This is a genomic window from Kribbella sp. NPDC023855 (assembly GCF_040639475.1).
Taxonomy (GTDB): Bacteria; Actinomycetota; Actinomycetes; order Propionibacteriales; family Kribbellaceae; genus Kribbella.
In genome coordinates, this window is sequence record NZ_JBFAAA010000001.1 from 1 (window position 1) to 458255 (window position 458255).

The 458255-nt window shown below is 68.5% G+C and carries 407 protein-coding genes, 1 tRNA gene, 3 pseudogenes and 3 riboswitches (1 of these 414 running past the window's edge); of the genes and pseudogenes, 264 read left to right on the forward strand and 147 right to left on the reverse strand.

The window, feature by feature from the left end; translation table 11 throughout:
- Positions 1 to 240: 240 nt before the first annotated feature.
- Together AB0F51_RS00005 and AB0F51_RS00010 are read right to left on the reverse strand one after the other, a co-directional pair.
- Positions 241 to 1968, reverse strand: coding sequence for a right-handed parallel beta-helix repeat-containing protein (locus AB0F51_RS00005; protein WP_360271556.1), 1728 nt, complete (start codon positions 1966 to 1968; stop codon positions 241 to 243).
- 234 nt (positions 1969 to 2202) lie between these two features.
- Positions 2203 to 3882 (reverse strand): right-handed parallel beta-helix repeat-containing protein, encoded by a 1680-nt coding sequence (locus AB0F51_RS00010; RefSeq protein WP_360271559.1) that lies wholly within the window; start codon positions 3880 to 3882, stop codon positions 2203 to 2205.
- Positions 3883 to 4042: 160 nt separating this feature from the next.
- Between AB0F51_RS00010 and AB0F51_RS00015 the strand changes: the two genes are divergently transcribed.
- From AB0F51_RS00015 to AB0F51_RS00035, 5 genes are all read left to right on the forward strand, one after another.
- Positions 4043 to 5266, forward strand: a complete 1224-nt coding sequence (locus AB0F51_RS00015; protein WP_360274520.1) for a glycosyltransferase — start codon at positions 4043 to 4045, stop codon at positions 5264 to 5266.
- Positions 5267 to 5426: 160 nt separating this feature from the next.
- Positions 5427 to 5855, forward strand: coding sequence for an adenylyltransferase/cytidyltransferase family protein (locus tag AB0F51_RS00020; protein WP_360271562.1), 429 nt, complete (start codon positions 5427 to 5429; stop codon positions 5853 to 5855).
- Positions 5852 to 6601, forward strand: coding sequence for a CDP-alcohol phosphatidyltransferase family protein (locus AB0F51_RS00025; protein WP_360271565.1), 750 nt, complete (start codon positions 5852 to 5854; stop codon positions 6599 to 6601). Before AB0F51_RS00020 ends, AB0F51_RS00025 begins: the two co-directional genes overlap by 4 nt.
- Positions 6601 to 7017, forward strand: a complete 417-nt coding sequence (locus AB0F51_RS00030; RefSeq protein WP_360271568.1) for an adenylyltransferase/cytidyltransferase family protein — start codon at positions 6601 to 6603, stop codon at positions 7015 to 7017. The genes AB0F51_RS00025 and AB0F51_RS00030 overlap by 1 nt, the downstream gene beginning before the upstream one ends.
- Positions 7017 to 8207: a glycosyltransferase family 4 protein gene (locus AB0F51_RS00035; protein ID WP_360271571.1), complete on the forward strand. Its 1191-nt coding sequence runs from the start codon at positions 7017 to 7019 to the stop codon at positions 8205 to 8207. Before AB0F51_RS00030 ends, AB0F51_RS00035 begins: the two co-directional genes overlap by 1 nt.
- A gap of 97 nt (positions 8208 to 8304) precedes the next feature.
- Here AB0F51_RS00035 and nadA read toward each other — a convergent pair whose 3' ends face one another.
- The 3 genes from nadA to nfi are packed head-to-tail and all read right to left on the reverse strand — an operon-like array spanning position 8305 to position 10946.
- Complete coding sequence (gene nadA / locus AB0F51_RS00040; RefSeq protein WP_360271574.1) at positions 8305 to 9486, reverse strand: quinolinate synthase NadA; 1182 nt, start codon at positions 9484 to 9486, stop codon at positions 8305 to 8307.
- A 46-nt stretch (positions 9487 to 9532) separates the two neighbouring features.
- The gene (locus tag AB0F51_RS00045) at positions 9533 to 10234 is read right to left on the reverse strand and encodes an MBL fold metallo-hydrolase (RefSeq protein WP_360271577.1); all 702 of its coding nucleotides are present in this window, start codon (positions 10232 to 10234) and stop codon (positions 9533 to 9535) included.
- A gap of 58 nt (positions 10235 to 10292) precedes the next feature.
- Positions 10293 to 10946: a deoxyribonuclease V gene (nfi, locus tag AB0F51_RS00050; RefSeq protein ID WP_360271580.1), complete on the reverse strand. Its 654-nt coding sequence runs from the start codon at positions 10944 to 10946 to the stop codon at positions 10293 to 10295.
- Positions 10947 to 11032: 86 nt separating this feature from the next.
- On the opposite strand from nfi, the gene AB0F51_RS00055 reads away from it, so the two are divergent.
- The gene (locus AB0F51_RS00055; RefSeq protein ID WP_360271583.1) at positions 11033 to 12127 is read left to right on the forward strand and encodes a glycerate kinase; all 1095 of its coding nucleotides are present in this window, start codon (positions 11033 to 11035) and stop codon (positions 12125 to 12127) included.
- 206 nt (positions 12128 to 12333) lie between these two features.
- Positions 12334 to 12711: an iron-sulfur cluster insertion protein ErpA gene (erpA, locus tag AB0F51_RS00060; protein WP_360271585.1), complete on the forward strand. Its 378-nt coding sequence runs from the start codon at positions 12334 to 12336 to the stop codon at positions 12709 to 12711.
- Positions 12712 to 12774: 63 nt separating this feature from the next.
- Here erpA and AB0F51_RS00065 read toward each other — a convergent pair whose 3' ends face one another.
- On the reverse strand, positions 12775 to 14232 hold the full coding sequence (locus tag AB0F51_RS00065; RefSeq protein WP_360271588.1) for an MFS transporter: 1458 nt from the start codon (positions 14230 to 14232) through the stop codon (positions 12775 to 12777).
- A 101-nt stretch (positions 14233 to 14333) separates the two neighbouring features.
- Here AB0F51_RS00065 and AB0F51_RS00070 point away from each other — a divergent pair, with 101 nt between their 5' ends.
- The 6 genes from AB0F51_RS00070 (at position 14334) to AB0F51_RS00095 (ending at position 21833) form a co-directional block, all read left to right on the forward strand.
- On the forward strand, positions 14334 to 15038 hold the full coding sequence (locus AB0F51_RS00070) for a TetR/AcrR family transcriptional regulator (RefSeq protein WP_360271590.1): 705 nt from the start codon (positions 14334 to 14336) through the stop codon (positions 15036 to 15038).
- An 829-nt stretch (positions 15039 to 15867) separates the two neighbouring features.
- The gene (locus AB0F51_RS00075) at positions 15868 to 16392 is read left to right on the forward strand and encodes a TetR/AcrR family transcriptional regulator (RefSeq protein WP_360271593.1); all 525 of its coding nucleotides are present in this window, start codon (positions 15868 to 15870) and stop codon (positions 16390 to 16392) included.
- A gap of 23 nt (positions 16393 to 16415) precedes the next feature.
- Positions 16416 to 16865 (forward strand): VOC family protein, encoded by a 450-nt coding sequence (locus AB0F51_RS00080; RefSeq protein ID WP_360271596.1) that lies wholly within the window; start codon positions 16416 to 16418, stop codon positions 16863 to 16865.
- Positions 16866 to 17043: 178 nt separating this feature from the next.
- The gene (locus AB0F51_RS00085; protein WP_360271599.1) at positions 17044 to 18174 is read left to right on the forward strand and encodes a hypothetical protein; all 1131 of its coding nucleotides are present in this window, start codon (positions 17044 to 17046) and stop codon (positions 18172 to 18174) included.
- A 133-nt stretch (positions 18175 to 18307) separates the two neighbouring features.
- Positions 18308 to 21280, forward strand: a complete 2973-nt coding sequence (locus AB0F51_RS00090) for an FAD-binding and (Fe-S)-binding domain-containing protein (RefSeq protein WP_360271601.1) — start codon at positions 18308 to 18310, stop codon at positions 21278 to 21280.
- A gap of 67 nt (positions 21281 to 21347) precedes the next feature.
- Complete coding sequence (locus AB0F51_RS00095) at positions 21348 to 21833, forward strand: VOC family protein (RefSeq protein WP_360271604.1); 486 nt, start codon at positions 21348 to 21350, stop codon at positions 21831 to 21833.
- A 7-nt stretch (positions 21834 to 21840) separates the two neighbouring features.
- On the opposite strand, the gene AB0F51_RS00100 is transcribed toward AB0F51_RS00095, so the two are convergent.
- From AB0F51_RS00100 to AB0F51_RS00110, 3 genes are all read right to left on the reverse strand, one after another.
- A complete protein-coding gene (locus tag AB0F51_RS00100; RefSeq protein ID WP_360271607.1) occupies positions 21841 to 23022 on the reverse strand; it encodes a M20 family metallopeptidase in 1182 nt (393 codons plus the stop codon).
- 136 nt (positions 23023 to 23158) lie between these two features.
- Positions 23159 to 24097, reverse strand: a complete 939-nt coding sequence (locus AB0F51_RS00105) for an NAD(P)-dependent oxidoreductase (protein WP_360271610.1) — start codon at positions 24095 to 24097, stop codon at positions 23159 to 23161.
- 80 nt (positions 24098 to 24177) lie between these two features.
- Positions 24178 to 25569, reverse strand: coding sequence for a serine hydrolase (locus AB0F51_RS00110; RefSeq protein ID WP_360271613.1), 1392 nt, complete (start codon positions 25567 to 25569; stop codon positions 24178 to 24180).
- Positions 25570 to 25606: 37 nt separating this feature from the next.
- Between AB0F51_RS00110 and AB0F51_RS00115 the strand changes: the two genes are divergently transcribed.
- Complete coding sequence (locus AB0F51_RS00115; RefSeq protein WP_360271616.1) at positions 25607 to 26503, forward strand: diacylglycerol kinase family protein; 897 nt, start codon at positions 25607 to 25609, stop codon at positions 26501 to 26503.
- Between the two features lie 39 nt (positions 26504 to 26542).
- Here the strand turns inward: AB0F51_RS00115 and pulA are convergent, their stop codons facing one another.
- The 5 genes from pulA to AB0F51_RS00140 form a co-directional block, all read right to left on the reverse strand.
- Entirely contained in the window at positions 26543 to 32239 is a 5697-nt protein-coding gene (gene pulA, locus AB0F51_RS00120; RefSeq protein ID WP_360271619.1) for a pullulanase-type alpha-1,6-glucosidase, read from the reverse strand.
- A gap of 82 nt (positions 32240 to 32321) precedes the next feature.
- Entirely contained in the window at positions 32322 to 33050 is a 729-nt protein-coding gene (locus AB0F51_RS00125) for a Sir2 family NAD-dependent protein deacetylase (RefSeq protein ID WP_360271622.1), read from the reverse strand.
- A complete protein-coding gene (locus AB0F51_RS00130; RefSeq protein WP_360271625.1) occupies positions 33047 to 33613 on the reverse strand; it encodes a GNAT family protein in 567 nt (188 codons plus the stop codon). The genes AB0F51_RS00125 and AB0F51_RS00130 overlap by 4 nt, the downstream gene beginning before the upstream one ends.
- A 41-nt stretch (positions 33614 to 33654) precedes the next feature.
- Positions 33655 to 33864: a sulfurtransferase TusA family protein gene (locus AB0F51_RS00135; RefSeq protein WP_360271628.1), complete on the reverse strand. Its 210-nt coding sequence runs from the start codon at positions 33862 to 33864 to the stop codon at positions 33655 to 33657.
- Positions 33861 to 34988 (reverse strand): aminotransferase class V-fold PLP-dependent enzyme, encoded by a 1128-nt coding sequence (locus tag AB0F51_RS00140; RefSeq protein ID WP_360271631.1) that lies wholly within the window; start codon positions 34986 to 34988, stop codon positions 33861 to 33863. Before AB0F51_RS00140 ends, AB0F51_RS00135 begins: the two co-directional genes overlap by 4 nt.
- A 94-nt stretch (positions 34989 to 35082) precedes the next feature.
- Between AB0F51_RS00140 and coxB the strand changes: the two genes are divergently transcribed.
- The 4 genes from coxB to AB0F51_RS00160 all read left to right on the forward strand — a co-directional run bounded on the left by coxB (position 35083) and on the right by AB0F51_RS00160 (position 39551).
- Positions 35083 to 35982, forward strand: a complete 900-nt coding sequence (gene coxB / locus AB0F51_RS00145; protein ID WP_360271634.1) for a cytochrome c oxidase subunit II — start codon at positions 35083 to 35085, stop codon at positions 35980 to 35982.
- Between the two features lie 86 nt (positions 35983 to 36068).
- Entirely contained in the window at positions 36069 to 37757 is a 1689-nt protein-coding gene (gene ctaD / locus AB0F51_RS00150; protein ID WP_360274523.1) for a cytochrome c oxidase subunit I, read from the forward strand.
- Entirely contained in the window at positions 37754 to 38149 is a 396-nt protein-coding gene (locus tag AB0F51_RS00155; protein WP_360271636.1) for a cytochrome c oxidase subunit 4, read from the forward strand. Before ctaD ends, AB0F51_RS00155 begins: the two co-directional genes overlap by 4 nt.
- Positions 38150 to 38294: 145 nt before the next feature.
- A complete protein-coding gene (locus tag AB0F51_RS00160) occupies positions 38295 to 39551 on the forward strand; it encodes an Ig-like domain-containing protein (RefSeq protein ID WP_360271639.1) in 1257 nt (418 codons plus the stop codon).
- Positions 39552 to 40512: 961 nt separating this feature from the next.
- On the opposite strand, the gene AB0F51_RS00165 is transcribed toward AB0F51_RS00160, so the two are convergent.
- The 5 genes from AB0F51_RS00165 to AB0F51_RS00185 all read right to left on the reverse strand — a co-directional run bounded on the left by AB0F51_RS00165 (position 40513) and on the right by AB0F51_RS00185 (position 46140).
- On the reverse strand, positions 40513 to 41760 hold the full coding sequence (locus AB0F51_RS00165; RefSeq protein ID WP_360271642.1) for a serine hydrolase domain-containing protein: 1248 nt from the start codon (positions 41758 to 41760) through the stop codon (positions 40513 to 40515).
- A gap of 111 nt (positions 41761 to 41871) precedes the next feature.
- On the reverse strand, positions 41872 to 43563 hold the full coding sequence (locus tag AB0F51_RS00170; RefSeq protein WP_360271645.1) for a ubiquinol-cytochrome c reductase cytochrome b subunit: 1692 nt from the start codon (positions 43561 to 43563) through the stop codon (positions 41872 to 41874).
- Entirely contained in the window at positions 43560 to 44558 is a 999-nt protein-coding gene (locus tag AB0F51_RS00175) for a Rieske 2Fe-2S domain-containing protein (protein WP_360274526.1), read from the reverse strand. The genes AB0F51_RS00170 and AB0F51_RS00175 overlap by 4 nt, the downstream gene beginning before the upstream one ends.
- Positions 44559 to 44614: 56 nt before the next feature.
- Positions 44615 to 45481, reverse strand: coding sequence for a c-type cytochrome (locus AB0F51_RS00180; RefSeq protein ID WP_360271647.1), 867 nt, complete (start codon positions 45479 to 45481; stop codon positions 44615 to 44617).
- Positions 45478 to 46140: a heme-copper oxidase subunit III gene (locus AB0F51_RS00185; protein WP_360271650.1), complete on the reverse strand. Its 663-nt coding sequence runs from the start codon at positions 46138 to 46140 to the stop codon at positions 45478 to 45480. The genes AB0F51_RS00180 and AB0F51_RS00185 overlap by 4 nt, the downstream gene beginning before the upstream one ends.
- Before the next feature lie 82 nt (positions 46141 to 46222).
- Between AB0F51_RS00185 and AB0F51_RS00190 the strand changes: the two genes are divergently transcribed.
- Genes AB0F51_RS00190 through trpD form a run of 3 tightly spaced genes read left to right on the forward strand, consistent with a single transcriptional unit; the run spans position 46223 to position 48709 of the window.
- Positions 46223 to 47140 carry a cytochrome c oxidase assembly protein gene (locus AB0F51_RS00190; RefSeq protein ID WP_360271652.1) on the forward strand — a complete coding sequence of 306 codons (918 nt, stop codon included), beginning with the start codon at positions 46223 to 46225 and terminating at the stop codon, positions 47138 to 47140.
- Positions 47141 to 47196: 56 nt separating this feature from the next.
- Positions 47197 to 47613 carry a hypothetical protein gene (locus tag AB0F51_RS00195; RefSeq protein WP_360271654.1) on the forward strand — a complete coding sequence of 139 codons (417 nt, stop codon included), beginning with the start codon at positions 47197 to 47199 and terminating at the stop codon, positions 47611 to 47613.
- 10 nt (positions 47614 to 47623) lie between these two features.
- Complete coding sequence (gene trpD / locus AB0F51_RS00200; protein WP_360271656.1) at positions 47624 to 48709, forward strand: anthranilate phosphoribosyltransferase; 1086 nt, start codon at positions 47624 to 47626, stop codon at positions 48707 to 48709.
- Between the two features lie 67 nt (positions 48710 to 48776).
- Here the strand turns inward: trpD and AB0F51_RS00205 are convergent, their stop codons facing one another.
- Positions 48777 to 49952 (reverse strand): hypothetical protein, encoded by a 1176-nt coding sequence (locus AB0F51_RS00205; protein WP_360271659.1) that lies wholly within the window; start codon positions 49950 to 49952, stop codon positions 48777 to 48779.
- A gap of 540 nt (positions 49953 to 50492) precedes the next feature.
- On the opposite strand from AB0F51_RS00205, the gene AB0F51_RS00210 reads away from it, so the two are divergent.
- Positions 50493 to 50702, forward strand: a complete 210-nt coding sequence (locus tag AB0F51_RS00210; protein ID WP_360271661.1) for a hypothetical protein — start codon at positions 50493 to 50495, stop codon at positions 50700 to 50702.
- Between the two features lie 422 nt (positions 50703 to 51124).
- Complete coding sequence (locus tag AB0F51_RS00215) at positions 51125 to 51526, forward strand: hypothetical protein (protein ID WP_360271664.1); 402 nt, start codon at positions 51125 to 51127, stop codon at positions 51524 to 51526.
- Between the two features lie 161 nt (positions 51527 to 51687).
- On the opposite strand, the gene AB0F51_RS00220 is transcribed toward AB0F51_RS00215, so the two are convergent.
- The 4 genes and pseudogenes from AB0F51_RS00220 to AB0F51_RS00235 form a co-directional block, all read right to left on the reverse strand.
- On the reverse strand, positions 51688 to 53814 hold the full coding sequence (locus tag AB0F51_RS00220; protein ID WP_360274599.1) for a hypothetical protein: 2127 nt from the start codon (positions 53812 to 53814) through the stop codon (positions 51688 to 51690).
- Between the two features lie 564 nt (positions 53815 to 54378).
- Positions 54379 to 54480: pseudogene (locus tag AB0F51_RS00225) on the reverse strand (DUF2510 domain-containing protein); the annotation flags it as partial.
- Positions 54481 to 54530: 50 nt separating this feature from the next.
- Positions 54531 to 54818 carry an Lrp/AsnC ligand binding domain-containing protein gene (locus AB0F51_RS00230; protein ID WP_270131066.1) on the reverse strand — a complete coding sequence of 96 codons (288 nt, stop codon included), beginning with the start codon at positions 54816 to 54818 and terminating at the stop codon, positions 54531 to 54533.
- 290 nt (positions 54819 to 55108) lie between these two features.
- A complete protein-coding gene (locus AB0F51_RS00235; protein WP_360271668.1) occupies positions 55109 to 56911 on the reverse strand; it encodes a DEDD exonuclease domain-containing protein in 1803 nt (600 codons plus the stop codon).
- A gap of 283 nt (positions 56912 to 57194) precedes the next feature.
- On the opposite strand from AB0F51_RS00235, the gene AB0F51_RS00240 reads away from it, so the two are divergent.
- The 8 genes and pseudogenes from AB0F51_RS00240 to AB0F51_RS00275 all read left to right on the forward strand — a co-directional run bounded on the left by AB0F51_RS00240 (position 57195) and on the right by AB0F51_RS00275 (position 66810).
- Positions 57195 to 58502, forward strand: a complete 1308-nt coding sequence (locus AB0F51_RS00240) for an NYN domain-containing protein (protein WP_360271671.1) — start codon at positions 57195 to 57197, stop codon at positions 58500 to 58502.
- Positions 58503 to 58608: 106 nt separating this feature from the next.
- Positions 58609 to 58815: pseudogene (locus AB0F51_RS00245) on the forward strand (GNAT family N-acetyltransferase); the annotation flags it as partial.
- Positions 58816 to 59401: 586 nt separating this feature from the next.
- Positions 59402 to 59620 (forward strand): hypothetical protein, encoded by a 219-nt coding sequence (locus AB0F51_RS00250; RefSeq protein WP_360271674.1) that lies wholly within the window; start codon positions 59402 to 59404, stop codon positions 59618 to 59620.
- A 658-nt stretch (positions 59621 to 60278) separates the two neighbouring features.
- Positions 60279 to 61349: an NlpC/P60 family protein gene (locus AB0F51_RS00255; RefSeq protein ID WP_360271676.1), complete on the forward strand. Its 1071-nt coding sequence runs from the start codon at positions 60279 to 60281 to the stop codon at positions 61347 to 61349.
- 153 nt (positions 61350 to 61502) lie between these two features.
- Positions 61503 to 63041 carry a hypothetical protein gene (locus AB0F51_RS00260; RefSeq protein ID WP_360271679.1) on the forward strand — a complete coding sequence of 513 codons (1539 nt, stop codon included), beginning with the start codon at positions 61503 to 61505 and terminating at the stop codon, positions 63039 to 63041.
- Positions 63034 to 64302, forward strand: a complete 1269-nt coding sequence (locus AB0F51_RS00265; RefSeq protein ID WP_360271681.1) for a M48 family metallopeptidase — start codon at positions 63034 to 63036, stop codon at positions 64300 to 64302. Before AB0F51_RS00260 ends, AB0F51_RS00265 begins: the two co-directional genes overlap by 8 nt.
- The gene (locus AB0F51_RS00270; protein ID WP_360271684.1) at positions 64299 to 65420 is read left to right on the forward strand and encodes a glycosyltransferase family 4 protein; all 1122 of its coding nucleotides are present in this window, start codon (positions 64299 to 64301) and stop codon (positions 65418 to 65420) included. The genes AB0F51_RS00265 and AB0F51_RS00270 overlap by 4 nt, the downstream gene beginning before the upstream one ends.
- A 235-nt stretch (positions 65421 to 65655) precedes the next feature.
- The gene (locus AB0F51_RS00275; RefSeq protein ID WP_360271687.1) at positions 65656 to 66810 is read left to right on the forward strand and encodes an alanine--tRNA ligase-related protein; all 1155 of its coding nucleotides are present in this window, start codon (positions 65656 to 65658) and stop codon (positions 66808 to 66810) included.
- A 38-nt stretch (positions 66811 to 66848) separates the two neighbouring features.
- Here AB0F51_RS00275 and AB0F51_RS00280 read toward each other — a convergent pair whose 3' ends face one another.
- The 3 genes from AB0F51_RS00280 to AB0F51_RS00290 all read right to left on the reverse strand — a co-directional run bounded on the left by AB0F51_RS00280 (position 66849) and on the right by AB0F51_RS00290 (position 69645).
- A complete protein-coding gene (locus tag AB0F51_RS00280; protein WP_360271690.1) occupies positions 66849 to 67853 on the reverse strand; it encodes an EamA family transporter in 1005 nt (334 codons plus the stop codon).
- 123 nt (positions 67854 to 67976) lie between these two features.
- Positions 67977 to 68642 (reverse strand): hypothetical protein, encoded by a 666-nt coding sequence (locus tag AB0F51_RS00285; protein WP_360271693.1) that lies wholly within the window; start codon positions 68640 to 68642, stop codon positions 67977 to 67979.
- Positions 68643 to 68667: 25 nt separating this feature from the next.
- Positions 68668 to 69645, reverse strand: coding sequence for a DUF5937 family protein (locus AB0F51_RS00290; RefSeq protein ID WP_360271694.1), 978 nt, complete (start codon positions 69643 to 69645; stop codon positions 68668 to 68670).
- 71 nt (positions 69646 to 69716) lie between these two features.
- On the opposite strand from AB0F51_RS00290, the gene AB0F51_RS00295 reads away from it, so the two are divergent.
- On the forward strand, positions 69717 to 70904 hold the full coding sequence (locus tag AB0F51_RS00295; RefSeq protein WP_360271697.1) for an MFS transporter: 1188 nt from the start codon (positions 69717 to 69719) through the stop codon (positions 70902 to 70904).
- Between the two features lie 4 nt (positions 70905 to 70908).
- On the opposite strand, the gene AB0F51_RS00300 is transcribed toward AB0F51_RS00295, so the two are convergent.
- The 3 genes from AB0F51_RS00300 to AB0F51_RS00310 form a co-directional block, all read right to left on the reverse strand.
- Positions 70909 to 72048: a hypothetical protein gene (locus AB0F51_RS00300; RefSeq protein WP_360271700.1), complete on the reverse strand. Its 1140-nt coding sequence runs from the start codon at positions 72046 to 72048 to the stop codon at positions 70909 to 70911.
- Positions 72049 to 72102: 54 nt separating this feature from the next.
- A complete protein-coding gene (locus AB0F51_RS00305; RefSeq protein ID WP_360271702.1) occupies positions 72103 to 72522 on the reverse strand; it encodes a VOC family protein in 420 nt (139 codons plus the stop codon).
- Between the two features lie 113 nt (positions 72523 to 72635).
- A complete protein-coding gene (locus AB0F51_RS00310; protein WP_360271705.1) occupies positions 72636 to 73007 on the reverse strand; it encodes a nuclear transport factor 2 family protein in 372 nt (123 codons plus the stop codon).
- Between the two features lie 82 nt (positions 73008 to 73089).
- On the opposite strand from AB0F51_RS00310, the gene AB0F51_RS00315 reads away from it, so the two are divergent.
- Together AB0F51_RS00315 and AB0F51_RS00320 are read left to right on the forward strand one after the other, a co-directional pair.
- The gene (locus tag AB0F51_RS00315) at positions 73090 to 73977 is read left to right on the forward strand and encodes an RNA polymerase subunit sigma-70 (protein WP_360271707.1); all 888 of its coding nucleotides are present in this window, start codon (positions 73090 to 73092) and stop codon (positions 73975 to 73977) included.
- A gap of 44 nt (positions 73978 to 74021) precedes the next feature.
- Positions 74022 to 74567 carry an isochorismatase family protein gene (locus tag AB0F51_RS00320; protein ID WP_360271710.1) on the forward strand — a complete coding sequence of 182 codons (546 nt, stop codon included), beginning with the start codon at positions 74022 to 74024 and terminating at the stop codon, positions 74565 to 74567.
- An 8-nt stretch (positions 74568 to 74575) separates the two neighbouring features.
- On the opposite strand, the gene AB0F51_RS00325 is transcribed toward AB0F51_RS00320, so the two are convergent.
- Positions 74576 to 76366, reverse strand: coding sequence for an AMP-dependent synthetase/ligase (locus AB0F51_RS00325; RefSeq protein WP_360271713.1), 1791 nt, complete (start codon positions 76364 to 76366; stop codon positions 74576 to 74578).
- Positions 76367 to 76495: 129 nt separating this feature from the next.
- Between AB0F51_RS00325 and AB0F51_RS00330 the strand changes: the two genes are divergently transcribed.
- The 6 genes from AB0F51_RS00330 to AB0F51_RS00355 are packed head-to-tail and all read left to right on the forward strand — an operon-like array spanning position 76496 to position 81979.
- Complete coding sequence (locus tag AB0F51_RS00330) at positions 76496 to 77362, forward strand: SRPBCC family protein (RefSeq protein ID WP_360271715.1); 867 nt, start codon at positions 76496 to 76498, stop codon at positions 77360 to 77362.
- 5 nt (positions 77363 to 77367) lie between these two features.
- Positions 77368 to 78684, forward strand: a complete 1317-nt coding sequence (locus AB0F51_RS00335; protein ID WP_360271717.1) for an ArsA family ATPase — start codon at positions 77368 to 77370, stop codon at positions 78682 to 78684.
- Positions 78681 to 79109 carry a hypothetical protein gene (locus AB0F51_RS00340; RefSeq protein ID WP_360271720.1) on the forward strand — a complete coding sequence of 143 codons (429 nt, stop codon included), beginning with the start codon at positions 78681 to 78683 and terminating at the stop codon, positions 79107 to 79109. Before AB0F51_RS00335 ends, AB0F51_RS00340 begins: the two co-directional genes overlap by 4 nt.
- Entirely contained in the window at positions 79100 to 80071 is a 972-nt protein-coding gene (locus AB0F51_RS00345) for an ROK family glucokinase (protein ID WP_360271723.1), read from the forward strand. The genes AB0F51_RS00340 and AB0F51_RS00345 overlap by 10 nt, the downstream gene beginning before the upstream one ends.
- Before the next feature lie 58 nt (positions 80072 to 80129).
- A complete protein-coding gene (locus tag AB0F51_RS00350) occupies positions 80130 to 81269 on the forward strand; it encodes an ROK family glucokinase (protein ID WP_360271726.1) in 1140 nt (379 codons plus the stop codon).
- Positions 81266 to 81979: an endonuclease/exonuclease/phosphatase family protein gene (locus AB0F51_RS00355; protein ID WP_360271728.1), complete on the forward strand. Its 714-nt coding sequence runs from the start codon at positions 81266 to 81268 to the stop codon at positions 81977 to 81979. Before AB0F51_RS00350 ends, AB0F51_RS00355 begins: the two co-directional genes overlap by 4 nt.
- Here the strand turns inward: AB0F51_RS00355 and AB0F51_RS00360 are convergent.
- Positions 81966 to 82709 (reverse strand): phytanoyl-CoA dioxygenase family protein, encoded by a 744-nt coding sequence (locus tag AB0F51_RS00360; RefSeq protein WP_360271730.1) that lies wholly within the window; start codon positions 82707 to 82709, stop codon positions 81966 to 81968. The genes AB0F51_RS00355 and AB0F51_RS00360 overlap by 14 nt on opposite strands.
- A gap of 86 nt (positions 82710 to 82795) precedes the next feature.
- Between AB0F51_RS00360 and AB0F51_RS00365 the strand changes: the two genes are divergently transcribed.
- Positions 82796 to 83545 (forward strand): SDR family oxidoreductase, encoded by a 750-nt coding sequence (locus AB0F51_RS00365; protein WP_360271733.1) that lies wholly within the window; start codon positions 82796 to 82798, stop codon positions 83543 to 83545.
- Here AB0F51_RS00365 and AB0F51_RS00370 read toward each other — a convergent pair.
- The 5 genes from AB0F51_RS00370 to AB0F51_RS00390 all read right to left on the reverse strand — a co-directional run bounded on the left by AB0F51_RS00370 (position 83542) and on the right by AB0F51_RS00390 (position 87505).
- Positions 83542 to 84294, reverse strand: coding sequence for an enoyl-CoA hydratase-related protein (locus tag AB0F51_RS00370; protein WP_360271735.1), 753 nt, complete (start codon positions 84292 to 84294; stop codon positions 83542 to 83544). The two genes, AB0F51_RS00365 and AB0F51_RS00370, sit on opposite strands and share 4 nt — an antisense overlap.
- A gap of 18 nt (positions 84295 to 84312) precedes the next feature.
- Positions 84313 to 84693, reverse strand: a complete 381-nt coding sequence (locus tag AB0F51_RS00375) for a VOC family protein (protein ID WP_360271738.1) — start codon at positions 84691 to 84693, stop codon at positions 84313 to 84315.
- 37 nt (positions 84694 to 84730) lie between these two features.
- Entirely contained in the window at positions 84731 to 85960 is a 1230-nt protein-coding gene (locus AB0F51_RS00380) for a TIGR00300 family protein (RefSeq protein WP_360271741.1), read from the reverse strand.
- 68 nt (positions 85961 to 86028) lie between these two features.
- Positions 86029 to 86751, reverse strand: coding sequence for a hypothetical protein (locus tag AB0F51_RS00385; RefSeq protein ID WP_360271743.1), 723 nt, complete (start codon positions 86749 to 86751; stop codon positions 86029 to 86031).
- Positions 86744 to 87505 carry an alpha/beta fold hydrolase gene (locus tag AB0F51_RS00390; protein WP_360271746.1) on the reverse strand — a complete coding sequence of 254 codons (762 nt, stop codon included), beginning with the start codon at positions 87503 to 87505 and terminating at the stop codon, positions 86744 to 86746. Before AB0F51_RS00390 ends, AB0F51_RS00385 begins: the two co-directional genes overlap by 8 nt.
- Positions 87506 to 87711: 206 nt before the next feature.
- Here AB0F51_RS00390 and AB0F51_RS00395 point away from each other — a divergent pair, with 206 nt between their 5' ends.
- The 5 genes from AB0F51_RS00395 (at position 87712) to AB0F51_RS00415 (ending at position 92429) form a co-directional block, all read left to right on the forward strand.
- Entirely contained in the window at positions 87712 to 88500 is a 789-nt protein-coding gene (locus AB0F51_RS00395) for a lysophospholipid acyltransferase family protein (protein WP_360271748.1), read from the forward strand.
- A 9-nt stretch (positions 88501 to 88509) separates the two neighbouring features.
- Positions 88510 to 88902, forward strand: a complete 393-nt coding sequence (locus tag AB0F51_RS00400; protein ID WP_360271751.1) for a DUF2237 domain-containing protein — start codon at positions 88510 to 88512, stop codon at positions 88900 to 88902.
- A gap of 57 nt (positions 88903 to 88959) precedes the next feature.
- Entirely contained in the window at positions 88960 to 90333 is a 1374-nt protein-coding gene (locus tag AB0F51_RS00405; protein ID WP_360271754.1) for a class II 3-deoxy-7-phosphoheptulonate synthase, read from the forward strand.
- The gene (locus tag AB0F51_RS00410; protein ID WP_360271756.1) at positions 90330 to 91352 is read left to right on the forward strand and encodes a GntG family PLP-dependent aldolase; all 1023 of its coding nucleotides are present in this window, start codon (positions 90330 to 90332) and stop codon (positions 91350 to 91352) included. The genes AB0F51_RS00405 and AB0F51_RS00410 overlap by 4 nt, the downstream gene beginning before the upstream one ends.
- Before the next feature lie 99 nt (positions 91353 to 91451).
- Positions 91452 to 92429, forward strand: a complete 978-nt coding sequence (locus AB0F51_RS00415) for a ribose-phosphate pyrophosphokinase (protein ID WP_360271759.1) — start codon at positions 91452 to 91454, stop codon at positions 92427 to 92429.
- On the opposite strand, the gene AB0F51_RS00420 is transcribed toward AB0F51_RS00415, so the two are convergent.
- Positions 92426 to 92974 carry a DinB family protein gene (locus AB0F51_RS00420; RefSeq protein WP_360271762.1) on the reverse strand — a complete coding sequence of 183 codons (549 nt, stop codon included), beginning with the start codon at positions 92972 to 92974 and terminating at the stop codon, positions 92426 to 92428. The genes AB0F51_RS00415 and AB0F51_RS00420 overlap by 4 nt on opposite strands.
- A 62-nt stretch (positions 92975 to 93036) precedes the next feature.
- On the opposite strand from AB0F51_RS00420, the gene AB0F51_RS00425 reads away from it, so the two are divergent.
- Positions 93037 to 94062 (forward strand): YafY family protein, encoded by a 1026-nt coding sequence (locus tag AB0F51_RS00425; protein WP_360271765.1) that lies wholly within the window; start codon positions 93037 to 93039, stop codon positions 94060 to 94062.
- On the opposite strand, the gene AB0F51_RS00430 is transcribed toward AB0F51_RS00425, so the two are convergent.
- The 3 genes from AB0F51_RS00430 to AB0F51_RS00440 all read right to left on the reverse strand — a co-directional run bounded on the left by AB0F51_RS00430 (position 93977) and on the right by AB0F51_RS00440 (position 99801).
- Complete coding sequence (locus AB0F51_RS00430; RefSeq protein ID WP_360271768.1) at positions 93977 to 97093, reverse strand: DPP IV N-terminal domain-containing protein; 3117 nt, start codon at positions 97091 to 97093, stop codon at positions 93977 to 93979. The two genes, AB0F51_RS00425 and AB0F51_RS00430, sit on opposite strands and share 86 nt — an antisense overlap.
- A gap of 108 nt (positions 97094 to 97201) precedes the next feature.
- Positions 97202 to 99151, reverse strand: a complete 1950-nt coding sequence (locus tag AB0F51_RS00435; RefSeq protein ID WP_360271771.1) for an NAD(P)/FAD-dependent oxidoreductase — start codon at positions 99149 to 99151, stop codon at positions 97202 to 97204.
- 2 nt (positions 99152 to 99153) lie between these two features.
- On the reverse strand, positions 99154 to 99801 hold the full coding sequence (locus AB0F51_RS00440) for a polyprenyl synthetase family protein (protein WP_360271774.1): 648 nt from the start codon (positions 99799 to 99801) through the stop codon (positions 99154 to 99156).
- A 192-nt stretch (positions 99802 to 99993) separates the two neighbouring features.
- Between AB0F51_RS00440 and AB0F51_RS00445 the strand changes: the two genes are divergently transcribed.
- Positions 99994 to 100521 carry a hypothetical protein gene (locus AB0F51_RS00445; protein WP_360271776.1) on the forward strand — a complete coding sequence of 176 codons (528 nt, stop codon included), beginning with the start codon at positions 99994 to 99996 and terminating at the stop codon, positions 100519 to 100521.
- A gap of 65 nt (positions 100522 to 100586) precedes the next feature.
- Positions 100587 to 101660 (forward strand): glycoside hydrolase family 172 protein, encoded by a 1074-nt coding sequence (locus tag AB0F51_RS00450; protein ID WP_360271779.1) that lies wholly within the window; start codon positions 100587 to 100589, stop codon positions 101658 to 101660.
- A gap of 37 nt (positions 101661 to 101697) precedes the next feature.
- Here the strand turns inward: AB0F51_RS00450 and AB0F51_RS00455 are convergent, their stop codons facing one another.
- On the reverse strand, positions 101698 to 102954 hold the full coding sequence (locus AB0F51_RS00455) for a glucoamylase (protein ID WP_360271781.1): 1257 nt from the start codon (positions 102952 to 102954) through the stop codon (positions 101698 to 101700).
- Positions 102955 to 102967: 13 nt separating this feature from the next.
- On the reverse strand, positions 102968 to 103849 hold the full coding sequence (locus AB0F51_RS00460) for a DMT family transporter (RefSeq protein ID WP_360271784.1): 882 nt from the start codon (positions 103847 to 103849) through the stop codon (positions 102968 to 102970).
- 133 nt (positions 103850 to 103982) lie between these two features.
- On the opposite strand from AB0F51_RS00460, the gene AB0F51_RS00465 reads away from it, so the two are divergent.
- A complete protein-coding gene (locus tag AB0F51_RS00465; protein WP_360271786.1) occupies positions 103983 to 105578 on the forward strand; it encodes a tannase/feruloyl esterase family alpha/beta hydrolase in 1596 nt (531 codons plus the stop codon).
- 53 nt (positions 105579 to 105631) lie between these two features.
- Here the strand turns inward: AB0F51_RS00465 and AB0F51_RS00470 are convergent, their stop codons facing one another.
- From AB0F51_RS00470 to AB0F51_RS00480, 3 genes are all read right to left on the reverse strand, one after another.
- Positions 105632 to 108346, reverse strand: a complete 2715-nt coding sequence (locus AB0F51_RS00470; RefSeq protein WP_360271789.1) for an AAA family ATPase — start codon at positions 108344 to 108346, stop codon at positions 105632 to 105634.
- A 96-nt stretch (positions 108347 to 108442) separates the two neighbouring features.
- Positions 108443 to 111229 (reverse strand): BREX system ATP-binding domain-containing protein, encoded by a 2787-nt coding sequence (locus AB0F51_RS00475; RefSeq protein ID WP_360271792.1) that lies wholly within the window; start codon positions 111227 to 111229, stop codon positions 108443 to 108445.
- A gap of 9 nt (positions 111230 to 111238) precedes the next feature.
- The gene (locus AB0F51_RS00480; RefSeq protein ID WP_360271795.1) at positions 111239 to 111889 is read right to left on the reverse strand and encodes a VOC family protein; all 651 of its coding nucleotides are present in this window, start codon (positions 111887 to 111889) and stop codon (positions 111239 to 111241) included.
- 186 nt (positions 111890 to 112075) lie between these two features.
- Between AB0F51_RS00480 and AB0F51_RS00485 the strand changes: the two genes are divergently transcribed.
- Both AB0F51_RS00485 and AB0F51_RS00490 read left to right on the forward strand, forming a co-directional pair.
- A complete protein-coding gene (locus AB0F51_RS00485; RefSeq protein WP_360271797.1) occupies positions 112076 to 112531 on the forward strand; it encodes a hypothetical protein in 456 nt (151 codons plus the stop codon).
- Between the two features lie 54 nt (positions 112532 to 112585).
- A complete protein-coding gene (locus AB0F51_RS00490) occupies positions 112586 to 113623 on the forward strand; it encodes an alpha/beta hydrolase (protein ID WP_360271799.1) in 1038 nt (345 codons plus the stop codon).
- A gap of 509 nt (positions 113624 to 114132) precedes the next feature.
- On the opposite strand, the gene pknB is transcribed toward AB0F51_RS00490, so the two are convergent.
- From pknB to thiO, 5 genes are all read right to left on the reverse strand, one after another.
- Positions 114133 to 116124, reverse strand: a complete 1992-nt coding sequence (gene pknB / locus AB0F51_RS00495) for a Stk1 family PASTA domain-containing Ser/Thr kinase (protein ID WP_360271802.1) — start codon at positions 116122 to 116124, stop codon at positions 114133 to 114135.
- Between the two features lie 98 nt (positions 116125 to 116222).
- Positions 116223 to 117212 carry a LysM peptidoglycan-binding domain-containing protein gene (locus tag AB0F51_RS00500; protein WP_360271805.1) on the reverse strand — a complete coding sequence of 330 codons (990 nt, stop codon included), beginning with the start codon at positions 117210 to 117212 and terminating at the stop codon, positions 116223 to 116225.
- Between the two features lie 230 nt (positions 117213 to 117442).
- On the reverse strand, positions 117443 to 118219 hold the full coding sequence (locus AB0F51_RS00505; protein ID WP_360271807.1) for a thiazole synthase: 777 nt from the start codon (positions 118217 to 118219) through the stop codon (positions 117443 to 117445).
- A gap of 9 nt (positions 118220 to 118228) precedes the next feature.
- On the reverse strand, positions 118229 to 118429 hold the full coding sequence (gene thiS, locus AB0F51_RS00510; RefSeq protein ID WP_360271810.1) for a sulfur carrier protein ThiS: 201 nt from the start codon (positions 118427 to 118429) through the stop codon (positions 118229 to 118231).
- Positions 118426 to 119580: a glycine oxidase ThiO gene (gene thiO / locus AB0F51_RS00515; RefSeq protein WP_360271812.1), complete on the reverse strand. Its 1155-nt coding sequence runs from the start codon at positions 119578 to 119580 to the stop codon at positions 118426 to 118428. The genes thiS and thiO overlap by 4 nt, the downstream gene beginning before the upstream one ends.
- Before the next feature lie 59 nt (positions 119581 to 119639).
- On the opposite strand from thiO, the gene thiE reads away from it, so the two are divergent.
- Genes thiE through AB0F51_RS00530 form a run of 3 tightly spaced genes read left to right on the forward strand, consistent with a single transcriptional unit; the run spans position 119640 to position 121164 of the window.
- Complete coding sequence (gene thiE, locus AB0F51_RS00520) at positions 119640 to 120305, forward strand: thiamine phosphate synthase (protein ID WP_360271814.1); 666 nt, start codon at positions 119640 to 119642, stop codon at positions 120303 to 120305.
- Positions 120302 to 120739 (forward strand): ribonuclease domain-containing protein, encoded by a 438-nt coding sequence (locus AB0F51_RS00525; RefSeq protein WP_360271817.1) that lies wholly within the window; start codon positions 120302 to 120304, stop codon positions 120737 to 120739. The genes thiE and AB0F51_RS00525 overlap by 4 nt, the downstream gene beginning before the upstream one ends.
- A complete protein-coding gene (locus AB0F51_RS00530; RefSeq protein WP_360271820.1) occupies positions 120736 to 121164 on the forward strand; it encodes a barstar family protein in 429 nt (142 codons plus the stop codon). The genes AB0F51_RS00525 and AB0F51_RS00530 overlap by 4 nt, the downstream gene beginning before the upstream one ends.
- Here AB0F51_RS00530 and AB0F51_RS00535 read toward each other — a convergent pair.
- The gene (locus tag AB0F51_RS00535) at positions 121142 to 121804 is read right to left on the reverse strand and encodes a DUF2071 domain-containing protein (protein WP_360271822.1); all 663 of its coding nucleotides are present in this window, start codon (positions 121802 to 121804) and stop codon (positions 121142 to 121144) included. The two genes, AB0F51_RS00530 and AB0F51_RS00535, sit on opposite strands and share 23 nt — an antisense overlap.
- 65 nt (positions 121805 to 121869) lie before the next feature.
- Between AB0F51_RS00535 and AB0F51_RS00540 the strand changes: the two genes are divergently transcribed.
- Complete coding sequence (locus AB0F51_RS00540) at positions 121870 to 122265, forward strand: helix-turn-helix domain-containing protein (protein WP_360271825.1); 396 nt, start codon at positions 121870 to 121872, stop codon at positions 122263 to 122265.
- A 3-nt stretch (positions 122266 to 122268) separates the two neighbouring features.
- Here AB0F51_RS00540 and AB0F51_RS00545 read toward each other — a convergent pair whose 3' ends face one another.
- On the reverse strand, positions 122269 to 123342 hold the full coding sequence (locus AB0F51_RS00545) for a polyprenyl synthetase family protein (RefSeq protein WP_360271828.1): 1074 nt from the start codon (positions 123340 to 123342) through the stop codon (positions 122269 to 122271).
- A gap of 57 nt (positions 123343 to 123399) precedes the next feature.
- On the opposite strand from AB0F51_RS00545, the gene metF reads away from it, so the two are divergent.
- Positions 123400 to 124314 carry a methylenetetrahydrofolate reductase [NAD(P)H] gene (metF, locus tag AB0F51_RS00550; protein WP_360271831.1) on the forward strand — a complete coding sequence of 305 codons (915 nt, stop codon included), beginning with the start codon at positions 123400 to 123402 and terminating at the stop codon, positions 124312 to 124314.
- Positions 124315 to 124393: 79 nt separating this feature from the next.
- The gene (locus AB0F51_RS00555) at positions 124394 to 124924 is read left to right on the forward strand and encodes a histidine phosphatase family protein (protein ID WP_360271834.1); all 531 of its coding nucleotides are present in this window, start codon (positions 124394 to 124396) and stop codon (positions 124922 to 124924) included.
- Here AB0F51_RS00555 and AB0F51_RS00560 read toward each other — a convergent pair.
- The 3 genes from AB0F51_RS00560 to AB0F51_RS00570 form a co-directional block, all read right to left on the reverse strand.
- A complete protein-coding gene (locus AB0F51_RS00560) occupies positions 124921 to 127131 on the reverse strand; it encodes a UvrD-helicase domain-containing protein (protein ID WP_360271837.1) in 2211 nt (736 codons plus the stop codon). The two genes, AB0F51_RS00555 and AB0F51_RS00560, sit on opposite strands and share 4 nt — an antisense overlap.
- Before the next feature lie 86 nt (positions 127132 to 127217).
- On the reverse strand, positions 127218 to 128525 hold the full coding sequence (locus tag AB0F51_RS00565) for an NAD(P)/FAD-dependent oxidoreductase (RefSeq protein WP_360271840.1): 1308 nt from the start codon (positions 128523 to 128525) through the stop codon (positions 127218 to 127220).
- A complete protein-coding gene (locus AB0F51_RS00570) occupies positions 128525 to 129136 on the reverse strand; it encodes a DUF4126 domain-containing protein (RefSeq protein ID WP_360271843.1) in 612 nt (203 codons plus the stop codon). The genes AB0F51_RS00565 and AB0F51_RS00570 overlap by 1 nt, the downstream gene beginning before the upstream one ends.
- A 138-nt stretch (positions 129137 to 129274) precedes the next feature.
- On the opposite strand from AB0F51_RS00570, the gene AB0F51_RS00575 reads away from it, so the two are divergent.
- Both AB0F51_RS00575 and AB0F51_RS00580 read left to right on the forward strand, forming a co-directional pair.
- A complete protein-coding gene (locus AB0F51_RS00575; protein WP_360271846.1) occupies positions 129275 to 131206 on the forward strand; it encodes an N-acetylmuramoyl-L-alanine amidase in 1932 nt (643 codons plus the stop codon).
- Between the two features lie 6 nt (positions 131207 to 131212).
- Positions 131213 to 132010 (forward strand): hypothetical protein, encoded by a 798-nt coding sequence (locus AB0F51_RS00580; RefSeq protein ID WP_360271849.1) that lies wholly within the window; start codon positions 131213 to 131215, stop codon positions 132008 to 132010.
- Positions 132011 to 132016: 6 nt separating this feature from the next.
- On the opposite strand, the gene AB0F51_RS00585 is transcribed toward AB0F51_RS00580, so the two are convergent.
- From AB0F51_RS00585 to AB0F51_RS00600, 4 genes are all read right to left on the reverse strand, one after another.
- The gene (locus AB0F51_RS00585) at positions 132017 to 132301 is read right to left on the reverse strand and encodes a DUF1905 domain-containing protein (protein WP_360271851.1); all 285 of its coding nucleotides are present in this window, start codon (positions 132299 to 132301) and stop codon (positions 132017 to 132019) included.
- A 102-nt stretch (positions 132302 to 132403) separates the two neighbouring features.
- On the reverse strand, positions 132404 to 132874 hold the full coding sequence (locus AB0F51_RS00590) for a YbaK/EbsC family protein (RefSeq protein WP_360271854.1): 471 nt from the start codon (positions 132872 to 132874) through the stop codon (positions 132404 to 132406).
- A 10-nt stretch (positions 132875 to 132884) separates the two neighbouring features.
- Positions 132885 to 133736 (reverse strand): DUF4037 domain-containing protein, encoded by an 852-nt coding sequence (locus AB0F51_RS00595; protein ID WP_360271857.1) that lies wholly within the window; start codon positions 133734 to 133736, stop codon positions 132885 to 132887.
- Positions 133737 to 134008: 272 nt separating this feature from the next.
- A complete protein-coding gene (locus AB0F51_RS00600; RefSeq protein ID WP_360271860.1) occupies positions 134009 to 134626 on the reverse strand; it encodes a DM13 domain-containing protein in 618 nt (205 codons plus the stop codon).
- A 268-nt stretch (positions 134627 to 134894) separates the two neighbouring features.
- Here AB0F51_RS00600 and AB0F51_RS00605 point away from each other — a divergent pair, with 268 nt between their 5' ends.
- The 5 genes from AB0F51_RS00605 to AB0F51_RS00625 all read left to right on the forward strand — a co-directional run bounded on the left by AB0F51_RS00605 (position 134895) and on the right by AB0F51_RS00625 (position 139754).
- Positions 134895 to 135335, forward strand: coding sequence for a DUF6504 family protein (locus tag AB0F51_RS00605; protein WP_360271863.1), 441 nt, complete (start codon positions 134895 to 134897; stop codon positions 135333 to 135335).
- Complete coding sequence (locus tag AB0F51_RS00610) at positions 135332 to 135805, forward strand: SAV_6107 family HEPN domain-containing protein (protein ID WP_360271866.1); 474 nt, start codon at positions 135332 to 135334, stop codon at positions 135803 to 135805. The genes AB0F51_RS00605 and AB0F51_RS00610 overlap by 4 nt, the downstream gene beginning before the upstream one ends.
- 784 nt (positions 135806 to 136589) lie before the next feature.
- Positions 136590 to 137411: an aminoglycoside phosphotransferase family protein gene (locus tag AB0F51_RS00615; protein ID WP_360271869.1), complete on the forward strand. Its 822-nt coding sequence runs from the start codon at positions 136590 to 136592 to the stop codon at positions 137409 to 137411.
- Between the two features lie 81 nt (positions 137412 to 137492).
- Positions 137493 to 138239 carry a methyltransferase domain-containing protein gene (locus AB0F51_RS00620; RefSeq protein ID WP_360271871.1) on the forward strand — a complete coding sequence of 249 codons (747 nt, stop codon included), beginning with the start codon at positions 137493 to 137495 and terminating at the stop codon, positions 138237 to 138239.
- Positions 138240 to 139286: 1047 nt separating this feature from the next.
- Complete coding sequence (locus tag AB0F51_RS00625) at positions 139287 to 139754, forward strand: DUF3040 domain-containing protein (RefSeq protein WP_360274529.1); 468 nt, start codon at positions 139287 to 139289, stop codon at positions 139752 to 139754.
- A gap of 316 nt (positions 139755 to 140070) precedes the next feature.
- Here the strand turns inward: AB0F51_RS00625 and AB0F51_RS00630 are convergent, their stop codons facing one another.
- The 3 genes from AB0F51_RS00630 to AB0F51_RS00640 form a co-directional block, all read right to left on the reverse strand.
- Entirely contained in the window at positions 140071 to 142437 is a 2367-nt protein-coding gene (locus AB0F51_RS00630; RefSeq protein WP_360271874.1) for a DUF3488 and transglutaminase-like domain-containing protein, read from the reverse strand.
- 115 nt (positions 142438 to 142552) lie between these two features.
- Positions 142553 to 143839, reverse strand: a complete 1287-nt coding sequence (locus AB0F51_RS00635) for a DUF58 domain-containing protein (RefSeq protein ID WP_360271877.1) — start codon at positions 143837 to 143839, stop codon at positions 142553 to 142555.
- A gap of 3 nt (positions 143840 to 143842) precedes the next feature.
- The gene (locus tag AB0F51_RS00640) at positions 143843 to 144796 is read right to left on the reverse strand and encodes a MoxR family ATPase (RefSeq protein ID WP_360274531.1); all 954 of its coding nucleotides are present in this window, start codon (positions 144794 to 144796) and stop codon (positions 143843 to 143845) included.
- 305 nt (positions 144797 to 145101) lie between these two features.
- On the opposite strand from AB0F51_RS00640, the gene mraZ reads away from it, so the two are divergent.
- The 13 genes and pseudogenes from mraZ to ftsZ form a co-directional block, all read left to right on the forward strand.
- Complete coding sequence (gene mraZ, locus AB0F51_RS00645) at positions 145102 to 145533, forward strand: division/cell wall cluster transcriptional repressor MraZ (RefSeq protein ID WP_360271880.1); 432 nt, start codon at positions 145102 to 145104, stop codon at positions 145531 to 145533.
- Between the two features lie 277 nt (positions 145534 to 145810).
- Positions 145811 to 146791 (forward strand): 16S rRNA (cytosine(1402)-N(4))-methyltransferase RsmH, encoded by a 981-nt coding sequence (gene rsmH / locus AB0F51_RS00650; protein WP_360271882.1) that lies wholly within the window; start codon positions 145811 to 145813, stop codon positions 146789 to 146791.
- Positions 146791 to 147393, forward strand: coding sequence for a hypothetical protein (locus tag AB0F51_RS00655; RefSeq protein ID WP_360271885.1), 603 nt, complete (start codon positions 146791 to 146793; stop codon positions 147391 to 147393). The genes rsmH and AB0F51_RS00655 overlap by 1 nt, the downstream gene beginning before the upstream one ends.
- 439 nt (positions 147394 to 147832) lie before the next feature.
- Positions 147833 to 149758: a penicillin-binding protein 2 gene (locus AB0F51_RS00660; protein ID WP_360271888.1), complete on the forward strand. Its 1926-nt coding sequence runs from the start codon at positions 147833 to 147835 to the stop codon at positions 149756 to 149758.
- A 50-nt stretch (positions 149759 to 149808) separates the two neighbouring features.
- The gene (locus AB0F51_RS00665) at positions 149809 to 151365 is read left to right on the forward strand and encodes a UDP-N-acetylmuramoyl-L-alanyl-D-glutamate--2,6-diaminopimelate ligase (RefSeq protein ID WP_360271891.1); all 1557 of its coding nucleotides are present in this window, start codon (positions 149809 to 149811) and stop codon (positions 151363 to 151365) included.
- Positions 151362 to 152756, forward strand: a complete 1395-nt coding sequence (murF, locus tag AB0F51_RS00670; protein ID WP_360271894.1) for a UDP-N-acetylmuramoyl-tripeptide--D-alanyl-D-alanine ligase — start codon at positions 151362 to 151364, stop codon at positions 152754 to 152756. The genes AB0F51_RS00665 and murF overlap by 4 nt, the downstream gene beginning before the upstream one ends.
- A complete protein-coding gene (gene mraY / locus AB0F51_RS00675; RefSeq protein ID WP_360271896.1) occupies positions 152753 to 153814 on the forward strand; it encodes a phospho-N-acetylmuramoyl-pentapeptide-transferase in 1062 nt (353 codons plus the stop codon). Before murF ends, mraY begins: the two co-directional genes overlap by 4 nt.
- A complete protein-coding gene (gene murD, locus AB0F51_RS00680; protein WP_360271899.1) occupies positions 153811 to 155250 on the forward strand; it encodes a UDP-N-acetylmuramoyl-L-alanine--D-glutamate ligase in 1440 nt (479 codons plus the stop codon). The genes mraY and murD overlap by 4 nt, the downstream gene beginning before the upstream one ends.
- A gap of 15 nt (positions 155251 to 155265) precedes the next feature.
- On the forward strand, positions 155266 to 156543 hold the full coding sequence (gene ftsW / locus AB0F51_RS00685) for a putative lipid II flippase FtsW (protein WP_360271902.1): 1278 nt from the start codon (positions 155266 to 155268) through the stop codon (positions 156541 to 156543).
- 5 nt (positions 156544 to 156548) lie between these two features.
- The gene (gene murG, locus AB0F51_RS00690) at positions 156549 to 157637 is read left to right on the forward strand and encodes an undecaprenyldiphospho-muramoylpentapeptide beta-N-acetylglucosaminyltransferase (protein ID WP_360271905.1); all 1089 of its coding nucleotides are present in this window, start codon (positions 156549 to 156551) and stop codon (positions 157635 to 157637) included.
- The gene (gene murC, locus AB0F51_RS00695) at positions 157634 to 159073 is read left to right on the forward strand and encodes a UDP-N-acetylmuramate--L-alanine ligase (RefSeq protein ID WP_360271907.1); all 1440 of its coding nucleotides are present in this window, start codon (positions 157634 to 157636) and stop codon (positions 159071 to 159073) included. The genes murG and murC overlap by 4 nt, the downstream gene beginning before the upstream one ends.
- Positions 159074 to 159091: 18 nt before the next feature.
- Positions 159092 to 159832: an FtsQ-type POTRA domain-containing protein gene (locus AB0F51_RS00700; RefSeq protein ID WP_360271909.1), complete on the forward strand. Its 741-nt coding sequence runs from the start codon at positions 159092 to 159094 to the stop codon at positions 159830 to 159832.
- Positions 159833 to 159988: 156 nt separating this feature from the next.
- Positions 159989 to 161038: pseudogene (gene ftsZ / locus AB0F51_RS00705) on the forward strand (cell division protein FtsZ); the annotation flags it as partial.
- Positions 161039 to 161696: 658 nt separating this feature from the next.
- Here ftsZ and AB0F51_RS00710 read toward each other — a convergent pair.
- Entirely contained in the window at positions 161697 to 162215 is a 519-nt protein-coding gene (locus tag AB0F51_RS00710) for a winged helix-turn-helix domain-containing protein (protein ID WP_360271912.1), read from the reverse strand.
- A 58-nt stretch (positions 162216 to 162273) separates the two neighbouring features.
- Between AB0F51_RS00710 and AB0F51_RS00715 the strand changes: the two genes are divergently transcribed.
- The 6 genes from AB0F51_RS00715 (at position 162274) to AB0F51_RS00740 (ending at position 166615) form a co-directional block, all read left to right on the forward strand.
- Positions 162274 to 163257 (forward strand): S41 family peptidase, encoded by a 984-nt coding sequence (locus AB0F51_RS00715; protein ID WP_360271915.1) that lies wholly within the window; start codon positions 162274 to 162276, stop codon positions 163255 to 163257.
- A gap of 9 nt (positions 163258 to 163266) precedes the next feature.
- On the forward strand, positions 163267 to 163998 hold the full coding sequence (gene pgeF, locus AB0F51_RS00720; RefSeq protein ID WP_360271917.1) for a peptidoglycan editing factor PgeF: 732 nt from the start codon (positions 163267 to 163269) through the stop codon (positions 163996 to 163998).
- Positions 163995 to 164723: a YggS family pyridoxal phosphate-dependent enzyme gene (locus tag AB0F51_RS00725; RefSeq protein WP_360271920.1), complete on the forward strand. Its 729-nt coding sequence runs from the start codon at positions 163995 to 163997 to the stop codon at positions 164721 to 164723. Before pgeF ends, AB0F51_RS00725 begins: the two co-directional genes overlap by 4 nt.
- A gap of 38 nt (positions 164724 to 164761) precedes the next feature.
- Positions 164762 to 165280, forward strand: a complete 519-nt coding sequence (sepF, locus tag AB0F51_RS00730; protein ID WP_360271922.1) for a cell division protein SepF — start codon at positions 164762 to 164764, stop codon at positions 165278 to 165280.
- A 38-nt stretch (positions 165281 to 165318) separates the two neighbouring features.
- Positions 165319 to 165624, forward strand: a complete 306-nt coding sequence (locus tag AB0F51_RS00735) for a YggT family protein (RefSeq protein WP_360271925.1) — start codon at positions 165319 to 165321, stop codon at positions 165622 to 165624.
- A 220-nt stretch (positions 165625 to 165844) separates the two neighbouring features.
- On the forward strand, positions 165845 to 166615 hold the full coding sequence (locus tag AB0F51_RS00740; protein WP_270130925.1) for a DivIVA domain-containing protein: 771 nt from the start codon (positions 165845 to 165847) through the stop codon (positions 166613 to 166615).
- 146 nt (positions 166616 to 166761) lie between these two features.
- Here the strand turns inward: AB0F51_RS00740 and AB0F51_RS00745 are convergent, their stop codons facing one another.
- On the reverse strand, positions 166762 to 167220 hold the full coding sequence (locus AB0F51_RS00745) for a pyridoxamine 5'-phosphate oxidase family protein (RefSeq protein WP_360271928.1): 459 nt from the start codon (positions 167218 to 167220) through the stop codon (positions 166762 to 166764).
- A gap of 46 nt (positions 167221 to 167266) precedes the next feature.
- Between AB0F51_RS00745 and AB0F51_RS00750 the strand changes: the two genes are divergently transcribed.
- On the forward strand, positions 167267 to 167746 hold the full coding sequence (locus tag AB0F51_RS00750) for a MarR family transcriptional regulator (RefSeq protein WP_360271931.1): 480 nt from the start codon (positions 167267 to 167269) through the stop codon (positions 167744 to 167746).
- Positions 167747 to 167762: 16 nt separating this feature from the next.
- Here the strand turns inward: AB0F51_RS00750 and ileS are convergent, their stop codons facing one another.
- Entirely contained in the window at positions 167763 to 170915 is a 3153-nt protein-coding gene (ileS, locus tag AB0F51_RS00755; protein WP_360271933.1) for an isoleucine--tRNA ligase, read from the reverse strand.
- A 495-nt stretch (positions 170916 to 171410) separates the two neighbouring features.
- Here ileS and AB0F51_RS00760 point away from each other — a divergent pair, with 495 nt between their 5' ends.
- The 4 genes from AB0F51_RS00760 (at position 171411) to AB0F51_RS00775 (ending at position 174293) form a co-directional block, all read left to right on the forward strand.
- Complete coding sequence (locus AB0F51_RS00760; RefSeq protein ID WP_360271936.1) at positions 171411 to 172037, forward strand: TraR/DksA family transcriptional regulator; 627 nt, start codon at positions 171411 to 171413, stop codon at positions 172035 to 172037.
- Between the two features lie 224 nt (positions 172038 to 172261).
- On the forward strand, positions 172262 to 172726 hold the full coding sequence (lspA, locus tag AB0F51_RS00765; protein ID WP_360271939.1) for a signal peptidase II: 465 nt from the start codon (positions 172262 to 172264) through the stop codon (positions 172724 to 172726).
- Entirely contained in the window at positions 172723 to 173655 is a 933-nt protein-coding gene (locus tag AB0F51_RS00770) for an RluA family pseudouridine synthase (protein WP_360271942.1), read from the forward strand. Before lspA ends, AB0F51_RS00770 begins: the two co-directional genes overlap by 4 nt.
- The gene (locus AB0F51_RS00775; protein WP_360271945.1) at positions 173652 to 174293 is read left to right on the forward strand and encodes a Type 1 glutamine amidotransferase-like domain-containing protein; all 642 of its coding nucleotides are present in this window, start codon (positions 173652 to 173654) and stop codon (positions 174291 to 174293) included. Before AB0F51_RS00770 ends, AB0F51_RS00775 begins: the two co-directional genes overlap by 4 nt.
- On the opposite strand, the gene AB0F51_RS00780 is transcribed toward AB0F51_RS00775, so the two are convergent.
- A complete protein-coding gene (locus AB0F51_RS00780) occupies positions 174290 to 174892 on the reverse strand; it encodes a TetR/AcrR family transcriptional regulator (RefSeq protein ID WP_360271948.1) in 603 nt (200 codons plus the stop codon). The two genes, AB0F51_RS00775 and AB0F51_RS00780, sit on opposite strands and share 4 nt — an antisense overlap.
- 58 nt (positions 174893 to 174950) lie before the next feature.
- Between AB0F51_RS00780 and AB0F51_RS00785 the strand changes: the two genes are divergently transcribed.
- Positions 174951 to 175358: a RidA family protein gene (locus AB0F51_RS00785; protein ID WP_360271951.1), complete on the forward strand. Its 408-nt coding sequence runs from the start codon at positions 174951 to 174953 to the stop codon at positions 175356 to 175358.
- On the opposite strand, the gene AB0F51_RS00790 is transcribed toward AB0F51_RS00785, so the two are convergent.
- Positions 175355 to 176173, reverse strand: coding sequence for an alpha/beta hydrolase (locus AB0F51_RS00790; protein WP_360271953.1), 819 nt, complete (start codon positions 176171 to 176173; stop codon positions 175355 to 175357). The genes AB0F51_RS00785 and AB0F51_RS00790 overlap by 4 nt on opposite strands.
- Before the next feature lie 124 nt (positions 176174 to 176297).
- Here AB0F51_RS00790 and AB0F51_RS00795 point away from each other — a divergent pair, with 124 nt between their 5' ends.
- The 8 genes from AB0F51_RS00795 (at position 176298) to AB0F51_RS00830 (ending at position 188988) form a co-directional block, all read left to right on the forward strand.
- Complete coding sequence (locus AB0F51_RS00795) at positions 176298 to 178619, forward strand: LuxR C-terminal-related transcriptional regulator (protein WP_360271955.1); 2322 nt, start codon at positions 176298 to 176300, stop codon at positions 178617 to 178619.
- Between the two features lie 128 nt (positions 178620 to 178747).
- Entirely contained in the window at positions 178748 to 180385 is a 1638-nt protein-coding gene (locus AB0F51_RS00800; RefSeq protein WP_360271957.1) for an alpha-amylase family glycosyl hydrolase, read from the forward strand.
- A gap of 260 nt (positions 180386 to 180645) precedes the next feature.
- Positions 180646 to 184191 (forward strand): DNA polymerase III subunit alpha, encoded by a 3546-nt coding sequence (dnaE, locus tag AB0F51_RS00805; protein WP_360271960.1) that lies wholly within the window; start codon positions 180646 to 180648, stop codon positions 184189 to 184191.
- 22 nt (positions 184192 to 184213) lie between these two features.
- Complete coding sequence (locus tag AB0F51_RS00810; protein ID WP_360271962.1) at positions 184214 to 184870, forward strand: hypothetical protein; 657 nt, start codon at positions 184214 to 184216, stop codon at positions 184868 to 184870.
- 46 nt (positions 184871 to 184916) lie between these two features.
- The gene (locus tag AB0F51_RS00815) at positions 184917 to 186815 is read left to right on the forward strand and encodes a DUF3352 domain-containing protein (protein WP_360271965.1); all 1899 of its coding nucleotides are present in this window, start codon (positions 184917 to 184919) and stop codon (positions 186813 to 186815) included.
- Between the two features lie 102 nt (positions 186816 to 186917).
- Positions 186918 to 187355: a hypothetical protein gene (locus tag AB0F51_RS00820; RefSeq protein ID WP_360271967.1), complete on the forward strand. Its 438-nt coding sequence runs from the start codon at positions 186918 to 186920 to the stop codon at positions 187353 to 187355.
- A gap of 65 nt (positions 187356 to 187420) precedes the next feature.
- Entirely contained in the window at positions 187421 to 187792 is a 372-nt protein-coding gene (locus AB0F51_RS00825) for a VOC family protein (RefSeq protein WP_360271970.1), read from the forward strand.
- Between the two features lie 26 nt (positions 187793 to 187818).
- The gene (locus AB0F51_RS00830) at positions 187819 to 188988 is read left to right on the forward strand and encodes a serine hydrolase domain-containing protein (protein WP_360271972.1); all 1170 of its coding nucleotides are present in this window, start codon (positions 187819 to 187821) and stop codon (positions 188986 to 188988) included.
- Here AB0F51_RS00830 and AB0F51_RS00835 read toward each other — a convergent pair.
- The 5 genes from AB0F51_RS00835 to AB0F51_RS00855 are packed head-to-tail and all read right to left on the reverse strand — an operon-like array spanning position 188974 to position 193527.
- On the reverse strand, positions 188974 to 189684 hold the full coding sequence (locus AB0F51_RS00835) for a class I SAM-dependent methyltransferase (RefSeq protein ID WP_360271974.1): 711 nt from the start codon (positions 189682 to 189684) through the stop codon (positions 188974 to 188976). The two genes, AB0F51_RS00830 and AB0F51_RS00835, sit on opposite strands and share 15 nt — an antisense overlap.
- Positions 189685 to 189739: 55 nt before the next feature.
- Positions 189740 to 190327 (reverse strand): TIGR03086 family metal-binding protein, encoded by a 588-nt coding sequence (locus tag AB0F51_RS00840; protein ID WP_360271976.1) that lies wholly within the window; start codon positions 190325 to 190327, stop codon positions 189740 to 189742.
- A 40-nt stretch (positions 190328 to 190367) separates the two neighbouring features.
- Positions 190368 to 192215 carry a DNA helicase RecQ gene (gene recQ / locus AB0F51_RS00845; RefSeq protein WP_360271979.1) on the reverse strand — a complete coding sequence of 616 codons (1848 nt, stop codon included), beginning with the start codon at positions 192213 to 192215 and terminating at the stop codon, positions 190368 to 190370.
- Positions 192216 to 192241: 26 nt separating this feature from the next.
- Positions 192242 to 192688 carry a VOC family protein gene (locus AB0F51_RS00850; protein ID WP_360271981.1) on the reverse strand — a complete coding sequence of 149 codons (447 nt, stop codon included), beginning with the start codon at positions 192686 to 192688 and terminating at the stop codon, positions 192242 to 192244.
- On the reverse strand, positions 192685 to 193527 hold the full coding sequence (locus tag AB0F51_RS00855) for a helix-turn-helix domain-containing protein (protein WP_360271984.1): 843 nt from the start codon (positions 193525 to 193527) through the stop codon (positions 192685 to 192687). The genes AB0F51_RS00850 and AB0F51_RS00855 overlap by 4 nt, the downstream gene beginning before the upstream one ends.
- A 144-nt stretch (positions 193528 to 193671) precedes the next feature.
- On the opposite strand from AB0F51_RS00855, the gene ilvD reads away from it, so the two are divergent.
- Positions 193672 to 195522, forward strand: coding sequence for a dihydroxy-acid dehydratase (gene ilvD, locus AB0F51_RS00860; protein WP_360271987.1), 1851 nt, complete (start codon positions 193672 to 193674; stop codon positions 195520 to 195522).
- Between the two features lie 17 nt (positions 195523 to 195539).
- Here the strand turns inward: ilvD and AB0F51_RS00865 are convergent, their stop codons facing one another.
- The 6 genes from AB0F51_RS00865 to AB0F51_RS00890 form a co-directional block, all read right to left on the reverse strand.
- On the reverse strand, positions 195540 to 195842 hold the full coding sequence (locus tag AB0F51_RS00865; RefSeq protein WP_360271990.1) for a type II toxin-antitoxin system PemK/MazF family toxin: 303 nt from the start codon (positions 195840 to 195842) through the stop codon (positions 195540 to 195542).
- A complete protein-coding gene (locus tag AB0F51_RS00870) occupies positions 195842 to 196078 on the reverse strand; it encodes a ribbon-helix-helix domain-containing protein (RefSeq protein ID WP_360271993.1) in 237 nt (78 codons plus the stop codon). The genes AB0F51_RS00865 and AB0F51_RS00870 overlap by 1 nt, the downstream gene beginning before the upstream one ends.
- A 43-nt stretch (positions 196079 to 196121) precedes the next feature.
- Positions 196122 to 196712, reverse strand: coding sequence for a dihydrofolate reductase family protein (locus tag AB0F51_RS00875; protein WP_360271996.1), 591 nt, complete (start codon positions 196710 to 196712; stop codon positions 196122 to 196124).
- Positions 196709 to 197545, reverse strand: coding sequence for a metalloregulator ArsR/SmtB family transcription factor (locus AB0F51_RS00880; RefSeq protein ID WP_360271998.1), 837 nt, complete (start codon positions 197543 to 197545; stop codon positions 196709 to 196711). The genes AB0F51_RS00875 and AB0F51_RS00880 overlap by 4 nt, the downstream gene beginning before the upstream one ends.
- Positions 197546 to 197656: 111 nt before the next feature.
- Positions 197657 to 198040: a hypothetical protein gene (locus AB0F51_RS00885; protein ID WP_360272001.1), complete on the reverse strand. Its 384-nt coding sequence runs from the start codon at positions 198038 to 198040 to the stop codon at positions 197657 to 197659.
- A 1-nt stretch (position 198041) separates the two neighbouring features.
- Complete coding sequence (locus AB0F51_RS00890; RefSeq protein ID WP_360272003.1) at positions 198042 to 198710, reverse strand: LON peptidase substrate-binding domain-containing protein; 669 nt, start codon at positions 198708 to 198710, stop codon at positions 198042 to 198044.
- Between the two features lie 106 nt (positions 198711 to 198816).
- On the opposite strand from AB0F51_RS00890, the gene hisD reads away from it, so the two are divergent.
- From hisD to AB0F51_RS00950, 12 genes are all read left to right on the forward strand, one after another.
- On the forward strand, positions 198817 to 200145 hold the full coding sequence (gene hisD, locus AB0F51_RS00895; protein ID WP_360272005.1) for a histidinol dehydrogenase: 1329 nt from the start codon (positions 198817 to 198819) through the stop codon (positions 200143 to 200145).
- Positions 200145 to 201263, forward strand: a complete 1119-nt coding sequence (locus AB0F51_RS00900) for a histidinol-phosphate transaminase (RefSeq protein WP_360272008.1) — start codon at positions 200145 to 200147, stop codon at positions 201261 to 201263. Before hisD ends, AB0F51_RS00900 begins: the two co-directional genes overlap by 1 nt.
- Positions 201260 to 201859, forward strand: a complete 600-nt coding sequence (gene hisB, locus AB0F51_RS00905) for an imidazoleglycerol-phosphate dehydratase HisB (RefSeq protein WP_360272011.1) — start codon at positions 201260 to 201262, stop codon at positions 201857 to 201859. The genes AB0F51_RS00900 and hisB overlap by 4 nt, the downstream gene beginning before the upstream one ends.
- The gene (gene hisH / locus AB0F51_RS00910) at positions 201856 to 202497 is read left to right on the forward strand and encodes an imidazole glycerol phosphate synthase subunit HisH (protein ID WP_360272014.1); all 642 of its coding nucleotides are present in this window, start codon (positions 201856 to 201858) and stop codon (positions 202495 to 202497) included. The genes hisB and hisH overlap by 4 nt, the downstream gene beginning before the upstream one ends.
- Positions 202497 to 203036, forward strand: coding sequence for a YciI family protein (locus AB0F51_RS00915; protein WP_360272017.1), 540 nt, complete (start codon positions 202497 to 202499; stop codon positions 203034 to 203036). Before hisH ends, AB0F51_RS00915 begins: the two co-directional genes overlap by 1 nt.
- A gap of 166 nt (positions 203037 to 203202) precedes the next feature.
- Positions 203203 to 203988, forward strand: a complete 786-nt coding sequence (locus tag AB0F51_RS00920) for an ABC transporter ATP-binding protein (protein WP_360272020.1) — start codon at positions 203203 to 203205, stop codon at positions 203986 to 203988.
- Positions 203985 to 204767 carry an ABC transporter ATP-binding protein gene (locus AB0F51_RS00925; RefSeq protein ID WP_360272022.1) on the forward strand — a complete coding sequence of 261 codons (783 nt, stop codon included), beginning with the start codon at positions 203985 to 203987 and terminating at the stop codon, positions 204765 to 204767. Before AB0F51_RS00920 ends, AB0F51_RS00925 begins: the two co-directional genes overlap by 4 nt.
- Positions 204764 to 206602, forward strand: a complete 1839-nt coding sequence (locus tag AB0F51_RS00930; RefSeq protein WP_360272024.1) for an AMP-binding protein — start codon at positions 204764 to 204766, stop codon at positions 206600 to 206602. Before AB0F51_RS00925 ends, AB0F51_RS00930 begins: the two co-directional genes overlap by 4 nt.
- Entirely contained in the window at positions 206599 to 207486 is an 888-nt protein-coding gene (locus AB0F51_RS00935) for a branched-chain amino acid ABC transporter permease (RefSeq protein ID WP_360272026.1), read from the forward strand. The genes AB0F51_RS00930 and AB0F51_RS00935 overlap by 4 nt, the downstream gene beginning before the upstream one ends.
- Positions 207483 to 208589, forward strand: a complete 1107-nt coding sequence (locus AB0F51_RS00940; RefSeq protein WP_360272028.1) for a branched-chain amino acid ABC transporter permease — start codon at positions 207483 to 207485, stop codon at positions 208587 to 208589. Before AB0F51_RS00935 ends, AB0F51_RS00940 begins: the two co-directional genes overlap by 4 nt.
- Positions 208590 to 208627: 38 nt before the next feature.
- Positions 208628 to 209932 (forward strand): ABC transporter substrate-binding protein, encoded by a 1305-nt coding sequence (locus AB0F51_RS00945; RefSeq protein WP_360272031.1) that lies wholly within the window; start codon positions 208628 to 208630, stop codon positions 209930 to 209932.
- 100 nt (positions 209933 to 210032) lie between these two features.
- Positions 210033 to 211439 carry an alkaline phosphatase PhoX gene (locus tag AB0F51_RS00950; RefSeq protein WP_360272033.1) on the forward strand — a complete coding sequence of 469 codons (1407 nt, stop codon included), beginning with the start codon at positions 210033 to 210035 and terminating at the stop codon, positions 211437 to 211439.
- Between the two features lie 39 nt (positions 211440 to 211478).
- Here AB0F51_RS00950 and AB0F51_RS00955 read toward each other — a convergent pair whose 3' ends face one another.
- On the reverse strand, positions 211479 to 211865 hold the full coding sequence (locus AB0F51_RS00955) for a YchJ family metal-binding protein (protein ID WP_360272036.1): 387 nt from the start codon (positions 211863 to 211865) through the stop codon (positions 211479 to 211481).
- 12 nt (positions 211866 to 211877) lie between these two features.
- Positions 211878 to 212624 carry an SDR family oxidoreductase gene (locus AB0F51_RS00960; RefSeq protein ID WP_360272039.1) on the reverse strand — a complete coding sequence of 249 codons (747 nt, stop codon included), beginning with the start codon at positions 212622 to 212624 and terminating at the stop codon, positions 211878 to 211880.
- 62 nt (positions 212625 to 212686) lie between these two features.
- On the opposite strand from AB0F51_RS00960, the gene AB0F51_RS00965 reads away from it, so the two are divergent.
- Positions 212687 to 213658: a sigma-70 family RNA polymerase sigma factor gene (locus AB0F51_RS00965; protein WP_360272042.1), complete on the forward strand. Its 972-nt coding sequence runs from the start codon at positions 212687 to 212689 to the stop codon at positions 213656 to 213658.
- On the opposite strand, the gene AB0F51_RS00970 is transcribed toward AB0F51_RS00965, so the two are convergent.
- A complete protein-coding gene (locus AB0F51_RS00970; protein WP_360272045.1) occupies positions 213578 to 214237 on the reverse strand; it encodes a lysoplasmalogenase in 660 nt (219 codons plus the stop codon). The genes AB0F51_RS00965 and AB0F51_RS00970 overlap by 81 nt on opposite strands.
- Before the next feature lie 108 nt (positions 214238 to 214345).
- Between AB0F51_RS00970 and AB0F51_RS00975 the strand changes: the two genes are divergently transcribed.
- Entirely contained in the window at positions 214346 to 215113 is a 768-nt protein-coding gene (locus AB0F51_RS00975) for a nucleotidyltransferase domain-containing protein (protein ID WP_360272047.1), read from the forward strand.
- A 9-nt stretch (positions 215114 to 215122) separates the two neighbouring features.
- On the opposite strand, the gene AB0F51_RS00980 is transcribed toward AB0F51_RS00975, so the two are convergent.
- Together AB0F51_RS00980 and AB0F51_RS00985 are read right to left on the reverse strand one after the other, a co-directional pair.
- Positions 215123 to 215533 (reverse strand): ferritin-like domain-containing protein, encoded by a 411-nt coding sequence (locus tag AB0F51_RS00980; RefSeq protein WP_360272050.1) that lies wholly within the window; start codon positions 215531 to 215533, stop codon positions 215123 to 215125.
- Positions 215530 to 216117, reverse strand: coding sequence for a cell division protein FtsK (locus AB0F51_RS00985; RefSeq protein WP_360272053.1), 588 nt, complete (start codon positions 216115 to 216117; stop codon positions 215530 to 215532). The genes AB0F51_RS00980 and AB0F51_RS00985 overlap by 4 nt, the downstream gene beginning before the upstream one ends.
- A gap of 133 nt (positions 216118 to 216250) precedes the next feature.
- Between AB0F51_RS00985 and rimP the strand changes: the two genes are divergently transcribed.
- From rimP to truB, 6 genes are all read left to right on the forward strand, one after another.
- Entirely contained in the window at positions 216251 to 216790 is a 540-nt protein-coding gene (rimP, locus tag AB0F51_RS00990) for a ribosome maturation factor RimP (RefSeq protein WP_360272056.1), read from the forward strand.
- Positions 216790 to 217782, forward strand: coding sequence for a transcription termination factor NusA (gene nusA / locus AB0F51_RS00995; RefSeq protein ID WP_360272059.1), 993 nt, complete (start codon positions 216790 to 216792; stop codon positions 217780 to 217782). The genes rimP and nusA overlap by 1 nt, the downstream gene beginning before the upstream one ends.
- A gap of 44 nt (positions 217783 to 217826) precedes the next feature.
- Positions 217827 to 218102, forward strand: coding sequence for a YlxR family protein (locus AB0F51_RS01000; RefSeq protein WP_360272062.1), 276 nt, complete (start codon positions 217827 to 217829; stop codon positions 218100 to 218102).
- 172 nt (positions 218103 to 218274) lie between these two features.
- On the forward strand, positions 218275 to 221496 hold the full coding sequence (gene infB, locus AB0F51_RS01005; protein ID WP_360272065.1) for a translation initiation factor IF-2: 3222 nt from the start codon (positions 218275 to 218277) through the stop codon (positions 221494 to 221496).
- A 109-nt stretch (positions 221497 to 221605) separates the two neighbouring features.
- A complete protein-coding gene (gene rbfA, locus AB0F51_RS01010; protein WP_360272068.1) occupies positions 221606 to 222043 on the forward strand; it encodes a 30S ribosome-binding factor RbfA in 438 nt (145 codons plus the stop codon).
- Positions 222024 to 223064, forward strand: coding sequence for a tRNA pseudouridine(55) synthase TruB (gene truB / locus AB0F51_RS01015; RefSeq protein ID WP_360272070.1), 1041 nt, complete (start codon positions 222024 to 222026; stop codon positions 223062 to 223064). The genes rbfA and truB overlap by 20 nt, the downstream gene beginning before the upstream one ends.
- 601 nt (positions 223065 to 223665) lie before the next feature.
- On the opposite strand, the gene AB0F51_RS01020 is transcribed toward truB, so the two are convergent.
- Positions 223666 to 224883, reverse strand: a complete 1218-nt coding sequence (locus tag AB0F51_RS01020; protein ID WP_360272073.1) for an MFS transporter — start codon at positions 224881 to 224883, stop codon at positions 223666 to 223668.
- 109 nt (positions 224884 to 224992) lie between these two features.
- Positions 224993 to 225811: a hypothetical protein gene (locus tag AB0F51_RS01025; protein ID WP_360272075.1), complete on the reverse strand. Its 819-nt coding sequence runs from the start codon at positions 225809 to 225811 to the stop codon at positions 224993 to 224995.
- A 203-nt stretch (positions 225812 to 226014) separates the two neighbouring features.
- Between AB0F51_RS01025 and AB0F51_RS01030 the strand changes: the two genes are divergently transcribed.
- Positions 226015 to 226899 (forward strand): NAD-dependent protein deacetylase, encoded by an 885-nt coding sequence (locus tag AB0F51_RS01030; RefSeq protein ID WP_360272078.1) that lies wholly within the window; start codon positions 226015 to 226017, stop codon positions 226897 to 226899.
- 343 nt (positions 226900 to 227242) lie between these two features.
- Here the strand turns inward: AB0F51_RS01030 and AB0F51_RS01035 are convergent, their stop codons facing one another.
- Positions 227243 to 228295: an SGNH/GDSL hydrolase family protein gene (locus AB0F51_RS01035; protein WP_360272081.1), complete on the reverse strand. Its 1053-nt coding sequence runs from the start codon at positions 228293 to 228295 to the stop codon at positions 227243 to 227245.
- Positions 228296 to 228415: 120 nt separating this feature from the next.
- On the opposite strand from AB0F51_RS01035, the gene AB0F51_RS01040 reads away from it, so the two are divergent.
- From AB0F51_RS01040 to AB0F51_RS01055, 4 genes are all read left to right on the forward strand, one after another.
- Positions 228416 to 229381: a bifunctional riboflavin kinase/FAD synthetase gene (locus tag AB0F51_RS01040; RefSeq protein ID WP_360272084.1), complete on the forward strand. Its 966-nt coding sequence runs from the start codon at positions 228416 to 228418 to the stop codon at positions 229379 to 229381.
- Between the two features lie 112 nt (positions 229382 to 229493).
- On the forward strand, positions 229494 to 229766 hold the full coding sequence (gene rpsO / locus AB0F51_RS01045) for a 30S ribosomal protein S15 (protein WP_012920573.1): 273 nt from the start codon (positions 229494 to 229496) through the stop codon (positions 229764 to 229766).
- Between the two features lie 291 nt (positions 229767 to 230057).
- Positions 230058 to 232298, forward strand: a complete 2241-nt coding sequence (locus AB0F51_RS01050) for a polyribonucleotide nucleotidyltransferase (protein ID WP_360272088.1) — start codon at positions 230058 to 230060, stop codon at positions 232296 to 232298.
- Positions 232295 to 233605: a pitrilysin family protein gene (locus AB0F51_RS01055; protein WP_360272091.1), complete on the forward strand. Its 1311-nt coding sequence runs from the start codon at positions 232295 to 232297 to the stop codon at positions 233603 to 233605. Before AB0F51_RS01050 ends, AB0F51_RS01055 begins: the two co-directional genes overlap by 4 nt.
- A 980-nt stretch (positions 233606 to 234585) precedes the next feature.
- Here AB0F51_RS01055 and AB0F51_RS01060 read toward each other — a convergent pair.
- Positions 234586 to 235326 carry a DinB family protein gene (locus AB0F51_RS01060; RefSeq protein WP_360272093.1) on the reverse strand — a complete coding sequence of 247 codons (741 nt, stop codon included), beginning with the start codon at positions 235324 to 235326 and terminating at the stop codon, positions 234586 to 234588.
- Positions 235327 to 235433: 107 nt separating this feature from the next.
- Between AB0F51_RS01060 and AB0F51_RS01065 the strand changes: the two genes are divergently transcribed.
- The 4 genes from AB0F51_RS01065 to AB0F51_RS01080 all read left to right on the forward strand — a co-directional run bounded on the left by AB0F51_RS01065 (position 235434) and on the right by AB0F51_RS01080 (position 241141).
- Positions 235434 to 237263: a hypothetical protein gene (locus tag AB0F51_RS01065; RefSeq protein WP_360272096.1), complete on the forward strand. Its 1830-nt coding sequence runs from the start codon at positions 235434 to 235436 to the stop codon at positions 237261 to 237263.
- Between the two features lie 65 nt (positions 237264 to 237328).
- The gene (dapB, locus tag AB0F51_RS01070; RefSeq protein WP_360272098.1) at positions 237329 to 238075 is read left to right on the forward strand and encodes a 4-hydroxy-tetrahydrodipicolinate reductase; all 747 of its coding nucleotides are present in this window, start codon (positions 237329 to 237331) and stop codon (positions 238073 to 238075) included.
- Position 238076: 1 nt separating this feature from the next.
- Entirely contained in the window at positions 238077 to 238517 is a 441-nt protein-coding gene (locus AB0F51_RS01075; protein ID WP_360272101.1) for a hypothetical protein, read from the forward strand.
- Positions 238518 to 238600: 83 nt separating this feature from the next.
- Positions 238601 to 241141 carry a tetratricopeptide repeat protein gene (locus tag AB0F51_RS01080; RefSeq protein WP_360272104.1) on the forward strand — a complete coding sequence of 847 codons (2541 nt, stop codon included), beginning with the start codon at positions 238601 to 238603 and terminating at the stop codon, positions 241139 to 241141.
- Between the two features lie 397 nt (positions 241142 to 241538).
- Here the strand turns inward: AB0F51_RS01080 and AB0F51_RS01085 are convergent, their stop codons facing one another.
- Entirely contained in the window at positions 241539 to 243254 is a 1716-nt protein-coding gene (locus AB0F51_RS01085) for an alpha/beta hydrolase (RefSeq protein ID WP_360272106.1), read from the reverse strand.
- A 105-nt stretch (positions 243255 to 243359) separates the two neighbouring features.
- Entirely contained in the window at positions 243360 to 244016 is a 657-nt protein-coding gene (locus AB0F51_RS01090; RefSeq protein ID WP_360272109.1) for a TetR/AcrR family transcriptional regulator, read from the reverse strand.
- Positions 244017 to 244071: 55 nt separating this feature from the next.
- Between AB0F51_RS01090 and AB0F51_RS01095 the strand changes: the two genes are divergently transcribed.
- Positions 244072 to 244365 (forward strand): hypothetical protein, encoded by a 294-nt coding sequence (locus tag AB0F51_RS01095; RefSeq protein WP_360272111.1) that lies wholly within the window; start codon positions 244072 to 244074, stop codon positions 244363 to 244365.
- A gap of 56 nt (positions 244366 to 244421) precedes the next feature.
- Here AB0F51_RS01095 and AB0F51_RS01100 read toward each other — a convergent pair whose 3' ends face one another.
- On the reverse strand, positions 244422 to 245507 hold the full coding sequence (locus tag AB0F51_RS01100; RefSeq protein ID WP_360272114.1) for a class I SAM-dependent methyltransferase: 1086 nt from the start codon (positions 245505 to 245507) through the stop codon (positions 244422 to 244424).
- 35 nt (positions 245508 to 245542) lie between these two features.
- The gene (locus AB0F51_RS01105) at positions 245543 to 248593 is read right to left on the reverse strand and encodes an AAA family ATPase (RefSeq protein ID WP_360272117.1); all 3051 of its coding nucleotides are present in this window, start codon (positions 248591 to 248593) and stop codon (positions 245543 to 245545) included.
- 96 nt (positions 248594 to 248689) lie between these two features.
- Between AB0F51_RS01105 and AB0F51_RS01110 the strand changes: the two genes are divergently transcribed.
- The 3 genes from AB0F51_RS01110 to AB0F51_RS01120 all read left to right on the forward strand — a co-directional run bounded on the left by AB0F51_RS01110 (position 248690) and on the right by AB0F51_RS01120 (position 250462).
- On the forward strand, positions 248690 to 249271 hold the full coding sequence (locus tag AB0F51_RS01110; RefSeq protein ID WP_360272119.1) for a DinB family protein: 582 nt from the start codon (positions 248690 to 248692) through the stop codon (positions 249269 to 249271).
- Positions 249268 to 249705, forward strand: coding sequence for a VOC family protein (locus AB0F51_RS01115; RefSeq protein ID WP_360272122.1), 438 nt, complete (start codon positions 249268 to 249270; stop codon positions 249703 to 249705). The genes AB0F51_RS01110 and AB0F51_RS01115 overlap by 4 nt, the downstream gene beginning before the upstream one ends.
- 61 nt (positions 249706 to 249766) lie before the next feature.
- Positions 249767 to 250462: a DsbA family protein gene (locus AB0F51_RS01120; protein ID WP_360272125.1), complete on the forward strand. Its 696-nt coding sequence runs from the start codon at positions 249767 to 249769 to the stop codon at positions 250460 to 250462.
- Here the strand turns inward: AB0F51_RS01120 and AB0F51_RS01125 are convergent.
- A complete protein-coding gene (locus tag AB0F51_RS01125) occupies positions 250459 to 250845 on the reverse strand; it encodes a cupin domain-containing protein (RefSeq protein ID WP_360272128.1) in 387 nt (128 codons plus the stop codon). The two genes, AB0F51_RS01120 and AB0F51_RS01125, sit on opposite strands and share 4 nt — an antisense overlap.
- Before the next feature lie 52 nt (positions 250846 to 250897).
- Here AB0F51_RS01125 and AB0F51_RS01130 point away from each other — a divergent pair, with 52 nt between their 5' ends.
- The gene (locus AB0F51_RS01130) at positions 250898 to 251866 is read left to right on the forward strand and encodes a helix-turn-helix domain-containing protein (RefSeq protein ID WP_360272131.1); all 969 of its coding nucleotides are present in this window, start codon (positions 250898 to 250900) and stop codon (positions 251864 to 251866) included.
- Here AB0F51_RS01130 and AB0F51_RS01135 read toward each other — a convergent pair.
- Positions 251853 to 252467 carry a GNAT family N-acetyltransferase gene (locus tag AB0F51_RS01135; RefSeq protein ID WP_360272133.1) on the reverse strand — a complete coding sequence of 205 codons (615 nt, stop codon included), beginning with the start codon at positions 252465 to 252467 and terminating at the stop codon, positions 251853 to 251855. The genes AB0F51_RS01130 and AB0F51_RS01135 overlap by 14 nt on opposite strands.
- A gap of 87 nt (positions 252468 to 252554) precedes the next feature.
- On the reverse strand, positions 252555 to 253772 hold the full coding sequence (locus AB0F51_RS01140; RefSeq protein WP_360272135.1) for a DUF418 domain-containing protein: 1218 nt from the start codon (positions 253770 to 253772) through the stop codon (positions 252555 to 252557).
- Between the two features lie 177 nt (positions 253773 to 253949).
- Between AB0F51_RS01140 and paaA the strand changes: the two genes are divergently transcribed.
- The 7 genes from paaA to AB0F51_RS01175 all read left to right on the forward strand — a co-directional run bounded on the left by paaA (position 253950) and on the right by AB0F51_RS01175 (position 259531).
- Positions 253950 to 254879, forward strand: coding sequence for a 1,2-phenylacetyl-CoA epoxidase subunit PaaA (gene paaA, locus AB0F51_RS01145; RefSeq protein ID WP_360272138.1), 930 nt, complete (start codon positions 253950 to 253952; stop codon positions 254877 to 254879).
- Positions 254876 to 255187 carry a 1,2-phenylacetyl-CoA epoxidase subunit PaaB gene (paaB, locus tag AB0F51_RS01150; RefSeq protein ID WP_360272141.1) on the forward strand — a complete coding sequence of 104 codons (312 nt, stop codon included), beginning with the start codon at positions 254876 to 254878 and terminating at the stop codon, positions 255185 to 255187. The genes paaA and paaB overlap by 4 nt, the downstream gene beginning before the upstream one ends.
- Complete coding sequence (gene paaC, locus AB0F51_RS01155; RefSeq protein ID WP_360272144.1) at positions 255184 to 255924, forward strand: 1,2-phenylacetyl-CoA epoxidase subunit PaaC; 741 nt, start codon at positions 255184 to 255186, stop codon at positions 255922 to 255924. Before paaB ends, paaC begins: the two co-directional genes overlap by 4 nt.
- Positions 255921 to 256397 (forward strand): 1,2-phenylacetyl-CoA epoxidase subunit PaaD, encoded by a 477-nt coding sequence (gene paaD / locus AB0F51_RS01160; RefSeq protein ID WP_360272147.1) that lies wholly within the window; start codon positions 255921 to 255923, stop codon positions 256395 to 256397. The genes paaC and paaD overlap by 4 nt, the downstream gene beginning before the upstream one ends.
- 1 nt (position 256398) lies before the next feature.
- On the forward strand, positions 256399 to 257484 hold the full coding sequence (gene paaE / locus AB0F51_RS01165; RefSeq protein ID WP_360272150.1) for a 1,2-phenylacetyl-CoA epoxidase subunit PaaE: 1086 nt from the start codon (positions 256399 to 256401) through the stop codon (positions 257482 to 257484).
- A 101-nt stretch (positions 257485 to 257585) separates the two neighbouring features.
- A complete protein-coding gene (locus AB0F51_RS01170) occupies positions 257586 to 258392 on the forward strand; it encodes a metal-dependent hydrolase (RefSeq protein ID WP_360272152.1) in 807 nt (268 codons plus the stop codon).
- 29 nt (positions 258393 to 258421) lie between these two features.
- Positions 258422 to 259531, forward strand: a complete 1110-nt coding sequence (locus AB0F51_RS01175) for a serine hydrolase domain-containing protein (protein ID WP_360272154.1) — start codon at positions 258422 to 258424, stop codon at positions 259529 to 259531.
- On the opposite strand, the gene AB0F51_RS01180 is transcribed toward AB0F51_RS01175, so the two are convergent.
- Positions 259528 to 260043 (reverse strand): hypothetical protein, encoded by a 516-nt coding sequence (locus AB0F51_RS01180; RefSeq protein WP_360272157.1) that lies wholly within the window; start codon positions 260041 to 260043, stop codon positions 259528 to 259530. The two genes, AB0F51_RS01175 and AB0F51_RS01180, sit on opposite strands and share 4 nt — an antisense overlap.
- Positions 260044 to 260270: 227 nt before the next feature.
- Between AB0F51_RS01180 and dapA the strand changes: the two genes are divergently transcribed.
- Genes dapA through AB0F51_RS01195 form a run of 3 tightly spaced genes read left to right on the forward strand, consistent with a single transcriptional unit; the run spans position 260271 to position 263928 of the window.
- A complete protein-coding gene (gene dapA / locus AB0F51_RS01185; protein ID WP_360272159.1) occupies positions 260271 to 261185 on the forward strand; it encodes a 4-hydroxy-tetrahydrodipicolinate synthase in 915 nt (304 codons plus the stop codon).
- On the forward strand, positions 261182 to 262876 hold the full coding sequence (locus AB0F51_RS01190; protein ID WP_360272162.1) for a ribonuclease J: 1695 nt from the start codon (positions 261182 to 261184) through the stop codon (positions 262874 to 262876). The genes dapA and AB0F51_RS01190 overlap by 4 nt, the downstream gene beginning before the upstream one ends.
- 20 nt (positions 262877 to 262896) lie before the next feature.
- On the forward strand, positions 262897 to 263928 hold the full coding sequence (locus AB0F51_RS01195; RefSeq protein WP_360272165.1) for a LacI family DNA-binding transcriptional regulator: 1032 nt from the start codon (positions 262897 to 262899) through the stop codon (positions 263926 to 263928).
- Here the strand turns inward: AB0F51_RS01195 and AB0F51_RS01200 are convergent.
- Positions 263870 to 265015, reverse strand: coding sequence for a YbfB/YjiJ family MFS transporter (locus tag AB0F51_RS01200; protein ID WP_360272168.1), 1146 nt, complete (start codon positions 265013 to 265015; stop codon positions 263870 to 263872). The two genes, AB0F51_RS01195 and AB0F51_RS01200, sit on opposite strands and share 59 nt — an antisense overlap.
- The gene (locus tag AB0F51_RS01205; RefSeq protein WP_360272171.1) at positions 265012 to 265770 is read right to left on the reverse strand and encodes an alpha/beta fold hydrolase; all 759 of its coding nucleotides are present in this window, start codon (positions 265768 to 265770) and stop codon (positions 265012 to 265014) included. Before AB0F51_RS01205 ends, AB0F51_RS01200 begins: the two co-directional genes overlap by 4 nt.
- A gap of 79 nt (positions 265771 to 265849) precedes the next feature.
- Here AB0F51_RS01205 and AB0F51_RS01210 point away from each other — a divergent pair, with 79 nt between their 5' ends.
- The gene (locus tag AB0F51_RS01210) at positions 265850 to 266428 is read left to right on the forward strand and encodes a TetR/AcrR family transcriptional regulator (RefSeq protein WP_360272174.1); all 579 of its coding nucleotides are present in this window, start codon (positions 265850 to 265852) and stop codon (positions 266426 to 266428) included.
- Here AB0F51_RS01210 and AB0F51_RS01215 read toward each other — a convergent pair.
- Together AB0F51_RS01215 and AB0F51_RS01220 are read right to left on the reverse strand one after the other, a co-directional pair.
- Positions 266425 to 267519 (reverse strand): acyl-CoA desaturase, encoded by a 1095-nt coding sequence (locus AB0F51_RS01215; RefSeq protein WP_360272177.1) that lies wholly within the window; start codon positions 267517 to 267519, stop codon positions 266425 to 266427. The genes AB0F51_RS01210 and AB0F51_RS01215 overlap by 4 nt on opposite strands.
- A 132-nt stretch (positions 267520 to 267651) precedes the next feature.
- The gene (locus tag AB0F51_RS01220; RefSeq protein WP_360272180.1) at positions 267652 to 268362 is read right to left on the reverse strand and encodes a GAF and ANTAR domain-containing protein; all 711 of its coding nucleotides are present in this window, start codon (positions 268360 to 268362) and stop codon (positions 267652 to 267654) included.
- Positions 268363 to 268497: 135 nt separating this feature from the next.
- Here AB0F51_RS01220 and AB0F51_RS01225 point away from each other — a divergent pair, with 135 nt between their 5' ends.
- Positions 268498 to 270027, forward strand: coding sequence for an alkaline phosphatase D family protein (locus AB0F51_RS01225; RefSeq protein WP_360272182.1), 1530 nt, complete (start codon positions 268498 to 268500; stop codon positions 270025 to 270027).
- Positions 270028 to 270054: 27 nt separating this feature from the next.
- Complete coding sequence (locus AB0F51_RS01230; RefSeq protein ID WP_360272185.1) at positions 270055 to 272142, forward strand: prolyl oligopeptidase family serine peptidase; 2088 nt, start codon at positions 270055 to 270057, stop codon at positions 272140 to 272142.
- 54 nt (positions 272143 to 272196) lie between these two features.
- On the opposite strand, the gene AB0F51_RS01235 is transcribed toward AB0F51_RS01230, so the two are convergent.
- The gene (locus AB0F51_RS01235; RefSeq protein ID WP_360272187.1) at positions 272197 to 273564 is read right to left on the reverse strand and encodes an aminotransferase class V-fold PLP-dependent enzyme; all 1368 of its coding nucleotides are present in this window, start codon (positions 273562 to 273564) and stop codon (positions 272197 to 272199) included.
- A gap of 16 nt (positions 273565 to 273580) precedes the next feature.
- A riboswitch (SAM riboswitch) is annotated at positions 273581 to 273694 on the reverse strand.
- Positions 273695 to 273858: 164 nt separating this feature from the next.
- Here AB0F51_RS01235 and AB0F51_RS01240 point away from each other — a divergent pair.
- From AB0F51_RS01240 to AB0F51_RS01275, 8 genes are all read left to right on the forward strand, one after another.
- Positions 273859 to 274386 carry a DinB family protein gene (locus tag AB0F51_RS01240; RefSeq protein ID WP_360272190.1) on the forward strand — a complete coding sequence of 176 codons (528 nt, stop codon included), beginning with the start codon at positions 273859 to 273861 and terminating at the stop codon, positions 274384 to 274386.
- 405 nt (positions 274387 to 274791) lie between these two features.
- Positions 274792 to 277440 carry a DNA translocase FtsK 4TM domain-containing protein gene (locus AB0F51_RS01245; RefSeq protein ID WP_360272192.1) on the forward strand — a complete coding sequence of 883 codons (2649 nt, stop codon included), beginning with the start codon at positions 274792 to 274794 and terminating at the stop codon, positions 277438 to 277440.
- Between the two features lie 3 nt (positions 277441 to 277443).
- On the forward strand, positions 277444 to 278016 hold the full coding sequence (locus AB0F51_RS01250) for a hypothetical protein (protein ID WP_360272195.1): 573 nt from the start codon (positions 277444 to 277446) through the stop codon (positions 278014 to 278016).
- A gap of 94 nt (positions 278017 to 278110) precedes the next feature.
- The gene (locus AB0F51_RS01255; RefSeq protein WP_360272197.1) at positions 278111 to 278869 is read left to right on the forward strand and encodes a RodZ domain-containing protein; all 759 of its coding nucleotides are present in this window, start codon (positions 278111 to 278113) and stop codon (positions 278867 to 278869) included.
- Positions 278870 to 279328: 459 nt separating this feature from the next.
- Positions 279329 to 280912, forward strand: a complete 1584-nt coding sequence (gene rimO, locus AB0F51_RS01260; protein ID WP_360272200.1) for a 30S ribosomal protein S12 methylthiotransferase RimO — start codon at positions 279329 to 279331, stop codon at positions 280910 to 280912.
- Positions 280909 to 281532, forward strand: a complete 624-nt coding sequence (gene pgsA, locus AB0F51_RS01265; protein ID WP_360272202.1) for a CDP-diacylglycerol--glycerol-3-phosphate 3-phosphatidyltransferase — start codon at positions 280909 to 280911, stop codon at positions 281530 to 281532. The genes rimO and pgsA overlap by 4 nt, the downstream gene beginning before the upstream one ends.
- The gene (locus AB0F51_RS01270) at positions 281529 to 282263 is read left to right on the forward strand and encodes a nicotinamide-nucleotide amidohydrolase family protein (protein ID WP_360272204.1); all 735 of its coding nucleotides are present in this window, start codon (positions 281529 to 281531) and stop codon (positions 282261 to 282263) included. Before pgsA ends, AB0F51_RS01270 begins: the two co-directional genes overlap by 4 nt.
- Positions 282264 to 282426: 163 nt before the next feature.
- A complete protein-coding gene (locus AB0F51_RS01275; protein ID WP_360272207.1) occupies positions 282427 to 282714 on the forward strand; it encodes a helix-turn-helix transcriptional regulator in 288 nt (95 codons plus the stop codon).
- 20 nt (positions 282715 to 282734) lie between these two features.
- Here the strand turns inward: AB0F51_RS01275 and AB0F51_RS01280 are convergent, their stop codons facing one another.
- The 3 genes from AB0F51_RS01280 to AB0F51_RS01290 all read right to left on the reverse strand — a co-directional run bounded on the left by AB0F51_RS01280 (position 282735) and on the right by AB0F51_RS01290 (position 288625).
- Positions 282735 to 283157, reverse strand: coding sequence for a DUF4262 domain-containing protein (locus AB0F51_RS01280; RefSeq protein WP_360272209.1), 423 nt, complete (start codon positions 283155 to 283157; stop codon positions 282735 to 282737).
- A 92-nt stretch (positions 283158 to 283249) separates the two neighbouring features.
- On the reverse strand, positions 283250 to 284035 hold the full coding sequence (locus AB0F51_RS01285) for a DNA-formamidopyrimidine glycosylase family protein (protein WP_360272212.1): 786 nt from the start codon (positions 284033 to 284035) through the stop codon (positions 283250 to 283252).
- Between the two features lie 3 nt (positions 284036 to 284038).
- Positions 284039 to 288625 carry an ATP-dependent helicase gene (locus tag AB0F51_RS01290; protein ID WP_360274534.1) on the reverse strand — a complete coding sequence of 1529 codons (4587 nt, stop codon included), beginning with the start codon at positions 288623 to 288625 and terminating at the stop codon, positions 284039 to 284041.
- Between the two features lie 82 nt (positions 288626 to 288707).
- Here AB0F51_RS01290 and AB0F51_RS01295 point away from each other — a divergent pair, with 82 nt between their 5' ends.
- Positions 288708 to 289796 carry a hypothetical protein gene (locus AB0F51_RS01295; protein WP_360272215.1) on the forward strand — a complete coding sequence of 363 codons (1089 nt, stop codon included), beginning with the start codon at positions 288708 to 288710 and terminating at the stop codon, positions 289794 to 289796.
- Complete coding sequence (locus tag AB0F51_RS01300) at positions 289796 to 289990, forward strand: DUF3046 domain-containing protein (RefSeq protein ID WP_360272218.1); 195 nt, start codon at positions 289796 to 289798, stop codon at positions 289988 to 289990. Before AB0F51_RS01295 ends, AB0F51_RS01300 begins: the two co-directional genes overlap by 1 nt.
- A gap of 34 nt (positions 289991 to 290024) precedes the next feature.
- On the opposite strand, the gene AB0F51_RS01305 is transcribed toward AB0F51_RS01300, so the two are convergent.
- Positions 290025 to 290588, reverse strand: coding sequence for a GrpB family protein (locus tag AB0F51_RS01305; protein WP_360272220.1), 564 nt, complete (start codon positions 290586 to 290588; stop codon positions 290025 to 290027).
- A 7-nt stretch (positions 290589 to 290595) separates the two neighbouring features.
- The gene (locus AB0F51_RS01310) at positions 290596 to 291414 is read right to left on the reverse strand and encodes a hypothetical protein (RefSeq protein WP_360272223.1); all 819 of its coding nucleotides are present in this window, start codon (positions 291412 to 291414) and stop codon (positions 290596 to 290598) included.
- 247 nt (positions 291415 to 291661) lie between these two features.
- On the opposite strand from AB0F51_RS01310, the gene recA reads away from it, so the two are divergent.
- The 7 genes from recA (at position 291662) to AB0F51_RS01345 (ending at position 299396) form a co-directional block, all read left to right on the forward strand.
- On the forward strand, positions 291662 to 292732 hold the full coding sequence (gene recA, locus AB0F51_RS01315; RefSeq protein WP_360272226.1) for a recombinase RecA: 1071 nt from the start codon (positions 291662 to 291664) through the stop codon (positions 292730 to 292732).
- 523 nt (positions 292733 to 293255) lie between these two features.
- Complete coding sequence (locus tag AB0F51_RS01320; protein ID WP_360272228.1) at positions 293256 to 293765, forward strand: regulatory protein RecX; 510 nt, start codon at positions 293256 to 293258, stop codon at positions 293763 to 293765.
- A gap of 373 nt (positions 293766 to 294138) precedes the next feature.
- Complete coding sequence (locus AB0F51_RS01325) at positions 294139 to 294609, forward strand: NUDIX domain-containing protein (RefSeq protein ID WP_360272231.1); 471 nt, start codon at positions 294139 to 294141, stop codon at positions 294607 to 294609.
- 227 nt (positions 294610 to 294836) lie between these two features.
- Complete coding sequence (locus tag AB0F51_RS01330) at positions 294837 to 295124, forward strand: hypothetical protein (protein WP_360272233.1); 288 nt, start codon at positions 294837 to 294839, stop codon at positions 295122 to 295124.
- Positions 295125 to 295534: 410 nt separating this feature from the next.
- Positions 295535 to 296191, forward strand: coding sequence for an Rv0909 family putative TA system antitoxin (locus AB0F51_RS01335; protein WP_360272236.1), 657 nt, complete (start codon positions 295535 to 295537; stop codon positions 296189 to 296191).
- A 1020-nt stretch (positions 296192 to 297211) separates the two neighbouring features.
- Positions 297212 to 298915 carry a ribonuclease Y gene (rny, locus tag AB0F51_RS01340; RefSeq protein ID WP_360272239.1) on the forward strand — a complete coding sequence of 568 codons (1704 nt, stop codon included), beginning with the start codon at positions 297212 to 297214 and terminating at the stop codon, positions 298913 to 298915.
- 37 nt (positions 298916 to 298952) lie between these two features.
- Complete coding sequence (locus AB0F51_RS01345) at positions 298953 to 299396, forward strand: GNAT family N-acetyltransferase (protein WP_360272241.1); 444 nt, start codon at positions 298953 to 298955, stop codon at positions 299394 to 299396.
- A 33-nt stretch (positions 299397 to 299429) separates the two neighbouring features.
- Here the strand turns inward: AB0F51_RS01345 and AB0F51_RS01350 are convergent, their stop codons facing one another.
- Positions 299430 to 299804 carry a nuclear transport factor 2 family protein gene (locus AB0F51_RS01350; RefSeq protein WP_360272243.1) on the reverse strand — a complete coding sequence of 125 codons (375 nt, stop codon included), beginning with the start codon at positions 299802 to 299804 and terminating at the stop codon, positions 299430 to 299432.
- Positions 299805 to 299855: 51 nt separating this feature from the next.
- Positions 299856 to 300767 (reverse strand): LysR family transcriptional regulator, encoded by a 912-nt coding sequence (locus tag AB0F51_RS01355; protein ID WP_360272246.1) that lies wholly within the window; start codon positions 300765 to 300767, stop codon positions 299856 to 299858.
- A 71-nt stretch (positions 300768 to 300838) separates the two neighbouring features.
- Here AB0F51_RS01355 and AB0F51_RS01360 point away from each other — a divergent pair, with 71 nt between their 5' ends.
- On the forward strand, positions 300839 to 301570 hold the full coding sequence (locus AB0F51_RS01360; protein ID WP_360272248.1) for an SDR family oxidoreductase: 732 nt from the start codon (positions 300839 to 300841) through the stop codon (positions 301568 to 301570).
- Between the two features lie 24 nt (positions 301571 to 301594).
- Here the strand turns inward: AB0F51_RS01360 and AB0F51_RS01365 are convergent, their stop codons facing one another.
- The 3 genes from AB0F51_RS01365 to AB0F51_RS01375 all read right to left on the reverse strand — a co-directional run bounded on the left by AB0F51_RS01365 (position 301595) and on the right by AB0F51_RS01375 (position 303843).
- Positions 301595 to 301885: a hypothetical protein gene (locus AB0F51_RS01365; RefSeq protein ID WP_360272251.1), complete on the reverse strand. Its 291-nt coding sequence runs from the start codon at positions 301883 to 301885 to the stop codon at positions 301595 to 301597.
- Positions 301886 to 301965: 80 nt separating this feature from the next.
- Positions 301966 to 303129, reverse strand: coding sequence for an acyl-CoA dehydrogenase family protein (locus tag AB0F51_RS01370; protein ID WP_360272254.1), 1164 nt, complete (start codon positions 303127 to 303129; stop codon positions 301966 to 301968).
- A 138-nt stretch (positions 303130 to 303267) separates the two neighbouring features.
- Positions 303268 to 303843 (reverse strand): DUF1707 domain-containing protein, encoded by a 576-nt coding sequence (locus tag AB0F51_RS01375; RefSeq protein ID WP_360272257.1) that lies wholly within the window; start codon positions 303841 to 303843, stop codon positions 303268 to 303270.
- Between the two features lie 61 nt (positions 303844 to 303904).
- Between AB0F51_RS01375 and dxr the strand changes: the two genes are divergently transcribed.
- Genes dxr through AB0F51_RS01395 form a run of 4 tightly spaced genes read left to right on the forward strand, consistent with a single transcriptional unit; the run spans position 303905 to position 308199 of the window.
- Positions 303905 to 305143 carry a 1-deoxy-D-xylulose-5-phosphate reductoisomerase gene (gene dxr, locus AB0F51_RS01380; protein ID WP_360272260.1) on the forward strand — a complete coding sequence of 413 codons (1239 nt, stop codon included), beginning with the start codon at positions 303905 to 303907 and terminating at the stop codon, positions 305141 to 305143.
- Positions 305140 to 306450 carry a site-2 protease family protein gene (locus tag AB0F51_RS01385; protein WP_360272263.1) on the forward strand — a complete coding sequence of 437 codons (1311 nt, stop codon included), beginning with the start codon at positions 305140 to 305142 and terminating at the stop codon, positions 306448 to 306450. Before dxr ends, AB0F51_RS01385 begins: the two co-directional genes overlap by 4 nt.
- A gap of 24 nt (positions 306451 to 306474) precedes the next feature.
- The gene (gene ispG / locus AB0F51_RS01390; protein ID WP_360272266.1) at positions 306475 to 307626 is read left to right on the forward strand and encodes a flavodoxin-dependent (E)-4-hydroxy-3-methylbut-2-enyl-diphosphate synthase; all 1152 of its coding nucleotides are present in this window, start codon (positions 306475 to 306477) and stop codon (positions 307624 to 307626) included.
- A gap of 24 nt (positions 307627 to 307650) precedes the next feature.
- Positions 307651 to 308199, forward strand: coding sequence for a nucleosidase (locus AB0F51_RS01395; protein WP_360272269.1), 549 nt, complete (start codon positions 307651 to 307653; stop codon positions 308197 to 308199).
- Here AB0F51_RS01395 and AB0F51_RS01400 read toward each other — a convergent pair.
- A complete protein-coding gene (locus AB0F51_RS01400) occupies positions 308192 to 308695 on the reverse strand; it encodes an NUDIX domain-containing protein (protein ID WP_360272272.1) in 504 nt (167 codons plus the stop codon). The genes AB0F51_RS01395 and AB0F51_RS01400 overlap by 8 nt on opposite strands.
- 64 nt (positions 308696 to 308759) lie before the next feature.
- On the opposite strand from AB0F51_RS01400, the gene AB0F51_RS01405 reads away from it, so the two are divergent.
- From AB0F51_RS01405 to AB0F51_RS01445, 9 genes are all read left to right on the forward strand, one after another.
- The gene (locus tag AB0F51_RS01405; protein ID WP_360272275.1) at positions 308760 to 309125 is read left to right on the forward strand and encodes a MerR family transcriptional regulator; all 366 of its coding nucleotides are present in this window, start codon (positions 308760 to 308762) and stop codon (positions 309123 to 309125) included.
- A complete protein-coding gene (trxA, locus tag AB0F51_RS01410) occupies positions 309122 to 309457 on the forward strand; it encodes a thioredoxin (RefSeq protein WP_360272278.1) in 336 nt (111 codons plus the stop codon). Before AB0F51_RS01405 ends, trxA begins: the two co-directional genes overlap by 4 nt.
- 74 nt (positions 309458 to 309531) lie before the next feature.
- Complete coding sequence (locus tag AB0F51_RS01415) at positions 309532 to 309696, forward strand: CopG family transcriptional regulator (protein WP_360272281.1); 165 nt, start codon at positions 309532 to 309534, stop codon at positions 309694 to 309696.
- Complete coding sequence (locus AB0F51_RS01420) at positions 309693 to 310340, forward strand: VOC family protein (protein ID WP_360272283.1); 648 nt, start codon at positions 309693 to 309695, stop codon at positions 310338 to 310340. The genes AB0F51_RS01415 and AB0F51_RS01420 overlap by 4 nt, the downstream gene beginning before the upstream one ends.
- Positions 310341 to 310344: 4 nt before the next feature.
- Positions 310345 to 311589, forward strand: a complete 1245-nt coding sequence (locus AB0F51_RS01425) for an MFS transporter (RefSeq protein ID WP_360272286.1) — start codon at positions 310345 to 310347, stop codon at positions 311587 to 311589.
- 28 nt (positions 311590 to 311617) lie between these two features.
- Entirely contained in the window at positions 311618 to 312442 is an 825-nt protein-coding gene (locus tag AB0F51_RS01430; protein ID WP_360272288.1) for a GNAT family N-acetyltransferase, read from the forward strand.
- Between the two features lie 87 nt (positions 312443 to 312529).
- A complete protein-coding gene (locus AB0F51_RS01435; protein ID WP_360272290.1) occupies positions 312530 to 313864 on the forward strand; it encodes a M14 family zinc carboxypeptidase in 1335 nt (444 codons plus the stop codon).
- A 42-nt stretch (positions 313865 to 313906) separates the two neighbouring features.
- A complete protein-coding gene (locus AB0F51_RS01440) occupies positions 313907 to 314278 on the forward strand; it encodes a DoxX family protein (protein ID WP_360272292.1) in 372 nt (123 codons plus the stop codon).
- Between the two features lie 122 nt (positions 314279 to 314400).
- Positions 314401 to 316164 (forward strand): proline--tRNA ligase, encoded by a 1764-nt coding sequence (locus AB0F51_RS01445; protein ID WP_360272295.1) that lies wholly within the window; start codon positions 314401 to 314403, stop codon positions 316162 to 316164.
- Positions 316165 to 316604: 440 nt separating this feature from the next.
- Here the strand turns inward: AB0F51_RS01445 and AB0F51_RS01450 are convergent, their stop codons facing one another.
- Complete coding sequence (locus AB0F51_RS01450) at positions 316605 to 317426, reverse strand: MerR family transcriptional regulator (protein WP_360272298.1); 822 nt, start codon at positions 317424 to 317426, stop codon at positions 316605 to 316607.
- Positions 317427 to 317473: 47 nt separating this feature from the next.
- Positions 317474 to 317914, reverse strand: coding sequence for a PaaI family thioesterase (locus AB0F51_RS01455; RefSeq protein ID WP_360272301.1), 441 nt, complete (start codon positions 317912 to 317914; stop codon positions 317474 to 317476).
- A 120-nt stretch (positions 317915 to 318034) separates the two neighbouring features.
- Between AB0F51_RS01455 and AB0F51_RS01460 the strand changes: the two genes are divergently transcribed.
- The 5 genes from AB0F51_RS01460 (at position 318035) to AB0F51_RS01480 (ending at position 326940) form a co-directional block, all read left to right on the forward strand.
- Positions 318035 to 318811, forward strand: a complete 777-nt coding sequence (locus AB0F51_RS01460) for a TSUP family transporter (protein ID WP_360272304.1) — start codon at positions 318035 to 318037, stop codon at positions 318809 to 318811.
- A gap of 108 nt (positions 318812 to 318919) precedes the next feature.
- Positions 318920 to 319756, forward strand: coding sequence for an SAM-dependent methyltransferase (locus AB0F51_RS01465; protein ID WP_360272308.1), 837 nt, complete (start codon positions 318920 to 318922; stop codon positions 319754 to 319756).
- A gap of 289 nt (positions 319757 to 320045) precedes the next feature.
- Positions 320046 to 323111 carry a BTAD domain-containing putative transcriptional regulator gene (locus AB0F51_RS01470; protein WP_360272311.1) on the forward strand — a complete coding sequence of 1022 codons (3066 nt, stop codon included), beginning with the start codon at positions 320046 to 320048 and terminating at the stop codon, positions 323109 to 323111.
- Positions 323108 to 326185, forward strand: a complete 3078-nt coding sequence (locus tag AB0F51_RS01475) for a BTAD domain-containing putative transcriptional regulator (protein WP_360272314.1) — start codon at positions 323108 to 323110, stop codon at positions 326183 to 326185. The genes AB0F51_RS01470 and AB0F51_RS01475 overlap by 4 nt, the downstream gene beginning before the upstream one ends.
- Positions 326185 to 326940, forward strand: a complete 756-nt coding sequence (locus AB0F51_RS01480; protein WP_360272317.1) for a class I SAM-dependent methyltransferase — start codon at positions 326185 to 326187, stop codon at positions 326938 to 326940. Before AB0F51_RS01475 ends, AB0F51_RS01480 begins: the two co-directional genes overlap by 1 nt.
- On the opposite strand, the gene AB0F51_RS01485 is transcribed toward AB0F51_RS01480, so the two are convergent.
- Positions 326921 to 328045, reverse strand: coding sequence for a cytochrome P450 (locus AB0F51_RS01485; protein WP_360272319.1), 1125 nt, complete (start codon positions 328043 to 328045; stop codon positions 326921 to 326923). The genes AB0F51_RS01480 and AB0F51_RS01485 overlap by 20 nt on opposite strands.
- A 137-nt stretch (positions 328046 to 328182) precedes the next feature.
- Here AB0F51_RS01485 and priA point away from each other — a divergent pair, with 137 nt between their 5' ends.
- The 5 genes from priA to AB0F51_RS01510 are packed head-to-tail and all read left to right on the forward strand — an operon-like array spanning position 328183 to position 334959.
- Positions 328183 to 328920 carry a bifunctional 1-(5-phosphoribosyl)-5-((5-phosphoribosylamino)methylideneamino)imidazole-4-carboxamide isomerase/phosphoribosylanthranilate isomerase PriA gene (gene priA / locus AB0F51_RS01490; protein WP_360272322.1) on the forward strand — a complete coding sequence of 246 codons (738 nt, stop codon included), beginning with the start codon at positions 328183 to 328185 and terminating at the stop codon, positions 328918 to 328920.
- On the forward strand, positions 328917 to 331214 hold the full coding sequence (locus tag AB0F51_RS01495) for an HAD-IB family hydrolase (RefSeq protein WP_360272324.1): 2298 nt from the start codon (positions 328917 to 328919) through the stop codon (positions 331212 to 331214). The genes priA and AB0F51_RS01495 overlap by 4 nt, the downstream gene beginning before the upstream one ends.
- Entirely contained in the window at positions 331211 to 332407 is a 1197-nt protein-coding gene (locus tag AB0F51_RS01500) for a zinc-binding dehydrogenase (RefSeq protein ID WP_360272327.1), read from the forward strand. Before AB0F51_RS01495 ends, AB0F51_RS01500 begins: the two co-directional genes overlap by 4 nt.
- Positions 332408 to 332446: 39 nt before the next feature.
- Positions 332447 to 334027, forward strand: a complete 1581-nt coding sequence (locus tag AB0F51_RS01505) for a lactate racemase domain-containing protein (RefSeq protein WP_360272329.1) — start codon at positions 332447 to 332449, stop codon at positions 334025 to 334027.
- Entirely contained in the window at positions 334027 to 334959 is a 933-nt protein-coding gene (locus AB0F51_RS01510; RefSeq protein ID WP_360272332.1) for a lysophospholipid acyltransferase family protein, read from the forward strand. The genes AB0F51_RS01505 and AB0F51_RS01510 overlap by 1 nt, the downstream gene beginning before the upstream one ends.
- A gap of 40 nt (positions 334960 to 334999) precedes the next feature.
- Here AB0F51_RS01510 and AB0F51_RS01515 read toward each other — a convergent pair whose 3' ends face one another.
- Positions 335000 to 335632 (reverse strand): hypothetical protein, encoded by a 633-nt coding sequence (locus AB0F51_RS01515; protein WP_360272334.1) that lies wholly within the window; start codon positions 335630 to 335632, stop codon positions 335000 to 335002.
- Positions 335633 to 335689: 57 nt separating this feature from the next.
- On the opposite strand from AB0F51_RS01515, the gene hisF reads away from it, so the two are divergent.
- From hisF to AB0F51_RS01535, 4 genes are all read left to right on the forward strand, one after another.
- Entirely contained in the window at positions 335690 to 336451 is a 762-nt protein-coding gene (gene hisF / locus AB0F51_RS01520) for an imidazole glycerol phosphate synthase subunit HisF (RefSeq protein WP_360272337.1), read from the forward strand.
- Positions 336452 to 336456: 5 nt separating this feature from the next.
- Positions 336457 to 336915 (forward strand): MarR family winged helix-turn-helix transcriptional regulator, encoded by a 459-nt coding sequence (locus AB0F51_RS01525; RefSeq protein ID WP_360274537.1) that lies wholly within the window; start codon positions 336457 to 336459, stop codon positions 336913 to 336915.
- A gap of 78 nt (positions 336916 to 336993) precedes the next feature.
- Positions 336994 to 337473, forward strand: coding sequence for a MarR family transcriptional regulator (locus tag AB0F51_RS01530; protein WP_360272340.1), 480 nt, complete (start codon positions 336994 to 336996; stop codon positions 337471 to 337473).
- Positions 337474 to 337497: 24 nt separating this feature from the next.
- Entirely contained in the window at positions 337498 to 339093 is a 1596-nt protein-coding gene (locus AB0F51_RS01535) for an MDR family MFS transporter (RefSeq protein ID WP_360272343.1), read from the forward strand.
- 6 nt (positions 339094 to 339099) lie between these two features.
- Here the strand turns inward: AB0F51_RS01535 and AB0F51_RS01540 are convergent, their stop codons facing one another.
- The 7 genes from AB0F51_RS01540 to AB0F51_RS01570 all read right to left on the reverse strand — a co-directional run bounded on the left by AB0F51_RS01540 (position 339100) and on the right by AB0F51_RS01570 (position 347048).
- The gene (locus AB0F51_RS01540) at positions 339100 to 340368 is read right to left on the reverse strand and encodes an MFS transporter (protein WP_360272345.1); all 1269 of its coding nucleotides are present in this window, start codon (positions 340366 to 340368) and stop codon (positions 339100 to 339102) included.
- A gap of 17 nt (positions 340369 to 340385) precedes the next feature.
- Positions 340386 to 340973: an ArsR family transcriptional regulator gene (locus tag AB0F51_RS01545; RefSeq protein WP_360272348.1), complete on the reverse strand. Its 588-nt coding sequence runs from the start codon at positions 340971 to 340973 to the stop codon at positions 340386 to 340388.
- Positions 340974 to 341038: 65 nt separating this feature from the next.
- Complete coding sequence (locus tag AB0F51_RS01550; RefSeq protein WP_360272351.1) at positions 341039 to 341944, reverse strand: GNAT family N-acetyltransferase; 906 nt, start codon at positions 341942 to 341944, stop codon at positions 341039 to 341041.
- 113 nt (positions 341945 to 342057) lie between these two features.
- A complete protein-coding gene (locus AB0F51_RS01555) occupies positions 342058 to 343011 on the reverse strand; it encodes a GNAT family N-acetyltransferase (RefSeq protein ID WP_360272354.1) in 954 nt (317 codons plus the stop codon).
- Between the two features lie 79 nt (positions 343012 to 343090).
- A complete protein-coding gene (gene dacB / locus AB0F51_RS01560; RefSeq protein ID WP_360272357.1) occupies positions 343091 to 344677 on the reverse strand; it encodes a D-alanyl-D-alanine carboxypeptidase/D-alanyl-D-alanine-endopeptidase in 1587 nt (528 codons plus the stop codon).
- A 101-nt stretch (positions 344678 to 344778) separates the two neighbouring features.
- Entirely contained in the window at positions 344779 to 346155 is a 1377-nt protein-coding gene (locus tag AB0F51_RS01565; protein WP_360272359.1) for a hypothetical protein, read from the reverse strand.
- A gap of 8 nt (positions 346156 to 346163) precedes the next feature.
- Positions 346164 to 347048, reverse strand: a complete 885-nt coding sequence (locus tag AB0F51_RS01570) for a MurR/RpiR family transcriptional regulator (protein ID WP_360272362.1) — start codon at positions 347046 to 347048, stop codon at positions 346164 to 346166.
- A gap of 125 nt (positions 347049 to 347173) precedes the next feature.
- Here AB0F51_RS01570 and AB0F51_RS01575 point away from each other — a divergent pair, with 125 nt between their 5' ends.
- The 4 genes from AB0F51_RS01575 (at position 347174) to AB0F51_RS01590 (ending at position 352220) form a co-directional block, all read left to right on the forward strand.
- Positions 347174 to 348484: a family 43 glycosylhydrolase gene (locus AB0F51_RS01575; protein ID WP_360272365.1), complete on the forward strand. Its 1311-nt coding sequence runs from the start codon at positions 347174 to 347176 to the stop codon at positions 348482 to 348484.
- A gap of 108 nt (positions 348485 to 348592) precedes the next feature.
- Complete coding sequence (locus tag AB0F51_RS01580; RefSeq protein ID WP_360272368.1) at positions 348593 to 350797, forward strand: alkaline phosphatase family protein; 2205 nt, start codon at positions 348593 to 348595, stop codon at positions 350795 to 350797.
- A 2-nt stretch (positions 350798 to 350799) separates the two neighbouring features.
- Positions 350800 to 351567: an MBL fold metallo-hydrolase gene (locus tag AB0F51_RS01585; protein WP_360272371.1), complete on the forward strand. Its 768-nt coding sequence runs from the start codon at positions 350800 to 350802 to the stop codon at positions 351565 to 351567.
- Positions 351564 to 352220 (forward strand): VTT domain-containing protein, encoded by a 657-nt coding sequence (locus AB0F51_RS01590; protein ID WP_360272374.1) that lies wholly within the window; start codon positions 351564 to 351566, stop codon positions 352218 to 352220. Before AB0F51_RS01585 ends, AB0F51_RS01590 begins: the two co-directional genes overlap by 4 nt.
- Here AB0F51_RS01590 and AB0F51_RS01595 read toward each other — a convergent pair.
- Positions 352200 to 352841: a TIGR03085 family metal-binding protein gene (locus AB0F51_RS01595; RefSeq protein ID WP_360272377.1), complete on the reverse strand. Its 642-nt coding sequence runs from the start codon at positions 352839 to 352841 to the stop codon at positions 352200 to 352202. The two genes, AB0F51_RS01590 and AB0F51_RS01595, sit on opposite strands and share 21 nt — an antisense overlap.
- 99 nt (positions 352842 to 352940) lie before the next feature.
- Between AB0F51_RS01595 and AB0F51_RS01600 the strand changes: the two genes are divergently transcribed.
- Together AB0F51_RS01600 and AB0F51_RS01605 are read left to right on the forward strand one after the other, a co-directional pair.
- The gene (locus AB0F51_RS01600; RefSeq protein WP_360272380.1) at positions 352941 to 354794 is read left to right on the forward strand and encodes an ABC transporter ATP-binding protein; all 1854 of its coding nucleotides are present in this window, start codon (positions 352941 to 352943) and stop codon (positions 354792 to 354794) included.
- Complete coding sequence (locus tag AB0F51_RS01605; protein ID WP_360272383.1) at positions 354791 to 356587, forward strand: ABC transporter ATP-binding protein; 1797 nt, start codon at positions 354791 to 354793, stop codon at positions 356585 to 356587. The genes AB0F51_RS01600 and AB0F51_RS01605 overlap by 4 nt, the downstream gene beginning before the upstream one ends.
- A gap of 116 nt (positions 356588 to 356703) precedes the next feature.
- On the opposite strand, the gene AB0F51_RS01610 is transcribed toward AB0F51_RS01605, so the two are convergent.
- Positions 356704 to 357024 carry a Fe-S cluster assembly protein HesB gene (locus AB0F51_RS01610; RefSeq protein ID WP_360272386.1) on the reverse strand — a complete coding sequence of 107 codons (321 nt, stop codon included), beginning with the start codon at positions 357022 to 357024 and terminating at the stop codon, positions 356704 to 356706.
- Positions 357025 to 357142: 118 nt separating this feature from the next.
- On the opposite strand from AB0F51_RS01610, the gene AB0F51_RS01615 reads away from it, so the two are divergent.
- Positions 357143 to 358009, forward strand: a complete 867-nt coding sequence (locus AB0F51_RS01615) for a GNAT family N-acetyltransferase (protein WP_360272389.1) — start codon at positions 357143 to 357145, stop codon at positions 358007 to 358009.
- On the opposite strand, the gene AB0F51_RS01620 is transcribed toward AB0F51_RS01615, so the two are convergent.
- Positions 358006 to 359118 (reverse strand): dipeptidase, encoded by a 1113-nt coding sequence (locus AB0F51_RS01620; RefSeq protein ID WP_360272392.1) that lies wholly within the window; start codon positions 359116 to 359118, stop codon positions 358006 to 358008. The two genes, AB0F51_RS01615 and AB0F51_RS01620, sit on opposite strands and share 4 nt — an antisense overlap.
- A 111-nt stretch (positions 359119 to 359229) precedes the next feature.
- Between AB0F51_RS01620 and hisI the strand changes: the two genes are divergently transcribed.
- From hisI to AB0F51_RS01685, 13 genes are all read left to right on the forward strand, one after another.
- Complete coding sequence (hisI, locus tag AB0F51_RS01625) at positions 359230 to 359559, forward strand: phosphoribosyl-AMP cyclohydrolase (RefSeq protein ID WP_360272394.1); 330 nt, start codon at positions 359230 to 359232, stop codon at positions 359557 to 359559.
- On the forward strand, positions 359556 to 361046 hold the full coding sequence (locus AB0F51_RS01630) for an anthranilate synthase component I (RefSeq protein WP_360272397.1): 1491 nt from the start codon (positions 359556 to 359558) through the stop codon (positions 361044 to 361046). The genes hisI and AB0F51_RS01630 overlap by 4 nt, the downstream gene beginning before the upstream one ends.
- Entirely contained in the window at positions 361046 to 361576 is a 531-nt protein-coding gene (locus tag AB0F51_RS01635; RefSeq protein WP_360272400.1) for a Trp biosynthesis-associated membrane protein, read from the forward strand. Before AB0F51_RS01630 ends, AB0F51_RS01635 begins: the two co-directional genes overlap by 1 nt.
- 55 nt (positions 361577 to 361631) lie before the next feature.
- Positions 361632 to 361892, forward strand: coding sequence for an HGxxPAAW family protein (locus AB0F51_RS01640; protein WP_360272403.1), 261 nt, complete (start codon positions 361632 to 361634; stop codon positions 361890 to 361892).
- Between the two features lie 15 nt (positions 361893 to 361907).
- Entirely contained in the window at positions 361908 to 362714 is an 807-nt protein-coding gene (gene trpC / locus AB0F51_RS01645) for an indole-3-glycerol phosphate synthase TrpC (RefSeq protein ID WP_360272406.1), read from the forward strand.
- Positions 362715 to 362764: 50 nt separating this feature from the next.
- Entirely contained in the window at positions 362765 to 363973 is a 1209-nt protein-coding gene (gene trpB / locus AB0F51_RS01650; RefSeq protein WP_360272409.1) for a tryptophan synthase subunit beta, read from the forward strand.
- Positions 363970 to 364794 (forward strand): tryptophan synthase subunit alpha, encoded by an 825-nt coding sequence (trpA, locus tag AB0F51_RS01655; RefSeq protein ID WP_360272412.1) that lies wholly within the window; start codon positions 363970 to 363972, stop codon positions 364792 to 364794. The genes trpB and trpA overlap by 4 nt, the downstream gene beginning before the upstream one ends.
- A 7-nt stretch (positions 364795 to 364801) precedes the next feature.
- Complete coding sequence (locus AB0F51_RS01660; RefSeq protein ID WP_360272415.1) at positions 364802 to 365464, forward strand: SCO family protein; 663 nt, start codon at positions 364802 to 364804, stop codon at positions 365462 to 365464.
- Positions 365461 to 365940 (forward strand): MauE/DoxX family redox-associated membrane protein, encoded by a 480-nt coding sequence (locus AB0F51_RS01665; RefSeq protein ID WP_360272418.1) that lies wholly within the window; start codon positions 365461 to 365463, stop codon positions 365938 to 365940. The genes AB0F51_RS01660 and AB0F51_RS01665 overlap by 4 nt, the downstream gene beginning before the upstream one ends.
- A complete protein-coding gene (locus tag AB0F51_RS01670; RefSeq protein WP_360272421.1) occupies positions 365937 to 366641 on the forward strand; it encodes a thioredoxin domain-containing protein in 705 nt (234 codons plus the stop codon). Before AB0F51_RS01665 ends, AB0F51_RS01670 begins: the two co-directional genes overlap by 4 nt.
- Before the next feature lie 72 nt (positions 366642 to 366713).
- Positions 366714 to 367937: a prolipoprotein diacylglyceryl transferase gene (gene lgt / locus AB0F51_RS01675; RefSeq protein ID WP_360272424.1), complete on the forward strand. Its 1224-nt coding sequence runs from the start codon at positions 366714 to 366716 to the stop codon at positions 367935 to 367937.
- Positions 367938 to 368013: 76 nt separating this feature from the next.
- Positions 368014 to 368655 (forward strand): VIT1/CCC1 transporter family protein, encoded by a 642-nt coding sequence (locus AB0F51_RS01680; protein ID WP_360272427.1) that lies wholly within the window; start codon positions 368014 to 368016, stop codon positions 368653 to 368655.
- A gap of 10 nt (positions 368656 to 368665) precedes the next feature.
- A complete protein-coding gene (locus AB0F51_RS01685) occupies positions 368666 to 369478 on the forward strand; it encodes a hypothetical protein (protein WP_360272430.1) in 813 nt (270 codons plus the stop codon).
- Here AB0F51_RS01685 and AB0F51_RS01690 read toward each other — a convergent pair.
- Positions 369442 to 370299 (reverse strand): phosphotransferase, encoded by an 858-nt coding sequence (locus AB0F51_RS01690; protein WP_360272433.1) that lies wholly within the window; start codon positions 370297 to 370299, stop codon positions 369442 to 369444. The two genes, AB0F51_RS01685 and AB0F51_RS01690, sit on opposite strands and share 37 nt — an antisense overlap.
- A 240-nt stretch (positions 370300 to 370539) precedes the next feature.
- On the opposite strand from AB0F51_RS01690, the gene gltB reads away from it, so the two are divergent.
- The 4 genes from gltB to pyk all read left to right on the forward strand — a co-directional run bounded on the left by gltB (position 370540) and on the right by pyk (position 379724).
- On the forward strand, positions 370540 to 375063 hold the full coding sequence (gene gltB, locus AB0F51_RS01695; protein ID WP_360272436.1) for a glutamate synthase large subunit: 4524 nt from the start codon (positions 370540 to 370542) through the stop codon (positions 375061 to 375063).
- Positions 375063 to 376529: a glutamate synthase subunit beta gene (locus tag AB0F51_RS01700; RefSeq protein ID WP_360272439.1), complete on the forward strand. Its 1467-nt coding sequence runs from the start codon at positions 375063 to 375065 to the stop codon at positions 376527 to 376529. Before gltB ends, AB0F51_RS01700 begins: the two co-directional genes overlap by 1 nt.
- A 105-nt stretch (positions 376530 to 376634) precedes the next feature.
- Positions 376635 to 378185 (forward strand): metallophosphoesterase family protein, encoded by a 1551-nt coding sequence (locus AB0F51_RS01705; RefSeq protein WP_360272442.1) that lies wholly within the window; start codon positions 376635 to 376637, stop codon positions 378183 to 378185.
- Between the two features lie 96 nt (positions 378186 to 378281).
- Positions 378282 to 379724, forward strand: a complete 1443-nt coding sequence (pyk, locus tag AB0F51_RS01710) for a pyruvate kinase (RefSeq protein ID WP_360272445.1) — start codon at positions 378282 to 378284, stop codon at positions 379722 to 379724.
- A 79-nt stretch (positions 379725 to 379803) separates the two neighbouring features.
- On the opposite strand, the gene AB0F51_RS01715 is transcribed toward pyk, so the two are convergent.
- Positions 379804 to 380469: a transcriptional regulator gene (locus AB0F51_RS01715; RefSeq protein WP_360272447.1), complete on the reverse strand. Its 666-nt coding sequence runs from the start codon at positions 380467 to 380469 to the stop codon at positions 379804 to 379806.
- 162 nt (positions 380470 to 380631) lie between these two features.
- Positions 380632 to 380707, reverse strand: a tRNA-Leu gene (locus AB0F51_RS01720).
- A gap of 234 nt (positions 380708 to 380941) precedes the next feature.
- Between AB0F51_RS01720 and AB0F51_RS01725 the strand changes: the two genes are divergently transcribed.
- From AB0F51_RS01725 to AB0F51_RS01750, 6 genes are all read left to right on the forward strand, one after another.
- Positions 380942 to 381532, forward strand: coding sequence for a response regulator (locus AB0F51_RS01725; protein WP_360272450.1), 591 nt, complete (start codon positions 380942 to 380944; stop codon positions 381530 to 381532).
- A gap of 191 nt (positions 381533 to 381723) precedes the next feature.
- The gene (locus AB0F51_RS01730) at positions 381724 to 382959 is read left to right on the forward strand and encodes a branched-chain amino acid ABC transporter substrate-binding protein (RefSeq protein ID WP_360272453.1); all 1236 of its coding nucleotides are present in this window, start codon (positions 381724 to 381726) and stop codon (positions 382957 to 382959) included.
- A gap of 86 nt (positions 382960 to 383045) precedes the next feature.
- Entirely contained in the window at positions 383046 to 383987 is a 942-nt protein-coding gene (locus AB0F51_RS01735) for a branched-chain amino acid ABC transporter permease (protein WP_360272456.1), read from the forward strand.
- Positions 383984 to 385678, forward strand: coding sequence for a branched-chain amino acid ABC transporter permease (locus AB0F51_RS01740; RefSeq protein ID WP_360272458.1), 1695 nt, complete (start codon positions 383984 to 383986; stop codon positions 385676 to 385678). The genes AB0F51_RS01735 and AB0F51_RS01740 overlap by 4 nt, the downstream gene beginning before the upstream one ends.
- Entirely contained in the window at positions 385675 to 386553 is an 879-nt protein-coding gene (locus AB0F51_RS01745; protein ID WP_360272461.1) for an ABC transporter ATP-binding protein, read from the forward strand. The genes AB0F51_RS01740 and AB0F51_RS01745 overlap by 4 nt, the downstream gene beginning before the upstream one ends.
- Entirely contained in the window at positions 386550 to 387266 is a 717-nt protein-coding gene (locus AB0F51_RS01750) for an ABC transporter ATP-binding protein (protein ID WP_360272464.1), read from the forward strand. The genes AB0F51_RS01745 and AB0F51_RS01750 overlap by 4 nt, the downstream gene beginning before the upstream one ends.
- 74 nt (positions 387267 to 387340) lie before the next feature.
- On the opposite strand, the gene AB0F51_RS01755 is transcribed toward AB0F51_RS01750, so the two are convergent.
- A complete protein-coding gene (locus tag AB0F51_RS01755; RefSeq protein ID WP_360272467.1) occupies positions 387341 to 388081 on the reverse strand; it encodes a DUF554 domain-containing protein in 741 nt (246 codons plus the stop codon).
- 128 nt (positions 388082 to 388209) lie between these two features.
- Between AB0F51_RS01755 and AB0F51_RS01760 the strand changes: the two genes are divergently transcribed.
- The gene (locus AB0F51_RS01760) at positions 388210 to 388857 is read left to right on the forward strand and encodes a GNAT family N-acetyltransferase (RefSeq protein WP_360272469.1); all 648 of its coding nucleotides are present in this window, start codon (positions 388210 to 388212) and stop codon (positions 388855 to 388857) included.
- On the opposite strand, the gene AB0F51_RS01765 is transcribed toward AB0F51_RS01760, so the two are convergent.
- On the reverse strand, positions 388820 to 389248 hold the full coding sequence (locus tag AB0F51_RS01765; protein WP_360272471.1) for a hotdog fold thioesterase: 429 nt from the start codon (positions 389246 to 389248) through the stop codon (positions 388820 to 388822). The genes AB0F51_RS01760 and AB0F51_RS01765 overlap by 38 nt on opposite strands.
- A 97-nt stretch (positions 389249 to 389345) precedes the next feature.
- Between AB0F51_RS01765 and polA the strand changes: the two genes are divergently transcribed.
- Positions 389346 to 392057: a DNA polymerase I gene (gene polA / locus AB0F51_RS01770; protein ID WP_360274540.1), complete on the forward strand. Its 2712-nt coding sequence runs from the start codon at positions 389346 to 389348 to the stop codon at positions 392055 to 392057.
- Positions 392058 to 392145: 88 nt separating this feature from the next.
- Here polA and AB0F51_RS01775 read toward each other — a convergent pair whose 3' ends face one another.
- Entirely contained in the window at positions 392146 to 392619 is a 474-nt protein-coding gene (locus AB0F51_RS01775; protein ID WP_360272474.1) for an NUDIX domain-containing protein, read from the reverse strand.
- Between the two features lie 225 nt (positions 392620 to 392844).
- On the opposite strand from AB0F51_RS01775, the gene AB0F51_RS01780 reads away from it, so the two are divergent.
- The 3 genes from AB0F51_RS01780 to AB0F51_RS01790 all read left to right on the forward strand — a co-directional run bounded on the left by AB0F51_RS01780 (position 392845) and on the right by AB0F51_RS01790 (position 396513).
- On the forward strand, positions 392845 to 394605 hold the full coding sequence (locus tag AB0F51_RS01780) for an extracellular solute-binding protein (protein WP_360272476.1): 1761 nt from the start codon (positions 392845 to 392847) through the stop codon (positions 394603 to 394605).
- A 5-nt stretch (positions 394606 to 394610) separates the two neighbouring features.
- A complete protein-coding gene (locus AB0F51_RS01785) occupies positions 394611 to 395534 on the forward strand; it encodes a carbohydrate ABC transporter permease (RefSeq protein WP_360272479.1) in 924 nt (307 codons plus the stop codon).
- Between the two features lie 88 nt (positions 395535 to 395622).
- Positions 395623 to 396513: an ABC transporter permease subunit gene (locus AB0F51_RS01790; protein ID WP_360272482.1), complete on the forward strand. Its 891-nt coding sequence runs from the start codon at positions 395623 to 395625 to the stop codon at positions 396511 to 396513.
- Positions 396514 to 396519: 6 nt separating this feature from the next.
- On the opposite strand, the gene AB0F51_RS01795 is transcribed toward AB0F51_RS01790, so the two are convergent.
- The gene (locus AB0F51_RS01795) at positions 396520 to 397785 is read right to left on the reverse strand and encodes a polysaccharide biosynthesis protein (RefSeq protein WP_360272485.1); all 1266 of its coding nucleotides are present in this window, start codon (positions 397783 to 397785) and stop codon (positions 396520 to 396522) included.
- 86 nt (positions 397786 to 397871) lie between these two features.
- On the opposite strand from AB0F51_RS01795, the gene AB0F51_RS01800 reads away from it, so the two are divergent.
- Complete coding sequence (locus tag AB0F51_RS01800) at positions 397872 to 399605, forward strand: hypothetical protein (RefSeq protein ID WP_360272488.1); 1734 nt, start codon at positions 397872 to 397874, stop codon at positions 399603 to 399605.
- A 58-nt stretch (positions 399606 to 399663) separates the two neighbouring features.
- On the forward strand, positions 399664 to 399831 hold the full coding sequence (locus AB0F51_RS01805) for a DUF2613 family protein (RefSeq protein WP_360272490.1): 168 nt from the start codon (positions 399664 to 399666) through the stop codon (positions 399829 to 399831).
- A gap of 53 nt (positions 399832 to 399884) precedes the next feature.
- Here the strand turns inward: AB0F51_RS01805 and AB0F51_RS01810 are convergent, their stop codons facing one another.
- Entirely contained in the window at positions 399885 to 401018 is a 1134-nt protein-coding gene (locus AB0F51_RS01810; RefSeq protein WP_360272493.1) for a glycosyltransferase family 4 protein, read from the reverse strand.
- 127 nt (positions 401019 to 401145) lie between these two features.
- Between AB0F51_RS01810 and AB0F51_RS01815 the strand changes: the two genes are divergently transcribed.
- Positions 401146 to 401904: a class I SAM-dependent methyltransferase gene (locus AB0F51_RS01815; RefSeq protein ID WP_360272496.1), complete on the forward strand. Its 759-nt coding sequence runs from the start codon at positions 401146 to 401148 to the stop codon at positions 401902 to 401904.
- Positions 401905 to 401930: 26 nt separating this feature from the next.
- Positions 401931 to 406013 carry an alpha-(1->3)-arabinofuranosyltransferase gene (locus tag AB0F51_RS01820; RefSeq protein ID WP_360272499.1) on the forward strand — a complete coding sequence of 1361 codons (4083 nt, stop codon included), beginning with the start codon at positions 401931 to 401933 and terminating at the stop codon, positions 406011 to 406013.
- Here the strand turns inward: AB0F51_RS01820 and AB0F51_RS01825 are convergent.
- Together AB0F51_RS01825 and AB0F51_RS01830 are read right to left on the reverse strand one after the other, a co-directional pair.
- The gene (locus AB0F51_RS01825) at positions 405902 to 407125 is read right to left on the reverse strand and encodes an acyltransferase (RefSeq protein WP_360272501.1); all 1224 of its coding nucleotides are present in this window, start codon (positions 407123 to 407125) and stop codon (positions 405902 to 405904) included. The genes AB0F51_RS01820 and AB0F51_RS01825 overlap by 112 nt on opposite strands.
- Positions 407122 to 408921 carry a hypothetical protein gene (locus AB0F51_RS01830; RefSeq protein WP_360272504.1) on the reverse strand — a complete coding sequence of 600 codons (1800 nt, stop codon included), beginning with the start codon at positions 408919 to 408921 and terminating at the stop codon, positions 407122 to 407124. The genes AB0F51_RS01825 and AB0F51_RS01830 overlap by 4 nt, the downstream gene beginning before the upstream one ends.
- 111 nt (positions 408922 to 409032) lie before the next feature.
- Here AB0F51_RS01830 and AB0F51_RS01835 point away from each other — a divergent pair, with 111 nt between their 5' ends.
- Positions 409033 to 410127, forward strand: coding sequence for a DUF3068 domain-containing protein (locus tag AB0F51_RS01835; protein WP_360272506.1), 1095 nt, complete (start codon positions 409033 to 409035; stop codon positions 410125 to 410127).
- Here the strand turns inward: AB0F51_RS01835 and AB0F51_RS01840 are convergent.
- From AB0F51_RS01840 to AB0F51_RS01850, 3 genes are read right to left on the reverse strand one after another with little or no spacing between them, the layout of a single operon-like run.
- Entirely contained in the window at positions 410124 to 410915 is a 792-nt protein-coding gene (locus AB0F51_RS01840; protein ID WP_360272509.1) for a class I SAM-dependent methyltransferase, read from the reverse strand. The two genes, AB0F51_RS01835 and AB0F51_RS01840, sit on opposite strands and share 4 nt — an antisense overlap.
- 38 nt (positions 410916 to 410953) lie before the next feature.
- A complete protein-coding gene (locus AB0F51_RS01845; protein WP_360272511.1) occupies positions 410954 to 411502 on the reverse strand; it encodes an SRPBCC domain-containing protein in 549 nt (182 codons plus the stop codon).
- Positions 411499 to 412065, reverse strand: a complete 567-nt coding sequence (locus tag AB0F51_RS01850; protein WP_360272514.1) for a TetR/AcrR family transcriptional regulator — start codon at positions 412063 to 412065, stop codon at positions 411499 to 411501. The genes AB0F51_RS01845 and AB0F51_RS01850 overlap by 4 nt, the downstream gene beginning before the upstream one ends.
- Before the next feature lie 140 nt (positions 412066 to 412205).
- Between AB0F51_RS01850 and AB0F51_RS01855 the strand changes: the two genes are divergently transcribed.
- The 12 genes from AB0F51_RS01855 to AB0F51_RS01910 all read left to right on the forward strand — a co-directional run bounded on the left by AB0F51_RS01855 (position 412206) and on the right by AB0F51_RS01910 (position 425546).
- Positions 412206 to 413114, forward strand: a complete 909-nt coding sequence (locus AB0F51_RS01855) for an SGNH/GDSL hydrolase family protein (protein WP_360272517.1) — start codon at positions 412206 to 412208, stop codon at positions 413112 to 413114.
- Positions 413115 to 413151: 37 nt separating this feature from the next.
- A complete protein-coding gene (locus AB0F51_RS01860) occupies positions 413152 to 414057 on the forward strand; it encodes a phosphotransferase (protein ID WP_360272520.1) in 906 nt (301 codons plus the stop codon).
- A gap of 260 nt (positions 414058 to 414317) precedes the next feature.
- Positions 414318 to 415796: a 30S ribosomal protein S1 gene (rpsA, locus tag AB0F51_RS01865; RefSeq protein ID WP_360272523.1), complete on the forward strand. Its 1479-nt coding sequence runs from the start codon at positions 414318 to 414320 to the stop codon at positions 415794 to 415796.
- Between the two features lie 173 nt (positions 415797 to 415969).
- A complete protein-coding gene (locus AB0F51_RS01870; RefSeq protein ID WP_360272526.1) occupies positions 415970 to 416299 on the forward strand; it encodes a DUF6355 family natural product biosynthesis protein in 330 nt (109 codons plus the stop codon).
- Positions 416300 to 416407: 108 nt separating this feature from the next.
- A complete protein-coding gene (gene coaE, locus AB0F51_RS01875; protein WP_360272529.1) occupies positions 416408 to 417001 on the forward strand; it encodes a dephospho-CoA kinase in 594 nt (197 codons plus the stop codon).
- A gap of 176 nt (positions 417002 to 417177) precedes the next feature.
- Complete coding sequence (locus AB0F51_RS01880; RefSeq protein ID WP_360272532.1) at positions 417178 to 418389, forward strand: PrsW family glutamic-type intramembrane protease; 1212 nt, start codon at positions 417178 to 417180, stop codon at positions 418387 to 418389.
- On the forward strand, positions 418386 to 419504 hold the full coding sequence (locus AB0F51_RS01885; protein ID WP_360272536.1) for a PT domain-containing protein: 1119 nt from the start codon (positions 418386 to 418388) through the stop codon (positions 419502 to 419504). Before AB0F51_RS01880 ends, AB0F51_RS01885 begins: the two co-directional genes overlap by 4 nt.
- Positions 419501 to 420538 (forward strand): hypothetical protein, encoded by a 1038-nt coding sequence (locus tag AB0F51_RS01890; RefSeq protein ID WP_360272539.1) that lies wholly within the window; start codon positions 419501 to 419503, stop codon positions 420536 to 420538. The genes AB0F51_RS01885 and AB0F51_RS01890 overlap by 4 nt, the downstream gene beginning before the upstream one ends.
- 49 nt (positions 420539 to 420587) lie before the next feature.
- Positions 420588 to 421352: a hypothetical protein gene (locus AB0F51_RS01895; protein ID WP_360272542.1), complete on the forward strand. Its 765-nt coding sequence runs from the start codon at positions 420588 to 420590 to the stop codon at positions 421350 to 421352.
- A 66-nt stretch (positions 421353 to 421418) separates the two neighbouring features.
- Positions 421419 to 423524, forward strand: coding sequence for an excinuclease ABC subunit UvrB (gene uvrB / locus AB0F51_RS01900; RefSeq protein ID WP_360272545.1), 2106 nt, complete (start codon positions 421419 to 421421; stop codon positions 423522 to 423524).
- A gap of 1022 nt (positions 423525 to 424546) precedes the next feature.
- A complete protein-coding gene (locus tag AB0F51_RS01905; RefSeq protein WP_360272548.1) occupies positions 424547 to 424753 on the forward strand; it encodes a hypothetical protein in 207 nt (68 codons plus the stop codon).
- Between the two features lie 397 nt (positions 424754 to 425150).
- Complete coding sequence (locus tag AB0F51_RS01910; RefSeq protein WP_360272551.1) at positions 425151 to 425546, forward strand: SRPBCC family protein; 396 nt, start codon at positions 425151 to 425153, stop codon at positions 425544 to 425546.
- Between the two features lie 12 nt (positions 425547 to 425558).
- On the opposite strand, the gene AB0F51_RS01915 is transcribed toward AB0F51_RS01910, so the two are convergent.
- Complete coding sequence (locus AB0F51_RS01915) at positions 425559 to 426494, reverse strand: nitrilase-related carbon-nitrogen hydrolase (protein WP_360272554.1); 936 nt, start codon at positions 426492 to 426494, stop codon at positions 425559 to 425561.
- Positions 426495 to 426756: 262 nt separating this feature from the next.
- Between AB0F51_RS01915 and AB0F51_RS01920 the strand changes: the two genes are divergently transcribed.
- Both AB0F51_RS01920 and AB0F51_RS01925 read left to right on the forward strand, forming a co-directional pair.
- Positions 426757 to 427116, forward strand: coding sequence for an MmcQ/YjbR family DNA-binding protein (locus AB0F51_RS01920; protein ID WP_360272558.1), 360 nt, complete (start codon positions 426757 to 426759; stop codon positions 427114 to 427116).
- 262 nt (positions 427117 to 427378) lie between these two features.
- On the forward strand, positions 427379 to 428500 hold the full coding sequence (locus tag AB0F51_RS01925) for a TerC family protein (protein ID WP_360272561.1): 1122 nt from the start codon (positions 427379 to 427381) through the stop codon (positions 428498 to 428500).
- Positions 428501 to 428584: 84 nt separating this feature from the next.
- On the opposite strand, the gene AB0F51_RS01930 is transcribed toward AB0F51_RS01925, so the two are convergent.
- The 3 genes from AB0F51_RS01930 to AB0F51_RS01940 are packed head-to-tail and all read right to left on the reverse strand — an operon-like array spanning position 428585 to position 431324.
- Entirely contained in the window at positions 428585 to 429451 is an 867-nt protein-coding gene (locus tag AB0F51_RS01930) for an NlpC/P60 family protein (RefSeq protein WP_360272564.1), read from the reverse strand.
- A complete protein-coding gene (locus AB0F51_RS01935; RefSeq protein ID WP_360272567.1) occupies positions 429448 to 430515 on the reverse strand; it encodes a dipeptide epimerase in 1068 nt (355 codons plus the stop codon). Before AB0F51_RS01935 ends, AB0F51_RS01930 begins: the two co-directional genes overlap by 4 nt.
- Positions 430512 to 431324 (reverse strand): serine hydrolase, encoded by an 813-nt coding sequence (locus AB0F51_RS01940; RefSeq protein ID WP_360272570.1) that lies wholly within the window; start codon positions 431322 to 431324, stop codon positions 430512 to 430514. Before AB0F51_RS01940 ends, AB0F51_RS01935 begins: the two co-directional genes overlap by 4 nt.
- Positions 431325 to 431386: 62 nt before the next feature.
- Between AB0F51_RS01940 and AB0F51_RS01945 the strand changes: the two genes are divergently transcribed.
- The 3 genes from AB0F51_RS01945 to AB0F51_RS01955 are packed head-to-tail and all read left to right on the forward strand — an operon-like array spanning position 431387 to position 433978.
- The gene (locus tag AB0F51_RS01945; protein ID WP_360272573.1) at positions 431387 to 432337 is read left to right on the forward strand and encodes a cobalamin biosynthesis protein; all 951 of its coding nucleotides are present in this window, start codon (positions 431387 to 431389) and stop codon (positions 432335 to 432337) included.
- 13 nt (positions 432338 to 432350) lie between these two features.
- Positions 432351 to 433031: a phosphoglycerate mutase family protein gene (locus AB0F51_RS01950; protein WP_360272575.1), complete on the forward strand. Its 681-nt coding sequence runs from the start codon at positions 432351 to 432353 to the stop codon at positions 433029 to 433031.
- Positions 433022 to 433978, forward strand: a complete 957-nt coding sequence (locus AB0F51_RS01955) for a DUF3500 domain-containing protein (RefSeq protein ID WP_360272578.1) — start codon at positions 433022 to 433024, stop codon at positions 433976 to 433978. The genes AB0F51_RS01950 and AB0F51_RS01955 overlap by 10 nt, the downstream gene beginning before the upstream one ends.
- 255 nt (positions 433979 to 434233) lie before the next feature.
- On the opposite strand, the gene AB0F51_RS01960 is transcribed toward AB0F51_RS01955, so the two are convergent.
- Positions 434234 to 434977, reverse strand: coding sequence for a class I SAM-dependent methyltransferase (locus AB0F51_RS01960; RefSeq protein WP_360272581.1), 744 nt, complete (start codon positions 434975 to 434977; stop codon positions 434234 to 434236).
- A gap of 128 nt (positions 434978 to 435105) precedes the next feature.
- On the opposite strand from AB0F51_RS01960, the gene AB0F51_RS01965 reads away from it, so the two are divergent.
- The 6 genes from AB0F51_RS01965 (at position 435106) to cobN (ending at position 443989) form a co-directional block, all read left to right on the forward strand.
- A complete protein-coding gene (locus AB0F51_RS01965; protein WP_360272584.1) occupies positions 435106 to 435726 on the forward strand; it encodes a dihydrofolate reductase family protein in 621 nt (206 codons plus the stop codon).
- A 99-nt stretch (positions 435727 to 435825) separates the two neighbouring features.
- On the forward strand, positions 435826 to 437220 hold the full coding sequence (locus tag AB0F51_RS01970; RefSeq protein WP_360272586.1) for an ArsB/NhaD family transporter: 1395 nt from the start codon (positions 435826 to 435828) through the stop codon (positions 437218 to 437220).
- Between the two features lie 68 nt (positions 437221 to 437288).
- Complete coding sequence (locus AB0F51_RS01975; protein WP_360272589.1) at positions 437289 to 437621, forward strand: metalloregulator ArsR/SmtB family transcription factor; 333 nt, start codon at positions 437289 to 437291, stop codon at positions 437619 to 437621.
- Positions 437618 to 438427 (forward strand): VOC family protein, encoded by an 810-nt coding sequence (locus AB0F51_RS01980; RefSeq protein WP_360272591.1) that lies wholly within the window; start codon positions 437618 to 437620, stop codon positions 438425 to 438427. The genes AB0F51_RS01975 and AB0F51_RS01980 overlap by 4 nt, the downstream gene beginning before the upstream one ends.
- 61 nt (positions 438428 to 438488) lie before the next feature.
- Positions 438489 to 439457 (forward strand): EcsC family protein, encoded by a 969-nt coding sequence (locus AB0F51_RS01985; RefSeq protein ID WP_360272594.1) that lies wholly within the window; start codon positions 438489 to 438491, stop codon positions 439455 to 439457.
- A 649-nt stretch (positions 439458 to 440106) separates the two neighbouring features.
- Positions 440107 to 440234, forward strand: a riboswitch (cobalamin riboswitch).
- Positions 440235 to 440269: 35 nt separating this feature from the next.
- The gene (cobN, locus tag AB0F51_RS01990) at positions 440270 to 443989 is read left to right on the forward strand and encodes a cobaltochelatase subunit CobN (RefSeq protein ID WP_360272597.1); all 3720 of its coding nucleotides are present in this window, start codon (positions 440270 to 440272) and stop codon (positions 443987 to 443989) included.
- 55 nt (positions 443990 to 444044) lie between these two features.
- Here cobN and AB0F51_RS01995 read toward each other — a convergent pair whose 3' ends face one another.
- Positions 444045 to 445226: a hypothetical protein gene (locus AB0F51_RS01995; RefSeq protein ID WP_360272600.1), complete on the reverse strand. Its 1182-nt coding sequence runs from the start codon at positions 445224 to 445226 to the stop codon at positions 444045 to 444047.
- Between the two features lie 468 nt (positions 445227 to 445694).
- Here AB0F51_RS01995 and surE point away from each other — a divergent pair, with 468 nt between their 5' ends.
- Complete coding sequence (gene surE, locus AB0F51_RS02000; protein WP_360272603.1) at positions 445695 to 446450, forward strand: 5'/3'-nucleotidase SurE; 756 nt, start codon at positions 445695 to 445697, stop codon at positions 446448 to 446450.
- 570 nt (positions 446451 to 447020) lie between these two features.
- Positions 447021 to 447164: riboswitch (cobalamin riboswitch) on the forward strand.
- On the opposite strand, the gene AB0F51_RS02005 is transcribed toward surE, so the two are convergent.
- Entirely contained in the window at positions 447120 to 447395 is a 276-nt protein-coding gene (locus AB0F51_RS02005; RefSeq protein WP_360272605.1) for a hypothetical protein, read from the reverse strand. (Overlaps the previous riboswitch by 45 nt.)
- A 172-nt stretch (positions 447396 to 447567) precedes the next feature.
- Between AB0F51_RS02005 and AB0F51_RS02010 the strand changes: the two genes are divergently transcribed.
- The 8 genes from AB0F51_RS02010 to AB0F51_RS02045 all read left to right on the forward strand — a co-directional run bounded on the left by AB0F51_RS02010 (position 447568) and on the right by AB0F51_RS02045 (position 457008).
- Positions 447568 to 449649: a magnesium chelatase subunit D family protein gene (locus tag AB0F51_RS02010; RefSeq protein WP_360272608.1), complete on the forward strand. Its 2082-nt coding sequence runs from the start codon at positions 447568 to 447570 to the stop codon at positions 449647 to 449649.
- Positions 449649 to 450263, forward strand: coding sequence for a cob(I)yrinic acid a,c-diamide adenosyltransferase (cobO, locus tag AB0F51_RS02015; protein ID WP_360272610.1), 615 nt, complete (start codon positions 449649 to 449651; stop codon positions 450261 to 450263). Before AB0F51_RS02010 ends, cobO begins: the two co-directional genes overlap by 1 nt.
- Positions 450264 to 450267: 4 nt before the next feature.
- Complete coding sequence (locus AB0F51_RS02020) at positions 450268 to 451620, forward strand: cobyrinate a,c-diamide synthase (RefSeq protein ID WP_360272612.1); 1353 nt, start codon at positions 450268 to 450270, stop codon at positions 451618 to 451620.
- Positions 451617 to 453038, forward strand: a complete 1422-nt coding sequence (gene bluB, locus AB0F51_RS02025; protein WP_360272614.1) for a 5,6-dimethylbenzimidazole synthase — start codon at positions 451617 to 451619, stop codon at positions 453036 to 453038. Before AB0F51_RS02020 ends, bluB begins: the two co-directional genes overlap by 4 nt.
- Positions 453035 to 453649 (forward strand): hypothetical protein, encoded by a 615-nt coding sequence (locus AB0F51_RS02030; protein WP_360272617.1) that lies wholly within the window; start codon positions 453035 to 453037, stop codon positions 453647 to 453649. The genes bluB and AB0F51_RS02030 overlap by 4 nt, the downstream gene beginning before the upstream one ends.
- A gap of 134 nt (positions 453650 to 453783) precedes the next feature.
- The gene (locus tag AB0F51_RS02035) at positions 453784 to 454893 is read left to right on the forward strand and encodes a hypothetical protein (RefSeq protein ID WP_360272619.1); all 1110 of its coding nucleotides are present in this window, start codon (positions 453784 to 453786) and stop codon (positions 454891 to 454893) included.
- Between the two features lie 371 nt (positions 454894 to 455264).
- Complete coding sequence (locus AB0F51_RS02040) at positions 455265 to 456137, forward strand: ABC transporter ATP-binding protein (RefSeq protein ID WP_360272621.1); 873 nt, start codon at positions 455265 to 455267, stop codon at positions 456135 to 456137.
- Complete coding sequence (locus AB0F51_RS02045) at positions 456124 to 457008, forward strand: ABC transporter permease (RefSeq protein WP_360272624.1); 885 nt, start codon at positions 456124 to 456126, stop codon at positions 457006 to 457008. Before AB0F51_RS02040 ends, AB0F51_RS02045 begins: the two co-directional genes overlap by 14 nt.
- 36 nt (positions 457009 to 457044) lie before the next feature.
- Here AB0F51_RS02045 and AB0F51_RS02050 read toward each other — a convergent pair whose 3' ends face one another.
- Positions 457045 to 457776 (reverse strand): alpha/beta hydrolase, encoded by a 732-nt coding sequence (locus AB0F51_RS02050; protein ID WP_360272626.1) that lies wholly within the window; start codon positions 457774 to 457776, stop codon positions 457045 to 457047.
- A gap of 45 nt (positions 457777 to 457821) precedes the next feature.
- On the opposite strand from AB0F51_RS02050, the gene AB0F51_RS02055 reads away from it, so the two are divergent.
- Positions 457822 to 458255 carry the 5' portion of a putative RNA methyltransferase gene (locus AB0F51_RS02055; RefSeq protein WP_360272629.1) on the forward strand. The gene runs 460 nt beyond the window's last position, so the window shows 434 of its 894 coding nt (coding positions 1-434); it begins with the start codon at positions 457822 to 457824; its stop codon lies off the right edge, out of view.

Consider the following 458255-nt stretch of genomic DNA (forward strand, 5'->3'; position numbering starts at 1 on the left):
CTGGCCGGCCCAGGCGACCCTGGCCTCGCCGCGCAGGTCGTTGAAGATTCCGCGGTCGGCGTTGGCAGAGGCGGCCGTCGCGAGATGCTGCTCGCGGCGGCCGCCCGCTGGGGGCGACGTGGTGGGAGGTGGACAGCCGCTGCCTCACGGGCCGGCCCAGCCGCTGGACAGCCGTTGCCCCGCGGGCTGTCCCAGCCGCTGGATAGCCGCTGGGGCAGCCCCGTGGTCTGTCGTCCGTGGTTAGCCGGTGGTGAATTGGCTGCCGGTGTCGAGGCCGGCGGCTTGCCATTCGGTGGCGCTGAACCATTGGCCGAACTTCTGGAAGCGGTCCGCGCTCAGGCTGTCGAGCACGTAGCTGTTGTCCTTCAGTACGACCTCGCCGGACGGGATCGCCGCGCCGGAGTTCTGCACCATGCCGGTCGACGTCGTGCCGCCGCGCATCGTCACCTTGTTGCCGGTGACGATCACGTCGCGCAGTACGTTCAGGCCCCACGGTCCGTTGCCGCGGGTGCGGGACTGGATCGAGATGCCGTTCACGTTGCCGGACAGCACGTTGTTGCGGACCGTCACGTTGGTCGAGGTGTTCACGTTGATCCCGCCGCCGTCCCACAACGACCGGCCCGACCCGCGACCGGTTCCCAGCCCGTTGCCGGTGATCACGTTGTCCTCGATCACACCGTTGCGGCCGATCTCGTAGCGGATGCCGTCGGCGGCGTTGTCGATGATCTGGTTGTCCCGGAACACCCGGCCGTCGTCGTACGCGTCGCTCCAGAGCCCGACGCCGCGGTTCTCCTTGATCAGGTTGCTCGCGACCGTGCCGTTGGTGGACCAGGTGGTCTTGATCCCGCCGGACTCCCAGTCGGCGATCCAGAAGCCGTCGGTGTTGTTGTTGCTCACCTGGTTGCCGAGGATCTTGCCGTTGGTGGTGCTGTACTGGCCGACGCCGAGCTGCCCGTTGTGCTGGATCAGGTTCTTGTCCAGCGTCGCGCCGTCGGCGTTGACCAGCATCGCGCCGACCGCGTGGTTCCAGCGGATGTCGTTGGCGAACACCCGCCAGCCGCTGCCGAGCACCACCGCACCGGCCTGGGGCGCGCTCGCGAAGTGTTCGACCGTCAGCCCATGCACCGCGACGTTGGTGCCGCCGGGCTCGATGGCGGTCTTCGTCTTGGACATCTCCACCGACCTGCCCTGCGGGTTGTCGCCCAAGTAGATCGCGTTGCCGGTGTAGTCGGCGTAGAAGGTGCCAGGAGCAACCTTGTCGCGGGTCTTCACCCGCTGCAGGTGCTTGCCGTTCAGGAAGACCTGCTCGCGCAGGTAGCAGATGTTGGCGACGTTGTCCTCACACTGCCCGGTCATCCCGTACGCCGGTGGCAGCGCGCCGCGGGTGACCCAGTCGCCGTTGTCCGCGGTCCAGCTGGTCAGCGGAACCGAGCCGGTCAGTACTGCGCCCTCGTCGCTACCCAGGGTCGTGTTCGCCTTCGGGCGCAACGGGCGGTCGATCCGGTGCAGGCCGGCCGCGAAGCAGAACGTCGTACCGGTCGCGGCTTTGTCGATCACGTCGGCCGCGTTCTGGTCGGTGGTGATCGTGGTGCCGTTGCAGGCCGGTGCCAGCGTAGGGCCGGCCGGGAAGCTGCCCGGGGGCAGCGGGGGCGGCGTCGGCTTCGGGGAGACCGTCGGGGTGGGCGTCGGGGTGGGTGTGAAAGTGGGCGTCGGCGTGACGGTCGGCTTCGGGGAAACAGTCGGCGTGGGCGTGGGTGTAGGCAAGGGCGTGCTGGGCACGCTGACCGTCGGGGTGGTCGGGGCGGGGGTGGGGCGCGGCCGGGGCTTGCGCGGGTGCTCACCCGGCAGGATGCCGCTCTTGCCCTCACCGAAGGCCGAGGCGCTGTTGCTGCGCGTCCCGGCCACGATCCCCGTCACGGCGACCGCACCGGCTGCCGCGACGCAGATGATGGTCACTGATCTTTTCACTGACGACCCTCCGGGGGTAGGGACTTCATTTCTGCACCCCCCTGGTGCGGCCTTCTCCAGAAGACTACTACGTCAAGTAGTCGTGACAATACGCAAAGTCGTTGCGTCGGCCAACAATTCTTCCGGGTCGGTTGCCCCAGGCATGTTTGTTGTTGCTGGGTGCATCAATTGCGCTCTGTCATCGAGGTTGCGCTGCGTGATGCAAGGCCTGGGGCATCGGGCCGGCGCCAGGACTCAGCTGGTGAGGAAACTTCCGGTGGTGTCGAGACCGGCGCTGCGCCAGCCGACGGCGTTCAGCTTGGTGCCGAACTTCGCGAACCGCTGGGCGGCCAGCTTGTCCAGCAGGTAGCGGTTGCCGCTGAAGGTCAGCTGGCCCGCCGGGACCTCGGCGCCGGAGTTCTGCACCATGCCGGTCGACTGGGTGCCGCCGGTCATGCCGATCGTGTTGCCGGTGACGTGCACGTTGCGGAGCAGGTAGCGGCCCCACGGCCCGTCGCCCCGGGTGCGGGACTGGATCGAGATGCCGTTGACGTTGCCGGACACGGTGTTGTTCCGGATCGTCACGTTCGTCGAGGTGTTGACGTTGATACCGCCGCCGTCCCACAGCGAGGTGCCGGAGCCGCGGCCGGTACCGAAGCCGTTGCCGGTGATCGTGTTGTTCTCGATCACTCCGTTGCGGCTGATCTCGAACCGGATCCCGTCGGCGGCGTTGCCGGTGATCTTGTTGGAGCTGATCACCCGGCCGTCGTCGGCGACGTCCGCCCACAGCCCGACGCCCTTGTTGGCGCGGATCAGGTTGCCGCTGACGGTGCCCGACGAGCGGGTCGACTTCATCCCGCCCGACTCCCAGTCGGCGATCCAGAAGCCGTCGGTGTTGTTGGACGTGATCACGTTGCGGGTGACGTTCGCCTTGAGCGAGTTGTACTGCCCGAGGCCGAGCTGGCCGTTGTGGTGCACCAGGTTGCGGTCGATCCGGGCGTTGTTCGCCTTCACCAGCATCAGGCCGACCGACTTGTTCCAGCGCACCTCGTTGGCCTTGACGGTCCAGCCGGGGCCGGAGACCAGCGCGCCGGCCTGGGCCGGGCTGGCGAAGTGCTCGATGGTCAGGCCGCGAACGGTGACGCCGGGCTGGTTGGACTCGATCGCCGTCGCGGTCTTCGCCATCTCGACCGCGTGCCCAGCCGGGTTGCTGCCCAGGTAGATCGCGTTGGCCGCATAGTCGGCGTAGAACGTGCCGGCCTTGACCGCGGCGGCCGAGGCGACCCGGGTCAGGTGGGTGCCGTCGAGGTAGACCTGCTCACGCAGATGGCAGATGTTCGCCTTGTTGTCCTCGCACTGCCCGCTCTTCCCGTACGCCGCCGGCAACGCGCCGCGGCTGACCCAGAGTGCGCCCGACTTGGCCCAGCTGGTGAGCGGCACCGAACCGGTCAGGACCGCGCGAGCCGAGCTGGCGATCGTCATGTTCGCCTTCGGCCGGATGGTCTGACTGATCCGGTGCAAACCGGCGGCGAAGCAGAGGGTTGAACCGACGGGCTGGGAGTTGACCACAGCCTGGGCGTTCTGGCCCGGCTTGATCACCACACCGCTACAAGAGCCGGCGACCGCGGGTCCTGCTGCGGTTTCGTCGATAGACGGCTCCGGCTTGGTCGGCGGGGTGGTGGCGGTCGGCTCCGTCGTCGTGGGAGCGCTGGTGGGCTTGCTGCTCGGCGTCTTCGACGGTGCAACGGTCGGGGGCTTGCTCGAGACGGTGCCAGGAACCTTGGTCGGCTTGGCGGTCGTCTTCGCGGTCGGGTGTTTCGAGGGGAGGACCGCGGGACCGGACGGACCGTTCTGAGCGGTGTCGCGTGACTTCTCGGCGGATGCCGCGTTCTTTTGATGAGAGATGACGGGGTAAGTGACTGTAACGACAGCCACCACGGTGGCGATAAGGGCTGCGAACAACACCCTTCTCGAACCAATCCTGCTCAAAGCACCCTCCGGGTGTCTCGGCGCGCGGTCATTCATCCCCAGGTGCGGCCAGTCATGTACCAGGTGTCACCACCGCGAGACTTAAGGTGGTGTCATGCGGGTCGCCATGTTGCACAACCGTTATCGTTCGGGTCAACCCAGTGGCGAAAACACTGTCGTCGATCAAACGGCTGAACTTTTGCGTAGCTCAGGACATGTCGTCGACTTGTACGCACAGCACAGCGACGACATTGCGCAGATGAGCCGAAAGCGTCGCGCACTGTTACCGTTCCGCTCCATCTGGTCATTTTCCGATGAACGCGATTTAACATTCCGATTGCAGTCGGCGCGTCCGGACATCGTGCACGTGCACAACACATTCCCGCTTTTCAGCCCGTCGGTACTCCGGGCCGCCGCGCGCCAGGACCTGCCGGTCGTGGCCACTCTCCACAACTTCCGGCTGATGTGCGCCAACGGAGTGCTGCAGCGCGACGGCGGGCCGTGCGAGTCCTGCGTCGGGCGGATTCCGTGGCGCGGCGCCGTCCACGGCTGCTATCGCGACTCCAAGGTGCAGAGCCTCCCCCTGGTCGCCGGCATCACCGTGCACACCACACTCCACACCTGGCAGCGCTACGTCACCACACTGATCGCGCCGTCGGAGTTCGTCCGCTCCCGGTACGTCGCCGCTGGGTTCGACGCCGACCAGATCGTCGTGAAGCCACATGCTGTCGCCCACTCGGGCGCAGTACGGGAAGGGGCGGGGGAGGCTGTTGTCTTTCTCGGGCGCTTGACCGAGGAAAAGGGCTTCGCTGATCTGCTCGAAGCCTGGGATGCGTCGCTGGGGCAGCTCGTCGTGGTCGGGGACGGGCCGTTGCGTGCCGAGGCGGACGAGCGAGCCCGGCGAGACCCTTCAGTCACGGTGCTCGGTGGGTTGCCGTGGGCCGAGTGCATGGAGGTACTGCAGTCCGCCCGCGCCGTCGTCGTACCGGCGCGGTCTTATGAGACTTTCGGGCTCGTGGTGATCGAGGCGTTCGCGCACGGAGTACCGGTCGTCGCGTCCAGGATCGGAGCGCTGGCGGAGCTGGTCGACGACGGGGAAACGGGCGCATTGGTCGCTCCGGGCGACACCGAGACGCTCCGAAAGGCCCTGGGGTTGCTAACTGAGCGTGGAACTTCGGTAACCTTCGGCCAACGAGCACGTCAGGTGTATCTCGACCGCTTCACTCCGGAGCGCGACCTGGCGGCCACGGAGAGGATCTACGCCGATGCGATCGCCCGGCACGCGGCCGACCCAAGGACAGGCCCGCGGACCGGTCGGCGCAGCCAGGCACGCGGTGCGCCGAGTAGCTAGGGCACGACCCGTCTCCCGGTGTAAGGTCAGCGCAGACGTGGGGGGTCACGTCGGTCGCTGGTGGGGTCCGGTTGTCGGGATGTTCGCCAGAAGTTCGTTGTTCAACTCGCCCGGGGGGCGACGGGGCAGAGCCCGGGAGGGCTTAGTGGGGGAGCACAGGATGCCGCAACGCATCGGCTATCTGACCGGGGTATTCGATCTGTTCCACGTCGGTCATCTCGACGTACTGGAACGAGCCAGACAACAGTGCGACCGGCTGGTCGTCGGCGTGCTGACCGACGACTGGGCCGTTGATGCCTGGGGTGCCCGGCCGTTCGTGCCGGTCATCGAGCGTGCGCAGATCCTCGAGCAGCTGCGCTGCGTCGACGAGGTCGTCGTGGTCGACGGGGTTGAGACGGAGTTGCTGACCGGTCAGCTGGGGGTCGCCACCGTCTTCGCAGCCGACGGGACCGACGGCGTACTGGGTCCTGACGAGCTCGACGAGGTGCCCGCCGGGCTGGTCAGCGTGCTGGCGTCCGGCCGCGGTTCCCGCAGCCAGATCCTGCGCGCCGCGATCGACCAGCGGCAGTCACGCAGTTCGGTCGCATGAGCGGGCGCTCCATCGGCGACGTGGTCGCGGAGCTGTCACGCGCGCAGAAGCCGTCCGCCGGCACACCGGCGTACTCACGGTTCATCAATCGCCGGATCGGCCGTTACCTGGCCGCCGGTGCGTTCCTGGCCGGCCGTACGCCGAACCAGGTCAGCCTGACCAGCGGATTCTGTTCGCTGGTCGGCATCGTTCTGATAGCGACCGTCGAGCCGAGCCTGCCGCTCGCGCTGGCGGTCACCGCGTTGCTGGTGCTCGGTTACGCCTTCGACTCCGCGGACGGGCAGCTGGCCCGGTTGCGCGGCGGCGGCTCGCCTCTGGGTGAGTGGCTCGACCACATGATCGACTGCGTCAAGATCGCCTTGCTGCACAGCGCCGTTCTGATCTCGCTCTACCGCTTCGATGCCTTCAGCAACGAACTGGTCCTGCTCGTCCCGCTGGCCTACCTGTGCGTGTCGGCGGTGATGTTCTTCGGGCTGATCCTGATCGACCAGCTCCGCCGCCGGCACGGCGCCAGCACGGCCAACGTGCGCGGCGACTCGGTGCTGAAGTCGTTGCTGATAGCACCGACCGACTACGGCGTACTGTGTCTGGTCTTCCTGACCTTCGGCTGGCCGACCCTCTTCACTGCCCTGTACGGCGTACTGCTGGCGGCGAACCTGCTCTTCCTGCTGCTCGCGATCGCCAAGTGGTACAGGGAAATGGCCGCGTTGCAGCCGGCTCCGCGGCGTACCGAGGTGAACGGCTGATGGGCGTGGTCGGCTACGCCCCGGGCGTGTACGACATGTTCCACATCGGTCACCTGAACATCCTGCGCCGGGCCAGCGAGCACTGCGACTACCTGATCGCAGGAGTGGTCGAGGACGACGTGGTGACCAGGATCAAAGGCCGGCCGCCGGTGGTTCCGCACGACGAGCGGATGGAGGTCGTCCGGGCGATCGGCCTGGTCGACGAGGTGGTCAGCGACTGGTCCAGCGACAAGTTCGAGATGTGGAAGCAGTTGCGCTACGACGTGCTCTTCAAGGGTGACGACTGGAAGGGCACCGAGAAGGGGACCCGATTGGAGAAGCTGCTCGGTGAGGTCGGTGCCAGCGTGCACTACTTCCCCTACACGGCCTCCACCTCGAGCACGGATCTACGGAGGCTCCTGGAGGGGACGCTGTGATGTCGACCCGGCCGAAGGTCCTGCTGAGCGCTTATGCGTGCCGGCCGAAGGGTGGTTCCGAACCAGGTGCCGGCTGGGCCTGGGCGAAGGCGGCGGCCCGCGATCATGACGTCTGGCTGATCACTCGCGGCAAGTTCGCGCACGAGATCACCGAGGAGTTGGCCGCGCGGCCGATCCCGTCGCTGACCGTCGTACCGCTGGAGCTGCCGAAGTGGCTGCTCAAGCTTCGCCGCCGGCACGCTGACGTGTACTGGTACTACCCGCTCTGGCAGAGGCTCGCCGGGCGGACGGCTCGCCGGTTGCATGCCGAGCATTCCTTCGACGTCATCCACCACCTGACCTTCGCGACCGACTGGATGCCGGCCGGCGTGGTTCAGGAGTCGACGGCGAAGGTGATCTGGGGGCCGGTCGGCGGTTCGACGACGGTGCCGCTGTCGATGGCGCACTGGCTCGGCTCGAAGGGCCTGCTGAACGAACTGGTACGCCGGGGTTACACCGGGCTGCTGCGCCGAGTGGTCGGCCGGAAGCTTGCCCAGAGCGCCGATCTGGTCGTTGCCCAGAACAAGGATGTGGCCGAGTACTTCGGCCGGTACGCGCGCGAGGTGACCGTCCAGCCGAACGTCGCGATCAGCCAGTTCGCGGCGGCCAGTGGTCCACGCGAGCCTTATGGTGCCCCGGGCATCAAAACCGCGCTCTTCGTCGGCCGGCTGATCCCGTGGAAAGGGTTGCTGATGGCAATCAGTGCCCTGGCTCGTCCGGAAGCCGCCGGCTGGGAGCTCCGCGTGATCGGCGACGGCCCGGACTGGCGTCGCGCCGAGCGGCTCGCGGAAGAGCTCGGCGTACGGGACCGGGTGGAGTTCGTAGGGCAGTTGCCGCGCGAGGACGTGCTCGCCGCTTTGCTCCGCGCTGACGCCCTGCTGGCACCCGCGATGCGCGAGGCAGCCGGCTGGGCGGTGGCTGAGGCACTGGCCAGCGGTTGCCCGGTGGTTTGCGTCGACCGGGCGGGCCCTTCGGTCATCGTCGCGCCGGAGGACGGCGCCGTCGTACCGTGGCGGGGCGACGTCGTCGGCGAGCTGGCCAAGGGCCTCGCATCCCTCACCGGCCGGATCGAACCAGTCAACCGCTGGGCCCCCGACCGAATCCCCGACATCCTCGCCACCTGGTACAACACAACCCGCGTACCGCACTGACAGCATTCAGTACTCCGCCGTCCCGAGCACCGGCCGATTCGGTGTCGGTGAGACTCGTCCCGGTGTCGAGCAGGTGGTAGGCCGAGTTGCTCAGTGGTTAGTCCTTGGCGGTTTTGCCGGGGAGGGCGAGCATGCGGTCTAGGGCGATCTTGGCGTACTTCTCGGTGTCGGCGTCGACCTTGATCGGGTTGACGACGTGGCCGGCGACGAGGTTCTCCAGCGCCCAGACGAAGTGAGGCAGGTCGATGCGGTTCATCGTGGCGCAGTAGCAGACCGTCTTGTCGAGGAAGACGATGTTCTTGTCGGTGTGCTGCTTGGCCAGCCGCTGGACCAGGTTGAGCTCGGTGCCGACGGCCCACGACGTACCGGGCTCGGCCTTCGCGATGGTCTCGATGATGTACTCCGTCGAGCCGACCAGGTCCGCCTTCAGGACGACCTCGTGCTGGCACTCGGGGTGCACGATGACGTTGACGCCCGGGACGCGGCTGCGCACGTCGTCGACCGAGGCGGCGGTGAAGCGGCCGTGCACCGAGCAGTGCCCGCGCCACAGGATCATCTTGGCCTTGGCAAGCTGCTCCTTGGTGAGCCCGCCGCCCGGCTTGTGCGGGTCGTAGACGACGCACTCGTCGAGGCTGATGCCCATCTTCAGCACGGCGGTGTTGCGACCGAGGTGCTGGTCGGGCAGGAAGAGCACCTTCTCGCCCTGCTGGAAGGCCCAGTCGAGCGCGACGTCGGCGTTGCTCGACGTACAGACTGCGCCGCCGTTGCGGCCGCAGAACGCCTTGATGTCGGCGCTCGAGTTCATGTAGGTGACCGGCACGGTGACGTCCGCGACACCCGCGTCGGCGAGCGCGTCCCAGGCCGCCTCGACCTGCTGGATGCGGGCCATGTCGGCCATCGAGCAGCCTGCCGCGAGGTCGGGCAGGATCACCGTCTGGTTCTCGTTGGTCAGGATGTCCGCGGACTCGGCCATGAAGTGCACACCGCAGAAGACGATGTACGGCGCGTCCGGCCGGGCCGCGGCGTCGCGGGCGAGTTTAAACGAGTCACCCGTGACATCGGCGAACTGGATCACCTCGTCGCGCTGGTAGTGGTGGCCGAGGACGAACACCTGGTCGCCCAGCGCGGCCTTCGCCTTCAGTGCCCGCTCGACGAGATGCGGGTCGGAGGCCGGCGGCAGCGCGCCGGGACACTCCACTCCGCGCTCCGAGTGCGGGTCGGTGTCGCGGCCCAGGAACAGCAGGGGAAGAGACTTCGAGCCCTCAGCGATGGTGGTCACGTCAGCCATCGTGCCACGCCGGGCCTCTTCCCCCGCATGTCGCACGTCACTGCTCAGAATGCGAAATTGCCGCCAGTTCCCGGAGTCGCGCGGTGCCGCCGGAGCGGACTGGCTCCCCGTGACCGAAGCACAGCAGCTCTGTGTCGAGGCCGGCCAGCCGGCTGAGCGAGTGCATCGCCGCGGTCCGGTCCTGGTTGAAGACGCCGAGGATGACGTTGCCCTGGTACTCGGCCACCGCGTCGCCGGTGAAGAGCACGCCGTGCTGCGGAAGGTGTACAGCGATGCTGCCCTCGGTGTGCCCCGGGATGGAGATGACCTGCGCACCGCCGCCGAAGTCGAGGACGTCGCCGTCGGCCAGCTCGGTGTCCACCGCGATCGGGGGCGCGGCGAGATGCCCGTCCACTTCCGCGAACAGGGGCCGCTCCCAATCGAGCAGCACGGGCGGCGGGATCGGCGCCACGCCTTCGACCAGCGGAACGTCGTACCGGTGGACGAGCAGCGGTGCATCACTCCACTGCCTGATCTCGGCGGCGGATCCCGCGTGGTCGCCGTGCGCGTGGGTGAGCACGATCCGGCGCAGCTCGGCGGGATCGCGGCCGAGGTCCTTGATCGCCAGCCGGATCGCCTCGCCCATCCCGATCGGTCCCGTGTCGATGAGGCTGAGGCTGTCCTCGTCCTGCCAGAGGTACGCCTGGCCGACGTCGAAACGGAGGAGATGCAGCTCAGGCGTGAGTTGTTCGATCTGCATAGCGCGAGGCTAGGTCGGGGTGCGCCACCAGCGAAGGAGATCTGCGGACAGCAGACAGTCAGGACAGCGCCTGGCGGCAGGCGTGGTCGGCGGCGCGGGTGGTTTCGGGCAGGCGGTACTGCGGGGTGAGGTGGAGCGCGTGGGCGACAGCGTTGGGCAGGCTGACCCGGTGGCCGACTGACACGAAGACGGGGTTCACCTTGGTTTGAGTCCGGAGGACCTGGCCCACGACCTCGTCGTCCAGAACCAAGTCGGAGGAGTCGCCGCGCTGAGGGCCGGGCTCGGCGTACGTGCCGACGAAGGCGGTCTTGGCGACGCCGATCGTCGGCAAGCCGGTCAGTACGCCGAGGTGGCAGGCAAGGCCGAAGCGTCGCGGGTGGGCCAGGCCTTGGCCGTCGCAGACGAGCAAGTCGGGGGTGACTGTCAGCTTGTCCAGGGCATCCAGGAGGGCGGGGATCTCGCGGAAGGCGAAGAGGCCCGGGACATAGGGAAAGGCCGTGCGGCCGAGCACGATCGCCCGGTCAACCTCGGTCAACGAGTGGCCGTCGAGGACGACGATCGCGGCGGCCAGGGCGTCACCGTCGTACGCGACATCGAGGCCGGCGACGTACTGCGTGTCAGCCGGCGACGGCCCAGGTCCGGTCGTGTCGACGCGACCTCGGAGCTGCTCCTGTACTGCGATCGCTTCGGTTGCTGTCGTCGGCCAGTGCACGCCGCGGACGCTACCGCGCCGGCCTGGTTGTCCGGGGGATGGCCCGCAGGCGGCAGCGCGGGTCGGGGGTAGGAGAGGATGTGCGCATGCGCGTGCTGATTGCTCCGGACAAGTTCGCTGGGACGTTGACCGCCGTCGAGGCCGCGGCCGCGATCGAGGAAGGCTGGCGGCGACGGGACCCGCAGGCCGAAGTACTGATCGCGCCGATGGCTGATGGCGGGCCCGGCTTCATCGACGTGCTGTCGACGGTCGTGGATGGGCGGCTGCTCTCGGTGGTCGTGCGTGGGCCGCTCGGTGCGGAGGTCCCGGCGACCGTGCTGGTGGGCGGCGAGACGGCGTACATCGAGACTGCGCAGGCGTGTGGTCTGCATCTCGTCGAGAAGGCCGATCGGCGGCCGGAAGACGCTTCGACGTACGGCGTGGGTCAGTTGATCGCCGCGGCCGTGGACGCCGGTGCGAAGCGGATCATCCTCGGCCTTGGTGGCTCGGGCACGAATGACGCCGGTGCTGGACTGCTCGCGGCGCTGGGTGCCACGGCGGTCGGCCGCAGCCTCGAGGCCGGGGCCAAGGGGCTCGCCGAGCTGACCGAGGTGGACCTGGAGCCGGCGCGGACGCGGCTGGCCGGGGTCGAGTTCGTGGCGGCGAGTGACGTGGAGAACCCGATGCTCGGGCTGCGGGGCGCGACGAACATCTTCGGGACTCAAAAGGGCATCACGGACGACCGGAAGCCTGCGGTCGACGGTTATCTGACCAGGTTCGCGGAGCTGGCTGGACGCAAGACGGCTGACCAGAAGGGCGCGGGCGCCGCGGGCGGGCTCGGGTATGCCTTGCTGCTGCTCGGCGCCGAGCGGGTCTCGGGGATCGATCTGGTCGCGACGCTGACCGGGCTCGAGGTGAAGGCCGGGCAGGTCGACCTGGTGCTGACGGGGGAGGGGGCGTTCGACTTCCAGTCCCGTGACGGCAAGGTCATCTCCGGGGTGGCGAAGGTCGCGAACGACGCGATGCGGCCGTGTGTGGTGCTGGCCGGGAAGGTCCAGATCGGAGCTCGGGAGATGCGCACGATGGGCGTCGAGTCGGCGTACTCGCTGGTCGACGCGGTCGGCGAGGAGCGCGCCTTTGCCGACCCGCACGGCTCGCTGGCCACCGTCGCCGAGCGCGTCGCCAAGACCTGGGCCCGCTGAGACGCTCGCCACCTTGACCCGCTCGGGGCGGCGGGTACGGCGTACCGGCTGTTCCAGCGGGTGGCGCGAAGTTGATCCCTGAAAATGGTGTGCGACCATGGGAATGGTTCGGGACCGGCTGATGTTGCCCCGAATGACAGCGGACTTTCCGCGCGTGGCCGCCTGCCCAGAGCGGCCGGGCGCATATGAGATGACTGGAGTCAGGAATGACTGAAGCGCAGACCGAGGCAGTGCAGACTGCGGAGGGCACCACCACGGCCAGCGGCATCCAGCTGACCGACGGCGCCGCCGCCAAGGTGAAGGCGCTGCTGGAGCAGGAAGGCCGCGATGACCTCGCCCTGCGGGTCGCCGTGCAGCCGGGCGGCTGCTCGGGCCTGCGGTACCAGCTGTTCTTCGACGAGCGTCAGCTCGACGGCGACGTGGTGACCGACTTCGGTGGCGTCAGCGTGGTCACGGACCGGATGAGCTCCCCGTACCTCAAGGGCGCCTCGATCGACTTCGTGGACACGATCGAGAAGCAGGGCTTCACGATCGACAACCCGAACGCCACCGGCTCCTGCGCCTGCGGCGACTCGTTCAACTAAGCACCACACCGAAGCCCCGCTCACCCTCGGGTGAGCGGGGCTTCGGCATGCCTTGGGGCCGGGCTAGTGCGCTGACGTCTCCTCGCGGGCTCGCTGGGGGAGGGCGAAGGTGACCAGGAGGCTGACGACGAAGAGGGCGACGGCGACCAGGGTGGCCGACTTGGTGGCGCCGAGGAACTGGTGGGCCGGGAGCAGCTGGAAGAAGATCGTGCCGATCACGGCCACGCCGATCGCGCCGCCGAACTGCTGCATCGCGGTCAGTACGCCGGACGCCGAGCCCGCCGCCTGGTCGTCGATCGAGGCCAGGATGATGTCGAACAGCGGAGCGAACACCATGCCTGCGCCGATCCCGGTGGCCAGCGTGGCCGGTACGAGGTTCCAGACCGTTGTCGCGTCACCGTAGGTGTGCAGAGTGAACCAGACCCCGACCATCGCCAGCGTCATCACCACGATTCCCAGCTGCAGCGCCTTGCGTCCCCAGCGGGGCGCCAGCAGCCCGCCGGACAGCGGTGCGCCGATCGCGATCCCGAGCGAGAACGGCACCATGGCGAGGCCGGCCTTCAGCGGGCTGTAGTGCAGTCCGAGCTGGGTGAAGAGGTTGAACACCAGGGTGAAGCCGGACATCGCCAGGAAGAACGTGGTGATCACGCCGAGTCCCGCGACGTACCCGCGGCTGCGGAACAGCGACGGGTCGATGACCGGATTGCCGGACCTGCGCTCGCGCCAGCCGAACAGAGCGAACACGGCCACGGACGAGACCAACATCACGATCGACCAGGCCGGCCAACCGAGCTCGCGACCTTGCACCAGCGGGTAGATCAGCAGCCCGGAGGCCAGGCTGACCAGGATCACGCCGGGGAGGTCGAGCCGGGATGCACCCGCAGTCTTCACCTCGGGCATGTAGCGCAGGGCGCCGAACAGGGCCAGGACGCCAATCGGGACGTTGATGAAGAAGATCATCCGCCAGCCGGTACCGAACCAGTCCACGTCGATCAGCACCCCCGCGATGATCGGGCCGGCCACGGCGGACAAGCCCATCACCGGACCGAACAGGCTGAAGGCCTTGCCGATCTCCTGCGGTGGGAAGACCGCCTTCAGGATCGCGAAGCCCTGCGGGATCATCACCGCTCCCAGCAGACCTTGCGCGATCCGGCTGCCGATCAGCATCTCCGGTGAGGTGGCCAGTCCGCAGATGGCTGAGGCAAGGGTGAAGCCGACGGCGCCGATGATAAACAGCCGACGGCGCCCGACCAGGTCGCCGAGACGGCCGAAGGAGATCAGGCCGATCGCGAACGCGAGGGTGTAGCCGGCCAGCATCCACTGCATGGCGGCCTCCGACCCGCCCAGCTCGGCGCGGATGGAGGGCGCCGCGATGTTCACGATCGTCGCGTCGACCAGGTCCATGATCTCGGCGACCAGCACGGTCCCGAGCACGATCCAGCGCCACTTGTACGCCGGTGTGCCGCCCTCAGGTGGTGCGGTGCCGGTCCCGGGCGGGCTGACGGTGGTTGAGGAGCTCATCGATGGCGCCCCTTTCTGATTTCGAACGGTGTTCGTTGACGAACACTGTTCTACACACGAACACTGTTCCCGTCAAGTACGCCGTTCGCTAGAGTGACCGCATGAACCAATCGCCGTGGCAGCCGATCAGCCCCGAGAAGCCGGCCCGCCGGGTCCGTGAGCCGCTGACCCGGGAGCGGATCGTCGACGCCGCGATGGAGGTGCTGCTCGAGCAGGGGTACGAGGCCGTGTCGATGCGCAAGGTCGCCCAGATGCTCAACACCGGACCGGCTTCGCTCTACGCGCATGTCGCCAACAAGAGGGAGCTCGACCAGTTGCTGGTCGACCGGGCGGCCGAGGGAATCGAGATCCAGGAGGCCGACCCGGAGCGTTGGCAGGAGCAGTTGAAGGCCGCGATGCGGTCGATGGTCACGGTGATGCGGGCCTATCCAGGGGTGGCCCGGGCCGCGATCGGTCAGGTGCCGCTCGGGGAACGCGCGCTGCGGAGTACGGAGAGCATGCTCGCGATCCTCAAGGCCGGCGGATTGCCGGATCAGGCCGCCGCGTGGGCAGTCGACATGATCGGGCTCTTCGTGACCGCGACGGCGTTCGAGGAGAGCGTCCAGGGGGCGTCCGGGTGGACCGAGAAGGATGTGACCCGATTCGTCAGCGAGCTGCGGCAGTTCTTCGAGGGCCTGCCGCCGGACAAGTTCCCGGTCACGGTCGCCCTGGCCGGCGCCCTCACCACCGGCGCGCTCGGGGATGAGCGGTTCGAATTCGGCATGCAGGTAATCGTCGCCGGCCTGGCAACACTGGCCGAAAACTGACTTACCGGCGGAGCTGGTCGCCTCAAGCTGTACGGGCTGATGTATTGCACCCACCCGTGCTCGTGTTCCGGGCTGGCGCGTTGTGCCCGCCCGGACCTGTGGGGTGCTGGTCGCCCGGGTAGCTGACTCGGGTCGCGTGGGGTGGTTGGTGTCTTGCACCCACCCGTGCTCGTGTTCCGGGCTGGCGCGTCGTGCCCGCCCGGACCTCTGGGGTGCGGGTCGCCTGGGTAGCTGACTCGGGTCGGTGGGGTGGTCGGTGTGTGGCACCCACCCGTGCTCGTGTTCCGGGCTGGCGCGTTGTGCCCACCCGAACCTCTGGGGTGCTGGTCGCCCGGGTAGCTGACTCGGGTCGCGTGGGGTCGTCGGTGTGTTGCGCCCGCCCAGTTGTGCTCGCGTCGCGGGCTGGCGTGTGGGCCCGCCCGACCTGTGGGTGGTGGATGCGCATGGGTGAGGCTCGTGTTGCGAGGTCTTCCGCAGCGGGTTGAGTCCCGACGGACAGGATGTAGTGCCGTTTTGCTCGCTCACCAGAGCGCCGCTGAGCGTGGCGCTGCGCGGCGGGTGGGACTACGTCCTGTCGATCGGGACACTCATCCCGCAGCGAGGGCTTGACCGGTTCGTCGGAACGGATCGAGCAATACGGCTGTGCCGGTGGGCGCTCAGTGCTCGGAGGGTGGGGTGGGCACGATGCGCCGGCCCCGCGATGTGAGTGCGGGTGGGGAGATGTGCCTGTTGACAAAATTTATACGGCGTGCAAATAATGCTGACTGTGTTAAAGAAAGAAAGTGGGGGGTGGCGGGAGGCTCGGCGGGAGAGTGCTCGGGCTTCTGTGTTGGCGGCTGCGTGGGAGTTGGTTCGGGAGGACGGGCTGGCGGCGTTGTCGTTGCGGGAGTTGGCTCGGCGGGCCGGGATCACGACGCCGACCGTCTACGCGTACTTCGAGTCGAAGAATGCGATCTTCGACGCCATGTTCGCTGAGGCCGCGCGGGCCTTTGTCGAGGTGAAGGCCGCCCTACCGGTCACGGATGATCCGGCGCGGGATCTGTTGGCCGACGCTGAGGCCTTTGTGCGGTTCTGTGTTGAGGATGTACCGCGGTACCAGTTGCTGTTCCAGCGTTCCGTGCCCGGGTTCACGCCGTCGCCGGAGTCCTATGAGCTTGCCGTGAGCGCCCTGGCGAACACCCGCGAGCTCCTCGCACGCAACGGCGTGCACGATCCGAAGTACCTCGACATCTGGACCGCCATCACGACCGGTCTGGTCGATCAGCAGGTCTCCAACGAGCCTGGTGGCGACCGGTGGACCCGGCTCGTCGAGGACGTGACGCAGATGTTCCTTGCTCGCTACGCGAAGGCGTGAGCAAGTACCTGAAGGGGGCAATCATGTCCACAGTCACCCAGCCCACGCTCCACCATCTGGCCCTCACCGTGACCGATCTGGAGGCCAGCGTCTCCTGGTACGGCGAGGTCTTCGACGTTCACCCGGTCATGGACATCCCGCATCGCGGCGGCGTCGGGCGGATCCTGGCCGACGCGGACCACCGGTTGATGATCGCGCTGCACCGGCACGAGGCCAACGACGGCCGGCTCAGCGCCGAGACGACGACCGGACTCGACCACGCCGGCTTCACGGTCGGCACCCGCGCCGATCTCGAGCAGTGGCAGGACCACCTCGAGGCACACGGCGTGGTGCGCGCGGACACGGCCGACAAGCCGCTGACCCAGTCACCCATCGCCGACGAGCCCTATGCGTCGGTGCTCGTCTTCCGCGACCAGGACAACATCCAACTCGAGCTCTTCGCCCCGAACACTGTCCCGACCGACAGGACATAGTGCCGATTTCCAGACCCTCCGAGCCTCCGCTGAGCGTAAGCAAGCCGAGCAGACCCGACTATGTCCTGTCGCTCGGCGCACTCACCGCCTTGCTGCCCGTCTAACCCAAGGTCGGCCCGTCCGGGGGATACCGTTCGGGAAGATTCCCACGGTGCCCTGCAAGGAGGTTCACGGTCGCATGCCGCACATGCCGTCTTCGTCGCAGAGTTTCCGCGTCACGGTCCCGACCAGGGTCGCTGCGGAGGAGCTGGCCGGAGCACTGGCCTTCCGTGGGCACCGGCTCGTGGCCATCAGGGAGGTGGACCATTTCAGCAAAGATCCGTCGAGTGTTTGGTACGGCAAGCCATCTCTGCGCCCCGACGAGCAAGGGCAATGGGACGTCTTCTCCGTCGCGACAGGTCCCGTGCCCGACGCGGACGAGGATTGGTGGCGCGCTCAGGAGGACCAGGCTGTGCGGCGACTCGCGGAGCGACTACATGGCCGTACGGCGAGCAGCGGAGGCGGCGCCACCGACCTCCTGCTGCGGTCTTTCACGCGCGAAGGGCTCGAGCACGACCTGGATGAGACGACCGCGCACGAGCGACGCTTGGCTGCCCTTCAAGCCAGTCCGGGCCGGACAGGAGCGCAGGAGGAACGGTCCGTCGACGAGACGCTCCCGGACGGTCCCGGCGATGCCGTCGCAGTGAGCGGGATCGAAAGCGTGGACTGGGGCGAACTGACACATGCCTACGGTCCCGCATCAGACGTTCCGGAACTGATCCGAGGACTGGCCGCCAATGGCGACAACTGGGATGAACTGCACACTGAGTTCATCGGCGCGGTGCTCCATCAGGGCAGTACCTACAGTTCCTCGGCGCCGGCCTTGCAACTCTTGGCTCAGCTGGCTATGGCCCCGCAGCTCGCCCCCAAGCGGCGACTGAGCCTTCTGTACACCCTGTTCCTCGCCGGTTGTGAGGCGGCGAAGGCCGAGGCCTACGGGTACCGGCCGGACGCCCACCACGCCGAGGTGCGAGCCACGGTAGGGAGCGCGGCAGAAGGCCTCGTGCGACTATGGCCGTCAGTTTCGCAAGCTGAGCAGCGCATGTTGTTGCTTCTTGCGGCACTGTCTGACCACTCGGTTCCAGACCATCACCTGAGCGACCCAGCCAGCCGACTGGCCGCGGCGATGATTCGCGACGAGCGCGAGGCCGAGGCAGCACTCAACGACTTGGCCAGCCGCAACGACGACCTCATCGAGCTCGCCGAGAGTCACGCCCCGACGCGTTCTCGACTGACAGCCGCCTTGGAAACACTGCTCTGGGAGCCGTGAGCCACGCTGCTCGGTCGACTCCTAGGCCGGCGGTTCGATGCAGTTCGTCACTTGCCTGCTCCGATGCGAAAAGTGTTCCGTGACCATCGATCCTCCTGGCTCAATCTCAGCCGGGATGGGTAGATTGGCGACGATGTCGAACTCGGGTTGGAGCGGCGAGCGGCAGGTCCAGTACGACGTGGCGCGGCTGGCGGCGGAGTTGCGGGCGCAGGTGCGCGGCACGGTCGGTGCCGACGCGCGGAGCCGGGCGCTCTATGCGGCGGACGGGTCGAACTACCGGGCGGTGCCGGAGCTCGTGGTGGTGCCCGCGGACCAGGCGGATCTGGCCGCTGCGGTCGCGTTGACGGCGGCGGCTGGTGCGCCGGTCACTTTGCGCGGCGGCGGGACGTCGATGGCGGGCAATGCGATCGGCGGGGTCGTCATCGACGCCTCCCGGCACGTCAACAAGATCGTCGAGGTCGACCCAGCAGCCCGTACTGCGGTCGTCGAGCCCGGCGTCGTCCTGACGGACTTGTTGGCCGCGGCGAGACCTCACGGACTCACCTTCGGCGCCGACCCGTCGTCAGGCAGCCGGGCGACTCTCGGCGGGATGATCGCCAACAACGCGTGCGGCGCCCATTCAGTTGCCTGGGGCACCACAGCCGACAACGTGCTAGCGCTTGAGGTCATGCTTACCGACGGCACCCGACTGAAGGTAGACGCGCCCGCCGCTGGCACGGCGGCGGACGCGGTGGGGACGGCCAGCGCAGTGCGAGGCAGGGATGCGGACACTGCCGTGCTTGCGGCTGCCGCCGTGAGGCGGGAGTACTACGCGGGGCGGCCGGGGCGGGAGGGGGAGTTGCATCGGGGGTTGCAAGGGTTTGTTGACCGGAATCAATTGGTGATCGAGCGTCGGTTCGGGTTGTTCGGGCGGCAGATTTCGGGGTACGGGTTGCAGTGGTTGTTGCCTGCGAACGGGTACAACGTGGCGGGGTTGTTGTGTGGGAGTGAAGGCGGGTTCGCGGCGACTCTGCAGGCGACCGTCCGGCTCACTCAGTTGCCTCAGGCAAAAGTTTTGTGCGTGCTCGGGTTTGCCGATTCGGTGACGTCGGCGGATTGCGTGCCGGTGGTGCTGCGGCACGGGCCGTTGACGATGGAGTCGATCAACCACGATCTCGTCGAGCGGCTGCCCACCGAGGTGCGGAATGCGGCTGTTCACGCGGGCCTGCCAGCGGGGCGGGCGTGGTTGCTCGTGGAAATGGGCGGAAGCAATCAACAGGATGCCGCCAAAGCTGCGGAACAGATGCTGGAAGAACTCCTGGACTCCGGTTCGCCGGCGACCGCAACACTGGTCACCGATCCCAAGGCGCAGGCGGTCCTCTGGCGCTGTCGCACGGACGCCGCCGGGTTGGCGACCCGTCGGGCCGACGGGGCTGAAGCGTGGGGTGGTTGGGAGGACGCCGCCGTACCGCCCGAGCGACTGGGCGCCTACCTCCGCGGCCTCGACGAGCTCCTCGCAAGGCACGGCCTGTCCGGTGCGTCGTACGGGCACTTCGGCGAGGGTTGCATGCACATGCGGATCGACTTCGACCTGCTCAGCCAGCGCGGCCTCACGACGTACCGCGAGTTCGTCGAGCAGGCCACCGATCTGGTCGTGGAGCTCGGCGGATCGGTCTCGGGTGAGCATGGCGACGGGCGTGCGCGCTCCGAGCTGCTGACTCGCATGTACGGCGCCGATGGCGTGCGCCTGTTCGGTGAGGTGAAGAACCTCTGGGACCCGACGCGGGTGATGAACCCCGGCATGATCGTCGACCCGCCTCCGCTCGACGAGCAGATCAGGCACAGCGGGCCGGCCAAAGACCGCAAGCTCCTCACTGTGTTTGCCTATGGCAACGATGAGCACAGTTTCGCCCAGGCGCAACGGCGTTGTGTCGGGATCGGCAAGTGCCGGCAGAGTTCCGGTGGCGTGATGTGCCCGAGCTATCAGGTGACCAAGGAGGAGCTCCACTCGACCAGGGGCCGCGCGCATCTGCTCTGGGAGATGCTCGAGGGTGATCTGGTCACCGACGGCTGGCGGTCGACCGAAGTACGGGACGCGCTCGATCTGTGTCTGTCGTGCAAGGGCTGTCTGTCGGACTGCCCGGTGAACGTCGACATGGCGACGTACAAGGCCGAGTTCACCCATCACCACTACGCGCGGCGTCCGTGGGCGAGGCCGTTGTCGCACTGGTCCATGGGCTGGCTCCCGCTGTGGTCGCGGCTGGCGGCCCGGGCTCCCAAGCTCGTCAATGCCTTCGCCAATCGCAAGCTGGTGAAGCGTCTCGGCGGAATCGCCCAGCAACGGGAGATCCCGCGGTTGGCCGACCAGAGCTTCGAGGCATGGTTCAACGGCAGAGCTACCAAAGAAGGAGCCCGAGGCAAGGTCTTGTTGTGGCCGGACACCCTGACGAACTTCCTCGTCCCGGAGATCGGCAAGGCCGCCGTCGAGGTGCTGGAGGCGGCCGGTTTCGAGGTCGTCCTGCCGGACAAGCCCGTGTGCTGCGGCCTCACCTGGATCTCGACCGGTCAGCTCGGCGTCGCCAAACGCGTTCTGGAGCGTTCCCTCGCCGCACTCGCCCCCACGCTTGCTGCCGGTACGCCGATCGTCGGGCTCGAGCCGAGTTGCACTGCAGCCCTGCGTCAGGACGCGCCGGACCTGCTGCCGGACAACCCCTTCGCCATGGCGGCGGCAGCCTCGACGTACACGCTGGCCGAATTTCTCGTCAACGCAGGCTGGGAGCCGCCGCAAGTCGGGGGAGAGGCGCTGGTCCAGCCGCATTGTCACCAGCGCGCCGTGCTCGGCTTCGACGCGGACAAGGCGCTGATGGCGGCAGCCGGTATCGAGGCCCTCGTGCCCGACGCGGGCTGCTGCGGCCTGGCCGGCAACTTCGGTTTCGAGCCTGACCACTACGACGTCTCCAAGGCTGTCGGGGAACGCGTTCTGCTTCCCGCGGTCCGCGAGACCGACCCGCGGACCGCGATCCTCGCCGACGGCTTCAGTTGCCGAACCCAGATCTCGCACGGCACCGAACGCCACCCCCTGCACCTGGCCCAACTCCTGGCGGCCGCCCTCCACGAAGAAAAGTAGAGGACAAGATCTGTCCGCTACTCGTCGTAGCGTCTGAGTCACCAGCTCACGACGCAGAAGGAACGACATGACCGTCAAGGCGATCCCCGAGGGCTACACGACGATCACGCCCTGGATCATCTCGAAGGACACGAACGCGCTGATGGACTACCTGACTCGCGCGTTCGGAGCCGAGGAGCTCTTCCGGGTCGCCGATGAGGACGGTGTCATCGGTCACGCCGAGATGCAGCTCGGCGACGCGAAGGTGATGATGTTCGACGCCCGGCCGGACTGGCCGCCGACGCCGGCCTACCTGCGCCTGTACGTCGAGGACGCGCGCGCCGTCCACCGGCAAGCCGTCGAGGCGGGCGGTACGTCGGTCACCGAGGTGACCCACCTGGCCTTCGGTGACCTGATCGGCCGGGTCCGCGACCCGTTCGGCAACCTCTTCTGGATCATGACCCGGATCGAGGACGTCACCGAGGAACAACTGGCCGAGCGCTACGCCGACCCGGAGTTCACCAAGGCCATGGAGTACGTGCAGGATTCGGAGTTCTTCCCGCCGCAGCAGTGACCCGGCGTCAGGGCCGACCGAGCAGGCGCAACGCCGTCAGCGCGTAAGCCTTCGCCGCGATCACCAGCTCATCGACGCCGACCGACTCGTCGGCGCGGTGGGCCTGATCGGTCACCGATCCAGGACCGAGCACCACCACCGGTACGCCGAGATCGCGCGCGATGAAGCCGCCATCGCAAGCCGCCGTCCAACCGCCCAGCGGCAGCGCCGGCCCTCCGGCGTCGGCCAGTGAAGCGTCGGTCACCCTCACCAGATCCGCATCGGCGTCGGTCAGGAACGCAGGCATCTCCATCGGCATCTCGAGCTCGACCGAGAGACCACGATCTTCCAGCCTGAGCGCCGCAACCCGCGCCCGCAGATCGTCGAGAACGCCGGCAGGGGACTCACCCGGAAGCAGCCGGCGGTCGGCGACCAGCGTGCACTCGGCCGGCACGATCGAACCGCCTGTACCGCCTTGGATCTGCCCGACACTCCATGTCGCCGCACCCAGCAGCGGATGCGGCCGAGTCGCCAGGTCGGCGTGCAGACGCTCGATCTCTGCAACGACGGCAGCCGCGCCGTAGATCGCGTTGGCGCCGTCGGCCGGGTTGCCCGCGTGGCAAGCCTTCCCGTGCACCGAGACCTTGAGATAGGAGTCTCCTCGGGCGCCGATGATGGTCTGCAAGTCCGTCGGCTCGGCGGTGATGCAGCCGAGCCAGGACCGGCCCGCAGCCTCGACGTACGAGCGGATGCCCTTGCCGGTCTCCTCTTCGTCCATCAGGGCGGCCAGCTCGACGGGGCCGCTCAGCCCCGTACCGCGCAACGCCGCGAGCGCGACGAGGGCGGCCGCGAGGCCGCCCTTCATGTCGGATGCGCCACGTCCGTAGATGCGCCCATCGGCCAACTCTCCACCGAAGGGATCCTTCGACCACCCGTCACCGACCGGTACGACGTCGGTGTGGCCGAGCAGGAGCAGCCCCGGACCGTTGCCACCGGCAAGAGTGATGCTGACGTTGTCCCGTCCGGGTTCGATGCGCGAAGCAACAACATCCAGCTCAAGCGACGTCGCAGCAGCAGTCAGCACCGCTACAGTCGCCGCCTCCTCACCTGGCGGATTCTGCCCGGTTGCCTGCAGCAACCGTTGGGTGAGCAGAACCAGAAGCTCCTCGTCGATGCGATCTAGAACAGCCTGCTCAACGGAAGTGATCACGAGCCCACCAGCTCACCCTCACACCGCAGCCGGGCGATGCCCTCGTGAACAAGAGCCGGTTCCGAGGTCTGCGGTAGCGGTGAGCTGGTCATGGGTCCAGTGTGCTGTCGATCGCGATGGCTGACAATCCGACGGACTACAGGCCGTGGCGGAAGCCCTGGCGCCAGCTGGCGTAGCGGGGTTGCCAGCTGAAGGTGTCCTTGGCCAGGGAGTTGTCGGCGCCGCGGATCTTGGTGAAGAAGTCGACCCCCACCTGGCCGATGGCCAGTTTCGCCAGCCAGGCCGGGATCTTGCGCGGCGCCTTCGCGCCCAGGATGCGGGCCAGCTCGGGCACCCAGACCGCCGCGGCCGCCGGGTCGTCGTCGGCGATCTGGTAGATGCCGGGAGCGCCGGTCGTGACCGCGCGCACGGTCGCGTCGGCCGCGTCGTCGTAGTGGATGAACGACCAGATGCCGGACCCGTCGCCGACCAGCGGCAGCTTGCCCTTCTGGATCAGCTCGATGGTCTCGCCGCCCTTGCCGATGGTTCCGCCCGGGCCGTAGAAGCTCGCGTACCGCAGTACGACGCCTTCGATCTCCTTGTCGCCGGTGACCGTGGCCTCCAAGCGGCGCAGGGCGTCCATCGACTGCCGGGTGCCGGGGGCCGGGTTCGGGTCGAGCGGGTCGGCCTCGGTCTTGGTCGTCGAGCCACCGCGCTGCAGGTTCCAGCCGGCGTAGCTCGCGACGACGATCCGGCGGACGCCGGCCGCGTGCGAGGCGGCCAGCAGGTTGTCGGTGCCCTCGGTGCGCAGCCGGTTGGTCAGCGCGAAACTCTGGTCGAACTTCTTGAAGTTGATGCCGCCCTTCAGCGCGGTCATCTGGTGGATGACCACCTCGGGACGCGCGGACACCACCGCGGCCTTCACCGCGGCGGCGTCCAGCCCGTCCGCGATCACCACGCCGGCACCCTGTGCCCTGAGACCGGCCGCGCCGGACTCGGAACGGATCATCCCGGTCACCTCGTGCCCGGCCGCGATCAGCTTGGGGACCAGCGAACGGCCGAGCCCACCGGTTGCTCCTGCCACCAAGACCTTCATGTCATCCTCCGTTGTCCTCGTTGTTTGACCCATGGACACGGGGGACAGGCAGGTTCGTGACTATGACGCGTGTCACATTCTCAGCGTGAGCGCAGCGTGGTCTCCAGCGGGCCGAAGGAGACGTTGAACCTCAGGTCGACCTGGAGAGCGTCTCCGTCGGGACGGCAGCGCAGGGTAACGACGTGCGGCGTCTCCAGGTGGCGCAGGGTGGCGACGAAGGTGTCGCCGTCGGCGTACGCGCTGGTCACCACGCGCTGCGCCGGATCGCGCAGCTCGTCGACGGACTCGCGCCAGTCGCCAGGTGCGAAGACGAGCTCCTGCGTGGTGCCGTCGGGAGCCTCCGCGTACTCCGTCAGGGGCCCGGCCTCGAGCGTGACGGTGCCCGTGCCATCGGGGTCCAGCCGGATGGACTTGATCCCCGTGGCGCTCGGTTCGAACTCGTACGTCCGCCCGTCGCCGCTGAAGGCGGGCCCGGTCGGCGGCAGCAGCTCCAGCTTCGGCGGGCGCGGAGTACCGTCGCCTGATTCGCCTTGCAGGGCAGGCAGCAGGTGTGTCCAGACGATGTCCATGACGGCTTGCATGTCCGGCGAAGCGCTCGTGATGACGAGAGTGGCGTCGTGGTCGGGGAAGACCAGGCAGAACTGCCCGAAGGCGCCGTCGCCTCGGTACGCGTTGTGCCGCGCGCGCCAGAACTGGAAGCCGTAGCCCTGTTTCCAGTCCGGGTTGGTCTCGGTGTCGTTCGGGACCTGCTTCTTCGTCGCCTCGTCGATCCAGGCGGCCGGTACAAGCTGCTTGCCATCCCACTCACCGCGCTGCAGCAGGAACTGGCTGAACTTTGCCAGCGACTCGGTGTTGAGGCTCAGCCCCCAGCCGCCGAAGCTGATGCCTTCCTGCGACTGCTCCCAGATCGCCTCGTGGGCGCCGAGCGGCCCGAACAGCCGCGGTCGTAGGTAGTCGAGCAGCGTCCGGCCGGTGATCCTCTGCAGGATCGCCGACAGCATGAACGTCGCGCCGGAGTTGTACACGAAGACGGTCCCCGGCTCGTGCTCCACCTCGAGGCTGAGGAAGCCGCGGACCGCCCGGCCACCGAGTCTGACGACGGTGTCCTCCGCGTGCCCGGTTGTCATCGTGAGCAGGTGCCGGACCGCCATCGCGGCCAGGTTGTCGCTGACCTTGTCCGGCAGGTCCTCCTCGCCGAAGAACGAGACGACCTTGTCATCGAGAGACAGCCTGCCTTCGCCGATGAGCAGACCGATCCCCATCGAGGTGAAGCTCTTCGACACCGAGAACAGCAGGTGCCGGTCCTGGAGCCGGTACGGCGACCACTCCTCGGCCAGCACCACGTGACCGTGCCGCTGCAGCATCACCGTGTGAATCTCTTGCTCGGACGCGTCGAGGGCGGCGACGAAGGCGTCCAGCGCGTCGGTGGATAGGCCTTGCTGTTCTGGGGTACTCCTTGGGAGGCTGCTCACCCTGAGCAAACTATCCCCTGGAACGGACAAGAAACACGTGATCTCACGCGCCGCCGTGATCCTGAACCCGATCAAGGTTCCCGATCCCGACGAGTTTCGCAGCAAGGTGGTCTCGGCCCTCACCGAGCGCGGCTTCGAGGAGCCGCTCTGGCTGGAGACGACCGTGGACGACGCCGGCTCGGCGATGGCCAAGCGGGCGATCGACGAGACCGTCGACCTGGTCGTGGTGGCCGGCGGTGACGGGACCGTGCGGGTCGTCTGCGCCGAGCTGGCCCGCAGCGGCATCCCGGTCGCGGTCCTCCCGGCCGGCACCGGCAACCTGCTGGCCCGCAACCTCGGCATCTCGCTCGATCTGGACCAGGCGCTGACCGAGTTGCTGGACGGTGGCGAGCAGCGGATCGACAGCGTTCAGATCGAGGGTGACCAGCTCGAGACCGACCGGTTCGTGGTGATGGCCGGCCTCGGGCTCGACGCCGCGATCATCGCCGACGCCCGCGACGGGCTGAAGAAGCAGATCGGCTGGGCGGCGTACGTGGTCTCGACCTTGAAGAACCTGAACCACCCGTTCGTCCGCGTCGAGATCACCGTCGACGACCGGCCACCGGTACGCCGCCGCGCGCGCACCGTCGTGATCGGCAACGTCGGCACCTTGCAGGCGAACATCCCGCTGCTCCCCGACGCCCGCCCCGACGACGGCCGGATCGACGCGGTCGTGCTGGCACCGCGCCGGCTCGCGCACTGGCCCCGGCTCGCCCTGAGCCTGCTGATCAAGTCGATGCAGGAAGGCCGGCACATCGAACGCTTCAGCGGCGAGACGATCCAGGTCCGCGCGGCCACGACCGTCCGCCGCCAGCTGGACGGCGACGAGATCACCGACGGCCATGCCCTGACCGCCTCGGTAGACCCCGGAGCGCTCCTGGTCCGGGTGCCCTGACGGCGAGCCGCCCGCAACCTGCACGAGCGGCTCGCCGGGTCAGTGCTGAACCAGTACTGCGACTGTGCGCGCCGGCACCGTGACCGTCCCGGTGCCCGCCGTCCAAGTGGTCTGTTTGACGACTGGGTCGGACCCTGCAGCCTGGATTGGGGAGAGGGCCAGGTTGGCACCCGACAGGCCGGGCACCTGCTGGGTGACGGCTGATCCGGTGCTGTTGAAGACGACGACAACGCCCTTCAGCGCGGGATCGACGTCCGGGCCGACGGTGTCGTCGATCCGCAGTACGACGACGCCTGGCTTGGCTGCTGCGGTGCCGCTGAGCGGGTAGGACAGCTTCTGGTTGATCAGGTCCGCCGAGCCCAGCCGGAAGAGCGGAGTGGAGAACCGGAGCTTGAGCAGATCGGTGGCCGCTGCGCTCGCGGTCGCCACATCGGCTGCCGACGGCTTGAGCGCCGGGTTGGCCAGCAGCGGCTTCATGAACGGCCACTTGGCCTCGTTGTCGGTCTTGGGTGGCAGGCCGTGGCCGAAGCCGTTGTCGGCGCCCGTCCAGTCGAGCGTGTTGAACCAGTCGCCCGAGTCGTAGGAGTTGCGATCCAGCGACTTGCTGCGCAGCAGGTCCGACCCCGCGTGCCAGAACGCCGGCGTCTGCGCCAGTGCGGTCGTCGTCAACGACAACGTGTTCATCCGGACCCGGTCGGCCATCGGCAGCGTCGCGGGCAGCTTGTAGGTGAGCGAGTCCCACAGGGTTTCGTTGTCGTGGGCATCGACGTAGCTGACCACCTCGACCGGCTGATCGGCGTACCCGGCCGGTGAACCGTTGTAGTCCACCCCATCACCCCGTACGACGGCGCCGCCGTCCGCGGAGCGGAAGGTGAACGACCGGAGGTTGCCCGCCAGCCCGAGCTGGACCAGGTCGGTGTCGTGGCCGAGGCGCTTGGCCTGGTCGGCCGGCGAACCGTTGACCGGGGCACCGTTCGGGTCACTCGCGGCACCGGAGCCGAAGCCCTGCTTGCGCGGGTCGTCGTCGAAGGGCCCGCCACCACGGACCGCGTCGCGCATCCGGTCGGAGAAGGTGCCGATGCCGGTGCCACCGAGGTTGCCCTGGGTGGCCTGGACGAAGAGGGCGTTGTTGGCGACCTCGCCGAAGTTCCAGCCTTCGCCGTACACGTAGACGCTCTTGCCGTCGACGCCGTCCTTGACGAGGGTCAGCTTGTCGAGCGCCGCCCGCACCTTGAGCATGTTCGCCTTGCTGTGGTGGCCCATGAGGTCGAAGCGGAAGCCGTCGACGTGGTAGTTGCGGGCCCACGAGACAGTGCTGTCGACCATGATCTTCTCGGCCATCGCGTGCTCGGTGGCGATGTTGCTGCAACAGGTCGAGGTCTCGACTCCACCGGTCTTGTTCAGCCGCTGGTAGTAGCCGGGCACGATCTTGTCGAGCACCGAGGTCGGCGCCTGACCAGCGGCCGGCGTGTGGTTGTAGACCTGGTCGAGAACGACGCGCAGCCCGGATTTGTGCAGCCCGCCGACCATCGTGCGGAACTCGGCGACCCGGGCCAGGCCGTCCTTCGCCGTCGCGTACGAGCCTTCGGGCGCGAGCCAGTGGTACGGGTCGTAACCCCAGTTGAAACCGTCCTTGGCAGCCACGGCGGAAACGCAAGCCTGCTGCTGCTCCGAGTCCGGCGGGAAGGACTTGAGATCACACGCCGGCTGCTGCTGACCCGTCTCCGGGATCGACGCAATGTCGAACGTCGGCAGCAGATGCACTGTGTTCAGGCCCGCCTGCGCCAACTTCCGCAGATGCTTCGTACCGTTGCCTTCGTCCGCGAAAGCCAGGTAGCTCCCGCGATGACCGGCCGGGACCGTCGAGTCGTTGATCGAGAAGTCCCGCACATGCAGCTCGTAGATCGTCGAGTCGACCGCACGGGCGAGCTTCGGCGACGGGCTGGCGGACCAGAGCGCAGGCTTACCGGCTGGGGAGTCGAGATTCACCGCCACCGAGTACGCCGAATCGGTGCTGAGGGCAAGCGAGTACGGATCGGTGACGACGTTGGTCTCGACCTTGCCGGTGCTCGGCGCGAACACCTTCACCTCGAACCGGTAGAGCGCGTTCTCCCAGCTTCGCCGGCCGTCCGCCGACCACGACCCGTCCGCGTTGCGCTGCATCGCGACCCGCTGCGAGCCGATCAGCAGCGTCACGTTCTGCGCGGTCGGCGCCCACACCGTGAACCGGGGAGTCCCGGCGCGCCACGTCACGCCGTACGAACGTGCGGTCGCGGCACCGGCGTACAGGTCGTCCAGTACGCCGGGAATCTGCACACCCGTTGCGTCGAGCAACCGCCCCGCATCGTCGTACTGCGCAAGCCCGAGCTGCCCGGTCAGGATCTTTCGGGCATCACCATGATCCAGTCTCAGCGCAACGTAACCGGCCAGCGCTGGGAACTTGGCGAGCACAGCCGGGGGAATGCCGGCAGGGTCGACGCGCAGCCCGGCCGAGCTGCCTCCGATGTCATCGGCATCGATCGCGAGCGATCCGGTCGGCGACCAGTGCAGTCGCCAGCGAGAGCGCTCAGGGTGCGCGACCGCCGGTACTGCGAGCAGATCCTCGCCGAGCCAGTACGCCTTGGCCTGCTTGAGATCCGGCTGGGCACCGGGCTTGGAGGTCGTCACGGTGAGGGTGTGGGTCGCGAGGACGTACGAGAACGTGACGACGAGCCCGTCACCCGGAACGGTGATCGGCACGTTGTTCGCCGGGTAGCTCTCGTCCCAGGACAGGTTGTGCGCGACCTTCGCCTCATAGCTCCCCGCTCCCAGCTCGGTGGTCGACCAGGTGTAGGTCCCGTCGCCGTTCTCGTCGGTCAGCCACGGCCGCATGCAGGACGGATCCCAGTCTCCCGGACAGCCCAACTCGGACTGGAACGACCCGGGCACCGTGATGATCGGTCCCTCCGCGGTGGAGGTGACGAAGTGCCGGCCGTGCTCGTAGTAGAAGCTGACCGGGCCCGCGGGTGCGGTGTAGGAGATGTTGGTGCCGTTCTGCGCACCGCCGGCGCCGTAGTTCACGTCCCAGTTCTTGTTGAGCGCTGCCTTGTAGGCGTGCTCACCGGCCGGGATCGTGTACGTGCCCTTCCACACCTTGTCCTTCGGGTCCAGCGCCAGCTGCGCCTGGTCGCAATCCGGTGACCAGTCCGCCGGACAGCCCATCTCGCTGTTGTGGTCGCCCGGCACCGACACGTTCGCCGGCTGTACGACCGGGCCGGTTGGACCGCCTCCGCCGCCACCAGGCGCCGGGGCGTCCCCAACGATCCCGTACGAGCCCGACACCGAGTAGTTGCCCGACGCATCCTTCAGCACCGAGCGGTACTCGAGCAGCGTGCCCTTCGGCAACTTGCTGACGTCCTGGAACACCCGGTACGGCGCGTTGTCGTCGGACCCGAGCCGCTGCCAACTCGTAGTACCGACTGGGCGGTAGCCGAAGGTGACGGTGACTGGGGTGTTCTCCGGGACCGCTGCGGCGATCTCGGCGCGGCCGCCGACGGTTGCGCCCGGCTCCGGCGAGCTCATGTAGACCGGGGGAGCGCTGCGGCGGCTCGGCAGCTGGCTGATCGCCTTGTAGACCGAGACGGACAGCGGTGCCGCAGTCACGGCCACACGGCCTTCACGGTCGGCCTTCAGCAGACCACTGCCACCGTAGATCGGCTTGAACAGGCCGTACTTCATGTAGGTCGGAATAGTGGCCGACTTGGCGGTCGTCGCGTTGTTGGCGACCACCAGGTACTCCGTGTTGTCCTTCCCATACCGGCTGAAAGCGTAGAGCCCGCCGGTGTTGGAGGAATACCGGTGCACCTGGGTGCCGTCGGCAAGCGTCGGGTACTGCGCCCGGAGCTTCTGCAGCGCGGCAATGTGCTGGTACATCGGCGCGTTGACGTCGAAGCGGTCCTTGCTGCCGATGGTCGTCGTACCGGTGCCGTCGACAACCTCGTCGTCGGTGTACTCGGCGGTCTTGGTGGCGAACATGTCCTGCCGGGCGTCCTTGTCGCCGCCCGGACCGGTGAAGCCCTGCTCGTCGCCGTAGTAGATCACCGGCTGGCCGCGCGTCAGGAACATCAGCGAGTGGGCCAGCTTGTCCCGGGCGAGCAGTTCGGTGCCGTTGGCGCCGGACTGCTTCAGGAAGGTGCCGACGCGGCCCATGTCGTGGTTGCCGAGGAAGGTCGGCAGTTGGTACGCGTTCGAGTCGGCGTCGGTGTAGTAGTCGTCGTTGGCGTAGAGGTCGCGCAGCTTGGTGCTCGGGTCGCCCTTCGCGAAGGCGACCGCGTTCTGCTGGAACCCGAAGTCGAGGGTCGCCTGCAGCGCGCCGGAGGTGGTGTAGGTGGACATGAACTTCGGGTCGGCGTCGAAGACCTCGCCGAACATGAAGAAGTTCTGCGTCCCCTTCGCCTTGGCGGCCTCGAGGATCTTCGGCGAGAACTTCTGCCAGAACTCCAGGTTGACGTGCTTGACGGTGTCGATCCGGAACCCGTCGATGCCCATCTCGGCCCAGGTCTTGTAGACGTCGATCATCCCGTCGCGGACCTTCGGCTGCTCGGTGAACAGGTCGTCCAGCCCGACGAAGTCGCCGTACTCCGCGGATTCACCGGCGAAGGTCGAGTCACCCCGGTTGTGGTAGAGCGTGGGGTCGTTCAGCCAGGCCGGCTGCTTGACCGTCTCGTCGGCCGGCGTCTTGAAGACCGGCACGTTCGGGAACGAGGTGTTGCGGTCCAGTGGTGGGAAGGTGTCGCCGGCGGCGTACTGCTTGTCGTCGAAGACGTTGCCCTGGGCGTCCTTGTAGGGGCTGGTCGACTTCGGGATGTAGCCGTACTGGCCGGACTGGTAGGCGATCACGTCCGCGGTGTGGTTGGTGATGATGTCGAAGAAGACCTTCATCCCCTTCCCGTGCGCCAGCTTGATCAGCTGCTGCATGTCCGCGTTGGTGCCCAGGTGTGGGTCGATCTGGGTGAAGTCGGTGATCCAGTAGCCGTGGTACCCGGCGCTCACGTTCGCGCCCTCGCCCTGGACCGGGCGGTTCTTGAACGACGGGGTCAGCCAGATGGACGTCGTACCGAGGGACTTGATGTAGTCGAGTTTCTGCATCACGCCGGCCAGGTCGCCACCGTGGTAGAAGCCCTTGTCAGCGGGGTCGAGCCCGGTCGTCAGCCGGTCGCCGGTGAGACCGCCGGCGTCGTTGGCCTTGTTGCCGTTCGCGAACCGGTCGGCCATCAGGAAGTAGAAGCGTTCCTTGGTGAGGTCCTGGCGGAGGCTCGGCGAGGCGAGAGCCCTGTCCGCCGCGGTCACCGCCGGTCCGGCCACGTCGACCGGCTTGACCGAAACCACGTGGGTGGTGTCGTCGTAACTGAACTGGACCTTCGCCGGGCCCTCGAGCCGGAGCGGGATGTTGGCGCCGTTGAGAACGCCCCCGGCCCCGTAGTTCTCGTCCCAGGCGCCGTTCACGGTCACCTTGTACTCGTAACTGCCCGCCGGTACGTCGAACACCTTCGTGTACGGCGCGGCCGTCCCGAGCCTGGTCGCGGGACAGGCCGGATCCCAGTCGCCCGGACACCCCAGCTCGCTCTGCAGCGAACCGGCGACCGTGATCACCCGATCCGCCTGCTGTGCGGCCTGCGCCGCTGTCGTTGTTCCCAACCCCAGCGCGACTACCGCCAGTGCGGTGAAACCCGCCGTCCATCGCCTGAAACCACGCATCAACGTCCCCTCCCACAACACTGCAACCTGCCGGGGACGCTAGCCCGGCCCTCCCACCGACGGAAGGCCTCAAAGGTCGCGGTCAGGTGACGAGACCGGGGAGGCTTTCCTCGATCGGGGTGCTGATGACGGCAGTGGCCTCTTCGTCGTACGGGGTGGGCTCGGCGTTCAGGATGACCAGCGGGACGCCATGCGACAGCGCGAGGTCGCAGAGGCCGGCGGCCGGGTAGACCTGGAGCGAGGTGCCGATCGCCAGGAAGAGGTCGGCCTGGCGGGTGGCCTCGGCCGCGTCGTCGAGGACCTGCTGGTCCAGGGACTGGCCGAACGAAATGGTGGCGGACTTGAGGATGCCGCCACAGATTTCGCAAGCCGGATCAGGGTCGCCCGCCTCGAGTCGAGGCAGGACGTCGGCCATCGGGAGGCGGTGGGCGCAGGTGAGGCAGTCGACGTACCAGACGGTGCCGTGCAGTTCATGGACGAGTGCGGGGGAGGAGCCCGCCTTCTGGTGCAGGCCGTCGACGTTCTGGGTGATCAGCCCGGTCAGGCGGCCCTGGCGTTCGAGGTCGACCAGGGCGCGATGACCGGCGTTGGGCTCGGCGTCCCACGCGGCCGCAGCCCGGCGGAACTTCCAGGCTTCGGCCCGGACCGCCGCCGACGCGACGTACTCGTCGATGTCGAACATCGCCTGCGCCGCCGGGTTCTTCGTCCACAGGCCCTGCGGGCCGCGGAAATCCGGGATCCCGGAGGCGGTGGAGATCCCGGCACCGGTCAGGACGGCGATCCGCTGGGCCTTGGCGACAAGCTCGGTCACGCCTCCGAACGTAGCGCAGCGGCCTTCCACTCCGGGGCGAGCACGGCCATCACGATCTCGTCGTACCGCTCGCCGTCCCACTTCAGCGCCTGCCGCTTGACGCCCTCGACGACGAAGCCGGCCTTCTCGTACGCGCGCTGGGCCCGCGGGTTGAAGGAGTAGACGCCGAGGTCGATGCGGTACAGCCCGAGTTCCTCGATCCCATAGCCGACGATCAACCGGGTGGCCTCGGTACCGAGCCCGCGGCCCCTGCCCTTCGGACCGATGAAGATCCGGAAGTTGCAGCTCTCGTCCTCCGGGCTCCAGTCGTTGAGCACCGCCTCGCCGACCACCTCACCGGAGGTCCGGTCGACGATCACCAGGTCCAGCCGATCGGTCTGCTCACCCCGCGTCCGGTACCACGTGCGCGCCGCCTCTTCGCCAATCTCTCCGCGACTCGCAGTGAGCTTCACCACCTCCGGATCGTCCATCGCCTCCTGCAGAGCGGGATAGTCGTCCTCGGTCACCGGCCGCAGCTCGACCAGCTCACCGGTCAACGTCGGCTTGTACGCAAAGTCGGTCACGCTGTGAAGTCTCGCCGCTGGCAGGTCGGGCGGCCACCGATTTAGCTGAGGCGGCGTACGACGTACTGGTTGTCGTCGGCCGAGACGAGTTCCTGGGCGCGCATGCGGCACCAGGCGGGAATGTCGGTGGCGGCGGCCGGGTCGTCAGCCAGGACGGTGATGGTGTCGCCGATGGCGAGGTCGGGGAACGCCTGCGCGAGTTTGATCACAGGGAGTGGGCAGAGCATGCCGCGGCAGTCGAGTGTCGTCACATGCCCACCTCCGCGCGAATCCGCCGGACGATGCCGGGCAGCACGATGGCGAAGCGGTCGACCTCTTCGTGGGTGCTCGTGCGGCCGAGGGAGATGCGGACGTTGCCGTGAGTGAGTACGCCCATCGCCGCGAGGACGTGCGACGGGCGCAGCGTGCTCGCAGTACAGGCTGAGCCGCTCGACACGGAGAAGCCCTCGGCGTCCAGGGCTGTGACGAGCGCCTCGCCGTCGACGTACAGGCAAGAGAAGGTGAGGACGTGCGGCAGCCGGTCGTCCGGATCGCCGACCACCTCGACGTCGGGGATGTCGGCCGCGACCCGGTGACGCAACTCGTCGATCCACGCCCAGTGCTGCTTGTTGAGCTCGTCAGCCTCAGTGAGGCGAGCCTGTAGAGCAGCCGCGGCGGCCAAGGCGGCGGGGACGTTCGGGTGACCGGGGGAGAGGCCGTCCTCTCGCTCATCCACAGGCCACGCCGGCGCCAACCGGGTCCCCTTCCGTACTGCGACCACCCCGACCCCCGCGGGCCCTCCCCACTTGTGAGCACTCGCGGTCAGCACCGACCAACCAGCCGGTACTACGTCGTGCGCGATGGAGGCGGCCGCATCGACGAGAAGCGGCACCTGGTGGGTTTGGCAGAGCTCGGCAACCTCGGCGATCGGTTGCCGGGTGGCCACCTCGTGATTGGCCGACTGGAGCGCGGCCACGGCTACACCTGGCTGCTCGAGCTGGGCGGCGAAGGCCTCCACGTCGACCCTTCCGAGGGCGTCGACGGCGACTTCGTTCGCAGTACCGGCTGCTGCGGCCGCATGGAGTACTGCGGAGTGCTCGACCGCCGAGTGCACGACCCGGTCGCCCACGCGGCGACGGGCTGCTGTCACAGCGAGTAGTCCGGAGTGGATCGCGGCCGTCCCGGAGGTGGTCAGGAACACCTCGTCAGGCCGTACTCCGATGCTCTCGGCAAGGACCGCTCTGGCGTTGTCGAGCAGCAGCCGGGCGGTCCGGCCCTCGTGGTGCAGCCGGGCCGGATCGGCCCAGCCGGAATCCAGCGCGGACAGCAAGACCTCCCGCGCAGCAGGATGCAGCGGTTCGGCTGTCGCGGCATCGAGGTACGCACGGCTGGTCACACGGGAAACGCTAAGCCCTACCTATGCGCGGAACGTCGGAAGGTGTCCAGTAGTGTTCTGTCGTCAGTCTCACCTGGGAAGGGAAAGGCGCCCCGTGGGTTCGAACGGCACGCCCGGAGTGGTGCGCGCAGCAGGTCTGAAGAGGGCCCGCGCCGCAGTACGTCCGGCGAAGCGACGCCTGCTGGTCGGTGCGGCGGTAGTGGTCGGCACATTGGTGCTGACCGGCTGCTCGTCGGAGACCAACGCGCAGTGGAAACGACTCGGTCTGCCCGAGGGCGCATCAGACCGGACCGAGGCGGTGAGGAGCCTGTGGATCGGCGCCTGGATCGCTGCCTTGATCATCGGTGTGGCGGTCTGGGGCCTGATCCTGTTCGCCTCCGTCCGGTACCGCCGGCGGAGCGAGGACGCGCCGCGGCAGACGCGCTACAACCTGCCGCTCGAGGTCCTCTACACGCTGGCACCCTTCGCGATCATCGGTGTGCTCTTCTTCTACACGGTAGAGAACGGCAACAAGATCACCGCGATGTCGGACAACCCGGCCCACACGATCAACGTGGTCGGCCAGCAGTGGCAGTGGACGTTCAACTACAAGGAGACCGTCGACGGCAAGGAAGGCGTCTGGGAGACCGGCACGCTGGACAAGCCCGCCGAACTGGTGCTGCCGGTGAACGAGTCGGTGCACTTCGAGCTGACCTCGCCGGACGTCATCCACTCCTTCTGGGTGCCCGCGTTCTACTTCAAGCTGGACGTCATCCCGGGCCGGACCAACCGGCTCGAGCTGACCCCGACCAAGACCGGCACCTTCGCGGGTAAGTGCGCGGAGCTGTGCGGTCTCTACCACAGCCGGATGGTGTTCACCGTCAAGGTGGTCACCGCCGACGAGTACCAGGCGCACCTGAGGGAACTGGCCGCCAAGGGCCAGACCGGCGCGGCGACCGGTGGCCAGGACGCGACCACCATTCCCGGCCACGGGAAGCAGGAGGGCGAGAAGTGACCGACTTCGCCGAGCGCACAGGCGCCGTCAGCGCGGCGACCGCGCTGCCCAGGCGGCGCAGCAAGGGCCAGATCGCGGTCAAGTGGATGACCACCACTGACCACAAGCTGATCGGTCACCTCTATCTGATGACCTCGTTCGCGTTCTTCCTGGTCGGTGGCGTGATGGCGCTGCTGATCCGGGCGGAGCTGGCGAAGCCGGGTCTGCAGATCGTGAACGAAGAGGTCTACAACCAGCTCTTCACCATGCACGGCACGATCATGCTGCTGCTGTTCGCGACGCCGCTGTTCGTCGGGTTCGCGAACGTGATCATGCCGGTCCAGATCGGTGCTCCCGATGTGGCCTTCCCGCGACTGAACATGTTCAGCTTCTGGCTGTTCCTCTTCGGCGGTCTGATCACCATCTCCGGCTTCTTCACCCCGGGTGGAGCCGCCGACTTCGGCTGGTTCGCCTACGCACCGCTGTCCAACGCGGTCCGCTCACCGGGTATCGGTGGTGACCTGTGGATCATGGGTCTGTGGATGGCCGGTCTCGGCACGATCCTGGGCGCGGTGAACTTCGTCACCACGATCATCACCATGCGGGCACCCGGTATGACGATGTTCCGGATGCCGATCTTCACCTGGAACATCCTGGTGACGTCGATCCTCGTGCTGATCGCGTTCCCGATCCTGGCCGGCGCGCTGCTGATGCTGGAGGCGGATCGAGCCTTGGGGGCTCACGTCTTCGACGCCGCGAACGGTGGGCCATTGCTGTGGCAGCACCTGTTCTGGTTCTTCGGGCATCCCGAGGTCTACATCATCGCGCTGCCGTTCTTCGGCATCATCACCGAGATCCTGCCGGTCTTCAGCCGCAAGCCGGTGTTCGGCTACATCGGTCTGGTCGGCGCGACGCTGTGGATCGCCGTCCTCTCGGTGGCGGTGTGGGCACACCACATGTTTGTCACCGGCGCGGTGAACCTGCCGTTCTTCTCCTTCATGACCTTCCTGATCGCGGTGCCGACCGGCGTGAAGTTCTTCAACTGGATCGGCACGATGTGGGGCGGGTCGGTGTCCTTCGACACCCCGATGCTCTGGTCGGTCGGCTTCCTGACGACCTTCCTGTTCGGCGGCCTGACCGGCGTCATCCTGGCGTCGCCGGCCCTGGACTACCAGCTGTCCGACTCGTACTTCGTGGTCGCGCACTTCCACTACGTGGTGTTCGGCACGGTGGTGTTCGCGATGTTCGCGGGCTTCTACTTCTGGTGGCCGAAGATGACCGGCCGGATGCTCGACGAGAAGCTCGGCAAGCTGCACTTCTGGCTGCTGTTCATCGGGTTCCACACGACGTTCCTGGTGCAGCACTGGCTGGGTGTCGAGGGCATGCCGCGGCGCTACGCGTCGTACGGGGCCAACGAGGGCTTCACCACGCTGAACGAGGTGTCCAGCGTCGGTGCCTTCGTGCTCGGTCTGTCGATGCTGCCGTTCTTCTACAACGTCTACAAGTCGCGGAAGTCGCCGCTCGTGGGCGTCGACGACCCGTGGGGCTGGGGCCGTTCGCTGGAGTGGGCAACGAGTTCGCCGCCGCCGCGGCACAACTTCGTCAGCCTGCCGCGGATCCGGTCGGAGAGTCCTGCCTTTGATCTGCACCACCCGGAGATCGCCATGTCGGAGTACCCGGACAGCGGCGCACCCCGGGACAACCTGCTGGACGCCGGCGAGGACCAGGGCCGGGTCGAGAATCTCGAGCGCAACCTGGGCGCCGGTACGAGCGTGGACGGAGAGGGTAAGGCATGAAGGCGGAGGCCTGGGTCTTCGGCATCCTGACGCTGTTCGTCCTCATCGTGACACCGATCTACTGGATCATGTCCGAGGACCCGACCGGCACCACCGCGCTGGTGATGACGTTCTTCCTGGCGCTGCTGGTGTCCTTCTACCTGGCCATCACCGGCCGCCGGATGGACGCCCGTCCGGAGGACCGCAAGGAAGCCGAGATCGTCGAAGGAGCCGGTGAGCTGGGCTTCTTCCCGCCGTACTCCTGGTGGCCGCTGTGGTGCGCGCTGACCCTGTCGGTGATCGTGCTCGGACTGGTCTTCGGCTGGTGGCTGTTCATCATCGGTGCCGGCATCGGCATCGTGACACTGAGTGGCTGGGTGTTCGAGTACTACCGCGGTGACCACGCTCACTGAGTCAACTTTTTCGGCTGTCCGAACGTCACCAGTACAGCGGGCCGTTAGTGGTTCCGCCGTACTGGTGACGTTCTCAGTGCGTGGGTATGACCGACGGGCGAGCTAGGCTTTGCGCGGCGGCTGAAAGCAATACAGGGGAGCTCAGGTGTTGAGTAGTACGGTCCGGAAGCACGGCCTTGCCGTGGCGGGGATCTGCGCGATGCTGCTGGTCGGCACCGCCTGCAGCGACACGAAGGCGGCCGATCCAGCACCATCCACCGGCAACTCGCCGAGCGCCACCAACCCAAGCACCCCTGGTTCGTCCAGTACGCCGGACCCCTCCACGACGCCGACCGACGACCCGGCCGCCGCGAACGTCAAGGTCGTCCCGGCCAAGGGCGCCACCTCGGTCCGCCCGGACCAGCCGGTCACCGTCACGAGCGACGGCGGCGAACTGTCCGACGTCACGCTGAAGGACTCCAACGGCGGGACCGTCGACGGAGTTTTCAACGCCGAGAAGTCGCAGTGGACCTCCAAGCCCGAGCTGAAGCCCGGCGCGAAGTACACGCTCACCGCTACGGCGAAGGGGACTGACGGCAACAGCGTCCCGATCAAGTCGGACTTCAGGACGCTGTCCGCGGCCCGCAACCTGAAAGCCTCGGTGGCTCCGCTCAACGGCGAAACCGTCGGTGTCGCGATGCCGATCCAGGTCTTCTGGAACAACCCGGTCAAGGACCGCGCGGCCGTCGAGAAGCGCCTCACCGTAAAGACCTCGGTCCCGGTCGAGGGCAGCTGGCACTGGGTCAGCAGCAAGCAGGTCAACTACCGGCCGAAGACGTACTGGCCCGCCGGAACCAAGGTCTCCGTGCTCATCGACACCCAGGGCGTCAACGCCGGCACCAACATCTGGGGCTCCGCGAGCCGCAAGATCGACTTCGCCATCGGCCGGTCCGTCATCACCAAGATCGATGTCAAGAAGCACACGATGACGGTCGCGATCAATGGGAAGCTGGCGCGGACGATCCCGATCACCGCGGGGAAGAGTGGCTTCACGACCCGGAGTGGCACCAAGGTCATCATGGAGAAGTACCCCGTCAAGCGGATGGACGCCCGGACAGTCGGCATCAAGCCGGGGGATCCGGAGTACTACGACATCCACGACGTGAAGTGGGCGCAGCGGGTGACGAGCTCTGGTGAGTTCATCCACGGGGCTCCGTGGTCGTCGGGCAGCCAGGGCACTGAGAATGTCAGTCACGGGTGCATTGGAATGAGCCTTCCGAATGGGCAGTGGTACTTCTCCCAGACGCTGCGTGGCGACCCGGTCGTAGTCGTTGGCACGGCGCGAACGATGGAGCCCAACAATGGGTGGACCGATTGGAATGAGTCGTGGGCGAAGTACAAGGCGGGCTCGGCCCTCGCCTGAGGTTTGCTTGCCCCACGCCGGCGCCACGCTCGCTCTGCGCCGGCTCCCGCCCGCCCGTGAAGGCGCTCCTGCGTCGCGCGACGGCGAAGGCGTGGGGGTGCGTCTAGCTCGCGGGAGCGGGCCCTGGGGCGGGTCGCCGGGGCGGGCTCCAGTCGCTTACCGGACCCGCTGACGCCAGACCCACGCCCGCGCCGCCCTCGCTCCTGCGTCGCTCACTCTGCGCCGGCTCCCGCCCGCCCGTGAGGCGCTCCTGCGTCGCGCGACTGCGAAGGCGGAGCGGCGCGCCTAGCTCGCGGCAGCCGGCCCTGGGGTGGGTCGCCGAGGCGGGCTCCAGTCGCTTACCGAACCCGCTGACGGCAGACCCAGGCCCGCGTCGCGCGACTGCGAAGGCGTGGGGGAGGCGCCGGGGTCGCCGCGATGGGGGTCCTGTTGGGTGGGCGCGCGGGGCGGGCTCCAGTTGCGTATCGGATCCGCTTGGGTGGGAGAGGCGCTCCTGCGTCGCGCGCTGCAAAGGCGGGGCGGGGCGCGCCTAGCTCGCGGCAGCGGGCCTGGGAGGGTTGCAGGGCGGGGCTCTAGGCGGATATCGGACTCGCTTGGGTGGGGGGAGAGGGGCGGGGCTCGAGGCGCCGTATCGGATCCGCCCAGGTGGGGGAGCAGGGCCGGGCTCCCGTCGCTTGCAGAGCGACTGCGAGGGCGTGGGAGAGGCATCTGGGTTGCGCAGATCGACGTACCTATGACGGTGCCGTGGGGCACGCTGCTGTCGATCGGAGTGATCGGATGACTGGTGTGCCGGCGGACAGGTAGTGCGGCTGATGTACGCCGTCTCGCGTGCAGTCCGCAGGCGTGACCGCACTAGCTTCCAGCAAACACCTCCTGTTCCTCGGCACGCGGTCCGCCTCCGTTGAGGCAGACCGGTGCACGAGCCAGTCGGCCGCGGTCGGCTGGCTCGTGCGGGGTTAGCTCAGGAAGACTGTGTGCACAGGGTCGCGTTCAGGAGCTTGCCCAGTGCTACCGGGAAGTCCTTCAGGAGGTCGATGTCGGCCTCTCCGGTGGTGATGGATGCGGTGAGGGTCTTGCTGCCGTCCGCTGTGCTGTACATCAGCGCGCCGTAGCCCCCAGGCGGGCTGCCGTTGTGCTGGTAGAAGGTGCCGCCACACGCAGGACCCAGGTCCTGGACAAACAACCCAAGGCCGTAGCTCATCTTGCCGTAAGGCTCCCGCATCTCGGCGAGCAGTGACGGCGGTAGGAGCTTGCCGGTCATCAGGGCGGTGATGAAGGTTTGGAGGTCCTGGGTGGTCGAGATCATGTCGCCGGCACCTGCCAGCAGCGAGAGGTTCTGGCGGCTGACGTCGACGACCTTCCATTCGCCGGTGTCCTGGTAGCGGTAGTAGCCGTGGGCGTGCGGCCCCGGGAGTTGGCTTCGGTTGCCTGGTACGGAGGTGCCTGTCAGTCGCAGAGGGCGCAGGATCCGCCGCTGCATCTCCTCGGTGTAGGAGTGGCCGGTGATCTTCTCGATCAGGAGCAGGGCGACGGTGTAGTTGGTGTTGGAGTAGTTCTGATCGGTACCAGGCGCGAACACCAGCGGCTTGGACAGCGCAAACTGCACCAGCTGCTCCGGTCGGTACGAGCGGAAGCGATTCTCCACCCACTCCTTGCCGGCCGAGGGGAGGCCCGGTTCGCTGGTCCCGTTGTAGTGCTCGCCGGTGTAGTTGAACAGTCCGCTCGTGTGCCGCAGCAGCATCCGCACGGTGATCCGGGGGTCGAGCCCGAGCCGCGGCAGGTACCCGGTCACCGGAGCATCAAGCTTGATCCTGCCCTCGGCCACCAGCTGCAGCACCACAGTCGCCGTGAACGTCTTGGTCACGCTCCCGACCCAGGTCCGCCCGTTCGTCGGCGGCTTCGCAGGCGAGCCCAGGCGGCGTACCCCAGCACTACCAACCCACTCGCCGCGCTCATCCTTCAGCCGGAGCTGCACCCCGCCGAATCCAGCGTCCACAAACGCCTGAAGGGCCTCCTGCAGCTCCGGCCGCTCCTGCTCAGCAGAAGCCGCCGGCAGGCCGTTGTGGGCCGCCTGAGCCGAAGGTGCGACTGCCACCCCCGCCGCCAGCGCGACCGTCACCGCCGCAACCCCTACCCGCCGGCGAAGTCCCGGCACTCTCTCAGAGAACATCTTGCGCAGCCCCGAGGCCGCGATCTTCGAAGTGGTCATGACGATCAGCCTGGCGCGGGCCCCTGACGCCGAGCCGCCATCGCGCTGACACGAACCCCGGAAAAGCAGAAGACCCCGGCCGGAGCCGGGGTCTTCTAGGTGTTGCGGAGATCAGTGGTGCTTGGTGGTGCTGACCTCGCGAGCGGTGTCCTCGTCGAGCTCGACGGTGCCGGTGATGCCTTCCACCGCTTCGTGCTCGTCGTGGTGGCCGTGCGCGTGCGCCTCTTCGATCTCTGCCGCCGTCGGTTTCTGCACCGCGTCGGCGAAGTAGAAGCTGGACAGCTTGGCGCGGACCTTGTTCAGCGCCCGCTTCGGAGCCCGTACGCCGTTGTCGTCCGTCTCCGGGCCGATCTCGAGCGGGAGGATCCGGTCCCGGGCGGTGAGCTCGTAGGCCTCGTACTTCGAGATCGGGGTGTGCTTCTCGTAGTACGCGCCCTCGGGGGTCCGGACGATGATGCCGGACTCGAGGCCGTGCAGGAGCCGCTCGTTGTCGGCGCGCTGCAGGGAGATCGCGACCCGCCGGGTGACCCAGAAGGCGAGGATCGGGCCGACGAAGACCGCGATCCGCAGGAACCAGGTCACGTTGTTCAGCGAGACCCCGAAGTGGGTGGCGATCAGGTCGTTACCACCGCCGATCCAGAGCAGGCCGTAGAACGTGATGAACGCGGCGCCGATACCGGTCCGGGTCGGCATGTTGCGCGGCCGGTCCAGCAGGTGGTGTTCGCGCTTGTCGCCGGTGATCCAGCCTTCGATGAACGGATACAGGGCGACCAAGGTGACGAACGCCGGCGGGATGAGCAGCGCCGGTATCAGCAGGTTCCAGCTGAGCGTGACGCCCCAGAAATGACTCTCGAATCCCGGCATCAGGCGCACGGAGCCCTCCAGCCAGCCCATGTACCAGTCGGGCTGGGAGCCTGCGGTCACCTCGGCCGGGTTGTACGGCCCGTACAGCCACACCGGGTTGATCTGCAGCAGCGCGCCCATCAGGGCGGTGATGCCGAAGACGACGAAGAAGAAGCCACCGGCCTTGGCCATGTAGACCGGCATCAGCGGGTAGCCGACGACGTTCTTCTCGGTCCGGCCGGGACCCGGGTACTGCGTGTGCTTGTGGTACACGACCAGGAACAGGTGAGCCGTCACCAGGGCCAGGATCAGACCCGGGATCAGCAGCACGTGCACGGTGAAGAACCGGGACACCATGTCGTCACCCGGGAACTCGCCACCGAAGATGAAGAAGCTCAGGTAGGTGCCGATCACCGGGGAGGCCTGAATCATGCCCTGGGTGATCCGCAGACCGGTACCGGACAGCAGGTCGTCCGGCAGACCGTAGCCGATGAAGCCCTCGATGATGCCGAGGAACAGCATCCCGAAGCCGATCACCCAGTTCAGCTCACGCGGCTTGCGGAACGCGCCGGTGAAGAAGATGCGGAGCAGGTGGACCATCATCGAGGCGACGAACAGCACGGCCGCCCAGTGGTGGATCTGCCGCATCAGCAGACCGCCGCGGATGTCGAACGAGATGTCCAGGGTGGAGGCGTAGGCCTCCGACATGTGCAGACCCTTGAGCAGGCTGTACGAGCCCTGGTACTCGATCTCGGCCATCGACGGCTTGAACCAGAAGGTCAGGAAGACACCGGTCAGCAGCAGGATGATGAAGCTGTAGAGAGCGATCTCACCGAGCATGAAGGACCAGTGGTCCGGGAACACCTTGCGGAGGTTCTTCTTGCCGATCTTCCCGATGCCCAGACGGTCGTCGAGATACTTGACCGGCGGGGGAAAGTCTTTCTCAGCCACGGTTGTCACCCTCGTTCCCAGAAGCTCGGGCCGACCGGCTCGGTGAAGCCGCTCTGCGCGACAAGGTAGCCCTCTGCGTCCACGGCCAATGGTAGCTGAGGCAGCGGACGGGCCGCCGGGCCGAAGACGACCTTGGCGCCGTCGGCCAGGTCGAACGTCGACTGGTGGCACGGGCACAGCACGTGGTGCGTGGTCTGCTCGTACAGCGAGATCGGGCAACCGACGTGGGTGCAGATCTTGGAGTAGCACAGGATGCCGTCGACACCCCAGTTCTCCCGGCCGGCCGGCGTCCGGATCTCGTTCGGGGCGATCCGCACCACGATCACCGCGGCCTTGGCCTTGGCGTTCTGGTACTCGACCGGGCTCTCCTCCTGGATCGGATTCAGGTTCGCCGGGGCCGCGTTGACCAGCTGGCCGACGACCAGGTCGGACGGCTTGATCGGGCGCAGCGTGACGTCGTTGACGACCCGGATGCCCTTGGCCCAGATGGTGTTGTAGAGGCTGCGGCCGGGCAGCGGGCCGAGGTCGCGGAGCAGCACGATGGCCGGCAGGCCGAGCAGGCCCATCGCGCCGATCAGCGAGCGGCGGATCAGCTTGCGGCGGGTGAAGCCGGACTCGGCCACGCCGACCTGGAAGGCGTCGATGATCTCGGTCTTCTGCTGCGGCGTGGAGTGCGCGTCGTGCCGGTCCTCGGCGATCTCGGTGTCGACCATCAGCTTCTTGGCCCACTGGATCGCGCCGGCACCGATCAGGAACAGCGCCAGCCCCAGGCACAGGCCGATCGTCATGTTGTTCGCGTTACCGGTCAGCGGCCCGAACTGGAGGATCGCGTCGCGCGGGATGGCGAAGTACGCGACGCAGGAGCCCAGGGCGAGCAGCCCGGCCAGGCCGAACATCGTCGCGACCTGGCGCTCGACGCGGTCGGCGGCCTTCGGGTCGATGTCGGTGATGCGGAGCTCGTGCGGCTCGATGCCCGGATCCGGGATCGGCTCCGCCAGCACCACCTGGCCGTCGTGACCCTGCTCGGCCTTTACGGCGGGCAGGTTGTCCTTCTCGTCGCTCACTCTGCCTTCACTCCCTTGGCCTTGACGCCCTTGGCGCCGATCCAGACCGCCATGCCGACCAGCAGGCCGATGCCGACGAGCCAGCCCCACAGACCTTCGGAGACCGGGCCGAGCCGGCCGAGGCCGAAGCCGCCCGGGTCCTTCTGCTCCTGCAGCGCGTGCAGGTACGCGATCACGTCACGCTTGTCGTCCGGCTGCAGGACCTGGTCGGAGAAGACCGGCATCTGCTGCGGGCCGGTGAGCATGGCCTCGTAGATGTGCTTGGGATCGACGTTCATCAGCGACGGGGCGTAGCGGCCGTTCGGCAGCGCGCCGCCCTTGCCGGCGAAGTTGTGGCACGCCGTGCAGTTCGTCCGGAACAGCTCGCCACCGCGGGTGACCTGCTCGTCGGTGGCCTTGCTGACGTCGTACGAGTCCTCGGCCGGTACCGCCGGGCCGGGGGCGAGGGAGGCGACGTACGCCGCCAGTGCCTCGATCTCCTCGGGCGTGTACGCGGGGGTCTTGCGCGGGACCTGCGCGTTGGGCTGCATGGCCGGCATCCGGCCGGTCCCGACCTGGAAGTCGACCGCGGCCGCGCCGACGCCGATCAGGGACGGCCCGGCCATCTTGCCTTCGCCGTTGCCAGCACCCTCGGCGTTCAGACCGTGGCAGCTCGCACAGCCGACCGCGAAGAGCTTCTTGCCCTCTTCGATCTGCTGGGACTGGGCCGAGTTGTCCGCCACCGCGTTGTCGGGGGCGAAGGCGGAGTACGCCGTCCCCACCGCCAGGAGGCCGAACAGGAGCACGACGAGGCCGGCTGACCGGTGCCGTCGTCGCGCGGAGAGGAAGCGCGCCGGTGACAAGGAAAGTCTCTTCTCACTCATTTGAGCAGGTAGATGGTCGCGAACAGGGCGATCCAGACCACATCGACGAAGTGCCAGTAGTACGACACAACGATCGCGGAAACGGCCTGTTCGTGGGTGAACTTACGAGCCATGTACGTCCTGGCCAGGACGAACACGAAAGCGATGAGACCGCCGGTCACGTGCAGACCGTGGAACCCGGTGGTCAGGTAGAACACCGACCCGTACGGCGAGGACGCGATCGTCACGCCCTCGTGGATCAGGGTCGCGTACTCCGTCACCTGGCCGGCGATGAAGACCGCGCCCATCAGGTAGGTGAGCACGAACCACTCGCGCATGCCCCAGCCGCGGACGTTCGCGACCGAGCCGGTCCGGCCGACCTTGCCGTGCTCGGCGGCGAACACACCGAGCTGACACGTCACCGAGGACAGCACCAGGATCGTCGTGTTGACCGCCGCGAACGGGATGTTCAGCATCTCGGTGGACGCGTCCCAGAGCGTCTCCACCCCCGGTGCCGCGGCAGCGGTCGTCACCGACCGGATCGTGAAGTACGCCGCGAACAGGGCGGCAAAGAACATCAGTTCGCTCGAGAGCCAGACGATCGTGCCGACACTGACCATGCTGGGACGGTCGTGGTGTCCGTGTTCACGAGACGCTGGGAGCGCGGTTGCAGTGGCCACGGCGTCATTATGTCGGTCCGGGTATCCGACAGCACGCCCACCCCCATGCATGTCGGCGACTTCCTGTTCTTACTGTGGAACAGTGCTTCCCCTCCACGCCGCGCCCGGCGACCAGATCGAGCCGTTCACAGCGGTCAGGCTGCTGACCGCCTGGACGTTCGAGCCGGTGCTACTCGCGGTGATCGTCGTCGTCGGCGGCCTCTACCTGTACGGCGTACACCGGCTCCGCGCGCGGGGGGACAAGTGGTCGCGGGCCCGGACCTTCTCGTTCGTCGGCCTCGGCCTGGGCAGCGCGCTGATCGCCACCCAGTCGGGCATCGGCAGCTACGACACGGTGCTGCTCAGCGTGCACATGGCCCAGCACATGATCCTGTCGATGATGACGCCGCTGGCGATGGCGCTCGGCGCACCGGTCACGCTTGCCCTGCGCACCCTTCCGCAGCGGCCGCGGGGCTGGTTGCTCTCCGTGTTGCACTCCCGCTTCGCCAAGGTGATCTGCTTCCCGATGATCGGCTTCACCCTGTTCGTGCTGAGCCCGTGGGCGCTCTACTTCAGCGGCTGGTACGACGCGACGCTGCGCTCGACGCTGCTCCACGATCTTCTGCACGTGCACTTCATCGCGGTCGGCGCGTTGTTCTTCTGGCCGTTGCTCGGGCTGGATCCGGTGCCCGGCCGGGTGATCTACCCGTTCCGGCTGATCCTCACCTTCCTCACACTGCCGTTCCACGCGTTCCTGGGCATCACGATCATGTCCGCGAACCGGCTGATCGCGGAGGACTGGTACACGGCCTTCGGACGGTCCTGGCCGCCGTCACCGCTGCGTGACCAGTACATCGCCGGCGGTCTGCTCTGGGGCTCCGGCGATGTCATCGGGCTGATCTTCTTCGGGGTGCTGTTCGTCCAGTGGGTCCGGCAGTCGCAGCGCGAGGCCAAGCGTGAGGACCGCCGGCTGGACCGGTTGGAGGAACAGGCGCGCAGAGCCGGACAGCCTCCCCGGTAGCATTCGCGGTGTTGTCCGCATGTCCACTCGTCACAGACACAGCTTGGGATGAATCGATGAGTTCAGAGCGTCCGCTGAAGGTGCTGGTCTACAGCGACGACCGCACCACGCGGGAGTCCGTCCGGCTGGCCCTGGGCAAGCGGCCCGCCGCCGATCTGCCCGAGATCGAGTACTTCGAGTGCGCGACCGAGCCGGCCGTGATCAAACTCATGGACCAGGGCGGGATCGACCTGGCCATCCTCGACGGTGAGGCCGTCCCGGCCGGTGGCCTGGGCATCGCCCGCCAGTTGAAGGACGAGATCTTCCAGTGCCCGCCGATCCTGGTGATCATCGGCCGCCCACAGGACGCATGGCTGGCCACCTGGTCGCGCGCCGAGGCGGCCGTGTCGCACCCGATCGACCCGATCCGGCTGGCCGAGGCAACCGCCGAGCTGCTCCGGCAGCGGGTCGCCAAGCTGCCCGCGACCACCTGATCCCGGCGCCATGGCCGCCCCTCTGGATCCCCCCGCCGGTACTGCGCCTGGCGGGCGTGCGCTGACCTGGCCGCAGGTACTCAACCCGTTGCTGCGGCACGAGGATCTCGACTCGGCCGCGACCGCCTGGGCGATGGAGCAGATCCTGTCCGGCGCCGCGTCGCCCGCGCAGCTCGCGGGCTTCGTGATCGCGCTGCGCTCCAAGGGCGAGACGGTGACCGAGGTCGAGGGCATGGTCGCGACCATGCGCGAGTTCGCCACCCGGATCGACGTACCGGGCCGGACGCTCGACGTCGTCGGTACAGGTGGTGACCAAGCCCACACTGTGAACATTTCCACGATGTCGGCGATCGTCGCGGCCGGCGCCGGGGCGAAGGTGCTCAAGCACGGCAACCGGGCCGCGTCGTCGGCGTGTGGTGCCGCGGATGTCCTGGAGGAGTTGGGTATCCCGCTCGACCTCACCGCGGCGCAGGTGGCGGCCGTGGGGGAGCTGGCCGGGATCACGTTCTGCTTCGCTCCCGCGTTCCACCCGGCGTTGCGGCATGCCGCAGTACCGCGGCGTGAGCTCGGGGTGCCGACCACGTTCAACTTCCTTGGTCCGTTGGCCAATCCCGGCAACCCGTCGGCGCAGGCTGTCGGTGTGGGGGATGGGCGGATTGCTGGGTTGATGGCCGGCGTACTGGCTCGGCGGGGGATCGACGCGCTGGTCTTCCACGGTGACGACGGGCTCGACGAACTGACCACGATGACGACGTCGCAGGTCTGGACGGTCGGGCGTGGGGCGGTCGAGGGACCGGAGACGCTGGATCCGCGAGAGCTGGGCATCGCGCCGGTGCCGGCTGATGCGTTGCGGGGTGCGGACGCGACGTACAACGCGAAGGTCGTTCGCGCGTTGCTGGATGGCGAGTCGGGGCCGGTGCGGGATGTCGTACTGCTGAACGCGGGTGCTGCGCTGGCGGCGCATGAGGGCAGCACTGGGCCGCTGGTGGCGCGGATTCGCGCGGGGATGGATCGGGCGGCTGAGGCGATCGACTCCGGCGAGGCCAAGGGCGTGTTGGACCGATGGATCGCGGCCTGCCTCGAGGTTCGTTCGTAGTACTTCTTTGGTACTTCGGGGAGCCCGCCTCCGGCGAGTGTTTCGCGGGAGGCGGGCTCTTGCCGGGTCAGCTGCCGATCTTGATTTCCTGGACCTTGGACCGCCAGATCTCGATCCACTGCGGCGTACTGCCGGCGATGTCCGCAATCGCCACGTCGGCAGTGCCGTCACCGCGATCGATCACCGCGACCATGACGGTGGAGAAGGTCTCCTGCAACTTGGGCACGCTGACGACGACCTTGATGCTCAGCTCGTGCCCGGCGTGCCCGTCGACGGTGATCGGCGTGTGGGTGGACTTGCCGATGAACTTCACGTTCTCGTCGTACAGCCCGATGATCGCCTTGGTGGCCGCCTGGATGGTGGCTTCCTTCAAGCCGGCCGGGGTGCTCACCACCTTGACCTTCGGGTTGAGCCCGCCGAAGGCGACATAGTTGCCCCACTTCGCCTTCTTGCCGTCGTACTTGTCGTGCACGGTCAACCAGGTCGCCGCGCCACCGTTGAGCCCGACCTGGAACGCGCTGCCGTAGTCCTCCCACTCGGAACTCATCACCGGCATCGTGTCCTTGTTGAAGGCAACGATGTTGGACCCGAGCACCTCACCCCGCGGCGGCGGCGGCGTAGTCGGCCGCGCCGACGGACTCACGGTCGCCAACGGCTCACCTTTAGCCGAAGGCAACGAAACCGGCGTCACCGCATCAGCCTTGTCCCAAATCCAATTCGCACTAAGCCCCGTCACCACCAGCGCCCCGACTACCAGCCCAACAGCCCCCACCAACCGCCCACTACGCCCACCGCCCCGCCCGGACTTAGGCCCATCCACAATCCCGTACGCCTCATCCCCCACAGCCTCCCCACCCCACGAAGCCTCCCCACCCCGCGCCAACTCACCAGCCCGCGCCGCCTCACCAGCCCGCGCCAACTCGCCACCCCGCGGCAACTCGCCACCCCGCACCACCGGCGAACCTTGCCCACCTTCCCCACCCGGGCCCAACGGCGCACCTTGCCCACCCGCGCCATACGCCGGCCACCCGGCCTGCCCACCCGAGCCACCAAACCCCGCCTGCCCCGGCCGCCCACCCGCGCCGTACGGCGCGGGTGCGCCGGACTGCTCCCCGGTCCCGTACCGCGGCATCGGCTGCCCAGGCCGCTCGCCCGACCCTCCGGACACCGGCTGACCGACCTGCCCGCCCGCGCCGTACGGCAGAGCCTGCCCCGCCTGCTCGGCGGAGCCATAACGCGGCATCGACTGCCCCGGCTGGCCACTCGGCCCAGCTGCCGGCCGCCCAGACTGCTCGCCTGACCCTCCGCTCATCTGCTGGTCCGGCTGATTGCCTGGCCCGTAGGGCATCTGACCTTGCGGTCCCCGCTGGCCGGGCTGCCCCTGCGGACGGACTGGCGCGTTTCCACCCGGCTGTCCAGCCCGCGGCTGCGTGCTGCCTGGCCCGGTGACTCCAGCCTGCCCCGCCCACGGCTGCAAACTGCCTGGTCCGTTGGCGGGCTCTCCCGACCACGGCTGCTGTCCGGGCTGCATCGGCTGGTTCGGACGGGAGGGCTGCGACTGCTGGTTTGCTTGCCCGGGCTGCTGGTTCAACTGACCGTAGCCAGGCGCCTGCGCCCCTTGCCCACGCTGAGAAACCTGCGGTCCCGCTGCCTGCTGAGCACTCTGTGGTTCCGCCGCCCGCTGGGGGTTCTCTGGACCACCTGCCTGCTGGGGGTTCTGCGGCCCTGCCGTCTGCTGAGGGCCCTGCGGCCCCGCGCTGTGCTGACCGTGTGCTCCTGCGCCGTGCTGACTCTGCGGCTGCTGGCCCGGCGGCGTCTGGCGGTGCTGCGGGTTCTGCTGTCCCGGCGTGTGCTGTGCCTGCAGGCCGGTGCCGAGCTGTGCGTCCTGCGGGCCGGTGCTGGGCTGCGCATCCTGCGGGCCTGGCTGTGCGCCCTGCGGGCCGCGGCCGGCCTGGCCATGTGCTCCCGGTCCATGCTGACCCTGCGGCACTGACCCGTGCTGGTTTTGCGGTACTGCCCCGTGCTGACCCTGAGGCGCTGACCTGTGCTCGCCCTGCGGCGCTGTCCCGTGCTGGCCCTGCGAGGGCTGGCTCGGTTGGAACCATTGCTGCTGACCGGGTTGTGGCGTTGGTCCTGCGGGACCAGCTTCTGGCGTTCCGCCGCGGTTATCAGCAGGCGGCTGCGGCGTACTGGTGTCTGGTCTGCGTGGTGGCAGGGGTGGCGGGGCCGGGGCTCGTGACTGGCCGAGTAGAGGGTCTGGCGAGTCCGGAGCGGTGCCCGAGGGGGCGCCTGACGGCCGAGCGTCAGCGGGGTCGTCGTCTGGGGTGAAGCTTGGTGGTGGGGGAGGGAACGACGTTGAGGGCACCTGGCCGGCGGCCGGTGGTGCTGCGGAACGCCAGTCCTGCGGCGGGCTCGGTGGCAGCCCCGACGACAGCGGCCCAGCCGACAACGGATCAGCCGACGAAGTGCCGCCTGACAGAGGACCAGGCGACGAAGTGCCGGCTGACAGAGGATCCGTCGACGAACGGCCGCCTGACAGAGGACCAGGCGACGAAGTGCCGGCTGACAGAGGATCCGTCGACGAACGGCCGCCTGACAGAGGACCAGGCGACGAAGGGTCGGCCGACAGAGGATCCGTCGACGACGAACCCTGCGACAGGCGAGCAGCCGAGGAAGGAGCGGTCGACAAAGGATCAGTCGACGACGAGCCGGCTGACAGAGGATCGGTCGGCGATGAGCTCTGCGACAGGGGACCAGCGGGCGAAGGAGTGGTCGATAGAGGATCAGCCGACGACGGGCCCGCAGACAAAGGATTAGTCGGCGATGGGCCGTCCGACAGGGGATCAGCCGACGACGGAGGGGTCGACGAAGGATCGGTTGACGATGGGTCGGTCGGCGAAGGGTTCGTCGGTGGCAAGGTGGGGTTGGGGGGTGGGGCGCTGTGGCGGGCTGGGGGGTGGGGCGGGGGTGTTTCGTTCTCAGCCAACGTTGATTCCCTTGTAGACCTGGGCTTCGGCCGTTTTCAGATCTGGCCGGTTCGTGGGGATGTCACTGATGTAGGCGACCGCGGTGCCGTCGCCGAGGTCGAAGACCGCGACCGTCAGCAGCAGGACCGAGGTGACCTTCGGGGACTTCGCCGTGACGGTTTCCTGGAAGTACCAGCCCGCCTTGTCCGACCGCTTGACCGCGCCGTTGCGCACCGCCTTGTAGGTGACCGGGATGTTGCCGTAGTTCATGTTGTGTACCTGGGTCAGCAGCGCCGTCGCGGTCGCCTTCGGGTCGCCGTTGAACGGCGTCGCAGTACCGAGCCCGCCGACGAACATGTCCGCGTACCAGTCGTTGCTGCCGTCGAAGTCCTTCTGCAGCAGGACGTACTGGCCGCTGGAGTTCAGTAGTTGCGGGATCAGCCGCTTGCGATCGGACCAGCCGCTGGCCTGCCGCGGGAACGAGATCGCGTCCGAGCTGATCCGGTTTCCCTCGTGCAGCTTGGGGTTCTTCGACTGGCCCGGCTTGGTACCGGGCGCGCCCGTCGTCGGTGTCGTCGGCGCACTGCCGGTCGGCTGCGGTGCGGGGGAGGTGCCCGGGTCCGCGGTCTTCTTGTCGCCGCCGTTGACGATGAGGAAGACCGCCACGACGACGAGGATGACGAGTGCGACCGCGCTGCCGATGATCAGCGGTGTCTTGTTCATACCGCCGCCGCTGTCGCTGTCCTTGCTCTTGTCCCTGCCCTTGCGGACACCACCGCCCTGCGGGCCGTTGTCTCCTTGCCACTGGGACGGGTCCGTGTTCTGCCAAGCACCAGCGGTTTGCTGCTGGGTCTGCTGGCCGGTGGAGCCCCACTGAGTACTTGTCTGCTGCCCAGTCGCGCCGGCGGCACCCCACTGCGTGGTCGGCTGCGGCGCCGCATTGCTGCCCCACTGCCCGGCATCAGGAGTCTGTACTACGGAGCCGCCCCACCCGCCGCCACTCGCCTGCGCCGAGCCGGAACTACCCCAACCCCCGGTACCACTCTGCTGCGGACCAGACGCATCCCCGCCACCAGCACCACCTTGCTGAGCAGCAGACGCACCCCACCCATCAGCAGCCGCCTCCTGCTGGGCACCTGCACCCCAGCCACTAGCAGCCGTCTCCTGCGGTGCACCTGCACCCCAGCCACTAGCAGCCGTCTCCTGCGGTGCACCTGCGCCCCAGCCATTAGCAGCCGGTTCCTGCTGTGCGGACGTGCCCCAGCCATCAGCAGCCGTTTCCTGCTGGGCACCGGCACCCCAGCCGTCAGCAGCCGGTTCCTGCTGGGCGGATACGCCCCACCCTGCGGCAGCCGGATCCTGTGTTGCCGGTTGCTGATTCGCGGGCGTGCCCCAGCCATCCGTGCCGGTCTCCTGCCGGGACGTGGCCCAGCCACCCGCGGCCGCAGTGCCCGACGCGCTGGAACCGCCTGCGTTGCCGCTGCCTTGCTGCGTACCAGCGTCGCCCCAGCCATCAGCTGCTGTCTGCTGTGTGCCCCAGCCGCCATTGCTGGCTTCCTGGGCGTTGGTGCCCCAGCCACCGTTGTCGCTCGGCTCGGTGCCGGCGGTGCCGCCCTCGGCGGAGTCGCCTTCCTGCTGATCGCTGGAGCTTTGAGGTGGTAGGACCTCGACAGGCGATCCCCACGGAGCGGAGCTGCTGTCGGACGTCGGTATGTTCTCGGCCGACAGCAACGAGTCGTCAGCCGGACCTGTCGGTGTCGGTCCCCATCCACCCGAAGCAGCCGCTGTGTCGTCGCCGGTCGGTTGCGACCAACGCGTGGTGGGCTGCTGCGTCGCAGCGGTGATCTCCTGGGTGGCGTCCGCGTCAGGTGTCGCGTCTTTCGGGGTCGGCGCCTCGGTGGGTGGTTGCGTCCAGTTGGTGGCAGCCCACGACTTCTCGGGCTCCGGCTTTGGCGTTGGCGTCGTCGCAGTACTGGATGAGTCGTGTGCCAGCGTGAGTTTCCAGCCGGTCTGCTGGGCAGACTGCGCTTGCTGGTTGGCGAGCTCGGCCTGCGCCTGGGTGATGGGCTCGGCGTCCTCTGGTGGCGCCGGACGCTGGGTCCAGTGGCCGGCCGCGGCCGGAACCTCGACAGGTGCCATCCACGTCGACTTCGCCTTCTCCGCAGGACTCAGCCGAGGCCCCGAAGTACCAGCTGTCGTACCCGCGTCAGTCGCTCCATCGGCAGACGCAGCAGGCGCCCCCGCAGAGTCGGAGCCCGAAGCCGCGCCGTCCGACTCAATACCCCAACCAGAACCAGCGGCCGCGCCACCACCTCCGGCAGCCCAACCGCGGCCATCGGCAGACTCAGCCGTCGACGAGCCAGCCTCCGTCGCGGCAGCGGCCCCAGCCGAGGAGCCAGCCCCGGTCCAAGTGCCGGCCCCGATGACCGCGGCCCCGACCGAGGAGCTAGCCCCAGTCGACGAAACACCTCCGGTGGCGGCAGAAGCCCCGGTCGAGGAGCCAGCGCCGGTGGCAGCGGTTCCAGCCGAGGAGCTAGCCCCGGTGACAGCGGTCCCAGCCGAGGAGCTAGCGCCGGTCGAGGAGCCAGCCCCCGTCGTGGCGGCAGTTCCGGTCGACGAGGCAGGCCCGGTGGAGGCAGCAGTTGCGGAGGCTTCGGCGGCTGAGGGGATTGGGTCCGGTTCGGGAGTGTCGGACGGGTCCGGTTCTTTTTCGGTCCGGTTGGTCCACTGCGTCCCGTTCCACCAGCGGATGGTGTTGGGCTGTCCGGTGGGGTCCGGATACCAGCCGGCGGGAGGGTTGCTCATGCGTTCACCGTAACTTCAGCGCGTGTCAGTCAGCCCGTGGATTCCGGTGCTCAGAAGCCTTGTTCCTCACCGAGGCTGAAGGCGGCCTCCAGGTCGTGGGTCGAGTACGCGCGAAAGGCGATGTGCGTCTCGGTGCTCAGTACGCCGGGAACGCGGTTGACGTGGTCGGGGATGACGGAGGCGAGGTCGTCGTGGTGCGCGACCCGGACCATCGCGATCAGGTCGAGCCCGCCGGTCACCGAGTACACCTCGCTGACGCCCTCGATCGCGGCCACCTGCTCGGCGACCTCCGGGATGCGTGCGACGTCGGCCTTGATGAACACGATCGCGGTGACCATGTCGTCCTCTCCTCGAAACCAGCCCCCTACCGCGCTGAAGCATAGTGCCGCCCGCCCCGGCCCCCAGTACGAGCGTCGCCATCCCTCAGGTCTCGAGCCAGCGCCGCGTCCCGAAGGCCAGAGCCCGCCGTTCGGGGTGGTCGGACTTGCAATGGTCAGCGCAGGGTTAAGGGGGATACACAGGGCGATCCTGGGTAGTGGAGCTGGCGCGGAGAGTAACGACGCCAGGGTGCGTCGGTGAGCTGTCTGTACGCCGTGAGGTCGGCGGGCGGTGATGCCCAGCGGGCGGGTTAGCGGGCGGTTATGCCTAGGGGGCGCATTCTGCGGCGGCGTTCGCTGGGGTGGTGGTGTTCTTCGGAGTGGGAGTTGTCGAGACGGGCTACGTGTCGGCCGGCTCCGCTGATTGGGCAGCTCCAGGTGCCGTCCATCTCGACCAGGCGGACGCCGGGGGAGTCGAGCCAGCGCAGTACGAGCTCTATTTCTTCGGGGGAGGCGGACGCCACCGGGCCGATACCGGGCAGAACTGTCTCGGCGGAGGCTCGCAGCATCTCCAGGTATTTGCGGGGATCCGTGCCGCGCGGGCTGATCCCGGCCGCGGCCAGGCGGCCTCGGCGGATGACGTGCAGCTCCCAGCCGCCGTCGTCGGTTCGCTTCGCCGCGCAGATCTCCGCGCAGCCGGTGACCGAGGCCATCCGCTGCATCTTCGCGCTGCCCCGGACGAAGGCGCTCAGCCGGTCGCGCTGCACCGCGGCGTCCTCGAAACGCTCGTCGGCGGACAGCAGGTCGATCCGCCGGTCCAGCGCCGCGATCACCGGCGCCGGATCATGAGTCAGCGCAGCGCGCAGAGCCGCCACGAACGACCCATAGCTCTCCGGCGAGATCCGCCCGTCGCACGGCGCCACGCACCGGCCCATCTCGGCCAGCACACAAGGCGAACCCTGCGGCGCCCGAGACATGCGGTCCGTGCACTGGCGAATCGGGAACGCCTCGTGCAGCGCGGCCATCGCCCGCTCGGCCGTCTTCCGCGAGGTGAAGGGACCGAGGTACCCTGCGTCGTCGTCGCGCACCTGCTTCACCAGCGACAGCCGCGGGAACGGCTCGACCGTCACCTTCAGCCAGTGCTGCCGTTCCGGGAATTTCGAGCGCCGGTTGTACCGCGGTTTGTGCTCGGCGATCAGCCGCAGCTCGCGCACCTCGGCCTCGAGCGCCGTACCGCACTCGATGCCGCGCACCCCGCTGGCGATGCCGATCATCTCGCCGATCCGGGTGCGCTGCTCGGAGGCGGTGAAGTAGGAGCGGACGCGGGTGCGCAGGTCCTTCGACTTGCCGACGTACAGCACCTCGCCGCGATCGTCGGTGAACAAGTAGACACCAGGGGCGTGCGGCAACGACTCGGCCAGGTGCCGCTTGGCCCGCACCTGCGGGGCGACGCGCGACGAGAAGGTCTGCAGATCCTCCAGCGTCTGCACCCCGAGCGACCCGACCCGCTCGAACAGTCCGTGCAGTACGTCGACCGTGGCGCGCGCGTCCGACAGCGCACGGTGGTTGGGCGTGACCGTTGCCCTGAACAACTTCGCCAGCGTGCTCAGCTTGCAGTTCGGCGTCTCGTCCGGGGTCAGCACCCGCCGGGCCAGCGTCGCGGTGTCGACGACGGCGAAGTCCGGCCAGTCGTAGCCGTTCACCTGGGTGTCGTGTTTGAGGAAGCCGATGTCGAAGGGCGCGTTGTGGGCGACCAGCACGCAGCCGCGGGCGAACTCCAGGAAGGCCGGCAGCACCGACTCGATCCGCGGCGACGTCGCGACCATCAGGTCGGTGATCCCGGTCAGTACGGCGATGAACGGCGGGATCGGCTCGGCCGGATTGACCAGCGACTGGAACTCGGCGACCAGCTCGCCACCGCGGACCTTGACCGCGCCGATCTCGGTGATCCCCGATTCGCCCGGCGCCCCGCCGGTCGTCTCCAGGTCGACGACGCAGAACGTGACGTCGCGCAACGGCGTACCGAGGTCGTCGAAACTCGGCTGGACGCCACGGATCGGCGTCACCGGTCCGGAGGCCGGGGCAGCGGCGCGATCCGGCATGGGGCTGCTCATGCCCAAGACGCTAGAAGCCCCCACCGACAATTCCGCTCCGGACACGCGGCCGCCACCAACCCGTCCGGCCGACGGCCGGCTGCCCACCGGCCGGCGACCCGACCGGCGACCAGACCAGCGACCCGACCGGCGACTGGCAATCGACATGGCAGACACGCCGGTACCGACTACGCTCTCTGTATGCGTACACAAGCGATCACCGTGATTCCGGGCCGCGCGCCCGGGCACTGTGGTCCGCATCACTGGCTGTGCCAGGGGGCCGTGCCGACCAGACTGCGGACCGGTGGCTGAGGCAGGCACCGCCGCGAGCTCTGCTGCCACCACCTTGCCCGAACCCGTGCGGCAACGGGTTCTGCAGCTGGCCGCCCAGGCCCTGGGGCAGTTGCCCGCGACCGACATCCCGCCACCGCTGCGGCGGTTCGCCAGTTTCGCTCCCGGCAAGCGCGCGAAGCTGTCCGCCTCCGTGCTCGGTCCGATCCTCGAGACCGACGACCACTTCCGCAAGCTGGTCGCCTTCGAGGTGCGCCAGGAGCACCAGGCACTGGGTGACGCCGTCGCCGACGGGCTCGCAGTACCGGCGGCGGAGCCAGTTGAGGTGGCTGCGCTGGCGTATCTGCTCCGCCCGGACGACTGGGAACAGCGGGTAGCCGAGGCCGCCCAGCTGCCGCCGGAGAAGCCTGCCGTGGACGAGGATGTCGTCAAGCGGCTGCAGGACCAGCTCGACCAGGCGCGTACGGAGACCCGTCAGGTGCGCGAGCGTCTGCGCGAGCAGGTGTCGGAGCTGAAGGCTGAGAACGTCACACTGCGCCGCAAGCTGAACGATGCGCGCCAGCGGATCATCGGTCTGCAGGCGGACCTCGAGCTGCGCACCACCGAGGCAGCGACCGCCGACGAGCGCGTGGACGCGGCCCGGGCCGAGGTCGAGCGCGAACTGCGCAAGCTGCGCGCCCGCATCACCGAACTGGAGGCAGTCGAGCACGCAGCCCGCCGTACTGCGGGGCAGGAACGGGAAATGGCCTCGACCAGAACGCGCCTGCTCCTGGACACCTTGGTCGAAGCAGCGGGAGGACTCCGTCGCGAGCTGGCCCTGCCGCCCGGGGGAGAGCTCCGCCCGGCCGACACCGTCGCCGGTGTGGAGCCATCGAACGCACCAGTCGGCCGTACTGCGCCCGACGACGACCCGGCGCTGTTCGACGAGTTGCTCGCCTTGCCGCAGGTGCATCTGATCATCGACGGCTACAACGTCACAAAGACCGCCTGGCCGAACTCTCCGCTGCACTCCCAGCGTCAGCGCCTCGTCACCGCACTGGGCGCGCTGGTGGCACAGCGGCGGATCGAGGTCACGGTCGTCTTCGACGGCGCCGAGCTGTCCGGGCCGGTCCAGCTGAACCCACCCCGCGGCGTACGGGTCCGGTTCAGCCCGGCCGGTGTGATCGCCGACGAGGTGATCAGGCAACTGGTCCGCGCCGAACCCCCGGGTCGCCCGATCGTCGTCGTCTCCACCGACCGCGAAGTTGCCGAGAGCACCATCACCATGGGCGCCCGCGCCCTGTCCGCCACCACCCTGATCGCCCGCCTCGCCCGCGGCTAGTCTCTGGCATGCAGCTAAGGCCTTTGCGGGAAGACGATCTGCCCGTCGTCGAACGCGTGTCCGAGCGAGTGTTCCTCGAGCCGGGCGAGCCAGGCCGGTCCGCGGCAGGCTTTGGTATCTGGCGACGTACGGCGTCGTCCCGGAAGCCCGCGGGACCGGCACCGGCCGCCGGCTGCTCGATGCAGTACTACGGCACGCCGGCGACCGAGCGGGCATCTTCTCCTCCACCACCCATCCAGGTGCCACCCGGCGCTACCGACTGGCCGGCTTCTCGCTGCTTCCCCAGATGCGCATGGTCGGAACAGTCGACTGATCCACGATCCCCGTGATCAAAGGGCAGACCGAGGGTGATGAGAGCGACTTCGACTGGATGAACGAGCTCGACAGCCGGCTTCGTGGCGCCGGGCACGGGCCGGATCATCCTTATCTGCTGAGCAGTCACCGGCTCGTCGTCGCGCCGCGGCAACGTGGATACGTGTACGTCGATCTGCGCGGCCGGGCGGCTCTGTTGGCTGCCGAAGACCCAAGCACAGCGCAGGAACTGCTCTGGGGGCCCTCGCCTCGTCGTCGGGGGAGACCCTGGTCAACTGCATCACAAGCGCGAACGAGTGGGCGGTAGATGTCGGTCTGGCCGCGCGTCTCGACCTGGCCACCGAGGGCTATCTGGCCCTCCGCGCGATGCCGGCGCCGGCGCCCTATCTACCCGGCGGCCGCTTCCTCTGAGCCCGCTCCAGTACTGCGCTCGGTCGCGCTCCCGTACTGCGGTGTAGCGGGCCGTGACGGGTTGTCGGCGGAAAACTGTCGGTGGGGTTCTCTAGCGTCCTTCTCAGCCGGATGCAAGTCCGGGTGCTTCCCCACTTTTGGAGGACGTTGTGCTGATCGACTGCGACGCATGTGTGATGAAAGGTCCCGGCTGCCGGGACTGCGTGGTCAGCGTGGTGCTCGGCATGCCACCCGAGCAGAGTTCCCTGCGCATCGACGACGACGAGCTCGCTGCTCTCGACGTACTGGCCCAGTCCGGTCTGGTGCCGCCGTTGCGCCTGGTGCACGCGGTCGACGCCGCGGAGCTGGAGCCAACCCACCGGCAGAGACCGGAGCCGTCCGCAGACACCGCCTGACTGCTCGCGAACAGCCGGTCTACCACCGGCTACTACTTCAGCCCTCCTTGGCACCGTCGCGGGTGGCGCCACCCGCGATCGCACCACACTTGTTGCTGCACGCAAACTTCATCCGAACGACCGTGTCGTAGCCACTGCCTTCGACACACTCCAGCAGCACAGCTGACTACTCCAGCAGCACCTGCTGACTAGTTATCCGGCCGCGCCGCTACTGCACCACCGGGTGCTGTCCACCGCCTCTGTGCGCCGGCGTCCGGACAGCGCGCCTTGCCGTCACTCGGCGCGACGTTCACCTGCACCGAATGACCTCGGCCACCTCATGGCAGTGACCGGTGTTCCTCGCCACCAACTCGTATGTCCGATGCCTCAGGATCGCCTCAAACCAGCGCGGCGTCAGGGGTGTCGGGAGCGACGGTGCTGCCGAGGACGGGCGTGGGCTGGGGAAAGGCTTTGCCGACGTTAAGTTTGGATCAAACCAGAGGGGCGAATTGCACCGGTCACGAATCGGTTACTACTGTTACCTCTCGTTGCCTCACAGTGTCGGTCGACCAGACCGCGCGGGCAGCGAAGATCCAGCGCCGAGGGGTGACCGGCCGGTCGAACTGACCAGGCGGGTTGACGGGGACGGCATCGAGCAGAGGAAGGGACCGACCGGGCTGTGTCCATCGGCCGCACGAAGCGCTTCAGGGGCATTGCCCTCGCCGCCATCACCTCCACCGCCGTCGTTGCCGGAGTGATCTTCATCCAGACCGGCGCTGAGGCGGAGCCGAAACCGAATCTGGACCAGGCGAAGGCCCAGGTCGCCGAACTGCAGGAGAAGGCGGCGGCAGCCGGCGAGGCGGCCAACGACCTCCGCGGCCAGATCACCGCCGCGCAGATCCGGGTGAAGGCCCTGCAGGCGGGGATCGCCAAGCAGCAGGCCCAGGTCGACACGGTCAAGCGCCAGATCGGTTCCCTCGCGGTCGCCGGCTACCAGACCTCCGGGATGACGACGACGGCGCAGCTGCTGCTGTCGACGAACCCCGACCAGTTCCTCAGCCAGGCCTCCACCGCGCAGGCGTTCGCCGGCCAGCAGAACTCGGCGCTCCGCCGGTTCCAGGCCGCCCAGGGCAAGCTCACCGACCTGCAGGCCAGCGAGCAGAGTGAGCTGGCCGCGCTGGAGGCCGTGAAGGCCCAGCAGCAGGCGCTGAAGAAGCAGCTCGACGCCAATGTCGCCGCCGCCGAGAAGGTGCTCGACAAGCTGACCGACGCCGAGCGCGCGAAGATCCGGCAGGAGCAGCAGGAAGAGGTCGAGAAGGCCCAGGACGAGCGCAAGCGCGCCAGCCGTAGCAACGACCGGATGGACGAGGAGGAAGACCCCGGTCCGGTGCCGGCCAACGGCCGCGCGGGTGTCGCGGTCCAGGCCGCGATGGCCCAGCTCGGCGACCGGTACGTGTGGGGCGCCGAGGGCCCGAGCACGTTCGACTGCTCCGGCCTGACGAAGTACGCCTGGGGCAAGGCCGGCGTCTCGCTGTCGCACTCGTCGAAGGCGCAGTTCGGCGAGGGCCGCAGGGTCAGCCGTGGTGAGCTTCAGCCCGGCGACCTGGTCTTCTACGGCAGCCCCGTCCACCACGTCGGCATGTACATCGGCAACGGCCGGATGGTGCACGCACCGAACCCGGGCCGTCCGGTCAAGACCGACGACCTCGACTACATGAGCGGCTACACCGGCGCGGTCCGTCCGGGCTGAGCCCACCTCTGCATGATCATCGGCTCCGGGGGAACACACGCCCCCGGAGCCGCATCGTTTGTCCACTCCGCCCACGCCCGTGTTTGACTGTCCCAGGAGGCACCCAGTGCCCTTCGCTGCGGCCGGTCGGACGATCTCCAGCGAAGGACCAGCGTGACCTCTCTGACTGGGGCAGGCGAGCAGCGAGGGGCCGAGGTGGTGGACGAGCACGGCGGCACCACGTCCGCCACGGACGGTGACGAGAGGGTTTCGCCGTCGGAGCAGACCACGATCCAGATCCCGGCGCAGCATGCCGCGGACCACGGTCAGCAGCGTCCGCAGCTGGCGGAGGCGCTCCGGGTCGCCGGCGCCTGGACGTCCTCGCACGGACCGATCGTCCAGAAGGTCGCGATCGGCGTCGCGGTCTGCCTGGTCGGGGTGGCCGGGTTCGCCGGCCTGCGCAAGATCGCCGACGCGCCCGCCGACCCAGGGGCCCAGGGCACCAGTGTCCAGACGCCGGCCGCCGAGAAGTCGACCCCGGACGAGGCGGCCGAGGGTGTACGCCGGGCCGCCGCGGGCCAGGCGGTCCTGCAGAAGATGGCCGACGCGATCGAGGGCGAACGCAAGGCCAGCTTCCTGGCCACCATCGACCCGAAGGCCGGTGAGTTCGACACCCAGGCCCGGACCATCTACAGCAACCTCGGCAAGTTGCCGTTGACCACCTTCCAGTTGCGCTACGTGAGCGACGACCCCGGCGCGCTGACGCCGGACCGGCAGAGCGAGCTCGGCGGGACCGAGTCCTGGCTGGCCCAGGTCGAGGTGTCCTGGCAGCTGACCGGCTTCGACACCAAGCCCGCCCGGGAGACCCTTCCGGTGACGTTCGTCACCCGCGACGGTACGACGTACGCGGCGTCCTTCAGCGACCGGTTCGTGGCCGGTCAGCGGCGGCCTATCTGGGCGCTGGGCGGGATCGAGGTCGCCAAGGGGGAGCGCAGCCTGGTGATCAGCCTCGACTCGCAGGCCGACGCGGACGACTACGCGACCGTGACGGATCGCGCGGTCGAGTCGGTGACCAAGGTCTGGGGCAAGAACTGGAAGCAGAAGGCGGTCGTCTACCTGCCGGCCAAGCAGGCCGAGATGGAGTCGGTGCTCGGCGCCCAGCCCGGGACCTACACCCAGATCGCCGCGGTCACGATGGCCGAGCTGGACACCCCGCAGGTCGGTGCGCCGCTGCGGATCGTCGCCAACCCGAAGCTGTTCGAGGAGCTGGGCAAGCAGGGCCGCCGGATCGTGCTGACCCACGAGACCACCCACGTCGCCTCGGTGGCTACCGCCTCGCCGGTACCGTTGTGGCTGGCCGAGGGTTTCGCCGACTACGTCGCCTTCGACGCCGTGTCCGTGCAGGACGAATCGGCGGCGAAGGAGTTGTTCAAAGCGGTCCGGGCCGGCAAGGTGCCGAAGGCGCTGCCCACCCCGGAAGCGTTCGCCGCCTCGTCGACCGAGCTGCCCCTGGCCTACGAGTCGGGCTGGCTTGCCTGCCGGCTGATCAGCGAGCGGGAAGGGCAGAACAAGTTGGTGAGGTTCTACCGGGCGGTGCACGCGTCGAAGAGCCCGACCGGCCTGGCGGACGCGTTCCGCACCGTGCTCGGCACCACCGAGCAGGAGTTCGTGGCCGACTGGCAGAAGTACCTGAAGAGGCTCGCCGGTGTCTGAGCGAGCCGCCAGGCCGGCTCCGCGGCGAGCCGCCCGGTTGGCTCCGATCGGGGCGGCCTTGGTGCTCGCCGCGGCCCTTGCCGTGGTGATCGTCACGACCACGCCCTGGCACCTGATCGATCTGCCGAAGCCGGACGCGGCCCTCGACTTCACCACCGCCGAGATCGACCGCCAGCAACAGTTCCGGCACGAGTTGTTGCCATGGTCAACGACTTCCTGGGTGCTGTCGCTGCTGGTCCCGCTGATCATCGGCTTCAGCCCGCTCGGCCGTCGCCTGTACGCCGTGACGCGGACCCGCCGCTGGTACCTGGCCGTTCCCTTGGTGGTGCTCGCGGTCGGCCTGCTGACCAGTCTGGTGACCCTGCCCACGGACGTGCTGGCCGAGCGGGTAACCCAGAAGTACGGCCTGTCGACGGAGCCCTGGAGCCTGTGGCTGCGTGACCGGTTGACCAACTGGTTGCTGATGTCACTCGCTTTGGTTGCCCTCAGCCTCGGATTGGTTGCCCTGGCCAAGCGGTGGCGGACCTGGTGGTGGGCACCTGCCGCGATCGGCGCGGCGGTGCTGGTGCTGGGCGTCTCGTTCGCCTACCCGGTGCTGGTCGAGCCACGGTTCAACGAGTTCACCTCGATGCAGGCCGGGCCGCAGCGGAACGAGTTCATGGAACTCGCCCGCCAGGACGGCGTACCGGTGAAGGATGTGCTGGTTGCCGATGCGTCCAAGCGGACGACGACCCTCAACGCCTATGTGTCCGGGTTCGGCTCGACGCGCCGGTTGGTCGTCTACGACACGTTGCTGAAGGACGCGTCGCCTGCGCAGGTCCGGCTGGTCGTCGCGCACGAGCTCGGTCACGCCGCTGAGCGCGACGTCCTGCACGGCACACTGATCGGCGCGATGGGCTCGGCCTTCGCCGTCGTCCTGCTGAGGTTGTTGCTCGGGGCCCGGATGTCCGACCCGCGCAACACCGCACTGCTGCTGGCGCTGATCGTCGCCGCGACGACGCTCGCCTCACCGGTGCAGAATCTGGTCAGCCGAAAGATCGAGGCCCGCGCGGACTACAGCTCGCTGCGGCTGACCGAGGACCCGGCGGACTTCGTCGAGATGCAGCATCAGCTGTCGGTGCGCAACATCTCCGGGCTGGAGCCGAGCCGCTGGCGGTACTGGATGTTCGCCAGCCACCCGACGCCGCCCGAGCGGATCGCGATGGGCCGCGCCTGGGCAGCGGAGCACGGCAAGACAGTCCCGCCGCTGGTCCGGAAGTGACCGTCCTGGTCGTCACCAACGACTTCCCGCCGCGGCAGGGCGGGATCGAGACGTTCGTCCGCTCGTTGTGTGACGAACTGCCCGAGCTGGTGGTGTTCACGTCCCGGATGCCGGGCGCCGCGCAGTACGACGTGTCGCTGCCTTTCCCGGTCGTGCGAGACCGTACGCCGATGCTCCTGCCGACGCCGCGGGTCACGCGGAACGCAGTACGGGTGATGCGTGAGTACGGCGCCGACCGGGTCGTCTTCGGAGCCGCGGCGCCACTCGGCCTGATGGGCGCGACCCTCCGCAAGGAAGGCGCCCGGCGAATCGTGGCGCTCACCCACGGGCACGAGACCTGGTGGGCCAGTACGCCGGGAGCGCGCCAGGCGCTCAGGCGCATCGGTGACGCGGCCGACACCCTGACGTCGGTCTCAGCGTGGTGCGAGGAACAGATCGCGCCGGCGCTGTCGCCCGCGGCAGCCGGCCGGATGCGGCGACTCACACCGGGCGTCGACACGGCGAGATTCTTCCCTGGTTGTGGGGGAGACCAGGTGCGCAAAGACCTCGGGCTGAAGGGCGTGCCTGTCGTTGCGTGCGTGTCCCGGTTGGTGGCGCGCAAAGGGCAGGACACGTTGATCGAGGCGTGGCCGCGCGTGCTGGCCGTAGTGCCGGAGGCTGTCTTGCTAATCGTTGGTGGCGGCCCGGATCGGGATCGGTTGGAGGAATTGGCGCGGCGCAAAGGTGTGGCCCAAGCCGTGCGGTTCACCGGAGCGGTGCCGTGGCAGGACATCCCGCCGTACCTCGATGCTGCCGATGTGTTCGCAATGCCCTGCAGAACAAGGCGTTTCGGGCTCGAGCCGGAGGCGCTGGGCATCGTCACACTGGAGGCCTCCGCGACCGGCAAGCCGGTGATCGTCGGCGACTCCGGGGGAGCGTCCGACACCGTTCGGCACGGCGAAACGGGCTACCTGGTCGACCCGTACAACCCGGTCGCCACGGCGGTTCGCCTGACCGAGTTGCTGACCGATCGGGCCAAAGCACAGGCGATGGGCGCGGCAGGTCGCGAATGGGTCGAGGACGAGTGGACCTGGGCACGGTCGGGCCGACTACTCCGCGAACTGCTGGACCTCCGCTGACGATGCTGCTGGACCGGCGCTGACGATGCTGCTGGACCTGCGAACGCGATCATGTACTCTTGGCGTCATGCATCAGATGTCCCGAATCGCAGCAGCCGTACGAGCTTCACGCTCTCCGGCTGCCGCTGCCTGACATCTGCTTCACTCCAACCGGCGACCGGAAACGGTCCGCCGGTTTTCTGTTGTCCCGGCCCGCGGTCCCTTTCCGGTCACTTCCCAGAAAAGGACCACCGCGATGACCATCGACCAGACCTTCATCGACTTCTTCACCGGCCACGGGCACGTGCCGACCACGGGATCCTCGCTGATTCCGCGACCCGGCGACCCGGTGCTGTTCACCACCTCGGGGATGCATCCGCTCACGCCGTACCTGGAAGGCGATCCGCATCCACTCGGCCGCCGGCTTGTCGGCGTGCAGCGATGTCTGCGCACGACCGACCTGGACGAGGTGGGTGATCCGACCCACCTGACCGTGTTCGAGATGCTCGGCTCCTGGTCGCTCGGCGACTACGGCTCCGAGCAGACCCTGCGCTGGGGGTACGAGTTGCTGACCCAGGGCTTCGGCATCGAGCCCGGGCGGATGTACGTGACCGTGTTCGGCGGTGACGACCAGGTCCCGCTCGACCAGGAGTCGCTGCGCACCTGGCAGGACCTCGGACTGCCGATCGAGTTGACCACCGGCGACAACTGGTGGTCGAACGGTCCGACCGGACCGTGTGGCCCGGACTCGGAGATCTTCGTCTGGACCGGCAACGGTGATCCGGAGGGTACGCCGACCACCGACAAGCGCTGGGTCGAGGTGTGGAACCACGTGATGATGCGCTACCGCCGCCTCGACGACGGCTCGCTGGAACCGCTGCAGCAGCAGAACATCGACACCGGCCTCGGGCTGGAGCGGCTGTCGATGCTGCTGGAGGGCAAGAACTCGGTCTACGAGACCGAGCTGTTCGAGCCCTGGCAGCGGATCGTGCCCGAGCTGTGGAAGCTCGACGAGGAGGACGAGCGGATCGTCATCGACCACCTGCGCTCCAGCATGGTGATCATCGGCGACGGCGTGCACCCTTCGAACACGGGCCGCGGTTACGTGCTGCGCCGGCTGATCCGCCGGGTGCTCACGCTGCTGTGGCGCTCGGACGACACCCGGACACTGTCCGACCTGCCGATGGAGTTGTTCGAGCACACCAGCCGGCACTTCCACCAGGGCGAGGTGCTCAGCCTGGTCCGCCGGATCCTGATCGACGAGGAGATCCGGTTCAGCAACCTGCTCGACCGGGGCCGGCGGATCCTCAGCCACGAACGGTTCCAGAAGCCGCTCGACGACGGCGACTTCGAGTACCTGCACGAGACCCACGGGCTACCGCGCGAGCTGGTCCGGTCGTTGGTGGGGTGACGCCGGCAGAGGGCTCCAGGAAACCGGAGAAGTTCCCGTCAGTTTCCTGGAGCCGCGCCGACGGTGTCGCCGCGATCGAGGCCGGACAGCTCGTCCCGGTCGTCGTCGGGGATGACGGGCGCCACCTTGCCGACCGAGGACTGCGCGACGAACGCGCCCAGCAACACGATCACCCCGCCGATGATCTGGGTGGTCGAGAGTTTCTCGCCGAGCAGTAGCAGGGCGAACAGGCTCGCCGCCACCACTTCGACGTAAGCGACCGCTCCGCCGATGGCCGCCGACAGTCGCTGGACCGCGGCCGCACCGGCGAGGTAGGCAACCACTGTGCTGATCACGATCAGCCAGGTCGCGAAGACCCAGCCGGGCGCGGACCGCTCGCCGATCGCGATGGTGTCGGTCAGCGCGTGCCACGGGATCGACCATGGAGCGGCGATCGCGGTCAGCAGGATCGCACCGACGACACTGCCGGCCGCCGTCATCACCAGCGGATCGGCGACGCCGGTGAGCTTGTCGATCAGGATGAAGTACGTCGCCTGGCAGGCGGCCGCACCCAGACCGGCGAGCAGGCCGATCAGGTCGAGCTGCAGGCCCGACCAGATCTCCACCACGGTGGCCAGGCCGACGAGGGCGATCGCGACGCCGAGCGCGGCGGACTTCGGCACCGAGACCTTGCGGCCGAACTTCAGCCAGCCGACCACGAGCACCGGGCCGGAGAACTCGAGCAGGATCGCGACGCCGACCGGCAACCTGCTGGCGGCGACGAAGAACAGGGTCTGGCAGCCGGCGATCCCGGTCAGGCCGTAGAAGACGAGCTGCGGCCAGGACGCCTTGGCGGAGCGCAGGCCGGCCCGGCCGCGGAAGATCAGGACGAGTGGGACGAGCAGCGCGGCGGCGCCCAGGATCCGGAGCCAGGCGGCCTGCTGGGGAGACATCCCGGCCTCGATCAGCGCCTTGGCGAACGGCCCCGACCCGCCGAAAGTGATCGCTGAGAACACAGCGAACCCCAGCCCGACCGACTTGGTCCGGGCAGCATCGTGCGCCATCCCCATCCCACCTCCCACCTACTCCGCCCCGCCGTGACGGCCGGGGAACCTGTACATGGGCATAACCATGTCACACCCATTACATGGGCGTCGAGGGTGATACCCACCAGCTGGACAGCGCGCTCAGAGCACGTTGACCGCGCGAGCGGCGACCACCGCGATCGTGAGCAGCGAGATGGCGGACTGGATCCCCATCAGCGTCTTGGCCCGCGCGGTGAGCGGCATCGTGTCGGTCGGACTGAACGCGGTGGCGGCCGTGAAGGCGACGAACAGGTAGTCGGTGAAGCCGGGCAGCCAGCGCTCCCAACCGGGCAGATCGACGGTCATCTGGGGAAAGAGCAGGTCAGCCCGCTCCAGTTCGTGCTCGTGCTCGGGCATCCGCGCGAACGGGCCACCACGATCGATTTCCCAGTACCAGAGCGCGAAAGCAACCACGTTGGTCACCCAGATCAGCAACGCGGCCTTCACCAGCACCTTGCCGTCCGCGGGATCGCCCGACGCCAGCAACACGATCAGGCTGGCCAGGTACACGGCATTGACGCCGACCAGAACCGCAAGCAGCGCGACCTCGATCCAGCGCAGCCAGACCTCGTCCCGCCGCAGGTGGAACGGGTTCGTCCACACCAACGGGACCAGCAGCGCGGCTCCGATCGCCGGCATGATCCAGCGGGGAACGTCCATAAGTTGCGGCGGTACGGCGAGTTGCAGCCCGAGCGCGACGACCACCGCCAGCGAGGCAGGCCAACGCCGGGTGTGACGGTTGACGGCCGCCTGCGGGACCTTCTTCATGCCTGGCTCACGGGAGCATTGTCACTCACCCGATGGCCGCGTCGACCACGGCTTGCCCGACCTCGGTCCGCCGATAGTGCACCTGGTGTCCGGTACGCCGCCGAGTCGCCAGCCCGGCGCCGTGCAGCGCGGCCAGATGCTCTGCCACCGTCGCCAAGGCCAGTCCGTACTGCGCCGCCAGCGCGCTCGTCGTCGCGGGTGGATCCAGCGCGACCAGCAGCGTGGCCCGGGTCCGGCCGAGCAACGTCGCCAACGGATCAGGCGGAGCCGGTACGTCGGACCACAGCCTGGCCGCACCACGAGCCGGGTAGACCAGCGTCGGTTGGTAGCTGGGGGCAACGACCAGCACCAGGTACGGCCAGGCGAAGACTCCTGGGACCAGTAGCAGGCCCTGGCCGGTCAGCTCGGCGTCGTCGGCTCGATAGCTCGACGCGATCAGTCGGCCGTCCTGCCAGGTCAGGGTCGGATGCAGATCGTCGAAGAGTTTCGCCAGACCGCCCGAGGTCAGTTGCTCGCCACGATGGGCGATGTCGTCGTCGAGCACCCGGCTGATCATCGGCCAGTCCGGCCTGATCAGGGTTTCCCAAGCGTGCTCGATCTGGTCAGCCATCCGTTCCCGCGTTCCGGCCGGATCCTCGAGCATCCGGTCGATCTCCGGGCCGGCTGGATTGTTCTGCTCGTCCCGGGATCGGATCAGCTCCGCGCGGACCCGGTCCAGCGGCGTACTGCGGACGCGGGCGATCTCGGTCGCGAACTTGGCCCGCGAGGCCCTCGGCGGTGGGGTCAGGAAGTCAGGGGTGAAGCCGGAGCGCGGTTGGACGGCCCGCAGCAGGCTGAGGTCGATCTCGGCCGCGAGCTCCTTCTTGGCGGCGACCCAGGGGGAGTAGAGCGGGCGGCGCTGATGCTGGTTGAGCACCCGGACGGCCGACATCGTCTCCCACAACGGCGACGTACCGAACCGGCAGCGCAGGGTGTCCGCCTGGCTGAACTTCAGCACCGTCATCGCAGGGAGGTTCTTTCGGTCACAACCGAAACGGTACTCCGCCGGGGTGCTCGGGTTCCAGGCTCAGCTGCGTGAGTACAACTTCTCCTGCCATCGGATATCGCGCTGTGCTGCGGGTTCCCGGTCTGCGCAGCGTCTTCGTCGCCCATGCCGTCTCGATGGCGGGCACTGTGGCGGCCCAGGTCGCGCTGTCGATCCTGGTCTTCGAGCGGACCGGATCGCCCCTGCTGTCCGCTCTCGTTCTGGTCTGCTCTTTCCTCCCGTACGCCCTCGGCGGGATCGCGCTTTCGTCCCTCTCCGACCGTTTCCCCGCCCGCCGCGTCCTGGTCTGCTGCGATCTGGTCAGCGCGGTCTGCATCGCCGCCATGCTGATCCCCGGCCTCCCGGTCGGAGCCCTGCTCGGCCTGCTACTTCTCACTGGAATCGTCGCACCGATCTTCGCCGGCGCGCGCGCCGCGAGCCTGGCGCAACTGCTCGACACCGAGCTCTTCCCAATCGGCCGTTCGTTGCTCAGGGCAATCGCTCAGGTGACGGTGCTGGCCGGTTTCGCGCTCGGCGCCGTCGCGGTCGCGGCCATCGGGCCGACCTGGCTGCTCGCCCTCGACGTGGTCACCTTTGTCGCCTCCGCCGCCCTGATCGGCCTCGGTACGCCGTTCACGCCGGCCATCGGCCCGACCGGCAGCACCTGGCAGGATTCCCTGACAGGCTTGAGATATCTGCGCGACAACATCCCGCTGCGCCGACTCATCCTGCTCTCCTGGGTAGTCCCCGCGTTCTCGTCGATGCCCGACGGACTGGCCGTTGCCTACACCGCCCAAACCGGCGCGGCCGCAACTGCCGCAGGCGCCCTCTTCACCGGGTACTCCGTCGGAGGCGTCCTGGGCGAACTCGCCGCGGCCCGGCTCACCCCCGCAACCAGACGCAAACTCGTCATCCCGCTGATCCTGCTCAGCCAGACCCCAGCGATCGCGTTCATCACCGAACCGTCCATCCCGGTCGCTGCAGTCCTGCTCGCGATCGCGGGCAGCGGCTACGCGTTCAACCAGGGCATCGACCCACTCATCCTCAACGCCACCGGACCGGAGTACCGGGGTCGCTTGTTCACCGTGCAAACCAGCGGCCTGATGGCCATCCAGGGCGTCAGCATCGCCTTAGCCGGTGCCATCGGCACCTTCCTCCGCCCCAGCCTCACCATCTGCCTCGCCGGCCTGGCCGGCACAGTCATCACCCTGCTCCTCGCCAGGAAGGCACTGAGGTGATCGGTCAGGAGACGAATTCCCACCAGCGGTTGCGGGTGCGGTTGCGCCTGCGGCGTGACGGCTTGAATTCGCGGTGGTAGCTGCGGTCGTCGAGCCACTCGAGGAAGCGTTCTCCCCGACCGGGGGAGGGGACGGGCGGAACGTCACGGGCGACGAACACGGTGTGATCCGGGAGGGCCAGGTCGGGGTAGGCCTTGCGCAGAGCCTTGTAGGCCAAGGCGATCTGCTGGGAGTGGAAGCGACACAGTCCGCGGCCCCAGTACTCAGGTCGCTGGTTGCGATGGGGGAGGACGCATTGCTCACGCTTGCTCTCGGCCAGCGGGAACTCGGCGTACCGGAGGAACAGGTTGGCCAGCCGGTACGCCGCCGGATCGGACAAGGACCAGATGTCCCAGTCGGGCCCGAACGGTTCGACCAGTTGCTTGATGTCGTCAGGACGGAGCGGACCGTCCTTCAGGTCGCGAAGTTCGTTGCCGAGGTGGTGCAGGCGAGAGAAGGCGACGATCCAGATCGAGCCGGCCCACCAGTTGACCAGGATCAGCAGGACAGCGAGTGCGACCTGGGTCCAGAGGTCGAATCCGTCGGCCCAGCGCAACCGGCCGCTGTCCAGACTCCAAGGGAGCAAGGCGATCAGGAGCAGCAGTGCCGCGCCGTACGCGACCCACGCGGACGGATCGGACCGGCTCATCGGGTGGTAGATGCCGCCGGGCCGTCGTGGGAGCGCCCGGGGGCGGAGCCCGAAGAGGAAAGGGTTGCTGGTGGTCGTGATGTCGCGGAACATCTGACTGGCGTGCTCGCCGGTGGGAAGGTGCGGCAGATAGCCGAAGATGCGTTTCGTCAGGAAGACCGCGTTGAAGACGTGTGCGCCGGTGAGAGCCACGAATGCCGCCCACGCGTACCCGAGTGGTACCTCGACCACACCGATCGAGAGGGTCGAGCCGTCGGCGAGCAATTTGCCGACGATCGTGGCAAGGGTGAGTCCACTGCCGAGCATGAGCAGCCGGGAGCAGACCTGTACGCCGGTGATGATCCGGCGGCTCTCGGCTTCACGATCGACCTGGTTGGTGTACTCGATCCGGTACCGGCGCCAGGCATCCGATGCGTGCTCCGGCAGGCTCGGCTGGTTCGGGGGGCGCTTTGCCATCCACCGATTATCCCGGCGTTCGGGGGCCATTGCTCCGAACGCCGGGTGTTATGGCTACTTGGAACGGGCCGCCTGGACCTCGAGGTAGTGCGGGTTGTGCATGATGCCCAGGATGTTGCCGAACGGGTCGACGACCGCGGCGGTGGTGAAGTCGCTGCCGGCGTGGGACGTGATCGGCGTGTACTCCTTGGCGCCCATCGCGAGCAGCTTGTCGAAGGTGCCCTGCAGGTCGTCGACGTGCCAGTGCATGACCGCGCCGCCGGGGGTGTTGGAGGCGCCGGGCGGCGCGTACTTGCGGTCGATGAAGCCGAGCTCGTCGGCGTCGTCGCCGATCCGGAACTCGATGTACGCCGGCGCGGCGGGGGCCGGCGGGAAACTGAAGTCCTCGTCCTGGCCGAGCAGTTCGGCGTACCAGTCGCGGGCGGCGACGACGTCGTCGGCGTAGAAGCTGATGGTGGCGAATCCTCGGAACATCGGAACTCCCTGAGTTGGTGTCGAGGCGGTCGTTCCACCTCGTTGACTCCATCATCAGCCCCAGAAGTGCTCACCAAGTGAGCACTTTTCTGACGAGTTCCGATGACCTGTTTTCAGCTCTGTTGCGAGGCTGCCTGGGCCGCGCGGGCCTGCTCGAACGGGAGGCGGTCGAAGATGATTCGGAGGGTGGTGATCTTGCCGTCGTGGACGGTGTGGAGTTCCGCGCCGGGGGCGTCGGGGACCGGGTGGGTGCTGGTGCCGTACATCAGCAGCGCGGTCTTGTCGTCGCCGAACGCGGCGTGCAGTTCGGAGGTGCGCAGGATCTGCGAGAACGGTTCCATGAAGGCCCGGAAAGCCTCGGCACCGACGATCGGGCCGGCCGGGGCGTGGCAGGTGATGTCGTCGGCGATGTAGGTCATCGCCAGGTCGAAGTCGTGCGAGGTCCAGGCCTTGTAGTACGCCAGCACGGTGTCGAGCGGAGTCATCGAGGAGTAGTCCTTCCAGAAGTAGGTGATGCCCAGGTAGACACCACCGCGGCCGCGATCGGAACGGTCGGCCTGGCACGATGTGGCGATGGGTGAGCAACAGGCCTTCGACGAGCTGATCGCGCCGTACCGGCGGGAGCTGCACGTGCACTGCTACCGGATGCTCGGTTCGGTCACCGACGCGGACGACGTGATGCAGGAGATCCTGCTCGCCGCCTGGCGCGGCCTGGACTCGTTCGCCGGCCGCTCGTCGTTGCGCACCTGGCTCTACAAGATCGCCACCAACCGCTGCCTGAACGCGATCCGCGACGGCAAACGCCGTCCACCACCCGAACCGCTGCCACCCTTCGAACCGCCGCCGCCGACCAGTCGCAATGAGGTGACCTGGCTCCAGCCGTACCCCGATGCGCTGCTGGACGACCGAGTCGTCAAGCGGGAAACCATCGAGCTCGCCTTCATCACCGCTCTCCAGCGCATGCCACCCCGGCAAGCCGCCGCGCTGATCCTCGTCGACGTCCTCGACTTCTCCACCCCGGAAGCGGCCGACCTCCTCGACACCACCCAGACGGCCGTCAAGGGCGCCCTCCAACGAGCCCGCGCCTCACTCCACAGCCCGCCCCTACCCCGCGACACCGAAACCGAACGCCAGGTCGCCAAGCGCTTCGCCGAAGCCTTCATGGCCGACGACATCGCCACCATCACCAGCCTGCTCACCGACGACGCCTGGCTGACCATGCCACCGGCCCCGCACCAGTACTACGGCCCGCCGGCGATCGCCGCGTTCCTCCAGATCAGTGCCGCCGCCCTCACCAGCTCCGACGTGCTCCTCGAACCCGCAGGCGCCAACCGCCACCCCGCCTTCGCCTGCTACTTCGTCAACTCGTCGGGCCGCGTCTTCACCGGCCACATCGTCCTGACCATCAGCGACGACCGGATCAGCACCATCACCCGCTTCCTCGAATTGAGTTGACCGAGCCGCCCACCGCTCTCGATGATCACGCCATGGTGGAACCCGTGGACGCCCTTTTGATCATCGACATCCAGCAGTGCGGCGTAACCGGCGACACCGCAGTACCGGAGGCGGCGCGTCTCCTCGACCGAGCAGGTCACCTCCTGGACGAGGCGCGAGCAGCCAACGCCCTGATCGTCCACATCCAGAACGACGGCGCCCCAGGCACCCCGGACGCGGCTGAGACCCCAGGCTGGGAGCTTCAGTTCCCCGTCAAGCACAGCGACCGCGAGCTGACCATCCGCAAGCCCCACGACGACTCGTTTGCCGACACCTCGCTCGAGGAACTCCTGACCGCGCACGACGTCAAGTCGCTCGCCCTCTGCGGCCTGATGTCCGAGATGTGCGTCAGTGCAACAGCCCGCACCGCGCTGGCGCGGGACTACCGCGTGGTCCTCCCGCACGACGCCCACACCACCACCGGCATCCCCGCCACGCCGACCACACCCGCCATCGCCCCGGAGACAGTCTCCCGGGTAGCGGAATGGGCCCTAGGCAACGACCTCGAAGTCGTCGAACACGCCTCCGAGGTCGTCTTCAGAACCTGCTGACGGGGGGCCTACTTCGCGTAGAGCGCCTCGACGTCGGACTCGTGCTTCTTCATCACGACGTGCCGGCGGAGCGAGAGCTTAAGGGAGAGTTCGCCGTTCTCCTGGGTCCAGTCGGTCGGCAGGATGGTGAACTTCTTGATGCCCTCGGCCTTGGAGACCGCCGTGTTGGCGTCGTTGATCGCGCTCTGGATCTCGGCCCTCAGGTCCTCGTCGTCCACCAGGACCGACAGCTCGTTCGGCTTGCCGTGCTTCTCGGCCCAGGAGCCGATGGTTTCCTGGTCGATGGTGACCAGGGCCGCGATGTAGGGCTTGCCGTCGCCGACGACCATGCACTGGCTGACCAGCGGATGCTGCCGGATCTGGTCCTCCAGTACTGCGGGCGCCACGTTCTTGCCACCCGCGGTCACCAGGATCTCCTTCTTCCGCCCGGTGATCGTGATGAACCCGTCGGCGTCGAAGTCACCCAGATCGCCGGTGTGGAACCAGCCGTCGGAGTCGATCGTCGCCTTGGTCGCGTCCTCGTTCCGCCAGTAGCCGACCATGACCTGGCCGCCCTTGAAGCAGAGCTCGCCGTCGTCCGCGACGCCCACGGTCACGCCCGGCAGCGGCCGGCCGACCGTGCCGATCCGGATGTCGTCGGGCAGGTTGACGCTCAGCGCGGCGGTGGTCTCGGTCAGCCCGTAGCCTTCCAGCACCGGTACGCCGATACCGCGGTAGAAGTGACCGAGGCGCTCGCCCAGCGGCGCGCCACCCGAGACGGCGTAGTCGACCTCGCCACCCAGTACGGCGCGCAGCTTGGAGTAGACGAGCTTGTCGAACAGCGCGTGCTTCGCCTTCAGCCCGAACCCCGCGCCACCCTTGTAGAGCGCCTGCGAGTAGGCGATCGCCGTCTCGGCGGCCGCGTCGAAGATCTTGCCCTTACCGGCCGAGTGGGCGTTCTGGCTGGCGGAGTTGAACACCTTCTCGAACACCCGCGGCACGCTGAGGATGAAGGTCGGCTTGACCTGGCCCAGGTCCGCGACCAGGTTCTTCACGTCGGAGGAGTGGGCAACCTTCACCCGCATCATCACGCAGCCGACCTGGATGATCCGGGCGAACACGTGCGCCAGCGGCAGGAACAGCAACGTGGTCGCGCCGTCGAGCCGGAACAGGTCGGGCAGCACCTTCACGGCGGGCTCGAGCTCGTGCATGAAGTTGCCGTGGGTGAGTTCGCAACCCTTGGGGCGGCCGGTGGTGCCGGAGGTGTAGATCAGCGTGGCGAGGTCGTGGGGGAGGACCGCCGTACGCCGCTTGTCGAACTCGGCGTCGCTGATCTGCTGGCCGAGCACCGTGAGCTGGTCGACGGCGCCGGCCTCGATCTGCCAGATCTCCTGCAGGGACGGTGCCTCGGCCCGGGCCGCCTCGACGACGGCGCCGTGGGCGGCGTTCTCGACGATCGCCACGACCGCCTCGGAGTCGGTCAGGATCCACTGGATCTGCGAGGTCGACGACGTCTCGTAGATCGGTACGGTGGCCGCGCCGATGCTCCAGATCGCGTAGTCGATCAGCGTCCACTCGTACCGGGTGGCGCTCAGCAGGGCGACCCGCTCGCCGTGCTTGACCCCGGCCGCGATCAGGCCCTTCGCGACGGCGGTCACCTGACGGGCGAACTCGGCCGCGCTCACGTCCAGCCAGCCGCCCTCGACCCGGCGGCTGAACACCGCGGTGTCAGGATGGGAGGACGCGTTCGCCCAGACGGGATCGCTCAGGCTGCCGCTCGTCGGTGGCTCGATCACAGCAGGGGTGGTGTACTCGCGCATCCGCGTCTCCTCGGTCGGTCACGACGATGTCGGTCGGGCAGGGTCGGCTCCGGCGCACGCTACAGTCACCTACCCACAAGTAGCCAGATTTATGTGACCCACGGGACACAGAACACCTAGGACTCAGGCATGCCGGCGCTCGACCTCAGTTGCGACGACTTGGTCGTTGCTGATCCAGCCTACGTCGCCCAGCGGCTCGGCACGGACACCCTCTGGCAGGAGTGGTGGCCGGACCTCGTGCTGATCCCCTCGGAGCGCCGCGGTCTGGAGGGGGTCAGGTGGGCCGTCACCGGCGCGGCGATCGGTACTGCGGAGTGGTGGCTGGAGCAGGTCCGCGACGGGGTCGTCGTGCACTGGTACCTCCGGGTGGACCCCGCCCGGCCGGTCGGCCCACGCCGGTTGCGCCGGCTCCGGGAGCGGTACGTCGCGCAGTACCGGGAGAACCTGTGGCGGCTGAAGGACGAACTCGAGAGTGGCCGCGCCGCGGGCGAGGGCAGGCCGGACTACGAACCCGCGATACCCTCCCATGAGCAGAACCCGTCCCGGCAGCGGAGAGGTGAATCGATGGCAGAGCAGACCACCTCGACCATCGTGGTGAACGCGACCCCGAAGGAGATCATGGCGGTGATCGCGGACTTCGAGGCGTATCCGGAATGGGCCGACTCGATGCGGGAGACCCAGGTGCTGTCCACGGACGAGGCGGGCCGGCCCAAGCAGGTCCGGTTCAAGGTGGATGCCGGGGCGATCTCCGACGAGTACACGCTGGACTACGTCTGGTCCCGCAACGAGGTGCACTGGACGCTCGTGCAGGCCAAGATGGTCAAGGGCATGGACGGCGCCTACGTGCTGCGCGACCTGGGCGACCAGGGCACCGAGGTGACCTACCGGCTGGCGGTCGACGTGGCCATCCCGATGATCGGCATGCTCAAGCGCAAGGCCGAAAAAGTCATCATCGACACCGCCCTCAAGGGCCTCAAAAAGCGCGTCGAGTCCTGATACCAGTGACGCGAGTACTGCTTTACACAGGTAAAGGCGGCGTAGGGAAGACGACCTCGGCCGCCGGTACTGCGACGCTGGCCGCGTTGCGGGGGCTGCGCACGCTGGTGCTGTCCACCGATGCCGCGCACTCGCTGTCGGACGCTTTCGACAGCGAAGTGGGTGCCGAGCCGACCGAGATCGACGACCTGCTGTTCGTCCAGCAGATCGACGCGCAGCGCCGGTTCGAGCGCTCCTGGGGCGACATCCAGGCGTACCTGCGTTCGGTGCTGCAGGTGATCGGTGTGGACCCGATCGAGGCCGAGGAGCTGACCGTGCTGCCGGGCGCCGCGGAGGTGCTCGCGCTGCTCGAGGTGCGCGACCACGTCCGGTCCGGCCGCTGGGACGTGATCGTGGTCGACTGCGCGCCGACCGCCGAGACACTGCGGCTGCTTGCGCTGCCCGAGGCGCTCAGTTGGTACATGGATCGCATCTTCAACGCCGAGCGCAAGGTCGTGCGGACCTTCCGCCCGTTGCTCAGCAAGGCCTCCGGCCTGCCGATGCCCGATGACACCGTCTTCGACGCGTTGCGTCGCCTGCAGGGCGACCTGGCCGACATCCGCGCGCTGCTGACCGGTCCCGACGCGTCCGTGCGACTCGTGCTCACCCCGGAAGCCGTCGTGGTCGCCGAGGCACGCCGCTCGCTGACGACGCTGTCCCTGTACGGCTACCGCGTTGACGGCGTCATCGCCAACCGGGTCTTCCCGGCCGCCGGCGCCGACAACTGGCGGCGGCAGTGGGTCGCGGCTCAGCGCGGGATTCTCGACGATGTTGCCGACTCGTTCCGCCCGCTGCCGATCTGGGAGTCGCCGTACCGCGCCTGCGAGCCGGTCGGTGTCGAGGAGCTGGCCGCGTTCGCGGTGGAGATGTACGGCAAGGACGACCCGTTCGCTCGTGCCACGGACGAGACCTCGTTGTGGGTCGACCGGCACATCGACACCGACGGCCGCACCTACACGCTCACCATGCCGCTGCCGCTCGCCTCGGCGAACGACCTGGAGCTGGCCCGGCACGGTGACGAGCTGATCATCACTGTGGGCTCGTACCGCCGGGTGCTGCCGCTGCCGGCCGCACTCGCGCGTGGGGTAGTTGCGGGCGCCCGGCTGGACGAGGGTCAGCTGCAGGTGCGCTTTGCGCCGCGCGAGCCGCTGCCGCGAGTGGTGGAGACGCCGCCGGCGAGCAGTCCGCTGGACTCGGTCGAGGGGCTGGCGCAGGAGATCCGTGAGCAGATGAGCCAGCAGTTCGACACCGAGCCCACGGCGATCTCGGAGGGCACCAGATGAGCAAGGAGCCCGTCGGTTCGGTCGCCGAGGAGGCGGCCAAGCTGTTCGCCGTACTGCAAAGTGCTGCTCGTCAGGAAGATCAAGCAGACCGAGCAGCGCCGGCAGACGAAGAAACACCGACAGAAGAGCCTGCCCACGAGCACGGTACTGCGCGCAGTGGTGGGCCGGAGTGCCAGTGGTGTCCGGTGTGCCAGTTGATCGCCAAGGTGCGGAACACCAGCCCCGAGACGATCGAGCAACTGTCGACGGCGGCGGCCGGCGTACTGGGATCGGTACGGTCGCTGCTGGAAGCTGCCGCGGAGGCCGCGCGGCAGGCCCGGGAGGACGCAGAGTCGCGGACCGCCAAGGCGCAGGACCCCGAACGGCCTGCCCGGTCCCGCGTGGACCGGATCGACGTGAGTGAGGACCCAGAACCATGGGATTGAGCATCGGCATCGACGTCGGCGGTACCAAGATCGCCGCGGGCGTGGTCGACGACGACGGCACCATCCTCGCGCGCACGCATCGCGACACGCCCGCCGACTCGGTCGACGAGACGGCCAAGGCGATCTGCGCGGCGGCCGCGGAACTGATCGCCGACCACGACGTGCAAGCGGTCGGCATCGGTGCCGCCGGGTTCGTGTCCTCCGACCGGTCGACGGTGCTGTTCGCGCCGAACCTGGCCTGGCGGGACGAGCCGCTGGGCGCCCGGGTGGCCGAAACGCTGAAGGTGCCGGTGGTCGTGGAGAACGACGCCAACGCGGCGGCCTGGGGCGAGTTCGCCTTCGGTGCGGCCAAGGACGTCGAGCACATGGTCTGCGTGACCGTCGGCACCGGGATCGGTGGCGGCGTGGTGATCGACGGGCAGCTGCTGCGCGGCGCTCACGGTGTGGCGGCGGAGCTTGGGCACATGCGAGTCGTGCCGGGCGGTCACCGGTGTGGGTGTGGCGCGCGGGGTTGCTGGGAGCAGTACGCGTCAGGTCGGGCGCTGGTCCGCGAAGGACGCGCGCAGGCGGAGTCCGGCTCGCTGGCCGCCGCGCAGATGCTGAGTGTCTGCGGGATCACCAACCCGGCCGAGCTGACCGGCCCGATGATCACCGAGGCGGCCGCCGCGGGCGATCCGTGCGCGGTCGAGCTGCTCGACGACCTCGGTCGCTGGCTGGGTGAGGGCCTGGCCAGTATCGCCACGTTGTTCGACCCGAGCACGATCGTGATCGGCGGCGGCGTGAGCGCGGCCAAGGAGCTGCTGGTGAAGTCGGCGCAGGTCGCCTTCGAGAAGAACCTGCCCGCCAAGGCGAACCGGCCCCACCCGGCGTTCGGACTGGCCCAGCTCGGCAACGACGCGGGCCTGATCGGCGCCGCCGACGTGGCCCGCCGGCCGGTCCCCACCCTGGAGAGCTCTCGGTGAGCGCAGCTTCCAGTACCGTTTCAGGAGTCTCAGGGGGTACGGCTAGGGAGGTCGTGCGATGGCTCTGACGCAGGCGCTGACGATCGGGATCGACATCGGTGGCACCAAGGTGGCCGCCGGCGTGGTCGACCCGGAGGGCAACATCCTGGACCGGTTGCGCCGCGACACCCCGACCAAGGACCCACGCGAGACCGAGGACGCGATCGCCGAGATCGTGCACGACCTGGAGTCGCGGCACGACGTGATCGCGGTCGGGATCGGCGCGGCCGGCTTCGTCGACGGCACCCGCTCGTCCGTCCTGTTCGCACCCCACCTGGCCTGGCGGCACGAGCCGTTGCGGGACGCCGTCGAGCGTCGTCTCGGGCTGCCGGTGGTCGTCGAGAACGACGCGAACGCGGCCGCCTGGTCGGAGTGGCGTTTCGGTGGCGGTCAGGGCGAGAGCCACCTGGTCTGCGTCACGCTCGGCACCGGGATCGGCGGTGCGATCCTCAACGACGGCGCCTTGCAGCGCGGCAAGTTCGGCATCGCGGGCGAGTTCGGTCACATGCAGGTGGTGCCCGGTGGGCATCGCTGTGAGTGCGGCAACCGGGGCTGCTGGGAGCAGTACGCCTCGGGTAACGCGCTGACCCGCGAGGCTCGTGAGCTGGCGCTGTCCGGTTCGCCGGTCGCGCACAACCTGCTGCGGGCCGCCGCCGGAGATCCGCTCAAGATCAACGGGCCGATGGTCACCGAGCTGGCCAAGGACGGCGATCCGGTGGCGATCGAACTGCTGGAGGATGTCGGCCGCTGGCTCGGGATCGGCCTGGCCAATCTGGCGGCCGCGCTCGACCCCGGGACGTTCGTGATCGGTGGCGGTGTGTCGGATGCGGGGGAGTTGCTGCTCGCTCCGGCCCGCGAGGCGTTCAAGCGAACCTTGACCGGCCGTGGTTTCCGGCCCGAGGCGCGCATCGTTCGCGCAGTACTGGGTCCTGAGGCCGGCATGGTGGGTGCTGCCGACCTCGCGCGGGAAGAGGCGACCTGGTTGCGTCGGGTGCGGGTCAAGACGACTGCGGTGACGGCGAAGACGGCCGCGCGCAGTGGACGGTCGACCCGGCTCGAGCGGGCCACCCGCAAGTCGGTCGGACGGCGTACCGGGATGCGGACGGCGGAGCCCTCGGTGAAGGAAACGGCCGAGCTGAACGGTGACACCGAGGCATGAGCGAAGGCCCGTCGCTGCGGGTGCTGTCGTACAACGTGCACCGCTGGGGCGATGACCGCGAGGCGCTGGCCCGGGTCGTGCGTGCCTGCGCGCCCGACGTCGCGCTGATCCAGGAGGCACCGACCTGGTGGGGCACGCGGCGCAAACGGGAGGCGATGGCGGCGACGTTCGGGCTCCGGTACGTCGCGGCGTCGGCGCGCAACGCGATCTTGATTGCCGACGGCATCGATCTCCAGGATCCCCTGCACTGGCGGGTCTGGCGGCCCTTCGTCCGCCGCCGGCTGCGCTTCATCGCCACCCAACTCCCCGGCGGGTCGGTCGGCGGCCGGACGACGCTCGGTGATCTCGCGGTGGCCTTGGTGGTCTGCCACCTCGGCTTGCACATCCGCGGCCGCCAGCACGAGCTCGAGCAGGTCCTACGCGGCTGCAGATCCTTCAACCTGCCCTACCTACTCGTCGGCGACCTCAACGAGGAACCCGGCGGCCCGGTCTGGGAGCGCCTAGCGGCAGAAGGTTTGACGGACCTAGGCGTCGACGCAGGCCCCACCTTCCATTCCGACAACCCAGTCAAACGCATCGACGGCGCCCACCTCTCACCCGACCTCGCCGGCCGCGTCATCCCCCTGGACTCGATCGAAGGCGTCACCCGAGACGACCTCATCGCAGGCTCCGACCACCTCCCGATGCTGCTGGAGCTCACGCTCCCCTGAACTCGCTGAGCGGATCGGTCACGACCTCACGCCACCGATCGCGGTGCCCGTGGGCCTGCAACCGGTAGTAGATCGTCTCGCGCCGATCCGGCCCGGTGTTGCCACCGATGTTGTGCCCGAGCAGATAGTGCGCGAACAGGACACTCCCAGCGGTGCCGAACGTCTGGATCTGCTCGCCGAGCTCGATCTTCGGGTACGGCGCACCGCTGGTGTCCTCACCCAGTTCCGCCAGCGCATCGGCGCCACGCTCGGCGAGATACTCCCCGAACCGCAGATGCGAGCCCGGCCAGACATGCAGGTTGCCGTGGTACTCCTCCTGCTGGTCGGTCAACCAGACTCCGGCGAGCATCGAGAACGTGTACGGCGTACCGTCCGGCGCCAGCGGGCTCACCCCGTCGACGTGCGGCGAGCCTGGTCGATGTGACCACGGCGGAATCGTGGTCGCGATCTGCGCGAAGTCGGGGTCGTCCACCCCGAGCTCCGGCCGCACCAGTTCGGCCGCCAGCGGCGCGACCGTCACCCGGTAGAAGTCGAGCAGCGGGTGCGAGCCGGCTTCGAATCGCGGCCAGGCGAAATGGAAGCCCACCAGATCCGGCGCCGGTGGCTCCTTCTCCAGCTCTGCCGCGACGAGCTTCCGCCCCGTCGCGAGTTGCTCATCGGTGAGCACATCCGGAACCACCACAAAGCCCTGCTCGCGGAACGTCGTGCGCATGCTCGCGGTCATCGCCATGGATCGCAGTGCACCAGCACCCATCTTCTGGATGCAACTGAATAAAACCCTTTGTGGGTTGAGGAAACGGGCGTCAGGATGGGTTCATGAGACCGGTGGCGTTGGTGACGGGTGTGGGGCGACGGGCCGGGATCGGGGCAGGGCTGGCTGAGCGGCTGGCGGCGACGGGGTGGGATGTCGCGTTCACGTACTTCGGTGGGTACGACGAGCGGATGCCGTGGGGACCGGACACTTCGGCGCGGGACGAGATCACCGAAGTACTGGCCGGGCATGGGGCGCGGGTGTTCTCGGTGGAGGCTGACTTCGAGGATGTCGCCGCGCCGGGTGAGGTGTTCCGGGCCACCGGCGAGGCGCTCGGACCGGTGCAGGCGCTGGTGATGTCGCACTGCGAGTCGGTCGACAGCGGCATCCTCGACACCACCGTCGAGAGCTTCGACCGGCACTTCGCGGTCAACGCGCGGGCGACCTGGCTGCTGATCAAGGCATTCGCGGAGCAGTACGCCGCGCCGTACGGCGACGGCCGGATCGTTGCCCTGACCAGCGATCACACCGCGGGCAACCTCCCGTACGGCGCCAGCAAAGGTGCTCTCGACCGGATCACCCTGGCCGCGGCGCGTGAGCTCAGCGACCTGGGCATCACCGCGAACGTGATCAACCCCGGGCCGATCGACACGGGGTGGATGACACCGGACCTGGTCGCGCAGTTCGCCGCCGAGAACCCGCTGAAGCGCCCCGGGCGACCGGTCGACACCGGGAACCTGGTCGCCTTCCTCTGCTCACCGGAGGGCGGTTGGGTGAACGGCCAACTCCTGCACAGCAACGGCGGATGGCGCTAGCGTTTCTTCTTACGGTTGAGGAAGGCAAGCATCGCTTCCTGGGCCGCGGGGGAGCCGAAGAGCCCGGCCGAGAGTTCGGCCAGCTCGGTGCCTCGGGCATCGATGTCGGCGAGGAGCTCGCGGTTCAGCAGCCTCTTGCTCTCGCGGAGGCCTTGCGGCGCGCCCTTGAGCAGAGACGACAGTACTGCGTCGAGCGCGCTGTCAAGCTCCTCGTCGGGCACTGCCTGCGTCACCAAACCGAGCTTCGCGGCTTCGGCGCCATCGAAGGCGTCACCCGTGAGGAACGTCAGTGAGGCGGCGCGATCCGTCAGCCGCGGGATCACCGTCAGCGAGATGGTCGCGGCGGCCAACCCGAGGCGCACCTCGGTCAGCGCGTACGTCGAACTGTGCCCCGCCACGCTGATGTCGGACGCCGCCACGATCCCGATACCGCCAGCCCGCACCGGCCCGGCGACGCGCGCGACCACCGGCTTGGAGTTCGCCACGATCGCGCGCTGGACGTCGACCATCCGCTGCGCCCCGACGCCCATCCCGACCGTCGTCGCCTCCGACAGGTCGGCGCCCGAGCAGAAGACGTCCAGCGCTGAGCGGATCACGATCACCCGCGCGTCGTCATCCGCGTCGGCCGTCGCCAGGTGAGCCAGCAACTCGCCGGTCAGCTGCTGGGAGAGCGCGTTCTTGTTGTGCGGCGAGTCCAGCGTGATCGTCGCGACCCCGCAGGCCACGTCCAGGTGCACCAGTTCCGTCATGGCGCCCATCTTGCCTGCTCAGTCGAGATAGAGGCAGAACGGATGACCATCTGGGTCGAGCATCACACGAACGTTCTCCTGCGGCTGGTACTCCGCCAGTTCGGCGCCGGCCTCGATCGCGTGCGCAACCGCCTGGTCGAGGTCGTCCACCTCGAGGTCCAGATGCATCTGCATCTGCTGCTTGCCCTTCTCGCCGGGCCAGACCGGGCGCTCGTACTCCTTCTCGAGGTGGAAGCCCAGGTTGTAGCCGGCGTCGTTCGAGGGCGCGACGGTGACCCAGCCCGGTGTGTCGGTGTGCAGTTCCCAGTCGAGCAGGCGCACGTAGAAGCGGCCGAGCGCCTGCGGGTCGGGGGAGTTGAGCGCAACTCCGAACCAGCGAGCTTTTGTTCTCAGTGCCATGGATCCACCATGGCATCGAGCACCGACAGACGCTGAGTTACTTCGTGTCGGCGTACGTCGGGGACAGCTCGCGGGCGAGGTGCTCGATGAACAGGCCGACGTCGGTGACGATGCCGCGGGCCTGGGCCGAGCCCCGGTCGGCGAGCTTGGTGACGGTGGCCGGGTTGATGTCCACGCAGGTGAGCGGTACGGACGCCGGGAGGATGTTGCCGGTAGCAACCGAGTGCAGCATGGTCGCGGCCATCAGGCAGTAGCCGACGCCTTCCAGCTCGGCCCGCATCGCGCGCTGGCCTTCGAGGACGTCGGTGTAGACGTCCGGCAGCGGGCCGTCGTCGCGGACCGAGCCGACCAGCACGAACTTGTTGCCCTTCTTCACCAGCGCGTGCATCACGCCCGAGGTGAGCACACCCGACTCGACGGCCGCGGCGATCGAGCCGGCCTTGCGGATGGTGTTGATCGCGCGGATGTGGTGCTCGTGCCCGTGCTCCACGCCCCGGCCGCGGGCCAGGTCGACGCCGAGCGACGTACCGTACAGCGACGACTCGATGTCGTGGGTAGCGAGCGCGTTGCCGGCGAACATGACATCGACGAAACCCGCCTCGACGATGGCCACCATCGCCGGCGCGGCGCCGGTGTGCACGATGCCCGGGCCGCCGACCCAGAGCACCTTCAGCCCGGCGGCCTTCGCCTCGCGCATGCCGTCCGCGACCTGCTTGACGAGCACCCGCTGCGGCTTCTCGCTGGAGACTTCCGACTCCATGAAGCCGAACGCCCCCTCGTCGTTCGCGACGATCGGCGGCGTGACCTTGACGCCCTGGGCGCTGGTGATGATCCTCATCCCGGCCTTCACCTCGGACATCGGGATGGTCCGGACGTCCGCACCCTCGACCAGCAGGCCGCAGTCCATCTCGGGGTTGCGCACCGAGACCCAGTGGCCGCCCAGCCGGACGCTGGTGGGCAGGTTCGTGGTCGAGTAGAAACCGTCGGGGAAGACGCCGTCCTGGAGCACCTCGGAGATCTCCGGCGTACCGGGGTTGACCAGGTTCGCACCTTTGGTCTGGATCCGCATCAGCAGGCGCTGGAGGGCTTCGTCGTCCTCGGCACCGACCGTCATCCGCACGGTCGACGGGTCGTCCTTGTCGTAGCCGAGGTCGAACTTGTCCAGCGTGTACTCACCGCCGTACCCGCGGATGTCGTCCAGGACCCGGGACAGCAACCCGGAATCCATCAGGTGGCCGGTGATCTCGACCGTCTCGGTGACCTGCACGGGTGCCTCCCTCGCCTCGGTTCGTCGGATTGTCCGACGATCCGCACTCTAGCGTGCTGGGCTGGGCGTCAGACCACGGCGCCGTCGTCGGGGGTGTCCTCGGGCGGAAGCTTGTCGGGCATCCGGAGTACCAGGGTGAGGAAACCGCCGACGAAACCGACGACCGCGATGGTGGTGACCCGGCCGGTGCCGAAGTCGAGCAACGCGGCGGCGATCAGCAGCAGCGGGCCGCCGAACAGCCCGAGCCAGGCGATCCGGCTGATCCAGTCCAGCCGCGGCCCCCGCGGCGGCTCCGGCGGGACGAAGTGGTCATGCGGATCGTCGGTACGCCGAGCCGGCGGCTCCTCAGGCGGATCTTCATCGGTGTCCCCGACGATCAACCCAGCCGGCACGTCGATCAACGGCTCGTAGGAGCCCTCCTCGACATCCTCACTGGCCGGCCACCGCGGCACCGGCGTCGCGTCGTGCCCCTCAGCCGAGGGCGCGTTGAACTGCTCCACCAACGACTTCCACTCAGCATCCTCAGTACTCCGAGCAATAACCCCCCGAGCCCGCTCCACAGCCCCAGCCGCAACAAATATCTCCTCAAACCCCACCGGCACCCCCGCCGCTTCCACCTTCGCGTCGCCTTCGGAGCCGTCCTGCGGGCTGGTCGCCGCCGCCTCAGCCGGAGCGTCGCAGTACGCCGCTATGCCGGCTTCGGCTAGGGCGGTTAGGACGGGGGTGGTGAGGGTGGGGGCTATGCCGCCGAGGGACGTGTAGGTGTCGGCGGTCAGGCCGTTGTCACGCATGGGTGATCCGGTGGATGAAGGCGGCGGTGTCGGTGTAGATGCGGTCGGCGTCGTTGTCCAGAGTGGCCACGTGGTAGCTGTCCTCGAGCAGGGTTTCGGTGACGTCGCGGGATGAGATCGCGGCCAGGATCGCCCGGCCTGAGCTCGGTTCGACGACGTGGTCGACGGTACTTCGGAAGAGCAATACCGGCTGAGTCACCTTCGCCAGGTCGGCCCGGGTCAGCGTCCACAGCTGGGAGAGCGAGCGGAGGGCCTTCAGCGGCAGCCGGTCGTACGCGCCCTCGTCGACACCCGGCTTCTTGATGTCGTTCGAGATCCCCGGGAACGACGGCATCATCCGCTGCAGCACCGGGAGCAACGCGAGTCGCTTGTCGTCGGTGCGCACGGACGGGTTGACGAGGATCACACCGGAGATGTCGGCTCCGTGCTGCTCCGCGAGCCGCAGTACCAGGCAGCCGCCCATCGACAGGCCGCCCACGAACACCCGGTCGTGCTCCTTGCGCAGCCGGGTCAGCTCGTTCTCCAGTACGGCGTACCAGTCCTGCCAGCGAGTCGTGTTCATCTCCTGCCAGCGCGTCCCGTGGCCGGGCAGCCGCGGTACGGAGACCCCGTAGCCCTCGGCCGCCAGATGCTCGCCGAACGGCCGCATCGACTTCGGCGAGCCGGTGAAGCCGTGGCTCAGCAGCACCCCGGTCGCGGCGTTCTCACCGGAACCTGGGCTGCGGAACTCTTCCGCGTGAGCTTGCACTGGCACGGGTACTCCTTGGTGAGTCGCGTAGATCCTGAGACGCCAATGGTCGCAGCCCCGAGGTCACCAGCCCACCCCGTCACGGGTGTCGCTCGATCCCGTGACCGACATCGCACCCAGTCTGCAACCAGGTGCCAACACAGAGTGTTGCCCAGCTATTCCTGGCGGTGACGTTGCTTGAAGAGGAGAGTGGAACGTAGGGTGTCGGCCGAGTGACGGAGGTGAAGGCGTTGCTGTACCTGTTCCTCAGGCGGTTCTTCGTCGGACCGATTGCGAAGCTCCTCTTCCGTCCCAGGGTCGAGGGGCTGGAGAACATTCCCAAGACCGGCCCGGCGCTGCTGGTCAGCAACCACCTGGCGTTCACCGACTCGGTGTTCCTGCCGGTGGCGGTGCCCCGCCAGATCATTTTCCCGGCCAAGTCGGAGTACTTCACCGCGCCCGGGCTGAAGGGCCGCGTGATGGCGACCTTCTTCCGCTCGATCGGCCAGATCCCGATCGACCGCTCCGGTGGGCGCGCCTCGCTGGCCGCGCTGAACACCGGGCTGGAGATCCTCGCCAAGGGTGAGCTGTTCGGGATCTACCCCGAGGGCACCCGCTCACCCGACGGCCGGCTCTACAAGGGCAAGACCGGCGTGGCGCGGATGGCGATCGTGGCCGGGGTCCCGGTCATCCCGGTCGCGATGATCGACACCGAGAAGCTGAACCCGCCCGGCACGGTCTGGCCGAAGTTCCTGATCCGCGAGCCCGGCCGCCGGTTCCCGCGGCTGATCCGCCCGGGCGTGGCGATCGGCGAGCCGATGGACTTCTCCCGGTACGAGGGGATGGAGCGCGACCGTTTCGTCCTGCGCTCGGTCACCGACGAGATCATGTACGCGCTGATGGAGCTGTCCGGCCAGGAGTACGTCGACATGTACGCCGAGAAGGCCAAGGAGCTCATCAAGGCCGGCGAGTCCGTCGACGACCACATCAAGCCCCGCCACGGCGACACCAAGGCCTCCTGATCCGCTGAGATGGAAGGCGACCTGAACGTCCTGGGTGACAGCCTGCAGGAGTGCGGGACCGACCCGGTCACCGGATTCTTCCGCGACGGCTGCTGCAGCACCGGTCCCGAGGACCTCGGCAGCCACACGGTCTGCGCGGTGATGACCACCGAGTTCCTGGCTCACCAGCTCGCGGTCGGCAACGACCTGACCACCCCACGCCCCGAGCTGAACTTCACCGGCTTGCGTCCCGGCGACCGCTGGTGTGTAGTCGCGGCCCGCTGGCTCCAGGCGTACCACGCAGGCGCCGCCGCCCCCGTAGTACTGGCCTCCACCCATGTCCGAGCCCTCGACATCATCCCTCTGAGCGTGCTCCGCGCCCACGCCGTCGACGTCCCCTCGGACCCGAGCTCCCTGGCCTGAGCCGGTCGTGGTGAGACGGGTGGGCAAGGGATGGGACGGCTCGCCTAGGGTTGGGGTATGCAATTTGCGGAGTTGAGTGCTGGGTTGGTGCCGGGGGTTCCTTCGTTGGAGGAGCTGCGCGGGCTCAAGCCGTTGCAGCAGCCGGAGTGGCCGGACCAGGCGGTGTTGGAGCACGTCATCGGGCAGTTGCGGACGTTGCCGCCGCTGGTTTTCGCCGGTGAGTGCGACGATCTGACCACCAAGATCGGTGCCGTCGCACGGGGCGAGGCGTTCCTGCTGCAGGGTGGTGACTGCGCCGAGACCTTCGACGGGGTGACCGCCGAGAACATCCGGGCCAAGCTCCGGGTGCTGCTGCAGATGTCGGTCGTGCTCCAGTACGCCGCGAGCGTCCCGGTCGTGAAGGTCGGCCGGATCGCCGGCCAGTACGCGAAGCCCCGCAGCAGTGGCGAGGAGACCCGCGACGGCGTGACGCTGCCGTCGTACCGGGGTGACGCCGTGAACGGACTGGACTTCACGCCCGAGGCACGGATCCCGGACCCGCAGCGGCTGCGCGGTGTCTACAACGCGGCCGCCGCGACGCTCAACCTGACTCGCGCGTTCACCACCGGTGGGTACGCCGACCTGCACCAGGTGCACGCCTGGAACACCGACTTCGTGAGGTCGTCGCCGGTCGGGCAGCGCTACGAGCAGCTCGCCTCGGAGATCGAGCGCGCGCTCGCCTTCATGCGCGCCTGCGGAGCGGTCCACGACGAGTTCAAGACCGTCGACTTCTACGCCTCGCACGAAGCACTGATCCTGGAGTACGAGCACGCCCTGACCCGGATCGACTCCCGCACCGAGCAGCCGTACGACGTGTCCGGCCACCTGCTCTGGGTGGGGGAGCGGACCCGGCAGCTGGACGGCGCGCACATCGAGTTCCTCTCGGCGCTGAGCAACCCGCTGGGCGTGAAGATCGGCCCGACCACGACCCCGGAGTACATCCGGGCGCTGATCGACAAGCTGAACCCGAAGGGCATCGAGGGCCGGCTGACCTTCATCACCCGGATGGGCGCGGGCAAGATCCGCGACGGGCTGCCGCCGCTGCTGGAGGCGGTCCGTGACCACGGCTCGCCGATCGCGTGGGTGTGCGACCCGATGCACGGCAACACCTACGAGACGCCGAACGGCTACAAGACCCGCAACTTCGACGACGTGATCGACGAGGTGCAGGGCTTCTTCGACGCCCACGAGCAGGTCGGCACCTGGCCCGGTGGCATGCACATCGAGCTCACCGGCGACGACGTCACCGAGTGCCTCGGCGGCGGCGAGGAACTGGTCGCCGAAGACTTGGTCAACCGCTACGAGACCGCCTGCGACCCCCGCCTGAACCGGCACCAGTCCCTGGAACTGTCCTTCCTGGTCGCCGAACGCCTGCGAGGCGCACGAGCGTGATCGACCTTCGGTCCGACACCGTCACGCGGCCTTCCGCCGGGATGCTGGCGGCGATGACCAGTGCGCCCGTCGGCGATGACGTGTACGGCGAGGACCCCACGGTCACGCAACTCGAGGAAACCGTCGCCGGGTTGCTCGGGCACGAGGCCGGGTTGTTCACGGTCAGCGGGTCGCTGGCCAACATCCTCGGCGTCCGGGCGCTCGCCGCTCCCGGCACCGAGGTGCTCTGTGAAGCGAGCGCGCATGTCGCCCGCGCCGAATTGGGCGCGCACGCCGCGATCAGCGGCATCACCACCCGCACCTGGAGCGCGCCCGGCGGCCAGATCGACCTGGACCAGATCCGCGCCCTGATCGCCCCAGACCTCGGCCCGTACTTCGTCCCGACGGCCGCCGTCTCGGTCGAGAACACGCACAACTTCGGCGGCGGCACGATCCAGACCTCGTACGACGCCCTGGCCGACGAACTGGACTCGCTCGGCCTCCCGCTCCACCTCGACGGCGCTCGCCTCTGGAACGCGTCGGTCGCATCCGGCGTACCGATGGTGGCTTACGGCAGCAGGGCGGCGGCCGTGAGTGTCTGCCTGTCGAAGGGCTTGGGCGCACCGATCGGCTCGGTGCTGGTCGGCTCGACCGAGCTGATCAAGGAGGCGCGAGTCTGGCGCAAGCGACTGGGCGCGGGCTGGCGTCAGGCCGGCGTACTGGCTGCTGCCGGTCTGTATGCGATCCGCCACAACGTCGACCGCCTCGCCGAGGACCACGCCCACGCGCGTCAGATCGCCGAGATCCTCGCCGACGCCGCGCCTGGCTCGGTCAAGCCGGACCAGGTCGACACCAACATCGTCATCGCCGACCTTGCCGCGACTGGCAAGACGGTCGCCGAGGTGGTGGCCAAGGCCAAGGCCGAAGGTGTCCTGATCGGCGGAGTGGGCGTCACCCAGCTCCGCCTCGTCACTCATCTGGATGCCTCGGCCACGGACTGCCGCGTGGCGGCCGAAGTGGTCGCCGGCCTTTTGCACTGATAGCTGTTCGCAAGGTCCAGGTGCCACCTGCCCACTGCTGGAACTCGGCGGACGGCAGGTAGGCTCACCGCTGTCGGGACGCAGCATTCGGGGAGAGCCGTGCGAGAGATCGTCGTGTTCAGCGGAAGTGCCCATTCCAGCCTTGCCAAGCAGATCTGTGCCGACCTCGGCGTGGAGCTGTCGCCGGTGGAGATCCACCGGTTCAGCAACGACTGCCTACAGGTCCAGTTGCAGGTGAACTGCCGCCAGCGGGACGTGTACATCGTGCAGCCGCTGGTACCGCCGACCCAGGAGCACCTGATGGAGCTGCTCCTGATGATCGACGCCGCCCGGGGTGCGTCGGCCGCGCAGATCACCGCGGTGATGCCGCACTACGCCTACGCGCGCTCGGACAAGAAGGACGCATCGCGGATCTCGATCGGTGGCCGACTGGTAGCCGACCTGCTGGTCGCGGCCGGTGCCGACCGGGTGCTGACGATGACGCTGCACGCTCCGCAGGTGCACGGATTCTTCTCTGTACCGGTCGACCACCTGACCGCGATCGGCGTCCTGGCCGAGCACTTCCGCGGTACCGATCTGACCAACACCGTCGTGGTCAGCCCGGATCTCGGCAACGCGAAGACCGCGACCCAGTTCGCCCGCCTGCTCGGGTTGCCGGTCGCCGCGGGCAGCAAGCAGCGGCTGTCGGACGACCGGGTGGTGATCGATGCGATCGTCGGCGACGTGGCCGGCAAGAAGGCGATCATCCTGGACGACGAGATCGCGACCGGCGGTTCGATCATCGAGCTCCTCGACCGGCTGAAGGATCTCGGCTGCACGCAGGCCGCGGTGGCGACCACCCACGGCCTGTTCGCCGGCAAGGCGGTCGAGCGGCTGCGCTCGCACCCGTCCATCACCGAGGTGATCAGCACCGATACCGTCCCGCGCCCCGAGGGCTTCCCCGAACTGCAGGTCAGCTCGGTCAGCGGCCTGTTCGCCGAAGCGATCAAACGCATCCACGAAGGCGAATCAGTCAGCAGCCTCTTCGACGGCGTAGACCCCACCCACGCCCCACCCCAACCGAAGCTGCCCTTCTAGGAGCGCGGCGGATCCTCGCCGGTCAACCCGTCCACCGACTCGCGGATCAGATCGGCATGACCAGCATGCCTGGCGTACTCCTCGATCAGATCGATCATGATCCGCCGGAGGCTGGGCGACTCGCCGTTGCCGTTCTTGTACGGCGCCAGCTGGTCCAGCCCGCCTCGGTCCAGTACTGCGGCAACGGCCGTCCGCGAGCGGTCGGTCGCCTCCTGCCAGAGCGCGTACAGCTCCTCCGGTGAGTCCTCGGCCGCCGAGTGCCACTCCCAATCGGGATCGGCGTCCCAGTCGACCGCGTCCCAAGGCGCTCCCAACTCCCGGCCGAGCAGCCTCCGGGTGAAGTACTCGTCCTCGACCAGCGCCAGGTGTTTGACCAGGCCGCCCAGGCTCAGCTTCGACGGCGGATGTGAGGCCTGGAGGCCGACGGAGTCCAGACCGCCGCACTTCCAGGCGAAGATCGCGCGCTGCCGCTCCAGGGAGCCCAGCATGGTCTCGAGCTCGGTGCCGGCGATCGGGGCCTCGTGGGGGAGGTCGTGTTCTGTCATGCTCCAGACGGTAATCTCCATTGCGGACGGTCGACTTCCGGGATGTGGGTTCTACTGTGTTCGTGGACGAAGTGAGCCCGACGGCGAAGGCGCTGCTGGCCTTGGAGTTGATTCAGGACTGTCCGGGCATCAGCGGTGAGCGGCTCGGGGACAGGCTGGGCGTCAGCGACCGGGCCGCCCGGCGGTACGTCGGGATCCTGCGTGAGGCCGGTATCCCGGTCGAGTCCACTCCGGGCCGGTACGGCGGATATCGGCTCGGTCGTGGTTTCCGGCTGCCCCCCTTGATGTTCTCGACCGCCGAGGCGCTCGGGTTGATGATGGCCGCTCTCGAAGGCCATCCCCGCGCCTCCGACCCGACGGACCCGGCCGGCAGCGCGCTCAGCAAGATCATCCGGGTGCTGCCAAAGCCGGTCGCCGAGCCGGCCGAGTCGATCCGTCGCCTGGTCACGCCACGGCAGGCCGCCGAGGGCACCTACCCCGACCCGGAGACGACCGCAGCCCTGGTCCAAGCCTGTACTGCGGGCCGCCGGCTGCGGATCGGCTATCGCAGGGGAGACCGCGACACCATCACCATGGACGTCGACCCGTGGGCCGTCTCGGTGCGCCACGGCCTCTGGTACCTGCTCTGCTGGTCGCACACGAAGGACGCCCAGCGCGTACTACGAGTCGACCGCGTGACCACGACCGAGACGCTGCCCGACACCTTCACCCCGCCGGACAACCTCGATCCGGTCACCGCCATCCAGGACCACTTCGCCCAGGGCTGGAAGTTCCCTGTCGAGGTGGTGATCGACGCACCTGTCGCCGAGGTCGTCCTGGCCCGCAACCTCGGACGGCTCGAGCCGATCGATGAGACGCACACCCGGCTCACCGGCAGTACCGATGAGCCCGAGTGGTACGCCTACCGCCTTGCCTCCCTCGAACAGCCCTTCACCGTCGTGACCCCGCCCGAACTCCGCGAGGCCCTCAACGCCCTGGGCAACCGCCTCCTCGCGGCAGCCGCTACCCCTCGCAGCAAAGCCGGTGCAGCCACTCGGGCTCGTGCCACCAGTACTGCGGGTCGTGGGCGTGCGCCTGCTCCCGGCTGAGCGGCCGCGGCGTGTTGCCTGAGGCAACCAATGCCGGAGCGACCTGCTGCGCGGTGTAGGGCGCGAGCAACGAGTCCACGGTGTGCAGCTTTCCGGCCAGCATCACCTGCTCGACCGCGGCCGCGTGCCGGATGTCCGCCAGCGGATCACCCTTCACGAACGCGAGATCCGCCTGCGCCCCGGCCCGTACGACGCCCAGCTTGTCCTCCAGCGCCAGCCACTTGGCCGGATTGCGGGTAGCGGTCGTCAACGCCTCGTACGGCGTGAAGCCGCCCGCGACCATCGACCGCAGATTCGCATGGAGCGAGATCGCGATGTTGTCCAGCGGCGCATCCGTACCCGCGATCACCAGGCCGCCACCCCGATGGATGCGCAACACCATGTCGACGTTGCCCGCCAGCAAAGCCCGCGTGGTGACACCGGCCGGTCCTGCCGCGGTGTTGACCTCCGCTTGGAGCGCGGCGTACTCCCAGGCCGGGAACAGTGTCGTTGTCCGCCGGTCGGTGAGGAGTGACGGATCGTCGACATGCGCCATCGTCGAGTTGAAGAGCGTGGGCGTGACCGAGAGCCCGGCCTTGGTGAACAGCGTGATCACGTCGGCGTACGCGCGCCCGAGCCGGCTGACCGTGTGCGAGTACCCGAGCCGGTTGGTGGCGCCGGTGTGTTCCATCCCGTCCATGCCGAGGTGCTCGGCCGGGTAGAGGTAGTGCGACGACAGTTGCAGCCCGAGCCGGTGGACCGCCGCGATAGCCCGTCGCTGGTACTCGACCGGCAACCGCACGTACGTCTTCACCAGGTCGTACGCCAGCCCCTCGACCCGGTCCAACTCCAGACCGAGCTGGCGTACCGACAGCGTCGGACGCATGAAGTTGTAGAAGACCCGCGACCCGTCGATCGCCTCACCGGTGGCGAAGTACCGGGGACCGGTCAGTGACCCCTCAGAGAGCGCCTCCCGCGTCTCCTGCATCTGGTAGACGGGATCGCCGGGCGAGCGGGTGGTGGTGATCCCGTAGGACAGCCACAGATAGCCCTGCCGCGCACCCCAGGCCCGGCCGCGAAGATGCCAGTGGTTGTGGGCATCGATCAGCCCAGGCATCACCGTCAGCCCAGTCGCATCGACGTCCGCCTTGCCCTGATGCGGACGAACCGCGGCGATCTTCGACCCGTCCACGACGATGTCGACGTCGCGACGCAACTCCTCGGCCCGCCCGTCCCACAGCGCGCCGGCATGGATCGTGACGCGCTGGTTCACCGTTGCGCGTTGCCAGTGCAGATCGACCTTGACCGTCTGAGGCCGCGAGCCCCGCACGTCGGTACGCCGGACCTGGCCGTTGTGCAGGTAGAGCAGCGTCCGACTGTCCTGCCAGACGGGGGAGTCGGTCACCTCCGACGTGACCGCCCGTGGCTGACCGGTGAAGCGACCCCGGCCATCCACCGGTACGACGTACAGGAGGCTCTCGACGACGAAGGCGAGCCATTTGCCGTCGGGCGAGAAGACCGGGCCGTCGTCGCCTCTGGTGGCCAGGGAGCGGAACGGCATCGGTTCGACGTACTCGAGGGCAGTGGTTGCCACGTCGACGTACAGGAGCTGGCTGGTGCCTTCGCGGAAGCGCTTGGAGAACGGTTTGACCGCGGCGAGCACGATCGTGCGGCCGTCGGCGGACCAACTCACCCGGCCCGGCTGGAACAGCGTCGGGGTGAGTTGGCGGACCTCACCCGAGCCGATGTCGAGCACCCACGCGATGCCGTCCTGGTCCTGGTAGGCGATCTGCCGGCCATCGGGGGAGAACCTTGGCGCAGTCTGTGCCCCGGGCAACGAAGAGAGCTTGCTGTCGGCACCGGTCGCCAGATCGTGCAACCAGAGATCGGCGGTGCCGTCCCGATCGCTTGCATAGAGCAACTTCTTGCCGTCCGGCGAGAAGTCGGGATCCGAGTTGAAGTAGCCGTCGGCAACAATCTTGCGTGGTTGCCCACGGCCACTGGTCGGCGCCAGCCAGAGCGCGTTCAGCGCCCGGAAGGCCAGCCAGCGCCCGTCGGGGGAGACTGCCGGCCCGGCGATCCCCAGCACCGGCCGGCGCCGCGCCGACTCGATGTCCGGCGACTTGGGTCGCGGCCGGCGCGACGTCACCGGGACCACGGCCGTGAACGCGACGGCGGTGTCCGCTCCACCGATCCGCAGCCTTCGGACCAGGCCGTCCGCGGTGTAGAAGATGTCACCGCCACGATCCCAGGACGGCGGTACCGCGAAGACATCCTTGCCGGTCGTCACCGCCTGATCGCCGACGACGAGTTCGCTCACCGGTCCGGTCAGCCGGACGTGCGCAAGCTGACCGCCAGGGGAGTACGCCGGTCCGTAGACGGTGCTCCCGGTCCGAGCAGGCACCGCCGTACGGCGCTGGCCGGTGGTCAGGTCCAGCTGGACGATCGACGTCGCGTCGACCGTGAAGGCGATCTTGCGGCCGTCGGGGGAGTAGACCGGCTCGGCCTCTTCGCTGGTGTCGTCGGTCAGCGCGACGATGGTGCCGTTGCTCAAAGTGAGCCGATGGATCCCGTAGCTGCCGGTGCCACCGCGGTCCGACGAGAAGACGATCGACTTCCCGTCCGGCGACACCGCAGGCTCGCGGTGGTCGAAGCGCCCCGTCGTCAGCTGGCGTAACCCCGAACCGTCGGGCCGGATCGACCAGAGATGGAAGTTGCCGTCCCGATAGGACTGGAAGTAGATGGTCGAACCGTCGGGGGACCAGCGCGGCCGGGTCGCATCCTGCAGGTCGTCGGTCAGCCGCCGCGAACGCCCGCCACCGGCCGGCGTCACCCAGATGGCCGTGACCAGATCGAACGCGAGCCACTGCCCGTCCGGCGACACCGAAACCATGAAGTTGGTGCCTTCGGTCAACACCGCCTGCCCACCCGTACTACGGGCCGCGGCGGCGGCCGGCGTGATCGGAAGGGCACCGACCGCGGCCACGCCTCCGCTCAGCTGCAGAGCCCGGCGACGCGAGACACTCCAAGTACCTGGGTCATCGTTGTTCACACCAGCATCCATTCCTCGGGGCGGTCAAGGACAGGATCGAATCTGCCAGGCCCCACCCGCCGGGACACTCCTCACCGGCGTGTCCGCGCCGCGCTGAGGCCGGCCGGATCAGGGCTCGGCGAGTGCTCGGGCGAAGGCGTTCAGGATCCTGGTGGAGCGGGCCGCGAGACCGGTCACGGTGGTCCGGGACAGTTCGTTCGCCAAGGCCTTCCGGAGTACCGCGTCGGCTTGGCCGGGATCGAAGTCGGTAGCGCCCGGCAGCAAGTCGGGGAGTGACGAGACGCGGCTGCGCAGGAGGTTCTCGTGAGTCGTGTCGAGGCGGGTCGGGCGTGCATGCAGGGCCCGCAGGTCTTCGGCGTACAGGAATGCCTTGCCGCTGTGGTAGCCATGGTCGCGGAGTTGCGTGGACTGGTTCAAGGGGAGACCGGCCAGTTCAGCGCCGGCTCGGCAGGGGAACTCGAAGAGCGCACCGAAGAGCTCGGCCGCCGGCGTACGGAGGAGTCCGTCGGGCTGCAGCCGGCCGGTCCGCAGGGCGGTGAGTTCGCCAACCCAGTCTGCGAAAGCCCGCGACATTGAGGGGTCACCGACGCCGGCGATGAGGTCTGTCGCGACGCTGAGTAGGAAGTCACTGGCCAGGACGGTCGTCGCGCGTGCCCAGTCGATACCGCCTTGCGGGCTGTCCGGCGCCTCGGGCGAGGGCGACCCGACCAAGGCCAGTACGGCGAGCGTCGCGAGCTCGATCCCGGCCGCCACCGGAGCAGCGGCCTCCGGCGGCGGCGATCCGCCCGCGACCACGGCGGCCAGGAAGGGGACGGCAGGGCGGAGCCGATGCGCCAACGGACCTTCGTTGGCGGCCAAGAGCCGGGCGAGGAGCAGCCACTCCGTCTGGACGGCGGCGATCTCGAGTGAGTCGCAGCTGGCGGTGAACGTCTTGACCAGCAGGGAATCCGCCGCGTTCAGGACGATCCCCTGACTGCTTCCGGCGTCCCGCGGTCCCTCGGGCAGGATCATCGCGCGCCGGGCCTTGGTGAAGAACGGGCTGTCGTCGGTCATCGTCGCGGCAATGGTCCGCCAAGCCGCTTGGTGACGACGGACGGAATGCTCCGCCGTTTCGAAGTACCCGAAGAAGGCTCGACTCACCTCCTCCCGGTACTGCGAAGCCGCGGCCGCCGGGTCGTCGAGTGCCTGGGCAATGCAGCTCGCGGCGATCGCACCGCTCTGGACGGCGCGGCCGATTCCCTCTCCGGTGAAGGGATTCGTCAACCCGGCGGCGCCACCCACCAGGATCCGGCCCTGGTCCAGGCAGGCGTCCGGGGTGAAGCCGATATTGGTGAACGTCCCGATGCCCGGGCAAGTGGCCCTGATGCCTGCGAAGTACGGCTCGACGGTGGCCAGCTCGGCCACGGTGTCGGCGAAGAGTTGCTCGCCGGACCTGTCCCGGTTCGAGGTGGTGATGGTCAGGGTGCAGGTGTCGTCAGGTCCTTGGAGCAGCCAGGCGGAGGTCGTCGTACTGCCGGCTGTCGTTGGCGGGGTGGAGAGGTACAACGTTGTTTCAGGGCTGCGTTCAGAACCGTAGACGAGACGTGAATACGTGAAGCCGCTTGCCTGCTGGACCGGGGTCAAGGGTGCAGAGCCGCCCGTCGCGAGAACGACATGAGCGGCCTCCGGCGCGTACGTCGTACCGTCGGACTCCTTGACCACCAGGCGGGATCCAGCGTCCAGCGTCGCCGTGCCGTTGACCACGGTGACGCCGGCATCGGCTGCACCCTGCAGAAGCCGCTCGCGGAAGATCGCCTGATCACACAGGTAGAGCTCGGGGACGGGCACCACCCGCGAATCGCGGCTGCCGAACCTGAGCCGCAACGAGTTCACCGGCCGGGTCGGCAGCTCGACCGACAGCCCGCTGATCGTCGACTCACTGAGCACGACGTCGTACGGCGGTCTGAATCCGGCGGCCGAGTCGACCAGCAGCACCGAAACGCCCATCCCGGCCAGCCGGGTGGCGGTAACGGCTCCTGCGGGTCCGCCACCAATCACCAGCACGTCGGGAGTGGGCACTGTCACTGCAGCTTGACCCATTCCGTCCGGGCGACGACGACGATCCGCTCCCGCGCCTGCTCATCGCTGAGTTCGTCCAGCTGAGCGAGTGCGCGCTGGAAACGCGTGTCGGCCAGCTTGAGTTTCAAGGCATCGTCGAGAAGCTGGACGGCCGCACCCAGCTCCATCCCGAACCGGGCCAGTACCTCGAGGTCCGTCACGCTGCGGCCCGCCACCTGTCCGCCGAGAACGCAGGCCAGCCGAAACAGCGGCCCGGTCTTCTCCCCGCGCGCAAGATCGGCCGCTGTGGCCGCAACGGTCTCATTGACTGTCTGGCCGAGCTCGGCGGCCTCTTTGGCAGCTAGGCCGAAGACGGCCACGCGGGTCAGCAGCTCAACCTCGGTCGTGGCCTCCTGCTGCAGCAAGGACGCCAGGTGGAGCAACTCGACAATCGATGCGGCGCGGACGGCGAAGTGCGTGACGACAGGCGGCAGCGGGGCGCCCGGAGTGTGGCCGGCACAGGCTTCGACGAGCGTACGGCGCAGGCGCTGGCCCGCGGACGGGACGAGCCCTCCGACCACCTGCTGGGAGGGCGAGGGCAGGCCGGCGGACAACTCCAGCATCCGGGCGGAGACCTGGCTGTGAAAGTGCGCGGTTTCTTTGGTCAGCAAGTCAGTGGCCTTCGGTCGGTCGGCCCCACGGTAGCGGAGACCGTTTGCACTCTAGGTGGCCTGGTTTCGGCTGCCCAGACAATTCGAAGATCCTCGAACAGATGGACCGATGGCGCCGGTAGCCGTCCGTAATGCCTCGGATGCGGGGTCCGGGTGCGCTGCTCGCCCTGGCTGACCTCTATCGTCGGCGCCATGAAATCTGTGTCGCCGCCGGTTCGTGCCGTCACTGCCGCTGTGGTCTGTGTGGTGATCGCGCTGGCGGCGGCCCTCGCGGTGGACAGCCGGCTCGACCGGCACTGGGTCCTCCGGGGCATCACGCTGTTCCTGGCCCTGTGCTGCGCAGCCGTGCTGTGGAGCGACGAGCGACGGAAACTGCGAGCGATCGTCGGTCTGGCCGGAGTCCTGATGTTCGGGCTGGTCTTCCCGATCACCTCGACCACCTGGTCGCAGCCACCGGAGATCAAGTTCGCCCTGGCGGTCGCCGACGACGCCAAGGCCGCGGCTGACAAAGAGGTCGCCAGCGCGGTCTCGGTCGCGCAAGTGAAGACCGCCACCGAGGCACGCGGTGGAGCAGTTGGCTCCCTACCCACCGAACGCAACCCCGAGATCCGCGGCGCCGACACCTACCCGCTGATCATCCGCCCCAACAAGACCGAGGGCCGCCCCCGGGCCTGCCTGACCTTCGAACACGGCCTGGACGCCAAGATCCGGCCTTGTTGACCACAGTGTGAGAAATCGATTTCCAGACCTCCTCTGGGGCGGTTCGGGACCCTAGGCTCTGGCTCATGACTCTTCCCAGCCTGTCCGGAATCAGCGCGGTCGTCGACGTCCAGACCCGCTCCATCAGCGCGGAGAACCCGACCGGCGAGCCCGGCCAGGGCGGTCGGCGTACGGAGGGAACGGGGGCGCGGGCCGCCCGCGATCTCGGGGTCGGCTGGAAGGTCTCGCCGTCGATCGAGATCGCCGCGGGGGAGACCGTGACGCTCGCCGACATCGCCGGCCCCGGTTGCATCACCCACATCTGGCTCACCACGCACAGCGACAACTGGCGCAGACTCGTCCTGCGCGGTCACTGGGACGGCGACGAGGCGCCGGCCATCGAGGCGCCGGTGGGGGACTTCTTCTGCTCCGGCTGGGGGCGGTTCGCACAGGTCAACGCGTTGCCGGTCTCGGTCAACCCCAACGGCGGCTTCAACTGCTACTGGGAGATGCCGTTCAACTCGCAGGCTCGGTTGACGCTGGAGAACACGCACGACGAGGCGGTCGTCGTCTACTTCCAGATCGACTACTGGCTGGGTGCGATCGCGGACGGATCGGCGTACCTGCACGCGCAGTGGCGGCGGAGCAATCCGCTGCCATCGAAAACTGTCCACACCCTGCTCGACGGTGTGGAGGGGCCGGGGCACTACGTGGGGACCTATCTGGCCTGGGGTGTGAACAGCAGCGGCTGGTGGGGTGAGGGTGAGGTCAAGTTCTACGTCGATGACGACGACGAGTTCCCGACCATCTGCGGCACGGGGACCGAGGACTACTTCGGTGGCGCCTGGAACTTCGACCTGGGCGAGGACCGCGGCGGCTACACGGAGTTCAGTACGCCGTACCTCGGGCTGCCGCAGGTGATCCGCCCGGACGGGCAGTACCAGAGCCAGCAGCGGTTCGGGATGTACCGGTTCCACCTGCCTGACCCGATCCGCTTCCGCACCAAGCTGCGGGTCGACGTCCAGGCCCTGGGCTGGCGCTCGGGAGGCCGCTACCTGCCGCTGCAGGACGACATCGCCTCGACCGCGTTCTTCTACTCCACTGCAACCAGCACTACGCGGCCGGAGGCCCCGACGCATGACGTGATGGAGATCTGCTAGCGCTGGACGGCAAGGGCGGCGGCCGTGCCGAGCGTGGTCAGGGAATGGGCAGTGGGTGGTCCAGGGCGGAGGCGGTGAGGACCACGAGGGCTGTGGTCCAGGCCAGCGGTGCCTCGCCGGCCGGCTTGACGTCGCGGTTGACCTTCTCCGGCAGCGATCCGGTGGCGGTGCGGTGCGCGTCGAGCCAGGCGAGCAGCTCTTCCGCCGTACTACGGTCGCCCCGCGCGGCGGCGCTGAGCGCGAACAGCGCGGTCTGCGGCGTCCAAGCGACCCCGTCGGTCCGCCATTGCTCGCCGGGCGTCACCCCACCGTTGGGCTGGGTAAGCGCTTTGTGGGTCCGCTCGATCGCCTTGGTGACGACCTCGCGGGCGGGGGCGAACGGCGGTCCCAGGATCGTCACGATCGCGTCCGCGCCACCTTCCAGCCCCACCGGTTCGATGCCTGGCTCAACAAAACTGACCGCCTCCGCCGGCGTCCGCGGGTAGTCGGGCCCGAAGGTCCGATCAGTTGCCTTGGACAACCTGTCGGCTGCCTCCTGCCAGGCGGTGACCTCGGTACTGCGATCCAGCATCTTCGCGATCGCTAGCCCGGACCGTAGACCGGTGATCAACGGTGCGATCGTGCCGAGAGTCACCTCTCGTTCCGGTCGCTCCCAGTAGTCGGGCGAGGCTGCGGGCAGGTCGTCGGCACCCAACTCGGCGACGATCTGGTCACCCGACTCCCGGATCATCGGCCAGAAGTCCGCCAGAGCCCGGCCCACGTCGGCTCCTGCTTTGGCACGGGTTGCAGCGCAGAACCATGTTGCCCAGAGCACCCAGCCCGAGCCGTCGAGTTGGGGTTCGCGGCCGTCTCGGGGCTCGGTGCCCTCCGGAGCGGAGTACCGGGCTCCCCAGCGACCTGACGACGGCCGGATCTTGGCGAGGAATCCGAGCACCTTGTCGGCTTCGGCGTACTGGCCGACCGAGCAACGGGCAGCCGCCACGAACGACGCGTCGCGTGGCCAGACGTACCGCCACGGCCCGTCCCAGCCGGCCAGTGTCGCGCCGTCCGGCAGGGTGAGCGCGTCGAGATCGGCCAGTGCGGCGCGGATCAGCTCCGGCCTGGACAGGTCGGCCGAGTCGATCGGCGTCCCGACCACGACGGGTCCTGATCGCCCTGTGATGCCCTCGGCAACCAGTTGTGGTTGGGGGTTGCGATCGAGATTCACCGCGGTGCCGACGGCCAGGATGGCGAGCAGGAGCGCGATCACGGCGTACGGGAAGTACCGCACCCGCCGCGCGCTGTTGTCCCGCATCCGCCCTTCCCTCCTACTGCCCGAGATGCTGGACCTCGGCCTCGATCTTGCGCCGCGGCGCCAGCTCGACCAGGTACATCGCCGACATCACCAGCGCCCCGCCGAGCAGCATCCGCAGCGTCACGCTGTCCGATCCGAACAGTACGGCGAACGCTGACGCGAACACCGGCTCCATCGTCATCGCGATCGCCGCCCGGGTCGGCGTCAGGTACGCCTGCGACCAGGTCTGCACGATCAGCGCGAACGCCCCCGCGATCAACGCCATGTAGACCACCCGGACCCAGTCTCCCGCACCGCCCGGGAGGGAGAACCCGCCGGGGATGGCTCCGACCGCGCAGACCGCGGTGATCGTCACCATCTGCAGCGCCGACAGGCCGAAGGCGTTCGAGGACGTCGACCACGCGCCGAGCCCGATGATGTGCAACGCGTAGAGCCCGGCCGAGGCGAGCGTCAGCAGCTCGCCCGTCCCCAGGCTGAACCCGCGCAACGAAAGAACCGCGAGACCGATCGTCGCCAGCACCACCGCCACCCACGCCCACCGCCCGATCCGGTGCCGCAGGATCACGGCCGCGAGCAACGGGGTGAACACGACGTACATGCCGGTGACGAACCCGGACACACTGGCCGACGTGTGCCGCAGACCTTCGGTCTGCACCAGCTGCGCGACGCCGTAAACGATGCCGAGGGCCACACCCCGGCCGCGGTCGAGCCGGCTGAGCTTGGCGATGGCCGGCGGATGGATCAGGATCAGCGCCACCGCCGCGATCGCGAACCGCAACGCGAGGTAGTCGGCGACGTCCATCCGGTCGAGCAGATCCTTGGTCAGGAAGAACGTCGAGCCCCAAGCCGCCGCCACCGCAAGCAAGGCCAGCACAGCGATCCGCGATCGATTCACGACCAAACCCTCTCAGACCCCTGACACTCATCGGCAATCACCCAGCCAGTGGACCCTGGGCGGCGGTCCCCGGGGGGTGGCCAGTGGTTGTCCCTGGCTCGCGGGCAGGGGGTCCGCCGGGAGAGTACGGGGCATGAGACGACCACTGATCCTGACCTCGGCGGGGGTGCTGGCGCTTTCGGCGGCGGTTCTGATCCCCGCGACCGCGACTTCCAGTTCCGCCGCCCTCAGTCGGACTGCCACCACCGCGCAGCCGTGCTCGGCCTTGCCCTTCGCCGTGCCGTCGGGTGCGACGGTGGAAAGCGTCCATGCGGTCGCCGATCCTGGCGGAACGAAAACCTTCCCCGACCAGACGGTGACCGGCGTTCCCGCGTCCTGTGACGTCACCGTCGTGCTGTCCCATCCGGGCGCCGGTGACCGCGTCACGGTCAAGGTGATGCTGCCGAGCAACCCGGAGCAGTGGACCGGCCGGCTGCAGGCACTCGGCGGCAGCGCCTACCAGGCCGGCGACCTGAACGGGTCCGGCCTGGCGGTGGGCGTGAAGAACGGCTACGTCACCACCACCACCGATGCCGGAGTCAGCCAGAACCTCCTGGACGCCAGCTGGGGGCTCAAGCCTGACGGCACCGTCAACACGGGGCTGCTGACCAACTTCGCCTCGCGCTCCGCGCACGACATGACTGTAGTCGCCAAGAACGTGGCGCGTGCCTTCTACGGCCGCTCCGTCGGCTACGCCTACTGGAACGGCTGCTCGACCGGCGGCCGGCAGGGCTACAAGGAAGCGCAGGCTTACCCGAAGGACTACGACGGCATCCTCGCCGCCGCGCCGGCGGTCGACTGGTCCCGGTTCGCCATTGGCACGCTGTGGTCGCAGGCGGTGTTCAACGAGGAGCACGTCGCGCCGAGCGGCTGTGAGCTGGCCGCGTTCAACACCGCTGCGGTCAAGGCCTGCGACACGCTTGACGGGGTTGCCGACGGCATCATCGACACACCCCGGAACTGTCACTGGGATCCGCGCAGCCTGGTCGGCACCAAGGTGCAGTGCGAAGGGCAGGAGCTGACCATCTCCGCGGCGGTCGCCGAGGCCGTCCGCAAGATCTGGGCCGGACCGACCTCGCCGAGCGGCCGACAGCTCTGGTACGGCCCGAACGTCGGTGCCGACTTCGCGTACCTCGCCACCGTGGGCACGCCGTTCACCGTGGCGGACAGCTGGGCGAAGTACTTCGTGGCCAAGGATCCCTCCTTCGACACCACGAAGCTGACCTACGCGAGCTTCTACCAGCTGTTCACGCAGTCTGTGCGGCAGTACAACCAGGGCATCGGCACCAACGACGCTGACCTGTCCGCGTTCCGCAACGCCGGCGGCAAGCTGCTTAGCTGGCATGGCCAGGCCGACCAGCTCGTGCCCACCAAGAGCACGGTCGCCTACCGCAACCGGGTCAATGCCGTCATGGGCGGCAACGCCCGCGTCAACGACTTCTACCGGCTGTTCCTGCTACCGGGTGTGCAGCACTGCGGCGGCGGTACCGGCCTGCAGGCGGTCGACCCACTGGGCACTCTCGTGAACTGGGTGGAGAAGGGCGAGCGTCCGGCGACCCTCGCCACGGCGACCACCAGCTCCACGGGTGAGGCCATCGCGACCCGAAATGCCTGCCCGTACCCGGATGTTGCGCGGTACGTCGGCCACGGTGATCCGAAGCAGGCCAGCAGCTACCGCTGCGCCAAGTGACCTCTGTCCAAAAAACCGCGGCCCCGGGGGATGCCCCGGGGCCGCTCGACGGTCTAGGGGAGGGCGGTGCGCAGTTCCCGCCGCGAGCTGATCCCGAGCTTGTTGAACACCTTCCGCAGGTGCCACTCGATGGTGCGGGCGCTGAGGAAGAGCTCGGCGCCGATCTCGGCATTCGACCGTCCGTCGCGGGCCCGTCGCGCGATCTGGCGTTCCTGCTCTGTCAGGTCGACCACTCTCGGCGCGGCACGCTGCGGTACGGAGACTCCGCAGGCGGCCAGCTCGCGACCGGCCCGATCGGTGAACGCCTCGGCTCCGATGGCGACGAACATCTCGTGCGCTGTGCTCAGCTGCCGGAGCGCCGCGTCACTGCGGCCCTCTTGGCGCAGCCATTCGCCGTAGAGCAGGTGTGCCCGGGCCAGGGCCACGGCGCCGCTGCTGCGCCCGAGCCGGTCGATCGCCTCGCGGTAGAGCTCGTCGGCTTCGCTTCCCGCACTGACCAGAGCACGCGAACGTGCCTCCGTCCCCAGACCCCAGTCCGTCCCGCTGGGTGTGGTGGTCCGGGCCAGTCGCTCGACGGCCTGAACGGCCTGCGGACGGTCACCACAACGAACCGCCGCCTCTACGAGCTCGCTCAGCGCCCAGGCAGCGAAAGCAGTCTCCGTAGGGTTGGCTGTCGCCAGAGCGGCAGCCTTCCTCGCCTCGTCGAAACGGCCGAGGCCGTTGTACAGCACGGCAGTCGTGTAGTTGACCAGCGTGAAGCCGATGCCCTCTTTCCGCTCGGCCACTGTCTGCCCGGCGGCCTCGAGCAGGCCGACCGCCTCGCTCTCCCGGCCGCGCCACGCGGCCACTGTCGCCGAGTCGTAGGCGGGACGCGCTATTCCGGTCGCTTCGGCGACCGCTTCCGCCTCCTCCAGCAGCTCGTCCGCGACCGTGAACTGACCTGCATGCAGGTGCGCGCTGATCCGCTGGGTCAGCGCCACCGGAAGCATCACCAGTGCACCTGCCGCCCGGGTGTGGCGGAGGTTCAGCTCCGCGAGCTCCTGCCACGCCGCGTCGTCCCAGATCTCATAGCCTCCGTGCGAGGCGATGGCGAGCCAGCGCATCGCCTCCGCGGTCGGGAGCTCGTCGCGGCGGAAGGCCTCCAGCGCGCGCTGTACCAGCGGGGTGCCCTCGGCATGACCCTTGGTGTAGAGCACAGCGAAGGCATCCAGGAGCAGGTCCTGCGCACGGGGTGTCCGGCCCGGCGGGGGCGCCGTCAACGCAGCGGCGGCGACCTCGGCTGCGGTGGCCCGGTCGGCGAACCTGCCGGCCAGCAGCGCGTAGGTGATGGCGTCCAGATAGGTCTCCCTCGACAGTACGGCGTCCAGCCGCTCGAATCGCTGTGCTGTCTCCAGCAACAGGACCGGCGCGTCGGTGGAGTGTCCAGTGGCGAAGGCGAGGTGTCCGCGCAGCTGCCCGACATGGGCCGCCCGCAGTTCGTCGCTCGGACCGGACTGCACCTTGTCGAGCAGGGTCCGGGCGCCTTCGGGTGCGCCGGCGTGGTACTTGGATCTGGCGGCGGCCAGTTCGCGCTCGGCGCGCAGTACCGGGTCCTCGGTCAGGGTGGCCGCGCGCTCCAGGAACGCGGCTGCGGCGGCCAGGCCGCCGCGGGCCTGGGCGCGGTCCGCCGACGCCTCCAGCTCGGCGGCGACGACCTCGTTCCGGTGCTCGGTCGCGTGGGCGAGATGCCAGGCGCGACGGTCCGGGTCGACTTCCTGCGACGTCGCCTCGGCCAACGCCCGGTGGACCCGGCGCCGGTCGTCCGGCGTGGCCGCGCGATATACGGCGGAGCGGATCAGCGGATGACGGAACGCCACCCGAACGCCGATCGTCAGCAACTCCGCTGCCCCCGCAGCGCTGCCCGCCTCGGGGTTCAGGCCGAGCGCCGCGGCGGCGCGCCACATCAGGACCGGATCTCCGGCCGAGTCGGCGGCCGCGAGCAGGAGCAGGTCCCGGGAATCGGCAGGCAACTCCGCGATCCGGCGCCGGTAACTCTCCTCGATCCAGCCGGACAACCCGGAGGCTTCGAGCAGACCGAAGCCGCCGGCGAGGCGGTCGGGGGAGGCGAGCGGCAGTTCCAGCAGCGCCAGCGGATTACCCCGGGCCTCGGCGAGGATCGCGGCTCGGACGCCGTCGTCGAGCGGCCAGCGCACAACGGAACTCAGCAACTGCTGCGCAGCCTCCTCGGCGAGGCCCTGGACCGTCAGCTCAGGCAGCCCACGCAGGCCGGCAATCGGCCGACGGCTGCCCACCAGCAGCAGGACCGACTCGGCCCGTAGCCGGCGTGCCACGAAAGCCACGACCTGAGTTGACGCGTCGTCGAGCCAGTGTGCGTCGTCCACCACGCACAGCAGCGGACGCTCACGCGTCGACTCGGCGAGCAGGTTGAGCAGGCCGAGTCCGAGGAGGAACGGGCCGGGTGCCTCGCCGACCCGAAAGCCGAACGTGGTGGCGAGCGCCTCGGCCTGGGGTGCCGGTAAGCGATCGATCCCGTCGAGCAGCGGCAGGCACAGTTGGTGCAGTGCCGCGTACGGGAGTTCCATTTCGGACTCGACCCCGGAGACCCGCAGTACCTGCACGTCGCCGGCGGCCTGGCGGGCGTAGTCGAGCAGCGTGGTCTTGCCGACGCCCGCCTCACCCAGTACTACGAGAACGTTGCTGCCACCGGTGCGCATCGCCCCGAGCAACCCGTCCAGTCTTGCGCATTCCGCGCGTCGCCCGAGCAGCACGTCGCCTCCCCCTCGCCTGTGCCGAAACCTGATCTGAGGCGAAGGAAGCTTCTCATAGCCTGACGCGTCAACGATCTGGCGGACGGGCCGTTGGGGTCAGCGGCGAGGCCCGTCCGGAGCACGAAGTACGGTCGCCAGTTCCCGGCGCGACGCGATCCCGAGCTTGGTGAACACCTTCCGCAGGTGCCACTCGACAGTTCGTGGGCTGAGGAAAAGGGCAGCTCCGATCTCCGCGTTCGTGTGTCCCGCCACCGCTAAGCGGGCGACCTGCGACTCCTGTGGGGTCAGCTCCTCGTGCGCATCGGCCGTCCGGCTGCGGATCGTTTCACCGGTGGCTTTCAGCTCACGGCCGGCCCGCTCGGCGAACGCCTCCGCTCCCATCGCCGTGAACGCCTCGTGTGCAGCCCGCAGTTCGACCCGGCCATCAGCCCGACGTCCCGCTCGTCGAAGCCACTCGCCGTACAGCAGACGCGCCCGCGCGACGAGCAGACCAAGCCGGGTGATCGACAGTCGCTCGATTGCCTCGCGGTAGCGCTCCTCGGCCTCTGCGGGCGGTCCGGCGAGCGCATCGGCGACCGCCTGCACGCCCAGGGCCCAGTCCGAGCCCACTGGCCCGGTCCGCTCGGACAGCCGGTCCCGGGCCTCAGCTGCGATGGCTGCCTCTCCTGCCCGGGTGGCGGCCTCGACCGCCTCGGCCAGCGCCCAGTTCCCGACGGCCAGGTCGTCGCGATCGGCCGCCCGTCGCGCTGCGTGCATCGCAGCGCGGTAGTCCCCGAGGCCGTTGGACAACAGCGCAGTGGCGACGTCTGCCACGCCGTGCAACCTCCCTTCGCCGTAGGTGTCCGCGTCCCCGACGGCAAGGCCGATCAGCTCTCTCGCCTCGGCTTCCCGGCCCCGGGCGGCGGCCAGAATGAGCGCGGCGGTCGTATCCGGTGCGAGTCCGGTCACCCGGGCCAGTACGTCGATCTCGTCGCACAGGCCGGCCGCATCCGCCAGCCGACCGGCCAGGATCAGCGCACCGGCATGGAACGACAATGCCGCGGGCAGCAGCGACAGCGCCCCGGTACTCCGAGCCTGCATGATCGCCCGCTCGCTGAGTTGGTACCAGGACTCGTCGTCCCAGACCACGTGAGCCGCCGGTACGGCGAGCCAGAGCAGGCGGAGGTCGTCGTCCTGACTCACCGCCCGCAGCGCACGGCGTAGTACCGGGACTGCTGCGGTGTGCCCGTCGAGAACCCACGTCGAGAGCCCGGTCAGCAGCAGTCCCGATGCATCAGAGGCAGGCGGGAGTGCACGAGCGCCTGCGGCGGCGGCGTGTAGCTCCTCACTCGTGAGGCGGCCGCCATGTAAGGCCACTCCGACCGCCGCGAGGTATGTCTCGCGTGCCGCGGCAGGGTCCGCTTCTGCCAGCCGTTGTGCGGCGGCGAGCAGGCGCGGTGCCGCCGCGCGGCTGTGCGTGAGCGCGAACGCCGCTTGGGCGCGCAGCCGTTCTGCGTGAGCCTGCTGAATCTGGTCGAGGGGAGAGATCCCGGCGAGGTCCAGTAGCTGGGGAATGCGCGCCGGCACGCCGGCGGTGAGGTATGCCTCGGCGGCTGACAGCAGGCGTGCGGCACGCGCGGAGCTGTCCGTGCTCAGCTCCGCAGCCAGCTCCAGGAGGGAGGCAACCGCGGCATGACCGCCCTTGGCCAGTACGCGGTCGGCTGCGAAGGTCAGCTCTTCGGCCGTCTTCTCGTCGGTCGCGACCACTGCCTGCGCGCGGTGCCAGGCGTGGCGGTCGGGTTCCCGGCCCGGGTCGATAGCCTCGGCGAGAGCCCGGTGCACCTCCCGTACGGCGGCGGCGTCGGCGGAACGCCAGGCCGCGGTGCGAACCAGCGGATGCCGGAAGCGCACGTGCGCACCGATCTCCACCAGACCCTCGATCCCCGCCGACGAGGCCGCCTCCGGACCGATCCCGAGCCGTTCCAGCGCACGCTGCAGTAGCCCTCCGTCGCCGACGGGTTCCACGGCTGCCGTCAGCAGCAGCCGGCGGCTGTCGTCCGGCAGCGCAGCGATCCGCTGCCGGAAGTCTTCTTCGAGCCGGTTGGCCGGTTCCGCGTTGCCTGCGCCCGCGAAGCCGAAGACCAGTTCCGCCGAGGACAGACCGCGTGGCAGCTCCAACAGGGCCAGCGGGTTGCCGCCCGTCTCGGCGATGATCCGGTCCCGGACGTCGGGGTCCACCGGCCCTGTCAGCACGGAGTCCAGCAGTGCCCGGGCGTCCTCGTCGGCCAGCCCTTCCACGCGCAGCTCGGGCAGGCCGGACAGGAGTTCGTCATTGGCCTGCGCGGGCCCGGCGGTGGAGGTGGACACGGCGAACAGCAGTGCCACGGACTCGGCGTCCAGCCGCCGGGCCACGAACGCGAGGACGGCGGCGGACAGCTCGTCCAGCCACTCCACGTCGTCCACGAGACAAACCAGGGGCTCGTCGGCGGAAGCCTCGGCGAGCAGTCCCAGCACGGCCAGACCGACCACCAACCGCCCGGGTGGCTCGCCGGCGCTGAGCCCGAACGCGGTGGCCAGTGCGGCGCGCTGCGCGCCCGGCAATTGGTCGAGGTGCCCCAGCAGCGGTGCGCACAGCTGCTGGAGTGCGGAGTACGGCATCTCCGACTCGATCTCGACCCCGGCGGTCCGTACGACGCGGCCCGCCGGTGCCCGGCTCGCCAGATACGTCAGCAGAGCCGTCTTGCCGACGCCCAGCTCCCCACGCAGGACCAGCACCCGGCTGTGCCCTTCCTGCACGTCGCGCAGCAACCGGTCGAGGACTTCCTGTTCCCGGCTACGCCCGCGCAGTTGCGGTGGGGGTGGCACACTCACCACGTCCACTGCCTCCTGCTGCTCCGAATCCACCAGCGGATCTCAGCCGCCGAGTCCGGCGGCCCTGGCCATGTGGTCCGCGTACCACGACGGCCAGTCCCGGTCCTCGTGGCCCAGCTCCGCCTCGTGCTTGCCATGGGCAACCGCCGCTTCCCGCAGCGCCTGCTCGAGTTCCTCCGCCGAACGGTAGACCACGTGGCTGACCCGTCCGGGCCTACGCGTGGTGACCTCCTGCAGGACGAGCGTGTTCCCGTCCGGATCGGTGAACGACGCGAACGAGCCGTAGGACTGCCGGGCCGGGTGCGGGCCGGGCACCCGATCGGTCGTACCGGCGTGGTGGAAGACCCCACCGGCGTCGTGGAACACCTCGCTGACCTCGACACCCCGTGCCCGCAGTTCGGCGCTGGCGGAGACGACATCGTCCACGACCAGGTGCACGCCCCGCTCGGACCCCGGCGCCGCATCGGTCACGCCGCTGCCGATGATGATCGACGCGGCCGATCCGGGCGGGGTGAGATGGACGATCCGGAAACCGCCCGGGCCGGCGAAGTCGACGTCCTCGCGGAAGCCGATCCCCGTGTAGAAGGCCTTGGCCCGGTCCACGTCGGAGACCGGGACGACCACGATCTCGATCTTGAAGTCCACCATCGTCAGCTCCTTCGTCACTGCGGTACGCCGCTCGGCGCCCGCCACACCACCCTCCCGCCAGCAGCCGCCCGTCGCCCCAGGGACGAACCCTGGCCCGGGCCCGGGCCCCCGGGTTCACGGGTCGGGCCCGGGGGTCTGCCCGTGGGCGACCAGGGTTCGGCACGGGTTCGACAGGGCCGTCCTGCCCGGCAATCTCGGAGCTACACCGATCCGAGGAACACAGGAGCAGCCATGACAACCATCCACTTCTCCGAGAAGACGAGCGCGACGCCGGAACAGTTCTTGGCCGGGCTGACCGACTTCGGTCCGGGCCGCCAGCAGTTGTTCGGCAACAGCTCCGACGACTACCTGAAGGTGCACGCGAAGGGCGCCGACTCGGCCGACGTCACCGAGGGCTCGGGCGGGGTCTGGGAACGACTGCACTACGACTGGTCCGACCGGGGCAGCGTGGTGATGACGACCGTCGACTCCAACCTCTGGGGCGGCCGATCGGGCCACACCTACACCTTCACCCCGCTGCCCGACGGGACGACGCAGCTGGACGTCGTCGTCGTCCGCGAAGGCAAGAACCTCAAGGGCCGCTTGACCGGGCTGCTGCTGGGAACCGTCGGCCAGGGCGTGCTGAAGAAGGCGTTGAAGAACACGATCAAGGCCATCGAGGAGCGCCACCAGCTGTGCCCGGCGTGACCGGTCCGGCATCCGCAGTACGAACTCAGCTTCAAATTTCACGAAAGGTTTCTCATGACGATCGACCGACGCACCTTCGGCAAGACCATCGGCCTGGGCCTCGGTGCCGCCGCGGTTTCCATGACCGGGCTCGCGGGTCCCGCTGCTGCCGCGGTCCACAGCGGCTCGACGGGGGAGGTCACTCCCAGCAAATCCTTTGCCGGTCTCAAGCAGGTCAAGGCCGGCCTGCTCAACGTCGGTTATGCCGAACTCGGCCCCGCCCACGGTCCGGTGGTCATCTGCCTGCACGGCTGGCCGTACGACATCCACAGCTATGTCGATGTCGCCCCGTTGCTTGCTGCGGAGGGCTACCGGGTGATCGTGCCCTACCTGCGTGGTTACGGCACGACCCGCTTCCTGTCCGCCGGTACCGCCCGCAACGCGCAGCAGTCGGCGTTCGCCCTCGACATCATCGCCCTGATGGACGCCCTGCGCATCAAGAAGGCCGTCCTGGCCGGCTTCGACTGGGGCTCGCGCACGGCCGACTGCATCGCCGCCCTCTGGCCGCACCGGGTGAAGGCACTGGTGTCGGTGAGCGGATACCTCATCACCAACCTCGAGGCGCAGAAGACTCCGCTGCCGCCGAAGTCCGAGTACGCGTGGTGGTACCAGTACTACTTCGCCACCGAGCGCGGCGAACGCGCCATGAACATCCAGCAGGACCGGCACGACCTGGCCCGGCTGGTCTGGGACGTCGTCTCACCCACCTGGAACTTCGACGACACCACCTTCGAACGAACCGCAGCCGCGTTCGAGAACCCCGACTACCCGGCCATCGTGATCGGCAACTACCGCTGGCGCCTGGGCCTGGTTCCCGGTGAGAGGCGCTACGACCACTACGAGAACATCCTCCAGACCAAGCCCCTCATCACCGTCCCCACCGTCACCCTCGACCCGTCCCGCGACCCCTTCACCGCGCCAGGCAACGGCTCGACCTACCGCAACATGTTCACCGGCAAATACCAACACCACACCCTCGACGTAGGCCACAACCTCCCCCAGGAGGCTCCCGCAGACTTCGCCGCCGCCGTCATAGAAGCCGACAACCTCTGACCCCGCCACGGCAGACACCGGCTTGTACGACGGGGAATGTGTGCCTAGCAACAGGAGGTGGTCCTCGATTTGGGCTCACCGGCCAGTCGCCTGAGCGTGTGAGCCGTTGACCCCGCGGAGCACCTCCTGTCGCTCGGCACACCAAGCCGCGCCACAGAAGACGTGGGCAACTCGGGACGAGGAGATTGCTGGCACTGCGCCTTCAGCTCCGCTGACTGCTTGCGGCGTTGGCTTCTGTCGCCGATGGCGTGCTGTCGCGGGCTCTCCGTCCGGCAAGGCGCGCCGGCGGCCGATCCGGTTCGGGTCGCGTCCGAGCTGCGACGAAAGAGCCGCGGCCCGGGCCGGTTGTGGCAAGAGTTGGAGTGCCGCCCAGCCTGGGCGACACCGCGACGAGCTGGGCCCTCCCATGCGGGTGCCTACTCTCGGCGCGACGTAGGAGCGCGCCACCGGGTGGGTGGGAGCTGCCGAGTGGGGAGCGACGGAGGAGCGAGCGGCGAGGTTGCGTGGGTTCAGAGGACTGTGACGGTGATGGTGGTGCCGGGTTTGGCTTTGGTGCCGGCGGCGGGGTTTTGGCCGGCTACCAGGTTGAGGCCGAGGTTGAAGGGGGCTTTTTCGACTTTGACCTTGAAACCGGCGTCGGTCAGGATCTTCTCGGCTTCGGCGAGCTTCTTGCTGCGGACGTTCGGTACGTCGCGCAGCGCCGGGCCCTTGGAGACGACCAGCTGGACCTTGTCCTTGGCGAAGAGGGTGCCGCTGTTGGGGGTCTGGCTGATCACCCGGCCCTCGGGGACCTTCTCGTCGAACTGGTCGGTGCGGCCGATCGTGAAGCCCGCCTTCCTCAGGGTCCGGGTGGCTTCGCGGATCGACTTTCCGGTCAGGTCCGGTACGGCGATGGGCTTGCGGCCCTTGCTGATCGCCAGGTTGACCGCGTCGCCGGGCTTCATCACCGTGTCGAACTTCGGTGAGAACACGATGACCCGGCCGGCCGGCACGGTTTCGCTGTAGGCCTGGCGGATCTCACCGACCACCAGCTTGATGGACTCCAGTGCGCGCTTGGCCGCGTCTTCGTCGAGCCCGGTGAGTTGCGGTACGCGGTACCGCTCGGGGCCTTTCGACACTGTGAGGGCGATCTCGCCTTCCTTGCGGATCCGGGCGCCCGGCTCGGGATCGGTTTTGATGACCGAGCCCTTCGCCACGGTTTCCGAGAAGTCCTGGTTCGCCAGCGTTGTCGTCAGCCCGGCTTGCGCGGCCGCGGTGTTCGCCTCGGGTACCGGCATGTTCACCAGCAGTGGCGTCGAGGTATAGCGGTGTACGCCGTAGAACCACGCCGCCGAGCCGACACCGATCGCCAGCGCCAGGATGGTGAGCAGTGCAATCAACCCGCGTCCACGCCCGCGCTGCTGCTGAGGCGCCGGCCTCGACGGAGGCGGCCCCTGCCTGGCTGCAGCAGTCCTGGTGGCAGCGGCAGGCCGCAGTACGGAGGGCGGTTCGAACGGTACGACGATGGTGTCGTTGCGCGGCTGCTGTTCGACGTACCCGTGCCCACGCGAGTAGCCGTCGTCGTACTCGTTGTCCTGGCGCATCTGCTGGAGCGGCACGGTCAGGTCGCCAGTCAGCTCCGGGTCGTCCGGCAGGCCTTCCTCGATCGCGCTACGCACCCGGTGGACCTGTCGGCTGAACACTCGCGCGTCGGCCGGCCGGAGGTCGCGATCCCGCGCAGTGGCCCGCTGCACCAAAGCATCGACGTACGGCGGGATGCCGTTGACCAGTTCTGAGGGCGGGGGCACATCGGCGTGGACGTGGGCGTAGGCGACCTGGATGGGGCTGTCGCCGGTGTGGGGTTTGCTGCCGGTCAGGAGTTCGTACAGCAGGATGCCGGCGGAGTAGACGTCCGAGCGGGCGTCAGCGCTGCCGTCGGTGACGAGTTCGGGGGCAAGGTACGACACGGTGCCCATCAGCAGACCCTGCGTAGCCGTGTTGCCGGTCGTTGTCACCGCCCTGGCAAGGCCGAAGTCAGCGACCTTGATGACGCCATCGTTGGAGATGAGCACGTTCTCGGGCTTGATGTCGCGGTGCACGATGCCCGCGTCATGGGCTGCCGACAGCGCTGACAGGACGGGCGCGAGCAGGTCCAGCGCGCGGGCCGGGGACAGCGGCGACTGCTGGCGGATGACGTCACGCAGCGTGCGGCCCGGCACGTACTCCATCGCCAGGAACAGCGTGCCGTTGTCGTCGCCCTGGTCGAAGACGGCGACGACGTTCGGGTGGGAGAGCTTGGCGGCGGCCCGGGCCTCGGCGACGAACCGGCGCCCGAACTCGGCGTCGTCGCCCAGACCCAGATGCATCACCTTGAGCGCGACGATCCGGTCGAGCCGCATGTCCAGCGCCTCGTAGACGGTCGCCATGCCACCTTTGGCGACGCGCGAACCCACCCGGTACCGGCCGTCGAGCACTCGCCCGGCAAGGCGGTCGCCGACCTGGGTGTTCACGTCATCCGTCACGTGCGGTGAGCCGCCTCTCGAAGCTGTCTGCTCTGAGAGTGTAAATAAGGCGCAAGGCAGCGGCTCCGTCGCCGCGCCGCATCCGGCCCAAGGGGTGGCTAGCCGACCGGGTTCCACCCCTTCTCGAACTGTCCCTTGAGGCGCAGGACGCTCTGCACGTACCGCTTGGTGTCGGGGTACATCCCGTTCCGCCGGACGCCGCCCAGGCCCTGGTAGTACCCGGCCACCGCGATGTCGAGTTTCGCCGCCGCCGTCAGCCGGCTGAGCAGGACGACACCGGCTGTGACGTTGTCCTGCGGTTTGAGCAGGTCGAGCTTTCGCCCCACCACACTCGAGACGAACTTGCCCGTCGAGGGGATCACCTGCATCACGCCGACGGCGTTGGCGGGGGAGACGACCCGCTGCTTCCAGCCGGACTCCTGCCAGGAGATCGCCAGGGCCAGCTCCGGGTCGAGGCCGTGCCGCTTGGCCGTCGAAATGATCAGCGAACGCATCTGGCTGCGGGTCGGGAGTTTGCGCTTCCGCAGTACGGCGCGGTTGCGGTCGGCCGCGTCGACGATGTGATCGGCGTAGGTGCGGCCCGCGAAGGTGTTGTTCCGCTTCTTGCTCTTGGTCGCCTTCTTCTTCGCGACCGCCTTGGCGTGCACCTTCACCGGGATCAGGAGCGGCTTGCCCGCGTAGATGTGGTCGCGTGGGCGCAAGCCGTTCGCGGCCAGCAGGTTGGCCTGCGTGATGCGGTACCGCTTGGCGATCTTGCTGATCGTGTCGCCGGGCTTGACGACGTACGTGACGCGGCCGACCTGCGTGCGCTTGGTCGAGCGCGCCTTGCCCCGGGCCGTGGTCTTCTTGCCCGGCAGCTTGAGCACCTCGCCGGCGTAGATCGCGTTGCCGTTGCCGGGCAGATTGTTCAGCGCGACCAGGGTCCGGACATCGGTCCCGTACGTCGCCGCGATGTGGCTGAGCGTGTCACCGTTCTTCACCTTGTACTGGCCGAAGCCGGGCGATCCGGCGGTGATCACCCCGGCCGCGAGCAGGGGGACCGTGAAGCCGGTCGATACCCGCAGGACTTTTCGCCACGTGTTGCGCATCTGTCCATCTCCCCGTGTGAATGTCCCTTGACGGTAAGTGGTGGTACAGATGTGACAACAGGTGCGCATGGGGCACTTGTTACGGCTGTAATGCAATGGTTACAATTTAAGGCTGAACTACACGGTTGTACTTCACAATCGATCGACGCTCCGTAGTCGCTTGCCTACAGCAACAGATGCCGACGGCAACAAGAGGCCAACAGAAGCCCTCGGCAACCAGAGCGCCGCAACTACAGCGAGGCGCGGCCTTCGAGTGGCGACGAGGCGAGCGCCGAGTGGTACCGGCGCGGGATGCGCCCGGCCAGCCGGGCGTTCCGGCCCGCGGTCACCGCGTCGCGCATCGCGGCCGCCATCAGGGCCGGCCGCTCGGCGCGGGTGACGGCCGTGGCCAGCATCACCGCGTCGCAGCCGAGCTCCATCGCCAGCGCGGCGTCGCTCGCAGTACCGATGCCCGCGTCGAGCACCACCGGGACGTTCGCCGCCTCGACGATCATGCTGATGTTGTGCGGGTTGCGAATCCCCAGCCCCGACCCGATCGGCGAGCCCAGCGGCATCACCGCGGCACAGCCCAGCTGCTCAAGCCTGCGCGCCAGGATCGGGTCGTCGTTGGTGTAGGCGAGCACCGTGAAACCGTCGGCAATCAAGGTCTCCGCTGCATCCAGCAGCTCGACCGGATCGGGCAGAGCGGTGTGGTCGTCCGCAATAACTTCCAGCTTGATCAGGTCCGTCTGCAAGGCCTCGCGGGCCAAACGGGCAGTCAGCACGGCCTCACCAGCAGTGAAACACCCAGCAGTGTTGGGCAGTACGGCGATGTCGTGCTTGCGCAGCACGTCGAGCACGGACCCCTGCTGATTCGGGTCGAGTCGCCGCAACGCCACAGTGGTCAGTTGCGTACCGGACGCGACCAGCGCCTCCTCCAGTACTTCGAGACTCGGTGCGCCGCCGGTACCCATCACCAACCGGGACGTCAGCTCACGACCTGCGATCACCAGGGTGTCGTCACTCACGGGTCCTCCTCAACCGCCCTGGACCGCGGTGAGAATCTCCACCCGGTCGCCTTCGGCCAGTGTCGTCCCGGGCCACTCTGTCCGGGTCACCACGGCCTCGTTCACTGCCACCGCCACACCGATCGGGCTGCGAGCCCAGCGCTCGACCACCTCGGCGACGGTGGTGCCCGCCGCGAGCTGCTCGGTACTCCCGTTGACGAGCACGTTCATGGCGTCACCTTAACTTCGGCGAAGCGGCTGGCCAGGAACGGTGCCGCCAGTTCGGGAACGACGCCTGTCCGTACTGTCTCGGCGAGGACCTGAGCAGTGACAGGAGTCAGCAGTACTCCGTTGCGGTAGTGCCCTGTCGCCCACAGCAGCCCGTCAAGCCCGGACGGCCCCAGGATCGGAGCGTTGTCGGGTGTAGCCGGTCGTAGGCCTGCCACTGCTTCCACTAGCTCCAGCTCGTCGGTGATTGGCAGGATCATCCGGGCATCCCGCAGCAGCGCGAACACTCCGCCAGCGAGCACCCGGGTGTCGTAGCCGAGCTCTGAAGTTGTTGCCCCAACCACCAGCTCGCCACCGGGCCGCGGGACCAGGTAGACGGCAAAGCCACGCGCTGTCGCCCGCACTGTGTGGTTGAGGGCCGGCTGGTAGGCCTTCGGTACCCGGAGGCGCAGGATCTCGCCCTTGAGCGGCCGTACGGGCACGCGCAGCTCTGCCGGCACACCTTCGAGCTGTCCCGACCAGGGACCGGCTGCAGCGATGACCTGGCCGGCGTGGATGGCCGTCCCGTCCTCCAGTTCGACTCCGACTGCCGCAGTACCAGTTACCAGAACTCTGCTCACGCGTTGGCGGACTAGCTGCACCCCTGTCAGCTCGACGGCGCGCAAGAGGGTCGCTACTGCTTGGCGGTTGTCCACGGAGTGGTCTCCGGGCACCCAGATGCCGGCGGAGACGCCTGCTGCGAGGAGGGGTTCGCGCTTGCGGGCCTCGCGGCCGGTGAGTTCCTCCACCTCCAGGCCGAGCCTGCGCTGGTAGTCGGCCAGTCTGTGGATCGCGGCCGCGTCGTCGGCGTCGTACGCGATCGAGAGAGTCCCGGTCCGGTGGAGTCCTGCAGACTGCCCGGTGAGGGTCTCCAGCTCTTCGGCGAAGCTGGGCCAAGCGGCGACGCTGGCCAGGTTGAGTGCGAGCAGGGCGTCTTCGCCGTACTCGACCTCGGTGACGGGAGCGAGCATGCCGGCCGCCACCGAAGAGGTCTGGCTGCCGGGTGTCGGGTCACATACCGTCACCTGGATACCGTCTGCAGCGAGGCGCCAGGCGGTCGCGAGGCCGATCAGCCCCGCGCCGACAATGACGACATCGCAGGTTCGCTCAGCCATGCAGCCAAGACTACGACGCCTGACACCGCGGCAGCAGGGGCGCATGGCAGGCTGGCCTTGTGACTGAGCACACCGCAGACGCTGGATTGCGTGACCGACTGGCCGATGCCCGCCTCTACCTGTGCACGGACGCACGGGAGAAGCAGGGCGACCTGGAGCAGTTCCTGGACGCCGCACTGGGCGGTGGTGTCGACATCGTGCAGCTACGGCAGAAGGAACTCGAGGCTGCTGACGAGCTGGCGGCTTTGGAGGTCTTCGCGGACGCCTGCAAGCGGCACGGCAAGCTGCTGGCCGTCAACGACCGCGCCGACATCGCCTTCGCTGCGGGAGCCGACATCCTGCACCTCGGCCAGCGCGACCTGCCGGTCCGCGCGGCGCGAGCCATCACCGGGATGGAGCCGGTCATCGGCCGCTCCACGCACAGCTTCAGTCAGGTGAACGCCGCCGTCGACGAGCAGGGCTCCGACTACTTCTGCGTCGGCCCGACCTGGGAGACCCCGACCAAGCCCGGCCGCAGCGCCGCCGGCCTCGGACTCGTCTCGTACGCCGCCAGTCGCCAGCCGGTCAAGCCGTGGTTCGCCATCGGCGGGATCGACCTCGACCGGCTCGACCAGGTCATCGAGGCCGGCGCGAACCGGGTGGTCGTCGTACGGGCGATCACGGAGGCGGACGACCCGGCCGCGGCGGCAGGGGAGTTCAGCCGGCGACTGCGGAGCGCCGGATGATCAACAACCCGAAGGCGGCCCGCATCGTCGCCGCCGTCGTGGTCGCGATGCTGGTGATCACCTTGGCCGCGTCCCTGTTCGGCTGTGGCGCTTCTGGCGCGACAACCGAGGACAAGCCGACCAAGGACCCGGTCAGCGGCCTTGCCTATGTGGCCGTGGCCGACCTTCCCCCGGAGGCCCGGCAGACGCTCGAATTGATCGACAAGGGCGGGCCGTACCCGTACCGGCGGGACGGTGTCGTGTTCAAGAACTTCGAGAAGATCCTGCCGAAGCAGGAGACGGGGTACTACCACGAGTTCACCGTGAAGACCCCCGGCGAGAACGATCGCGGCGCCCGCAGGATCGTGACAGGGAAGGGCGATGAGCGTTACTACACCGACGATCACTACAAGTCGTTCCGCCGGATCCAGGCGGACGGGGGGACCGACGGATGACTGAGCTGCGCACGCTGCTGACCAAAGGCCTGCGGCCGGGGGTCTATCGCTGGAAGGCAGACCTCACCACCGACCAGGTACGCCGTGACGTCGAGGACGCCGGCTGGAACTTCGTCCTGCTCGACACGACGAGCGTCCACGACAAGACCGGCTTCCTGGACGTCTGTGCGACCGCGTTCGACCTGCCGCGCTGGTTCGGCCGCAACTGGGACGCGCTGGCCGACTCGCTCGGCGATCGCTCGACCGGCGAGCCGGAGATCGTCCTGTGGGAGGGCTGGCGCGAGCTGCTCGACCACGACCGCGACACGATCGATGTCGCCTTGCAGATCTTCGCCGAGGACGCGAACGAGTCCGGCCAACTGCGGGTCGTCCTCCGCGAGGCGGACGACGTACCGGACCGGGTCAGCGAAGTACCGGTCCTCTAGGCAGCCCGAACCGAGCCGGTACTCCGGCGCTGAAGGCCACGTGGTCTGGCTGGCGCTGGCTGAGCTCGCCCAGTCCGACAGAGGCGAGTAGGCCCCGGTCCTCGAAGCCCATGAGCTCTGCTCGGTGCAGGACCCAGGGCGGGTGGTCAGTGGGCATGTACCAGGTGCGGCCGGCCCTGCGGAGGTGCAGACCCCAGCGGGCCGTCAGGAAGTGCTCCAGCGGACCTGGCTCCAGTTGCTCGCCCACCTGTGTCTCGATCTTGCTGCTGGCGTTGGCGTGCGGCCAACGGAGGGTCGAGGTGTAGGTGTGCCAGCCGCCGTCTTGCTGGTGCCGCATGCGCGCCCGGCGATAGGGGATGCCCAGGGTGGCGCGGGAGCCCACGACCAGCGGAAGCCAGTTGGCGTCGAGGCTGAGGAAGACCACTCCTTGCCGGCCGGCGCTGTCCACGGAGTACAGGCGGATGTTGGTCTCTAGGAACGACCTGAGCATGACCATCCGGAAGGGCACCAGTCCGACGTACGTCTTGCCCTCGAACGTGTCGGGTTTGGTGCCTGGCGGGAAGAAAGGCGCGACAGTGACCGGCTCGACGGCCCAGTGGATGAAGGACAGGTCGAGCCACTTCTGTCGGAGGATGCTCAAAGTGCTCTATCGTTCCCTGAGAGGTTAACTATAGGGAATTCTAAGGTATGTGATGGAGATCTAGCGTGCTGTTGTCGGTCGAACAGGTGGCGGATCAGCTGGGGTTGCACGTGCGGACGGTCCGCAACTACATCCGGGACGGGAAGCTCGACGCGGTCCGGATCGGCAAGCAGTACCGGATCAGCCGCGAGGACCTCAAAGCCTTCACGGGTGCAGCGGTGGGCGAGGGCGAGCGCCATGTCGAGGTGACGAGCATCGTGCAGGTGGACGCGATCGACCAGGCCGACGCCGACCGGATCAGCACGCACCTCGGCACAGCGATCGGCCAGGGCGGCCTCGGGCAGGCACGGGTCGAGTCGGCGTACGACGAGGACCGCAGCAGCCTCAAGCTGATCGTCCTCGGCGATCCCGAGGCGACCGCCGAGCTGCTGCGGCTGATCAGCCTGCTGGCGAAGGCCTGACCGTCACAGGTGCCGTGCGGTCGCCGCGATCGCGAGGTCGGCTAGAGCCTTGCGGGAGGTCTCGTCGTCGATCGGGGCGCGGTCGAGCGCGTCAAGGGCGTCCTCGGTGCGTTCGGTGATCAGGTCCTCGCACGCCTGGACCGCGCGACTGTCCTGCAGGATCTCCCGGAGCAGCTGGATCTCGTCGTCGTCCAGATCAGGCCGCCCGAACAGCCGGTCGAACTCGACCAGCTGCACCTCCGACGCGTGCTCCACCGCGTACGCCGTGAGCACCGTCCGCTTGCCCTCGCGCAGATCGTCGCCGGCCGGCTTCCCGGTCAGCGCCGGATCGCCGAAGACCCCGAGCAGGTCGTCCCGCAACTGGAACGCCTCACCCAACGGCAGCCCGTACGCCGACAACGAGTCGATCAGGTGCTGCCCGCCACCACCCAGAGCCGCCCCGATGTGGAGCGGCCGCTCGACGGTGTAGGTGGCCGACTTGTACCGCAGTACGCGCAGGGCTCGGTCCATGTCCGCCTCACCCGACGCCTGCGCGACGAGGTCGAGGTACTGCCCGGCCGTCACCTCCACGCGGACGGCGTCGAAGAACTTGGACGCGCTGGCCAGCGAGGCGGCGTCGAAGCCCGACGTGTGCATCATCTCGTCGGCCCAGATCAGGCACAGGTCCCCGAGCAGGATGGCCGCACCGATCCCGAACCCGACCGGGTCGCCGCCACTGCCGCTCTTCTCCGACCGGGCTCGTTGCAGCGCCTCGAACCGCCGGTGCGCGGCCGGTGCGCCCCGGCGTACGTCGGAGGAGTCCATCACGTCGTCATGGACGAGGGCGCTGACATGCAGCATCTCCAGGCTGGCTGCCGCCTTCAGGATCGGCTGCTGCTCGGGATCGCCGCCCGCTGCCCGGAAACCCCAGTAGCAGAAGGACGGACGCAGGCGTTTGCCGCCGCTGGTCGCGTCCCGGGCCGCCTGAACCTGCTCCTCGAGCTCTGGTCCGATGGCGGCCAGTCTCTCCTGCTGGATGTCCAGGAAGCTGGTCAGCGTGCGCTGGATCTCGGTCGGGATGTCCGCGTCGGCATACACGTCTCGGAGAGTAGTCGGTCCGGGCGCCGTCGCCCACGCCCCGGTAGCCTTGACCGCATGGCAACCGGTCTCCCGTCCACGCTCCCCGGCAACACGCCGACGATCCGTGAGCTGCTCGCGACCGGCGAACCCTCCTTCTCGTTCGAGTTCTTCCCGCCCAAAACTCCGGAGGCCGAGGAGGTGCTGTGGCGCTCGATCCGCGAGATCGAGCAACTGCGGCCGACCTTCGTGTCGATCACGTACGGCGCCGGCGGCACCACCCGCGACGGCACCATCCGGGTCACCGAGCGCGTTGCCCAGGACACCTCGCTGACGCCCCTCGGGCACCTGACCTGCGTGTCGCACTCGCGCGACGAACTGCGCTCGGTCATCGGCGCGTACGCCGGTTCGGGTGTCCGCAACGTGCTCGCCTTGCGGGGTGACCCGCCGGGCGGCCCGTCGCAGCCCTGGGTCTCGCATCCCGAAGGCCTGAACCACGCGGTCGAGCTGGTGGAGCTGGTGAAGGAGCTCGGCGACTTCTGCGTCGGCGTCGCGGCCTTCCCCGACAAGCACCCGGAAGCAAGCGACCTCACAACCGATGCCCGAGTCCTCGCGGCGAAGGCGGCCGCGGGTGCCGACTATGCGATCACCCAGATGTTCTTCGGCGTCGACGACTACTTCCGCTTGGTCGACCGGGTCGCGGCGCTGGGCTGCGACATTCCGATCCTGCCGGGCATCATGCCGGTGACGAACCTCAAGCAGATCCACCGGATGGCCGAGCTGACCGGGATGGCGCTGCCGACGGCCGTCACGGATCGGCTGCACGCGGTCGGGGACGACCCGGCGGCGGTCCGGTCGGTGGGCATCGACATCGCCACCGAGCTGTCCGACCGGCTGCTGGCCGGCGGTGCGCCGGGCATCCACTTCATCACCTTGAACCGGTCGACCGCGACCCGCCAGGTGTATCGCAACCTGCAGTCGACCGTGGTCTGAGGACCGGCCTGCAACCGACGGTGGGTTGACCAGAGCTGCGGCCGGGCGCCGGCGGCGGTCGACGCCCTATCCTGGGCCGATGGCTGATCCGTCCGACCTCCTGATCGACCGCACCCTGGTGCTGCTGCGCCACGCGAAGGCGGTGCCGCCCGAATCGATGCCCGACCTCGACCGGCCGCTGGCCGACCGCGGCCGGGCCGACGCCGCCGCGGCCGGCCGCTATTTGGTTGCCCAAGGCATCGAGGCTGACCTGGTCCTGTGCTCGCCGTCGATCCGCACCCGGGAGACCTGGCAGTACGCCGCGGAGGCCGGCGCGATCGCCACCGACATCTGGTACGACCGGCGCATCTACAGCGCCGGTACCGAGGAACTGCTCGATGTCATCCACGACGTCCCGGCCGAGCTGCGGACCGTGGTCATCGTCGGCCACGCGCCCGGCATCCCGTGGCTCGCGGACGAGCTGGCCCTCGACGGCACCAGCCCGAACCGCGTCGAGCTCACCCAGAAGTACCCGACCTCAGGCCTGGCGGTGCTGCACCACACGAGCCGCTGGGCCGACCTCGCTCCTGATGAGGCCGACCTCGTCGACTACGTGATTCCGCGCGGCTAGCTCGGCAACCAGCGGGTCGTGCTGTTGATGGTGACCATGCGCTGAGTGGCCCGGGTCAGGACGACGTACAGGGCTCGGACGCCGCCGAGGGTGTCGCTGACGATCCGGTCCGGCTCGACGACCACGACGGCGTCGTACTCGAGTCCCTTGGAGTCCAGGGGGCTCAGTGCGACCACGCGGGGGTCCCCGAGTTCGGTGAGGACCGGGTCGATCACCGGGCGCAGCTTGGGCGGCACGATGACGCCGACTGTGCCCTCGACCAGTTGGAGCAGCTCACCAGCCGCGTCGGCTGTTGCCTCGGCGACCTTGTCCGCGTCGAAGATCCGGTGCTCGGGCTCCACGCCGGTTTGCCGTACTGCGTTCGGCAGGTCGGCGTCCGGGATCTGCTGCCGGATCACCTGGCCGGCGAAGGAGTAGATCTCCGCCGAGTTCCGGTAGTTGGTCGACAGCCGGAACGTGTGCCGCTGCAGGTGCGACAGCATCGAGTCCATCGCGGCACGCGCCTCGGCCGGGTCGGGCCAGGAGCTCTGCGCAGGGTCGCCAACGATCGTCCAGCTCGCCTGCGGACCGCGGCGCGTCACCATGCGCCACTGCATGGGGGAGAGGTCCTGTGCCTCGTCCACCAGCACGTGGGCGTACTCGTCCGGCTCGTCGGCGTCTGCTGCCGCCACTGCACGGGCACGTCGCTCAGAGGTCGTCAGTACTTCGTTGACCCCGTCCGAGAGCCCTTCGAGCCAGTCGAACTCCTCATCCTTGCCCGCCTCGACTACTGGCGGCCTGCCGAGCAGTGTGCTGAGCTCGTCGAGCAATGCGACGTCCGCAATGGTGAATTCGTCGGTACTGCGAATTGCCGCCGACAGCTGGTCGATCTCGGCCGGAGTGAAGTCACCCCGCCCCCATCGCTGTGCGCGCCGGGAGTCGCCCAGCCAGCGCAGTACGGCGCCAGGGGTGAGTACTGGCCACCAGGCGGCGAAGAACGACTTGAAGGCGGGCAGGTCCGTGGCGATGTCGCCGAACGACTCCCGGTCGCCGTAGACGCCGTTGCGAAGGTCGTCCGGGAACCGCTGCCACAGGGCGGCCACTAGCCCCTTGCGGGCTTCAGCAGCGGCCCGGTTGCGAGGCGTGCGCCGCAACGCGTTGCGGCGGACGTTGTCGAGCTGGTTCGCGTCCAGCTCGACGGTGGCGCCGTTGACGAAGATCCGCAGGCTGGTGGGCGCATCGGGCACCCGGTCGCGGGCTGCTCGCGAGAGCAGGCCACGCATCCGCAGCGAGCCCTTCACGGCGGCTACGTCGGCGTCGTCGACAGCAGTCGCCCGTACGCCGTCCACGAGCTCGCCCACTGCCCGCAGCGAGACGGTGTTCTCGCCGAGGCTCGGGAGGACCCGCTCGATGTAGGCCATGAAGGCCGCCGACGGGCCGACCACCAGGACGCCGCCGCGCTCGAAACGCCTGCGGTCGGAGTACAGGAGGTAGGCGGCTCGGTGCAGTGCTACCACTGTCTTGCCGGTGCCAGGGCCGCCGCCGATGACGGTGACGCCGCGGGCAGGTGCCCGGATCGCCTCGTCCTGCTCGGCCTGAATGGTGGCGACGATGTCGCGCATCGTGTGGCCACGAGCCCGCGACAGGGAGGCCATCAGTGCGCCTTCACCCATCACGGGCAGGTCGGCGGGAGCGCGGTCCGGAGCCAGCAGGTCGTCCTCGAGCCCGGCGATCCGCGGGCCCTTGTTGCGCAGTACGCGGCGCCGGACGACCTTCAGCCGGTCGGTCGCGGTGGCACGGTAGAACGGCTCGGCCGCCGGGGCGCGCCAGTCGATCACCAGCGGCTCGTACTCGGCGTCGCGGACGCCGATCCGGCCGACGTACAGCTTCTCCAGCTCCGCCGCGGCCGCGACCGGCTCGGTCTCGTCGCCCTGGTCGGAGTCGAGCCGGCCGAACACCAGGCCTTCGTGCTCGGCGTCGAGCTCGGCGATCCGGCGGGCGGCGGCGAACACCAGGACGTCGCGCTCGTAGAGGCCGGTCTGCTCCTCGTCGCGGACGCGGCCGACGTTCTGCGCCTGACCGCGCTGGTGCCCTTCGACCGCGATCCGGGAGGCGGACCGGGCGGCCTCGGCGACTCGGGTGTAGACCCGGTCGACGTGCTGCTGCTCGGCCTCGAGCTCAGCGCGCTCGACGTTCTCCAGATCGGTCGATGTGGGGGTTTGATCCACCGGGGTCCTCTCTACTGCCGGGCCCGCCCATCTGTGAGTTGGTCCCGGCACGGAACACATGAACGATCAATCTTAGTGCGCCGTGATCAAGCCTTGCCGACCGCGTCCGCGACGATCGCCGCACCGAGAGCTGTCGCCGGTACGCCGACGCCCGGGTGGGCGCCCGCGCCTACGCAGTACAGGCCCTTGATCGGGGAAATGTTCGAGGCCCGTCGCCTTGCGGTCTTGTAGCCCTCCCAGGCGACTCCGGCCCACCAGGAGGGGGAGGTCTGCCTCGAAACCACCTTCTCGCGGATGTGTAGACCACGAGCCACCAGGAGGTCCAGTACGTCGTCTGTGGGGTAGCCGTGGACCAGTACCGACCACGCCTGGTGTCCGGCCGGTGCCTGGCCGCCAGTGCGAACCACCACCGTCGGGCTGCCGTGCAGGACAGTCTCGAAGGGCAGGGCCGGTACTGGCTCCCGCAGGCCGAGGTGGACGACGTACGCCGCCTGCGCCTGATGGGTGGAGAGCACCTGGCGCCGGACCTTCTTGGCCTTCGTGTCGTCGACCAGCTGCCCGTAGAGGTCCCGTGGATCGATGTCGCTGACCACCACGTCGGCCGGCAGCGTCTTGCCGTCGGCCAGCCTGACTCCTGTCACCTGGCCGTGGTTGGTGTCGACTCCGACCACCTCTGTGCCGGTGTGGACGTCGATGCGGCGCTCGCTGGCTCGTTGCGCCAGGGCGTCGGCCAGTACTCCGAATCCGCCCTCGATGGTCCAGCGGCCGAACGTGCGCTCCAGGTAGGACCAGACCCCGACATAGCCGGGGGTGAGCTTCGGGTCGGAGCCGTGCTGGATGGCGTAGTACCGCAGTACTGCGCGGGCGCGTTCGTCGTCGAGGCTGCGCTGGGCTGTGCGCTCTAGCGACTGCCACGGCTTGAGGCTGCGGACGGCGGTCAGCGGCAGCTTGTCCATCAGCGGCGGCTCCAGCGAGGCCTTGCGGAGGATCTGCCAGGTCTCGCCGTACTTGTCGACCAGTGCGGTCCACTGCTGCGCCGTCTTGTCGTCGGCGAGGTTCGTCCAGGCCTCGAGCTGGGCGGCGCGATCTCCGACCGGCAGGTCGAGCACTGATCCGTCACCGAACAGGTGCCGCCTGGGTTCAGTGATTGGCTCCAGCTGGGCCAGGCTCTCGATCGGGCGGCCGCTCTTGCGAAACAGGTCGCGCAGGGCGGCCGGCAGCGTAGTACTGGCTGCTCCTGCGTCCCAGGAGAAGCCGTCGGCGTCAACCCGGCCGAGGGCGCCGCCCAAGCGGTCGTCCTTCTCGCAGACGGTGACCTGGTGGCCGAGCTTGGCCAGCCGTACGGCGGTGGCGAGACCGGCTAGGCCGGCCCCGATGACGATCACGCGGGCCATCAGACTGCACTGCTCCCCGTTGCTGGATTGCTTCGTTTCTCGCGCCAGGCCCGGAACCTGGCCAGTCCCCGGCGGATCGCGCGGAACGCGAAGTACACGGAGACGAGGCCGATCAGCAGCAGGCTGGCGGCGATGATCAGGGCGGCGGTCGGGTGGAACGCGGCGAGCGTGACGACGCCGGCGACGGCCACGTCCTCGCCGGACGAGGCGGCGATGTTGGTGACCGGCTCGGGGGAGGTGTTGATCGCCAGCCGCAGGCTGGACTTCACCAGGTGGGAGACCAGCGCGACCACGCCGCCGGTGGTGGCGATCACCGCCTGGTGGAGAGTGCTGGCCTCGCCTGACAGCAGGGCGGCCAGAATCGCGCCGACGGTCGGCCGGATCACCGTGGAGATGGTGTCCCAGGCCGAGTCGATGTACGGGATCTTGTCGGCGACGAACTCGAACGCGAACAGGACGCCGGCGGCCATCAGCACGCCGTTGCCGGTCAGCGCGGTGGGGATGTCGTCGACATCGGCGAACCGGCCGAGCAGGCCCAGGATCAGCACACAGGCGTAGGCGTTGATGCCACTCGCCCAGCCCGTCGTGAACGCCAACGGCAACGCTTCCATGACCCCTCACCTGTTGTCAGAATCGAACACTCTGACCTCAAAATTGGTTAACCGTTGACATCGCGAACTCCTCGACCCAGAGTGAACGGGTTGCCGGTCCGCGTGACCGTCGTCCCCTCAGGTCAGGGAGAACTGAACATGCGTCGTCGTCCGAAGATTCTCGCCGCACTCGCAGCGGTAGCGCTGCCCATCAGCATGACCGGCGTGTCGTCTCTTGGTCCACCCGCGGCGACCGCCGCCAGTCCAGGGCCGGCCTCCGCCGCGGCGGCCGAGGCGTTCCGTGCCGCGTCAGCGAAGTACGGCGTACCGGAGTCCGTGCTGATGGCTGTCTCCTATGCGGAGACCCGCTGGGACGACCATCAGGGCAAGTCGAGCACGTCGGGCGGCTTCGGGCCGATGCACCTCACCGCGGCTCCTCCCGGCACGATGGTGGACCGCTCGACCGGCATGAAGCTGGCCAAGGGTGAGTCGTTGCTGACGCTCTACAAGGCGGCCGACCTGACCGGAATCGACCCGGTTGCACTGCGCAACGACACTGCGGCCAACATCGAGGGAGGCGCCGCGCTGCTGGCGTCGTACCAGCGCTCGATGGACCTGCCTGTCGGCGCTTCTACCTCTCCTGCTGACTGGTACGGCGCAGTGAGCACCTATTCCGGTGCCGCAGACCGCACTAGCGCCGCTGCCTTCGCAGACGACGTCTACACGATCCTCGCCCGCGGTGCTGCCCGTACTACGAACACTGGGCAGCAGCTGGTCATGCCTGCGGTCAAGGTGACGCCTGACAAGTCTCAGCTGGCCAAGACCGCGCTGCCGGCCGGTCCGGCGCGCAAGGCGGCCGACGGTGCTGCGCAGTGTCCGACTGACCTCGCTTGTGAGTGGCTGCCGGCGCCGTACCAGCTCAACGGCACCGACGGCGACTACGGCAACCACGACAAGGCGAACCGGCCCAAGACCGGCAAGATCGACTACATCATCATCCACGACACCGAGGGTGGCTGGCAGGGCACGCTCAACATGGTGCAGGACCCGACATACGTGTCCTGGCAGTACACGATGCGCTCGTCCGACGGGTACACCTGGCAGCACGTGAACTGGAACGACGTCGCCTGGCACGCCGGCAACTGGTACGTGAACATGCACAGCATCGGGATCGAGCACGAGGGCTTCGCCGCCCAGGGCGCGACCTGGTACACCGAGGCGCTGTACCGCAACTCGGCCAAGCTGGTGAAGTACCTGGCGAAGCAGAACAACATCCCGCTCGACCGGGCGCACATCATCGGCCACGACCAGGTACCGGGCACGCTGCCGACGACGGTCCGGGGCATGCACTGGGACCCGGGACCGTACTGGGACTGGGAGCACTACTTCGACCTGCTGGGCGCACCGATCTACGACCACCAGGTGTTCCCGGTGAAGCCGGGCACGGTCGTGACGATCAAGCCGGGCTTCGCCGACAACCAGCAGGTCATCACCAGCTGCACGACCGCCGGGGTGCCCTGCACGCCGCAGGGCTCGAACTTCGTCTACCTGCGCCAGGCGCCGGACGACGCTGCTCCGCTGGTCAAGGACATCGGTCTCCGGCCGAACGGCGCCGACAGCACCACACAGGTCTCGGACATCGGAGCACGGGCGGCTGCTGGTTCGCAGTACGTCGTGGCCGAGCGCTCGGGTGACTGGGTGGCGATCTGGTACCTGGGGGCCAAGGCCTGGTTCAAGAGTCCTGCCAGTGCGCCGGACGCCTTTGCCAAGCCGGGTCTTGTGGTGAAGCCGAAGGCCGGGAAGACGTCTGTGCCGGTCTATGGGCGGGCCTACCCGGAGGAGTCGGCGTACCCGGCTGGAATTCCCTACCAGACGGTGACGCCGCTGCAGTACTCGATCGGAGCGGGGCAGGCCTATCCGGTGGGTGACGCACTCATCGAGACGGACTACTACCGCGCCACGACCTTCGACGGGCAGCCGCCGACGGACCACGTGCAGGTGCTGGGCAAGGACCGCTACTACCAGATCTGGTTCGGCCACCGGATGGCGTACGTCCGAGCCGCCGACGTCGACTTGAGAGTGGGTCACTGACAGTTGTTGGCTGGTGATGAGGCCGTCCAGCATTTGCTGGACGGCTTCCTCGCGTCCCTGCCCGGTGTTGTGCCGTTGCGTGCCCTTTGGGTCCACGGATCGCTGGCCTTGGGGGATTTCCAGGCTGGGCGGAGCGATTTGGATTTGGTCGCCGTCCTCGACGGGCCGATCACGGATCCCGAGGCTTTGCAGGCCCTCCATCGCTCACTGGAGGCGTCGCATCCGTTGGCGACGGGCCTGCACTGCAGTTATGTCCAGGTCGATCAGCTGGCCGATGCGTCGCGGCCGCATCCGACCTGGGCTCAGCAGCGGTACTTCGAACGGCCGGTGGGCGCGGTCACCCGGCGGGAGCTCGAACTCGGCGATCTGAGTCTCTACGGGCCCGCGCCCACTTCCTTGCTTCCGGCAACTAGTGATGCCGAGCTGGTCGCGTTCATCCGGGACGACCTGGAGAACTTCTGGTATCCGGCCAGCGCGAAGCGGAAGCCGTGGCTGGCGGACATCTGGGTCGACCTCGGCCTGATCACCGTCGCCCGAGCCAGAGTCACCCTCACGGATGGGCGCCTCATCACCAAACGCGAAGCCCTGGACCTCCTACCGTCGCTCGGCGCCCCGCTGTCCGTAGTACAAGACATCACCCACCGCCGCTACAGTCCCGCTGCCGCTGGGGCCGCTTCCGCTGCCGTTGGGGCCGCTTCCGCTTCTGGCAGCGCGCCAGCTTCGGGCGGCGTGCTGTGGCCCGCCCGGCGTGGTTTCCTGGCGCGCCGCTTCGTCCGCTCTGCCATCTCCGACCTCTTGCGCTAGAGCAGGTCAGGTGTGCCGCTGGGTGAGGTGCACCTCGACCTCCTCGCCTGCCTGGCTTTTGCCGATCTGCTTGCAGATGGCAACGCGCAGCGGCATCCAGTGCGGCCCGTCACCCGAAGGCATCAGCGTGGCATCGAACGGATGCCCGTCGATCGTCCCGCTCACCCTCACCGCGCGTCTCGTCCCGAGCACCTCGGCCGAGTCCGGCACGGTCAGGAACGTGGCGAACGCCCCGTCCTTCTCCAGCGCCGCGACGAACGCGTGATCGAGCGATCCCTGTTCCTTGGCCATCTGCCGGCTCCCATCCGTCTGTTGACTGGGCCACCGTGGCCCGGTCAACAGATGAGACTCCCGCCGGCCGCGGGAATCATCGCTCCGGTCAGCTTTGGTTTGTCAGTTGACGGTGATCGGGGTGCCGTCGGTCAGCTTGAGGAGCTCGGAGTACGTGGTCGGGAAGACGGAATGCGGGATGCCGGCAGCAGCCCAGACTTCGGCGTACTGGTCGAGGCTGGTGTCGACCAGTGTGCGCACCGGGCGCGGATGCCCGACCGGCGCGACGCCACCGATCGCCTGTCCGGTGTGCTCCTTCACGAACTCCGGTGTTGCCCGGCGCAGTTTGCCGATGCCGAGCTCCGCGGCGACCTTGGCCGTGTCGACCCGATGCGCGCCCGAGGTCAGGATCAGCACGGGGGAGCCGTCGCCGTCGAAGATCAGGCTGTTCGCGATCGCGCCGACCTCGCACCCGAGTTCGGCTGCCGCGGCGGCCGCCGTCGGCACCGCGTCGTCGAGGATCTTGATCTCGCCGGTGGCACCGGCCGCTGCCAGCGCGTCCGCCACCAGTTGGACATTGGGATGAGTGCTCACGGGCAAGATCCTATTTCTCGTAGATGCTGATCAGCTTGCGGTACACAGCCGGATTGCTGAGTACGTCGGTGTTGTCGGCGAACTGGTCGATCGCGCCGACCAGCCCTGGGAGTTCATTGACCCGCGCGTCCCTCACAGCCGCCAGACACGCTGCCACGAACCGCCCGGCGCCTAGCACCATCGCCGGCCGGTCGAAGTACTGACGCGGCACCGGATCGACCGGCTCGGTCAACTTCAACTCGTTGTGCCGGAGCGCGACCTTCTCGTACGCCGTCGTCAGCGCCCGCTCCCGATCGGCCAAGGTGTCCGCGGCCAGGGCGTGCTCGAGATCGCGATCCAGGCCATCCGGATGGCCGAGGCGCGCGAACGCAGTACCGAGCCACTTCGTGTAGGGCGCGTAGCTGCGGTCCATCAGCAACGCGAGTCGCATCAGATCGCGCGTCAACCGCGCCGCCACGACCCGCGAACCGAGCTCGTCACCCACCTCTGAGGCCCGCTGGACAAACGCCTCCTCCTGAGCGATCCGGGACCACTGACAACCCAGAATCCAGAGCCACAGGTCATCGGGGTACCAGCGGAGCGCATCACGGACGACCTGCAGACGGCCGTCATCGGCGTACACGGCACCGGCCACGACTCCGAGCAACTTCTGCTGCGGCGTCACCAACCAGTCGTGGAGACTCAGATGCCGCCCGTTGAGCACCCCAAGCTCTTCCTCGAGCCAGGCGTCAACGGTGGTCACCGTGACGTGGTGCACCGGCTCCTGAGCGTCCCAACCGAACCGCACGGCGTACCCCCGGTACTCCGACGGCAGCCCACTGTCGATCGCCCTGCTGACCCGATCGACCTCATGCGCATCCACAAACACATGCAGCCGAGGCCCCCACCCGTGGTCGGTCGAGCGTGCCGTGTCATACCCAAGAACGTCCGACCCCCACCCGAGCAACCCCGCCGCGTAAGGCGTGTGTCCCAACAGCGGCCGCACAACCTCCTCATGAAACCCCGCCCCGACCTCCCGAGCCGAAACAAACGCGGCTGGCTCCGGCGACGAGGGGGAGTCGCTGGCCGGCGTCATGGGGCTGACCCTAGTTCTGGGTGTGGACCGGCCACACCCGGTTTTCGGTGCGCGGACGCTCAGGCCGGCGCCAGCTCCGCGGCGCCGAAGGAGACGTTGAAGCGGTCGCACCAGATCGAGACGCTGCGCAGCGCGGTCAGGTCGGCGTCCGGCGGGATGACGTAGTTCTGGTTGCCGGCGTTGCCTTTGAGCTTGCCCAGATTGAGGTAGTTGCCGTCGTCGAAGACGTGCCAGCCGCCTTTGCCCGCGACGACCTTGGCGTCGGTGAGCCAGACCTTCAAGTCGGGGCCGTCCGAGGTGGCCAGGCCTTCCAGGCGCAGTACTCGCGAGCCGTTGGGCAGCTTGAGAATCGAGGCGGTCCCGCTCGTGTCGTGTTCGTGGCTGATGAAGCGACCGGTGGCCACGCGCTGAGGCGCGGTGGGCTGAGTTGCTGTCGAGCCGGTCTCGGGGGTCTTCGCCGGGGGAGTGGCGGGGGTGTTGCTTCGCTCGCCAGAAATTGTCGGTGGTGCCGACGAGGATGTGGTCATGGAGATCGGATCGGCGCCCGGGAGCGCTTCGTCGACCACCTTGCCGGTGAAGAGCCGCCAAGGCTGGAAGAGCGGCAGCGCGACGGCCGCGACCACGGCGGCGACTGCCACCGTGACGACGGCCAGGGTGCGGCGGCGGGTTCTCGGCATCGATCGTCTCCAGTTCTTCGGTCGGCCGGTCCGGCCGATGGATTCAGTCTGGCCGACCCGGTGCGCGCCGCGAGTGCTTCGGCGCTTACGGCCCGTTGACGTTTGTCGGCGGGCAGGGTTACGCTTTCAGTGTTCGAACAGATGTTCGATTGCCGCAGTGCCGGACTCGTCGGGAGGCCGGCCGGGGGTGATCGGAGCAGCTGAAGGACTCCGGTGCGGAGTTGCGGCCGCATCGGAAACCGGTGGTCCCGGTGGGCCGGGCGCCGAGGTGGACCTCGACCCCCACCTCGCGTCCACCCACCGGGCCGCTGACCAGGGGAAGAAGTTCGCGCACAGGAGGCGATGCAGCATGTGGGAGTTCGACGAAGCCGTTGAGGTGCGTTCAGGCGTCGTGGACGGCATCGAGGCTCCAGAGCAGTTCCTGTGGCGTGGACGGCTGTGGATGGTCTGTTCGATCGAGGCCCAGTGGGTGGAGACGGCGGCCTGGTGGGAGCGCGGCGTCATCGGCTCCGGTGTCGGAGCCGCGGCCGCGACCGCCGTCGCGGGATCATCCGCGGCCGTTGGTGTGTTGGACGCGGATTGGGGGCCGCAACGGGCGGTCTACCGCGTGGAGGCAGGGTGCGGCCGGCATGGCCGGCGGGAGATGTTCGATCTCGCGCACGACCCGGACTCCGGACGTTGGCAACTCGAGAGGGTGACGGACCGATGACAGTTTCACCGGTTTCACCGGCGGCCGCGGGATCGGCCAGCCGCGATCTTTCCCGGGCCCGTACTGCGCTCGCCGAGGCCCGCGAGGCGGACGACCACCTGATCCGGTACTCGAGCGCCCACGTGGCCGCGCTCCGGGTTGCCGCGGCGGTGCTCGCCGTCCGCGCCCGCCCGGTGCGCTCCGGCCCTCGTCGCCGCGTCCAGCGCAACGCCTGGGTGTTGCTGTCCGAGGTGGCGCCCGAGTTCGGTGAGTGGGCCTCCTTCTTCGCAGCCGGCGCAGCCCAACGCGCTGCCGCGGAAGCGGGCCTGGAGCGAGCCGTCACAGTCCGCGAGGCCGACGACCTGATCCGCGCCGCCGAGACCTTCTACGAACTAGTCGAGTCCAGCCTCAACCTCACCACCCAGCCCGTACTCCCCGCAGCATCCGACCCCCAATCAGTCCTAGCCCAACCCTGGATGCAGGCCAGCTAACCCGCCCACATCCCCCCAAACGCAGCGCCCGCAGGCCCCCCGTCCTGCGGGCGCTTGCCCATCCCCCCACCCCGAACCCACGAGCCCCTCATCCGGTCCACGCCGCGCTCCCGCGAGTCCGATCCGGTCCACGCCGCGAACCCGCGGCTCGCCCGCTCGCCCGCTGCCGCGCTCGCTCGCCCGCATGCCGTTGCCCGCCGCTCGTCCGGCGGCCTGCCGCCCGCCCTCGCCTGCTCGCCGTCGGCAACCTCCTCCGAGCCGTCCCCTTCAATTGCTGGCCTGGGTGGTGGTCGGGTTCGGCGGGCCGACAAGCAGGGCTCATCTGCTCGCCCTCGCCCGCTCGCCCTCGCCCTCGCCCGTCACCCGCTCGCCTCGGCGAGCTCCTCTGAGCGGTGCCCATCACCTGCTGGCCGTTTGGTTCCGCAGGTCGACGGGCAGGGCATCACCTGCTTCTGCTCCACCTGCTTGTGCGTGGACTTGTTGGCCGGCGCAGCCCGCCGCCTGCGTTCGGCGGCTCTGGGGCGTGCTCGGCTGGAGGTTCTTGGATGTCAGCGCTTTCGTCTGGTCATGGGGGTTGGTCTGGCCGTGCGTGGTTCGAAGTGGACGGGCAGAAATCGGGTGTTCGGGGTTGGGCGGGCTTAGGGTCGGGTGGGTGACTGGGGGTGTGCCGATTCGGGGTGTGGGGATTTGGCGGTGGGTGGGGCGGGATGGGGATTTGGTTGGGGCGGGGGAGCGGGTGCCGTTGGAGGGTGGGCGGACGGCGCCGGTAGTGGAGCGGGTTTGTGTGCGGTACAGGGTGGCGGGGGCTGCTGGGATTGACGAGTTCGACGTGGTTGCCAAGCGGGCTACGCCGGGCGAGGTGGCGGCGCTGGAGTGTTTGGGTGTTGTGGATCCGGTCTTTCCTCGGCTGATCGACTCGGGCGTGGACGATGACGGGCACTGGATCGTCGTACCGTTCGAGCCTGGTGAGCCGATTGGGTGGACTGTTGAGCCGCCGGCAGTTGTGTACGCCGCGCTCGCCCGCCTTCATCTGCGGCATCTTGGGCGCGTTGACGAGCTTCCGGGACAGCTTCCCCGAGTTGACGATGAGTTCCTTCGGATGACCTTCACGGGGTTTGCGCCGAGCGGCATTCGCCATGCTGCTCGGGAGGCGCCTCATCCGGTGCAGGATCGTGCGCTTGAGTTGCTCGCCCGATTCGCCGATGACGAGCGGCTGCGCGCCGGCCTGGAAGTCCTCCCCGCAACGCTTCTCCACGGTGATGTGCATGGGGACAACGTCATCGCGTCAGCTCCAGAGGCGGCTTCCGGCGGGTCGGTGCGGTTGATCGACTGGGGGAGTGCTCGTGTCGGGCCCGCCATGCTCGACGTGATGTTGGCTGCGGGGCCGGCTGGCGTGGCGGCGTACGGGGAGGCTTGGGCGTCAGCGAGCGGTACTGCGATGGATGCCTGGCAGTTGGCGACTGGGCAGGCTTGGGCTACTGCTGTGAGCAATGCGATGTTCGTCGGTGCGGTGGCTGAGCGCTCCGCGGAAACGGCTGATCTCATGCTCGACGAGGCAGAGGTGGCCATCGACCGTCTCGGTAGGCAACTGTCGCGCCGTCGCTGAACGGCAGTGGTGGTGAGGTGGGCGGGCGCCCGGCAAGTAGGGTGTGGCTCGGATGGTGTCGTAGTCGAGGAGGGCTTCAGGATGGTCGACCGACGTCGGCGCTCGGTGCGAACGGCGCTGGTCGCCGAGGCTCTGCGAGTGGCACTTGCGGGCAGGGCGCGTATCGATCCCGGGGCAGGTCTGGACATCGTCGACCTCGGCGGTGGTACCGGCGGTTTTGCTGTACCGCTGGCGGTTGAGGGACACCGCGTCACCGTGGTCGACCCCAGCGCCGACGCGCTCGCGTCGCTTGAGCGGCGAGCCGCTGACGAGGGTGTGAGCAAGCTCGTCCGTGGGGTGCAGGGCGATGCGGCCGAGCTCTCGCAGGTTGCGGGAGAGTCGAGCGCCGACGCTGTTCTCTGCCACGGCGTGCTAGAGGTCGTCGACGATCCGGTGCAGGCGTTGCATGCAATGGGATCGGTACTACGGGAAGGCGGCGTGCTGAGCCTGTTGGTTGCCCAGCGCAACGCCGTGGTGCTGGCGCGGGCGCTGGCCGGTCACCTCGCCGAGGCGCGGGTCGCGCTTCAGGATCCGGACGGTCGGTGGGGTCCGAGTGATCCGATGCCGCGCCGGTTCGACGAGGCGGGAATCATCGCGCAACTCGCCGAGGCGGGCTTCATGGTGCACACGGTGCACGGCGTCCGCACCTTCGCAGACCTGGTGCCGGCCGCCTTCGTGGACTCCGAACCGGGCGCCCCCGAAGCCCTGGCCGAACTAGAACGAGCCGCCAGCCAACACCCAGCCTTCCGAGCGCTAGCCCCTCAACTCCACATCCTCGCCACCCGCTAGCCCTCCAGTACGACGCCGCGTTCCGCGCCGTCGAGGCGTCCTCCGCAGTCATACGAAGTCGCCGAGAGCCAGTCAACCGCCCGGCGACCAGCTGCCCACGGCGCTTCGCATCCAGCCGTGCCCGGGCACTCTCTCGACCCGCGGATGCGGGTGAGGCAGGGCGCAGGCCAGGCGCCAGACGAGAGGCCGTGTCAGAGCGGCATCCACGACGCATTGCTGCACGCCTGCGAGGGTGACTACGTCGGCGACAACCTGCCAAACTCGCGAAGCCAACTCGGTGCGCTGTGGCATGGCGTTGCAGGCGGCCTGCTGTCGGCGAATAGCCTCGCCCGCTCGCCCGCTCGCCCGCTCGCCCGCTCGCCCGCTCGCCCGCTCGCTCGCTGACCGGCTGCCCGCCTGCCCGCGCCTCGTGCGCAGCTCGCGCGCCTCGGGCTGTGCGGGCTGGGTGGCTGCAGGGCTGGGGGCGAGGGGTCTGGGGCAGGGCTCGAGCGGGGACGGCTGCGGAGCCAGGATGAGAGCCACGGGCGGGTTCCCCGGCCGTGGCTACGGGGTGAGCTGGACGGCGTGAGGCGGAGGTCTGCGGAGAGGGCTGCGCGGCTCGGGTGGCTGGCGGGGACGGGAGGCGGGGCTAGGAGGTCTGTGCGAGGGCTTAAGTGGGGACGGCTGTGGGGGTGAGTGAGGCGCCGGGTGGGAGGTCGGCGAGTGGGGAGATCGGGGGTGGGACGGATGGTGGGGACAGGGGGCTGCGGGGGCTCGAGCGGGACGGCTGCGGGTGGGGGTGAGGTGTCGGGTGGGAGGTTTGCGGGAGGACTTGTGTGGGACGGCTGCCGGGTGACTGAGGTGCTGGGCGGGTGCGGAGGTGGGGTGAGGCGGGGTGGCGGGAGATCTGGGGGTGGGGCCGGGGTGAGGGGTGGGTGGTTACTGGGTGTGGTGGGGGTGGGTGGGGTGGGTTAGGGGGCGGGGGAAATGAGGGGTGAAGGGGTGGATACGGGGTGGAGTTGTGGGACCGTGACGCGCGGGACAGGCGGTCAGGGTTTCGTGGACCGCATGGTCGGCCTAGACTGGACTCGGCCTATCGAGATCGCGCTCACCATGGAGGGATCGACGGTGCCCCTCTCGGAAGAAGAGCAGCGCCAGTTCGAGCAGCTCGAACGCGCCCTCGCTGCGGAAGACCCGAAGTTTGTTTCCGCCATGCGAGGGACCAATGTGCGCTTGTACTACAAGCGCCGGGCAGTTCTTGCCGGCGTTGGATTTGTGCTGGGCATCGCGATACTGATGACCGGCGCGATCATCCCCAACACCATCATCGGAGTGATCGGCTTCGTCGTGATGGTCGCCTGCCTGTACATCGCTGCGCTGAGCATGAAGCGGATCAGCAACGCGAGCGACGGCGACGACCTACCGCCGCCTCCGCCGCCGCAGTCCAAGCGGCACCGGACCAGGCACGACTCGTCCGGTAGCTTCATGGAGCGGATGGAAGACCGCTGGCGCCGTCGACGCGACGAAGACCTCTGAGCGCCTGATCTCAGTACTACGAACCACACCCGCGCGCTGCGCCGGGTGTGGTTCTGCATTGCCCTGTACTACGAAGCGCCGCCGGGCCGCCGCTGTCGGCTGACCCGCGGATGACGGCAGACGCAGACGGGCGGTTCAGGAATGCGCGGGTTCAGGAAGGCGCGGGCCCTGCGGCAGCGGGCTCTGAAGCTACTGGCCCTGGGCTGGCGAACAGCAGCAGGCACGCGCCGCTGTTGCCGGATGCAGCGTGGTTGTAGATCAGCAAAGCAAATCGGCTGGAGGCCAGTGCCTCCAGCCGATTTGCTGTGTGCGGTGCCTAGCTGGCGTGCCGGCCTGCTCGTCGCGGGAGGACGGCTGTGCGGAGGCGGGCCAGGAGGAGGTCGAACTCGTCCAGGAGGTCGGAGGCCTCGGAGCTACCTCGGTTGAGGTACCAGCGCCACGATGGCGGCAGCATCCGTGCCCGCCAGCGACGGATGAAGCGGGCATCGGCCCACAGTGCCTTGCGAACCGCCTCGGCATCAGCGCGGAGATCTGGGAAGGTGTCGTCCTTGCCGGCGTACCGGATGGCTTCGACTCCGCGAGCCAGGCGCAGCGCGGCGGGCTGGGTTTCGGCCGGCACCTTCGTGACGAGCCAGTCGCCGAGTTGGCGCGGAGTGGAGATCTCCGACCACTCCAGGCCGAGGTCGCGGGTCGTGTCTCGGACTTCTGCCCACAGTCCTTCGACGCCGAGGCGGCTGGGCGGCCGGCTGAACCGGCGGCGCCTGGTGAGGACTCTGATCAGCCAGGGAACGCAGAGCAGCAAGATCGCGGCCAGCGTCAAGCCGATGATCTTGCCACCGCCGTTGGTGAACCAGTTCCCGCCGCTGGTCGCTGCGAAGCCGGTGTCGTCGGGGAGGTTGCGGCCCTGGTTCGGCTTCGGGGCCTCGGTCTCGATGGTCGCGCCAGGTGTCGTGGGTGCCGTGGTCGGCGCGGTGGTCGGGCTGGTCGGGCTGACGTTGAGCGGGTTGGTCCAGTTCGGCGTACTCGCGACCCGGGCCGACGGGGTCGGCTCGAAGCGGACCCAGCCGGAGCCTTCGAAGTACAGCTCGGGCCAGGCGTGCATGTCGTGCATCTTCACGACGTGCTCGTTGTCCTTGACCGGCTGGCCGGGGAGGAAGCCGATGCCGACCCGTGACGGGATGTGGAGAATGCGGGCCATCAGGGCCATGCCGGTCGCGAACTGTTCGCAGTACCCGGTCTTGCTCTCGAGCAGGAAGTCGGACAGCGCGCGCATGCCGCTCTCGCTGTCCGTCTCGGTGCTGTAGGTGAACTCGCCGGACCGGAACCAGTTCTGCAGCATGGCTGCCTGCTGGTAGCGGTTGCCCTTCGCGTCGGCGGTGATCTGCTGGGCCAACCTGACGATCCGTTCGTCGAGGCGCCGGGGGAGCTGGCTGGTGACCTGGTCGGGCTCGCCGCCACTGACGCTGTCGTTCAGCTCCTGCGCGGTCGGCTGCAGGTCGTACCAGGACAGGTTGTAGTCCTGGCCGCCGACGGTCTGGCCGTTCGTGGAGACGATGTCCAGCGTGCTCGCGTCGTAGCGCCAGTTCTTCTTCAGAGAGATCGAGCGCACCGGGTACGGCACCGGCGCGTACGGCGAGCGGAAGTTGCGGCTGACCTCGATCTTGAGCTTGTGCTGTGGCAGCTTGCTGAGGTCGCCCGTGTAGCCGGGCGGCCCGCTCAGTGCGCCGTCGCCGATCTTCTGGCCCTCGGTCCTGGGGGACATCTGCCAGGTGTTGCCGTCGAAGAGATCCAGTGCGGTCAGGCGCAGGTAGACCCCGCCGGTGGGGCCGCCGGTGTAGGTCAGCGCGGTGACGTTGTCGCCCCGCTTCAGGTTCTTGCCCATGTCCAGCATCGGGCTGCCCGCCGAGATGACGGCGCCGGCGCCCGAACCGCTGCCACCGCCGGCCAGGCCGTTGCCGATGACGCCTTCAGGTAGCGAGGGGATCAGAGCAGGCAGGAGCGCGGCCAGTGCGACCACGCTCAGACCGATCCGTCGTCCGGCCTGTCCTAGCGCAGATGCCTCGATGGGCTCGGCAGCGTCGAGGTGCGAGACGCCGGAGATGCGGCGGCCCCAACGGCTGAGTCTGGTGCGCCCCTCGGCTGACAGCAGCACGATGTAGCCGACGGCCGGCGGCACGAAGAGCAGAGCCGGCAGTCCACCGTGCACAGTCGCGGCAGGCACCGTGTACATGGTCAGGAGCAGCAGACCGGCCCAGGCAGCCTGCCTGATCTGTACTGCGACCAGGTGGATCAGCAACCCCGCAGCCGAGATCACCGAGGCCGCGAACAGCAACAGGTGCGACTCCGGCGGCAGCGGCGCGCTGTAGCGGTTGATGGAGTCCATCGCGTCGACCATCTGGCCGTTGAACGCGAGCGCGGTCTCCCGCCACGGCACGATGCCGAACCGCAAGGTGTCACGCAGGAAGAACAGCGAGATGAGCTCGACCAGCACCAGGAGCTGCACGACCGGTACTACGAGCCGCGGCGCGCGCCAGTTCTGCAGCAGGATCCCGACCCCCGTCACGGCTCCACAGAGGAAGGCACTGATGAACAGGAAGGGCCCAGAGAAGACCGGCGTAAGCACCAACGCACCAAGCACCGTCGCCACCCACGCGGCGATCGAGATTCTGACGTGGCCGGTCATGGGGCCTCCCGGTCTGGACTGAGGAGCGGAGGGAGCGAAGCGACCGGAGTGACGAGGGAAGACCGGGAGTTAAGCCCCATGACCCGCCGAGCCGGAGGCGAGGCCAATAGCACTGTCATGCGATCCTTCCGCTTCTCAGTCCGAGGGTGGACCACACGGTGGGGAGATGGTCTCCGCGGTGGACTCTGGCTACTCGCCAGCCGTTGCGGCGTAGTTGGTTTTCGGTGGCGTCTGTGGCGGTGGTGAGGCGGGCAGCCTTTTCAGTGCCCTCCGCGCCTACAGACCAGCTTGCCCCATCGAGCAAGAGCGCCACCCCGGTCGCCTGGCTGGTCCGCCAGCGGTTCAGGGCGGTGATGTCGTCAGTACTGCACGCGCCGAGGATCGCGACCACCAGGCTCGGCTCCTGGATGTGCCGGTCGACCGTGAGCAGCGGGCCGATCTCGGCGTACTTGTGCTCCTCCACCGTGGCGCACTCGGTCAGCAACTGCTGAGCACTGAGCGGCTGGTGAACAGCCGTCGAGCTGCGGTGGGCGATCGCAGACAAGGTGGTCGGGCCGCCCAGCAGGGTCGTGACGTAGCCCCGGCGGATCCGGTCGGTGCCGACCGAGGCGGCCGCGCTCACCGCCCACTCCAGGCTCGACGACGGACCATGGCCGTGGTGCGAAGTGGTGCGGGCATCCAGGAAGATGGCGCACCGGCTCTGCCAGGGCTGCTCCTCCCGCCGCACCATCAGCGAGCCGCGCCGCGCGGTCGACCGCCAGTGCACCCGGCGCAGGTCGTCGCCGTCGCGGTACTCGCGAACAGTCGCGTCCTCTTCACCCGCAGACGCGATCGCCCGCGGCCGGTTCTCCCCGGAACCCGCGCGATCAGCACCAAGCCGTACTTCGGGCAGCTGGTAAACGCGTGGCGTCACCAGCAAGTGCTGACTGCGGGTGAACGTCCTGCTCGTCTCGACCAGCCCGAACGGGTCCGCCACCGTGAGCATCAGCGGCCCGACCTGGAACAACCCCCGGACGTCGGACTTCACCGGGTAGGTGACGGTCCGCTTCCAGTTCGGGCTGACCCGGTCGACCACGAAACGCGGCCGGTGTCCCAAGACATAAGGAATGCGGTCTTCGAGCAACAGCAGTCCGGCCGGCATCCGGCCCTGGTTGGACAGCGTCAGCTCCACCGTCGACGGAGTCCCGACCGGGACCTGGTCCGGAGCCAGAGTGCGCCGTACCTGCAGGCGCAGTCGGGTCCGGCCGACGACAAGTGCTGCCACGAGCGGCAAGGCCACCAGCAGGATGCCGACCCGCAGCAGGTCCTTCTGGCCGAGCAGTAGCGCACACAGAGAAGCAGTGATCCCGGCTGCGACGAACGCCCGCCCTCGGGTGGTCAGTCCGCGCAGTGCCTGCCGCATGTCTCAGTCCCGACGAGCACGGGGCAGCGGCACGGAGGCCACGAGCCCGGAGATGATGTCGGCCGCACCACGCCCACCGAGGTGAGCTTCGGCGGCAGGCAGTACCCGGTGAGCGAGGACTGGCACTGCGAGCTCCTGGAGGTCGTCCGGCAGGACGAACTCGCGCGAGTCCAGCGCGGCAGCGGCCCGGGCAGCCCGGACCAGGTGCAGCGTGGCGCGAGGGCTCGCACCCAGCCGCAGCTCCTGCGACCGTCTGGTCGCACCGACCAGCGCGACGGCGTACTCCTTGACTGACTCCGACACGTGCACCGAATGCACCGTCTTCACCAGCCGGAGGATCTGCTGCCCGTCGGTGACCGGCTGCAGGTTCGCCAGTGGCTCGGCGGCCGCGTGCCCGTCCAGCATCCGCAGCTCGGCGGCCGGCTCCGGGTAGCCCATCGACAGCCGGGCCATGAAGCGGTCGCGCTGCGCCTCGGGGAGGGGATAGGTGCCCTCCATCTCGATCGGGTTCTGCGTCGCGATCACCATGAACGGCGCCTCGAGCTGGTACGTCGTGGTGTCGACGGTGACCTGGCGCTCCTCCATCGACTCCAGCAGCGCGGCCTGCGTCTTCGGCGAGGCGCGGTTGATCTCGTCACCGACGACGATGTTCGCGAACACCGCGCCGGGCTTGAACTCGAAGTCGCGGACCTCCTGGTTGAACACCGACACGCCGGTGATGTCCGACGGCAGCAGGTCTGGCGTGAACTGGATCCGGCGCACGGTGCAGTCGATCGACTTCGCCAGCGCCTTGGCCAGCATCGTCTTGCCGACGCCCGGCACGTCCTCGATCAGCAGGTGTCCTTCGGCGAGCAGCACGGTGACGGCTACTTCGACGACATCGGGTTTGCCCTCGATCACAGTCTCGATGGCTCGGCGGACCCGTCCCGCCACCTCCGTCAGCTCGTCGAAATCCATGGCCGAGCTGGTCGCGGTGGTGCTCACCCTGAGTCCTCCCCATTGGTTGATGGCCGACTCATTCTGACCCGGCGCGGGGGTCGGGCCTAGATCTACGCGCTTTTCGTTACCAGGCGTTTCGGCGTTCATCAAAAAGCCCCTCACCCGTTGTTGCCGGTTCGTGACCTCCAGCGTACGGGGGAGCGAAACGGGGCGAATCTGGTTGACGGTGGGGCAAAGTGGAGTAAGGTGGAGCGCAGTGGTACTGAAATGGTGGACAACAAGCTCGACCTGAGACGGAGAGTCCGCAACGGGGAGGTGGAGCGATGTTCCTCGGAACTCACTTCCCCAAGCTCGACGACAAAGGACGGCTGTTCCTGCCGGCGAAGTTCCGCGACGAACTGGCTGACGGTCTGGTGATCACGCGTGGGCAGGAGCGGTCGCTGTCCGTGTGGCCCGAAGCTGAGTTCGTACAACTGACCGAGCAGTTGAAGCAGGCCCCGATCACCAACAAAGGTGCCCGGGACTACCTGCGGATGCTGTTCGCCGGCGCCTCGAACGAGGTGCCGGACAAGCAGGGCCGGGTCACCATCCCGCCGATGCTGCGCGATTACGCAGGACTGGATCGCGACTGTGTCGTCATCGGGGCGATGAACAGGGTGGAGATCTGGAACACGGAGAACTGGAACAGGTACTCCGCGGAGCAGGAGCAGGCATTCGCCGACCTGTCCGAGGAGGTACTGCCCGGCATCTTCTGAGCAGCCCGCGATGGCGCCGGACGTCCGGTGAGATCACGGGTCCGACTTCCGAGCTCGCGTGTTGGCGTCACTTCCCCGGCGCCAAGACGACAGCTACTTCCCCGGAAGGCGTACCCGCGATCTGACCGGACGAACTCGCTCCACCTTCCTCCACCTGGGGGACCCGCAGCGGCTCGGCCCACCCGACACCACCGCCCCGGCAGGACCAGAACAGCAGACGCAGTTCACAGAGAACCCGCGGGGGCAGGGTCGCTCCCGCGGCGATGGAAGGGTCGAGATGGACGGTGCCGAGCGCGGAGCGGAGGGACGCCACGTCCCGGTGATGCTCGATCGCGTCATCGCCCTGCTCGCCCCGGCTCTCCAGCACAGCGGTGCCGTCCTCGTCGACGCCACCCTCGGCCTGGGCGGCCACTCCGAAGCTTTCCTGCAGCGATTCCCCGAGCTCCGCCTGATCGGGCTCGACCGCGACCCTGAGGCCCTGCGGCTCACCGGCGCGCGACTGGCCCCGTACGCCGAGCGCACCACGCTGGTGCACGCCGTGTACGACGAGCTGCCGCGCGTGCTCGCCGATCTCGGCGTCCCCGCGATCGACGGCATCCTGTTCGACCTCGGCGTCTCCTCGATGCAGCTGGACGAGGCCGACCGTGGCTTCGCCTACTCGCAGGACGCGCCGCTGGACATGCGGATGGACAGCACCGCGCCGACCACGGCGGCGGACATCCTCAACACCTACAGCGCGGCCGACCTGGCCCGGATCCTGTTCCAGTACGGCGAGGAGAAGTTCTCCCGCCGGATCGCGGACCGGATCGTCAAGGCCCGCGAGACCGAGCCGTTCACCAACAGTGCCCGGCTGTCCGAGCTGGTCCGCGACGCGATCCCGCAGGCGGCCAGGCGGACCGGGGGACACCCGGCCAAGCGGACCTTCCAGGCACTGCGCATCGAGGTCAACGGCGAGCTGGAGGTACTGCGGCGCGCCCTGCCCGCGGCGGTCGCGGCGCTCGCGCTGCACGGCCGGATCGTGGTGATGAGCTACCAATCGCTCGAGGACCGGATCGCCAAGCAAACGCTCGCGGCCGCGGCCAAGAGCGACGTACCGGACGACCTGCCGGTGATCCCGGCGGGTCATGAACCGTATCTGAAGCTGCTCACGCGAGGAGCCGAGAAACCGACCGATGAAGAGGTCGCGCAGAACCCACGGGCCGCCTCGGCCCGGGTCCGCGCGGCAGAGCGCGTTCGCGAGAAGGGGTTGGTGGCCTGATGAGCACAGTGTTCAGCCCGTCGAAGGCACGGGTCACCCCCGCGCCGGCGTCCAGGCCGGAGCCGAAGCTCCGGGTCGTCTACGGAGCGCCGTTCCGGCCGCCGCGGATGCCGTTCGTGCTGTTCGTGGTGGCGTTGCTGGCGGCCGGCCTGGTCGGCCTGCTGCTGCTCAACACCGAGCTGCAGCGCGGCACGTTCCAGGTGACCAGCCTCAACACGCAGGCGGATCAGCTGCGCGACCAGCAGGAGCAGCTGGAGCGGCAGGTTCGCACGCTGGAGTCGCCGCAGAACCTGTCGGACCGCGCGAAGAAGATGGGCATGGTGCCGAACCCGAACCCGGTGTTCCTGCAGCTGTCCGACGGCAAGGTGCTCGGCGTACCGGCCGAGGGCAAGGCGGTGAAGCCCAAGCCGGTCGTCAAGCCACCGGCCGCCACCACCAAGCCACCGGTGACGACCAACAAGCCGGCCACCAACACGCCCGCCACCAACAAGCCGGCGACTAACAAGCCGGCGACCAACAAGCCGGCGACTAACAAGCCGGCCACCAACAAGCCCGCGACCAACAAGCCTGTGACTGGGGCAACCACAACGACCGGGGGATGATCGGATGACGGAGCGACGGGGCAGCGAACCGCCACGGAAGCGTGGCGGTGACCCCGGCCGGGACAACCCGCGCCGTGCCACCCCGCCGCGCCGCCCGTCCGCTACTGACAGCACCCGCTCCAGTACTCCGCGCTCCGGCCGGGCAGGTCCGCCGCCCGACAAAGAAGGACGCAAGCCGGTCGGTGGGACTCGCAAGGCCACGGGAGAGCCTCGCAAGTCCGCAAGCCGCGCCGGAGAACCCCGCAAGGCAGCAAGCCGCAATGGCGAGCCCAGCAAGTCTGCACGCCGCAATGGAGAGCCGCGCAAGGCTGCAGGCCGCCCACGGAAGGCTGCCGCGGATGCAGCGCGGTCAAAGCGGGCAGACGCGCCCCGGCGTACCGCGAAGGCTGCGGCCGACGCACCGCGCCGTTCTGCGAAGAAGGCTGCTGCCGCGCGCCCTGTGAAGGCTGCCAGCGGAGCACCCCGCCGGAGTGGAGAGCCGCCACGCAAGCGCAGCAGCAGCGGCAGCGGGCCGAGGAAGCGCCCGCCGCTGAACCGGCGCCCACCGCGCAAGCCGAAGGTCAAGAAGCCGCCACGCACGCTGAAGTTGGGCCGCCCGACCCTGCGGTTGCGGCTGACGTTCGGCGTGATGGCCTTCGTGCTGTCGCTGTTCGCCGGCCGGCTGATCCTGCTGCAGGGCGTCGACCCGGACTCCTACGCGCTCGCCGCGACGAAGGAGAACACCAAGCCGTTCGAGCTGCACGCCCCACGCGGCGACATCGTGGACCGGACCGGCGTCCCGCTGGCGGCGTCGGAGGAAGCGGTGGCGATCACCGCCGACCCGATGCAGACCGGCCCCGTCGCGGCCCAGCTGGCCACCATCCTGGCCGCCAAGCTGCCCGGTACGACGTACCCCAAGCTCTACGCCGACCTGACGCTGAAGAAGCGTTACGTGCTGCTCGCGAACAAGGTGAGCCCGCCGACCTGGAACGAGATCGAGGCGGAGATCAAGCGGCAGAACGTCGTGATCAACGCGCAGAACAAGGGCAAGCCGAAGGACGCCAAGGCGCCGCTGCTGGCCGGCCTGTTCACCGAGTCGGACCCGATCCGCAGCCATCCGCTCGGCACCGTGGCGGCCGGCGTGGTCGGTGCGGTGGGCAAGGACGGCAAAGGCCTGGCCGGTCTCGAGTACGGGCTGAACGACAAGCTGTCCGGCACCGACGGCAAGGCGATGTACGAAGTCGATGCCAAGGGCAACAAGATCCCGAACGCCGACCACACCGTCCAGGAGCCCAAGCCCGGGGTCGGTGTGCAGCTCACCCTGGACTCCGACCTGCAGTGGGTCGCGGAGCAGCGGATCCAGGATGCGGTCACGGAGTGGAAGGCCGAGTCCGGCACGGTGGTCACGATGGACGTGAAGTCCGGCGAGATCCTGGCGATGGCCAACTATCCGTCGTACGACCCGGACAAGGCGCTGTCGCCGGGGGCGATGAAGAATCCCGCGCTGGACCGCGTCTACGAGCCGGGCAGCGTGCAGAAGGTCGTCACGATGGCCGCCCTCGCCGACGCCGGGGTGATCAAGCTCGACACCAAGCTCGACGTGCCCGGCACCCTCATGGTCGAGCGGCACAGGATCAAGGACCACTACCCGCACGGCAACGAGAAGCTGACCATCTCCGGGGTGATCGCGAAGTCGTCCAACGTCGGCACCATTCTGGCCGCCCGCGAGATGCCGACCGCGCAGTTCGTCCACTACCTGAAGGACTTCGGCTTCGGTGAGCCGACCGGGCTGAAGTTCCCCGGCGAGACCCGCGGCCTGATGCCGCCGGGTGACGAGTGGGACGAGCTGACCAAGGCGACCGTCTCCTTCGGTCAGGGCCTGGGCGCGAACGCGGTCCAGATGACCGCTGCGGTGAACGCGGTCGCCAACGGCGGCGTCTACGTGCCGCCGAAGCTGGTCAGGAACTACCTCGATGCCGACGGCCACGAGATCCCGAGTCCGGCGGCCACGCCGCCGCACCGGGTGGTGAGCGAGGAAGCCGCCAAGACGGTCACGACGATGATGGAGTCGGTGACCTCGCCCGGGGGTACCGCACTCCAGGCCGCGATCGCCGGCTACCGGGTGGCCGGTAAGACCGGGACGGCGCAGCAGACGGACCCGTCGTGCGGCGTCAAGTACTGCAAGTGGGCGACTTCTTTTGCCGGATTCGCTCCGGCCGACAACCCGCGCTTCGTGACGTACGTCGTACTCCACAACCCGGACAACGGACGGGGTGGTGGCATGCAGGGAGGCCCGGTGTTCCGCGACGTGATGAGTTTCGCGCTGCAGAAGTACGCAGTTCCGCCGACCGGCGCGAAGCCACCGCACACCCCGCTGACCTGGTGACGCCGGGTCAGGTAGGTGTCACCGGGCCCGGAGCGGTAGCCTCTGGGCCCGTGTCCACCCCAACCGCCGCAGGCGGAGCCGTTGCCGCGATCAGGCCGCAACGGACCGTGCCGGTCGGCCTCGCCGACCTCGCCCAGACCGCCGGAGCCCAGACCGCCGGAGCCGAGGCCCCGACGGAGCTCGCCGACGTCTCCGTGACCGGCGTGTCACTCGATTCCCGGTCGATCCTCCCCGGCGATCTGTACGCCGCCCTGCCGGGTGCGCTGACCCACGGAGCCGCCTTCGCCGCGAACGCCGCGGCAGCCGGCGCGGTCGCAGTACTGACCGATCCCGACGGTGCGGAGCGGGCTCGAGCCACCGGCCTGCCTGTGCTGGTGGTCGCCAAGCCGCGCGACGTGCTCGGTGCGGTCGCCAGCCGGATCTACGGCGAGCCGACCAGTGGGCTGCGGCTGCTGGGCGTCACCGGCACCAACGGCAAGACGACGACCAGCTACCTGCTCGACGCCGTACTGCGCACGCTCGGCCAGTCCGCCCTGATCGGCACGATCGAGACCCGGATCGGCACCGAGGCGGTCAAGAGCGCCCGGACCACGCCGGAGGCCACCGACCTGCAGGCCCTGTTCGCGGTGATGCGCGAGCGCGCCGTCGGGTGGTGCGCGATGGAGGTGTCCAGCCACGCGCTGGCGATGGGCCGGGTGGACGGGGCCCGGTTCGCGGTAGCCGGGTTCACCAACCTGACCCAGGACCACCTCGACTTCCACAAGACGTTCGAGGAGTACTTCGCCGCGAAGGCGTCGCTGTTCACCCCGGAGCGCTGCGACCTGGCCGTGGTGAACATCGACGACGAGTACGGCCGCCGCCTCGCCGCGCAGACCGTCGTACCGCTGGTGACCGTCTCGACCACGCGCGAGGCCGACTGGACTGTTGCTGGGACGCACCAGTCGGAACACGGCACGACAGTGATCGATATCCAGGGGCCGGGCGAGACGCTGACCGTCGAGATCGGGCTGCCGGGTGACTTCAACGTCGCCAACGCCCTGCTGGCGACCGCGATGCTGCGGCAGATCGACGTACCGGCCGAGGCGATCGCCGCCGGGCTGCAGAACGCCGCCGTACCGGGCCGGATGGAGACCTTCACCAGGGCCGACGGCCTGAGCGTGATCGTCGACTACGCGCACACGCCCGACGCGGTCGAGCTCGCCCTGCGCGCCGCGAGGACCGCTACCAAGGGCCGCCTGTACGCCGTGGTCGGCTGTGGCGGCGACCGCGACCCCGGCAAGCGGCCCGCGATGGGCGCCGCGGCGGCCCGGGCCGCGGACGTGGTGATCGTCACCGATGACAACCCACGCAGCGAGGACCCGGCAGCGATCCGTGCGGTGGCGATCGAGGGCGCGCGAGCCGCAGTGCCCGGCGTGAACCTGCAAGAGGTCGGCGACCGCCGGCAGGCGATCGCCACCGCGATCGAGCTGGCCGGACCCGGCGACACCGTGGTGGTGCTGGGCAAGGGCCACGAGACCGGCCAGGACGTCGGCGGCGTGATCCACCCGTTCGACGACCGGCAAACCGTTCGCGAGCTGCTCGCGGCGACCCCGGAGGCAACCCTGTGATCCCCGTCAGTTGTGGTCAGATCGCCGAGGCGGTCGGTGGTGAGCTGGCCGGCGTCGATCCGTCGGCCGTGGTCGGCGCCGGCGTCGAGATCGACTCGCGCAAGGTCGTCGCGGGCGGGCTGTTCGTCGCCCTCGTCGGCGAGCACGTGGACGGGCACGAGTACGTCCCGGCGGCGACCGCGGCGGGTGCGACCGCGTCGCTCACCACCCGGCCGGTCGAGGGCAGCCCGTGCATCGTCGTCGCCGACGCGCAGAAGGCGCTCGGCGAGCTGGCCCGGTTCGTCATCGCGCAACTGCCCGACCTGACCGTGATCGGCCTGACCGGTTCGCAGGGAAAGACCAGCACCAAGGACCTGATCGCCCAGCTGCTCCAGCCGTACGGCGAGACGGTGGCGCCGGTCGGTTCCTTCAACAACGAGCTCGGCCACCCGCTCACCGCGCTGAAGGCGGATCTCCAGACCCTCTACCTGGTCGCCGAGATGGGAGCCCGGCACGTCGGTGACATCACCTATCTGTGCCGGATCACGCCGCCGAAGGTCGGGCTGGTGCTCAACGTCGGCTACTCGCACATCGGCGAGTTCGGCAGCCGGGACGCCATCGCCGCCGCGAAGGGCGAGATGATCGAGGCCGTCCTGCCGGGCGGTACCGCGGTCCTGAACGCGGACGACGAACGCGTCGCCGCGATGGCGAGCCGGACCAAGGAGACCGTGGTCACCTGGGGCCAGGCGCCGGATGCCGACGTCAAGGCCGGCGGGATCAAGCTCGACGAGCTCGGCCGGGCCGGGTTCACCTTGCAGCTCGGCGGCGAGGAGCACGCAGTACAGCTCCAGCTGATCGGCGAGCACCACGTCGCGAACGCGCTCGCCGCCGCGGCCGCAGTACAGGCTGTCGGGTTGACGCCGGCCCAGATCGCCGACGGGCTCAACGCCGCGACGCTGGTGTCCAAGGCGCGGATGGAGCTCACCCGGCGGCCGGACGACGTCACGATCATCAACGACGCCTACAACGCCAACCCCGACTCGGTCCGGGCCGCGCTCAAGTCGCTGGTCGCGATCGGCCGGAGCCGGGGCGCCCGCACCTGGGCGGTGCTCGGCGAGATGCTCGAGCTGGGTGACAGCAGTACCGAAGAGCACGACGGGATCGGCCGGCTGGCCGTCCGGCTGGACGTCAACCGCCTGGTCGCGGTGGGCGAGGGAGCCCGGCCGATCCACCTGGGCGCCTCCCTGGAAGGATCGTGGGGCAACGAGTCGGCGTTCGTGCCGACCATCGAGGACGCGCTGGAGCTGCTCCGCGCCGAACTGCGGCCGGGAGACCTGGTGCTGGTGAAGTCGTCGAAGGCGGCAGGCCTCAGACGGCTGGCCGACGCGTTGCTCGAGGAGGCTTCGCAGTGATCCAGATCCTGCTCGCGGGCGCCGTGTCGATGGCGCTCACGCTGCTCGGCACGCGGCAGGCGATCAAGCTGCTGGCCAAACGCGGTTACGGCCAGGAGATCCGCGACGACGGCCCGACCTCGCACCACACCAAGCGCGGTACGCCGACGATGGGCGGCACCGTCTTCATCGTCGCCACCATCGCCGGGTACTTCGTGGCGAAGCTGTTCACCGGCAAGCCACCGAGCGCCTCGGCCCTGCTGGTGCTGTTCCTGTTCGCCGGGATGGGCGGGGTCGGCTTCCTGGACGACTTCATCAAGATCTTCCGGCAGCGCAGCCTCGGCCTGCGCAGCAAGGCGAAGCTGGCCGGACAGACGCTGGTCGCGGTCGCCTTCGCGATCCTGGCGCTGCAGTTCCCCGACGCCCGCGGCCAGACGCCGGCCTCGCCGTTCATCTCGTTCATCCGCGACATCTCCTGGCTGCACCTGGTGCCGGTGCTGGTGGTGATCTGGATCCTGCTGCTGATCGCGGGCATGTCGAACGGCGTCAACCTCGCCGACGGTCTGGACGGTCTGGCCACCGGCGCCTCGATGATGGTCTTCGGCGCCTACACGCTGATCTGCATCTGGCAGTCCAACCAGAGCTGCCTGACCGCGCCGGGGATCAAGTGCTACGAGGTCCGGGATCCACTGGACCTGGCCGTGGTCGCGGCCGCGCTGACCGGCGCGCTGTTCGGCTTCCTGTGGTGGAACGCGTCGCCGGCCAAGATCTTCATGGGTGACACCGGTTCGCTGTCGCTGGGTGGCGCGCTGGCCGGGTTCGCGGTGATGACCCGGACCGAACTGCTGGTGCTGCTGCTCGGTGGCCTGTTCGTCATCATCACCGCCTCGGTGATCCTGCAGGTCGGCTACTTCAAGCTGACCAAGGGCAAGCGTTTGTTCCGGATGGCGCCACTGCACCACCACTTCGAGATGCTCGGCTGGGAACAGGTCAACGTGGTGATCCGGTTCTGGATCATCTCCGGCCTGTGCGTCGCGACCGGGCTCGGGCTGTTCTACGCGGAATGGGTGGCGCAATGAGCCTCACGACACGGACCGACGACGGCTGGGTGGCAACGCGGTTCGTCGTACTGGGCTTCGGTACCGCGGGTTATGCGTGTGCCGACTCGCTCCTGCAAGCCGGTGCCGAGCATGTGACCGTGCTCGACGACCGGGACACCGAGGCGCTGCGCGAGAAGGCCCAGATCCTCGAGACACTGGGCGGCACCATCAAGCTCGGCCCGGGCAGTACTGCGGAACTTCCGGGTGACGTCGAGATCGTCGTCACCTCACCGGGCATCCCGCCCCACGCACCTTTGCTCGCAGCCGCGGTCGAGCGGGGGATCCCGGTCTGGAGCGAGATAGAGCTCGCCTGGCGGCTGCGTGATCCCGCCAACGCGGCGCCCTGGTTGTGCGTCACCGGCACCAACGGCAAGACCACGACGGTCCAGATGCTGACCTCGATGCTGACCGCGGCCGGCCACCGTGCCGTTGCCGCGGGCAACGTCGGGCTGCCGCTGCTGGAGGTCGTGATGGACCCCGAGCCGTACGACGTGATCGCGGTCGAACTGTCCAGCTACCAGCTGCACTTCACCGACTCGATGTCGGCGCACTCGGCCGCCGTACTGAACATCGCGCCGGACCACGTCGACTGGCACGGCTCGATGGACGCCTACGCGCTGGCCAAGGGCAAGATCTTCGAGAACTGCCAGATCGCCTGTATCTACAACGTCGCCGACCCGGCGACCGAGCAGCTGGTGGTGGACGCCGACGTGATCGAGGGCTGCCGCGCCATCGGCTTCACCCTCGGTACGCCGGCCATCTCGATGGTCGGCCTGGTCGACGACCTGCTGGTCGATCGCGCCTTCGTCGAGCAGCGTGCCAGCTCGGCACTCGAGATCGCTGCTCTGTCCGACATCACCCCACCCGCACCGCACAACGTGGCCAACGCGCTCGCGGCGGCCGCGCTGGCCCGGTCGTTCGGCGTACCGGCGAGTGCGGTGCGCGAAGGGCTGCGGGTGTTCCGGCCGGACGCGCACCGGATCGCGTCCGTCGGTGAGGTTGCCGGGATCAACTATGTGGACGACTCCAAGGCGACCAACCCGCATGCCGCCCAGGCCTCGCTGCTGGCCTACGAGCACGTGGTGTGGATCGCCGGCGGGCAGGCGAAGGGAGCGACCTTCGACGAGCTCGTCACCGCGGCCAGGGAGCGGTTGCGCGGTGTCGTGCTGCTCGGCCAGGACAAGGCCGTGATCGCCGAAGCACTTGCCCGACACGCGCCGGATGTCCCGGTGATCATCGTGGAGGCAACGGACACTGGTGCCATGGAGACCGTGGTGGGGGAGGCGACGAAGCTGGCTCAGGTGGGGGACACCGTGCTGCTCGCGCCCGGCTGCGCCTCGTGGGACATGTTCGCCAACTATGGAGCCCGCGGAGACGCCTTCGCCGAAGCCGTACTGCGGCTGGGCGACAACTGATCCGGAGGTGATCGCATGACGACGATCACGGATCAGCCGAAGAAGAAGCCGAGCGCGCCCGAACGCCCCTGGCTGGCGGCGATCAAGGACGTGCTGGACCGGCCGCTGACGTCGTACCACATCCTGCTCGGCGCGACCGGATTGCTGCTGGTTCTCGGGCTGCTGATGGTGCTGTCGGCCTCGAGCGTGCTGTCGCTGCGCTCGAACGGCAACAGCTACACGATTTTCTACCGCCAGCTGATCTGGGTCGGCGTCGGTCTGCCGATGGCCTACGTCGCGTCCCGGATGACGCCGCGGCACTTCCGGATGCTCGCGTACGTCGCGCTGCTGGGGTCGGTGTTCCTCCTCGTCCTCACCTACATCCCTGGCCTGGGCAAGAACGTGAACGGCAACACCAACTGGGTCAGCTTCGGCGGGCCGCTGCAGTTGCAGCCGAGTGAGTTCGCGAAGCTCGCGCTGGTGATGTGGTGTGCGGATCTCTATGCCCGCAAGCAGAAGCTGCTCACCCAGTGGAAGCACCTGCTGGTCCCGATGGTGCCGGTCTGCGGTCTGGTGATCGCGCTGATCGTCGGCCAGCGCGACCTGGGGACGTCGCTGGTGCTGATGGCCGTGATGATCGGGATGATCTGGGTGGTCGGTGCGCCGACCAGGCTGTTCGTGGCGATGATGCTGGCGGTCGGCGCGGTCGCGGCGTTCTTCGTCGGCCAGGAGAGCTACCGGATGCAGCGGGTCACCCAGTTCATGGACCCGTTCGCGGACCCGAGCAACGTCGGCTGGCAGGCCTACCACGCGTTCTACGCGCTCTCCACCGGTGGCTGGTGGGGTGTCGGTATCGGCAACAGCCGGCAGAAGTGGGGCAACCTGCCCGAGGCCCACACCGACTTCATCTTCGCCGTGATCGGCGAGGAACTGGGCCTGATCGGTTCACTGACCGTGCTCGCGCTGTTCCTCACGCTGGCCTACGTCGGCGTCCGGATCGCGACCCGGAACACGGACCCGTTCGTCCGCTATGCGGCCGCTGGGATCACGGTCTGGCTGATGGCTCAGACGCTGGTCAACCTGGGCGCGGTGATCGGACTGCTACCCATCGTGGGTATCCCGCTCCCGCTTTTGTCGTACGGTGGGTCCGCACTGCTGCCGTCGCTGATCGCGGTCGGCATGCTGCTGTCCTTCGCGAAGGCCGAACCCGGCGCGCAGGCCGCCCTCAAGGAGATCCGGCGGCCTCGGCTCGGATGGATGTCTTCGTGGCGCACACCTGGCCGTACTGGCCGTGAGAACACGCGGGAGCGTTGAAAGCTGTGCCGAGTATCGTCCTGGCCGGTGGTGGTACCGCCGGCCATACTTCCCCCCTGATCGCTACCGCCGACGCCCTGCGCCGGATCGACCCGACCATCGACATCATCGCGCTGGGCACCGAACGGGGACTCGAGGTCCGCGTTGTCCCGGAGGCGGGGTACCGGCTGGAGCTGATCCCGCCTGTCCCGCTGCCACGCAAACCCACGCCGGCGCTGTTCGCCGTACCGGGCAAGATGCTCAGCTCGGTGAGCGCGGCCCGCAAGGTGCTCGACGAGGCCAAGGCCGACGTGCTGGTCGGCTTCGGCGGCTACGTGTCGATGCCGGCGTACGTCGCCGCCTGGCGCCGCAAGACCCCCATCGTCGTGCACGAGGGCAACGCGCTGCCGGGTATCGCGAACAAGTTCGCCGCCCGCTACTGCACCCAGCACGTCGCGACCTCCTTCCCGGGCACGGATCTCCCGCACGCCTCGTACGTCGGCCTGCCGATCCGCCGCGCGATCTCCACCCTGGACCGGGCCGCGTTGCGGGCCGAGGCGCGGCAGTTCTTCGGGCTCGACCCGGAGGCGCCGACCCTGTTCGTCACCGGCGGCTCGCAAGGCGCCCAGCGGCTGAACGAGGCCTTCGCGGGGGCCGCGGCGGACCTGCAGGCGGCAGGCATCCAGGTGCTGCACGCGATCGGGCCGAAGAACTCGCTCGAGGTCGCGCAGACAGATGGGTACCCGTACAAGGTGCTGCCCTACGTCGACCGGATGGACCTGGCCTACGCCGCTGCGGACCTGGTGGTCTGCCGGTCGGGCGCGAACACCGTCACCGAGGTCTCCGGCGTCGGCCTGCCTGCCATCTACGTTCCGTTGCCGCACGGTAACGGTGAGCAGGTGCTGAACGCCAAGCCCGTGGTCGATGCGGGCGGCGGTCTGGTGGTCGACAACGCCGCGGTGACCCCGGAGTGGGTGCGCGCGACGGTTCCGCAACTTCTGCACGACCCGGCGCGTCTGACAGCCATGTCCACTGCTGCCCGCGGCGTGATCCGTACCGACGCCGACGACCGGTTGGCCAACATCATCCTCGATGTGGTGAGGTCTGCCTCGTGATCGTCACCGCACCTGACACCCATCTGCCCGCCGAGAAGCTCGGCCGGGTGCACTTCGTCGGTATCGGCGGCGCCGGGATGTCCGGGATCGCCAGGATCATGGCGGCTCGTGGGATCGAGGTCTCCGGTTCGGACGGCAAGGACAGCAAGGTGCTCGGCGCGTTGCGCGCGCTCGGCGCGACCTGCTGGGTCGGTCACGCCGCCGAGCACGTCGCCGAGGCGGACACCGTGGTGGTCTCGACCGCCATTCGCGAGAACAACCCCGAGGTCGTCGCCGCCCTGGCCGCCGGGATCCCGATCCTGCCCCGGGCCGCGGCGCTGGCGTCGGTGATGGTCGGCCGGCGCACGATCGCCGTGGCCGGCACGCACGGCAAGACCACCACCACCTCGATGCTCACCGTCGCGCTGCAGCACTGCGGCGCGGACCCGTCGTACGCGATCGGCGGGAATCTCAACGAGTCCGGCTCGAACGCTCACGACGGCAGTGGCGACCTGTTCGTCGCGGAGGCCGACGAGTCCGACAAGTCCTTCCTGACCTACGCCCCCGAGGTGTCGATCGTCACGTCGGTCGAGCCGGACCACCTGGACAACTACGGCGACGAGGCCAGCTACCGGCTCGCGTTCGAGCAGTTCTGCGACCGGCTGATCCCCGGCGGCTTCATGGTGATCTGCATCGACGACGCGGGCGCCCGCAAGCTGGCCGAGTTCGCCCGGGCGCGCGGGATCGACGTCCGCACGTACGGCGAAGCGCCGGATGCCGACACCCGGGTCACCGAGATCAGCGCGACCGGGGCGACCCAGTCGTTCGTACCGGTGTTCCGCGGCCGCAAGCTGCCGATCGTGAAGCTGCAGCAGGCCGGCAAGCACAACGCGCTGAACGCCGCGGCGGCGCTGACCGTCGGGCTCGGGCTGCGGTTCTCCGCCGCGGATCTGGCCGAAGGGCTCGCGTCCTTCACCGGCACCGGCCGGCGGTTCGAGTTCAAGGGCCTGGAAGACGGCGTCCGGGTCTTCGACTCCTACGCGCACCACCCGACCGAGCTCGCCGTCGACCTGACCGCGGCGCGCACGGTGGCGGGGGAGGGGCGCGTGATCGCCTGTTTCCAGCCGCACCTGTTCAGCCGGACGCGGATCTTCGCGACCGAGTTCTCCGAGGCGCTGGCCCTGGCCGACGAGGTCGTCGTGATGGACGTGTTCGCGGCCCGCGAGGACCCCGAGCCCGGGATCACCGGCGCGCTGATCGCCAACCACGTTCCGCTGAAGCCGGAGCAGGTCCGGTTCGAGCCGTCCTGGTCCGCCGTACCGCGGCTGGTCGCGGACCTGGCCGAGCCGGGGGACCTGGTGGTCACCCTCGGCGCCGGCGACGTCACCCTGATCGGTCCCGAGGTGGTCGACCTGCTGGCCGAGCGCGCGGCGCTCGCGGCGGCGGCCGGGGAGTGATCCGGTGGTGAGCGGGGGATGAGTCAAAGCACTGACCTTGCCCGGGCACAGGAGCGGTTCGCGCGCCGGCAGCGGTTGGTGCGCTGGCGCGGCTGGTTGCCCTGGGCGATCGGTGGCCTGGTCGTCCTGCTCGGCGGGATCACTGTCTGGTTGTTCTACTTCTCCTCCGTGCTGGCGGTCTCCGGGGTCAAGGTGGCCGGTGCCGACACGGTGCCTGAGGCAACGATCACCCAGGTGGCGGCGGCCCCGATCGGTACGCCGCTGGCCAAGGTGGACCTGACCGCGATCGCCGAACGGGTGCGGACCATCCAGTCGGTGGCGGACGCGCAGGTGACCAGGGCCTGGCCGAACCAGCTGAAGATCGTGGTGACCGAGCGCGTCGCGGTGGTGGTCGTCACCGATGGCAGCAACTTCGAGCTGGTGGATGCGACCGGGGTGGCCTTCAAAACCGTGCCGGCCAAGCCGGACGGCCTGCCCGAGGCGCTGGTGGTCGGGACGCGGCGCCAGGTCACCATCCGTTCGGTGGTGACGGTCTCGGCGGCCCTGCCGGCCACGCTGCGGTCGCAGGTCGAGTCGATCTCGGCGACTTCACCTGACTCGATCACCCTGAACCTCGGGTCGAAGGTGAAGGTCGTCTGGGGCAGCGCCGATGACAGTGAGCGCAAGGCCGAAGTACTCAGCGTGCTGATGAAGCGTGATGCCAAGGTGTACGACGTCTCGGCGCCCGATCTCCCTGTCACCAAAGGGGAAAAGAAGTGAACGTGCCCACATCGGGCACACATCGCACGGCGGGCGGCGAGGCGCGTGGACATTGCCGGAGCCACTCCCGTAGCGTTCGAGGAAATCTAGGCTTGACATATCTATAACCATCCACTTGAGGTACAGGCTTTTCCGGCTGCCGGACAACGGGGATCGGTGAGCGGAAGGGTCCGAGGCAGCGCAGCTCGGACGGCCAACCGGCCACAACGGGAACAGAACGAGGCGAGAGGCGCGGACGTGGCGGCACCGCAGAACTATTTGGCACTCATCAAGGTCGTCGGCATCGGCGGAGGCGGCGTCAATGCCGTGAACCGGATGATCGAGCACGGTCTGAAGGGCGTTGAGTTCATCGCCATCAACACCGACGCCCAGGCGCTGCTGATGAGCGACGCGGACGTCAAGCTCGACATCGGCCGGGAGGAGACCCGGGGCCTCGGCGCCGGCGCGAACCCGGCGATCGGGCAGAAGGCCGCCGAGGACCACGCGGAGGAGATCGAGGAGGCGCTCAAGGGCGCCGACATGGTCTTCGTCACCGCGGGTGAGGGTGGTGGCACCGGCACCGGTGGCGCGCCCGTCGTGGCGCGGATCGCGCGCTCGCTCGGTGCGCTGACCATCGGTGTGGTGACCCGGCCGTTCTCGTTCGAGGGCAAGCGCCGCGCGACCCAGGCGGAGGATGGCATCGCCACCCTCCGTGAAGAAGTCGACACCCTGATAGTGATTCCGAATGACCGCCTCCTCACCATCTCCGACCGCGCCGTCTCCGTGCTGGACGCCTTCAAGCAGGCCGACCAGGTGCTGCTGCAGGGTGTCTCCGGTATCACCGACCTGATCACCACCCCCGGCCTGATCAACGTCGACTTCGCCGACGTCAAGGCGGTCATGTCCAACGCCGGCTCGGCGCTGATGGGTATCGGCTCGTCCCGCGGCGAGGACCGCGCGGTGGCGGCCGCCGAGGCGGCCATCTCCTCGCCGTTGCTGGAGGCAAGTATCGAGGGCGCGCACGGTGTGCTGCTGTCGATCGCGGGTGGCTCCGACCTCGGTCTGTTCGAGATCAACGAGGCGGCCCAGCTGGTCTCGGAGTCCGCGCACACCGACGCGAACATCATCTTCGGCGCGGTGATCGACGACGCGCTCGGCGACGAGGTCCGGGTGACCGTGATCGCGGCCGGCTTCGACGGCGGGATGCCGAAGCGCCGCGAGCAGGCGATGAACCAGGCCCGTCCGCAGAACCGGCTGCCCGCGGCCGGTGGCGACGTCGCCACCCAGGGGATTCCGCGCGCCAGCCAGTCGGAGGCGCACACGCAGGCCCAGCAGCCGGGCAACCAGCCCCCGCCGTACGGGACGGCTCCGGCGAACACCGCGAGCCAGGCGCCTGTCGCCGGGGCCGCTGGTCAGGGCGGCGACGCGGCTGGCCAAGGTGCTGCAGGCCAGGGCGGGGCAGGTCAGGGCAGCGCCGGCCAGAACCCTGGCGGTCAGACCGCTGGCAGTGCAGGCGCCCAGATTGCCGGCGGGCAAGGTGGCTTCGGGCAGGGTGCGCCCAGCTACCAGCCGCCGGCCGGTACGCCGGTGACGGATGACACCGTTCCGGTGCCGAACACCGACCAGAGTCGTGGCACCACCCACTCGGCCCGGCCCCAGGCGGGCGAGCCGGTGCGGACCCCGCAGCCGCAGACCAACCAACCGCCGGTGCCGCACACGCCGGCCCCGGCGCAGTCCGCGCCGACCCAGCACAGCTGGCCGACCACGGGCCCGTCGAACTCGCCGTCCTCGCAGCCGGCTCCGCAGCGTCAGCCGCGCAAGCCCGACAACGACGAGGACGAGCTCGACATCCCGGACTTCCTGAAGTAGCAGCGGCTTGAAGTAGTCAGCCGGTCGGCTCGGTCTGCTGCGGACGGTAGACCGAGACGACCACGCCGTACCGGGCCTCGCCCGGTCCGGCATCCTGCAGCTCGTGGACCAGCTCGGACAGCCGGGTCTGGAGTTCCGCGGCCTGGGCATCGGTCAGCCGGACATTGCGCAGATGCAGCATCGGCTGCCCGCTCGCGGACTGCAGGTCGGCCGCCACGGCCTGCAGGGCGACCGGCGCGTTGGCGCGTTCGCCCTCCCCGGTGAAGTCGAACACCTTCGCCGCTCGCTGGTAGTACTGCTCGGTCCCGCCCCGCACCTGCCGCGTCTCGACGACGCGGACCATCCCGGCCTCGCGCAGTACGCCGAGATGATGCGCGACGTTGCCCTTGGCCGTCGCGAGCGCGGTCGCCAGCTGGCTGATCGTCGCCGGCTCCTGCCCGAGCGCGAACAGCAACCTGTGCCGCAACGGGTGCCCGAGCGCCTTGAACTGCGCCGCGGTCGAAACCTCGAGCCGGTCGGCCATCTCGTCTGCCATGAGATCAAGCGTCAATAGTTCTTGACGCTTTGTCAATCCCGATGGTTCACTCCTCGGCATGACTCCCGAGGAAATCCGCTCAGTGATCAACCAGCTCGCGACCCTGGTCGCCGAACGCTATGTGTTCAGAGACGTCGGCGCCGAGGTCGCCGATCGCCTGACCAAGGCGGCCGAGGCCGGCTGGTACGACGAACTGACCGAGCCCGCACAGTTGGCCGCGCGGGTGACGGCTGACCTGCAGGAGGGGAACGGGGACCTGCATCTCCGGCTGAAGTTTCACGTCGACGAGGTGGTCGACGAGACCGATCCGGTCGCGGAGGACGCGGACTGGCGGCGCCGTGCCGACCAGTCCGCGGGTGGGATGGCCCGGGTGGAACGGCTGACCGGAAACGTCGGGCTGCTGGAGATCCGGCCCTTGCTCTTCGACCCCCGGCACGCCGGTGCTGCTGTGACGGCGGCGATGTCGTTGCTGGCGGCAACTGATGCGCTGGTGATCGACCTGCGCCGCTGTGTGGGTGGGGCGCCGGACATGGTCGCCTTCGTGTGCAGCCACCTGTTCGACGACGAGCCGGTTCACCTGAACGATCTGGTCAAGCCGGCCGACGGCACGGTTCGCCAGTACTGGACCGTCCCGCACGTGCCCGGCCCACGGTTCGGCGGCAGCAAGCCGATCTGGGTGCTGACCAGTCCGGCCACCTTCTCCGGTGGCGAGGAGCTGGCCTACGACCTGCAGCAACTGGGCCGGGCGCGCCTCGTCGGCGAACGGACCGGTGGCGGGGCCCATCCACGCGACGGCGTCAAGCTCCACCCACATCTGGAGGCCACGATCCCGGTGCTGCGCGCGATCAACCCGATCAGCGGGACGAACTGGGAGGGCGTCGGGGTGGCGCCCGACGTGGAGGTGCCGGCCGCCCATGCGTTCACCGAGGCCTATCGCCAAGCGCTCGACCACGTCCTCGCCCTTCCCGACGGCCCGGGCCGGCGGGCGCTGAACGAGGAGGCGAACGAAGCACTGGCCGGACTGGTGGAGCAGGCGGGATAGCCTTCCAGTGTGTTCGGTTACGACGAGGTTTTCGATGGGGTCCGCTTCGCCTTCACCGATCGCTTCGGGGGAGCGAGCCGGCCGCCGTACGGCGAACTGAATCTCGGCAGCGCCCAGGGGGACGAGGCCGACGCGATCGCGGAGAACTTTCGTCGGCTCGGTGCCGCGTTCGGGGTCGCGGCCGACGGAGTGGTCCGGGTCAGCCAGGTGCACGGCAACGACGTTCATGTCGTGCGACCCGGTGACGAGCTGCCGGTGCGGCCGATGCCGCGAGCCGACGCGTTGGTCACCACCCGGACCGATGTGGCCCTCTGCGTCCGGGCCGCCGACTGCCTTCCCGTGTTGCTCGCCGACCAGGCCAATGGCGTGATCGGCGCCGCCCACTCAGGACGGCGCGGCCTGTACGCCGGCGTCGTACCGGCGACTGTCGAGGCGATGCGGGCCTTAGGTGCGGAGCGGATCACCGCAGTACTCGGGCCGTACGCGTGTGGCAATTGCTACGAGGTCCCGGAGGAGATGCGCGCCGAGGTGGCCGAGCGAGTCCCGGCCGCGTACGCCGAAACGAGTTGGGGGACACCCTCGATCGACGTGGCCGCGGGAGTCGCGGCCCAGTTGGCCGAGCTCGACTGTGCCGTCGTCGACGCGACCAGCTGCACGATCGAGTCGGAGAACCTCTACTCGTACCGGCGCGAAGGTCCCGTCAGCGGCCGGCTGGCCGGACTCGTCAGGCTGGCTTCATGACCACCACCAGTACGCCGGGCCGCGAGGCCGAGCTCCGGGACAACCTGTCGGCCGTGCGCGAGCGGATCCGGGCGGCCTGCGTGGCGGCCGGGAGGCCTGAGGACGCGGTGACCCTGGTGGCGATCACCAAAACCTTCCCCATCAGCGATGTGCGGGCGCTGACGGAGCTCGGCGTACGGGATCTGGGGGAGAACCGGGAGCAGGAGCTCAAGGCCAAGGCGCCGGACTGCCCGGACGTCACCTGGCACTTCGTCGGGCAGTTGCAGTCGAACAAAGCCCGTTCGGTTGTCCGGAATGCGTCTGTACTGCATTCGGTCGACCGGTCGTCGCTGGTGAAGGCGCTGTCCCGGGCAGCCGTCGACGAAGGCCGGGTACTGCGCTGTCTCCTGCAGGTGAGCCTGGCGGAGTACGGGCCGGAGGAGGCTGCCACGGGTAGGAGTCGTGGTGGCGTCGAGCCGGCCGCAGTACCGGAGTTGGCCGCGGAAGTGGCGGCAGCGGAGGGGCTGGAGTTGGGCGGAGTCATGGCCGTGGCTCCGCTCGGCTCGGACCCCGACGAAGCGTTCGGTGGACTGGAAGTAGTAGCCTGTCGACTACGCTCCGAACACCCTGGAGCCGACTGGATCTCGGCCGGGATGAGCGGCGATCTGGAGGCCGCGATCAGGCGTGGGGCGACACACGTTCGGCTCGGGCGCGCATTACTCGGTACACGTACTCCTCTGGGCTAGTGTCGACATCGAGACTTCGACCGAAGGGCTGGAGGGCCATGAGCGGCGCGTTGCGCAAGATGGGTGTGTACCTCGGCTTGGTCGAGGACGGCGAGCGGTACAACGCGCGCTATGACGACGAGTACGACGACGGCTACGACGAGTACGAGGACGAGGCCGTCGACGGGGAGGCCGACGAGACCGAGGCGGTCATCGACCGTCGCGACGAGCAGGTCGGCACGGTCAGCAAGTTCCCAGAACGACGTGGCGTGACAGCTTCAGCCCCGGAGGTAACCGAGTTGGCCCGCATCACCACCGTGCACCCGCGCAGCTACAACGAAGCGCGAGTCATCGGTGAGCACTTCCGTGACGGCACGCCCGTCATCATGAACCTGACCGAGATGGACCACGCCGACGCCAAGCGGCTGGTGGACTTCGCCGCCGGGCTGATCTTCTGCTGCCGCGGTTCGATCGAGCGGATCACCACCAAGGTGTTCCTGGTCTGCCCGCCGAACGTGACGCTGGCCGCGGAGGAGAAGGAAAAGATTGCCGCGGACGGGTTCTACAACCAGAGCTGAGGACGCCGCTTCGGCCGTCTTCTACACTCGTGTCTGACATGGATGCTCTCGTGCTCGTCCTCGGTGTTCTCTACTGGGTACTGTTCGCCTTCTTCCTGACCCTGGTGGCGCGGTTCGTACTCAGTCTCATCGTCATGTTCGCGCCGCAATGGCACCCGAAAGGGCCGATGCTGTTGCTGTTCGAGCTGATCTACTCGGTGACCGATCCGTTTCTTCGGCCACTGCGGCGGATCCTGCCGCCGATCGGCGCGGGTGGTATCCGGATCGACCTGTCGATGTTGATGCTGTTCGTGCTGGTCTCGCTGGCGATGTCGATCAACTCGACCGCGATCGGATCGTTGTGAGATCGACGGAACCGACCAGATCACCGGCAGGATCACAGGGGAGGCGGAGCATGAGGACTCCACCACCTGGGTAGGACCAGACCGGACGACGGGGAGATCGAACAGCAGTTATCGCCCGCCCGGATTCCGCCAGAACACAACGAAGCGATAACGTGATCTACTGAGTCGCCAGGTTCACGCCATGACGACTCCGCCAAGACACAGACAAACGAGGTGAAAGATGCCGCTGACGCCGGATGACGTCCGCTCGAAGCAGTTCACGCCCGTCCGATTGCGGGAGGGCTACGACGTCACTGAGGTCGACTCCTTCCTTGACGAGGTGGAAGCCGAGCTCGAGCGCCTTCTCGCCGAGAACGAGGAGTTGCGGGCCAAGCTTGCCGCGGCCCAGCGTGCCGGCAGTGGGCAGGACCGACCGGTGGTCGACCAGACCGCCGCCCTGCCGCCTGTCGTGCAGCAGCCCAAGCCGGCCCCCGTGGTCGTCGAGAAGCCAGAGGAGAAGCCGCCGCCAGTTGTCGCTCCGCCAGTAGCGGCCGCGGGGGCTGCTGCGGCAGCCGGAACCGTGGGCGACGCCTCCAGCTCCGCCGTGCGGCTGCTGGAGATGGCCACCAAGCACTCCGACGACCTGGTCCAGGAGGCGAAGGACACCGCCGACAAGATCATCGGCGAGGCCCGCGCCAAGGCCGAGCGGCTGGAGAACGAGGCCCGCGGCAAGGCTGACCGGATGACCGGTGAGGCCCGCGCCCGCGCCGAGAAGCTCGACGGCGAGATCGCCGAGCGTCGCGCCCAGATGCTCGGCACGCTGGAGAAGCAGAAGGGTCAGCTCGAGCGCACCATCGACGACCTGCACGCGTACGAGCGTGAGTACCGCAGCCGCCTGAAGACGTACTTCACCGAGCAGCTCAAGGCGCTCGGCAACGGCGACGACACGCTCAGCCCGCGCAACGGCTTCCGCCCGGAGGCCCGCGCCCAGGCTCACGGTCACGGCGTCTAAGCAGTACCTGGTCTCCACGCTTCGGTTCGTCTTGGCTTGACTAGGGGCGGTGCTCATCCGGCAGCACCGCCTCTTTGTCATGTCCGGACTTTTCTGACTGACCGTCGCAAGTAGGTAACTCAGGGTCCCCACACCCGGCCGCCGGATCACGGCCAGGTCAGTGGGGCCTTCTGTCCGCTGAGCGTCTGGACGTCGGTGACCCGCAGCCGATAGGGCGTCAGTCTCAGCAACGAGACCTTTTCTCCCGCCGGCCCGTCGGGGAACACGGACCAGAAGTCGAACCCCAGTGGTTCCGGAGCCTCGCGGTACAGCTCCCAGACTCGTTGCCGGGTCGTCTCATCGGTGATCCACTCGGCCTGACAGTCGGCGATCGCGACGTCGTGCGTCGCGTCCCAGTAGCAGCAGCTCAGGTACGGCGACCTGGCCAGGTGCGCCACCTTGACCGGAGTCGGCCGCGTGACGATCCACCCGACGAGGTCCTCGCCGCTCAGTTCCCAGTAGGGATGCAGGATCCGCGACCGGGGCCGGTTCAGCCGGTCGACCGTCGCCACCGTGCACCACACGATCCGATGCGCTGTCTCCATGAATGCCTTTTGCACAACCATGGTTGTAGATTAGCTGATGCACAACCTGGGTTGTACAGTTCGTCGTATGGCTGATTTCGACCCCGCCGACAGCGACTTGTCGCTGGCCTCGCTGTTCGCCGGGTGGGCGCTCGCCGACGAGCTCCAGCGCCGGCTGGCGGCCGAGGGTTTTGACGACGCTCGATTTGCCGATGGTGTGGTCTTCCAGCACGTGATCGCCGCGGCCGTGACGATCAGCACGCTGGCCGAGAGGTTGGGGGTCAGCCAGCAGGCTGCCTCCAAGTCGGTGGCCGATCTGGAGAAGCGTGGCTATCTCACCCGCGAGCCCGACCCGAGCGATGCCCGGGCGCGGCTGATCACACTCACCGCCCGGGGTGAAGCGGTGATCGCGGCAGCCCGCAAGCACCGCGCCGCCATCGATGCCGAGCTCCGGGAGTCACTCGGATCGGACCGGGTCGAGTCGGCCCGCCTGCTCCTTCTCGACGTACTGCGTCACCTCGACGCGACCCCGGCCCTGCGAGCCCGCCGGGTGCGCCCGCCCAGCTAGGACGGGCGCACAGCCGTCAGGCCTTGCTGATCCAGTAGGTGAGGGCCAGGTCCTCGTCGGTGCCCGGGGCGGCGGAGGTAGTTGCCGGGGGCGCCGATTGGGTCAGCGTGGTGGCGAGGATCTCGCGGGCGATCTCGTCGGCATGCTTGCCCAGGGCATCGGACAGTTCGGTGTCGGTGGTGGTCAGCCAGACGGTGATCCGGTCCGAGACCTCCAGGCCGGTGTTCTTGCGGGCCTCCTGCAGGGTCCGGACCACCTCGCGGGCCAGGCCGGCCTGCTTCAGCTCAGGCGTCACCTCGAGGTCGAGTGCCACCGTCTCGCCCTGCTCGTTGACGACCGACCAGCCTTCGCGCGGCCGCTCCGACAGCAGCACCTCGTCCGCGCTGACCTCGACGTTCTCGCCGTCGACCACCACGGTCGCAGTACCGGATGCCTTCAGGGAGGCGGCCAGTGCAGCTGCGTCGGCTGCGGCGATTGCTCCCGCCACGACCGGGGTCTGCTTGGCGAATCGCTTGCCGAGCTCGCGGAAGTTGCCCTTCGCGGAGTACTCGACCAGGTCCGCGCCCGCCGAGGAGAGCGGCTCGACCGAACCCACGTTGAGCTCGTCGGCGATCTCCTGCAGCAGTTCCTCGGACAGGTCGGCGATCGCAGCCGAGCCGACCAGCGCGCGGCTGAGCGGCTGCCGGGTCCGAACCTTCGCCTCGGCCCGGGCCGACCGGCCCAGCTCGACGACCCGCCGCGCCATCGACAAGTGCGTCGCCAGCCGGTCGTCGATCACCGATGCGTCGTACTGCGGGAACGCGGCCAGGTGCACCGATTCGGCCAGCTCTGGCGTGACCGGGCGGAACACGTCCTGCCAGACCCGCTCGGTCACGAACGGGGTGAGCGGCGCCATCAACCGGGTCAGTACGTCGAGCGTCTCGTGCAGCGTGGCCAGCGCGCCGGCGTCACCGGCCCAGAACCGGCGGCGCGAGCGGCGGACGTACCAGTTGGAGAGCACGTCGACGAACGAGCTGATCAACGAGCCGAGCTTCTGCGTGTCGTACGCCGCGTAGGCCTCGTCCGTGTCGCGGACCAGCCGGTTGGTCTCGCTGACCAGCCAGCGGTCGAGCACCGACCGCTCCGCTACTGGGGGTGCGGCGTCGTTCGGGGACCAGTCGGCCAGCCGCGCGTACAGGGCGTGGAAGGCGACCGTGTTCCAGTAGGTCAGCAGCACCTTGCGGACGATCTCGTTGAGCACGTTCGGCCCGATGCCGCGTGCCTTCCACGGCGAGCCGGAGCAGGCCATGAACCAGCGCACCGCGTCGGCGCTGTGGTTGTCCATCAGCGGGATCGGTTCGAGGATGTTGCCCAGGTGCTTGGACATCTTCCGGCCGTCCTCGGCCATGATGTGCCCCAGGCAGACGACGTTGCGGTACGACGACTCGTCGAAGACCAGCGTGCCGATCGCCATCAGCGTGTAGAACCAGCCCCGGGTCTGGTCGATCGCCTCGGAGATGAAGTCGGCCGGGTAGGACTTGGCGAACTTCTCCTGCGAGCCCTCGGCCCACGGGTAACCCCACTGCGCGAACGGCATCGAGCCCGAGTCGTACCAGGCGTCGATCACCTCGGCCACCCGGGTCGACTCCTCGCCGCAGGTCGGGCAGGCGAAGGTGATGTCGTCGACGAACGGCCGGTGCGGGTCGGTCGCGCTCAGGTCGCGGCCGGCCAGCTCGCCCAGCTCGGCCAGCGATCCCACGCACACCTGGTGGTCGTCGGCGCAGCGCCAGATCGGCAGCGGCGTACCCCAGAAGCGAGAGCGGGACACGGCCCAGTCGATGTTGTTGCGCAGCCAGTCGCCGTACCGGCCCCACTTGACCGATTCCGGGAACCAGTTGGTCTTCTCGTTCTCCCGGAGCAGGGCGTCCTTCACCTGGGTGGTGCGGATGTACCAGGACGGCAGGGCGTAGTACATGACGGGGGTGTGGCAGCGCCAGCAGTGCGGGTACGGGTGCTCGTACGGCACGTGCCGGAACAGGACACCGCGGTCGCGCAGGTCGTTGACCAGGTCCTCGTCGGCCTTCTTGAAGAACTGCCCACCGACCAGCGGCACGTCGGCCTTGAAGGTGCCGTCGGCCTCGATCGGGTTGACCACCGGCAGGTTGTAGGCCCGGCAGACGATGAGGTCGTCGGCACCGAACGCGGGGGACTGGTGCACCAGACCAGTACCGTCCTCAGTGGTGACATACTCAGCCAGTACTACGAAGTGCGCCGGCTCGGGGAACTCCACGAGCTCGAAGGGCCGCTGGTAGTTCCACCGCTCCATGTCGCGACCGACGTACCGGTCAGTGACCGTCCAGCCCTCGCCCAGCGTGCCCAGCAGCGGCTCGGCCACGACCAGCGACTCGTTGCCGTCAGTGGCGACCACGTAGTCGACGTCAGGGTGTACTGCGACCGCGGTGTTGGACACGAGGGTCCACGGAGTCGTCGTCCACACCAGCAGTGAAGCCTTGCCCGCCAGTGGGCCAGAGGTGAGCGGGAAGCGGACGTAGACCGACGGGTCGACGACGGTCTCGTAGCCCTGGGCAAGCTCGTGGTCGGACAGGCCGGTGCCGCAGCGCGGGCAGTACGGCGTGATGCGGTAGTCCTCGACCAGTTGGCCCTTGTCGTGGATCTGCTTGAGCGACCACCACACGGACTGCACGTACTCCGGGTCCATCGTCCGGTACGGGTGATCCATGTCCACCCAGTAGCCCATCCGGGTGGTCAGGTCGGCGAAGGCGTCGACGTGCCGTAGTACGGACTCGCGGCACTTCGCGTTGAACTCCGCGATGCCGAAGGCCTCGATGTCCTTCTTGCCGTTGAAGCCGAGCTCCTTCTCGACCGCGACCTCAACCGGCAGGCCGTGGCAGTCCCAGCCGGCCTTGCGCTCGACCGAGAAACCCTTCATCGTCCGGTAGCGCGGGAAGACGTCCTTGAAGACGCGCGCCTCGATGTGGTGCGTGCCGGGCATGCCGTTCGCGGTCGGCGGGCCCTCGAAGAACGTCCACGGTTCACCACCGGCGGTCTGCTCGAGACTCTTCGCGAAGGTGTCCTGGTCGTCCCAGTGCGCGAGGACGTCGCGCTCGATCGCGGGCAGATCGACCTGAGCAGGGATCTGTCGCCACGGTGTGCTGGGGTTGTCCGCCATGTTCCTTCGTTCCTTCGTCGAGCGTCGTGCTTGCCGGACGAAGGGACGAGGCACCGGCATCGTCGCCGGGCTCCGCGGTACCACCCTCCTTGACAGCCCTGACCGATTCGTTCCCCCACCCCACCGCCCCGGTCAAGGGACCGCCCACTTCGTTACGCTCCGCTGCCGGGTCTAATGAGTCCGTGAAGGACCGTTCTTCCGGCGGCTCCGGGGTGATGGCCCCATCACTGCCTTGCGGTGTGCGTGGCCAGTGTACGACTTCGCACCGCCCGGTCACGAATCGTTAATCGCTGGCCAAGCGGGATTTTCTCACTCACAATTCCGCTGAAGAACGTCCGAGATGTGGCTGTGACGCGCGGAACGTCGAGAGAGCTTGAAGAAGCGACTACCGTATGTCCACGGTCTGCGCGTCGGGCTGGCACGTGGCCTTGATGTGACCTACTGTCTTGCGACCAGTCCGCTTCAGTCTCCGACGAAGGCAGGGGGTAGTCGACCATGGCTACATCGGCTCCGAAGAAGTCCGCCCCCAGACGTCCCAGCGCGGCCGAGAAGAGTGCCGCGAACCCCGCTGAGCCGGCCGCGAAGAAGGCGCCGGCCAAACAGCCAGCCAAACTGCCTTCCACCAAGAAGGCCCCTGCCAAGCAGACTCCGACGAAGAGGGTGGCCATGAAGACGAACGAGAACCGCACCCCGGCGACGGCGCCGGCCAAGACCCCCGGCAAGCCCGCCGGGAACCTGACCGTCAAGGACGGCGAGACGCCGTGGACCGCGGCCGAGATGGAAGAGCTCCGTGGTGAGCTCGAGGCCGACGCGGTGCACCTGAAGCAGGAGATCCGCGACGCCGAGCAGGAGATCGTCGGGCTGCTCCGCGACGGCGGCGACGGGGCGGGCAACGACCAGGCCGATGTCGGGTCGACCACCCTGGAGCGCGACCACGAGATGTCGCTGGCGAACAACGCCCGGGACATGCTCGACCAGATCGAGCGGGCGCTGTCCCGGATCGACGACGGCACCTACGGCGTCTGTGAGAGCTGTGGCCAGGCGATCGGCAAGGGTCGGTTGCAGGCGTTCCCGCGTGCGACACTGTGCGTGTCATGCAAAGAACGCGAAGAACGCCGCTGAGCGACCCAGACCCGTCCCACCTGCCAGGGGACGAAGCACCCCCTTCGACGAAACCGGCCGACCTCGAGTCGGCCGGTTCCTCGTCGTCCCTGGCAACCCCGGCCAGCGGCGAAGCCGCGGTGCCGGGGTCCTCCGCCGAGGGTGGCGGGGCCTCTGAGGACTCCGCTCTTTCTGCGCCGCCCGCCGGCGCAGCCGGCGGGCGGCGCTTGGTTGTTCTGTTTGCGGTGGTGGGGTTGCTGGTGCTCGGCCTGGATCAGCTGACCAAGATGCTGGCGTTGCAGCATTTGACGCCGGGGGAGCCGGTCAACGTGATCGGGAGCCTGCTGAAGTTCAACCTGATCCGCAACGCGGGCGCCGCGTTCAGCCTGGGTGAGGACTTCACGCCGGTGATCAGCGCGGTGCAGATCATCGTCGCGGTCGGCGTGGTCTGGTTGTCGCGCAAGCTCGGCTCGATCGGCTGGGCGGTCGCCTTCGGGCTGCTGTTCGGCGGCGCGATCGGCAACATCACCGACCGGATCTTCCGGGAGCCGTCGCCCTTCCACGGGCACGTGGTCGACTTCCTGCAGACCCCGAACTGGGCGATCTTCAACGTCGCCGACATGGCCGTCAGCTCGGCCGCGATCCTGCTGGTCATCCAGACCCTGCGCGGTATCAAGCTGGACGGCACGAAAGAGACGGGCAGGAAATGAGCGGCGACGCACGCACGGTGATGGTTCCCGACGGCCTCGCCGGTGAGCGGCTCGACGCCGCCCTGTCCCGGCTGTTCGGCGTCTCCCGCACCAAGGCCGTCGAGATGATCGAGTCCGGCCTGGTCCAGATGAACGGTTCGCCTGCGCTCAAGTCCGCCCGGGTCTCCGCCGGGGTGATGCTCGACGTCGAGCTGCCCGCGCCGCCGGTCGAGATGACCGTCGTACCGGAAACCGTTGAGAACCTGCGGATCGTGCACGACGACGACGAGATCGTGGTCGTCGACAAGCCGGTCGGAGTCGCCGCGCACCCGTCGCCGGGCTGGACCGGGCCGACCGTGATCGGGCACCTGGCCGGAGCCGGCTTCAGCATCTCCACCAGCGGTGCCGCCGAGCGCAAGGGAATCGTGCACCGGCTCGACGTCGGCACCTCGGGACTGATGGTGGTCGCCAAGACGGAGTACAGCTACACCGTGCTCAAGCGCGCCTTCAAGGAGCGCACGGTGAAGAAGATCTACCACGCGCTGGTCCAGGGCCACCCGGATCCGTTCACCGGCACCGTGGACGCGCCGATCGACCGGCACCCGCACCACGACTACAAGTTCGGCATCGTGGCGGGCGGCAAACCGAGCATCACGCACTACGAGACGCTCGAGGCGTTCCGGTTCGCCACCCTGCTCGAGATCACCCTGGAGACCGGCCGGACGCACCAGATCCGCGTCCACATGTCCGCGATCGGCCACCCGTGCTGCGGCGACCTCACCTACGGTGCCGACCCGGTTCTGGCCGAGCGGCTGCAACTCAGCCGTCAGTGGCTCCACGCGATGCGCCTCGGCTTCGACCACCCGGGCAGCGGCCAGTACGTCGAGTACACCTCGCAGTACCCCGAGGACCTCGACCAGGCCCTGAACCAACTCGCTGCCACCCAGTGAAGCTGTACCTGTCCTCGTTCCGCCTGGGCGACCATCCCGAGCGGCTGGTCGCCCTGCTCCCGGCGGCAGGACGGGTCGCGGTCATCTGCAACGCGATCGACGCCGAAGAACCCCCGGTACGCCGGGAAAAAGTCGCGGCGGAACTCACCTGGCTCAGCGAACTCGGCCTCCGCCCCGAGGAGCTCGACCTGCGCTCGTACTCCGAACGCGGCGCCCGCTTCGGCCAGGACCTCCGCGCGCGACTCACGCAGTACGACGGCCTCTGGGTCCGCGGCGGCAATGTCTTCGTCCTCCGAGCCGCGATGGCGGCCAGCGGAGCCGACCGGATCCTCCCCGAGCTGATCCGTGAGGAGGGGCTGGTCTACGCCGGCTACAGCGCCGGCTGCTGTGTGCTCGCGCCGAGCCTGCACGGCCTCGAGCTCTGTGATGACGTCGACGCGGTCGACGGCGAGGTGATCTGGGAGGGGCTCAGCGTGCTCGACCAGGCGATCGTGCCGCACCTGGACTCACCGGGGCATCCCGAGACCGAACTCGTGGAGAAGGTGCGCGCAGAGTACGAGCGCACCGGCGTACCCCACCTTCCGATGCGCGACGGCCAGGCCCTGATCATCAACGGGCCAACCCGTGAACTCGTCTAGCCCCAACCCTGGCTGACGGACCGTAGGCACCGGGCAGGCTCGTCACCGGCGCTGACGAACAAGGCGGTGAGCATCGGAACCGCGTATCCGAGTGCCTCGCGCGGCAGCGGACCGGTCACCGTCAGCGATGCGAGCCCGTGGCCGATGACCCAGCTCTGGGTGGCGAGGTCGAGCGGTTCGACCTCGCCGGCGAAGCGTCCGTCGGCCTTCGCCCGGTCGACCGCCTCGACGAGTCGGTGCAGCGTCGCGTCCGCGGCCGCGAGGTCCTCCAGCTCGACCTCCGCATCGAACATCACCCGATAGAGATCGGGACTGGCCTCGGCGTTCGCCACGTACGCCGACCCCAGGGCGGCCAGATCGCGGACCGGGTCGGTGGTCGGAGCGAGTTGGTCGAGAACCGCCGCGAGCCGCGTGAACCCCTCCTGCCGCACCGCCTTCCACAGACCGTCGATCCCGTCGAAGTACGTGTAGACGGCCATCGTCGACACGCCGGTCCCGTCGACCAGCGCCCGCAGCGTGATCGGCTCCCGCGCCCGCAGCATCTGCGCGGCCCGCTCGATCAGCAGGGACCGCACGCCAGGATCTTTCAGCCTCGCCACTGTCTCACTATACATAACGCTGTTATGGTTCAGCTTCCCCGACACTGTGGAGCACCTGATGGCCGTGACCCTGATCAATCCCGATTGCCTGCCCAAGCCCGAGGTCTACCGGCAGCTGTCCATCGCGACCGGTTCGAGGCTGGTCTTCCTGGCCGGGCAGGTGGCGCGGGACAGCGACGGCCGGCCGGTCGGTGCGGACGACCTTGCCGCTCAGGTCGAGCAGGCGTACCTCAACATCGGCAACGCGCTGACCGAGATCGGCGGATCGTTCGACGACGTGGCGAAGCTGACCGTCTATGTCGTCGACTGGCACGCCGGCAAAATGCCGCAGCTGGGCGAGGGCGTCGCCCGCGCGGCGGCCAAGCTGGGCGTGGACCCGGTCAAACCGATCACCTTGCTCGGCATCGCCAGTCTGGGCGAGCCCGATCTCCTCGTCGAGGTCGAGGCGACGGCTGTGCTCGACTAGGTTCTGGTGAGCCGTCCGGCGAGTTCGGCGACGGCTGCGGTTACGGCTGGGCCATGGACCAGTACGGCGTCGTTGTGGTCGGCGGCTGGTATCTCGATCAGCTTCTGCAGGTTGGGTGCGGCTTGGGCAACAGTTCGGCTCTGCTCCGGTGGCACGATCGAGTCGTCGGCTCCGCAGATCACCACGACCGGGACGTTCACCGTGGCCAGTTGGTCGGCCAGCGGGTAGTGGTCACGGAGCAACTGCCGGACCGGAAGGAACGGGTAGTGCACCCGGCCGACCGCGGCCAGGTCGACGAAGGGTGAGCGCAGTACCAGGCCGCCGGGTGGGATCTCGGTGGCGAGCTCGGTGACGACGGCGGCGCCGAGGCTTTCGCCGAAGTACACGATGCGGTGGGGTGGCAGGCCGGTCTCCTGAGCCAGGTACCGCTGGGCCGCGCGGACATCGCGGGCAAATCCACGCTCACTGGGACGGCCCTCGCTACCGCCGTAGCCGCGATAGTCGAAGAGCAGAACCGTCAGCCCTTCAGCAGCCAGAGCCTTCGCCAACGGCGCCCGGCCGGAGCGATTGCCCGCGTTTCCGTTCGCCACCAGTACTGCGATGCCGCGGTCCGGTTCGCCCGCCGGAACGAGCCAGGCACCCAGCCGTATACCGTCGTCTGCCTCCAGCACTACATCCTGAGCACCGGGTAGCGCGCTGGCCGCCGAGCCGGCGGCGGTCGGGTCGGGCAGATAGATGAGTTGGCGCTGAAATCCCCAGATGAGGGCAAGGATCAGCAGCACCACCGCAGCCGCGACCACTGCCACCTTGACCACGCTCTCAGTGTGCCCGGCCACCGGGGATCGGGCGATTTCGGGTCGCCGGCCAGAACTGCCTGACCGTCTGCGACAGCTGCCGGGCCTACGCTGGGACGGACAGCGAAGGCGGGATGCGATCGGGATGGCGGAAACGAAGCCCACGGCAACGAGTCGCGGACGGCTGCCGGCCGAGCTGACGAGTTTCGTGGGGCGGCGGCGCGAGCTGGCCGGCACCAGGCGGTTGCTGGCGAGCAGCCGCCTGCTGACCCTGACCGGGGTGGGTGGGGTCGGCAAGACACGGCTGGCGATGCGACTGGCTGCCGACGTACGGCGGACGTTCGCGGATGGCGCCTGGTTCGTAGAGCTCGCCGCCTTGCACGACCCGGGTCTGCTGGGACACACGCTGGCCGGAGCACTCGAGCTGAGCCAGGTGTCCGCGAATCCGGCGGCCGACCTCGCGGAGTACCTGGAGGACAAGCACCTGTTGCTGGTGCTCGACAACTGTGAGCACCTCGCCGACGCGTGCGCAGTACTGGCGAGCAAGCTGCTCGCGGCGGCTCCGCAGCTCCGGATCATCGCCACCAGCCGGCACGTGCTCGGTGTCGAAGGAGAGCAGGTCTTCCCGGTTCCGCCGCTGTCCACACCGCCCGAGAACGACCTGACAGCGGGCGACGCCGGCCGGTACGAGTCGCTGGCGCTGTTCGCGGATCGCGCGCAGTCCGTAGCGCCGGACTTCGAGATCGACGCGGCGAACCGCCCGACAGTGATCGAGCTGTGCCGGCGTCTCGACGGCATCCCGCTGGCCCTGGAGCTGGCGGCGGTCTGGCTGCGGACGCTGTCACCGGCGCAGATCCTCGACCGGCTCGAAGACCGATTCCGGCTGCTCGCCACCGGCAAACCCGTCGCACCGGCCAGACAGCAGGCGCTGGATGCCGCGATCGGCTGGAGCTACGACCTCTGCTCGCCGGCCGAACAGGCCCTGTGGGAACGGCTGTCGGTGTTCGCCGGTGGATTCGACCTCGACGGCGCGGAGCAGATCTGCTCGGGCGACGGCATCGACCGCGCCGAGGTACTCGACCTGATTGCCGGCCTGGTGAACAAGTCGATCATCACCAGGCAGGCGATGACGGATCACACCGTCGCCTGGTACGACATGCTCGGCATCATCAGCCAGTACGGCGTGGAGCGGCTCGCCGCCGGGGGCCGGGCGCGAGCGCTACGGGTGCGGCACCGCGACTACTACCGGGCGATGGCCGCGGAGTGGGAGTCGGACAGCTTCAGCCCTCGCCAGGCCGACTGGTTCATCCGGTTGCGCCGCGAACACGACAACGTCCGGGCCGCGCTGGACTTCTGTCTCGCCGAACCGGGCGAGGCGCCGGCCGCCCTGGAGATCGCCGCACCGATCTGGAACTTCTGGTTCGCCGGATTCCTTCGCGAGGGTCACCGGTATCTGGTCCACGCTCTCGAGCTCGCCCCGGAGCAGACGCCCGCCCGGGCGAAGGCGCTCTGGGCAGGCAGCTATCTGGCCATGTTCCTGGGGGAGACGGACCAGCTCGGCCGGATGCTGGCCGAGTGCGAGACGCTGGCCGAGCGGTTCGACGACGACTTGCTGCGGGCAAGGATCGCGGAGGTCTCGGGCCATGCGCTCAACTACGCCGGCGAGCTCCCGGCCGCGGTGGCCCGGCTGGAGGAGGCCTTGGCCGGCTTCCGCGCTGTCCACGACCAGCTGGGCGAGTTCGACTCCCTGATCCTGCTGTCGGCGGCCACCTTCTTCCTCGGGGATCCGCGGGTGGAGCAGTTCAGCCGGCAGGCGTTCGAGCTGGCCGACAGCTGTGACGCGGCGTCGTCGAAGGCCTATGCGCTGTGGACCCTCGGCATCGTCCAGTGGCGCGATCACGATGACGCCGAGCAGGCCGCCCGATCCCTCCGCGAGGCGATCCGGCTGTGGCTACCGCTGAACGACCGGACCGGGATCGGCTTCTGCGTCCAGGCGCTCTCCTGGTGTGCGAGCACGGTGGCGCCGAACGAACTCGCGGCCCGGTTGATGGGCGCATCCCGGGCGGTCTGGCGGTCGAGTGGCGCGCACGTCGACGAGACCACGCCGTACAGCCAGTTCGACGAGCAGTCCCGGCAGCGGATCCGGGCCGCGGTGGGTGACGCCGCTTTCAAGCAGGCCTTCGAGCAGGGTGCCGCCTACTCCTTCGAGCAGGCGGTGTCGCTCGCCCTCGGCCAGGAGACGGAACGCGGGGGCTCAGCGAGTCCAGGCCGGGCCGGCGGCCTGACGCGCCGGGAGCACGAGATCGCGGAACTGCTCAGCGAGGGGCTGAGCAACAAGGAGATCGCCGCCCGGCTGGTGATCGGCCAGCGCACGGCCGAGACGCACGTCGAGCACATTCTCGGCAAGCTCGGCTTCAGCTCCAGGGCCCAGGTCGCCCGCTGGATCGCCGAGCAGCGCACCGACTGACGCTCCGCCAGGAATGGGCGCGCTCCCACGGACTCCGTAGAGAAACCCGTAGGCCTACGGATGCCGTGGAGCGCCCGGCACCGGAAGGTTAGCGCTAACAACGTCGGACAGATCATGACGAGGACCGCATGCAGACCGAACCGAGCGCCGGCCCAGGGTGGTGGCGGAATGCTGTGATCTACCAGGTCTACGTGCGCAGCTTCCACGACTCCGACGGCGACGGCATCGGTGATCTCAGCGGTGTCCGGGCCAGGCTGCCCTATCTGCGCAGCCTCGGCGTCGACGGCCTCTGGCTGAACCCCTTCTTCCCCTCACCGCAGCACGATCACGGGTACGACGTGTCCGACTACTGCGCGGTGCACCCGGACTACGGAACCATCGACACCTTCGACCGGCTAATCCGGGATGCCCACCGGCTCGACCTCAAGGTGATGATCGACGTCGTCCCCAACCACTGCTCGATCGAGCACCCCTGGTTCGCCGAGGCGCTCGCTGCCGGCCCCGGCAGCCCGGAGCGCGCCCGCTTCCACTTCGCCGACGGCACCGGCCAGTACGGCGAACTGCCGCCGAACAACTGGCGCTCCATCTTCGGCGGGTCCGCCTGGCGACGCGTGCCCGACGGCCAGTGGTACCTGCACACGTTCGCCGCCGAGCAGGCCGACTTCAACTGGCGCCACCCCGACGTCGCGTCGTACTTCGAGCAGGTACTGCGCTTCTGGTTCGACCGCGGCGTCGACGGGTTGCGCATCGACGTCGCCCACGGGTTGCACAAGCGCGACGGGCTGCCCGACCACGAGCACGCCGGCCACGACGAGCTCACCGGCGACCCGGTCAACCCCCATGCCTGGAATCAGCCGGAGGTGCACGATGTATGGCGGAGCTGGCGGGCGATCGCGGAGGAGTACACGGCCCGAACCGGCCGGGAGCGGGTCCTGGTCGGTGAGGTCGGAGTGCTCGACGCGGAGCAGGTCGCGCAGTACCAGCGGCCGGACGAGCTGCACCAGAACTTCTTCTTCGAGTTCCTCCGCGCCGACTTCGACGACCGGACGCTGTCGGCGGTGATCGACCGCGGCCTGGGGACGATCGCCGCCTCGGGTTCCGCCGTCGCCTGGGTGCTCAACAACCACGACATGCCCCGGTCCGTCACCCGGTACGCCGGTGGTGCGCCCGGCGTTGACGCCGGTGACGTCGAACTCGGACTCGCCCGGGCCAGGGCGGCAGCGCTGCTGATGCTCGCCCTCCCGGGATCCACCTACCTCTACCAAGGGGAGGAGCTCGGCCTGCCCGAGGTCACCGACCTGCCGGACGAGGTACTGGTGGATCCGATGTTCCACCGCACCAACGGCGTACGGCGTGGCCGGGACGGTTGCCGGGTGCCGCTGCCCTGGGCGACAGGCCAGGACCACTTCGGGTTCTCCGCCAGTGGTGCGGCCTCGACACCGTGGCTGCCACAGCCCGACTGGTTCGCGGACCACGCTGTCGACCGTCTGCTCGACTCTGGTAGCTCGATGCTGCACCTGTACCGCGAGGCGCTCGCGCTGCGGCGGCTGATCCCCGCGCTCTCCTCAAGCGACTTCCACTGGCTGCCGGCCGAGCCGGGCGTCCTGGCCTTCACCCGGGGCGACGGATTCGCCTGTGTCGTCAACTGCTCGTCCAGACCAGTCTGTACTCCGGTGGACGGCGACCTGGTGCTCGCCAGCGATCCGGAAGTGGGGGAGAAGCTCCCAGCGAACAGCGCCGCCTGGTTCCTGCTGAGGGACCACTGAGGACCGGCGGACCCGGCGGGCTGTGAAACCCCCCTGCCTCAGCCCCGGGTACGCCGCTCCACCCCTCTCCGCCACCTTCCGGGCGGAGAGGGGTGGAGCATCCATCACAGCGGCGTGAACTGGTGTTGTCCTGGTCCGGTCCACGCCCGGATATCGGGCGGCGTCGGCGGCGCTCGGTGAGGCGATTCCAGGACTGTCGGTGGGCCCGCATAGGCTGTGTCAGTCCCGCTCACTCACGCCTCTGGGAGGTCTGCGAAGACATGGCGTCCAGCGACAGTTTCGTGCATCTACACGTGCACACCGAGTACTCGATGCTGGACGGCGCCGCGCGGATCGACGAGTTGTTCAAAACGGCCCAGGAGATGGGTCAGCCGGCCATCGCGACCACCGACCACGGGTTCGTCTTCGGTGCGTACGAGTTCTGGAAGACCGCCAAGAAGTACGACGTCAAGCCGATCATCGGCGTCGAGGCGTACCTGACGCCGCACACGCACCGGACCGAGCGCAAGCGGGTCAAGTGGGGCGACGCGAACTCCGGCCGTGACGACGTCTCGGGTAGCGGTGCGTACACGCACATGACGCTGCTGGCGAAGAACACGTCCGGCATGCACAACCTGTTCAAGATGTCGTCGCTGGCCAGTCTCGAGGGCTACTACTTCAAGCCCCGGATGGACCGCGAGCTGCTGCAGACCTACGGCAAGGGCCTGATCGCCACCACCGGCTGCCCCTCGGGTGAGGTGCAGACCCGGCTGCGGCTGGGGCAGTACAAGGAGGCTCTCGAGGCGGCCGCGGAGTTCCGCGACATCTTCGGCAAGGAGAACTACTACTGCGAGCTGATGGACCACGGCCTCGGCATCGAGCGCAACGTCCAGGGCGACCTACTGAAGCTGGCCAAGGAGCTCGGCCTGCCGCTGGTCGCGACCAACGACCTGCACTACACCAAGCCCGAGGACGCGGTCGCCCACGCGGCGCTGCTCTGCGTGCAGTCCGGCTCGACCCTGTCGGACCCGAACCGGTTCAAGTTCGACGCGAACGAGTTCTACGTCAAGACGGCCGCCGAGATGCGCGAGGTCTGGAAGGACTTCCCCGAGGCGTGTGACAACACCCTGCTGATCGCCGAGCAGTGCGACGTCTCCTTCACCGAGGGGGAGGGCCGGTTCATGCCGCGCTTCCCCTGCCCCGACGGGCACAACGAGGAGTCCTGGTTCGTCGCCGAGGTCGAGACCGGCCTGCACAAGCGCTACCCCGAGGGCGTCCCGGACCACGTGCGCAAGCAGGCGGAGTACGAGATCGAGGTGATCACCTCGAAGGGGTACGCCGGGTACTTCCTGGTCGTCGCCGACTTCATCAACTGGGCCAAGGAGAACGGGATCCGGGTCGGCCCGGGCCGTGGCTCCGGTGCCGGTTCGATGTGCGCGTACGCGATGCGGATCACCGACCTCGACCCGCTGGTGCACGGCCTGATCTTCGAGCGCTTCCTGAACCCCGAACGCATGTCGATGCCCGACTTCGACATCGACTTCGACGACCGCCGCCGGCCCGAGGTGATCCGCTACGTCACCGAGAAGTACGGCGACGACCGGGTCGCGATGATCGTCACCTACGGCACGATCAAGGCCAAGCAGGCGATCAAGGACGCCGGCCGGGTGCTGGACTACCCGTTCGCGATGGGCGACCGGATCACCAAGGCGATGCCGCCGGCCGTGATGGGCAAGGACGTGCCGCTGTCCGGCATCTTCGACCCCACCCACAAGCGGTACTCCGAGGCCGGCGAGTTCCGCCAGCTGTACGAGTCGGACGCCGACGTGCGCAAGATCGTCGACACCGCCCGCGGCCTGGAGAACCTGAAGCGCCAGTGGGGTGTGCACGCGGCCGGCGTGATCATGTCCAGCGAGCCGCTGATCGACCTGATCCCGATCATGCGCCGCGACCAGGACGGCCAGATCATCACCCAGTTCGACTACCCGAGCTGCGAGACGCTCGGCCTGGTCAAGATGGACTTCCTGGGTCTGCGCAACCTGACCATCATGGACGACGCGGTCAAGAACGTGGAGGCCAGCCGCGGTATCAAGCTCGACCTGGACGAGCTGGCCAAGACGCTGGACGACAAGCCCACCTTCGAGCTGCTCGGCCGCGGTGACACGCTCGGCGTCTTCCAGTTCGACGGCGGCCCGATGCGGGCCCTGCTGCGGCTGATGAAGCCGGACAACTTCGAGGACATCTCGGCCGTCGGCGCGCTCTACCGGCCCGGCCCGATGGGCGCGAACAGCCACACCAACTACGCGCTCCGCAAGAACAAGCAGCAGGAGATCAGCTACCCGCACGACGAGCTGGCGGTGGCGCTGGAGCCGATCCTCGGGACGACGTACGGGCTGATCGTCTACCAGGAGCAGGTGATGGCGATCGCCCAGCAGCTCGCCGGCTACACGCTCGGCAAGGCGGACCTGCTCCGCCGGGCGATGGGCAAGAAGAAGCGCGAGGTGCTGGACGCGGAGTACGTCGGCTTCTCCGAGGGGATGAAGGCCAACGGCTTCTCCGACCAGTCGATCAAGGCGTTGTGGGACGTCCTGGTCCCGTTCTCCGACTACGCGTTCAACAAGGCACACTCCGCGGCGTACGGGCTGGTCTCGTACTGGACCGCCTACCTGAAGGCGAACTACCCCGCGGAGTACATGGCCGCCGTTCTGACGTCCGTCAAGGACGACAAGGACAAGATGGCCATCTACCTGAACGAGTGCCGCCGGATGGGCATCAAGGTGCTGCCGCCGGACGTGAACGAGTCCGACTCGAACTTCACCCCGGTCGGCACCGACATCCGCTTCGGCCTGTCCGCGATCCGCAACGTCGGGGTCAACGTGGTGGCCGAGATCGTCGCCGCCCGCGAGTCCGAGGGGCGGTTCACCGACTTCGTCGACTTCATCGACAAGGTGCCGCTGCCGGTCTGCAACAAGCGCGTCATCGAGTCGCTGGCCAAGGCCGGCTCGTTCGACTCGATGGGGCACGCGCGGCGCGCGGTCGTGGCGGTGCACGAGCAGGCCGTCGACGAGGCGATCGACCTCAAGCGCAACGAGGCGCACGGGCAGTTCGATCTGTTCTCGATGGGTGACGACGCCGACGAAGGTGAGGGCAACAGCCGGCTCACCGTGACGGTGCCGGAGATCGAGGAGTGGGACAAGGCGACCAAGCTCGCCCACGAACGCGACATGCTCGGTCTGTACGTGTCCGACCATCCGCTGTTCGGGGTTGAGCACGTGCTCACCAACGGCACCGACTGCACGATCGGTCAGCTGCTCGCCGACGACGACCGGCCCGACGGCACCCAGGTGACGATCGGAGGCCTGGTCACCGCGGTCCAGCGCAAGGTGAACAAGCGCGGCGACATCTACGCGATCGTCACGATCGAGGACCTGGAAGGTTCGATCGAGGTGATGATGTTCTCCTCGGCGTACCAGCTCGCGGCGCACCTGCTCACCAACGACGCGATCATCTTGATGAAGGGCCGGCTGCGGCGGCGCGACGACCGGGTCGAGCTGAGCGGGTCCGACGTGACCGTGCCCGACCTGACCCAGGGGCCGAGCGGCCCGGTGGTGATCACGATGCCGATCAACCGCTGTACGCCGCCGGTGGTCGACCAGTTGCGCGACGTGCTGAAGTCGCACCCCGGGATGACCGAGGTGCAGCTGCGGCTGCAGGCCAGCCAGAAGACCACCGTGATGCGGATCGGCGACCGGTTCCGGGTGACTCCGACCTCGTCGTTGATGGCCGACCTCAAGGCCTTGCTGGGCCCGTCGTGCCTGGCGAGCTGACCCGACCTGCAACACTGGCGACGTGAGTCAGCCAGTGGACAACCTGCACAACCCGTCCGGCGGTCCGGCGCCGTACAGCCAGAGCTACGGTCACCACCCGCTCGGACAGCATCCGTTCGGGCAGCCGGTGGTCGTGCAGGAGCCCAAGATGCCGTGGAGCAAGGCGATCGCCGTGACGATCGCCGCCTTCCTGGTCGCCGGTGCGATCGCGGGCTGGGCGTGGCAGCAGTTCGCGCCGCTCGCGAAGTACACGGTCGACGAGAACGGTGGGTCGCTCGGCGAAGAGCAGATGACGAAGGTCTTCGGACCCGACGGCCTGTTCACCGCGATCGGGTTCCTGGCCGCGCTGGTGCTCGGCGGGTTGCTGTTCTGGTGGCTGCGCAACTACGGTCCGTGGGCGGTCGGCATCGTCGTACTCGGTTCAGGTCTGGGCGCGGGTGTGGCGTGGGGTGTGGGGATGCTGCTCGGCCATGATCCGCTGCAGCCGCGGCTCGAAGCCTCCAAGCCCGGAGACCTGTTGGACGCGCCTCTCGAGCTGCACACGTGGACGCCATTGGCCGCTTGGCTGGTCGGCGCTGCCCTCGCTGTCGCGATCATCGCGGCCACGACGTGGCGGGCAGATCCGGTTGCAACCGGATCGGTACCTGCCGCGTCAGAGTCATCGCCGCAGGTGCATTAGCCTGTTTCGGCCCGGCGGTGACGCCGCCGGAGACGTGAGGGGGCATATGTCCGACTACACCAATCCGCCAGCCGGTGGGCACCACCCGGGTGCCGCAGGCGGACCGCAGGGCGGCCAGCCGCCACACAACCCGTACTCCGCTCCGCAGGGGCAGCAACCCGGCTACGCTGGTGGTGGGCAGCCGCAGGGGCAACAGCCTGGCTACGCCGGTGGTGGGCAGCCGCAGTACGGCGGAGCTCAGCCTCCGCAGTACGGGCCGGGCCAGCCGCAGCACGGGCAGCCGCACGGCCCGGGGCAGCCGCAGCACGGGCAGCCGCCGTACCAGGCGGGTCAGCCTGGTCAGCCGCAGGCGCCGCAGTACGGAGCCGGCCAGCCGCAGTATGGAGCGGGGCAGCCGCAGTACCAGCAGGGCGGGCCGGCGTGGCAGCAGCCTGACCACCCGCAGCAGATGCACGGTGGCGGGGGACAGCCGCCGTACGGGTCTCCCGAGACCATGCAGTGGCAGCCGGAGCGGAAGAAGCGCGGCAAGCTCGTCCCGCTGATCGCAGTGCTTGCGGTCCTCGCCGTGGTGACGGGCGGCGGCATCTTCGCCTACGCACGGCTCACCGGTGGCGACCAGCCGGCCGCGGTACTGCCCGGCAACTCGATGGCCTACGCGCGGATCGACCTGAACCCGTCGGCCGGCCAGAAGGTCGCGGCTGTCCGGTTCATGCTGAAGTTCCCGTCGGCCAAGGAGAAGATGGGGCTGACCAGCGACCAGGACGACCTGCGCCAGAAGCTGTTCGACCTGATCAAGAAGGACGCCGGGGACGACCTGGCCGACGTCGACTTCGAGAAGGACATCAAGCCGTGGCTGGGTGACCGGGCCGGAGTCGCCGCGATCCCGGGCGCGGACGGCAAGTCGCCGGACGCGCTGGTCGCGATCGAGGTCAAGAACCAGGACAAGGCCACCCAGGGCCTGGACAAGCTGTTCTCGAAGGAGGAGAAGAAGCCCGGCCGGGCCTTCAGCAACGGCTATGTGCTGATCTCCGACAAGCAGTCGGTCGTCGACGCGGCAGTTGCCAACAGCAAGGAAACCCCGCTGTCGGAGAACACCACCTTCAAGGCCGACATGGACGCGCTCGGCGAGCAGGGCTTCGCGTCCTTCTGGGCCGACATGAAGGGTGTCGCCGCGGCGGCCGGTGAGCGGCTTCCCGAGGCACAGCGGGCCGCGCTGCCCAACGGCAGCATGGCCGCCGCGCTGCGGTTCGACTCGCAGTACGTCGAGCTGAAGGGCATCGCCCACGGCGACAAGTCGGTCAAGGTCAACGCGACCGGCGCCGGCGAGCACATCGCCAAGCTGCCGGACACCACCGCGGGGGCGATCGCGCTGTCCGACGGCGCGAACCTGGTCGACACGATGTGGACGCAGCTGCAGAAGTCCGGCGGCGGCGCGAACCTGCCCGAGATGGCGAAGAAGTTCAGCTCGCAGTACGGGCTGACGCTGCCGGACGACCTGAAGCCGCTGCTCGGCAAGAACGTGGCGATCGCGGTCGACAAGGGCAGCAGCGACACCCCGAAGATCGCGGCCCGGATGGAGACCGACCCGGCGCAGGCCGAGCAGGTGGTGGACAAGGTGACCAACCTGATCCGGTCCCGGACCTCGGCGAACATCCCGATCCAGAAGGCGAAGGACGACAAGACCTTCGTCATCGCGACGGACCAGGAGTACGCCGACCAGGTGCTCAAGGGTGGCAACCTCGGTGGGACCGAGGCCTTCAAGCAGGCGGTCCCGGACACCTCTGGTGCGGTGATGGTCGGCTACGTGGACTTCGAGGCGATCTCCTCGCTGTCCAGGCGGACCAGCTCCAACCAGGACTACGCTGCTCTCCGTTCGGCCGGCATCAGCAGCCGGGTGACGGCGGATGGTGAAGGCGAGTTCACCGTGCGAGTAGTCGCGAAGTAACCCTTCCCCGCAGAAGACCCGGACGGCCGAGACATAGCCGTCCGGGTCTTCTCGTTCCACCCAGTGCCCAGCCCTGGGCGACCCCAACCCCAGAGGAACCTTGTGAACGGCTACAGCCCGCGGACGGTGACGCAGTACGGCGTGGAGACGATCAACGGATGGCCGATCAAGCTCTACGGGCTGGCTGTCGACGGCGAACCCGGTCAGGAGCTGCTCGCGGCCGCTCGGTCCGCCGCGGGAGCGAGCCTGCCGGCGACGTCCGGCGAACAGGCGGCCGCCTTCGTGATCGCGCACCAGGCCCGGCCGGCTTGTTTCGTGCTGGTCTATTGGTGGGCGAGCCCCGTGGATCTCTGCCTGGCCTATTTCCGCTCCCCGTTGGAGAGGCCTGCTGAGCTCAGTCCCATGCCGGAGCATTCGACCGGCTGCGTCTGGGAACTGGCCCTCACCCACCACGAGCGAGCCGCCTGGGTCGAGCACGTTCTCAGCGGCGAGGCCTCGCTTGATGCCTACCTCGCGGCTGGAGTACCCACCGAAGTCTGAAAAGAGATGATGTCGAAAAGCGGGGACTGGCTTCTACCTAAGGGTAAACGCACCTAGGAGGAGTCATGGGTTACATCACTGCTGTCCGGATCGTTGCGATCCAGGTGAGCGATCAGGATCGAGCGTTGGACTTCTACCAGCACAAGCTGGGGTTCGAGAAGTTGATGGATGCTCCGTTGCCGGAGACGGGTGGACGGTGGCTGGTCGTGGGACTGCCGGGTGGGGGTGCCTCGATCGCGTTGCTGGCCCCCTCGGAGGACGCGGCGGTCGGTGTCGACACGGGGATCAGGTTGGGGACCGGCGACGCGGCCGAGGCTCACCGTGCGCTCGCGGATCAGGGAGTCGAGACCAGTGAGCTGATCTCCTGGCCCGGGGTGCCGCCGATGTTCACCATTCAGGATCAGGATGGCAACCGGCTTTATCTGGTTCAGGAATGACCCTCGGATAACGAGACCATCGGAAGATGGTCAGATCAGGGGTGGTGCTGGCGGTCGCGGTGGTGGTGCTGGCAAGTGGTTGCTCGTCGGCGGACAGAACCGCGCCGCCACCCACCTCGACGTCCACCGCCCTCGCTGAGCAAAAGCTGCCTGATCCGGCGGCGACTGTGCTGGATCCGGGCAAGGCGGCCGCTCTGCAGGCGGTGCTGGCGAAGGTGGTCGCTTCGCCGACGACGGATGCTGGAGCGCGTGGGGTGACCGCGGCCGTGGTGACCGACCAATGGAGCTGGTCGGGAGCCGCGGGCACGGATGCGGCGGGCACCAAACTGACCCCGCAGACGAGCCTGGGCGTCGCGAGTATCACCAAGACGTTTGTCGCGGCCGAGGTCCTGTTGCTCGCGCAGGCCAAGAAGATCGACCTCGACGCGCCGCTGTCGCAGTACGTGAAGCACAAGCTGACTGCCAACAACGCGACCGTGCGGCAACACCTCGGGATGCGAGCCGGGGTACCGAACTACCTGCCGACCGACTACGACGCGATGAACGTGGTGATCAAGGCCGCGCCCGGCAAGCACCGGACGGCCGAGGAGGCGTTGTCCTACGACACCGCCGCGCCGACCCAGGCGGACAGTCCCTACAACTACAGCAATCCGAGCTACCTCTTGCTCGGACTGCTGATCGAGAAGATCACCGGCCAACCGCTCGCGACCGTACTGCGCCGCGACCTCGCCACGCCGGCCGGCCTGGACCGCGCGGCCTTCCAGGATGGCGAGCAGCCGAAGCCGCCGATCGCGGAGGACGCCAACCCGATCTGCGGGAAGGCGGTCGACGGGTACATCCCGTGCCGGGCGATGGCCAGCCTGTCGGCCGCCAGCGCCGGGCTCGCCGCCGACGCGCCGACCGTCGCGCGGTGGGGCTATCAGTTGTACGGCGGACGCGTAGTACCGGCTGAGGTGGTCAACCAGTTGACGGGTGGTGATGGCGAGTACGGGCTCGGCACGATGCTGTTCTCGCAGACCTTCGGGCTCGGTACGGCGTACGGGCATCGCGGCAGTTTGCCCGACTACAGCAGCCTGCTGGTGACCATCCCCGAGCACAAGGTCTCCGTCGCCGTAATCCTTGCTGATGGCAACAAACAGTCCGGAACAGTGGTCACCGAGCTGGTGGCCGCTCTGCAACCGCTACTTGGCAAGTAGGCAACGGAAGTAGAGCACTCCCGCTGCCTCCTTCCAGCTTGGCTTGTCGCCGATGGGCTCGGCCAACCGCACGACCTGCAGACCCGCGGCGACGAGAGTGTTCACGTAGGTCGACAGCGTCCGGTGGTACGAAACCCGCGGCAGGATCTCCCACCGGGTGGCGCTGTGGTGAGGACCTTCCTCGAAATAGCGGCCGGAGATGCGTCGGTAGGTGCCCTCGACGTGGTCGATCAGCTCGCCGTGGGCGGGTGACTTGTAGCAAGGATGCGTGATCACGGCCACGAACCAGCCGCCTGGCTTGAGAATGCGCGCGACCGAGCGGATCGTCGCCTCCAGTTCGGGAATGTCCATCAACGCCATGTAGCAGACCACGCCGTCGAAGTCCTCGTCGGCGAGCGGCCGGAGATCATGAGCATCGCCGTGGAGGTAGTCGATCCCGCGCGGCGTCTGCCGTTCCAGCTCCTGGGCATGAGCCAGCAGCGACTCCGACGCATCGACCCCGACCACCTGCGCCCCGAGATCGGCCAGCCGGCGCGCGTCGCGCCCTTGCCCACAAGCCACCGCGGCGACCCGTTGCCCGGTGACGTCACCCACCAACTCGTCGAACGTCGGATCACTCAGCCCGGCACCGTCCGGGTCGACCGTCGCGTGATAGATATCGGCCAATTCGTCGTACGAACTCGTCAAGTTGCTCATATCGGGATCAACGGCACCTGACCACGCAGAGTTTCGCCTTCTGCTGAGAGCAATCTCAGGACCAGTCCGGCGACCGCCCGAGCAAAGTGAGAACCCGGTCGAAGGTGTCGCTGGTCTCGACGGCGAGGCCAGGCTGGAACGACGCACCCGGCACCGTGCGGTTGGCGCCGTCCGGCACCGCCTCAGCGATCGGCAGCACTGCGGTCAGCACCTCGTCGTCGAATTCCACCGGTACGCCGATCGCGCGGGCCACGTCCCAGCTGTGCACCACGTAGTCCACGAAGTGGAAGCCGACGGCGGTCTCGGCCGGGAGCGTCACCCCGCCCCGAACCTGCGGTAGCCAGAACTGCCGCTCGTACAGGTCGTCGACGGCGAACGCGGACACCACCCGCTCGGCGGACGCGGCGTACTCCTTCTCCACATCACTGTCCACCGGCCGGTCCGCCCAGACGGCAAGGCTCTCGGTCTCGCCGTCGGCGGCGGCCGCGAAGCCGTAGTTCTGGCCGATCATGTGGGCCAGCAGCTCGCCGAGATTCCACTCCGAGCACGGCGTGCGCACCCCCAGCTGATCGAACCGGATCTGGCCGACCACGGCCGTCGACACGTCCATCACCCGGCGATGCAACTCTCGCAGATCGTTCATGCCGCCAGGCTAGTCACAAGATGCGACAGTTTCCGGCGGATTAATCCTCCGCCAGCGCTTCCAGGAGTCCTTCGCCGTACTTCGCGAGTTTGTTCTCGCCGACGCCGCTGACCTTGCCCAGCTCGGCCAGGCTGCTCGGCAGGTCGGTCGCGATCTGCCGCAGCGTCGCGTCGTGAAAGATCACGTACGCCGGTACGCCGCTCTCCTTCGCGACGGCGGCCCGCCAGGCGCGCAACCGCTCGAACACCGGGGCGGCCTCGGGGGAGAGGTCGACCACGGCCTTCTTCTTGCCGCCGCCACTCGACCGCGAGGAGCGTTGCGCTCGCTCCGGCTCGCGGCGCATCATCACGTCGCGCCGGCGACCGAGCACCTCGGCGCTGTCCTCGGTGAGCACCAGCGTGCCATAGTCACCTTCCACCGTGAGCAGCCGCTGCGCGAGTAGTTGGCGGATGACGCCACGCCACTCGGTGTCCTTGAGTTCGGTCCCGATGCCGAACACGGTCAGGTCGTCGTGCCGGAACTGCTTCACCTTCTCGGTCGTCTTGCCGAGCAGGATGTCGATCACCTGACCGGCGCCGAACTTCTGGTTGCGCTCGTGCTGCAGCCGGTAGACCGTCGAGAGCAGCTTCTGCGCCGGGATCGTGCCGTCCCAGGACTCCGGCGGCGTCAGGCAGGTGTCGCAGTTGCCGCACGGCTCACCAGTCTGGCCGAAGTACGCGAGGAGTTGTTGCCGACGGCACTGCACGGTCTCGCAGAGCGCGAGCATCGCGTCCAGGTGAGTGCCGAGGCGGCGGCGATGGGCGGCATCGCCTTCGGACGTGTCGATCATCTTGCGCTGCTGGACGACATCCTGGAGACCGTAAGCCAGCCAGGCGGTCGAGGGCAGGCCGTCACGCCCGGCGCGACCGGTCTCCTGGTAGTAGCCCTCGACCGACTTCGGCAGGTCCAGATGCGCGACGAACCGGACGTCCGGCTTGTCGATGCCCATCCCGAAGGCGATCGTCGCGACCACCACCAGCCCGTCCTCCCGCAGGAAGCGCGACTGGTTCTTCGCGCGGACCCGGCTGTCCAGACCGGCGTGGTACGGGACGGCCTCGATCCCGTTCTGGGTCAGGAAGGTCGCGGTCTTCTCGACGCTGTTGCGGGACAAGCAGTAGACGATGCCCGCGTCGCCCGCATGTTCGGTGCGCAGCAGGTCGAGCAGTTGACGCTGCGGGTTGTCCTTCGGCACGATCCGGTACTGGATGTTCGGCCGGTCGAAACTTGCGACGAAGTGCCGGGCGGACTTCAGGTTCAGCCGGGTGGCGATCTCGGCATGGGTCGCCTCGGTCGCGGTGGCCGTCAGCGCGATCCGCGGTACGTCGGGCCAGCGCTCGTGCAGCTCCGACAGCATCAGGTAGTCGGGCCGGAAGTCATGGCCCCACTGGGAAACGCAGTGTGCCTCGTCGATCGCGAACAGCGCGATCTTGCCCTGGTCCAGCAGCCGCGTGGTCGCTTCGACCCGGAGCCGCTCGGGCGCCAGGTAGAGCAGATCGAGCTCACCGGACAGGAAGGCCTGCTCGACCTCACGGCGCTGCTCGTAGTCCTGGGTCGAGTTGAGGAACCCGGCCCGGACTCCGAGCGCCGTGAGCGCATCGACCTGGTCCTGCATCAATGCGATCAGAGGCGAGATGACCACCCCGACACCGGACCGGACCAGGGCAGGGATCTGGTAGCACAGTGACTTCCCGCCGCCGGTCGGCATCAGCACCAGGGCGTCACCGCCACCGACCACGGTCTCGATGATGTCCTGCTGCTCACCCCGGAACGAGTCGTACCCGAACACCCGGTGCAAGACCTGCAAGGCCTCGCTCGAGGTGTCGTCCAGCGGCTGGGTCGTCTCTGTCACCCGGCGATTCTACGGAGATCCCGCAGTCACTGTTGGCCGCCTGTGGACAACGCGCCGGTCTCGCCGCGATACGTGCCGATACTCCACACATTGCCTTCCGGATCGGCCACGCTGAAGCCGCGCGACCCGTAGTCCTCCTCGCGCATTTCCCGGACGACGGTCGCGCCCGCCGCCATCACCCGCGGCCACAACGCGTCCGGGTCGTCGCAGACCAGGTAGACCGAGGCGATCTGGTCCGCCAGCTTGTCGAACTCGTTCGGTTCCTTGTTCCGGTCGACCGAACTGACCATCACGCCACCACCGGCCGGCCAGGTCAGCTCGGAATGGGCGATCGAGCCTTCGGCCTCCCCGGCGTACGAGGCGACCAGAGTGAACCCCAACCCTTCGGTGAGGAACTTGAGTGCGGCCTGGCCGTCGCGGTAGACCAGCGTCGGCCAGACCCCGATCACGGTTTCCTTCGTTGTCGTGTTCATACCCCCGACTTTGCCGCCACCGGGTGAGCGCCGTCTTGAACATATGGGAGTTCCTCGGTCATCCACTGCCGCGGCGAGCAACCGGCGAGGGCATGCCACTCGCGGGTGAGGTGCGCCTGATCGGCGTACCCGAGGTCGGCCGCGAGGTCGGCCAGCCTGGTCTGCGGCTTCTGTTTGAGCCGGCGGACCGCCTGCTCGAACCGCAGCACCCGCGCAGCCACCTTCGGCGTCAACCCGTACTCCGCCCTGAACCGCTCGGTCAGATGCCGCCGGCTCCACCCGACCTCCTGAGCCAGCTCCTGTACGCCGACGCCGCCCGCCGTCGCGCACAACCGTTTCCAGGCCCAGCCGAGCTCGGCGCGTGGCTCGCCGGACAGCTCGTCCCGCCAGGCTTTGAGCAACAACCGCTCGACGATCTCGAGCCGCTCGTGCCAGTGCGGCGTGGCCAGGAGCCGCTCGGCGACCTCCTGGACCGGAATGCCGAGCAGCGTGTGGACATCCAGCATGGTCGCCGCGAGCTCTCCGGACGGCTGCCCGAGCAGGGCTCTCGACCCGGCGGGCGTGAGCGCGAGCTGGATCCCCGACAGGTTGGGGGAGTCGCCGATCCGCACCGCCGTCGAGTGCAGGCCGCTGACCACGGTCTGGAACTTTTCCACCGGCTGGCCCGGCCAAGCGATGCCCAACGGCTCGTCGAGACTGATCACGACTGTCAGGTACTGCGTCGGCAGCCCGCGATGCAGCTCAGCCGGCGGACCGCAGTACGCGTAGCCGATCAGGTCGCCGAGGTACGGGCGCAGGGCGGGATGGACCCGGCGCGCGTGCAGCTCGAAGGCCGTCATGCTCCCCAGGCTAGATCCGCGCTCCGACAAAAGCCTCCCGCAGCGACCCCGCGCTCCGTCATCTGGGACCGCCGTTTCGGCATCTGGACGAGAAGTGGCACCATGCAGGGAGTCGAAAGCTTGCGAAATCTTGGAGAGATCGTCGTGCCTGAACTGAGGTCCCGTACCGTCACCCACGGCCGCAACATGGCGGGCGCCCGCGCCCTCATGATGGCCTCCGGCGTCGCCCGAGAGGATTTCGGCAAGCCGATCATCGCGGTGGCGAACAGCTTCACCGAGTTCGTCCCGGGGCACACCCACCTGCAGCCGGTCGGCCGGATCGTGTCCGAAGCGATCCACGCGGCCGGCGGGATCGCGCGCGAGTTCAACACCATCGCCGTCGACGACGGCATCGCGATGGGCCACGGCGGCATGCTCTACAGCCTGCCGTCCCGCGACCTGATCGCCGACTCGGTCGAGTACATGGTGGAGGCGCACTGCGCCGACGCGCTGATCTGTATCTCCAACTGCGACAAGATCACCCCGGGCATGCTGATGGCCGCGCTCCGGCTGAACATCCCGACCGTGTTCGTCTCCGGCGGACCGATGGAGGCCGGCCGGGCCACCCTGGTCGACGGCACCGTGCGCAAGCTGGACCTGATCGACGCGATGTCCGAGGCCGTCAACGAGAACATCTCCGACGCCGACATCCAGCGGATCGAGGAGAACGCCTGCCCGACCTGCGGTTCGTGCTCGGGCATGTTCACCGCGAACTCGATGAACTGCCTCGCCGAGGCGATCGGCCTGGCCCTGCCCGGCAACGGCTCGGTCCTGGCCACCCACACCGCCCGCAAGGCCCTGTACGAGAACGCCGGCCGCACGGTCGTCGAGATCGCCAAGCGGTACTACGAGGCCGACGACGAGACCGTCCTGCCCCGGACCGTCGCCTCGCGGGCGGCGTTCGAGAACGCGATGGCACTCGACATCGCGATGGGCGGCTCGACGAACACGATCCTGCACCTGCTCGCCGCGGCCCAGGAGGCCGAGGTCGACTTCGACCTGGACGACATCAACGCCGTCTCGCGCCGCGTGCCCTGCCTGGCCAAGGTCGCGCCGAACGTCGCCCCCGGCGGCACCTACTACATGGAAGACGTGCACCGCGCCGGCGGCATCCCGGCGATCCTGGGGGAGCTGTACCGGGCCGGGCTGCTGAACGAGGACATCCACACTGTCCACAGCGCCTCGATCGACGACTGGCTGAAGACCTGGGACGTGCGCGGCGGCTCGCCCTCTGCCGAGGCGATCGAGCTGTGGCACGCGGCGCCCGGCTGCAAGCGGTCGGCCACGGCGTTCTCGCAGTCCGAGCGCTGGGAGACCCTGGACACCGATGCCGCCAACGGCTGCATCCGCGACCTCGAGCACGCGTACTCCGCGGACGGCGGCCTCGCCGTACTGAAGGGCAACCTCGCCGTCGACGGGTGCGTGGTGAAGACGGCAGGCGTCGACGAGTCGATCTGGACCTTCGAGGGCCCGGCCATCGTGTGTGAGTCGCAGGAAGAAGCGGTGGAGAAGATCCTGGCCAAGGCCGTTCAGCCCGGCGATGCGGTCGTCATCCGCTACGAAGGACCCAAGGGCGGCCCTGGCATGCAGGAGATGCTCTACCCGACGTCGTTCCTCAAGGGCCGCGGGCTGGGCAAGGTCTGCGCGCTGGTCACCGACGGCCGCTTCTCCGGCGGTACTTCGGGTCTGTCCATCGGCCACGCCTCACCGGAGGCCGCATCGGGTGGCACCATCGCCCTCGTCGAGAACGGCGACCGGATCCGCATCGACATCCCCAACCGCTCGATCGAGTTGCTGGTCTCCGACGACGTACTGGACGCTCGCCGGGAGGCGCTCGGTGGGGTTTATGCCCCGAAGGCGCGCGATCGCAAGGTGTCGGCCGCGCTGCGCGCGTACGCCGCGATGGCGACCAGCGCCGACAAGGGCGCAGTACGGGATGTCACCAAGCTCGGCTAGTCGCCAAGGCTCAGATCTCAGGGTTCGAGGTCGAAGGCGAGGGTGATGGCTTCGGCCAGGGCTGCTTCCTGGTCGGGGAGCAGGTAGCCGATCAGCCGGCCGAGCTGGAGTTTCGGGATGGTCTGGATGTTGTCGCAGCTGATCGCGCTGGGATGGTCCAGACCGTTCTGGGCGCCGACCAGGACCTCGGTCGACAGGCCGCGGATCGTGCTGGTGATCGGTGCGACCGTGACGTTGGTCAGCCGGGGACGGATCAGTTCGCGGGTCAGCACGACGACCGGGCGCGGCTTGTCCAGCCGCGCGATGTGCAGCGGGCGCATCAGTCGAGGTCGGCCAGCACAGTTCCGCCGGCGGCGACCGCCAGCCCGTCGAGGTCGTCGTACTCACCGTGCGCTGCGAGGATGGCGGCGTCGCGCTCGGCCAGCTCGCGCCGCCGCTCGCGTTCCATCGCGCGCGCGACCACAGAGGCCCGGCTGGCCGCCTTGTTGTCGTCGACCAGCCGGTCCATGAACTCCACGAGTTCGTCCGGCAACCGCACGGTGATCTGCTTGCTCATACCAAGAGCATACCAGGACAATACCGGACTGGGATTCAGTTTGTCAGCGGACCCGGTCGTAGACCAGGGCGAGCTCGCCGAGCTTGCCGGTCTCCTGATGCGCAAGCGTCCAGTTGGTAGCCGGTAGACCGTCCTCGAACAGCCGCTCCCCGCCGCCGGTGATGATCGGCACCGTGAGCAGGTAGAGCCGGTCGACGAGGTCCGCGGCAAGCAGTGGCTTGAGGACGCTGGGGCTGGTGTTGACCAGGATGTCGCCCTCGCCGGTCGTCTTCAGCTCCCGGACGATGTCGGCGGTCGGGCCGTTGACGATCCGGGTGCGTTCCCACGGGGCCTCCGTCAGGGTGGTCGAGAAGACGACCTTCTCCGTCCCGACCAGCCATTGCGCGTAGCCGCGATCCCGCGGATCGGCGTTCTCGTCCTCGGCCACCGACGACCAGAAGCCGAGGAACCCCTGGGCGTTGCCCCGACCCAGGACCGCGGTCGTCGCGTTCGCCCAGATCCCGCTCATCTGGTCACGGGCGACGTCGCTGGTCACGTACGGGATGAAGGCGCCGAAGTCGGCGGGCCCGCCGGCGCCGTGGTAGCGGCCGTCGAGGGAGATGCTGAGGTTTGCGGTCACCAGGCGGTCGGTCATGGGGTGCTCCTTGGGGTGTCGGTGCTCGCGGCGACGGCCGCGGCGAGCTGGTCGAGGCTCTGGCCGAAGCCGAGCTCGATTCCTGCGATGAAGTCGGCGGACTCGACCGTGCTGCCGGTGATCCGGAAGTCGACGTCGAGCTCCGTGCCCGTGCCGCTCGGCCGGAGCGCGAGATCGACGTGGGCGGTGAAGGCGTGGCTTCCGTCCGGAAGCAAAGGGGAGTTGCGGTAGGCGAGATGTTCACCGGGGCGTACGGCGGTGACGACGCCCTCGGCGCGCCCGGCGATCTGGTCGGTGCCGTCGAGGTCCTCGGCATCGCGGTACTCGAGGAGCAGCCGGCCGCCCGGGCGCGCCTCGAAGACCAGCTCTGAGATGCGCAGGTCGTCGGGTGTCCACCAGCGTTCGAGCAGAGCCGGCTCGGTCAGATGACGCCAGACCAGGTCGGGGCTCCCGGCAATCGACCGCTGGAACTTGAAGGATCGGGCGTCGGCCCAACCGGGTTCGTCCGCGGCCAGTCGCTCGGCCGCAAGGCTGAGTCCGTGCTGCCCGAAAGCCTCGTAAGCGCCGGCCTGGTCGACGGTGTCGGCGAGCCGGTTGAGTGCGGTGGCCAGCTCCCGCAGCGGATCGGCCTGCAGCGCGTACACCCGCCGCTGACCGGTCCGCTGTGAGGTGACGACCCCGGCCCGCTCGAGCGTCTGCAGATGCTTGGTCGTCTGCGGCTGCCTAGCACCCGCCAGCTGAGCGAGAACCCCAACCGAACGAGGCCGCTCAGCCAGTAACCCGACCAGCCGCCACCGAGCCGGATCCGCCAAGGCGGTAAGAAGTGCGTCCATGACCCAAACTATTCACCACAAAGAATATTCGTGTCAAGGAATAACTCTCAGCGGCGCGACGATCGAGCTAGCTGAGGTCGAGCTGGAGCTCTGTCCGACCGGGGTCTGAGGTCAGTACGGGTTGAACTTTTCGGAGACGAGGGACCAGGCGAGACGGCGCCAGGGGATGTCCGTGGATTGCGGGATCGGTTCCCAGGTGGCGGCGGTTTCGAGGAGGGTGCGGATGACGGGGGAGAGGTCGGCGGTGAGGGCCTTCTTGAAGGTGGTGGAGACCGCGGTGATGATCTCGCCGACGTCGGAGTACATCTCCAGGCCGTGCTGCCAGACCTCGAAGTGGGCGGCGGTCCACTCGCCGTTCAGGTCGAGGTAGCTGTTGAGGGTGTAGTAGACCTGCCCGAGCCAGTACTGGTCGGTGTCGGTCGGTTCCCAGCCCGCTTGGAGAGCCGCCCGGACCTGAGCGCTCGCCGCCTGCAGTTCCGGAGGTTCCTCGGTCATCTCAGTTGGGAGACATGTCCGACCAGGCAAGGTCGGCGGCCGGGAGCGAGGGGAGGGCGCTGATGGCGGAGAGTTCGCTGTCCAGGAGGCCGACGAGGTGAGCCAACCGGGTGGTGGTGTCGAGGGCTTCCAGGAGCTTCTGCCGGTCGGGGGTGACCAGGGTCATCGCGGCCGAGATCAGGTACGACAGTGTGCTGGGGTCGTCGGGGAGCGAGCCGATCCGCAGGCCGGGCTGCGAGATCTCGGTGACTGCCGCGGCGTACCGGCGGAAGCGCTGGACCGCCACGGTCGCCGTACCGAGCGGGTCGTCGCCGGGCTCTTCGGCCAGCCACTCGACGTCGGCGATCAGGTAGTCGCCGCCGCTGTCGAGTTCGGCCACCTTGAAGCGACGGTTGCCGGTCAGCGTGATCTCGACCGGGCCGTCGTCGTCGGCGTCGAGGGAGATCTCGGAGATGGTCGCCGCGCAGCCGGTGCCGTACAGCGACCGGAAGACCCGGTCGCCGAGCTCGTAGCCGTCCCGGACCGCCACCGCGCCGCAGACCATTTCGCCACCGTTCTCGACCAGGTCACGGATCACCGACCGGCCCTGGACATCGGTGACGGGGATCGGGAGCACCAGCCCGGGGAAGATCACTGTCTCGACAGTGAGAAGTGGCAGGCGGGAGTCCATGCTGTCGAGCCTAGGCCATCGGCGAACCCGGAGCCCGCGAGAAGCCGCTTCCCTCCAGGCGGACAGGGCGCGAGTCGGGGCACCGTGGGCCCGTAGACTGAGCGGCATGATTCGCCGCGTCGACCTGCGGGGCCGAGTGGCAGCCGGAGAGGTCCTCGACCTCCAAGCCCTGGTCCCCCGAGCCGTATTCGACGTCGAGGCCGCCCTCGACGTCGTCCGACCGATCTGCCTGGACGTCCGTCATCGCGGCCTCGAGGCGATCAGGGAGTACGGCGAGAAGTTCGACCATGTCCGGGTGGAGGACCCGCGGGTCCCCGCCGAGGCGCTCAAGACCGCTCTGGAAGAGCTCGATCCGGACGTGCGCAGCGCGCTGGAGGAGTCGATCCGCCGGGTTCGCGAGGTCAGCGAGGACGAGCGCGGCGCCGATGTCGAGTCGCAGCCCGCGCAGGGTGGCCGGGTGACCCAGCGGCTGGTGCCGGTCCAGCGGGTCGGGCTCTACGTCCCGGGCGGCCGTGCGCCGCTCGCGTCCAGCGTGGTGATGAACGTCGTACCGGCACAGGTTGCCGGGGTCACCAGCCTTGCCCTGGCGTCGCCGCCGCAGAAGGATTTTGGTGGCCTACCGCACCCAACTGTGCTCGCTGTGTGCGCGATGCTGGGGATCGACGAGGTCTACGCGATCGGCGGCGCGCAGGCGATCGCCGGGTTCGCCTACGGGTTCGAGGGCTGCCGCAAGGTCAACCTCATCACGGGTCCGGGCAACATCTACGTGGTCGCGGCCAAGCGGTTCGTGCAGAGCGAGGTCGGGATCGACTCCGAGGCGGGTCCGACCGAGATCGCAGTACTGGCTGATGATTCGGCCAACGCCGCGCACGTCGCGGCTGACCTGATCAGCCAGGCCGAGCACGACCCAATGGCCGCGAGCATCCTCGTCACGCCGAGCGAGACGCTGGCAGCCGCTGTGGAGGCGGAGCTGGCGGTGCAGGTCCCCGCGACGAAGCACTCGGAGCGGGTGGCCGAGGCACTCGGCGGGCAGCAGTCGGCCGTCGTGCTGGTTGATGATCTGGAGCAGGGGACGGCGGTCGTCGATTCGTATGCGGCCGAGCACCTCGAGATCCAGACGGTCGACGCGGAGGAGCGCGCGCAGCTGATCAGCAACGCCGGCGCGATCTTCATCGGCGGCTGGTCGCCGGTGTCACTGGGCGACTACTGCGCGGGATCGAACCACGTGCTGCCGACCGCCGGCTGCGCGTGCCACTCGTCCGGCCTGTCCGTGCGCAGCTTCCTCAAGGCGATGCACGTCGTGAACTACTCCCGCGAAGCCTTGCAAGAGGTCGCCGGGCACGTGGTCGCGCTCGCGAACGCCGAGGACCTGCCGGCCCACGGTGCCGCCGTGTCGGTGCGTTTCAAGACAGCGTCTTCCGAGGATGGGACCTGATGGGCCGCTTCGACGGGCTGCCGATCCGCGACGAGCTGAAGAGCTTCGAGCCGTACGGCGCACCGCAACTGGACGTCCCGGTCCTGCTCAACGTCAACGAGAACCCGTACCCGCCGAGCGAGGCGACCGTCGCGGACATCACCGCGTCGGTGGCCGAGGCGGCCCGCGGGCTGAACCGCTATCCCGACCGCGAGTTCCTTGCCCTGCGCGCCGATCTGGCGGCGTACCTGGAGCGTGAGTCGGGTGCTCGGCTCACGGCCGAGCAGGTGTGGGCGGCCAACGGCTCCAACGAGGTCATGCTGCACCTGCTGCAGGCCTTCGGAGGACCAGGCCGTACTGCGCTGTCGTTCGCGCCGACGTACTCGATGTACCCGGAGTACGCCCGCGACACGAACACCAACTGGGTGACCGGCCGGCGGTCCGAGGACTTCACCCTCGACCAGAGCAAGGCGCTGGCGGCGATCTCGCGCCACCGCCCGTCCGTCGTCCTGCTTGCCTCACCCAACAACCCGACCGGTACTGCGCTGCCGATCCAGCTGGTCGAGGCGGTCGCGGCCCGGACCGCCGCGATCGGGGCTGTCCTGGTGGTCGACGAGGCGTACGCGGAGTTTCGGCGTACCGGGACGCCGAGTGCGGTCACGTTGTTGCCGTCGTACCCCAATCTGGCGGTGGCCCGGACGACCTCCAAGGCGTTCGCACTGGCCGGTGCGCGGGTCGGTTACCTTGCCGCGAGCAAGCAACTGGTCGATGCCCTGCGCATCGTTCGGCTGCCGTACCACTTGTCGGCCGTGACCCAGGCAGTCGCTCGGGCGGCGCTGCGGCACTCCGACGAGTTGCTCGGTCGGGTGGAGCAGTTGCGGACCGAGCGGGACGAGACCGTCGACTGGCTGCGTGCACAGGGTTTGCGCGCGGTCGACTCCGATGCGAACTTCGTACTCTTCGGCACCTTCGCCGACCGGCACGCGGTCTGGCAGTCGCTGCTGGACGACGGTGTGCTGATCCGGGAGACCGGACCCAACGGCTGGCTGCGGGTGTCGATCGGCACCGGCGCCGAGATGGCCGCGTTCCGCGCCTCGCTGGAGAAGGTGCTCAAGACCGATCTAGGAAGGTCATCATGACGAGAACGGCCCGGGTCGACCGGGAGACCAGTGAGTCCAAGGTGCTCGTCGAGCTCGACCTCGACGGCACCGGGCGCGCCGACATCTCCACCGGGGTGGGCTTCTACGACCACATGCTCAACGCGCTGGCCAAGCACGCGCTGCTCGACCTGCACGTGAACACGGTGGGCGACCTCGAGATCGACGCGCACCACACCGTCGAGGACACCGCGATCGGCCTCGGCCAGGCCTTGAAGGAGGCACTGGGCGACAAGCGCGGGATCAGGCGCTTCGGCGACGCGACCGTCCCGCTGGACGAGGCACTCGTGCACTGCACGGTCGACCTGTCCGGCCGTCCGTACTGCGTCCACACGGGCGAGCCCGAGGGGCAGGTCTACGCGATCATCGGTGGCGACTACGCCGGTTCGCTGACCCAGCACGTGTTCGAGACGCTGGCCTTCAACGCCGCGATCTGCATCCACATCCGGGTGCTGTCCGGCCGCGATCCGCACCACATCGTCGAGGCGCAGTTCAAGGCGTTCGCCCGGGCGCTGCGCGATGCCGCCGAGCTCGACCCGCGGCAGCCCGGCATTCCGTCCACCAAGGGCGCCCTGTGAGCAAGAAGGTCGTCCTGCTCGACTACGGCTCGGGCAACATCCGCTCCGGTGAACGCGCGCTGGAGCGGGTGGGTGCCGACGTCTCCGTCACGGCCGACTTCAACGAGGCGCTGAACGCCGACGGGCTGCTCGTCCCCGGCGTCGGTGCCTTCGAAGCCTGTATGACGGGTCTGCGCAGCGTTCGCGGCGACGTCCTGGTCGATCGGCGGCTGGCCGCCGGGCGGCCGGTGCTCGGGATCTGTGTCGGCATGCAGATTTTGTTTGCCAAGGGCATCGAACACGGTGTCGAGACCGAGGGCTGCGAGCAGTGGCCCGGTGTGGTCGAGCGGCTGCGGCCGACCGGTGACGAACCGGTTCCGCACATGGGCTGGAACACCGTCGAGGTGGACGGCAAGACCAAGCTGTTCGACGGGATCGAGAAGGAGCGCTTCTACTTCGTGCACTCCTACGCGGTCCGGGAGTGGGAGCTGACCGGCACCCGCGAGTCGGTGACGCCGACGGTGACCTGGACGGAGTACGGCGGGGACCGGTTCGTCGCCGCGGTCGAGAACGGGCCGCTGACCGCGACCCAGTTCCACCCGGAGAAGTCCGGGGACGCCGGTGCCGAACTGCTCGCCAACTGGATCGGATCCCTCTGATGCCGTACTACGTCCACGGCGAGGACAAGCCTGACGTCCTCGCCGGACTGATCGAGAACGCCGAGAAGCACTGGTCCTACATGGATCAGTACGCCGATCGGCTGATCCTGCGCGGGCCGACGCTGTCCGATGACGGCGAGGAGCACACCGGGAGCGTCCATGTCGTCGACGTGGACGATCGCTCCGCCGCGGAGCGGTTCGCCTACGAGGAGCCCTACTGGTCGGCCGGCTACTACCAGCCGCTGACGGTGGTGCGGGCCGTCGTACTGGTCGACCGGCCGGAGGATGCGCCGCGGACGCTGGTGACCGCTGAGTGGGCGCCGGTCGAGGCGGTGAGCCCGCGGTTCGCGGACAGTGAGCTGAGTTTCCTGGCGCTGCTCGTCGACGACGACGGTGCCAAGTCCGTCGGACTCGTCGCGGCGCTCACCGCTCTGCCGGAGGAGGCGGCGGGCGTCGTCGCGCCGGTGGCCGACCTCCTGAGTGGGCAGTCGGCGATGCTGATCACCTCCCATCGCTGGCAGCGCGGCGGCCGCTCGTAGCTCGCTGATCACGGTCCGCAACGACCTCACGCTGTAGTCGTGCGGCGATCACAGTTTGGGGAGCGGCGTCCGGTTTTCGGGCCGGAACTCTTCCGCAGATGACACCGGTGCTGTCACACTCACTCGCCAGGACGGTTGGAACCTTCGGGGATCCAGGAGGCCGTACGTGCTGGCAGCGACGAATCTCGAGGTCGTCTACGACGACGTGATGCTGGTACTCCGGGGCGTCAGCCTCGAGGTCCCGCAAGGGCAGATCGTTGCCCTGCTCGGGGCCAACGGTGCCGGCAAGTCAACGTTGCTGCGGGCCATCTCAGGGTTGCTGGACGTCCACGACGGCGAGGTACGCCGCGGCACGATCACCCTCGACGGCGAGCCCATCCACGGATTGGGCGCCAGCCGGATCGCTGCGCTGGGCATCAAGCAGGTGATGGAAGGCCGGCGGATCCTGGCCGACCTGACGGTCGAGGAGAACCTGCGGGTCGGCGGGCACGTCGCCCCACGATCCTTGAAGGCGAATCTCGACCGGACCTACCAGCTCTTCCCGGTGCTGGCCGACCGGCGGCGCAGCACCGCCGGGTACCTGTCCGGTGGCGAGCAGCAGATGCTGGCGATCGGGCGGGCGCTGATGTCGGACCCGCGGTACCTGCTGATGGACGAGCCGAGTCTCGGCCTGGCGCCGATGATCGTCCAGCAGATCCGGGACGTGATCGTCGAGATCAACGCCGACGGCACCACCGTGCTGCTGGTCGAGCAGAACGCCGCGATGGCGCTGTCGATCGCCGAGCACGGCTACGTCCTGGAGAACGGCGCGATGGTGATGGACAAGCCCGCCGCGCAGTTGCTCGACGACAGCGACGTCCGCGAGTTCTACCTCGGCCTCGGCGCCGAGGGCGGCTCCAGGTCGTTCCGGGACGTCAAGCACTACCGCCGGCGGAAGCGGTGGCTGTCATGAGTGTGCTGACCTTCGACGACGTGCTGCTCGAGTTCTCCGGGGTGACCGCGCTGAACGGGGTGAGCTTCACCGTCGACGAGGGCGAACTGTTCGCCGTGATCGGCCCGAACGGCGCGGGTAAAACGTCCATCTTCAACGTGCTCTCGGGTGTCTACCGGCCACAGCGCGGCTCGGTCCGCTTCGGCGACCGGGAACTGCTCGGCCTGCGTCCGCACGCGATCGCGCGGCTCGGCATCGCCCGGACCTTCCAGAACATCGAACTGTTCGCCAACCTGACGGTGCTCGACAACCTGATGCTCGGCCGCCATCACCACCACCCGTACGGCGTACTGTCCGCGTTCGCCTGGCTGGGCAAGGCCCGCCGCAACGAGTTCGCCAACCGCCGCGCGGTCGAGGAGATCGTCGACTTCCTCGAACTCGCCCAGTGGCGGCGGATGCCGGTCGGCCTGCTCCCGTACGGGGTGCAGAAGCGGGTCGAGCTCGGCCGCGCGCTGGCGTCGGAGCCGAAGCTGCTGCTGCTCGACGAACCGGTCGCCGGGATGAACCTCGAGGAGACCGAGGACATGGCCCGGTTCATCCTCGACATCCGCGACGAGCTCGGCCTGCCGATGGTGATGGTCGAGCACGACATGGGCCTGGTGATGGATCTGGCCGACCGGATCATGGTGATCGACTTCGGCCGGCAGATCCGGACCGGCAAGCCGCAGGACGTCGCGACGGACCCCGACGTGGTGCGCGCCTACCTGGGCGAGGAGCACCGGATCGTGGAGCGATCATGACGACGACCACCATCGCCACCCGCGTGCGCGACCGGGCGATCGCGACCCCGAACGTGATCGCCTTGCGGGAAAAGGATCTGGGCCTGTGGCAACAGGTCAGCTGGTCGCAGTACTGGTCCACCGCCGAGCTGGTCGGTCACGCTTTGCTTGCCCTCGGCATCGAGCCGGGCGACCGGGTGGCGATCCACTCGGAGAACCGGCGGGAGTGGCTCTACACCGACGTCGGTGCGGTCTCGGTCCGGGCCGTGGTAGTCGGTCTCTACCCGACCAACCCCGTCTCCGAGGTCGCCTACCTGCTCCGCCACTCCGGCACCCGGATCCTGATCGCGGAGGACCAGGAGCAGGTCGACAAGGCGCTGGCCGTCGCCGACGAACTCCCCGACCTCGAACGCATCGTCTTCGTGGAGCCCCGCGGCATCAGGCACCGGTACGACGATCCGCGGCTGCTGGCCTGGCCCGATTTCCTTGCGCTGGGCAACGAGCACCGCGAGGCGCACCCATCGGCGGTACAGGAACGGATGGCCGACGCCAGTTCGGACGACATAGCGATGCTGGTCTACACGTCCGGGACCACCGGTCCGCCCAAGGGCGTGATGCTGACCGTGGCCAACGTCGACTACGCGATCCGGGAGCTCGTCGAGGAGGGCGGCTTCACCTCGCCGCCACCGTCGCCCAAGGACTGCGTGCTGTCGTATCTGCCGCTGTGCCACGTCGCCGAGCGGGTATTCAGTTGCTGGTTCGGCGCCGGCGCCGGGGTCACCGTGCACTTCGCGGAGTCGATCGAGACCGTCACCACGAATCTGTACGAGGTGCAGCCGACGATCCTGTTCGGCGTGCCGCGGATCTGGGAGAAGATCACGGCCGGCGTCCAGATCCGGGTCGGCTCGGCGACCTGGCTGAAGCGGAAGGTCGGCGGCTACTGGCTGCGCCGGGCGGACTGGATCGGCGGGGTCCTGGCCGCCAACGGGGGCAGGCACACCGCGAAGTCCCGGCTGGTCTACGCGATCGGCTACCTGCTCTGCTACCGCGCCCTGATGGACCGCACCGGCCTCCGCAAGGTCCGGTACGCCGCCTCGGGTGCCGCGCCGATCGCGCCCGAGGTACTCCGGTTCCTGATGGGGCTGGGCCTGCCCATGTACGAGGTGTACGGGATGACGGAGAACTCGGCCGTTGCCACCGCGAACCGCCCGGGCCGGGTCAAGGTCGGCACGGTCGGCGAGCCGCACGCGGGAGTCGAGCTGCGGATCGACGAGCACACCGGCGAGATCCTCACCCGGCATCCGGGCACCTTCGCGGGCTACTGGCACGACCCGGAGGCGACCGCGCGGATGATTGACGCGGACGGCTGGTTGCACACCGGCGACGTGGGGGAGTGGGTCGACGACACCCACCTGCGGATCACCGACCGGATGAAGGACCTGATCATCACGGCCGGCGGCAAGAACATCGCGCCGTCCGAACTCGAGAACGCGCTGAAGGCCTCGCCGTACATCAAGGAAGCGGTGGTGATCGGTGACCGGCGCAAGTACCTGGCCGCCCTGATCGGGATCGAGCCGGAGACCGTCGGTCACTGGGCCCAGCTGCGCCGGCTGCCGTACTCGACGTACCACGATCTGTCCTCGAAGCCCGAGGTGATCGAGCTGGTGCAAGGCGTCGTCGACGAGGTGAACGAGCGGTTCGCCACCGCGGAGCAGATCAAGCGGTTCCGGATGCTGCCGAAGCTGCTCGACCACGAGGACGGCGAGCTGACCGCGACCATGAAGGTCAAGCGCAGCGCGGTCTCCGACACCTTCGCCGAGCTGGTCGAGTCGATGTACGAAGGGGGCCTCCGGTGAACGAGTTCGTCGCCACCGTGGTCCGCGGTCTGGGCAACGGCTCGATCTACGCCCTGCTGGCGCTGGGGTTCGTCATCATCTACAAGTCCATGCGGGTGATCAGCTTCGCCCAGCCGGCCTTCATGATGGCGGGCGGCGTGCTGGTCAGCCACCTGGTGCTGTCGATGAACTTCTTCCTGGCCGTGCTGGTCGCGCTGCTGCTCACCGCCCTGCTCGGTGCGGGCGTGGAGCGGCTGGCGCTGCGGCCGATGATCGGCAAGCCGGTTTTCGTGATCGCGATCATCACCTTGGGCGTCGACATCGTGATCCGGACGGTGGTGAACTCCTTCATCGGCCTGGACATCCGCCAGATGGGCGATCCTTGGGGCCTGAAGCAACTGAAGGTCTTCGGGGTCACCATCGACCAACGGCACCTCGCGACCTTGGTGACGACGCTGGTGGTGGTCGCGGCCTTGTTCGCCTTCTACCGCTGGTCGCGAACTGGTCTGGCGATGCGCGCGGCATCCTCGGACCAGGAAGTCGCGCTGGCCCAGGGCGTGTCCGTGGGGCGAGTGTTCTCGCTGTCGTGGGCGCTCGCGGCGATGCTGGCCGGGCTCGCCGGGGTCTTCCTGTCGACCGGGATCGGGCTGGAGCAGAACCTCTGGCTGACCGCGCTGAAAGCGTTGCCGGTGATCATCCTGGGCGGGCTGGACTCACTGGGCGGCGCGGTGATCGCGGGTCTGGCGATCGGGGTGGTGGAGGCGATCGTCGGCAACTACGGCGGCGACCTCAGCCCGGTCTTGGGCGGCGACTTCTTCCTGGTCGTGCCCTACCTGCTGATGCTGCTCGTCCTCCTGGTCAAACCGTACGGCCTGTTCGGCACCCGAGAGGTGGAGCGCATATGAGAGGCCGCCCGCTGCTCTACCTGTCGTACGGGCAGGACATGGCCTTGCTGAACACGCCGGCCAAGCGGTGGTGGACGCTCGGGCTGGTGGTGGTCGCGGTACTGCTGCCGTTCATGCTCGAGGACGATCTGCTCGTCGTCCTGGCGACCGCGTTCGTCGCGGCGATCGGCGCGATCGGCCTCAACCTCGTCACCGGGTACGCCGGTCAGGTGTCACTCGGACACGCGTTCTTCCTCGCGATCGGGGCCTACACCGCGGCGGCGTTGTCCGGCGATCCGGACAGCACCCGGCTGATCGGCTTCGGGATCACCTCGCTGCCGATCTGGTTGCTGGCCTCGGGGCTGGTGGCCGGACTGGCCGGGTTGATCGTCGCTCCGCTGGCGGCTCGGTTACGAGGGCTGTACCTGGCCGTCGTAACGCTTGGCCTGGTGTTCATCGGGGAGCACCTGTTCAAGCACTGGCGCGAGCTGACCGGGGGAGTGGGGGTCGGGCGGCCGGCCGCGGTACCGGAGTTGTTCGGGCTGCAGTTCGCGGTCGACGGCGCGATGTTCACCAAGGCGCAGAAGCTCTATCTGCTGATGTTCGTCCTGCTGGTGATCTTCGGCGTGCTGGCGCGGAACCTGGTCCGCTCGCGGATCGGCCGGGCGCTGGCCGCCGTGCGCGATCGCGATCTGGCCGCCGAGGTGATCGGCGTCGACGTGACCCGGTACAAGATGCTCGCCTTCGCGGTGTCGTCGTTCTACGCCGGCGTCGCGGGCGCGCTGCTGTACGTGATGATCGGCTTCGTCGAGCCCGGCTCGTTCAACCTGGCGATGTCGGTGCAGTACATCGCGATGATCCTGGTCGGCGGGGTCGCCACCATCTCGGGATCGATCATGGGCGCGGTGTTCATCACCTTGCTGCCCAGGGTCACCCGCGAACTCCCGGCCGTGCTGCCGTTCGTCAGCAGCAGCTCGACGGCCGGCGGCATCACGGTCTTCCAGGTCGAGACGATTCTGTACGGCCTGTTGATCATCGGCTTCCTGATCTTCGAACCGCGAGGGTTGTTCGGGATCTGGATCCGCATCCGCACCTACTGGAAGTCATGGCCGTTCTCGCACTGACTCACCAGTCGGTGCCGGCAGCCCGAGGAGGAAGAGCGATGTACAGAAGTCGCAGGGCGGTCGCGGTGGGCCTGGTGGCCGCCGTACTGGCCGTCGCGGGGTGCCGCAACGACGCCCCGGAGACGCAAGAGGGCAGCGAAGGCGTCAAGTTCGACGTCGGTGTCACCAAGGAGCCGTGCCCGGCGGCGGTGGACAAGACCAAGGGCTGTATCTACCTCGGCTCGATCTCCGACCTGACCGAGGGCCCGTTCAAGGCGCTCGGCGTGCCGATCACCGAGAGTCAGAAGGCGTTCTGGAAGCGGGTCAACACCGCGGGCGGGATCGGCGGCTACGAGGTCGACGTGACGAAGTACACCAAGGACAACAAGTACAACCCGCAGATCCACAACGAGGTGTACTCCGAGATCAAGCCGGACGTGCTCGGGCTGGCCCAGACGCTCGGTTCGCCGACCACCGCGGCCATCCTCGCCGATCTGAAGGCGAGCAACATGATCGGCGTACCGGCGTCCTGGACGTCGGCCTGGGCGTTCGAGGACGTCATCTTGGAGTCGGGCACGAACTACTGCTTCGAGTCGATGAACTCGGTCGACTTCGCGGCCGAGACGCTGCAGGCCAAGAGCGTGGCCGCGGTGCACTTCCCCGGTGACTACGGCGACGACGCGGCGGCCGGGACGAAGATCGCGGCCGAGGGCAACGGGATGAAGTTCACCGACATCCCCACCGCGCCCGGCCAGGAGAACCAGGGCGCGGCGATCCAGAAGCTGGTCGCGGCCAAGCCTGACCTGGTCATCCTGAGCACCGGTCCGACCGAGGCGGCGACGATCGTCGGTGGATCCGCCCAGGCCGGTTTCAAGGGACAGTTCATCGGTACGAGCCCGACCTGGAACCCGGCGCTGCTGAAGAGCCCGGCCGCTCCCGCGTTGACCGCTCTCTACCGGCAGTCAGGCCCTTGGGCGCCGTACGGGACGGACACGCCAGGTCACAAGGCGCTGGCCGAGTCGCTGGACCAGGCGATGTTCAAGGCCGCACCCAATGACGGTTACACCGCCGGCTGGGTCTGGTCGTACCCGATGAAGGCGGCGCTGCAGAAGGCTGTCGACTCCAAGGACCTCACCCGGGCCGGGCTGCTGGCAGCGGTGAAGTCGCTGGAGACGGTCGACTACGAGGGGATGCTCCCGGCGGAGGCCGGCCGGTTCAACGGCGAGCCGAGTGAGCGGGTCTTCCGGCAGAGCATCATCTCCAAGGTCGACCCCACGGCGCCGACCGGAGTGAAGGTCGAGAAGGACTTCTTCACCGGCAAGACGGCGGCCAAGCACGAGTTCAGCAGGCCTTGTTACCAGTAGGTATTTTCTGTCCACGGCGCGCGGTTCACCTTGTAGTCATCCGCCGTTCACCATACGTTCGCTGGTGATCGAAAGATATTTCCGCTCCAAGGAGGCCCGCGTGTCCGTGGAACCGCAGTCGAATCCCCTGTCCCGGCGGCAGTTCGTCGCCCGTGCGGCCGCGGCAGGTGTTGCCGTCAGTGTGGTGGGGTCCGTGGAGGCCCTCTACACGGCGGAGCCCGCGCTCGGTACGTCCGGCCCGAAGATCGGCTACGGGCCGCTCGTCCCGGACCCGGCCGGCATGCTCGACCTGCCGCGAGGTTTCAGCTACAAGGTCCTTTCGCGGGAGGGCACGGTCCGGCCGGACGGCCTGCCGACCCCGTCCCGCTTCGACGGCATGGGCACCTTCCCCGACCGTCATGGCGGCAACCGGCTGGTCCGGAACCACGAGTGCAGCCCGACCGCCAAGATCAAGGTGGTCGCCCCGCCGGAGCGCACCTACGACCCGGGCGGCGCCGGCGGCACCAGCACGATCGTGGTGGACAAGCACAACAACCCGGTCAAGGAGTACGTCAGCGTCGGCGGTACGGCGATCAACTGCTCCGGCGGCATCACCCCGTGGCGCACCTGGCTGACCTGTGAGGAGACGGAGCTCAAGGCCGGCACCAGCGGCTACACCAAGGACCACGGCTTCATCTTCGAGGTCGACCCGTACGACGACCGCCGCAACGTGAACCCGACTCCACTGAAGGAGATGGGCCGGTTCCAGCACGAGGCCGTCGCGATCGACCCGGCGACAGGCATCGTCTACGAGACCGAGGACGCGTTCGTCGCGCCCCTCGGTGGCTTCTACCGCTTCCTGCCCAACCGCCCGCGCGGCGGCTGGGGGAGCCTCCGGGCTGGTGGCGAACTCCAGGCCATGCACATCGACGGGCTGCCGGACCTTTCCGTAGTACAGGAGCCGGGGACGGTGTTCCACAACGTGCAGTGGGTCAAGGTTCCTGACCCGCTGGCGACCACCGAGTCGGTGCGCGCCCAGGACTACGCGAAGCCGATCACCGGCGGTTACAAGCTCGAGGGCTGCTGGTGGGGCGCACTGGACCGCTGCGTGTACTTCGTGTCGTCGTTCGCCCGGACCGAGCTCGGCCCGAAGGTCGACCACGACGGCCAGGTCTGGCGGTACGACCCGCGCCTGAAGACGCTGCGCCTCGAGGTCATCTTCACCCGGCCGAAGCCCGGCTCGGACGACCCCGAGTTCGACGCCCCCGACAACATCACGATGTCGCCGTACGGCGGGCTGATGATGTGCGAGGACGGTCTCGGCGAGCAGCACATCCTCGGCACCACCGAGGACGGCGAGGTCTTCAAGTTCGCCCGCAACCGGGTCAACACCGGCACGCCGGAAGACCCGGAGTACGGCGAGCTGGCCGGCGCCGGCTTCTCCGCCGACGGCCGGACGATGTTCTTCAACGTCTACTCACCCGGCATCACCTACGCCGTCACCGGCCCCTGGCGCCGCCGCCGCTGACCCTGTCCGGTAGCCGCGCCTGCTGCCCCTGAGGCGCGGCTACCGCACCGGCTCCACGTACACCCAGTGGCCGTCCTCGCGGACGAAGCGGCTGTTCTCGTGCTGGTCGCCGGGCTGGTTGTCCGCGAGGTAGTGGGCGCGGAACTCGACGGTGCCTTCGGCGTGGAAGGCGCTGCCGCCGGTGGTGCTCAGGATTTCCAGACCGGTCCACACGAACTCGTCGTTCAGCGCGAGGTCGCGCGGGCGGGTTTCGGAGTACCAGGTGCGGAGCAGGTAGGGCGCATCGCGGACCACGAAGGCGGAGTACCGCGATCGCATGAGCTGCTCGGCGGTGGTGGCCGTGATACGACCGGCGTGGAGGCTGCCGCAGCAATCGGCGTACGGCGCGGGGAGACCGCACGGGCATTTGGTGGGGCGTTTGGCCATCGTCCCAGTGTGTCAGTCATCGAGGCTGCCCATGGTCAGGTTGACGGTCGTTCCGGTCATCCCGCTGGCCTTGTCGGAGGCCAGGAAGGTGGCGAGGTTTGCCATCTCTTCGAGAGTCATCAGGCGTTTCGGGTGGGTCCTGCCGGCCAGGAGTTCCTGCCACTGTTCCCAGGTCATCCCTGAGGCCTTGGCGCGCGGCTCGTAGGCATCTCTGATGGTGCGGGTCTCGGGCATGCCCTGGGGACGCAGGCCGACCACGCGTACGCCGTACGGGGCGAGTTCGGCGGACAGGTCTCGGGTGAGCGCCTCCTTGGCGGCCATTGCGGGGCCGTAGCCTCCGACCAGGGGGAGGCCGGTCCTGGAGTGGAGGGCGGTGACGGTCATGATGACGCCCGATTTCTGAGCGATCATCCGTCGGGCCGCCAGGCGTGCGGTGAGGAAGTAGGACAGGGCGTAGGCGGTGAGCGGCTGGGTGAACAGGGCGGCGTCGAGGTCGGTCAGTGGGGTGCCGACGATGTCCGCGTTCGGCAGACCGACGGCGTTGAAGGAGATGTCGACGCGGCCGGCCTCTGCCACGACGGACTCGAGATGGCTGTCCACAGCCTCTTCGTCCAGAGCGTCGACCTCCGCCACTTCGGCGGAACGCCGCCGGCCGGTGAGGAAGACTTGAGCGCCTTCTTGCGCGAAGGTGCGAGCGACGGCGGCGCCGATCCCGCCGCCGGCGCCGTAGACCACTGCGATCTTGTTCTTGAGCATCATGTGGATAGAGACACCGCGGGCGCCTAGTTCTGGGCATGGCCGGTGTCCATACAGTGGTGAAGGTGACGCAGGAGCTGATCAGCAGGGCGCGGGCCGGCGACGGTGAGGCGTTCCGCGAGCTCACCGAGCCGTACCGCCGGGAGCTCCAGGTGCATTGCTACCGGATGCTCGGTTCGCTGCAGGATGCCGAGGACGTCCTGCAGGACACGCTGCTGGCCGCCTGGCGCGGGATCGCCGCCTTCGAAGGGCGCGCCTCGATCCGCACCTGGCTGTACCGGATCGCCACCAACCGCTGCCTCAACGCACGCCGCTCCGCCAGCCGGCGCCCGCCGGAGGAGTTCGCGATGCCATCCGTGGAACCACCCGAACCGACCCGGTACGGCGAGATCGCGTGGCTCGAGCCGTATCCCGACGCGTTGCTCGGTCCGGAGGTCGGCTACGAACAGACCGAGGGGATATCGCTGGCATTTGTGACGGCCCTGCAGGCTCTGTCTCCCCGGCAGGTTGCCGTGCTGGTCCTGCGCGACGTACTGGGTTTCCGGGCTGCCGAAGTGGCCGAGATGCTCGATTCGACGGTCGAGTCGGTCAACAGTGGGCTGAAACGGGCCAGAGCTAGTCTTCGGCGGCTGACTCCCGAGCGCGAACCGGCTCCCGGTTCAGCGGTGGAACAGGCGCTGGTGGCGGAGTTCGTGACGGCGTACGAGTCCGGTGATGTCGAGCGGCTGGTTGCCTTGTTCACCGATGACGTCTTCGTCTCGATGCCGCCGATTCCGCTCGAGTACGAAGGCCGCGAGGCCGCGGCTCGGCTGTTCGCAACCATCTTCGGCTCCGGCCGGCGGGTCAGCCTCGTGCCGACGCGCGCCAACGGCCAGCCGGCATTCGGCGCCTACCTCCGCGGCGCCACTCGCCATGGCGGCGGACTGTTCGTCCTCACCCTTGCTGGCGACCGGATCTCAGCGTTCACTCGCTTCGACACCAGCTTGTTCCCGTACTTCGGGCTGCCGCGCTCGCTTCCGGACGCCGGAGACGAGTAGGTACTGACCGGTGGCGTAGGTCGACATCACCAACACCCCACGACCCGGGAAGTCGCGCCCGGCAAGGCGCATCGCGATGAGCGCATCGGAGACGAGGAAGAGCGCGCCACCGAGCCCGCTGCGCGGGTTGTGCCACTTCGCGGCGATTGCTGTTGCCGTGAGCAACAACGCGTAGGCGGCGACGGGGACTCGTTGCGCGCCGAGATCGCGCCCCAGCAACGCAATCAGGGCAGCCCAGAGCGCGCCGTACGCCGCCGGCACGCGCCAAGATCGCTCGCCGGGCTTGTCGAGGAACACCGCAAGGTAGCAAGCCTGCGCGGCGGCGAAGGCCGCGATGCCGGCCGTCTGGAACTCCGTCTCCAGCAGAAGATCACCGGCCGCGGAGGCGAGCAGAGCTGCCTGGATGAGCGGCGGCGCGCCCTGAGTCCGCAGCCAGGACAGCAGCAACGGCATCAACGTCACCTTGCTTGCTCTCTTCAACAACTTGGCATCGAGCGCAACCGCGGCCACCTGAACGACCGCCGCTCCCCAGTACGCCGCCAACCGCCGCCGCTCAGCCACCAGCCGCCCAAGCCTCATATCCCCAACCCTCCCGCGCCCCGGTGTCCATGGGGCAAACCCCCAGCAACCACTGGGGTCAGGCGCAATTCGGCTGCGTCAGGCGACCAGCACGCCTAGGCTCCGGCCATGCAGGCACACGACGACAAGGCCTTCCTCGCTCATGTCACCCAGCGACTCGCCACGCTGCCTCAGGTCCAGGCCGTCGCGCTGGGCGGCTCGCGTGCCGTCGGAACGCATGGTCCTGACAGCGACTGGGACTTCGCGGTCTACTACCGCGGCGCGTTCTCCCCACAAGACGTGCGGGACCTTGGCTGGCCGGGAGAAGCCTCCGAGATCGGCGGCTGGGGCGGCGGAGTGTTCAACGGCGGCGCCTGGCTGGAAGCCGACGGCAGGCGCATCGACGTGCACTATCGCGACCTGGACGACGTCGAGCACCAGTTCGCGGAAGCTCGCGAGGGCCGCTTCCACGTCGAGAGGCTGCTGTTCCACCTGGCAGGCATCCCGAGCTACATCGTCGTTGCGGAACTGGCCATCAACCAGGTCCTGCACGGCACCCTCCCGAAGCCCGACTTCCCCGAAGCTCTGCGGCAGGCGGCGTCGGAACGCTGGTGGGGCGAGGCTCGCCTCACTCTCGACTACGCCCGAACCGCGCATGCCGCACAGGGGCGCCTCGCCGAGTCCGCCGGGGCAATCGCGACCGCCGGCTGTCAGGCCGCCCACGCGATCCTGGCCGCCCGAGGCACCTGGGTGAGTAACGAGAAGACCCTGCTGGAACGAGCTGGACTTCGAGAGCTCGACCGCATCATCAGCGGTCTGACGCCGTCACCGCAGGTTCTGACGGCTGCCATCGACGAGGCCACAAGAGTGTTTGAGCAGGCCTTCGCAACGTCCTGAGCTCTGGGGTCAGACTGTGCCGGGGAAGGCGGCAGGGGCGCCGCCCCAGCTGGTTTGGGTTGCCGCGGTGGTGATGAGGTACTGGATTGCCAGGGCTCGGACCGCGTCCTCCTCGGCCGCTTCGACCAGGTCGGCGTAGACGGCTGTCAGACGGCGTTCGATCAGGAGGATCAGGGCTGTCGCGGTCGCCGGGGTGGTCACAACGAGAGGCAGGTCGTACGCCGGTTCGGCTGCGGCCGGCGTCTCGCCAGCGGCGGTGAGGAGGTCAGTGAGCTTGTCCCGCTGCCGACGGTGGCGCTCATCGAGCTCGGACGCCGCCAGGAACTTGGCTCCGCTCAACTTGCCGCCAGCAACGCCGACGCCGTACAGGGCAGCGTGTTCGCCGGCCAGAGCTGCCTGGAGTGCTTCGACCTGAGTCACCGGGCAGCCTTCTTCTTGACGGTCAGGGAGGCGGCCAGCTGGGTCTCCGAGGCGGCAATCATCGCCAGCAGCCGGGCGTTGGGCCCGGACAGCTTCGCCGCCGCGACGGAGTGGGCTACGGACAGCTTCTGCTCCCGGCTCGCCAGATCGGCCAGGGCGGCCGCTGACCCCTTCGGCAGCGGCGGCAGCTTGCCGACAGCCGCCGGGGCGGTACCGGACGCCTCGTTGAGCTTCGCCAAGTGCTGAGCGTGGTACTTCGCTGCGGTGGCGAGCTGGGCCGCCAGGGCGGGGTAGGTCTTGCTGGCGGCGCTCAGCCGTTGGGCAGCCTGGGCCACCTGGCCGGCCGCAGTCGACAGGGCCGCCACCACCGCCGGGTCGGTGCTCGGCTCGGGCTGCTTCTTGCCGTCCGGGCCCTTGGTGCCGCCGCTTTGGGTGCTACCGCCGGTACCGGGCTCAGCGGGGTCGTCGCTGCAGCCGGCCAGCAGCGCCGCAGTACCGGCTGTGAGCGCCGCTGCCCGCAGCGTGGTCCGGCGGGCGACAGGCGCCACCGGCCAGCGGGTGAGAAGCTGAGGATGGTTCGGCACGGCCGAAACCCTATCCCGACCGGAGGCGCGTGCAGGGACATCCCGGTTGTCCGGATATGGTGGGCTACTGCCCTCGGTCGGATTGCCGGGGCGCGTAACGGGTGCACAACTGGAGAGAGAGGCAGGTCTACCTGTGAGCCGAAGGACTGACCACACGGACCCCGAGAGCCTCGAAAACTTCCTGCGGCCGATCGTCGAGCAGTTCGGTTGCGACCTGGAGGCCGCGGACGTCTCGCCGGCCGGCAAGCGGCGGATGCTGCGCGTGCTGGTCGACCGCGACGGCGGGATCAGCCTGGACGACGTCGCCGAGGTGACCCGGGCGATCTCCAAGGCGCTGGACGCCGACGACGTGATGGGTAACGGCGCGTACACGCTGGAGGTGTCCAGCCCCGGTGTCGACCGGCCGCTCACGCTGCCGCGGCACTGGCGGCGCAACGTCTCGCGCCTGGTCGAGGTCACCTTGGTGGCCGGCGGCAAGGTGACCGGCCGGATCAAGTCCGCCACCGACGAGGCCGCCGAGCTGGACGTCAAGGGAAGGCCGCGCACGATCGCGTACGCGGACGTGACGAAGGCCAAGATCCAGATCGAGTTCAACCGGCCAGCCGGCAACGACGAACCTGCCCCAGAATCGGACGCTGACGCAACCGCTGACGGCACGGTGGAGGAGAACTGATGGACATCGACATGGCCGTCCTGCGGTCCCTGGAACGCGAGAAGGACATCGCCTTCGAGATCGTCGTGGAGGCGATCGAGCAGGCGCTGCTGGTGGCTTACCACCGGACCGAGGGCGCACAGCAGCAGGCGCGGGTGGTGCTGGACCGCAAGACCGGGCACGTCACCGTGTTCGCCAAGGAGCTCGCCGAGGACGGCACGGTGGCGCGCGAGTTCGACGACACCCCGGCCGACTTCGGCCGGATCGCCGCGACCACGGCCAAGCAGGTCATCCTGCAGCGGCTGCGCGACGCCGAGGACGACGTCCGGTACGGCGAGTTCTCCGGCAAGGAGGGCGACATCCTGTCCGGGGTGATCCAGCAGGGCCGCGACCCGCGCTCGGTGATGGTCGACCTGGGCAAGATCGAGGCCGTGCTGCCGGCACCGGAGCAGGTGCCGGGGGAGAAGTACGAGCACGGCTCGCGGCTGCGGGTCTACGTGGTCGGCGTCCGCAAGGGCTTCAAGGGCCCGCAGATCACCGTCTCCCGGACCCACCCGAACCTGGTCAAGAAGCTGTTCGCGCTCGAAGTACCGGAGATCGCCGACGGCACGGTGGAGATCACCGCGATCGCGCGCGAGGCCGGGCACCGGACCAAGATCGCGGTCCGGACGCTGAACCCGTCCGTGAACGGCAAGGGCGCCTGTATCGGCCCGATGGGCCAGCGGGTGCGCAACATCATGCACGAGCTGCACGGTGAGAAGATCGACATCATCGACCACAGCGACGACCCGGCGACCTTCGTCGGGAATGCGCTGTCGCCGGCGCAGGTTTCCTCTGTTGAGGTCGTCGACGCGGCCGCCCGCGCCGCGCGGGTCGTCGTACCGGACTACCAGTTGTCGCTGGCGATCGGCAAAGAGGGCCAGAACGCCCGGCTCGCGGCCCGGCTGACGGGCTGGCGGATCGACATCCGGCCGGATACCGATGTGACTCGTGCCGACGAGAAGGTAGACTGATCTCTCGGTCGGTCGACTGAGTCGTCACCACACCCTGAGGAACAGTGATCCAAACTGCAGACGCGCGCTCTGAGAGGGTTCAGCAGCGCACCTGTATCGGGTGTCGGAAGCGGGACAGTCCGACCGGCTTGCTGCGGATGACGGTTTCCGGAGGACGTGTCCTCCCGGATCCCGAGCATCGGGCACCCGGCCGTGGGGCGCACTTGCACCCGGCGACCGAGTGTCTCCAGCTCGCCGAGCGGCGGAAGGCGTTCCCCCGGGCCTTCAAGGTTCCGGGACCGCTGGACACCTCGCTGGTGCGGGAAGCAGTTGAGCAATGAGTTGCACGAACAAGAGCGGCCGCCCGGCCGCCCATGGCGAAAGCCGTGAAGACATGAAGGCGGGTCATCGACTCATGACCACTCGATGAGTGTCGAACGATGAGTGCAATGCGATGAGCATGTACGTCAACTAACGGTCCGCGCCCCCAAGGCTCGGACCAGAGGGAGAGTAGTGGCAAAGGTCCGAGTCTACGAGCTCGCGAAAGAGCTCGGAGTTACCAGCAAGGTCGTCCTGACCAGGCTGAACGACATGGGAGAGTTCGTCCGATCGGCGTCCTCGACGATCGAGGCACCCGTCGTCCGACGGTTGGCGGAGGAGTTCGAGAAGAACCCGCCGAAGAAGCGCGCGGCCAAGAAGGCCGCCGCCAGCACGTCAGCAGCGCCGCAGGCGACCGCACCGGTCGCTCCGGCAGCCACGCCGCAGGCGCCGGCTGCTGAGAGCAGCGCGCCCGCAGCGCCGGCCCCGGCCGCTCCGGTCAAGGCAGAGCCCACGGTGGTCGAGACGTCCGCCAGCTCCGCCTCGTCCGGCGCAGAGGTCACCGAGAAGGCCGCTCCGGCCCCCTCGGCCCCGGCTGCCGAAACCAGCGCACCGAGCGCACCGGCCCCGTCCGGTACGCCGTCCGCTCCGGCGCCGTCCCCGGCTCGCCCGGGTCCGCGGCCCGGCCCCAAGCCTGGCCCGCGCCAGGAGACCCCGGCCGCTCCGGCGTTCGAGGCCCCCGCGGCCAAGGCCCCCGAGGCCCCGGCCGCTCCTGCTCCGGCAGCAGAGGCTCCGGCCGCTCCGGCTCCGCAGACGCCCGAGGTACAGGCTCCGGCCGCCTCCGCGGCGCCGTCGGCTCCGGCTCAGCGTCCTGGTCCGGCCGCCCCGCGTCCTGCGGGCGACTCGCGTCCGGGCGCACCGCGTCCCGGCGTACCGGGCAACGCTCCGCGTCCTGGTGGCGCTCCCCGTCCGGGTGCACCTCGCCCGGGTGGCGCGCCGCGTCCGGGTGGCCAGGGTGCCGCCGGTGGACGTCCGGGTGCTCCGCGTCCGGGCAACAACCCCTTCAGCTCGACCCAGGGCATGACGCGTCCTGGCTCCCGTCCGGGTCCGGGTGGCGCTCCGGCGGCCCCGGCGCAGGGTGGCAGCCCGGCAGGCATGCCGCCGCGGCCCCCGCAGGCTCGTAGCGGCGGTTCCGACCGCCCGCGTCCGTCGGGCAGCGTTCCGGGCGCCCCGCGTCCGAACCCGGCAATGATGCCGAAGTCCTCGGCCGGCACCTTCACCGGTCGTCCGGCTGGTCCGGGCGGCGGCTCCGGTGGCCCCGGTGGTGGCGGCCGTGGCCGTCCCGGCGGCGGTTCCGGTGGTCCCGGTGGCGCTCCGCGTCCCGGCGGCGGCGGTGGCGGTGGCGGCTTCCGTCCGGGTGGTGGCCCCAGCGGTCCCCCCGGTGGTGGCGGTGGCGGTCGTCCGGGCCCGGGCAACCGGGGCCGTGGCGGAACGCAGGGTGCCTTCGGGCGTCCGGGCGGTCCGGCCCGTCGTGGTCGCAAGTCCAAGCGCGCCAAGCGCCAGGAATTCGACAACATGCAGGCTCCGGCCGTCGGCGGCGTGCGGGTCAAGCACGGTGACGGCGAGGTCGTCAGGCTTGCCCGTGGTGCCTCGCTGACGGACTTCGCCGAGAAGGTCGGCGTCGACCCGGCATCGCTGGTCCAGGTGCTGTTCGCCCTGGGCGAGATGGTGACCGCGACCCAGTCGGTCAACGAGGAAACCCTGCAGCTGCTGGGTACCGAGCTGAACTACGACGTCCAGGTCGTCTCGCCCGAGGACGAGGACCGCGAGCTGCTCGAGTCGTTCGACATCGACTTCGGCTCCAACGAGGGCGACGACACCGACCTGGCCGCACGGCCGCCGGTGGTGACCGTGATGGGTCACGTCGACCACGGTAAGACGAAGCTGCTGGACGCGATCCGGCACGCGAACGTCGTGGCCGGCGAGGCCGGTGGCATCACCCAGCACATCGGTGCGTACCAGGTGACCACCGAGGTCGACGGTCAGCAGCGCGCCATCACCTTCGTCGACACCCCGGGTCACGAGGCGTTCACCGCCATGCGTGCTCGTGGTGCGCAGGCCACCGACATCGTCATCCTGGTGGTCGCGGCCGACGACGGCGTGATGCCGCAGACGATCGAGGCCCTGAACCACGCCCGGGCGGCGAACGTCCCGATCGTGGTCGCGGTGAACAAGATCGACGTCACGGGTGCGGACCCGACCAAGGTCCGTGGCCAGCTCACCGAGTACGGCCTGGTTCCCGAGGAGTACGGCGGCGACACGATGTTCGTCGACGTCTCCGCGAAGGCCCGGCTGAACATCGAGGGTCTGCTCGAAGGTGTCGTGCTGACCGCGGACGCCGCGCTGGATCTCCGGGCCAACCCGGACATGCCGGCGCAGGGTCTGGCGATCGAGGCGCACCTGGACAAGGGCCGTGGACCGGTGGCGACCGTGCTGGTGCAGCGCGGAACGCTGAAGGTCGGCGACTCGATGGTCGCGGGTCCGGCGTACGGCCGGGTCCGGGCGATGCTCGACGAGCACGGCAACTCGGTCGAGGAGGCCCTGCCGTCGCGGCCGGTGCTCGTCCTCGGTCTGACCGCCGTACCCGGTGCGGGTGACAAGTTCCTGGTGGTGGACGACGACCGGATGGCCCGGCAGATCGCTGAGAAGCGGGAAGCCCGGGCTCGTGCGGCCGCCAACGCCAAGCGGCGCGCGCGTCGTACCCTCGAGGACTTCATGGCCTCCATGGAGAAGGGGCAGAGCCAGGAGCTGCTGCTCATCCTCAAGGGCGACGGCTCCGGTTCGGTCGAGGCGCTGGAAGACGCGCTGGTCCGGATCGAGGTCAGCGACGAGGTCAACCTGCGGGTGATCGACCGTGGCGTCGGTGCCATCAACGAGAACGACGTCAACCTGGCCATCGCGTCCGACGCCGTCATCATCGGCTTCAACGTGCGGCCGGCCGGCAAGGCCGGTGACGTCGCCGAGCGTGAAGGCGTGGATGTCCGGTACTACTCGGTCATCTACCAGGCGATCGACGACATCGAGGCGGCCCTGAAGGGCATGCTCAAGCCGGTCTACGAAGAGGTCGTGCTGGGCCAGGCGGAGATCCGCGAGATCTTCCGCTCGTCGAAGGTCGGAAACATCGCCGGTTGCTGGGTGACCAGTGGCCTGATCCGCCGCAACGCGAAGATCCGGTTGATCCGGGACGGTGCCGTGGTGGTCGAGAACGGCGACCTGTCGTCGCTCAAGCGGTTCAAGGACGACGCGTCCGAGGTCCGCGAGGGCTTCGAGTGTGGTCTGACCGTGCAGAACTACAACGACATCCGGGTCGGCGATGTCGTCGAGGCGTTCGAACTGCGCGAGAAGCCGCGGAGCTGATCGACCGCAGTTGATGCACGAGTAACGTCCGGAGTGGCGGTGTCACACCCGTCGCTCCGGACGTTACGCATGAAGGACCACAAAGCAGGAACAGAGGGAGTGAGCCCTGATGGGTCAAGCAAGGGCGAAGCAGTTGGCCGACCGGATCCAGGTCCTGGTCGCGGAGTTGCTCGAGCGCCGGGTCAAGGACCCGCGGCTCGGCTTCGTCACCGTGACGGACGCCAAGCTGACCGCCGATCTGGGCGAGGCGAGCGTCTTCTACACGGTGTACGGCGGCGAGGAAGAGCGCGCCAACACCGCGGCCGCGCTGGAGTCGGCCCGTGGGCTGATCCGCAGCGAGGTCGGCAAGGCACTCGGGTTGCGCCGGGCTCCGACGCTGGCGTTCTACCTCGACGCGGTGCCGGAAACAGCCGGCCAGATCGAGGAGTTGCTGGCGAAGGCCCGCCAGGCCGACGCCGAGGTCGCCAAGGCCGCCGCCGGCGCCAAGCCGGCCGGCGACGCCGACCCGTACAAGCACCGCGAGGACGATGACTCCGACGACGAGTGACGTGACTGCTTCCGGCGGCGTTGACGCCTTGGGCGGTGCTGACGTGTCGGGTGCTCCCGGTGGTGTTGACGCACTGAGTGGTGCTGACGCTTCGGGTGGTTCTGACGCTTCCGGTGCTCTCGGTGGGGTTGATCCTTCTGTTGCCGATGGCATCGTTGTGGTCGACAAGCCGGCCGGTCTGACGTCGCACACGGTGGTGGCGCGGATCCGCCGGCTGGCCGGAACGCGCAAGGTGGGCCACGCGGGCACCCTGGACCCGATGGCCACCGGCGTACTGGTGGTCGGTCTCAACCGGGCCACCAGGCTGCTCGGCCACCTGCAACTGGCCGACAAGTCGTACGACGCGACCATCCTCCTCGGCGCTACGTCGTCCACGGACGATGCTGAGGGGGAGGTTGTGGCTTCCGCCTCTGCTGCCGAGCTGGCGGCGGTGACCGCCGAGGCGATCGAGGCGGCGGTCTCTGGTTACCGGGGAGAGATCTCGCAGGTGCCTTCGAAGGTGTCGGCTATCAAGGTCGACGGGAAGCGCGCCTACGAGCGGGTGCGGGCTGGCGAAGAGGTCGCGCTGAAGGCCCGGACCGTGACGATCAGCCGGTACGACGTGGTCGACGTACGGACTGTTGCCGGCGGCATCGAGGTGGACATCTCGGTGGACTGCTCCAGCGGGACCTACATCCGCGCACTGGCTCGCGATCTGGGTGCTGACCTTGGGGTTGGCGGACATCTGACGATGCTGCGGCGTACGCGGGTCGGTGCGTTCGGGATGTCTTCAGCGCACACGCTGGAGGAGCTGGAAAAGTCGTTCGACCTGCTGCCGATCGCCGACGTCGCAGCCGACACGTTCCCGCGCTTCGACGCCGATCCGGAACAAGCAGCCGCCATCCGCACCGGCCGTCCGCTGCCCGGCCTGAAACTCCCAGCCGGCCAGCAAACCGCCATGTTTGACCCAGACGGCACGTTTCTAGCCTTGTACGAACCCCACGGGCCGCTCGCCAAACCCACCGCGGTCTTCGTCAGCTAGTACTACGTTCCCCACGCGTCCTGCTTCGTTCGCTGCGCTCTCTGCGCCGGTCGCTCCCGCCCGCCCGGGGGCGCGGGCTCCTGCGTCGCCCGCTTGGTGAGTGCGGGCGGGTCGCGGGGTGCCGTGCTGGGGTGAGCGGGTGTGGGTGGGTGGTTTGTTCCCCACGCGTCCTGCTTCGTTCGCTGCGCTCTCTGCGCCGGTCGCTCCCGCCCGCCCCGGCGGCGCGGGCTCCTGCGTCGCCCGCTTGGTGACTGCGGGCGGGTCGCGGGGTGCCGCGCTGGGATGAGCGGCTGCGGTGAGTGGTCGCCCATGCGCCCACACCGTTCCTTCCGCCTCCCGCTCGGTGACTGCGGTCGGTTCGCGGGTGGCCCGCCTTGGGGGAGCCGAGGGTGTGGGGTGTTTGACACGGGCGGGACGGCGTTGGTTGCTCCTCGTCCGCAGCTGCTGCGGGTGTGGATGGGTGGGCCGACCGACAGGAGGTGGTCTGTTGGTGGGGAAACGGGCACGCTCAGCGGGTTGGCCGGCGGGTGGGAATCGGGGGCTACGTCCTGTCGGTCGGCACACACGGGCGTCGCGGGGCGACCGGGGACAGGTGGCGGGGTTAGCCGGGGCCGTTGGGGTGGGGGTGGGTGCTGAGGTGGGTGAAGGTGAGGGTGGCTAGGGCGGTTAGGGCGGCTGGGATGAAGAAGACGTGGGGGAGGCCGATGGCTGCGACCCCCAGGCCGCCGATGGTGCCGCCGATTGCCGAGCTGACGGGGATGGCGCTGAGGAAGATGCCGGAGGCGGTGCCGACGCCCTCGGGGTACAGGCGTTGGGCTATTGATACGCCGAGCGCTCCTACGCAGGCCCAGAGGCCGGCTGTGAGGGCCTGGCCTACAAACAAAGCGACGACGGAGCTTCCCGTCGCGTAGGCGAGGTTGCCGGCCATGCCCAGTGCGGCGCCGCCGGTCATCACCCACATCGAACCGAAGCGGTCGGCCAACCGGGCGACGATCGGCAGTAGGAGCAACTCGAGGAGTGGCTGGATGCCGATCACCGCGCCGCGCATCGCGTCCGAAACGTGGAGCTCGTCCGCCATGTAGATGGGCAGGTAGCCGAACTTGATGGTGTCGCCCGTCATCGCCAGGACGCAGACGGCGGTGAAGACCAGCAACGGCTTCATGTGATCGAGGCGGCGCCGACCAGGGCGCGGCGGGAGCGAAACATCGTGGTACCGCTCCACCCGCTGCCGCCCGAACGGGATCATCTGTGCGAAGACGCAGCACGCGGTCGCCACCAGCAAAGCGCGAAGGCCGAAGACCCCGCCGAACCAGCTCCCCACGACAGGGCCGACCATCCATCCGACCGTGAACGCCATCCGGATCGCCGCGACGACGCGGTTGTCGGCCTTCGTCGGGTTCCTGCTCAGTTCGTCGCGGCAAGCTGCGAACAGTTGTGCCATCGAGCCGCCGGCGACGCTCAAGGCCGCCGCGCTGATCACGAACGGGAGCCAGACCGAGTTCGCGGCCGCCATCGCGAGCCACCCCGCCGTACCGATCAACGCGCACACCCGGAACCAGAGCAGCCGGTCAGGGCTGCGGTCCGACAACCTGCCGACGAGGAAGCCGGCGAAAGGGGCGGCCAGGTTCGTCACGTAGTACAGGCCGGCGACGGGTAGCGGCGTGCCGAGTTCGCGGACGAGGAACAGGGTCAGCTGCGGTGTCGCGGCCGACGTCCCGATGCCGGCGATCAGCAACGCCACGAACGCCGAACGGTAGAACCGCGACCGGACGACAATCCCCAGCACAGACTCGGACCGGTCAACCATCAGCTTCCTCACCCCGGCAGTCCTCGAACCCTACCGAGCCGCCCGATGGCTGATCTGGCCGTCTCAAATCGACCGGTACTACGACCGCGGGCGGCGCCGTCCGCGGTACCGGCGGGCCGGTTCAGGCGAGGCGGATCCTAAAGATGGCGGCGCGGGCGTCGTGACCGTCGACGTTCATCGGGATCGTCCTGGTGGTGACCAGGTCCAGCTTGACCGTGCCGTCGCCGGGCAGCCAGTTGATCCGGTCGATGCCGTGGGCAAAGACCTTGCGCTCCGTCGGTTGCCCCGTCGCGCGGTCGTAGTCGGGGTTGTTGGTGTCGGCCGTCCAGATCACCAGGTGGCCGCGTTCGTGGTGCGCCATCACCCGCTCGCGATGGGTCTTCTTGTGCAGCTCCCACTCGTCGCGCAGGTTCGGGTTCTGCCCGCCGTTGTAGGCGCTGGCGATGTAGTGCGAGTTGATCAGCACGAACTTCAGCCCGGCGTGGGCCCGGTGCTCGACGACGACCTCGTTGATCCAGCGGGGCGGGGTCACGCCCTTGATCCCGCCGTGGACGAAGGTGGCTCGCGAGTTGACAACCTTCCACGGCAGCGGCACTGAGATCGGCACGCGGTAGGCGGTGTCGTGGTGCAGGAACGCGTTCTGGTACTTCGGTCCGAAGTACTGCGAGATGATCGCCGGCTCGCCTTCGTCACCCTCGCGGATCTCCTGCCAGCCGACGATCGGCCGGTGGCCCGGATCGCCGGTGCGCACAGCCCGGATCGCCGCCTCGCGCGCACCGAGATTCTTGCGCCCGATGTTGGCCGTGATCACCGGAAGCCGGAGCCAGTCGGTCGCCGCCGCGGCAGGTCGCGCCGCAGCCGCGGTCCCGAGGGTCGCGGCGCCGGCCAGTGCGCCACCGCCGAGCATCAACGCTTGCCGTCTGCTGATCCTGTTCACCATCGCTACCTCCACGAGAGTTCTGGCCGGGCGGCCGGTTTGCTGGTCCGGCGGGTACGACGTACGAGGCCGTGCGACGGTTGCACGGGGCCTGCGGCTCACCGTCAGGTCCGTCGTACGGGCGTCCTAGGCTGGGCGGCTCTACGGTGGCCAGGCTCGAGGGCGGGCGCGATTGACCGCCAGCCCAGCCGCCGTACTCTGGTGAGGTGCGTTCCCGTCCCACACTGACCTGGTCTCCGGGCCCAGACGTGCTTTCACTTGCTCCCGGTACTGCGGACGTCGCACCCGTCGTCGACGCGGTGCGTGACGGGGGAGTGGTGGTGCTCAGCGGCGCCGGCATCTCCACCGAGTCGGGGATCCCCGACTATCGCGGCGAGACCGGGAGTCTGCGGACCCACACCCCGATGACGTACGGCGATTTTGTGGGAAGCGAGTCGGGGCGCCAGCGGTACTGGGCCCGGAGCCACCTCGGCTGGCGGACGATCGCCCGGGCGCACCCGAATGCGGGGCATCGCGCGGTCGCGGCGCTGCAGGCGCGCGGGTACCTCGACGGGATCATCACGCAGAACGTCGATGGGCTGCACAGCGCGGCCGGAGCACGGGACGTGATCGAGCTGCACGGCAACCTCGACCGAGTGATCTGCCTCGACTGCCGCCAGACGACTCCCCGCGAGGAACTCGACGTACGCCTCCGCGAAGCCAACCCGACCTTCGAGGCACAGGCGACCAGAATCAACCCCGACGGCGACGTCGACCTGCCCGACGAGGTGGTGAAGCACTTCCACCTGGTCGATTGCGCCAACTGCGGCTCGCGCTTGCTGAAGCCGGACGTGGTCTTCTTCGGCGAAAACGTCCCAAAACCACGAGTAGAACGCTGCTACCACCTGATCGACGAAGCACGCGCCGTCCTCGTCCTCGGTTCATCCCTGACCGTGATGTCCGGCTTCCGCTTCGTCCGCTACGCCGCCAAGTCCGCCAAACCAGTCCTCATCATCAACCAAGGCCTAACCCGAGGCGATCCCTACGCCACCACCCGAGTAAACCTCCCCCTAGGCCAAGCCCTCACCAACCTCACCACCGCACTACTCTGACGGGCGCGAGTTGGCTGCAGACCGGGGCGGGCGACACATGACGACCAACCGCTTTCACCCAGCGGCCGACGTAGGAGGCCGCGTCGTGGGTGGGCGGAAGCTGGAGCGGTGCGGCAGCGTCGTGAGGTTCTGCGCGCGACACCTGGCCACCGACTGCTTTCGCCAAGCGGGCGACGGAGGAGCCCGCGCCGAGGGGTGGGTGGGAGCCAGCGCCCAGAGTGAGCGACGGAGGAGCGAGCGGGGGCGCAGGCGTGGGGGGAGTACCACGGGAAATGAGCACCGGACCAGAATCCCTTGCGTGGAGGGGGTCTGGTCCGGTGTCCGCCGTACGGATTGGAAAGGGTCAGCGTTGCGCGCCGGTCCGTAGGCGGTCCAGGTGGGCCATCACGGCCGGGTTGGACTTGGTTTTGGCAGCCGTCTGGCTGAGTTTGCGGGCTTCAGACGCCCACCGGGTCTGCTCGGCCGGCGTCACCGTATTCGTCGCGCCCGTCAGCTTCTTGAAGGTCAGTGACGCCACCGCCGCCTGCCCCTCGAAGCGAGGGTGGTAGTTCAGCGCCCGCAGCAGATTGATGTCCTTGCCCTGAATCCACGCCTGCCCGTCCGGAGCGCAAGCGTCATGCCCGGTCGAAGGCCCAAACGTGTCGACGTACACAGCTCCGCCCGCAGCAGCCGCGTTAGAGACCGCCTGGTTGAGCTTCTGCTCGACCGAGTACAGATAGGCGTAATCCCCATCCGAGAACGGCAGGATGGCCGGGCATACCCCCTTCTCCGGCGCGATCTTCGGATACCCCACCAGTACTACGGTCGCCCGCGGCGAGCGCAGCTTGATGCCCTTCACCACCTCGGCGATCCGCGCCTCGGTCTGCGTGATCTTGGTTGCCAGCGTGTCCTCGCCGTTGACCGTGAAGTGCTTCTTGCACGGCGACCCGGTCGGGTCCACCGCCCGCAGGCCCGGGCACGTCCCGGTGACGTCACCAAAGACCCCGAAATCATTGCCGCCGATCCCGAGCGTGACCAGATCGGTGTCAGGCGTCAGCGTATTGAATTGCGGCGGGAACGTCCCCAGCGGCGTCACCTGGGGCTGAGTCATGTTCGTGGTGTCCGCGCCACCGCAGCTGACGTCGGTAAAGGACGGCACGCGCAGCAAGCCGGCGAGCTGTTTCGGGTAGTTGCTGCCGGAACGCAGGCACCCCAGCGACAGCAGCTCGGGCAGCGGCACCAGCGGCGCCGACGTGTAGGAGTCACCCAGGGCGACGTACTTCGTGAACGTGACAGGCGCGAAAGGAGTCGAAGCGGGCGCGAAGGCCGGGGCGGCAGCCTGAGCGGTACTCGTGACGGACATCAAGCCGACCAGGACCGCCGCGGTACAGGCGGCGGCGAGGCGCTGAACTTTCACGGGACCTCCGAGGGTGCGAAAGATTGCGGGCCCACCCTAAGTTGAGTTACCACTCGATTACAAGGGGTGACCATGGGACCTGTTGCACCAACCCGAGGAGACCCGTGGAATCCTTCTCTCATGCATGTCTGGCACGGTTTGGGCGAAGTGGACCCCGGTTACGGGCCGTCGGTCGTCACCATCGGCAACTTCGACGGCGTGCACCGCGGTCACCAGGAGGTGCTGCGACACGCCAAGGCGCGGGCGGCCGAGCTCGGTGGACTGCCGGTGGTCGCGATGACGTTCGACCCGCACCCGATGTCGGTACTGCGGCCCGGCCACGCGCCCGCGATGCTCAGCGAACCCGGCCAGCGGGCCGAATTGCTGGGCGCGGCCGGCGCGGACGCAGTACTGATCCTGCCGTTCGACAAGGATGTCGCGTCCTGGTCGCCGGAGGAGTTCATCGACCGGGTCCTGGTCGGCACGCTGCACGCCAAGGCGGTCGTGGTGGGGGAGAACTTCCGGTTCGGCCACAAGGCCGCGGGCCACGTCGACACGCTGGTCGCGGCCGGTGCGGCCAAGGGGTTCCAGGTCGAGGGTCTGAGCCTGGCCGGCGATGCTCAGCCGTGGTCCTCGACGTACATCCGGGAACTGATCGCCGAGGGCAATGTGGAAAGCGCCGCCGAGGCGCTCGGCCGGCCGCTCAGGGTTACCGGGGTCGTTGTCGAGGGCGACAAACGCGGTCGCGAACTCGGCTACCCGACGGCCAACATCCCTGCCCTGGCACGCGCCGCGGTCCCGCTGGACGGCGTGTACGCCGGCTGGCTGACCGTGCTCGAACCGGCACCCGGCGCTCCGCAGTACGCCGAACCGCTACCCGCGGCGATCAGTGTCGGCAGCAACCCCACCTTCGACGACGTCGACCGCCGGGTGGAGTCGTACGTGCTCGATCGCGACGACCTGGAGCTGTACGGCGCCCGGATCGCGGTCGACTTCGTCGCCCGCCTGCGCGGCAGCCAGATCCGCTTCGACACCATCGACGACCTCCTGGTCCAGATGAAGGCCGACGTCGACCAGGCACGCCGGGTCCTCACCGAATTAGGGTGACGCGTCCACGGACTGATACTCTGGACGCTGCCGTCTGAACGGCCGCGGATCGAGAGTGCCCGGGTGACAAAAGCCCCGGTGCGCCGCGCAACGGACATCGAGAGGATCACACGTGTCGTCAGCCAATCCTGAGGCGAAGAAGAAGATCATCGGCGAGTACGCCCTGACCGAGGGCGACACCGGTTCTCCCGAGGTCCAGGTCGCGCTCCTCACGCACCGCATCGCGGACCTGACCGAGCACCTGAAGGAGCACAAGCACGACCACCACAGCCGTCGTGGCCTGCTCCTCCTGGTCGGTCAGCGCCGCCGGCTGCTGAACTACCTGGCGAAGAAGGACATCAACCGCTACCGGTCCCTGATCGAGCGGCTCGGCCTTCGCCGTTGACGTCGTGAGAAGCGGCCACCGCGTTCTTGGTGGCCGCTTCTCGCGTATCCACGGTCCGGCATAAAAACCCCGGTCCGTGGCACAACTGAATAATCAACGACAACGAGACGACGCGATACGCGTACCGGGCCGACGACCGGTCCTCGGTAGTGGCTTTCGGGACAGCGCCCAGCACGACGGCGCGGCACCCGCGGGCCTCGATCGAAGACCGGCACCCCCGGAGGAACTCGCGCCTCACAGTCGTCTCAAGTGAGAGAGGGGTATCCCGTGTCGGGATCCACAAACGCGCCCATGGAGGGCGCAGAATTCGCTGAAGCCGTCATCGACAACGGCAGCTTCGGCACCCGCACCATCCGCTTCGAGACGGGCCGTCTGGCCCAGCAGGCCGCCGGCTCCGCCGCCGCCTACCTCGACGGCGACACGATGGTGCTCTCGGCCACCACGGCCAGCAAGAAGCCCAAGGACCAGTTCGACTTCTTCCCGTTGACGGTGGACGTCGAGGAGCGGATGTACGCCGCCGGCCGCATCCCGGGCTCGTTCTTCCGTCGCGAAGGCCGTCCTTCCGAGGAAGCCATCCTGACCTGCCGGCTGATCGACCGCCCGCTGCGGCCGTCGTTCGTCTCCGGCCTGCGCAACGAGATCCAGGTCGTCATCACCGTCCTGGCGCTCAACCCGGACAAGCTGTACGACGTACTGGCGATCAACGCCGCGTCGATGTCCACCCAGATCGCCGGGCTGCCGTTCTCGGGCCCGATCGGCGCCACCCGCGTCGCCCTGATCGACAAGCAGTGGGTCGCGTTCCCGACGCACACCGAGCTCGAGGACGCCGTCTTCGACATGGTGGTCGCCGGTCGTGTCACCGACACCGGTGACGTCGCGATCATGATGGTCGAGGCCGAGTCCACCCCGGGCACCTTCGACGCCGTTGCCGCCGGCAAGCAGGCGCCGACCGAGGAGATCGTGGCCGAGGGCCTCGAGGCTTCCAAGGCGTTCATCAAGACGCTGGTCGAGGCGCAGTCGGAGCTGGCGGCCAAGGCCTCCAAGCCGACCGCCGAGTTCCCGGTCTTCCCGGACTACCAGGACGACGCGTTCGCCGCTGTCGAGTCCGCCGCGACCGAGGAGCTGACCCAGGCCCTCACGATCACCGGCAAGCACGACCGCGAAGAGGCCACCGAGGCCGTCAAGGCCGCGGTCGTCGCCAAGCTGGCCGAGTCCTTCGAGGGTCGCGAGAAGGAGCTGTCCGCAGCCTTCCGCTCGCTCACCAAGAAGCTGGTCCGCAACCGCGTACTGAAGGACAAGATCCGGATGGACGGCCGCGGTCTGGCTGACATCCGCCCGCTCAAGGCGCAGGTCAAGGTGCTCCCGCGGGTGCACGGTTCGGCCATCTTCGAGCGCGGCGAGACCCAGATCATGGGTGTCACCACACTGAACATGCTCCGGATGGAGCAGCAGCTCGACACGCTCTCCCCGGAGACGCGCAAGCGCTACATGCACAACTACAACTTCCCGCCGTACTCGACCGGTGAGACCGGCCGGGTGGGTTCGCCCAAGCGTCGCGAGATCGGTCACGGCGCGCTCGCCGAGCGGGCCCTGGTGCCGGTGCTGCCGTCGCGCGAGGACTTCCCGTACGCGCTGCGTCAGGTCTCCGAGGCGCTCGGCTCGAACGGCTCCACCTCGATGGGCTCGGTCTGCGCCTCGACGCTGTCCCTGCTCTCGGCCGGTGTGCCGCTGAAGGCTCCCGTCGCCGGCATCGCGATGGGCCTCATCTCCGGTGAGGTCGACGGCAAGACCGAGTACGTCGCGCTGACCGACATCCTCGGTGCCGAGGACGCGTTCGGTGACATGGACTTCAAGGTCGCCGGTACCAAGGACTTCGTCACGGCCCTCCAGCTGGACACGAAGCTCGACGGCATCCCGGCCAGCGTGCTGGCCGGCGCGCTGACCCAGGCCAAGGAAGCCCGCCTGACCATCCTCGACGTGATGGCCAAGGCCATCGACGCCCCGGGTGAGATGAGCGAGTTCGCGCCGCGGGTCATCTCGGTGAAGGTCCCGGTCGACAAGATCGGAGAGGTCATCGGCCCGAAGGGCAAGATGATCAACCAGATCACCGACGAGACCGGTGCCGACATCTCCATCGAGGACGACGGCACGGTGTACATCGGTGCGACGGACGGCCCCTCGGCCGACGCGGCGCGCGCGATGATCAACGCGATCGCCAACCCGACCATGCCGGAGAAGGGCGAGCGCTACCTTGGCACGGTCGTGAAGACGACCAACTTCGGTGCGTTCATCTCCCTGCTCCCCGGCAAGGACGGTCTGCTGCACATCTCGAAGCTGCGCGGCCTGGCCGGTGGCAAGCGGGTCGAGGCCGTCGAGGACATCCTGTCCGTCGGCCAGAAGCTCCAGGTCGAGATTGCCGAGATCGACGACCGCGGCAAGCTGTCGCTGATCCCCGTTCTCGACGAGGACGCCAAGGCCGCTTCTGAAGATGCAGCCAAGGCTGATGACGCAGAGGTCGCTCCCGCCGAGTGACACGTGCCATCACCAGCACGCTGCTGAGCCCGGAGGAGGGCGGTCCGGTCAAACGGACAGTCCTGCCCTCCGGGCTTCGCGTGCTCTCCCAGTCCGTACCGGGCTTCCGCTCGGTCACTTTCGGCGTGTGGGTCGGCGTCGGTTCGCGCGACGAACCGGTGCACCTGTCCGGTGCCACGCACTTCCTCGAACACCTGCTGTTCAAGGGCACCGAGCGTCGCGACGCGCTGGAGATCTCGGCGTCCCTGGACGCCGTCGGTGGCGAGATGAACGCGTTCACCGGCAAGGAGTACACCTGCTACTACGCCCGGGTGCTCGACTCCGACCTTCCGCTGGCCGTCGACGTGATCTGCGACATGATCACCTCCGCGACGCTCACCGAGGAGGACATCGAGAGCGAGCGGGACGTGATCGACGAAGAGATCGCGATGCACGCCGACGAGACGTCGGACCACATCCACGACCTGTTCGCCGAGCAACTGTGGGGCAACACCCCACTCGGCCGCTCGATCACCGGTACGCCGGAATCGGTGGCCGGCCTGACGCCTCGCCAGGTCCGCGGCTGGTACCGCCGTCGCTATCTCCCGGCCAACATGGTCGTCTCGGTCGCCGGCAACGTCGAGCACTCCGACGTGGTTCGCCTTGTCCGCAAGGCGTTCGAGCGCCACTGGGTCACCACCGAGTCGGAGCCGGCGCCGGTACGCCGGGGTTCGGCGCGTCGCGTACCGACGTACGGGGGAGTGCAGGTGCACCACCGCGACGTCGAGCAGGCGCACCTCGTGCTCGGCATGCCCGGGTTGGTGCGCAGCGACGAGCGCCGGTACGCCGCGGGCGTGCTGCACGGGATCGTGGGCGGTGGGATGTCGTCGCGGTTGTTCCAGGAGGTGCGCGAGAAGCGCGGGTTGGCCTACTCGGTGTTTACCTTTGGGGCGGCGTACGCGGACTCCGGCATGGTCGGGGTGTATGCGGGCTGTTTGCCGAAGAAGGCGCCTGAGGTGCTCGAGGTGGTTCGGGCCGAGCTGGAGAACATTGCCAGCGGCAACATCACGCCGGATGAGCTGCTGCGGGGCAAGGGGCAGATGCGCGGGTCGGTCGTGATGGGCCTTGAGGACACGGGCGCCAAGATGACGCGGATCGCCAAGGCCGAACTGGTGTACGGCGAACTGCCGACGGTCGACCAGATCCTGCAGCGCATCGACGCAGTCACGCTGGACGACGTCACCACCCTGGCGGCCGAGCTCTACGCCGGCGCCCAAACCCTGACAGCTATGGGACCGTTCACCGACAAATCGGTCTTCACCGTCTAACCTCCTGCGCGAGGTACTCCGCCCACGCTGGCGCCCCGCTCGCTCCTGCGTCGCTCACTTGGCGCTGGCTCCCACCCACCCCAAGGCGTGGGCTCCTGCGTCGCCCACTTGGTGAAGGCGAAGTGGTTGGCGAGTCGGTCCTGTCGCGGAGGTGGGCGTGGGATCGGTGATGCCGCGGGGTGCCGTCCTGCGCGAGGTACTCGCCCACGCTGGCGGCTCGCTCGCTCCTGCGTCGCTCCCGTGCCGCTAGCTCCCACCCACCCCAAGGCGTGGGCTCCTGCGTCGCCCACTTGGTGAGAGCGGGGCGGTTGGCGAGCCGGTCCTGTCGCGGAGGTGGGCGTGGATGGGTGCTGCCCCGGGGGTGCCGTCCTGCGGGAGGTGCTCGCCCGCGCTGGCGGCTCGCTCGCTCCTGCGTCGCTCCCGTGCCGCTAGCTCCCACCCACCCCGGGCGTGGGCTCCTGCGTCGCCCACTTGGTGAGAGCGGAGTGGTTGGCGGGCCCGCCCTGTCGCCTAGGTGGGCGTGGGATGGTTGCGGAGTCGGCCCTGTTGGCGCGGCGGGGCGTGGGATGGGTGCTGCCGCGGGGTGCCGTCCTGCGTGAGGTGGTCGCCCACGCTGGCGGCCCGCTCGCTCCTGCGTCGCTCCCGTGCCGCTAGCTCCCACCCACCCCTGGGCGTGGGCTCCTGCGTCGCCCACTTGGTGAGAGCGGAGTGGTTGGCGGGCCCGCCCTGTCGCCTAGGTGGGTGTGGGATGGTCGGCGGGCCCGCCCTGTCGCCTAGGTGGGCGGGAGGGTCGGCAGGGCCGTCCCTGTTGGCGAGGAGCGCGTGGGATGGGAGAGGCCATGGGGCTCGCGTTGGGGGTCCTCGGCACCCGGCTGGTGCGTCGCTTGGGGCTGCGGTGCCCGTGCCTCGTCCCTCGTACGCCTACTGCTGACGAGGAGCAAGACCGTGCGGGCTTTGGGGGTAAGCGGTTTGCTCGGGGGTTAGAGGGTGTTGAGGTCGCGGGTGGCGTATCGGTGGTGTTCCCATTCCTCTTCGAGGATGGTGTGGAGGCAGGAGAGGACGGTTTCGGGGTATTGCGGCGCCCAAGGGTTCTGCCGGGGCGAGGCCAGTTCGTCCTCGGTGATGCGGGCGAGGTAGTTCCGGACCATCGTCATGCGTTCGGCGCGCACCGCCAGTACTTCGTCGAATCCCGGCTGGGTCGTGGCGAAGACGGTCATGTCGTGGCCGTCGGTTTCGTACTCGATGTTGGGCTGGCCGATCGGATGGAACGGCTGGTCGAGGCCCTTGAGCGCGCCACCGAGCCAGGTGTCGGTGGCCATCACCAGGTGGCGCAAGGTTTGCGCGAAGGACCACTCGCCGTCGACTGACCGGTCGGCGGTGCCTGCCGGCATCGCGCGAACCCGATCCAGCGTGGCAGCCCAGGTTTCCTCCAGGGTCGCCCAGGCGTCTCGCAGCCCTGCGGGCGTCGCGGCTTTGCGCTGGGATCGGCCGGGGAAACGCCGATTGAGTTCTGCGTCCACCAGCGGCACGACGTTCACGCCGTTCACCAGCAGGACATTGTCTGGTTCGAGAAGCCACGGAGCGTCGATGTCCGCGCCATTGATCTCGACTGCACGCATCACAGTTCCACTGAGGTCGGAACGGGTGAAGCGGGCCCCGCGTGCATTCACGTCGATGAACTCGGCACCCTCGAGGTCATCGGACTGCGTGAAACTTGTCATGAGGAGCATGCTCGCACCCGCCGGTGCCCGGCGAAACCGATGCCGGAGCGGCGGCCGATCAAGTGACGGGCTGCTGTGGTTCGGGGTCTGCGGACTAGGGTTCTCCAGTGAGGTCCGAAGTGATTGCTGAGAGCACCGAGCGGGTCACGTTGCGTATTCGTGCGGTGCTTTGGGGCGTGATTGCTGTTGCCTGCTTGGTGATGGTGGTCTGGGTGGTTGCTGTTGGGCGGACTGTCGGCCACGGGTTCGACACGACCGATGAGGGCTACTACCTGCTGTCCTACACCTGGTGGGACAGCAATCCATTGGCGTTGACCGGGATGCAGTACATCTACGGCCCGATCTTTCAGCTTCTGCAGCACGACATTGTCAGTCTTCGGATCTTCCGGCTCGTGACGGTTGTCGTCGGGCATGCGTTCTTCGGCTGGAGCTTCATGCGGTGGCTGCGGGTACGCCGGCCCGATGCGCCGGAGACGAGGCTTTGGGAGCTGGCCGGGATCGCTGTGATCGTGGCGGCGGGCGGGATGATGTACAGCTGGTTGCCGATGAGTCCGGGGTACAACGACGTCATCCTGCTCGGTTCGCTCACCGTCGTCTCGTGTGTGCTCTGGGCCGCGACCGCGATCGAGAAGGACCGCAAGCCGCCGATCTGGGCGTTTGTCCTGGCCGGCGGGCTGATCACCGTAATGGTGCTGACCAAGTGGTCGTCGGCGGCCGTGCTCGCGCTGATCGTCTCCGCGGCCGTGGTCGTGCTCAGCGCGCAGGGATCCCAGGCAGTTGCCCGAGGCATCTTCTGGGCCCTGGCCGGCGCGACCGCGGTGGCCGTGATCGTGCATCTGCTGGTGGTGCCGTTGACGGAAGCGATTCCCGGCATCGTCGCGGTCAACCGCTTCATCGCCGGCACCTCCTACGCCCCGGCCGACCTGGTCGAGATGTACCTGACCACAGGCGGCAAGCTGGCTGGCGAGACGATCAAGCAGCACTTTCTGCTGCTCATCGCGGCGGGCGTTGCCGTCGCCGCCCGTCCTCCCGTACTACGAACCGCCGCGTGGTTGCTCACCGCGGCCGCCCTCGCCTTGTCGATCTACCGCACCTTCACCGAAGGCGGACTCAACGGCGGCGCGATCAACAACGGCAAGTACCAGGTGCCCCTCATGGCCGCCGTCATGGTGGCTGTCATCACGACCGTGGTCGCCCTGATCACCCGGCAATGGTCGCCTGGCAAGGAGAACGTGCGGTCGTGGGTCATCCTCGGCCTGCTCACCGTGCTGCCGTTCATGCAAGCGTTCGGGACGAACACAGCGATCTACATGAACGGCTTCAACGCGTTCGCCGTCTGGGCCGCGGTGATGATCGCCGTCCTGACCAGCATCGACAAGGCTCCCGTGGTCGCTCGTACGACGACAGCGCTGGTGAGCGTCGGCGCGCTCGTCGCCGTCGCGGCGATCACGTCCAGCGGCCTGACCGTGAACCCGTACCGATCCCCACCGCTGCGCGACCTGACCACGGCGACGGGTCTCGAGCCACTCGGTGAGCTGAAGCTGACCCAGAAGGCGGCCGACGAGTACCGAGCGCTCGACACCCTGCTGAAGCCGTACACGACGCCGTCCGGCCGTCCGGTCATCGCCTTCGACAAGATGGCCGGCATCATCCTGCTGCTGGGTGGCCGGCCGTTCGGCGAAGCCTGGGTGGCGCCGAAGGAACGTCAGCGGACCGCGGCGGGCATCACGGAAGTCTGTTCGACCAAGGAGCCCTGGCCGGGCAACCGTCCGCCACTGCTGTTCTTCAACCGCCGGGTCACTCCCTTGGAGATCGACACGCTCCGCAGCTGCGGGCTGGACTTCAAGGCCGACTACAAGTTGATCGCCCCACCGGCCAGCACGATGAACCTGCAGATCTACGTCCCGACCGTCGAACTGGCCGCTCGCACTCCCTGACAGCGGACCCCGGAAGGGCCAGTGAGATCCTTGGCAGGACCGGTGTGTGCGACGGAAGGGTACGGATGATCAAGGTTGCGGTGCTGGGTGCCAAGGGAAAGATGGGCGCTCAGACGTGCCAGGCCGTGGAGGCCGCCGACGACCTGGAGCTGGTCGCCGCGATCGACCAGGGTGACGAACTGTCCGAGCTGACCGCCGCCGGCGCCGAGGTGGTCGTCGACTTCACCCGGCCCGAGGTCGTGATGGACAACCTCGCCTGGTGCATCGAGCACGGCATCCACGCCGTCGTGGGAACCACCGGCTTCACCGAGGAGCGGCTGGCCACGCTGCGCACGCAACTCGAGGCGAGCGCCGGGACCGGCGTACTGATCGCCGCCAACTTCTCCATCGGCGCGGTGCTGATGATGCAGTTCGCCACCAAGGCCGCGCCGTACTACGAATCGGTCGAGATCATCGAGTTGCACCACCCCGACAAGGTCGACGCGCCCTCCGGTACTGCGCAGCGCACCGCCCAGCTGATCGCCGAAGCCCGCCGGGAGGCCGGATCGGGTCCGATCCCGGATGCCACCAGCACTGGCGTCGAGGGCGCTCGCGGGGCCGACATCGACGGGATCCGCGTGCACGGAGTCCGGGCGCGCGGCCTGGTCGCGCACCAGGAGGTCCTGTTCGGCGATGTCGGCGAGACGCTGACGATCCGGCACGACTCGATGCATCGCGAGTCGTTCATGGCCGGCGTGCTGCTCGGCGTACGGAAGATCGTGCAGACCCCTGGCCTGACGGTCGGCCTGGAGCACTTCCTGGACCTCTCCTGAGATGTCAGCTAAACGCACCGTAGCCGTGATCGCGGTGGTCTTCATCGCGTACGCCGGGTTGCTCGGCTGGCGTGGCGTCCTGCTGATCGGCACGGGCGACCCGGTCGCGGTGGGGCTCGGGATCGCGGTGCTGGTGATCCCGGTCGTCGGGCTCTATCTGGTCTGGCGCGAAGTCCAGTTCGGCCGGCAGACCGAGGCGCTCGCACGAGAGCTGGCCGCGTCGGGCGGGCTGCCCGTCGACGATCTGCCCCGGCGGCCGTCGGGGCGGATCGACCGAACGGCGGCGGACGCGGCGTTTGCGAAGTACCGGGAAGAGGCCGAGGCGGCGCCGGACGACTGGCGGGTCTGGTTCCGGCTGTCCACCGCGTACGACGCGGCCGGCGACCGCAAACGAGCCCGCTCCTCGATGCGCACGGCGATCGCCCAGCACGACAGCCGCTGAGCGGGGAGTTTCCTGTGAGTTGGCTGGGAACGGACTACTTCGCCTGACAACCCGGTGCGGAACGGGATACCTTCGGGGTGTGCGTGGCAACCGCCACGGACGAGGTCGGAGACTGGGTGGGCCGTCCTTTGCCTTCAGACGGGTCTCGCCGCGGCTCGGACGACGCCCAGGCAACGGGTTTCGGCGATCTGCTCCGTCGGCACCGGCGCGAGGCCGGACTGTCACAGGAGGGACTGGCGGAACTCGCCGGACTGAGCGTCGACGCCATCGCGGCGCTGGAGCGGGGTCGCCGACGAGCGCCCAGGCCACACACGCTGAGGCTGCTCGGAGACGCCCTCCACCTCGGCGCGCCCGAGCGCGCACAGCTCACCGCCGCCGCCCGCCGTGACGGCGACGCCGGGCCCGCGTCGGCGATGCGGGCCGTTCCGGTCGCTGCCAACGAACTCATCGGCCGCGCGCACGATCTCGCCGAGATCACTCACCTGGTCGGCGACCGAGCCACCCGGCTGATGACGTTGAGCGGGCCGGGAGGTGTCGGCAAGACCCGGCTCGAGCTCGCGGTCGCCGCGGAGGTGACCCACCGGTTCGAGGACGGCGCCTGCTGGGTGCCGCTCGCCCCGGTCTCGGATCGGTCCGGCGTCGCTCCGGCGGTGGCGGCATCCCTCGGCATGCATCCGCTCGACGCCGGCCGGCTGGTCCAGGAGATCGCCGAGCACATCGGTCGGCGCAACCTGTTGCTCGTGGTCGACAACTGCGCGCACGTGGTCGGTGAGGTCGCGACGATTTGTGCGGCGCTGCTGGAGTCCTGCCCGAACCTGTCCATTCTCACCTCCAGTCGCGAACTTCTGCGCATCGCCGGCGAGAGCGTGTACGTCGTACCTCCGCTGACCCTGCCGGAGTCCGATGACGATGTGGACGACTCGCCCGCGGTGAAGCTGTTCGTCGATCGGGCCACCGCGCGCGGCCAGGCTCCGGTGGGGCAGAGCGACCAGGTCGCCCGCGTCGTCCGCCGGCTGGAGGGCATGCCGCTGGCGATCGAGCTGGCCGCCGCCCGCACGAACGTGCTGACCGTCGAAGAGCTCGCCACCGAACTGGAGACCTCGTTCGGCATCCTCACCGGCGGCGCCAGCACTGCGAGCCCACGGCAACAGTCCCTGTACGGCGCGATCGAGTGGAGCCACGACCTGCTGACCCCGCCGGAGCGCGAACTGTTCGCGTTGCTGTCGGTCTTCGTCGGCGGCTGGACCCTCAACGCGGCGGCGTCGGTGCTGTCGGGTTCGGTAGTGCCCGGCCCGTTGGAGCGAGCGAGGGCGCTCGACCTGACCAGCCGGCTCGTCGACAAGTCGCTGATCCGGGTCAGCCGCGACCGCGGCATCGCGCGGTACGACATGCTCGCCGTGATCCGCGAGTTCGCCGCCGGTCAGCTGGCCGCGAGCGGCCGGGGCGAGGAGGCGGCACAGCATCATGCGGCCTTCTACATCGCGTTCGCGGAAGAGGCCGAGCATCACCTCCGCGGCGCCGACCAGGCCGAATGGCTCGACCGGCTCGACGGCGAGCTCGACAACCTCCGCGCCGCGATGGCCTGGTCCCTGCGAGCCGGTACTGCGGGCGAGGCCGTCCGTCTCGCGGGTGGACTGTGGTTGTTCTGCTATCTCCGCGGCCACTACGCCGAAGGTGGCGAGTGGCTCGAACGCGCGCTGGCCCTGCGCGGCACGGCCGGCGTCGAGCCGCAGTACCGGGCGAGGGCGTCACTCGGCGCGGGGATGCTGGCGTTCCTGCAATGCGAGTACGACGTGGCCACGACCCGGCTCGAGTCGGCGCTCGCGCAGTACAAGGAACTCGGGGACACCGCCGGTACTGCGCTCGTCATGCAGCGGCTCGGGGGAGTGGCCCGCGAACGTGGTGACTACGTGACCGCCGAGAACCTGCACTGCCAGAGCTACGACCTGTTCGAGAGTCTCGGCGACCGGTCGGGGATGTCCTGGGCGCACAACCAGCTCGGGTTCGTCGCCTGGTTGCGCGGGGATCTGGAGATCGCGGCTCGGCGGTGCCGCCGGGCGCGGGACAGCTTCCGGGTGCTCGGTGACGGCGAAGGGCTGGCCTGGTCGCTGATCAGCCTCGGCACCATCGCGCAGTACAGCGGCGAGCTCACCGAGGCCGAGGATCTGCTGACCGAGAGCCTCGCGCTGTCGCAACGGCTCGGGTATCGCGAAGGTGTCGCCTGGTCGCTCAACCAGCTGGGGATCGTCGAGCGCCGCCGCGGGTTCATCGATCGCGCGGTTCACCTGCTCGACGAGAGCCTCGCCGAGCATCGCGATCTCGGTGATCGCTGGCGCACGGCGAGTGTGCTGGAGGAGCTGGCGACGGTCGCTCAGCAGCGCGACCGGACGGAGTACGCGGCCTTCCTGATCGGTGCCGCGGACGGGATCCGCGAGGTGATCGGCGCGCCGGTGCCCGAGGTCGAGAAGCCCGACCTGCTCGCCACGCGGCGCGCGATCGAGCAGACGCTGGACCGGCGAGCATTCCGCGCTGCCTGGTCCGCGGGACGCGCGGCACCCCTCGCCGCAGTAGCCGACGGCTACCCAGCCACCGGCGGCACCCCAGACCGCTCCACCCACTTCTGACAGTTCGAAAAGGGCAGACAAAAGCCTCGCGAGGCACCACGACCTGGGGGATCGAAGGTACCTCGCGAGGGATCTGGGAGCCGGGATGCTCATCGTTGAACGGGTCCCGGCCGGCTGTGTCTGTCTGACCCCCCAGGCAGTCCCCCCACCCCACAGCCGGCCGAAGCCCGTTCGGCGATGTGAGCCAAGCAGTGGGCCCTCCCCGCCACCCGCCTGGTTCTCCCGCGCTGACTCAAGGTTGCCGTGGTCACGCTCTGTCGCACAGGGACGTTACCCTGACATCGCCCTGACAAGTCGGCGGTGACAACGAACGCCTGATAACAATCTCGCCGACCGTGTCGGGGCGTTTGCTTTCCGTGGCGAATTCAAACGGTTCCTTCACCACTTCCACGGTGCTTCAGTGAAGATATCCCGACACCGCTTTGGTGAATCCGGTGATCCGCCGCAGCGGTGCGTCGTCCAGCGGTTCGGATTCCGATTCCCCCATGGCCGGCGCCGGAATTCCCTCGCCTTTGCAGCTGAGGTCTTCGGCCGGTGCCACGCCGGTGGTGAGGAAGGTGTTGATGATCTTGTCCGCGCACTTGTTCACGCCGCCGTAGATCCCGTGGTCGCCCTCGCCGGTGATGGTGAGCAGCCGCGATCCGGCGTACCGCTGGTGGGCCGAGGTGGCCAGCGAGATGCTGGTGGCCGGGTCGTGCTGGGACTGCACCATCAAGGTAGTGGGCAACCCCTTGCCGGTCGGAGTCCGCAGGTCGAGGGCGGGCCGATCCCAGTACAGGCAGGGGTTCTCGTTCATTCCCCAGCCGAGCAGCGGGTACTTCGGCCCGAAGCGCGCGGCGAGCTGGTCGCCGTAGTCGCGGCCCTGTGGCCAGGGCGTGTCGTTGCAGGTGACCGCGGTGAAGGTGGCGTCATCGGCATCGTCGGCGAAGGCCCGGGCGATCGGCGGCAGCCCGACCGTACTGCGGGTCGCGCGCTGGACGAGTTGGTGCTGACGCGCGAGCGGCAACGCGTCGACCTTGCGTTGTGCGGCCTTCGGCCCGCCGGCCGCTTGGGCGGCGGACAGTTCGCGCAGAAATGCGAGATCGAGGGCCAGTGACTGGAAATCCGCCTTTGTATACATATCGCTGGAGACCAGGTTGTCGAGCGCATTCTGGTCGTAGCTGATCCGCACCGAGCCGTCCAGGAACTCTTCGACGGCCGGCTTCCTTTTGAGTTCCCGGCGGAGCCGCTCGTAGGTCCTGATCACCAAGCGTGGTGACCAACCGAGGTGGAGCTGGTCGTCGTACTTCGCGGCCCAGGGCGCGAAGTCCTCCCGGAAGCGGCGCTCGAACGCCTGCGGCTGGGCCAGGAAGGTGTCCGACCACGGCCGGGTGAAGTCGGTGTTCGAGTCGAGCACGAAACGGCCGACGTGGTTCGGGAAGTAGGTCTGGTAGTAGGCGCCGAGCCAGGTGCCGCCCGAGTAGCCGACCCAGTCGATCTTGTCGTAACCGAGCAGGTGGCGGATCAGGTCGATGTCCTGGACGGTCTGCACGGTGTTGACGTAGGGGAGCAGGCCGCGCGACTGACGTTCGCAGTACGGCTTGGCCATGTCGGCCGCTTCGGCGATCAGGTCGAGGTTGGCGCTGTCCCGGTCGCGCGCGTCCATGGTGAAGCCGGGGGCTCCGTCGCAGCTGACGTTGGAGCTGTCGCCGGTGCCGCGCGGGTCGAAGCCGACGAACAGGTGGTTCTTGCCGATGCCGGGCTGAGAGGCCAGGTAGGGCGCCATGCCGAGCCCGGGGCCGCCCGGGCCGCCAGGGTTGCCGAACACGACCCGGGTGGGCTTGGTGTTGCCGACGGGGGTGACCTTGCTGACGGCGAGTTCGATGTCGTGACCGGAGTACTGGTTCGACCAGTCGCGGGGTGCGGTGATCTTGGCGCAGAAGGTCCGGAACTCCGGGTCGCCGCACTGTTTCCAGACCGGCTTCTGTTTCAGATACCGGTTGGCCACCTGGTTGGGTCCGCTCTGCACGGTCGCCGTACTGGTCTGGAGCGAGGCTGTCGCTCCCGAGCCCGGGATCGCGAACAGGGCGGTGGCGCTGATACCGAGGCCGGCGGCCAGGGTACGGAACTTCATACATCCTCCAACGGATGGCCAAGCGTGATCGGACCGTCGCAATCTGTCATGTCAACAGTGCGTGGTCGAGCACCACCCCCGGCCCGGCGCCGGATCTCAGGAGTGCTAGTAGCGTGTCGCGTCAAAATCTCGGCGCTTGCAGAGCTGGGTTTCGAGGGTTTGGCGGCTCCAGGTCTCCCAGTCGGCCGGCGACCAGTGGCGACCGGTGACAAGCAGCAGGTACAGCTCGGGGCTGAGGAGGCCGAAGAGGATGTCGGCGGCGCGCTCGACGGTGAGATCCGTTCGGGCGCCCGGTTTGCCGAGCAGGCTGGCGGCGGCCGCGGTCTGGACGATCAGACGAGGATCTTCCTGGTTCGGCCAGAGGGCCGCGATCCCCGGATCCGCTGCCGCGGCCGCCTCGAGAACCTTCATGATCGGCGCGACCCGCTCAAGCACCGCCCGCGTGCCGCTGACGTGAAGCCGGAGGTGCTCGGCGGCCGTCGCCGCCTCCATCGCCTGGCGAAACCAAGGTCGGTCCATGGTCGCCACGGGCTCGTCGTCTCCCGCGATCGTCCGGTCGACCAGCTCCTTCAGCACCGTCTGCTTGTTGCCGAAGCTGTAGTAGATCGTCTGCACCGCGCAGCCCGCCTCGTCGGCGATGTCCTGCAACGCCGTCGCGCCGTACCCGTCGCGCACGAACAACTCGCCGGCGGCGTCGAGGATGCGGGCGCGCGTCTGGCGCGCCTTCTCGGACCGTCCGTCGACCTTCTTGACCGTCTTCATGTCTGTAGTGTAGCTCTAGAGTCACTCACTAGAGTTCAACTACAAGGAGTTTGTAATGACGATCCTGCGCCTGACCCGCTTCACCCTCAAGCCGTCGGTCGACCAGGCCGAGATGCTGACAGTCCGAGCTGAGCTGATCGACGCCGTCCGCGCGTCGTACCCAGGCCTCGCCGAAACCCGCCTGGCAAAAACCGACGACGACACCTGGCTCGACCTGTGGCGCTGGGAGTCCGACGAAACCCTCCAAGCGGCAGTAGCCACCGCCCCGCAACTACCCCAGGCGAAGGCAGCCTTCGCCCTGGTCGCCGACGCAACCGTCGAGCGCCTAGACCTGATCGAAGAACGCTGAAGCCACGTCTGCCCGGCTCGCGCGGGCCGGGCAGACCTGACTCGTGCAGCCAGCTCTCACGGGGTTAGTTGGTAGAAGCGCCAGAACGGGTGGTCGATCGGCAGTACGTCGACCTGCGTGAAGCCGGCGTGGTCCGCGAGATGGCGTAGGTGGGTGGTGCGCAGCATGGTGCCGACGACGTCGGAGTCGGGCTCGACGCGGCCCTGGGGAGTGCACCAGACGACGCTTGCCGCGGCGAGGAAGCGCTGGACCTCGTCACCCGGCGTCGTCAGTACGTCGTCGGCCCGCTCGTCCATGACGATCACCGAGCCGCCGGGCGCGAGCGCGTCCCGGGCAGCAGTCAGCGCCTCGACCGGGTGGGCGAGGTCGTGCAGGCACTCGAAGAACGTGACCACGTCGTACCGCGTACCAGCGGCGGCCACCGCGGTGATGTCGCGGACCTCGAAGTCGACCCGGTCGGCGACGCCTTCCTCGGTGGCGTTGCGGCGGGCGCGCGAGATGGAGTCCTCGTCGTTGTCGTAACCGTCCACCCGGACGTTCGGGTACGCCTTGGCCAGTGCGATCGCCGACCAGCCGGCGCCGGTCCCCACGTCCGCGAGGCGGGCGCCCCGCGACAGCAGTTCGTGCAGCCCCGGGATGGCTGGCACCCATTCCGCGACCAGCGAGTTCACGTACGCCGGCCGGTTCAGCGCCTCCTGAGCGCTGACCGCCTCGGCGCCGTAAGCGCTGTACGGAACGCCCGCGCCGGTCCGGAACGCGTCGACCAGGAGTGGGAAGGCCCGGCCGAGCGCCGGCGCGATCGCGGCGAGCCCGCCGGCGTAGTACGGGTTGGACGGCTCGATCAGTGTCTCGCGGACGCCTGGCGCGAGGTCGTACCGGTCGGTCCACACCTCGGTGCCGTCGATCGTGAGCAGGCCGCTGATCGCCTGTGACTGCAGCCATTCGACCAGGTAGCGCAGGTCGACGCCGGTCCGGTCGGCGAGCTCTGTCGCCGTGATCGGGCCGGTCTCGCCGATCGTCCGGTAGATCCCGTGGACGTCGCCGAGGTAGACCGTGAACAGCTCGGCCGCGCCCAGTGCCGCGCCGAAGAGGCGGCCGAGGACGGCTTCGGCAGGTGCGGTGTCGGTGGTTGTGGTGGACATGACGGTCTCCCTTGCTGGTGGGTTGCTTTCACCCACTAGGCGCCAGGTGTGAGCTGGCAATGCCAGGTGACGTCGTCCTCCGGCTCGTACACGCACTGGCGGCCGGTGTGGACCGAGGCGCGAAGGTGCCGACCAAGCGCTGGGTGCACGTGATCGATCGCCTTGATCGCCGTGCCTATCCGCAAGGACACGGCCTTCCGGCTGCGTTCCACCGGGTCGCCGGCGGTTCGAGCCCGTCCGCCGAGACCGAGCGCGCTCGCCAACTCGTGTGCGAGGAAGTCCCGCTCTGTCCGGGCCTTCTCGGCACGGATCAGGTCGTTGTCGGCTTCTGCCTCAGCGAGGTCCTCCTCCAGCTCACGCAACCGCTCGCGATACGCGGCGCGGGCCGCGTCGTCGAGCGGCGGACCGAGATCGGCGCCGCCGGCACGGCCAGGACCGGACAGGTCCAGGACGCTGACCGGGACCCTCGGTCGGGCCAGCAGTACGGCGATGTCGCGGAGGCCCTTGGAGTCCTGGACATGCACGGTGAGCCCACGCCAGCTCGCTTGCCACGTCGCCCCGAGCCGCAGTAACTCGCCAGTGTCCGCGATTTTGTGAACCCTGCCGACACCGAGTTCTGCCAGCGCCTGTTCGGTCTCGGCGGCCAGTGTTTCGGCACCGATGGCGCGATGTGCGGCGAGTGCGGTCTCGAGCAGCCGGCGCGCGTCCGGGTGTCCTAGTCGCGCCGCGAACCGGCCGAGGAACAGTTCGACGCAACCGAGGCAGGCGCCGCCGATCCCGTCGATCACCCACAGCCCGGCGTACGGCCTCAGGGCCTCCGACGCGATGGCCACCGCCTCTTCGGCGTCGACCAGGCGGCCCGCCTCACCGAGCAGCGCGACCGCTTCTAGCCATTCCGCGTCCTTGGCGATCGCGCCCAGCCCGCCGCGGACGCGGCGCCGGACGATGCCGCGCGCCCGGTCCGCAGCACCGGCCTGCACCAGGTAGTAGGCCGACGGACCATCGGTCATCGGATTGCCCAGGTACGGCTCCATCACCTGCTCGATGTACTCACGCAACTCCGGAACCGTGCCGGTCACGTGCGCATGCGCGGCCCGCAGCGCGAAAACCATCAACCGGGCGTTGACACTGTCGGCATCGTCGGCGAGCTCAGTGGCCTGCGCGACAGCGGCGGACACCTCGTCCAGCGCGCCTGTCATCAACGACCGCATGCCCTGCCAGATCGGCACCAGCCAGCTGTACAAGGGAAGTCGAAGCGGCAACACCGCCTGAGCGAAGGCTGCGATCTGTCCGTCGGCATCGGCGAACCGGCCCTTTTCGAGCAGAGCCACCACGAGCTGCCGACGGGCCAGCAGGACAAGGGCGACATCACCTGTCGACAGGGCTGTGGCCAGCATTTGCTCGCCGGCCGCGATCCGTTCGGTCACGTGGTCGGGGCCGGAGTACACATCGCACCAGGCCGCCAGCGCCGCGACCTCCGCGCGGGGATCGCCGGCATCGCGCGCCAGTGCGACCGCCTGCTGCGCGAGCGCCTGCGGCCCGTCGCCGTGGTCGGTCAGAGTGCGACCGAGCGCCAGCCGCGCGATCGCGGCCGCCTTCAACGCGCCGTCCGGCAACATCGGTACGACGTGTTCGAGCAACCGGGTCTGCTCGGTGTCGGCGAGGTCGACCTCGAATCCGCCGAGACCTCCACCCATCGCCAGCACGGCCCGGGCGACCGCCTCGGAATCGCCGCCGGCGATGGCATCGCGGGCCACCGCCCGCAAGGTGTCCCTCCCAGCGGCCAGCTCGCCGGCCAGCACCTGGGCCTCGCCGAGCTCGAAGCGCACAACGGCATCCGTGTCGTCGGCCCAACGGTAGAAGCGCACCGCCTGTTCGTACCCGGCCTGCCGCATCGCGGCGCGGGCCGCGATCAGCGCGAACTCACGAGACCGGTCGGCCGCCTCCGGGTGGCCGACCGCAGCCCGGTAGTGCGCCGCGACCTGGCCGGCGTTCGCCTCGACGAGAGCCGGGCTGCAGCACGACTCGATCACCGGCAGGCCATGCGCCACGATGTGCTCTCCGGTCCGGCAGCAGCGGCCGGTCAGGGCTTGTCCCGCTCGCAGGTGCAGGTCCGATCGCTGGAGAGCACCGAGGCCGGCGTACACGACCTCGCGGACGAGCGAGTGTGCGAAGCGAACCCGGTCTCCGTCGACTTCGGCGAGTCGGGCCGCGACCGCACCACCCAGCAGGGCCAGTACTTCGGTCACGGGTGCGTCCCTGACCTTGGCGAGCAGGCGGATGTCGATCTCCTCGCCCAGCACTGACGCTGTCGCGAGGACGTCATGGGTCTGCTGGTCAAGGCGTGCCAGCCGTCGTTCGAGCACTTGGCGTACGCCGGTCGGAGTCTCGAGGGTCGCTGTCCCGCGGGCTGCGTACAGGCGGGTCAGTTCCTGGACGAAGAACGGGTTGCCGCCGGTCCGCGCGTACACGGCGTCCGCGGAGGCGGCGTCGTACCGGTTGCCGAGGACGTGTTCGACGAGCTCACCGGTTGCGATCCGGTCCAGCCCGCCGAGGGTGAGGCGGACGAACGACACTGGTAGTGCGCGGAGTACCTCCGCGGCCGGCTCGGGGAGATCCACGGCGTTGTCGCGGCTGGTGAGCAGCAGGAGACAGCTCAGCTCGGGGAGGATGCCCGCGACGAACTGCAGCAGTGCCAGCGTCGGACCGTCGGCAATGTGCACGTCCTCGACGATGATCACGACTGAGCGCTCTGCCGTGGCAGCGGCCAACTGGTCAGCTACCTCGGCGAAGACCGCGGTCCGCCCGGTCGCCGCGGCGTCGGGCAACGCGGTCGCGATCCCGAGTGCCCGGAACGCCTGGCGCCACGGCCAGTACGGCAGCGTCTCGGTCTCCGGGCAGCGGCCCCAGACGACGAGGTGGCCACGGTCGCGCGCCGTGTCCGCGAAAGCCGCAGCCGTGGTCGACTTGCCGATGCCCGCGTCACCCAGCAGGAGCGCGCCGCGACCACGTCCGCGCTCGACCTCGTCCAGCAGACCGGCCAGCGCAGCAAGCTCCCACGCCCGGCCGACCACACCCTCAGCCATACCGCCACTGTGCGACCCGCCCGCGCACAGCGGAAGCCCTGATCTCTGTCCGTCACCGATCCACAACCCTCGCCGACATGCCCTCTGAGGACGGAGATGTCGGTGATGAGCTCTAGGGTCCTGCGCATGAGCGCTTATGGCGAGTTGCTGATCGGGCAGCTGGAGTTCTATTGGGACGTGCATCTGCGCCCGCGCCTGGAAGGGCTGACGGACGACGAGTATCTGTGGGAGCCCGTTCAGCCGAGTTGGACGGTTCATCGAGATGCCACCGGCAAGGTTGTCGTCGATCATGGTGACGAGCCGTCGCCCCCGCCGGTGCCGACGATCGCCTGGCGGCTGGTGCACGTCGGGGTCGGCTGCTTTGCCACTCGGGTGAGCACCTTCTTCGACGATGCGGTTGACGCGCCGATGTTCGATCCACGCCATATCCCGTCAGACCTCCCCGGTACTGCGGACGCCGGCCTCGCCTTCCTGGACCACTGGTACGGCCGCTGGCACGACGCCATCCGGGCCCTCGACGACGATGGTCTGGCGCGGCCACTCGGCCCGAACGGCGGCCCGTTCGCCGATGACTCGATGTTGGCCCTCATTACCCACATCAACCGGGAAGTGATGCACCACGGTGCCGAGATCTGCCTTCTTCGCGACCTCTATCGTGCTGGGATGGTGACGAGATGACGGCGTTCGATCTTCATGTGGTGTTCGACTGTGCGGAGCCGGAGCGGGTTGCGGAGTTCTGGCGGGAGGCGCTGGGTGGGTATGACTATCCGGTGGGGGTCCCGGAGGGCTTCAGCAGTTGGCAGGAGTGGGCCGATGCGCAAGGGATTCCGGAGAATCAGCGGCCCACCGGTCGCACGCTCGTCGACAAGGTGCGCGATCGCCCCGACATCTTCTTCCTCAAGGTGCCCGAACCCAAGGCCGGCAAGAACCGGCTGCATCTGGACATCAAGGTGGCGCCGGGGCTCGACGGTGACAGCCGTCGGGAGAAGGTCGAGGAGGAAGGCGAGCGGCTGATCGCGCTCGGCGCGACGATCGCCCGGCGGGCCGACGACCCGGACGGCTTCCACCTGGTGATGCAGGACCCCGAGGGCAACGAGTTCTGCGTCGCTTGAACCGGACTGCGGTCCGGATTTGTGCTACCGTGGGTTTTCCGTTGTTCTGAAGGGAAAACCGATGACTGTTGCTGTCGCGCCGGGGACCATTGTCGTGTTCTCGGATCTGTGGTGCTCGTTTGCTCATCTTGCTGTGCACCGGCTGCACACGACGCGGGCCCGGCTCGCGCTGGAAGGTGTGGTCGCGTTCGACCACCATGCCTTCCCGCTGGAGTTGCTGAACGGGCACAGCAGCCCGCGGCCGGGGACCGACTCGGAGGTGTCGGCGATCGGGCGGCTCGATCCGGAGGCCGGGTGGAAGTTGTGGCAGGCACCCGACTGGTCCTACCCGACGACCACGCTGCCCGCGCTCGAGGCGGTCCAGGCGGCCAAGGAGCAAGGGCTGGCGGCGAGCGAGGCGCTGGATCTCGCGTTGCGCAAGGCGTTCTGGGTGGACAGCCGGTGCATCAGCCTGCGTTCGGTGCTGCTGGACGTCGCGGCCGAGACGAGCATCGTCGACGTCGACCAACTGGCGGCGGCACTGGACGACGGCCGCGCCCGGAAGCTGGTGATGGCCGACTTCGCCATCTCCCAGACCGACACCGTCCAGTGCAGCCCGCACTTGTTCCTGGCCGACGGCACGAACCAGGCAAACCCGGGAGTGGAGGTCCACTACACCGGCGATTACGGCACCGGCTTCCCGATCGCCACCGCCGACGATCCCTCCGTCTACGAGACCCTGCTCCTCCGCGCCGCCGGCTCGCTGCAGGCGGTCTAGAGATCCACGCCCGTGTGAGTCCGGATGTGGTCGGGCAGCGGGTCGTGGGTGTCGCCGGTGGTCGGCGTACCGGCTGGGTCGATCACCAGGATCTGCGCGCCGCCGTCGGAGAACGGCCGGTGGTAGATGCCCTTCGGTACGACGAAGAGCGAGCCGGCCGGCAGGGAGACGACGCGTTCGTCAGGATCGCGGACGGCGATGCTGAGCTGGCCTTCGAGGACCAGGAAGAGTTCGTCGGTGGTGTCGTGCACGTGCCAGATGTAGGAGCCCTTCACGTGCGTCACGCGGACGTCGTAGTCGTTGATCCGCGCGGCGATCCGCGGACTCCAGAGCTCGTCGAAGGTGGACAGGGCGGCGCGCAGGTCGATCGGTTCGTTGGTCACCCGTCCAGGGTGACCGGCTGCGGGGTTGGGCCGTGAGTGCTAGGAATAGCACATGTCGAAACAATCCTCGCATCGCGTCGTGGTGATCGTCGACGACGGGTCCAACCCGTTCGAGCTCGGCGTCGCGACCGAACTGTTCGGCCTGCGCCGGCCGGAGCTGGACCGCGAGTGGTACGACCTGGTGCTCTGTACTCCGGAGCCCGCGATCGGCATGCACTCCGGTTTCTTCACGCTGACCGGCGTCGCCGGGCTCGACCAGGTCGACACCGCGGACACGGTCATCGTGCCGAACCGGCCGGACCCCGAGACCCCGGCCAAGCCCGAAGTGCTCGACGCGGTACGCCGGGCTGCCGCGCGCGGCGCGAGGTTGGTGAGCTTCTGCACCGGCGCCTTCACGCTCGCCGCAGCCGGCGTACTGGACGGTCGGCGGGCGACCACGCATTGGCGCTGGGCTGAGCTCTTCAGTGCGATGTATCCCGAGGTGAAGCTGGAGCCCGACGTCCTGTTTGTTGACGAAGGCAACGTTCTGACCGCTGCCGGAAGCGCGGCGGCGCTCGATCTCGGTCTGCACCTGATCCGCCGCGACCACGGCGCCGAGATCGCCAACGCCGTCAGTCGCCGGCTCGTCTACACCGCGCATCGCGACGGCGGTCAGCGCCAGTTCATCGATCAACCCGTGCCAGTGGTTGCCGACACCTCACTGGCTCCGTTGCTCACCTGGATCCGCGAGGAGCTGGCGAGCCCACTCACCATCGCCGACATTGCGGACCGCGCGGCGATGAGCCAGGCCACGCTGCATCGCCGCTTCCAGGCCGAACTCGGTACGACGCCGCTCGCCTGGCTGACCGCGGAGCGGGTCGCCCTGGCCTGCCGTTTGCTGGAGGCAGGCGAAGTGCGCCTCGACGCGGTCGCCCGCCAGTGCGGTCTCGGTACGGCGACGAACCTGCGCGTCCAGCTCAGGCGGCGTACCGGACTGACCCCGAGCGACTACCGCCGGCGTTTCGCCCTCAGTCCTCAGTAGAAGGGTCCGTGTGCAGGCGGACCTGCTTGACCCGGACTGAGCCGTCGCCGTACAGGTCGAGCTCGCGGCTCGCGCCGTCGGGGGCCCAGCCGGCCTCGGTGTAGAAGGAACGCAGTACGTCGTCTGTCGAGTTCACCCAGACGGTCACCCGGCTGAAGCCGTCGGCGCGGATCGTGTCGACGACCGCGTTGAGCAGCCGGGAGCCGTGACCGGCGCGGGTCGCTTCGGGGTCGACCGCGAGCTCGGCGATCACGGCGTCGTGGCGCGGATCGGAATCCGGGTCGTCCGAAGCGGTGATCGCGGCGAAGCCGACCAGCGTCCGGCCCGCCAGCGCGACCATCACCCGGTTGCGGGCCTCGCCCGGAGCGATCAGCGCGGCCCGCCATTGCGCGGCGAACTGCGCTGGGTTGAGGTCGGCGAGCACATCCGCGGGCAGCAGGCCGTCGTACGAGCGGCGCCACGCGGCCACCTGGATCTCGCCGATCGCATCCGCCTCGGCCGGCAGTGCCAGCCGCACGCTCGACTCGGCGATCGGCTCGTCAGCGGCGCCCATCGCGGTGAGGCTTTCCGGTTCCGGTACGCCGAAGTCGTCGTGGTTCATGCCCCCATCCTTTCAAAGCGGATGACGAAGGCCTCCGGCAGGACACCCGTCGGGGAGGTGTCCTGCCGGAGGCGGCTGGGGGAGTGGTCAGTAGGTGAGCTTGCGGAGCAGCGTTTCCGCCGGACCGCGGTACGACCGCTTCTTCATCTGGTAGGCCCCGGTCACCGAGACCGTCCAGACCAGTACTGCGACACCCGCGGCGGTGAAGGCCGTGCTGCCGAGGCGGTCACCGAGGTTCAGCGTGAAGGGCGCCAGCAGCACCAGCCATGCGACCGACTGGAACAGGTAGCCCGACATCGACCGCTGGCCGAGAGCAGAAATCGCCTGGACCGGTAGACCGAGCTCCGCCGTACGACGGTTGGCCGTGAGCTTGCCGACCAGCAGGGCGAAGAGCGCGATGTACCCGGGGCCGCCGAACTGCCCGCTGACGTGCTGGAGGAAGTTCACCGACTCGAGTGCTGCCGCGTCGACGTGCAGCCAGCCGGCGGCGACCAGAGCGAGCGGCGTGCCACCGAGGACGGTGATGCTCATGCAGACGACGGCAACCCGAGTGAGCAATGCCTTGTGGGCATTGGGGTTCTCCAGCAGTTGCCGGCGAGCGGCCCAGATGCCGAGCCAGACGATGACGGTGAAGCCGAGCACGGTCGCGGTGTGCGTCGGGTACTCGTGCAGCCGGTGGACGAGGCTCGATGCGTAGCTCGTCGCGGCCAGTGACGGGTTCGGCTTGTTCTCGACCGACTGGGCCGGACCGGAGCTGGTGACGACGGCGAACAAGGCCATGCCGGCCAGCACGATCGTGTAGACGAGTTGCGCTCCCCAGATCCACAGGACGATCTTGTGGAACCTGTCGCCTCGATTGAGCAGTACCAGCGTGCAGAGGATGCCGACCAATCCGTAGGCGCCGAGGAAGTCACCGAAGTACAGGAAGGTGGCGTGGGCCAGGCCGAAGGCGACCAGCCAGGCGTTCCGCTTGAGCAGGATTCGCCGTACGCCGCTCGCGGTGGTGCCGGAGTTGCGCTGGCGGCGGGTGAGCTGGACCAGGCCGTAGCCGAACATCACCGCGAAGACCGGGTAGGCCCGGGCGTCGACCAGGGTGATCTTGAGGAAGTTGAGGATCCGCTCGAGGCCGTGCGGGCTGCCGTTGAGGCCGGGCTGGCCGGCGAAGGCGTAGTTGGCGGCGTTGGCCAGGCCGATCAGCAGCAGCATTCCACCGCGGATCAGGTCCGGCGCCAGTGCGCGCTCGGTACCGGTGACCGGCCCGCGGTGATCGGCGGCCGCTGGGGGTGAAGTGCTGAGCTGAGTCACGGGAGTTGTCCTTTGCAGAAACTGTGGAAGGGTTGAGCTGTTGTGCTCAATCCTGCTCGCGCCACCGGCGTTGTCCCAGCGGCCTGAACCCCCTTCTCCGGTGGTGCCAGCACCACCTTGTGACACCTTTCGTCGAATCGGCAGACGAAGTGTCACAAGTCGGCTATGCTCGGATTCATGGACAGCTTCCAGGCGACGATCGACGCCGACGGCCGGATCGAGCCGCGCGACGCGATGCCCGAGGGGTACCGCAAGACCCTGATCCGGCAGATCGCGCAGCACGCGCACTCCGAGATCATCGGCATGCAGCCCGAGGGCAACTGGATCAGCCGGGCGCCGTCACTGCGCCGCAAGGCGATCCTGATGGCGAAGGTCCAGGACGAGGCCGGCCACGGCCTCTACTTGTACGCCGCGGCCGAGACGCTCGGCGTGGACCGCGCCGACCTGCTCGACCTGCTGCACAGCGGCCGGCAGAAGTACTCCAGCATCTTCAACTACCCGACGCTGACGTGGGCCGACATCGGCGCGATCGGCTGGCTGGTCGACGGTGCCGCGATCGTCAACCAGGTGCCGCTGTGCCGCTGCTCGTACGGGCCGTACGCGCGGGCGATGGTCCGGGTCTGCAAGGAGGAGTCGTTCCACCAGCGGCAGGGGTTCGAGATCCTGCACACGCTGTGCAACGGCACCGAGGCGCAGAAGGCGATGGCGCAGGACGCGCTGGACCGCTGGTGGTGGCCGAGCCTGATGATGTTCGGCCCGCCGGACGCCAGCTCGACCCACTCGGAGCAGTCGATGGCGTGGGGGATCAAGCGGCACAGCAACGACGAGCTGCGGCAGCGCTTCGTCGACATGACCGTGCCGCAGGCCGACGTGCTCGGCATCCGGGTGCCGGACGACGGGCTGCGCTACGACGAGGCGACCGGGCACTACAGCTTCACCCAGCCGGACTTCAGTGAGCTCTACGAAGTTGTCAAGGGCAACGGTCCGTGCAACCAGCAGCGGCTGGCGCACCGGGTGAAGGCGCACGAGGACGGCGCCTGGGTGCGCGAGGCGGCCGCGGCGTACGCGGAGAAGCAAGCGAAGAAGATGCAGGAGAGCGCCGCATGACCGAGTCGACCGAAGGCGCCAAGCGCCCGCCGATCGAGCCGCTGTGGGAGGTGTTCGTGCGCTCCCGTCGGGGACTCTCGCACGTGCACGTGGGCAGCCTGCACGCGCCGGACGCGACGATGGCGCTGCGCAACGCCCGCGACGTCTACACCCGGCGGCAGGAAGGCGTCTCGATCTGGGTCGTGCCGGCCACCGACATCACCGCGTCGAGCCCGGACGAGAAGGACGAGTTCTTCGACCCCGCGGCCGACAAGGTCTACCGGCACCCGACCTTCTACCAGGTCCCGGAAGGCGTAGAACACCTGTGAGCGATCTCTTCACTTACACCCTTCGGCTCGGCGACGACGCCCTGATCGCGGCGCAACGGACCGCCGAGTGGATCGCGGCCGCGCCCCAGCTCGAGGAAGACGTTGCTCTGGGCAACATCGGGCTGGACCAGCTCGGCCAGGCCCGCTCGCTGCTCCAGTACGCCGGTGAGGTCGAGGGCGCGGGCCGTTCCGAGGACGATCTGGCCTACTTCCGCGACGAGCGCGAGTTCCTCAATCTCCAGCTGTGCGAGCTGCCCAACGGCGACTTCGCCCAGAGCATCGCCAAGCTGCTGTACTTCGCGATGTACCAGCACCTGCTCTACGAAGAGCTGCGCGGCTGTGCCGACGAGACCCTGGCGGGAGTAGCCGGCAAGGCGGTGAAGGAGGTCGCGTACCACGTCGACCACGCGACCCAGTGGGTCCTGCGGCTGGGCGACGGGACCGAGGAGAGCCACCGCCGGATGCAGGCCGGCCTCGACGCGATGTGGCCGTACACCGCGGAGATGTTCGCCTCCGACGAGTTGGTGCAGCGGCTCGAGGTCGCTGTCGACCCGTCGAGCCTGGAAGAAGAGTGGTTGCGCCGGGTCACGCAGGTGATCGACGAATCGACCTGCGAGCGGCCGACGTCGGCGTACCAGCACAGCGGTGGCCGGGAAGGCCGTCATACCGAGCACTTCGGCTATCTGCTCGCCGAGCTGCAGCACGTTGCGCGTTCCCACCCAGGAGCGTCGTGGTGAGTGACGCCGCGATCTTGGAAGCAGTCGGCGAGGTCGCGGATCCCGAAGTACCGGTGCTGACGATCGCGGATCTCGGCGTACTGCGCGGCGTCCGGCACGAGGGTGACGAGGTGGTTGTCACGATCACCCCGACGTACTCTGGCTGTCCCGCGATGGACCTGATCAAGCACGAGGTCGAGCTGACCCTGGACTCGCTGCACCTCAAAGGCCGGGTCGAAACCGTGTTGTCCCCGGCCTGGACGACGGACTGGATGAGCGACGAGGGCAAGGCCAAGCTGACGGAGTACGGGATCGCTCCGCCGACGGGTCGCCGTGCGGTCGGCGGGCCGGTGTCCGTGAGCCTGACGCTGCGGTGCCCGCTGTGCGGGTCGCCGGACACCTCGGAGCTGAGCCGGTTCGGGTCCACTTCCTGCAAGTCGCTCTGGCGCTGCAACAGTTGCCGCGAGCCCTTCGATCACTTCAAGGCGATCTGACATGACGACGACGATGACGCGCCGCAGGGCGACCTTCCATCCGTTGAAGGTGCAGGCGGTCGACCTGATCACCGAGGACTCGGTGGCGATCACCTTCGACGTGCCACCGGAGCTCGAGGCGGAGTACGAGTTCGCCGCGGGTCAGCACCTGACCGTCCGGCGGCCCGGTGACGACGTCCGGCGTAGCTACTCGATCTGCTCGCCGGCCGGTTCCGGCGTACTGCGGATCGCGGTCAAGCGGATCCCCGGTGGCGAGTTCTCGTCGTACGCCGCGTCCGAGCTGAAACCCGGCGACACCGTCGACGTGATGACTCCGCTCGGCCGGTTCGGTACGCCGCTCGACCCGGCGAACGCGAAGCACTACGCCTTCGTCGCGGCGGGCAGCGGGATCACGCCGGTGCTCTCGCTGGTCGCGACCATCCTGCGGGTCGAGCCGCACAGCCGGGTCACCTTGCTCTACGGCAACCGCACGGCGGGCTCGGTGATGTTCGCCGACGAGCTCGCCGACCTCAAGGACGTGTACGCCGAGCGGCTGCATCTGGTGCACGTCCTGTCTCGCGAGTCGACCGAGGTCGAGTTGTTCAGCGGGCGGATCGACAGCGAGCGACTGCGCCGGATGATCGACTCGATCCTGCCGGTGAAGTCGGTTGACGCGTGGTTCCTCTGCGGGCCGTACGCGATGGTCGTCGGCGCCCAGGAGTTGCTGCTCGAGCAAGGGGTGCCGCGCGAGACCGTGCATGCCGAGCTGTTCCATGTCGGGGACGAAGCACCGGTGACCCGCGTCGAGGAGACCGTGATCGACGCGGAGGCGGCCGAGGTGACGGTGATCCTCGACGGGCGCCGGTCGACCTTCCAGCTGGGCGAGCACGCGAAGGCAGTGCTGGACGCGACACTCGCAGTACGGTCCGATGCTCCGTTCGCCTGCAAGGGCGGCGTTTGCGGGACCTGCCGGGCGAAGGTCATCGAAGGCTCGGTCCGGATGGACACCAACTGGGCCCTCGAACAGGACGAGATCCGCGCCGGCTACGTCCTCACCTGCCAGTCCCACCCCACCACCGAAAAAGTAACCCTCGACTTCGACGCCTGAGCGTCAGGCAACTGCCGGGCACGACCCGTGTGGCTCCCTGGAACTGTCGGTTCGCGCTGAAAGAATCAGCGGCTCACGACTGATGGGGGTGGGGCGCCGTGATGGGGCGTTCGCATGCGTTGTCCGGTTGGTGTGCGGGGCTTGCGGTGGCGCCGCTCGTGGGGCTCAGCTCGGTTGCCGAGGTGGTTCCGTTCGCCGCGGCGACGGCGGGTTACGCGTTGCTGCCGGACCTCGATCATCCGGGTGCGGGCGCGTCCCGGTTGCTCGGTCCGATCACCGGGTTCGTCTCAAGTGTCGTGCGGGCCTTCTCGAGCTTGCTGTACTCGCTCACGAAGGGTCCGCGCGACGAGGACAGCACGGGTCAGCATCGGCATGCGAGTCACACGCTGGTGGCCGCCGTTCTGCTCGGTATCGCGACCTCGAGTGCGGGCGCGGCGGGTGGTTGGCGCGCAGTACTGGCTGTTGCTCTGCTCGGGTTGATCCTGGCGGCGGACGCCCTAGGCGACTGGGTTGTGATGGTTGTTCTCGGTGCGGGCGTGTGGACGATCGCCGGCACCTGGCTGCCTGGTGAGTCGGCTGTCCACAACCTGCATGCGGGTCTCGACGAGATCGGCAGTTGGATCGGCGCGGCCGTCGCGGTCGGCATGTTCGTGCACTGCCTCGGTGACAGTCTCACTCGGTCGGGTTGTCCGTGGCTGTGGCCGCTGCCGATCCGCGGCGAGACCTGGTACGAGATCAGGCTGCCGCGGCATCTCCGCTTCCGCACCGGCGGCTGGGTCGAGAACCTGTTGATCGCCCCCGCCCTGATCGTCGCGGGCGTGCTCCTGCTGCCTGGCGCGATGCCGATCGTCCGCGAAATCTACGCCGCGATCCTGTCCTCGACCTCGGTCTGGATCGCGGGTGGCTAGTAGATCGAACCAGTCGGTACTATCTCGGCATGACCTCAGGATGGACGGCTGACGGGTTCGGTGCTGTCGCGGCGGCGTTCGAGCGCAACTTCACCGAACGGGGCGAACGCGGCGCCGGGTTCGCGGCCTACCGCGACGGGCACCTCGTGGTCGACCTGTGGGGTGGACTGGCCCGGCCTGACGGGCCTTGGGCGGAGGACACCGTCCAGCTGATCTTCTCCGGTACCAAAGGCCTGTCGGCGGCTGCCGTGTTGCTCCTGGTGGAGCGTGGCGTGGTCGCGCTGGAGGCACCGCTCAGCAAGTACTGGCCGGAGTTCGGTGCAGCTGGGAAAGAGGCGATCACGGTCGCGGAGGTGCTGTCCCACCAGGCGCGCCTGCCGGGGACCGACTTCAGCAAGGTGGATCTGCTCGACCACGACGCGGTCGCGGCGCAGCTGGCGGCGCAGGCTCCGTCGGACGATCCGCGGGCCGCGTTCATGTACCACGCGACCACCTGGGGCTGGCTCCTCGACGAGCTGGTACGACGGACCGACGGCCGGTCGATGGGCGCGTTCTTCGCCGACGAGTTCGCGGCTCCGTTGGGTCTGGAGGTGTGGATCGGCTTACCGGAATCCCTGCATTCAAGGGCTTCCACGATGGTGGCGGCGGACGGCGTACTGGCCGATCCTGAGGAGGTTGATCCGCTACGCCAGTTGCTGCGGAACCCACTCCTGGTGCCGGGAGCTGACCAGATCTGGAACAGTGCGCAGTACCGGAGTGCGGGGCTGGCGGCGGTCGGCGCGTTCGCGACGGCGCGCGGGATGGCCCGGTTCTACGCGTCGCTGCTCGGCGAGGTCGACGGCGTGCGGGTGCTGCGTCCGGAGACGGTCGAGCTTGGGCGGCGGGAGATCCGGCGGGGAATCGAGCCGTTCTGGGGGAGTGAGATCGCCTACGGCGCGGGCTTCGAACTGAAGACCGCGGCCGGGCACCTTGGCACGCCCGCTGACGCCTTCGGTCATGCCGGCGCCGGCGGGTCTCGTCATGGTGCTTGGCCGAGCCGCGGGATCAGCTTCTCCTACTTGATGAACGAGGTCCGCGTAGCCTCGCCGGATCAGCGGCCGCTCGACCTCCTGGCGGCGCTGGCCGAGGCGACGTCCTAGACCCGGTCGATCGGGCGGCCGAGGAGGTACGACGGGTGGCCGCCGGACTCGAGGGAAGCGGCGAAGCGCTGGAGGTTCCGCTTGCTGGGCCAGGCTTCCCAGGCGATCAGCGGGAGCGCCAAAGCGGCACCGATCAGTACGGGCCAATAGCTGCTGACGACGAAGGCGATCGGGATCGTCACCAGGAAGACCGCCTCGCAGGCCACGAACCGGAGGAAGGCCGACTTGTTGAAGGCCAGCCAGGACTGGTTCTCGACCTCGGCCGGTCGCCCGCCGGGCTGGATCGGCTGCGCGCGGAAGCCGACGAGCTCGCAGAACGAGTAGGCGCCGACGGCCAGTGCGAGCGGGACCAGGGCGGTCCAGCTCGCCGGGAACTCACTGAGACCGTGCACCGTCCCGATCACGAACCACAGGACGAGGGCGATCATCGGCACCGGGAAGAGCAGCCCGAGCATCGTCATGGTGATCGACTCGGCGGCCGGTGGGCGGGGGGCAAGCTGCGGTGTGGACACCGGCAGAGGGTATCGGGCTGCCATGTCACCGGAAATCAACCCAGCGTGATCGGTTTGGCACGAAGAGTATTTGCAGAAAGTTTTTCTGACTTTTTTCTCCGAAGCTGTAACGACTCCTGGGCCTCCGGCGATAGGACGAGTGAGCCTGGTGGCTGCCCGGACCCCCGAGCGGACAGCCACCAGGCCTACTCATTTCCTGAGGCGCTGGGAGCGGTAATCTGAGCCCCATGTCCTCTAGCGAACCCACCGCCTCGACGGCCCTGCCTTTCGGCAGGTTGACCACGGCGATGATCACTCCGTTCCACCCCGATGGCTCGCTGGATCTCGACGCCGCGCAGAAGGTCGCCACCAAGCTGGTCGACGAGGGCAACGATTCCCTCATCGTGAACGGCACCACCGGTGAGGCACCGACCACCACGGACGAGGAGAAGGTGCGGCTGGTCCGCGCCACCCTCGAGGCGGTCGGCGACCGCGCCCAGGTGATCGCCGGCGTGGGCTCGAACAACACCGCCCACAGCGTGGAGTGCGCGAAGGCCGCCGAGGCCGCCGGCGCGCACGGCCTGCTGGTCGTCACGCCGTACTACAACAAGCCTCCGCAAGAGGGCATCAAGCTGCACTTCACCACCGTCGCCGACGCCACCGATCTTCCGGTGATGGCTTACGACATTCCCGGCCGGTCCGGCGTACCGATCACCACCGAGACCCTGCTAGCGCTGGCCGCGCACCCGCGGATCGTCGCGGTCAAGGACGCCAAGGGCGATGTCGCGGCCACGACGAAGGTGCTCGCCAACTCGGATCTCGTCTACTACTGCGGTGCCGACGAACTGAACCTCGCCTGGCTGGCGATGGGCGCGGTCGGAATCGCGAGCGTCGTCGGGCACGTCGCCAGTCCGCAGTACCGGCAGTTGATCGACGCCGTTGTGGCGGGCGACCTCGCTACCGCGCGGCGGATCGACCGGCAGCTGGTGCCGGCGGTCGAGGCGATCATGACCCGGACGCAGGGCGCCATCATGGTGAAGGCTGCCCTCAAGCTGGCCGGTGTCATCGAGCACGCGACGCTGCGCGCGCCGCTGGTCGAGGCGACCGGCGAGCAAATCGACTGGCTCACCACTGATCTCAAGACGGCAGGACTGATTGCATGAGTCACCCGCACCCTGATCTGTCCGCGCCGGGACCACTGGCTCCCGGCGCGCTCCGCGTCATCCCACTCGGCGGTCTCGGCGAGGTCGGCCGGAACATGACCGTCTTCGAGTACGACGGCAAGCTGCTGATCGTCGACTGCGGAGTGCTCTTCCCGGACGAGAACCAGCCCGGTGTCGACCTGATCCTCCCGGACTTCCAGCCGATCCGGGAGCGTTTGGACGACATCGTGGCGGTCGTCCTGACGCACGGGCACGAGGACCACATCGGCGGTCTGCCGTACCTGCTGCGGGAGCGCGGCGACATCCCGGTGGTCGGTTCGCAGCTGACCCTGGCGTTGCTGGAGGGCAAGCTCAAGGAGCACCGGCACCGCAACGTGCCGCAGCAGACCGTGGTCGAGGGCGAGACGGTGCGCTTCGGGCCGTTCGAGTGTGAGTTCGTCGCGGTCAACCACTCGATCCCGGACGCCTTGGCGGTGGCGATCCGGACGCCGGCCGGCCTGGTCCTGCACACCGGCGACTTCAAGATGGACCAGTTGCCGCTGGACCACCGGATCACCGACCTGCGCTCGTTCGCCCGGCTCGGCGAGGAAGGCGTCGACCTGTTCATGGTCGACTCCACCAACTCCGAGGTGCCCGGCTTCACCACCCATGAGCGCGACATCGCGCCGGTGCTGGACGGCGTCTTCACCAAGGCGCGCAACCAGCGCATCATCGTCGCCTGCTTCGCCTCGCACGTGCACCGCGTCCAGCAGGTGATGGACGCGGCCGTGAAGCACCACCGCAAGGTCGCGTACGTCGGCCGCTCGATGGTTCGCAACATGGCGGTTGCCCGCGATCTGGGCTTCCTCAACGTTCCCGGCGACACGTTGATCGACATGCGCGAGCTGGACAACTACCCGCCCGAGCAGGTCGTCCTGGTCTCCACCGGGTCGCAGGGCGAGCCGATGTCGGCGCTGTCCCGGATCGCGGCCAACGACCACCACGTCGTCCAGATCCAGCCGGGCGACACCGTAGTACTGGCCTCGTCGTTGATCCCGGGCAACGAGAACTCGGTGTTCCGGGTGATCAACGGGCTGACCCGGCACGGCGCGAACGTGATCCACAAGGGCAACGCGCTGGTGCACGTCTCCGGCCACGCGTCGGCGGGCGAGTTGCTCTACTGCTACAACATCGTGAAGCCGCGCAACGTGATGCCGGTGCACGGCGAGATCCGGCACCTGCACGCGAACGCCGAGCTGGCCCGGCAGACCGGCGTACCGGCCGAGAACGTCGTGGTGGTCGAGGACGGGGTGGTGGTCGATCTGGTCGACCGCAAGGCCGTCGTCGCGGGCAAGGTGGACTGCGGGTACGTGTTCGTCGACGGCTCGACCGTGGGCGACATCACCGAGACCTCGCTGAAAGACCGCCGGATTCTCGGCGACGAGGGTTTCATCTCGGTGATCGCCGTGATGGACTCTGTCACCGGCAAACTGACCGCCGGTCCGGAGATCCACGCGCGCGGGTTCGCCGAGGACGATGCCGTCTTCGACGAGCTGAAGCCGAGGATCGAGGCGGAGATCGAGAAGGCGATCGGGAGCGGGGTGGACGACATGTACCAGTTGCAGCAGGTCATCCGCCGGGTGGTCGGCAAGTGGGTCAGCGATACTCATCGCAGGCGGCCGATGATCATCCCCGTCGTTGTGGAGAGTTAAACGGAGAAGGTGGGCCAGGCATGAGCATTACTGGTGTGAATGGAGCCGGGCAGCGCCGGCCCACCATGAAAGAGGTCGCGGCCCGGGCGGGCGTGGCGCTCAAGACCGTGTCCCGGGTGGTCAACGAGGAGCCGAACGTCAGCCCCGAGCTGACCGCGAAGGTCCAGGCCGCGATCAAGGAACTCAACTACACGCCGAACGAGAGCGCCCGGATGCTGCGCCGCGGCAAGACCGGCACGATCGCCGTGGTGATCCGCGACATCGGCGACCCGTTCTTCGCCTCGCTCGGTCGCGCGGTCGAGCTGTGGGCGCGGGGGAGCGGTTCGGTCGTGATGATCGGCCTGACCGACGAGGACCCCGACCGCGAGCGGGACGTCTGCCTGGAGTTCGTCGCCCGGCGTCCGGACGCGCTGATCATGGCGCCGATCGGCGAGACGCAGGAGTACCTGGCTCCGCACGTGGACGCCGGGATGGCGGTCGTCACGATCGACCGGCCGGCGCACGGGATCGAGGCCGACGCGGTGCTCGCCGACAACGCGGGCGGTATCGACCAGGCGATCGACCATCTGGTCCGCCAGGGGCACCGCCGGATCGCCTACCTCGGTGACGACGAGCGGATCTTCACGGCGCGCGAGCGGGTCGTGGCCTACCGGGCAGCGATGGCCAGGCACCGGATCGACGTCGACGAGGATCTGGTCCACCTGTCCGAGCCGACGACCGAGGGGATCGGGATCACGCTGTCCGCAGTACTGGACCGGCCCGAGCCTGCCACGGCGATCCTGTCGGCCAACAACATGACCACCGCCGAGGTACTGCGGGGGATGGCCGGCCGTCGTGATCAGGTGGCTCTGGTGTCGTTCGACGACCTGGCGCTCGGCGATCTGCTGAGCCCGGGACTCACCGCGGTCGCGCAGTCGGCCGACGTGATGGCCCGGACCGCGATCCAGTTGATGACCGAGCGCCTCCCCGAACCACACCGCCCCGGCCGGACCGTCAGGGTGCCGGTGAAGCTGACGATTCGCGGTTCGGGGGAGATCCCACCACAGAGCTAGCCGTTCTCCAGCAGAGCGCGACCAACGCACCGGCGAGGCAGAGGGCAGCGGTCCACCACAAAGCTGTCGCCGCGCCGAAGTGGTCGGCGAGGAATCCTGCGGGCCACGGCCCGACGGTCTGCCCTGCCGCGAACAGGACCGTGAGTGCGCCCACGACGGCTGTCCATTCCTGCGGGGCCTTGGTACGCCGTACCAGCGCGGCGACCGAGGCGGGAACATTGAGGAACGTGAAGCCCACGATCGCAGCCGAGACCAGCACGGTGGCCCGGTCGATGAGTGGCAGCAGCGCGGCGATCACTTGCAGGGTCAGCAGAACTGCCATCGCGCGAGCATGGGGCCAGTTGGCCAGCGGACGACTCCAGACCGGTGGCGCGACGACCGCGGCGACTCCGATCAGCGTCCAGGTGGCAGCGATCTCGTGCGCAGTGCTGTGTTCCGACTTCAGATAGGCCGTCAGGAACGTGATGTAGACGATGTAACCGGCGCCGAACAAGACATAGGCGACGCCGATCGGCCAGAGATTGCCCAGCTTGGCCTTGGTTTCGGCTGCCGATTGAACGGAGGTGACCGCAGACCAGGAGACCGCCGTGGCGGCGAGCGATGCCGCGCCGAGCAGCAGCCAGGCGACCGGCCACCGGCTCGGGTGACCGTCCAGCACGAGCGGGAGCGCGAGTCCGCTGAGCGCGACGCCCAGCCCGGCACCTCCGAAGTACACGGTGATCGCGGAGCGGTCGGCCATTCTGGCGGCGATCACCGTGCCGGCGACGAAGACCAGTGCGCCCGAGAAGCCGGCTGTTGCTCTGAGCAACAGCTGGAGCAGCGGGATCGCGGTGGCCGCGGTCGCGGCGAGAGAGACGGTGGTGATGATCATGCCCAGCCGGAAGGAGCGCGCCGTGCCGAGCCGGCGGACGACCATCGCCACCACGATCGCCCCGAGCAGGTAGCCGACGCCGTTCGCCGTCGTCTGCAGGCCGGCGTCGGCCAGGGACCAGCCGAGCTGGTCGCGCATGGCGGGCACGACCAGTCCGTAGGCAAAGCGCGCGAAGCCGAGCGCGACGGCGGATCCGAGCGCGAGACGGTACTTCACAGCTTGCGCTTCAGGAAGTCGAGCACCGCCTCGGCCAGCTGCTCACGGTGGTCCGACAGGGCGTGGTCGGTGGGGAACAGGTAATGTTCGGCGTTTTGGTAGGCGGCCACCAGGGGTACGTGGTGCTGCTCGTGCGGCGCAGCCGTGTCACGGTCGGCCCCGATCAGGAGGACGTGGCGATCGGCCAGCTTGGGGGCGAGCGTCGCCAGGCGCCATTCGGGGCCGTGGGCAACCATTTCGTCGACCAGGGCGCGTCCGCTGGTGCCGTGCAGGGGGAGCAGGTCGCTGTCGAACGGCTCGACGTACTGGTCGGGGTTCGGTGCGGTGGCGGCGGCACCGAAGTCGAAGCCGGCGATCGAGGCGACGGCGGGGATCGTGGGGTCGACCGCGACCGTCCGCAAGGCGGCGAATCCGCCCATGCTGTGGCCGACGACGGCCAGCCGGGCGGCATCGATGCGCGGGTCCGCACGCAGTACCTGGACGGCGGCGGTCGCGTCCTCGAGTACGTTGCTCCACGACCACGTGCCGCCCGCGCCCCACGAGCCGCGGTAGTGGAAGACGAGGGTGGCATAGCCGGCCCGCTTGAAGGCGTGGGCAAGGTCGAAGTTGCGCTCCCACCCAGGGAACCCATGCAGCAGCAGGACGGCCGGATGGGGCCCGTCGCCCGCCGGGAGATGCAGTACTCCGGGGAGCTCGTGCCCGCCGCTGGCGACGGTGAAGGCGGACGTACTGGCGTGCGTGCTGGTGTGGCTCAACGGGCACCTCAATTGATCGAACCGGTCGGTACCATCACTACGCTAGCAAGAGATCGATCCGATCGGTACCATCTGTCTCATGCCCGTCGCCAAAGGAAGCTCACTGGATCCCGAACGGACCCGGGCGGCCATGCTCGAGGCCGCCACGGTGGTCTTCTACGAGCGGGGCCTGGACGGCGTCGGGATCGCCGAGCTGTGCGCGTCCGTGGGAGCGTCGAAGGAGACGCTGTACCGGCACTTCGGCTCCAAGGACGGGCTGATCGCGGCCGTCCTGCAGGCTCGCAGCGATCGCAACTACAACTGGCTCCGGCAGGCGGCCGAGACCGGCGGGGACGATGCCGCTGCTCGGCTCACCGCTGTCTTCGCGGTACTGGGGAACTGGTTCGCCGAGGCGAACTACCGCGGTTGTGCGCTGATGAATGCTGCGACCCAGCGGCATTTCGAGCCGGCGCACAGCCTCGCGGTGGAGCACCTCGACCGCTACCAGGACCTGCTCACCGAGATCGCGGCTCTCGCGGGGGTCGCCGACCCCGAGCGGACCGGGCGCCAACTGCTGACGCTGCTCGAAGGGGCGATCGTGCTGGCCGACCATCACCAGCGAGGCCGCGCGGCGGCCGATGACGCGCTGGCCGCCGCCCTGCCGTTGCTGTCGAGCTAGTCGCGGTACAGGCTCACCAGCGGGCACTGGAACGGGTCGCGGGCTCGCAGGCCGACGTTGTTCAGGTAGTCGACGATGATCGTGTACGACTCGAAGAAGCCGACCTCGGTGTACTTCACGCCGTTCTGCGCGCAGTACTCGCGGACGATCGGCTGGACCTTGCGCAGGGTCGGTCTCGGCATGCTCGGGAACAGGTGGTGCTCGATCTGGTAGTTGAGGCCGCCCATCGCGAAGTCGACGACCGGGCCACCGCGGACGTTGCGGGACATCAGCACCTGGCGGCGCAGGAAGTCGAGCTTCATCGTCTTCGGGACGAGCGGCATGCCCTTGTGGTTCGGCGCGAACGAGCCGCCCAGGCAGACCCCGAAGACGGCCAGTTGCAGGCCGAGGAACGCGCTGGCCTTGCCGACCGGCAGGACGACGTACAGGGCGGTGACGTAGAGGCCCAGGCGCGAGACGACCACCGCGGCCTCGATGCGCTCGACTCTGGTCGCGCCGCGACGGAACAGGTGCTGCAGGCTCGACACGTGCAGGCTGAGGCCTTCCAGCGTGAGCAGCGGGAAGAAGAGCCAGCCCTGACGGTCGCCGAACCACTTGATGAAGCCGCGACGCCGGCTGCCGGCGTGGTCGGGGGTGAAGGCGATCACGCCGATCGCGATGTCCGGGTCCTTGCCGATCTGGTTCGGTGCGTTGTGGTGCTTGCTGTGCTTGTTCTTCCACCAGGTGATGCTCATCCCGGCGAGGCCACCGGCCAGCAGGCGGGCGGTCCAGTCGTTCCAGGCCGCCGAGTCGAAGATTTGCCGGTGGGCGCTGTCGTGGCTGAGGAACGCGACCTGGACCAGGATCAGCGCGAGCGCGCCGGCCATCAGCAGCTGGAACCAGGAGTTGCCGAGCAGGACGAAACCGGCGATCACGCCGCCCAGCGCGGCCAGGACGAGACCGATCCGGGTCCAGTAGTAGGCGTAGCGGCGCCGCAGCAGGCCGAGTTCACGAACCGTGGTCAGCAGGTCGCTGTACAGACTCGCATGCCGTTGCTGCGGTCTTTGGGCGTGCGGGTCTTCGAGCAGTTGTGACAAGGGAGAACGCCCCATCCGGAGTGCATCGGTCGAGATGCGCTACCGGGTCCAGGGCAGCGCCACGAGAAAGTGGCTGTTACCCCAACGGAACCACGCTGGAAGGCGGTACGCAACCGGCCGCTCGGCAGGTGCGTGGCGCGGCCAGGCTCAGCGGGTCAGCAGGGCGGAGCTTTGGAGTGTGCCGTCGAGCACACTTCGGGCGACAGCGGTCAGGCCGCAGCCACGGCCGCGGGCATACGAGCGCATTGCGGTGAACGCGTCCGGCAGACTCAGACCGGTCCGCTCGGCGAGCATGCCCTTGGCCTGCTCGATCACGATCCGGCTGTTCAGCGCGTGCTGCAACTGTTCGGCCAGCTCCTGCCGGCCGCGCAGCTCACGCTCGTGCAGGAGCCCGATCGTTGCCATGTCGGCCAGTGCCTGGGCCAGCGCGATGTCCTCACCGGTGAGGGGACCGCGGCTGGTCCGGAACAGGTTCACCGCGCCGATCACCTGGCCGCGCAGCCTGAGTGGCACGGCATGGGCCGAGGTGAACCCTCCGGCCGCGGCAGCCTCCGCGAACTGCGGCCAGTCCTGCAGGTCCACGTTCACCACCGGTACGCCGGTCCGGAAGCACTCCGGGCAGGGCCCCTCGTTCTGCTGCAGCTCGAAGAGTTCCAGCAGCTCGGTCTGGTCGTCCGACGAGGCCATCACGTGCAGGACGCCGTTGTCGTCGGCAAGCATCAGGCCGGCCGCCTGGACGTCGATCAGCTCGACGGTCGCCTCGGCGAGCATGCCGAGGAAGTCGACCAGGTCGAACTCGGCGACGAGTGTGTCGGCCAGCTTGATGAAGATCTGCGTGAGGCGGTGTTCCCGTGTCATCCCTTGAGCGCGCCTTTCGTCCAGCGTCATTCCATCATCTGTCCTCGGACAAGGTCGGCAACAGCGTGGCTGAGTTGTCAGGTAGTTCGCTCCGCCGTCACCCCCGCGTCATCCGGGTGGAGCACCTTCTGCGTCATGACCTTGAGCCGCCGCCAGTTGCTGGCCGCCACTGCCGTCGCGGGTGCCACCGCCGCAGTACCGGGTGTAACCGCCACCGCCGCCCCGTCCGTCGTACGCCGGGATCGGCCCGCCCTGCCGTCCGGGATCGCCAGTGGCGATGTCACCTCGAACTCGGCCGTCGTCTGGTCCCGTACCGACCGCCGGGCGCGCATGGTGGTCGACCTGACCAGCCACGGCCGGTTCGACCGGGCCATCCGGCTGCGGGGGCCGATCACCTCGGCCTCGGAGGACTTCACCGCCCAACTCCCGCTGCGCGGGCTGCGACCCGGCCAGCGGTACGACTACCGGATCGGCTTCGAGGACGCCTATGGCCGCTGCGGCGAGACCACTGAGGGCTCCTTCAGTACGCCGGGCCGCAACCGCCCGGTGAGCTTCGTCTGGACCGGCGACACCGCCGGCCAGGGGTACGGCATCAATCCCGACTTCGGCGGCATGATCGCGTACAAGGCGATGCACGAGACCCGGCCGGACTTCTTCCTGCACTCCGGCGACAACATCTACGCCGACGGCCCGATCGCCGCCGAGGTGAAGATCCCCGACGGCACGGTGTGGAAGAACGTGGTGACCGAGGAAGTCAGTAAGGTCGCCGAGACGCTGGCGGAGTACCGGGGGCGGTACAAGTACAACCTGCTCGACCACAACGTCCGCGACCTGTACGCCGACGTGCCGATCATCAGCCAGTGGGACGACCACGAGACGGTCAACAACTGGTACCCCGGTGAGATCCTGACCGACGACCGCTACACCGAGAAGCGGGTCGACGTACTGGCGGCCCGGGCCCGGCGGGCGTTCCTGGAGTACCTGCCGATGGTTCACACGGCCGGCCGGAACCGCATCTACCGCAAGGTGAGCTACGGCCCGCTGCTCGACGTCTTCTGCCTGGACATGCGCACGTACCGCGGCGCCAACCCGGCACAGGGTGTGGCCGGGCCGGTCGCGATGCTGGGCGCCGAGCAGGCGGCCTGGCTGGTTCGCGAGGTCGCTGCTTCAAAGGCGACCTGGAAGGTGATCGCCAGCGACATGCCGCTGGGCGTACTGGTGCCAGACGGCGCGGCGATCGAGGCGGTTGCCAACGGCGTGGCGGGAGCGCCCGGTGGCCGTGAGCACGAGATCGCCTGGGTGCTCTCGCAGTTCAAGCGCCGCAAGGTCCGCAACACTGTTTGGCTGACCGCGGACGTGCACTACTGCGCAGCGCACCACTACGACCCGTCCCGCGCCGCCTTCACCGACTTCGACCCGTTCTGGGAGATCGTCGCCGGTCCGGTCAATGCGGGCACCTTCGGGCCGAACGCGCTCGACTCGACCTTCGGTCCCCGGCTGGAGTTCGTGAAGGCGGCCGACTTCCCCAACCAGCCGCCGTCCGGAGGCAACCAGTTCTTCGGGCATGTCGCGATCGATCCGCGCACCGAGGTCTTCACGACGTCGCTCCGGGACCTGTACGGCAAGGTGCTCTGGCGCAAGGACCTGTTGCCGGTCTGGGGTTGATCCTGAGCGCGGGTTAGGTTGGCTGACATGAGCGCCGAGTACCCCGAAAGCCGCCGGGACGAGACCGTCGTCGACACCCTGCACGGCCGTCAGATCGCTGATCCGTACCGCTGGCTGGAGGACGCCGACTCGGCCGAGACCAAGGACTGGGTCCGCCGCCAGAACGAGGCGTTCGAGGCGGAGCTGTCGGGCTACCCCGAGCGGGCGTGGTTCAAGGAGACGATGACAGCGATCCTGGCGCGCCCGCGGGCCGGAGTACCGGTTCGGAAAGCCGGCTGGTACTTCGTCGGTCGCAACGACGGCTCCCAGGCGCAGGACGTCGTCTATGTCGCCGACTCGCTGCAGGGACTGCTCGGGGGCGGTCGGGTGATGATCGACCCCAACAAGCTGTCCGAGGACGGCACTGACTCCCTGGGCAGCTTCACGGTCAGCCCGGACGGCCGGTACTTCGCGTACGGCGTCAACGAGAGCGGTAGCGACTGGATCACCTTCCGGCTCCGGGAGGTCGCTACTGGCGCCGATGTGGACGATGTGGTGACAGAGGCCAAGTTCTGCGAGGCCACCTGGCTGCCGGACTCATCGGCGTACCTGTACCTGCACTACCCGTCCAGTGGGCGCGCTGAGGGCACCGAGACGAAGGCGCTCAGCGGTGGGCAGTTGAAGCTGCACAAGGTCGGTACACCGCAGGAGGACGACGAACTGGTTCTGAGCTTCCCGGACAACGACCGGATCTTCATCGGTCCCGAGGTGTCCGACGACGACCGCTACCTGGTGATCACGATCAGCCAGGGCACGGACCCCGCGACGAAGCTCTGGCTCTACCCGATCACGGACGGCCCTCTGGGTGGCGCGTTGGGTGGCGCTTTGGGCGAGCCGATCAAGGTGATCGACGAGTTCCGCGACGAGACCGTCTTCGTGCGGATGTCCGGCGACCAGCTGGTACTGCGAACCGACCGCGACGCGTCGCGCGGCCGCGTGGTGACCTCGGACCTGGCCGGCAACTTCACCGATCTCATCCCTGAGGGTGAGGGCGCGCTGCAAGCCGTCAGCGGTACCGGGTCAGGGCTGGCCGTGCTCTCGCTGATCGACGCGCAGCCGGTGTTGTCGCTGCATGATCTCGATGGTGGCAACGCACGGGTCATCCCGGTGCCGGGTGGTGGCGTCGTCGGGTTGAACGCGTCACCGAAGTACGACGAGGTTTTTGTCGGTCTCTCTTCGACCACCGATCCGACGGTCGCTTATCTCGTCTCAGCGGAGTCGGGCGAGTTCCGCGCACTGCCTGAGCTCGTCCCGGCTGGTGCGGGTTTCGCGTCGCCGGAGATCATCGTCACGCGTCGGGTCGAGCCGGGGCGCGAGGTGCCGTACTTCCTGATCAGCCGGGCCGACCTGACCTTCGACCAGCCGCGGCCGACCCTGATGTACGGGTACGGCGGCTTCCGGATCCCGGTGCTGGCCGACTACCGCCCGGGGTGGCCGGCCTGGATCGCGGCAGGCGGCGTACTGGTGATCACGAACCTGCGGGGCGGTGGCGAGTACGGCAGCTCCTGGCACGACGAGGGGCGGCTGGCCAACAAGCAGAACGTGTTCGACGACTTCATCGCGGTCGGGGAGCACCTGACCAAGACCAAGGTGACTACGCCGCAGCAGCTGGCCATCCACGGCCGCAGCAACGGCGGGCTGCTCGTCGGAGCAGTGATGGCCCAGCGGCCGGACCTGTTCGCAGTAGCGCTGCCTGGTGTCGGTGTGATGGACATGCTGCGCTTCCACCTCTTCACTGTCGGCGCCGCGTGGGTATCCGACTTCGGATCGCCTGACGACCCGGCACAGTTCGAGGACCTGCTGGCCTACTCGCCACTGCACAACCTGCGCGAGGGTACGGCGTACCCGGCCACCCTGGTCGTCACCGGCGATCATGACGACCGGGTGGTGCCGCTGCACAGCCACAAGTTCATGGCGACCCTGCAGCACGTGCAGGCAGGGGAGAACCCGGTCCTGAGCCGCATCGAAGTCAACACCGGCCACGGTTTCGGGAAGCCCGCCGCCATGGTTGCTTCGGAGTGGGCAGACCTGCTGGCGTTTGCCGCTCACCACACAGGTCTGGAGCCGGGGGTCTAGCTACTGCTGTTCGGGCGGCACCGAGCGGTGGTGCCGGCCTTCAGCAGGGGAGGTTCACCAGATCCGGGGAGCCTCGAGGTCGCGGGGGTCGCCGACCGGCTGGCAACCGTGGGCCGACTCCTCGTACTCCGCCGTCAGGCCGTTGGTGGCCAGGTTGCGGACGGCGTTGACGAGGCGGTCCACGTGCTCACGCGTCGTACCGAGACCGAGGCTCGCGCGGACCGCCGTACAGTGCTCGGGCGATCCGGCCAGCAGGTGTCCGACCAACTGGTGCGCACAGAACTTGCCGTCCCGCACCCCGATCCCGTACTCCGCTGAGAGCGCCGCGGAGACCAGGGTCGAGCTGACACCCTCGACGGTGAAGCACACGGTGCCGACCCGATCCGCGTCGGCCCCGAAGATGTCGTACGTCGTGACGCCGGCGATCTGGGCCAGTCCAGTGCGGAGCCAAGCGAGCAGGCTGCGTTCGTGCTGCTCGATCGCGTCGCGGTGCTTGCTGATCGCGGCACACGCGGCAGCCAGGGCGATCGCGCCGATCACGTTGGGGGAGCCGCCTTCGTGCCGCGCGGGGCCTTCGTTCCAGACCGTCGTGTCGCTGGTCACCGAAGCGGTCGCGCCGCCGCCGTACAGGTACGGGTCGGCCGCGTTCAGCCAGTCAGCGCGGCCGATCAGCGCGCCGGCGCCGTACGGGGCGTAGAGCTTGTGGCCGGAGAGCGCGACCCAGTCGACGTCCAGCTCTTGGATGTTCACGGCGCGGTGGGGGGCGAGCTGCGCGGCGTCGAGGCAGACGCGGGCGCCGTGGGCCTTGGCAACGGCGGCGATCTCGGCGATCGGGAAGATCTCGCCGGTGACGTTGGACGCGCCGGTGATGACGACGAGGCGGGGGCCTTCGGGGGCGGCGCGCAGTGCGTCGGCGATCGCGGTGACCGCGGCGGCCTGACTCGTCGGCGCCGCCAGCCTCGTGGTGCGGCCGGCCGGCCAGGGGAGGAGGGCCGCGTGGTGCTCGGACTCGAACACGATCACGGTCGCGTCGGCCGGGACCGCACGGGCCAGCAGGTTCAGCGCATCGGTGGTCTGGCGGGTGAAGATCACCTGGTCCGTCTCACGGGCGCCGACGAAGGCGTGCACCTCGGCGCGAGCCCGCTCGTACCACTGGGTGGTGATCCGCGAGGCGTAACCGTTGCCACGGTGCACCGACGCGTACGACGGGAGCGCGGCCTCGACCGCGGCTCGGACCGACTCCAGACACGGCGCGCTCGCACCGTGGTCGAAGTTGGCGTAGTCCGTCACGCGGCCGTCGGCCAGCGGGACCAGCAGGTCGCTCGCGACGGTGGCGGGGATGCTGCCGGTGGTGAGCCGGGCGACGGTGGGCCGGACGGTCGCCGTGCTGGTGGCCGGCTCGAGGATGGAGAGGATCGACATGGTTCTGCTCCCGGGTGGTCCGCACTTGCCGATCGGGGTGTCCGAACGGCCGGGTCCTCACCCGGGGCACCCCACCGCGGAGGAGGGTTGCCGGCCAGCAAGCCGGGGCTTCGCGCTGGCACTCATGACCTGCCGAAGACGGTAACCAAGGTGATGGTCTTTTCGCCAACAGTCATCTCAGTGGGTGGGATACTCGCACGTATCGTGAGACGGCAGGCGGGAGTTGCTGGCGTTTTGGTGGTGGTTGCGGATGCGCTGGCCCGGTGGGCGAAGTGTGCGGGCGAGGATGGCGGCATGACCTGGATCGCACCTGAGGTCGAGCGCCCCAGTGGCTCGCTCGTCGCCCCCGAACGGGAACTACTGGCCGGCTACCTGAACTTCTACCGAACGACGCTGCTCTACAAATGCGCCGGCCTGACCGCCGAGCAACTGGCCACGCGCCCGTCGCCGCCCTCCAACCTTTCGCTCCTCGGCCTGATCCGGCACGCCCGGAAGGTGGAGCGGATCTGGTTCCGCATCCACTTCGCATCCGCCTCCGGGACTTCGCCGGCCGATCCCGCTTTCGATCCCGCGCTGGGCAAGGACGCGGACTTCGAAGTGATCGACGCCAGCCAGGCACAGGCGGAGTACGAGGCCCTTGTCGACGAGTGGGCCCTGTCCGACAAGGCAGCCGAGGGCTACTCCCTGGACCAGCAGTTCACCTTCAAAGGCGAAGTCTCCTCGTTGCGCATGATCTACATCCACCTGATCGGCGAACACGCCCGCCACTGCGGCCACGCCGACCTCCTCCGCCAACAACTAGACGGCACAACCGGCGCCTAACCCCGCGTCTCGCCCACCCGCCTCGCCCTCGCCCTCGCCCACCCGCCTCGCCCTCGCTCTCGCCCACCCCACCTCGCCCACCCCGCCTCGCCCTCCGCCACCCCACCCCACCCCGCCTCGCCATCCGCCACACCCCACGTCGCCCACCCGCCTCGCCCGAGCTGCGCCCTCGCGCCACCCACCTCGCCCAGCCCCGGCCCCGACCCGGCCTCGCGCATCCTGCGCTGCTACAGCCGACCTCGCCCCTGCCCGCACCCCGCTAACCCCACCCCGGCCTCGCCTCGCCCCCGCCTTGCCCAAGCCCTCGGAAGAGGCGGGTGTTCGGGCTGTGACGCTACGGATGGGGCGGTGTGATCGGCGTGTGACACGTGTGACTCGAGTGGTAGTCGGGGTAGCCTGCTAGATATGGCGACCCGCACGTCTTCCCCGGCGCGGGCGCGGAAGTCCGCAGCCAGCAGCCCTGCTTCGGGCCGTTCGGCGGCAGGTGGCCGCTCCCGTCCGTCAGGCGCCCAGAAGCGTGGGCAGAGCACCAAGCGCAGTGGTTCCACCGCTGCGCGTACTGCCACGCCCAAGTCGGGCGGTGCGGGTCCGTTCGCGACCGCCATGCTCGCCGTCGGCCGGGGACTGATCAAGCTCTGGATCGGGATCGCCCACCTGCTCGGCGGCATGGTCCGCGGCATCGGCCACGGCGCCCGCGACCTCGACCCGGCACACCGCCGTGACGGCGCCGGCCTCACCCTGATCGGACTGTCGCTGGTAGTCGCCGCCGCGATCTGGTGGGACCTGCCAGGCGCAGTCGGCAACGCCGTCCGCACAGTGGTCGGCGGCAGCGTCGGCATGCTCGGCTGGGCCGTCCCGCTGATGCTGCTGTTCATCGCCCTGCGCACCATGCGGCACCCGGACCGCAACGGCCCGGCAGGACGCCAGGTGATCGGCTGGAGTTCCGTCTCCCTGGGAGTGCTCGGCCTGGTCCACATCGCCAACGGCCTGCCGCGTCCCAGCAACCCGGCTGACGGCAGGCTCCAGGATGCCGGGGGAGCGATCGGGTACTTCGTGTCCGCGTTCCTGTCCGACCTGCTCACGCAGTACGTGACAGCGCCTCTGCTGGTCCTGCTCGCGATCTTCGGTGCCCTGGTGGTCACCGGTACTCCGATCTACGCGATCCCGCTGCGCGTGCGCGCCGCGTTCGACGTACTGCTCGGCCGTACCGAGCTCCCGGCCGACGCTCCGTCCGTGGCCGCGCAGGCCGACGACACCGTGCGCCTGACCCGCAAGGAGCGGCGCGCGAAGGCCGCCCTCGAGGAGGACGGCGAACCGACCATCAAGCCATACGACTCGCCGGTGCTCGAGGGCCGCGAGATCTCCAAGCGCGGCCGCAAGAAAGCCGCCGTCGAGCCGGAAGAGGACCCGTACGACGTCGACGCAGACGCCGCTGCGGCTGCCGCGGCCGCTGCCCCGCCGATCTACGGAGCCGTTGCGGGCGCGATGAAGGCCGGCTCTAAGAAGGACTCCGACCCGGAGCCGCCCGGCGAGCCGCCGCCGCACACCCCGCTGCCGCAGCGGGTGGAGCAGCTCAGCCTGTCCGGCGACATCACCTACACGCTGCCCGACGGCCAGATCCTGAAGCCCGGTTCGGTGCACAAGGCCCGGACCAAGGCCTCCGACGCCGTCGTGGACCGGCTCACCGAGGTGTTCGACCAGTTCGGCATCGACGCCCAGGTCACCGGCTACACCCGCGGCCCGACGGTCACCCGGTACGAGGTTGAGCTCGGCTCCGCGGTGAAGGTCGAGAAGGTCACCGCACTGTCGAAGAACATCGCCTACGCGGTCGCCTCGGCCGACGTACGGATCCTGTCGCCGATCCCCGGCAAGTCCGCGATCGGCATCGAGATCCCGAACACCGACAAGGAGATCGTCAGCCTCGGCGACGTGATCCGGTCGGCCACCGCGCGCAACGACCACCACCCGATGGTCGCCGGGCTAGGCAAGGACGTGGAGGGCGGCTTCGTCGTCGCCAACATGGCGAAGATGCCGCACCTTCTCGTCGCGGGTGCCACCGGCTCGGGTAAGTCGTCGTTCGTGAACTCGCTGATCACCTCGGTGCTGATGCGGTCCACGCCCGACGAGGTGCGGATGATCCTGGTCGACCCCAAGCGGGTCGAGCTGAACAACTACGAGGGCATCCCGCACCTGATCACGCCGATCATCACGAACGCCAAGAAGGCGGCCGAGGCGCTGCAGTGGGTCGTCCGCGAGATGGACATGCGGTACGACGACCTGGCGGCCTTCGGGTTCCGGCACGTCGACGACTTCAACAAGGCAGTCCGTACCGGCAAGGTGAAGCCGCCGCCGGGTAGCGAGCGGGTGCTCACGCCGTACCCGTACCTGCTGGTCATCGTCGACGAGCTGGCCGACCTGATGATGGTCGCGCCGCGCGACGTCGAGGACTCGATCGTCCGCATCACGCAGCTGGCCCGTGCGGCCGGTATCCACCTGGTGCTGGCCACGCAGCGGCCGTCGGTCGATGTCGTGACCGGCCTGATCAAGGCGAACGTGCCGTCCCGGCTGGCCTTCGCAACCTCGTCGCTGGCCGACAGCCGGGTCATCCTGGACCAGCCCGGCGCCGAGAAGCTGGTCGGCCAGGGTGACGGACTGTTCCTGCCGATGGGTGCGAGCAAGCCGATGCGGATCCAGGGTTCCTGGGTCACCGAAAGCGAGATCCGGGCCGTCGTCGAGCACTGCAAGGAGCAGTTGCAGCCGACGTACCGGGAAGACGTCACCGTCGCGCCGGGCCCGAGCAAGGACCTGGACGACGAGATCGGCGACGACCTCGACCTGGTCGTCCAGGCGGCCGAACTGATCGTTTCCACCCAGTTCGGTTCGACGTCGATGCTGCAACGTAAGCTCCGGGTCGGTTTCGCCAAGGCGGGCCGGCTGATGGACATCCTGGAAAGCCGGGGTGTGGTCGGGCCGAGCGAAGGATCGAAGGCCCGCGACGTACTGGTGAAACCGGACGACCTAGAGGACTTCGTCGCCACATTGCGAGGAGAGTGACCCGTGACCGCCCATACCGCGATGCCCCGGTCTGAGCAGCACGCTGTCGACACCGATTCCGTCATCCACGAGTTCACCGTCCGTGCTTCCCAGCCGGTACACGGAGCCCTCGCGGCCGGCGCCGCACTGGTCGCGATCGGTTTCGCGGCTTCGGCGTCGAGCAGCCCCACCGGCGTACTGCGCTGGATCGCTGCGGCCGCTTTCGCTTTGCTGGCCGTGGTGTGCGCGCGAGCGCTGACCGTCGGGGCGCTGCTGGTCGCCGATGACGTCGGCATCCGGCTGCGGATCCGCAACGAGTGGATCGGCACCCGGTGGGAAGAGATCGAGGAGGTGACCGTACTGCGCCGGCGGCACCTGCTCGACGACGGCCGCATCGCGGTCCATCTGCTCGATCCCGGACCGGTGCTCAGCGAGATGCCGGCGGCGACGCGCAAGGTCACTGATGCCAACCGGCGACTGACTGGCACGTCCCTCGCGGTACCGTTCGGGTTGACGGCCAAGCCGTCCAACGGGGAAGTGGTCCAGGCTCTGCACATGCTGGCGGACACCAGGTGTCCGGTCAGGGAACAACTCTGAGCTTCGCGTGACCCCGTCGAACCCCGGCCGTTGACTGTGTGATGTCAGCGAATCCGGAGCATTCAACTTCGGACGGTGGAGAGAGGTGGTGGGCGTGAGCATCGGCAGCGAGCTCACGGCGGCCCGCGAACGGGCTGACATGACGATCGAGCAGCTGAGTGCGTCCACCCGGATCAGATCCGGGCTGCTCACCGCCATGGAGGCCGACGACTTCTCCCGCTGCGGCGGCAACTTCTACGCCCGCGGTCACATCCGGGCGATCGCCCGCGTGGTCAAGGCCGATCCGGAAGCCCTGCTGGCGAAGTTCGACGAGACCCACCCGGCCCCCCAGCCGGACCGCAACCGTCGCGAGGAACGCGCCAAGTCTAAGCTCCCCACCCTGCACCCGGCCCGCCCACGCTGGGCCGTCGTCCTGGGCGCGATCCTGGTCGGCCTGATGGGCTGGGGCATGGTGCGCCTGTTCACCCTCCCGAGCGACGTCGAGGCCAACGCCTCAAAGACGACTCCCACGGTCGCGGTCACGACTCCGGCGCCCAAACCGAAGCCGACGCCCAACGTCAAGCCGCCCGCCCCAAAGCCCGTAAAACCCGCCGTACCAGCCGCAACAAAACTCACCCTCACCGCCCGCGGCGACGGCTCGTACGTCACCATCCGCACCGCCAAAGGCCAAAGGCTCTTCCAGGGCCTCCTAGGCCCCGGCTCCACCCAAACCATCACCCACAAAGGCGAAATCCGGGTCAACCTGGAAAACGGCACCAACATCACCGTCTACATCAACGGCACCAAAGTCACCCCACCCACCAAACGCTTCACCATCCTCCCCACCGGCAAACTAACCACCCCCAACCCCTAACCCCGCCCCTAATCGCAGGCGCCAGACCGTGGTTTGTTGCACCGCCTGAGCACACGCGAATGTGCGGCCCACCACGTGATCAACACGCAGGAAGCACCCATCCAACGGCGGGTGCTCAGGCAGCACAACCTCCAGCCGCACAACTGCTGACGTACCAGAGCAGCCATCGCGCCCCTCCCGCGATCCGCACCAGGCAGTACGTCTACTTCGAGGAGCCGCGCTCATCGAAGCAACAGCCAGCAACTGCCAGGGCAGCTGCCGCTATCCAGTGGGTGCTGCGAAACCACCGGCACCTCCAGTACTGCGAAGCCGCCGGCTCCTCTAGTGCCGTGAATCCGCCAGAACCTCCGCCGGCACCTCCCGTGCCGCGGACCCGCCGGCACCGCGGGGATCAGCGTGGGTTGGGTCTGGTGGTGGTTGATTTCTATGCGGTCGGTGGAGCAGTCATACTCGGGGGTGATGACTACGACTCCCACCACCGTCGCCCTGGTCACGCTGGGCTGTGCCCGCAACGACGTCGACTCCGAGGAACTGGCCGGCCGGCTCGAGGCCGGGGGCTTCCGGCTCGTCGAGGACGCTGCCGACGCGGACACCGTGGTGGTGAACACCTGCGGCTTCGTTGAGGCTGCGAAGAAAGACTCCGTCGACACGCTGCTGGCCGCCTCCGACTACAAGGACTCGGGTCGCACGCAGGCCGTCGTGGCTGTCGGCTGTCTGGCTGAGCGGTACGGCGAGCAGTTGGCCGAGGCGCTCCCGGAGACCGACGCAGTGCTCGGCTTCGACGACTACGCCGACATCTCCGACAAGCTCCGCTCGATCCTCGCGGGCACCAAGCACGAGTCGCACGTCCCGCGCGACCGCCGCAAGCTGCTCCCGCTCGCTCCCGCCGACCGTGCGAACGCCCACGGCGTCTCCCTCCCGGGCCACGGTGACGCCACTCAGGCACCCACTGCGGAGCAGGGCCTGAAGGCGCCCACGGAGCAGGGCCTGAAAGGACGCACGGTCAAGGCGTCGGACCCGACCGAGTTGACCATCGACGCCCCTGACCTCGCCTCCGCGCCCGCCAGCGGCCCGCGCGTCGTACGGCGCCGGCTCGATGGCGGCCCGATGGCTCCGTTGAAGCTGGCATCCGGCTGTGACCGTCGCTGCGCGTTCTGCGCGATCCCGGCTTTCCGTGGCGCTTTCGTCTCCCGCCGCCCCACTGAGGTCCTCGGCGAGGCCCACTGGCTCGCCGAGAACGGTGTCCGCGAAGTCTTCCTCGTCTCCGAGAACTCGACCTCGTACGGCAAGGACCTGGGCGACCTGCGTCTGCTGGAGACCCTGGTCGCGGAGATCGCCGAGGTGCCCGGCCTGACCCGCGTCCGGGTCTCGTACCTCCAGCCCGCCGAGATGCGCCCCACGCTCATCACAGCGATGGCTTCGACGCCCGGCGTCGCCCCGTACTTCGACCTGTCGTTCCAGCACGCGTCCGGCCCTTTGTTGCGCCGGATGCGTCGCTTCGGCGACTCCGAGCGCTTTCTCGAGCTGATCGAGCAGGTTCGCGCCCAGGCACCGACTGCCGGTATCCGGAGCAATGTGATCGTCGGGTTCCCGGGGGAGACCGAGGAGGATGTGGACATTCTCTGCGACTTCCTTTCCCGCGCCGGCCTGGACGCGATCGGAGTGTTCGGGTACTCGGACGAGGACGGCACCGAGGCTGAGACCTACGACGGCAAGCTGGACGAGGACACCATCGCGGCCCGCCTGGACCGGGTCACCCGCCTCGCCGAGGATCTGACCTCGGCCCGCGCGGAGGCTCGGATCGGCGAGACCGTCGAGATCATGGTCGAGTCGATCGACGGCGACACCGCCGAAGGTCGCGCCGCCCACCAGGGCCCGGAGGTCGACGGCTCCACCACGCTGACCGGCTTCCCGGCGGATCTCGCCATCGGTGATCTGGTCGCCGCCGAGGTGGTCGGAAGCGAAGGTGTCGACCTGATCGCCACATACGCCGCGCAGGTGGGCCCCCGAGAGAGCGTTCCGGCAGCTAACCTGACCGCGTGACCATCCCGCCGACGAACCCGGTGCCACGCGCCGCCGCCGGGCCACTGACCGCGCCCAGCGCCTGGAACGTGGCCAATGCGCTGACCGTGCTCCGGCTCGTCTTGGTGCCCTTGTTCGTCTGGCTGCTGCTCCGCGACGCGGGGGCCACCGACGGCAACCGGCTGCTGGCCACGGCGGCCTTCGTCGTCGCGATCGTCACCGACCGGTTCGACGGCGACATCGCGCGCCGCTGGAACATGGTCACCAACTTCGGCAAGATCGCTGACCCAATCGCGGACAAAGCCCTCACCGGAGCGGCCTTCATCGGTCTGTCGATCCTCGGCGAGCTGCCGTGGTGGGTCACCGCCGTGGTGATGGTCCGCGAGTGGGGCGTCACCCTGCTCCGCTTCTGGGTGATCCGGCACGGCGTGATGCCGGCCAGCCGCGGCGGCAAGCTGAAGACGGTCCTGCAGGCGATCGCCCTGGGCCTCTACCTCCTTCCGTGGCAGTCGGTTGCGGTCCTGCACTGGACCGCGATCGTCTTCATGGGCGCAGCCGTCCTGGTCACGATCGTCACCGGCCTCGACTACGTAGGCCGGGCCATCCGCCTCCGAGCCGCCGCCAAGCGCCCCCTCCCATGACCCAGAGCCACCCCCTGACGACGCCCACCGAATCCAGCCCCGTCGACGCGGCCGCCAAGGCAGCCATGCCACCCGCGGCAGCGGTGCCGTCCCAGGCGGCCGTGTCATCCGAGGCAGCCGCGCCGCCCGAGGCAGCCGCGCCGCCCGAGGCAGCGGTGCCGCCCGAGGCAGCGGTGCCGCCCGAGGCAGCGGCGCCGTCCGAGGCGGCCGTGTCGTCCGAGACAGCCGCGTCCTCCGACGCAGCCGCGCCCACCGAGAGCCTGCAGAGACTGGTAGCGCTCCTGAAGGAGCGCGGGGAGACGCTGGCAACGGCAGAGTCGCTGACGGGCGGCCTGGTGGGGGCGGCGCTGACGGACGTACCAGGTGTGTCAGCGGTCTACCGCGGTGGAGTTGTTGCCTACGCGACCGATCTGAAAGCCACTCTGTGCGGTGTCCCAGAGGAACTGCTGGCCGCTGTAGGCCCTGTCCACCCCGACACGGCCGCAGCTCTGGCCGCCGGTGTGCGAGAGCGACTCGGCGCCACCTACGGCCTGGCGACGACCGGTGTTGCCGGACCGGAGCCTCAGGCGGGCGTGGAGGCCGGCACCGTCTACATCGCGGCCGCCGGACCGGACGACGTAGTACAGGTGCGTAAGTTGGCTTTGAGTGGTGACCGGGCGGCTGTCCGGCGGGGGAGTGTGCAGGCTGTGCTGGAACTTGCCGCCGAGTTGGTGGCGGAAGAACTGGCTTGATCGGAGTGTTGAGACCAGCATGGGAACAGGTAGGGCAGACTGGCACGGCGCACCGAAGCTGGACGTTGCGAGAAGTAGTGACCCAGCAACGGGTACCGTTGGTCCCCACGGTCGAGCTACGGTGCGAGTAGGGTCGATCCGACAGGCGGAAGGGAGAAACCTCATGGTGCTGGTTCGTGGCCTCCTGGGCGACGTCCTGCGGCGCAAGCGGCTGCGCCAGGGGCGCACGCTGCGCGAGGTGTCCGCCGATGCCCGGGTCAGCCTGGGCTACCTCTCGGAGGTCGAGCGCGGCCAGAAAGAGGCTTCGAGCGAGTTGCTCGCCGCCATCTGCATGGCCTTGGACGTGCCCCTGTCGACGGTCTTCGCTGAGGTCAGCGAGGATCTTGCCCGGGAAGAGGCGCTCGTGCTGGCGCACCCGGCCATCGAGCCCGAGGTCGTTGCCGCCGCCTGATCCCGGCAGGTCGCGGGCGTTCATCGCCCGCTCTCCAGCCATGGCGTCCTAGTGGGCCAGACCAGTTGTAGCGCTTCGATGGGCGGATCACCCGGCCGCCTGAACATCGTGTTCGCCGTGTAGAGATGGGTCGTCGAATCCGGCATCCGCAGCAACTGCGGCTGGAAGAGGTCGCCAAGTTGGTCGCCCTCGTCGAACTGCCTTCCGGCGAGCACCGCCTCGGCGAGCGGCTGGAGCTCGCGCCCGACGAAGTCCGGATGGCAGTTGAAGGTGATGAACTCCGGATGCCCATGCAGGCTCAGCCCCAGCGTGTAGGCGTATGACGGGTTCCGCCCGCCGTGCTCACCTTCGATGAACTGCACCGTCCAGCCGAAGCGCTGGATGTTGGTCAGCAGTTGCTGCTCATACTCCGGGTTGGTGATCCCGCCGCAGATGTCGCACATGACCGTCTCCTCTCGAACTCGAACAGATGTTCGACTCGTCAGAGAAGGTATCCGTCTTTCCATCGGGTCAACTGGTCATCCACAGGTGAATTTCACGCCTCGGGTTGACAGGTGGGGCACCAATAGCTGACCCGCTCCCTGGGCGGCTCGCCGATCGGGGCTGTCTGGATCGTCGTCCCGCACCGCCGGCACGGTTTGCCCGCCCGCTCGAACACGTACGAGCGCTGCCCGGGCCGATCGATGCCGGTCGACACCTGAGTCGCATTCCGGAGATTGGCCTTCATCAAGCGGCGGCTGAGGTCGACCGCGGCCGCCAGGTCGACCGAGCCGGCCTTCCGCCACGGATGCAGGCCGAGCAGGAAACAGACTTCGACCCGGTAGAAGTTCCCGATCCCGGCCAGGTTCCGCTGGTCCAGCAAGGCTTCGCTGATCGTCCGCTCCGGCTCGGCGGCGAGATTGGCCAGTGCCAGATCCCGATCGAAATCGGGGGACAACAGATCTGGTCCGAGATGACCGACGACGGTGCCTTCGGCATCGGTCGCTACCAGTTCCAGCACCGGAAGCCGATATCCAACAGCCACCCAGGCCGAGGTCTCCAGCACCACCCTGACCTGGTGATCCGGACCGCCTCGCCACTTCTCGCCCGGCCGGTACAGATGCCAACTGCCCTCGAGCCGCAGATGGCTGTGGATGGTGATGCCACCCGACAGCCGCATCAGCAGATGCTTGCCTCTCGCAACGACCTCGAGCACGCTCCGGCCACTGAGGTCGGTCGTGGCCAACGACGGCACCCGGAAGTCCGTCCGGGTCAGTTCCTGCCGGCCCAGGGCCTGGTCCAGCCGTTTGCAGGCCCGCCAGACGGTATCTCCTTCGGGCATGGCTCAGGCCCGGAGCCGCAAGCCGCGCGGCGTCGCATGGAATCCCGCCTTCGCCAGTGCATCGCCGAACGCCGTATGCCGCACTTGTTCGCCGTCCGCCGTCTCCACACTGAGCTTGCCGAGATGCCCGTCTCTGATCGCCAGGGCCAACGCATCGACCGCCGGCTGCAGCAGATCTGGATCCTCGGTGAAACTCAACACCGTCCGCCCGCCACGTTCGACGTACACGATGAGGCGTCCGTCGACGAGCATGACGAGCGCACCGGCCTTCCGCCCCGGTCGGTGACCACCGGCGTTCTCGCGCTCAGGCCACGGCAGAGCCGCGCCGTAGGGGTTGGCCGGATCAGAAGCCGCCAGTACTACGGCCCGCGCCGCCGGCTGCTCCTTCGACGGCCTGCTGGTCGTCCCGCCCGTCGGCAACTCGGCCATCGCCCGCAACCGGTCAACCGCGCCTGGCAACGCGAACTGCGCTGCCCCGAGCCCGGCAACGAAGTACCCGCGACGGCATCGCCCGGACTCCTCAAAAGCGCTCAGCACCTTGTAGACGGCCGCGAACCCACCTGGCGTCCGCTCGGTCATCACCGAGCCGCGCGTGACGATCCCGTAGCGATCCAGCAGCGTCTCTGCCGCCGCATGGGCCCGCCTGGTCGCATCCTCGTTGCGCTCTGGCAGCAACGACCACCGGCCACCCGCCGTCGGCGGGCCACTGCGTGCAGGCATCGCGGGCCGCCCTGGTCTCAGCCCGCGTCCAGGTCGCGCGCGAGGCGTAGTACGGCGGGTGCGGTGGGCACCTCGGCCGCCGCCGACCAGTGATCGAACCGGTGCGAGTGTGTCGTTGGTCAGATGTCCGGCCCAGACCAGATCCCACAAGATGCCGACGAGCGTGTTGTCGTCGACCACCCCGGCCGCAGCGCCGACGACATCGCTCAACTGACGGAAGAAGAATGCGCCCCCACCGGACAACGCGTCGAGCACGGCTTGATGGGTCTCGCCCAGCTCGAAGGACGGGTCCGGATCAGGCAGCGTGAGGTCGCAGTTGTCGGCCAAGTGCAACGACACCCAGCCATCCGTGCCCGGCAGCGAACCCGAGCCTGCCCACACCACCTCGCCCGTCGCAGTCAGCTCGTCCAACATCGACGGCTGGTACCCAGGAACCCGCGAGGGCAACACGATCGACTCCAACGCCGATGCGGGCACAGCACATCCCGCCAACTGCTCGACAGCACCCAGCAGTACGTCGTACCCGCGGCCGCGGCTGCTGGTGATTCCCTGCCAGGCGGGCAGGAATCGAGCGAGAGCCGACGGATCGACCGGCTCGACCTCCTTGCGCAGGGCGGCGAGCGATCGGCGGCGGAGCAGTCGCAGGATCTCGCTGTCGCACCACTCCGTCGCGACGCCGCCCGGCAGGAACTCGCCCTCGACCACTCGCCCGGCCGCAGCAAGCCGGCGCAGCGCCTCACTCACGACGGCCACGCCGATCCCGAGATGTGTCGCCAGGTCGATCGCGCGGAAAGGCCCATGGGTGCGGGCATAACGCGACACCAGGTCGCCCAACGGATCCGCGACCGACTCGGCATGCGCCTCGGCGATACCAGGTGGCAGCGGTACGCCGAGGGCATCACGCAGGCGCGCGACGTCTTCCACCACGGCCCACCGGTGTTCGCCGGCCACCCGCACTCGCACGACCCGACGGGCCGCAGCGAGCTCGGTCAACCAGGCTTCCGCATCTGAGCCGTCGACGCAGCGTTGAGCTGCCTCGGACAAAGACAGTGGCCCGACCAGGCGGAGTACGTCGAAAAGCCCTTCGGCATCACGGGCTCGCCGGTCTTCGGCGAGGCGTTGCAACTCGGCTTCGGTGCGCAGTACGACCTCGGCGTCGAGGAGCTCACGCAGCTCGGTGCGGCCCAGCAGCTCGGCGAGCAGGCCTTGGTCGAGCGAGAGTGCCGCCGCGCGCTTCTCGGCGAGCGGCGTGTCGCCTTCGTACATGAACGCGCCGACGTATCCGAACAGCAGCGACTTGGCGAACGGTGAAGCCTCGGAAGTCTCCACCTCGACCACCGAGACCCGGCGCTCGCTGATGCCGGTCAGGAGATCCTTCAACGCGGCCAGGTCGTAGACGTCCTGCAGCACCTCGCGCAGAGTCTCCAGCACGATCGGGAACGACCCGTACTTGCTGGCCACGCTCAACAACTGCGCCGATCGTTGCCGTTGCTGCCACAGCGGTGACCGCTTGCCCGGATTGCGCCGGGGCAGCAGCAACGCGCGAGCCGCGCACTCACGGAAACGTGCCGCGAACAAGGCCGAGCCACCAACCTCAGCAGTGATCAGATCCTCGATCTCCGCTGGGTCGAACAACACCAGATCGGCACCCGGCGGCGGTTCGTCCGTCTCCGGCAGACGCAGCACGATGCCGTCGTCACCCGAGACCGACTGGGCATCCATGCCGTACCGCTCGCGGAGCCGCGCGGCGATCGCCAATGCCCAGGGACCGTGCACCTGACCGCCGTACGGCGAGTGGATGCAGACTCGCCAGTCGCCGAGCTCGTCGCGGAATCGCTCGACCACGATTGTGATGTCGTCGGGCACCCGGCTGGTCGCCTCGCGCTGCTCGCCGAGATAGGCGACCAGGTTGTTGGCGGCATACTCGTCGAGGCCCGCGTCGCGTGCCCGCTTGACCGCCTTCGCCGGCGGCAATGCGGCCATCGTCCGCACGAACGCGCCGGTCGCGGCTCCCAGCTCCGCCGGGCGGCCGACCGCGTCGCCCTTCCAGAACGGAAGGCGGCCGGGCTGGCCGGGAGCGGGGGAGACCAGCACCCGGTCGTGGGTGATGTCCTCGATCCGCCAGCTCGACGCGCCCAGCGTGAAGACGTCGCCGACGCGAGACTCGTAGACCATCTCCTCGTCGAGTTCGCCGACCCGGTGGTTGGTGGACTCGCCGACCAGGAAGACGCCGAACAGCCCGCGGTCCGGGATCGTGCCACCGCTGGTCACCGCGAGCCGCTGCGCACCGGGCCGGCCGGAAATCTCGCCACTGACCCGGTCGAACACGATCCGCGGCCGCAACTCGGCGAACTCGTCCGACGGATAACGCCCCGACAACATGTCCAGTACGCCGTCGTACGCCGACCGTGGCAGCGTCGCGAACGGGGCACAGCGCCGTACCAAGGTGTAGAGCTCGTCCACGTTGATGGTGTCGAGGGCAACGATCGAGACGATCTGCTGGGCCAGCACGTCGAGTGGGTTGGCCGGGATGTGCAGGCTCTCGATCAGCCCGTCGCGCATCCGCTGGACCACGACGGCCGTGTCGACCAGGTCGCCACGGAACTTCGGGAACAGCACGCCACGCGAGACCGCGCCGACTTGGTGCCCGGCGCGACCGACTCGCTGCAGCCCGCTCGCGACCGACGGCGGTGCCTCGACCTGGATGACCAGATCGACCGCACCCATGTCGATCCCGAGCTCGAGGCTGCTGGTCGCGACCACGCACGGCAGCCGGCCGGACTTCAGGTCGGCCTCGATGAGCGCTCGCTGCTCCTTGCTGACCGAGCCATGGTGAGCCCGGGCGATCAGCGGGGGAGCGGCCAGCGAGGCGCCCGACTGAGCCATCAGCTGGGCCGGCGAACCGGCCTCGGGCAGTTCGAGCTCGGCCCGCTCGGCGGCGATCTCGTTCAGCCGGGCGGTCAGCCGCTCGGCCAGCCGGCGGGAGTTCGAGAAGACGATGGTGGATTTGTGCGCCGAGATCAGGTCGAAGACATGCTCCTCGACGTGCGGCCAGATCGACGCGTGCCGGGGCGGTCCGGCGGCCGAGCCGGAGGTCTCGATCTCGGTGTTGGCGAGCTCGGCCATGTCCTCGACCGGCACGACCACGCTGAGATCCCACTGCTTGGTGAACTTCGGCTGCACCACCGTCACCGGCCGCTCGCCGCCGAGGAAGCGCGCGACCTCCTCGACCGGCCGGACCGTCGCCGACAGCCCGATCCGTTGGGCCGGCTTGGGCAGCAGGGCGTCGAGCCGCTCGAGCGTGAGCGCCAGATGCGCGCCGCGCTTGGTGCCGGCCACCGCGTGCACCTCGTCGACGATGACCGTCTCCACACCTCGCAACGACTCCCGTCCCTGCGAGGTGAGCAGCAAGAACAGCGACTCGGGCGTGGTGATCAGTACGTCGGACGGTTTGGTGGCGAATCGCCGTCGTTCGTTGGCCGGCGTGTCGCCCGACCGAACCGCCACCTCGACGTCGATCGGTGCCTCGCCGAGCCGCCGCGCGGTCTCCCGGATGCCGATCAGCGGCGCCCGCAGGTTGCGCTCGACATCGACCGCCAGCGCCTTCAGCGGCGACACGTAGAGCACCCGGCAGCGCAGCTTCGGATCCTCCGGTGGTGGCGTCGTCGCGAGCCGGTCGAGCGCCCACAGGAAGGCCGCCAGCGTCTTGCCCGACCCCGTCGGGGCGACCACCAGTGCGTCCCGGCCCGCGGTGATGGCGTCCCACGCCTCAAGCTGGGCCGGGGTGGCCGCTTCGAAGACGTCGCCGAACCACGCCCGGGTCGCGGGCGAGAAGCGGCTCAACGCGCTGGATCTCTGCACGTCCACCATCTTGCCCGGCCGCTCCGACAGTTTTCGGCCAGGACGGTTCCCGAGGCCCATCCTGTCCCCTCCTTCTGGAATGATCGGCGCCATGAGGAACCGCGTGCGCACAGCGCTCGTCGTCGTGGCCTGCCTGCTGGCTCTGACCGGCTGCGTGAAGCTCGACGGCGATCTGAAGGTGAATTCCAACGAGACCGTCTCCGGCAAGCTGAAGATCGGCGTCGACAAGCAACTGATCACCAGTACGGGTCAGTCGCTCGACGCGATCCGCAAGCAGGTCGAGAAGGGGATCACACAGACCGCCACCGAGGGGGTCACCTGCAAAGCCTTCGAGGACGACAAGTACGTCGGTTCGGACTGCACGTTCGAGAGCGTGCCCTTCGCCAAGATGGGCTCCTCGACCGGCCAGGGCGTCGGCTTCCGCAAGGACGGCGAGAGGTTCGTCGTGACGGTCAAGGACATGAACCTCGGCCGGAACACCGGTGGCGCCTCGCCGGTGGTCAACTTCAAGATCACCATGCCGGGCAAGATCATCGAGCATGACCCGGGCGCCGAGGTCGACGGCCGCACGGCGACGTACGACAGCCTCGACAAGCTGGGCAACCTGTCGCTGACGTCCGAGGCCGGTGGCGGTTTCCCGGCGTGGGCACTGATCCTCATCATCGTGCTCCTGCTGCTCGTCGCGGGCGCCGTGGCCTTCTTCGTACTGCGCGGTCGCAAGGCCAAGGCGCAGCAGTACGGGCAGTACCCGGGCCAGCCGCAGCAGGGCCAGTGGGGACCCCAGTACGGCGGCCAGCCGGGTGCTCCAGGTCCGTACGGTCCTCCGCAGCAGGGTGGGTACGGTCAGCCGGGTCAGTACGGCCAGGGCCAGCCGGGGCCGTATGGCCAGCCGGGCCAGCCGCCTCAGCAGTACGGTCAGCCTGGCCCGGGGCAGTACCCTGGGCAGCCGCAGCCCCCGCAGCAGGGTCAGCCCGGTCAGTGGGGTCCGCAGCAGCCGCCGCAAGGTCCGCCGCAGCAGGGACAGGGTGGCTGGGGACAGCCGCCACAGGGGCCGCCCGCACAGGGCCAGCCACCACACGGCCAGCCGCCCCAGCAGGGACAGGGTGGTTGGGGTCAGCCGCCGCAGCAGGGCGGACAGCAAGGCGGTTGGAACCGGCCGCCGGACAACGATAGGCAGTAATGAGACTGACGGAGTTCTGGGCCCGGATGGACCATCATCTGGGCCCTGCCTACTCGCGAACCTGGGCCGAGACCCAGGCGCTGAGCGAACTCGGCGGCCGCACGGTCGAGGAGGCCCTCGGCGACGGCGAAGCCGCCAAGGCGGTCTGGCGCGCCGTCTGGGCGCACCTGCAACTCCCACCCAGCGAGCGCTGACCGGGAGCGGTTGCCTGCAGCAACTAGGCCTGCATCAGACGGACCAGCCGGTGTGTGCTGCCCACTCTTCGGCCGGCAGATAGATCAGGTCGCACACGGGATCCTTCAGGTCGGCGTACTCACCGACAGACTCCAAAGGCAACGCCGCAGCCCGCCGCTTGAACTCCCCGTACGCCGCGGCGGTGTCCGGGTGGGCACGCAGATAGTCCCGGAAAAGCAGTGCGTATCGCTGGTTCGCCCGTCCGGCCACGCGCAGATGGAGATTCACCCTGCGCCGGTACTGCGGCTCCATCACCAACCGCTTGACCCACTGGAACTCGTCCGTCGGCAGGCCGGGCACCGGATGGTCCCGACGCGGCGGCCTGGCCTCCCAGTCGGCTGCCACCAGCAACTCCACCGCGTCATCGAGCTCGGACTCCGCGGCGACGGTTGCCTGGATATCGAGGACGTCCTTGGCGGGCAGGCCCGGCACCGAGGTCGATCCGATGTGGTCGATCCGTACCACCGTGTCGCCGAGAATCCTGCCGATCACCTCGGCCGTCTTCTCGTACTGCGCCGGCCAGTTGGCGTCCGGGTTCACGATGGCGATCGCGTTCATGGACTGATCATCGCAGTGCGCCGGGCCCGCTGTCGCCGATCGGCCTGACCCGGAATGCGCTGGTGCTGAGCAGCTCGGCAGCGGCGTACGCGGCCTTGCGGATGCCCTTGCGCTCGTCGAAGAAGCCGCCGACCACTCCGACCGCGGGGAGCTTGCCGATCATCCTGGCGCCGATGCTGCCGCGTGGGCGGTCCTCGAACACCTCTCCGAGTCCGCCGAAGAGCTTGCTGATCCGCCAGACCAGGCGGACTCCCTTGCGGAGACCAGCCTCCTCCGACTCGTCTCCGAGGCCCAGTTGCTCGGCCACGTCCTTGCCTGCGGTGGTGGGGTCGTCGTACCGGAGTACGTCGTCCGGCGTGATCGCGCGGCCGGTGAGCACGCGGGCGATCACCGCAGTGCGGTCAGCATGCGCCTCGACGCCGTACTCGCGGCAGACAGCCCCGATCACCATGGCCTGTACTGCGGCGCCGAGGGTGTCTTTGATCGGCAGGGCGTCGGCGGCGGCACCACTGAGCCGGGGGAGACCCGCTACTACCGCAGCGAAGCCGCCCAGGCGCTCCACCCACCAGTCGCAGCGCTTGGCCAGCGGCAGTGTCGGCCACTCGGCGTGACCGGGCACCTTCATCTGCAGGAGCCGGTCGATCGCGAGGATCAGGCCCTTCTCGGCCAGGTTGGGCTGCTGTTGGGCGGAGTACTCGGCCAGGAAGCTCCGGATGCCGAACGGGTCCTGGCTGCGGAGCGCGTCGAGCACCGAGTCGATGCCGAACTCGACCCGGCTGAGGGCGAGTACGACGGCGGAGTCGGGGATGTCGGGACGGTCGGTCACGTCCGCCAGGGTAGGGAGTCGGCGGTTCAGCACGATCTGCGGGGTGTTCGGCGTGTCAGTTGTGATTCGAACAGGTGTTCGGGCTATTTTGTCTCGTACGAGTTCCCTGGATCGGCCGGTTTGTCCACAGATTCACTCCGGCACCGAAAACTGTCCGTGGGAACCCATACCGTCTCTGGCGACAACGAATTTCCTCCGGGCGGCTGGCACAGCGGCCCCGATAGTAGATGGGTTAGGTGGCAGTCACATGGCTGGTGCAGCGGCGAAGGACGACCGCAAGGCCGCGGATCGCGAGAAGGCGCTCGCGACGGCGTTGACGCAGATCGAGCGGAACTGCGGCAAGGGTGCGGTGATGCGCCTGGGCGATCAGGAGCGGGCGAAGATCGAGGTCATTCCGACCGGGTCGATCGCGCTCGACATCGCGCTCGGGATCGGTGGCCTGCCCCGCGGTCGTGTGGTGGAGATCTACGGCCCGGAATCCTCCGGTAAGACGACGGTCGCGCTGCACGCGGTGGCGAACGCGCAGCGGGCCGGCGGGATCGCGGCGTTCATCGACGCGGAGCACGCGCTGGACCCGGACTACGCGCAGAAGCTCGGCGTCGACACCGACGCCCTGCTGGTCTCGCAGCCGGACTCCGGTGAGCAGGCGCTGGAGATCGCCGACATGCTGATCCGCTCCGGCGCGATCGACATCGTCGTGATCGACTCGGTGGCCGCGCTGGTGCCCCGGGCCGAGATCGAGGGCGAGATGGGCGACAGCCACGTCGGTCTGCAGGCCCGGCTGATGAGCCAGGCGCTGCGGAAGATGACCGGTGCGGTGAGCGGGACCAACACCACCGCGATCTTCATCAACCAGCTGCGCGAGAAGATCGGCGTGATGTTCGGCTCCCCGGAGACCACGACCGGTGGTAAGGCGCTGAAGTTCTACGCCTCGGTGCGGCTCGACGTGCGCCGGATCGAGTCGCTGAAGGACGGCACCGACTTCGTCGGCAACCGGACCCGGGTCAAGGTCGTGAAGAACAAGGTGGCCCCGCCGTTCAAGCAGGCCGAGTTCGACATCATCTACGGCCAGGGCATCAGCCGTGAGGGCAGCCTGCTGGACCTCGGCGTGGAGCAGGGCTTCGTCCGCAAGGCCGGCGCCTGGTTCACCTACGAGAGCGACCAGCTCGGACAGGGCCGGGAGAACGCGCGGAACTTCCTGCGCGACAACCCCGATCTGGCCAACGAGCTGGAAAAGAAGATCAAGGAGAAGATGGGCATCGGCGTGACGGCCGACGCACCGGCCGCAGCTGCGGCCGAGGTCGATGTCGACTTCTGATCGCCCGATGTCTCCCGGCGCGGACCGTCCGGGCAGCTCCAAGAAGGCTTTGCCGGAGCTGCCCGACGGAGTCCGCGTGGGCTTGGCGGGAATCACTCCGCCGAAGCCGGTGGAGGCCGATCCGGTAGCGGAGCGGCCACCCGTCCAGCCACTTCCTTGGTCTCTTGAAGACACCAAGGACGCCAAGTCTGCCAAGAAGTCCGCTGGGGGCCGCTCGGGGAAGTCCCGTCGGCCCAAGGGCGGGCGGGCCGGCGCGGTCACCGATGGTCCGGCCGACGGTGGCGCCTTCGATGCCTTCGAGGGCCGACCCGACGGAATGCCGGAGTGGGCTGCCGGCGAGAGCGACGCTGACGAGTCTGCTGGTCCTCCTGCAGGGATCACTGCTCCGAGTGTTCGCCGTTCTTCTGAACCTGCCGCCGAATCTTCGGGAACGAGTACCCGGCGGCGGCCGGGGACGCGGGCAACCCGGCGGTTTGGGGACCGGCGACCGAACACGCCGGCGGATCCTGAGCTCGATCGGTCGGTGGATCCGCATTCGGCAGCGCGCACGATCCTGCTCGACAAGCTGAGCGGCCAGCCGCGCACCCGTGCTGAGCTGGCGGGGCTGCTGGCCGAGCGGGAGATCTCCGACGAGGTGGCTGACGAGGTGCTCGATCGGTTCACCGAGGTCGGGCTGATCGACGATGCCGCATTTGCCGCCGCCTGGGTCGAGTCACGTCACCGCGGTCGAGGCCTTGGCAAGCGCGCTCTGGCTCAGGAGCTTCGTCGCCGGGGAGTCGACGACGAACTGACCCGCGACGCCCTCGACGAGCTCGACCCCGACCAGGAAGAGGCGACCGCACGCGCCCTGGTCCGCAAGAAGCTCCGCTCGATGCGCTCCCTGGAACGCCAGGTCGCCATGCGCCGCCTGATCGGCATGCTCGCCCGCAAGGGCTACCCCGGCAGCCTCGCCATGACCATCGTCAAACAAGAACTAGACGCGTCCGACGAAGAACTCCCCCTCCTCAACGACTCCGGCCTAGAACCCGACTAACCCCGCACCCCAGCCGCTAGCACCACCAGCCGGCCCGCGCCCTCGCAGTACTCGCCAGCTCCGCCCCCGGCACCACGGCTGACCCGCGACCTCGCAGTACTGGCCGAATCCGCACCCGGCACGCGCGTCGCTCCCGACGGCGACGCTGCGCGGCACCGTCCCGATCCCGCGTAGCGTGTAGGGCTGGCGCGGGGTGCGACTGGAGCCGCCGGAGCGGCGAGACCGTACGGCACGTGTACGCAGAGTATCGCCCCGTCCGAGGCTCGGCGCCTCCCGTGATGCCGCGAAAAGTCGAAGGCTGCAGTCGCTGCGCGCATCGCTCAGTCGGAAGTTCCTCGGCCTGGCGGAGGTGGGGCTCCTTTAGGGTTCGGGGATGAGTTTTCGGTTGGCGGCTTATGCGGTTTGTGTTGATGACGGGCGGGTGCTGCTTGCTCGGTACGTGTCGCCGAAGGGGGAGGGGAGTTGGTGGACTCTTCCTGGGGGCAAGGTCGAGCCTGCGGAGGATCCGTTTGATGCGGTGATCCGGGAGGTTCTCGAGGAAACCGGGTGTGATGCGGTGGTGGAGCGGCTGCTGGGCGTGGATTCGCGGGTGATTGGCGCGGCGGAGAGCACCTCGGGAGTTGAACATCAGAATGTCGGGATCTTTTACGGAGTTCGTATTACCGGCGGTGAGTTCCGAGCTGAGCCGAACGGTGAAACTGCCGAGTCCGTCTGGACGCCGATTCCGGAGGTCGCCGGACTGCACCGCTCGGTGATAGTCGACGTCGGCATCGCTCTGTCGCAGATTGCGCCGGCCACCGGTCACGTTCCTCCCGTCCAGGTCGGCGGCTTGATTCGGCACTGAGATCGATGCCCGAGGCAAGCGTCAGCTGCAGTTCGAGCCACGGAATGAGATCGTGCGGCGGGTCTGATGTAGTGCCGTGCTGATCGTGAGCGGGTGGTGGCTCCGGGGCGTGAAGACACTGCGGGTCGGCCGCGCGGGGAGTTGTGATGGGCACCTGGGGATGGTTGTGCAGGGCATCGATGGGCGGTGCTGCGGGGGTGGGGGAGATGGCTGGGGGACTATGAGGGATGACGAAATTCGAGGGTGATCGGGAGACTCTTCGAGCGTTGGCGGATGACGGGAATGAGAAGGCTCTGGATCGGCTGGCTGATCTCGCCGACGGGCGCGGGGATCTTGAGGAATTGAGTGAGTTGCTCGATGAGGGTTCCGAGCGGGCGGGGGAGTTGCTGACCCGTCGGGCTGTGGCTACTCGGGATCTGCGGGAGCTGCAGCGGATCTCGGATGCCGGGTACGACGAGGCCTGCGAGGTGCTGGACAGGCTGCTCGACACCTCTGCCGGGGACGAGGGCCAGTAGATCTACCAGCGACGGCGACCAGTAGGTCTGCCAGTGACGGCGACCAGTAGGTCTGCCGGCCACGACACCAGGTCTGCCAGCGACGAGTAGGGCTGCCGGCGACGGCGGTGAGTAGATCTGCGGATGGAACGGGCAGATGCGAAGGCCGATCATCTGCGATCAGAGGGCGCTGGCCACTCCGTCTGGGCGGGTAGCTCAGACGAGCGCGGCGAGGGTGATGGCGAGTGCCCGCGGTCGTTGGTGAGGTTGTGAAATGAAGGGCAGGGCTGGGCTGGTGGGGGTGGTTGCGGCGAGGGGCGTTGACGGGTGGGGGTTGACGGTGTCTGATCCGAAGTACGGATCGGGTTTTGGGCGGTCCGTAGGCTGGGATTTTCGTCCGATCCGCCCCTGACACCTCTCGGAGGGTGCAAATGACCGATTTCCAGGAACAGGCTAAGAACTGGCTCCGGAATGTCGTCAACCAAAATCCGGACAAGATCAAGGCAGGCGTGGAGAAGGCCGGCGACCTGATCGACAAGCAGACCGGCGGGAAGTACGCCGAGAAGGTTGATGCGGTGCAGCAGAAGGTCGGCGGTTATGTCGACTCCCAGGCCGGGTCTTCGCAGTCCGCGCAGCCCTCCGACAGCCCCGGTGCGACCGGGCAGGAACCTCCGGCCGGGCAGGAATCTTCGGCTGGGCCGGAACCTTCGGCTGGGCAGGAATCCCAGGCCGAGGGGCAGGAGCCTGCGACCGGACCTGAAGACGGTGCGCCGGATGCGGCGACGCAGGCCGGTTCGTCCGGCGCGGAAGCGGCTGACGGCGCGGACGACGGCGACTCCGCAGCAGGCGGGGCAGACGTCGATGAGGCTGACCCGGCTGCTGTTGACGGGACCGTCGTCGGCGGGAAGGCGCCCGACGTGGCGGACAACCCGAGCAGCTCAGCCGGCTCCGGCACAGAAGGCGCCGCAACCGGCAGCACCGCCACCGGCACCACGGACACCCCGGCCGCACCCAGTACGGCGGACAGCGCCGAGCCCGGCGATGAGGCCTCTGGTAGTGCGGAGGGTGGGCTGCCCGGGCCGAGGTAGCACTCGCTGGACAGACTCTCGGCGACCCGGTACTCCGAGCCCCGCCATATGGCGCGGGGCAAGAGGGCCGGGTCGCCGTCGCTTGTCCGCCACTCGGTCGAGGCAGGACCGCCGGGTCGCCGTCGCTTGTCTGCCCCTCAGACGTGGCAGGAGCATCGGGTGGCCGCCGCTTGTCCGCCACGTCGGTGCGATCAGAGGATCGGGTTGCCGGCGCTTGTCCGGTGCTGGTTGGTAGCCGCTAAGGCGGCGGCGGTCAGGCGACGAGACCGGCGAAACCGGATGTCCGTTGGTCTGCGTCGTCCAGCTGGCGGTCGGACTGGTCGGCGTCACGACGTGTGCTGTGAGTACGGCGGTTCACGAGCCATGTCGACGACGGGGTGGTGTTCGCCTGCGTCGTGACGGTGAAGCCCAGGGCGCTGCCACTCGCGTAGGACAGGCGCGGGGGCGGTCGCGTTTGGGGTGGGTGACGCAAGCCGGGGGTGCTGGATGTGCGTGGAGCGGTGAGCGAGCGGGCGGCGGGTGCGGGGAGTCCGAGCGGGTGGAAGGTTGCGGGCAGTCCGAGTCGTGGGGTGAGGGGCGTGGGGGAGGCGGGGTGGATGGCCGGGACTGGGGGTGGGGTGTCGGAGGGTGAGGGGGTGTTGACTGTGGGGTGGGGTGGGGGAAGGTCTCGATTTGGACGGGGATAGTGGTCACGGGTGTTCGTCTTGACCGGGTCGGTGGGCGCGCCTAGCCTCGGAATCAGTAAGGGATCACTCCACCGCAAGGTGGCGTACATAGCACCGATCGGCCGGTCGACCGCCGGCTGACCGGTCAGACACCCGGGACACCACGTGGCCCGGGGGACGCGAGACCAACGCTCGACCGAGCTGCCGTATAGGACGACCCGGCCCCGCCGGGTGCTCGTAGCACCGCCGAACCGGGTGGTGCTCTTCGTCGTACCGTCCTGCCGATCGCTGTGAAGCTCCCTTCGACGCCGACAACGTCACGCCCCTGGGCGCGACTCGCAGAGGGGAGACGCCGATGTCACTCGCGGTCATGCTGACGGCGGCATCTGTGGGGCCCGTCCTGATCGGGTTGCTGATCGTCGTCCTGCTCGCCTGGATCGGCCTGACGCTGTCCCGCCGCAAGAGCGCCGACCTGTCCTCGGCTGCCATTGCCGCCGAGGCGAACGCCAAGCTGGAGGCCGCGACCATCACGGCCGACGCCAGGTCCGCTGCCGAACTGGTGACTCGGCAGGCGGAAGAAGCAGCCGCCGTACTGCGGGTCCGCGCTGAGGCCGCTGAGCAGCGGGCGGAGGAGATCCGCCGCGATGCGGAGAATCGGGCCACTGAAGTACGGCGTGAGGCGGATCAGCGGGCTTCCGATGTTCGCCAGAAGGCCGAGTCCGAGGCGCAGTCGATCCGCGAGGACCTGCGCGAGCAGCGGCTCGAGATGGAGCGGCGCGAGCACCGGCTGACCGAGCGCGAGGAGCGGCTCGACGAGCAGCATCGGGCGATCGAAGAACGTCAGGCCGAGCTGACCGCGCAACTGGCTGAGCTGGATCGCCGCAAGGCCGATATTCGCGACCTCGAGGACGAGCGGCGCCGGATCCTGGAAGGTGTCGCCAACCTCACCACCGAGCAGGCGAAGGCGGAGCTGGTCGCCGCGATCGAGGCGGAGGCGAAGCGGCACGCGCACACGATCGTCCGCGACATCGAGCGGCAGGCGCAGGACGAGGGCGAGGTCAAGGCGCGCAAGATCATCACCGGCGCCGTTCAGCGACTGGCGTCGGAGCAGACCAGTGAGTCGGTCGTGTCGGTCGTGCACCTGCCCAGTGACGACATGAAGGGCCGGATCATCGGCCGCGAGGGCCGCAACATCAGGTCCTTCGAGCAGACCACCGGCGTCAACCTGATCATCGACGACACCCCCGAAGCGGTGCTGCTGTCCTGCTTCGACCCGGTACGCCGGGAGACGGCGCGGCTGACCCTGGACTCGCTGGTACTCGACGGGCGGATCCACCCGAGCCGGATCGAGGAGATCTACGAGCGCAGCAAGGGCGAGGTCGCCGAGCTGTGCGAGCGGGCCGCCGAGGATGCGATGGCCGAGGTCGGGATCACCGATCTCCACCCCGAGCTGATCCGCACGATGGGTTTGCTGCGCTATCGGACGTCGTACGGGCAGAACGTGCTCAAGCACCTGATCGAGTCGGCGCACATCGCCGGGATGATGGCGGCCGAGCTGGGGCTGGATGCCAAGCGGTGCAAGCGGGGCGCGTTCCTGCACGACATCGGCAAGGCGCTGACTCACGAGTCGGAAGGCAGCCATGCGATTGTCGGGGCGGAACTGGCTCGCAAGTACGGCGAGGACGACGATGTCGTGCACTGCATCGAGGCTCACCACAACGAGGTTGAGGTGCGGACCGTCGAGGCGGTGCTGACCCAGGCGGCGGATGCGGTCAGCGGTGGCCGGCCGGGCGCTCGGCGCGAGTCGCTCGAGGCCTACGTGCAGCGGCTGGAGCGGCTGGAGGAGATCGCGATGCACCACGACGGCGTCGAGAAGGTGTTCGCGATGCAGGCCGGCCGGGAGATCCGGGTGATGGTGCTGCCGGACGCGGTCGACGACATCGCCGCCCAGGTGATGGCACGCGACATCGCCAAGCAGGTCGAGGAGGAACTGACCTATCCCGGCCAGATCCGCGTCACGGTAGTCCGCGAATCCCGCGCCACGGAGGTCGCCAAGTAGGCGTCCGCGCGACCCCGGTGCGTGGCGAAACTCGAGCATGAATAGTGATGAGAAGGTCTGTGTTCGCCGCGAGGTCGGCGAACAGCACTTGGCCGGACTGATGGAGCTGTTCGGCTCCGCGTGGTGGATGGCCGATCGGACAGTCGAAGAGGCCAGATTGATTCTTCGAGAATCGGACATCGTTGTCGTCCTGGTCGATTCTTCGCACGACGGGATCGTCGGCTTCGCTCGAGTTCTGACGGACTACGCCCACGTGGCGCTGGTGCTGGACGTCGTCGTGACGCCAGAACTGCGGGGATCAGGCTACGGCGGTGTGTTGCTGGATGCCATCGTCCAGAATCCCCAACTGTCCCAGGTGCGGAGCATCGAACTGGTCTGCCAGCCAGAACTCGTCCCCTTCTACAGCCGCTGGGGATTCACCGACCAGGTCGGCAGTTCGCTGCTTATGCGCCGCTCCACAGACCCCTCGTTGGTTCACTGACTCTCGCCAGCTCGGGATCGACAGTGCGGCGACCTATTGCGCGTACTTCGAGCGCCAGGGTGGGGGGTCGAAAGGGGTGCCGTAGAGGCGCGTCTCCCGGGATATTCGGCCGTTGGCGAATTCTACGATGTTGGCTACGTGGTAGGTCTCGTCGCCGTATTCCGAGCGGCCGAGTAGGACGAAGTGGTCGCCGGAGCCGACGATGCGGTGGATCTCGATGGATGGGGGCGACGGGTACTCGCGTTGCATCGAGCGCATGGTGTCGCGGCCGACTATTCGTTCGCCGGACTGGGGCATCTCGAGCACGTAGTCGTCGGCTCGCAGTTCGTACTCGGCCTCGGCGGACAGCGCCAGTTGCCCGTCCATCGGCCAGAGGCGTTCCAGCAGCGCGCGGTTCTTGTCGGTCATCACGATCACCTGCCTTCTCCACCCAGCCTGCGCCGCCACCTTCAGCCAGTCTTAAACCGCCTCCAACTGGCGTGCCACAGCCGCGGGAACGCGCAGCCCAGCCGCCTTCAGAAACCCCACGAACTGCTCGACCAGTACGTCGCTCCGCCCAGCCGTCAGCGCGACGACATCGCGGGACTGCGGCGGTTCGAGCCGGTGAACAGTGCCCGTGAACCCGGCCGGAACCCCGCTCACCGGTACTACGGCCGCCCCGAGTCCCGCCGCTGCCAGGGCCGGCGCCGATGTGGTCTGCTGCGTGCGGATCACGATGTCTGGTGACACGTCGTGCTCGGCGAAGAGCGCGTCCAGCCAGCCGGCCAGGCCATGCGGACCGGCGTACTGGATGACCGGGTAGCCGTGCAGGGCGGTGATCGGGACAGGGCCGGGCTGGTCGCCGAGGGGATCGCCGGTGCAGAAGACGATGACGACCTCTTCGCTGGCGAGCAGTTCGACCGGGCCGTCCCAGCGGGTGGGGCGTGGGCTGATCGCGACGTCGATCTCGTCCGCGGTGATCATCGCGGCGAGAGCATCCGCGCTCGACCGCTCTTGCAGGACAAGACGCACGCGGGGGTGGCGCCTGCGCCAGCCGCGAAGCATCGGCGCCAGCAGACCGGCGGTCATCGAGCCGGCGCAGCCGATCCTGAGCTGGCCTTCGTCCAGCGCGGCCACTGCACGCCCTGCCTGTACGACGCGTTCGGCGGCTCCGAGCGCTTCGCGTGCGTGCCTCAGCGCCTCGCGCCCCGCGGAGGTCGGGCGGATGCCGCGGGGGAGCCGCTCCAGGAGCGGCGAGCCCAACTCGTTCTCCAGTACTGCGATCTGATGCGAGAGCGCTGGTTGCGAGAGGTGAAGCTGCGCGGCGGCCCGGGTGATCGACCCGGCCTCGACGGTGGCGACGAAGCACTCGAGGGCTCGAAGCGTTGGCATAGAAGAACTCTATGTCAGGCATCGCAAATCGGTCTTTGTGCTGATGGGTCGCAGCGGCCAGGCTGAGACACATGACAACAGCAACGAACGAATTCGAAGGCCGGCAAGTGCTCATCGTGGCGGGGACGTCGGGGATCGGCAGGCATTTGGCGCAGGATGCGGTCGACCGCGGTGCGCGCGTGACGATCACCGGCCGCGAGGCCGGCGCAGTACGGGCGGTAGCGGATTCGATCGAGGGGTCGGTGGCGACGGCGGTCGTTGATCTGCGCAACGAAGCCTCGATCGCGGAGTTGGCGACGGAACTCGCCCGGCGCGACGTGGTCGTCGATCATCTGATCTCACTGGCCAACGCGCCGGCGAAGGGGCCGGTGGAGAAGCTGGAGCGGGAGGCGATCATCCGGGCCTTCGACGCGAAGGTGGTCGGCGCCCTGCTGCTGGTCAAGCACTTGCGGCCGACGGTCTCGGTGACGCTCTTCTCCGGCATCGTCGCCTGGCGCCCCCGACCCGGCATGGCCGTCACGACCACCACCAACGGCGCGGTCGCCTTCCTCGCTCAGGCGCTCGCGGTCGAGCTGGCCCCGGTCCGCGTGAACGCAGTGTCGCCGGGCATCATCGACTCCGGCGCCTGGGACGCGCTGGGTGCCGAGGGCAAGGACAAGCTGTACGCCGATGCGGCAACACGGAACCCGGCTCGCCGGATCGGCAGCACACAAGATGTTTCCAGCGCGGTCTTGGATGCCATCAGCAACCAGTTCCTGACCGGTACCGTCCTGCACCTCGACGGTGGCGCGCGCCTGGTCTGACCGACAGGCGTCACTGCTCCTGCGTCACTGCTCCTGGGCCGGTTTGATGTGGCTGGGTGTGACGTCGATCTGTTCCTGGATCGCGTACTCGTGCGGCTCGGTCGTGTACTGCTCCTCGACCTTGGGCTTGATCAGTTCGATCTCCTCGTCGTCCTTGCCGCGCTCGAGCTGGTACGAGAACCACAGCCGGAGCGCGCCGCCGAGCATGATCAGGATGCCGACGACACTGAGATCAATCCGGCTGGACGTGTCGCGGATCGCGAACGCGATGAGCGCGCCCACCACCATCAGTGCAATTCCCCCGTGGATCCTCATTGTCACCTCCAAAGAGTGACTTCTGCGGACAGTTGCTTACGTTCAGTACCCAAAACCACGGAGAGTCATGCAGAGGGTGATCAGCGGAAGGCGGATTGGCCGGTCAGGGCCTGGCCGATCACCAGCTGGTGGACCTCGGAGGTGCCTTCGTAGGTGAGGACGGATTCGAGGTTGTTCGCGTGCCGCATCACCGGGTACTCGCCGCTGATGCCGTTCGCGGCCAGGATGGTCCGGCACTCGCGGGCGATCGCGATCGCCTCGCGGACGTTGTTCAGTTTGCCGACGCTGACCTGCTCGGGGCGCAGCGTGCCCTTTTCCTTCAGCCGGCCGAGGTGCACGGCCAGCAGGATGCCCTTGTTCAGCTCGACGGCCATGTCGGCGAACTTCGCCTGCGTCAGCTGGTACGCCGACAGCGGCTTGTCGAACACCTGCCGCTCGGCGGCATAGGCGACCGCGGTCTCCAGGCAGTCGCGGGCCGCGCCCATCGCGCCGAAGATGATCCCGAAGCGCGCCTCGTTCAGGCAGCCCAGTGGACCGGACAGTCCACGGGCCTCAGGCAACAGAGCCGACGCCGGCAGCCGGACGTCGTCGAAGATCAGCTCCGACGTCACCGAAGCCCGCAGCGACATCTTCCGGGTGATCTCCGGAGCCGAGAATCCGGGCGTATCCGTCGGTACCGCGAACCCGCGGACGCCGTCGTCCGTGCGGGCCCAGACGACCGCCACGTCGGCCACCGAACCGTTGGTGATCCACATCTTCGAACCGTTGAGCACCCAGTCGTCACCGTCGCGACGAGCGTTGGTCCGCATGCCGCCCGGGTTCGACCCGAAGTCCGGCTCGGTCAGCCCGAAGCAGCCGATCGCCTCGCCGGCGGCCATCCGGGGGAGCCACTCGTTCTTCTGCTCTTCACTGCCGTACTTCCAGATCGCATACATCGCCAGCGACCCCTGCACGCTCACCAGCGACCGCATCCCGGAGTCAGCCGCCTCGATCTCCAGACAGGCCAGCCCATAGGCCACCGGACCCAGCCCGGCACAGCCGTAGCCGGTCAGATGCATGCCGAGCAGACCGAGCGCGCCCAGCTCCTTCGCCAGCTCGCGCGCCGGGATGGTGGCCGACTCGAACCACTCGGGCAGCTGCGGCCGCAACCGCTCGTCCGCGAACCGCCGGGCCGTCGCTCTGATGGCGACTTCCTCTTCGGTGAGCAGCGAATCCACGTCCACGAGATCCAGCGAAACCGTCATGCCCACACGCTATCGGCAACCACGCCGCCACACCCTGAGGAAGACCTCACACTCCAGGTGGGGTTGACCTCACCCCGGCAACCCGGTCGACCTCACCCCGGCAACCCGGCAGACCTCACCCGCGCAACCCGCCCGACCTCACTTCCGGTACCAAGGCCACCACCAACGGCGCTTGCGTGGATGCCGCACCGTGATGCTGCTGTAGCGGGCCTCGCCCGTGATGGTGAGACGGACGCCGCCAGGCTTCGGAGTACCGGCTTTGTTCGAGGCGGTGCTGCCGACCATGTCGATCTGGTCGAGGTCGACGCTCCAGCCCTCCGGAACGATCATCAGGATCGAGCTGTGCTTCGGCCGGGCCTCGACGTGGATCTGGGGCCAGTGCACCACCGCGTCGGTGAAGTCGAGCCGCAGCGACGAGTGTTCGGGCAGGGCGGTCAGCCGCTCTGGCACTGTCCAAGCGCCCTCGCGCTTCTGCGCGCTGTGCTTGGCCCGGATGGTCAACTCGGCCGAGGCGCCGTGCGCGACCGGGACCAGGTCCGCCGTGGCGTCGCGCAGTTCGAGCTGGGTCTTCGCCGAGTAGATCCGGGTCAGCCGCTCGTCCATCTCCTCGAAGTCCAGCCGGCCGTCGCTGTGTGCTTCCTGGATCACCGCGGCAGCCCGTTCGCGGTCGTTGTCAGAGGCTCGATGCCCGGGCGGCGGCTGTTCCAGACTCATAGGTGCAAAGGTAGCGCTGCCGCGAGCCGGCCGGGGTCCACGACCTGTGACAATAGGCGGCGTGAATCAACGCACCGTCGTCATCCTCGGTTCGACCGGCTCGGTCGGGACCCAAGCGCTCGAGCTGATCGGCCGGAACCGCGACCGGTTCCGGGTGCTCGCGCTGTCCGCGGGTGGGGACAACGTCGCGTTGCTCGCGCAGCAGGCGCTGGAGTTCGAGGTCGAGGTGGTCGGCGTCGCGAAGGCCACCACCGCGCAGGACCTGCAGCTGGCCTTCTATGCCGAGGCGCAGAAGCGCGGCTATGCCCAGGGCCAGTTCCGGATCCCCAAGATCGTCACCGGTCCGGACGCCTCGACCGAGCTGGCGGGGATGGCCTGCGACGTCGTCCTCAACGGCATCACCGGATCCGTCGGCCTGCAACCGACCCTGGCCGCCCTCGACGCCGGTACTACGCTCGCGCTGGCCAACAAGGAGTCGCTGGTCATCGGTGGTCCACTCGTGGTGAAGCGGGTGAAGCCGGGCCAGATCGTGCCGGTCGATTCCGAGCACAGTGCCATCGCCCAGTGCCTGCGCAGCGGCACGGCCGACGAGGTACGCCGCCTGGTGGTGACCGCGAGTGGCGGACCCTTCCGCGGCTGGAGCCGGGCCGAGATGGCCGACGTGACTCCTGAGCAGGCAGCCAACCACCCGACCTGGGACATGGGTCCGGTGATCACGATCAACTCGGCGAACCTGATCAACAAGGGCCTCGAGGTGATCGAGGCGCACCTGCTCTACGGGCTGCCGATGGACCGGATCGAGGTGGTCGTGCACCCGCAGTCGATCGTTCACTCGATGGTCGAGTTCGTCGACGGCTCCACCGTGGCCCAGGCGTCGCCGCCCGACATGCGGTTGCCGATCGCGCTCGCCCTCGGCTGGCCCGAACGCATACCGGACGCTGCGCCGGGCTGCGACTGGACCAAGGCGTCCTCGTGGGAGTTCGAGCCGCTCGACGACGAGGCCTTCCCGGCGGTCCAGCTGGCCCGCGAGGCGGGGGAGCGGGGCGGTACGGCTCCGGCCGTCCTGAACGCGGCGAACGAGGTCTGCGTCGAGGCGTTCCGCAGCGGGCGGCTGCCGTTCCTGGGGATCGTCGACACCGTGGCCCGGATCGTGACCGAGCACGACGTACCCTCGTATGTGGAACTGTCCATCGACGACGTACTCGCCGCGGACGCCTGGGCCCGGGTCCGGGCCCGCGAGCTGACCGGCACCACCGACGACCCGACGAACGACCAGGGCCAGGAGATCACCAAGGTATGAGCGCACTCCTCACTTTCATCGGCGTGGTGCTGTTCGTCATCGGCATCCTGGTCTCGGTCGGCCTGCATGAGATGGGTCACATGCTGCCCGCGAAGGCGTTCGGCATGAAGGTCACCCAGTTCTTCGTCGGCTTCGGCAAGACCGTCTGGTCGTTCAAGCGCGGCGAGACGGAGTACGGGATCAAGGCGATCCCGGCGGGTGGCTTCGTCCGGATCATCGGGATGCTGCCGCCGGCCAAGGGCCAGGACCCGACCAAGGTGCGCAAGGCCAACACGGGTCCGATCCAGTCGATGGTGGAGAACGCGCGTTCCGCGGAGTACGAGACGATCCAGCCCGGCGACGACGGCCGGCTGTTCTACCAGAAGGTGTGGTGGAAGAAGCTGATCGTGATGGCGTCCGGACCGCTGGTGAACGTCGCGATCGCGTTCGTGCTGTTCAGCGGTCTGTTCATGCTGTACGGCTTCAGCGTCGCGCAGACCACCGTCGCCACCGTCACCGACTGTGTGATCCCCGCCTCGGAGGCGGCCAAGCCCGACCGCAAGTGCGAGCCGACGGACAAGGAGTCGCCGGCGAAGGCCGCCGGGTTCAAGGTCGGCGACAAGATCCTGTCCTTCAACGGCACCCCGATCGACAGCTGGGACGACCTGACCCCGCTGATCCGCGCCAACACCGACAAGCCGGCCACCATCGTGGTCGAGCGCGAGGGCCGGCAGCAGACGCTGACCACCAACACCATCGTCAACCAGGTGGTGGAGAAGCCCGGCTCGGACAAGTTCGTCTCGGTCGGCTTCCTCGGCGTCTCACCCGAGCAGAAGGTGGTTCGGCAGGACTTCGGCTTCGTCGTCAACAAGATGGGCGAGATGACCGTCGGCACCGTCCAGGCGCTCGGCCGCTTCCCGGAGAAGCTGGTCGGCGTGGCCAAGGCGATCGTCGGCGGCGAGCGCGAGCAGGACAGCCCGATGAGCATCGTCGGCGCCAGCCGGGTGGCCGGCGAGGTGGCGTCCAGCGACCTGACCGTCGGCCAGAAGGGCTCGTCACTGGTCCTGCTGCTCGCCTCGCTGAACCTCTTCCTGGCGCTGTTCAACTTCATCCCGCTGCTGCCCCTGGACGGCGGCCACATGGTCGGCGCGATCTGGGAGGGCATCCGGCGCGGGTTCGCGAAGCTGTTCGGCCGGCCCGATCCCGGCTACGTCGACGTGGCCAAGCTGCTCCCGATCGCCTATGTGGCGGCCAGTGTCATCGTGGTGATGGGCGTGCTGCTCGTCATCGCCGACATCGTGAACCCGATCAAGCTCTTCAACGGCTAAGAAACTCCAACGGACAAAGGAAAAATGAGCATCTCCCTGGGCATGCCCGCGCTGCCTCCGCCGACCCTCGCCCCGCGCCGCAAGACCCGCCAGATCAAGGTGGGCAAGGTGCTGGTCGGTGGCGACGCTCCGATCTCTGTGCAGTCGATGACCACGACGCTGACCTCGGACGTCAACACGACGCTGCAGCAGATCGCGGAACTCACCGCGGCCGGCTGTGACATCGTCCGGGTGGCCTGCCCGTCCCAGGACGACGCCGACGCGCTGGCCGAGATCGCGCAGCACTCGCAGATCCCGGTGATCGCCGACATCCACTTCCAGCCGAAGTACGTGTTCGCCGCGATCGAGGCCGGCTGCGCGGCGGTCCGGGTCAACCCGGGCAACATCCGCAAGTTCGACGACCAGGTCAAGGAGATCGCGGCCGCCGCGAAGGACCACGGCACCTCGATCCGGATCGGCGTCAACGCGGGCTCGCTGGACCCCCGGCTGCTGAAGAAGTACGGCAAGGCGACCCCCGAGGCGCTGGTCGAGTCGGCCGTCTGGGAGGCGTCGCTGTTCGAGGAGCACGACTTCCACGACTTCAAGATCTCGGTCAAGCACAACGACCCGGTCGTGATGGTGAAGGCCTACGAGATGCTGGCCGAGCGGGGCGACTGGCCGCTGCACCTGGGCGTCACCGAGGCCGGCCCGGCGTTCCAGGGCACGATCAAGTCGTCGGTCGCGTTCGGCGCCCTGCTGGCCAAGGGCATCGGCGACACGATCCGCGTCTCGCTGTCCGCGCCGCCGGTCGAGGAGGTCAAGGTCGGCCTGCAGATCCTGCAGTCGCTGAACCTGCGGGAGCGCAAGCTGGAGATCGTCTCCTGCCCGTCCTGCGGTCGCGCCCAGGTCGACGTCTACACGCTGGCCGAGCAGGTCACCGCCGGGCTCGAGGGCATGGAGGTGCCGCTGCGGGTCGCCGTGATGGGCTGCGTCGTGAACGGTCCGGGCGAGGCCCGCGAGGCCGACCTCGGTGTTGCCTCCGGCAACGGCAAGGGCCAGATCTTCGTCAAGGGCGAGGTGATCAAGACGGTGCCCGAGTCGATGATCGTCGAGACGCTGATCGAAGAGGCGATGCGGATCGCCGAGGAGATGGGCGAAGGCGTCGAAGGCGGCGAGCCCACCGTCACCGTCAGCTGATCGGCCGGCGGGTACTCTCGCCGCGTGACGGAGTATCTGGTGGTCAGTGCCTTCCGGGCCGAGGCGAAGTACGTGCCGGAAGGCATTCCGGTGCTGCTGACGGGGATCGGGAAGACCGCGGCCGCGGTGGCTGTCTCCAAGGCGCTGGCGGAGCGGGACACCAGGGACCTGGTGGTGCTGAACGTCGGTACTACGGGAGCGCTGCGCGCCGGACTCACCGGGCTCTACCTGCCGAGTGAAGTGATCAACCACGACCTGAACGCGGAGGCCATCCGGGCGCTCGGACTGGATCCGCGGGAGTCCTTGCAGGTCGAGGGCGGCGACGGCACAGTGCTCGCGTCGGGCGATGTGTTCGTCACCGACCCGGTCATCAGGGCTCGCCTCGCCGAGCGGGCCCACTTGGTCGACATGGAGGCGTACGGCGTGGTGTTCGCCTGCCGCCAGTTCGGCGTACCGGTCCGGCTGGTCAAGCACGTCTCGGACTCGGCCGACGAAGCCGCGATGGACTGGCCGGCCCAGGTCGACGCCAGCGCCAGGGTCCTCGGCGAATGGCTCCAGGCCGAGCTCACCTGACCAGCAGCTCCAGCACCCGCGTCTCCCGCACCAGCCACCGCATCACGCCGACACCACCCGCCAGGACCGCGCGGTTGGCCTGCAGCGCGTCCTCGACGGTGACCCAGCACGGCTCCAGCTCGAGCTCTGCCTCGTACTCCTCGAGCTGCTGCGCTGCACCAAGGTCCGACCGGCTGCTGCAGCGGAAGTAGTGCGAGGTCATCTTGAAGACCTCGTACGCCGGCTCGATGGCGCGCAGGTACTCCACGGTCTCGCCAAGCACCTCCCCGACCTCGACGCCGGGCAACCCACATTCCTCGACGTACTCGCGCTGCAGCGCAGCGGCGTGCGTCTCACCCGCCTCGACGCCGCCTCCGGGGAACTTGTAGTCGCCGTGCCGGGAGGCGAGGAGTAGCAACTTGTGGTCGCGGAGGAGCACTCCGCGGACCGCGGTGCGTTCGATGGTCGGCCCGGACAGATCCAGGTCTTGGTCATGGAAGAAGGTGCCGAGGTGCATGGGGATAGTCTGGCTTGACCTTGACCCTGGGGGCAGGGTTTAGCGTCGGGGACGAGGAGGCGGGATGCACATCGGTGACTTGGCGGCCGCGGCCGGAGTGACGATCAAGGCGGTCCGGTACTACGAGTCGCAGGGGCTGCTGAAGCCTCGGCGGGAACCCAACGGGTATCGGACGTACAGCGCCGAGGACGTGGTCGTGGTGCGGGAGGTCAAGGCGTTGCTGTCGCTCGGGCTCACCGCGGAGCAGACCTACCCGTTCATCGAGTGCCTGCGGGCCGGCAACGATCGCGCCGACGTCTGCCCGGCGTCGCTGACGGCGTACCGGACGCGGATCGCCGAGGTCGACCGGTGGATCGCCGAGCTGACCGAGTTGCGGGCGAAACTCGCCGACCTCCTGACCGATGCCGAGAACTGGAGGACCAAGGTATGACCGAACTACTCGTGGCCGACGAGTCGAACTTCGACGAACTGGTGCTGGGGGCCGACAAGCCTGTGCTGGTGGACTTCTGGGCGGAGTGGTGCCCGCCGTGCCACCAGATCGTGCCGATCCTGAAGCAGGTCGCCGCCGAACGCGCCGACCGGCTGACCGTGGTGAAGGTGAACTCCGACGAGAACCCGGCGATCTCCTCGAAGTACCGCGTGATGGCGCTGCCGACGCTGATGATGTTCCACCACGGCCAGCTGATCTGGTCCGTGGTCGGCGCCCGCCCGAAGGCCAAGCTGCTCAAGGAACTCGACGACGCCCTCCTGACCGCAGTCTGACCAACAGCCCCCTGGCCGCACCACTGGCCAGGGGGTCTTGTTCATCCGGAGGCTAGATTGCTAGCATCCTAGGTATGGCCGAAGAAGCCGCCAAGAAGGCGCAGTTCAACGTCTACCTGCCACCGGAGCTGATCCGCCGGATCAAGCACCACGCCATCGACGAGAGCGTGAGCTTGTCGGCGCTGGTCGAGCAGGCACTGACGGCGTACCTGGACAAGCACGGAAAGGCGCGAGGATGAACGAGGTCGTGATCCGCCCGCTGAGATTCACCGACGACGTGCCGGCGATGCGGGCGTTCCTGGAGACGCTGGGGCTGCGGTCCCGGATCGAGTCGGAGCGAGGAGGCTGGGTCGAGCTGGTCGCCGGGCGCGGGATGATCGCGTTGCACGACGCGGCCAGCAGCGACGCCGGGGCGGACCCCGGGTCGACCACGCTGGCGTTCGAGGCCGACGACATCGAGGAGTTGAAAGACCGGCTAGTGGCGGCTGGTTACGAGGATGCGAGCATCTTCGACGAGGCCTTCGGGCGGGTGCTCACGGCGAGCGGGCCTGACGGGACCAAGCTGTGGATCGACGACCGCAGAGACGATCTCTACGGCTACAAGCTGCACAAGTCCGACCCGGACCCGCGCTGGTCGGTCACCCCATCACTCGGCGTCTCGGACCAGGCCGGCTGGGAGCGGCTGCTGACCACGCTCGGAGTAGGCCCGGTGCGATTCCGGGCCGCGACGGATTTCGACGTACAGATCGAATTGACCACAGCGGAAGATCTAGGCGAGGTTGCCGGACGATTGGCGGCCTCCGGGTACGCCGCGCAGCCGGGCGACGGCGAGGTGTCCGTGGTGGATCCGGACGGTCAGTTGGTGCGGGTGCGCGGGGCATGAGCTCGTGACCACTCGACTGCGGGACGACGCCGACTTCCGGCGGTACTGGCAGGCGCGGGCGCTCTCGATCACCGGATCGATGGTGACTGCCGTTGCCTTGCCGGTGCTGGTCTACCGGTTGACCGGGTCGCCATTCCTGACCTCGCTGGTCACGGCTCTGGAAGCAGCGCCGTATCTGCTCACCGGGTTGTTCGCCGGGGCGCTCGCCGACCGGTGGGATCGCCGGCGAGTGATGGTGGCAGCGGATCTCGTCAACGCCGTCGTGATCGGCTCGATCCCGCTGGCGCACCTGCTCGGCATCCTGTCAGTGGCTCACGTGCTCGTGGCCGGCTTCGTCGTCCAGGCGGTCTACACGTTCTTCGACGGTGCGAACTTCGGGGCGCTGCCGGTCCTCGTCGGGCGGGCCCAGGTCGCGCAGGCCAACGCGGCGGTGTGGACCGCGTCGAGTCTGATCGAGCTGTTCGTACCGCCGCTGGCCGGGATGGCGCTGGCCGTGCTCAGCCCGGCGACCCTGCTGACGCTGGACGCGTTGAGTTTCGTGGCGTCGGCGATGGCGATCCGGGGCATCGTTCGGGCGATGTCGGAGCAGCGGACCGGCCGGCCGCCGTTGCGGGCACGGGTCGTCTTCGCAGACATCGCCGAGGGCGTCCGGTATCTCGCCGGCCACGCCGGAGTGCGGACGATGACGATGGTGGGAACACTGCAGTCCTTCGCGGGCGGCGGGTTCGTCGCGCTGATGGTCGTCTGGTCCGACCGCGTCCTGGAGGTCGGTACTTCGGGGCTGCGGTTCGGCCTGGTCTTCGGCGCGTGGGGGATCGGCGGACTGATCGCGGCGATCGCTCTGCCTCGGTTGGTGAGACGGATGCCCGCGGCGGCGATCACGCTCTACGCACTTCCCGTCTCCGCCGTCCTGAGCATCATCACGCCACTGATGCCGACCTGGCCGCTGGCCGCGATGGCGTTGCTGGTCTGGGGTTCGGCGTACATGCTCGTGATCGTCAACGCCGTGTCCTATCGCCAGCAGGTGACGCCGGAGCACCTGCTCGGGCGGGTCAACACGGCGGGCCGGATGTTGTCCTGGGGAGTCGGCTGGACGCTCGGCTCGATCGTCGCGGGAGCTGTCAGCGGTCAGCTCGGCGTCCGGCCCGCGATGGTGCTGATGGGCGCGTTCGGCTTCGTCGCCGTCGGGGTCGCCTGGACCTCGCCGTTGCGGCGAATCGCGGCGGCGCACGACCCGTTGCACGCTTGAGCGGCCGAAATCGGCTAGGTTCTGCGGCGTGGGCGTACGGGTACTGGGTCCTCGCGACCTCTCAGCAGCGAGGGCCGTCATCGCCCGTGATCCGGTGATCAACGTCTTCGTGGACAGTCTGGTGCAGGCCTCCGGGCTCGATCCGCGCCGTGGTGCCGAGGTGTGGGGCTACGTCGAGAAGGGCGAGATCGAGGCGCTGTGTCATGCCGGCGGCAACATGGTGCCGGTCGGTGCGGGGGAGGCCGCGTTGCGCGCGTTCGCGGCGTACGCACTGCGCCGTGGCCGCAACTGCTTCCAGATCCTCGGGCCGGCCCGGGCCGTCGACCAGCTGTGGGCGGCGCTCGAGCCGCAGTGGGGTCCGGCCCGCGAGGTCCGCGACGACCAGCCGTTCATGGTGATCGAGGACGCGCCGGCGATCGCGCCCGACCCGTTGGTCCGTCAGGTCGAGCCGGTCGAGCTGGGGGTGCTGTACCCGGCCTGCGTCGCGATGTACACCGAGGAGGTCGGCGTACCGCCGCAGACCGGGCCGGACGGCACCTTCTACCGGTCGCGGGTCGCCGAGCTGATCCGGGCCGGCCGGGCGTTCGCGCGGATCGAGGACGGCAAGGTGGTCTTCAAGGCCGAGATCGGGTCGGTCGGGACCGGCGTCTGCCAGATCCAGGGCGTCTGGGTGGATCCGGAGCGACGTGGTCAGGGGCTGGCCGCACCGGGGATGGCGGCCGTCGTCGAGCTCGCGCGGCAGATCGCGCCGGTGGTGACGCTCTACGTCAACGCGTTCAACACGCCCGCGCGGGCGGCGTACGAGCGAGTCGGTTTCCGGACCATCGAGACCTTCGCGACGATCCTGTTCTGAGGCTGAGCGCTCACTGTGATGCTGCAGTGACCACTGGTGAGGTTTGCTGATCGGCAGCGCCGCCCCGCCCAGCCGAAGGAAACGTGAATGCGAAGAGTTGCTGTGTCACTGGCCGCACTGGCCACCGTCGCTGTGGCCGTCGCCGGTCTTGCCCCTGGCCCCTCGGCCGCCACGCCGTCTGCAGACAACCCCAAACCGTCCTACTACTCGCTCAAGCTGCCCGCCGGCCTGACTGTCGCCGACCTGATCCGCGACGGCTACGACATCAGCCACGGCCACGGCTCCCGCCCGACCGTTGTGGCGACGCCGGCTGAGGTGGACCGCCTCCGCGATCGCGGCGTGGTCGTCGGCAAGACCGGCAACGTCTACCAGCCAGTGCTCCACTCCGCCTCAGATGCAGCCGGTACTACGTACTACGGCGGCTACCACACCACGGCAGCACACGAGCAGCACAACGCGGCCGTGACGGCTGCCCACCCCGACCTGGTGAAGCTGTACGACATCGGCGACTCGTGGAAGAAGACGAAGGGCCAAGGCGGGCACGACATCCAGGCTCTGTGCATCACCAAACGCACGAGCGGCGACTGCGCGCTGGACAGCACCGGCAAGAAGCCGAAGTTCGTCCTGCTCACGCAGATCCACGCGCGGGAGATCGCGACCGGCGAGATCGCGTACCAGTGGATCGATCTGCTCGTGACGTCGTACGGGACCGACCCGGAGATCACCTCGTTGCTGGAGACCCGGGAGTTGTGGGTGATCCCGATCGCGAACCCGGACGGGGTCGACGTGGTCGCGGCCAATCCGACCGAACCGGTGATGCAGCGCAAGAACGTCAACAACTCGACCGGCGGTTGCCCGGCCGGCGATGCGGGTGTGGACCTGAATCGCAACTCGAACTTCCAATGGGATGTCCAGCAGGGCGGCCCGTGTGACGAGACCTATCCCGGCACGAAGGCGGTGTCCGAGCCCGAGACGATCGCAGTACAAGGCCTGCTGGAGAAGATCTTCCCCGATACGAAAGGTGAGGTCGGGGAGCCTGCCGCGGCAGACACCACTGGCGTCTTCCTGACACTGCACAGTTTCGGCAACGACATCCTCGCGCCGTACAGCTACACCAACACGCCGGCGCCGGATCGTGCCGCGTTGGTTGCTTTGGGCAAGAAGATGGGTGCGCTGAACGGGTTCCCGGTCACCACGGGTGACGCCGGGGTCGGGTACTTCGCGCCGGGCGCGACGGACGACTGGCTGTACGGGACGCGGGGCGTGCCGTCGTACACGTTCGAGATCGGGCCGGACTCGGGCAGCTGTGCCGGCTTCTTCCCGTCGTACACCTGTTTCACGAACACGCTGTGGCCGGCGCAGAAGCCCGCTCTCCTGTACGCCGCCCGCGCTGCCGCGACGCCGTACGGGAAGCTTCCGTAGGTTCCTTACCCGTGGGTAACACGATCCGCTAGGGTCATCGGCATGAGCACACGGAGCAGGAGCACCACCGGGCTGGCAGTGATGTTCGGCGTGATGGGGGTGCTGCATTTCGTGAAGCCGGAGCCGTTCGAGCGGATCGTGCCGCGGCAGCTGCCGCGCAAGAAGGAGCTGGTGTACGCCTCGGGCGTGGCTGAGATCGCCTGCGCGGCGGGGCTGCTCCATCCTCGGACGCGGCGGACCGCGGGCCTGCTCAGCGCGGGTCTGCTGGCGGCCGTGTTCCCGGCGAATGTGCAGATGGCGCTTGATCTGAACCGCAAGGGCTCGCCGCGGGCGAAGGCGATCGGCTTCGCCCGGCTGCCGCTGCAGATCCCGCTCATCCGGGCCGCGCTGAAGGCCTCCCGCGAGGGTCGCTGACCCCGCTGCGGTGCGTGGTCGGGCGGTAGACCTGTGGAAAAGTGGTGAGAGCACTGGGCGCGGCCGGATATCCTCTTTGCCGTCAGTAGTTCGTCCACTTGTTCACTTGCTTGGAGACTCCCGTGATACTGCGCATGTCGTCGCTGTTCCTTCGCACCCTTCGCGAGGACCCGGCGGACGCGGAGGTCCCGAGCCACCGGCTGCTGGTCCGGGCCGGCTACATCCGTCGTACCGCACCCGGCATGTACACCTGGCTGCCCCTCGGCCTGAAGGTGCTGCGGAACGTGGAGAAGATCGTCCGCGAGGAGATGGACGCGATCGGCGCGCAGGAGCTGGTCTTCCCGGCGCTGCTGCCCCGCGAGCCCTACGAGGCGACCGGCCGCTGGACGGAGTACGGGCCGAACATCTTCCGGCTCAAGGACCGCAAGGGCGCCGACATGCTGCTCGGTCCCACCCACGAGGAGATGTTTACCCTCGCGGTGAAGGACCTGTACTCGTCGTACAAGGATCTGCCGCTGTCGATCTACCAGATCCAGAACAAGTACCGCGACGAGGCGCGGCCGCGGGCCGGCGTGCTGCGCGGGCGCGAGTTCGTGATGAAGGACTCGTACTCGTTCGACGTCGACGACGCGGGCCTGGCGGCGTCGTACGAGGCGCATCGCGAGGCGTACGTCAAGATCTTCGACCGGCTCGGCTTCGACTACGTGATCGTCAAGGCGATGTCCGGTGCGATGGGTGGCTCGCGGTCGGAGGAGTTCCTCGCGATCGCCGAGAACGGTGAGGACACCTTCGTCCGCTCGCCCGGTGGCTACGCGGCCAACGTCGAGGCTGTCGTGGTGCCGCAGGCGCCGCCCGTCGACGCGTCGGGCGTGCCCGCGGCCGAGGTGGTCGACACGCCGGACACGCCGACCATCGAGACCCTGGTCGACGCGCTGAACGCGAAGCACCCCCGCACCGACGGTCGCGAGTGGACCGCCGCGGACACGTTGAAGAACGTGCTGGTGATGGTCGTCCACCCCGACGGCACGCGCGAGCCGCTGGCGATCGGCGTACCGGGTGACCGGGCGATCGACGAGAAGCGGCTGGGTGCGCAGGTGGAGCCCGCCGAGGTTGTCGCGTTCGAGGAGTCGGACTTCGAGAAGAACCCGGCTTTGGCCAAGGGTTACATCGGCCCGGGCGTGCTCGGCGCGGAGAACGCGGCCAAGATCCGGTACCTGCTCGACCCCCGGGTCGCGGAGGGTTCCGCCTGGGTGACCGGTGCGGACAAGACCGGCTACCACGTGATCAACCTGGTGTACGGCCGCGACTTCACCGCCGACGGCACGATCCAGGCCGCCGAGGTGCGCGACGGCGACGAGGCGCCCGACGGTTCGGGTCCGCTGGCGACGGCGCGCGGGATCGAGATGGGCCACATCTTCCAGCTCGGCAAGAAGTACGCCGAGGCGCTGGACCTCAAGGTGCTGGACCAGAACGGCAAGCTCGTCACGGTCACGATGGGGTCGTACGGCGTCGGCGTGACGCGGGCGGTGGCGGCGATCGCCGAGGGCAACAACGACGAGCTGGGGCTGATCTGGCCGCGCGAGATCTCGCCGGCGGATGTCCACTTGGTTGCCACTGGCAAGGATCCTGAGCTGTTCGCGAAGGCGGCGTCGATCGCCGCCGAGCTGGAGTCGCGGGGTCTGTCGGTGCTGTACGACGACCGGGAGAAGGTGTCGCCGGGCGTGAAGTTCAAGGACGCCGAGCTGCTTGGCATCCCGACCATCGCGGTCGTCGGCAAGGGCCTGGCCGACGGCACCATCGAGGTCAAGGACCGCCGCTCCGGCGACCGCACCGACGTCCCGGTCGCCGACATCGTCGACCACCTGGTCTCGGTCGTCCGCAGCTGACCATCCCCTGGAGGCGTCGCCCGACACAGCGGCGCCACCACACCCTGGAGGCGCCGGCCCACGCAGCGGCGCCACCATGCACTGGAGGCGCCGGCCCGCGTGGCGGTGCCTCCAACCATCCTCCTGAGGCCGGTGCCGGTGGCACGCTGGAGGTTGAGGCGGCCGGCGCCGTGAGTGCAGCTGTTGTGGATCGGTGAGTCGCGCGTGCGGTGCTGGGTTGCTCAGTGGCCTGCTCGCCCTCGCCGGCGACGTGGTCGGGTCGGTGAGCAGGGCGATCCACAAGGCACGCCGGGCAGGTGACGACCGTCGTGCATCAGTTCGTGCAGGCTTGCAGCCGGAGGGTGGTGTCATCGGCGCCTCGCTCCGCGCGATCTGGTCAGTAGCGTGTCGAATGCCCCGAACCGTCGTTTCAGACGGTCCGGGGCTCGGCAAGCTTCTGGTCAGGGGCGGGCGACCTCGATCTGGAACTCGTGCACCCAGTTGTCCGGGTTGTCCGGGTCGAAGGCGAGGCAGACCTCGCGGGCGTAGCCGACGCTGCGGTAGCCGCCGTCGTCGATCCAGCGGGCCAGCTGTTGCATGCTCTCGTCCGCCCGGTCCATCGAGCCTTGGTGGACGATGGTGGCGGCCGTCGGGAGCTCCGGCAGATCGAGCACCTGGAAGTCGGCGCCGCCCTGCTCGGCCGCGTCGACGGTGACGGCGGCGTGGACGACCACCGCGTCGCCCTCGGTCTTCTCGTAGTAGGCGACCGGTGGCCCGGCCGGTTTCACCCCGGCGGCGTTGATCCGCTCCCAGACCTGCGCATACAGGGGCTGGATGACCGGACCGATGTCCGCCCCGTCGTAGCTTGCGGCGGTGGCAGACAGCTCGGCGACCCGGACCGCCGGTACCGATTTCAGGACGACGTCGTCGGTTGACATGTGACCCTCCCTCTCGATGATGCGGAGCCTCGCCTCGACGGCGTCCAGCCGCAGCGCGTCATCGGCCAGCCGCGCCTCGAGCTCTGCCCGGCGGAGACGCAGCATGCCGCGCAGCTCCTCCGGACCGATCTTGGCGTCGACGATGTCGTGGACCTGCCGCAGGGTGAAGCCCAGATCCTTGAGCGCGATGATCCGGTTCAGCCGCTTCAGCTGGTCGGCGCTGTAGTAGCGGTAGCCGCTGGTGCTGTCGATGACAGCCGGCCGGAGCAACCCGAGCTCGTCGTAGTGCCGCAGCATCCGCGCCGACACCCGGCCGAAGGCGGCAAAGTCTCCGATGGTGAACATGGCTTCAGGGTGAGCCTTGACGCGGTGTGAAGGTCAACTCTCGGGGGTCAGTGGTCGGCTCGGTTGTGGATGCACATGACGGTTTGCTGGCCGACGGCGACCAGAGTTCGCTGGTCGCCTTGTACGCCGAAGACTTCCAGCTGGCAGACGGTCAGTGTGCGGCCAGACTTCAGGACCTGGCCGATGGCTTCGAGGTGCTCGCCCTCCGCGGGCGCGAGCAGGTTGATCTTGAACTCCACGGTGAGCACCGAACTGTTCTCAGGGAACAAGGTGAAGGCCGCGTACCCGCCCGCGCTGTCGGCGATCGAGCTGGTTGCGCCGGCGTGGAAGTAGCCGTGTTGCTGGGTCACCTCAGGGCGGGCCGGGAGCTGGATGTGCACGCGCCCCGGCCCGATGTGGCTCAGTCGCGCACGCAGGTGAGCCATCAGCCCTTGACGCCCGAAACTCGAGCTGATCCGTTCCTGGATGGGCGGTGTCACGTCTTCCACGGGAGCCTCCAAGCGGCGCCGAATCCGGTAAGGGTAGAGCGGAACAATGGCCTTACTGAACAATGGTCGTCATGACCGTCCTCCTGCAACGGCCCTGTGCCCCCTGTGTGTGGTGCCGCTGTGCCTGATGTTTCCGTTCTGACCATTGTTCTGCTGGTGATCGCGGCCTTCGCGGCCGGCTGGGTCGATGCCGTCGTCGGGGGAGGTGGGCTGATCCAGCTTCCCGCGATGTTGCTCGGTCTGCCGAACGCCTCGCCCGCGCAGATCCTGTCCACCAACAAGATCTCCTCACTCTTCGGTACGACGACCAGCGCGGTCACCTTCGGCGTCAAGGTCAGACCGGACCGCCGGACGGTGCTTCCACTGGCCATTCTCGCGGCCCTGGGGTCCGCGGGCGGTGCGTTGGTGGCGACCCAGATCCCGATGTCCTGGTTCAAGCCGATCGTGCTCGTCCTGCTGGTCGGCGTCGCGATCTACACCTGGGTGAAACCCGACCTCGGCTCCGCGACCGTACTGCGCTTCGACGGCCGGGCCCACTACGTCACCGCCGGCCTGGTCGGCCTGCTGATCGGGTTCTACGACGGCGCGGTCGGCCCGGGCACCGGCTCGTTCCTGATCTTCGCGCTGGTCGGCCTGATGGGCTACAACTTCCTCCGGGCCAGCGCCAAGGCGAAGATCGCCAACGTCGCCACGAACCTGGGTGCGATCCTCGTCTTCGCCGCCCACGGCGCCCCGCTGTGGCGACTCGGCCTGATCATGGGCCTGGCCAACATGGTCGGTGGCCTGCTCGGAGCGCGGACCGCCGTCGCCCGCGGCAGCCGCTTCGTCCGGGTCATCTTCCTGGTCGTCGTCAGCGCCCTGATCCTCCGTCTCGCGTACGACGTCTTCTGGAACTGACGCCATGATTTGATCGGCTTCTGATCAAACGCCCGGGTGGCGCCTACAGACCGTTGCTCGCCCGCTACGATTCGACCTATCGCACGGGCAGATCTTCGAGGAGCAGTGATGGGCGACCAGACCGACGAGACCGGAGTCGACAGCAGGCTTGACCTCAGCGTGCCGCACAGCGCGCGGGTCTACGACTACTTCCTGGGCGGCAAGTCGAACTTCGCGGTCGACCGCGCGGCCGGCGATCACCTGCTCCAGGCGTTCCCGGGCTTCCGGACCGCGGCCCAATCCAACCGGATGTGGATGCACCGGGCCGCCCGGTTCGTCGCCGAGCGCGGCATCACCCAGTTCCTCGACATCGGCACCGGCATCCCCACCAGCCCGAACCTGCACGAGGTCGTGCAGGAGATCGTGCCCGAGGCACGTGTCGTGTACGCCGACAACGACCCGATCGTGCTGGCCCACTCGCGCGCCCTGCTGGTCAGTTCGCCGCAGGGTGAGACCGCCTACCTCGAGGCCGACGTCACGGACCCCCAGGCGATCCTGGACTCCGAAGAGGTCCGCACCGTGCTCGACCTGAGCAAGCCGGTCGCGCTCAGCCTGGTCGGCGTCTTCCACTACCTGCCGGACGAGCTGAAGCCCTACGAGATCGTCCAGCAGTTCGTCGACGCGCTGGCGCCCGGGTCGTACCTGATCTTCTCCCACTGCACGCCGGACTTCGCGCCGGCCATGTGGGAGCAGGCGATCCAGGTTTACAAGGCCGACGGTGGTGACGCGCAGGTGCGCAGCCGCGAGGAGATCGAGCGGTTCTTCACCGGCCTCGAAATGGTCGAGCCGGGTCTCGAGGTGCCCTACCGCTGGCACCCGGACGAGGAGACCGTGGACTTGGTCGAGCGCCGGATCTTCACCGACGTCAGCTGCAGCCTGTGGGTCGGCGTCGCCAAGAAGCCCTGACGGCAGCGCCCTGACCGCAGTGCTCTGACTGCAGTGCTGTGACAGTCCGTCTCGCGGGCGGCGTTATTCGGAACTGATCACCTCGCCATGCCCTAGTGTCCTGAGTCGGACGTTCCTGCGCATCTCCGGCGCCCAGGCACGCACCTCGCGGCGTTGGAGAAACGTCCACGATGCTGCGCATCGAGGACGCTTCTCCGCCTTGCGATGCACGCACCTGGACACCGGAGCTGCTGCAGGAACGTCCGACTCAGGACACTAGTGTCCTCGCACAGGAGGTGGGTGGCGAGGTATGGAGCAGTTGCGGTTCCGGGTGTTCGGGCCCACTGAGGTGCGCGTCGACGGCGTCGTCGTGCCGCTGCGGGCCAAGCGGCTCCGGGCCCTGCTGACGGCGCTGCTCGTCGAGGCGAACCGGGTGGTCGCACCCGACGCGCTGATCGACACGTTGTGGGCGGGCGATCCGCCGGCGGGCCCTGAACAGGCATTGCACACGGCTTTTTCCCGGCTGCGCGGGGCGCTCGGTCCGGCCGCCGAGCTGATCCGCACCGTGCCGGGCGGCTACCTGATCGAGGTCGCCGACGATCAGTTCGACCTGGCCGAGTTCCGGGCGCTGGTCGAGCAGGGCAAGGACATCGACGATCTCCGCGAGCGTGTCCGGGTGCTCACGAAGGCCCTCGACCTGTGGCGCGACGTTCCGTTGGCCGGCGGCAGCGCGGCCGAATCGATCCAGGGCCGGCCCTGGCTGCTCCTGGAACGCCTGCGGACAATGGAGAAACTCAACGAGGCGAGACTCGCGCTGGGCGAGCACGCGGCCGTGGTCCCGGAGTTGACGGTCCTCGTCAAGGAGTATCCGCTGGGGGAGCGCATCTGGATCCACCTGATGCTCGCGCTCTACCGCAGTGGCAGGCAGGCCGAGGCGCTCGCGGCGTACCGGGAGCTGGCGGCTGTGCTTGCCGAGGAGCTCGGAGTCGAGCCGGCAACCGAAGTACGGGCTCTGCATCAGTCGATCCTCAGAGGTGAGGTCCCAGCCGGCCAGGTCGCGCCTGCCCAACCTGCCGACGATGGCTGGCGCACGCACTGGCAACTGCCGATGGACATCAGCGACTTCGTCGGCCGCGAGCAGGTGGTCGACGAGATCACCACCCGGCTGGTCAACGACGGCGCGATGCCGGTCGCCGTCGTGTCGGGCCCGCCCGGTGTGGGGAAGTCGGCCCTCTCGGTTCACATCGGCCACCGGCTGCGGGCTCACTTCCCGGACGGTCACTGGCATGTCCGGCTGGCCGGTGCCAGTTCCTCGCCCCGGGAACCCCTCGACGTTCTCGCCGAGCTGCTCGGGCTGGCAGGCCTCGAACCACAGGCGATCCCCGAGGAGCTGGATCCCAGAGCTGCCCTGCTGCGCTCGACGCTTGCCGACCGGCGGGTCCTGCTGGTTCTCGACGACGCCCGAGACGCCCGGCAGGTACTGCCACTGCTCCCCGGTACGGCGGGCAACGCCGTGCTGATCACCAGCCGCAACGAGCTCACCGCGCTGGCGGTCTCGGTCGGTGCCCGAGGCACCCGGTTGGCGATGCTCGATCCGGCCGAGGCGACCACGCTCCTCTCCGGCATGCTCGGCACCGAGCGGGTGACGGCCGAACCAGCCGCCGTCAACGACCTCGCGGAGATCTGCGGACGCCTGCCGCTGGCCCTCCGCATCGCTGCCGGTCTACTCAAAAGCCATCCCGACAAGTCGATCGCGGAGTACGCCGAGGAGCTCCGTACCGGCGATCGCCTCGAAGGCCTGGCCATCGGCGACGAGCCAGACACGGCGGTCGCAGCCGCCTTCGCCTTGTCCTACGACTCTCTCAAGCCGCCGGTACGACGCCTGTTCGCCCTGCTCGGCGTGATTCCAGGCGGGGACTTCACCGCTCCGGCAGCAGCAGCCCTGCTCGAATGCCCAGCGCGTGAGGCGGGCAGGCTGCTCGACTCGCTCGTCAGCGTCAACCTCGTCCAACGCGAACGCGGCCGCTACCGCATGCACGACCTGATCCGCCTGTACGCCGCCGGTCGCGCCGAAGTCGAACCTGAGGCCGGCCCAGCCTGGCAGCGACTGATCGGCTGGTATCTGCGGACCGCCGACGCGGCTGTCGACTTCGCCCATCGGGCCCACGTCCGGTTGACCGAGCGGCTCTTCGACGAGAACCCGTTCACCGACGCGGCTCAGGCCGGCAGTTGGCTCGAAGCCGAGGAGCTCAACCTGATCGCGGTCGTCGAACGCGCTGCCGACCAAGGCCCGCACGAGTCCGCGTGGCAACTGGCCGACGTACTGCGGCAGTACTGCGCTCGCCGGCGCCGGATCGGTCCATGGCGACGCTTCGCGGAGGCGGGAGCCCGAGCGGCGGCTGCGGCCGGGGATCGGGGTGGCTTGGGCGCGATGCATCACAGCCTCGGCGTGCTGAACTTCTCCACCGGCTACCACGAGAAGGCGATCGCGGAGTACACCGCCGGCTCGCAGTGCTACGCCGAGGTCGGTTTCGGCATGGGGGAGGCGGCCCTGGTCTGCAACACCGGGATGGCGAACCTGGAGATGGGCCGGCTCGGGCGAGCCGTCGATCACCTGTCCCGGGGCATCGAGATCTTCCGCGCCCTGGGGCGTACCGACCGGCTTGGGCCTGGGCTGCATTCGCTCAGCGACGTGTACCGCAATCTCGGTGAGCTCGACAACGCCATGCGGGCGGCGAACGAGTCGTGGGAGGTCAGCCCGGACCCGTTCCAGCAGCAGATCTCGCTGATCAACCGCGGCGCGACGTACCGGTTGCTCGGCGATCTGGACAACGCCGAACTCGACCTGACCCAGGCGATCACGATGGTCGAGCGGCCGGTGGTAGCCGCGTACTACGAAGTCGCCTTGCTGTACGCCGATCGCGGCCGGCCCGCCGAGGCGCTGGAGCAGGCGGCCATCTCGCTGGAGATCAGCCGGCGGGACGGGCTGGAGTGGCACGAGGCCGTCTCGCTCAATGTGCTCGGCGTCGCCTGCACACTGGCCGGCCGGTACGACGAGGCCGTCGAGAATCATGCGGCCGCGCTCGACATCGCAGTACGGCTGAAGCATCACAGCACGGAGGCGGAGGCTCGGTTGGGTCTTGCCGCTGCCGCGCTGGCCCGCAACGACCTGTCGGCCGCCCTCGACCACGGCCACCACGTGTTGAGCCAAGCCGTGGAGCTGAACCTCAGGATCATCGAGGCCCGGGCCAGCCGTCTGCTGGCCGAGGCCCACTGCCGCTCGAACAACGCCGTTGAAGCCGAGCTGCACAACGCGAGAGCGGCCGAAGTCGCCGCCGCGACCGGCTACCTTCGCGCCGTTAGGCTGGCGCGATGACAGCGCGGATCCGGTTTCGCGTGCTGGGTGCCACCGAAGTCAGGGTGGACGGCGTGGTGCTGCCGCTCAAGGCGAAGCGGCTCCGCGCCTTGCTGACCACGCTTCTCGTCCAGCCGAACACGGTGGTGACGATCGACAAGCTGATCGAGCAACTGTGGGCCGGCGAGCCGCCGACCGGTCCGGAGAAAGCCTTGCACACAGCCGTTTCGAGGCTGCGGACAGCGCTGGGACCCGCGGCGGAGCTGATCAAGACCGTGCCCGGTGGCTACCGGATCGAGGTCAGCGAGGAGCAGGTCGACCTCACCGAGTTCCAGGCGTTGGTGACGGAGGCCGAGGTCGTGGCCGAGCCGCGCGAGCGCGCCGACCTGCTCACCCGCGCCCTCGACCTGTGGCGCGATGTGCCTTTGCTGAGCGATGCGGACGGCGCAGTCGAGTCGATCACCAGCCGGTACTGGCTGGTCGAGGAGCGGCTGCGTGCGATGGAGAAGCTCGTCGACGCGCGGCTCGCACTCGGCGAGCATGCGGCGGTGATCGCCGAACTCACCTTGCTGACCAAACAGCATCCGCTGCGCGAGCGGAGCTGGATCCACCTGATGCTCGCCCTGTACCGCAGTGGCCGGCAGGCCGACGCGCTGGCGGCGTACCGGGAGCTGACCAAGATCCTCGCCGACGAACTGGGGGTCGAGCCGGCCGTCGAGGTGCGCCGGCTGCATCAGGCGATCCTCGCCGGTGACGTGCCGGCGGCCGGTCCCGAAAAGGGGCCGCAGGCAACGGATGGCGGCGGGTGGCAGACGCACTGGCAGCTGCCGATGGACCTGATCGACTTCGTCGGCCGTGACCAGGTGATCAGCGAGATCACCGCCAGGCTGCGGGACACCGGTTCGATGCCCGTCGCGATCGTGTCGGGAGCGCCAGGGGTCGGGAAGTCGGCGCTCGCCGTTCACATCGGTCACCAGTTGAGAGCGCATTTCCCGGACGGGCAGTGGCATGTCCGGCTGGCCGGCGCCAGTGGGTCACCTCGCGAGCCGCTCGACGTACTCGGTGAACTGCTGGGGCTGGCGGGGATCGACCCGTACGAAACCCCCGCCGACCTCGAACGCCGGGCCGCCCTGCTGCGGTCGGTCCTCGCCGATCGCCGCGTCCTCCTGGTCCTCGACGACGCCAAGGACGCGCGGCAGGTGCTCCCACTGCTCCCCGGTACGGCGGGCAACGCGGTCCTGGTCACCAGCCGCAACGAGCTCACCGCCCTCACCGTCGCAGTAGGTGCCCGCGGCACTCGGCTGGCGATGCTCGACCCGATCGAGGCCACCGATCTGCTCGCCGGCATGCTCGGCGCCGAGCGAGTGATGGCCGAGCCGGCCGGCGCCGTCGATCTCGCCGAGGTCTGCGGGCGCCTCCCGCTGGCCCTCCGCATCGCCGCCGGTCTGCTCAAAGGCCAGCCGGACCAGTTGATCGCGGAGTACGCCTGGGAGCTCCGCAGCGGCGATCGCCTGGCCGGCCTGGCGATCGGCGACGAGCCCGACACCGCGGTCGCAGCCGCTTTCGCCTTGTCCTATGAGGCATTGGAACCACCGGTACGCCGCCTCTTCGCGCTGCTCGGCGTCATCCCGGGCGGCGACTTCACCGCGCCCGCGGCCGCGGCGCTGCTCGACTGCTCGCCGCGCGAGGCCGGCGTACTGCTCGAGTCGTTGGTGACTGTCAACCTCGTCGAGCGCGAGCGTGGCCGGTACCGGATGCACGACCTGATCCGCCTCTACTCCGCGGCCTGCGCCGAATCCGAGCCGGGTGCCGAGGAGGCCTGGCTGAGACTGGCCGGCTGGTACCTGCGCACCACCGACGCGGCCGCTGACTTCTCCTTCAAGCCTTTCGTCCGGCTGACCGGCCGCCTTTTCGACGACAACCCGTTCGCCGACGCCAACCAGTCCGAAGCCTGGCTCGAGGCCGAGGAACCGAACCTGGTTGCCGTCATCAACCATGCCGCCGAGATCGGCCCGTACGACACCGCGTGGCAACTGGCGGATGTGCTGCGCTACTACTTCGCGATCACCGATCGCGTCGTGCCCTGGCGATACACCACGACAGCCGGTCTCAAGGCCGCCTTGGCGGCCGGCAGTGTCGGCGGCGAGGGCGCGATGCGGCACAGCCTGGCAACCCTGCTGCACACCGTCGGTGATCTCGAAAAGGGCATGGCGGAGTCGAGGGTCGCGCGCGAGTGTTATGCCGCTGCCGGGTTCCAGCTGGGTGAGGCTGCCCTGCTGTGCAATCTGGGGATGGCGGTCGACGACGCCGGCCGGCCGGTGGAAGCGGCCGAGCTGCTGAGCCGCGGTCTCAAGCTCTTCCGCGACCTCGGCATGACGCACGCGCTCGGGCCCGGACTGCAAAGCCTCAGCAACGTCCACTACAACCTCGGCGAGCTGGATTCCGCTGTCGCCGTCGCGAACGAGGCACTCGAGCTCGCGCCAGGGGACCGGAGCGACGGTGTCTCGCTGATCAACCGGGGAGCAGCCCTTCGCCTGCAAGGATATTTCGCCGAGGCGGAAGCCGACCTCAGCACGGCCCTCACGGTGACGGACCGCCCCGCCGTCGCGGGCTTCTACGAGATCTCCTGGCTGTACGCCAACCTCGGCCGCTTCTCCGAGGCCGAGTCGAAGGCCGTCGAAGCCTTGCGGATCAGCCGCCGGGACGAGATGGAGTGGCACGAAGCGGCGTCCCTCAACGCGCTCGGGACCGCCGTCCTCGGCCTCGGCCGGTACGACGAGGCGGCCCGGCACCACACCGAGGCCCGCGACATCGCGGCCCGGCTCAGTCATCGGGGGACCGAAACCGAGGCGTTGCTCGGCCTGGCCGCCGTGGCCTTCACCCAAGGGCAGCTGTCCGCGGCACAGGAGCTGGCTCTCCAGGTGCGGGATCGGGCGCGGGAGATGCACCACCGGATCGTCGAATGCCGCGCGCTGCTCCTGCTGGCCGAGGCGAGCCGCCGGAGTGGAAACCCCGGCGAAGCCGAGAACCTGGCCGCCGAGGCCGCCAAGATCTGCGCGGAGACCGGCTACGTTCCTACCGAGAGGATCGGCTGATGGTGGACTACGACGACCGGCTTCATCAGGTCTACGCAAGCGGCCGGGCTCTTCCGGCGGACAGTCTGCGCACCTGGATGGAGACCGCCGTCGCCTTCGCGCCCACCGGGCGGCCGCTGACCGTTCTGGATCTGGGGTGTGGGATCGGCCGGTTCACGCCCGCGCTGGCCGAGACCTTCGGCGGTCCGGTGTACGGCGTCGAGCCGTCGACGATGATGCTTCGGCAGGCACCCCAGCACCCTGCGGTGACGTACCTCGAAGGCTCGGCCGAGTCGATCCCGTTGGCCGACGAGTCGTGCGACCTGGTCTGGTTGTTCCTGACGATCCACCACTGGGCGGATCCGCTCCAGGGCCTGCGCGAGGTCAGACGAGTACTCCGGCCCGGGGGAGTGGTCATCTTGCGCACCCAGTTCGGCGACCAGATGCCGAACCTCTACTGGTACCGGTACTTCCCGAGCGCACGCGAGGTGGACGCCTCGATGTACCTGCCGTTCGATGAGGTCCGGGCCGTGGCGGAGCAGGCGGGGCTCGTTGCCGAGGAGCAGCCGCACTGGGTGGACGTGACAGAGCCGCGGACCCTGCGGGCGACGTACGAGCGGCTGAAGGTGCGGGCCTTCTCGACCTTCGAGCACATCGCCGAGGACGAGCTCGACCGCGGCTTCGCCGAGTTCGAACGGGATGCGGCAGCCGGCCCCGACCGTGAGCTCCCCGCCTTCCCCGCAGGCGTCTTGCTCCTCAGGCGACCTTCCAAGTGACGTTGACCGCCGAGGGCTTCCGGAAGACCAGCCCGTACGGCGGGGGAGAGGTCGGCTCGAGCTGGAGGCCGGGCAGCCGAGTCAGCAGGGCGGTGATCGCGCTGACCGCCTCGAGCCGGGCGAGATGCATGCCGAGGCAGATGTGCGGCCCGCTGGCGAAGGCGAGATGACGGCGGGCGTTGGCACGGCGTACGTCGTACCGGTCGGGGTCGGGGAAGACGTCCGGGTCGCGGTTGGCGCCGGCCAGCGAGACGATGACGAAGTCGCCACGCTTGATCTCGGCGCCGGCCAATGAGACGTCGTTGGTCGCATAGCGGTCGACCACGGCCGCGGCGGGCTCCAGCCGGAGTGACTCCTCGATCGCGTTGGGGATCAGTGAGTGGTCGGCCAGGACGAGGGCCAGCTGGGCCGGGTTGGTCAGGAGATGCCACAGGCAGTTGGTGATCATCGCTTCGGTGGTCTCGATACCGCCGAACATCAGGACCGCGGCATTGGCGACCACCTCGTCCGTCCCGAGCCCGGCGTGCGCCGCCTCGGCGATCAGCGAGTCGGCGTGATCGATGCTTCCGGCAACATGCTGGTGCAGCTTGGCGAAGGCCGCGGCGCCTTCGGCCGTGACAGCGCGCCCGGCGGCGACACCGCTCACCGACAAAGAGATGTCCTGGTACCAGTCCAGCACCGTCGCGGCGTCCGTCCGTTCGAGACCCAGGGAATAGGCCACCACCGCGACCGACAACGGCCCGGCGACAGTACGCCGCAGGTCGGCCACGCCAAGCGACTCGATCGCCGACACCAGCCGATCGGTCTCCTCCTCGACGAACCCGGTGAACCGCGCCCGTGTCTGAGCCAGGCTGAACGGCTGCTCGAACGGCGCTCGGTGCTCCGCATGCGCCGAACCGTCCAGCGAGAGCATCGACGGCCCGACCACCTGCGCGGTCGAGAACCGCGGGTCGTCCACAGTGAAGGTCTCCGGATCCCGCATCACCCGCATCGCCGCTTCCCGCCCGGAGACCACCCAGCCGTTCAGCGCGTCACTCCAGCCGACCGGCCGCACCCGCGCCAGGAAGCCGTGCGGATCGTGCGACAGCTCATCCACCGTGGTCATGCTCAGCAGCCTACAAATCGCCGCCGACTGGCTAGGACCACTATGGGTACTGGTCTGGCTGCGACAGATCGGAACTCAACGACTCAGCAGGGCAGTGGGTTACGAAACCGGCGAACCGGCCATCTAGGGTGTGGGCCATGTCTGAATACCTGGTGCTGCTCCCCGCCGTAGATGTGGCGGACGGGCAGGCTGTCCGGCTCGTGCAGGGTGAGGCCGGCAGCGAGACCTCGTACGGCGACCCGCTGGCCGCCGCGATGGCCTGGCAGGAGGCCGGCGCGGACTGGATCCACCTGGTCGACCTGGATGCCGCCTTCGGTCGCGGCAGCAACCGCGAGCTGCTCGCGGAGGTGACCGGCAAGCTGGACGTGCAGGTCGAACTGTCCGGTGGCATCCGCGACGACGAGTCGCTGGAGGCCGCGCTCGCGACGGGCGCCCGCCGGGTCAACATCGGCACGGCCGCGCTGGAGGATCCCGAGTGGTGCGACCGGATCATCGCGCAGTACGGCGACCGGGTCGCGATCGGGCTGGACGTCCGTGGCCGGACGCTGGCCGCGCGCGGCTGGACCAAGGAGGGCGGCGACCTCTACGAGGTGCTCGAGCGGCTCGAGCGGGCCGGCTGTGAGCGGTACGTCGTCACCGACGTGACCAAGGACGGCATGCTCCAGGGGCCCAACCTGGACCTGTACCGCGACCTGTGCGCGCGCACCGAGAAGCCGATCGTCGCCTCCGGTGGTGTCTCCAGCCTGGACGACCTGCGCGCGCTGAGCACGCTGGTGAGCGACGGCGTCGAGGGCGTCATCGTCGGCAAGGCCCTGTACGCCGGCGCGTTCACCCTCACCGAGGCACTCGAACTCACCCGTGGAGGCGACAAGTGAGTCTTGCCGACAAGCTGGCAGGCAAGAAGGTCCTGGTCACCGGTGTCACCGGCTTCGTCGGTGAGGCCCTGCTGCACCGGATGATCGGCGATCTGCCGGACACCACCGTGGTCGCGATCATCCGTCCGAAGGGTTCCCTCAAGGGCACCGACCGGATGGCGCAGATGCTCAAGAAGGACATCTTCAAGCCGTTCTACGGCGAGGGCACCCCGTACGCCGACGCCGCCGAGCTCACCGCCGCCAGGGTCGAGGTCGTCGAGGGCGATCTGTCCGACGTACCGGCGCTGCCGAAGGATCTCGACATCGTCGTGCACTGTGCCGGTGACGTCTCCTTCGACCCGCCGATCCACGAGGCGTTCACCACCAACGTGCTGGGCACCAAGAGCCTGCTCGAGCGCATCGTCGAGGCGAGCGACGGCCGCCCGGTCCACTACGTGCACATCTCCACCGCCTACACCGCCGGCCGCCGCCGGGGCGCGATCCCCGAGGCACCGGTCGACCACAACGTCGACTGGCGGACCGAGGCCGAGGCCGGGATGGCGATGAAGGCCCGGATCGAGGAGGCCTCCCGCAGCGCCGCGATGCTGATCAAGTTCCGCAAGGAGTCGGAGAAGCTGCACCGCCGGGCCGGTCACCTGACCGCGGCGGCCGACACCGAGCGCCGGCGTACCGAGTGGGTGGCCAAGAAGCTCGTCGAGACCGGCACCGAGCGCGCCCGCAGCCTCGGCTGGACCGACTGCTACACCTTCACCAAGGCGCTCGGCGAGCGCGTGGTCGAGGAGTTCGCGGCCAAGCTGCCGACCTCGATCGTCCGGCCGGCCATCATCGAGTCCGCGGTGCAGAGCCCGCACCCGGGCTGGATCGAGGGCTTCAAGATGGCCGAGCCGCTGATCCTGGCCTACGGCCGCGGCGAGCTGCCGGAGTTCCCGGCCAGCCCCGACTCGGTGGTCGAGATCATCCCGGTCGACCACGTGGTCGGCGCGATCTGCGCGGTGATGGCGACCGAGCCCGAGCTGTCGAAGCCGGAGTACTACCACGTCAGCTCCGGCGCCCGGAACCCGCTGACCTTCGAGCAGCTGTACGCCGGTGTGCGCGCGTACTTCTCCAAGCACCCGTTCGACCTGGGCGAGCGCGGCGCGGTCCGGCTGCCGGTCTGGAAGTTCCCCGGCGGCGACTCGGTCGAGAGCATGCTCCGGTACGGCGAGAAGGCGCACAAGATCGCCGACCACATCATCACGCACGTCCCGCGCGGCGAGCGCACCCGCAAGTACGCCCGCGAGCTCGACGTCCAGAAGCGCCGGATCGACTTCCTCCGCCGCTACATGGACCTGTACTCCGAGTACGCGCAGGCCGAGCTGCAGTTCATCGACGACAACGTGCTGGCCCTGCACAACGCGCTGGAGGGTGACGACCGGGAGAAGTTCTGGTGCGACACCTCGATCGTGGACTGGCAGCACTACCTGCAGGAAGTGCACTGCCCGAGCGTGACGGACTCGCTGCGCCGGCTGGACGTCGTCCGGAAGAAGCGGAACAAGGCGCTGGCCGAGTCCGCGGGCACGCTCAAGAAGGTGCAGCCCTCCGACGACGCCGAGATCATCGCCGCGTTCGACATGGACGGCACGCTGCTGTCCTCGAACGTGATCGAGACCTACCTGTGGATGCGGCTGCCCGAGCTGGACAGCCACCAGCGGGTCGGTGAGATCGGCGCGATGCTGCGCAAGCTGCCGAAGCTGATCTCGGCCGAGCGCAAGGACCGCGGCACCTTCCTGCGCACGATCTACCGCCGCTACCAGGGCGCCGACCTGGAAGAGCTGAACAAGATTGTCGACGAGGTGCTGGCCGAGCACGTGCTCGAACGCCTCAGCGGCGCGGCCGTCCGGCGGATCCGCGAGCACAAGGCGGCCGGGCACCGGACCATCCTGATCACCGGCGCGGTCCGGCCGCTGACCAGGCCGCTGGAGCCGTTGTTCGACGAGATCGTCGCGGCCGAGCTGGCCGTCGACGACCGTGGCCGGTGCACCGGCTTCCTGACCGGGCCGCCGCTGGTCGGCGAGTCCCGGGCAGCGTGGATCAAGCACCGCGCCCGCGGTACGAACATCGACCTGTCCAAGTCGTACGCCTACGCCGACAGCCACTCGGACCTGCCGATGCTGACGACCGTCGGCAACCCGGTCGCCGTCTCGCCGGACGTGTCGCTGTTCCGGGCCGCCCGGGCCGCGCGCTGGCAGATCGTCGACTGGAAGACCCCGTCCACCTCTTCGCGTCTGGAGATCCCCGGGGTGAACGCCCGATGATGCTCGCGCTCGAGATGTACCGTTCGCCGGCCAAGTTCCTGGCGGCGAAGGCGATGGGAAGCCGGATCCCCGGCATCCTGACCGGCCCGGCCGCCCCGCTGCGCCTCGTCACGATCGAGGAGCCGCGTTCCGACCGCGAGGGCTGGGCGAAGATCCGGCCGATCCTGTCCGGGATCTGCGGCTCCGACCTCGGCATGGTCACCGGCCACACCAAGCTGTACTTCTCGGCAATGGTGTCGATGCCGTTCGTGCCCGGCCACGAGATCGTCGGCGTCCTGCTGGAGGACTGCGAGGACCTGCCCAAGGGCACCCGCGTAGTCATGGACTCGGTCCTCACCTGCGCGGCCCGTGGCGTCGAGGCCTGCGAGGGTTGCGCTTCCGGCAACACGAACCGCTGTGACCGGATCACCGTCGGCCACGTCGCGCCCGGACTGCAGACCGGCTTCTGCCAGGACACCGGTGGCGGCTGGGGCAACGTCATGGTCGCCCACCGCAGCCAGCTGTACGCCGTACCGGATGATCTTTCGGACGAGCGGGCTGTGCTCACCGAGCCGCTGGCGTGTGCCGTGCACCTCGCGCTCAAGGCGAAGGTCGAGCCGGGTCAGTCAGTCCTGGTCAGTGGCGCCGGAGCGGTCGGGCTGTTCGCGACGCTCGCGTTGCGCGAACTGACCCAGGCCGGCCGGATCACCGTCGTGGCCAAGCACCCCAAGCAGCGTGAGCTGGCCCGGGCCTTCGGCGCGAGCGACGTGGTCGCCCCCGACGAGGTCTTCCGCGGCGTACGCCGGGCCACCGGCGCCTTCCGGCTGAAGCCGGAGATGGCCAAGGAGTTCCTGCTCGGCGGCGTGGACATCGCCGTCGACGCGGTCGGCAGCAAGGACTCGATCGACACCGTCCTACGGGTGACCAAGGCCGGTGGCCGGGTCGTCCTGTCGGGGATGCCGTCGACGGGTGCGGACCTGTCGCCGGTGTGGTTCCGCGAGCTGGAGCTGACCGGCACGTACGCGTCCTCGCGGGAGGAGCCGAACGAGCGCCCCGCCTTCGAGACCGCGCTGGAGATGGCCGCGAAGGCCCCGCTGGACGGGATCGTCGGGGCGAAGTACCCGCTGTATCGGTGGCGTGAGGCGCTGGACCACGCGCAGTCCGCCGGCCGCCTGGGGACCGTCAAGGTCGCCTTCGATGTGAGGGCTTCCTGATGACGGGCCCGTTGAACGTACGACGAGAGAGGTTCTGACATGTCTCGGCCAGGGTTTGTGCTTGAGGTGGACGACCGGACGCCGCCGCTGCTCGTGCACAACGGTGAGGGCTTCCTGCTGGAGCGGTTCCCGCTCGGTACCCGGGTGGTGTACCCGCCGGAGGCGCTGCCGCCGGTCCGCGACGTGGAGGAGGCGATCCAGAACGCCCTCCTGCACCCGCTGGAGTCCGAGCCGCTGCCGGAGCTGCTGCGGCCGGGGATGCGGCTGACCATCGCGTTCGACGACATCTCGCTGCCGCTGCCGCCGATGAAGAAGCCGGACATCCGCCAGCGCGTCATCGAGGCCGTCCTGACGATGGCCGCGGACGCCGGCGTCGACGACGTCGAGCTGATCTCGGCCAACGCGCTGCACCGCCGGCTCACCCCGAACGAGCTGCGCGACATCGTCGGCGAGCGGGTCTTCCGGTCGTTCTTCCCCGACGGCAAGCTCTACAACTTCGATGCCGAGGACGCCGACAACCTGACCCACCTGGGGCAGACCAAGCACGGTGAGGACGTCGAGATCTCCAAGCGGGCGGCCGAGTCCGACCTGCTGGTCTACGTGAACGTGAACCTGGTGGCGATGGACGGCGGCCACAAGTCGACGTCGATCGGGCTGGCGTCGTACAAGTCGCTGAAGCACCACCACAACAGCCACACGATGATCCACTCGCGGTCGTTCATGGACCACAAGGCCTCGAAGATGCACCATTCGGCCTGGCGGATGGGCGCGGTGCTGACCGAGCACGTCAAGGTCTTCCAGATCGAGACCACGCTGAACAACGACATCTTCGGCGGCCCGCTGGAGTTCCTGCAGAAGCGCGAGTGGGAGTGGTCGATCAAGGACCAGGCCTCGATGCTGGCCACCAAGCGCGGGCTCGACCTGGCCCCGGCCAAGGTGCGGCACAAGATCTTCACCGACGTCCGGTCGAACTACGGCCTGACCGGGATCCACGCGGGCTCGATCGAGCCGGTGCACGAGAAGACCATCGAGAACGTGCACAAGCAGCACCTGGTCGAGGTGCAGGGCCAGTCCGACGTCGCGATCATGGGCGTGCCGTTCGTCGGCCCGTACAACGTGAACTCGGTGATGAACCCGATCCTGGCCGCCTGCATGGGCCTGGGCTACTACTTCAACTCCTACCGGGGCAACCCGGTCGTCCGCAAGGACGGCGCGGTGATCCTGTACCACCCGGTGGACTACGAGTTCAGCCAGCTGCACCACCCGTCGTACGTGGACTTCTTCGAGGAGGTGCTGTCGGAGTCGACCGACCCGGCCACCATCGAGGCGAAGTTCGAGAAGCAGTACGCCGAGGACCCGTGGTACATCCACCTGTACCGGACGTCGTACGCATACCACGGCGTGCACCCGTTCTACATGTGGTATTGGATCTCTCACGCGCTGGACCACTGCGGCGACATCGTCTGGGTCGGCGGCAACCGCAAGACGGTCGAGCGGATGGGCTTCCGGTCCGCCTCGACGCTGCAGGACGCGCTCGAGATGGTCAGCCACTCGGTCGGCCGGTCGCCGTCGATCACCTACCTGCACAACCCACCGCACCTGCTCGCGGACGTCCGCTGATGGGGACGAACCTGGTGAAGTTCAGCCGCGACACCGCTCGGGACGTCCGAGTGGTGGCCCGCGGCTGGCGCTGGGGCCGGCGGCCGCAGGTACCGCGGTCGGCCGAGCCGTACGTGGTGAAGAAGGAGACCTCGGTCTTCCCGACCCGCTGGGCCCGGACGCCGGCCGCGATCGCGGTCCGCGAGGTGCTGCAGAAGGGCGCGCTGAACTCGGTACTGCGCTTCGAGGTGAACCCGCAGGTCAGCGGGCTCGACTCGCTGCGCAAGGTGAACGGGCCGGCCGTCATCGTGGCGAACCACTCGTCCCACCTGGACACGCCGCTGGTGCTCTGCACGCTGCCGGACGACATGCGCCGCAAGACCGCTGTCGCTGCTGCTGCCGACTACTTCTTCGACACGTGGTGGCGGGCGACCGCGTCGGCGATCGTGTTCAACACGTTCCCGATCGAGCGCCGTGGCGGCAAGCTCAGCTCGACGCCGGGTGACCTGCTGGACGACGGCTGGAACGTGGTCGTCTTCCCCGAGGGCACCCGGTCGCCCGACGGGTGGATGGAGCGCTTCCGGATGGGTGCGGCGTACATCGCGGTCGAGCACGGCGTACCGGTGATTCCGGTGGGCATCAAGGGTTCCTTCGCCGCGATGCCGCGCGGTCGCGGCTGGCCCGTGCCGGGTCGTCCCACCGTCGCAGTCCGGTACGGCGACCCGCTGTACCCGGCCGAGGGTGAGAGCGCCCGCGACTTCGCGCCGCGCATCTCGGCGGCCGTGTCGGCCTTGCTGGACGAGGAGTCGAGCACCTGGTGGGAGGCCCGTCGCCGGGTCGCCGCCGGAGCCTCACCATCACAGTCCGGCCCCGACGCCGCCCGCTGGCGCCGAGTCTGGGAGTCAACCGCCCCGGTCCAACCGGCCGGATCAAAGCGCCGCGCCTGGAAGTGAGTTGACCGCGGCGCGTCTCGCACGCGCCGCGGTTCTCCGACTAGTTTTCCTGGTCGAGTGAGTAGAGGCGTTCTTCCAGTAGTGGGCCGATCTGGTCCATGGTGGCGCCGAGGTCGAGCCAGGAGCGCTCCCGGCCGGTTGGCTCGTCCATGCCGGCGACGGCCAGGCTGTAGACGCCTGTCAAGATGTCCCGCCCACCCTTGGGATGCGCGACCGAGAGAGCGAACTCCACGGCCAGCCCGGTCCGGACCACCTGGACCTTCGCCGGATCGGCAGGGTCAGGTTTGCCGCCGGTGAGGAACTGTGGCTCGGCGGTCACCTTCAGCCACTCGACCTTGGCTCCCACGACCTGCTCGGCCAGGGACAGCTCGATGCTGTCCCGCACCGTCTGGCCAGGGTCGTCGCCCAGCCAGCCGAGCCAGTGGCCTGGTTCGGTGAGCGCGCTGAAATCGTCCCGCGGCGGGCCGTGATTCTCGTTGGCGACGTACTCGTCGGTGAGCTGGCCGGAGTCGTCGACCTTCCAGCCGCCCTTGATCGCCTCGGGCGGCACGTATCCGTCCGGGTCGTCGACCCAGTCCGCGTCGATCTCGTAGACCCAGCCGCCGGGAGTACGGGCGGCTTCGGCGGCCAGCCCGGGGGCCGGCTTGCGGCGGCCCCACTTGGGAATCTTCACCGTCCGAGTTTGGCCCATCCGCCGGGTCAGCCGCGCCGGACTCGGTACCCTTTCCGCGTGAGCCTCGCCGTGCGTGTGATTCCCTGCCTCGACGTTGATGCCGGCCGGGTGGTCAAAGGCGTCAACTTCGCCGACCTGCGCGACGCCGGTGACCCGGTGGAGATGGCCCGGCTGTACGACGCCGAGGGCGCCGACGAGCTGACGTTTCTCGACATCACCGCCTCGTCGGGGTCGCGCGAGACGACGTACGAGGTGGTCGGGCGGACGGCCGAGCAGGTGTTCATCCCGCTCACCGTCGGTGGCGGTGTGCGCGAGGCGGCCGACGTGGACCGGCTGCTGCGCGCCGGGGCGGACAAGGTCGGCATCAACACCGGCGCGATCGCGCGGCCCGAGGTGATCTCGGAGATCGCGAAGCGGTTCGGCAACCAGGTGCTGGTGCTTTCTCTCGACGTACGCCGGTCCGCCGGCCAGCCGAGCGGTTTCGAGGTGACCACCCACGGCGGGCGCAAGTCGGCCGGGCTGGACGCGATCGAGTGGGCCCGGCGCGGCGCCGAGCTCGGGGCGGGCGAGATCCTGCTCAACTCGATGGATGCCGACGGCACCAAACAGGGTTTCGACCTGGAGCTGATCCGGGCGGTGCGTGCGGTGGTGGACGTCCCACTGATCGCCAGCGGGGGAGCGGGGCTGCCCGAACACTTCCCGCCGGCCGTCGAGGCGGGAGCGGACGCAGTACTGGCCGCGAGTGTTTTCCACTTCGGCGACCTGCGGATCGCGGACGTCAAGAAGGCCCTGCGTGATGCCGGCATCGTGGTCCGGTGAACGGGATGGTCACTGACCAGAACCAGCAGCTGGTCGCGGACGTCGAACACGAGCTGTCGAACCTGTTCCGCCGCTCCCGCTCCGCCCAGATGCAGCTCGCCCGTCGCGTCCACCCCGAGATGGACGCGGCCGGCTACGCCCTGATCTCCCAGATCGAGCTGGGCACCACGTCGAGCCGCCCGGGGGTGCGGGCTTCCGATGTCGCGCAGGCGCTGGGCCTCGACAAGTCCACCGTCAGCCGGGGCCTCAGCCACCTCGAGTCGCTCGGCCTGATCGAACGAGTAGGCGACCCCGACGACGGTCGCGCCCGCCTCCTCCGCCTCACCGACACCGGCGCCACCCGCTTCGGCGCCATGCGGGCCCAACGCCAGGCGGAATTCCGGGCCATCCTCGCCCGCTGGGACACCGCGGACCTGTCCGACCTGGCCCGCCTCCTCAGCCGCCTGAACCTCGACCTCAGCTAGTCCTGCCCGCCGCCCGCGGCAGGCTTCCTCCCGACCATATGGTTGCAGAAACCAACTAGTTGATTATATAGTTGGGTTATGCAACTAGCTCAGGACGTTGAGCGGGATGTGGCGGCTCAGGATGTGATCGAAGGGGTCAGCTCGCTGGTGCGGGCGGTCCGCTGTATCGAGCATCGGCAGTTGTGGCCTGACGCCGGGTTGCGGCGGGCCGACGCGAGTGTGTTGAAGGTGCTGGCCAAGGGCGGCGAGCAGCGGGGTGGGGAGATCGCCGGGAAGCTCGGGGTCGATGCTTCGGTGGTCAGCCGGCAACTGACTGCACTCGAGAGCGACGGACTGGTGAGTCGTCGGCCCGATCCGGCCGATGCCCGGGTGTCGCTCGTTCAGCTCACCGACGCCGGCCGCGCCCGGCTCGAAGCCCTGTACGCCGGATACGCCCGCCAGCTTCGCGCCTCCCTGGCGGACTGGGGTGATGACGAGATGGCCGCGGCTGCCGCAGTACTGCGCCGCGTCGCCTCCGCCGTCGGCCAGGCGACCGCCGGCGCGAAGTACCCGAACTGAAACGACTGGAACTACTGGAGATTGATGACTGTCACCGAGACCCGGCCCGCGGGCCCCCTCGCCCACGCCGCGCCGGAACTCACCCATCGCGAGATCCTCGAGATCCTGGCCGGGCTGCTCGCCGCGTTGTTCACGGCGATGCTCAGCTCCACGATCGTCAGCAACGCGCTGCCGACGATCATCGCCGATCTCGAAGGGAGCCAGACGCAGTACACCTGGGTCCTGACGGCGAGCTTGCTGGCGACAACCGTCTCCACCCCGATCTGGGGCAAGCTGTCCGACCTGGTGAGCAAGAAGCTGCTCGTGCAGCTCTCGATCATCTTGTTCGTGATCGGCTCGGCCCTCGCCGGGATGGCACACAACGTGCCGTTCCTGATCGGTGCTCGCGCCCTGCAGGGGCTGGCCATGGGCGGTCTGATGGCGCTGGCCCAGGCGATCATCGGTGCGGCGATCCCGCCTCGCGACCGCGGCCGGTACTCCGGCTACATGGGCGCCGTGATGGCCGTCGCGACCGTCAGTGGCCCGCTCATCGGTGGCGTCATCGTCGACACCTCCTGGCTCGGCTGGCGCTGGTGCTTCTACGTCTGTGTCCCGCTCGCCGTGATCAGCCTCGTGATCCTGCAGCGCTACCTGCACCTCCCGCTCGTCAAGCGCCGGGTGAAGCTCGACTACCTCGGCGCGGTGCTGATCAGCATCGCGGCCAGCTTGCCGCTGATCTGGGTGACCTTCGCCGGCCACGACTTCGGCTGGTTCTCCTGGCAGTCCGCACTGTTCGTCGGCGGCACGCTGCTGTTCGGCATCATGGCTGTCGTCGTCGAGAACCGCGCCGCGGAGCCGCTCGTACCGCTCAAGATCGTCAAGCAGCGCACGACCGCGCTGGCCATCGTGGCCAGCCTCGCCGTCGGTGTCGCGATGTTCGGCAGCGCACTGTTCCTCGGCCAGTACTTCCAGGTCGCCCGCGGCTACAGCCCGACCGAGGCCGGCCTGCTGACGATCCCGATGATGCTCGGCTCCTTCATCGGCTCGGTCGGAGCCGGTCAACTGGTGAGCCGGTTCGGCAAGTGGAAGCGGTACCTGATCATCGGTGGCGTCCTGCTGACCGCGGGCCTGTCGCTGCTCGGCACGATCGACCACACCAGCCCGTACTGGTACGTCGGCCTCGGCATGCTCCTGATGGGCATCGGGATGGGCGCCATGATGCAGAACCTCGTGCTCGCGGTGCAGAACACCGTGGACGTCAGCGAGATCGGTGCGTCCAGTGCCTCGGTGGCCTTCTTCCGCAACCTCGGTGGCGCGGTCGGTGTCTCGGTGCTCGGCGCCGTCCTGGCCAGCCGGGTCAAGAACCTGATGATCGAGGGGCTGCTCCACGGTCCGGGCGGCGCTGAAGCGGCCCGCAAACTGCAGGACGGCGGCTCGGGCGGCACCAGCCTGCTCGACGTCAACCACCTGCCCCCGCAGCTCGCCGAACTCGTCCGCCACTCGTACGGCGACGCCACCGGCCGCATCTTCCTGATCGCCGCGGGCTGCGCCCTGGTCGGCCTCATCGCCGTCCTGTTCATCAAGGAGATCCCGCTCCGCCGCACGGTCGCCAAGCTCGACGAGCCGATCGAGCTGGACTGATCGCGATCACTGCTCCGGCGGTTGCAGGTCCGCCAGGTCGCGGGTCCGGATGATGGGGGAGCCGAGCAGCCACAGTACGGCGAGCAGGCCGCCGGCGGCGGAGATCAGCAAGGTCTCCCGGACGCCCAGCCAGGTGCCCAGGAGACCGCCGACCACCGCGCCGAGCGGCCGTACGCCGTAGTTGATGCTGCTGAACGCGCCGACGACCCGGCTGCGCATGTGGTCGTGGATCACCGCGGACTGCAGTGAGTTCAGCGGTACGTCGAAGCACATCACCGCGAACGCACCCACGAACTCGGCGGCGGCGAGGATGCCTGCCCGCAGCCAGACAGGTCCGTCGGCCAGTGCCACCAGTCCCAGTGACGCGGGGAAGACGACCGAGCCGATCGCGATCAGCCGACCGGCGCCGAGCGCCTCGGCGAGCGGCTTGGCGGCGAGCGCTCCGATCAGTCCGCCCGTTGCGCCGATCCCGAGGGCGAGGCCGATCGTCCCCGCGGAGAGTTCCAGGTTGCGGCTGGCGAACAGCACCAGCAGCGCCATCCCGACCATGTTGAAGAAGTTCACCGTCGTCGCACAGCCCAGACTCGCCCGCAGGTAGGGATGCCGCAACAGGTACCCCATCCCCGCCCGCGCCCTGAAAAGCAACGATTCCTCGCCGCCGTCAGCGTCCCCCGGCGGGACCTTCAACCGGCTCACCTGTACTGCGGAGAACACGAACGACAAGGCGTCCACCAGCACCGCGATCGGGGCGGTCAGCCACTGGATCAGCAATCCACCGACAGCGGGCCCGGCCATGAACGACATCGACCTGGTCGCCGACAGCTTGCTGTTGGCCTCCAGGAACTGATCCCGACGGACGAGTCGCACGAAGAAGGACGCGTACGCCGTGTTGAAGACGACGTGCGCACTACCGGCCAGGATCGCGATCGCATACAGGTGGCCAAGAGTCATGATGTCCAGCCAGTACGCCGCCGGCAGCGACAACAGCAGCACGGTCCGGCTCAGGTCGGCCGCGATCATCAGCGGGCGCTTGTCCCGATGCCGGTCGACCCAGGTGCCGATGAACAGCGAGGCGAGGTTCGGGAGCCAGACCGCCGCGGTCAGGAAGCCGACCTGACTGGGGGAGGCGTTGAGGAGCGTGACCGCGATCAACGGCAGTGCGAGCTCGCTGATCCGGTCGCCGAACTCCGAGACGCCCTGTGCGGACCAGAACGTCCGGAACCGGCGGTCACGCCAAAGGCTGGCGGGTGGGGCTTGCGGGACGGTGCTGGACATGGCGGTTCCTCACCAACTCAGTTAGTTGCCTCAGGCAAGGTCATGCGGATCAGCCGGACCGGCCTGGCATCGTCGGGCGCGCCGCCAGGGCCGCGCTGGACGTAGGGCGCCAGCAGTTCCTGGATCGCGTTCTCGATCTGCTCGGCCTCGGCGACCGTGATCGTCACCAACGTGTTCGACGACCCGCTGGCGCGGCTCCAGGTGGGATCGAGGGCCGGCTCGGTGTCCGAGATCCATTGCTGGACGTGGTCGAGGGCCTGGCTCATCATCTCGGTGCGCAGCATCCGGCCGGCCTCGGCACCGTCCGGCGTGTCCGGCATCTCGAACCGGAAGCCCCGGGCGACCGCCTTCCACCAGCGCTGCCGCTTGTCCGCCCCACCCTCGGGCGGCGCGGAGTCACTGACCAGCCCGAACGACTCGAGATGCCGCAGATGCCAGCTCGTCACCGACGGCGAGGCGCCGACATGCACCGACAGCTGGGTGGCGGTCGCCGGGCCGTTCTTCTGCAGATAGCTCAGGGCGGCCAGCCGGACGGGATGCGCCAGCGCCCGCATCGCCTGCGGGTCGGTGATCTCGAAGTCGCCGTACGGATTTCTGAGAGACATGTTTCGAGAGTAATCTCTCACATCTCGGCAGAGCAAGACCCCACAGTTTGCGAGAGCCGAGCGAACTAGAGCTGGAGGGTCCGGGACCAGACGTCGTTGGTGATGTCCGGGCGCATGCCGACGGCGAGGTAGCGGCCTACCGCCGGGGTGGGGTTCGAGGTGTCGACGTGGAGGATGGTGCCGGCGAGACCGGCAGCTGCATCCAGGGCGAACTGATCTTTCAGCAGGTACTTCGCCAGTCCTCGTCCGCGCGCTTCGACCAGTACGCCGATCCGGCCGATGTACCCGCAGTTCTCCGTGCTCACGAAGTTCCGGTCCCACTCCCGTACTGCGGCCGGCCGGCCGTCCAGCTCGAGCACGGTCAGGCAGGACCAGTCGAAGGTCGACCGGCTCTCCCGCGACTCGACCCACTCGTCGTACGGGCGAGGGACCGAGCCCGGCTGGGTTGCGAACGACTCGGCGATCACCTGATGCCCGGCTCGCCGGATCGTCTCGTCGAAGCCACCGCGATGCACCGTCACTCCGTCGGGCACGGCAGGCGGTTCGACCGGACCGGCGTGCTCGATCTTCATCCGGTCGGTGGACGTCGCCAGGGTCAGCCCACGCTCGGCGGCCACTGCGGCGAGTTGCCGGTCCGCGCGGAGCATGCCGAGCCGGACCGCCTGCTCGGTCCGACCTTCCGAGCGTGCCACCTCGACAGCGCGCTGAAGCGCCCGGTCCAGCAACCAGCCCGTAACCTCCCGGTCGGCCGAGCAGACCTCGACGCTGACTCGGCCCGGCGCGCGCACGGCCGCCGCCGAGCCGACAATTCGGTCGCCGCTGGTGACGAGCCAGGTGTCGGTGGGCAGGTCGAGTGCTGGGTCGCGAAGGAAGTTGGCCACCCCTTCCGGGCTGAACTGGTGGGCGCCGACGAGCGCGAGGCTGTGGCCGGCCAGGTGTGCCTGGATGCTCGGGGCGTCCTCGAGCCGCATCGGCCGGACGGTCAGACCGGAAGGCAGGTCGGGAAGCCCGGGAGACAGGTCGGGTAGCCCGGGAGACAGGTCGGGGCGCGGGTCGGTAGGAGGTCCGGGCGGGAGGCCGGGCATCAGGTGACCGGGAGGGTGCGGCGCCAGACGTCGATGATCAGGACGGATTTCATCCCGACCGACAGGTAGAGGCCGAGAGCGGGAGTCGGGTTGTTGGTGTCGACGTGCAAGATCGTGCCGGCTCGGCCGGCCGCGGCGTCGGCGGCGAAGGCGTCCCGCAGCAGGAGCTTGGCCAGGCCGCGCCCCCGCGCCTGCTCGAGCACGCCGAGCCGAGGTACGTAGTTGCAGTTCTCGTCCTCGACGAACTGGCTGTTGCTCTCCAGAAACCCGACCGCCCGTCCGTCCAGCTCCACCAGCGTCACCTGCGACCAGTCGAACGTCGACTGCGACTCGTGAGCGGCGTGCCACTGATCAAAGGAGCTCGGCACGAACCCGTACTGCCCGGTGAAAGCCTCCGTGAACACCGCATGAGCCACCCGTCGCGTCTCCTGATCGGGCGCACCGTGCCGGAGCACCACGCCCTCCGGTACGTCGGGTGCCGCCACCGGCCCGGTGTGGTCGATCCGCATCCGCTGGTACGTCGTAGTCGGGGTGAAGCCGTTGTCCGTGAGCAACTCGCGTTTGGCGGTCTCGGAGCGGTAGGTGTTCGCGTCGACCGAGACCTCGGTCAACCCGTTGGCCCGGGCCAGGGCCTGGCCCCGCGCGGTGGTCTCGCCCAGCAGCCACTCGGCCACGCCGCGATCCGCGCTGTAGACATCGACGTCGACGATGCGATGGTCACCTTTGCCGTAGGCGGCGCCGTAACCGGCCAGGGTCTCGCCGGCGTAGACCAGCCACGCGTCCTGATCGAGGTCGAAGCCAGGCTCGGTGAGCTCATCGGTCATGTCGTCGAGGGTGAAGTCGGCGAACCCGATCGCCGCCGTGTTGCACGCCGCGACGAGCTCGTAGATCGCCTCCGCGTCGTCCTTGGTCGGTCGGCGAACGGTGTGCCCAGCAGGCAGTGCGGCGGTCATCCCCTCATCGTGCTGAACGACCGCCGCACTGTCTAACCCTTTAACCGCGCCCTTTAACCGCGCGCTTAATCACGCGCTGTCAGCAAGCCTTGATCCAGTCGTTGCCGCAGCCCGCGTCCTCGGCTTGCGCACTCGTGCTCGGCGCCGCCTTCACCGCGGCGACCGGCGCCTTCTCGCCCCAGGACGCCAGCGTGACGCCGACCGCATCCTCGACCGGCCGGGGCGTGGTCAGGTAGTTGTTCGAGATCATCGAGAACACCAGCTTGCGGCCGTCCTTGTTCGACACGTAGCCGGACAACGCGGTGACGCCGGTCAGCGAGCCGGTCTTGCCGCGCAGGTTGTTCGCTGCCGGGGTGTTACGCATCCGGCTGCGCAGCGTGCCGCCGACGAACCGGTCCGGGTTGCCCGCGATCGGCAGCGCGTCGTACCACTGCTGGAACCAAGGCTCCTTCTGTGTCGCGATCAACAGGTCGCTGACGCTCTTCGCCGTCACATTCACCTTGCGGGACAGGCCGGAGCCGTCCGACAAGCGGATCGTGTCGGTGGGTACGCCGACGCTCTTGGCGTACTCCGTGGTGACCTCGAGCCCCGCCGGCCAGCTGCCGCTCGCCTTCGCGACCACGCCCATCGCCTTGGTCAGGGTCTCGGCGTGCATGTTGTTGGAGAGCTTCATGAACGGGGTCATCAGCTCGCCGACCGTCATCGACTCGTCGCGGGCGAGCCGCCGGGCGGTGGCCGGGGCCGCCGCCGCGCGGATCTTGCCGTCGACGCGGACACCTTGGGCGGTGAGCGCGCGACGGAACACGTCAGCGGCGTACAGGGTCGGCTCCCAGACAGTGACCCAGTCCTGGCCGGCGCTCGCACCGAGTGGGATCGAGCCGGTGATCCGGACGATGTTGGTGCCGTGGTCGCGCTCGACGTTGAGCGTGTTGCTCGAGCCGGCCGCTCCGGTCGTGGCGGTGTTGACCAGCTTGAGGATGCCGTTCGCCGGGATCATCTTGAGTTGCACCGGCGCTCCGACCGTCGCGCCGGGCAGGCTCTCGACGATCGCAGTACCAGAGTCGTAGTCGGTGTCGGGTGCGAGGGTGAGGGCGGAGATCTGGGCGCTGTAGTAGAACGACTCGTCGTCCGAGGCCCAGGTGTCGCCGAGACGCACCTGGTCGAAGTACGTGTCATCGGCGATCAGATTTCCGTCGACCCGCCTGATGCCCGCCGCGGCGATCTGCTTGGCCAGCGCGACGTAGTCGGACTCCAACGCCGTCGGATCCCCAAACCCCTTCAGATAAAGGTCTCCGCGCAACTTGCCGCCCCTGACCGGCACAGTCGCCAGTACGTCGGTGTGGAACCGGAAGCTGGTCCCCAACGTTTCCATCGCGGCCGCGGAGGTGAACAGCTTCGTGTTGGACGCCGGCAACAACCGCGTCCCGCCGTTCCGGTCGTACAACGTCTCGCCGGTGGTCGCGTCGCGCACCACCAGCCCGACCTGCGACCCCTGGAACCGCGGATCGGTCAGCAACGTGTCCAACTGCTGCTGCAGCCCGGTCGCCGCGACCTGCTGCCCCGTGGCCGGTCCCTGTACTGCGGTCGGCGCGCCGGCCGACTGCCCCACCAGTCCCGCCGTCGCTGCGATGGCCGCCGCGAAGGCCACCAACCCGCGGCTCGACACTCTCGGTAATTTTCTCACAAGAACCCCTCAACCTTCAGGCGGAAACCAACTACCCCGGAGTCTCTATCCCGCGGCCGCTCCGGTCCAGTGATCGCGCGCATTCAGAGCACAAAAGGATTGGTGCCGAGCTTGGCGAGCAGGTACCAGGCGGTCGCGCCGGTGTGCAGGGAGGCGTAGTACAGGTCGCCGAAGCCGGTGTCGAGGCCGTCGGACGAGGCGGCGACGATTCCCTTGCCGTCGGCGTTCGGGGCGCGGAGCTGGGCGTCGCGGAGGCTGGCGAGGTAGCTGGTGACGCGGTCCCGGTCGCCGGGGCCGCGACGGAGCTGGAGTGCGGCGACGAGGTGGGCGGTGCCCTCGAACCAGACCTTGCTGGTGTCGGTGTTGCTGAAGGAGATGCCGGTGAAGCCGCCGTCCGAGGCGCTCAGGTTCGCGATCACCCAGTCCACCGCCTGGCTGGAGCGGCGATCGCGGGTGGCGAGATAGGCCCAGACCTGGACGTCGGCCGGGATCGGGTAATGGTTGATCGTCACGCCGTCAGGGTTGGTGCCGGTCCAGAGCATCCTGCCGGGGGTGTCCCACATCGCCTGGACGAAGGCGAACGCTCGGGCCGAGCGAGTCGCCCAGAGGCGGTCGCCGGTTTGCTTGGCCAGCATGGCGAAGAACGCGCCGATGTCGATGTTGTGCTCGGTCGCCTTGAACGTGAGCGGCTGGTCGTCAGCGCTGCGGCCGCCGGTGTAGCCGGGGATGCCTGCCGCGGACCAGGTCTTGGAGTGGATCCAGTTGGCGGCGGTGAGTGCGCCGGTCAGGTACTTCCGCTGGCCGGTGCGCTGGTACAGATGGCACAGCGCCATGCCGACCCAGGCCTGGTTGCCGCTGTAGGCAGCGGGGGAGCCGATGTACGGCGTACCGTCCGCGGTGATCAGCGGGTCCGGCTGGTACGACGCGCGGGTGCGGCCGTCGCCGATCGGGTCGTGCGCCTGGACGTAGAGCAGGACGTCACCGAGCATCTGCGCGCGGGCCAGGTGGGCGGGGGAGCCCTCGTGGGTCAGGGCGATGATGGTGAGCGCGTCGTCGTACAGGAAGGACGAGACGAAGTTGATGCCGGCGAAGAAACCGCCGGTGTAGCTCTGAGGGACGCGCAGGGTGGTGCCGCTGCCGTACTGGTCGATCTTCTCGGCCAGGAAGGCGAAAGCGGCCGTCGTCGACGTATCGGCCGGGCGACGGGCGGCGAGGGCCGGCGGAGCGGCCAAGAGGGTGCCGAGGGCAACAAAACCGCCGATGAGAGCGCGCCGCGTGGGTGCGGAGACGGCGGGTGGGGTGGAGGAGGGGGCGGGTGGGGTGGCGGCGCTGCCGGTGAGGGAGGCGCCGGTGGAGGGGGCGGGTGGGGTGGCGGCGCTGCCGGTGGGAGAGGCGTCGCCGGTGAGAGAGGCGTCGGCGGGGTAGGCGTCGGTGGAGGGGGCGGAGTTGCTGTGGGGCATTGCGGTCCTCACGGGTTGGGACGGCGGCGTTTGGGTTTGGGGAGGCGGCGGGGGTCGATGGCGGCGGCGGTGGATTCGAGGGCGGTGAGGGTGCCGGGGTGGTTCAGCTGGGCGACTCGGGTGTAGAGCACGTCGAGGACCAGCAGTTGGGCGTGCCGGTCGGCGAGGGCGTCGGCGGGGGCGGCTCCGGTCTGCGCCGTGGTGAGGACGAGGTCTGCCTCGGCCGCCAGGGTGGAGACCCGGTCGTTGGTGATCGCCACCGTGCGCGCACCCCGGGCAGCGGCGGCCCGCAGTACGTCGATGGTCTCCGCGATCTGACCCGAGTGGGAGACGCCGATGACCAGATCACGCTCGTCGGCCAGCGTGACCGAGACGAGCGCGCCGTGCACCTCCGGCCAGAGCCAGCAGGCGAAACCGATCCGCTGGAGCCGGATCCGCAGTTCGTCGGCGGTGATCGCGCTGGTGCCGACTCCGAAGAGATGGATCGCGCGCGCGGCGGTCACCGCGCGAGCGACCTCGTCGATGGCGGCCAGGTCCAGTTGGTCCGCGGTGGAGAGCAACGCCTGCGTGTTGGCGGCGACGATCACCTTGAGGACCTGGTCGAGGTCGTCGGCCGGGTCGATCTCGCCGCCGATGTCGGTGCTCCAGCGACTGCTGCCCGATCGGCCGACCTGCTCGGCCAGCGCGACCTTGAGCGCGGCGAATCCGGACAGCCCGGCGGTGTGGCAGAACCGGGTCACGGTGCCGGGCGAAGTACCGGTGCGGTCGGCGAGATCGGTGATCGTCAGCCGGGCGGCCTCGGCCGGCTCGGCCAGCAGGAAGTCGGCGATCCGGACCAGCGCGCCGCCCGTCGCCGGCCGCAGTTCGCGCAGCCGCTGGAGGATGTCCGTCATATGAAAGAAATTTCCATCCAGTGAGAGCGACTGTCAAGAGATCGAAATAATTTCCAGCCCTCGATTCTCAGGTGAAACGATGGAAAAGTGGCCGCCACAGGTACCGCCCCACCTGAGGAGTCACCATGCGCAGCAGCAGAATCGTCGCCGCCCTCGTCCTCGTCCTCGCCCTCACCTCGCTGAGTCCGCCCGCCCAGGCACAAACCAACCGCACGACAGCCGCCGTGTTCCCGGCCGTCGTGATCGGCGAGGACTTTCCCGATCCGGACGTCTTCCAGAAGAACGGAACCTGGTACGCGTACTCGACCAACAACGGCCGCGGGCACGTCCCGGTCGCCAGCGCACCGAGTGCCACCGGCCCGTGGACCATCCGGGGCGACGCGATGCCCGGCGGTCCGTCGGCGAGCTGGGCCCAGCCCGGCCGCACCTGGGCGCCCGACGTCCATCCGAACCCCGACGGCAGTTTCACTCTCACCTACACGGCCTGGCACAAGTCGTCCGGCCGTCAGTGCATCGGGGTAGCCACCTCGAGCTCGGCGCTCGGCCCGTTCACGCCGGTCGGCAGCCAGCCGCTGATCTGCCCGCTCGGCCAGGGCGGCGCGATCGACGCGAACACCTTCGTCGCCAACGACGGCACCCGGTACCTGACCTGGAAGAACGACGGCAACGCGATCGGTCAGCCGTCCACACTCTGGCTGACCCGGACCACGAACAACGGCACGAGCCTCACCGGCGGCAACACGGCGATGCTCACGTCGAGCAGCGTGATCGAGGCGCCCGACCTGGTCCAGCGGGGGAGTCAGTTCGTGCTCTTCTACTCCGGTGGCGGCTACAACGACTGCAACTACCTGACGTCGTACGCGACCGCGCCGAGCCTCAGCGGCCCGTGGACCGTCGCCTACCGCCCGTTGATGACCACCGCGAGCTTCGACAATCGCGTCTGCGGTCCCGGTGGAGCGGACTTCGTCGGGGACAAAGTCTTCTTGCACGGCTGGGTCAACGGCTCGAGACACTTGTACGTCGCCGACCTCGGCTGGGCGAACGACTTCCCGGTGGTCCGGGGCAGCCGGGTCCGGACCGAGGCGGAACGCGGCACGCTGAATCACTGTGTGGTCCGCACCGGAGCCGCCGGCGCATCGGGCGGAGCGGTCGCCGCCTACATCGACTACGCGGACTCCTGGGTCCAGGTCTCGGTGTTCGCTCCGTCAGCCGGCGGCTACACCCTGTGGGTCGGCTATGCGAACGGGATGGGCGCCAGCTCGACCCACGGTCTGGTTGTCAATGGCAACAGTCAGGGCACGGTGAACTATCCGGTCACCGGCTGGGACAACTGGCGCCAGACGTCCGCCCCGGTCACCTTGAACGCCGGCTGGAACACGATCCGGCTGACCAAGGGCACCCTGTACGCCGAAGTGGACTACCTCGAACTCCAGTAGCCCTGAGCACAGGGTTCACCCGGGATCGGAGTCCGGGTGAACCCTGGTCGCACCCGTCCGTTGCGTGGCGCAGTACGCCGGAGTCGTCCCGGGACTCGTAGGCTCGGGGTGCACAACCGCACGAACGGGAGTCCGAAGTACCTGATGGCGAAACCACCCGAGCAGGTGTTCACCGACCGACGGCAACGCCGCCCGGTCTGGTTCGACCTGCGCCGTACCACCCGCGGTATCCAGGCGATGATCCTCGGCGGGCTCGCCTCGCTGGTCTCGCTGATCATCACGTTCTGGACGCTGCCGCAGATCAGCAGTGACGGCCGGCTGCCGATCCTGCGGCTGGTGGTCCTGCTAGCCGTGATCGGCCTGGTGGTGCGCTGGATCCTGGCCGGGATCGCGGTGCTGATCGGCTCTGTCGGAGTCCTGATCGGCGGGCTGCTGAGCCAGTTCGGGGTCGTCTACCTCGGCGTCACGCTCGATCCGGGCGTCAACCTGCACGGCGGGGTCGAGGCGGCCTGGCTGGTCTCGATCGTGATGTCGTCGGTCAGCGCGTTCGTCGGCTGGGTCGCGTACGCCGGGAGCGACGACGCCTACGTCTCCGAGGTGATGCGGGTCGTCCGCCGCCGGGCCCGCAAGATCGAGGCCGCGCCGAAGACCGGGATGCTGATCATCCAGATCGACGGGCTGTCCGCGCCGCTGCTCAACTGGATGGTGATGTCGGGCAACCTGCCGCATCTGGGCGGCTGGGTCCGGGACGGCAGCCATTCGCTGGTCGGCTGGCACACCGGCGTACCGGCGACGACGCCGGCCAGTCAGGCGGGCATCCTGCACGGCGGCTCGGGGCAGATCCCGGCGTTCCGCTGGTACGAGAAGGAAACCGGCCGGGTGATGGTGACCAACCGGTCCCGGGACGCCGCCGAGATCGAGGCGCGGATGTCGACCGGCCGGGGGCTGCTGGCCGACGGTGGCGCGAGCATCAGCAACAACTGGTCCGGGGACGCCCCCAAGTCGGAGCTCGTGTTCAGCCGGGCGGCGTTGCCCAACGGTCGCAGTCGCGGGTACGTCCGCTTCTTCTCCAGCCCGCACGGGGCCGCCCGAGGACTTGTGCTCTGTGTCGCCGAGATGGTCAAGGAGCTGCACCAGGCACGCAGGCAGCGCCGGCGCAATCTCGTCCCGCGGGTCAACCGCGGCGGCTCCTACATCTTCCTGCGGGCCATCTCCAACGTCCTGCTGCGCGACCTGAACGTCTCCCTCGTCACCGACGAGCTGATCAAGGGCACCCCGGTCATCTACTGCGACTTCGTCGACTACGACGAGGTGGCCCACCATGCCGGTCCGACCCGGCCGGAGTCGCTGCAGACGCTCGAAGGCCTCGACCGGGTGCTCGGCGCGCTCCAGCGGATCATCAACATCCTGCCGCACTCGTACGAGATCGTGGTGCTGTCCGATCACGGCCAGAGCCAGGGCTCGACCTTCCTGCAGCGCTACGGCCGGACGCTGACCCAGGTGGTCGACGAGTTGGTCGACACCACCAAGGAGCCGGTGGCGGCGACCCGCCCGTCCGAGGGCTGGGGCCCGGTCAACGCGTTCCTGACCGAGCTGAGCCTGCGCCGCAGTGTCGCCGGCACGATGACCCGCCGGGCGCTGCACGGCAAGGCCACCCGCGGCGAGGTCGAGCTCGGTCCTGCCGACTGCGAGCCGCCGGTCGCGGCCGACGAGCAGATGGTCGTCACCGCGTCGGGCAACCTGGCCTTGATCTACCTGGCGACCACGCCCGGCCGGGTTCCGCTGGAAGAGATCGAGCTGCTCCACCCGAAGCTGATCCCGGGCCTGGCGACGCATCCGGGGATCGGCTTCGTCGTGGTCGACACGCTGGCCGAGGGTCCGGTCGCGATCGGGAGCGCCGGGGTCCACGTACTGCGCTCAGGCCGGATCGAAGGCGTCGACCCACTGGCGCAGTACGGGCTGCGGGCGGCGGCGTCGATGCTCCGGCAGGCCGAGATGCCGCACAACGGCGACATCGTGGTGATCAGCCGGCTGGACGAGTACACCCACGAGGTGGCCGCCTTCGAGGAACTGGTCGGTTGCCACGGCGGCATCGGCGGCTGGCAGACCGAGGCCGTCCTGGTCCACCCGCGGCGCTGGGTCGTCGACGAACCACCCGTAGGCTCCGACGCGGTGCACCACCTCCTGATCGGCTGGCTCGAACAGCTCGGCCAGCGCAAGCACGAGTCCGAGATCACGGCGGCCGCCGTGGCCGCCTCGAATGATGCAAGCGTGAAAGATGCCAGCGTGACGGATGCAAGCGTGGAGGCCTGAGCGTGCGGATCACCTGGTGGGGGCACAGCACCACCACCATCGAGTCGAACGGCACCCGGTTGCTGACCGACCCGGTGCTGACCTCGCGGATCGCGCACGTCCGCCGGCGCCGGGGTCCCACGCCGACCGCTGAAGCCGGGCGGTGCGACGCAGTACTGGTGTCCCACATGCATGCCGATCATCTGCATCTCACCTCGCTTCCGCTCATCTCGCCCGACGCTGCGCTGGTCGTCCCGCGGGGTGCCGCCAAGTTGATCCACGCGGACAGCGGCGCGTCGTACTCGGAGCGCTGCATTGAAGTTGCCCCCGGCAACCAAGTGCGGATCGGCGGGCTCGACATCACCGTCGTCACCGCCCACCACGACGGTCGCCGGCTGCCGTGGTCGGCGCACAGCGGACCGGCCCTCGGCTTCCGCGTCGAGGGCACCCCGAGCGTCTGGTTCGCCGGCGACACCGACCTGTACGACGACCTGGCGGCCGAGGCCGGCCCGGTCGACCTGGCGCTGGTGCCGGTCGGCGGGTGGGGGCCATCGCTCGGGCCGGGGCACCTCGATCCGGAGCGTGCCGCCGAGGCGGTCCGGCGGGTCGGGGCGCGGATCGCCGTACCGGTGCATTTCGGGACGTTCTGGCCGATCGGCTGCGACTGGATGAAGCCTGAGCTCTTCCTGCCGCCGGGGGAGGAGTTCCAGAAGGCGATGGCCGAGATGGATCCCGCTGTCCGGGTTGACCTGCTGGCGCCCGGGGAGTCGACCGAGGTGGGCGCGAGATGACGGGTGAGGAGTTCGGCTGGGTTTACCTCGCGGCGCTGGCGGGGGCCGTTCTGCTCGGCGCTGTGCTCCCGGTGGTCCCGACCGGCGCGGCTGTGTCGGCGGGCGCAGTACTGGCCTCGCACAGCAGCCCGCTCGGGTTGGTCGGAGTACTGATCGCTGGTGCCGGTGGTGCTTATCTGGGCGACTTGATCGTGTACGCCGGTTGCCGGGCCGGCGGGAAGAAGCTCGCCCAACGGGTCGGGTGGTTGCGGGACAACGCCTCGCTCGACGCCTTGCGGGTGCGGCTGGCGGAGCATGAGATCACCGTGCTGCTGACTTCACGCCTGATCCCGGGCGGTCGCGTGCCGGTGCTGCTCGCGGCCGGGTTGTCGGGGTATCGCTGGCACCGGTTCGCGGTGGTCGACCTGGCAGCCTCGTCGCTGTGGGCAGCGGTCTACATGGCGATCGGGCTGCTCGGGTACGCGCTGTTCCCCGAGCCGTGGCAGGGCGTCGTCGCGGCGATCGTGCTGGTGGTGCTGACCACGGTGATCAGCAGCGTGGTCCAGCGGCTGCGGAAGAAGAATTCGGGAGCTTCGGAGGAGCCGGCTTCCGGCGAAGCGGCTGCCGCGGAGCCGCCTTCTGCGGAGCCGGTCTCAGATGCCGAACGAGGCTGAGCGGAGGCGCTCGACGGCTGTCGAGTCACCGTCCAGCTCGACCTGAGCGACTGCCTGGCGACCGAAGCAGAACAGCATCAGCTCGGCCGGCTCACCCGTGACGGTGACGGAGCCCTGCTCGGTGGGTTTCCTGGCGACCGACTCGGTGCCGTCCGGGAGGCGCAGTACGAGCCCTGTCGGTGCCTTGCGCGTCATCGTCTTGGCGCCGACCTTCACGGCCCGCCACAGCGCTTGCTGCTGCTCGGCGGGCAACTCGCGCACGGTGAAGCCCTCGACCGCGCGGCGGACGTCCTCGTGGTGGATGAAGTACTCGGTGGTGTTCAGGTTGTGCCCGAGCTTCGGGAAGGAGTAGATCGAGAACGTCGGCGGCCCGTTCCGCACCTTGTCGACCACCTCGGTGAAGCTGAACTTCGCCTTCGCCTGAGCCATCCGCCGCTCGGTGGTGTCGGCCAGTGACGGGATCATGATGCCCGGCCCGGCGAGCAGATCCGCCTCGCGGACGTACAGGTGGACGGCCAGGTCGTGCGTCGTCCAGCCGTCACACAGCGTCGGCTGATCGGGTCCCACCTGATCGAAGAGATCACACAGGGCAAGCCGCTCCACCTTGCTGTAGTCACTCACAACTCAATCGTAGTTGTCGGCGCACAGTGGCAGAATGGCGATCGTTGTCAGTCTCGTGGCTGGCTACGGACCTGACAGTGTCGTCCTAAGGATGTTTGCGTGCCGCAGCCGAAAGTTCCCAGCAAGGGGAGCGTGACCCGGCGGGGGTTCGCGGTCCTGCGGGTCGCGATCTGGGAAGAGCCGTGGGTGTTCGCCTTCTCGGTGGTCGCGAGCATGCTGTACGGCGCGATGACGGTGGCCGACGGCTGGGCGCTGGGCTGGGCCACCGACCACGTGATCCGGCCGGCCCTGGAGCGCGGCGACACCACCTTCGGCGCGATCGCCGGGCTGGTCTCGCTGTTCCTCGGGATCGCGATCCTGCGCGCCATCGGCGTGGTCGGCCGGCGGATCGGCGCGGGCATCATGCAGTTCCGGCTGCAGGCGACGTACCGGCGCCGGGTCACCCGGCAGTACCTGAAGCTGCCGCTGAGCTGGCACCACAAGCACCCGACCGGCGAGCTGCTGTCCAACGCGAACTCGGACGTCGAGTCGGCCTGGTACCCGATCGCCCCGCTGCCGATGGCGGTCGGCGTGATCGCGATGCTCGGCTTCGCGATCGGCGCGATGTTCGCCGCCGACTTCTGGCTCGCGCTGGTCGGCTGCCTGGTCTTCCCGCTCGTCTTCCTGGCGAACGTGATCTTCCAGCGCACCCTGCAACCGCTGGCCACCCGCGCGCAGGAGCTCCGCGCCGACGTCTCCGAGGTCGCGCACGAGTCGTTCGACGGCGCGCTGGTGGTCAAGACGCTGGGTCGCGAGGCCGCCGAGACCGAGCGCTTCCGCACCCCGACGTACGCACTGCGGGACGCGAACATCGCGGTGATGAAGGCGCGCGGCGCGTTCGACCCGGTGATCGAGGGGCTGCCGCGGGTCGGGGTCCTGGCGGTCCTGCTGGTCGGGGTCGGGCGGGTCCGCTCGGGCGCCGCCGACGCGGGCGACGTGGTGCAGGTGGCGTTCCTGTTCATGCTGATCGGGTTCCCGATCCGGGCGTTGGGCTGGGTGCTCGGCGAGCTGCCGCGCTCGGTGGTCGGCTGGGACCGGGTCCAGCGCGTGCTCACCGCCGAGGGCGGGATGGAGTACGGCGACCAGCGGCTCACCGCGTCGTCGGCCGCCCGTCTTGACGTCTCGGACGTCCGGTTCGGATACCTCCCCGACCGCGACGTGCTCGTCGGAGTCAACTTCACCGTCGAACCCGGCCGCACCGTCGCGCTGGTCGGGCCGACCGGTTCCGGCAAGTCGACTCTCACCACGCTGCTGACCCGGCTGGTCGATCCCGAGGAGGGGTCGGTCGCCGTCGACGGGATCGACCTCCGCTCGCTGGCACGCGACGAGCTGGCCGGTTCGGTCGCACTGGTCGCGCAGACGGCCTGGCTGTTCGACGACACGATTCGCGGCAACGTCACGCTCGGCGGCGAGTACTCCGACGAGGACGTCTGGGACGCGCTGCGGATCGCTCAGGGCGACGGCTTCGTGAAGTCCCTGCCGAACGGCCTCGACACGAAGGTCGGCGAACGCGGTACGACGCTGTCCGGCGGGCAACGGCAGCGGATCGCGCTGGCCCGCGCGTTGGTCCGGCGGCCCCGGTTGCTGATCCTCGACGACGCGACCAGCGCGGTCGATCCGCAGGTGGAGGCACGGATCCTGGCCGGCCTGCGGACCGCAGTACAGGGGTCCGAGGCGGCGACGACCGTGCTGGTGATCGCGTATCGCAAGGCGACGATCGCGCTGGCCGACGAGGTGTTGTTCCTCGACGAGGGGCGGATCGCGGACCAGGGGTCGCATCTGGAGTTGCAGGAGCGGTCGGCGGCGTACCGGGACCTGGTGGACGCCTACGAGAAGGACGCGGCGCGGCGTGAGGAAGAAGCCGCGCTGGAGGCAGAACTCGATCATCTGGATTCAGAAGGAGCGTCCGCGTGAGCGCCGCAGAGGCCAGTCGGCTCGACGCCGGTGACAATGCCGGTGGCCTGGAGACCCTGCGGCAGGGGTTGCGGGTCTCGCCCGAACTGGCCCGCGGCTGGTGGATCACCGGGCTGCTCGCCCTCGTCATGACGGGCGGGCGGATCGTCGTACCGATCGCGGTCCAGCAGACGATCGACCGGGGACTGTCGGGTCCTGGTGGTCCGGACATGGCGTTCGTGGCGTGGATGTGCCTGGCCTGCCTCGGCGGAGTACTCGTGACGGCGTTCGCGTCGTACCTGACGACCGTCCGGCTCGCGACGAACTCCGAACGCGGGCTGGCGACGATGCGGATCAAGGCCTTCCGGCACGTGCACGATCTGCCGGTGCTGACCCAGAGCACCGAGCGCCGGGGCGCGCTGGTCAGCCGGGTGACCTCCGACGTGGACACGGTCTCGCAATTCCTGCAGTTCGGCGGCTTCATCTTCCTGGTCAGCATCGGGCAGATGCTGCTCGCGACCGTGGTGATGTTCGTCTACTCGTGGCAGCTCGCGCTGGTCGTGCTGATCTGCTTCCTGCCGTTGTTCGCCAGCCTGAAGTACCTGCAGCGGTTGATGTCCGCGGCGTACGGCGTGGTGCGGGCGAAGGTCGGCGAGATGCTGTCCGCGGTCGCCGAGCCGGTGGTCGGCGCGCAGGTGGTGCGCGCGTACGCGATCGAGCAGCGCACCCAGGAACGGATCGACGCCTCGATCGAGGGCTATCGCAAGACCGCGACGAAGGCGCAGGCGATCACCGGCATCACCTTCTCGATCGGTGGTATCGCGGCCGGGCTGGCGAACGCCGGCGTCCTGACCGCGGGCGTGCTGCTCGGTGTCGACGGCAAGGCGACGCTGGGGGAGATCCTCGCGTTCATGTTCCTGGTCGCGCTGTTCTCCGACCCGGTCCAGATCGCCACCCAGGTGCTCACCGACGCGCAGAGCGCCTTCGCCGGCTGGCGCCGCGTGCTTGGCGTGATCGCGACGCCGGCCGACGTGGTCGACCCGGGTGAGGACGGCGTGCATCAGGCCCGCGGCCCGATCACGGTGGAGTTCCGCGAGGTGAACTTCGCCTACCCCGACGGCGAGCTCGTACTCCGCGACGTCGACGTGCGACTCCAGCCGCACCGGCGAGTGGCGGTGGTCGGTGAGACCGGCTCGGGCAAGACGACCTTCGCCAAGCTGCTCACCCGGTTGATGGACCCGACGTCGGGCGCGGTGCTGCTGGATGGGGTGGACGCCAAGGAGATCGCGTTCGCCTCGCTGCGGGAGCGGGTCGTGATGGTGCCGCAGGAGGGCTACCTGTTCGACTCGTCACTCGCGGACAACGTGCGGTTCGGCCGCCCTGATGTGACCGATGCGCAACTGCTCGACGCCTTCGAGTCCCTCGGCCTGACGGACTGGCTCGAATCGCTGCCGGACGGTCTCGACTCACCGGTCGGTCAGCGGGGTGAGTCGCTCTCTGCGGGCGAGCGTCAGTTGGTCGCGCTCGTGCGGGCCAACATCGCCGACCCTGATCTCCTGGTGCTCGACGAAGCCACCTCGGCGGTCGACCCGGGCACCGAGGTGCGCGTCAACGCGGCCCTCGAACGCCTGATGGCGGGCCGCACGTCGGTGACGATCGCGCACCGCCTCTCGACGGCCGAGGCAGCTGACGAAGTACTGGTGTTCGATGACGGCCGCATCGTCGAGCGCGGCCCGCACGCCGACCTGGTCAACGCCGGCGGCGTCTACAGCCACCTGCACGCCAGCTGGATCGCCCAGCGGACAGGTCTGTAACAACTGGTACTGCGCCTCGCGGGCGCCCACCCGTGGAAGGACGAAGACGGGTGGACGCCCGGGAGGGCACGGGCCGGCAGGCTGGAAAGGGGGATCGCCCGTCGGCCCCGCTGGGATCAGTGCGCGGGAGCCGCGCCGTTCTCGCGCCCGGCGCCGGGCTGCGGCACCAGCAGGAACTCGACGCCGCCCTTGTCGTCGACGGCGGCATCCAGGATCTTGTCGTCCAGCGCGGCGGCCGCGTTGGCCTCGAGGAAGACCCGGGCCCCGCTCTCCTCGAGGACCTGATCACCCTGCAGCGGCGATTCCGTCGTCGTGACGGCCAGCGCGGGGTCGGTCGGGTTGTCCTGGGAAATCCGGACCCCGGCACCCTCGGGAGCGCCCTCGACGCCCGTGATGCTCTTGATCACCAGAGTGGCGTTCTCAGTCAGGGTAAGCACTGCTTCTCCTAGCATCGATTTGCGGTGAGCGCGTCCCGTGCCCGAACCCAGGATCGGCAAACATGCCCGTCCGGAAAGTCGGATGCGTTCGCTCGGCGCGGTGGTGTCTGATGGCGGGATGACGATCTCATTGAGGACTCCCGGGGTGGACGGGTTGGCGCCGTTGGTCGCGCAGCTGGGGGAGTGGCAGAGCGAGGACGGGCCGGTGCAGCTGCATCCGGGGGATCTCGGCTGGTTCTGGCGCTTCGGGGTGGACCGTGCGGCGGACGCGGTGCGGGTCTGGGAGCGCGACGGCGAGCTGCTGGCGATCGGCATGCTGGACGAGCCCGACCTGCTCCGGGTCGCCTACTCGCCGGACGCTCTGCAGGACGAGGAGCTCAGCCAGCGGATCTTCGACGACTGCCGTGACCCGGAGCGTGGCGTGCTGATCGAGGGCAAGGTGTACGTCGAGGCGCCGATGGATGCTCTGGTGCAGGAGCTGTTCGCCAAGGACGGCTGGATCCAGGACGACCCGTGGCAGCCGCTGCGCCACCTGCTCACCGATGGGCTGGAGCAGTCCGCGCTGACGATCGAGGTGATCGGCCCCGAGACGGCTTCCGAGCGCACGGCAGTCCAGCGCGCGTCCTTCGACGGTTCGACCTTCACCGACGAGCGCTGGCACGCGATGGCCGCCGGTACGGCGTACGCGTCGGCACGGTGTCTGGTCGGGCGGGACGAGCAGGGCACGGTGGTGGCCGGAGTGACGGTGTGGTCGGCGGGTGCGGGCAAGCCTGGTCTGCTCGAGCCGATGGGCGTGCATCGCGACCATCGCGGCCGGGGATACGGCGAGGCGATCTCCCGGGCGGCGGCCGCGGCACTCCGGGACCTCGGCGCGTCGACCGCGTTCGTCAACACGCCAAGCTTCAACATCGGGGCGGTCGCCACCTACCAGGCGGCCGGCTTCGAGCCGCTGGCCGAGGTCCGCGACCAGTACCGCCCCGCCTAGCCGGCTACCTCGTCGGCCGCGCGGAGTACGCGGAGGATGTTGCCGCCGGCAAGTTTTGCCAGGTCCTCGTCGCTCCAGCCGCGGTCGGCGAGGGCGTAGAACAGGGACGGGTACGACGCCACGTCCGGCAGGCCGTCCGGGAACTCGGGGCAGCCGTCGTAGTCGCCGCCGAGCCCGATGTGGTCGACGCCGGCCACCTCGCGGACGTGCTCGACGTGCGCGACCACGTCGTCGAGCGTCACGCGCGGCTTCGGTACGTCGTACGCGTCCGCCAGCTGCTTCTGCTGGGCCGGCACCAACGGGTCGAGGTCGAGCTTGCCGGCCACCTCGCGGGCCCCGGCGACCCAGTCGACGTAGGCCTGCGAGACGAAGTACGGGACGAAGGTGACCATGCAGACGCCGTCGTTGCCGGTCAGGGTCTGCAGGACGTCGTCCGGCACGTTGCGCGGTACGTCGCAGACCGCCCGCGCCGACGAGTGGCTGAAGATGATCGGTGCGCTGGTGACCCGCAGCGCGTGCCGCATGGTGTCGGCCGAGACGTGCGACAGGTCGACGAGCATGCCGATCCGGTTCATCTCCCGGACGACCTCCTCGCCGAACGCGTTCAGCCCACCGAGCACCGGCTCGTCGGTCGCCGAGTCGGCCCAGGAGACGTTGTTGTTGTGGGTCAGCGTCATGTACCGCACCCCCAGCGCGCGCATCACCCGCAGTACGCCGAGCGACTCACCGATCGAGTGGCCGCCCTCCATCCCCATCAGGGAGGCGATCCGGCGCTCCTTGAAGGCCGCGTCGACGTCGTCGGCCGTCGAGGCGAGCTGCAGCGAGTCGGGGAAGCGCGCGACCAGCCGGTGCACGAAGTCGATCTGCTCGAAGGTCCGCCTGACCGCGTCCGCGTCCTGCGGCACCCACAGCGACCAGAACTGCGCCGCGACCTGACCGACCCGCAACCGGGGCAGATCGGTGTTCAGCTTCGGCACCGAGACGCTCAGGTCGTACTTGTCGAGGTCGTACTGGGCCAACTCGTAGAAGGCGATCGGCAGGTCGTTGTGTCCGTCGATCAACGGATGGTCCTGCAAAAGCCCCTGCACCCGGGCAACACTGGAGGTCATCCGGACATCTTGTCAGTCCTGGCGGCCGCTCGCACGGCGTGGCGCGAGTGCGTCGAGCCCACCGCGGAGGGCGTGGTCCGGCGGTCTCCCGCAGTACGAGACAATGGGGTGGTGGACACCGAGGAACTCACCTTCGACGCGGCGGGGCTGATCCCCGCGGTGGTGCAGCAGTACGACACCCGCGAGGTGCTGATGGTCGGCTGGATGAACGCCGAGGCCGTACGCCGGACCGCCGAGACCGGGCGCAGCACGTTCTGGTCGCGGAGCCGTCAGGAGTACTGGGTGAAGGGCGAGACGAGCGGCCACCGCCAGCACGTCAAGCAGATCCTGGTGGACTGCGACGCCGACACCCTGCTCGTCCTCGTCGACCAGGAAGGCCCGGCCTGCCACACAGGCACCCGCAGCTGTTTCGAGCACGGCGAGATCGAGGTCCACGCATGAATTCTCCGAGCCTCGAGACCTTCCGCGAGTACGCCAAGGACCGTCGGGTCATCCCGGTCACGCGGCGGCTGCTGGCGGATGCGGAGACGCCGATCGGGGTCTACGGGAAGCTGGCGGCCGAGCGGGAAGGGACGTTCCTGCTGGAGTCGGCGGAGAACGGTGGTGTCTGGTCGCGGTACTCGTTCATCGGTGTGCGCAGCGCCGCGACGCTGACCGAGCGCGACGGCCAGGCGAGCTGGACCGGCAAGCCGCCGGTCGGCCTGCCCGAGAGCGGTGATCCGCTCAAGGTGCTCCGCGAGACGCTGGAGATCCTGCACACGCCGCGGCTGCCCGATCTGCCCCCGCTCACCGGCGGTATGGTCGGCTTCCTCGGGTACGACGCCGTGCGCCGGCTGGAGAAGTTGCCGGACACAACGACCGACGACCTCGGCCTGCCCGAGCTGACCTTCCTGTTCGCCACCGACCTGGCCGCGCTCGACCACGAGACCGGCGAGATCTGGCTGATCGCGAACGCGGTCAACTGGGACGACTCCGACGAGCGCGTGGACGAGTCGTACGCCGACGCGGTCCGCCGCCTCGACGCGATGGAGCGCGACCTGGCCCAGCCCACCCCGTCGTACGTCGTGCACGCGGATCGCCAGGCGCAACCCGACCCGCACCGGCAGCGGTCCAGCGCGGAGTACCGGGAGGCCGTCGAGCACGCCAAGGAGGAGATCCGGGCGGGTGAGGCGTTCCAGATCGTCGTCTCGCAGCGGTTCGAGCTGCAGACCAGCGCGAGCGCCCTGGACATCTACCGGGTCCTGCGCCGGTCGAACCCGAGTCCGTACATGTACCTGGTCCGCCTGGACGGCTTCGACATCGTCGGCTCCAGTCCCGAGGCGCTGGTCAAGGTCACCGACAACAAGGTGATCCTGCACCCGATCGCCGGCACCCGCCCGCGCGGCGCGACGCCGGAGGAGGACCGTGCCCTGGAGGAGGAGCTCCGCGCGGACGCCAAGGAACGCGCCGAGCACCTGATGCTGGTCGATCTGGGCCGCAACGACGTCGGCCGGGTCTGCGCGCCGGGCACGGTCGAGGTGGTCGACTTCATGGACGTCCGCCGGTACAGCCACGTGATGCACCTGGAGTCGACCGTCACCGGCCGCCTGCAGGCCGGCAAGACCGCCTTCGACGCGCTCACGGCAGCTTTCCCGGCCGGGACGCTCTCGGGCGCTCCCAAGCCGCGGGCGATGGAGATCATCGACAAGCTCGAGGTGACCAGGCGCGGCGTGTACGGCGGCGTCGTCGGCTACCTCGACTTCGCCGGTGACGCCGACACCGCGATCGCCATCCGTACTGCGGTCCTGCGCGGCTCGACGGCGTACGTGCAGGCGGGCGCGGGCATCGTCGCCGACTCGGACCCGGCTTCGGAAGACGCCGAGTGCCGCACCAAGGCAGCGGCCGTGCTGAACGCGATCGCTGTCGCAGGCACGTTCTCCGAGGTCTGATGCGCCCACAACGACTGGTCGACCTCCTCGCGCTGGTAGCCCTCGTCCTGCTGGGCGTTTCGGCGTACCTGACCTGGAGCTCGGTGGACGTCGGCAGTGGGCCCACCGTCGACTTCCAGGGGAAAGACCTCACCAGCGCACCGATCGTGCTGGCGGCGGCCGCTGTGGCCGCCGTGGTGATCACGAAGCTCGGCGGTACGGCGCTGCGCCGGGTGATGTCGGCCCTGCTCCTGCTGATCGGTGGAGTGGTGGTCGCCGTGGCGCTGCAGGTTCGGCCAGGCCTCGACGAACTCAGCCGGCTCAAGCCCGGGCTCACGCACAACGCGAACACGGACTCGTTCGAGATCCTCACCGGACCGGCGCCGTGGCTGGCGCTGGCAGGCGGCCTGGCGGTGGTCGCGGCGGGGCTGATCGGGCTGCTGACCGCCCATCGCTGGAAGCGCCCCACGCGCCGGTATGAGCGTGATCCGGCCGCAACACCCGCCGACCAGTGGAAGGCGATCGACGCAGGTGAGGACCCGACGATCTGATTGTCGGAGGCTACCGCCACAATAGGACGGGACGACGACGAGGAGTGGCCCAACGATGGACAATACGACCACGGATCAAGCAGTGACGTACGAGAGCGACGAAGCTCACGCGGGCGGCCTGCACGGCAGCACTCCGGCGGCCTGGACGGCCGTCGTGATCGTGCTGGTGGGCTTCACCCTCGGAGCCATCGCGATGGTGATGGGCCCGAACTGGCTGTTGTTCTGGATCTCGGTCGGGATCGCCGTCGCCGGCGGCCTGGTCGGCAAGGTGATGCAGCTGCTCGGCTTCGGTGCCAAGTCCAGCGACCACCACTGACGGACGGACCGAATCATGACTGTGCTTGACGACATCCTCGCCGGGGTCCGGGAGGACCTCGCGGAGCGCCAGGCGCTGGTCAGCCTGGACGATCTGAAGCTGGAGGCGCAGCGCAAGCCTGACGCCAAGGACCCGATGCCGGTGTTCCGCGGCGAGGGGATCGCGATCATCGCCGAGGTGAAGCGGTCCAGCCCGTCCAAGGGCGCGCTGGCCGACATCGCCGATCCGGCCGCGCTCGCCTCGGAGTACGCCGAGGGCGGTGCCGCCGCGATCAGCGTGCTGACCGAGGGTCGCCGCTTCGGCGGCAGCCTGGAGGACCTGCGCGCCGTCCGCGGCCGGGTCGACGTCCCGGTGCTGCGCAAGGACTTCATCGTGTCCTCGTACCAGCTCTGGGAAGCCCGGGCCGCCGGTGCCGACATGATCCTGCTGATCGTCGCGGCGCTCGAGCAGGAGGCGCTGGTCTCGCTGATCGAGCGGGCCTCGTCGATCGGGCTGACCCCGCTGGTCGAGGTGCACGACGAGGAGGAGACCCTGCGTGCGGTGGACGCGGGGGCCCAGCTGATCGGCGTCAACAACCGGAACCTGAAGACCCTCGAGGTGGACCGCTCGACCTTTGCCCGGGTCGCGCCGGTGATCCCGACCAACCTGATCCGGGTGGCGGAGTCCGGGGTCCGGGGTCCGCATGATGTAATCGAGTTCGCGCGCGCCGGGGCCGATGTCGTCCTCGTCGGTGAAACCCTGGTGACCGGCCGCGATCCGCGGGCCTCGGTCGCCGATCTCGTCGCTGCGGGATCGCACCCCGCCATCCAGCAGCGTCACTAAGTGTCGTGAGAACCCCTGCGTGAGCAGGGGTTTTCTGGAAGGCGATTCCCATGACTGCTGTGTTGCCCGACCAGCTCGGGCACTTCGGCCGCTTCGGCGGCAGGTTCATGCCGGAGGCGCTGATCGCGCCGCTCGACGAGCTGACGGCCGCCTGGCAGGACGCGATGGCCGACCCGGAGTTCACCGGTGAGTTCGAGCGGATGCTGCGCGAGTACGCCGGGACGCCGAGCCTGCTGTACGACGCGACCCGGCTGTCCGAGGTCGCCGGGGCCCGGATCCTGCTCAAGCGCGAGGACCTGAACCACACCGGCGCGCACAAGATCCGCAACGTGCTCGGCCAGGCGCTGCTCACCAAGCGGATGGGCAAGACCCGCGTGATCGCCGAGACCGGTGCGGGCCAGCACGGCGTCGCCACGGCGACCGCCTGCGCGTACCTCGACCTCGAGTGCGTGGTCTACATGGGCGAGGTGGACACCGAGCGGCAGGCGCTGAACGTGGCGCGGATGAAGCTGCTCGGCGCCGAGGTGATCCCGGTCAAGACCGGTAGCCGGACGCTGAAGGACGCGATCAACGAGGCGCTGCGCGACTGGGTCGCCAGCGTCGACAACACCCACTACCTGCTCGGTACGGCGGCCGGCGGCCACCCGTTCCCCGCCATGGTCCGCGATTTCGTCCGGGGCATCGGCGACGAGGCCCGGGCGCAGTCGCTGGAGCTGCTCGGCCGGCTCCCCGACGCGGCGGTTGCCTGCGTCGGCGGCGGTTCGAACGCGATCGGCCTGTTCGCCGCGTTCGTGCCCGACACCGAGGTGAAGCTGTTCGGCATCGAGGCCGGTGGCGACGGGTACGAGACCGGTCGGCACGCGGCCACGATCACCGCGGGACAGATCGGCGTACTGCACGGTGCGCGGTCCTATCTGTTGCAGGACGAGGACGGGCAGACGATCGAGTCGCACTCGATCTCGGCCGGACTCGACTATCCGGGCGTCGGTCCGGAGCACTCGTGGCTGGCGGCGACCGGGCGGGCGTCGTACCGGCCGGTGACGGACGCGGACGCGATGGAGTCGTTCCGGCTGCTGGCCAGGACCGAGGGCATCATCCCGGCGATCGAGTCGGCGCACGCGATCGCCGGCACGCTGGAGATCGCCAAGGAGCTGGGCCCGGACGCGACCATCCTGGTCTGCCTGTCGGGGCGTGGCGACAAGGACATGGACACCGCCGGTGAATGGTTCGGCCTGATCGACGGGAACGGCAAGGCATGAACGACGTAGTTGCCCTAGGCAACGGTGGCAGCCCGATCCGGAAGGCCAACGAGGCAGGGCGCGCGGCCCTGGTCGGCTACCTCCCGGCCGGGTACCCGAGCATCGACGGCGGCATCGACGCGATCAAGGCGCTGGTCGACGGTGGCGTCGACGTGCTCGAGATCGGCCTGCCGTACAGCGATCCGGTGATGGACGGCGTGACGATCCAGCGCGCCGCCGACATCGCCCTCGCCGCCGGGCTGCGGACCCGCGATGTGCTGGCCACGGTCGAGAAGATCGCCGCGTACTCCGACGTACCGGTGCTGGTGATGACGTACTGGAACCCGATCGAGCGGTACGGCGTGGACCGGTTCGCGGCCGACTTCGCCGGCGTCGGGGGAGCGGGGCTGATCACACCCGACCTGATCCCCGACGAGGGCGCCGAGTGGATCGCGGCGGCCGACAAGTTCGAACTGGACAAGGTGTTCCTGGTCTCGCCGTCCTCGACGGACGCCCGGATCGCGCTGACCACGTCGAACTGCCGGGGCTTCGTCTACGCAACCGCCGTGATGGGCGTCACGGGTGCCCGCGACCAGGCCTCCGACCTGGCCGAGCCGCTCGTGGTGCGGACGAAGGCGACGACGGGGTTGCCGGTCGGCGTCGGGCTGGGTGTCTCCAACGCGGACCAGGCGGCCGGGGTCGCGGCGTACGCGGATGCCGTGATCGTCGGGTCGGCCTTCGTGAAGGCGCTCGACGCGGGCGGCGCGACCGGCGTACGGGAACTGACCGAAAGTCTTGCCGAAGGAGTCCGGCGGGAACCCCGCAAGCCCGTTGACCGTTGAAGCACTCGTGAGTCGAACCAGGAACGCGGCTGTTCTCCTCGCCGCGGTGGCTCTGCTTGCCCTCGTGGGCTGCAGTGGCGAGCCGAAACAGTCAGCGGACAACCCCGGCGGGGCGATCATCCGTACTCCGGCGGGCGACCCGAGCGGTTTGCGGGGCGCGACGCTGGACCGGCCGTACTCGTTGCCGGCCAAGTCGCTGACCGACACCTCGGGCAACGAGTTCAACCTGGTCACCTCGACCAAGAAGCCGGTCACGTTGGTGTTCTTCGGGTACACCAACTGCCCGGACGTCTGCCCGACCGTGATGGCCGACGTCGCCTCCGCGCTGACCAAGCTGGACGAGTCGGTGCGCTCGCAGGTGCAGTTGCTGTTCATCACCACCGACCCGTCGCGGGACACCGGACCGGTGATCCGCAAGTACCTGGACCGGTTCGACCCCTCGTTCGTCGGGTTGACCGGGTCGCTGGACTCGATCAAGGAGATCGCGAAAGCGGTCGGCGTACCGGTCGAGGGGATGAAGAAGCTGCCGTCGGGTGGGTACGAGGTCGGCCACGGCGCGCAGGTCCTCGGGTTCGGCAAGAACGACAAGGCCGGCGTGCTCTGGCTGTCCAACGCGGCGATCGGCGACCTGGCCCACGACTTCGGCAAGCTGGTGGAGGACAACCGGTGAAACCGTGGTTTCCCTGGGTGTCGCTGGTTGCGCGTCTCGTTCTCGGGGTCGTGCTGGTGGTTGCCGGTGGGCTGAAGGTTTCCGACCCGGAGGCTGCCACGCAGGCGGTTCGGGCCTATGAGCTGCTGCCGCAGGGCTTCGACGGCATCGTGGGGATGTTGCTGCCGTTCCTGGAGATCGCGATCGGCCTGCTGCTGATCGTCGGGTACGCCGTCCGGCCGGCCGCGGTAGCCGCCGGCGTACTGATGGTGATGTTCATCGCCGCGGTGGCCTCCGCCTGGGCTCGTGGCCTGGCGATCGACTGCGGCTGCTTCGGCGGCGGCGGTCAGGTCGCGCCCGGCCAGACGAAGTACCTGCAGGAGATCCTGCGGGACCTCGGTCTGCTGGTGCTCGCCGGGTGGCTGTACTGGCAGCCGGGCAGCAAGTTTTCGCTCGAATCGGATCAACACACCCCGACAGGAGTCATCGCGTCGTGAGCAAGGCCAAAGCCCCCGCCAACCCGCTGGTGCAGGACAAGAAGCGCCGGATCGGCCCGGGCATCGTGATAGTCGGCGTGGTGCTGCTGGCACTGATCGGCGCTGTCGGCGTCGACTACTGGCGCAAGAACTCCTCGGTCGAGGTCACCTCGAACGGACGGCCCGAGCCGACGGTGATCACCGGCCCCGGGACCACCGGCCAGGGAGTCAAGGTCGGCAAGGACACCGCCAAGACGAACATCGACGTGTTCCTGGACTTCCGCTGCCCGCACTGCGCGGAGTTCGAGGAGGACACCGGCCCGGTGCTGGACCAGCTGCTCGCGGACGGTACTGCGACGGTGACGTACTGGCCGCTCGGGTTCGTCAACCCGGAGGCCTCGCCCCGGCTGGCGAACGCGTTCGCCGCGGCGGCCGCCAACGGCAAGGCGGTCAGCTACGCCACCCAGCTGTACGCCGACTTCACCAAGGCGTGGACCACCGAGCAGCTGATCGAGCTGGGCCAGAAGCTCGGCATCGACGACGCGAAGTTCGAGGCCGCGATCAAGGACAACAGCTACCAGGGCTGGCTGGAGTCGATCAGCAAGGTCTCCACCGAGCGCAAGGTGGAAGGCACCCCGACCGTGTTCGTGAACGACAAGATGCTGCCCAGTGACCGGCTCACCGCCGACGGCATCAAGGCCGCCGTCAGCGGCATCAACTGACACGCTCCGTTCCCAATCGTGACCGGGGGTTTGTGGTCGCGATCGGGGCGGACCGAGTAGGGTCCGACTGCCATGTCTAGTCTGCTGCCCGCCGTGATCGTACCGGCGTTCATCCCCAGTCCCAGCCAGGGTGTCTGGCACCTCGGCCCGCTGCCGCTGCGTGCCTACGCCATCTGCATCCTGCTCGGCATCTTCGCCGGCTACCTGCTGGGCCGGCGGCGCTGGGTCGCCCGCGGCGGCTCGGCCGAGGTGCTCGCCGACGTGATCATGTGGGCGGTGCCGTTCGGCCTGGTCGGCGCGCGGATCTACCACGTGATCACCGACGCCGAGCTGTACTTCGGCGAGGGCAAGCACCCGATCGACGCGCTGAAGATCTGGAACGGCGGGCTCGGGATCTGGGGTGCGGTCGCCTTCGGCGCGCTCGGCGCCTGGATCGCCTGCCGCCGGCACAAGGTGCCCTTCCTGGCCGTCGCGGACGCGATGGCGCCGGGGATCGCGCTGGCCCAGGTGCTCGGGCGGTTCGGCAACTACTTCAACCAGGAACTGTTCGGCAAGCCGACGAACGCCTGGTGGGGGCTGGAGATCGACCCGGGCCACCGTCCGGACGGCTACCAGGACTTCGGCACGTTCCACCCGACGTTCCTGTACGAAGCGATCTGGAACCTGGCCCTGATCGCGGTGATCATCCTGGTCGACCGCCGCTACAAACTGGGCCACGGCCGAGCCTTCGCCCTGTACGTCGCCGGCTACTGCGCGGGTCGCGCGTGGATCGAAAACCTCCGCGTCGACACAGTCAACGAATTCGCCGGCCTCCGCCTGAACGTCTGGACCTCAATCCTCCTCTTCCTCCTGGCCACCGCCTATTTCGTAGTAGCCACCCGCCGCACCACCGGCCAGGAAGACATCACCCCCAAAACCACCCCCGAACCCGCAGAGGTCTCCGCAACACCGTCCACTTCGGAAGATGCGGAGGATGCGGAGGATGCGGAGACCCGCTCCACCGACACCCCACCCAACACCTCCGACGCCGGCGTCACCAGCAACCCCACCGAAGCCGAACCCACCCCCGGCTCCGAACCGTCTACTGCGAAGGACGCGGGGGGCACGCCGCCCAGCGGGTCCGGTGCTGGCGTCACCAGCAGTCCCGCCGCCGGCGGAGCCGCCGCGGGCTCCGCGGCGTCTACTGCGGAGGACGCGGGGGAGCGCTCCGGTGACACGTCGCCCAGCGCCTCGGGTGCTGCGGGGGGCCGCTCCGGTGATGCGCCGGCCAGCGGTGATGATGGGGATCGTGGCTGAAGCTGGGTCTGTTAGTGAGGAGCATTCCGGGGATCATGTTCACCGGGATGTTACTGGTGGGTGGTTGCGGCCGGCGGTGTTTGGGGCGATGGATGGGTTGGTTTCCAACTTTGCTCTGATCGCCGGGATGGACGGCGGCACCAGTTCGGGGTCGAAGTTCATCGTGCTTGCGGGGCTGGCCGGTTTGGCGGCGGGGGCGTTCTCGATGGCGGCGGGGGAGTACACCTCGGTCGCGTCACAGCGCGAGCTCGCCCGGGCCGAGATCGAGGTCGAGCGCCGCGAGATCCAGCGTCACCCCACCGACGAGGAACGCGAACTCTCCGAGACCTACCAGGGCAAGGGCTTCGACCCGGAGCTGGCCGACAAGGTCGCGAGACAATTCCACGCCGACCCGGACCAGGCCCTCGAAGAGCACGTCCGCGAAGAACTCGGCCTCGACCCCAACGACCTCCCCTCACCGGTCACCGCCGCGGCCTCGTCCTTCATCTGCTTCGCCCTGGGCGCCCTGATCCCAGTCCTCCCGTACCTCCTCGGCGCCGGCTCAGTGCTCCCCGCCCTGATCATGTCCCTCACCGCCCTCTTCATCTGCGGCGCGGTAGTCAGCCGCGTCACCACCCGCTCCTGGTGGTACTCCGGCCTCCGCCAACTCATCCTCGGCGGAGCAGCCGCAGCCCTCACCTACTTCGTCGGCACCCTCGTAGGCCCCGGCATCGGCTAGCCTCCCGTAAGTGTTTCCAGCGGCGATCGATGACCGACCAGACACCTACGTCCACCGAATCGGCGAGGTCTTCGCTCGTTTCGGCGCCGACACCCAGGACTCCGGCAACGTCTCGTACGGCGTCCAGCAAGCCGGCCGCCGCTACTTCGTCAAAACCGCCGGCGACCCAGCCGACCCCGTGCCGTCCACGAGTTTCGAGCGTCGCGTCGAGCTCCTCCGCAACGCCGCCCGCGTCGCCGACTCGGTCAGCCACCCCCTGCTCCCGGAGTACCACGGCCTGGTCGAATCACCCGACGGCCCGCTGCTCGTCTACGAATGGCGTGACGGCGAGCACCTAGCCCGTCCTCGGGAGCCACGCGAAGACAGTGCCGCCCAGCGGTTCCGCGCCCTGCCCGTCGAACAGATCGTCACCGCACTGGATCAGCTGTACGACCTGCACGATCTGCTCACCGCGCAAGGCTGGGTCGAAGGCGACTTCTACGACGGCTCCCTGCTCTACGACTTCGGCACCCGCTCGCTCACCGTCATGGACCTCGACAGCTACGGTTTCGGTGCCTACCGCAACGAGATGGGCCGGATGTTCGGCTCCACCCGATTCATGGCACCCGAAGAGTTCTCCCGCGGCGCCCCGATCGACGACCGCACCACCGCCTTCGTGATGGCCCGTACCGCGCTGGTCTTCCTCTCCGACGGCACCCTCGACCGCCCCGCCTTCCGCGGTTCCGATGCCCAGTACGCCGTACTCCAGGAAGCCGTCACCACCAGATTCGGGAGCTACTCCGCTTTCTACGCGTCCTGGCGAGCAGCCTCGTCGACCAGGTGAGCCAGTCGGCAGAGGCGGTCCATGTGGTCGCCCGGATCGGGTTGGCGTAGCGACCAGGCCGCCCGGGCGACGGCCGTGATCGCGGCGGTCACCACCGCGCCGCGGCGTACCGCGTCAATCGGCCAGGCAGAACCACTCCCGAGCTGGTACGCCGACACCAGCGCGTCGACCGGCGTATCGGTCGAAACCAGCAGATAGGCGAGATCGAAGCCAAGCGGCCCGACCCCGAACTGCTCCCAGTCGACCGCAATCACCTCGTCCCCGTCACGCCCGAGCAGGTTCACCGGATGCGCATCCCCATGAATCACCTGCTGTGGCAGCCGATCGAGCTCGTCCAGCAACTCATGCCGCCGCGCCCACAATGTCCCGCAATCCCGCCGCAGCCCGGCAGACAAGCGCTCATCCACAGCCAACGGCGCCCACCCAGGACCCTGCTCATCATTAGCCAGCCGATCCCGCAGTATCCGCCGAGCGAACCAGTCGGCGTGCTCGATCTCGTTCCGCCCGAACCGCCCAACAGCCGCAGCCAGCTCCACAACCGACAGAGCCACCGCCGTGACCGCCTCGGTCCACACCGTCACCCCGTCGGCATCGCTGTCGACCTTCACACACTGCGGAGCCCGCAACCCCACTGTCGCCTCGACAACCCCGCTGCTGGCCACCTCGGCCTGCCGTCGCCAGTACGCGTAGTGGTCCGGCCGCTCGACGCCCCGCAGCAGCCGCTTGACGACCAGCCCGTCGGACGTCAGCCAGACGCCGCCGTTGGACACGCCCGTGCCCGCCGTCAGCGGGGTCCACCCAGGTTCTGGCTCCCAGTGCATCTTTCCACATCTACCACCTCGCGGCGCCATCAGGACCGAGTTTCTGTCACCATGGGCAGACAATGCAGTGAGCGCTTGCTTACAAGGCGTGACGACCTGTCTCACGGCCGCAGTTGTGGACTGTGAACGGTGGAATCCGTGTCCACCTGTCGGGCGTCATGAGGTAGTCTCGGGACTCCCGGCTTGGGCCAATGTTGTCCCGCGGCCAGTTGTTGACCGTAGGACGACGGGAGCCCGTGAATGTTTGGTAGCCCCCCATTCCCGAGCGAGGGTTTGTACGACGGACGTCACGAGCACGACGCGTGTGGCGTGGCCTTCGTTGCGACCCTGACCGGTGAACCGAGCCACGACATCGTGGCCAAGGCTTTGACCGCCCTGCGCAACCTCGAGCACCGTGGCGCCTCGGGTGCCGAGCCGGACTCCGGAGACGGTGCCGGCATCCTGATCCAGGTCCCGGACGCGTACTACCGCAAGGTGTGCGACTTCGAGCTGCCGGTCGCGCGCAGCTACGCCACCGGTATCGGCTTCCTCCCGCAGGACCCCGACGACGCCGCCAAGGCGATCGCCCGGATCGAGGAGCTGGCCGCCGAGGAGAACCTCACCGTGCTGGGCTGGCGCGAGCTGCCGACCACGCCGGAGCTGCTGGGCGCCACCGCGCGTTCGGTGATGCCGACGTTCCGCCAGTTGTTCGTGGCGGCCAAGGCCGGCCGGGTGCTCGGCCTGGCGCTGGAGCGGATGGCCTTCCGGCTGCGCAAGCGGGCCGAGAAGGAGACCGAGACCTACTTCCCGTCGCTGTCCGGTCGCACCATCACCTACAAGGGGATGCTGACCACCGACCAGCTGGACAAGTTCTTCCCCGAGCTGACCGACCCCGACCTCGCCTCCGCGATCGGCGTCGTGCACAGCCGGTTCTCCACCAACACGTTCCCGTCCTGGCCGCTGGCCCACCCGTACCGGTACATCGCCCACAACGGCGAGATCAACACCGTGCAGGGCAACCGGAACTGGATGCGCGCCCGCGAGGCGCTGCTCGCCAGTGACCTGATCCCGGGCGACCTGGAGCAGCTCTACCCGATCTGTACGCCGGGCGCGTCCGACTCGGCGTCGTTCGACGAAGTGCTGGAGCTGCTGCACCTGGGCGGCCGGTCGCTGCCGCACGCGATGCTGATGATGATCCCGGAGGCGTGGGAGAACGCCACCACGATGGACCCCCAGCGCCGCGCGTTCTACGAGTTCCACTCGACCCTGATGGAGCCGTGGGACGGGCCGGCCTCGGTCGTCTTCTCCGACGGCACCAAGGTCGGCGCGGTCCTCGACCGCAACGGCCTGCGCCCCTCGCGGTACTGGGTCACCGAGGACGGACTCGTCGTACTGGCCTCCGAGGCCGGCGTACTGGACATCGACCCGGCGACCGTGGTCCAGAAGGGCCGGCTCGAGCCGGGCAAGATCTTCCTGGTCGACGTTGATGGCCACCGGATCATCACCGACGACGAGGTGAAGTCGGCGCTGGCCGCCGAGAACCCGTACGACGAATGGCTGCACGCCGGCCTGATCCGGTTCGAGGACCTGCACGAGCGCGAGCACGTCGTGCACAGCCACGCCTCGGTCACCCGGCGCCAGCAGGTGTTCGGCTACACCGAGGAGGAGCTGCGCGTCCTGCTCACCCCGATGGCCAAGGCGGGCGCCGAGCCGATCGGCTCGATGGGCACCGACACCCCGATCGCCGTCCTGAGCGACCGGCCGCGGCTGCTTTTCGACTACTTCGCCCAACTGTTCGCCCAGGTCACCAACCCGCCGCTGGACGCGATCCGCGAGGAGCTCGTCACCTCGCTGTCCTCGTCGCTCGGGCCGGAGGCGAACCTGCTCAACCCGACCCCGGCGTCCTGCCGTCAGGTGGTGCTGCCGTTCCCGGTGCTCACCAACGACGAGCTCGCCAAGCTGCGGCACATCAACCTGGACGGCGACCTGCCCGGCCTGGCGACCACCGTGCTGCGCGGTCACTACGTGGTCGAGGGCGGCGGCGCGTCGCTCAAGGCCCGGCTGGACGAGATCTGCGCCGAGGCCGACGCCGCGATCGCGGCCGGCGCCCGGATCCTGGTGCTGTCCGACCGGCACTCCAACGCCGAGAACGCGCCGATCCCGTCGCTGCTGCTGACCTCCGCGGTTCATCACCACCTGGTGAGGGAGAAGACCCGTACCCAGGTCGGCCTGGTTGTCGAGGCCGGCGATGTCCGCGAGGTCCACCACGTCGCCCTGCTAATGGGGTACGGCGCGGCAGGCGTCAACCCGTACCTCGCGCTGGAGTCCGTCGAGGACCTCTGCCGCCAGGGCACCTACCTGCCGGGCATCGAGCCCGAGCAGGCCGTCCGCAACCTGGTGAAGTCGCTGGGCAAGGGCGTGCTCAAGGTGATGTCGAAGATGGGCGTCTCCACCGTCGCTTCGTACACGGGTGCGCAGATCTTCGAGGCCAACGGCCTGTCTCCGGAGCTGGTCGACCGCTACTTCACCGGTACTGCGTCCAAGCTCGGCGGCATCGGTCTCGACGTCATCGCCGAAGAGGTTCGCCAGCGTCACCTGCGGGCCTACCCGGCCGACGGCATCGTCACCGCACACCGCAAGCTGGAGATCGGCGGCGAGTACCAGTGGCGGCGTGAAGGCGAGCCGCACCTGTTCGACCCCGAGACCGTGTTCCGGTTGCAGCACTCCACCCGCACCGGCCGGTACGACATCTTCAAGCAGTACACGTCGCGCGTCGACGAGCAGTCCGAGCGGCTGATGACGTTGCGCGGTCTGTTCGGCTTCAAGTCGGACCGCAAGCCGATCTCGATCGACGAGGTCGAGCCGGTGTCGGCGATCGTGCGGAGGTTCTCCACCGGTGCGATGAGCTACGGCTCGATCAGTGCCGAGGCACACACCACGCTGGCGATCGCGATGAACCAGCTCGGCGGCAAGTCGAACACCGGTGAGGGCGGCGAGGACTCCGACCGGCTGCACGACCCGGCCCGGCGGAGCTCGATCAAGCAGGTCGCCTCCGGCCGCTTCGGCGTCACCGCGGAGTACCTGACGAACTCCGACGACATCCAGATCAAGATGGCGCAGGGCGCGAAGCCCGGCGAGGGCGGGCAGCTGCCCGGCCACAAGGTGTACCCGTGGGTGGCCAGCACCCGGCACTCCACGCCCGGCGTCGGCCTCATCTCGCCGCCGCCGCACCACGACATCTACTCGATCGAGGACCTCGCCCAGCTGATCCACGACCTGAAGAACGCCAACCCGTCGGCCCGGATCCACGTGAAGCTGGTCTCCGAGGTCGGGGTCGGCACGATCGCGGCCGGTGTCAGCAAGGCGCACGCGGACGTCGTACTGATCTCTGGTCACGACGGTGGCACCGGTGCGGCTCCGCTGACGTCGCTGAAGCACGCGGGCGGACCGTGGGAGCTCGGCCTGGCCGAGACCCAGCAAACCCTGCTGCTGAACGGTTTGCGGGACCGGATCGTCGTCCAGACCGATGGTCAGCTCAAGACCGGGCGGGACGTCGTCATCGCGGCCCTGCTCGGTGCGGAGGAGTACGGCTTCGCCACCGCGCCGCTGGTCGTGTCGGGCTGCATCATGATGCGTGTCTGCCACCTGGACACCTGCCCGGTCGGCGTCGCCACCCAGAACCCGGTACTGCGGGAGCGGTTCGCGGGCAAGCCCGAGTTCGTCGTCAACTTCTTCGAGTTCGTCGCCGAGGAGGTCCGCGAGTACCTGGCCGAGCTGGGGTTCCGGACCCTGGACGAGGCGATCGGGCACGCCGAAGTACTGGACATCCAGCGCGCGGTCGACCACTGGAAGGCCGACGGGCTCGACCTGTCGCCGATCCTGCACGTGCCGGTGCTGCCGGAAGGTGCCTCGCGGCACCAGACCGTGCTGCAGGACCACGGGCTGGACAAGGCGCTCGACAACGAGCTGATCCGGATCTGCGCGCCGGCCATCGACAACGGCGAGCCGGTCCGGGCGCAGCTGGCGATCCGGAACGTGAACCGGACCGTCGGCACGATGCTCGGCCACGAGATCACCAAGAAGTACCGCGCCGCCGGGCTGCCCGACGGCACGATCGACCTGACCTTCACCGGGTCGGCCGGCAACTCGTTCGCCGCCTTCGTACCGCGCGGCGTCACCCTCCGGCTGGAGGGCGACGCCAACGACTACGTCGGCAAGGGCCTGTCCGGTGGTCGCGTGGTGATCCGCCCGGACCGCAACGCGCGGTTCGACGCGGCCGACCAGATCATCGCCGGCAACGTGATCGCCTACGGCGCGACGTCGGGCGAGCTGTTCATCAATGGTGGCGCTGGGCAACGGTTCTGCGTCCGGAACTCCGGTGCCACCGCGGTCGTCGAGTCGGTCGGCGACCACGCCTGCGAGTACATGACGGGTGGCCGCGTCGTCGTGATCGGCGCGGTCGGCCGGAACTTCGCGGCCGGCATGTCGGGCGGCGTGGCCCACGTGCTGGATCTGGACCCCGCGTTGGTGAACCCGGAGCTGGTCGACCTGCTCCCAGTCACCGACGACGAGTCCGAGCTGTTGCAGGACCTGGTCCGCAGGCACCACGAGGAGACCGGTTCGGAACGGGCGGCCAAGCTGCTCGGCGACTGGACTGCCGCGGCTGCCCGCTTCACCACGGTGATGCCTCGTGACTACGCCCGGGTGCTGGCAGCCAAGGCGGCTGCCGAACGCGACGGGCTGGACGAGGACGCCACCACGCGAGCGATGATGGAGGCCATCTGATGGCTGACCCGAAGGGATTCCTGACCACTCCGCGCGAGGTGGCGGAACGCCGCCCGGTCGAGGAGCGGACCAAGGACTGGAACGAGGTCTACCCCGGTGGGCCCGGCAAGGCGCTGCTGCCGATCATCGGCAAGCAGGCCGGCCGCTGCATGGACTGCGGCATCCCGTTCTGCCACTCCGGCTGCCCGCTGGGCAACCTGATCCCGGAGTGGAACGACCTGGTCTGGCGCGACGACTGGACCGGCGCGATCGAGCGGCTGCACGCGACCAACAACTTCCCGGAGTTCACCGGGCGGCTGTGCCCGGCGCCCTGTGAGCCGGCCTGCGTGCTCGGCATCAACCAGGAGCCGGTCACGATCAAGAACGTCGAGGTCGCGATCATCGACAAGGCGTGGGAAGCCGGCGACGTCCGGCCCCAGCCGCCGGAATGGCTGACCGGCAAGACGATCGCGGTCGTCGGTTCCGGCCCGGCCGGTCTCGCCGTCGCCCAGCAGCTGACCCGGGCGGGTCACACCGTGGCCGTCTACGAGCGCGCCTCGGCGCCGGGCGGACTGCTGCGGTTCGGCATCCCCGAGTTCAAGATGGAGAAGGTGCAGGTCGAGCGCCGGATCCAGCAGATGAAGGAAGAGGGCACCGTCTTCCGCTCCGGCGTCAACGTCGGCGTGGACGTCACCGGCACCCAGCTCAAGCAGCGGTACGACGCGGTCGTGATCGCCACCGGCGCCACGGCGGCCCGCGACCTGCCGGTGCCGGGCCGTGAGTTCGGCGGCATCCACCAGGCGATGGAGTACCTGCCGCAGGCCAACCGGGTCGCGCTGGGGGAGACGGTCGAGAACCAGATCGTTGCCACCGGCAAGGACGTGGTGATCATCGGCGGTGGCGACACCGGCGCCGACTGCCTCGGCACCGCGCACCGGCAGGGTGCCCGCAGCGTCACCCAGCTGGAGATCATGCCGCGCCCGTCGGACGAGCGGCCGGCCGGCCAGCCGTGGCCGACGTACCCGATGATCTACCGGGTCGCCTCGGCGCACGAGGAGGGCGGCGAGCGGGTCTACGCCGTCTCGACGAACAACTTCGTGGCCGATGACGAAGGCAACGTTTCCGGTCTGGACCTGGTCGAGGTGGAACTGGTCGACGGCCGGTTCACCCCGGTCCCGGGCAGCGAGCGGACCATTCCCGCGCAGCTCGTGCTGCTCGCGATGGGCTTCCTCGGCCCGGAGAAGGAAGGCTTCCTCGAGCAGCTCGGGGTGGAACTGGACGAGCGCGGCAACGTCAAGCGCGACAAGTCCTACCAGACGTCGGTCGACGGCGTCTTCGCCTGCGGTGACGCGGGCCGGGGACAGTCCCTGATCGTCTGGGCGATCGCGGAAGGCCGCTCCTGTGCCGCCGGCGTCGATGCCCACCTCACCGGCTCCTCGACCCTGCCGACGCCCATCCCACCGACGGCCCGCCCCTTGGCGGTCTGAGGTCTTGCGGTACTGCGGACGCCGGCGTGCGGCAGGCGTCCGCAGTACAAGACACACCGCGTGCCGTGCTGTGGCCGCTTGATCCCGCGCAATAGGTTGGGGACCGTGTCTGGACGGCTGGTGACCAGGTCCCGGTTCCGCAAGTCGGCGCCCTGGGCCGGGTTGGTCCTGCTCTGGTTGATCGTGTCGGTCGCGGTCGGGCTGCTCGGTTTCGCCAACGACTCCGAGCGGGTCACCATCGGCGCCCACGCCGCGAACGTGTCACCCACCTTCGACGGTCACGCGACCCTCGACCTCGGCGCGGTGCTGCCCCGGTTCCGGTTGCAGACCGACATGCCCGCAGGGCTCGGCGTCAACATCGACATCCAGGAGACCGACGCCGGCAACCTCACCGAACTGCTCAACCGCGATGCCCTGATCGCCTCCCAGCCCGACGGTGAGATCGCCCGGATCCGCCAGGTCGTCCAGGAGATGGCGGTCGACAACGCGGTGGCCGGGGCCGGCTCCGGGCTGCTGGTGGCGGTGGTCGTCGCGACCACTTGGGCCATGGTCGGCCCACGCCGCCGGCGCGAACTCTGGGTGGCGCTGCACCACTCCGAACGCCGCGTGCAGCACCGGGCGATCGTCGTACTGGTGGCGATGCTGATCACGATCGCGTCCATCTTCGGGCCAGGCCGGATGCGGACGCCCGAAGTGCCGCCGACGGACTGGCAGCCGCTGTCGAAACTGCTGCCGGAGCTGTCCTTCGACGAACGGCTGAAGAGCGTCGAGGTCGCGGCCGGCTTCTCCACCACCGGCGGCGTCGGGGTGATCCGTACCGCGGTCGAGACCTATGAGCGGTCCACCGACTTCTACGGCCAGCTCCGCGACCGGGTCAGCCGGGTGGGCGGCCGGATCCGGCAGGCGGGGGAGGGCGAAACCGTCGCGCTGATGGTGTCCGACCGGCACGACAACATCGGGATGGACCCGTTCGCCGCCGAGGTCGCCAAGGTGGCCGGTGCGAAGGTGCTGATCGACGCCGGTGACGACTCGTCGTCGGGGCAGGCGTGGGAGGTGTTCAGCATCAACTCGCTGGCCCAGCACTTCAAGGACCTCAAGGTGGTCGCGGTGGCCGGCAACCACGACGCCGGCGGGCACATCGAGGACGCGATGCGGAAGAACAAGTTCACCGTGCTCGACGGCAAGCCGGTCGAGGTCGAGGGGATCCGCTTCCTGGGCGACAGCGACCCGACCCGGACCGGCCTCGGCAGCGCCGACACGCCAGGCGACGAGACGACGGCCGAGCAGTCCAAGCGATTGGCCGAGGTTGCCTGCGAACAGCCTGAGGACGAGCGCATCTCGACCTTCCTCGTGCACGACCCGGCCTCCTTCCAGGACACCGCGAACCGGGGTTGCGCCTCCCTCCTGCTGTCCGGTCACCTGCATCGTCAGGTCGGGCCCGAGACCAAGATCATGGACAGCAAGGCCGTCACCACCTTCACCAACGGGACCACCGGCGGAGCGGCGTACGCGTTCGCCCTCGGGTACACACTGAGGCGGCCGGGCGAGGTCACTTTGATCACCTACTTGAAGGGTCAGCCGATCGGCCTGCAGACCGTGACGGCGGAGCTGACGGGCGAGGTCAAGGTCGGCACGTACAAGCCGCTGGCCACCTGAACACGCGTTGTTAACCGTCCAGACTGTGTCCAATTTTCAAGAACTTCAGGGGTGGACCAGCGGCGCAGTGGTCTTGTAGGAGTAGGGTTTTGTGACGTGCGTCGCGCAAAGATCGTTTGTACGCTCGGCCCGGCTACGGCCGCCCCTGAGCGCATCCTGGAACTCGTCCAAGCAGGTATGGACGTCGCAAGGCTGAACCTGAGCCACGGCGCCCACGCCGAGCATGAGCGCATCTACCACCGGATTCGCGCTGCAGCGGAGGAGACCGGCCACAACGTCGGCATCCTCGTCGACCTGCAGGGCCCCAAGATCCGGCTGGCCGAGTTCGCCGAAGGCAAGGTCACCCTGACCTACGGCGAGCGCTTCACCATCACCACCCGGGAGGTCCCCGGTGACGTGACCATCTGCGGTACGACGTACGACGGGCTGCCCGGCGACGTGAAGCCCGGCGATCCGCTGTTGATCGACGACGGCCGCATCGGACTGGTCGCCGAGGAGGTGACCGAGACCGACGTGATCTGCCGGGTCACCGTGGGTGGGCCGGTGTCGAACCACAAGGGCATCAACCTGCCCGGCGTCGCGGTGAGCGTGCCGGCGCTGTCCGAGAAGGACATCGAGGACCTGCGCTGGGCCCTGCACCTGCCGGCCGACATGATCGCGCTGTCCTTCGTCCGGGACGCCTCCGACATCCAGCTGGTGCACAAGATCATGGAAGAGGAGGGTCACCGGGTCCCGGTGATCGCCAAGATCGAGAAGCCGCAGGCGGTCGCCAACCTGGACGAGATCATCGAGGCCTTCGACGGCTTCATGGTCGCCCGCGGTGACCTCGGCGTGGAACTGCCGCTCGAAGAGGTCCCGCTGGTCCAGAAGCTGATCATCGACCAGGCCCGGCTGAACGCGAAGCCGGTGATCGTCGCCACCCAGATGCTGGAGTCGATGATCTCCGCCCCGCGCCCGACCCGGGCCGAGGCCTCCGACGTCGCCAACGCGGTGCTCGACGGCGCCGACGCGGTGATGCTGTCCGGCGAGACCAGCGTCGGCCGGTTCCCGATCGAGACGGTCAAGACGATGGCCCGCATCGTCTCCTCGACCGAGCAGCACGGCCTCGGCCGGGTCGCCGAGATCGACTGGGAGCCCCGCACCAAGGGCGGCGTGATCGCCAAGGCTGCCGCTGAGGTGGCGGACCGGATGGAAGCGAAGTACCTGGTCGCCTTCACCCAGAGCGGCGACACGGCGCTCCGGCTGGCCCGCTACCGCACCGAGATCCCGGTGCTGGCCTTCACCCCGGTCCCGTCGGTCAGCTCCTGGCTGAGCGTCGTCTGGGGCATCGAGACCCACATCGTCCCGACCGTCGAACACACCGACGACATGGTCCGCCAGGTAGACCAGCGCCTACTCGAACTCGGCAAACTCCAAAAGGGCGACCTGGTCGTCATCGTCGCCGGCTCCCCACCCAGCATCCCCGGCTCCACCAACGCCCTCCGAGTCCACCGAATGGGCGACGCCATCGGCGGCGCCGCCCCGGCGTACCGGGTCTGACCAACCAAGCGAACAACAACCAACAGCACTTAGCGAAGTACCCGAGGCGGCCGGTCCCCTGACCGGCCGCCTCGCCGTCTCAGGACTTCGGCCCGACGTACGGATCGAGCGCGGCGACCGCCTCGCGTCTGGCGACTGACAGGACGTTGCGCCGGGGCATTCGCCAGGGGATGGCGACCAGGTCCAGCGCCCACTGGCACAGCGTCATGATGTCGGCCGACTGGTTCGAGAACTGGTACCGCGGATAGTCGTACCGCTTCAGCTCGCCGCTGACCGACCGAGTCGTCCAGTTCGCCACCCGGCAGCCGTCGGAGTTGAACAGGCCTCGGAGGAAGAGACCGGGCTCAGCGACGATCAACTCCTGCTGCCAGTCGGCCAACTTGATCGCGCGCAGGTGCTTCGGGCCCGGACCGTGCTGGGGGAAGAGACACGGCCAGTGCTTCCAGTACGAGACGACGGATGTGTAGCCGGCCGCTTGGACTCGATGCACCGGACGGGTTGGGTGGAGTACCGCGATCGCAGTAGCGGCTTCGTCGATCAGACGCGGGTACTTCGTATCGCAGGCGATTCGCAATGCGTAGACCTGTTTCAGCCCTTCCGACAGGCAGCCGTCGCCGAGGTATAGGCCGAGCAGGTGGACGTAAGGCCCGGCGACCGGCTTTCCGTCGGTGCAGAGCGGGCAGTCGGTCGGGTCGTACTCCGGACCCACGCGGTCCCGCCAGTCACGGAGAGTAGACCGGCTCACCCCGAGTCGGTGACTGATCGAGCTCAAGCTCTCCCCAGCCACCACCGCATCCCGCGCTGCCTTCCGCACTCGTGCCTCGTACACAAGCCGAGCTTCGCAGCCGCCGCCGACAGATCCGGTAGAAGCAAAAGGCCTCGAATCCGCTGGGATTCGAGGCCTTGATGGTGCCCTGGGTGGGATTCGAACCCACACTGTATGGTGTTTGAGACCATTCTCTCTGCCGTTGGAGTACCAGGGCTTTGCGCCCAAGAGCCTAACCCATCCCACAGGCCGCAAACGTCAGGGGCACGCTTCTCGCTGTGGCACTTCGCCGACCTGGGACGCCACGCATCGAGTGAAGCCATCTTCCTTGTTTTCTTCGCCGCCTGGCAAATCGATTCGTGCCGGATAGTTGCCGCGTGCCCCGAAGCTGTTGGTCCAGGGGGTGTCGCTTTCGGGTGGTTCGCGGCCGAGGGGGTGCGGGATCGCTAGGGTGGCTTCTGTGAATGCTAAGCGTGTGGTGATCGCCGAGGACGAAGCTTTGATTCGGATGGATCTGGCGGAGATGCTGGCGGAGGAGGGGTACGACGTCGTCGGGCAGGCCGGCGACGGGGAGGAAGCCATCCGGCTGGCGACCGAGCTGCGGCCTGATCTGGTCATTCTCGACGTCAAGATGCCGAAGCTGGACGGGTTGAGCGCGGCCGAGAAGATCGCGGGGGAGCGGATCGCGCCGGTGCTGATGCTGACCGCGTTCTCGCAGCGCGAGCTGGTCGAGCGGGCCCGGGACGCCGGTGCGATGGCGTACCTGGTCAAACCCTTCTCCAAGGCCGACCTGCTGCCCGCCATCGAGATCGCCGCCTCCCGGTACGTCGAACTGGCCGAGCTCGAGCGTGAGGTGGCCGACCTGGCCGAGCGGCTGGAGACCCGCAAGCTGGTCGACCGGGCCAAGTCGGTGCTGCAGACCAAGTTCGGGCTGTCCGAGCCGGACTCGTTCCGGTGGATCCAGAAAACCGCCATGGACAAAAGAGTTTCCATGCGCCAGGTCGCCGAGTTGGTCGTTGCCGAGGCAGGCAGTGACGGCTGAGTCACTCTGTGTCCACCCGGGATCGGCGCTTACCGGCCCACAACAGTCGTCACCTGTCCTCACACTGCTTACCGCTGTAACGACCTCACAACACACGCTGCGTGACGTCGCTTGAAATGGTCCCCGAGGTCTAACCTGCGGGTGCTCGCGGCATTCGCGGGAGTCCGGGGGTTTGCTCGGACTATCCAGACATGGGAGGAACAGTGCAGCAGCGTTCCGTAGTACGGGTCGGCGCGTCGCTGATCGTTGCGTCGTTGGCCCTGACTGCCTGCGGTTCACGCAGCAATGACGACGGTGGAGGTTCTGGCAGCGAGACGAAGACCGCCAAGATCGGCGTGATCGCACCTCTGTCCGGAGACCTGTCGGCGCTGGGTCTGGGTATCCAGCACTCGGTCGAGCTGGCCGTGAAGCAGGCCAACGAGAGCAACGCGATCCCGGGCTGGAAGCTCGAGGTCGCCGCCAAGGACGACGAGGGCAAGACGGACCCGGGCAAGAACGCCGCCACGGCCCTGGCCAGCGACAAGGACGTCATCGGCGTCGTCGGCACGCTGAACACCAGCGTCAGCCAGCAGGTCCAGCCGGTCCTGGCGCCGAAGAACATCGTCCAGGTCTCCCCGGCCAACACCGGCCCCGGCCTGACCATGGGTGCCGACTGGCAGAAGAACCCGAAGCGGCCTTACCCGACGTACTTCCGCACCTGCACCACGGACGCGGTCCAGGGCCCGTTCGCGGCCCGGTACCTGTACGAGACGGCCAAGATCACCAAGGTCGCCACGGTGCACGACAAGAAGGCGTACGGCCAGGGCCTGGTCGGCACCTTCACCGAGGAGTTCAAGAAGCTCGGTGGCCAGATCGTCGCGGCCGAGACGCTGAACCCCGACGAGTCGAACTACCAGTCGGTCGTCTCGGCGATCAAGCCGTCGGCTCCGCAGGCCGTGTACTACGGCGGCGAGTACCCGCAGGCCGGTCCGCTCTCGCAGCAGATGAAGGCCGGTGGCCTGAACGTCCCGCTGATGGGTGGCGACGGCATCAAGGACCCGAAGTTCCAGGTGCTGGCCGGCAAGTCCGCCGACGGTGACCTGTCCACCTCGGTGGGCGCCCCGACCGACTCGACCGAGGCGGGCAAGAAGTTCCTGGCCGACTACAAGGCGGCCGGCTTCAAGGAGGACTCCGCGGCCTACGGCGGTTACTCCTACGACGCGGCCAACGCGATCATCAACGCGCTGAAGACGTCGCTGAAGGACGCCAAGGACGTCGAGTCCGCACGGCAGGCGACGGTCGATGCCGTCAGCAAGGTTTCGTTCGACGGTGTGACCGGCAAGGTCGCGTTCGACCAGTACGGCGACAGCACGACCAAGGTGCTGACGGTCTACAAGGCGGCTGGTAAGGACTGGGCCACCGTGGAGACCAAGGAATTCAAGTCCTAGCAGGTCGACCTCATGACCCGGGGGTGGGACGCCACGCCGTCCCACCCCCGTGGCATGTCGAAAACTAAGCCAGTTGGGAGGTCGACGTGGACCAGTTCTTTCAGCAGCTCGTGAACGGGCTGACACTCGGATCGCTGTACGCCCTGATCGCGGTCGGGTACACCGTCGTCTACGGCATCGTGCAGCTCATCAACTTCGCCCATGGCGAGGTCTTCATGATCGGTGCGTTCGGCGCACTGACGACGTACTTGTTCTTCTTCGACGGTCAGACCGGCGTGTGGATCCTGCCGATCATGATCATCGGCGCCATCATCGCTTCGGTCGGCACGGCGGTGCTGATGGAACGGGTCGCGTACCGTCCCCTGCGGAACGCGCCCCGGCTCGCACCGCTGATCACCGCGATCGGCATCTCGGTGTTCCTGCAGGAGTTCGTCCGGCTGTTCTACGAACGGATCCCGGACTTCCCCAGCGCCAAGCAGCGGATTCCGTTCCCGCAGCTGGACCTGGTCAGCGGGCCGGCCAAGGAGATCGCCGGTGTGACGATCCAGCGGTCGGCGATCTTCACCGTGGCCGCGCTGGTGATCTGCGCCGCGCTGCTGTGGTACTTCATCAACCGAACCCGGCTGGGTCGCGGCATGCTGGCGGTCTCGCAGGATCCTGACACCGCCCGGCTGATGGGCATCAACGTGGACCGGATCATCGTCGTCGCGTTCGCCCTCGGCGCCGCGCTGGCCGCGATCGCCGGTGTCTCGCAGGGTCTGCAGAACAACAACATCGACTTCCGGATGGGCTTCCTGGCCGGCCTGAAGGCGTTCACCGCCGCGGTGCTGGGTGGTATCGGCAACATCCAGGGCGCCGTCCTGGGTGGCCTGGTGCTCGGCGTCGTCGAGGCGATGGCCACGCAGTACATCCCCGGTCAGTTCGGCGGCAGTACCTGGAAGGACGTCTGGGCCTTCGTCATCCTGATCCTGGTGCTGGTGTTCCGGCCGCAGGGTCTTCTCGGAGCAAGGGTGGTGGATCGCGCATGAGAATTCCGAACCTGCCCGAGAGTTTCACCAGCAAGCACGCTGCCAAGGGCTGGCCGCTCGGCCTGGCCGGTGTCGCGCTGCTGGTGGTCGGCTCGCTGCTGTCCTGGAGCTACGACAAGAACGTCTTGGGCAACCTGTCGCTCATCCTTTTCCCCGGCAGCCTCCAGATCCTGGCGATCATCGCGGCGGTGGTCGGTCTGATCCTGCTGCTCACGATCAAGGGCCCGCTCGAGTCGAGGCTCGGCCCGTGGCTGGACGCCGCCCTGGGCATCCGCGCCCTGGGCGTCTGGATGCTGGCCTACATGCTCCTGGTGATTGTTGCTATCAGCACCGAATCGACGGGACTGATCAACGTGGACCCGGGCGGCTGGGTCTCCTTCGTGGGCGCTCTGCTGCTGTTCCTGGCCGGCCGGGTGATCCCGCTGCGGGAGCACCGCGAGCTGTCGCAGGCGAAGGCGCCCGGCTGGGCCGAGGTGCTCGCCATCGCTGTGATGATGGCGGCGGGACTCTTCGGAGCCGCCTATGCCCTCGGCCGCGAGGACGCGTGGTCGTTCGTGCTGTTCCTGGTGTTCGCCGCCGGCATCGTCACGATGCTGGTGCGGACCGGCATCATGACCTGGTTCGGGCACGTGGCCCAGCGGCACCGGCACGTCCTGACCCTGTCGGCCTTCGTGGTCGCCTTCTTGTTCCCGTTCACCCAGAACGGGTCGGACGCGAACATGTCGATCGCCACCCAGGTGCTGGTCTTCGCCGCGACGGCGATGGGCCTGAACATCGTGGTCGGCCTGGCCGGCCTGCTGGACCTCGGGTACATCGCCTTCCTCGGTTCGGGCGCGTACGTCGCGGCGACGATGTCGCAGTCGGCGTTCGCCACCATCGGCTGGAAGCCGCCGTTCCTGGTGGTCGTCCTGCTCGGTGCCTGTGTCGCGGCGGTGCTCGGCCTGATCATCGGTTCACCGACCCTGCGGGTCTCGGGTGACTACCTGGCGATCGTGACGCTGGGCTTCGGTGAGATCTTCCGGTTCGCGATGTTCAACCTGGACGGCAACAACGGGCCGAACCTGACCAACGGCCCGAACGGCATCCCGGGCATCCCGGAGCTGGAGATCGGCGGCTTCAACTTCGGTGACCCGGAGGCGTTCTTCGGTCTCGATCTGGGCCGGTTCACGAACTACTACTTCCTGCTGCTGATCCTGATCGGCGGCGTCATCCTGGTCTTCTCCCGGCTGAACAACAGCCGGATCGGTCGCGGCTGGATCGCGATCCGCGAGGACGAGAAGGCCGCCGAGGCGATGGGCGTGAACGTGTTCGGCCTGAAGCTGCTGGCCTTCGCGATCGGCGCCTTCCTGGCCGGCCTGGCCGGCACCATCAAGGCGCACCAGGACGGCGCGGTCAGCCCGGACCAGTACATCTTCCTGGAGTCGGCGTTCCTGCTCGCGGCGATCGTCCTGGGTGGTATGGGTACCATCGCCGGGGTGTTGCTGGGAGCAACGATCCTGAAGCTGCTGCCGGAGAAGCTGCGGTTCTTCGCGGAGTACCGGCTGCTGCTGTTCGGCCTGTTGCTGGTGCTGATGATGCGGTTCCGTCCCGAAGGGCTGGTCGCGAGCAAGCGGCGGCAGCTGGAGTTCCACGAAGAGGACGAGGAACTCGCGGTGGCGGTCGAGAGCGATCTGGTCGGGGAGGCGAAATGACCGTCACGGACGAAGTACGCAACGTCGTACCGGCGGACGCGGGGGTGATCCTGGAGGCCTCCGGGGTGACCATGCGGTTCGGTGGTCTGCTGGCGGTCAACGACGTCAACCTGACCGTTCGCCAGGGCGAGATCGTCGGCCTGATCGGCCCGAACGGGGCCGGGAAGACGACGTTCTTCAACTGCCTGACGGGTCTGTACAAGCCGACCAGCGGTTCGGTCCGGTTCGCCGGTACGCCGTTGCCGCCCAAGCCGCGGGCGGTCGTCCGGGCCGGGATGGCCCGGACGTTCCAGAACATCCGGTTGTTCGCGAACATGACCGCGCTGGAGAACGTGATGGTCGGGCGGTACTGCCGGACCAGCGCGGGCGCCCTCACCTCGGTCCTGCACGGGCCGAAGTACCGGCGGGAAGAGCGCGAGTCGCGGGCCCGGGCGCAGGAACTGCTCGAGTTCGTCGGCCTCGGCCGGTCGGCCGAGCACCTGGCCCGCAACATGCCCTACGGCGACCAGCGGCGGCTCGAGATCGCCCGGGCGCTGGCCACCGACCCGAAGCTCATCCTGCTGGACGAGCCGACGGCAGGCATGAACCCGCAGGAGACCCGGCAGGCCAGCGACCTGATCTTCAAGATCCGGGACTCGGGCCTGTCGGTGGTGGTGATCGAGCACGACATGCGCTTCATCTTCAACCTGTGCGACCGGGTGCTGTGCCTGGTCCGCGGCGAGGCGCTGATCGAGGGCACACCGGGTGAGGTGCAGTCCGACCCGCGGGTGATCGAGGCCTACATCGGCACCGGTGAGGACGACGAGGAGGACGTGGACGCCAGCTCCGCGCACGTCCAGGACACCACCGTCGCCGAGGAGGAGGGCAAGGCATGACCGCGATGCTCGAGGTCAAGGACCTGGAAGTTGCCTACGGCAAGATCGTGGCCGTCAAGCAGATCAGCTTCACGGTCGAACAGGGGCAGGTCGTCTCGCTGATCGGCACCAACGGCGCCGGTAAGACGACGACGCTGCGGACCATCTCCGGTCTGCTCCGGCCGACCAGCGGCGAGATCACCTTCATGGGCCAGCGGATCGACAAGGTGCCGGCCCACGACATCGTCACGATGGGGCTGGCACACTCGCCCGAGGGCCGGCGGATCTTCCCCCGGCTGTCGGTCGAGGAGAACCTGCTGCTCGGGGCGTTCGCGCGCAACGACCACGCGGCGATCCGGACCGACCTGAACGCGGCCTACGACCTGTTCCCGATCCTGGGGGAGCGGCGCAAGCAGCCGGCCGGGACGTTCTCCGGCGGTGAGCAGCAGATGCTCGCGATGGGCCGGGCGATGATGAGCAAGCCCAAGCTGATGATGCTGGACGAGCCGTCGATGGGTCTGTCGCCGATCATGATGAAGCGGATCATGTCGACCGTGACGGAACTGCAGCGGCAGGGCACCACCATCTTGCTGGTGGAGCAGAACGCCCAGGCGGCGCTCAAGCGCGCCGACTACGGCTACGTGCTCGAGGTCGGCAAGATCGTGCTGTCCGGCTCGGGGAGCGAGCTGCTGGACAACGACGACGTGCGCAAGGCGTACCTCGGCGAGGACTAGGCACCCCGTAGTACTGGTTGCCGGTGGCCCCGGTCTTGGAGACGAGACCGGGGCCTCTTGCTGTCCGCAACCATTCAGTTGCGGATGGCAACGAGCAGCTGGACCAGCAGCGGCGCGACGATCAGGGCCGGCAGCAGGTCGGCGACGGCGATCTGCTTGAGCTTGAGCAGCCGCAGGGCGACACCGATCAGCAACAGGCCGCCAGTGGCGCCCAGTGCGGTCACGTGCGCCTCTGGAAGGACATCACCCAGTACTGCGCCCACCGCCGTCATCAAGCCCTGGACGACCAGTACGACGATCGCTGAGGCCGCTACGCCCCAGCCCAGCGACGCGGCGAACGCGATCGAGGCGAAGCCGTCCAGTACCGACTTGAGGAACAGTTGGTCGGCGCCGCGGCCGAGACCGTCGGAAAGCGCGCCCAGGAAGGTGAGTGGGCCGACGCAGAAGACCATCGAGGCCGAGACGAACCCTTCAACGAAAGTGCTCTCGCCGTCGTCGCGGCTGAACCGGTGCTGAAGCCAGGAGCCGAATCCCTCCAGCCGTTCCTCGATCCGCAGCAGCGAGCCGGTGATGCCGCCGATCAGCATCGCGCCGAGCACGATCAGTACCGGCGCACTGTCCCCGACCGCGTCGCTGAGCGCCGCATCGCCCACGGTGAGTGCGGACGTGATCGCGATCAGCAGCGTGACCAGGCCGAGCGCGTCGGTGACCAGATCGCGGGTGCGTTGCCGCAACCGATGGCCGATGAGGACGCCGATCACTGATCCGACGAGGACTGTCGCGACGTTGACGACAGTACCGATTCCGATGAACAAACCTGGTCTCCCGATTCGCTTCGCGCCAGCTTTGCAAGTGACCCTCGAAGCCCTACTGTTGCGCGGGGGATGAGCGTATCCGCCCGCACCGTTCACCTCGGGGGTGAATCACAGCTAGGAGGGGCCACATGGCACCAGCCATCGAGGTGCGTGACGCCCGTCCCGATGATGCCGACGCCCTGGTGACGTTGTGGCGCGAGATGGCGCTCGGTACCGGGCACCAGGCGCGGCTGCTCGCGGCGCCGTCCGTGGACTCGGTGCGGTCGTCGGTGAACCGGCACGCGGAAGACCCGGCCAGCCGGCTGATCGTCGGCGAGATCGACGGCGTCCTTGGCGCGATGGCGTACCTGCGCCAGGCCCCGATCAGCCCGCTGCACGACGAAGTCACTGTGACGGTGGAGTATCTGCATGTCACCGACCACGCCCGCCGGCACGGCCTGGGCAAGGCGCTGATCGCGGAGGCGGCCGCTTGGGCCGAGCACGAGAACTGCCCGCACCTGGCCGTGGTCGCGCCACCGGTGGCTCGGGAGGCGAACAGGTTCCTTGCGCGGTTGGGGCTGGGACAGGCCGGCGTACTGCGGTTCGCGAGCACCCACACTGTGCGGCGCCGGCTCGCGGCCGAGCACGCGCCCAACCTGCTGGCCCTGCTCTCGTCGCGACGCTCAGTGATGGCCCGGCGCGCGCAGCTCGCCCGGTCGCCCCTGCCGGAGGAGCACGACGACTCGCAGTACGGCGACGTCAGGCTCCCGGCGGAGCCTGAATCAGCTGACACGTGATCCGGGCGGTACAGACCCGCTTGTCCCGCTCGTCGGTGATGACGACCTCGTACGACGTGGTGGTCCGGCCGAGGTAGATCGGCGTGGCGACCCCGGTGACGCGACCGTCCCGGACCGCCCGGTGATGGGTCGCGTTGATGTCGACGCCGACCGCGACCTTGCCGTAGGCCGCGGCGTGCAGCGCGGAACCGATCGAGCCGAGGCTCTCGGCCAGCACGCAGGACGCACCGCCGTGCAGCAACCCGTACGGCTGCACGTTGCCCTTGACCGGCATGGTGGCCACGATCCGCTCCGGCGTCGCCTCGGTGACGACGATGCCCATCAGATCGAGCAGGGTTCCCTCGGGCAGCATCCCCGGCGGCAGCTTCACACCGGCCTTCTCCTCAGTCATGCGAGAAGGCTACGTGAGCCCCGGCGAGCGGGGTGCGAAAACTGTCGGCGGGACCCACTAGAGTCTCTACGTGGCTCCAGAAACAGACTCCTCGACGATGACCAAGGACCCGGGTACGGCGGTGGGCGGCCCAACCACCCGGCCGCGGATCCTGCTGCTCGACGGGCACTCGCTCGCCTACCGGGCGTTCTTCGCGCTGCCGGTGGAGAACTTCTCCACCACGACCGGTCAGCACACCAACGCGGTGTACGGGTTCACCTCGATGCTGATCAACATGTTGCGCGACGAGCAGCCGACGCACATCTGCGTCGCGTTCGACGTCTCCCGCAAGACCTTCCGCTCCGAGCAGTACACGGAGTACAAGGCCGGCCGGTCGAAGTCGCCGGACGAGTTCAAGGGGCAGGTCTCGCTGGTCAAGGAGGTGCTGGAGGCGCTGCGCATCCCGACCACCGAGATCGACGGCTGGGAGGCCGACGACGTCATCGCGACGCTTGCCACCCAGGCCGACGAGCAGGGCTTCGAGGTGCTGATCAGCTCCGGTGACCGCGACTCGTTCCAGCTGATCAACGACAACATCACCGTGCTGTACCCCAAGCGCGGCGTCTCCGAGATCGCCCGGATGGACGCGGCGGCGGTCGAGGCGAAGTACGGGATCCCGCCCCGGATGTATCCGGACCTGGCCGCGCTGGTGGGGGAGAAGAGCGACAACCTGCCCGGCGTGCCCGGAGTCGGTGACAAGACCGCGGCGAAGTGGCTGAACCAGTTCGGTTCGCTGAACGACCTGATCGACCGGGTGAACGAGATCAAGGGCAAGGCCGGTGAGTCGCTGCGCGAGCACCTGTCCGACGTGATCCGGAACCGGCAGATCAACGAGCTGGTCCGGGACCTGACCCTGGACGTGACGGTCGACGACCTGGTCCGGCACCCGTGGGACCGGGACAAGGTGCACACGCTGTTCGACAGTCTGGAGTTCCGCGTCCTGCGGGAGCGCCTGGTCGCGGAGCACGAGCAGGTCGACGAGACGATCGAGGAAGGCTTCGATCTCCAGGGCAGCCAGCTGAAGCCGGGCGAGCTCGCGGCCTGGATCAAGGAGCACGTGTCGACCGGCGCGCGCACCGGCGTCGCAGTACAGGGGAGTTGGGGTCGTGGGACCGGCGAGATCACCGGGCTCGCGCTCGCGACGTCGTCGGGTGCTGCGGCCTGGTTCGACCCGGCCACGCTGACGGCGGACGACGACGCGGCTTGGCAGGCGTGGCTTGCCGACCCGGAGCAGCCGAAGGCGTTGCACGACGCGAAGGGCCCGTTGCTCGGGTTCCTGGAGCGCGGCTGGACGCTCGGCGGGCTGACCTCCGACACCCAGCTCAGCGCGTATCTGGCCCGCCCGGACCAGCGGTCGTACGACCTGGCCGACCTGACCGTGCGGTACCTGAAACGTGAGCTGCGCACCGAGGAGCCCGAGAACGGGCAGCTCAGCTTCGACGACGTCGAGGGCGGTCCGGCCGCGGACGCGACGATGCTGCGCGCACGGGCGATCGCCGACCTGGCCGACACGCTCGACGCCGAGCTGGCCAAGCAGGCCGGTACTGCGCTGCTCGCCGACGTGGAGCTCCCGCTGATCGACGTGATCGCGTCGATGGAGCGGGACGGGATCTCGGTCGACCGGCCGTACCTGGAGGAGCTCGAGTCGCGGTTCGCGACCGGCGTCCGGGAGGCGGCGACCGCGGCGTACGAGGTGATCGGCAAGGAGATCAACCTCGGCTCGCCCAAGCAGTTGCAGGTGGTGCTGTTCGACGAGCTGCAGATGCCGAAGACCAAGCGGACCAAGACCGGCTACACGACCGACGCGGACTCGCTGCAGTCGCTGTTCGAGAAGACCGAGCACCCGTTCCTGGCGTACCTGCTGGCGCACCGCGACGCGACCCGGCTCCGGCAGACGGTCGAGGGTCTGCTGAAGACGATCAGCCCGGCGGACGCGCGGATCCACACCACGTTCAACCAGACGATCGCGGCGACCGGGCGGCTCAGCTCGACCGACCCGAACCTGCAGAACATCCCGATCCGGACCGAGGAAGGCCGCCGGATCCGCGAGGCGTTCGTGGTCGGCGAGGGCTTCGAGGCCTTGATGTCGGCCGACTACAGCCAGATCGAGATGCGGATCATGGCGCACGTGTCGGAGGACCAGGGGCTGATCGACGCGTTCAACTCCGGGATGGACTTCCACTCGGTGACCGCGTCGCGGGTGTTCTCGGTGGAGCCGACGGCGGTGACGCAGGAGCAGCGGGCCAAGATCAAGGCGATGAACTACGGCCTCGCGTACGGGCTGTCGGCGTACGGCTTGAGCCAGCAGCTGAAGATCGGTGTGGACGAGGCCAAGGGCCTGATGGACGAGTACTTCGAGGGCTTCGGCGGGGTTCGCGACTACCTGCGCAGCATCGTGCTCGAGGCCGGTAAGAGCGGGTACACCGAGACGATTCTCGGCCGGCGCCGCTACCTGCCCGACCTGACCAGCGACAACCGGCAGCGCCGCGAGATGGCCGAGCGGATGGCCCTCAACGCTCCGATCCAGGGCTCAGCCGCCGATGTCATCAAAATGGCGATGCTGAAGGTCGACGCGTCCCTGAAGACGTCCGGTCTGAAGTCGCGGATGCTGCTGCAGGTCCACGACGAACTGGTCTTCGAGATCGCCCCGGGCGAGCGCGAGGCCCTGGAGGAACTGGTCCGCCGCGACATGGGCGCCGCTGTCGAGATGGCCGTCCCGCTGGACGTCTCAGTCGGCGTCGGCCGCACCTGGCACGAAGCAGCCCACTAGCCCCGCAGTACGCCGTACTCGCCGGGCAGCCACCCGTCGAGGCGAGCATGGTCGCTACGGATGACCATGCTCGCGTCGCACCGACTCGTCAGCGGGCGAAGATGGGGACTTCGGTGGGCTTTAGGGCGTTGGTGATGCAGGTTTGCTCGCGGGGGGATAGGTCAGCTGGGAGGGTGGTTAGAGGGAACCAGGCGACTTCTAGAGACTCGTCGTCGTTGACTCGGGGGGTGCCGCGGAGGGGGCGGCAGCGGAAGCAGAGGTCGAGGTACTGGACCTGATCGCCGTTCGGGTACGACGACGGCGGCAGCGTGTCGATGCTGACCAGCCGGACGATCTCCGTCTCGACCGCGGTCTCCTCCTCGATCTCCCGCACCAGCCCGATCGCGGGTTGCTCTCCCGGCTCGAGGATGCCGGCCGGTAACGCCCAGCGGCCGTTGTCGGCCCGGCGTACCAGCAGGACCTGGTCCTCGTCGTCGACGACGACGCCGGTGATACCGGTCAGCCAGAGCAGGTCGTGGCCGATCTTTTCGCGGAGTTCGAGGATGAACTTCGGGGTCGTCATGCGCCCGAGCCTAGCCAGCGCAGGGTTGCCTCACGCAAGAAGCCGACGGCCGGGCAGAAATCGCCAGAGCGCCTGCTGCAAGGAACTGCCGGTGACCGGCCGATTTCGGTCGGCAACCGTTCCACCGCCCCTTCGGTCTTTCGTTGTCAATGATTCTGTGGCAACCTCCTCTTTCAAAGATCCGAGATCCTATTGGATATCTCATTGTCTGCATCAGGAGGCGGGATGCAAGAAGACCTGAGAACAGCCGGAGTGAAGCGACGCTCGTTCGTCGCCGGAGCACTCGGGATCACCGCGGCAGCCGGCAGCAGTGGGCTGCTCAGCGGTTGCAGTTCGACTGAGGCCTCGGCGGGTGCGGCGCCCGAGAGTCTCAGCGCGCCGCCGGTCGAGCTCGGACCGAAGAAGCCCGGTATCAACTACCCGCCCGGGTACGTCGGTCCCGTCGCCCGCGAGCAGCGCGCGATCGTCACCGAACCGGTCACCTTCACGCTGGTCGTGCCGCAGAACCTCACCGTCGGCGACTGGTCCAAGAACGCCTTCACGCTGTGGATGGAGCAACAGACCGGGATCAAGATCCAGTTCCGTCAGGTGGCCGGCAACGGCGACGACCCGGAGACGATGACGAAGGTGAACGCGATGATGGCGGCCGGCGACATCCCGGACGCCTTCCTCGGCATCACCTTCACCCGCTCGCAGCTCTACCTGTACGGCACCCAGAACCTCTTCGTCGACCTCACCCCGTACCTGGACAAGTACGCGCCGAACCTCGGCCAGGCGATGAAGGACTACCCCGAGGCGCGCAAGCTGATGGTGTCGCCGGACAAGGGCATCTACAGCTTCCCCGACTTCAACGACTGCTACCACTGCCGCGCCTCCAACGGCCGGACCTTCCTCAACACCGAGTGGCTGCGCAAGGTCGGGCTGGCGGTGCCCAAGACGACCGACGAGTTCCGCGAAGTACTGACCGCGTTCAAGAAGGCCGAGCTCGGCGGCCGCGGCAAGACGATCCCGTTCGCCGGCTACAAGGACGCGCCGCTGGACACCTATTTCATGAACGCCTTCCTCTACAACCCCGGCGATCCCTGGCTGGTGGTCAACGACGGCAAGGTCGAGGCCAACTACGTCAAGGACGAGTGGCGCGAGGCGCTGAAGTACCTGCGCGGCCTGTACGCCGACGGCCTGCTGAACAAGGACATCTTCACCGCCGACCAGGACCAGATGAACCGCTACGGCAACAGTCCCGGTGCTCCCGTGATCGGTGGAGCGCGCGGCTACTACTGGGGTTCGTTCCTCACCATCGACCAGACCGACCCGAACGCCCGCTGGCACCAGTACGCGACCATCCCGCCCCTCGAAGGCCCCGGCGGCACCCGGTACGCCGCCTGGAACCACCTCAAGGTCGGCCTCGAGGTCTCCACTCTCGTCGTCACCCGCAAGTGCAAGCGCCCCGACCTGCTGGTCCGCTGGGCCGACTTCCAGATGGACCTCGAGGCAGTACTGCGCTCGTACGCCGGGCCCGAGTTCCGCTGGTCGGTCAAGGGCGACAAGGGCATCAACGGCAAGCAGGCGATCTACGGTTTCGACGCCACCTGGAACTCCGACGCCACCAAGGGCAAGACCTGGGACCAGTACGGCGTGATGTACCGCTCCGGCGATTTCCGGCTGGCCGAACGGGTGAATCCGCAGAAGGCCACGTTCGAGTCGCCGCTGTACGAGCAGACCCGGGACCAGCTGTTCCCCTACAAGCAACCGGTGGAGATGGAGTTCCCGCCGGTCACGTTGGAGGCCGACCAGGCCGCGCAGGATGCCGAGATCGGCCTGAACCTCAAGGGCGAGGTGACCACTTCGCTGGCCAAGTTCGTCACCGGCAAGCTCGACCCGTCCGACGACGCGCACTGGCGCGACTACAAGGACCGCATCGGCCGGATCGGGTTGCAGCCCTATCTGGAGATCCAGCAGGCCGCCTACGAGACCTACCAGGGGTGATGGCGATGGCCACGGCGACCTCGACACCGACCGGCGCGCCCGCCCCCGTCCGCGAGACCCGCGGCGACCGGATCGTGATGATCTGCAACTACACCGCTCTCGGCCTGTTCACACTGGCTGTGCTGTATCCGCTGGTCTACGTGGCCAGCGCGTCGCTGAGCGAACCGAAGAACGTCGTCTCCGGGCAGGTCTGGCTCTGGCCGGTCGGTTTCAGCGTCGAGGCGTTCAAGGCGGTCTTCGACTACGACTCGATCGTCAGCGGTTTCAGCAACTCCGTCGTCTACGCGGTCGGCGGTGCCGTGCTGGCCACCGTGCTGACCCTGTTCGCGGCGTACCCGTTGTCGCGCAAAGGCCTGCCAGGCAAGGGCATCATCATGGCGCTGTTCGTCTTCACGATGATGTTCAACGGCGGCCTGATCCCGACCTACCTGGTGGTGGACCGGATGGGTCTGCTCAACACCCGTTGGGCGATCATCCTGCCGGCCGCGCTGGCGGTCTGGAACATGATCATCACCCGGACCTACTTCCAGTCGACCATCCCCGAAGAGCTGGTGGAGGCCGCGAAGGTCGACGGCTGCACCGACTTCGGCTTCTTCTGGCGGATCGTGCTGCCGCTGAGCAAGCCGATCATCGCGGTGAACCTGCTCTTCTACGCGGTGGCCCAGTGGAACTCCTGGTTCAACGCCCTGATCTACCTGACCAACGAGCACCTGTTCCCGTTGCAGCTGGTGCTGCGGCAGATCCTGATCCAGAACAACTTCGACCCGTCCCAGGTCCGCGACACCGCCGAACTGATCCGGATGAAGGAACTGCAGGAACAGCTGAAGTTCTCGCTGATCGTGATCGCCACCATTCCGCCACTGCTGATCTACCCCTTCGTGCAAAAGCACTTCGTCAAGGGGGCCATGGTCGGCTCGTTGAAGGGTTGACGCCATGGCAACGGACACTCTGGTACGACGTACTCCGATGCGCAGCGGTGCCAGGCCCGCAAAGCAGGCAATGGGTTTAGGTGCGCGGATGCGGCGGAACTGGCAGCTCTACGCGATGCTGGCGATTCCGTTGGTCTGGTTGGCGATCTTCGCCTACTGGCCGATGTACGGCGCGATCATCGCCTTCAAGGACTACAACATCGTCGACGGCATTCTCGGCAGCCGCTGGGTCGGGATGAAGCACTTCGAGCGGTTCGTCGAGTCGTACCAGTTCTGGCGGCTGATCAAGAACACGCTGGTCCTGCACGTCTACGAGCTGGTCGCGACGTTCTGGCTGCCGATCCTGCTGGCGCTCGGCCTGAACATGGCCCGGCGCCGCTGGTACCGCCGCTCGGTGCAGCTGATCACCTACGCGCCGCACTTCATCTCCACCGTCGTGGTGGTCGGCCTGATCGTGGTGATCGTCGACCCGAACAGCGGCGTGCTCAACCTGTTCCTCGGCCAGTTCGGGATCGGGCCGATCGACGTACTGAGCAACCCGGACTACTTCCGGCACCTCTACGTCTGGTCCGGTGCCTGGCAGACGATGGGCTTCTCCGCGATCATCTACCTGGCCGCGCTGACCAGCGTCTCGCCCGAGCTGCACGAGGCGGCGATCGTCGACGGCGCGTCCAGGTTGCGCCGGGTCTGGCACATCGACCTGCCGGCGATCCGGCCGGTGGCGGTGATCCTGCTGATCCTGAACATCGGCTCGATCATGTCGGTCGGGTTCGAGAAGGTGCTACTGCTGCAGAACACGCTGAACCTGCAGACGTCGGAGGTGATCGACACCTACGTCTACAAGCTCGGCTTCGCCTCGCAGGTGCCGCAGTTCAGCTATGCGGCCGCGATCGGGCTGTTCCGGTCGGTGATCGGCCTGGTTCTGCTGGTGCTGGCGAACACGCTGGCGCGCAAGTTCGCCAAGTCCAGCCTCTGGTGAGTCGTACTACGCGTTGTCGGCCGTCTGCCGGTGGAGTCCCGCCGCCAGTGCGGCCGACAGCGCGAGTGCGCATGCGGCGCTCATCGCGACCAGGACCTTGATGGCGGCGATGCCGGTGACCAGGTCGGCGCCCAGCACGATCAGTGCGGCAACAGCGAGGCTGATCAGTCCCATCCAGATCAGCAGCGCGGCACGCTTCTCCTGCTGCGCGATCGCGGCGTACACGACCAGTTGCAGTACGGCGTACGAGGAACCGGCGAGGGCGAAGAGCCAGGCGAACGAGCCGAGGTTCGCGTAGTTCTCCTTGCCGCCGGCAACTGTCACCACCAGGTCGGGGAGCAGCAGCGCACCGAGCACGCAACAGATGCCGAGAGCACCCACTGCCTGGATCGCCCGGCGGAGCCGCAGGGTGTCGCCGGGGGAGTTCGCCAGGGAGGGGAACACGACCACGATGACGAACTGGGGCAGGAACAGACACGCCTTCGCCACGATCACGCCGGCTGCGTAGTACCCGCTGTGCCGGCCGTCCATGAGGGAGCGGGCCAGCAGGACGTCAGCGTTGGCGATGGCGAAGAACGCGAGCAGTGTGTGGGTGCCGTGCACCGTCTCGCGGAGTACTTCCTTCACCTGGTCGGGTGTGCCGCCGGTAGAGCCGCGGAGAAGGAAGCTGCCCACCAGAGGCGGTACTGCGGCTCCGACGGCGACACCGATCATGGCTGACGTGAGACTGGGGTGGATCACCAGGGCACCGGCCCCGAAGGCGAACCGCCCGACCCCGACTGCCGTGTACATGGCGGCCAACTCGGACCACCGCTCGCTGCCCTGCAGTACGCCGAGCTGCGAACCCATCAGGGTCAGCCCACCGAGTGTGGGCGCGAGCAGCAGTACTGCGAGCACAGAGTCGATGTGCAGCAGCCAGACCAGCAGCGGGCTGACCAGCAGGCACAGTGCGGTCAGCGCGAGCGCAGAGCGACGGCCTGCCCTCAGCAGCGAGTCTGCGAGCGCCTCCCGGCCGGCGCCGGTGTGAGTGGCGATCCTGCGGGCGCCGGACGCCTGCAGGCCGAGCGGGACCACGTTGCCGATCAACAGCAGGCCGAGCAGCGCGATGATCGCGCTGAACTGCTCCGGTACGAGGCGGCGGACCGCAAACAAGGTGAAACCGTAGGCCGCTACGTTCATGATGGCCATGCCGACGGCTACCACGGTGGCACTGCGCAGGAAGCCGAGCTTCGGCGCGGCGGGCTGCTGGTCGGGAGTCGTCTCAGAGGTCATGCGGCTTCTGTTCTGCTGGCTGGCGGGTAAGTTGCGCTGGCTGATGGAGGGGGAAGGCATGAGTACAGTACTGCGAGGAGGTGGCTGTGGAGGGGGGATCCAGCCGGCTGACCCGGCTGTTGCCGTGGTCTTGGCCGGTTCTGCTGACTGTGCTGATCACCGCACCGCTGCTCGCTCCCGGGTACGTGGTCGGCTACGACATGGTGTTCGTGCCTGACCTCACGCTACGGCTCGACCTGTTCGGCGTCACCACCGCCTTACCTCGCGCGGTCCCGTCAGACGTGCTGGTCGCAGTACTCGATGAAGTCGCAGGCGGCCAGGCGTTGAACAAGCTGGTCCTGATCGCGATCCCATTGCTGAGCGGTATCGGGATGACTGCGCTCTGGCGCGCGCTGGGCCTCGGCGGTCCGTTGGCCGGTGCTGCAGCCACTGCGCTCTACGTGTGGAACCCGTTCGTCGCCGAGCGCTACCACCTGGGCGCTTGGGCGCTCCTGCTCGGGTACGCCGCCCTGCCGTGGCTGGTGCGGTCCGCACTTCGGCTCCGCCAAGGGCAGGGCCTTCCGGGGTTCTTGCTGGCGTCTGCAGCATGTGCGCTGACTGCTGCCGGCGGGATCACCGGTCTGTTGGTCGGCGCAGCCGTGCTGCTGTGGCCTAGGCAGGCGCAGCTTCCGGAGTACGAAGGGGCTCGGTACTGGCGGTGGGTGAAGTACGCGCTCGGGGGAGCGGTGGTCTTGAACCTGCCCTGGCTGGTGGCGGGGCTGGCCCGTACTGCGGCCGCTACCTCCGATCCAGCGGCGGTGCCGGCCTTCGCTGCGCGGGACGAGGGGTACGGCGGAACGCTGCCCACATTGCTCACGCTAGGCGGCGTCTGGAACGCAGACGTGGTCCCGGCGAGCCGTGGCGACCTGGTGCCGCTGGTGCTCGGCTTCCTGATGCTGGTGGCGGCGGTAGCGGGCGTGGTGATCTGGTGGCGGTGGGACCGCGCAGTACGGGCGCTGGTCGTGGTTGCTCTCCTGGCTGTGGTCGTGGCGATGGCCGGAGTGGTGGCGCCCGGCGCGATGGCGTGGATCGTGCGCGAGGTGCCCGGCGGTGGACTGTTCCGGGACGGGCAGCGGTATCTCGCGCCGCTGGTGCTGCTCGAGTCGGTCGGCTTCGGTGCGGCGATGGCGGCCGTACTGCGCGTCCTACCGGTGAAGTGGATTGTGGGCGCGACGGCCGCGCTGGTGCCGATCGCCGCGCTCCCTTCGCTGGCTGGTGGTGACGGGCTCAAGGCCGCGCAGTACCCGGCTGACTGGGCGGAGGCCCGGCGGGTGCTGGCGAACGAGAGCGGTCCGGGGGAGTTCATCCCGTGGCCGTACGAGTCCTACCGTGCGCCCGGCTGGAATCAACGCCGCCCGGTGCTCGACCCGATGCCGCGGTACTTCTCCAAGCCGTCGGTGGTGCCCGACGAGCTGATCGTCGACGGCCATCGCCTGGCCGGTGAGGATCCGCGCGCTACCGCGATCGCCACCGCGTTGCGCGAAGCGGTCCGCGACGGCACCGACCCGACCGCGGTCCTGAAGCAGCAAGGGGTCGCCTGGCTGGTGGTGGACCGCGAGGCGGGTGGTCCGTCGCCCCGCAACTTCACCCCACAGCTCGCCGAGGTCTTCAGCGGCCCGACTGTCAGCGTCTACCGCTTGCCCGGAACACCCGCCGAGCAAGGTGCCCGCCCGTGGGCAGTGGTCCTGGTCATTACCGCTTGGACCCTCGCAGCTGCTGTACTAGCGGCCGCTACAGCAAGCGCAGCATCAGCACTCGTAAGAGTCCGCTCCAAGCTCTAGCGTTGTTACTGGCCGGTTGTTACCATCCGGTTTACTTGTCAAGGAGGGGACACGCTTCATGGGAACTCTGATCGCTGCCGCGCTGGCCGTCATCGCTGGTATGGCCGTTTCGACCGTTGCGGTCGTGGGGGTCGTGCAGACGGTGAAGGACGAGCCGAAGTCGCCCGCCGGCCAGACCAGCAAGGGCTTGGTGGACGACCCGATCGTCGGCTACGGCACCAAATAGGCGCGAGCGCCTGCCAGGGCGCTCCCGCTCGAACGCCCTGGACGCGGGGATCTTCAGAGGCCGGTCAGCGATTCGCTGGCCGGCTTTTCTGCGGCCGCGGCCGCCCCGGTGAGGACCCGGTCGAAGCCGCGGACCGTCGCGCCCCAGGTGAAGTTGCCCGCCGAGGCAAGCGCTCCGGCCGACAGTCGGCGCCGGTGCGACTCGTCCTCCAGCAGGGCCAGTACTGCGCTGCTGAACTCGGCCGGGTCGTCCACCAGAATCCCAGTGGCATCGTGCTGCACCGACTCGGTCGGCCCGCCCGCACTGCGATAGGCCACAGTCGGTACGCCGTGCGCTGCCGCCTCGCCGACCACCAGCCCCCAGCCTTCCTTGAGACTCGGCAGCGCGAGCACCCACGCCTCGTCGTACGCCGCATGCTTGTCGGCTTCGCTGACATGGCCACGGAACTCCACAGCATCCTGCAGCCCGCGTTCCTCCACGTACGAACGCAGTGAGTCCTCCCACCAGCCGGAGCCGACGACGAGCAGTCGTGCGTCCGGCAGCACCTTCCGGGCTTCGGCGATGGCGTCGACCGCGTGCTCGACCTGCTTGTGCGGCACGATCCGCCCGACGCAGACCACGGTCGGAACACTTGCCTGCTCCACCTGGCGAGGCGGGGCGGGGTCGGTGCCGTTGTGGATCACGTCGATGCGGGCTGCGTCCACACCAAGGGCCTGCAGCTCATCCCGGGAGGCCGACGACACAGTGACGTAGCGGCAGTCGCGGTAGAGCCGGGGCGCCACGCGGGACTCCAGCCACCAGCCCAGCCGGCCCCGCCAGCCCGGGTACACGACCTGCCACTGCTCCTCGTGGACGTGGTGCACGAGCACAACGACGCCGGTACGACGTACGAGGCGGGTAAAGAATGGGAGACCGTTCTGCACGTCGATGACGTGGTCAGGGCGGCGCAGCAGCGTGTAGAGCAGGCCGCGCAGGTACACGGTCACCTTGCTGCCGCGGTACAGGTACCGGACGTCGTGGCGGCGGGCCTCCCGCGGGCTGCCGGGGTAGGCGGCGCACAGCATCGTGACCGACCAGCCCATCGCTGCAAGGCCTCTCGCGACCTCCTCCACGCACCGCTCCGAACCACCGCCCTCGGGGTTCGTCGTGTCCCGCCAGTTCAGCAACAGCACCGTCTGCTCGCGCACCTGTTCGGCCCCACCCTCACTCGGGATGTGTCGTCACACCCAAATCCGCCCCCGGTCACAAGCCCGCGAGGTTACCAGGGAGTAACGATGTCCGCCAGGGGTCGCGAAATCGGTTAGGGTCCGGCCTGTGCCCGCAGCGATTCCGAGCCCTGTGACCACCGTCGACTGGACGGCCGATCTCGGCCGCGCCGTGCGGCTGTTCCGGGCCTTCGGGGTCGAGCAGACCGACCCGGACCACTTCTACGGAACGCTCGCCGCGGACTCGGTCGGCCAGCTCTCCTCGTACGTCGACCTGCGCGGCGCCCGGATGCTCGACGTCGGCGGCGGCCCCGGCTACTTCGCGGACGCCTTCCGCGCGGCGGGCGCGACCTACTACGCGATCGACTCCGACCTCGGCGAGCTCAGCGGCCGCGGCGAACCCGTGCCCGGCACGGTCCTGGGCAGCGGGATGGCGCTGCCGATCGGCGACGGCACGATCGACGTCTGCTTCTCTTCCAACGTCCTCGAGCACGTACCGGACCCGTGGCTGATGGCCGACGAGATGGTCCGCGTCACCAGGCCTGGCGGCACGATCTTCCTGTCCTACACCGGCTGGTGGGGCCCGCACGGCGGCCACGAGACCGCGCCCTGGCACTTCCTCGGCGGCCACCGCGCCGCCCGGCGGTACGAGCGGCGGCAGGGCAAGCCACCGAAGAACAAGTTCGGCGAATCGCTCTTCCCGATCACTGTCGCCGGCGGCCTGCGCTGGGCCCGCTCGTGCGGCGACGCCGAGCTGGTGGCGGCCTTCCCGCGCTACCACCCGCGCTGGGCGTACGGCGTACTGGCGGTGCCCGGGGTCCGGGAGTTCGCGACCTGGAATCTCGTCGTAGTGCTCCGGCGCCGATGAACAAAGCGCTCAGGAACACAGCGCCGATGACCCAAGCCCGCAAGGAGAAGGTGATCTGGCGGACCAGGTTGCTGCTGGGCTGCTTGGTCCTGATCGCCCTGTGCTTCCATCAGGCACCCGGCAAGATCGTCCCGGACACCAAACTGGACCTCACGGCCGGGCCGGGCCCGTTCCTGGCTCGCTCGCTGCACCTGTGGGATCCCCAAGGCGCTTTCGGCCAGCTGCAGAACCAGGCCTACGGCTACCTGATGCCGATGGGGCCTTTCCACTGGCTGCTGGACACGCTGTCCGTGCCTGACTGGGTCACGCAACGGCTCTGGTGGTCACTGGTCATGTGTGTGGCCTTCCTCGGCGTCTGGAAGCTCTGCGGCGCTCTCGGGTACGGCGCTCCGTGGGCGCGGTTCGCTGCCGCCCTGTTCTACGCGCTGAGCCCACGGATGCTCGGCGAGGTGGCGATCACCTCGATCGAGGTGTGGCCGCTGGCGATGGCTCCTTGGGTGCTGCTGCCGCTGGTGACGCCGAAGGCCCGCTCCGGCTGGTGGCGGGTCGGCTGGTCCGCCGTGGCCTTCGGACTGGTCGGGGGAGTCAACGCGGTAGCCACAGGCGCCACCCTGATCCTCCCTGCGCTGTGGTTGATCACCCGGCGGCTGGACAAGTCGACGCTCAAGGTCGCAGTGGCCTGGTTCGGCTGCGTGCTGGCCGTCTCCTTCTGGTGGCTGGTCCCACTGGCGATGCTGGGCCGCTACAGCCCGCCCTTCCTCGACTGGATCGAGAACGCCGCCGTCACGACCAGCAAGGCGAGCGCCTTCGAGTCGTTCCGCGGTACGTCGCAGTGGCTCAACTTCCTGTTGGCAGGAGACGGCCCGACCTGGCCTGCGGGCTGGCTCTATGTCACTCAGCCGGCTCTCATCCTCACGTCAGCCGTCATAGCCCTGGTCGGCCTGGTCGGCCTGGCGATGGGCACGCTGAAGCACCGGGGCTTCCTGCAGCTATCGCTCGTGGTCGGCCTGTTGCTGGTGACGCTCGGCCACGCAGGGGCGGCCGGCTCGCCGCTGGCTCCTCAGTTGCAGGATCTGCTCGACGGACCGCTCGCAGCCGTCCGCAACACCCACAAGTTCGAGCTAGTGGTCCGGCTGCCACTCGTACTGGCCGCAGCCCACGCCCTGACCCGCTTGGCGACCTGGGCGACTGCCCGAGGTGTCCACCGCCGCATCGTGCCGGTACTGGCGGCCTTCCTGGTTGTCTCGGTCGCCACGCCTGCGCTGTTCGCTCAGCTGCCACGACCGGAGTCCTACGAAGCGATCCCGGCCCATTGGCGTGAGGCCGCGACCTGGCTCGACAGCCAACCGACCAGCGGCAGCGTGCTCGTAGTACCGGCTGCTTCGTTTGCTGACTTCACCTGGGGCTCTACGAAGGATGAGCCGTTCCAGGCGTTGCTCAAGCGGCCGATGGCGGTCAGGGACGCAGTACCGCTCGGGTCTGCCGGTACTACGCGCTGGCTCGACGAGGTGGAGCGTCGACTGGGCTCAGGAGTCGGTGACGCCACCCTGCAGCAGGCCCTGGCCCGGGCAGGCGTGAAGTACGTCGTCGTTCGAAACGACCTGCGTGTCGACGCGCAGGTGACTCCGACCATGGCTGTCCACGAGAGCCTGGACGAGTCCGGCCTCAAGCGAGTCGCGTACTTCGGACCGCCGACCGGCAGCTCCATCGAGCAGCACCGCCTGACGCTGGACGAGCACACCCGGCTGCCCTACCCGAGTGTGGAGGTCTACGACGTCGGTGAGGTCACCCCGGCCCGGCTGGTCCCGCAGTCGCAGTTGGTCGAGGTTCGCGGCGCCCCCGAGGACGTGCCGGCGGTGCTGGCCGCGCTGGGCGGAGACCGGGAAGCAGTGACGAGCGCTGACGCCAAGGGCCTCGACAACCTTCCGCTGGTTCAGACGGATGGACTGCAGCGCCGCGAGGTGACTGTCGGCCGACCAGCGGAGAACGTGTCACCTGTCCTCAGCGCGGATGACCCAGGCCGGCAGAAACGACGCGCTCTCGACTACGTCGTCGATCCGGCAGCAGCCCTGACGACGAGGTCCTGGCAGGGCGGCCTCACCGGCGTCCGAGCCTCTTCGTCGGCGGCGGACGCGGACGCGACGCTGCGGTTGGGGCCTGGCAACGGCCCATCGGCAGCGGTCGACGGCGATCCCTCGACGCGCTGGGTCTCCGGCAACTTCGGGCGCAGCAGCGGCGAGTGGCTCGAACTCACCTTCGCCTCGCCCCGCACGCTCGACGACCTCTCGGTGCGGTTCTCGCTTGCGGCGCCGACCACCGAGTCGATCCGCACGCTGAAGGTGGACACCGATCGCGGGTCGCTGACCTCGGCCGTGCAGGACACGGACAAGCCGCAGCGCATCCCGGCACCGGCCGGTACGACGCAGCGGCTGCGGATCACGGTCGGGGTGACCGACGGCCGAAACCCCAACGGTGTCTCGATCTCCGAGGTCTCGCTGCCTGGCCTGAATCCGGTGAGCAGGTTGGTGATCCCGTCCGGGCTCGGTCGTCAGCCAGACACCCTGCTGTTCCGGAACCAGCAGCCCGGACGCTCAGCCTGTCTGCACGCCGGCACGCGGCCACTGTGTCGCGAAGGCGTCGCGCGCGACTCCGAGGAGGCGACCGGTCTGCTGCGCAGCGTCGACCTGCCGGCGGCCGGGTCGTACCAGCTGCAAGGGACGGCGCTGCCGAAGGACGGCGACGCACTGGAACGCCTCCTGGACCGGCCTGCGCCCATTCGCGCCGCTGCATCCTCTCGCGCGGTCACCGCGCCCGAGGGACGGCCGGGGGCCGTGGTCGACCGCGACCTCGGCACTGGCTGGGTGGCCGGTACGGAGGACCTGCGGCCGACGCTGACGCTGAGGCTGCCCGGGGTGAGGAAGAAGGCGGTGTCGGGGCTGCAGTTCCTCCACGACCCGTACCTGGCGGCGTCCCGGGCGACCACGGTCTCCGTCCGTCTCGATGGCCGGCCGAGCGTCGAGTACCGGATCGATCCGCAGGGCTTTGTGACCTTCCCCGCCGGCACGACAGTGCGGAAGCGGATCGGGATCACCTTCACCGGCAACGACCAGTCCGTCGACGTCGACGCCGCGAGCGGGTTCGCCAGGCACCTCCCGGTCGGTGTCTCCGAACTGCGGGTGCTCGGCATCGACCAACTGCGTAAGCCGGTCGATCTGGCGGCGACGACCGGAGCACAGTGCGGCTTCGGCCCCTCGGTCCGCATCGACGGTGTGGACCTGCCGACGCGACTCACCGGAACCGTTCGCGACGCACTGCAGCGGCAGCCGCTCGGTTTCACGCTCTGCAAGCAGCGCACTGTCCAGCTGCCCTCTGGCCGCCACACCGTCGATGCTGTGGCGAGCCCCGACTTCGTACCGGTGGAGGTCAAGCTGACCAGGCCGGCATCCGCGCCCACGTCGGTCACACCGGTCAAGAGGGTCGAGATCTGGCGCTCGACGCCGGCGTCGATGACCCTCGAAGTACCGCAGGCTGACGAGCAGTCCGTGCTGGCTGTCGGGCAGAACTTCAGTACTGGCTGGGAGGCCTACGACGGCACCGGTCGCAAGCTGGTCCCGTTGCGGGTGGGCGGCTGGCAGCAGGGCTGGATCCTCCCGGCCGGGCCGGAGCAGGTGGTCACGGCACGGTTCACGCCGGATCGGGACTATCGCGCCGGGTTGCTGGTCGGCCTGATCCTCTTCCTCGTCGTTGTGGGGCTGGCGATCTTCGCTCGCCTCGGGCTGTCGCGCCGCTCGGCGCACAGGCTCCGCGAGGGTCGCCCGGTCGGACCCTTGGTCGCATCCGTGCTGGCAGTGGCAGCGGGGACGTTCATGGCCGGCTGGATCGGACTGGCGGCAACTCTGGTCGCAGCCGTGCTCGCCTGGATCCTCGACGGACGCCGGCTCGTCCTCATCGCAGTCGTGGTCGGTGTGGTCCTGCTGGGATCGCTGGTCGCCGCCGTTCAGCCGTGGCCGGACGGGGGAGCGGGCCTGACCTCGGGCTTGGTCCAGTCGTCGATCCTCTTCGGCTGCGCGTTGGCGCTGCTCTCCCGGCCGACCCCGGAGACGTCGTAGCTGCGGTCGTGCCGTCCCCAGCGCATGATCGGCCGCTCCGTCCCGTAGTAGCTCGCCGCGGCCACCGCGACCGAAGCAACCAGAGTCGGCCAGAAGAGAGCCGCGAAGCTCCCACCGAAGAGGGTCTGGCCGAAGACCTGCTGGACGAGGCTCAGCACGATGAGGTGATACACGAACACGCCGTACGAGATGTCGCCCGCGAAGCGGCCGGCCCTGCCACCCAGTACTGCGACGGTGCGGCGGGTCGGCGTGATCGCGGGGAACAGCACGCAGGCGGCGATCGCGGTGTAGAGCAGGCTCTTCATGACCGCCTGACCCACGCTTGGGAGGGTCAGGCCGTACGGGCCGACGATCGGGCTCGACGCGATCAGGAACAACGCGACGGCGATCCCCCAGACGGTGCCGGGGATCTTGACGAGCGTGTCCAGCAGAGACGGGTTGAGCCGGCCGCTGGCCCGGGCGACCTGCCACAGCGCGAACCCCATCCCGACAGCGAACCAGCCGAGATAGCCGGGCAGCCACAGCCCCGCCAGCGGCTTGCCGGTCGCAGTGATGGAACCCATCCAGACCGGTCCGAGCAGGGTGAAGCCGAACAGCACTGCCAGCCGCCAGCGCACCGCCCGCCGGGTCGGTCGCTCGTAGCTGGTCAGCAGCCTCGCGAGGAACGGCAGCAGCAAGTAGAACGCCACCTCGGTGGCAAGGCTCCACAGTTGCGTCAAGCCGTGCACTGTCGGTCCGTTGACGTAGATCTGGGTGAAGACGGCGTGATGCAGGTAGTACACCCAGTTGACGGCCTGGTCGTTCGGCACCAGCCAGGCGGCCAGCAGCACAGCGATCCAGAGCGCGGGCAGGATGCGCAGCGCCCGGTTGCGCAGGTACGGCAACAGGTGCGGCTGCTCGGTCTCCTCGAACCACGCGACGACATGCGGACGGTAGAGCAGGAAGCCGGAGATCGCGAAGAAGATGGCCACCCCGATGTCCAGGCGCGACAGCAGACCCGCGAACGGGCCGTTCAGCGCGTCACCGCTCTGGAAGCCGACATGCGTCGTCAGCACGGCGACCGCGCCGATCGCGCGCAGTCCGTCGAGTGCCGGGAACCTCATGCGTCTCATCCAGTCCCCTTGGGTAGGCCGAGCTCGAATTCGCCCAGACAGACGGTAGCCGCTGGGTCGAGGCTGCGCAGCCGGACGGCCACTGGACGGATCGGCTCGGACGTGCCGAAGTACATGTTCGCGAGCTGGCTGCTGGGCCAGGGATCGGCGGGCAGCGGCATCGCCACCATCTGGCCGTCGGCGGCGACGAGCTCGACCAGCACGCGGACCTCCTGCTGGGACGAGTAGGCCAGCTTGGCGAACCAGCGCGTCGGGTCGTGAGCCACCAGCACCTGGAGTGGCTGCGTCACCGGCGCCGTTCCCTGCAGCTTCCGGGCACAGTTGCCGGGGGTGTTGGTCTTCGCCCAGCTGACGAAGGTGGCGGGCTCGAGGTGACCGGTGGCGGACACGATTTGTGGATCTCCGGGGCCCTGCAGGCGAAAGGGGATGCCGGCGGTGCGCAGTACGGGGGACAGGCGTCTGTCCTCGGACAGGATCGTGGAGACCGTCGAGGGCATCGAGATGTCCCACAGGTTCACCGAGGGCCCGGCGTTCTCCAGGTCGGCGGTGAGGTTGTCGAAGTACGCGCGGGACGGGTTCCTGCCCCAGAGTTGCGCGAAACCGGCGTCCGATACGACGACCGCGCCGGTCCAGGCGACCAGGCAGCAGGCCACCACGACGGGCACCAGCCGGGACAGCCGCGCGCCCAGCCGGACGGATCGGAGGGTCAGGACGACGGCGAGGATCAGCGGGATCGCCATGTCCGACCAGTAGTGGTAGTGCAGGACGAAAACCGCACCGAAGACCTCGAACCGTCCGTACGACAGCAGCAACCAGGTTGTCAGTACATAGAGGGCCACCGATCCCCAGAACAGCAGGACGCGTCGGTCCGACCGCCACGCGATGAGGAGCAGCACCACCAGCACGACCGACCCGATCACCACCGCTACGGCAGGCGCATCGGCCAAGCCGTACGGCACTGCTGCCTCACTCCACCGCCACGGCCCACCAGCCAGCGCACCGACCGGTACTGCGATTGCGCGCCAGGCCAGTTTGAGCAACTGACCCAAGCCCGGCCAGTTGCCTTCGGAGGGTCGGCCGTGGCTGGCATAAAGGATGCCAAAGGCAACAAGTGGGACGGCGAACGCGGCGCCGAGCGGCCAGCTCTGCCTGACCCACTGGCGCAGCGAGGTCTTGCGCAGGTAGAGGGCCAGCGCGAGCACGGTGAAGAGGATGACGATCGACTTCTCCCAGCAGGCCAACGAGATCAGCAGCGAAAGCGGGCCATAGGCAACCGCTCGGCGCCGGCGACCGGCGTACCAGTCGACGGTGGCGTGCAGGGTCAGGATGCCGAAGACGTGGGCCGGCAGGTTGTTGACCGCGCTGGCCAGGGACATGAACGACGGCATGCTCACCGGGGTCAGCGCGTAGAGGGCGGTGCCGGCGACGGCCCACCAGTTCGGGCCGAGCAGGCGGAGCAGCAGGAAGCCGAACAGGACGATCGCGATCGCCTGCATCAGCACCCGCCAGGCGACGGTGACGTCGTAGTTCAGTGGGGCGACGTGGGCGAAGACGGCGTAGACGAAGCGCAGGCCGGGGGCGATGTGATCGTTCACCGGGGTGAGCAGGTCACCCGGTGCGAAGCCCTTTCCGCCCTGGACCAGGAAGTCGAGGTCGTCGCTCTGCCAGGAGCCGCGCCGGGCCAGCAAACCGAGCACGACGGCCTGGACGACCGCGATCGCCAGCACGGCGATTCGTAGTACCGCATCGTCCGGTGCCGCACGCAGCCGGCCGGACGCCCCCCAGATGCCACTCATGGGGCCGGACTATATTCCAGTTCGGCCACTGCTGGATTTTCTCGCCGTTGGTCCCTGTTCAAGGCCCCTACTCGCTGGTAGCGTCCCGCGAACAGACCGGGAGGGGTTGTTGTGGGGAATCGCAGTCGGGTGCTGATGATCGCACTGGGGATCTTCTTTGTGGGGATCGCGGCATTGGCCAAGTTCTACGCGTATCCGACGCTGGCGGTGGCGCCGGCGGACCAGGTCGCGCACACCGTGTCGACCGGTCCGGACGCGACCATCTTCAGCGTCGCGGACCTGGCCGAGAAGAAGGGCGTGACGCTGGAGGCACGGCGGACCGTCCGCGGCGACGTCAAGGCCGCGCAGGACATCAGCAAGAAGCTGAATCGTGACGTCGTCGTCTTCGACACCGCGGTGGTGACGGACGACGAGCCGAACTACCAGTTCCCGGACGACAAGACGGACACGTCCAAGCTGCCGTTGAGTTTTGTCCAGGAGCGGGTGGTGCTGGACGCGCACACCGGTGAGGCGGTCCGCTGGACCGACGCCGAGACCGGGGAGTACATCTCCACGTCGCTGGAGAAGGCCGACCGCAAGACGGCCGAGAACGGTGGCGACGAGTTCTTCCGCGGGCACGAGGGCCTGGTGCTGAAGTTCCCGTTCGGCACCGAGAAGAAGGAGTACAAGTTCTGGGACTCCACCACGCGCAAGGCGTTCCCGATCAAGTACAAGGGCGAGGACAAGCTGCAAGGCCTCCCGGTGTACGTGTTCGAGCAGGAAGTGCCGAAGCAGGAGATCCCGCTGGCCAAGCCGCTGATGGTTCCGGCCAAGGTGGTCGGCGAGACCGGCGACGCGGCGGTCGAGGTGAAGCGCAGCTACCAGAACACCCGCACGCTGTGGATCGAGCCGGTCACCGGCGCGATCATCAAGGGCCAGGAGAAGCAGCTCGCCTCGCTGGAGTTCAACGGCGAGCCCCGGGCGACCGCGACCGAGGTGACGATCGCGTACGACGACGCGACGGTGAAGAAGAACGTCAAGGGCGCCAAGGAGAACGGTGTCGAAGAGGGTGGCTACCAGGCGAAGGCCTCGCAGCTGAACCTGATCGGCTTCTGGGTCCCGCTCGTCTCGCTGATCATCGGGCTGCTGTTGCTCGCCCTGGTCGCCGCGTCGGCGCTGCGTCCCCAGCCCGTTGCCACCCGGGCCCGCAGGGAAGAGTCGGACTAGCTCTTGTGGGCTGACCAGATCGCGGTACCGGGAACGAGCCGGCCGCGGTCTGGTCCCCAGCCGCCCCACACCTGGTCGTTGCCGGCCGGCCACTCGGGTTCGAGCAGGTCGTCGATGACGAAGCCGGCGCCGGTGAGAGCCCGGATCCAGTCGCCGGTGGTGCGATGGTGCTCGGCGTACACGGGGGTGCCCTGGCCGTCGAACTCGACGTACGGGCGGCGATCGAAGTACGAGTGAGTGATCCGCAGACCGGCCGGCGTGGGATCGTCCGGCATGCTCCAGCGGATCGGGTGCGTCACGGAGAAGACGAGCAGACCGCCCGGCTTCAAGGTCCGGGCGATCTCCTTCAGTGCCGCCTCCGCATCGGCGATGAACGGCAAGGCGCCGAACGCCGAGCAGGCGATGTCGAAGCTGCCGTCCCGGAACGGGATGGCGACGGCGTCAGCAGCAACAGTCCGTACCGCGGTCCCGGTACGCCGGTCCAGTTGCTGCCCGACCCGGAGTTGCTCGACGGAGATGTCGAAGGCGACCACGTCGGCCGACTGACCGGCGAGCCAGCGAGCGCATTGCGCCGCGCCGCAGCCGACCTCGAGGATCCGCTTGCCGCGCACCGGGCCGAGAAGCTGGGCTGCGGCCTCGTCGACCCCTTCGGGACACCAGATGAACCTGTCGTCGCCGAGGAACTCGCCGTGCTCTTCGAGATACTCCTCCGCGGCCGAATCCCAGTAGGTCCGGCTCGCTTTCGAGGTCTCCGGCTCCGTCAGTTCCACCCGTCGCGGCTCCACCACGCCGTCACCCTATCCAGCCGCCTGCTCTTGGCAGGACCTCAGCCGGCGGCTCGTTTCGCCAGCGCCTCGTTCATCGCGACGAACTGGGGCTTGATCGTCGAGTTCAGCATGCCGGTGGAGAGCGGGACCGCGATGCCGTTGAACTCCTCCTGGTGGATCAGTTTCGAGCGCCCGCCGGGCAGCGCCTCGATCCGGAACGAGTGCTCGCCGTCGAAGATGCCGCCGAAGCCGAGCTTGCCGATCCAGCGCAGCTCCTTGCCCGGCTCGACCACCAGCAGCGTGGGAGAGAAAGTCGTTTCGTCGCCGTTGGTGTCCTTGAGGACGTTGGTGATGGTCGCCCCCGCGGTCAGTTCGCCGGTCGACGAGATGATGAACGGATTCCACTCCGGGTACACCGCGCGGTCGGCGAGCACCTTCCAGACGTCGTCCGGCGTGGCCGCGATCTCGATCTCGGTGCGCAGGACAGTGGTGTGGGCGATCGCGTAAACGCAGTACCCGGCCAGCAGGACGACGATCGCGGCGAGCGCGGTCAGGACGCGGCGGCGTACGGGGGACTTCTTCTTGGTGGTGACGGTGGCGGTGGTCATCGGGACTCCTCAGGACCGAGGACGCTGCGTACGAGCGTCCTGGCGTAGTCGGGGGACAGCGGCTCGCCGGTGACGAGGAGCCGGTAGTACAGCGGGCCGACCAGTTGGTCGACCAGGACAGCGGGGGAGACGTGGCCGAGGACGAGGCCGGCCTCCTGGGCCTTGGCGACCACGGCCGTCACGGCGCGGTGCCGCTCGGCCCACAACGTGCGGACGCTCTCGCTGACGCGCGGTTCGCGAGCAGCCGCGGCCGCTAGGTCGGCCACCAGGGTCGTGGGCGTCTCGGTGAGGCCGGCGGCGATCGCGGAGACGAGGGCCGTCAGGTCGCGGCGTGGGTCGTCGGACGGTTCGAAAGGGATCTCCTCGCGGAGGCTGGTGATCAGTGCGACGACGAGCTCGGCCTTGGACGGCCAGCGCCGGTACAGCGTCGTCTTCGCGACACCGGCCCGCTCGGCGACCCGGTCGATCGACAAGCCGTCGTATCCGCCGCGCTGCAGTTCCTCGGCCGCCGCTGCGAGCACCTTGCCCTCGATGGCGGAGTCGCGGGGTCTTCCTCGTGGCATGCCTTTACGCTACAGCGGTAGCGTAAATAACGCAACCCAGATTGTTCGGCTCCAGGTCTTGCCGGAGAGGTGAGATTTCTTCATGCTGGCTCGCACGCGAACTGTTACCGACCAGTCACTTAACGTCTAAGGCGGGCAGCATGCAGAAGAGATCAGCACGTGCGCGGATGGTTGCGGTACTCGGTGCGGCGGTGACCCTGGTCGCCGGCCCGCTCACGACCCAGGCTCAGGCGCAGGCAGCCGCGCCACCGCTGGTCTATGTCGCGATGGGTGACTCGTTCGCGGCCGGTTCGCTGGTGCTTCCCGCGAAGGAGGTGCTCACCTGCGCGCGGTCGGCGGTCAACTACGCGTCGCTGATCGCCGCCCAGCTCCAGCCCGCGAAGTTCCGTGACGTCACCTGTGGCGCCGCGGAGACCAAGCACTTCGCCAACCCGCAGCCGGGGATCGTGCTGGGGACGGCGGCACCGCAGTACGACGCACTGAGTGCGGACACCACGCTCGTCACCGTCGGGATCGGTGGCAACGACATCGGGCTGGTCGGGCTCGCCTTCTCCTGCGTGAACCTGCTGCCGCCGGGGGTGGGCAAGTCGTGCAAGGCGGCGAACACCTCCGGTGGGGTGGATCTGCTGGCCCAGAAGATCGACGCGTTCGCGCCGACGTACGGCACGGTGATCGAGGAGATCCGGCAACGCGCTCCGCAGGCGAAGATCCTGATGGTCGGCTACCCGACCGGGATCAGGAAGGGCGGTTGCTGGCCCGTCGTACCGGTGTGGGGCATGGACGCGGACTACCTGCAGGCGGCGCTGACGCGGTTGAACACCCGGATGGCCGAGCAGGCCAGCGCGCACGGGGCGACGTACGTCGATCTGGCGACGCCGAGCGTCGGTCATGACATGTGCAAGAGCGCGTCGACGAGGTGGATCGAAGGGCTGATCCCGAGCCCGACGACCAACGGTCTGGTCCCGCTGCACCCCAATGCGGCCGGCCTGCGGAACGCAGTACCGACGGTTCTGGCGGCAGCCGGACTCTCGGTGCCCACCAAGGCGTAGTCCCCGGCTGGCGGTGCGGTGCGGCAAGATCGTGCGGGTGGATGGATTCGAGGCGATCGCTGCCAGTGCCGTACCGCTGGCCGGTGGGTACGGCGGTGAGACGTACGCCGTGAGCGCGGCCGGTGAGGATGCCGTGCTGAAGCTCTACGGCAGACGTCCGGAGCGGGCGGCGGTCGACATCTCGCTGATGCGGCTGGTGCGCGGACTACTGCCCGTACCGCGGGTGCTGGACGCGATGCCGGAGCCGGCGGGCGACGGGGCTCCTCCTTATGTTCTGTACGAACGGCTGCCCGGCGTGAACCTCGAGACCTATCTCGAGGGCGCCGGCGAGGATGAGCGGCGGAAGGTGGGGGAGCAGCTCGGAGAACTCCTGGTCCGGCTGAGTGGCATGCCGTTCCTGACTTTCGGGGACTTCGCCGGGCGTGAGCTGGCGGTCGTGTCGTTCGGCGTCGGCGGGCTGGAGGAGTTCTTTGCTTCGCACGCCGAGGGGATCGGGCTGACTCCGGCGCAGCGGGCGGGCTTCGAGGCGGTGCTCGATCAGGCCGAGGAGCTGGCCGAGACCGGAGTGGACCGGATCTGTCTGGTGCACAGTGACTTCAACCCGAAGAATCTGCTGGTCGACCCGGCCACGGCGCGACTGACCGGGTTGATCGATTGGGAGTTCGCGCATGCCGGCTCGCCGTACGCGGATCTGGGGAACCTGTTGCGGTTCTGTACCGATCCGGTGCTCGCGGGCGCGGTGCTGGGCGTCGTACGGGCTGGTCCTGAGCTCGGCGACCGGTTGGTGGAGCGGGCGCGGGCGGCTGATCTGTGGGCCTTGATCGACCTGGCTTCCCGCCCGGCGGCGAACCCGGTGGCCGCCGCGGCGAACGCTCTGGTCGCCCGGATCGCGGACACGGGCGACCTCGCGGGCGGGCGGCCGGAGGTTGACGTCGTACATTGAGAACAGCTTCGTTGTCAGGCGCGTCGGGGGACCTCGGCGGGCGGCCGGTCGCCACCGGGTGCCCCGGGTTGCCGTGCCCTCGTCCTTACACGTATTCTGTGAGATGCGCTATGGGCCCGCGCGACCTCGGACGGAGCAGGCTCGTGCTCGCAGCAAGTCGGTGGTGATTCTGTCCTGTTCAGGCTATCCAGCGGTGTGATGCGATCCAACGGCCCGGGTGCACCCGTACGACACCATCAGCCCACGGAGCAACCCACCACATGACGGCCAGCATCGAGGCACCTCTCGACCCCGCAGTACGCACCACCCCGCAGGTAGCGGTCAATGACATCGGGTCGGAGGAAGACTTCCTCGCGGCGATCGATCTGACCATCAAGTACTTCAACGACGGCGACATCGTTGAGGGGACCATCGTCAAGGTCGACCGGGACGAGGTTCTCCTCGACATCGGTTACAAGACCGAAGGCGTCATCCCGTCGCGCGAGCTGTCGATCAAGCACGACGTCGACCCGAACGAGGTCGTCAACGTCGGCGACCACGTCGAGGCCCTGGTTCTCCAGAAGGAGGACAAAGAAGGCCGCCTGATCCTGTCGAAGAAGCGCGCCCAGTACGAGAAGGCCTGGGGCACGATCGAGAAGATCAAGGAAGAGGACGGCGTCGTCACCGGTACCGTCATCGAGGTCGTCAAGGGTGGACTCATCCTGGACATCGGCCTGCGTGGCTTCCTGCCGGCATCGCTGGTCGAGATGCGCCGGGTCCGCGACCTCCAGCCGTACGTCGGCCAGGAGATCGAGGCCAAGATCATCGAGCTCGACAAGAACCGCAACAACGTGGTTCTGTCGCGTCGCGCGTGGCTGGAGCAGACGCAGTCCGAGGTGCGGATGAACTTCCTCACCCAGCTGCAGAAGGGCCAGATCCGCAAGGGTGTCGTCTCCTCGATCGTCAACTTCGGTGCCTTCGTGGACCTGGGTGGCGTCGACGGTCTGGTGCACGTCTCGGAGCTGTCCTGGAAGCACATCGACCACCCGACCGAGGTCGTCGAGGTCGGCCAGGAGGTCACCGTCGAGGTGCTGGACGTCGACATGGACCGCGAGCGCGTCTCGCTGTCGCTGAAGGCGACCCAGGAAGACCCGTGGCAGCAGTTCGCCCGGACCCACCAGATGGGCCAGATCGTGCCCGGCAAGGTCACCAAGCTGGTGCCGTTCGGTGCGTTCGTCCGCGTGGAGGAGGGCATCGAGGGTCTGGTGCACATCTCCGAGCTGGCCGAGCGTCACGTCGAGATCCCGGAGCAGGTCGTTCAGGTGAACGACGACGTGATGGTCAAGATCATCGACATCGACCTCGAGCGTCGCCGGATCTCGCTGTCGCTGAAGCAGGCCAACGAGGGTGTCGACCCGGTCTCGGACGACTTCGACCCCACGCTGTACGGCATGGCGGCGACGTACGACGACCAGGGCAACTACGTCTACCCGGACGGTTTCGACCCGGAGACCGGCGAGTGGCTCGAGGGCTTCGACAAGCAGCGTGAGGAGTGGGAGCGGCAGTACGCCGAGGCCCACGCGCGCTGGGAAGCCCACAAGAAGCAGATCGAGGAGGCCAAGACGGCCGACGTCGAGGCCGGCGAGGCGTCCACGTACTCGTCCGCCGCTGCTCCGAAGGACGACGCTCCCGTCGAGGGCGCGCTCGCTTCCGACGAGGCGCTCCAGGCTCTCCGCGAGAAGCTGACCGGCCAGGGCTGATCCACCGCAGTACCCGCAGTACCCGAGACCCCCGCACCCCCGTACTGGGTGCGGGGGTCTCGCCTTGGTTAGATCAGCACGGAATGGATGGAAAGGGTGACTTTCTGTGGCGGAGGCTGGTCTGGGGTCATCCCCCCGAAACCAGTTCCATCGCCGACGAAAGGCAGACATCCATGCAGGGATTCGTCAAGAAGGCTGCTCTTACTGTGGCAGCGACGGCAGCGCTCCTCGCGGGCACCGCGACCGCCGGGACCGCGACCGCCACGACCACCTCGCCGGCATCGGAGGTGGGTGTCGCAGCCGCCTGCGGTGAGCACACCAGCGGCATCTACGTTTACTACTACCACTGCACGAACGACGGCAGTTCGGTCCTGGTGTACGTCGAGCACAACGGCAACCCCGGATCACCCAACGACTACTACGTCTGTGTAGGCCCGAACCAGAACAAGTTCGTCGGCTACACCTACTGGGTCATCGACGCCCGCTACATCCAGACCTGCTGACCCTGAATGCTCTGCGCCCCCGGCCGTTTTCGGTCGGGGGCGCAGTTGGGTCTGGCCCGGGCGGATGCGGTGTGAGAGTGGCGGCGGGGGAGTGGATAGGGTGCGGGGGTGCTGAGAGTTGGGTTGACCGGGGGGATCGGGGCAGGCAAGAGTGCGGTGGCGGCGCGGCTGCGGGAGCGCGGCGCCGTGGTGATCGACTCGGACCTGCTCGCGCGGGAAGTGGTTGCCCGCGGCACCGACGGGCTGGCCGAGGTGGTCGAGGCCTTCGGTGACGTGCTGACGGCCGACGGCGAGCTGGACCGGCCGGCGGTCGGCCGGATCGTGTTCGGGGACGAAGTTGCCCGGCGCAAGCTCGAGGCAATCATCCACCCGCGGGTGCGGGCCCGGGCCGCCGAGATCGAGGCCGGCGCACCGGCAGACGCCGTGGTGGTGCACGACATCCCTTTGCTGGTGGAGACCGGACAGAGCGACAAGTTCGACCTGCTGCTGGTGGCCGACGTACCGGTCGAGGTCCAGCTCGAGCGGCTGACCCGGGACCGGGGGATGACAGAGGAGGAAGCCAAGGCCCGGATCGCCAGCCAGGCAACGCGCGAGCAGCGGCTGGCGGTCGCGGACGTGGTCGTGGACACCTCCGGGAGCCTGGCCGCGCTGGACGCCCGGATCGACGAGATCTGGCCCACGCTCGCGGCGCGCGCCCGATGACGCCCGCAGAGCACGGTCTGGACACGAAAAGGTGACCCTTGGGCGGGAAATGATGATTCCCGGCCGGGCTGTACGAGAATCTGTCCGGGTTCGCCCGGTCTGAGGATCCGGCCGAGCTGACCACCCCTCGGCGCGTGCTCCGCGCCGGTCCGCAAGTCCAAGGTTGGGAGGATGGCGTGGAATGTCCGCGCTGTAGCTCTGACGTCCCCGAGGTCTCGCATTTCTGCCACCACTGTGGCAACGATCTGCAGTCCACGGACGTCGAGCGCAAGAAGGCGTACGCGGCGAGGCCGGACGAACCGGTCGCCTCGTTCAAACTGGTCTCGACGATCATGCCGCAAGGCGCCGGCCGTCAGCCGTACACCTACAAGGTCGCGCTGGGCGTCGCCCTGCTGCTGACCGTGGTGACGGCCGCGCTGGGCGCGTTGCCGGTCGCGATCATGGTGACCGCCTTCGCCATTCCGATCGTCTACATCCTGTACCTGTACGACGTGAACCTGTGGGAGGACGAGCCGATCCCGGTCGTCGCCGCGGCGTTCGTGCTGACCGGCGGGCTGGCCTGGTTGTTCACCTGGCTCTGGTCCGATCGCATCGGCCTGTCGACCGACCTGGCCGGCGCCACGTCGGCCGGCCCGTCCGGCCGCGACCTGCTGATCCTGATGCTGCTGGTGCCGGTCGTGTCGGAACTGATCCGCCAGATCGGCCCGATCTACCTGGCCTCGCGGCCCCGGTACGACGACCTGATGGACGGCTTCACCTTCGGCGTGGTGGCCGGTGTTGGGTTCGCCTGCTTCGAGACGCTCGTCCTGCACTGGGGCTGGATCAGCGGCGGCTTCGCCGGTCCGGGCAGCAGCACCGGGACGTGGATCTCGGTCGTCCTGCTGCAGGGCTTCGTGAAGCCGCTGATCTACGGCTCGGCCACGGGTCTCGCGGTGGCGGAGTTCTCCGGCCTGGGTGAGAAGTACGACGGCTTCACGCCGCGCTGGGTGTTCGGCCTGCTCCAGGCGATGGTGGTCAACGCTGTCTTCCAGGGCGGTGTCTACCTGCTCGGCTTCGTCGGCGGGCGGGGCTCGACGATCGGCGCCGTCCTCGGCGTGGTCTGGGGCCTGCTCCTGCTCGGCGCGCTGATCATCCTGGTCCGCACCGTGCTGCACAAGGGTCTGCTCGAGGCGGCCCTCGAGTCCGCCGCTCGCGGTGGCTCCAACCACGCCTCGGGTGAGCTGGCCTTCTGCTCGCGCTGCGAGATGCCGCTGCTGCCGCACTCGGACTTCTGCTCCGCCTGTGGCAACTCGGTGCGTTCCGTGCCGAAGTCCGAGCGCGGAGTGGCAGTGCAGGCGAGCGCGCCGGCCGCCGGCTTCGATGGGACGACTGGGGAGACGCAGGCATGAGCAACCAGCAACCGCCGTACGGTCAGGGCGGACCGGGCCAGCCAGGACCGGGTCAGCCAGGATCGGGCCAGCCGGGTCAGCCGGGGCCGGGGCAGCCGCCGTATGGGGGCCAGCCGGGCTACGGGCAGCCGGGCCAGGGTCAGCCGGGGCAGCCGCCGCAGCAGGGGCAGCCGGGACAGGGTCAGCCGGGTTACGGGCAGCCGCCGTACCAGGGCGTGCCTCCGCAGGGTGTGCCGCCGCAGGGGCAGCCGCAGCATGGTGTGCCGCCTCAGGGGCCGCCGCAGCAGTACCCCGGTCAGCAGGCGCCGTATCCGGGCCAGCAGCCGGGCTACCCGCAGCAGCAGGGCTACCCGGGTCAGCAGTACCCGGGGCAACAGCAGTGGGGCCAGCCTGCTTCGCAGTACCCCGGTGGTGGCCGTGGCAAGGGCACCAACAAGATCGTGTTCCTCGCCGGCGGAGGCCTGGTCGCGGTAGCGATCATCGGTGTCATCCTCGCGCTCGTGTTCGGCGGCGGTGACGACGACAAGCAGGTGCAGCCGCCGCCCATCGAGCCGACGTCGCAGCCGACGAACGAGCCCACCAACCCGCCGACGTCGCAGCCGACCAACGAGCCCACCAACCCGCCGACCTCGCAGCCGACGAACGAGCCGAGTGGGCCGGCCGACGAGGGTATCGAGGTCTCCGACGGCGTCTACGTGAAGCCGCAGCCGGGCTACTTGCGCAAGACGCTGCAGAAGTTCAACGGCGTCTACCTGCTGAAGGCCGGCGAGGCGTACTTCATGGTGGAGACCTTCAAGTCGACCAACAACGACACCGCCGCGAGCGTGCTGCAGCAGCTGGGCAAGGTCGAGACGAAGACCCTGTCGCAGGTCAAGCAGAACAAGCCGGTGGAGATCACTCCCACCCAGGGCAACATCAAGTTCATGACCTCGCAGAGCTACAGCGGGACCGCCACCACGCAGAACGGCACCCTGCCGGTGATCGGCCTGGTCGCCGTGATCGAGCGCAAGGACGGCGTGATGTCGCTCGTCCGGGTGTACGGCCGCAAGGACAAGGGCGAGAGCATCCAGAAGGACGTCTCCGCGATGCTGAACTCGGTGATCAAGAGCCAGTGAACGGAAAGCGCGACAAGGGTCAGGGCCCACGGAACCCGTGGGTCCGCAAGACCGATGCCGAGGACACCGAGGAGACCACCCCGGAGCCGGAACTTCCGCCTTCGCCGTGGTCCCTCGAGGTCCCGGCACAGCCGCCGTCCCCCTGGGACACACCAGATGCCGGTACTACGCCCGCTGCCGGGGGAGCCCCCGGTGGCGGGGCAGTGCCCGGTGGGTCGGCAGCAGCCGGTGGCGGAGCGGCGCCCGGCGGCAAAGCGGGATCTGGTGATCCGGCGCCCGGTGCTGCGGGTTCGGCGCCGTCCACTTGGAGTGCGGCCGGCACTACTCCGGTACCGCCCGCGGCGGGCGGTACCGGAGTACCGGGGGACAGTTGGGGAGATCGGATCAGCCCGCCGTCCTTGCGGCGGCCCGAGCCGGTCAAGAAGGGGTTCAAGCTCCCGCCGGTTGTCCTCCCGATCGTGGCCGGCCTGCTGGTCGTAGTACTGGTTGCTGTTGCCCTGGTGCTGCTGACTGGGGGTGACGACAAGAAGGCAGATCCGGGTCCGGTCCAGTCGCCCACTCCGAAGCCCTCGGCGTCGTACACGCCTCCTGCGAACGCGATCCCGGTCGAGTTCGGCGTCTCGGTCGTGCCGGCGCCGGGCTGGAGCGTCGTAACCAAGGAGACCCGGGGCAAGCAGCTGGCGATCTACGCGCCGAACGGTGAGCCGCGGGCGTTCCTGTGGGTCCGGCAGAAGCAGAACGTCACCGCGAACGCGTTCGCGATCGGCATCGTCGAGGGCGAGACCGAGCAGAAGATCGCCCAGCTCGGCAACGTCCGGAACCTGCCGTGCCCCAAGGACGTCTTGGTGGAGTGCGTCGCGCTCTCCTACACGATCACCCCGGGGCAGGGGACCTCGGTCAAGGGCGAGGTGGAGGCGTACCGGCGCAAGGACGGCCTGGTCACCGCGCTGGACTACCAGACCCGCTCCGACTACGCACCGACTTCCGACGCGGCCGTGGGCCCGATGAAGCAGTCCGTCATCGACAGCCTGTGACCCGCGATCAGCTACCGACCAACCCCCTGACACACCGCGAGGGACGCTCATGAGCACGCAGTACGGAACTCCGCAGCAGCCGCCCACCCAGGGCGGTTGGGGTCCGGGCCCGGCGGGGCCGCAGTTCCGGTCGCCGGCCAAGTCGTCGAAGACGCCCTGGATCGTGATGGGCGGCGCCGTGCTGGCGGTGCTGCTGATCGCGGTCGGTGTGGTGCTGCTGGTCACCGGCGGCAAGGAGGAAGGCGGCACACCGACCGCGGGCGACACCATCACGCCGGACCCGGTCGGCACGCTGTACACGCCGCCGACGCCGGAGAAGCCGGTCTACACCAAGGGCCCGTACGACGTCGGCGTCGAGGTCGGCAAGGGCGTCTGGTTCACCCCGGCCAAGGGCTGGCTGCAGGGACCGGACAAGACGCTGCCCGGCAAGTACTGGATGCTGCAGCAGTTCAACGTGCGCGGGCTCATCGACGGGTACTTCTGGGTCCGGCAGACCACGCTGTACGACGCCAAGGGGTTCGCCGAGCACCTGGTCGACATCGAGTCGAACTCGTTCAAGAACGTCCGGATCGGCAAGGGCGTGGCGTTCAACTGCGGCACGGAGGCGCTGAAGGCCTGCTACGCGATCAACTACTCTGCCGACGTACCGACCAAGCGAGGCACGCTGATCCCGTTCCGGGGCTTCGTGACGGCGTACGAGGACAAGTTCGGGCAGGTCACGGCCACGGACGCGGGGCTGGAGTCGCGGGTCTACAACCGGCGCCTGAACCAGCTGATCGCGATGAACAACTCGGTGATCAAGAGCTACTCCTAGCTCACCTGGCCCCCGCCGGCGGGCAGATTTTCGAAACTGTCGGCGGGGGGTCGTACGGTGGGTGTCATGAGACAGGTCACCGATCTCCAGCGTATGGTCGCGCCCCTCAAGGTCGTGTCCGACTTCGAGCCGGCCGGCGACCAGCCGGCCGCGATCGCCGAGCTCGAGCGGCGGATCAACGCCGGCGAGCAGGACGTGGTGCTGCTGGGCGCCACGGGTACGGGTAAGACCGCGACGATGGCGTGGCTGGCCGAGCGGATCCAGCGGCCGATGCTGATCCTCCAGCCGAACAAGACGCTGGCCGCCCAGTTCGCGAACGAACTGCGGCACTTCTTCCCCGACAACGCGGTCGAGTACTTCGTCTCGTACTACGACTACTACCAGCCCGAGGCGTACGTCCCGCAGACGGACACCTACATCGAGAAGGACTCCTCGATCAACGAGGAGGTCGAGCGGTTGCGGCACTCGGCGACCTGGTCGCTGCTGACCCGGCGCGACGTGATCGTGGTGGCGACCGTCTCCTGCATCTACGGCCTGGGCTCCGCTGATGAGTACCTGAACCGGATGATCCATGTGAAGGTCGGCGACGAGATGGACCGCGACGGTCTGCTCCGCAAGCTCGTCGGCGTGCAGTACGCGCGCAACGACCTGGCCGGCACCCGTGGCACGTTCCGGGTCCGCGGCGACACGCTCGAGGTCTTCCCGGTGTACCAGGAGCTGGCCGTCCGGGTGGAGTTCTTCGGTGACGAGATCGAGCGGCTGATGACGCTGCACCCGCTGACCGGCGAGATCCTCAGCGAGGAGAACGAGCTCTACATCGGCGCCGCGACGCACTACGTGACCGCGCCGGAGAAGATGGAACGCGCGATCAACAGCATCGAGGCCGAGCTGGAGGAGCGGCTGGCCGAGCTGGAGCGCGGCGGGCAGTTGCTCGAGGCCCAGCGGCTGCGGATGCGGACGACGTACGACATCGAGATGATGCGCCAGATCGGCACCTGCTCGGGTATCGAGAACTACTCCCGGCACACCGACGGACGAGAGCCCGGTACGGCGCCACACTGCCTGCTGGACTATTTCCCCGAAGACTTCCTGCTGGTGATCGACGAGTCGCACGTCACCGTGCCGCAGATCGGCGGGATGTACGAGGGCGACATGTCGCGCAAGCGGACCCTGGTCGAGCACGGCTTTCGGCTGCCGTCGGCGATGGACAACCGGCCGCTGCGCTGGGAGGAGTTCCTGGAGCGGATCGGCCAGACCGTCTACCTGTCGGCGACGCCGGGACAGTACGAGCAGGACAAGTCGGACGGGTTCGTTGAGCAGATCATCCGCCCGACCGGCCTGATCGACCCCGAGGTGATCGTCAAGCCGACCAAGGGCCAGATCGACGACCTGATCCACGAGATCCGGCTCCGGGTGGAGAAGAACGAACGGGTTCTGGTCACCACGCTGACGAAGAAGATGTCGGAGGACCTGACCGACTACCTGCTGGAGATGGGCATCCGGACCAGGTACCTGCACAGCGAGGTCGACACCCTGCGCCGGGTCGAACTGCTGCGTGAGCTGCGGATGGGCGAGTTCGACGTCCTGGTCGGCATCAACCTGCTGCGCGAAGGCCTCGACCTGCCCGAGGTGTCGCTGGTCGCGATCCTCGACGCCGACAAGGAAGGCTTCCTCCGCTCCGGCCGCTCCCTGATCCAGACCATCGGCCGTGCCGCCCGCAACGTGTCCGGCGCGGTGTTCATGTACGCCGACAAGATCACCCCGTCGATGGAGATGGCGATCGACGAGACCAACCGCCGGCGGGCGAAACAGGTCGCCTACAACACCGAGCACGGCGTCGACCCCCAGCCGCTGCGCAAACGGATCGCCGACATCACCGACATGCTGGCCCGCGAAGACGCCGACACCGCCGAACTCCTCGGCAACGGTCGCACCCAGTCGCGCGGCAAGGCCCCGGTGCCGGGCGGCGGCAAGTCCCGCGCCGGCGAAAAGGCCAAGGAACTGGCCGGCGGCCTCCCGTCCTCCGACCTGGCCGACCTCATCCAGCAACTCACCGACCAAATGCACAACGCGGCGGCCGAACTCCAGTTCGAGGTAGCCGCCCGCTACCGAGACGAAATCTCAGAACTGAAGAAGGAACTACGCCAAATGGTCAACGCCGGCGCCAAGTAAACCCCCAGCACCAGCCCGCCCGGGTGGAAGCACATCACCCAGGCGGGCTGCTGTCTGTCACGTGGCGGGCCTGTCGCCGTCACGTACCCAACCGCCCGCGGCGTGCGTTATCGCGCACCCGCGCTTTGCGGTGCACCTGGTCTCCACTGCGGGTTAGAGCGCAACCGCCCGCGGCGTTGGCTGTTGTGCACGCGCGCTTTGCGGCCCACATGATTTCCACTGCGGGTTAGAGCGAACCGCCCGCGGCGTTCGCTGTCGTGCACCCGCGCTCTGCGGTGCCCGTGATCTCCACTGCGGGTTAGAGCGAACCGCCCGCGGCGTTGGCTGTCGTGCACCCGCGCTTTGCGCTGCAGGTGGTAGCGGGGCGCGGGTGAGGGCGCAACCGCCAAAGGCGCCTGCTGTCGTCCACCGCCCGCTTTGCGGCTCGCGTGGTCTCCAGTGCCGGTCAGGGCGCAACCGCCCGCGGCGTTGGCTGTTGTGCGCGCGCTTTGCGGTGCACCTCGTCTCCAGTGCGGGTTAGAGCGCGACCTCCCGCGGCGTTGGCTGTTGTGCACGCGCGCTTTGCGGCACAGGTGGTTTCCCGTGCGGGTCAGGACGCAACCGCCAAAGGCGCCTGCTGTCGTCCACGCCTGCTTTGCGGCTCGCGTGGTCTCCAGTGCGGGTCAGGGGCGCAACCGCCCGCGGCGTTCGTTGTTGTGCACGCGCGATTTGCGGTGCACCTCGTCTCCAGTCCGGGTTAGAGCGCGACCGCCCGCGGCGTTGGCTGTTGTGCACGCGCGCTTTGCGGCACACGTGGTCTCCCGTGCGGGTTAGGGCGCAACCGCCCGCGGCGTTGGCTGTTGTGCACGCGCGCTTTGTGGTGCGGGCGGGCTACGGCTGGTTCGATCTACTCCACCAGTCCGCGCTGTGGCCGGCATCTGGGTATCCGGATTTCACTGCTGCTGGCAGCGGCTCCGTGCCCCCGGGGCGGTTATACAGTTCAGACGACATTCGTCCTGAAACTTGGAAGAAGGAGAAGAGTCATGGCATGGGGAGACAAGAAGAAGGAAGCACGCCGCGATGCCGTTGAGTCCGGTGGCACGTTGTCGGGCCGGCAGGCCAAGAAGGCCGCCCGCGAGCATGGAGCCGGCCGGTTGGGGGAAGACGGCAGGGTTCGCAACACCAAGGGGAAGGTTATTGGGGACTTCTCCAATCGGACCCGCAGGCAGGGAAACGAGCACGGCGTCTAGTCGCGGCATCATCTTGACCCACTGCTTCCGGGGTTCGGCATTCTCACCCGCCAGGTAGCCACGGTGGCGCGGCGAAACACACTGGAGTCCGACGGCGCAGCGTGCGTCAAAGACTCTGTTGCATGAGCGTCGTCCTCGGCCGGCTCGGGGCCGGCCGGGCCAAGGCCTCACGTCCGAAGTCCAGGAGCTCGTCGGGCGTGAGGAACGCGGCGTCAGCCGCAGCTTGGTTTATGGGTGTGAGCAGGTCTGAGCGCGAGGTCGCGTTAACTAACCGGAGGACCAGCTGAGCTCACAACCGCGACCCAGCGGGCGTGGACGCAGCGCATCTGTGAAGCATCCAGGTGGATGGCCGATTCGTTCAAGACGGATCTGGCGGTGGCTGGTTACCGTCGGAATCATGAGGACTTCACGCCATCTCAGCACGTATATCGACCGGTCCACCAAAGACGTCTACGCGTACGCGTCCAACCCGGCCAATCTGCCCGAGTGGGCGCCCGGGCTGTGCAGTTCGATCGAGCAGGTCGACGGGGAGTGGGTCGCCGAGTCACCGATGGGAAAAGTCATCGTGAAGTTTGCCGAGGGCAACGAGTACGGTGTCCTCGACCATGAGGTGACGCTTCGGTCGGGTGAAACCTTCTACAACCCGATGCGCGTCATTGCCGATGGTGAAGGCTGTGAGGTCGTCTTCACGCTCCGCCAGAGACCGGAGATGACCGATGACGATTTCGCCCGCGACATGAACGCAGTACAGGCCGATCTCCGTGCGCTCAAGAAAGTGATCGAAGACCTGTGACTGCAGGCCGCATCACGCGGTCGGGCGGGGGACGACCGTGGGTTGGGGCGACTCGTTGACGGTGAGGGTGAAGATGTCGGGGCGGGTGTAGTGGCCTGTTGGGTCGAAGTCCAGGAATGAGCGGTCGCGGTCGGTGAGGTCGATTTCGGCCAACAGGACGGCCTCGCCGGCTCGGGCGGGGCCGGTCAGGATTTCGCCTAGCGGGGAGATGATCGTGCTGCCGCCGTTGATGAGGACGGTGTCGGGGGAGTCGCCCTGGATCGGGTGGACGTCTGGCGGGAGGTCCGCGCGAGTGAGGTACTGGTTGGCGCTGATCACGAAGCAGCGGCCCTCGAGGGCGATGTGGCGCATCGTGGCTTGCCACTGGTCGCGCTCGTCGACGGTCGGCGCGCACCAGATGTCGACACCCTTGGCATACATCGCCTGGCGGAACAGTGGCATGTAGTTCTCCCAGCAGATCGCGGCGCCCAGTACGCCGTACTCCGCGCGGACCGCGGGCATCGTGGATCCGTCGCCCTGGCCCCAGAGGTAGCGTTCCGCGGCGGTCGGCAGGAGTTTGCGGTGCTTGGCAACCAACCCACCCGCGGCGGTGAAGAACAGCGCCGTGCAGTAGAGCGTGCCGCCGTCGCGCTCGATCACGCCGATGACCAGGTCGATCCCGAGCTGGCCGGCCAGCTCCGCGAGTCGCGCGGTCTCCACGCCCGGTACTGCGATCGCCGCCTCGCGGTACCGGCGAAACAACTCCCGCCCCTCAGTAGACCGCGACCCCACCGTCACCCCGAAGTCGACGCCCTTCGGGTAGCCGCCGAGAAACGCCTCCGGCAACACCGCCAACCGCGCCCCACCCGCAGCAGCTTCGCGGATGAGCCGCTCCGCCTTCGCCAGCGTCGCCGGAGTATCGAAAAGCATCGACCCAGCCTGCACGGCAGCAACAACCACAGACCCCATCCCCGGAGCCTACGCCGCCACAGTGCAGGTGCGGAGACGTGATCCGGCAATGTGATGAGCTGGTGGAGCCGACCCACACGGAGGTGCGGTGCGGGAGGCTGGTGTCGACAGATTGGTGCTTGGCGGCGACTATCGCTTGGAGGGGCCGGTGGAGGAGCTCGGGGCGGTGGGGGAGCTCAGGTTCGCCGGCAGCGAGGTGCGGACGATCCGCCCGCGGCGACGCCCCGGCTCTGTTCGGAGTGGACTCAGTGAAGGAGTGGCGATGGCGAGGCTGACCGGAGGCGACGTGCTGGAGTACTGCCTGGGCAAACCGGGTACGTGGCAGGACGAGCCTTGGGAAGGCGATGTCGTCGCGAAGGTCGGCGACAAGATCTTCGCGTTCCTCGGGTCCGGCGACGCCGTGGGCGTCAAGTGCGGGGCCAACCGGGAGGAGGCCGACGAACTGGTCGACACCTATCCCGGCGATGTCACCAAGTCCGCGTACATCGGCCGGTCGGGCTGGAACACGGTCCGGCTCGGCGGTTCGGTGCCCGACGAGGAGATCCTCGAGCTGATCGACACGTCGTACCAGCTGATCGTCGCGAAACTGCCGAAATCGCGGCGGCCGCCGGTCGCCGAGTGACTGCCTGACTACTCAGGTGAGATATTCCCGTCGCTCGACGTGATCATGGCGACAGGCTTGATAGGAGACATCGATTTGGAAACTTGGACACCGACCAGCCAGAATAGGGACTGTTGAAGGGGAGTATTCCTTTCGCGGCGGTATCGTCATCACGGTCAGGAGTTCGTCTCCTCGCCCGGTGCCGCCGGTCGGGCCGAACTGATCGAGCCAGGCGGAAGAGACCTTCGGAGTCCAAAGTCCGTCTGCGCTCCGGAGGTTTGCTGTGCACGTTGCCGACTATGTCTGGTACATCACCGTCGGGCTGCTGCTCGCCCTGCTGGCCTTCGACGTCTTCATCATCGGGCGCAGACCGCACGAGCCCAGCACCAAAGAGTCCGCCCGCGCGATTGCCTTCTACGTCTCGCTGGCCATCGTCTTCGGGCTCGGCGTCTGGGTCTTCTCGGGCGGCCGGTACGCCGGTGAGTTCTTCGCCGGCTGGCTGACGGAGTACAGCCTCAGTGTCGACAACCTGTTCATCTTCCTGATCATCATGGCCAGGTTCCAGGTGCCCAGGAAGTACCAGCAGACCGCCTTGCTGGTCGGCATCATCCTGGCGCTGTTCTTCCGCGGCATCTTCATCGCCGTCGGCGCGGCCGCGATCAACCAGTTCTCCTGGGTCTTCTACCTGTTCGGCGCCTTCCTGGTCTACACGGCGGTCCACCTGGCCAAGCAGGGTGAGAACGACGACGAGGACTACAAGGAGAACGCGGTCATCCGGTTCGCCAAGCGCCGGCTGAACGCGACCGACGAGTACAACGGTGTGAAGCTGACCGTGGTGAAGAACGGCAAGCGCCTCGTCACCCCGATGGCCATCGTCATCATCGCGCTCGGTACGACGGACCTGCTGTTCGCGCTGGACTCGATCCCGGCGATCTACGGCCTGACCCAGGAGCCGTTCCTGGTCTTCACCGCCAACGTGTTCGCCCTGATGGGTCTGCGCCAGCTGTACTTCCTGCTCGGCGACCTGCTGCGGCGGCTCGTCTACCTGTCGCTCGGTCTGTCGGTCGTGCTCGCCTTCATCGGCGTGAAGCTGATCCTGCACGCGATGCACGAGAACGAGCTGCCCTTCATCAACGGTGGCGAGCACATCAAGTGGGCGCCGGAGATCCCGATCTGGGTGTCGCTGGGCTTCATCATCGTGACGCTCGGCATCACCACGATCCTGAGCCTGCGCAAGTCGCGGAACATGCCGCCTCACCAGGCGCCCGCCGCCGACGACGACAGGCCGCAGGACATCGTCCGTACTGCGGACGCACCCGGCGCCAATGGTCAGCTGGACGAAGCCACCCGCGCCGAGCTCGACGGGCTCAAGGAGCCCCAGCAGACCGACTCCAAGAAGGCCTAGCTCTCAAAGGCCCAGCGCTCACTGTCGACCGGCGCCCGATCCCTCGAAGGGGTCGGGCGCCGGTCGTTTGTGACAGCTGAAGAACTACAACCGGGCCGCGGCCACTAGAGTTTCGCGGCGTGCGGGGAGCAGGGGTTCGTTTTCCAGGACTTTGCCGGTCTCGGAGGCGTGCAGCATGCCTTCCGACGAGACAAAACCAACGTGGTGGACCTCCTTGCCCGGGCGGGCGAAGAAGTACAGGTCGCCGGGACGGGCTTCCTCGGTCGGGATGTGCTCCAGCGCCGCGCACTGGTCGTGAGCGTCGCGCGGTACGCGTTGACCGAGCACCCGGCTGACGGCGTGGATGAGACCCGAGCAGTCCAGCCCGTGGTTCGACGTACCGCCCCAGAGGTATTCGAGGCCCAGGAAGAGTGAACCGAGCCGGATCCGGTCGGCCGGTACGGACGGGGAGTCGACCGGGCGCAGTACGTCGTCCGCGAGCCAGCCCGATCCGCCGTCGGGAAGGGCGACGCGGGTGAACCCGTCGGCGTGGTCCACCGACGCCATGATCGTCGCGAACGACAGATCAGCGAGATGCCCCGAGCCCGGCTCCGCGAACAGTTCGGCGGTCGGAACGGTGATGGCGACGGGTGACGTGGCGCTTTCCGGCAGCTCGCCGAGGTGGTTCGACGGCACCCAGCCCGGGTAGCCGAGGTCGTCGGCCGAGGACGGTTGCCACGGCGCGATGATCTCCGACCAGCCATTGCGCTCGGAGCGCACGAGCACCGGCTCGGCGTACAGCAGCTGCGTCAGCGTGCGGCCGTGCAGACCGAGACGAGTCTCGATGTCCATCGACTTCGCCCAGGCGGCGACGTCGGGTTCGGCAGCGACCGCGGGCGCGTCGATCTCACGGGGAGCATCCGGTGAAGTCCATACGGTGCTGACCGGAACTTTGGAAGAAACTAACTTCATGAGGCCAAGCCTGTCACGCCCAGTCCAGCCGCGGTCGGCAGGTGGATGATCGAGCCCTCATAGCGAACACCGCCGTCGACCGGCGGCGCCTCCAGCCACCAGGCAGCGTCCAGGTCGTTGACCGCGGTCGTCGGGTACGCCGCGACGAGCGCGGCCGCCGCGCCGATGCCGACGTGGCTCTCCATCATCGAGCCGACGATCGCGCCGAGCCCGTGCTCACGCGCGAGCTCCAGCAGGGTCCGGGCCGGCCCGAGGCCACCGCACTTGGCCAGCTTCACGTTGATCAGGTCGGCCGCGCCGTGCCGGATCACCGCGACCAGGTCTCGTACGCCGTAAACGGACTCGTCGGCCAGGATCGGCGTACTGACCCGGTCGGTGACCCAGGCCATTCCCTCCAGATCGGCCGCGACGACCGGTTGCTCGACCAGTTCGAGGTCGCAGCCGGCGTCCTCCATCGCCCGGATCGCGTTCACCGCGTCGCGCCGGCTCCAGCCTTGGTTCGCGTCGAGGCGCAGCGTGGGATCGGGGCCGATCGCCTCGCGCACGCGGCGTACCCGGTGGAAGTCGGATTTCGCGTCACCCGTGCCGACCTTGACCTTCAGTACGTCGAACCCGTCCGCGATCCGTGCCTCGGCGGCGGCGGCCAGCGACTCCGGATCGCCGGCGGACAACGTCACGTCGGTGCGGACGGTCTGGACCGTGGAGCCGAGGAAGCCGTGCAAGGTCTGCCCGCGCCGGCGCGCCACCAGATCGTGCAGCGCGACATCCACGGCCGCTTTGGCGCCGAAGTTTCCCTGCGCGGCGCTTTGGATCCGCCGCAGGGCCTCGGTGAAGTCGTCGGGTTCCAAACCGTCCAGCGCGGCGGCGATGGGACCTTCGACACAGGCCTGGGCACCGGCGAGCGAATCGCCGGTCACCTTCCAGACCTGCGGTGCCTCACCCCAGCCGCTCAGCGAACCGTCGCTGAGCTCGACCAGCAGCGAGTCGGCGTGCGTCGCAGTACGGAGCGCCGTGACGAAAGGGGTGTGCAATCGCGCGGAGATCAGGTGGGTGGTGAGCTTCACCGGATCGCCTCCAAGTCGTGTCGGTGAGCCCAGGCCTCGGCGGCGATCTCGGCGATCAGCCTCTGCGCTTCGGGAGCGGGCAGCTCGGACGTCGTACAGGCGACGAGGACGAACGCTTCGGCGTCCTCTGGCCGGACGATGCCGCCGTCGTGCCGGATGCGGACATCCCAGCCGTTCTTGTGCTCGACCCGGGTGCCGGCCGGCAGCAGCGCGGGGATCTCGCCGTTCCAGCTGTTGGCCGCCAGCAGATCGCGCACATAGTCGCCCTCGGCACTCTTGTCATTGCCGACAGCAACCAAGACGCCGGCGAGGTCGGCAGGGCTCATCAGGTTGCTGATCCCGGCGGCCTGCGCGGCCGTGTCGTCGATACCCCGGCGGATCACGCTCGCGCCGGAGCCGTACTCGGCCAGTACTGCGTTCGCCGCGTCCACCCCGGTCAGTTCGAGGACGAGATCGGTGGCGAGGTTGCTCGAGTTCGTGATCATCTCGGTCGCCAGCCAGCCGAGCTCGACCTGCTCACCCATTCTGGCCCAGGTGGCTGGCGCCTCGTCCTCGGCCGGGTTCACGCCGAACCGGCCGCCCGCCGCCGACGCGAAGTCGTTGTGCACGGTGACCGGCTGGTCGAGCGCGAGCTCGCCGGCCTCCACCTTGCGCATCATCGCGATCGCGACCGGTAGTTTCATCGTGCTCGCGGCATAGTGCGTGCGCTCCGCCTGGTGGCTGAACACCGCGATCCCGTCGAGCCGCCCCAGCCAGATACCGAACTCGCCGCGCCCCGCCACCCCGCGGAGAAGGTCTGCGATTCCCATGATCGTCACCCTTCCACACTGCGACCATCGTTGAACTTTCCGGGCCTGGCAGACTTCGCGAGGTGTCCAGAGCGCAAGTGCCCGGTGTCCTCCTCGGGTTCGCGGCCGATCGCTGGCTGGGCGACCCGCGCCGCTTCCACCCGGTGGCGGGTTTCGGCCAGGTCGCGGGGCGACTCGAGAACAGGCTGTACTCCGATTCGCGCGCGGCCGGTACGGCGTACGCGGGGGTGCTCATCGGGTCGGTCGTGGCGGCTGGGGTGGTTGCCGAGCGGCTGACGAGTGGTCGGCCGGTGGCGCGGACTGTGTTGACGGCGGCCGCGACGTGGGCCGTGCTCGGTGGGCGGAGTCTGGAGCGCGAGGCTGAGGTGATGGCGGCGTTTCTCGAGGCCAAGGATCTCGAGGCGGCGCGAGGGCGGCTCGGCTATCTGTGCAGTCGAGATGCGACGGAGCTGTCCGCGGACGAGTTGGCTCGGGCGACTGTCGAGTCCGTGGCGGAGAACACTTCGGATGCGACTGTCGCGCCGTTGGTGTGGGGTGGGTTGCTGGGGATTCCTGGGTTGCTGGGCTATCGCGCGGTGAACACGCTGGACGCGATGGTTGGCTACAAGTCCGCGCAGTACCGGAACTTCGGCTGGGCATCGGCGCGACTGGACGATCTGGCGAATCTGGGGCCGGCGCGGGCTTGCGCAGTACTGACTGGGCTGGTGTCTGGGCGGTTGGGGGAGTCGTGGCGGATCTGGCGTCGTGATGCGGGGCGGCATCCGAGCCCGAATGCGGGGCCGGTCGAGGCGTCGTTCGCGGGGGCGCTGGATCTGCGGTTGGGTGGGACGAACACGTACGGCGACGAGGTCGAGGATCGCGGGACGCTTGGGGATGGGCTTCCGCCGGGAGTCGGCGACATCCGGCGTACTGCGTCGTTGGCTCGGCGTGTCTCCTACGCCGCCGTTGCTGTCGCGGCAATCCTGGCGATGCGTCCGCGGTCCGGGCGAGTGTTTCGGGCGGCTCGGTCGTGACGGGGGAGCGGACATGGATTTGAGTCGTCGGCCGCTGCGGATCGCGTTGATCCGGCATGGAGAGTCCTCGGCGAACCTGGACAAGCGGGTGTACGAGACGACCCCGGACCATGCCGTGCCGCTCACGGCGTACGGGCACGAGCAGGCGGCCGAGGCCGGCAAGAAATTGCGCGAACTCTTTGAGGGCGAGCCCGTGCGGGTCTACGTCTCGCCGTACCTGCGGGCCTTGCAGACGCTCGAATCGCTCGGGCTGGACGATCTGATCGGGATCGCGCGGGAGGAGCCGCGGCTGCGCGAGCAGGACTGGGCGAACTTCCAGGACACCGAGGACATCGTCCGGCAGGAGGCGCTGCGGAACTCGTACGGGCATTTCTTCTACCGGTTCACGCACGGCGAGTCGGGCTCCGACGTGTACGACCGGGTGTCGAGCTTCCTGGAGACCATGCATCGCGACTTCGAGACGCCTGACTCGCCGCGGAACGTGCTGCTGGTCTCCCACGGGCTGACGATGCGGCTTTTCTGCATGCGGTGGTTCCACTGGTCGGTGAGGTTCTTCGAGACGCTGCGCAATCCGGGCAACGCCGAGACCCGGGTCCTGCTGCGGCAGCCCGACTACCGTTACAAGCTGGACCGTCCGTTCGAGCAATGGACCCAGTACGAACCCACGGAACGGGAGCGATCGGCATGGTTGTAGAACAATCCCGCGATGCAGCTGTTGAGTTGCTGGCCGCGCTGAGCCCGGAGCTGCGCGCCAAGATGACGGCGCCCTTCGACACGCCTGACCACCAGACCTGGACGTACCTGCCCGGCGACCGCCCCGGCGTGACGCTGGGGGAATTGTCCGTCGAACAGCGCCGGCTTGCCCTTCGGTTGCTCGAGATCGCTTTGAGCGAGCGCGGCCTGGCGGACGCGCGCGCGGTGATGTTCACCGAGGCGATCCGGCGATCGCTGCCTCAGTCCGAGCCGGGCTCAACGGTCGATCTCGGTTCCGAGCAGCGCTACTTCCTCCGGTTCCTCGGCGATCCGTCCGGCTTCGATCCGTGGGCGTGGCGGATCAACGGGCACCACGTGGCCTTGCATGTCACGTTTGTGGCCGGTGCGGTCGGCTTCACACCGCAGTTCTTCGGCGCGGAGCCGGCGACGGTGCTGTCCGGGCCGCACAAAGGACTGCGGACGCTGGCTGCTGAGCAGGACCTGGGCTTCGAGTTCCTGAACTCGCTGGAAGCCGGGCAGCGTGAGCTCGCCATCGTGTCCGAGAAAGCACCGGACGACATCCTCACCCGCTTCGACCCGATCGCGGACCCGAAGGTGCTGCTGCGCGGTCTCCCGTACGGCGAGCTGAAACCCGAGCAGCGCCAACTCTTCAGCCTGCTGATCGGCCAGTACATCGGCCGAGCCGCCGGCCCGATCGGTTTGCAGACGTGGCAGGACATCACGGAGCACGGCATCGAGCGCCTGACCTTCGCGTGGGCGGGTGCAACGGAGCCAGGCGGCGGCCACTACTACTCGATCGCCGGGCCGACGTTCCTCGCCGAGTACGACAACACCCAGGACAACGCCAACCACATCCACTCAGTCTGGCGAGACCTCCGCAACGACTGGGGCCGAGACCTACTAGCAGCCCACTACGCATCCCACTGAAATCCCCCCACGCAGCGGCGTGAGGTGATGTGCGTGTGGGGTTGGTTTCCCGCGCTGCCTCCGCTGTTCGCTCCTGCGTCGCTCACCGCGTCGGCGCTCCCGCCCGCCCGGTGCGCGGGCTCCTTCGTCGCCCGCTTGAGTGAAGGCGTAGGCGCGGCCGGTGTGGGGTGGTGTCGGTGGTGGATGGGGTTCCCGCGCTGCCTTCGTCGCCCGCTGAGTGAAGGCACTGGTCCTGTTCGGCGCGTGGACCGGCGTTCAGTCAGGCTTTTGCCAGACCGAGACGTGGCTGCCGCTGTCGGTGGTGAATGGGGCGCGGTGCCAGTTGGCGTGGCGGGATTCGAAGGTCAGGCCGGCTAGTTGTGCCATCAGGTCGCATTCGGCCGGCCAGATGTAGCGGAAGTTTCCGGAGCCGTAGCGTGTCGTGCCGTCGGCCTCGTGGAAGTAGTGGTGTGACGTGCACTCCTGCGTTGCCAGGTCGTACGTGTCGAAGATCAGGTGTCCGTACTCGCCCATGCTCATCGGTACTACGGACTGCCCCGGTGGCATCCGGCGGATGGCCGGCACCCAGAGTTCGATCACGAAGCGGCCGCCCGGCTTGAGGTGGCGGGCCGCGTTGCGGAAGCACTCGACCTGCTCCGCCTGGGTGCGAAGGTTCGAGATCGTGTTGAAAACCAAGTAGACCAGGTCGAACTCACCAGGCACCCGGGTCGTTGCCATGTCGCCCAGTACGACGGGCAGCGTCGCCTCGTCGACCTTCTGCCTCAACTGCGCCGCCATCGGTTCGGACAGCTCGATCCCCGTCACGCGTACGCCGTGCGCCGCGAGTGGGATGGCCACGCGGCCCGTACCAACCGCGAACTCCAATGCCGAGCCGCCCGGCCCAGCCAGCTCCGCCAGGAAGTCGATGGTCGGATCGAGCACCTCCGGTCCGAACATCTCGGCCGACGACGCGTCGTACCGGATCGCCGTGTCCTCGTCCCAAACTTCGCTGCTTGTCATGATGTGAAGCCTGCTGAACCCCGCCGGGCACTGTCCACCGGATAAATCGCCGCCAGGGGATGTCAAAGTCGCCCGGATGGTTCCGACCTGGTGGTGAAAGCGCACAGAACCAGTCAGGAGACAGCATCATGGCGAAGGTACGGGTCCACAACTTCACGATCACCTTGGACGGGTTCGCGACCGGCCCGAACCAGCGCCTGGACGCGCCGTTCGGGGACGGGATGGGAGGGCTGCACGATTGGATGTTCGCGGCGATGGAGGAGGACGCGACCGGACTCGACAGCGACTACCTCAAGCGCTGGGACCAGAACGTCGGCGCCACGATCATGGGCCGCAACATGTTCAGCCCGCATCGCGGACCGTGGGAAGACGAGTCGTGGACGGGCTGGTGGGGACCCAACCCGCCCTACCACCACGACACCTTCGTCCGCACGCATCACCTGCGCCCGTCGATCCCGATGGAGGGCGGTACGACCTTCCACTTCACCGACGAGCCGGCCGACAAAGTGCTCGAGCGGGCCTTCGAAGCGGCCGCCGGCCAGGATGTGGTGATCGCCGGCGGTGCGACGACGGTCCAGGAGTATCTTCGCGCCGGCCTCATCGACGAACTGCACGTGGTGATCGTCCCGATCCTCGCCGGCGCCGGCGTGCGCCTCTTCGACAACCTGGAGGGCGCGCTCACGCAGTACCGGGTCGCCGAGCAGGTCAGCTCGCCCGCCGCCACCCACGTCCAACTGGTCCGCCGCTGACCCGTACTACGACCGCCGCCACCGGTACGGCGGGTTATTTGCTCCTGGCACCGGAATGAGGAAAGGTTGGCGCCGGAGCGCCGGGAAGTCTGGTCGGCAATGCCTGGGTCCGTTCGGACTCGGGCTGGTTGTCGACGTCCCGAAAGGTCGTGTGCCGATGAGCGCTCGTCAGGTTCCGCAGCGTCCAGCGATGGCCGGTCTCTGATGGCGGTGCTCGCGGTCGTGGTGTTCGTGGCTGCCTATGTGCTGATCGCCACCGAGTGGACCCACAAGTTGCTGGCCGCCCTCGGGGGTGCGGCGATTCTGCTGGCGTTGGGCGTGACGGATTCCGAGCACGCGTTCTATTCGCACGAGACGGGTGTGGATTGGGACGTCATCTTTCTATTGTTCGGGATGATGGTGATTGTCGGGATTCTGCGGCGTACCGGGGTTTTCGAGTACATCGCGATCTGGGCGGCCAAGCGGGCCAAGGGTTCGCCGTTGCGGGTGATGATTTTGCTGACGTTGATCACCGCGGTGGCGTCGGCGTTCTTGGACAATGTCACCACGGTGCTGCTGATCGCGCCGGTCACCTTGCTGGTGTGTGACCGGCTGGGCATCAATCCGGTGCCGTTTCTGATCGCGGAGGTGTTCGCGTCGAACATCGGTGGCGCCGCGACCCTGATCGGTGACCCGCCGAACATCATCATCGCCAGCCGGTCGGGCCTGACCTTCAACGACTTCCTGGTCCACATGACCCCGCTGGTCGTGATCGAACTGATCGTCTTCACTCTCGTCGTCCCGTGGTTGTTCAAGGGCTCGTTCGCCGTCGATGCGGCGCGGGTGGACAACGTGATGCGGCTGAACGAGCGGGAGGCGATCGAGGACCGGGGCCTGCTGATCAAGTGCGGCGTCGTGCTGCTGGCGGTGTTCGTCGGTTTTGTCGGGCGGTCGGTGCTGGGGGTCGAGCCGTCGGTCGTGGCGTTGCTGGGTGCTGGTGTGCTGGTGCTGATCTCGGGCGTGGCGACCAGGGACTACATGAGCAGCGTCGAGTGGCAGACGTTGCTGTTCTTCGCCGGGCTGTTCGTCATGGTCGGCGCTTTGGTCAAGACCGGGGTGATCGGGGATCTCGCCGCGCAGGTCGGCGAGCTGACCGAGGGCAACGCGCTGCTGGCGGTGATGCTGATCCTGGTCGTGTCGGCCGTGCTGTCAGGGATTGTGGACAACATCCCGTACGTCGCGACGATGAGCCCCGTCGTGCTCGAGCTGACCAAAGGCATCCCCGACCCGGGCCAGGCCGAAGCCCTCTGGTGGGCACTGGCGATCGGCGCGGACTTCGGCGGCAACGCGACCGCGGTGGGTGCGAGCGCGAACGTGGTGGTGATCGGATTGGCGCTCCGGGCCGGGTCGCCGATCACGTTCTGGGAGTTCACCCGCAAGGGCGTGGTGATCACCGCGATCACCATCGCGGTCGCCGCGCCGTACCTGTGGCTGCGGTACTTCGTCCTCGCCTGACCCGCCGCCCTCCTGCCAGATCGGTTCACTGCTTGTGAATAGTTAACGATGCGTGTAACTATTGCCTCATGGCAGACGACGTGGATCGCTTCTTCGAAGTACTGGCTGATCCGACGCGGCGGCAGGTCGTGCGGCTGCTGGGGGAGGGACCGCAGCGGGCCGGCCGGCTGGCCGCGGCGACTGGTACGTCGGCACCGGCGATGAGCCGGCATCTGCGGATCTTGTTGTCGGCCGAGCTGATCACCGACGAGCGGGTTCCGGACGATGCGCGAGTGCGGATCTTCCGGCTGCGGCAGGAGCCGGTGGTCGCAGTACAGGCGTGGCTTGATCAGGTTCAGGCGCACTGGCAGGAGCAGTTGGGGGCCTTCAAGAAGCACATCGAGCGGGAGGAGACATCGTGACGAAGCAATCCGCGTCAGCATCCGTCGAGGTGGCGGTCGATCCAGCGACGGCGTTCCGGGTGTTCACCGCCGAGATCGACCTGTGGTGGGTCCGCGGGCCGATCAACTTCTTCGACGCCTCCCGCGCGATCGGGATGGAGATCGAGCCCGGCGTGGGCGGGCGGATCCTGGAGATCTACCGGCGTGGCGGCGAAGGCGTCGACGAGGACGTCCTCGAGCTCGGCCGGATCACCGAGTGGGAGCCAGGCGCAGTACTGGCCTATCGCAGTTCGGTGGACGACACCGAGACGGAGATCCGCTTCGAGCCGTTCGACGGCGGCACTCGGGTGAGCGTCGAGCAGTCCCTGGTGCAGGGCGGCGAGAAGGCGTTCTACTTCTGGGAGAGCGTCATCCCCTGGTTCGCCGACCGCGTCTCAAACCTGCAGAAACCCCGCGAACTCGACCGCCTCGGCGTCGCCCTGTACTACGAAGACCCGACCGCCGCGGCCAGTTGGCTGCAGACGGCGTTCGGCCTGGAGTCCTCGTCGCAGATCCCCGCCGACGCCAATCACCCCGCCTGGACGGAGCTCCGGGTCGGTACCTCAATGGTCCTGCTCTTCGAACAGAAAGAACGACCCGCCGGCCCACGCCCGGTCGACCACGCTGTCTGGGTCTACGTCGACGACCTCGACGCGCACTACACCCGCAGTAGTGCGAATGGCGCAACCATCGTCAAGCAGATCACCCAACACGGCTACCGCTCCTACACAGCCACAGACCCAGAAGGACACCACTGGACCTTCCTCCAGACTGCCCCAGCGGGCTAGCCATTTGGTGACCACGCGCACGGCGGCACGGGGGGTCGGGGTCGGCGCTAGTCTCGTCGCCGTGAGGGAACTCGACGGGCTGCCGCAGGAGATGTCGGAGTACGAGCGCAAACGGTGGGAGGAACTGCAGGAGCACTGGTTGAAGAAGTCCCAGCCCAACTCGCTGCTCCCGCCCAAGGCTCGCTCTGCGATGAACGCGGTCGGGAGTTCGGCGCGTGGGGCGGCAACGAAGGCCGGGCGAGTGCTGACCGACGTCACACCACAACGCGTCAAGGACACCGCCGAGCTGGCGTTCGACGGAGCGCTTGTTCCAGTCGTGAAGAGTGCCGTCCATCTGCTGGAGCTCGCCACCGAGTGGACGGCCGAACTCATGGACCCCGAGACCGTGCTGGCGCACCACAGGTCCAAAGGGCATGACGTGTCGACCTTGGCGGACCTGCGAGCGCTCGACCTGAAGCAGCTCGACGACCTCACTCGCCGGATGGCCCTCCGCTGGCGAACCATCGGCGCCGCCGAGGGCGGCACCCTCGGCGCGTTGGCGCTCGTACCGTTTGCCGGCGGTGTCGCCGCGATCACCCTCGACGTGGTGGTCATGCAGGTCCTCAGTACGGCGATCGCCACTCGGGTCGCGTACGCGTACGGCTTCGATGCCATGGACCCTGATCAGCGACACCTCGTCGACCGGATGGTGCTGCGCGCGTACAAGGAACAGACCACAAAGGCCGCCACCATGTACGAGGCATCGTCGGCCTTCAATGCGGGCCTAGGTCGCACGAAGTGGAGCAAGAAACTTCGGGAAGACCAGAAGCTCATGGCAGCCGTCGAAAAACTGATGAAACAGTTCGCCCACGGCCGCCACGTCCCCGTCGAAAAGGTCACCAAGGCGATCCCCGTCATCTCGGTAGTCGCCGGCGCGGGCACCAACGCCTACGTCCTAGGCGACGTAGCCAAACAAGCCACCCTCTTCGCCCAAACAACCTTCCTATCCACCAAATACGCCCTACCAATGCCCCCCAGCCTCCGAGGTTGATGTGCGCGGTGGCTGGGCGCAAAGAGTCCAGCTCTGGCGAGGGTCAGCTGAGGATCATCGGGAGGCGGCTGGCTAGTCGGTCCAAGGCGGCTTGTTCCGGGTCGGTCGGGGTGCGGCGGCCGGTTCCGATTAGGAGTGTGTCGCGGTCGGAGAGGCTCTTCGGGAATGGTGCGCCGGCGATTTGTTCCAGCATCTTCCGGGCGCAAGAGAGGGATTCCTCGGGCGGCTGCGGAGCGTCCGGGAGGTTGGCGATTAGGTCGAGGTGGTGCAGGGTCCACGCCTGCGGTCAGCACCATGTCTTGCGTGCTCACCCGGAGAGCCGGGTCAACCAACCCGGCGGCTCGTCCCGCGGCCGCGCCGACATCGTCGAGATGGAACTTGAGCAACCCCGGATCCCCGTACGCCGCCGCCAACCGAACGATCAACGCTTCGAGCGGATCATCACCCGTCGGCGGCTGGTCAGACACAGTCCAGTAGCTGACGAGTGAACCCGACTCCGGGCTAGTACTCCACCCATGACGGCTCGCGCCTGCGACGGTGCCACCCGCCTGCGATCGCCGGAGTCTGACCCAAGGGTGGGTGGGAGGTCGTCCGGAGCGAGTGACGGAGGAGGGAGCGGGAGGGCGACCGTGGGGGAGTACCTGCGGGATCTGTCGGCTAGAGTCAGCGGCGTCATCGACGGCTTGAGCAGGAACCCGGTGTGAGTCCGGGACGGTCCCGCCACTGTGACCGCGCTTGCGTGGGAGTCAGGAACTGCTGCTGTCGTACCTGCCACCTGGGGCGTGGACACCCCGAGGAAGGACCGGCCGCGCGTGCCCGCGAACCTTTTGCTGCTCTCCACTGCCGACACCGATCTGCTGGCCGCCTCGCAGGCGCAGGCAGGCTGGAAGGTCGCCAACCCCGCCCGCGTCGACCTGGCGGACCTCCCGACGCTGCTTGACGGCGTAGAGGTCGCAGTGATCCGCCTGCTCGGCGGTCGCCGCGCCTGGGAGGAAGGTCTCGACGCGGTCATCGCCTCAGGCATCCCCACCGTCGTGCTCAGCGGCGAGGCGGCGCCGGACGCCGAACTCATGTCGCTCTCGACCGTCCCCGCGGGTGCCGTGACCGAAGCGCTCGGCTACCTACGCGAGGGCGGCTCGGAGAACCTCGGCAACCTGGCCGGCTTCCTCAAAGACACCCTCCTGCTCACCGGCGACGCGTTCGACCCGCCCAAAACGCTCCCGACGTACGGGCTGAGAGCGGGCAGGACCTACACCAAAGACAACCGCCCAGTGGTCGGCATCGTCTACTACCGCGCGCACGAGATCTCCGGCAACACCGCCTTCGTCGATGCGTTGGCAGACGCCATCGAAAAGGCGGGCGCACAACCCCTCCCCGTGTACTGCGGAACGCTGCGCGGCCTCGACCCCACCCACGAGGACAACGCGGAGCTCTTCCGGCACCTCCGCGAATGCGACGTCCTGGTCACCACTCTCCTCGCCGCAGGCGGCACGGTCGCCTCCAACGCAACGGCCGGTGGCGACGACTCCTGGGACGCGGGCGCGCTCGCCGCACTCGACATCCCCCTGATCCAAGGGCTCGCACTCACGTCGACCCGTGAACAGTGGCTCGAGAGTGACGCCGCGATCAGCCCGCTCGACGCGGCCACCCAGGTCGCGATCCCGGAGTTCGACGGCCGACTGATCACGATCCCGTTCTCGTTCAAGGCGTACGACGCCGAGGGCATCGCCAGCTACGCGCCCGACGAGGAGCGGTGCGCCCGTCTCGCCGGCATCGCGGTCGCCCAGGCGAAGCTCCGGCACGTCGAGCCCAAGGACAAGAAGCTCGCGCTGGTCCTCTCGTCGTACCCGACCAAGCACGCGCGCATCGGCAACGCGGTCGGTCTGGACACCCCGGCTTCAGCCGTCGTCCTGCTCGGCCAACTCAAGGACGCCGGATACGACCTCGGTCCGGACCTCAACCTCGACGACCTCCAGGGCGCGGATGGCGCCGACGGCCTGATCCACCGGCTCATCGCGGCCGGCGGTCACGACGTCGACTGGCTCACCGACGACCAGCTCGAAGGCGCTGTCGCGAAGATCCCGCTCTCCACCTACGCCAAGTGGTTCAGCAAGACTCCAGAGACGTTGCAGCAGGCAATGATCGAGGCGTGGGGCGAGGCGCCGGGTTCCCTGTACGTCGACCAGTCCGGCCCGGAACCTGCGATCGCCCTGGCCGCACTCCAGTTCGGCAACGTAGTACTGATGATCCAGCCGCCCCGCGGATTCGGTGAGAACCCGGTCGCGATCTACCACGACCCGGACATGGCGCCCTCGCACCACTACCTCGCGGCGTACCGCTGGCTGGAAGCGCCCGAGGAAGAAGGCGGTTTCGGCGCCCACGCCGTCGTTCACCTCGGCAAGCACGGCACGCTCGAATGGCTGCCGGGCAAGGGCATCGGCATGGCGGCCGACTGCGCGCCGGACGCAGTACTGGGCAACCTTCCGCTCGTCTACCCGTTCATCGTCAACGACCCGGGCGAGGGCACGCAGGCCAAGCGTCGCGGGCATGCCGTCATCGTCGACCACCTCGTACCGCCGATGGCGCGGGCCGAGACGTACGGCGACATGGCCAAGCTGGAGTACCTGCTCGACGAGTACGCGACCGTCTCGGCGCTCGACCCCGACAAGGTGCCGACCCTGCGCGCGCAGATCTGGACCTTGATCCAGGCGGCTCAGTTGCATCACGACCTGCACACGTCGGAGAAGCCGGAGGATGAGGAGTTCGACGAGTTCGTCCTGCACCTCGACGGCTACCTCTGCGAGATCAAGGACGTGCAGATCCGCGACGGGCTGCACATCCTCGGCGGCAGACCGGCCGGCGAGGCGCGGGTCAACCTGGTTCTCGCCGTACTGCGTGCGCAGCAGATGTGGGGCGGCGTCTCGGGCGCAGTACCCGGTCTGCGGGCAGCACTCGCCAAGACCTTCGGAGTCGACGAGGCCGCGATGCTGGCGGACCCAGGAGCCGCAGTACCGGAGCTGGCCGACCTGGCGACCCTGGCGGATCTTCCGGCCGTGAGCGGCGCAGACGGCGTTGACCTGCTGGAAGCCGTTGCCCGCAAGCTCGTTGTGGGCATGGAGACCCTCTCGTGGGACGCAGGCAAGGTGCCTGTCGTCATTGCAGAGGTGCTCGGTCGCGAGGCGCCGCAGGTCCAGGCGTCGTTGCAATTCGCCGCCGACGAGGTCGTACCACGGCTCGCGCGAACCGGCGACGAGCTGACCAACGTACTGCGTGCCCTGGACGGCCGTTTCGTCGAAGCGGGCCCGTCGGGGTCGCCGACTCGCGGTCTGGTGAACGTCCTGCCGACGGGCAGGAACTTCTACGCGGTTGACCCGAAGGCGATCCCGAGCCGCAACGCTTGGGACGTCGGTGTTGCACTGGCCGATTCGTTGCTGGCCAGGCACAAGTCCGAGACGGGGGAGTGGCCGCGATCGGTCGGCCTCACCATCTGGGGCACGTCCGCGATGCGCACCCAGGGCGACGACCTCGCCGAGGTGCTCTGGCTGCTGGGCTGCCGCCCGGTCTGGGACGAGGCATCGCGGCGCGTGACGGGGTTCGAGGTCGTCCCGCTGGCGGAACTCGGCCGGCCGCGGGTCGACGTGACGATCCGCATCTCGGGCTTCTTCCGCGACGCCTTCCCGCATGTCGTCTCACTCCTCGACGAAGCCGTCCGTACCGTGGCCGCGCTCGACGAAGATGCCAACAGCAACTACCTGCGCGCACACGTCGACGCGGATGTTGCTGCGGGCAATGACTTGCGCTCGTCGACCGCTCGAGTCTTCGGCTCCAAGCCCGGCTCGTACGGCGCGGGGCTGCTGCCGCTCGTGGACGCGCGGAACTGGCGGACCGACGCGGAACTCGCCGAGGTGTACGCCGTCTGGGGCGGGTACGCGTACGGCAAGGGTCTCGACGGCGCCGAGGCCCGGCCGTCGATGGAACGGGCCTACGCGCGGATCCAGGTCGCGGCCAAGAACGCGGACACCCGCGAGCACGACATCATGGATTCCGACGACTACTTCCAGTACCACGGTGGCATGGTCGCGATGGTCCGGCACCTGACCGGCTCCAACCCGAAGGCGTACATCGGCGACTCCGCAGTACCGGCTCAGGTGAAGACCCGGACGCTGGAGGAGGAGACCAAGCGCGTCTTCCGGGCCCGGGTGGTGAACCCGCGCTGGATGGCGGCGATGCAGCGGCACGGGTACAAGGGCGCCTTCGAGATGGCGGCGACGGTGGACTACCTGTTCGGATACGACGCGACGGCCGGCGTGGTCGACGACTGGATGTACGAGACGCTCACCACGGAGTACGTCGCGAACCCGGAGATCGCGGAGTTCTTCCGCAAGTCGAACCCGTGGGCCCGGCACGGGATCGCCGAGCGGCTGCTCGAAGCGGCCCAGCGTGGACTGTGGTCCGAGCCGAGTGCCGAGGCCCTCGAGACGCTGCGCACCGCAGTACTGGAGACCGAAGGCGACATCGAGGACCGTGGCTGAGGTAGGCATCGAGGACCGCGCCTGAGGCGGGCGCGGTCCGGCGTCGGCGTCGGAGCTAGCAGACGTTCATCGTGCTGTTGTCGAGGGTGATGGCGCGGAAGGTGGTGTTCGTTCCGCAGGGGTTCTCGGTCACCCGGGAGTTCCGGACGGTGAGGTTCTGGATCGTGATGTCGCGGTTGTTGGGGAACTCGGTGCGGGCGGCCAGCCGGATCTCCCCGCCGCCGGTGACGGTGCCGCCCACGGCCGCGATGTTCACGTTGTAGCAGTTCTCGACCAGGATGGCGTTGTTGCCGGTGTTCGAGATCGTCACCCGGTCGATGACGGCGCCGCCGCTCTCCGAGACGCAGAAGACGCCCCGACCGCCACCGCGCGCGATGACCGTGCCGACGCGGATGTTGGTCGGGTAGTTGGAGCCGACCCGGCCGTTGCGGTTGGCCATCCGGAACGCGGCGTACCCGGTGCCGGCGCCGGCACCGTCGGCGTCGACCGTCCCGACGGTGGCGTTGATGGTCTGGTTGAGCAACAGGCCGGAGTCGTGGGTATTGCGGGCGGTGACGGTACCGATGGTGAGTCCGTCGACTCCATAAGTCTCGACGCCGTGGGTGCCGGTGCCGGAGACGTACACGTTGTCGATGCGCACATTCTTCGTCCAGCGGGTGGTGTCACCGCGGTTGTCGATCCGGATGCCGAGCCCGCCGGACAGCCGCATGTCCACCTGGCCGATGACGACGTTCGTGACGTTGCGCATGAAGACGCCGTACAGCGGCGCACCGGTCATGGTCAGGTGCTGTACTTCGATGTCGTTGACGTTGCGGGCGTAGATCGGGGCCTTGTCGCCTGTGCCCGAGCCGGTGACGTTGATCGTGCCGCAGATGTCGATGGTGGTGTAGCTCGCTAGCGACACCCGGGCGTCCTTGCTGATCGTGCCCGAGCCTCGGACTACTACGCGCTGCTTGGAGGTGCGGCCCGCGGTCAGGCGGTTGATCGCCGTCTGCATCGCGCTGGCCATGCTGGTGCCGGTGTAGGTGGTCGTGCCGCCGTTCTTCGCCGTCCAGGTGCTGCCGCTGAGGGTCACTTCTGCGTGGTAGGTGCCGGTGCCGCAGTCGGCATTCGCACTCTCGGCCGCCCGCTCTCGCTGCTCCGCCAGACCGGCCGCCTGGGATGCCGTTGGCGCCGCTGCGCCGAGCATTGTTAGGGAGAGCAGCGTGGCGGCAGTGCGCCGTCGAAGAGTGGACATAGGGGCCTCCGAGAAGTGGGCGGGCGGAGTGCTGGGCGGGGCGGGGCTGAGGTGTGGCGGACGGGTTGGCAACCGCTTTCCGCCGCCTCGGATTGTTCCGAGCCCCTCACTCGCCCGTCAAGCCTTCGTAACCGCTTGATCACCATGAGTGTTGGCCGGATCCGGACATCGAGTCTCCAGACGGCTAGCGGGGCGGGGTGGGACAGCAACCGCGGCATAGGAATCCGCCACGCCCCAGGGCTCGAAGCCTGACGGGTTGACTTGCGCATCATCGCGATCGCGACCGGTTGTTCGGAGTTGCTGGGTTGGTGGGCTACCGCGCGCCGACCACCGGGCCCCGGTGGTCGCTCTCATGACGGCGGGGAGCTGACCCGCCGCCGGTGTCTGGAGCGGCGCGAGTCAGTACAGAGGTGTCCGGGGCCGGCGCGAGTCGGTGCCGGGGTGTCTGGGGTGTGATTGGGTTGAGGTATGGCGCCCGAACAGTTGCGAGTCCTGGTCACGAACGACGACGGTTACGAGTCCCTGGGTATCCAGGCGCTCGCCGCGGCCATCGAGGAGGCCGGCCACGAAGTACAGGTAGTGGCGCCCTGGGACGACCAGAGTGGTGTCGGGTCTTCGCGAGCCCGGATGATCGGCCGGCGGATCGCGTCGAAGGTCGGCGAGAACGGGTTCGTCGGCATCGACGGGACACCGGGGATCGCGGTGACGCTGGCTCGGCTGGGCGCCTTCGGGCCGTCACCCGACATCGTCGTGTCCGGCATCAACCACGGTCACAACATCGGCCCGATCCTCCACTCCGGCACAGTCGCCGCCGCGCTGACAGCCGCCACCCAGGGGCTGTCCGGGCTCGCGATCAGCATCGACTCCGAGGATCCCTCGTACTTCGAAACCGCGGGCGCCGTCGCCGCGGAAGCGCTCACCTGGCTCCGGGAGCAGCCGGTCGGCACGGTGATCAACGTCAACGTGCCCGACGTACCGGTGAGTGAACTCAAAGGCGCCCGCTGGGCCCGCCTGGCGCCGTACGAACGCTCCCGCCTGGTCCTCGAAACAACCCCGACCGGCGACCAGCTCATCACCCTGCGAACCCTCCCACCCCCCACCGAACCCGACACCGACGAGTCCCTCCTCCTCGACGGCTACATCACCGTCACCCCCCTCACCGGCGTAACAGAACTCCCCGGCACCTCAGCCGCCACCCACCTATCAGCCACCTTCACCAACTAACACCCACCACCCCGACAGCGGACGCCCCCGGCAGCAACCGCGCACGAGCCACCAACTGAAGAGCAACAAGCGAGGCGGCTCCCCAGAAGGCCGCAGCCGGCTGTGCCGGCAACCCGAGGGCACCCACCCGGGCGGCACGCTGGCCGGGTGGGGTGAGCCGGGGGTGGGCGGCCACCACCCCCTCGCAGTAAGCCCAAGGGGCAGCCCCGGGTGGCGCCGCACGGGCGCGGGCGGCGCAGCCTGGCGCCGTGAGTTAGACGATCGCCCCGCCGCCGCTGCGGGTCAGGCGAGCGCGGACCGCTCTGCCGTCGTCCTCGGATGGAGCGGACTGCCTCGCTTGCGTAACCCGCGTGGCAATTGGTTGCCATCGGTGTGTCGGGCTCTGACGGCGGGGTTCTGCTTGCGTGGGGTGTTCGCGTACTCCGGCGGGGTTGTCCGCGTACTCCGGCGCCGTCACCGGTCGCCGGGTCGGCCTCGTGTGCGTGGCGGAACTGAGTTGCCAGTGGGTTGCTTTGGCGTCGGGGTGCCCGCCGGTGATGACGCTCACCTGCTCCGGGGGCTTCCGGGGTGGGGGTGGTGTGGAATGATCGCCGGGACGGTTGTGGAGGAACACCGGTGACGGCCCTGTCGGGGCTGGATTCCGGGGCGGTCCCGCCACTGTGACCGGGCTCAGGTCCGGAAGCCAGGACATCCGCGATCGTCCGTCAGGGAGCGCTCCGCGCGCCCGGCGTGCCAAGTGCCGAGGCGGGCGTGGACACCCGCAGGACGAAGGGAACCACCGCCCATGCGGTCTGCTCCGACAAATCCCAGCACCCCCGACGCCCGTCCGCTGCCGACGGATCCCGACTCGTCCAGCGACCGCGCGGTGACCACGGAGCCCGGCTCGTCCGGCGGTTCGCCGGTGACCACGGAGTCCGGCTCGTCCGGCGGTTCGCCCCTGACCACGGAGTCTGGCTCCTCCAGCGGTTCGCCGGTGGCCACGGACTCCGGCTCGTCCGGCAACCGGCCGGTGCGGACGGGATCGAGCTCGGCCGGCGGTCGGCCGGTGGCGACGGGGTCCGGCTCTTCCGGCGGTCGGGCGGTGGGGATGGGGTTTCCGTTTACTGCGGTGGTGGGGATGGGGGATCTTCAGCTGGCGTTGATTCTCGCGGCGGTTTCGCCGGCGATCGGTGGCGTGCTGATTCGTGGTGAGAAGGGGACCGCTAAGTCGACCGCGGTGCGCGCCCTCACCGAGATCCTGCCGCCCGTGGAGGTAATCGACGGCTGTCGCTTCTCCTGCGACCCCGCCGCCCCCGACCTCACCTGCCCCGACGCGCCCCACGCTCCAACAGACAGCGACGTACAGCTGAAGGCGGTTTCGCGACCGGCTCGGCTGGTCGAGTTGCCGGTGGGAGCTACCGAGGATCGTGTTCTGGGGTCATTGCATCTCGAGCGAGCACTCTCTGAAGGCGTCACGGTCTACGAGCCCGGCCTGCTGGCGGCCGCGCACCGCGGCCTCCTGTACGTCGACGAGGTCAACCTCCTGCACGACCACCTGGTCGACGTACTCCTCGACGCCGCCGCGATGGGTCGTGCGACCGTCGAGCGCGACGGCGTCTCGATCACCCACCCGGCGAGCTTCGTGCTCGTCGGCACGATGAACCCTGAAGAGGGCGAACTCCGCCCGCAACTACTCGACCGCTTCGGCCTGACCGTCGACGTGGTCGCCAGCCGCGACCCGGCCGTCCGCGTCGAGGTGATGCGCGCCCGTCTCGCCTACGAGGCTGACCCGATCGCCTTCATCAGCAAGTACTCCGGTGCGCAGGCCGAACTGTCCGAGCGCATCGCCAAGGCCAAGTCCCGCCTCTCCGACGTCATCCTCACCGACGCCGCGCTGCGCCAGATCGCCGAGATCTGCGCTTCGTTCGACGTCGACGGCATGCGCGCGGACCTGGTCACAGCCCGTACTGCGGTCGCCCACGCCGCCTGGTCGGGCCGGACCGTCGTCGAGGTGGAAGACGTCCGCGCCGCCGCGAAGCTCGCCCTGCCGCATCGCAAGCGCCGCAACCCCTTCGACGCTCCCGGCCTCGACGACGACCAACTCGAGCAAGCCATCCAGAACAGCACCCCGCCAGACCCCGACCCCGACGACGACCCGGATGGCGGCGGCCCGGAAGGCGGCGGCTCCGACGGCGGCCCGGACGGCGGCTCCAAGGGCGATGGCCCCGAGACGCCGCCACCGACAGACACCGACGATGGCGCCGACGATCCGTCGGACCCAGCCGACAACCGACCCGACGCCTCGAGCGCATCGACCGATTCAGACCAGGGTGAGCCGGGCCGCACCCCGGGGCAGCCGGGCGAGAACGCCAACTCCGGTGCCGCGCCCACGGGTGAGGTGGCCGCCAGCTCCACGCCGTACAAGGCTCGTCTTTTGAGCGTGCAAGGCGCCGGAGCCGGTGTGGCCGGACGGCGTTCGAGAGCGCTGACCGAGGTCGGCCGTGTGGTCGGCGACCGCGCCCGCGTCGGTCGCGAATCGGGCCGCCCGCACCTGCTGGCGACCATCCGCAGCGCGGCTCCCCACCAACACAGTCGCGGTCGTAAAGGACCCGGTCTCGCCGTCCGCTCCTCCGACGTACGGCTCGCGGTCCGCGAAGGTCGGGAAAGCAACCTCGTCCTCTTCTGCGTCGACGCCTCCGGCTCGATGGGCACGAAGAAGCGGATGACCGAGGTGAAGACCGCGATCGTCTCGCTCCTGCTCGACGCCTACCAGCGCCGCGACACAGTCGGCCTGGTCACCTTCGCCGGAGCCGACGCGACCGTTGCCCTTCCGCCGACGGGCAGCGTCGAAACCGCAGTACGGCGGCTCGAGTCTCTGCCGACCGGTGGTCGCACGCCGCTGGCGGAGGGCCTGTTGAAGGCTTCCGATGTACTGCGGATCGCCGCGATCCGCGATCCGCGCCGGCGGCCCTTGCTGGTGCTCGTGACGGACGGCCGAGCGACGGCCGGCGACAAGGCGTTCGCCAAGGCGAAGCAGGCCGCCGGATGGCTGGCTCAGCAGGGCATCGCGTCGGTCGTGGTCGACTGCGAGCCGCGTCGTGGCGTCCGGCTCGGGCTGGCCGCGGAGCTCGCCGCCGACCTCGGCGCGGAGTACCTGGACCTAGGAGAAGTTGCCGCGGGCAATCTTGTTCGCGCCGTCACCGATCGGAGCGCCGCCTGATGCCGCAGGGACAGCCGAGTGTCGTACCGCAGGACGGGCTGACCACCCGGCAGCGCCGGAACCGGCCGCTGCTGATGGTGCACACCGGGGAGATGAAGGGGAAGTCGACCGCGGCGTTCGGGATGGCGCTGCGCGGTTGGAACCAGGGCTGGAACATCGGCGTCTTCCAGTTCGTCAAGAGTGCGAAGTGGAAGGTCGGCGAGGAGAGTGCCTTCAAGGCACTCGGGCAGTTGCACGAGGCAACAGGTCAGGGCGGGCCGGTCGAGTGGCACAAGATGGGTGAGGGCTGGAGCTGGTCGCGCAAGGCCGGCACCGAGGAGGACCACGCCGCCGACGCAGTCGAGGGCTGGCGGGAGATCCAGCGCCGAATCGCCGCCGAGACGCACGATCTGTACGTGCTGGACGAGTTCACCTACCCGATGAAGTGGGGCTGGGTCGACGTCGACGAGGTGGTCGAGACGCTGACGTCGCGCCCGGGCCACCAGTACGTCGTGATCACTGGCCGGAACGCGGACCAGCGGCTGCTCGACGCCGCTGACCTGGTCACCGAGATGACCAAGGTCAAGCATCCGATGGACGCTGGCCAGAAGGGCCAGAAAGGCATCGAGTGGTGACGAGGTGACTGCGCGGGTTGTGGTGGCGGCGCCTTCGTCGGGCGCTGGGAAGACGACTGTCGCCGTTGGGTTGATGGCTGCGTTGCGGCGCGCCGGGCACGGCGTGGCCGGGTTCAAGGTAGGGCCGGACTACATCGATCCCGGGTTCCACGCCGTGGCGACCGGGCGTCCGGGGCGGAACCTCGATCCGATGTTGTCGGGGGAGGAGCGGGTCGCGCCGCTGTTCGCCCATGGCTGTGCCGGGGCCGACATCGCCGTGGTCGAAGGGGTGATGGGCCTGTACGACGGTGCCCTCGGCACCGAAGGGTTCTCCTCGACGGCACACGTCGCGAAGTTGCTGCAGGCACCAGTTGTCCTGGTGGTCGACGCATCCGCGGCCGGCCGGAGTGTCGGCGCGGTCGTCCAGGGTTTTGTTGCCTTCGACACCGGTGTCCGGATCGTCGGGGTGATTCTCAACAAGGTCGGTTCGGACCGGCACGAGGCCGAGGTCCGGGCCGGCGTCGCGCCGACCGGCGTACCGGTTCTCGGCGTACTGCGCCGGGACACCCGGCTGACCGTTCCGAGTCGGCACCTCGGTCTCGTGCCGGCCGACGAGCAGCGGGAACAAGCCTCGGCGGCAGTCGATGCGGCCGCCGAGTTGGTTCGCCAGGGTGTCGATCTGGAGGCGTTCGTCGCCGCCGCGCGGGCAGCGGCACCGCTCGACGTAACCCCGTGGGATCCGGCCGCTGAGGTCGCCCCAGCAGAAGAAGGCCGCCCGGTCATAGCGATGGCCGGCGGTCCCGTCTTTTCCTTCCGCTACACCGAGACGGCCGAGCTTCTGACCGCCGCCGGCGCGGACGTCGTCACCTTCGACCCGCTGCACGAGTCGTTGCCAGAGGCAACTTCAGCACTCTATCTTGGTGGTGGCTTCCCAGAGCTGCATGCCGAAGCACTGTCCGCCAACGTCGCCCTGCGCGAGCAGGTCGCTGCCGAGGTCGCGGCGGGTCTGCCGGTCGTCGCCGAGTGCGCCGGCCTGCTCTACCTGTGCCGCGAACTCGACGGCCACCAACTAACCGGCGTGCTCCCCGCCAAGGCGCAGATGACCAGCCGCCTCACGCTCGGCTACCGCACAGCCGTCGCCGCGTCGACGACAGCTCTCTTCGACGAGGGCCGGCGAGTGCACGGACATGAGTTCCACCGCACGACCGTGGAGTTCGACAGCGAGGTCCCGGCCGCTTGGTACCTGCCCGGCGGCCAGGAGGGTTTCGCGCGTTCACAGATCCACGCCTCCTACCTCCACCTGCACTGGACGGCTACCCCCGACGTACCGGCCCGCTTTGTGGCGGCCGCCAGGATCCACGCAGGGCTTGAGAAGTGAGCCTCGTCCTAGGCGTCGGCCTGCGCTCCGGTACGTCGTACCGGGAACTGCGGGATCTCGTGCACTCGGCCCTGGGCGCGCTGGACCCTGCGGACGTGACTCATGTGGTCACTGTCGAGGGCAGAGAAACAGAGCCAGGGCTGCAACGACTAGCGGCCTCACTGGGTGCATCACTGCTCACTGCAACCAAGCAGGAGCTCGCCCAACAAGCAGTACCGACCCCAAGCGACCAGGTCGATCGCCTCGCCGGTACTGCGAGTGTGGCCGAGGGAGCCGTGGTGCTGAGCGGGGCCGAACTCGTAGTGGCCAAGCAGGCTTCCGGTCGGGCCACTGTCGCTGTCGGCCGACTCCCGGCGACTACAGCCGCTCCTGGGTACCCGGTAGGGGAGCGGGACGTAGTACACCGGGTAGTGGCCGAGCGGCGTGATGTGCGGCGTGGATTCCTTCCTACGCCTGTTGCCGACGATGTGCTCACCAGGGTGCTGGAGTCGGCGCATCGGGCGCCCAGTGTGGGGTTGAGCCAGCCGTGGGACTTCGTGCTGATCAGAGACGTCGCCACTCGTCGCAAGATCCGGGACCTCGCTGCTGCCCAGCGGGACGCGTTCGCGGCTTCACTGCCTGCTGATAGGCGCAATGCGTTCGACGGGTTGAAGATCGAGGCGATCTTGGAGACGCCACTCAACATCGCTGTCACCTGCGACCCGGGACGAGGCGGCCGGCACGTACTGGGCCGCCATGCCGATCCGCGGACCACCTGGTTCTCCGCGGCGATCGCCATCCAGAACCTGTGGCTGGCGGCGCGTGCGGAGGGGCTTGGCGTCGGCTGGGTGTCGTTCTTCGAGCCGGGTGAGGTCGCTGCGGTGCTGGACCTGCCGTCGCACGTGGAGCTGGTGGGCTACCTGTGTGTTGGCCATGTGGAGGAGTTCGCTGCGGCGCCGGAGCTGGTTCGTAGTGGCTGGGCTGCGCGGAGGCCGCTGTCGTGGGCCGTGCATCAGGAGGCGTGGGGCCAGCGCGGTCTCCCGGGGGATGAGCCCGGTGCTGTGATCGCTGGCGACGCTGCGGCGGCTGCGGGCGTAGTACGGACTGTAGGTACGCAGTCGGTGCGGTTGATCGTGGCGGAGGTCGCGGCTGCGGAGTACCTGGAGGCGGCGGAGGCGCTCGTAGTACAGGTCGGTGGTGAGCAGCCTGCAGCGGACTTCGGGGTGCTGTGGCGGCCGGCGCGGACAGTGGACGAGGCAGTGGAACTTGGCGTGGAGTTAGCGCGTGACCTCGTACTGCAAGGAGTCGGTTCGATCCAGCTGGAGTTGGCATCGGACTCCGCGGAGGCAGCGGGGCTGGCCCGCGGCGTACGGCTCGGGGCGCTGGCCTGTGGGGCAGCGGTGGATGAGCCGGTGGAGATGAAAGACTCCTCCGCATGACCGTCCCACCTCAAGGCCCTGCGCCTATGTACGTTCCCGCCTTCTCGATGAAGCAGCGGATCACGATGATGGCGAACAGGTACGAGCTCATCGTCACCAACCCCGACGGCACCGACGGGCAGCTGCTCGCGTTCGCCCAGCAGAAGCGGCTGGCCATCAAGGAGGAGGTCACCTTCTACGCCGACGACACCAAGAGCCAGGCGGTGTTCTCCTTCAAGGCCCGCAAGCGGCTCGACCTCGGCGCCGGGTACGACGTCTTCGATGCGAACGGTCAGTCGATCGGCTGGTTCAAGAAGGAGTTCGGCAAGAGCCTGCTGCGGTCCAGCTGGCAGCTGGCCGGCCCGGGCCTGGAGGCCGACGGGGCCGAGCGGAACCCGACCATCGCGATCGTCCGGCGGGTCTGGCAGTTCGTCCCGGTCGTCGGCGACATCCCGTTGCCGTTCATCTTCCACTTCGACTTCAAGGACCGGGCCACCGGTCAGCCGGTGCTGTCGGTCGAGCGCAAGATCTCGGTGCGCGACCGGTACCGGGTCAGCGTGCAGGACTCGCGACTCGATTTCCGGGTGGCCGCGGCGATGACGGTGGCGCTGGACGCGCTGCAGAGCCGCTGACCTCTTGGAGTCCGACGCTCGTAGTACCTCCGGTTGTGGACGTACTGCGAGCGTCGTAGGCGATGCTCACTCTTTTGGGTGAACGAACCCCGAGCGCCTTGGTTCGGCGGGTGCGCGGTGCGAGTCTTGGAGACATGGGAGCAGCGAAGCGCAGTCGACGGTGGTTGGTTCCGGCTACGGCAGTTGCGGTGGTCGCAGGCGTGGGGGCGTTCGGGCCGATGGTCGCGGACGCGTCTCCAGACCTGCCGAAGATCACCGCACAGGAGTTGCTGGCGCGAGTCCAGACGGCCAAGGTGGACGGCCTGTCGGGCACGGTCACGTCCTCGACCGATCTCGGCCTGCCGGCGCTGCCCGGGATGGAGGGCGAGGTCAACCAGTTCCTCGACCTGCTGACCGGTGACCACACCGCGCGGGTGGCGTTCGCAGGGCCGGACAAGGCTCGCGTCTCGGTGCTCGACCACATGGCCGAGCGCGTGCTGACCACGGACGGCAAGACCGCGTGGGTCTACGACTCGTCCCGGCGTGAGGCGACCAAGGTGACGCTGCCGGCGCACAGGGCGCACCCGGCCAAGCCGGAGATCGCGCCGGAGAAGCAGGCCTACGATCCGCAAGCGGCGGCGAAGAAGTTCCTGGCCGCGATCGACCCGTCGACCAAGGTCGAGGTCAGCGGCACGGAGAAGGTGGCCGGACGCGACGCGTACAAGCTGCGGCTGGTGCCGAAGACGGATCAGACCACTGTCGGCTCGGTGACGCTCGCGGTCGACGCGAAGAACTGGATCCCGCTGCAGGTGACGGTGATGCCGCGGACCGGCAAGGACCCGGCGGTGCAGCTCGGCTTCTCGGCGGTCTCCTTCGACGTGCCTCCGGCGAGCGCGTTCGCGTTCACGCCGCCGAAGGGTGTGAAGGTGACGGAGAAGCAGGTCCCGTCGAAGGTGGAGGGCAAGCAAACCCCGCCGATCACGCCGAAACCCGGTGCTCCGAAGCCCGTGAAGCCGTCCGCTGACCACCCGACCGTGATCGGTGAGGGCTGGAACAGCGTCGTCGTACTGCGCGGCAAGGCCCCGAGCAATCCGGCTCTCGACCAACTCCTGGCCAAGGCACCGACCGTCCAGGGCACCTGGGGCACCGGCAAGATCATCTCCACCAAGATGGTCAACGCCCTGATCACCACCGACGGCCGAATCTTCGCCGGCCTGGTAACCCCCGAAACCCTCCAATCAGCCGCCACCAAAACCCCCCGCTAACCCCCACCCCGGTGCCCCCCGTGCCCCCCACCCCACCCGCCACCCCCAGCGGGTCACCCCCCTCCGCTTCCACCCAGCCAACCGAGCCACCTCCGCCTGCATCGGGCGAGGTTGCTGGGCCGACTCCACCCTCGTCAGCAAAGCCTGATGCGTCGGCTGCCTCCGCATCCCCCGCGGCCGGAGGGTCGGCTCCGGCGGCGTCCACCGAGGTCGGCGAGTCCGCTCCGCTCTCGTCCACTGAGGCCGGTCAGTCCGCTGCGTCCTCACCCACCAAGACCGGTGTTGCGGGTTTGCCTGCGGTTGCGGGGGTTGGTGGGTTGCCGATTGTTACGCGGGGGCTTACTAAGCGGTTTCGGGGTGGGCAGGTGGCGGTGGACAGTATTGATCTGGAGGTTCCGGCGGGGAGCATTTTCGGGTTTCTCGGGCCTAACGGGTCAGGGAAGACGACTACGATCCGGATGCTGCTCGGGTTGATCACGCCGACGTCGGGCTCAGTGGAGTTGCTGGGGGAGCCGATGCCCAAGGCTCAGTTGTCTGTGCTGCCTCGGGTGGGGGCGTTGGTCGAAGGACCCGCCTTCTACCCGTTCTGGACTGGACAAGCCAACCTTCTCCGCTTCGACGCCGCCGACCGCACCGCCGACCCGCGCACGCGCAAGCTGCGCGCCGGCCAAGCCCTGGAACGCGTCGGCCTGTCCAACGCCGCAGGCAAGAAGGTCCGCGCCTACTCACTCGGCATGCGCCAGCGACTCGCGATCGCCGTCGCGCTGATGCAACGCCGCGACCTCCTCGTACTGGACGAGCCGACCAACGGCCTCGACCCCCAGGGCACCCGCGAGGTTCGTTCGCTGATTCGCGAGCTCGCCGCCGACGGTACGACGATCTTCACCTCCACCCACCTGCTCGCCGAGGTCGAGCAGCTCTGCACGCACGCCGCCGTGATGAGTCGCGGCCGGATCGTCCGGCAGTCGACGATGGCCGAGCTCCGTTCCGAGCTGCGGCCGCGGCTCGTCGTCCGGACACCCGACCTCGAGCGGGCCGCGACGACATTGACCAGCCTCGGACTGACCGACGTACGGACGCTGGAAGAAGTTGTCGACGGCGATCCAGGGGAGCTGCCGATCGACAAGCTCGCCGCTGCGCTGGTCGCTGCGGACGTCCGGATCCACGGGTTCGGGGTCGAGCATCCCAGCCTGGAGGATGCGTTCGTGGCGCTGACCGGGGAGGGTTTCGATGTCGCTGAGTGAAACTGCTGATCGACGCGATCTGGCCAACGTGAGCGCTCAAGGTGCCCGGCGGCCGACCGCGGGGCGGCACACGATCGCGCTGTTCGCCTCCGAGCTGCACCTCGTCTTCGGCCGCGCGCGGACCTGGGTGACTCTCGCGGTGCTGGCCGGCGTACCGGTGCTGGTCGGTGTCGCGATCAGGTTGTCCGGAGCTGAGGGCGGCGAAGGGTTCATCGGTCAGGTCGCAGGTAACGGGTTCTTCCTCGTCGTGGCGAGCCTCGCGTTGTCGTTGCCGTTCTTCCTGCCTACCGCCGTCACGGTCGTGGCGGGGGAGTCGCTGGCGGGCGAGGCGAGTCTCGGCACCCTGCGGAACATGCTGACCGCGCCGGCCGGACGATCCCGGCTGCTCGCGGCGAAGCTGGTCGCGCTGGTCGTGTTCTGCCTGGCCGCGACGCTGACGATCTGGCTTTCCGGGCTCATCGCGGGCGTGGTGCTGTTCCCCGTCGGCGATGTGGTGCTGCTGTCGGGGACGACGGTGTCGCTGGCCGACGGGTTGCTGCGCGCGTTCGGGATCGCGATCCTGGTCGCCTTGTCGCTGCTCGGACTCGCGGGCGTCGGACTGTTCGTCTCGTCGCTGACGTCGACTCCGCTCGCGGCGATGGCGGCGACGTTCGGCGCGTTCATCGTGTTCGGCATCCTCGGCGCGATCCCGCAGATCGACGAGATCCACCCGTGGCTGCTGATGTACGGCTGGCCCTCATTCGCCGACCTGCTCCGCGACCCGCCGTACTGGGACGCGATCGTCCGCAACCTCCTGGTCCAAGCCGCCTACCTAGCCATCTTCTACGCCGCCGCCTGGGCCCGCCTAACCAGCCGAGACATCAACGGCTAACCCGCGCGAGGTTGTCGCCAGCTAACGGCAGCGGTGTCAGGTGAGGTGGCGGGTGAGGAAGCTGAGGGTGCTGTCTAGCTCGTAATGCGGGATCTCTGCGTGGTTGCCGGGGTTGGCGTGGAGAGTCTTTTCGGGTGAGGTGAAGGCGTTGAATAGGGCCAGGCTTTCGTGGCGTGGCACGCGGTCGTCGTCCCACTGGATCAGGAACTCCACCGGGACGGTGATGCGCGCGGCGTCCTCGGCCGAGGCGAGTGCCCCGAACAGGCCCAGCACCGCCGCGCGGACTCGGGGCTCGGCGGCGACGAACGGCACACCGAGTCCGCACCCGAGCGACAGCCCCCAGTAGCCGACCGGACCGGCGCCGACGTGCTCGAATTGCTGGACGGCGTCGAGGACCGCTTGCCATTCCGTCACAGTCGGCTGAGCGATGAGCGTCTGGAAGTCGGCAAGCAGGGGAGCCGTCTCTTTCCCCGCTGACACCAGAGCCTGCTCCTTGGTCGCGAGCCGGTCGAACTCCGCGTCCCTCGGTCGTTCGCCGTGACCGCGCACATCAACCGCCACCGCCGCAAATCCGCGCTCGACCACGAAGCGACGTGCACGGGCGACCATGCCGGGAGCCAGCTTGTGCTCGCCTCCGCCGTGTCCCATGAAGATCAGCGGGCGAGTACCGGCGGCACCTTCGGGCGTCCACAGCACGCCGGGCAGCTCGCCAAGAGTGAAGAGCTGTTGGCGAACGCCGTCGGACGACGTCTCGGAGGTCAGGCGCATGATGCGCAAGCCTTTCAAGGCGCGGTACTAGGTAGTCTCCGGGGTGTGCACCCCGACCTGGTCTCCGTACTGCGCTGTCCGGTCTGCGGTGACGCCCTGTCCCTGACAGCCCGTACTGCGGTCTGCCCGCGCCGGCACGCTTTCGACCTCGCCAAGCAGGGCTACCTCAACTTGTTGCCCTCGGCCTCGACCGGCATCGAGGGCGACTCAGCCGCAATGATCGAAGCCCGCGACGCCTTCCTCTCGGCCGGCTACTACACCCCGATCCGCGACGCGCTAACCACTGCAAGCGCCAAGGCTCTTGCGCACAAGCACGCTGAGGGCGCCGCCTTGGGTGGTGGGCTGGTGGTGGAGGTGGGGGCTGGGACTGGGTATTACCTGGCGGGGGTTGTTGGGGGCGGGCGGGGGCGGTGGGGGCTTGCGTTGGATGTGTCGCGGTATGCGGCGCGGCGGGCGGCTCGGGTGGAGCCGGGGCGGAT

What these genes read in the sequence shown, in the direction of transcription:
- AB0F51_RS00015 (WP_360274520.1), top strand. Translation starts at nt 4,043, where the DNA reads ATGTTGCACAACCGTTATCGTTCGGGTCAACCCAGTGGCGAAAACACT.
- AB0F51_RS00020 (WP_360271562.1), top strand. Translation starts at nt 5,427, where the DNA reads ATGCCGCAACGCATCGGCTATCTGACCGGGGTATTCGATCTGTTCCAC.
- AB0F51_RS00025 (WP_360271565.1), top strand. Translation starts at nt 5,852, where the DNA reads ATGAGCGGGCGCTCCATCGGCGACGTGGTCGCGGAGCTGTCACGCGCG.
- AB0F51_RS00030 (WP_360271568.1), top strand. Translation starts at nt 6,601, where the DNA reads ATGGGCGTGGTCGGCTACGCCCCGGGCGTGTACGACATGTTCCACATC.
- AB0F51_RS00035 (WP_360271571.1), top strand. Translation starts at nt 7,017, where the DNA reads ATGTCGACCCGGCCGAAGGTCCTGCTGAGCGCTTATGCGTGCCGGCCG.
- AB0F51_RS00045 (WP_360271577.1), bottom strand. Translation starts at nt 10,234, where the DNA reads ATGCAGATCGAACAACTCACGCCTGAGCTGCATCTCCTCCGTTTCGAC.
- AB0F51_RS00055 (WP_360271583.1), top strand. Translation starts at nt 11,033, where the DNA reads ATGCGCGTGCTGATTGCTCCGGACAAGTTCGCTGGGACGTTGACCGCC.
- erpA (WP_360271585.1), top strand. Translation starts at nt 12,334, where the DNA reads ATGACTGAAGCGCAGACCGAGGCAGTGCAGACTGCGGAGGGCACCACC.
- AB0F51_RS00065 (WP_360271588.1), bottom strand. Translation starts at nt 14,232, where the DNA reads ATGAGCTCCTCAACCACCGTCAGCCCGCCCGGGACCGGCACCGCACCA.
- AB0F51_RS00070 (WP_360271590.1), top strand. Translation starts at nt 14,334, where the DNA reads ATGAACCAATCGCCGTGGCAGCCGATCAGCCCCGAGAAGCCGGCCCGC.
- AB0F51_RS00080 (WP_360271596.1), top strand. Translation starts at nt 16,416, where the DNA reads ATGTCCACAGTCACCCAGCCCACGCTCCACCATCTGGCCCTCACCGTG.
- AB0F51_RS00085 (WP_360271599.1), top strand. Translation starts at nt 17,044, where the DNA reads ATGCCGCACATGCCGTCTTCGTCGCAGAGTTTCCGCGTCACGGTCCCG.
- AB0F51_RS00090 (WP_360271601.1), top strand. Translation starts at nt 18,308, where the DNA reads ATGTCGAACTCGGGTTGGAGCGGCGAGCGGCAGGTCCAGTACGACGTG.
- AB0F51_RS00095 (WP_360271604.1), top strand. Translation starts at nt 21,348, where the DNA reads ATGACCGTCAAGGCGATCCCCGAGGGCTACACGACGATCACGCCCTGG.
- AB0F51_RS00105 (WP_360271610.1), bottom strand. Translation starts at nt 24,097, where the DNA reads ATGAAGGTCTTGGTGGCAGGAGCAACCGGTGGGCTCGGCCGTTCGCTG.
- pulA (WP_360271619.1), bottom strand. Translation starts at nt 32,239, where the DNA reads ATGCGTGGTTTCAGGCGATGGACGGCGGGTTTCACCGCACTGGCGGTA.
- ctaD (WP_360274523.1), top strand. Translation starts at nt 36,069, where the DNA reads ATGACCACCACTGACCACAAGCTGATCGGTCACCTCTATCTGATGACC.
- AB0F51_RS00155 (WP_360271636.1), top strand. Translation starts at nt 37,754, where the DNA reads ATGAAGGCGGAGGCCTGGGTCTTCGGCATCCTGACGCTGTTCGTCCTC.
- AB0F51_RS00165 (WP_360271642.1), bottom strand. Translation starts at nt 41,760, where the DNA reads ATGACCACTTCGAAGATCGCGGCCTCGGGGCTGCGCAAGATGTTCTCT.
- AB0F51_RS00180 (WP_360271647.1), bottom strand. Translation starts at nt 45,481, where the DNA reads ATGAGTGAGAAGAGACTTTCCTTGTCACCGGCGCGCTTCCTCTCCGCG.
- AB0F51_RS00195 (WP_360271654.1), top strand. Translation starts at nt 47,197, where the DNA reads ATGAGTTCAGAGCGTCCGCTGAAGGTGCTGGTCTACAGCGACGACCGC.
- trpD (WP_360271656.1), top strand. Translation starts at nt 47,624, where the DNA reads ATGGCCGCCCCTCTGGATCCCCCCGCCGGTACTGCGCCTGGCGGGCGT.
- AB0F51_RS00205 (WP_360271659.1), bottom strand. Translation starts at nt 49,952, where the DNA reads ATGCCGCGTTATGGCTCCGCCGAGCAGGCGGGGCAGGCTCTGCCGTAC.
- AB0F51_RS00220 (WP_360274599.1), bottom strand. Translation starts at nt 53,814, where the DNA reads ATGGCACCTGTCGAGGTTCCGGCCGCGGCCGGCCACTGGACCCAGCGT.
- AB0F51_RS00230 (WP_270131066.1), bottom strand. Translation starts at nt 54,818, where the DNA reads ATGGTCACCGCGATCGTGTTCATCAAGGCCGACGTCGCACGCATCCCG.
- AB0F51_RS00235 (WP_360271668.1), bottom strand. Translation starts at nt 56,911, where the DNA reads ATGAGCAGCCCCATGCCGGATCGCGCCGCTGCCCCGGCCTCCGGACCG.
- AB0F51_RS00250 (WP_360271674.1), top strand. Translation starts at nt 59,402, where the DNA reads ATGAAAGGTCCCGGCTGCCGGGACTGCGTGGTCAGCGTGGTGCTCGGC.
- AB0F51_RS00275 (WP_360271687.1), top strand. Translation starts at nt 65,656, where the DNA reads ATGACCATCGACCAGACCTTCATCGACTTCTTCACCGGCCACGGGCAC.
- AB0F51_RS00280 (WP_360271690.1), bottom strand. Translation starts at nt 67,853, where the DNA reads ATGGCGCACGATGCTGCCCGGACCAAGTCGGTCGGGCTGGGGTTCGCT.
- AB0F51_RS00285 (WP_360271693.1), bottom strand. Translation starts at nt 68,642, where the DNA reads ATGAAGAAGGTCCCGCAGGCGGCCGTCAACCGTCACACCCGGCGTTGG.
- AB0F51_RS00290 (WP_360271694.1), bottom strand. Translation starts at nt 69,645, where the DNA reads ATGACGGTGCTGAAGTTCAGCCAGGCGGACACCCTGCGCTGCCGGTTC.
- AB0F51_RS00300 (WP_360271700.1), bottom strand. Translation starts at nt 72,048, where the DNA reads ATGGCAAAGCGCCCCCCGAACCAGCCGAGCCTGCCGGAGCACGCATCG.
- AB0F51_RS00305 (WP_360271702.1), bottom strand. Translation starts at nt 72,522, where the DNA reads ATGTTCCGAGGATTCGCCACCATCAGCTTCTACGCCGACGACGTCGTC.
- AB0F51_RS00310 (WP_360271705.1), bottom strand. Translation starts at nt 73,007, where the DNA reads ATGACTCCGCTCGACACCGTGCTGGCGTACTACAAGGCCTGGACCTCG.
- AB0F51_RS00325 (WP_360271713.1), bottom strand. Translation starts at nt 76,366, where the DNA reads ATGCGCGAGTACACCACCCCTGCTGTGATCGAGCCACCGACGAGCGGC.
- AB0F51_RS00330 (WP_360271715.1), top strand. Translation starts at nt 76,496, where the DNA reads ATGCCGGCGCTCGACCTCAGTTGCGACGACTTGGTCGTTGCTGATCCA.
- AB0F51_RS00340 (WP_360271720.1), top strand. Translation starts at nt 78,681, where the DNA reads ATGAGCAAGGAGCCCGTCGGTTCGGTCGCCGAGGAGGCGGCCAAGCTG.
- AB0F51_RS00345 (WP_360271723.1), top strand. Translation starts at nt 79,100, where the DNA reads ATGGGATTGAGCATCGGCATCGACGTCGGCGGTACCAAGATCGCCGCG.
- AB0F51_RS00350 (WP_360271726.1), top strand. Translation starts at nt 80,130, where the DNA reads ATGGCTCTGACGCAGGCGCTGACGATCGGGATCGACATCGGTGGCACC.
- AB0F51_RS00355 (WP_360271728.1), top strand. Translation starts at nt 81,266, where the DNA reads ATGAGCGAAGGCCCGTCGCTGCGGGTGCTGTCGTACAACGTGCACCGC.
- AB0F51_RS00360 (WP_360271730.1), bottom strand. Translation starts at nt 82,709, where the DNA reads ATGGCGATGACCGCGAGCATGCGCACGACGTTCCGCGAGCAGGGCTTT.
- AB0F51_RS00365 (WP_360271733.1), top strand. Translation starts at nt 82,796, where the DNA reads ATGAGACCGGTGGCGTTGGTGACGGGTGTGGGGCGACGGGCCGGGATC.
- AB0F51_RS00370 (WP_360271735.1), bottom strand. Translation starts at nt 84,294, where the DNA reads ATGACGGAACTGGTGCACCTGGACGTGGCCTGCGGGGTCGCGACGATC.
- AB0F51_RS00375 (WP_360271738.1), bottom strand. Translation starts at nt 84,693, where the DNA reads ATGGCACTGAGAACAAAAGCTCGCTGGTTCGGAGTTGCGCTCAACTCC.
- AB0F51_RS00385 (WP_360271743.1), bottom strand. Translation starts at nt 86,751, where the DNA reads ATGCGTGACAACGGCCTGACCGCCGACACCTACACGTCCCTCGGCGGC.
- AB0F51_RS00400 (WP_360271751.1), top strand. Translation starts at nt 88,510, where the DNA reads ATGGAAGGCGACCTGAACGTCCTGGGTGACAGCCTGCAGGAGTGCGGG.
- AB0F51_RS00405 (WP_360271754.1), top strand. Translation starts at nt 88,960, where the DNA reads ATGCAATTTGCGGAGTTGAGTGCTGGGTTGGTGCCGGGGGTTCCTTCG.
- AB0F51_RS00420 (WP_360271762.1), bottom strand. Translation starts at nt 92,974, where the DNA reads ATGACAGAACACGACCTCCCCCACGAGGCCCCGATCGCCGGCACCGAG.
- AB0F51_RS00445 (WP_360271776.1), top strand. Translation starts at nt 99,994, where the DNA reads ATGAAATCTGTGTCGCCGCCGGTTCGTGCCGTCACTGCCGCTGTGGTC.
- AB0F51_RS00450 (WP_360271779.1), top strand. Translation starts at nt 100,587, where the DNA reads ATGACTCTTCCCAGCCTGTCCGGAATCAGCGCGGTCGTCGACGTCCAG.
- AB0F51_RS00455 (WP_360271781.1), bottom strand. Translation starts at nt 102,954, where the DNA reads ATGCGGGACAACAGCGCGCGGCGGGTGCGGTACTTCCCGTACGCCGTG.
- AB0F51_RS00465 (WP_360271786.1), top strand. Translation starts at nt 103,983, where the DNA reads ATGAGACGACCACTGATCCTGACCTCGGCGGGGGTGCTGGCGCTTTCG.
- AB0F51_RS00485 (WP_360271797.1), top strand. Translation starts at nt 112,076, where the DNA reads ATGACAACCATCCACTTCTCCGAGAAGACGAGCGCGACGCCGGAACAG.
- AB0F51_RS00490 (WP_360271799.1), top strand. Translation starts at nt 112,586, where the DNA reads ATGACGATCGACCGACGCACCTTCGGCAAGACCATCGGCCTGGGCCTC.
- AB0F51_RS00500 (WP_360271805.1), bottom strand. Translation starts at nt 117,212, where the DNA reads ATGCGCAACACGTGGCGAAAAGTCCTGCGGGTATCGACCGGCTTCACG.
- thiS (WP_360271810.1), bottom strand. Translation starts at nt 118,429, where the DNA reads ATGAACGTGCTCGTCAACGGGAGTACCGAGCAGCTCGCGGCGGGCACC.
- thiO (WP_360271812.1), bottom strand. Translation starts at nt 119,580, where the DNA reads ATGGCTGAGCGAACCTGCGATGTCGTCATTGTCGGCGCGGGGCTGATC.
- AB0F51_RS00525 (WP_360271817.1), top strand. Translation starts at nt 120,302, where the DNA reads ATGATCAACAACCCGAAGGCGGCCCGCATCGTCGCCGCCGTCGTGGTC.
- AB0F51_RS00530 (WP_360271820.1), top strand. Translation starts at nt 120,736, where the DNA reads ATGACTGAGCTGCGCACGCTGCTGACCAAAGGCCTGCGGCCGGGGGTC.
- metF (WP_360271831.1), top strand. Translation starts at nt 123,400, where the DNA reads ATGGCAACCGGTCTCCCGTCCACGCTCCCCGGCAACACGCCGACGATC.
- AB0F51_RS00555 (WP_360271834.1), top strand. Translation starts at nt 124,394, where the DNA reads ATGGCTGATCCGTCCGACCTCCTGATCGACCGCACCCTGGTGCTGCTG.
- AB0F51_RS00565 (WP_360271840.1), bottom strand. Translation starts at nt 128,525, where the DNA reads ATGGCCCGCGTGATCGTCATCGGGGCCGGCCTAGCCGGTCTCGCCACC.
- AB0F51_RS00570 (WP_360271843.1), bottom strand. Translation starts at nt 129,136, where the DNA reads ATGGAAGCGTTGCCGTTGGCGTTCACGACGGGCTGGGCGAGTGGCATC.
- AB0F51_RS00575 (WP_360271846.1), top strand. Translation starts at nt 129,275, where the DNA reads ATGCGTCGTCGTCCGAAGATTCTCGCCGCACTCGCAGCGGTAGCGCTG.
- AB0F51_RS00585 (WP_360271851.1), bottom strand. Translation starts at nt 132,301, where the DNA reads ATGGCCAAGGAACAGGGATCGCTCGATCACGCGTTCGTCGCGGCGCTG.
- AB0F51_RS00600 (WP_360271860.1), bottom strand. Translation starts at nt 134,626, where the DNA reads ATGCCGAGAACCCGCCGCCGCACCCTGGCCGTCGTCACGGTGGCAGTC.
- AB0F51_RS00610 (WP_360271866.1), top strand. Translation starts at nt 135,332, where the DNA reads ATGACAGTTTCACCGGTTTCACCGGCGGCCGCGGGATCGGCCAGCCGC.
- AB0F51_RS00620 (WP_360271871.1), top strand. Translation starts at nt 137,493, where the DNA reads ATGGTCGACCGACGTCGGCGCTCGGTGCGAACGGCGCTGGTCGCCGAG.
- AB0F51_RS00625 (WP_360274529.1), top strand. Translation starts at nt 139,287, where the DNA reads ATGGTCGGCCTAGACTGGACTCGGCCTATCGAGATCGCGCTCACCATG.
- AB0F51_RS00630 (WP_360271874.1), bottom strand. Translation starts at nt 142,437, where the DNA reads ATGACCGGCCACGTCAGAATCTCGATCGCCGCGTGGGTGGCGACGGTG.
- AB0F51_RS00635 (WP_360271877.1), bottom strand. Translation starts at nt 143,839, where the DNA reads ATGCGGCAGGCACTGCGCGGACTGACCACCCGAGGGCGGGCGTTCGTC.
- AB0F51_RS00640 (WP_360274531.1), bottom strand. Translation starts at nt 144,796, where the DNA reads ATGGATTTCGACGAGCTGACGGAGGTGGCGGGACGGGTCCGCCGAGCC.
- mraZ (WP_360271880.1), top strand. Translation starts at nt 145,102, where the DNA reads ATGTTCCTCGGAACTCACTTCCCCAAGCTCGACGACAAAGGACGGCTG.
- rsmH (WP_360271882.1), top strand. Translation starts at nt 145,811, where the DNA reads ATGGACGGTGCCGAGCGCGGAGCGGAGGGACGCCACGTCCCGGTGATG.
- AB0F51_RS00655 (WP_360271885.1), top strand. Translation starts at nt 146,791, where the DNA reads ATGAGCACAGTGTTCAGCCCGTCGAAGGCACGGGTCACCCCCGCGCCG.
- murD (WP_360271899.1), top strand. Translation starts at nt 153,811, where the DNA reads ATGAGCCTCACGACACGGACCGACGACGGCTGGGTGGCAACGCGGTTC.
- ftsW (WP_360271902.1), top strand. Translation starts at nt 155,266, where the DNA reads ATGACGACGATCACGGATCAGCCGAAGAAGAAGCCGAGCGCGCCCGAA.
- AB0F51_RS00700 (WP_360271909.1), top strand. Translation starts at nt 159,092, where the DNA reads ATGAGTCAAAGCACTGACCTTGCCCGGGCACAGGAGCGGTTCGCGCGC.
- AB0F51_RS00710 (WP_360271912.1), bottom strand. Translation starts at nt 162,215, where the DNA reads ATGGCAGACGAGATGGCCGACCGGCTCGAGGTTTCGACCGCGGCGCAG.
- AB0F51_RS00715 (WP_360271915.1), top strand. Translation starts at nt 162,274, where the DNA reads ATGACTCCCGAGGAAATCCGCTCAGTGATCAACCAGCTCGCGACCCTG.
- AB0F51_RS00725 (WP_360271920.1), top strand. Translation starts at nt 163,995, where the DNA reads ATGACCACCACCAGTACGCCGGGCCGCGAGGCCGAGCTCCGGGACAAC.
- sepF (WP_360271922.1), top strand. Translation starts at nt 164,762, where the DNA reads ATGAGCGGCGCGTTGCGCAAGATGGGTGTGTACCTCGGCTTGGTCGAG.
- AB0F51_RS00735 (WP_360271925.1), top strand. Translation starts at nt 165,319, where the DNA reads ATGGATGCTCTCGTGCTCGTCCTCGGTGTTCTCTACTGGGTACTGTTC.
- AB0F51_RS00740 (WP_270130925.1), top strand. Translation starts at nt 165,845, where the DNA reads ATGCCGCTGACGCCGGATGACGTCCGCTCGAAGCAGTTCACGCCCGTC.
- AB0F51_RS00745 (WP_360271928.1), bottom strand. Translation starts at nt 167,220, where the DNA reads ATGGTTGTGCAAAAGGCATTCATGGAGACAGCGCATCGGATCGTGTGG.
- AB0F51_RS00750 (WP_360271931.1), top strand. Translation starts at nt 167,267, where the DNA reads ATGGCTGATTTCGACCCCGCCGACAGCGACTTGTCGCTGGCCTCGCTG.
- ileS (WP_360271933.1), bottom strand. Translation starts at nt 170,915, where the DNA reads ATGGCGGACAACCCCAGCACACCGTGGCGACAGATCCCTGCTCAGGTC.
- AB0F51_RS00760 (WP_360271936.1), top strand. Translation starts at nt 171,411, where the DNA reads ATGGCTACATCGGCTCCGAAGAAGTCCGCCCCCAGACGTCCCAGCGCG.
- AB0F51_RS00770 (WP_360271942.1), top strand. Translation starts at nt 172,723, where the DNA reads ATGAGCGGCGACGCACGCACGGTGATGGTTCCCGACGGCCTCGCCGGT.
- AB0F51_RS00785 (WP_360271951.1), top strand. Translation starts at nt 174,951, where the DNA reads ATGGCCGTGACCCTGATCAATCCCGATTGCCTGCCCAAGCCCGAGGTC.
- AB0F51_RS00795 (WP_360271955.1), top strand. Translation starts at nt 176,298, where the DNA reads ATGGCGGAAACGAAGCCCACGGCAACGAGTCGCGGACGGCTGCCGGCC.
- AB0F51_RS00800 (WP_360271957.1), top strand. Translation starts at nt 178,748, where the DNA reads ATGCAGACCGAACCGAGCGCCGGCCCAGGGTGGTGGCGGAATGCTGTG.
- dnaE (WP_360271960.1), top strand. Translation starts at nt 180,646, where the DNA reads ATGGCGTCCAGCGACAGTTTCGTGCATCTACACGTGCACACCGAGTAC.
- AB0F51_RS00815 (WP_360271965.1), top strand. Translation starts at nt 184,917, where the DNA reads ATGTCCGACTACACCAATCCGCCAGCCGGTGGGCACCACCCGGGTGCC.
- AB0F51_RS00825 (WP_360271970.1), top strand. Translation starts at nt 187,421, where the DNA reads ATGGGTTACATCACTGCTGTCCGGATCGTTGCGATCCAGGTGAGCGAT.
- AB0F51_RS00830 (WP_360271972.1), top strand. Translation starts at nt 187,819, where the DNA reads ATGGTCAGATCAGGGGTGGTGCTGGCGGTCGCGGTGGTGGTGCTGGCA.
- AB0F51_RS00835 (WP_360271974.1), bottom strand. Translation starts at nt 189,684, where the DNA reads ATGAGCAACTTGACGAGTTCGTACGACGAATTGGCCGATATCTATCAC.
- AB0F51_RS00840 (WP_360271976.1), bottom strand. Translation starts at nt 190,327, where the DNA reads ATGAACGATCTGCGAGAGTTGCATCGCCGGGTGATGGACGTGTCGACG.
- AB0F51_RS00850 (WP_360271981.1), bottom strand. Translation starts at nt 192,688, where the DNA reads ATGAACACGACAACGAAGGAAACCGTGATCGGGGTCTGGCCGACGCTG.
- AB0F51_RS00855 (WP_360271984.1), bottom strand. Translation starts at nt 193,527, where the DNA reads ATGACGGCCTTCGAGCTGCACGCGCGCCGGGTCCATCCCGCCCTGCGC.
- AB0F51_RS00865 (WP_360271990.1), bottom strand. Translation starts at nt 195,842, where the DNA reads ATGCGCCCGCTGCACATCGCGCGGCTGGACAAGCCGCGCCCGGTCGTC.
- AB0F51_RS00870 (WP_360271993.1), bottom strand. Translation starts at nt 196,078, where the DNA reads ATGAGCAAGCAGATCACCGTGCGGTTGCCGGACGAACTCGTGGAGTTC.
- AB0F51_RS00875 (WP_360271996.1), bottom strand. Translation starts at nt 196,712, where the DNA reads ATGACCGACCGCCTGGTGACCGCAAACCTCAGCATCTCCCTCGACGGC.
- AB0F51_RS00880 (WP_360271998.1), bottom strand. Translation starts at nt 197,545, where the DNA reads ATGGACGCACTTCTTACCGCCTTGGCGGATCCGGCTCGGTGGCGGCTG.
- AB0F51_RS00885 (WP_360272001.1), bottom strand. Translation starts at nt 198,040, where the DNA reads ATGACCGAGGAACCTCCGGAACTGCAGGCGGCGAGCGCTCAGGTCCGG.
- AB0F51_RS00890 (WP_360272003.1), bottom strand. Translation starts at nt 198,710, where the DNA reads ATGGACTCCCGCCTGCCACTTCTCACTGTCGAGACAGTGATCTTCCCC.
- hisD (WP_360272005.1), top strand. Translation starts at nt 198,817, where the DNA reads ATGATTCGCCGCGTCGACCTGCGGGGCCGAGTGGCAGCCGGAGAGGTC.
- AB0F51_RS00900 (WP_360272008.1), top strand. Translation starts at nt 200,145, where the DNA reads ATGGGCCGCTTCGACGGGCTGCCGATCCGCGACGAGCTGAAGAGCTTC.
- hisB (WP_360272011.1), top strand. Translation starts at nt 201,260, where the DNA reads ATGACGAGAACGGCCCGGGTCGACCGGGAGACCAGTGAGTCCAAGGTG.
- AB0F51_RS00915 (WP_360272017.1), top strand. Translation starts at nt 202,497, where the DNA reads ATGCCGTACTACGTCCACGGCGAGGACAAGCCTGACGTCCTCGCCGGA.
- AB0F51_RS00925 (WP_360272022.1), top strand. Translation starts at nt 203,985, where the DNA reads ATGAGTGTGCTGACCTTCGACGACGTGCTGCTCGAGTTCTCCGGGGTG.
- AB0F51_RS00930 (WP_360272024.1), top strand. Translation starts at nt 204,764, where the DNA reads ATGACGACGACCACCATCGCCACCCGCGTGCGCGACCGGGCGATCGCG.
- AB0F51_RS00940 (WP_360272028.1), top strand. Translation starts at nt 207,483, where the DNA reads ATGAGAGGCCGCCCGCTGCTCTACCTGTCGTACGGGCAGGACATGGCC.
- AB0F51_RS00945 (WP_360272031.1), top strand. Translation starts at nt 208,628, where the DNA reads ATGTACAGAAGTCGCAGGGCGGTCGCGGTGGGCCTGGTGGCCGCCGTA.
- AB0F51_RS00955 (WP_360272036.1), bottom strand. Translation starts at nt 211,865, where the DNA reads ATGGCCAAACGCCCCACCAAATGCCCGTGCGGTCTCCCCGCGCCGTAC.
- AB0F51_RS00960 (WP_360272039.1), bottom strand. Translation starts at nt 212,624, where the DNA reads ATGATGCTCAAGAACAAGATCGCAGTGGTCTACGGCGCCGGCGGCGGG.
- AB0F51_RS00970 (WP_360272045.1), bottom strand. Translation starts at nt 214,237, where the DNA reads ATGAGGCTTGGGCGGCTGGTGGCTGAGCGGCGGCGGTTGGCGGCGTAC.
- AB0F51_RS00975 (WP_360272047.1), top strand. Translation starts at nt 214,346, where the DNA reads ATGCAGGCACACGACGACAAGGCCTTCCTCGCTCATGTCACCCAGCGA.
- nusA (WP_360272059.1), top strand. Translation starts at nt 216,790, where the DNA reads ATGGACATCGACATGGCCGTCCTGCGGTCCCTGGAACGCGAGAAGGAC.
- rbfA (WP_360272068.1), top strand. Translation starts at nt 221,606, where the DNA reads ATGGGTCAAGCAAGGGCGAAGCAGTTGGCCGACCGGATCCAGGTCCTG.
- truB (WP_360272070.1), top strand. Translation starts at nt 222,024, where the DNA reads ATGACTCCGACGACGAGTGACGTGACTGCTTCCGGCGGCGTTGACGCC.
- AB0F51_RS01025 (WP_360272075.1), bottom strand. Translation starts at nt 225,811, where the DNA reads ATGGTGAACAGGATCAGCAGACGGCAAGCGTTGATGCTCGGCGGTGGC.
- AB0F51_RS01040 (WP_360272084.1), top strand. Translation starts at nt 228,416, where the DNA reads ATGCATGTCTGGCACGGTTTGGGCGAAGTGGACCCCGGTTACGGGCCG.
- AB0F51_RS01050 (WP_360272088.1), top strand. Translation starts at nt 230,058, where the DNA reads ATGGAGGGCGCAGAATTCGCTGAAGCCGTCATCGACAACGGCAGCTTC.
- AB0F51_RS01060 (WP_360272093.1), bottom strand. Translation starts at nt 235,326, where the DNA reads ATGACAAGTTTCACGCAGTCCGATGACCTCGAGGGTGCCGAGTTCATC.
- dapB (WP_360272098.1), top strand. Translation starts at nt 237,329, where the DNA reads ATGATCAAGGTTGCGGTGCTGGGTGCCAAGGGAAAGATGGGCGCTCAG.
- AB0F51_RS01075 (WP_360272101.1), top strand. Translation starts at nt 238,077, where the DNA reads ATGTCAGCTAAACGCACCGTAGCCGTGATCGCGGTGGTCTTCATCGCG.
- AB0F51_RS01085 (WP_360272106.1), bottom strand. Translation starts at nt 243,254, where the DNA reads ATGAAGTTCCGTACCCTGGCCGCCGGCCTCGGTATCAGCGCCACCGCC.
- AB0F51_RS01090 (WP_360272109.1), bottom strand. Translation starts at nt 244,016, where the DNA reads ATGAAGACGGTCAAGAAGGTCGACGGACGGTCCGAGAAGGCGCGCCAG.
- AB0F51_RS01095 (WP_360272111.1), top strand. Translation starts at nt 244,072, where the DNA reads ATGACGATCCTGCGCCTGACCCGCTTCACCCTCAAGCCGTCGGTCGAC.
- AB0F51_RS01100 (WP_360272114.1), bottom strand. Translation starts at nt 245,507, where the DNA reads ATGTCCACCACAACCACCGACACCGCACCTGCCGAAGCCGTCCTCGGC.
- AB0F51_RS01105 (WP_360272117.1), bottom strand. Translation starts at nt 248,593, where the DNA reads ATGGCTGAGGGTGTGGTCGGCCGGGCGTGGGAGCTTGCTGCGCTGGCC.
- AB0F51_RS01110 (WP_360272119.1), top strand. Translation starts at nt 248,690, where the DNA reads ATGTCGGTGATGAGCTCTAGGGTCCTGCGCATGAGCGCTTATGGCGAG.
- AB0F51_RS01115 (WP_360272122.1), top strand. Translation starts at nt 249,268, where the DNA reads ATGACGGCGTTCGATCTTCATGTGGTGTTCGACTGTGCGGAGCCGGAG.
- AB0F51_RS01120 (WP_360272125.1), top strand. Translation starts at nt 249,767, where the DNA reads ATGACTGTTGCTGTCGCGCCGGGGACCATTGTCGTGTTCTCGGATCTG.
- AB0F51_RS01130 (WP_360272131.1), top strand. Translation starts at nt 250,898, where the DNA reads ATGTCGAAACAATCCTCGCATCGCGTCGTGGTGATCGTCGACGACGGG.
- AB0F51_RS01135 (WP_360272133.1), bottom strand. Translation starts at nt 252,467, where the DNA reads ATGAACCACGACGACTTCGGCGTACCGGAACCGGAAAGCCTCACCGCG.
- paaA (WP_360272138.1), top strand. Translation starts at nt 253,950, where the DNA reads ATGGACAGCTTCCAGGCGACGATCGACGCCGACGGCCGGATCGAGCCG.
- paaB (WP_360272141.1), top strand. Translation starts at nt 254,876, where the DNA reads ATGACCGAGTCGACCGAAGGCGCCAAGCGCCCGCCGATCGAGCCGCTG.
- paaE (WP_360272150.1), top strand. Translation starts at nt 256,399, where the DNA reads ATGACGACGACGATGACGCGCCGCAGGGCGACCTTCCATCCGTTGAAG.
- AB0F51_RS01170 (WP_360272152.1), top strand. Translation starts at nt 257,586, where the DNA reads ATGGGGCGTTCGCATGCGTTGTCCGGTTGGTGTGCGGGGCTTGCGGTG.
- AB0F51_RS01175 (WP_360272154.1), top strand. Translation starts at nt 258,422, where the DNA reads ATGACCTCAGGATGGACGGCTGACGGGTTCGGTGCTGTCGCGGCGGCG.
- dapA (WP_360272159.1), top strand. Translation starts at nt 260,271, where the DNA reads ATGTCCTCTAGCGAACCCACCGCCTCGACGGCCCTGCCTTTCGGCAGG.
- AB0F51_RS01190 (WP_360272162.1), top strand. Translation starts at nt 261,182, where the DNA reads ATGAGTCACCCGCACCCTGATCTGTCCGCGCCGGGACCACTGGCTCCC.
- AB0F51_RS01195 (WP_360272165.1), top strand. Translation starts at nt 262,897, where the DNA reads ATGAGCATTACTGGTGTGAATGGAGCCGGGCAGCGCCGGCCCACCATG.
- AB0F51_RS01210 (WP_360272174.1), top strand. Translation starts at nt 265,850, where the DNA reads ATGCCCGTCGCCAAAGGAAGCTCACTGGATCCCGAACGGACCCGGGCG.
- AB0F51_RS01215 (WP_360272177.1), bottom strand. Translation starts at nt 267,519, where the DNA reads ATGGGGCGTTCTCCCTTGTCACAACTGCTCGAAGACCCGCACGCCCAA.
- AB0F51_RS01220 (WP_360272180.1), bottom strand. Translation starts at nt 268,362, where the DNA reads ATGACACGGGAACACCGCCTCACGCAGATCTTCATCAAGCTGGCCGAC.
- AB0F51_RS01225 (WP_360272182.1), top strand. Translation starts at nt 268,498, where the DNA reads ATGACCTTGAGCCGCCGCCAGTTGCTGGCCGCCACTGCCGTCGCGGGT.
- AB0F51_RS01230 (WP_360272185.1), top strand. Translation starts at nt 270,055, where the DNA reads ATGAGCGCCGAGTACCCCGAAAGCCGCCGGGACGAGACCGTCGTCGAC.
- AB0F51_RS01235 (WP_360272187.1), bottom strand. Translation starts at nt 273,564, where the DNA reads ATGTCGATCCTCTCCATCCTCGAGCCGGCCACCAGCACGGCGACCGTC.
- AB0F51_RS01240 (WP_360272190.1), top strand. Translation starts at nt 273,859, where the DNA reads ATGACCTGGATCGCACCTGAGGTCGAGCGCCCCAGTGGCTCGCTCGTC.
- AB0F51_RS01245 (WP_360272192.1), top strand. Translation starts at nt 274,792, where the DNA reads ATGGCGACCCGCACGTCTTCCCCGGCGCGGGCGCGGAAGTCCGCAGCC.
- rimO (WP_360272200.1), top strand. Translation starts at nt 279,329, where the DNA reads ATGACTACGACTCCCACCACCGTCGCCCTGGTCACGCTGGGCTGTGCC.
- AB0F51_RS01270 (WP_360272204.1), top strand. Translation starts at nt 281,529, where the DNA reads ATGACCCAGAGCCACCCCCTGACGACGCCCACCGAATCCAGCCCCGTC.
- AB0F51_RS01275 (WP_360272207.1), top strand. Translation starts at nt 282,427, where the DNA reads ATGGTGCTGGTTCGTGGCCTCCTGGGCGACGTCCTGCGGCGCAAGCGG.
- AB0F51_RS01280 (WP_360272209.1), bottom strand. Translation starts at nt 283,157, where the DNA reads ATGTGCGACATCTGCGGCGGGATCACCAACCCGGAGTATGAGCAGCAA.
- AB0F51_RS01285 (WP_360272212.1), bottom strand. Translation starts at nt 284,035, where the DNA reads ATGCCCGAAGGAGATACCGTCTGGCGGGCCTGCAAACGGCTGGACCAG.
- AB0F51_RS01290 (WP_360274534.1), bottom strand. Translation starts at nt 288,625, where the DNA reads ATGGTGGACGTGCAGAGATCCAGCGCGTTGAGCCGCTTCTCGCCCGCG.
- AB0F51_RS01295 (WP_360272215.1), top strand. Translation starts at nt 288,708, where the DNA reads ATGAGGAACCGCGTGCGCACAGCGCTCGTCGTCGTGGCCTGCCTGCTG.
- AB0F51_RS01300 (WP_360272218.1), top strand. Translation starts at nt 289,796, where the DNA reads ATGAGACTGACGGAGTTCTGGGCCCGGATGGACCATCATCTGGGCCCT.
- AB0F51_RS01305 (WP_360272220.1), bottom strand. Translation starts at nt 290,588, where the DNA reads ATGAACGCGATCGCCATCGTGAACCCGGACGCCAACTGGCCGGCGCAG.
- recA (WP_360272226.1), top strand. Translation starts at nt 291,662, where the DNA reads ATGGCTGGTGCAGCGGCGAAGGACGACCGCAAGGCCGCGGATCGCGAG.
- AB0F51_RS01325 (WP_360272231.1), top strand. Translation starts at nt 294,139, where the DNA reads ATGAGTTTTCGGTTGGCGGCTTATGCGGTTTGTGTTGATGACGGGCGG.
- AB0F51_RS01330 (WP_360272233.1), top strand. Translation starts at nt 294,837, where the DNA reads ATGACGAAATTCGAGGGTGATCGGGAGACTCTTCGAGCGTTGGCGGAT.
- AB0F51_RS01335 (WP_360272236.1), top strand. Translation starts at nt 295,535, where the DNA reads ATGACCGATTTCCAGGAACAGGCTAAGAACTGGCTCCGGAATGTCGTC.
- rny (WP_360272239.1), top strand. Translation starts at nt 297,212, where the DNA reads ATGTCACTCGCGGTCATGCTGACGGCGGCATCTGTGGGGCCCGTCCTG.
- AB0F51_RS01345 (WP_360272241.1), top strand. Translation starts at nt 298,953, where the DNA reads ATGAATAGTGATGAGAAGGTCTGTGTTCGCCGCGAGGTCGGCGAACAG.
- AB0F51_RS01350 (WP_360272243.1), bottom strand. Translation starts at nt 299,804, where the DNA reads ATGACCGACAAGAACCGCGCGCTGCTGGAACGCCTCTGGCCGATGGAC.
- AB0F51_RS01355 (WP_360272246.1), bottom strand. Translation starts at nt 300,767, where the DNA reads ATGCCAACGCTTCGAGCCCTCGAGTGCTTCGTCGCCACCGTCGAGGCC.
- AB0F51_RS01360 (WP_360272248.1), top strand. Translation starts at nt 300,839, where the DNA reads ATGACAACAGCAACGAACGAATTCGAAGGCCGGCAAGTGCTCATCGTG.
- AB0F51_RS01365 (WP_360272251.1), bottom strand. Translation starts at nt 301,885, where the DNA reads ATGAGGATCCACGGGGGAATTGCACTGATGGTGGTGGGCGCGCTCATC.
- AB0F51_RS01370 (WP_360272254.1), bottom strand. Translation starts at nt 303,129, where the DNA reads ATGACGGTTTCGCTGGATCTCGTGGACGTGGATTCGCTGCTCACCGAA.
- AB0F51_RS01375 (WP_360272257.1), bottom strand. Translation starts at nt 303,843, where the DNA reads ATGAGTCTGGAACAGCCGCCGCCCGGGCATCGAGCCTCTGACAACGAC.
- AB0F51_RS01385 (WP_360272263.1), top strand. Translation starts at nt 305,140, where the DNA reads ATGAGCGCACTCCTCACTTTCATCGGCGTGGTGCTGTTCGTCATCGGC.
- ispG (WP_360272266.1), top strand. Translation starts at nt 306,475, where the DNA reads ATGAGCATCTCCCTGGGCATGCCCGCGCTGCCTCCGCCGACCCTCGCC.
- AB0F51_RS01400 (WP_360272272.1), bottom strand. Translation starts at nt 308,695, where the DNA reads ATGCACCTCGGCACCTTCTTCCATGACCAAGACCTGGATCTGTCCGGG.
- AB0F51_RS01405 (WP_360272275.1), top strand. Translation starts at nt 308,760, where the DNA reads ATGCACATCGGTGACTTGGCGGCCGCGGCCGGAGTGACGATCAAGGCG.
- trxA (WP_360272278.1), top strand. Translation starts at nt 309,122, where the DNA reads ATGACCGAACTACTCGTGGCCGACGAGTCGAACTTCGACGAACTGGTG.
- AB0F51_RS01415 (WP_360272281.1), top strand. Translation starts at nt 309,532, where the DNA reads ATGGCCGAAGAAGCCGCCAAGAAGGCGCAGTTCAACGTCTACCTGCCA.
- AB0F51_RS01420 (WP_360272283.1), top strand. Translation starts at nt 309,693, where the DNA reads ATGAACGAGGTCGTGATCCGCCCGCTGAGATTCACCGACGACGTGCCG.
- AB0F51_RS01435 (WP_360272290.1), top strand. Translation starts at nt 312,530, where the DNA reads ATGCGAAGAGTTGCTGTGTCACTGGCCGCACTGGCCACCGTCGCTGTG.
- AB0F51_RS01440 (WP_360272292.1), top strand. Translation starts at nt 313,907, where the DNA reads ATGAGCACACGGAGCAGGAGCACCACCGGGCTGGCAGTGATGTTCGGC.
- AB0F51_RS01450 (WP_360272298.1), bottom strand. Translation starts at nt 317,426, where the DNA reads ATGTTCACCATCGGAGACTTTGCCGCCTTCGGCCGGGTGTCGGCGCGG.
- AB0F51_RS01465 (WP_360272308.1), top strand. Translation starts at nt 318,920, where the DNA reads ATGGGCGACCAGACCGACGAGACCGGAGTCGACAGCAGGCTTGACCTC.
- AB0F51_RS01470 (WP_360272311.1), top strand. Translation starts at nt 320,046, where the DNA reads ATGGAGCAGTTGCGGTTCCGGGTGTTCGGGCCCACTGAGGTGCGCGTC.
- AB0F51_RS01475 (WP_360272314.1), top strand. Translation starts at nt 323,108, where the DNA reads ATGACAGCGCGGATCCGGTTTCGCGTGCTGGGTGCCACCGAAGTCAGG.
- AB0F51_RS01480 (WP_360272317.1), top strand. Translation starts at nt 326,185, where the DNA reads ATGGTGGACTACGACGACCGGCTTCATCAGGTCTACGCAAGCGGCCGG.
- AB0F51_RS01485 (WP_360272319.1), bottom strand. Translation starts at nt 328,045, where the DNA reads ATGACCACGGTGGATGAGCTGTCGCACGATCCGCACGGCTTCCTGGCG.
- priA (WP_360272322.1), top strand. Translation starts at nt 328,183, where the DNA reads ATGTCTGAATACCTGGTGCTGCTCCCCGCCGTAGATGTGGCGGACGGG.
- AB0F51_RS01500 (WP_360272327.1), top strand. Translation starts at nt 331,211, where the DNA reads ATGATGCTCGCGCTCGAGATGTACCGTTCGCCGGCCAAGTTCCTGGCG.
- AB0F51_RS01505 (WP_360272329.1), top strand. Translation starts at nt 332,447, where the DNA reads ATGTCTCGGCCAGGGTTTGTGCTTGAGGTGGACGACCGGACGCCGCCG.
- AB0F51_RS01510 (WP_360272332.1), top strand. Translation starts at nt 334,027, where the DNA reads ATGGGGACGAACCTGGTGAAGTTCAGCCGCGACACCGCTCGGGACGTC.
- AB0F51_RS01525 (WP_360274537.1), top strand. Translation starts at nt 336,457, where the DNA reads ATGGTCACTGACCAGAACCAGCAGCTGGTCGCGGACGTCGAACACGAG.
- AB0F51_RS01530 (WP_360272340.1), top strand. Translation starts at nt 336,994, where the DNA reads ATGCAACTAGCTCAGGACGTTGAGCGGGATGTGGCGGCTCAGGATGTG.
- AB0F51_RS01535 (WP_360272343.1), top strand. Translation starts at nt 337,498, where the DNA reads ATGACTGTCACCGAGACCCGGCCCGCGGGCCCCCTCGCCCACGCCGCG.
- AB0F51_RS01540 (WP_360272345.1), bottom strand. Translation starts at nt 340,368, where the DNA reads ATGTCCAGCACCGTCCCGCAAGCCCCACCCGCCAGCCTTTGGCGTGAC.
- AB0F51_RS01545 (WP_360272348.1), bottom strand. Translation starts at nt 340,973, where the DNA reads ATGTCTCTCAGAAATCCGTACGGCGACTTCGAGATCACCGACCCGCAG.
- AB0F51_RS01550 (WP_360272351.1), bottom strand. Translation starts at nt 341,944, where the DNA reads ATGCGGCTCGAGGACGCCCCGAGCATCCAGGCACACCTGGCCGGCCAC.
- AB0F51_RS01555 (WP_360272354.1), bottom strand. Translation starts at nt 343,011, where the DNA reads ATGACCGCCGCACTGCCTGCTGGGCACACCGTTCGCCGACCGACCAAG.
- AB0F51_RS01565 (WP_360272359.1), bottom strand. Translation starts at nt 346,155, where the DNA reads ATGCCCCACAGCAACTCCGCCCCCTCCACCGACGCCTACCCCGCCGAC.
- AB0F51_RS01570 (WP_360272362.1), bottom strand. Translation starts at nt 347,048, where the DNA reads ATGACGGACATCCTCCAGCGGCTGCGCGAACTGCGGCCGGCGACGGGC.
- AB0F51_RS01575 (WP_360272365.1), top strand. Translation starts at nt 347,174, where the DNA reads ATGCGCAGCAGCAGAATCGTCGCCGCCCTCGTCCTCGTCCTCGCCCTC.
- AB0F51_RS01590 (WP_360272374.1), top strand. Translation starts at nt 351,564, where the DNA reads ATGACGGGTGAGGAGTTCGGCTGGGTTTACCTCGCGGCGCTGGCGGGG.
- AB0F51_RS01615 (WP_360272389.1), top strand. Translation starts at nt 357,143, where the DNA reads ATGACGATCTCATTGAGGACTCCCGGGGTGGACGGGTTGGCGCCGTTG.
- AB0F51_RS01620 (WP_360272392.1), bottom strand. Translation starts at nt 359,118, where the DNA reads ATGACCTCCAGTGTTGCCCGGGTGCAGGGGCTTTTGCAGGACCATCCG.
- AB0F51_RS01630 (WP_360272397.1), top strand. Translation starts at nt 359,556, where the DNA reads ATGAATTCTCCGAGCCTCGAGACCTTCCGCGAGTACGCCAAGGACCGT.
- AB0F51_RS01635 (WP_360272400.1), top strand. Translation starts at nt 361,046, where the DNA reads ATGCGCCCACAACGACTGGTCGACCTCCTCGCGCTGGTAGCCCTCGTC.
- AB0F51_RS01640 (WP_360272403.1), top strand. Translation starts at nt 361,632, where the DNA reads ATGGACAATACGACCACGGATCAAGCAGTGACGTACGAGAGCGACGAA.
- trpC (WP_360272406.1), top strand. Translation starts at nt 361,908, where the DNA reads ATGACTGTGCTTGACGACATCCTCGCCGGGGTCCGGGAGGACCTCGCG.
- trpB (WP_360272409.1), top strand. Translation starts at nt 362,765, where the DNA reads ATGACTGCTGTGTTGCCCGACCAGCTCGGGCACTTCGGCCGCTTCGGC.
- trpA (WP_360272412.1), top strand. Translation starts at nt 363,970, where the DNA reads ATGAACGACGTAGTTGCCCTAGGCAACGGTGGCAGCCCGATCCGGAAG.
- lgt (WP_360272424.1), top strand. Translation starts at nt 366,714, where the DNA reads ATGTCTAGTCTGCTGCCCGCCGTGATCGTACCGGCGTTCATCCCCAGT.
- AB0F51_RS01690 (WP_360272433.1), bottom strand. Translation starts at nt 370,299, where the DNA reads ATGCACTGGGAGCCAGAACCTGGGTGGACCCCGCTGACGGCGGGCACG.
- gltB (WP_360272436.1), top strand. Translation starts at nt 370,540, where the DNA reads ATGTTTGGTAGCCCCCCATTCCCGAGCGAGGGTTTGTACGACGGACGT.
- AB0F51_RS01700 (WP_360272439.1), top strand. Translation starts at nt 375,063, where the DNA reads ATGGCTGACCCGAAGGGATTCCTGACCACTCCGCGCGAGGTGGCGGAA.
- AB0F51_RS01730 (WP_360272453.1), top strand. Translation starts at nt 381,724, where the DNA reads ATGGGAGGAACAGTGCAGCAGCGTTCCGTAGTACGGGTCGGCGCGTCG.
- AB0F51_RS01740 (WP_360272458.1), top strand. Translation starts at nt 383,984, where the DNA reads ATGAGAATTCCGAACCTGCCCGAGAGTTTCACCAGCAAGCACGCTGCC.
- AB0F51_RS01745 (WP_360272461.1), top strand. Translation starts at nt 385,675, where the DNA reads ATGACCGTCACGGACGAAGTACGCAACGTCGTACCGGCGGACGCGGGG.
- AB0F51_RS01750 (WP_360272464.1), top strand. Translation starts at nt 386,550, where the DNA reads ATGACCGCGATGCTCGAGGTCAAGGACCTGGAAGTTGCCTACGGCAAG.
- AB0F51_RS01760 (WP_360272469.1), top strand. Translation starts at nt 388,210, where the DNA reads ATGGCACCAGCCATCGAGGTGCGTGACGCCCGTCCCGATGATGCCGAC.
- AB0F51_RS01765 (WP_360272471.1), bottom strand. Translation starts at nt 389,248, where the DNA reads ATGACTGAGGAGAAGGCCGGTGTGAAGCTGCCGCCGGGGATGCTGCCC.
- polA (WP_360274540.1), top strand. Translation starts at nt 389,346, where the DNA reads ATGACCAAGGACCCGGGTACGGCGGTGGGCGGCCCAACCACCCGGCCG.
- AB0F51_RS01775 (WP_360272474.1), bottom strand. Translation starts at nt 392,619, where the DNA reads ATGACGACCCCGAAGTTCATCCTCGAACTCCGCGAAAAGATCGGCCAC.
- AB0F51_RS01780 (WP_360272476.1), top strand. Translation starts at nt 392,845, where the DNA reads ATGCAAGAAGACCTGAGAACAGCCGGAGTGAAGCGACGCTCGTTCGTC.
- AB0F51_RS01785 (WP_360272479.1), top strand. Translation starts at nt 394,611, where the DNA reads ATGGCCACGGCGACCTCGACACCGACCGGCGCGCCCGCCCCCGTCCGC.
- AB0F51_RS01790 (WP_360272482.1), top strand. Translation starts at nt 395,623, where the DNA reads ATGCGGCGGAACTGGCAGCTCTACGCGATGCTGGCGATTCCGTTGGTC.
- AB0F51_RS01795 (WP_360272485.1), bottom strand. Translation starts at nt 397,785, where the DNA reads ATGACCTCTGAGACGACTCCCGACCAGCAGCCCGCCGCGCCGAAGCTC.
- AB0F51_RS01805 (WP_360272490.1), top strand. Translation starts at nt 399,664, where the DNA reads ATGGGAACTCTGATCGCTGCCGCGCTGGCCGTCATCGCTGGTATGGCC.
- AB0F51_RS01820 (WP_360272499.1), top strand. Translation starts at nt 401,931, where the DNA reads ATGACCCAAGCCCGCAAGGAGAAGGTGATCTGGCGGACCAGGTTGCTG.
- AB0F51_RS01825 (WP_360272501.1), bottom strand. Translation starts at nt 407,125, where the DNA reads ATGAGACGCATGAGGTTCCCGGCACTCGACGGACTGCGCGCGATCGGC.
- AB0F51_RS01830 (WP_360272504.1), bottom strand. Translation starts at nt 408,921, where the DNA reads ATGAGTGGCATCTGGGGGGCGTCCGGCCGGCTGCGTGCGGCACCGGAC.
- AB0F51_RS01845 (WP_360272511.1), bottom strand. Translation starts at nt 411,502, where the DNA reads ATGACCACCGCCACCGTCACCACCAAGAAGAAGTCCCCCGTACGCCGC.
- AB0F51_RS01850 (WP_360272514.1), bottom strand. Translation starts at nt 412,065, where the DNA reads ATGCCACGAGGAAGACCCCGCGACTCCGCCATCGAGGGCAAGGTGCTC.
- AB0F51_RS01855 (WP_360272517.1), top strand. Translation starts at nt 412,206, where the DNA reads ATGCAGAAGAGATCAGCACGTGCGCGGATGGTTGCGGTACTCGGTGCG.
- rpsA (WP_360272523.1), top strand. Translation starts at nt 414,318, where the DNA reads ATGACGGCCAGCATCGAGGCACCTCTCGACCCCGCAGTACGCACCACC.
- AB0F51_RS01870 (WP_360272526.1), top strand. Translation starts at nt 415,970, where the DNA reads ATGCAGGGATTCGTCAAGAAGGCTGCTCTTACTGTGGCAGCGACGGCA.
- AB0F51_RS01885 (WP_360272536.1), top strand. Translation starts at nt 418,386, where the DNA reads ATGAGCAACCAGCAACCGCCGTACGGTCAGGGCGGACCGGGCCAGCCA.
- AB0F51_RS01895 (WP_360272542.1), top strand. Translation starts at nt 420,588, where the DNA reads ATGAGCACGCAGTACGGAACTCCGCAGCAGCCGCCCACCCAGGGCGGT.
- uvrB (WP_360272545.1), top strand. Translation starts at nt 421,419, where the DNA reads ATGAGACAGGTCACCGATCTCCAGCGTATGGTCGCGCCCCTCAAGGTC.
- AB0F51_RS01905 (WP_360272548.1), top strand. Translation starts at nt 424,547, where the DNA reads ATGGCATGGGGAGACAAGAAGAAGGAAGCACGCCGCGATGCCGTTGAG.
- AB0F51_RS01910 (WP_360272551.1), top strand. Translation starts at nt 425,151, where the DNA reads ATGAGGACTTCACGCCATCTCAGCACGTATATCGACCGGTCCACCAAA.
- AB0F51_RS01915 (WP_360272554.1), bottom strand. Translation starts at nt 426,494, where the DNA reads ATGGGGTCTGTGGTTGTTGCTGCCGTGCAGGCTGGGTCGATGCTTTTC.
- AB0F51_RS01920 (WP_360272558.1), top strand. Translation starts at nt 426,757, where the DNA reads ATGGCGAGGCTGACCGGAGGCGACGTGCTGGAGTACTGCCTGGGCAAA.
- AB0F51_RS01930 (WP_360272564.1), bottom strand. Translation starts at nt 429,451, where the DNA reads ATGAAGTTAGTTTCTTCCAAAGTTCCGGTCAGCACCGTATGGACTTCA.
- AB0F51_RS01940 (WP_360272570.1), bottom strand. Translation starts at nt 431,324, where the DNA reads ATGGGAATCGCAGACCTTCTCCGCGGGGTGGCGGGGCGCGGCGAGTTC.
- AB0F51_RS01950 (WP_360272575.1), top strand. Translation starts at nt 432,351, where the DNA reads ATGGATTTGAGTCGTCGGCCGCTGCGGATCGCGTTGATCCGGCATGGA.
- AB0F51_RS01955 (WP_360272578.1), top strand. Translation starts at nt 433,022, where the DNA reads ATGGTTGTAGAACAATCCCGCGATGCAGCTGTTGAGTTGCTGGCCGCG.
- AB0F51_RS01960 (WP_360272581.1), bottom strand. Translation starts at nt 434,977, where the DNA reads ATGACAAGCAGCGAAGTTTGGGACGAGGACACGGCGATCCGGTACGAC.
- AB0F51_RS01965 (WP_360272584.1), top strand. Translation starts at nt 435,106, where the DNA reads ATGGCGAAGGTACGGGTCCACAACTTCACGATCACCTTGGACGGGTTC.
- AB0F51_RS01970 (WP_360272586.1), top strand. Translation starts at nt 435,826, where the DNA reads ATGCCTGGGTCCGTTCGGACTCGGGCTGGTTGTCGACGTCCCGAAAGG.
- AB0F51_RS01975 (WP_360272589.1), top strand. Translation starts at nt 437,289, where the DNA reads ATGGCAGACGACGTGGATCGCTTCTTCGAAGTACTGGCTGATCCGACG.
- AB0F51_RS01995 (WP_360272600.1), bottom strand. Translation starts at nt 445,226, where the DNA reads ATGTCCACTCTTCGACGGCGCACTGCCGCCACGCTGCTCTCCCTAACA.
- surE (WP_360272603.1), top strand. Translation starts at nt 445,695, where the DNA reads ATGGCGCCCGAACAGTTGCGAGTCCTGGTCACGAACGACGACGGTTAC.
- AB0F51_RS02010 (WP_360272608.1), top strand. Translation starts at nt 447,568, where the DNA reads ATGGGGGATCTTCAGCTGGCGTTGATTCTCGCGGCGGTTTCGCCGGCG.
- cobO (WP_360272610.1), top strand. Translation starts at nt 449,649, where the DNA reads ATGCCGCAGGGACAGCCGAGTGTCGTACCGCAGGACGGGCTGACCACC.
- AB0F51_RS02030 (WP_360272617.1), top strand. Translation starts at nt 453,035, where the DNA reads ATGACCGTCCCACCTCAAGGCCCTGCGCCTATGTACGTTCCCGCCTTC.
- AB0F51_RS02035 (WP_360272619.1), top strand. Translation starts at nt 453,784, where the DNA reads ATGGGAGCAGCGAAGCGCAGTCGACGGTGGTTGGTTCCGGCTACGGCA.
- AB0F51_RS02045 (WP_360272624.1), top strand. Translation starts at nt 456,124, where the DNA reads ATGTCGCTGAGTGAAACTGCTGATCGACGCGATCTGGCCAACGTGAGC.
- AB0F51_RS02050 (WP_360272626.1), bottom strand. Translation starts at nt 457,776, where the DNA reads ATGCGCCTGACCTCCGAGACGTCGTCCGACGGCGTTCGCCAACAGCTC.